At 40.6% G+C, this 461373-nt stretch carries 412 protein-coding genes, 4 tRNA genes, 1 rRNA gene and 1 pseudogene (1 of these 418 cut by a window edge); 190 read left to right on the forward strand and 228 right to left on the reverse strand.

The annotated features are described in order from the left end of the window. The first annotated feature begins 94 nt into the window (after nt 1-94). Nucleotides 95-3328, forward strand: a complete 3234-nt coding sequence (locus E3D81_RS01530) for a SusC/RagA family TonB-linked outer membrane protein (RefSeq protein ID WP_134776169.1) — start codon at nt 95-97, stop codon at nt 3326-3328. Next, nucleotides 3288-4832: a RagB/SusD family nutrient uptake outer membrane protein gene (locus E3D81_RS01535; RefSeq protein ID WP_209023093.1), complete on the forward strand. Its 1545-nt coding sequence runs from the start codon at nt 3288-3290 to the stop codon at nt 4830-4832. The genes E3D81_RS01530 and E3D81_RS01535 overlap by 41 nt, the downstream gene beginning before the upstream one ends. 68 nt (nt 4833-4900) lie before the next feature. Here the strand turns inward: E3D81_RS01535 and E3D81_RS01540 are convergent, their stop codons facing one another. Then, complete coding sequence (locus tag E3D81_RS01540) at nt 4901-6040, reverse strand: acyl-CoA dehydrogenase (RefSeq protein WP_134776170.1); 1140 nt, start codon at nt 6038-6040, stop codon at nt 4901-4903. Nucleotides 6041-6320: 280 nt separating this feature from the next. Here E3D81_RS01540 and E3D81_RS01545 point away from each other — a divergent pair, with 280 nt between their 5' ends. After that, entirely contained in the window at nt 6321-6956 is a 636-nt protein-coding gene (locus E3D81_RS01545) for a peroxiredoxin (protein WP_134776171.1), read from the forward strand. A 116-nt stretch (nt 6957-7072) separates the two neighbouring features. Here the strand turns inward: E3D81_RS01545 and E3D81_RS01550 are convergent, their stop codons facing one another. From E3D81_RS01550 to E3D81_RS01560, 3 genes are all read right to left on the reverse strand, one after another. Next, nucleotides 7073-8143: a S1C family serine protease gene (locus E3D81_RS01550; RefSeq protein ID WP_134776172.1), complete on the reverse strand. Its 1071-nt coding sequence runs from the start codon at nt 8141-8143 to the stop codon at nt 7073-7075. A gap of 1 nt (nt 8144) precedes the next feature. Continuing rightward, nucleotides 8145-8741: an RNA polymerase sigma factor gene (locus E3D81_RS01555; RefSeq protein ID WP_245153264.1), complete on the reverse strand. Its 597-nt coding sequence runs from the start codon at nt 8739-8741 to the stop codon at nt 8145-8147. 359 nt (nt 8742-9100) lie between these two features. Continuing rightward, complete coding sequence (locus tag E3D81_RS01560; protein ID WP_099367781.1) at nt 9101-9460, reverse strand: DUF4870 domain-containing protein; 360 nt, start codon at nt 9458-9460, stop codon at nt 9101-9103. A 147-nt stretch (nt 9461-9607) separates the two neighbouring features. Between E3D81_RS01560 and E3D81_RS01565 the strand changes: the two genes are divergently transcribed. The 3 genes and pseudogenes from E3D81_RS01565 to E3D81_RS01575 all read left to right on the forward strand — a co-directional run. Continuing rightward, a complete protein-coding gene (locus tag E3D81_RS01565; RefSeq protein WP_099367780.1) occupies nt 9608-9835 on the forward strand; it encodes a (4Fe-4S)-binding protein in 228 nt (75 codons plus the stop codon). 290 nt (nt 9836-10125) lie between these two features. Next, nucleotides 10126-11166 (forward strand): IS110 family transposase, encoded by a 1041-nt coding sequence (locus tag E3D81_RS01570; RefSeq protein WP_003010395.1) that lies wholly within the window; start codon nt 10126-10128, stop codon nt 11164-11166. Nucleotides 11167-11370: 204 nt separating this feature from the next. Then, nucleotides 11371-12891: pseudogene (locus E3D81_RS01575) on the forward strand (IS1182 family transposase); the annotation flags it as partial. Nucleotides 12892-13080: 189 nt separating this feature from the next. Here the strand turns inward: E3D81_RS01575 and E3D81_RS01580 are convergent. The 7 genes from E3D81_RS01580 to E3D81_RS01610 all read right to left on the reverse strand — a co-directional run bounded on the left by E3D81_RS01580 (nt 13081) and on the right by E3D81_RS01610 (nt 16378). Continuing rightward, nucleotides 13081-13154: transfer RNA gene (locus tag E3D81_RS01580), tRNA-Asp, on the reverse strand. 42 nt (nt 13155-13196) lie between these two features. Further along, a tRNA-Asp gene (locus E3D81_RS01585) sits at nt 13197-13273 on the reverse strand. A gap of 77 nt (nt 13274-13350) precedes the next feature. After that, nucleotides 13351-13427 (reverse strand) — tRNA-Asp (locus tag E3D81_RS01590). Nucleotides 13428-13499: 72 nt separating this feature from the next. Continuing rightward, complete coding sequence (gene prfA / locus E3D81_RS01595; RefSeq protein ID WP_099367779.1) at nt 13500-14573, reverse strand: peptide chain release factor 1; 1074 nt, start codon at nt 14571-14573, stop codon at nt 13500-13502. An 89-nt stretch (nt 14574-14662) separates the two neighbouring features. Then, a complete protein-coding gene (locus E3D81_RS01600) occupies nt 14663-14992 on the reverse strand; it encodes a DMT family transporter (RefSeq protein WP_099367778.1) in 330 nt (109 codons plus the stop codon). Nucleotides 14993-15077: 85 nt separating this feature from the next. Continuing rightward, nucleotides 15078-15641, reverse strand: coding sequence for a Crp/Fnr family transcriptional regulator (locus tag E3D81_RS01605; protein WP_134776173.1), 564 nt, complete (start codon nt 15639-15641; stop codon nt 15078-15080). Next, a complete protein-coding gene (locus tag E3D81_RS01610; RefSeq protein ID WP_134776174.1) occupies nt 15623-16378 on the reverse strand; it encodes a UDP-2,3-diacylglucosamine diphosphatase in 756 nt (251 codons plus the stop codon). The genes E3D81_RS01605 and E3D81_RS01610 overlap by 19 nt, the downstream gene beginning before the upstream one ends. A gap of 57 nt (nt 16379-16435) precedes the next feature. On the opposite strand from E3D81_RS01610, the gene E3D81_RS01615 reads away from it, so the two are divergent. Then, on the forward strand, nt 16436-18583 hold the full coding sequence (locus tag E3D81_RS01615) for a prolyl oligopeptidase family serine peptidase (protein ID WP_134776175.1): 2148 nt from the start codon (nt 16436-16438) through the stop codon (nt 18581-18583). 113 nt (nt 18584-18696) lie between these two features. On the opposite strand, the gene E3D81_RS01620 is transcribed toward E3D81_RS01615, so the two are convergent. The 17 genes from E3D81_RS01620 to E3D81_RS01700 all read right to left on the reverse strand — a co-directional run bounded on the left by E3D81_RS01620 (nt 18697) and on the right by E3D81_RS01700 (nt 35199). Then, a complete protein-coding gene (locus tag E3D81_RS01620; protein ID WP_134776176.1) occupies nt 18697-19932 on the reverse strand; it encodes a thioredoxin family protein in 1236 nt (411 codons plus the stop codon). A gap of 95 nt (nt 19933-20027) precedes the next feature. Further along, nucleotides 20028-21209, reverse strand: coding sequence for an aminopeptidase C (locus E3D81_RS01625; protein ID WP_134776177.1), 1182 nt, complete (start codon nt 21207-21209; stop codon nt 20028-20030). A gap of 122 nt (nt 21210-21331) precedes the next feature. Further along, nucleotides 21332-22387: a TerC family protein gene (locus tag E3D81_RS01630; protein ID WP_134776178.1), complete on the reverse strand. Its 1056-nt coding sequence runs from the start codon at nt 22385-22387 to the stop codon at nt 21332-21334. Nucleotides 22388-22396: 9 nt separating this feature from the next. Beyond that, on the reverse strand, nt 22397-23371 hold the full coding sequence (locus E3D81_RS01635; protein ID WP_099367772.1) for a polyprenyl synthetase family protein: 975 nt from the start codon (nt 23369-23371) through the stop codon (nt 22397-22399). A 55-nt stretch (nt 23372-23426) separates the two neighbouring features. Then, nucleotides 23427-23993 (reverse strand): DUF3109 family protein, encoded by a 567-nt coding sequence (locus E3D81_RS01640; protein ID WP_099367771.1) that lies wholly within the window; start codon nt 23991-23993, stop codon nt 23427-23429. 2 nt (nt 23994-23995) lie between these two features. Further along, nucleotides 23996-24787: a DUF3108 domain-containing protein gene (locus E3D81_RS01645; RefSeq protein ID WP_134776179.1), complete on the reverse strand. Its 792-nt coding sequence runs from the start codon at nt 24785-24787 to the stop codon at nt 23996-23998. A 30-nt stretch (nt 24788-24817) separates the two neighbouring features. Next, nucleotides 24818-25333, reverse strand: a complete 516-nt coding sequence (locus E3D81_RS01650) for a DUF2480 family protein (RefSeq protein WP_099367769.1) — start codon at nt 25331-25333, stop codon at nt 24818-24820. A gap of 65 nt (nt 25334-25398) precedes the next feature. Next, nucleotides 25399-27498: a SurA N-terminal domain-containing protein gene (locus E3D81_RS01655; RefSeq protein ID WP_099367768.1), complete on the reverse strand. Its 2100-nt coding sequence runs from the start codon at nt 27496-27498 to the stop codon at nt 25399-25401. 111 nt (nt 27499-27609) lie between these two features. Next, nucleotides 27610-28215, reverse strand: coding sequence for an LPS export ABC transporter periplasmic protein LptC (gene lptC / locus E3D81_RS01660; protein WP_099367813.1), 606 nt, complete (start codon nt 28213-28215; stop codon nt 27610-27612). A gap of 1 nt (nt 28216) precedes the next feature. Then, nucleotides 28217-29551 (reverse strand): hypothetical protein, encoded by a 1335-nt coding sequence (locus E3D81_RS01665; protein ID WP_245153265.1) that lies wholly within the window; start codon nt 29549-29551, stop codon nt 28217-28219. Between the two features lie 125 nt (nt 29552-29676). Next, complete coding sequence (locus E3D81_RS01670) at nt 29677-30660, reverse strand: DUF6427 family protein (protein WP_134776181.1); 984 nt, start codon at nt 30658-30660, stop codon at nt 29677-29679. Between the two features lie 10 nt (nt 30661-30670). Further along, nucleotides 30671-30877, reverse strand: coding sequence for a CcmD family protein (locus E3D81_RS01675; RefSeq protein WP_134776182.1), 207 nt, complete (start codon nt 30875-30877; stop codon nt 30671-30673). Nucleotides 30878-30881: 4 nt separating this feature from the next. Further along, nucleotides 30882-31544, reverse strand: a complete 663-nt coding sequence (ccsA, locus tag E3D81_RS01680) for a cytochrome c biogenesis protein (protein ID WP_134776183.1) — start codon at nt 31542-31544, stop codon at nt 30882-30884. A 13-nt stretch (nt 31545-31557) separates the two neighbouring features. Then, nucleotides 31558-32217, reverse strand: a complete 660-nt coding sequence (locus E3D81_RS01685; RefSeq protein ID WP_099367763.1) for a heme exporter protein CcmB — start codon at nt 32215-32217, stop codon at nt 31558-31560. 51 nt (nt 32218-32268) lie between these two features. Continuing rightward, a complete protein-coding gene (locus E3D81_RS01690) occupies nt 32269-32646 on the reverse strand; it encodes a YtxH domain-containing protein (RefSeq protein WP_099367762.1) in 378 nt (125 codons plus the stop codon). A gap of 98 nt (nt 32647-32744) precedes the next feature. Next, a complete protein-coding gene (locus tag E3D81_RS01695) occupies nt 32745-34580 on the reverse strand; it encodes an ABC transporter ATP-binding protein (protein ID WP_134776184.1) in 1836 nt (611 codons plus the stop codon). Between the two features lie 55 nt (nt 34581-34635). Further along, entirely contained in the window at nt 34636-35199 is a 564-nt protein-coding gene (locus E3D81_RS01700) for a hypothetical protein (protein ID WP_134776185.1), read from the reverse strand. A 121-nt stretch (nt 35200-35320) separates the two neighbouring features. Here E3D81_RS01700 and E3D81_RS01705 point away from each other — a divergent pair, with 121 nt between their 5' ends. Both E3D81_RS01705 and E3D81_RS01710 read left to right on the forward strand, forming a co-directional pair. Beyond that, complete coding sequence (locus E3D81_RS01705; RefSeq protein ID WP_099367759.1) at nt 35321-36577, forward strand: LVIVD repeat-containing protein; 1257 nt, start codon at nt 35321-35323, stop codon at nt 36575-36577. A gap of 1 nt (nt 36578) precedes the next feature. Beyond that, on the forward strand, nt 36579-37211 hold the full coding sequence (locus tag E3D81_RS01710) for a hypothetical protein (protein ID WP_134776186.1): 633 nt from the start codon (nt 36579-36581) through the stop codon (nt 37209-37211). On the opposite strand, the gene E3D81_RS01715 is transcribed toward E3D81_RS01710, so the two are convergent. Continuing rightward, nucleotides 37208-37993: an S-adenosyl-l-methionine hydroxide adenosyltransferase family protein gene (locus E3D81_RS01715; RefSeq protein ID WP_099367757.1), complete on the reverse strand. Its 786-nt coding sequence runs from the start codon at nt 37991-37993 to the stop codon at nt 37208-37210. The two genes, E3D81_RS01710 and E3D81_RS01715, sit on opposite strands and share 4 nt — an antisense overlap. Nucleotides 37994-38105: 112 nt before the next feature. Between E3D81_RS01715 and E3D81_RS01720 the strand changes: the two genes are divergently transcribed. From E3D81_RS01720 to E3D81_RS01770, 11 genes are read left to right on the forward strand one after another with little or no spacing between them, the layout of a single operon-like run. Further along, nucleotides 38106-39080, forward strand: coding sequence for a PhoH family protein (locus E3D81_RS01720; protein ID WP_134776187.1), 975 nt, complete (start codon nt 38106-38108; stop codon nt 39078-39080). Between the two features lie 31 nt (nt 39081-39111). Next, nucleotides 39112-40056, forward strand: coding sequence for a phosphoribosylaminoimidazolesuccinocarboxamide synthase (locus tag E3D81_RS01725; RefSeq protein WP_134776188.1), 945 nt, complete (start codon nt 39112-39114; stop codon nt 40054-40056). 27 nt (nt 40057-40083) lie between these two features. Further along, a complete protein-coding gene (locus E3D81_RS01730; RefSeq protein WP_099367754.1) occupies nt 40084-40461 on the forward strand; it encodes an STAS domain-containing protein in 378 nt (125 codons plus the stop codon). 4 nt (nt 40462-40465) lie between these two features. Continuing rightward, nucleotides 40466-41377: a ribonuclease Z gene (locus tag E3D81_RS01735; protein WP_134778367.1), complete on the forward strand. Its 912-nt coding sequence runs from the start codon at nt 40466-40468 to the stop codon at nt 41375-41377. Nucleotides 41378-41432: 55 nt separating this feature from the next. Beyond that, nucleotides 41433-42485: a histidinol-phosphate transaminase gene (gene hisC / locus E3D81_RS01740; RefSeq protein WP_134776189.1), complete on the forward strand. Its 1053-nt coding sequence runs from the start codon at nt 41433-41435 to the stop codon at nt 42483-42485. Between the two features lie 6 nt (nt 42486-42491). Beyond that, complete coding sequence (hisB, locus tag E3D81_RS01745) at nt 42492-43631, forward strand: bifunctional histidinol-phosphatase/imidazoleglycerol-phosphate dehydratase HisB (protein WP_134776190.1); 1140 nt, start codon at nt 42492-42494, stop codon at nt 43629-43631. Between the two features lie 38 nt (nt 43632-43669). After that, entirely contained in the window at nt 43670-44260 is a 591-nt protein-coding gene (gene hisH, locus E3D81_RS01750) for an imidazole glycerol phosphate synthase subunit HisH (RefSeq protein WP_134776191.1), read from the forward strand. A gap of 16 nt (nt 44261-44276) precedes the next feature. Continuing rightward, nucleotides 44277-45029 carry a HisA/HisF-related TIM barrel protein gene (locus E3D81_RS01755; protein WP_099367750.1) on the forward strand — a complete coding sequence of 251 codons (753 nt, stop codon included), beginning with the start codon at nt 44277-44279 and terminating at the stop codon, nt 45027-45029. 3 nt (nt 45030-45032) lie between these two features. Beyond that, a complete protein-coding gene (gene hisF / locus E3D81_RS01760) occupies nt 45033-45788 on the forward strand; it encodes an imidazole glycerol phosphate synthase subunit HisF (RefSeq protein ID WP_134776192.1) in 756 nt (251 codons plus the stop codon). A 14-nt stretch (nt 45789-45802) separates the two neighbouring features. After that, nucleotides 45803-46390 carry a bifunctional phosphoribosyl-AMP cyclohydrolase/phosphoribosyl-ATP diphosphatase HisIE gene (gene hisIE / locus E3D81_RS01765; protein ID WP_099367748.1) on the forward strand — a complete coding sequence of 196 codons (588 nt, stop codon included), beginning with the start codon at nt 45803-45805 and terminating at the stop codon, nt 46388-46390. 7 nt (nt 46391-46397) lie between these two features. After that, complete coding sequence (locus E3D81_RS01770; RefSeq protein WP_134776193.1) at nt 46398-47309, forward strand: WD40 repeat domain-containing protein; 912 nt, start codon at nt 46398-46400, stop codon at nt 47307-47309. On the opposite strand, the gene E3D81_RS01775 is transcribed toward E3D81_RS01770, so the two are convergent. From E3D81_RS01775 to dacB, 5 genes are all read right to left on the reverse strand, one after another. Then, a complete protein-coding gene (locus tag E3D81_RS01775; RefSeq protein WP_134776194.1) occupies nt 47281-48114 on the reverse strand; it encodes a hypothetical protein in 834 nt (277 codons plus the stop codon). The two genes, E3D81_RS01770 and E3D81_RS01775, sit on opposite strands and share 29 nt — an antisense overlap. A 77-nt stretch (nt 48115-48191) precedes the next feature. Beyond that, nucleotides 48192-48671, reverse strand: coding sequence for a GAF domain-containing protein (locus tag E3D81_RS01780; protein WP_134776195.1), 480 nt, complete (start codon nt 48669-48671; stop codon nt 48192-48194). Nucleotides 48672-48676: 5 nt separating this feature from the next. Beyond that, nucleotides 48677-49261, reverse strand: a complete 585-nt coding sequence (ruvA, locus tag E3D81_RS01785) for a Holliday junction branch migration protein RuvA (RefSeq protein WP_134776196.1) — start codon at nt 49259-49261, stop codon at nt 48677-48679. 9 nt (nt 49262-49270) lie between these two features. Then, nucleotides 49271-51553: an NADP-dependent malic enzyme gene (locus tag E3D81_RS01790; RefSeq protein WP_099367743.1), complete on the reverse strand. Its 2283-nt coding sequence runs from the start codon at nt 51551-51553 to the stop codon at nt 49271-49273. A gap of 47 nt (nt 51554-51600) precedes the next feature. Beyond that, nucleotides 51601-53031, reverse strand: a complete 1431-nt coding sequence (dacB, locus tag E3D81_RS01795) for a D-alanyl-D-alanine carboxypeptidase/D-alanyl-D-alanine-endopeptidase (RefSeq protein ID WP_245153266.1) — start codon at nt 53029-53031, stop codon at nt 51601-51603. A 128-nt stretch (nt 53032-53159) separates the two neighbouring features. On the opposite strand from dacB, the gene E3D81_RS01800 reads away from it, so the two are divergent. Continuing rightward, a complete protein-coding gene (locus E3D81_RS01800; RefSeq protein WP_134776197.1) occupies nt 53160-54935 on the forward strand; it encodes an aminopeptidase P family protein in 1776 nt (591 codons plus the stop codon). 402 nt (nt 54936-55337) lie between these two features. Then, nucleotides 55338-56123, forward strand: a complete 786-nt coding sequence (locus tag E3D81_RS01805) for an IS110 family transposase (RefSeq protein ID WP_134776198.1) — start codon at nt 55338-55340, stop codon at nt 56121-56123. A 360-nt stretch (nt 56124-56483) separates the two neighbouring features. On the opposite strand, the gene E3D81_RS01810 is transcribed toward E3D81_RS01805, so the two are convergent. The 5 genes from E3D81_RS01810 to spt are packed head-to-tail and all read right to left on the reverse strand — an operon-like array spanning nt 56484 to nt 61023. Beyond that, complete coding sequence (locus E3D81_RS01810) at nt 56484-56870, reverse strand: GtrA family protein (protein WP_134776199.1); 387 nt, start codon at nt 56868-56870, stop codon at nt 56484-56486. Nucleotides 56871-56912: 42 nt separating this feature from the next. Next, nucleotides 56913-57617, reverse strand: coding sequence for a CDP-alcohol phosphatidyltransferase family protein (locus E3D81_RS01815; protein ID WP_134776200.1), 705 nt, complete (start codon nt 57615-57617; stop codon nt 56913-56915). Nucleotides 57618-57664: 47 nt separating this feature from the next. Then, nucleotides 57665-58663, reverse strand: a complete 999-nt coding sequence (locus tag E3D81_RS01820) for an NAD-dependent epimerase/dehydratase family protein (RefSeq protein ID WP_134776201.1) — start codon at nt 58661-58663, stop codon at nt 57665-57667. Further along, nucleotides 58660-59781 carry a hypothetical protein gene (locus E3D81_RS01825; RefSeq protein WP_134776202.1) on the reverse strand — a complete coding sequence of 374 codons (1122 nt, stop codon included), beginning with the start codon at nt 59779-59781 and terminating at the stop codon, nt 58660-58662. Before E3D81_RS01825 ends, E3D81_RS01820 begins: the two co-directional genes overlap by 4 nt. Nucleotides 59782-59814: 33 nt before the next feature. Beyond that, on the reverse strand, nt 59815-61023 hold the full coding sequence (gene spt / locus E3D81_RS01830) for a serine palmitoyltransferase (protein ID WP_134776203.1): 1209 nt from the start codon (nt 61021-61023) through the stop codon (nt 59815-59817). Between the two features lie 297 nt (nt 61024-61320). On the opposite strand from spt, the gene smpB reads away from it, so the two are divergent. Beyond that, nucleotides 61321-61776 (forward strand): SsrA-binding protein SmpB, encoded by a 456-nt coding sequence (gene smpB / locus E3D81_RS01835; protein ID WP_099367655.1) that lies wholly within the window; start codon nt 61321-61323, stop codon nt 61774-61776. Between the two features lie 22 nt (nt 61777-61798). On the opposite strand, the gene E3D81_RS01840 is transcribed toward smpB, so the two are convergent. Next, entirely contained in the window at nt 61799-62722 is a 924-nt protein-coding gene (locus E3D81_RS01840) for a helix-turn-helix domain-containing protein (RefSeq protein WP_134776204.1), read from the reverse strand. Between the two features lie 204 nt (nt 62723-62926). Between E3D81_RS01840 and E3D81_RS01845 the strand changes: the two genes are divergently transcribed. The 3 genes from E3D81_RS01845 to E3D81_RS01855 all read left to right on the forward strand — a co-directional run bounded on the left by E3D81_RS01845 (nt 62927) and on the right by E3D81_RS01855 (nt 66164). Further along, complete coding sequence (locus E3D81_RS01845; RefSeq protein WP_134776205.1) at nt 62927-64429, forward strand: aldehyde dehydrogenase family protein; 1503 nt, start codon at nt 62927-62929, stop codon at nt 64427-64429. Nucleotides 64430-64593: 164 nt separating this feature from the next. Then, nucleotides 64594-64968, forward strand: a complete 375-nt coding sequence (locus E3D81_RS01850) for a DUF779 domain-containing protein (RefSeq protein WP_134776206.1) — start codon at nt 64594-64596, stop codon at nt 64966-64968. A 137-nt stretch (nt 64969-65105) separates the two neighbouring features. Then, nucleotides 65106-66164 carry an NADH:flavin oxidoreductase/NADH oxidase gene (locus tag E3D81_RS01855; protein ID WP_134776207.1) on the forward strand — a complete coding sequence of 353 codons (1059 nt, stop codon included), beginning with the start codon at nt 65106-65108 and terminating at the stop codon, nt 66162-66164. On the opposite strand, the gene E3D81_RS01860 is transcribed toward E3D81_RS01855, so the two are convergent. Genes E3D81_RS01860 through E3D81_RS01870 form a run of 3 tightly spaced genes read right to left on the reverse strand, consistent with a single transcriptional unit; the run spans nt 66157 to nt 69251 of the window. Next, complete coding sequence (locus tag E3D81_RS01860; RefSeq protein WP_099366536.1) at nt 66157-66552, reverse strand: acyl-CoA thioesterase; 396 nt, start codon at nt 66550-66552, stop codon at nt 66157-66159. The genes E3D81_RS01855 and E3D81_RS01860 overlap by 8 nt on opposite strands. A 21-nt stretch (nt 66553-66573) precedes the next feature. Further along, complete coding sequence (locus E3D81_RS01865; protein ID WP_134776208.1) at nt 66574-68394, reverse strand: MutS-related protein; 1821 nt, start codon at nt 68392-68394, stop codon at nt 66574-66576. Then, complete coding sequence (locus E3D81_RS01870; RefSeq protein ID WP_134776209.1) at nt 68394-69251, reverse strand: DUF4886 domain-containing protein; 858 nt, start codon at nt 69249-69251, stop codon at nt 68394-68396. The genes E3D81_RS01865 and E3D81_RS01870 overlap by 1 nt, the downstream gene beginning before the upstream one ends. A gap of 137 nt (nt 69252-69388) precedes the next feature. On the opposite strand from E3D81_RS01870, the gene E3D81_RS01875 reads away from it, so the two are divergent. Further along, a complete protein-coding gene (locus E3D81_RS01875; RefSeq protein WP_099366539.1) occupies nt 69389-70045 on the forward strand; it encodes a protein-L-isoaspartate(D-aspartate) O-methyltransferase in 657 nt (218 codons plus the stop codon). Nucleotides 70046-70076: 31 nt separating this feature from the next. Here E3D81_RS01875 and priA read toward each other — a convergent pair whose 3' ends face one another. Both priA and E3D81_RS01885 read right to left on the reverse strand, forming a co-directional pair. Continuing rightward, entirely contained in the window at nt 70077-72557 is a 2481-nt protein-coding gene (gene priA, locus E3D81_RS01880; protein WP_134776210.1) for a primosomal protein N', read from the reverse strand. 93 nt (nt 72558-72650) lie between these two features. After that, the gene (locus tag E3D81_RS01885; RefSeq protein WP_099366541.1) at nt 72651-73040 is read right to left on the reverse strand and encodes a DUF423 domain-containing protein; all 390 of its coding nucleotides are present in this window, start codon (nt 73038-73040) and stop codon (nt 72651-72653) included. A 132-nt stretch (nt 73041-73172) separates the two neighbouring features. Between E3D81_RS01885 and E3D81_RS01890 the strand changes: the two genes are divergently transcribed. From E3D81_RS01890 to E3D81_RS01910, 5 genes are all read left to right on the forward strand, one after another. Further along, entirely contained in the window at nt 73173-75818 is a 2646-nt protein-coding gene (locus E3D81_RS01890) for a hypothetical protein (protein WP_134776211.1), read from the forward strand. Between the two features lie 54 nt (nt 75819-75872). Next, nucleotides 75873-76880 carry a DHH family phosphoesterase gene (locus E3D81_RS01895; RefSeq protein ID WP_134776212.1) on the forward strand — a complete coding sequence of 336 codons (1008 nt, stop codon included), beginning with the start codon at nt 75873-75875 and terminating at the stop codon, nt 76878-76880. A gap of 27 nt (nt 76881-76907) precedes the next feature. Continuing rightward, on the forward strand, nt 76908-77885 hold the full coding sequence (locus tag E3D81_RS01900) for an FKBP-type peptidyl-prolyl cis-trans isomerase (RefSeq protein WP_099366544.1): 978 nt from the start codon (nt 76908-76910) through the stop codon (nt 77883-77885). A 122-nt stretch (nt 77886-78007) separates the two neighbouring features. Beyond that, nucleotides 78008-78802 carry a TatD family hydrolase gene (locus E3D81_RS01905; protein WP_134776213.1) on the forward strand — a complete coding sequence of 265 codons (795 nt, stop codon included), beginning with the start codon at nt 78008-78010 and terminating at the stop codon, nt 78800-78802. 3 nt (nt 78803-78805) lie between these two features. Then, nucleotides 78806-79828 (forward strand): asparaginase, encoded by a 1023-nt coding sequence (locus E3D81_RS01910; RefSeq protein WP_134776214.1) that lies wholly within the window; start codon nt 78806-78808, stop codon nt 79826-79828. Here the strand turns inward: E3D81_RS01910 and E3D81_RS01915 are convergent. The 10 genes from E3D81_RS01915 to E3D81_RS01960 all read right to left on the reverse strand — a co-directional run bounded on the left by E3D81_RS01915 (nt 79815) and on the right by E3D81_RS01960 (nt 94111). Continuing rightward, on the reverse strand, nt 79815-81116 hold the full coding sequence (locus E3D81_RS01915; protein WP_134776215.1) for a bifunctional folylpolyglutamate synthase/dihydrofolate synthase: 1302 nt from the start codon (nt 81114-81116) through the stop codon (nt 79815-79817). The genes E3D81_RS01910 and E3D81_RS01915 overlap by 14 nt on opposite strands. A 12-nt stretch (nt 81117-81128) precedes the next feature. Then, nucleotides 81129-81950, reverse strand: a complete 822-nt coding sequence (locus tag E3D81_RS01920; RefSeq protein ID WP_134776216.1) for an energy transducer TonB — start codon at nt 81948-81950, stop codon at nt 81129-81131. A 59-nt stretch (nt 81951-82009) separates the two neighbouring features. Continuing rightward, a complete protein-coding gene (locus tag E3D81_RS01925) occupies nt 82010-82417 on the reverse strand; it encodes an ExbD/TolR family protein (protein ID WP_099366549.1) in 408 nt (135 codons plus the stop codon). Between the two features lie 43 nt (nt 82418-82460). Further along, nucleotides 82461-83153 (reverse strand): MotA/TolQ/ExbB proton channel family protein, encoded by a 693-nt coding sequence (locus E3D81_RS01930; protein WP_134776217.1) that lies wholly within the window; start codon nt 83151-83153, stop codon nt 82461-82463. Nucleotides 83154-83190: 37 nt separating this feature from the next. Beyond that, nucleotides 83191-84294, reverse strand: coding sequence for a hypothetical protein (locus tag E3D81_RS01935; protein WP_134776218.1), 1104 nt, complete (start codon nt 84292-84294; stop codon nt 83191-83193). 38 nt (nt 84295-84332) lie between these two features. Continuing rightward, a complete protein-coding gene (locus E3D81_RS01940) occupies nt 84333-86042 on the reverse strand; it encodes a TonB-dependent receptor (RefSeq protein WP_134776219.1) in 1710 nt (569 codons plus the stop codon). 13 nt (nt 86043-86055) lie between these two features. After that, complete coding sequence (locus tag E3D81_RS01945; RefSeq protein WP_134776220.1) at nt 86056-89085, reverse strand: tetratricopeptide repeat protein; 3030 nt, start codon at nt 89083-89085, stop codon at nt 86056-86058. A 359-nt stretch (nt 89086-89444) separates the two neighbouring features. Continuing rightward, nucleotides 89445-90380, reverse strand: a complete 936-nt coding sequence (locus E3D81_RS01950) for an aspartate carbamoyltransferase catalytic subunit (protein WP_134776221.1) — start codon at nt 90378-90380, stop codon at nt 89445-89447. Nucleotides 90381-90401: 21 nt separating this feature from the next. Further along, nucleotides 90402-90947 (reverse strand): bifunctional pyr operon transcriptional regulator/uracil phosphoribosyltransferase PyrR, encoded by a 546-nt coding sequence (pyrR, locus tag E3D81_RS01955; RefSeq protein ID WP_134776222.1) that lies wholly within the window; start codon nt 90945-90947, stop codon nt 90402-90404. A 143-nt stretch (nt 90948-91090) separates the two neighbouring features. Further along, on the reverse strand, nt 91091-94111 hold the full coding sequence (locus tag E3D81_RS01960; protein ID WP_134776223.1) for a DUF2723 domain-containing protein: 3021 nt from the start codon (nt 94109-94111) through the stop codon (nt 91091-91093). A gap of 262 nt (nt 94112-94373) precedes the next feature. Here E3D81_RS01960 and E3D81_RS01965 point away from each other — a divergent pair. After that, nucleotides 94374-94444, forward strand: a tRNA-Gln gene (locus E3D81_RS01965). Between the two features lie 41 nt (nt 94445-94485). Here the strand turns inward: E3D81_RS01965 and E3D81_RS01970 are convergent. From E3D81_RS01970 to E3D81_RS02005, 8 genes are all read right to left on the reverse strand, one after another. Next, nucleotides 94486-96069: a SusD/RagB family nutrient-binding outer membrane lipoprotein gene (locus E3D81_RS01970; RefSeq protein WP_134776224.1), complete on the reverse strand. Its 1584-nt coding sequence runs from the start codon at nt 96067-96069 to the stop codon at nt 94486-94488. 6 nt (nt 96070-96075) lie between these two features. Continuing rightward, nucleotides 96076-99120, reverse strand: coding sequence for a SusC/RagA family TonB-linked outer membrane protein (locus E3D81_RS01975; RefSeq protein ID WP_134776225.1), 3045 nt, complete (start codon nt 99118-99120; stop codon nt 96076-96078). A gap of 182 nt (nt 99121-99302) precedes the next feature. Further along, nucleotides 99303-99608, reverse strand: a complete 306-nt coding sequence (locus E3D81_RS01980; protein WP_099366559.1) for a hypothetical protein — start codon at nt 99606-99608, stop codon at nt 99303-99305. 9 nt (nt 99609-99617) lie between these two features. After that, nucleotides 99618-100454: a hypothetical protein gene (locus tag E3D81_RS01985; protein WP_099366560.1), complete on the reverse strand. Its 837-nt coding sequence runs from the start codon at nt 100452-100454 to the stop codon at nt 99618-99620. 3 nt (nt 100455-100457) lie between these two features. Beyond that, nucleotides 100458-103853 (reverse strand): carboxypeptidase regulatory-like domain-containing protein, encoded by a 3396-nt coding sequence (locus tag E3D81_RS01990; RefSeq protein ID WP_167554210.1) that lies wholly within the window; start codon nt 103851-103853, stop codon nt 100458-100460. 136 nt (nt 103854-103989) lie between these two features. Continuing rightward, on the reverse strand, nt 103990-104694 hold the full coding sequence (locus E3D81_RS01995) for a FecR family protein (protein WP_134776227.1): 705 nt from the start codon (nt 104692-104694) through the stop codon (nt 103990-103992). Next, nucleotides 104601-105221 (reverse strand): hypothetical protein, encoded by a 621-nt coding sequence (locus E3D81_RS02000; protein WP_134776228.1) that lies wholly within the window; start codon nt 105219-105221, stop codon nt 104601-104603. Before E3D81_RS02000 ends, E3D81_RS01995 begins: the two co-directional genes overlap by 94 nt. A 90-nt stretch (nt 105222-105311) precedes the next feature. Continuing rightward, the gene (locus E3D81_RS02005) at nt 105312-105896 is read right to left on the reverse strand and encodes an RNA polymerase sigma factor (RefSeq protein ID WP_134776229.1); all 585 of its coding nucleotides are present in this window, start codon (nt 105894-105896) and stop codon (nt 105312-105314) included. A 566-nt stretch (nt 105897-106462) separates the two neighbouring features. On the opposite strand from E3D81_RS02005, the gene E3D81_RS02010 reads away from it, so the two are divergent. Next, nucleotides 106463-107419 carry a ribose-phosphate pyrophosphokinase gene (locus E3D81_RS02010; protein ID WP_134776230.1) on the forward strand — a complete coding sequence of 319 codons (957 nt, stop codon included), beginning with the start codon at nt 106463-106465 and terminating at the stop codon, nt 107417-107419. A gap of 252 nt (nt 107420-107671) precedes the next feature. Beyond that, entirely contained in the window at nt 107672-108268 is a 597-nt protein-coding gene (locus E3D81_RS02015; RefSeq protein ID WP_099368214.1) for a 50S ribosomal protein L25/general stress protein Ctc, read from the forward strand. 197 nt (nt 108269-108465) lie between these two features. Here E3D81_RS02015 and ric read toward each other — a convergent pair whose 3' ends face one another. Both ric and azu read right to left on the reverse strand, forming a co-directional pair. After that, a complete protein-coding gene (gene ric, locus E3D81_RS02020) occupies nt 108466-109188 on the reverse strand; it encodes an iron-sulfur cluster repair di-iron protein (protein ID WP_099368213.1) in 723 nt (240 codons plus the stop codon). A gap of 73 nt (nt 109189-109261) precedes the next feature. Further along, nucleotides 109262-109795 carry an azurin gene (gene azu, locus E3D81_RS02025; protein ID WP_134776231.1) on the reverse strand — a complete coding sequence of 178 codons (534 nt, stop codon included), beginning with the start codon at nt 109793-109795 and terminating at the stop codon, nt 109262-109264. 142 nt (nt 109796-109937) lie between these two features. Here azu and pth point away from each other — a divergent pair, with 142 nt between their 5' ends. From pth to E3D81_RS02035, 3 genes are all read left to right on the forward strand, one after another. After that, a complete protein-coding gene (gene pth, locus E3D81_RS02030; RefSeq protein ID WP_134776232.1) occupies nt 109938-110501 on the forward strand; it encodes an aminoacyl-tRNA hydrolase in 564 nt (187 codons plus the stop codon). 139 nt (nt 110502-110640) lie between these two features. Beyond that, on the forward strand, nt 110641-110832 hold the full coding sequence (locus tag E3D81_RS17165) for a hypothetical protein (RefSeq protein WP_099368210.1): 192 nt from the start codon (nt 110641-110643) through the stop codon (nt 110830-110832). Next, the gene (locus E3D81_RS02035; protein WP_099368209.1) at nt 110829-111614 is read left to right on the forward strand and encodes a prohibitin family protein; all 786 of its coding nucleotides are present in this window, start codon (nt 110829-110831) and stop codon (nt 111612-111614) included. The genes E3D81_RS17165 and E3D81_RS02035 overlap by 4 nt, the downstream gene beginning before the upstream one ends. 313 nt (nt 111615-111927) lie before the next feature. On the opposite strand, the gene E3D81_RS02040 is transcribed toward E3D81_RS02035, so the two are convergent. Then, nucleotides 111928-113937, reverse strand: a complete 2010-nt coding sequence (locus E3D81_RS02040) for a M56 family metallopeptidase (RefSeq protein WP_134776233.1) — start codon at nt 113935-113937, stop codon at nt 111928-111930. A gap of 51 nt (nt 113938-113988) precedes the next feature. Beyond that, nucleotides 113989-114354 carry a BlaI/MecI/CopY family transcriptional regulator gene (locus E3D81_RS02045; RefSeq protein ID WP_099368207.1) on the reverse strand — a complete coding sequence of 122 codons (366 nt, stop codon included), beginning with the start codon at nt 114352-114354 and terminating at the stop codon, nt 113989-113991. 312 nt (nt 114355-114666) lie between these two features. On the opposite strand from E3D81_RS02045, the gene E3D81_RS02050 reads away from it, so the two are divergent. After that, nucleotides 114667-115953: a citrate synthase gene (locus E3D81_RS02050; protein ID WP_099368206.1), complete on the forward strand. Its 1287-nt coding sequence runs from the start codon at nt 114667-114669 to the stop codon at nt 115951-115953. A gap of 229 nt (nt 115954-116182) precedes the next feature. On the opposite strand, the gene E3D81_RS02055 is transcribed toward E3D81_RS02050, so the two are convergent. Further along, nucleotides 116183-116638: a T9SS type A sorting domain-containing protein gene (locus E3D81_RS02055; protein ID WP_134776234.1), complete on the reverse strand. Its 456-nt coding sequence runs from the start codon at nt 116636-116638 to the stop codon at nt 116183-116185. Between the two features lie 206 nt (nt 116639-116844). On the opposite strand from E3D81_RS02055, the gene E3D81_RS02060 reads away from it, so the two are divergent. Then, entirely contained in the window at nt 116845-118785 is a 1941-nt protein-coding gene (locus E3D81_RS02060; protein WP_134776235.1) for a KUP/HAK/KT family potassium transporter, read from the forward strand. 247 nt (nt 118786-119032) lie between these two features. Here the strand turns inward: E3D81_RS02060 and E3D81_RS02065 are convergent, their stop codons facing one another. Next, nucleotides 119033-120721, reverse strand: a complete 1689-nt coding sequence (locus tag E3D81_RS02065; protein ID WP_134776236.1) for an amino acid permease — start codon at nt 120719-120721, stop codon at nt 119033-119035. Nucleotides 120722-120764: 43 nt separating this feature from the next. Further along, a complete protein-coding gene (locus E3D81_RS02070) occupies nt 120765-121487 on the reverse strand; it encodes a hypothetical protein (protein WP_099368202.1) in 723 nt (240 codons plus the stop codon). A 51-nt stretch (nt 121488-121538) separates the two neighbouring features. Between E3D81_RS02070 and tyrS the strand changes: the two genes are divergently transcribed. Both tyrS and E3D81_RS02080 read left to right on the forward strand, forming a co-directional pair. Next, nucleotides 121539-122822 carry a tyrosine--tRNA ligase gene (gene tyrS, locus E3D81_RS02075; RefSeq protein WP_134776237.1) on the forward strand — a complete coding sequence of 428 codons (1284 nt, stop codon included), beginning with the start codon at nt 121539-121541 and terminating at the stop codon, nt 122820-122822. 260 nt (nt 122823-123082) lie between these two features. Beyond that, entirely contained in the window at nt 123083-124030 is a 948-nt protein-coding gene (locus tag E3D81_RS02080) for an IS110 family transposase (RefSeq protein WP_134776238.1), read from the forward strand. Between the two features lie 278 nt (nt 124031-124308). Here E3D81_RS02080 and E3D81_RS02085 read toward each other — a convergent pair whose 3' ends face one another. Further along, a complete protein-coding gene (locus E3D81_RS02085; protein WP_134776239.1) occupies nt 124309-125010 on the reverse strand; it encodes a DUF4397 domain-containing protein in 702 nt (233 codons plus the stop codon). A 148-nt stretch (nt 125011-125158) separates the two neighbouring features. Here E3D81_RS02085 and E3D81_RS02090 point away from each other — a divergent pair, with 148 nt between their 5' ends. Together E3D81_RS02090 and E3D81_RS02095 are read left to right on the forward strand one after the other, a co-directional pair. Continuing rightward, nucleotides 125159-127768 (forward strand): FtsK/SpoIIIE family DNA translocase, encoded by a 2610-nt coding sequence (locus tag E3D81_RS02090; RefSeq protein WP_134776240.1) that lies wholly within the window; start codon nt 125159-125161, stop codon nt 127766-127768. Between the two features lie 10 nt (nt 127769-127778). Further along, a complete protein-coding gene (locus tag E3D81_RS02095; protein ID WP_167554211.1) occupies nt 127779-128420 on the forward strand; it encodes a LolA family protein in 642 nt (213 codons plus the stop codon). Between the two features lie 131 nt (nt 128421-128551). Here E3D81_RS02095 and E3D81_RS02100 read toward each other — a convergent pair whose 3' ends face one another. Genes E3D81_RS02100 through E3D81_RS02110 form a run of 3 tightly spaced genes read right to left on the reverse strand, consistent with a single transcriptional unit; the run spans nt 128552 to nt 131075 of the window. Then, nucleotides 128552-129181 carry a 3-oxoacid CoA-transferase subunit B gene (locus E3D81_RS02100; RefSeq protein WP_134776242.1) on the reverse strand — a complete coding sequence of 210 codons (630 nt, stop codon included), beginning with the start codon at nt 129179-129181 and terminating at the stop codon, nt 128552-128554. Nucleotides 129182-129184: 3 nt separating this feature from the next. Then, nucleotides 129185-130363 (reverse strand): acetyl-CoA C-acyltransferase, encoded by a 1179-nt coding sequence (locus tag E3D81_RS02105; RefSeq protein WP_134776243.1) that lies wholly within the window; start codon nt 130361-130363, stop codon nt 129185-129187. Then, a complete protein-coding gene (locus tag E3D81_RS02110; RefSeq protein WP_099368195.1) occupies nt 130356-131075 on the reverse strand; it encodes a CoA transferase subunit A in 720 nt (239 codons plus the stop codon). Before E3D81_RS02110 ends, E3D81_RS02105 begins: the two co-directional genes overlap by 8 nt. A gap of 363 nt (nt 131076-131438) precedes the next feature. Here E3D81_RS02110 and E3D81_RS02115 point away from each other — a divergent pair, with 363 nt between their 5' ends. The 6 genes from E3D81_RS02115 to E3D81_RS02140 all read left to right on the forward strand — a co-directional run bounded on the left by E3D81_RS02115 (nt 131439) and on the right by E3D81_RS02140 (nt 140768). Next, nucleotides 131439-132026 (forward strand): hypothetical protein, encoded by a 588-nt coding sequence (locus E3D81_RS02115; protein ID WP_099368194.1) that lies wholly within the window; start codon nt 131439-131441, stop codon nt 132024-132026. A 158-nt stretch (nt 132027-132184) separates the two neighbouring features. Next, nucleotides 132185-132736, forward strand: coding sequence for an RNA polymerase sigma-70 factor (locus E3D81_RS02120; protein ID WP_134776244.1), 552 nt, complete (start codon nt 132185-132187; stop codon nt 132734-132736). A gap of 107 nt (nt 132737-132843) precedes the next feature. Continuing rightward, nucleotides 132844-133908 (forward strand): FecR family protein, encoded by a 1065-nt coding sequence (locus tag E3D81_RS02125; RefSeq protein WP_134776245.1) that lies wholly within the window; start codon nt 132844-132846, stop codon nt 133906-133908. Between the two features lie 465 nt (nt 133909-134373). Further along, a complete protein-coding gene (locus tag E3D81_RS02130) occupies nt 134374-137514 on the forward strand; it encodes a SusC/RagA family TonB-linked outer membrane protein (protein WP_167554212.1) in 3141 nt (1046 codons plus the stop codon). Nucleotides 137515-137530: 16 nt separating this feature from the next. Then, nucleotides 137531-139321, forward strand: a complete 1791-nt coding sequence (locus E3D81_RS02135) for a RagB/SusD family nutrient uptake outer membrane protein (protein ID WP_134776247.1) — start codon at nt 137531-137533, stop codon at nt 139319-139321. A gap of 49 nt (nt 139322-139370) precedes the next feature. Continuing rightward, nucleotides 139371-140768 (forward strand): arylsulfatase, encoded by a 1398-nt coding sequence (locus E3D81_RS02140; RefSeq protein ID WP_134776248.1) that lies wholly within the window; start codon nt 139371-139373, stop codon nt 140766-140768. Between the two features lie 192 nt (nt 140769-140960). On the opposite strand, the gene E3D81_RS02145 is transcribed toward E3D81_RS02140, so the two are convergent. Both E3D81_RS02145 and E3D81_RS02150 read right to left on the reverse strand, forming a co-directional pair. Further along, entirely contained in the window at nt 140961-142739 is a 1779-nt protein-coding gene (locus tag E3D81_RS02145; RefSeq protein WP_134776249.1) for a M14 family metallopeptidase, read from the reverse strand. Nucleotides 142740-142751: 12 nt separating this feature from the next. Then, nucleotides 142752-144371: a M14 family zinc carboxypeptidase gene (locus E3D81_RS02150; RefSeq protein WP_134776250.1), complete on the reverse strand. Its 1620-nt coding sequence runs from the start codon at nt 144369-144371 to the stop codon at nt 142752-142754. Between the two features lie 290 nt (nt 144372-144661). Between E3D81_RS02150 and atpD the strand changes: the two genes are divergently transcribed. The 15 genes from atpD to E3D81_RS02225 all read left to right on the forward strand — a co-directional run bounded on the left by atpD (nt 144662) and on the right by E3D81_RS02225 (nt 161782). Continuing rightward, nucleotides 144662-146164 (forward strand): F0F1 ATP synthase subunit beta, encoded by a 1503-nt coding sequence (gene atpD, locus E3D81_RS02155; protein WP_099368186.1) that lies wholly within the window; start codon nt 144662-144664, stop codon nt 146162-146164. 113 nt (nt 146165-146277) lie between these two features. Further along, nucleotides 146278-146526 carry an ATP synthase F1 subunit epsilon gene (atpC, locus tag E3D81_RS02160; protein WP_134776251.1) on the forward strand — a complete coding sequence of 83 codons (249 nt, stop codon included), beginning with the start codon at nt 146278-146280 and terminating at the stop codon, nt 146524-146526. A gap of 321 nt (nt 146527-146847) precedes the next feature. Further along, the gene (locus E3D81_RS02165) at nt 146848-147738 is read left to right on the forward strand and encodes a branched-chain amino acid transaminase (RefSeq protein WP_134776252.1); all 891 of its coding nucleotides are present in this window, start codon (nt 146848-146850) and stop codon (nt 147736-147738) included. Beyond that, nucleotides 147722-149422 carry a dihydroxy-acid dehydratase gene (gene ilvD, locus E3D81_RS02170; protein WP_099368183.1) on the forward strand — a complete coding sequence of 567 codons (1701 nt, stop codon included), beginning with the start codon at nt 147722-147724 and terminating at the stop codon, nt 149420-149422. Before E3D81_RS02165 ends, ilvD begins: the two co-directional genes overlap by 17 nt. A 183-nt stretch (nt 149423-149605) precedes the next feature. Continuing rightward, the gene (ilvB, locus tag E3D81_RS02175; protein ID WP_099368182.1) at nt 149606-151300 is read left to right on the forward strand and encodes a biosynthetic-type acetolactate synthase large subunit; all 1695 of its coding nucleotides are present in this window, start codon (nt 149606-149608) and stop codon (nt 151298-151300) included. 1 nt (nt 151301) lies between these two features. Continuing rightward, on the forward strand, nt 151302-151892 hold the full coding sequence (ilvN, locus tag E3D81_RS02180) for an acetolactate synthase small subunit (protein WP_099368181.1): 591 nt from the start codon (nt 151302-151304) through the stop codon (nt 151890-151892). Between the two features lie 67 nt (nt 151893-151959). Continuing rightward, nucleotides 151960-152433, forward strand: a complete 474-nt coding sequence (locus tag E3D81_RS02185) for a DinB family protein (protein WP_134776253.1) — start codon at nt 151960-151962, stop codon at nt 152431-152433. 41 nt (nt 152434-152474) lie between these two features. Continuing rightward, complete coding sequence (gene ilvC, locus E3D81_RS02190) at nt 152475-153956, forward strand: ketol-acid reductoisomerase (RefSeq protein WP_099368179.1); 1482 nt, start codon at nt 152475-152477, stop codon at nt 153954-153956. A gap of 95 nt (nt 153957-154051) precedes the next feature. Further along, complete coding sequence (leuC, locus tag E3D81_RS02195) at nt 154052-155449, forward strand: 3-isopropylmalate dehydratase large subunit (protein ID WP_134776254.1); 1398 nt, start codon at nt 154052-154054, stop codon at nt 155447-155449. Nucleotides 155450-155468: 19 nt separating this feature from the next. Beyond that, on the forward strand, nt 155469-156053 hold the full coding sequence (leuD, locus tag E3D81_RS02200; RefSeq protein WP_099368177.1) for a 3-isopropylmalate dehydratase small subunit: 585 nt from the start codon (nt 155469-155471) through the stop codon (nt 156051-156053). Further along, nucleotides 156053-157465: an ATP-binding cassette domain-containing protein gene (locus tag E3D81_RS02205; protein ID WP_134776255.1), complete on the forward strand. Its 1413-nt coding sequence runs from the start codon at nt 156053-156055 to the stop codon at nt 157463-157465. The genes leuD and E3D81_RS02205 overlap by 1 nt, the downstream gene beginning before the upstream one ends. Nucleotide 157466: 1 nt before the next feature. Continuing rightward, nucleotides 157467-158540, forward strand: a complete 1074-nt coding sequence (gene leuB, locus E3D81_RS02210; RefSeq protein ID WP_134776256.1) for a 3-isopropylmalate dehydrogenase — start codon at nt 157467-157469, stop codon at nt 158538-158540. Between the two features lie 47 nt (nt 158541-158587). Beyond that, nucleotides 158588-159742, forward strand: a complete 1155-nt coding sequence (locus E3D81_RS02215; RefSeq protein WP_134776257.1) for a 2-isopropylmalate synthase — start codon at nt 158588-158590, stop codon at nt 159740-159742. A 7-nt stretch (nt 159743-159749) separates the two neighbouring features. Beyond that, a complete protein-coding gene (gene ilvA / locus E3D81_RS02220) occupies nt 159750-161003 on the forward strand; it encodes a threonine ammonia-lyase IlvA (RefSeq protein WP_134776258.1) in 1254 nt (417 codons plus the stop codon). Between the two features lie 215 nt (nt 161004-161218). Further along, a complete protein-coding gene (locus E3D81_RS02225; RefSeq protein ID WP_245153267.1) occupies nt 161219-161782 on the forward strand; it encodes a DUF2911 domain-containing protein in 564 nt (187 codons plus the stop codon). Nucleotides 161783-161881: 99 nt separating this feature from the next. On the opposite strand, the gene nrdF is transcribed toward E3D81_RS02225, so the two are convergent. Genes nrdF through E3D81_RS02245 form a run of 4 tightly spaced genes read right to left on the reverse strand, consistent with a single transcriptional unit; the run spans nt 161882 to nt 165649 of the window. Then, nucleotides 161882-162868, reverse strand: coding sequence for a class 1b ribonucleoside-diphosphate reductase subunit beta (nrdF, locus tag E3D81_RS02230; RefSeq protein ID WP_099368172.1), 987 nt, complete (start codon nt 162866-162868; stop codon nt 161882-161884). 51 nt (nt 162869-162919) lie between these two features. Beyond that, nucleotides 162920-165025 carry a class 1b ribonucleoside-diphosphate reductase subunit alpha gene (nrdE, locus tag E3D81_RS02235; RefSeq protein ID WP_134776259.1) on the reverse strand — a complete coding sequence of 702 codons (2106 nt, stop codon included), beginning with the start codon at nt 165023-165025 and terminating at the stop codon, nt 162920-162922. Then, on the reverse strand, nt 164985-165392 hold the full coding sequence (gene nrdI, locus E3D81_RS02240; protein WP_099368170.1) for a class Ib ribonucleoside-diphosphate reductase assembly flavoprotein NrdI: 408 nt from the start codon (nt 165390-165392) through the stop codon (nt 164985-164987). The genes nrdE and nrdI overlap by 41 nt, the downstream gene beginning before the upstream one ends. Before the next feature lie 23 nt (nt 165393-165415). Beyond that, nucleotides 165416-165649, reverse strand: coding sequence for a glutaredoxin family protein (locus tag E3D81_RS02245; protein WP_099368169.1), 234 nt, complete (start codon nt 165647-165649; stop codon nt 165416-165418). Between the two features lie 417 nt (nt 165650-166066). Here E3D81_RS02245 and E3D81_RS02250 point away from each other — a divergent pair, with 417 nt between their 5' ends. After that, entirely contained in the window at nt 166067-168508 is a 2442-nt protein-coding gene (locus E3D81_RS02250) for an alpha/beta hydrolase family protein (protein ID WP_134776260.1), read from the forward strand. 76 nt (nt 168509-168584) lie between these two features. Here the strand turns inward: E3D81_RS02250 and E3D81_RS02255 are convergent, their stop codons facing one another. The 7 genes from E3D81_RS02255 to E3D81_RS02285 form a co-directional block, all read right to left on the reverse strand. Then, nucleotides 168585-170228, reverse strand: coding sequence for a RagB/SusD family nutrient uptake outer membrane protein (locus E3D81_RS02255; RefSeq protein WP_099368218.1), 1644 nt, complete (start codon nt 170226-170228; stop codon nt 168585-168587). Nucleotides 170229-170239: 11 nt separating this feature from the next. After that, nucleotides 170240-173266 (reverse strand): SusC/RagA family TonB-linked outer membrane protein, encoded by a 3027-nt coding sequence (locus E3D81_RS02260; protein WP_134776261.1) that lies wholly within the window; start codon nt 173264-173266, stop codon nt 170240-170242. A gap of 657 nt (nt 173267-173923) precedes the next feature. Beyond that, nucleotides 173924-175111 carry a glycoside hydrolase family 76 protein gene (locus E3D81_RS02265; protein WP_134776262.1) on the reverse strand — a complete coding sequence of 396 codons (1188 nt, stop codon included), beginning with the start codon at nt 175109-175111 and terminating at the stop codon, nt 173924-173926. 1 nt (nt 175112) lies between these two features. Beyond that, a complete protein-coding gene (locus E3D81_RS02270) occupies nt 175113-176828 on the reverse strand; it encodes a GMC oxidoreductase (protein ID WP_134776263.1) in 1716 nt (571 codons plus the stop codon). 2 nt (nt 176829-176830) lie between these two features. Beyond that, a complete protein-coding gene (locus E3D81_RS02275) occupies nt 176831-177310 on the reverse strand; it encodes a gluconate 2-dehydrogenase subunit 3 family protein (RefSeq protein ID WP_134776264.1) in 480 nt (159 codons plus the stop codon). Nucleotides 177311-177369: 59 nt separating this feature from the next. After that, on the reverse strand, nt 177370-178020 hold the full coding sequence (locus E3D81_RS02280) for an HAD family hydrolase (protein WP_134776265.1): 651 nt from the start codon (nt 178018-178020) through the stop codon (nt 177370-177372). A gap of 58 nt (nt 178021-178078) precedes the next feature. Further along, complete coding sequence (locus E3D81_RS02285) at nt 178079-178369, reverse strand: hypothetical protein (protein ID WP_134776266.1); 291 nt, start codon at nt 178367-178369, stop codon at nt 178079-178081. 256 nt (nt 178370-178625) lie between these two features. Here E3D81_RS02285 and E3D81_RS02290 point away from each other — a divergent pair, with 256 nt between their 5' ends. The 3 genes from E3D81_RS02290 (at nt 178626) to E3D81_RS02300 (ending at nt 184490) form a co-directional block, all read left to right on the forward strand. Then, on the forward strand, nt 178626-180530 hold the full coding sequence (locus E3D81_RS02290; RefSeq protein WP_134776267.1) for an alpha-L-fucosidase: 1905 nt from the start codon (nt 178626-178628) through the stop codon (nt 180528-180530). A 27-nt stretch (nt 180531-180557) separates the two neighbouring features. Then, nucleotides 180558-182876 (forward strand): glycosyl hydrolase family 95 catalytic domain-containing protein, encoded by a 2319-nt coding sequence (locus E3D81_RS02295; RefSeq protein WP_134776268.1) that lies wholly within the window; start codon nt 180558-180560, stop codon nt 182874-182876. A 117-nt stretch (nt 182877-182993) separates the two neighbouring features. Beyond that, on the forward strand, nt 182994-184490 hold the full coding sequence (locus E3D81_RS02300) for a hypothetical protein (protein WP_134776269.1): 1497 nt from the start codon (nt 182994-182996) through the stop codon (nt 184488-184490). 40 nt (nt 184491-184530) lie between these two features. Here the strand turns inward: E3D81_RS02300 and E3D81_RS02305 are convergent, their stop codons facing one another. Next, nucleotides 184531-185772 carry a CotH kinase family protein gene (locus E3D81_RS02305; protein ID WP_134776270.1) on the reverse strand — a complete coding sequence of 414 codons (1242 nt, stop codon included), beginning with the start codon at nt 185770-185772 and terminating at the stop codon, nt 184531-184533. Between the two features lie 196 nt (nt 185773-185968). On the opposite strand from E3D81_RS02305, the gene E3D81_RS02310 reads away from it, so the two are divergent. Further along, a complete protein-coding gene (locus E3D81_RS02310; protein WP_134776271.1) occupies nt 185969-187066 on the forward strand; it encodes a helix-turn-helix domain-containing protein in 1098 nt (365 codons plus the stop codon). A gap of 52 nt (nt 187067-187118) precedes the next feature. Here the strand turns inward: E3D81_RS02310 and E3D81_RS02315 are convergent, their stop codons facing one another. From E3D81_RS02315 to E3D81_RS02330, 4 genes are read right to left on the reverse strand one after another with little or no spacing between them, the layout of a single operon-like run. Continuing rightward, complete coding sequence (locus tag E3D81_RS02315) at nt 187119-188588, reverse strand: glycine--tRNA ligase (protein ID WP_134776272.1); 1470 nt, start codon at nt 188586-188588, stop codon at nt 187119-187121. 29 nt (nt 188589-188617) lie between these two features. After that, nucleotides 188618-189082 (reverse strand): thioredoxin-dependent thiol peroxidase, encoded by a 465-nt coding sequence (bcp, locus tag E3D81_RS02320; RefSeq protein ID WP_134776273.1) that lies wholly within the window; start codon nt 189080-189082, stop codon nt 188618-188620. Nucleotides 189083-189117: 35 nt separating this feature from the next. Beyond that, the gene (locus tag E3D81_RS02325; protein WP_134776274.1) at nt 189118-190839 is read right to left on the reverse strand and encodes a M23 family metallopeptidase; all 1722 of its coding nucleotides are present in this window, start codon (nt 190837-190839) and stop codon (nt 189118-189120) included. A 1-nt stretch (nt 190840) separates the two neighbouring features. Beyond that, the gene (locus tag E3D81_RS02330; RefSeq protein WP_134776275.1) at nt 190841-191452 is read right to left on the reverse strand and encodes a fumarylacetoacetate hydrolase family protein; all 612 of its coding nucleotides are present in this window, start codon (nt 191450-191452) and stop codon (nt 190841-190843) included. A 194-nt stretch (nt 191453-191646) separates the two neighbouring features. Between E3D81_RS02330 and E3D81_RS02335 the strand changes: the two genes are divergently transcribed. Continuing rightward, nucleotides 191647-192819 (forward strand): trans-sulfuration enzyme family protein, encoded by a 1173-nt coding sequence (locus tag E3D81_RS02335; protein WP_099368153.1) that lies wholly within the window; start codon nt 191647-191649, stop codon nt 192817-192819. Nucleotides 192820-192956: 137 nt separating this feature from the next. Here the strand turns inward: E3D81_RS02335 and tpx are convergent, their stop codons facing one another. Beyond that, nucleotides 192957-193454 carry a thiol peroxidase gene (gene tpx, locus E3D81_RS02340; RefSeq protein WP_099368152.1) on the reverse strand — a complete coding sequence of 166 codons (498 nt, stop codon included), beginning with the start codon at nt 193452-193454 and terminating at the stop codon, nt 192957-192959. A 177-nt stretch (nt 193455-193631) separates the two neighbouring features. Between tpx and E3D81_RS02345 the strand changes: the two genes are divergently transcribed. The 8 genes from E3D81_RS02345 to E3D81_RS02380 all read left to right on the forward strand — a co-directional run bounded on the left by E3D81_RS02345 (nt 193632) and on the right by E3D81_RS02380 (nt 202025). Then, nucleotides 193632-194852 carry an OmpP1/FadL family transporter gene (locus tag E3D81_RS02345; protein WP_099368151.1) on the forward strand — a complete coding sequence of 407 codons (1221 nt, stop codon included), beginning with the start codon at nt 193632-193634 and terminating at the stop codon, nt 194850-194852. A gap of 19 nt (nt 194853-194871) precedes the next feature. Continuing rightward, on the forward strand, nt 194872-196173 hold the full coding sequence (locus E3D81_RS02350) for an SGNH/GDSL hydrolase family protein (protein WP_134776276.1): 1302 nt from the start codon (nt 194872-194874) through the stop codon (nt 196171-196173). A gap of 74 nt (nt 196174-196247) precedes the next feature. After that, nucleotides 196248-196898 carry an ABC transporter ATP-binding protein gene (locus E3D81_RS02355; RefSeq protein ID WP_180268542.1) on the forward strand — a complete coding sequence of 217 codons (651 nt, stop codon included), beginning with the start codon at nt 196248-196250 and terminating at the stop codon, nt 196896-196898. A 9-nt stretch (nt 196899-196907) separates the two neighbouring features. Beyond that, entirely contained in the window at nt 196908-197375 is a 468-nt protein-coding gene (locus E3D81_RS02360; RefSeq protein ID WP_134776277.1) for a hypothetical protein, read from the forward strand. Nucleotides 197376-197396: 21 nt separating this feature from the next. After that, nucleotides 197397-197948 (forward strand): HAD hydrolase-like protein, encoded by a 552-nt coding sequence (locus E3D81_RS02365; RefSeq protein WP_134776278.1) that lies wholly within the window; start codon nt 197397-197399, stop codon nt 197946-197948. Nucleotides 197949-197950: 2 nt separating this feature from the next. Next, nucleotides 197951-199435, forward strand: coding sequence for a S41 family peptidase (locus E3D81_RS02370; protein WP_134776279.1), 1485 nt, complete (start codon nt 197951-197953; stop codon nt 199433-199435). Nucleotides 199436-199522: 87 nt separating this feature from the next. After that, nucleotides 199523-200983, forward strand: a complete 1461-nt coding sequence (locus tag E3D81_RS02375; RefSeq protein ID WP_134776280.1) for a S41 family peptidase — start codon at nt 199523-199525, stop codon at nt 200981-200983. A gap of 31 nt (nt 200984-201014) precedes the next feature. Further along, nucleotides 201015-202025: a LacI family DNA-binding transcriptional regulator gene (locus E3D81_RS02380; RefSeq protein ID WP_099368145.1), complete on the forward strand. Its 1011-nt coding sequence runs from the start codon at nt 201015-201017 to the stop codon at nt 202023-202025. A 3-nt stretch (nt 202026-202028) separates the two neighbouring features. Here E3D81_RS02380 and E3D81_RS02385 read toward each other — a convergent pair whose 3' ends face one another. Continuing rightward, on the reverse strand, nt 202029-202445 hold the full coding sequence (locus E3D81_RS02385; RefSeq protein ID WP_099368144.1) for an OsmC family protein: 417 nt from the start codon (nt 202443-202445) through the stop codon (nt 202029-202031). Between the two features lie 114 nt (nt 202446-202559). Here E3D81_RS02385 and sucC point away from each other — a divergent pair, with 114 nt between their 5' ends. From sucC to E3D81_RS02400, 3 genes are all read left to right on the forward strand, one after another. After that, complete coding sequence (gene sucC / locus E3D81_RS02390; RefSeq protein WP_099368143.1) at nt 202560-203759, forward strand: ADP-forming succinate--CoA ligase subunit beta; 1200 nt, start codon at nt 202560-202562, stop codon at nt 203757-203759. A gap of 100 nt (nt 203760-203859) precedes the next feature. Beyond that, nucleotides 203860-205173, forward strand: a complete 1314-nt coding sequence (hemL, locus tag E3D81_RS02395; protein WP_134776281.1) for a glutamate-1-semialdehyde 2,1-aminomutase — start codon at nt 203860-203862, stop codon at nt 205171-205173. 61 nt (nt 205174-205234) lie between these two features. Further along, entirely contained in the window at nt 205235-206047 is an 813-nt protein-coding gene (locus E3D81_RS02400) for a hypothetical protein (protein ID WP_099368141.1), read from the forward strand. Nucleotides 206048-206513: 466 nt separating this feature from the next. On the opposite strand, the gene argC is transcribed toward E3D81_RS02400, so the two are convergent. The 3 genes from argC to E3D81_RS02415 are packed head-to-tail and all read right to left on the reverse strand — an operon-like array spanning nt 206514 to nt 209543. Further along, complete coding sequence (argC, locus tag E3D81_RS02405) at nt 206514-207554, reverse strand: N-acetyl-gamma-glutamyl-phosphate reductase (protein ID WP_134776282.1); 1041 nt, start codon at nt 207552-207554, stop codon at nt 206514-206516. 43 nt (nt 207555-207597) lie between these two features. Further along, nucleotides 207598-208785 (reverse strand): argininosuccinate synthase, encoded by a 1188-nt coding sequence (gene argG / locus E3D81_RS02410; protein ID WP_134776283.1) that lies wholly within the window; start codon nt 208783-208785, stop codon nt 207598-207600. 41 nt (nt 208786-208826) lie between these two features. Next, complete coding sequence (locus E3D81_RS02415) at nt 208827-209543, reverse strand: N-acetyltransferase (protein WP_099368138.1); 717 nt, start codon at nt 209541-209543, stop codon at nt 208827-208829. A 508-nt stretch (nt 209544-210051) separates the two neighbouring features. On the opposite strand from E3D81_RS02415, the gene E3D81_RS02420 reads away from it, so the two are divergent. Further along, the gene (locus E3D81_RS02420; RefSeq protein WP_209023095.1) at nt 210052-210345 is read left to right on the forward strand and encodes a hypothetical protein; all 294 of its coding nucleotides are present in this window, start codon (nt 210052-210054) and stop codon (nt 210343-210345) included. 297 nt (nt 210346-210642) lie between these two features. Here the strand turns inward: E3D81_RS02420 and E3D81_RS02425 are convergent, their stop codons facing one another. Beyond that, nucleotides 210643-212799 carry a S9 family peptidase gene (locus tag E3D81_RS02425; protein ID WP_134776284.1) on the reverse strand — a complete coding sequence of 719 codons (2157 nt, stop codon included), beginning with the start codon at nt 212797-212799 and terminating at the stop codon, nt 210643-210645. Nucleotides 212800-212923: 124 nt separating this feature from the next. Here E3D81_RS02425 and E3D81_RS02430 point away from each other — a divergent pair, with 124 nt between their 5' ends. From E3D81_RS02430 to E3D81_RS02445, 4 genes are all read left to right on the forward strand, one after another. Continuing rightward, nucleotides 212924-214546: a S8 family peptidase gene (locus tag E3D81_RS02430; RefSeq protein ID WP_134776285.1), complete on the forward strand. Its 1623-nt coding sequence runs from the start codon at nt 212924-212926 to the stop codon at nt 214544-214546. Nucleotides 214547-214858: 312 nt separating this feature from the next. After that, nucleotides 214859-215521 (forward strand): endonuclease III, encoded by a 663-nt coding sequence (nth, locus tag E3D81_RS02435; protein ID WP_134776286.1) that lies wholly within the window; start codon nt 214859-214861, stop codon nt 215519-215521. A gap of 142 nt (nt 215522-215663) precedes the next feature. Beyond that, a complete protein-coding gene (gene recA / locus E3D81_RS02440; protein ID WP_134776287.1) occupies nt 215664-216689 on the forward strand; it encodes a recombinase RecA in 1026 nt (341 codons plus the stop codon). Between the two features lie 169 nt (nt 216690-216858). After that, complete coding sequence (locus E3D81_RS02445) at nt 216859-218073, forward strand: metallophosphoesterase family protein (protein WP_134776288.1); 1215 nt, start codon at nt 216859-216861, stop codon at nt 218071-218073. Between the two features lie 134 nt (nt 218074-218207). Here the strand turns inward: E3D81_RS02445 and E3D81_RS02450 are convergent, their stop codons facing one another. The 7 genes from E3D81_RS02450 to E3D81_RS02480 form a co-directional block, all read right to left on the reverse strand. Further along, nucleotides 218208-218903 carry an ABC transporter ATP-binding protein gene (locus E3D81_RS02450; protein ID WP_134776289.1) on the reverse strand — a complete coding sequence of 232 codons (696 nt, stop codon included), beginning with the start codon at nt 218901-218903 and terminating at the stop codon, nt 218208-218210. Between the two features lie 38 nt (nt 218904-218941). Next, nucleotides 218942-220420 (reverse strand): DUF5687 family protein, encoded by a 1479-nt coding sequence (locus tag E3D81_RS02455; protein WP_134776290.1) that lies wholly within the window; start codon nt 220418-220420, stop codon nt 218942-218944. Nucleotides 220421-220766: 346 nt separating this feature from the next. Then, nucleotides 220767-222401 carry an L-glutamate gamma-semialdehyde dehydrogenase gene (pruA, locus tag E3D81_RS02460; protein WP_099365430.1) on the reverse strand — a complete coding sequence of 545 codons (1635 nt, stop codon included), beginning with the start codon at nt 222399-222401 and terminating at the stop codon, nt 220767-220769. A 537-nt stretch (nt 222402-222938) separates the two neighbouring features. After that, nucleotides 222939-223550 carry a superoxide dismutase gene (locus tag E3D81_RS02465; RefSeq protein WP_099365431.1) on the reverse strand — a complete coding sequence of 204 codons (612 nt, stop codon included), beginning with the start codon at nt 223548-223550 and terminating at the stop codon, nt 222939-222941. 92 nt (nt 223551-223642) lie between these two features. Further along, the gene (locus E3D81_RS02470; RefSeq protein ID WP_099365432.1) at nt 223643-224119 is read right to left on the reverse strand and encodes a nucleoside deaminase; all 477 of its coding nucleotides are present in this window, start codon (nt 224117-224119) and stop codon (nt 223643-223645) included. Then, nucleotides 224119-224463, reverse strand: a complete 345-nt coding sequence (locus E3D81_RS02475) for a tRNA-binding protein (protein WP_134776291.1) — start codon at nt 224461-224463, stop codon at nt 224119-224121. Before E3D81_RS02475 ends, E3D81_RS02470 begins: the two co-directional genes overlap by 1 nt. Before the next feature lies 1 nt (nt 224464). Next, entirely contained in the window at nt 224465-224680 is a 216-nt protein-coding gene (locus E3D81_RS02480; protein ID WP_099365434.1) for a hypothetical protein, read from the reverse strand. 72 nt (nt 224681-224752) lie between these two features. Between E3D81_RS02480 and E3D81_RS02485 the strand changes: the two genes are divergently transcribed. The 5 genes from E3D81_RS02485 to E3D81_RS02505 all read left to right on the forward strand — a co-directional run bounded on the left by E3D81_RS02485 (nt 224753) and on the right by E3D81_RS02505 (nt 232972). Next, nucleotides 224753-225340 carry a porin family protein gene (locus E3D81_RS02485; protein ID WP_099365435.1) on the forward strand — a complete coding sequence of 196 codons (588 nt, stop codon included), beginning with the start codon at nt 224753-224755 and terminating at the stop codon, nt 225338-225340. A 197-nt stretch (nt 225341-225537) separates the two neighbouring features. Continuing rightward, entirely contained in the window at nt 225538-226317 is a 780-nt protein-coding gene (locus E3D81_RS02490; RefSeq protein ID WP_099365436.1) for a succinate dehydrogenase cytochrome b subunit, read from the forward strand. Between the two features lie 50 nt (nt 226318-226367). Then, the gene (locus E3D81_RS02495; protein ID WP_134776292.1) at nt 226368-228302 is read left to right on the forward strand and encodes a fumarate reductase/succinate dehydrogenase flavoprotein subunit; all 1935 of its coding nucleotides are present in this window, start codon (nt 226368-226370) and stop codon (nt 228300-228302) included. Nucleotides 228303-228340: 38 nt separating this feature from the next. Then, on the forward strand, nt 228341-229114 hold the full coding sequence (locus E3D81_RS02500) for a succinate dehydrogenase/fumarate reductase iron-sulfur subunit (RefSeq protein WP_134776293.1): 774 nt from the start codon (nt 228341-228343) through the stop codon (nt 229112-229114). A gap of 87 nt (nt 229115-229201) precedes the next feature. Further along, nucleotides 229202-232972 (forward strand): ATP-binding protein, encoded by a 3771-nt coding sequence (locus E3D81_RS02505; protein ID WP_134776294.1) that lies wholly within the window; start codon nt 229202-229204, stop codon nt 232970-232972. A 136-nt stretch (nt 232973-233108) separates the two neighbouring features. On the opposite strand, the gene E3D81_RS02510 is transcribed toward E3D81_RS02505, so the two are convergent. From E3D81_RS02510 to E3D81_RS02525, 4 genes are all read right to left on the reverse strand, one after another. Continuing rightward, complete coding sequence (locus E3D81_RS02510; protein WP_134776295.1) at nt 233109-234485, reverse strand: RagB/SusD family nutrient uptake outer membrane protein; 1377 nt, start codon at nt 234483-234485, stop codon at nt 233109-233111. Between the two features lie 18 nt (nt 234486-234503). Then, nucleotides 234504-237509, reverse strand: a complete 3006-nt coding sequence (locus E3D81_RS02515; protein WP_134776296.1) for a SusC/RagA family TonB-linked outer membrane protein — start codon at nt 237507-237509, stop codon at nt 234504-234506. Nucleotides 237510-237961: 452 nt separating this feature from the next. Continuing rightward, nucleotides 237962-238672 carry an SDR family NAD(P)-dependent oxidoreductase gene (locus E3D81_RS02520; RefSeq protein WP_134776297.1) on the reverse strand — a complete coding sequence of 237 codons (711 nt, stop codon included), beginning with the start codon at nt 238670-238672 and terminating at the stop codon, nt 237962-237964. Then, a complete protein-coding gene (locus tag E3D81_RS02525) occupies nt 238672-239598 on the reverse strand; it encodes a lysylphosphatidylglycerol synthase transmembrane domain-containing protein (RefSeq protein ID WP_134776298.1) in 927 nt (308 codons plus the stop codon). The genes E3D81_RS02520 and E3D81_RS02525 overlap by 1 nt, the downstream gene beginning before the upstream one ends. Before the next feature lie 401 nt (nt 239599-239999). On the opposite strand from E3D81_RS02525, the gene E3D81_RS02535 reads away from it, so the two are divergent. From E3D81_RS02535 to E3D81_RS02545, 3 genes are all read left to right on the forward strand, one after another. Then, complete coding sequence (locus tag E3D81_RS02535) at nt 240000-240554, forward strand: hypothetical protein (protein ID WP_099365442.1); 555 nt, start codon at nt 240000-240002, stop codon at nt 240552-240554. Nucleotides 240555-240663: 109 nt separating this feature from the next. Beyond that, complete coding sequence (gene gmd / locus E3D81_RS02540) at nt 240664-241815, forward strand: GDP-mannose 4,6-dehydratase (protein WP_134776300.1); 1152 nt, start codon at nt 240664-240666, stop codon at nt 241813-241815. 108 nt (nt 241816-241923) lie between these two features. After that, entirely contained in the window at nt 241924-242865 is a 942-nt protein-coding gene (locus E3D81_RS02545; protein ID WP_099365444.1) for a hypothetical protein, read from the forward strand. A gap of 66 nt (nt 242866-242931) precedes the next feature. Here E3D81_RS02545 and E3D81_RS02550 read toward each other — a convergent pair whose 3' ends face one another. From E3D81_RS02550 to E3D81_RS02560, 3 genes are all read right to left on the reverse strand, one after another. Next, the gene (locus E3D81_RS02550) at nt 242932-244296 is read right to left on the reverse strand and encodes an alpha/beta hydrolase family protein (RefSeq protein WP_167554213.1); all 1365 of its coding nucleotides are present in this window, start codon (nt 244294-244296) and stop codon (nt 242932-242934) included. Between the two features lie 2 nt (nt 244297-244298). Continuing rightward, nucleotides 244299-244748 (reverse strand): hypothetical protein, encoded by a 450-nt coding sequence (locus E3D81_RS02555; protein WP_134776302.1) that lies wholly within the window; start codon nt 244746-244748, stop codon nt 244299-244301. 155 nt (nt 244749-244903) lie between these two features. After that, nucleotides 244904-245170 carry a DUF2089 family protein gene (locus E3D81_RS02560; protein WP_134776303.1) on the reverse strand — a complete coding sequence of 89 codons (267 nt, stop codon included), beginning with the start codon at nt 245168-245170 and terminating at the stop codon, nt 244904-244906. Nucleotides 245171-245306: 136 nt separating this feature from the next. Between E3D81_RS02560 and E3D81_RS02565 the strand changes: the two genes are divergently transcribed. After that, a complete protein-coding gene (locus E3D81_RS02565; protein WP_134776304.1) occupies nt 245307-246050 on the forward strand; it encodes a lysophospholipid acyltransferase family protein in 744 nt (247 codons plus the stop codon). A 21-nt stretch (nt 246051-246071) separates the two neighbouring features. Here E3D81_RS02565 and E3D81_RS02570 read toward each other — a convergent pair whose 3' ends face one another. Both E3D81_RS02570 and E3D81_RS02575 read right to left on the reverse strand, forming a co-directional pair. Further along, nucleotides 246072-247205 carry a glycosyltransferase family 2 protein gene (locus E3D81_RS02570; RefSeq protein ID WP_245153268.1) on the reverse strand — a complete coding sequence of 378 codons (1134 nt, stop codon included), beginning with the start codon at nt 247203-247205 and terminating at the stop codon, nt 246072-246074. Continuing rightward, the gene (locus tag E3D81_RS02575) at nt 247189-248163 is read right to left on the reverse strand and encodes a lysylphosphatidylglycerol synthase domain-containing protein (protein ID WP_099365450.1); all 975 of its coding nucleotides are present in this window, start codon (nt 248161-248163) and stop codon (nt 247189-247191) included. The genes E3D81_RS02570 and E3D81_RS02575 overlap by 17 nt, the downstream gene beginning before the upstream one ends. Nucleotides 248164-248250: 87 nt before the next feature. Between E3D81_RS02575 and ruvC the strand changes: the two genes are divergently transcribed. After that, nucleotides 248251-248814, forward strand: a complete 564-nt coding sequence (gene ruvC / locus E3D81_RS02580; protein ID WP_099365451.1) for a crossover junction endodeoxyribonuclease RuvC — start codon at nt 248251-248253, stop codon at nt 248812-248814. 23 nt (nt 248815-248837) lie between these two features. Here the strand turns inward: ruvC and E3D81_RS02585 are convergent, their stop codons facing one another. Then, the gene (locus tag E3D81_RS02585; RefSeq protein ID WP_245153270.1) at nt 248838-249887 is read right to left on the reverse strand and encodes a hypothetical protein; all 1050 of its coding nucleotides are present in this window, start codon (nt 249885-249887) and stop codon (nt 248838-248840) included. A gap of 380 nt (nt 249888-250267) precedes the next feature. Between E3D81_RS02585 and E3D81_RS02590 the strand changes: the two genes are divergently transcribed. Continuing rightward, complete coding sequence (locus tag E3D81_RS02590; protein ID WP_099365452.1) at nt 250268-250738, forward strand: Lrp/AsnC ligand binding domain-containing protein; 471 nt, start codon at nt 250268-250270, stop codon at nt 250736-250738. 55 nt (nt 250739-250793) lie between these two features. Here the strand turns inward: E3D81_RS02590 and E3D81_RS02595 are convergent, their stop codons facing one another. From E3D81_RS02595 to E3D81_RS02800, 42 genes are all read right to left on the reverse strand, one after another. After that, a complete protein-coding gene (locus E3D81_RS02595) occupies nt 250794-251867 on the reverse strand; it encodes a M20 family metallo-hydrolase (protein ID WP_134776306.1) in 1074 nt (357 codons plus the stop codon). Next, a complete protein-coding gene (gene proC / locus E3D81_RS02600) occupies nt 251860-252660 on the reverse strand; it encodes a pyrroline-5-carboxylate reductase (protein ID WP_134776307.1) in 801 nt (266 codons plus the stop codon). The genes E3D81_RS02595 and proC overlap by 8 nt, the downstream gene beginning before the upstream one ends. 42 nt (nt 252661-252702) lie before the next feature. Next, a complete protein-coding gene (gene argB / locus E3D81_RS02605; RefSeq protein ID WP_134776308.1) occupies nt 252703-253491 on the reverse strand; it encodes an acetylglutamate kinase in 789 nt (262 codons plus the stop codon). Nucleotides 253492-253497: 6 nt separating this feature from the next. Further along, on the reverse strand, nt 253498-254463 hold the full coding sequence (locus tag E3D81_RS02610; protein WP_134776309.1) for an acetylornithine carbamoyltransferase: 966 nt from the start codon (nt 254461-254463) through the stop codon (nt 253498-253500). 9 nt (nt 254464-254472) lie between these two features. After that, the gene (locus E3D81_RS02615) at nt 254473-255606 is read right to left on the reverse strand and encodes an aspartate aminotransferase family protein (RefSeq protein ID WP_134776310.1); all 1134 of its coding nucleotides are present in this window, start codon (nt 255604-255606) and stop codon (nt 254473-254475) included. Between the two features lie 131 nt (nt 255607-255737). After that, nucleotides 255738-256466 carry a 50S ribosomal protein L17 gene (rplQ, locus tag E3D81_RS17550; protein WP_099365458.1) on the reverse strand — a complete coding sequence of 243 codons (729 nt, stop codon included), beginning with the start codon at nt 256464-256466 and terminating at the stop codon, nt 255738-255740. A gap of 102 nt (nt 256467-256568) precedes the next feature. Then, entirely contained in the window at nt 256569-257561 is a 993-nt protein-coding gene (locus E3D81_RS02625) for a DNA-directed RNA polymerase subunit alpha (protein ID WP_099365459.1), read from the reverse strand. Nucleotides 257562-257643: 82 nt separating this feature from the next. Continuing rightward, a complete protein-coding gene (rpsD, locus tag E3D81_RS02630) occupies nt 257644-258252 on the reverse strand; it encodes a 30S ribosomal protein S4 (RefSeq protein WP_099365460.1) in 609 nt (202 codons plus the stop codon). A 67-nt stretch (nt 258253-258319) separates the two neighbouring features. Further along, nucleotides 258320-258709, reverse strand: coding sequence for a 30S ribosomal protein S11 (gene rpsK / locus E3D81_RS02635; protein WP_099365461.1), 390 nt, complete (start codon nt 258707-258709; stop codon nt 258320-258322). Between the two features lie 10 nt (nt 258710-258719). Then, nucleotides 258720-259097: a 30S ribosomal protein S13 gene (rpsM, locus tag E3D81_RS02640; protein WP_099365462.1), complete on the reverse strand. Its 378-nt coding sequence runs from the start codon at nt 259095-259097 to the stop codon at nt 258720-258722. A gap of 27 nt (nt 259098-259124) precedes the next feature. Further along, complete coding sequence (ykgO, locus tag E3D81_RS02645) at nt 259125-259241, reverse strand: type B 50S ribosomal protein L36 (RefSeq protein WP_013665024.1); 117 nt, start codon at nt 259239-259241, stop codon at nt 259125-259127. Nucleotides 259242-259281: 40 nt separating this feature from the next. Then, nucleotides 259282-259500, reverse strand: a complete 219-nt coding sequence (gene infA / locus E3D81_RS02650) for a translation initiation factor IF-1 (RefSeq protein ID WP_021071231.1) — start codon at nt 259498-259500, stop codon at nt 259282-259284. Nucleotides 259501-259572: 72 nt separating this feature from the next. Beyond that, nucleotides 259573-260355: a type I methionyl aminopeptidase gene (gene map / locus E3D81_RS02655; RefSeq protein WP_134776311.1), complete on the reverse strand. Its 783-nt coding sequence runs from the start codon at nt 260353-260355 to the stop codon at nt 259573-259575. A gap of 6 nt (nt 260356-260361) precedes the next feature. After that, nucleotides 260362-261708 (reverse strand): preprotein translocase subunit SecY, encoded by a 1347-nt coding sequence (secY, locus tag E3D81_RS02660; protein ID WP_099365464.1) that lies wholly within the window; start codon nt 261706-261708, stop codon nt 260362-260364. Nucleotides 261709-261714: 6 nt separating this feature from the next. Then, nucleotides 261715-262161 (reverse strand): 50S ribosomal protein L15, encoded by a 447-nt coding sequence (rplO, locus tag E3D81_RS02665; protein WP_099365465.1) that lies wholly within the window; start codon nt 262159-262161, stop codon nt 261715-261717. Between the two features lie 112 nt (nt 262162-262273). Then, the gene (gene rpmD, locus E3D81_RS02670; RefSeq protein ID WP_099365466.1) at nt 262274-262453 is read right to left on the reverse strand and encodes a 50S ribosomal protein L30; all 180 of its coding nucleotides are present in this window, start codon (nt 262451-262453) and stop codon (nt 262274-262276) included. A 4-nt stretch (nt 262454-262457) separates the two neighbouring features. Next, on the reverse strand, nt 262458-262976 hold the full coding sequence (gene rpsE / locus E3D81_RS02675) for a 30S ribosomal protein S5 (protein ID WP_099365467.1): 519 nt from the start codon (nt 262974-262976) through the stop codon (nt 262458-262460). A 13-nt stretch (nt 262977-262989) separates the two neighbouring features. Then, complete coding sequence (gene rplR, locus E3D81_RS02680; RefSeq protein WP_099365468.1) at nt 262990-263343, reverse strand: 50S ribosomal protein L18; 354 nt, start codon at nt 263341-263343, stop codon at nt 262990-262992. Between the two features lie 5 nt (nt 263344-263348). Beyond that, entirely contained in the window at nt 263349-263903 is a 555-nt protein-coding gene (rplF, locus tag E3D81_RS02685) for a 50S ribosomal protein L6 (RefSeq protein WP_099365469.1), read from the reverse strand. 20 nt (nt 263904-263923) lie between these two features. Then, nucleotides 263924-264325: a 30S ribosomal protein S8 gene (gene rpsH, locus E3D81_RS02690; RefSeq protein WP_231596050.1), complete on the reverse strand. Its 402-nt coding sequence runs from the start codon at nt 264323-264325 to the stop codon at nt 263924-263926. Between the two features lie 141 nt (nt 264326-264466). Beyond that, nucleotides 264467-264736: a 30S ribosomal protein S14 gene (rpsN, locus tag E3D81_RS02695; protein WP_093364161.1), complete on the reverse strand. Its 270-nt coding sequence runs from the start codon at nt 264734-264736 to the stop codon at nt 264467-264469. After that, a complete protein-coding gene (rplE, locus tag E3D81_RS02700; RefSeq protein WP_099365471.1) occupies nt 264729-265298 on the reverse strand; it encodes a 50S ribosomal protein L5 in 570 nt (189 codons plus the stop codon). Before rplE ends, rpsN begins: the two co-directional genes overlap by 8 nt. Then, entirely contained in the window at nt 265298-265642 is a 345-nt protein-coding gene (rplX, locus tag E3D81_RS02705) for a 50S ribosomal protein L24 (RefSeq protein ID WP_099365472.1), read from the reverse strand. The genes rplE and rplX overlap by 1 nt, the downstream gene beginning before the upstream one ends. A 2-nt stretch (nt 265643-265644) precedes the next feature. Continuing rightward, nucleotides 265645-266013: a 50S ribosomal protein L14 gene (gene rplN, locus E3D81_RS02710; protein ID WP_037498951.1), complete on the reverse strand. Its 369-nt coding sequence runs from the start codon at nt 266011-266013 to the stop codon at nt 265645-265647. A gap of 1 nt (nt 266014) precedes the next feature. After that, nucleotides 266015-266269, reverse strand: coding sequence for a 30S ribosomal protein S17 (rpsQ, locus tag E3D81_RS02715; RefSeq protein WP_013665010.1), 255 nt, complete (start codon nt 266267-266269; stop codon nt 266015-266017). Nucleotides 266270-266282: 13 nt separating this feature from the next. Then, on the reverse strand, nt 266283-266501 hold the full coding sequence (rpmC, locus tag E3D81_RS02720) for a 50S ribosomal protein L29 (RefSeq protein ID WP_099365473.1): 219 nt from the start codon (nt 266499-266501) through the stop codon (nt 266283-266285). Between the two features lie 92 nt (nt 266502-266593). Then, nucleotides 266594-267016: a 50S ribosomal protein L16 gene (gene rplP, locus E3D81_RS02725; RefSeq protein WP_099365474.1), complete on the reverse strand. Its 423-nt coding sequence runs from the start codon at nt 267014-267016 to the stop codon at nt 266594-266596. Nucleotides 267017-267069: 53 nt separating this feature from the next. Then, nucleotides 267070-267852, reverse strand: a complete 783-nt coding sequence (gene rpsC / locus E3D81_RS02730) for a 30S ribosomal protein S3 (protein WP_099365475.1) — start codon at nt 267850-267852, stop codon at nt 267070-267072. An 11-nt stretch (nt 267853-267863) separates the two neighbouring features. Further along, nucleotides 267864-268295 carry a 50S ribosomal protein L22 gene (gene rplV / locus E3D81_RS02735; RefSeq protein ID WP_099365476.1) on the reverse strand — a complete coding sequence of 144 codons (432 nt, stop codon included), beginning with the start codon at nt 268293-268295 and terminating at the stop codon, nt 267864-267866. A 6-nt stretch (nt 268296-268301) separates the two neighbouring features. Beyond that, nucleotides 268302-268568, reverse strand: a complete 267-nt coding sequence (gene rpsS / locus E3D81_RS02740) for a 30S ribosomal protein S19 (RefSeq protein ID WP_002997495.1) — start codon at nt 268566-268568, stop codon at nt 268302-268304. After that, complete coding sequence (gene rplB / locus E3D81_RS02745; RefSeq protein ID WP_134776312.1) at nt 268568-269395, reverse strand: 50S ribosomal protein L2; 828 nt, start codon at nt 269393-269395, stop codon at nt 268568-268570. The genes rpsS and rplB overlap by 1 nt, the downstream gene beginning before the upstream one ends. A gap of 6 nt (nt 269396-269401) precedes the next feature. Continuing rightward, nucleotides 269402-269692, reverse strand: a complete 291-nt coding sequence (rplW, locus tag E3D81_RS02750) for a 50S ribosomal protein L23 (protein WP_099365478.1) — start codon at nt 269690-269692, stop codon at nt 269402-269404. Between the two features lies 1 nt (nt 269693). Further along, nucleotides 269694-270323: a 50S ribosomal protein L4 gene (gene rplD / locus E3D81_RS02755; RefSeq protein WP_134776313.1), complete on the reverse strand. Its 630-nt coding sequence runs from the start codon at nt 270321-270323 to the stop codon at nt 269694-269696. A gap of 5 nt (nt 270324-270328) precedes the next feature. Beyond that, entirely contained in the window at nt 270329-270946 is a 618-nt protein-coding gene (gene rplC / locus E3D81_RS02760) for a 50S ribosomal protein L3 (RefSeq protein WP_099365480.1), read from the reverse strand. A gap of 648 nt (nt 270947-271594) precedes the next feature. Further along, nucleotides 271595-271954, reverse strand: coding sequence for a CoA-binding protein (locus E3D81_RS02765; RefSeq protein ID WP_099365481.1), 360 nt, complete (start codon nt 271952-271954; stop codon nt 271595-271597). A 16-nt stretch (nt 271955-271970) separates the two neighbouring features. Further along, a complete protein-coding gene (locus E3D81_RS02770) occupies nt 271971-273158 on the reverse strand; it encodes a serine hydrolase domain-containing protein (RefSeq protein ID WP_134778369.1) in 1188 nt (395 codons plus the stop codon). A gap of 153 nt (nt 273159-273311) precedes the next feature. Then, nucleotides 273312-274985, reverse strand: coding sequence for a dihydrolipoamide acetyltransferase family protein (locus E3D81_RS02775; protein ID WP_134776314.1), 1674 nt, complete (start codon nt 274983-274985; stop codon nt 273312-273314). A gap of 42 nt (nt 274986-275027) precedes the next feature. Next, nucleotides 275028-276023, reverse strand: a complete 996-nt coding sequence (gene pdhA, locus E3D81_RS02780; RefSeq protein WP_099365484.1) for a pyruvate dehydrogenase (acetyl-transferring) E1 component subunit alpha — start codon at nt 276021-276023, stop codon at nt 275028-275030. Nucleotides 276024-276159: 136 nt separating this feature from the next. After that, nucleotides 276160-277539 carry a histidine--tRNA ligase gene (gene hisS / locus E3D81_RS02785; protein WP_134776315.1) on the reverse strand — a complete coding sequence of 460 codons (1380 nt, stop codon included), beginning with the start codon at nt 277537-277539 and terminating at the stop codon, nt 276160-276162. A 33-nt stretch (nt 277540-277572) separates the two neighbouring features. Beyond that, nucleotides 277573-278319 carry a ribonuclease III gene (gene rnc / locus E3D81_RS02790; RefSeq protein ID WP_134776316.1) on the reverse strand — a complete coding sequence of 249 codons (747 nt, stop codon included), beginning with the start codon at nt 278317-278319 and terminating at the stop codon, nt 277573-277575. An 87-nt stretch (nt 278320-278406) separates the two neighbouring features. Beyond that, nucleotides 278407-279660, reverse strand: coding sequence for a beta-ketoacyl-ACP synthase II (fabF, locus tag E3D81_RS02795; protein ID WP_099365487.1), 1254 nt, complete (start codon nt 279658-279660; stop codon nt 278407-278409). Nucleotides 279661-279687: 27 nt separating this feature from the next. Beyond that, complete coding sequence (locus E3D81_RS02800) at nt 279688-279924, reverse strand: acyl carrier protein (protein WP_079643602.1); 237 nt, start codon at nt 279922-279924, stop codon at nt 279688-279690. A 269-nt stretch (nt 279925-280193) separates the two neighbouring features. Between E3D81_RS02800 and E3D81_RS02805 the strand changes: the two genes are divergently transcribed. Together E3D81_RS02805 and pyk are read left to right on the forward strand one after the other, a co-directional pair. Continuing rightward, the gene (locus E3D81_RS02805; protein WP_134776317.1) at nt 280194-280694 is read left to right on the forward strand and encodes an IPExxxVDY family protein; all 501 of its coding nucleotides are present in this window, start codon (nt 280194-280196) and stop codon (nt 280692-280694) included. 110 nt (nt 280695-280804) lie between these two features. Then, nucleotides 280805-282238 carry a pyruvate kinase gene (gene pyk / locus E3D81_RS02810; protein ID WP_134776318.1) on the forward strand — a complete coding sequence of 478 codons (1434 nt, stop codon included), beginning with the start codon at nt 280805-280807 and terminating at the stop codon, nt 282236-282238. 72 nt (nt 282239-282310) lie between these two features. On the opposite strand, the gene E3D81_RS02815 is transcribed toward pyk, so the two are convergent. After that, nucleotides 282311-282664, reverse strand: coding sequence for a hypothetical protein (locus tag E3D81_RS02815; RefSeq protein ID WP_134776319.1), 354 nt, complete (start codon nt 282662-282664; stop codon nt 282311-282313). A gap of 130 nt (nt 282665-282794) precedes the next feature. On the opposite strand from E3D81_RS02815, the gene E3D81_RS02820 reads away from it, so the two are divergent. Next, entirely contained in the window at nt 282795-284666 is a 1872-nt protein-coding gene (locus E3D81_RS02820) for an ATP-binding protein (RefSeq protein ID WP_099366988.1), read from the forward strand. An 18-nt stretch (nt 284667-284684) separates the two neighbouring features. Beyond that, complete coding sequence (locus E3D81_RS02825) at nt 284685-285374, forward strand: response regulator transcription factor (RefSeq protein WP_180268482.1); 690 nt, start codon at nt 284685-284687, stop codon at nt 285372-285374. 55 nt (nt 285375-285429) lie between these two features. Here the strand turns inward: E3D81_RS02825 and E3D81_RS02830 are convergent, their stop codons facing one another. From E3D81_RS02830 to floA, 3 genes are all read right to left on the reverse strand, one after another. Then, a complete protein-coding gene (locus E3D81_RS02830; protein ID WP_134776320.1) occupies nt 285430-286020 on the reverse strand; it encodes a Maf family protein in 591 nt (196 codons plus the stop codon). After that, the gene (locus tag E3D81_RS02835; protein WP_099366985.1) at nt 286020-286538 is read right to left on the reverse strand and encodes a KdsC family phosphatase; all 519 of its coding nucleotides are present in this window, start codon (nt 286536-286538) and stop codon (nt 286020-286022) included. Before E3D81_RS02835 ends, E3D81_RS02830 begins: the two co-directional genes overlap by 1 nt. Before the next feature lie 307 nt (nt 286539-286845). Then, nucleotides 286846-287823, reverse strand: a complete 978-nt coding sequence (floA, locus tag E3D81_RS02840; protein WP_099366984.1) for a flotillin-like protein FloA — start codon at nt 287821-287823, stop codon at nt 286846-286848. Between the two features lie 165 nt (nt 287824-287988). Here floA and E3D81_RS02845 point away from each other — a divergent pair, with 165 nt between their 5' ends. The 7 genes from E3D81_RS02845 to E3D81_RS02875 all read left to right on the forward strand — a co-directional run bounded on the left by E3D81_RS02845 (nt 287989) and on the right by E3D81_RS02875 (nt 297274). Continuing rightward, nucleotides 287989-291432, forward strand: a complete 3444-nt coding sequence (locus tag E3D81_RS02845; protein WP_134776321.1) for a response regulator — start codon at nt 287989-287991, stop codon at nt 291430-291432. Further along, nucleotides 291420-292253, forward strand: coding sequence for a CheR family methyltransferase (locus E3D81_RS02850; RefSeq protein ID WP_134776322.1), 834 nt, complete (start codon nt 291420-291422; stop codon nt 292251-292253). Before E3D81_RS02845 ends, E3D81_RS02850 begins: the two co-directional genes overlap by 13 nt. Nucleotide 292254: 1 nt before the next feature. Next, a complete protein-coding gene (locus tag E3D81_RS02855) occupies nt 292255-292827 on the forward strand; it encodes a chemotaxis protein CheB (RefSeq protein WP_099366981.1) in 573 nt (190 codons plus the stop codon). Nucleotides 292828-292831: 4 nt separating this feature from the next. Continuing rightward, nucleotides 292832-294454 (forward strand): response regulator, encoded by a 1623-nt coding sequence (locus E3D81_RS02860; protein ID WP_134776323.1) that lies wholly within the window; start codon nt 292832-292834, stop codon nt 294452-294454. Between the two features lie 66 nt (nt 294455-294520). Continuing rightward, on the forward strand, nt 294521-295060 hold the full coding sequence (locus tag E3D81_RS02865) for an azurin (RefSeq protein WP_099366979.1): 540 nt from the start codon (nt 294521-294523) through the stop codon (nt 295058-295060). 161 nt (nt 295061-295221) lie between these two features. Next, nucleotides 295222-296628: a dihydrolipoyl dehydrogenase gene (gene lpdA, locus E3D81_RS02870; protein ID WP_099366978.1), complete on the forward strand. Its 1407-nt coding sequence runs from the start codon at nt 295222-295224 to the stop codon at nt 296626-296628. A 238-nt stretch (nt 296629-296866) separates the two neighbouring features. Beyond that, on the forward strand, nt 296867-297274 hold the full coding sequence (locus E3D81_RS02875; RefSeq protein ID WP_099366977.1) for an acyl-CoA thioesterase: 408 nt from the start codon (nt 296867-296869) through the stop codon (nt 297272-297274). 6 nt (nt 297275-297280) lie between these two features. Here the strand turns inward: E3D81_RS02875 and E3D81_RS02880 are convergent, their stop codons facing one another. Further along, nucleotides 297281-297577 carry a DUF3817 domain-containing protein gene (locus E3D81_RS02880; RefSeq protein WP_099366976.1) on the reverse strand — a complete coding sequence of 99 codons (297 nt, stop codon included), beginning with the start codon at nt 297575-297577 and terminating at the stop codon, nt 297281-297283. Nucleotides 297578-297724: 147 nt separating this feature from the next. On the opposite strand from E3D81_RS02880, the gene lpdA (E3D81_RS02885) reads away from it, so the two are divergent. From lpdA (E3D81_RS02885) to E3D81_RS02890, 3 genes are all read left to right on the forward strand, one after another. Then, nucleotides 297725-299113 (forward strand): dihydrolipoyl dehydrogenase, encoded by a 1389-nt coding sequence (gene lpdA, locus E3D81_RS02885; RefSeq protein WP_099366975.1) that lies wholly within the window; start codon nt 297725-297727, stop codon nt 299111-299113. A 246-nt stretch (nt 299114-299359) separates the two neighbouring features. Beyond that, a complete protein-coding gene (locus E3D81_RS17170; RefSeq protein ID WP_099366974.1) occupies nt 299360-299743 on the forward strand; it encodes a hypothetical protein in 384 nt (127 codons plus the stop codon). A 480-nt stretch (nt 299744-300223) separates the two neighbouring features. Next, nucleotides 300224-300559, forward strand: a complete 336-nt coding sequence (locus E3D81_RS02890) for a hypothetical protein (RefSeq protein ID WP_134776324.1) — start codon at nt 300224-300226, stop codon at nt 300557-300559. Nucleotides 300560-300780: 221 nt separating this feature from the next. Here E3D81_RS02890 and E3D81_RS02895 read toward each other — a convergent pair whose 3' ends face one another. After that, a complete protein-coding gene (locus E3D81_RS02895) occupies nt 300781-301824 on the reverse strand; it encodes a DUF2157 domain-containing protein (protein ID WP_134776325.1) in 1044 nt (347 codons plus the stop codon). Between the two features lie 65 nt (nt 301825-301889). Here E3D81_RS02895 and uvrA point away from each other — a divergent pair, with 65 nt between their 5' ends. Beyond that, entirely contained in the window at nt 301890-304727 is a 2838-nt protein-coding gene (uvrA, locus tag E3D81_RS02900) for an excinuclease ABC subunit UvrA (RefSeq protein ID WP_134776326.1), read from the forward strand. 40 nt (nt 304728-304767) lie between these two features. Here the strand turns inward: uvrA and E3D81_RS02905 are convergent, their stop codons facing one another. Genes E3D81_RS02905 through E3D81_RS02930 form a run of 6 tightly spaced genes read right to left on the reverse strand, consistent with a single transcriptional unit; the run spans nt 304768 to nt 310933 of the window. Next, nucleotides 304768-305199, reverse strand: coding sequence for an energy transducer TonB (locus tag E3D81_RS02905; RefSeq protein ID WP_167554214.1), 432 nt, complete (start codon nt 305197-305199; stop codon nt 304768-304770). Between the two features lie 54 nt (nt 305200-305253). Then, nucleotides 305254-306234 carry a hypothetical protein gene (locus tag E3D81_RS02910; RefSeq protein ID WP_134776327.1) on the reverse strand — a complete coding sequence of 327 codons (981 nt, stop codon included), beginning with the start codon at nt 306232-306234 and terminating at the stop codon, nt 305254-305256. A gap of 30 nt (nt 306235-306264) precedes the next feature. Then, nucleotides 306265-306915 (reverse strand): alpha/beta fold hydrolase, encoded by a 651-nt coding sequence (locus E3D81_RS02915; protein ID WP_134776328.1) that lies wholly within the window; start codon nt 306913-306915, stop codon nt 306265-306267. A gap of 40 nt (nt 306916-306955) precedes the next feature. Further along, the gene (locus tag E3D81_RS02920) at nt 306956-309070 is read right to left on the reverse strand and encodes a type IA DNA topoisomerase (RefSeq protein ID WP_134776329.1); all 2115 of its coding nucleotides are present in this window, start codon (nt 309068-309070) and stop codon (nt 306956-306958) included. A 57-nt stretch (nt 309071-309127) separates the two neighbouring features. After that, complete coding sequence (locus E3D81_RS02925) at nt 309128-310474, reverse strand: deoxyguanosinetriphosphate triphosphohydrolase (protein WP_134776330.1); 1347 nt, start codon at nt 310472-310474, stop codon at nt 309128-309130. Nucleotides 310475-310528: 54 nt separating this feature from the next. Further along, nucleotides 310529-310933: a hypothetical protein gene (locus tag E3D81_RS02930; RefSeq protein ID WP_134776331.1), complete on the reverse strand. Its 405-nt coding sequence runs from the start codon at nt 310931-310933 to the stop codon at nt 310529-310531. Between the two features lie 108 nt (nt 310934-311041). On the opposite strand from E3D81_RS02930, the gene E3D81_RS02935 reads away from it, so the two are divergent. Continuing rightward, a complete protein-coding gene (locus tag E3D81_RS02935) occupies nt 311042-312106 on the forward strand; it encodes an aldose epimerase family protein (protein ID WP_134776332.1) in 1065 nt (354 codons plus the stop codon). On the opposite strand, the gene argH is transcribed toward E3D81_RS02935, so the two are convergent. Then, nucleotides 312103-313443 (reverse strand): argininosuccinate lyase, encoded by a 1341-nt coding sequence (gene argH, locus E3D81_RS02940; protein WP_134776333.1) that lies wholly within the window; start codon nt 313441-313443, stop codon nt 312103-312105. The genes E3D81_RS02935 and argH overlap by 4 nt on opposite strands. A gap of 801 nt (nt 313444-314244) precedes the next feature. Between argH and rbfA the strand changes: the two genes are divergently transcribed. The 4 genes from rbfA to E3D81_RS02960 are packed head-to-tail and all read left to right on the forward strand — an operon-like array spanning nt 314245 to nt 316997. Further along, nucleotides 314245-314619, forward strand: coding sequence for a 30S ribosome-binding factor RbfA (gene rbfA, locus E3D81_RS02945; protein ID WP_099367090.1), 375 nt, complete (start codon nt 314245-314247; stop codon nt 314617-314619). 14 nt (nt 314620-314633) lie between these two features. Then, nucleotides 314634-315302, forward strand: coding sequence for a leucyl/phenylalanyl-tRNA--protein transferase (aat, locus tag E3D81_RS02950; RefSeq protein ID WP_134776334.1), 669 nt, complete (start codon nt 314634-314636; stop codon nt 315300-315302). Then, entirely contained in the window at nt 315280-316356 is a 1077-nt protein-coding gene (locus E3D81_RS02955; protein WP_134776335.1) for an aminotransferase class V-fold PLP-dependent enzyme, read from the forward strand. The genes aat and E3D81_RS02955 overlap by 23 nt, the downstream gene beginning before the upstream one ends. Then, nucleotides 316353-316997 (forward strand): hypothetical protein, encoded by a 645-nt coding sequence (locus tag E3D81_RS02960; RefSeq protein ID WP_134776336.1) that lies wholly within the window; start codon nt 316353-316355, stop codon nt 316995-316997. Before E3D81_RS02955 ends, E3D81_RS02960 begins: the two co-directional genes overlap by 4 nt. A gap of 154 nt (nt 316998-317151) precedes the next feature. Here the strand turns inward: E3D81_RS02960 and E3D81_RS02965 are convergent, their stop codons facing one another. Further along, nucleotides 317152-317577 (reverse strand): hypothetical protein, encoded by a 426-nt coding sequence (locus E3D81_RS02965; protein ID WP_134776337.1) that lies wholly within the window; start codon nt 317575-317577, stop codon nt 317152-317154. 289 nt (nt 317578-317866) lie between these two features. Here E3D81_RS02965 and hemA point away from each other — a divergent pair, with 289 nt between their 5' ends. From hemA to E3D81_RS02990, 5 genes are all read left to right on the forward strand, one after another. Further along, a complete protein-coding gene (gene hemA, locus E3D81_RS02970; protein ID WP_134776338.1) occupies nt 317867-319108 on the forward strand; it encodes a glutamyl-tRNA reductase in 1242 nt (413 codons plus the stop codon). 107 nt (nt 319109-319215) lie between these two features. Then, the gene (hemC, locus tag E3D81_RS02975; RefSeq protein ID WP_099367091.1) at nt 319216-320802 is read left to right on the forward strand and encodes a hydroxymethylbilane synthase; all 1587 of its coding nucleotides are present in this window, start codon (nt 319216-319218) and stop codon (nt 320800-320802) included. Between the two features lie 13 nt (nt 320803-320815). Further along, nucleotides 320816-321793, forward strand: coding sequence for a porphobilinogen synthase (hemB, locus tag E3D81_RS02980; RefSeq protein WP_099367084.1), 978 nt, complete (start codon nt 320816-320818; stop codon nt 321791-321793). A gap of 50 nt (nt 321794-321843) precedes the next feature. Beyond that, entirely contained in the window at nt 321844-323289 is a 1446-nt protein-coding gene (asnS, locus tag E3D81_RS02985) for an asparagine--tRNA ligase (RefSeq protein ID WP_134776339.1), read from the forward strand. 99 nt (nt 323290-323388) lie between these two features. After that, nucleotides 323389-324009: an L-threonylcarbamoyladenylate synthase gene (locus E3D81_RS02990; RefSeq protein WP_134776340.1), complete on the forward strand. Its 621-nt coding sequence runs from the start codon at nt 323389-323391 to the stop codon at nt 324007-324009. Here the strand turns inward: E3D81_RS02990 and E3D81_RS02995 are convergent. From E3D81_RS02995 to tilS, 8 genes are all read right to left on the reverse strand, one after another. Next, the gene (locus tag E3D81_RS02995; RefSeq protein ID WP_134776341.1) at nt 323997-324446 is read right to left on the reverse strand and encodes an SRPBCC domain-containing protein; all 450 of its coding nucleotides are present in this window, start codon (nt 324444-324446) and stop codon (nt 323997-323999) included. The genes E3D81_RS02990 and E3D81_RS02995 overlap by 13 nt on opposite strands. Nucleotides 324447-324490: 44 nt before the next feature. Continuing rightward, nucleotides 324491-325063: a Crp/Fnr family transcriptional regulator gene (locus E3D81_RS03000; RefSeq protein WP_134776342.1), complete on the reverse strand. Its 573-nt coding sequence runs from the start codon at nt 325061-325063 to the stop codon at nt 324491-324493. Continuing rightward, a complete protein-coding gene (locus tag E3D81_RS03005; protein WP_134776343.1) occupies nt 325060-325959 on the reverse strand; it encodes an EamA family transporter in 900 nt (299 codons plus the stop codon). Before E3D81_RS03005 ends, E3D81_RS03000 begins: the two co-directional genes overlap by 4 nt. Before the next feature lie 48 nt (nt 325960-326007). Further along, nucleotides 326008-326325 (reverse strand): DUF721 domain-containing protein, encoded by a 318-nt coding sequence (locus E3D81_RS03010; protein WP_134776344.1) that lies wholly within the window; start codon nt 326323-326325, stop codon nt 326008-326010. Continuing rightward, complete coding sequence (gene recF / locus E3D81_RS03015; protein ID WP_134776345.1) at nt 326309-327421, reverse strand: DNA replication/repair protein RecF; 1113 nt, start codon at nt 327419-327421, stop codon at nt 326309-326311. Before recF ends, E3D81_RS03010 begins: the two co-directional genes overlap by 17 nt. Before the next feature lie 36 nt (nt 327422-327457). Continuing rightward, on the reverse strand, nt 327458-327757 hold the full coding sequence (locus E3D81_RS03020; RefSeq protein ID WP_099367076.1) for a DUF4834 family protein: 300 nt from the start codon (nt 327755-327757) through the stop codon (nt 327458-327460). Between the two features lie 86 nt (nt 327758-327843). After that, complete coding sequence (locus tag E3D81_RS03025; RefSeq protein WP_099367075.1) at nt 327844-328329, reverse strand: hypothetical protein; 486 nt, start codon at nt 328327-328329, stop codon at nt 327844-327846. 5 nt (nt 328330-328334) lie between these two features. After that, nucleotides 328335-329738: a tRNA lysidine(34) synthetase TilS gene (gene tilS / locus E3D81_RS03030; RefSeq protein ID WP_134776346.1), complete on the reverse strand. Its 1404-nt coding sequence runs from the start codon at nt 329736-329738 to the stop codon at nt 328335-328337. Between the two features lie 96 nt (nt 329739-329834). Here tilS and E3D81_RS03035 point away from each other — a divergent pair, with 96 nt between their 5' ends. Beyond that, the gene (locus tag E3D81_RS03035) at nt 329835-332249 is read left to right on the forward strand and encodes an OstA-like protein (RefSeq protein WP_167554215.1); all 2415 of its coding nucleotides are present in this window, start codon (nt 329835-329837) and stop codon (nt 332247-332249) included. Here the strand turns inward: E3D81_RS03035 and E3D81_RS03040 are convergent. The 4 genes from E3D81_RS03040 to E3D81_RS03050 form a co-directional block, all read right to left on the reverse strand. Next, the gene (locus E3D81_RS03040) at nt 332239-332730 is read right to left on the reverse strand and encodes a hypothetical protein (RefSeq protein ID WP_134776348.1); all 492 of its coding nucleotides are present in this window, start codon (nt 332728-332730) and stop codon (nt 332239-332241) included. The genes E3D81_RS03035 and E3D81_RS03040 overlap by 11 nt on opposite strands. Nucleotides 332731-332763: 33 nt before the next feature. Beyond that, on the reverse strand, nt 332764-333744 hold the full coding sequence (locus E3D81_RS03045) for a deoxyhypusine synthase family protein (RefSeq protein WP_134776349.1): 981 nt from the start codon (nt 333742-333744) through the stop codon (nt 332764-332766). A 67-nt stretch (nt 333745-333811) separates the two neighbouring features. Continuing rightward, nucleotides 333812-333940 carry a hypothetical protein gene (locus E3D81_RS17555; RefSeq protein WP_262708799.1) on the reverse strand — a complete coding sequence of 43 codons (129 nt, stop codon included), beginning with the start codon at nt 333938-333940 and terminating at the stop codon, nt 333812-333814. Beyond that, nucleotides 333937-335034: a mandelate racemase/muconate lactonizing enzyme family protein gene (locus E3D81_RS03050; protein WP_134776350.1), complete on the reverse strand. Its 1098-nt coding sequence runs from the start codon at nt 335032-335034 to the stop codon at nt 333937-333939. Before E3D81_RS03050 ends, E3D81_RS17555 begins: the two co-directional genes overlap by 4 nt. 210 nt (nt 335035-335244) lie before the next feature. Here E3D81_RS03050 and gltB point away from each other — a divergent pair, with 210 nt between their 5' ends. The 3 genes from gltB to E3D81_RS03065 all read left to right on the forward strand — a co-directional run bounded on the left by gltB (nt 335245) and on the right by E3D81_RS03065 (nt 341991). Continuing rightward, a complete protein-coding gene (gltB, locus tag E3D81_RS03055) occupies nt 335245-339744 on the forward strand; it encodes a glutamate synthase large subunit (RefSeq protein ID WP_134776351.1) in 4500 nt (1499 codons plus the stop codon). A gap of 11 nt (nt 339745-339755) precedes the next feature. Beyond that, nucleotides 339756-341225 (forward strand): glutamate synthase subunit beta, encoded by a 1470-nt coding sequence (locus E3D81_RS03060; protein ID WP_134776352.1) that lies wholly within the window; start codon nt 339756-339758, stop codon nt 341223-341225. Nucleotides 341226-341415: 190 nt separating this feature from the next. After that, nucleotides 341416-341991: a non-canonical purine NTP diphosphatase gene (locus E3D81_RS03065; RefSeq protein ID WP_134776353.1), complete on the forward strand. Its 576-nt coding sequence runs from the start codon at nt 341416-341418 to the stop codon at nt 341989-341991. A 250-nt stretch (nt 341992-342241) separates the two neighbouring features. Here the strand turns inward: E3D81_RS03065 and rrf are convergent. Then, nucleotides 342242-342353: ribosomal RNA gene (gene rrf / locus E3D81_RS03070) — 5S ribosomal RNA — on the reverse strand. 38 nt (nt 342354-342391) lie between these two features. Here rrf and E3D81_RS03075 point away from each other — a divergent pair. Continuing rightward, nucleotides 342392-343528 carry an IS110 family transposase gene (locus E3D81_RS03075; RefSeq protein ID WP_167554216.1) on the forward strand — a complete coding sequence of 379 codons (1137 nt, stop codon included), beginning with the start codon at nt 342392-342394 and terminating at the stop codon, nt 343526-343528. Nucleotides 343529-343856: 328 nt separating this feature from the next. Here E3D81_RS03075 and E3D81_RS03080 read toward each other — a convergent pair whose 3' ends face one another. Then, a complete protein-coding gene (locus E3D81_RS03080; RefSeq protein WP_099365597.1) occupies nt 343857-346046 on the reverse strand; it encodes a glutamine synthetase III in 2190 nt (729 codons plus the stop codon). Nucleotides 346047-346235: 189 nt separating this feature from the next. After that, nucleotides 346236-349097, reverse strand: coding sequence for an alpha/beta hydrolase family protein (locus tag E3D81_RS03085; protein WP_134776355.1), 2862 nt, complete (start codon nt 349095-349097; stop codon nt 346236-346238). Between the two features lie 100 nt (nt 349098-349197). Between E3D81_RS03085 and E3D81_RS03090 the strand changes: the two genes are divergently transcribed. Beyond that, nucleotides 349198-349932, forward strand: a complete 735-nt coding sequence (locus tag E3D81_RS03090; RefSeq protein WP_099365590.1) for an SIMPL domain-containing protein — start codon at nt 349198-349200, stop codon at nt 349930-349932. Nucleotides 349933-350312: 380 nt separating this feature from the next. On the opposite strand, the gene E3D81_RS03095 is transcribed toward E3D81_RS03090, so the two are convergent. The 4 genes from E3D81_RS03095 to E3D81_RS03110 form a co-directional block, all read right to left on the reverse strand. Beyond that, complete coding sequence (locus E3D81_RS03095; RefSeq protein ID WP_245153271.1) at nt 350313-352400, reverse strand: TonB-dependent receptor; 2088 nt, start codon at nt 352398-352400, stop codon at nt 350313-350315. 14 nt (nt 352401-352414) lie between these two features. After that, nucleotides 352415-353716 (reverse strand): BamA/TamA family outer membrane protein, encoded by a 1302-nt coding sequence (locus tag E3D81_RS03100; protein ID WP_134776356.1) that lies wholly within the window; start codon nt 353714-353716, stop codon nt 352415-352417. A gap of 84 nt (nt 353717-353800) precedes the next feature. After that, nucleotides 353801-354493 carry a hypothetical protein gene (locus E3D81_RS03105; protein WP_134776357.1) on the reverse strand — a complete coding sequence of 231 codons (693 nt, stop codon included), beginning with the start codon at nt 354491-354493 and terminating at the stop codon, nt 353801-353803. 81 nt (nt 354494-354574) lie between these two features. Then, nucleotides 354575-355459 carry a 1-aminocyclopropane-1-carboxylate deaminase/D-cysteine desulfhydrase gene (locus E3D81_RS03110; protein WP_134776358.1) on the reverse strand — a complete coding sequence of 295 codons (885 nt, stop codon included), beginning with the start codon at nt 355457-355459 and terminating at the stop codon, nt 354575-354577. Nucleotides 355460-355522: 63 nt separating this feature from the next. Between E3D81_RS03110 and E3D81_RS03115 the strand changes: the two genes are divergently transcribed. After that, nucleotides 355523-356557, forward strand: coding sequence for an RluA family pseudouridine synthase (locus tag E3D81_RS03115; protein ID WP_134776359.1), 1035 nt, complete (start codon nt 355523-355525; stop codon nt 356555-356557). A gap of 3 nt (nt 356558-356560) precedes the next feature. Then, complete coding sequence (locus E3D81_RS03120) at nt 356561-357418, forward strand: aminotransferase class IV (RefSeq protein WP_099365585.1); 858 nt, start codon at nt 356561-356563, stop codon at nt 357416-357418. A gap of 85 nt (nt 357419-357503) precedes the next feature. On the opposite strand, the gene E3D81_RS03125 is transcribed toward E3D81_RS03120, so the two are convergent. The 4 genes from E3D81_RS03125 to E3D81_RS03135 all read right to left on the reverse strand — a co-directional run bounded on the left by E3D81_RS03125 (nt 357504) and on the right by E3D81_RS03135 (nt 361117). Then, complete coding sequence (locus E3D81_RS03125; RefSeq protein ID WP_134776360.1) at nt 357504-358094, reverse strand: YceI family protein; 591 nt, start codon at nt 358092-358094, stop codon at nt 357504-357506. A gap of 92 nt (nt 358095-358186) precedes the next feature. After that, on the reverse strand, nt 358187-359938 hold the full coding sequence (locus E3D81_RS03130; protein ID WP_134776361.1) for a hypothetical protein: 1752 nt from the start codon (nt 359936-359938) through the stop codon (nt 358187-358189). 12 nt (nt 359939-359950) lie between these two features. Next, entirely contained in the window at nt 359951-360127 is a 177-nt protein-coding gene (locus tag E3D81_RS17175; RefSeq protein ID WP_167554217.1) for a hypothetical protein, read from the reverse strand. A gap of 360 nt (nt 360128-360487) precedes the next feature. Continuing rightward, a complete protein-coding gene (locus tag E3D81_RS03135; RefSeq protein ID WP_134776362.1) occupies nt 360488-361117 on the reverse strand; it encodes a hypothetical protein in 630 nt (209 codons plus the stop codon). 97 nt (nt 361118-361214) lie between these two features. Between E3D81_RS03135 and E3D81_RS03140 the strand changes: the two genes are divergently transcribed. The 32 genes from E3D81_RS03140 (at nt 361215) to E3D81_RS03295 (ending at nt 394453) form a co-directional block, all read left to right on the forward strand. After that, nucleotides 361215-361877 (forward strand): suppressor of fused domain protein, encoded by a 663-nt coding sequence (locus E3D81_RS03140; RefSeq protein WP_245153272.1) that lies wholly within the window; start codon nt 361215-361217, stop codon nt 361875-361877. 5 nt (nt 361878-361882) lie between these two features. Continuing rightward, complete coding sequence (locus E3D81_RS03145) at nt 361883-363547, forward strand: ABC1 kinase family protein (protein ID WP_245153273.1); 1665 nt, start codon at nt 361883-361885, stop codon at nt 363545-363547. A gap of 39 nt (nt 363548-363586) precedes the next feature. Beyond that, nucleotides 363587-364015 (forward strand): BT0820 family HAD-type phosphatase, encoded by a 429-nt coding sequence (locus E3D81_RS03150; RefSeq protein WP_134776363.1) that lies wholly within the window; start codon nt 363587-363589, stop codon nt 364013-364015. 288 nt (nt 364016-364303) lie between these two features. Then, nucleotides 364304-365509 (forward strand): MraY family glycosyltransferase, encoded by a 1206-nt coding sequence (locus E3D81_RS03155; RefSeq protein ID WP_245153274.1) that lies wholly within the window; start codon nt 364304-364306, stop codon nt 365507-365509. Nucleotides 365510-365516: 7 nt separating this feature from the next. Further along, the gene (locus E3D81_RS03160; protein WP_134776364.1) at nt 365517-366476 is read left to right on the forward strand and encodes an NAD-dependent epimerase/dehydratase family protein; all 960 of its coding nucleotides are present in this window, start codon (nt 365517-365519) and stop codon (nt 366474-366476) included. Between the two features lie 9 nt (nt 366477-366485). Further along, on the forward strand, nt 366486-367340 hold the full coding sequence (locus E3D81_RS03165; protein ID WP_134776365.1) for a glycosyltransferase: 855 nt from the start codon (nt 366486-366488) through the stop codon (nt 367338-367340). 17 nt (nt 367341-367357) lie between these two features. Continuing rightward, a complete protein-coding gene (locus E3D81_RS03170) occupies nt 367358-368206 on the forward strand; it encodes a glycosyltransferase (protein WP_134776366.1) in 849 nt (282 codons plus the stop codon). Between the two features lie 20 nt (nt 368207-368226). Next, entirely contained in the window at nt 368227-370008 is a 1782-nt protein-coding gene (locus E3D81_RS03175) for an ABC transporter ATP-binding protein (RefSeq protein WP_134776367.1), read from the forward strand. Between the two features lie 11 nt (nt 370009-370019). Then, nucleotides 370020-371102, forward strand: a complete 1083-nt coding sequence (locus E3D81_RS03180; RefSeq protein WP_134776368.1) for a DegT/DnrJ/EryC1/StrS family aminotransferase — start codon at nt 370020-370022, stop codon at nt 371100-371102. Nucleotides 371103-371105: 3 nt separating this feature from the next. Beyond that, complete coding sequence (locus tag E3D81_RS03185; protein ID WP_134776369.1) at nt 371106-371738, forward strand: acetyltransferase; 633 nt, start codon at nt 371106-371108, stop codon at nt 371736-371738. Nucleotides 371739-371783: 45 nt separating this feature from the next. Then, nucleotides 371784-372776: a glycosyltransferase gene (locus tag E3D81_RS03190; RefSeq protein WP_167554218.1), complete on the forward strand. Its 993-nt coding sequence runs from the start codon at nt 371784-371786 to the stop codon at nt 372774-372776. A gap of 43 nt (nt 372777-372819) precedes the next feature. Next, nucleotides 372820-373914: a glycoside hydrolase family 99-like domain-containing protein gene (locus E3D81_RS03195; protein WP_134776371.1), complete on the forward strand. Its 1095-nt coding sequence runs from the start codon at nt 372820-372822 to the stop codon at nt 373912-373914. Nucleotides 373915-373918: 4 nt separating this feature from the next. Continuing rightward, entirely contained in the window at nt 373919-374458 is a 540-nt protein-coding gene (locus tag E3D81_RS17450; protein ID WP_245153275.1) for a serine acetyltransferase, read from the forward strand. Between the two features lie 8 nt (nt 374459-374466). Further along, a complete protein-coding gene (locus E3D81_RS03205) occupies nt 374467-375393 on the forward strand; it encodes a glycosyltransferase (protein WP_134776372.1) in 927 nt (308 codons plus the stop codon). A 20-nt stretch (nt 375394-375413) separates the two neighbouring features. Continuing rightward, nucleotides 375414-376340, forward strand: a complete 927-nt coding sequence (locus tag E3D81_RS03210) for a glycosyltransferase family 8 protein (protein WP_134776373.1) — start codon at nt 375414-375416, stop codon at nt 376338-376340. Between the two features lie 20 nt (nt 376341-376360). Beyond that, nucleotides 376361-377260 carry a capsular polysaccharide synthesis protein gene (locus E3D81_RS03215; RefSeq protein ID WP_134776374.1) on the forward strand — a complete coding sequence of 300 codons (900 nt, stop codon included), beginning with the start codon at nt 376361-376363 and terminating at the stop codon, nt 377258-377260. 2 nt (nt 377261-377262) lie between these two features. Further along, complete coding sequence (locus E3D81_RS03220; protein ID WP_134776375.1) at nt 377263-378108, forward strand: beta-1,6-N-acetylglucosaminyltransferase; 846 nt, start codon at nt 377263-377265, stop codon at nt 378106-378108. Further along, complete coding sequence (locus E3D81_RS03225) at nt 378105-378983, forward strand: beta-1,6-N-acetylglucosaminyltransferase (RefSeq protein WP_134776376.1); 879 nt, start codon at nt 378105-378107, stop codon at nt 378981-378983. Before E3D81_RS03220 ends, E3D81_RS03225 begins: the two co-directional genes overlap by 4 nt. After that, nucleotides 378980-380083 (forward strand): acyltransferase family protein, encoded by a 1104-nt coding sequence (locus E3D81_RS03230; RefSeq protein WP_134776377.1) that lies wholly within the window; start codon nt 378980-378982, stop codon nt 380081-380083. Before E3D81_RS03225 ends, E3D81_RS03230 begins: the two co-directional genes overlap by 4 nt. Then, the gene (locus E3D81_RS03235; RefSeq protein WP_099365566.1) at nt 380080-381075 is read left to right on the forward strand and encodes a glycosyltransferase family 2 protein; all 996 of its coding nucleotides are present in this window, start codon (nt 380080-380082) and stop codon (nt 381073-381075) included. Before E3D81_RS03230 ends, E3D81_RS03235 begins: the two co-directional genes overlap by 4 nt. Nucleotides 381076-381088: 13 nt before the next feature. Beyond that, nucleotides 381089-382405: a hypothetical protein gene (locus E3D81_RS03240; RefSeq protein ID WP_209023096.1), complete on the forward strand. Its 1317-nt coding sequence runs from the start codon at nt 381089-381091 to the stop codon at nt 382403-382405. A gap of 10 nt (nt 382406-382415) precedes the next feature. After that, a complete protein-coding gene (locus E3D81_RS03245) occupies nt 382416-383504 on the forward strand; it encodes a glycosyltransferase family 4 protein (protein WP_245153276.1) in 1089 nt (362 codons plus the stop codon). Continuing rightward, nucleotides 383501-384604 (forward strand): glycosyltransferase, encoded by a 1104-nt coding sequence (locus tag E3D81_RS03250; RefSeq protein WP_134776379.1) that lies wholly within the window; start codon nt 383501-383503, stop codon nt 384602-384604. The genes E3D81_RS03245 and E3D81_RS03250 overlap by 4 nt, the downstream gene beginning before the upstream one ends. A 10-nt stretch (nt 384605-384614) precedes the next feature. Further along, a complete protein-coding gene (locus tag E3D81_RS03255; protein WP_134776380.1) occupies nt 384615-385616 on the forward strand; it encodes an acyltransferase family protein in 1002 nt (333 codons plus the stop codon). After that, entirely contained in the window at nt 385613-386722 is a 1110-nt protein-coding gene (locus E3D81_RS03260; RefSeq protein ID WP_134776381.1) for a glycosyltransferase, read from the forward strand. Before E3D81_RS03255 ends, E3D81_RS03260 begins: the two co-directional genes overlap by 4 nt. A gap of 106 nt (nt 386723-386828) precedes the next feature. Further along, nucleotides 386829-387293, forward strand: coding sequence for a S24/S26 family peptidase (locus tag E3D81_RS03265; RefSeq protein WP_134776382.1), 465 nt, complete (start codon nt 386829-386831; stop codon nt 387291-387293). Between the two features lie 24 nt (nt 387294-387317). After that, nucleotides 387318-387599, forward strand: coding sequence for a PqqD family protein (locus tag E3D81_RS03270; protein WP_099365560.1), 282 nt, complete (start codon nt 387318-387320; stop codon nt 387597-387599). Beyond that, on the forward strand, nt 387599-388708 hold the full coding sequence (locus E3D81_RS03275; protein ID WP_134776383.1) for a nucleotidyltransferase family protein: 1110 nt from the start codon (nt 387599-387601) through the stop codon (nt 388706-388708). Before E3D81_RS03270 ends, E3D81_RS03275 begins: the two co-directional genes overlap by 1 nt. Further along, on the forward strand, nt 388705-390333 hold the full coding sequence (locus tag E3D81_RS03280) for an ABC transporter ATP-binding protein (RefSeq protein WP_134776384.1): 1629 nt from the start codon (nt 388705-388707) through the stop codon (nt 390331-390333). The genes E3D81_RS03275 and E3D81_RS03280 overlap by 4 nt, the downstream gene beginning before the upstream one ends. Nucleotides 390334-390356: 23 nt before the next feature. After that, complete coding sequence (locus tag E3D81_RS03285; protein WP_134776385.1) at nt 390357-391244, forward strand: hypothetical protein; 888 nt, start codon at nt 390357-390359, stop codon at nt 391242-391244. A 10-nt stretch (nt 391245-391254) separates the two neighbouring features. After that, nucleotides 391255-392046, forward strand: coding sequence for a polysaccharide biosynthesis/export family protein (locus tag E3D81_RS03290; RefSeq protein WP_134776386.1), 792 nt, complete (start codon nt 391255-391257; stop codon nt 392044-392046). 28 nt (nt 392047-392074) lie between these two features. Next, nucleotides 392075-394453, forward strand: coding sequence for a GumC family protein (locus tag E3D81_RS03295; protein ID WP_245153277.1), 2379 nt, complete (start codon nt 392075-392077; stop codon nt 394451-394453). 70 nt (nt 394454-394523) lie between these two features. On the opposite strand, the gene E3D81_RS03300 is transcribed toward E3D81_RS03295, so the two are convergent. Then, nucleotides 394524-395408: a bestrophin family protein gene (locus E3D81_RS03300; protein ID WP_134776388.1), complete on the reverse strand. Its 885-nt coding sequence runs from the start codon at nt 395406-395408 to the stop codon at nt 394524-394526. Nucleotides 395409-395456: 48 nt separating this feature from the next. On the opposite strand from E3D81_RS03300, the gene E3D81_RS03305 reads away from it, so the two are divergent. Then, nucleotides 395457-396308: a GH25 family lysozyme gene (locus E3D81_RS03305; RefSeq protein WP_134776389.1), complete on the forward strand. Its 852-nt coding sequence runs from the start codon at nt 395457-395459 to the stop codon at nt 396306-396308. 28 nt (nt 396309-396336) lie between these two features. Then, nucleotides 396337-396639, forward strand: coding sequence for a thioredoxin (gene trxA, locus E3D81_RS03310; RefSeq protein WP_134776390.1), 303 nt, complete (start codon nt 396337-396339; stop codon nt 396637-396639). A gap of 288 nt (nt 396640-396927) precedes the next feature. Here the strand turns inward: trxA and E3D81_RS03315 are convergent, their stop codons facing one another. After that, entirely contained in the window at nt 396928-398247 is a 1320-nt protein-coding gene (locus E3D81_RS03315; RefSeq protein ID WP_134776391.1) for a hemolysin family protein, read from the reverse strand. A gap of 135 nt (nt 398248-398382) precedes the next feature. Between E3D81_RS03315 and E3D81_RS03320 the strand changes: the two genes are divergently transcribed. Together E3D81_RS03320 and E3D81_RS03325 are read left to right on the forward strand one after the other, a co-directional pair. Beyond that, nucleotides 398383-399513 carry a phosphotransferase enzyme family protein gene (locus tag E3D81_RS03320; RefSeq protein ID WP_134776392.1) on the forward strand — a complete coding sequence of 377 codons (1131 nt, stop codon included), beginning with the start codon at nt 398383-398385 and terminating at the stop codon, nt 399511-399513. Between the two features lies 1 nt (nt 399514). Next, nucleotides 399515-400153, forward strand: a complete 639-nt coding sequence (locus E3D81_RS03325; protein ID WP_134776393.1) for a carbohydrate-binding family 9-like protein — start codon at nt 399515-399517, stop codon at nt 400151-400153. A gap of 185 nt (nt 400154-400338) precedes the next feature. Here E3D81_RS03325 and E3D81_RS03330 read toward each other — a convergent pair whose 3' ends face one another. Then, nucleotides 400339-400899: an NADPH-dependent FMN reductase gene (locus tag E3D81_RS03330; RefSeq protein ID WP_134776394.1), complete on the reverse strand. Its 561-nt coding sequence runs from the start codon at nt 400897-400899 to the stop codon at nt 400339-400341. Nucleotides 400900-401003: 104 nt separating this feature from the next. On the opposite strand from E3D81_RS03330, the gene E3D81_RS03335 reads away from it, so the two are divergent. Together E3D81_RS03335 and pdeM are read left to right on the forward strand one after the other, a co-directional pair. After that, complete coding sequence (locus E3D81_RS03335) at nt 401004-403439, forward strand: ligase-associated DNA damage response DEXH box helicase (RefSeq protein ID WP_134776395.1); 2436 nt, start codon at nt 401004-401006, stop codon at nt 403437-403439. After that, complete coding sequence (gene pdeM / locus E3D81_RS03340) at nt 403432-404079, forward strand: ligase-associated DNA damage response endonuclease PdeM (protein WP_099365546.1); 648 nt, start codon at nt 403432-403434, stop codon at nt 404077-404079. Before E3D81_RS03335 ends, pdeM begins: the two co-directional genes overlap by 8 nt. A gap of 41 nt (nt 404080-404120) precedes the next feature. On the opposite strand, the gene E3D81_RS03345 is transcribed toward pdeM, so the two are convergent. The 7 genes from E3D81_RS03345 to E3D81_RS03375 form a co-directional block, all read right to left on the reverse strand. Continuing rightward, entirely contained in the window at nt 404121-404966 is an 846-nt protein-coding gene (locus E3D81_RS03345; RefSeq protein WP_134776396.1) for a ChaN family lipoprotein, read from the reverse strand. Then, the gene (locus E3D81_RS03350; RefSeq protein ID WP_134776397.1) at nt 404963-405991 is read right to left on the reverse strand and encodes a hemin-degrading factor; all 1029 of its coding nucleotides are present in this window, start codon (nt 405989-405991) and stop codon (nt 404963-404965) included. The genes E3D81_RS03345 and E3D81_RS03350 overlap by 4 nt, the downstream gene beginning before the upstream one ends. Before the next feature lie 341 nt (nt 405992-406332). Continuing rightward, nucleotides 406333-407112: a heme ABC transporter ATP-binding protein gene (locus tag E3D81_RS03355; RefSeq protein WP_134776398.1), complete on the reverse strand. Its 780-nt coding sequence runs from the start codon at nt 407110-407112 to the stop codon at nt 406333-406335. Beyond that, on the reverse strand, nt 407109-408155 hold the full coding sequence (locus tag E3D81_RS03360; protein WP_134776399.1) for a FecCD family ABC transporter permease: 1047 nt from the start codon (nt 408153-408155) through the stop codon (nt 407109-407111). The genes E3D81_RS03355 and E3D81_RS03360 overlap by 4 nt, the downstream gene beginning before the upstream one ends. Further along, nucleotides 408152-409027: a hemin ABC transporter substrate-binding protein gene (locus tag E3D81_RS03365; protein ID WP_134776400.1), complete on the reverse strand. Its 876-nt coding sequence runs from the start codon at nt 409025-409027 to the stop codon at nt 408152-408154. Before E3D81_RS03365 ends, E3D81_RS03360 begins: the two co-directional genes overlap by 4 nt. Before the next feature lies 1 nt (nt 409028). Further along, entirely contained in the window at nt 409029-410087 is a 1059-nt protein-coding gene (locus E3D81_RS03370; RefSeq protein ID WP_134776401.1) for an HmuY family protein, read from the reverse strand. Between the two features lies 1 nt (nt 410088). Continuing rightward, on the reverse strand, nt 410089-412170 hold the full coding sequence (locus tag E3D81_RS03375; protein ID WP_167554219.1) for a TonB-dependent receptor plug domain-containing protein: 2082 nt from the start codon (nt 412168-412170) through the stop codon (nt 410089-410091). Between the two features lie 129 nt (nt 412171-412299). On the opposite strand from E3D81_RS03375, the gene E3D81_RS03380 reads away from it, so the two are divergent. The 4 genes from E3D81_RS03380 (at nt 412300) to E3D81_RS03395 (ending at nt 416496) form a co-directional block, all read left to right on the forward strand. After that, on the forward strand, nt 412300-412866 hold the full coding sequence (locus tag E3D81_RS03380; protein WP_134776403.1) for a Crp/Fnr family transcriptional regulator: 567 nt from the start codon (nt 412300-412302) through the stop codon (nt 412864-412866). A 79-nt stretch (nt 412867-412945) separates the two neighbouring features. Beyond that, nucleotides 412946-414343 (forward strand): TolC family protein, encoded by a 1398-nt coding sequence (locus tag E3D81_RS03385; RefSeq protein WP_134776404.1) that lies wholly within the window; start codon nt 412946-412948, stop codon nt 414341-414343. 2 nt (nt 414344-414345) lie between these two features. Continuing rightward, nucleotides 414346-415308, forward strand: coding sequence for an HlyD family secretion protein (locus tag E3D81_RS03390; RefSeq protein ID WP_134776405.1), 963 nt, complete (start codon nt 414346-414348; stop codon nt 415306-415308). A gap of 12 nt (nt 415309-415320) precedes the next feature. Further along, nucleotides 415321-416496 (forward strand): ABC transporter permease, encoded by a 1176-nt coding sequence (locus tag E3D81_RS03395; protein WP_134776406.1) that lies wholly within the window; start codon nt 415321-415323, stop codon nt 416494-416496. A 50-nt stretch (nt 416497-416546) separates the two neighbouring features. Here E3D81_RS03395 and E3D81_RS03400 read toward each other — a convergent pair whose 3' ends face one another. Genes E3D81_RS03400 through E3D81_RS03415 form a run of 4 tightly spaced genes read right to left on the reverse strand, consistent with a single transcriptional unit; the run spans nt 416547 to nt 419916 of the window. Beyond that, the gene (locus tag E3D81_RS03400; protein WP_134776407.1) at nt 416547-417035 is read right to left on the reverse strand and encodes a murein L,D-transpeptidase family protein; all 489 of its coding nucleotides are present in this window, start codon (nt 417033-417035) and stop codon (nt 416547-416549) included. Nucleotides 417036-417037: 2 nt separating this feature from the next. Continuing rightward, the gene (locus E3D81_RS03405; RefSeq protein WP_134776408.1) at nt 417038-417610 is read right to left on the reverse strand and encodes a pentapeptide repeat-containing protein; all 573 of its coding nucleotides are present in this window, start codon (nt 417608-417610) and stop codon (nt 417038-417040) included. Between the two features lie 8 nt (nt 417611-417618). Continuing rightward, nucleotides 417619-418191, reverse strand: coding sequence for a Crp/Fnr family transcriptional regulator (locus E3D81_RS03410; RefSeq protein ID WP_134776409.1), 573 nt, complete (start codon nt 418189-418191; stop codon nt 417619-417621). A 42-nt stretch (nt 418192-418233) separates the two neighbouring features. Further along, a complete protein-coding gene (locus E3D81_RS03415; protein WP_134776410.1) occupies nt 418234-419916 on the reverse strand; it encodes an RluA family pseudouridine synthase in 1683 nt (560 codons plus the stop codon). A 175-nt stretch (nt 419917-420091) separates the two neighbouring features. Here E3D81_RS03415 and E3D81_RS03420 point away from each other — a divergent pair, with 175 nt between their 5' ends. The 3 genes from E3D81_RS03420 (at nt 420092) to E3D81_RS03430 (ending at nt 422512) form a co-directional block, all read left to right on the forward strand. Then, nucleotides 420092-421051 (forward strand): aldo/keto reductase, encoded by a 960-nt coding sequence (locus E3D81_RS03420; RefSeq protein WP_134776411.1) that lies wholly within the window; start codon nt 420092-420094, stop codon nt 421049-421051. Between the two features lie 45 nt (nt 421052-421096). After that, nucleotides 421097-421567, forward strand: coding sequence for a Dps family protein (locus E3D81_RS03425; protein WP_134776412.1), 471 nt, complete (start codon nt 421097-421099; stop codon nt 421565-421567). Nucleotides 421568-421693: 126 nt separating this feature from the next. Next, entirely contained in the window at nt 421694-422512 is an 819-nt protein-coding gene (locus E3D81_RS03430; protein WP_099366246.1) for a ZIP family metal transporter, read from the forward strand. A gap of 60 nt (nt 422513-422572) precedes the next feature. On the opposite strand, the gene E3D81_RS03435 is transcribed toward E3D81_RS03430, so the two are convergent. From E3D81_RS03435 to gyrA, 3 genes are read right to left on the reverse strand one after another with little or no spacing between them, the layout of a single operon-like run. Further along, on the reverse strand, nt 422573-423748 hold the full coding sequence (locus E3D81_RS03435; protein WP_134776413.1) for a tetratricopeptide repeat protein: 1176 nt from the start codon (nt 423746-423748) through the stop codon (nt 422573-422575). A gap of 19 nt (nt 423749-423767) precedes the next feature. Beyond that, entirely contained in the window at nt 423768-424937 is a 1170-nt protein-coding gene (locus E3D81_RS03440) for a tetratricopeptide repeat protein (RefSeq protein ID WP_167554220.1), read from the reverse strand. Further along, the gene (gene gyrA, locus E3D81_RS03445) at nt 424870-427422 is read right to left on the reverse strand and encodes a DNA gyrase subunit A (protein ID WP_099366249.1); all 2553 of its coding nucleotides are present in this window, start codon (nt 427420-427422) and stop codon (nt 424870-424872) included. Before gyrA ends, E3D81_RS03440 begins: the two co-directional genes overlap by 68 nt. Before the next feature lie 343 nt (nt 427423-427765). Here gyrA and serC point away from each other — a divergent pair, with 343 nt between their 5' ends. The 5 genes from serC (at nt 427766) to E3D81_RS03470 (ending at nt 433691) form a co-directional block, all read left to right on the forward strand. After that, complete coding sequence (serC, locus tag E3D81_RS03450) at nt 427766-428833, forward strand: 3-phosphoserine/phosphohydroxythreonine transaminase (protein ID WP_099366250.1); 1068 nt, start codon at nt 427766-427768, stop codon at nt 428831-428833. A gap of 6 nt (nt 428834-428839) precedes the next feature. Then, nucleotides 428840-429787 carry a D-2-hydroxyacid dehydrogenase gene (locus E3D81_RS03455; protein ID WP_134776415.1) on the forward strand — a complete coding sequence of 316 codons (948 nt, stop codon included), beginning with the start codon at nt 428840-428842 and terminating at the stop codon, nt 429785-429787. A gap of 112 nt (nt 429788-429899) precedes the next feature. Next, nucleotides 429900-431213, forward strand: coding sequence for an aspartate kinase (locus E3D81_RS03460; RefSeq protein ID WP_134776416.1), 1314 nt, complete (start codon nt 429900-429902; stop codon nt 431211-431213). A 7-nt stretch (nt 431214-431220) separates the two neighbouring features. Then, on the forward strand, nt 431221-432375 hold the full coding sequence (gene lysA, locus E3D81_RS03465) for a diaminopimelate decarboxylase (protein WP_134776417.1): 1155 nt from the start codon (nt 431221-431223) through the stop codon (nt 432373-432375). Between the two features lie 368 nt (nt 432376-432743). After that, entirely contained in the window at nt 432744-433691 is a 948-nt protein-coding gene (locus E3D81_RS03470; RefSeq protein WP_134776418.1) for an IS110 family transposase, read from the forward strand. A 117-nt stretch (nt 433692-433808) separates the two neighbouring features. Here the strand turns inward: E3D81_RS03470 and E3D81_RS03475 are convergent, their stop codons facing one another. The 6 genes from E3D81_RS03475 to mazG all read right to left on the reverse strand — a co-directional run bounded on the left by E3D81_RS03475 (nt 433809) and on the right by mazG (nt 440530). Next, nucleotides 433809-434246, reverse strand: coding sequence for a carboxymuconolactone decarboxylase family protein (locus E3D81_RS03475; RefSeq protein ID WP_134776419.1), 438 nt, complete (start codon nt 434244-434246; stop codon nt 433809-433811). Between the two features lie 72 nt (nt 434247-434318). Continuing rightward, nucleotides 434319-434894 (reverse strand): Crp/Fnr family transcriptional regulator, encoded by a 576-nt coding sequence (locus E3D81_RS03480; RefSeq protein WP_134776420.1) that lies wholly within the window; start codon nt 434892-434894, stop codon nt 434319-434321. 110 nt (nt 434895-435004) lie between these two features. Next, entirely contained in the window at nt 435005-437614 is a 2610-nt protein-coding gene (clpB, locus tag E3D81_RS03485; RefSeq protein ID WP_134776421.1) for an ATP-dependent chaperone ClpB, read from the reverse strand. 200 nt (nt 437615-437814) lie between these two features. Then, nucleotides 437815-438471 carry an HAD family hydrolase gene (locus E3D81_RS03490; RefSeq protein ID WP_134776422.1) on the reverse strand — a complete coding sequence of 219 codons (657 nt, stop codon included), beginning with the start codon at nt 438469-438471 and terminating at the stop codon, nt 437815-437817. Between the two features lie 19 nt (nt 438472-438490). Then, complete coding sequence (locus E3D81_RS03495; RefSeq protein ID WP_134776423.1) at nt 438491-439675, reverse strand: serine hydrolase domain-containing protein; 1185 nt, start codon at nt 439673-439675, stop codon at nt 438491-438493. A 51-nt stretch (nt 439676-439726) separates the two neighbouring features. Further along, nucleotides 439727-440530: a nucleoside triphosphate pyrophosphohydrolase gene (gene mazG, locus E3D81_RS03500; protein ID WP_134776424.1), complete on the reverse strand. Its 804-nt coding sequence runs from the start codon at nt 440528-440530 to the stop codon at nt 439727-439729. 83 nt (nt 440531-440613) lie between these two features. Here mazG and E3D81_RS03505 point away from each other — a divergent pair, with 83 nt between their 5' ends. Both E3D81_RS03505 and E3D81_RS03510 read left to right on the forward strand, forming a co-directional pair. Beyond that, the gene (locus E3D81_RS03505) at nt 440614-440919 is read left to right on the forward strand and encodes a hypothetical protein (RefSeq protein ID WP_099366260.1); all 306 of its coding nucleotides are present in this window, start codon (nt 440614-440616) and stop codon (nt 440917-440919) included. Nucleotides 440920-441201: 282 nt separating this feature from the next. Further along, nucleotides 441202-442143, forward strand: a complete 942-nt coding sequence (locus E3D81_RS03510; protein WP_099366261.1) for a hydrogen peroxide-inducible genes activator — start codon at nt 441202-441204, stop codon at nt 442141-442143. Here E3D81_RS03510 and E3D81_RS03515 read toward each other — a convergent pair. The 4 genes from E3D81_RS03515 to E3D81_RS03530 all read right to left on the reverse strand — a co-directional run bounded on the left by E3D81_RS03515 (nt 442140) and on the right by E3D81_RS03530 (nt 446709). Further along, nucleotides 442140-442730: a riboflavin synthase gene (locus E3D81_RS03515; protein ID WP_099366262.1), complete on the reverse strand. Its 591-nt coding sequence runs from the start codon at nt 442728-442730 to the stop codon at nt 442140-442142. The two genes, E3D81_RS03510 and E3D81_RS03515, sit on opposite strands and share 4 nt — an antisense overlap. A 508-nt stretch (nt 442731-443238) precedes the next feature. Next, the gene (gene nhaA, locus E3D81_RS03520) at nt 443239-444414 is read right to left on the reverse strand and encodes a Na+/H+ antiporter NhaA (protein WP_134776425.1); all 1176 of its coding nucleotides are present in this window, start codon (nt 444412-444414) and stop codon (nt 443239-443241) included. A 48-nt stretch (nt 444415-444462) separates the two neighbouring features. Then, nucleotides 444463-445779: an ABC transporter permease gene (locus tag E3D81_RS03525; protein WP_134776426.1), complete on the reverse strand. Its 1317-nt coding sequence runs from the start codon at nt 445777-445779 to the stop codon at nt 444463-444465. 18 nt (nt 445780-445797) lie between these two features. Then, a complete protein-coding gene (locus E3D81_RS03530) occupies nt 445798-446709 on the reverse strand; it encodes an ABC transporter ATP-binding protein (RefSeq protein WP_134776427.1) in 912 nt (303 codons plus the stop codon). A gap of 60 nt (nt 446710-446769) precedes the next feature. Here E3D81_RS03530 and yihA point away from each other — a divergent pair, with 60 nt between their 5' ends. Genes yihA through cmk form a run of 5 tightly spaced genes read left to right on the forward strand, consistent with a single transcriptional unit; the run spans nt 446770 to nt 451758 of the window. After that, nucleotides 446770-447381 (forward strand): ribosome biogenesis GTP-binding protein YihA/YsxC, encoded by a 612-nt coding sequence (gene yihA, locus E3D81_RS03535; RefSeq protein ID WP_099366266.1) that lies wholly within the window; start codon nt 446770-446772, stop codon nt 447379-447381. A 2-nt stretch (nt 447382-447383) separates the two neighbouring features. Further along, nucleotides 447384-448232 carry a UbiA-like polyprenyltransferase gene (locus E3D81_RS03540; RefSeq protein WP_099366267.1) on the forward strand — a complete coding sequence of 283 codons (849 nt, stop codon included), beginning with the start codon at nt 447384-447386 and terminating at the stop codon, nt 448230-448232. 49 nt (nt 448233-448281) lie between these two features. After that, complete coding sequence (gene topA, locus E3D81_RS03545; protein ID WP_134776428.1) at nt 448282-450657, forward strand: type I DNA topoisomerase; 2376 nt, start codon at nt 448282-448284, stop codon at nt 450655-450657. Nucleotides 450658-450662: 5 nt separating this feature from the next. After that, nucleotides 450663-451076 carry a hypothetical protein gene (locus E3D81_RS03550; protein ID WP_099366269.1) on the forward strand — a complete coding sequence of 138 codons (414 nt, stop codon included), beginning with the start codon at nt 450663-450665 and terminating at the stop codon, nt 451074-451076. Nucleotide 451077: 1 nt separating this feature from the next. Then, a complete protein-coding gene (gene cmk / locus E3D81_RS03555) occupies nt 451078-451758 on the forward strand; it encodes a (d)CMP kinase (protein WP_134776429.1) in 681 nt (226 codons plus the stop codon). 51 nt (nt 451759-451809) lie between these two features. Here cmk and E3D81_RS03560 read toward each other — a convergent pair whose 3' ends face one another. The 4 genes from E3D81_RS03560 to E3D81_RS03575 form a co-directional block, all read right to left on the reverse strand. Continuing rightward, nucleotides 451810-452103, reverse strand: coding sequence for a hypothetical protein (locus tag E3D81_RS03560; RefSeq protein WP_099366748.1), 294 nt, complete (start codon nt 452101-452103; stop codon nt 451810-451812). Nucleotides 452104-452164: 61 nt separating this feature from the next. Next, complete coding sequence (locus E3D81_RS03565) at nt 452165-453364, reverse strand: pyridoxal phosphate-dependent aminotransferase (protein WP_099366749.1); 1200 nt, start codon at nt 453362-453364, stop codon at nt 452165-452167. A 504-nt stretch (nt 453365-453868) separates the two neighbouring features. Then, nucleotides 453869-454243, reverse strand: a complete 375-nt coding sequence (locus E3D81_RS03570) for a DUF1573 domain-containing protein (RefSeq protein WP_099366750.1) — start codon at nt 454241-454243, stop codon at nt 453869-453871. Nucleotides 454244-454623: 380 nt separating this feature from the next. Further along, the gene (locus E3D81_RS03575; protein WP_134776430.1) at nt 454624-455589 is read right to left on the reverse strand and encodes an SIS domain-containing protein; all 966 of its coding nucleotides are present in this window, start codon (nt 455587-455589) and stop codon (nt 454624-454626) included. Between the two features lie 109 nt (nt 455590-455698). On the opposite strand from E3D81_RS03575, the gene recQ reads away from it, so the two are divergent. Together recQ and kdsA are read left to right on the forward strand one after the other, a co-directional pair. Further along, nucleotides 455699-457888, forward strand: coding sequence for a DNA helicase RecQ (recQ, locus tag E3D81_RS03580; RefSeq protein WP_134776431.1), 2190 nt, complete (start codon nt 455699-455701; stop codon nt 457886-457888). Between the two features lie 9 nt (nt 457889-457897). Then, nucleotides 457898-458713, forward strand: coding sequence for a 3-deoxy-8-phosphooctulonate synthase (gene kdsA / locus E3D81_RS03585; RefSeq protein WP_099366753.1), 816 nt, complete (start codon nt 457898-457900; stop codon nt 458711-458713). A 406-nt stretch (nt 458714-459119) separates the two neighbouring features. On the opposite strand, the gene E3D81_RS03590 is transcribed toward kdsA, so the two are convergent. The 3 genes from E3D81_RS03590 to E3D81_RS03600 form a co-directional block, all read right to left on the reverse strand. Further along, nucleotides 459120-459929 (reverse strand): transposase, encoded by an 810-nt coding sequence (locus tag E3D81_RS03590; protein ID WP_134776432.1) that lies wholly within the window; start codon nt 459927-459929, stop codon nt 459120-459122. A gap of 159 nt (nt 459930-460088) precedes the next feature. Further along, on the reverse strand, nt 460089-461237 hold the full coding sequence (gene dnaJ, locus E3D81_RS03595; RefSeq protein WP_134776433.1) for a molecular chaperone DnaJ: 1149 nt from the start codon (nt 461235-461237) through the stop codon (nt 460089-460091). 10 nt (nt 461238-461247) lie between these two features. Then, nucleotides 461248-461373, reverse strand: the end of a protein-coding gene (locus E3D81_RS03600) for a nucleotide exchange factor GrpE (protein ID WP_245153278.1). Its footprint extends 396 nt past the window's final position; only the last 126 of its 522 coding nucleotides appear in the window; its start codon lies beyond the right edge, outside the window; the stop codon is at nt 461248-461250.

Consider the following 461373-nt stretch of genomic DNA (forward strand, 5'->3'; position numbering starts at 1 on the left):
GAATTGTGGAAATTATGCTAATTATGATAGTTCAGGTCTAACCAGCCGGAACTAACCAAAAAAGCAATTATTTAACAAACTCAAACAATTATTTATGAAACAAAATTTACTCAGTTTTATTCTGCTGTGTGCCCTATTTATAGGTGTTGCTCATGCGCAGAATCGTCAGGTGACTGGTCGAGTTTCTTCACAAACCACAGGAGAAAACTTGCCAGGGGCAACTGTTAAAGTTGTCGGGACTTCCATCTCCACACAGACGGATGGTGCCGGAAATTACAGTATTTCTGCGCCTGCGAATGGATCACTAACCATCACTAACGTTGGTTTCATTTCGCAAACAGTTCAAATCAACAATCGCTCTGTTGTAAATGTCGTATTGGCAGAAGATGAAACTTCATTGGACGAGGTAATCGTTGTTGCCTATGGTACGGTGAAAAAATCAGACTTTACAGGTTCTGCAACTCAAATTGGTGAGAAAGAATTGGATAAAAGACCTCTTTCGAACCCATTAGTTGCTTTGCAAGGTGCTGGACCAGGTATCCAGACAAGTGCACCAGGTGGTGCTCCAGGATCATCTCCAACCATCAGAATCCGTGGTATTGGTTCCTACTCAGCAGGATCAGGCGCACTTATCGTAGTGGATGGAGTTCCTTACGATGGCGGAATGTCCAATATCAACCCATCTGATGTAGAATCTATCACCGTGTTGAAAGATGCAGCCACCATCGCCATGTACGGATCTCGTGGTGCGAATGGTGTAATTATGGTTACCACTAGAAAAGGTAAAGCAGGAAGTCCTACTTTGCAAGCTTCTGCCCAATTTGGTTATAACCAAAATGGTGTACCTAATTACAATACCGTTTCTGCAGGGGAGTATTATGAGTTGATGTGGCAAGCTTACACCAATAACATGATCTATGGCGAGGCAAAACTTCCTGTGGACATTGCTCGTCAGATTGGTTCTGGTCTTTTGCCAAGAAATTCAGCTGGAAACCAGGTGTATAATGGAAAAACCTACCAAGATATCGTTCAATTTTTAGGAAATTACAATGCTTTCGATATTCCTAATAATGAATTGGTGAGTGTAGATGGTATATTCAACCCTAATGCTAAATTCAAATATTCTGATTACAAAACTTGGGAAGAGGAATCCACTAGGAACGGGAAAAGAACGGAGTATAATGTAAATTATTCAGGTTCTTCAAATAATACCGATTTCTTTGCTTCAGCGAACTATTTGAAGGATAACGGTTGGTCATACAGATCTTCCAAAGAAAGGTTTTTGGGTCGCTTAAACTTAAACTCTCAAATCAAGAGTTGGTTGAAAACAGGAATGAATTTATCCGCGGGTTCTCATACAGATAATAACGCATCTAGTGGTGATGGTATCAATAACCCTTTCTATTTCAGTAGAGGTATTGCGCCAATTTACCCTGTTTACTTAAGAGATCCTCAAACGGGTAATCTTATCTTGGATGCAAATGGAGAAAAACGTTACGATTATGGAAATTTTGTTGCAGACTATGGATTAAACCGGATTTTCAATAGTGGTCGTCATGCGTTGGCAGAAACCATGATGAACAATGACTTCGGTAATCGTGAATTCATTAACGCAAGAGCTTATTTAGATATTAATTTCTTGCCTTGGTTAACATTGAGCACAACTTTTAGTCCTGATTTTACAAATACTAGAGGAGAAAGCTATGAAAACACTGAGGTAGGTGATGGAGCTCCAGCTGGTCGTTATAGCCAAGGCTGGACGAGATCTTATTCGTATACCTTCAACCAAATCTTAAGAGCTAACAATAGCTTTGGATTGCACAATCTAGAGACATTATTAGGTCATGAAGTTTATTCATACAAATATGAATCTATCAATGGTATGAGAACTGGACAAGGTTTCGATGGAATGCACGTATTCAGTAACTTTGTGGATATTGCTTCTTTGACTTCTGGTAAAACAGAAAGTACAATGGAAAGTTATTTCGCGCGCGCAAACTATAATTACAATAGCCGTTATTATTTAAGCGCTATGATCAGAAGAGATGGTAACTCTAAATTCCATTCAGATTTAAGATGGAACAATTTCTGGTCTATTGGTGGTGCTTGGCGTTTAGACCAAGAGGCTTTCTTCCAAAATGAAAACATTAATTTATTGAAATTAAGAGCATCTTATGGTGTGTTAGGTAATGCTGATGTGGGTTACTATCCTTATCAAGCTACTTATGGTCTTTATAACAATGCATCAGAATCTGGTTCAGCAATGACTTCACTTGGTAGTAGTGCCCTAACTTGGGAAACTCAAAAACCATTTGATATCGGAGTGGATTTTGCGTTCTTGGACAATAGAATCAATGGTACTTTAGAATATTACCACAGAAACTCTGATGGGTTATTATTCAGTGTTCCTCAACCTTATCATAATGGTGGTACTACTGGAGGTTCATTTTCTATCAACCAAAACGTTGGAGCGGCAACGAACAAAGGTATCGAGTTGTCTGTAAATGGTCAATTGATCAGAAAAGAAAACTTTAACTGGACGCTAGGAATCAACCTAACTACGATTAAAAATGAAATGACCAAAATGCCGTTAGAAACTCCAGAAATTGTTGATGGAGCCTACAAACGTTCAGTTGGCCATTCTATGTATGATTTTTGGTTGAGAACATATTATGGAGTAGATCCTGATAATGGTAATGCCTTGTATTTGGGCTTGGCGGAGAATGCTACTTTTGATCCAAAATACCACAAAGTGATTGAACGTGGAAATGGCGTTATGGATACAGTAACCTCAGATCACGGTACCGCAAGGTTATCTTATGTTGGAAAAAGTGCAATAGCTCCAGTTTATGGAAGTATTGTGAACACCTTCAACTATAAAGATTTTGAATTTGGATTTGTATTAACTTATGGTCTTGGTGGTTATGCCTACGATGGCCAATACGCAGGGTTAATGAGTGCAGGTCCTACAAATGGTGCGAATTTACATGAAGACTTATTAGGTGCTTGGAAAAACCCAGGAGATGTATCGCTTATTCCTGCGATGAATACATCTAGGACTGGTCAAACAAGCGCTTTATCGGATCGTTGGTTAAGAAAGAGATCCTATTTGAATATTAGTTCGATCAATTTAGCATACACTATACCATCTCAGTATGTTTCTCGTATAGGCGTAAAAAATGCGCGCTTATATGCAAGTGCAGAGAACCTATATTTCTGGTCGGCGAAAAAAGGATTTAACCCGGTAGGAGCTTTTACAGGTAATACTGGAAACAATACCTATACGCATGCAAGAACAATTAACTTTGGTGTTAACTTTGGATTCTAAGATTATGTTTTTTAAGAAGATTTTTAATAAAAAGACTGTTTTTGTAGCTACTGCAATGGCAGCCCTATTGATAAGTGGTTGTAAAAAAGATTTTTTACAAAAAGACCCTACAGGTAGTATAGGCCCAACCATCATTTTTTCCACAACGAAAAATGCACTTACTGCCATTAATGGTATGCACCGTTATATGTATTCACAATGGCACAGCAATCAGGCGGCCGGTGGTCAAAGTGGAAACATGATCTATACAGAAGTGTTAGGTGATGATTTTGTGATGACCGGTGCTGCAAACGGCTGGTTCAACAGTGAATATAAGTGGAATAGCCATAGAAACGAGACGGCAAGCATTCTGTTGTTCAATTATGGTTTCTACTATGCATTAATTGGTAATGCGAATGAAATCATTGCGAACATTGATGCTGCAGAAGGTCCACAAGAAGAAAAGGATTTTATCAAGGGTCAGGCATTGACTTACCGTGCATGGAGTTATTACCAAATGGTACAACTTTTTGGTAAACGATATGTAAAAGGCGGAGATAACTCTTCTATGGGTATGTCTTTGGTTTTGGAAAAGACCGAAGGTGCTGTTCCTAGAAATACCGTGGAGGAAACTTATGACCAAATCAATAAGGATTTGGATGCAGCGATTGAGCTGTTCAAAACGGCAACACCAAGACCTAATGTTTCCCATTTAAATAGCAATGTGGCAAAAGGAATTAAAGCGCGTGTAGCTTTGACCCAGCAAAATTACGATATCGCTGCTGCAATGGCTAAGGAAGCACGTCAAGGATATACTTTGATGACAGCTGCACAATACTTGAATAATTTTGTGGATGTAAATAATCCAGAATGGATTTGGGGTATTGAACACCGTGAGGATCAACCATTGTATTTCTATTCCTTCTATGCGTATGTAGGTAATTTTAGTTCTACCAATACAAGGGGTAATCCAAAAGCAATTAACTCTTTGCTTTATGATAAGATCTCAGCAACAGATATCCGTAAAAAGCTTTGGGATCCAACGGCAAAAGAGGCAGGATTCCCAGTAGCTTCTGGCGGTGTAAGACAACCATATATGACCAGAAAATTCACCTTGCCAAACCCTGGAAACAGTAACGGCGATTTGATGTTTATGCGTGCTGCCGAAATGTACCTTATCGAAGCAGAAGCTTTGGCTAGAACTGCAGGTAGAGAAGCAGAAGCTAAGCAAGTATTGTTTGATCTAGTAAAAACAAGAGATGCGGCTTATACTTTATCGACAAACACAGGTGCGGCTTTGATTGAGGAAATCTTAGTACAAAGACGTGTGGAGTTATGGGCTGAAGGTTTCCGTTTTTACGATTTGAAACGTTTGAATTTACCATTGGACAGAAATGGATCAAACCATAACGCAACTTTGGCAGATGTAATGAGTGTTCCTGCTGGAGATAAAAGATGGGAATTCTTAATTCCAAGATCAGAATTGAACAGAACTTTAGGAGTAGTTGTTCAGAATCCTTTGTAAGAAGGATTATTATAAAAGCCCTGTAGAATCATCTACAGGGCTTTTTTTATTCCATTTTCTCCATCCCCCTAATCCTTCAACACCTCCCTAGCAATAACCAACCTTTGTATCTCCGAAGTCCCCTCATAGATCTGCGTAATCTTCGCATCCCGCATCAACCTTTCCACATGATACTCCTTCACATACCCATAACCACCATGAATCTGCACGGCCTCCACGGTATGCTTCATCGCCACTTCCGATGCTTGCAGTTTCGCCATGGCAGCCACCTTTCCATACGATAAACCTTGATCCTTCGTCCAGGCAGCCTTATAAGTCAACAATCTTGCCGCTTCAATATCCACCTCCATATCCGCTAATTTAAACTGTATCGCCTGATGATTAGAAATCGGTTTGCCAAAAGTCTTTCTTTCCTTAGAATAAGCCAATGCCAGATCATAAGCCCCAGCAGCAATACCCAATGCTTGAGCCGCAATCCCAATCCTACCACCATCCAACGTCTTCATAGCGAATTTGAAACCAAACCCATCCTCTCCGATGCGGTTCTCTTTCGGAACCCGCACATCAGAAAACATCAACGAATGCGTGTCCGAGCTTCTGATCCCCAATTTATTCTCTTTAGGACCAATACTGAATCCCTCCATGCCTTTTTCAACGATCAACACATTGATACCCCTATGTCCTTTCTCAGGATCAGTTTGTGCAATAACCAGATAGATATCCGCATTTCCACCATTGGTAATCCAGTTTTTGGTGCCGTTCAAGAGGTAATGATCCCCTTTATCCTCCGCCATAGTATGTTGCGATGAAGCATCCGATCCAGCCTCCGGCTCGGAAAGCGCAAAGGCCCCCAATTTCTCCCCAGAAGCCAATGGCTTCAAATATTTCTGTTTCTGCTCTTCCGAGCCGTATTCATTCAATCCATAACATACCAACGAATTATGCGCCGACATGATCACTGCAGCAGAAGCATCGATCTTCGCAATCTCTTCCAATGCCAATACATACGCCAAGGTGTCCATTCCAGCACCGCCATAAGCCTCTGGGACCATGATGCCCATAAAGCCCAGGGAACCCATCTGTTTCACAAAATCGTAAGGAAATTTTGCCGCTTCATCTCTTTCTATTACCCCTGCTTTCAGTTCCTGTGCAAATTCGCGAGCGGCATCACGAATCATTTTATGCTCTTCGGATAGTTCAAAATTCATATCGTTTGTTTATATGGTATAACCAAATATACATAATATTACTATGCAAGCATAATAATAATCCAATCAATTTTATCCTTTCTCCTTCAAATAGCTCCCCCGGACCTCTAACATTTGTCATCTTTAACTTTTCTCAAAACTTTATGAAAGCCCTCGTTGTTAAGTAGATAGTTTTAATTTACAAAAAACTGACCATCATACACGACTAGAATTTTGGAATTAAAAATAAATACTACTATATTGGTAGAGTATTATTAGAAACAATTAAAATATTAATTATATGAGCTTAAGACTAGGAGACACAGCGCCAAACTTTCAGGCAAAGACATCTATTGGAGATATTGATTTCTACGATTATATCGATGGGAAATGGGCCGTATTATATTCGCATCCTGCAGACTTTACCCCGGTATGTACCACTGAGTTGGGCATGACCGCCAAGTTAAAAGAAGAATTTGAAAAAAGGAATGTTAAGGTATTGGCATTAAGTGTGGATTCTGTTCCTGAACATTTGGAATGGATCAAAGATATCAATGAAACCCAATCCACCAATGTAGATTTCCCTATTATTGCTGATGAAGACCGTAAGGTGGCAGAATTATACGATATGATTCACCCGAATGCTTCGGCAACAGCTACCGTTCGTTCCGTATTTGTGATCGGACCAGACAAAAAGGTGAAATTAACATTGACCTATCCAGCTTCTACCGGTCGGAACTTCATCGAGATCCTTCGTGTCATCGATTCTTTGCAGTTAACAGATGAATATCAGGTGGCAACCCCTGCGAACTGGGAGGATGGACAGGATGTAATTGTTGTTCCAGCTATTAAGACGGAAGATATCCCTGGTAAATTCCCGAAAGGTTATACCGAGATCAAACCGTATTTGAGAACAACTCCTCAACCCAATAAATAAATCCCACAACCCAACAAATAAACCAACTGTTTATTTCGGGAAATTATTAAATACCATAAAAAAAAGGTTTTGCCACTGGCAAAACCTTTTTTAACATACATAAGTCTTGTTATTGTTTAATATACCTTCACCATGTAGATAAAGTCCTGCAACTTTTTGATCTGCTCGGTGCGAGGTAGATTTGATAGGCTGTTTTTACTGCTCAGCACGATATTACCTTTTAGGGAATCTTTAGGGATTCTGTTCAGGGTTTCGATCAGCGCTTTTGTCTTAATGGCAAATGCGGCGCCATCAATACCTTTTTGTTTTCCGGAAATAATACCGATCACATTTCCTTGTTTATCCAATACCGGACCACCACTGTTTCCAGGGTTTACAGGTACCGAGATCTGATAAGCGGTGGTATCACCACTATACCCGGTGGACGAACTCAAATAACCTTCGCCATACACCGCTTCATCCCTAGGATATCCAATAGTGAATATGCCTTCGCCCAGATCCAAGCCCTGACGCTTGAACGTATATGGGATGTTTTGGCTCATATTGAAACTGGTATCCGAAATATGAAGGATTGCCAAGTCTTTCTCCTCATCCACATGGATGACAGCAGCTCGGTAAATTTCGCCTTTGTTATTCTGAAGATGGATAGAATCAGCTCCGCTAACCACGTGGAAGTTGGTCACCACATAACCATCTTTTGTCAACATGAATCCCGTTGCACCAAATTGTAAAGGAGTAGCGGCAGGGTTCTCTTTGCTGTTGATATTACGGATTGCATTATGGTGCGCATTGACATTACGCTTTACGTTGTTTATCTCGCGTTTAAGCGCACTGTATTCTGTAGTGGTCTTACGTATCGTCGAGAAGTATCCGGTTAAATAGAGCGTCGCTAGAGAAGAAATGACAGCAACAGCCGCAGCTGCAACAGCATTGATCTTTAATTTTCTCCACATTCTTAACACAATCGGCTCTATGGATGTATTTTTAACCACCTGATCCAGTGAAGCAATAAATTCTTTTCGGTTTTCATGCTTGCGCAAGTCCGATACAAATTCCTTATGCGAAAGAAATTGTGAATTCCATTCAGCGTCCTCGCGGCAAAGGCTTTCGAATTCCAATCGCTCCTTTGCGGTCATCTCTCCGCCAAGGTATCGGTCTGCTAATGTTAAAAATTCTGTTTGATTCATGTTATCTTTCATCCTTTACCCATTGGTCAAAAAATAATTTTTTCAACCGTTGTAAACACTTGTATTTTTGGTTCTTCGCATTGTCAGCATTCGTGTATCCCAATTGATCACATATTTCCTGCATGGATTTTTTCTTGATGTAGAATTCTTTCAGGATGCTGGCACAGGGCTCACCTAAGTTGGCCATGGCGGCTTCCATCTGATTGAATTTTACTTCTTCGGCTTCATGGCTCTCCAAAGCTGAATCCATATCCGGAATATCCAAGTTCTCCTGGTCTATGCTATCCAGGGAAAGATTCCGTCGATTCAGTTGTTTTAACCACAACCGCCTACAAATCGCATATAAGAACGTGTTTAATTTGCTGCTTAGCTCAAAACCTTCCGCTTGAGTAATCTTATCATACAATACGATCATTGCTTCCTGAAAGATATCCTTTGCTTCATCCTCTGTCCCCTTGTTGTTCAGGATCATGTGCGATACTGATGGATAACAGGTTTTGTAGATATCAGCAATCGCCGAATTCTCCCCCTTACGCATCCCTTCCAACAATTCCATGTCCGTGCGCGTCTTTACTAATATCTTTCTGATTTTACTCACTAATTAATACCCTTATTTTCAAATAGTAACCCATAATAATCAAAAAATTGAAATTATTATGAATTCTTTCCCAAACGTAAAAGAATTTTTATGTAATAACAATAACGTCTTCTAATCCTTATAAATTATTTAATTAAAGAAACCATATCTTTTTGGATATGGTTTATCACTTATTTTTTAAAATACTGTTTTTTATGCTAAAACCATGGCATCGTGTTAGAAACAATATTAAAGTATGCTTTTAGTATGGTTAAAGCATGTGTTTATATGCTCAACATAGGAATTGCATACTTTCACATTACTTTCACTATGGTTTCAGAGCGAACCTAATCAGATAAAACCCTACGTTCCTGATCCGATTAGATTCCCGAAAAAATACTGTTGAAATATTCCCCTAGAATGGGCACTGGTTTTTTATGGCCGTTCACCGCATTCATTACCCCAGCGATCCATAGAATAACCAATAAGACAAATCCTAAAACGGAGATGATCCAACCAATAAAAGGTAGATAACTGAACATCCCAAAGATAAACATAGCCAGGAATATGCCTAAGGATTGCCGGATGTGAAAAGTGGTAAAGTCGTTCCGTTTCTCGTTGTTCAATACAAAAGCAATGATGAGACCGATAGCCGTCAGGTAGGAGATGATGGCAAAATTCTTACCATCCTCCATCAAATTATTGCCTCGCTGATCAAATGGGCTTGATGAGTTTTTCATAAATAGTTTAAAAGTTCATTGGTTAGATGTATGATAAATATAACATAATTTTCCTAAAATTGTTAAACTACTAGAATCTCGGGTACAAATACGTTTAGGGTAAACTTATACCTATGATTTTTGTTTAAATACTAATGAAAAACGATTATGGAAGAAAAAACGATTAGATATCCACATCCGAATGGAGAGATCACCATTCTCTGGAAGCCTGAAAAATGTATACATTCGGGAATATGTGTAAAGACTTTGCCGCAGGTTTACGATCCGAAGGGAAGACCATGGATTACACCGGAGCCTGCAACTACGGAAGAATTGATTGATCAGATCAATCATTGCCCATCCGGCGCTTTGAGTTATGAACTTTCGAAGGATTAGGAAAAGATTAAAAACAAAAAAGAGGCTGTCTCCTATGTTTGTGTCAAGCAAATGTAGGAGACATTTTTTGTTTTATAGATTTGCTGTATTTAGTGAAAAGAGGGAGAGCCTAGGGCTGTCTTAGTAGCTTTTTTAGCATACTGATTTTTAGAGATGGCCTTCCTCTTTTTCGCTTCCTAAGACAGAACAGAATGTAAGGCGGAATTACAGTCCAGCTTGAATATCCATAAGGAGACAAGTCCAAGGGAAGTTTCACTATTGATTTTTCAGTTTCACATCAAAAAATTAACATGAAAACACTCAAGCAGGTCGTTGGCATTGACGTCGGTAGTAAGGAACTGGTCGTATGCTTTGGCAAGATCTTTTCCAATCTGGATAAAAAGCTGTGCCAATATGGTAATTTCCGAAACTCGGATAAAGGTTTGATAAAGCTTTACGAATGGGTACAGACCCATACCTGTGAGGATAGTCCTCTTCATTTTGTCATGGAGGCTACAGGCGTTTATCACGAAAAGCTAGCCTATTTTCTGGAAAGCAAGGGGTGCAATATCAGTATTGTCCTGCCAAACAAGATCAGCAACTATTTCCGTACCTTAGAGATCAAGACGATAACGGATAGTACCTGCTCGGAAGCTATCACCTTATTTGGCCTAGAGCGCAACCTGGAGTTGTGGCGCAAGCCAGACCCCACCTATAAGCGTTTGAAGCAGCTGACCCGGGAGAGAGACCAATTGGTACAGGAACGTACTGCTGTCAAGAACCAGCTACATGCAGAACAGGCAGAGGCAGAACCCAATGAAAACTCTATAGGACGGATAAAGGAACGCATAGCAGTACTGCAAAGACAGGAAAAGGAAATAATGACCGAGTTAAAGCTCATTGTTAAGGAGAGTTCCTTACTCAAAAAACAAACAGATAACCTGACCACAATCCCTGGAATTGGACTGCTGACAGCAGTAACAGTATTGGCAGAAACGAATGGATTTGAGATGATCCGAAATAAAAAGCAACTGGTAAGCTATGCCGGCCTGGACATAAAGGAAAAACAGTCCGGAACATCGATCCAGAGCAAACCTACCATATCCAAACGGGGCAACAGATACCTGAGAAAATCCCTTCATTTACCTGCATTGGCCGCCATAAGGCATGATGAACATTATTCTAATACATTTACAAGGCTTGTTTCAAGAAATGGCATCAAAATGAAAGCAGCAGTAGCTGTGCAAAGGAAACTTCTAGAGCTGATGTTTATAATTTATAAAAACGAACAGCGGTATGATCCACAATACCATCTCCAAAAGTATCAGAACGAAAAAGTAGATACAAATTAGGGCGGCCAAAAACGGCTACCCTAAACAGGCTGGCAATAGACCGCCTAAAACCCGAAATTACAAAAAAAAGATAAAATTGACTTGTATATTAACACAGAATCTAAAAAGGTCTCTTAAAAGAGAACCCCGTCATTAAAAAATGGCGGGGTTTTTCTGTTTTTTGTCCTCAAGATTTTGTATCTTAAGGTGCAACCAAAAAACAATATGGCAAACATACAATTCAAAGCGCTTCCATCCAATAGTCCTAGTCTTTTTCCTGAGAATATTTTAGACCGTATCCCCTTGAACCATCCTGTTCGGTTGGTGAGCCAGGTTGTTGACCAGTTGGATCTGGAACATATCATCCGTCAGTATAAAGGAGGGGGAACGACCAGTTTCCATCCCAGGATGCTCATTAAGGTACTGTTCTACGCGTATCTGAGCAATATCTATTCTTGCCGCAAGATCGAGCGCGCCCTGCACGAGAACATCCATTTCATGTGGCTTTCGGGCAACAGTACACCGGATTACCGTACGATCAATTATTTCAGGGGAAAGCGTCTTAAGGGACAGATACAGGAGCTGTTTGCCAGTATCGTTCGGATGCTGCATGATATGGAGTATGTCAGCCTGAAAGTCCAGTATGTAGATGGTACCAAGATCGAATCGGCCGCCGGTCGTTATACCTTCGTTTGGAAGAAATCGATCGAGAAGAACAAGATAAAGCTGGAGGCGAACATCGCTTCGGTCCTTTCGGATATCGATGCACAGATCAGCCGGGACCAATCTTCATTAGGGGATCAGCAGGTCGGCAGGGCCATCGATAGTGCCCAGCTGAGGGAAAAGATCAAATCGATCAATGCCAAGCTCAAAGGAGTGGATAGATCTACCGATAGGCAGCTGAGGAAGCTTGAAGACGACTATCTGCCCCGACTGGAGAAATATGAGGAGCAACTGGAAGTACTGGGAGATCGCAATAGTTATAGCAAGACCGATACCGATGCCGTGTTTATGCGGATGAAAGAGGACCACATGAAAAATGGCCAGCTTAAACCGGCCTACAATACCCAGATCAGCACCGAAGAGCAGTTCATCACCCATTATAGCATCCATCAAACGGCCGCAGATACCACAACCCTGCCCGAACACCTGGAAGGCTTTGAGTCCCATTACGGAAAACAGAGTGAATCCATCGTCGCAGATGCCGGATATGGTAGCGAGCAGAACTACGAGCTGATGGAAGGACAGGGTATAACCGCTTTTGTGAAGTACAATTACTTCCATATGGAACAGAAGCGCAAGGATAAACAGGATCCTTTTTCGGTACAGAACCTATATTACAACCAGCAGGAGGACTTTTATGTGTGTCCGGCAGGACAGAAGCTCAGCTTTATCGGTCATGCAACCAGAGTCAGTGCCAACGGATACACTGCCCAGGTCAGCTGTTACCAGGCTCGGCGATGTGAGGGCTGCCCGATGCGCAGTGGGTGCCATAAAGCTAAAGGCGATCGGCTCATTGAAGTGAACCACAGGCTCAATAAGCTCAAGGATAAAGCCCGGGAAAGACTGCTGTCGGAAGAGGGAATGTACCATCGGAGCAAGCGACCCATAGAAGTGGAAGCTGTATTTGGTCAGATGAAAAGCAACAACAGGTTTACCCGGTTCACAATGAAAGGACTGGATAAAGTCGCTGTGGAATTCGGTTTGATGGCCATTGCCCATAACCTCAGAAAATGGGCAAAAAAGTGGAAAGACAAAGCTTTTATCGGTAAACCAGGTGGCAAAAACTCCCTATTTGCGATAAATCAAGCCATCAACATGCTGAAAAGTACAAAACATCGACTTGCAGCCTAATATTGCTCATGAAATTATAATGGAGCTCCAGAAAGCTATAAAACAGAAGAAGGTGCCTTTTTAGACACCTTCTTTTTACTGCGGTCTGGACGGGACTCGAACCCGCGACCCCATGCGTGACAGGCATGTATTCTAACCAGCTGAACTACCAGACCTCATGTTTGCAAAATGATTTCCAAGTTAAACTTGACCAATATTGGCGGTCTGGACGGGACTCGAACCCGCGACCCCATGCGTGACAGGCATGTATTCTAACCAGCTGAACTACCAGACCAATATTTTGCAATTTCTTTTAAAGAACGTGGTCTTTTCAGACCTTGTTAATTCAATAATTAACTGTTGTTTTTGTTGTGGCGGTCTGGACGGGACTCGAACCCGCGACCCCATGCGTGACAGGCATGTATTCTAACCAGCTGAACTACCAGACCATTTTCCTTCTTTTCAGAAGGTGTGCAAATATAGTGTTTATTTCTAAATCTGCTAAATATTTTTGAAAAATATTAGTCTACAGCGCCCTCTTTCATCTTTTCGGCATTCTCTGCAAACTGTAGCTTGTCGATAATGTCCTGAATATCACCATCCATAATGGCAGGTAAATTATACATCGTCAAACCGATACGGTGCTCGGTTACACGACCCTGTGGATAGTTGTAGGTACGGATCTTCGCCGAACGGTCTCCGGTGGATACCATCGTCTTACGTTTCGCGGCTACATCACCATGTTTCTTCTGTACTTCAAGTTCGTAAAGCTTGTTACGAAGCATCTCCATCGCCAACTCGCGGTTTGCCAATTGCGAACGCTCTACCTGACAAACAACCACGATTCCAGAAGGTTTGTGCGTCAACTGAACCTTGGTCTCTACCTTGTTCACGTTCTGACCACCAGCACCACCTGAACGGGATGTCTGCATCTCGATATCGCCTGGATTGATCTCCACGTCAACCTCTTCCGCTTCCGGTAAGACAGCTACCGAGGCTGCTGATGTATGTACTCGGCCTTGCGTTTCCGTATCAGGGACACGTTGAACACGGTGAACTCCTGATTCATATTTCAATTGACCATACACATCATCGCCAATTACTTTTAGGATCACCTCTTTATAACCACCCGATGTTCCTTCCGTTACATCCATCACCTCAGTTCTCCAACCTTTGGTCTCGAAATAACGGGTATACATACGGTATAGATCGCCAGCAAATAAGGCTGCCTCATCTCCTCCTGTACCACCGCGGATCTCGATGATGGCATTTTTACCATCCTCTGGATCTTTAGGGATCAACATCAGACGAATCTCTTCTTCTTTTTCCTCACGTTGGGTCCAAAGAATATCCAATTCCTCCTTCGCCATCTCCCTCAACTCCTGATCCTTCTCATTGGCAAGGATGTCTTTGTTGGTATCGATGTTGCTCACCATATTTTTATAGATATGGTATTGTTCTACAATCTTACCTAGGTCTTTATATTCCTTATTAAGTTTTGCAAAACGACTCATGTCGCTAATGGTATCAGGATTGGATAATTCCGCTTCTACTTCTTCCCAGCGCTCTTTTATCGCTTGTAATTTGTCTAACATAGTATTCCTCTGTTGAATAGTTCATTCCCAAATCGTTGGGAATGATAGTAATCGACAAAAATAAAGATTTTTGCGCTTTTTTTAAGGAACTAATGCGAAGAAACTGCTTTTAGCCCAACGATAGAGCCTATCAAGGTGATAATGAAGAAGATGCGCCAGAAATCTGTAGGTTCTTTAAAGAAGAAAATACCCATCAATACGGTTCCTACCGCACCGATGCCCGACCATACGGCGTAGGCAGTACCCAAGGGTAATGTACTGGTTGCTTTGATCAATAAGCCCATACTAACCGTTACACTAACCAAGAAACCCAGATACCACAGGTACATTTCCGTTCCGGTGGCAAATTTTGCACGTCCGATACAATACGTGAAAGCGACTTCAAAAAGCCCGCCCAATACTAGAATAATCCAATTCATTTGTTGTATGTTTTAATTACTGAGGCAAATTTCTGCTTTTACCCGCAATAAGCTTTTTACATATGTTAAAAAAATCTCGATGATTTTATTTTTTTGTCGCCCGGATGCGGCTCAAGGTAACTTGGCTAATTCCTAGGTAAGAGGCAATATATCCTAATTTGATGCGGTTCGTGATGTTCGGAGCCTTCTTTAATAGCTCTTCATAAGATTCCAGGGAGGATTTAAACAGTCGGAACATCAACCTATCCTCAATCTTCAGGGACTCCAATTCGGCCAATTTTCTTCCCCAATTGGCTATACCGATAGATTTTAAGAAAAGATTTTGTAGGTCGGTGCTGGAAATGCGGTATAAGCTGGAATCTTCGAGGCTTTGGATGGTTTCATAACCTCTTTGGTTATGGATATAACTGTTCAAGGAGATTAAGGCATCTCCAGGAAAAGTAAAGGCAAGAATGATCTCCTTTTCTGCCTTGTGATAATAAATTCGGCAGATACCGGATTTCTTAAAATAGATATAAGGGCTGATCTTTTCCGACTCGATAAGCTTGGTATTCTTAGGTACATGGACCTCTTCAACGATTTCCTCCAATAATTCCAAGTCGGAAGACGCTAATCGAAAAATAGAATCGGCTATTTCCCTGAACTCCATGTTTCCAGTGTTAATTGTACACCATCCCAAACGGCATAGGTATTATAATTGATCCATTCGCCAAGGTTGACGATGGTGGATTGATTACCTATGGTCCTTTCATAAGGAAGATGCCGGTGTCCAAAAATAAAATAATCGTAATGTTCGCCCTGGAGGATTTCCTTTGAATACACGATCAGCCATTCATTTTCTTCGCCAAGAAACTTTTCTTCATTGTTGTTGGCGATTCGGCTGTGTTTCGACCATCGGGTTGCAATACCTATCCCCAGGTTAGGGTGTAGGCGGGCAAATAACCATTGGCAAAAACGCGATCTAAAAATTTTCTTCAAAAATTTATATTTCGCATCTCCTGGACCAAGACCATCCCCATGATGTATGTAAAAACGCTTCCCATCTACTTGAAGAACCTTTTCATTGGAGACGACTTCAGCACCCAATTCCTGTTTTAGGTATCCAAACATCCACATGTCGTGGTTCCCTTTGAATAGGGTGATCTTAACACCTAAATCGGCCAATTCAGCCAGTTTGCCAAGAAAACGAATGTAACCTTTGGGGACTACCGAGGCGTATTCAAACCAAAAATCAAAGATATCGCCTACGAGGTAAAGTTCTTTTGCATCGGTTTTTATATGGTCTAACCAGGCAACGATTCTGCGCTCCCTATCCAAGGAATGTGAAGTAGGATAAGATCCTAAATGAAAATCGGAAGCAAAATAAATCTTGTTGCGTATGCCCATGAGTTCAAAACTAGCAAATTAAATCATTAGTTTTGTTATAAACTAATTGTAATAGATATGAGGAAATACACCTGTTTGGGCATCATTGTCCTGGGCTTGGCTGCCTGTAATCAAGAAAAAGCTATTGAATCAAAAACTGATATTACATTGAAACCTTATCCTAAAACTGAAAAAGGAACACAAACCGATACTTATTTTGGTGTTACCGTGGAAGATCCCTACCGATGGTTGGAAGATGACCTATCTGCTGAAACCAAAGCTTGGGTAAAAGCTGAAAATGAAGTCACCGAGGATTATTTAAGCCAGATTCCTTTCCGCGAGAACATCCGAAAACGGTTGGAGAACCTGTGGAATTATGAAAAATTCTCCGCTCCTTTTTCCGAAGGCGAGTACACCTATTTTTATAAGAATGATGGTTTACAGAACCAATCGGTTATTTATCGTAAAAAAGGAGATGATGGGAAAGAAGAAGTTTTCTTGGATCCCAATAAGTTTTCTAATGATGGTACGACCTCTTTGGCAGGATTATCTTTTAGCAAAGATGGTTCATTGGCGGCCTATCAGATATCTGAAGGAGGTTCGGATTGGACCAAGGTCATCATCATCAACACGAAGGATAATTCGATCGTAGGGGATACCCTGACGAATGTGAAATTCAGCGGCCTTGCTTGGCAGGGAAATGAAGGTATTTATTATTCCTCTTACGATAAACCGAAAGAAGGATCTGCCTTGTCGGCAATGACCGACCAGCATAAGCTGTATTTCCATAAGCTGAACACTGCCCAATCTTCTGATGCCTTGATCTTTGGTGGGCCAACCACCCCGCGTAGATATATCGGTGCGGGATTGACCGAGGATGAAAGGTTCCTGATCGTTACTGCGGCAAATGCCACCTCGGGAAATGAGTTGTACATCAAAGACCTGAAGAATCCAGGTTCAGATTTTGTTCCGATTGTGAACAACATGGAGTCCAATCATTATGTATTGGATAATGAAGGGGATAACCTGATTATTTACACCGAGTTGAATGCGCCGAACGGAAGATTGGTGCAGACCAGTTTTGCTACACCTACGCAGGAAAATTGGAAGGATCTCATTCCGGAGACGGAACAGGTGTTGAGCCCTTCTACTGGTGGAGGTAAAATCTTCGCTAATTATTTGAAGGATGCGACCACGCTTGTCAAACAATACGATAGGCAAGGCAAATTGGAGCATGAGGTAGAATTACCGGGTGTGGGTACCGCTTCAGGATTTGGTGCCAAAAAGGATGAGAAATCCCTGTATTATTCCTTTACGAATTATGTAAATCCAGGAACCATCTATAAATATGATATTGCGTCAGGTAAATCAGAAGTGTATAAAGCTTCAGCGATTAAATTCGATCCTGCCAACTACGAATCGAAACAGGTTTTCTACACCTCTAAGGATGGTACTAAAGTTCCGATGATCATTACCTATAAAAAAGGAATCAAATTGGATGGGACCAACCCGACGATGCTGTACGGTTATGGAGGTTTCAACATCAGTTTGACGCCTTCTTTCAGTACCAGTAATGTAATCCTATTGGAACAGGGTGGCGTGTATGCGGTGGCTAACCTGCGTGGCGGTGGTGAATATGGGCAGACTTGGCACGTAGCAGGTACCAAATTGAAGAAACAAAATGTATTTGATGATTTCATTGCCGCAGCAGAATACCTGATAAAGGAGAAATATACCTCTTCGGAAAAATTGGCGATTGCGGGTGGCTCTAACGGTGGATTGTTGGTCGGTGCAGCGATGACCCAGCGTCCGGAATTATTTAAAGTAGCCTTCCCGGCAGTAGGGGTGTTGGATATGTTGCGTTATCATAAGTTTACGGCAGGTGCCGGATGGGCATTTGATTATGGAACAGCAGATGATAATGCGGAAATGTTCAATTACCTGTATAAATATTCGCCTTATCATGCCTTGAAACAAGGGGTAGATTATCCTGCGACGATGGTTACTACGGCCGATCATGATGACCGCGTAGTACCCGCGCATTCCTTTAAATTCGCTGCGCGCTTGCAAGAATATAATAAGGGAACTAATCCGATGCTGATCCGTATCGATACAAAAGCTGGTCATGGTGCCGGAAAATCAACTGCTATGGTTATTGCAGAGCATACTGATAAATGGGCTTTCATGTTTCAGAATATGAAGGTGGGTTATCGGGATGTGAAGTAATTAAAATAGTGAAATAAGAAAAGGATTCTTGCTGTCCATCGATTAAGTTTTGGACAACAAGAATCCTTTTTATTTTGGCTACTGTTATTGAAGCAGCTCCATATAGGTGTGCCTTATTCGGTTTCCCAAGTAGGAAGACCTTTTTTCATTAAGGCCAAATTTGATTCATAGTCTGCTTTTTCTTCCGCAGCTGCTAAGCTGATCGCTTTTTCTTGGATGGCAATGGCCTCTTTGGTTTTTCCAGATTTATGCAGAATGTTTGCATAGGTATCTAAATATTGCGGATTTTCTTTCTTTTCCAAGGATTTTTTGCTCCAGGCCAAGGCTGCTTCTAAACATACCGGATCGGTACAGTTTTCAAAGATAGTCCAGGCAAAACTGTTCAGTTGTGTTTCGGAAACTGCGGCTCCTGATGCAATTAAATGATTTACGGCTTCTCTGTACTTGGTCCAGTCCTTTTTAGCTCTATAATAATTAGGCTTGAAGGTCATGAGGGCCTCTTGCAATTTCAAATCCGGATAAGCCTTAATAGCCTCTTCTGCTGCTTGGTCAAAATTATCCGTTTGAGAAGCACGTAATTTTGGCATTAGTACCGAATTAATTACGGCAGTACCTAGCATGGCATCCGCTTTTCCTGCACCCATCACTTCGTCTACTTTTGCCTTGTTATTGCGAATCAATTCAAATGCCTTATTATCCACACTTGTAATGGATGATCTCAACATAGGAATAAATTCCTTCGTTAAAACGGCATCAGCACTGGAATTCTCTATAATGGAAGCAATAGCTTCTGCTGCAGTATTTTTGTCATATGCCTTTGTTGCTGCTTTTGCCATGGCTTTGGCGGCTTCGACATCCTTAGGATTAGCCTTGTATTTTTTAACGATGGTTTCATATTGAGTACTCGGGTCAAAGCTTTCTTTGGCCATAGCGATAAACTCATCAGCTTCGCCACCACCTACAATACGGTGAACCAGTTCGCCATTTGGATTAAAGATCAAAAAGGTAGGATAAGCGGCAATGGCGTAATCTTTTGCGAATCGTTTTGCTTCGGCTCTCCAAGATTTCACCTCCTCGTTGTCCCCTGGGGTCTCATCCATCTGTATCTTCAGGTTCACAAACTTTTCATTAAAAAATGTTCCCACTTTTTCCTGTGGAAAAATGTTATCCGACATGTATTTACATGGGCCGCACCAGGTGGTAAATGCATCCACGAATATGAACTTATTTTCCTTTTTGGCTTTCTCCTTAACTTTGGCCCAAGTGGTATTGTGCTCAAAGTGAATACCTTTTTCCTGTGCAAAAACCAAGAAAGGTAGCGTGAATAAAATGAATAGTAGCTTTTTCATAGGTAACTTTATTAATCGAAATTTTAAACTAAAGTAACCATTATTAACAAAAAAAGCCCTTGTAGAGACAAGGACTTTAAAAGATTTAACATTTTTTAGATAGCTAATTGCTTCTGCATTTCTTTGGTTAATGCTTTTTTGTGCAATAATAAAGAGATTGTTTTATAGCGAACAAACTCTTTCGTTGCATACATATAACCTTTATAATCGTTGGTAGTTCCCCAAGAGTTCTTAACGATATAATATTCTTTTCCGTTCTGATCTTTTACCAAACCTACGATGTGCATACCGTGGTCATCGGTTGTGGTATAGTTGTCAAAAGCTTCTTGACGTTGCGCAGGAGTGATCTTCGCTTCTGGTTTCGGTCCGTTGAACATATTGTCCAACTCTTCTTTGCTCATTTGCTCGATCGGTTTTTCTGGCACATAAGCTACCCCATTCTTCCAGCTGAAGCTTTTCTCAGATACGTCAGTTGCCCATGCTACTGTGAATCCTTTTTCCAAAGCTTGGTCGATGATATCAGTAAGATCATTGATCTTCACGTTATAGAAACTTTCGAAAGACCAGTTGTCAGGGATCAATAGGACAAATGGTTTGTATAACGCATGCTCTTCAAAAGAAGAGATCCCTACATAATCATCTGGATTGATACCTACTACTTGATCGGCAAATGTCCGTGGGGTATAGGTTTTTCCTTTGTATTGGAAGGATTCAGGTACTTTTCCTAGATAAGAATCCATCGCCGCAGTAAATGAATTGATCCAGTTTGCTCCTGGTTTCTTACTTTTTGCCACAGATTCTGTGATGGATTGAAGGATTGGGCTCATCTCCCCAAAGTTATTGCGTGTCTCTCCTTCAGGCAATCCGGTATACGCCTCGTAAGGTACTGCACCGTATTTTCTGAAAATAGTCAATACATCATGCAATTGTCCGCCGTCGCCTTGTGCCTGTTGTCCATGCAGACGCACAAAGTTCTTTGCTTTTTCAATATAGGTATTACGGGCAGTATAGATCTGAGAAATATTCACAGGCTCTTTGCCCATACGGATCATCTCGGATTCTAAGAAGGAGTTTCCAGAATAAGACCAACAGGTACCAGATGATCCTTGGTCCTTAATGGAGGTGTTTCCAAGGTTGATCACTTCCGTGAACTTGAATCCTGCCTTACTGTTGTCGCTGGCATTGCCTTTTAAGGCATTTATTAAGTTGTCTTGTGCGAATGTTTGGGTTGTAGCAAATAGAGCTGCTGCAAAAAGAATAGATTTACTCCAATTCATGTTATTATAATATTAAAAAACTGTGTACGAATTTATAAAATAATAAAGAGTAGCTAGGCCACTCTTTGTAAAAATATTAGCACATACTAAAACAGGCCCCTTTTCGGAGCCTGTTTATATGATTAGGATTTTTCAAAATCTTGTTTCTTCGGAAACATCAGGGATGCGATGATACTCAAAGCTAGGATTCCCAGAATGACAATCAGGGAGTGGGTGGTGGTAAAGCCCCATTCTTTCAAGTAGCTATGTAATAACATTTTCAGACCAATGAAGATCAATAAGAATGCTAAACCTACTTTTAGGTAATGGAATTTGTGGATGATGTTGATCAATAGGAAGAACATCGAACGTAATCCAAGGATCGCAAAAATATTCGAGAAGAATACAATATAAGGGTCTTTGGTTACCGAGAAGATCGCAGGGATCGAATCCACCGCAAAGATTAAGTCTGTAAATTCAATGACCAATAACACCAAGAATAGGGGAGTCATGTACTTCTCGCCATTTTCTACATGGAAGAAATTTCCTTGATCCAACTTATGGGTTACTTTGAATCTTTTGGACATGAACTTAACCACAGGGTGGTTTTCTGGATCCACTTCCTCTTCTTTATTTCTGTTCATGTACATGGTAAACCCAGTGTACACTAAGAATGCACCAAATACATATAGGATCCATCCAAATTTGGTAATCAATGCCGCACCTACGAAAATGAAGATACAACGCATGATGATGGCACCTAGGATACCCCAAACCAATACTTTGTGGTAATACTTTTCTGGAATACCAAAGGAACTGAACAGTAATACCATAACGAAGATATTATCTACCGAAAGGGCGTATTCTACTACATAACCGGTTAGGTATTCGAGTGTAAGGTTCTTATTATAGGCCTGAATACTTCCTACAAGGTCATTTTCATTGATGGTAATATTATGCAGGTGTTTGGCGACGACCTCTTTGAGCCGTGCCATATCATGCACATTATGCAGTTCATTTCCCCAATAATAAAGTAATAGACCAAATAAAAGCGCAAAAGTAACCCAGATGGCACTCATAATGGCGGCCACTTTTAAGGATACAGGTTTATCGCTTTTGGAAAATAGTCCCAGGTCAATTGCTAACATCAGAATTATAAAAATTATAAATCCGATCATAAAGAGTGCTTCGTGGCTCATGGTAGATGTTTATTTCTTTCTTTCTGTAGTATACTTAACGAGTTGTTCTAGTCCGGTTTTATATTCCCCACCGTTCGGGATTTCGGCTAATATGTCAAATGCTTCCTGTTGATATTGCATCATTTTTTCAGTCGCATATTCCATTCCACCGTTTATCTTCACAAAGTTGATCACCTCTGCTACTTTTTCTGGATCTTCATTATGGTTCTTCACCAGGTTGATGATCTTTCTTTTTTGGCTTTTATCCACCGTGGATAACGCATGTATCAATGGCAGCGTCATTTTCTTTTCCTTGATGTCATTTCCTACGGGCTTTCCTACATCATCCAATCCAAAGTCGAAAAGGTCATCTTTAATTTGAAAAGCAATACCCACCTTTTCGCCAAACAGCCTTAGTTTTTCCACGGTTTCTTCATCTGCTCCCGCAGAGGATGCTCCGCAGGCACAACATGAAGCGATCAGGGATGCTGTTTTTTTTCGGATCACCTCAAAATAGATGGATTCCTTGATGTCAAGATGTCTGGCTTTCTCGATCTGAAGAAGTTCCCCCTCCGACATCTGCTGAACCGCCTCGGAAACAATCCGCAATATATCAAATTCTTTGTGTTTTACGGATAATAATAATCCTTGGGAAAGCAGAAAATCGCCTACCAAAACCGCAACTTTGTTTTTCCAAAGCGCATTGATAGAAAAGAATCCTCTTCTTTCATTGGCATTGTCCACTACATCATCATGCACCAAAGAAGCCGTATGCAATAGTTCCACTAAGGATGCTCCATGATAGGTTGCCTCGGTGATGCCACCACATACGCCAGCAGAAAAGAAAACAAACATCGGACGCATCTGTTTTCCTTTTTGCTTAATAATATACCTTGTAATTTTATCTAATAAAGGAACGGAACTACGCATCGAATCCTTAAAGGTTTTTTCGAAGCGCTTGAGATGTTCTTTAATAGGAAGTTGTATTTCGTCTATTGTTAACATGAAAATGGTTTAAGACCATTAATAATCCCTGAAATTGACCATAAAAATAATAAAATTATGCTTGGGAAGCTAAGGTAATTTCAAGCTGTTTATACCAATCTTCACCATATTCTCGAATCAAAGGGTCTTTTAGGAATTTATAGACCGGGACCTTCAATTCTTGGCCGAATGTACAGGCATCTTTACAGATATACCAACGATCATAATGCAGTACATCAAATTCAGGGTAGTGGGTAGCACGGATAGGGTAGAGGTGACAGGAAATAGGCTTTTTCCATTGTACATCGCCCATCTCATAGGCTTTCTCAATACCACATTTGGTAATACCGTTTTCCCAGGTTACATAGGCACATTCTTTATTGCCATCTACACAGGTGGTGGTCAGATCGCCATCGGAATCTACCACATATTTACCTTGCTCCTCAATGGCTTTTATGCCTTTTTCGGTTAGATAAGGCTTTACTTTAGGATAAATTTCTTCCAGGATTGTTGTTTCTGCCTCCGTTAATGGTGCGCCAGAATCGCCTTCAATACAGCAAACCCCTTTGCATTTGCTCAGGTTACAAACAAAATCGTTGTTCACGATATCCTCGTGAACAAGTACATTTCCTACTTCAATCATTTTTATTTTGAATAACTAACCCGTTGGCCTAACGGGAATTTTAAGCCATCTGCACTAACCAAATCCATCGTTACAGAGCCAATTAGAATATCTACTTGCGCTTTAACGGGAATACGGTTTCCATCATTCGTAACCCAAAGATACAAACGACTGTTCTTTTTAAAGATTCTTCCTGGAGAAATTTCAGGACTCAGCTTGATACACTCTAATGTTCCAAGAACAGATTTGACCTTCTCTACACCGATATATTCCACACCCAATTGTGCGACCTCATCATTCAAGAAATAAGTAATCTTGAATTTATCGCCTTTTTTCAATGTGGAGAAATCAAGGTTACGCGAGAAGTAATAAGCAGAGACCAAATCGAATGTTTGCTGGGTAGGACTGGTGAAAGTCCCTTTTTTACCTTTTACTTTCTTTGTTTTATGGTCGAAAGTAGCATACTCCACCCGACGATAATTGTTCTCCCGAATATTTTCGGTATACAGGATCGGTAGGAAATTCTTTTGGTCTATATAGGAATCATATTGATTCTTTACGGTATAGAATTTTGAAAATGCACCAGATGTTTGACCAAAGGCAGATAGATGTACCGCATCCATATTACCAAAATTATATTTTGATTGTTGTACGGATAGGGTACCTGTAGCCGCTGACATAAAGCCATAACGCAGTTTGTATTTCAATACCTCGCCGGCTTTGAAAGTGGGTTCTGATAAGTATGGTAATGTTTGTGCCTGACCAATAGTGGTCAGCGTAATAAACAAGACTAGGGCTGAAATAATTCTTTTCATATAACTAAGACCGTGGGTTGAATAAATAGTTTAAGTTTTACGCTTAAACACAGGTACAGTAGAACATGGCTCGCCATACATGATGCTCTTGGCTACTTTACTTAATTGGGCTGTAAAGGTCACGAAAGCCGATTCTGGAACAAAGATATCTCCACATCCCTTTACGACGATACGCTCATCCTGGTATACACTATAATCTAATCTTGCTAATTCTTGCTCAAATAAATCCTGACGCACCTTATCCTCATCTCCAAAATGTACGGAAAGAGCATGCTCCACCAGTTTGTTCGTCAACAACATATAAGCCCATGTAGGGACAATCGCATCGGCAGTACATACAATACCGATGTGCTTGCCTGCATATTGCGACCAATCATGTGTTTTGATGAATTCCCGGAAATCCTTTTCCTTCAGGATCAATCCATGAAAGAGGTTCTCCTTGATATCGTAGATGACAATAGGTGCTGTTGGGGCATATTTAGCCAAATCAATGGTCACCAAACCACTTTGGGCTACTTTATTTACAATGTTCTCTTGAATATCCATTTCTCTAAAAATAAAAAAAGCTGGGCAACTTTGGGTTACCCAGCAACAAATTTAACTATTCTTTACTAATAGAATTTAATACGATTGTCAACAATCTTGGCGTTATCCTGCAAAGCTTGGAAAATTACGTTCTGATCACGTTGAGCTTTAGACGCTGTAATTTGCTTTTGTTGAGCGGTTAATTCTTCACCCGCCAAAGCTTTTGGATTTACGAATCCTAATACCTGAACAGCATATACACCTTGAGAACCTTCAATTGATTTTGATGGTTTGTTAGGCTGTAACCCGAATACGGTACCTACAACTGCGTTTTCAACTGCTACACCAGGAATAACTGGGTTAGCTAGAACAACATTCTCAACAGATTGTGCGTTCTTGCCTAATTTTTGAGCCACTTGGTCGATGGAAGTTGAACCATTCAATGCATTGTTCATTTTCTCTTTCAACATACGGGCTTTAACCAAGTTCTTCACAACCGGTTCGATCAATTTCTTAACCGACTCTAATGGTTGGATTCCTTTTGGTTGGATATCTGTAACACGAGCAACGATAAAGTTATCTGCCGTTTCGAATACTTTGTCTCCATTTGTTCCAGCTTTCGCTTCAAATGCCCAACGGCTTAATTCACGAGGGATTTCAACCGCGCCGAAACTGTTGTCCATTGCTTTTGTTCCTTCGTTTTTAAGGATGGTCAAGTTTTGTTGTTTTGCTACTTCCTCAAAATTGGTTCCGTTCAATGCGGAGAAGAATTTGTTGGCTTTAGAATAAGCTGCATCTGTAGTTTCTTTTCCAGAAACGATTGATTTATCAACGATAGCTAACTTGGCAATTTTTGAACTACCGATCTGTCTGTTCACTTTTACAATGTGAACACCATTGTTGGTAGGAACCACTTTAACATCGCCCGTTTGACCATCAAATAAGATTGCATCTAATTCTGGGATCTGACCTCTTACCAATGTTCCGATCTCACCACCATTGGTTTTTGAATTCGGATCAGCACTGAATTCCAATGCCAGGGTAGAGAAGTTTCCGCCAGCAGTAATTAAGTTTTTGATAGAGTCTGCTTTGGCAATCGCTTTATCCACGCCACCCTCAGTTGCTGGGTTGATGACGATCGTGCTTGCATTAACCGAGTCAGGGCTCATCTTCACGTTGATTACCTTCGCGATTTCATATACGTTCTGTGTTAGGTAAGGACCAACTACGGTGCCTGGAGCTGCGTTGAAAACCACAGAATCCAAAGCTGCGCTTAATTGGTTCTTTCCGTAATACGTAACTGGGTATTTTCTTTCTGAGTTTACAGTTACAAATGAAGAATCATTGGTTGATGCCTGTAAATCTGTTTTTAATTTTTGGATAGCTGCAGTGGCTAAAGCTGTATCAGCTTGGTTTGGACGTGCGTCAAAAAGTACGTATTCAATGTTACGGGATTCCTCTTGGTTCTTGAATGCGTTCTTGTTTTTGTCGTAATATTCCTTATAATCAGCATCTGTCAATTTTACTTGTGCATCTGCGATGGAAGCATAATCCAACATCACGTATTTGAAGTTCGCCAATTTATTACGGGAATTGTAATCGTATTGCGCTTCCAGAGCAGTTGTATATACGCTATTGTTCACCAATGTGCTGTATTTTTGGAATAAACGATCTGTTTTAATGCTTTCCAATAAAGCTTCCCATTCTCTTTTGGTGTTAGGATCTTGTTTTGCTTGTTGCATCACCGCGTTGATGGATGCTTTGTCGATCTGACCAGTTTGAGGATTGGTAAAGTATTGTGCGATCAACATGGACGGATTGTTTCCGGTCACTAAATTGTTCAATTCATCTTTACCTACTTCGATACCGATTTTCTCGATCTCTTGTTTGATCAACTCTTGGGTCAAATATTGGTTCCATACTTGTTGAACCGCATAACTTTGCATCTGAGGGGTATTTTGACCACCCATTTGCTGCGCGAATCTCGCTGCAGTTTGTTCAACTTGTTGGTTGAATTCGTTGTAATCTATACTTTCACCATTCACATTTCCTACTTCAGATTGACTAGCACGCCAAAATGGAGTACCCATGTTGATGATGTCTCCTAATAAAAACGCGATAATTGCTAAACCGATCACGAAAATGACTAGCCCCGCACGGTTCCGCAAATAGCTCATTAATCCCATAACTGTATTCTATATTTTTGTTATAAATGCTTGATTTGTTTACTTAATTGTGTTTGTTAAAAAACAAGGCGCAAGATACAACTTTTATGAAAAAAAGTGTAAAAATTTATTTTAGTTCCCTAAACCCGGAAATCCCGAGTTGTTCTGCATATAAATCAAGCCTGTTCCATTGGTCCATTCGATCATATTAAAATCGAGATCTGAAGTAAAGGAAGTTCCCTGCATGTTCCCGCGGCCATCTGTAAAAATGGCTGAAATAGGTTGACTTCCATAGTATTTTTTCTGTTTATCGTCATGGATCAATTCCTCAGTATTCAGAATGGAACCATTCGCCAAGGTGATCACCACATTCTTTCGGAATTCCGTAATCCCTTCCTGTTGTTTTAGGACACCATAATTGGAAGTGATGCGCTGCGACTCTTTCCCGTCCGGCCCATAGAAAATCAAGAGCAATCCTTTTTGGAACTCCATGTTTCCTACACGTGCGGAATCGTGGTATTGGCGCATTTCGGGCGCTTTCAACTCTGCTTTCACTTTTGCAGAGTCGCTATAAATCACGGTAACATGCTTGGAAATATCAACAGCCTCTTCTGCTTCGATATTGGCCAATCGATCGATATCTTTTTGGTCGTTTTCGCAGGCAATTGACAAGATTGCCCCTAACAATAACATTGATAGGGGCAAAATTGATGATATTTTCAATGAATTAATTTTCATGTTAATCGTAACTTCTTCTCTGGAACCAAGCATCATTGATGGTAAACCCTAGGTTGATGTTGATATAACGCTCTCTAACCAGGTTGTTGTTCATGGTGCCTTGTTGACCAAACTCTGCTGAAACATTCACATTCGAGAATGTTCTACCAAAATTCGTCTCTGGTAATGGGAATCCCATACCTACGGTAATCGCCATATCGGAAATACGGTGGTTATCTACCGAAATATGTGTTTTATTATACCTGAATCCTAAACGATAATCAACCAGGTTCAAATATTTTAATGAAGTAGCATCTGGTTTGAACTGTCCACCAACTGCAATTCCGATGTTTTTGCCCAATGGTGGCTCACCCATTTCGGTATGATATTTTGACCAGTCTGCGTATTTAAAATCAGCTCCAATACTCCAGTTGATACCTTTGCTCAAGGTAAATCCAACACTGTGTTTTAGAGGTAGATTTAAGTTTCTGTTTGAAAGTGGTTCAAAGGAGGAAGTATCGATAGCCACTTGTTCGCCATCAGGATCTGTTGCATCCGTTTGGGTCAGGGTAACTAAAGATGTGGTCTTACTGTTTACAGTATTGTTCAATGAACCTGAATAACCAATGGTAAAATTGACTTTGTTGCCCAATGCTTTGAAATATTGTGCACCGTAATCAAAAGTAGCCCCTCTTATTTGTTGGGTAATGGTTTCTGAGGTATTATACATCCCTGCTTCATAAGGGAATTGGATCATTGCTTTATCGAACAGGTTTCCAAAAAGGAAACCGGCATTTGCCCCAATGCTGAAACCAGCAAATGGAGAAACCCCATATCCTACATAGGCTTTATTGATACCACCTTCACCTACCAAACTGGTTTGATATGGGATATTATCAATCTGACGAGCAGATTTTACATTATAACCTACATCCGAATAAGGCATCAAACCGAAAGACACACCACCTACTTTTGGACCATTCTGTTTGTTCAATGAAAAACCGAAGGCAAAATGACTGAATGCAAAGTCTGCTGTTTTACCAGTAGAACCAGATTTAGCCAATTGGGTGAAGTTGCCATATAGACCGGCATCTAAGATCGTTCTGTTTAATGCAGAATAACTGGCAGGGTTTGCCATGTTTAAGATTGGTAGACCACCTTGATAACGAACACCACTGGAAATTCCGCCCATTGCGCGAGTTTGAGGCAATAGATCCTCCCTCATCTGTCCCAAACCATATTGTGAGTAAGGTGAGTGTGAAGTAGATGACTGTGCTTTAACCTCCGTAAAGCCCAACATCAGTACCCCAATACCCAATGCTGTAAGCAGGTTTTTGTGTGTAAATATTCGTCTCAATTGTATCAACTTTAAAATAATAATGGCCCTGTTTAGGCTAAAATTTCGCTACAAAACTATCTAATTTTTAATAACCACGTAAGATTTTGTTGTTAAAAAAGGTTAAACAGCTAACTGTCAGTTTTTTAGAAAAACTGAAAATAGATTATGGTGGCCAATATAATCAGGTACAAGGTTTCATAAAACCATTTTATCTTCGCATAGGTAAAGAAGTAGGCCAGATAAATGGAAAGCGCTGGAATGGTCAATAAAAAATGGTTTACCGATTTATCCGGATTTAGATAGAATGATCCAAAGATGAGGATCAGCATCACGAACAATAATTGGAAACTCTTTCGAACCTGGACAACGCTCTTGAAAAAATTATCCTTTAATATAAATAAAAACCCTCCAATAGCCACCACGATAGGAATCAGTACAAAATAATCATGTACATCCATATTCAATCGGGTTGGAAGGGCATAGGTGAATGGTCTAAAGATTTCATAGAACTCATTCATTCTTTCCAGCCAATAATAACAAACGGCCAATAGGAAATAAACAACGGTTACACCCAATAAAGGCGTAATCCATTCTCTCCAGGAGAATGCCCTAAAAATTACCAAGCTTGCCCAAATGAGCAAAAGCATCACAATAAATGGAAAATAGATCAGGCTTCCCAATGCAACCAATAAGCCCAAGTCAAACATGATACCCTTAACATCTGCATGTTTATAGATATTGAAAAGCTTCTGCACCATCCAAATGGTGATAAAATTACAGATAAGGGTAGGGGATAATACCAAAAACGGTATGAACACACTGACCAAGGTCATGAACATCAAGGCGGTCAGGAAATTGGGTTTTCCAAGGAGGTTGAAATGATTGACGACCCTATTCAGATAGAAAGCTTGGAGGATGGTCAAGATTAATGTGATGAACACATTAGATTGGGGGGATAATTCCGCCCCGATCTGAAAACCTAAAAGGTTGCTGATGCCGGGTTCAAAAAGCACGGGAGTAAGTTTCTCCGGCAAGTGTAGATATACCCCAAGGCATAGTACCGTCCCAACAAGAATAACCAGGAAAACATTCAGCCCTGATAATGTCCGATGTTGGTTGATTAACATATGCTAAATGCTATTTGTCTTTTTCTAATTTGCTGATTTTACGGTCGATGGTGAAAAGGTAGATGGCAACCACCAAGAAAATCACCAACATCACCAAAACAACCACGTAGATTTTTCCTTCAGAGCGAAGGCCATCGGCCATAGGAACCTTTTCTTGAGCGAACGCTGTCCCAAAGCTAAAAAGCAGTGCAAAAAGAGTGTATAGGAAATTTCTCATTGTATTAAAAACTATTTCTTTTATCTTCTATTAATCGAATTCTATAACGTAGGGTGGCAATCCAGGTGCCTATCAAAATCCAACCGATTACCGCTGTATAAAATACCGGACGCATATAATTGTCCATATCCAAGTCCCCGAAAGAAGAGTTTCCACCACTACCTGGGTGAAGCGAATCATTCATTTTTGGGAGGATATAAATCAGCACAAACATGATCGGAAAAGCGAAAATATTATAGATGGCTGATATTTTGGCACGTTTTTGTTCTTCTTCAAGGGCATTCCTTAAAACTAGGTAGGCCAGATACATCAAGGTTGCAATGGCAGCCCCATTCAATTGGGGGTCATTTGTCCAAGGGGTTCCCCAGGTGAAATTGGCCCAAAGCATACCTGTCAATAAACCGCAAAAACAGAAGATAACACCTGTATTTACAGCTTCTACCGCCATAAAATCATGCTCTCTTTTTCCGGTATTTAGGTATTTGATGCTATAAATTAAGGAGATCAGGTATAAAATCATCATGGTAAACCACATAGGTACATGGAAATACACATTTCTGATGGTTTCATTCAAGATGTACAAAACGGGTACTGGGCCTAATAAACCAGCAACTACGGTACTTGCAACCATGACAACTGCAAGAATTTTCCACCAACTTTTTCTCATACGAACAAAAAAATCAATCTCGCCAAAGGTAAGGAAATAACAGCAAAGAAATGGCAATAGTAACTATATTAATTGCCAATAATACAGCAATATCTCCCCAACTATCAGCGATCACACCGCCTATGGCAGCAGCTTTTGATAATTTGATGAGGACGATCAATAGGGGGATGATTACCGGAAAACTGAGGATGGCCATGATGGTGCTGTTGTTTCCAGCTTTCGCACTGATCCCTGCTACCATGGTAAATACTGTAGCAAAGGAAATGCTCCCTAAAAATATACTCAATAAATAAACAGGTAGATTGCCGATCGGGGTTCTAAAAATCAGGTTGTAAACAATAAAAGCGATCCCTGTCATTAAGATCATGATCAAGGAATTATAGATGATCTTTGCCAAAATTATTGCTTTTGGGCTTACCATGCTATAATAATAAAGTTGTCTATTACCTGTTTCCTGAAGGAAGGAACGGCTCATTGCATTGATGGCCGCGAAAAGAAGAATGATCCAGAACAGGGTGTTCCAAACAGAAGTATCCACGGATTGGAATGATTGATAACAAACAAATACCGTGGATACTACGTAAAGAAGAATGCTATTGATAGCGTATTTAGAACGCCATTCCAATAAAACATCCTTATATATTAAAGTCTTGACTTGTGTTAACAGATCCATGATATGCAAAGATACAAATCAATCTGTCTAGCCAAGACGGATGTCTAGAAATTAAGCGTTTTTAATTTCTGATTTCGCTTTATCAGCAACATCGTTAGCTTTGTCAGCCATGCCTTGTGCTGCATCTGATGCACGGCCAGCCCATTCGTTAGCTTTTGAAGAAGCTTTGTCTAATGCTTCTCTACCTGCATTTTTAGCACGGTCTTTTAAGTTCTCTAAATCTTCTTTTGCGGATTTTGCAAATTTAGAAGCACGTTTTGCTTCTTTTTTAGAAAGATCTTTAATGGATTTTGTTAAGCTCTTGATTCCGTCGTTTGCACGGTCTAATTGCTTTTTACCATCCTCTGTTCCTAATAAATAATATGCAGCAGTTCCGACAGCTAATCCTAGTAGGGCGAATGCCACTAATCCATTTCTATTCTTTTCCATGATTATAATTTTTTATCCTATTTTGTAATTACATGTTATTGTATAATGGAAACAAGCAATAAGCCAAAATGTTTGTGGGTTTGAGAAATTAACAAAAATTAACTTTCAAAAACTTGAAGAGACTGTAATTGATAGAGATGTTGGTATAATCCCCCGCCTTTATTCATCAATTCCTGATGGGTTCCAACATCGGATATGAAGCCATTTTCTACGACGATAATCATATCAGCGTCCCGTATGGTAGACAATCTATGGGCAATAATCACGGATGTTCTGTTCTTCATCAATTCTTCCAAAGCCAATTGCACCAAACGTTCGGATTCGGAGTCGAGGGAGGAAGTCGCTTCATCCAAGATCAATATGGCTGGGTCTTTCAACAAAGCCCGCGCAATAGCGATTCGCTGCCTTTGTCCACCGGATAATTTAACCCCTCTTTCACCAACAACCGTATCATATCCTTCTGGAAACTCCATGATGAAGTTATGGGCATTGGCCCGCTTTGCTGCTGTGATGATTTCTTCGGCATCAGCTTGAAGGTTTCCATAGCTGATGTTCTCCCGAATCGTTCCTCCGAAAAGAAGTACATCTTGGGGGACCACGGCTACTTGGTTTCGGATATCGGTCAATGCCAATTCTGAAGCAGGGATGCCATCATAGTAAATTGAACCATCAGTAGGTTGGTAAAACTGCAATATGAGCGAAGCAATGGTCGACTTTCCAGTGCCGCTTGGCCCTACAATGGCCAATTTCTTGCCGGCTTGGATCTGGAAAGAAATATCTTTCAAAATTTGAATATCTGGACGTGTCGGATAAGCGAAACGTACATGATCAAAAGCGATGGCACCTGTTAAAGGTTGTTTGATGTTTTTGTCGGTTTCATCCACTTTGATATCTTCCTGATCTTCGTCAAGGATTTCCAATACTCGCTCACTTGCTCCCAAGGACCGTTGGATGCTGGCGTAGAGTTCAGGGAAACTTCCCATCGAACCTGCCACAAACATGGAATATAAGATATACATAGTCAGGTCGCCCACCGAAATCTCATTAATCGAAACCAGAGAGGCACCATACCAAATCACGACGATCGCTGCCCCGAAAATGGCAAAGATGATAAATGATGCAAATAACCCGCGGTAAGTTGCCCCTTTCACGGCAAGATTCACCGCCTTCCCTAATTTGGAAGCATAGCGTTTGGATTCAAAATATTCATTGACGAATGCCTTTACATTGCTGATCCCCAATAAAGTTTCCTGAACGATCGCATTGGAATCTGCCAACTGATCTTGGGATTCTTTGGAAAGTTTGCGGATAAAACGGCCGAAAATAAGTGCTACTACAATGATGATAGGTAGCACACTCAGGTTCATGAGCGCTAATTTTGGAGAAACTAACACCAAAAGGAATACCCCTACGCCCAAACTGATGGTCTGTCTCAAGATTTCAGCCAAGGTGGTTGTCATGGTGTCCTGGATCTGAGAAAGGTCGGCAGAAAGCCTACTGTTCAGTTCACCCACTCTGCGGTTGGCAAAGAAATCAATTGGCAAGGTGATCAACCGGTGATAGGTATCTTTCCGAATGTTGGCAAGTGATTTTTCTGCAATCTCCACAAACAAGCGAATCCGGAAAAAGGAAATCGTAGATTGTACGGCCAGTATCGAAATACTCAGCACACCAATGTACATCACATCGGCAGGGAGCCAATCGAACTTCTGCTTTCCTTGTGCTGCATCAATCATCGCGCCCATCAAGGCCGGAAAGGTAAGCATGGTCAAGCTCGAAAGAATAAGGAATAACATCCCAATAACGAACTTCCATTTGAAAGGTCGGATGTAAGAAAAGATCTTTAAGGCTTTCTTTAGGGTCTCCTTGTTAATTTTCGGCTTCGGTAAATCTTCCGAATGCGAATCTCCACTGTTCAATCTCGGTCTGGCCATGAATTAAAATTATCAAATCGAGCAAAAGTACTCATATATATAGCTCTTCGTATCACTATACAGTCAATTTTTTAGGCTTCTGCTTTAAATAAAGATAAATAACCGAAATTACCAATCCCAAAATGATCACGATGGCGATGAACAATTTATTATCATTCCCTTGATCGCTGTTCTCCAGATTACTGATATCCCCACGGAGCTTGTCATTCTCTTGCTGCAATTTGTTGATGGTTTTCATGTAGGCAGAAACCTGTTGGTCATACTCTGCTGCCAATTTCTGATACCGTTCGCTTTGGGCATCCTTAAGATCCAACAATTTCCGCGTCTCGATAAAGATATGGTTATCATTGATCACGATGTTCCGAAGGATATCGATGGATTTCTGCATGTCGCCTTTGGTTTTAAAAAGACCAAAAACACCTGTCTTTTTGGTCAGCGAACTATCGTAGTCACCAAATTTTGCACTTCGTTCGTTCAACAATTTATTTACTCGAGCACGTTGGGATTCAAAGGTGATGGAATCTGTTTTAAGTGCTGTACTATCCTGTGCCTTAAGAATTGCCGATCCTGAGAAAACCAAGATACAGGCAAATAAAAACTTCAAATAATTATAATTCATTTTTCTTTTCTGTTTGAAGATGTTCCACATGAAAAACATACTTTTTTTAATAAACATTGTAGCAAAATATAATTTTTTAACGTAAGAATTTAAAAAACATGACAACTAATTATTAACCAGCATGAAAAGAACCAACAATTTCATCTCAAGAGGTCTTATAGGCCTTCTTACTGGAATATTATTCCTATCGGTGTCTTGCGATCGCATTACTTATGAGCAAGAGGTGATGGCCAAAGTGGCTGTATTCAAAACAATGGCCGAGATCCGTAAGGAATTTGTCGGCACCAAGGATGGGGTAGAGCTTCAATCTACCGGAAAAATCTATATCTATAAAGATTTTTTGTTGATCAATGAGCCTTTAAAAGGTATTCATTTTTACAACAATTCTAATCCGGCAAAACCGGAGAAGATTACTTTTTTGGCGGTTGAAGGTACTTCGGATTTCGCCATAAAAGATGATGTCTTATATACGGATAACTATGCCGATTTATTACTTTTCGATCTTAAAAACATCGCAAAACCCACGTTGATGAAAAGAGTGGAGGATGTTTTTAAAACGGTGAATACAGTTTGGGGTTGGAAGCCTATGAATGGTACGAAGGTAGTAGCTGGATGGAAGGATTCCCTAGTTACTTATAAAAATACAAGAGAACATACACCTTTTGTAAAATATGATACAAATATCAATTACGATGGGAATTCAGGTGGCACTGGACAAGCTGGGTCACTGGCACGTTTCACCATATCCAAAAACCATCTATACACCGTGGATATTTCCGATTTGAATTGGTTTGATATCAGCAACAAAAATACGGCAACCTATGTGGATAAGATGAGGTTATCGGGTCTATTGGAAACTATTTTCCCCTATAAGGATAATCTGTTCATTGGAACCACGCAAGGTATGCACATCATCAGTCTGGAAAACCCCGCCGCGCCTAAAAAGATATCCACTTTTGCTCACTTTCGCGCTTGCGACCCCGTGGTTGTAAACGACAAATATGCTTTTGTCACCCTGAGGAGTGGTATTGAATGCGGAGGAGGAAGTAATGAATTACAAGTCATCGATATTGCAGACTTGAGCAATCCTAAACTAAAACTTACCCAAGCATTAAAATCTCCTTATGGTTTAGGCTTATCTGGAAATATGGTTTACCTCACAGAAGGAATGAATGGTTTTAGGAGCTTCGCTTTTGAAGAGGGGCAGCAGCTTTCGCTAAAAGAAGTGCAGAATTTGCCAAACATGATGAGTTATGATGTAATTCCTGGTCCGAAATCCATGATTGTCATTGGCCCCAAAAAGATTTGTCAATATGATTATCAAGACAAATCGAATATTAAGGAATTAGGATGTATTAATATAACTCCAGGCTCGTAAGATGAAGAAATTTATAGTTATCCTCGTATTATGTTTCGTAGGAAATAGTTTTTCCTTACATGCCCAAATGGGTAAAAGGACCTATGTAAATCAAACAGAAATTGGTTTGATGAACTATGGATTTATTCCTATTCAAAACAGTTATAGTTTTTTGACCATGCATGGCCTGAAGTTGACCGAATCTTGGGAATTGGGTCTCTCTTCTGGAGTGGAGAAATACACAGCTGATGAATATGAAAAGTTCTGGGTATTACCATTCAATGTTGCTGGTCGATTTATTTTAAATCCCCATAAACGCACCACATTTTATTCGGGATTGGATGCGGGTTATGGCTTCGCCGGGCTAAACTCCACAGCAGATAAAGTCTGGAACAACACAGTAACCGAAAAGGATAGGTCTTTTAAAGGTGGTTTGAGGTTTCATCCACATGTGGGTTGGAGATGGAAAGTAGGTGCAGAAAGAACTTTCATTTCCCTGAGCATAGGCTATCAATTCCAACAGATAAAACTTGAAAGATCAAAGTTAAGACCTGTTTTTGATGGATTTCTAAATAATAATCTAGATAATTATTATCACGAGCGGGTCACCTATAATATGGGTAGAGCCGTTGTGAAAGTCGGCATGGGATTCTAATGGTCAAAAAACTCGACCAAAATGGTTTCATCCTGATATAAGCCCAACAATTGACTGGCATTACCTTTATTAATAGCTATTTCCAAGAAATTACTGATCCCAAAAAGACAGAGTTTCTCCCCTTCAGATACCTCATTGTAATGCCAGCTCAATTTTGAAATCGTCTCATTTCTTTTAAATCTCAAAACGAAATCCCTTCCATTTTGGATCTTATTGAACAATTCCTTACTGATATTACTGATGACATTTCCAAAGGAATCAATAAACGTTACATGACCTTTGATGCTGTTCTGATTATAAACAGGTTGAAACAAAACCTTTTGTACAGGGTTTTCGATCGGGAAACCGATATCAGAAAATTTGCCTCCGTTAGCAATATGGCAGGCTGCTTTGGTCAAAATATCCGCTAAGGGAAAGTGCAGATACCTCAAATCCTGCATAATATTGATCTCGATCATTTCCGTAGGACGATCTTCCCCCAGAATGATACTGAAAATCCCATTATCCGCGCCAACAAAATATTGCCCTTTGTAAGACATGGCCAAATAGCGAGAATCCTCCTGAAAAACAGTGTCGATACCGATCAGATGAACAGTCTTCGCTGGAAAATAGGGGTAGGCATTATTGATGACAAATGCGGCATGCTGAATGCTGAAAGAAGGGATATCATGGGATATGTCTACCAGACGTACATTCGGCAATTGCGAAATAATACTGCCCTTTAATGCGGCCTGATAAAAATCGCGATGACCTAAGTCTGTGGTTAACGTTATTACTCCCATACTATCCAAATGCCCGTAGCAAAAAATTTAACTGTTGTTTTTGATAAGCGAACTACAAAAATAGAAAAAGTAAATTGTATTTTTGAATCAAGAAAAATTAATCGATTAAAATTTGAGTGAATTAGAAATCAATTTGGACACAGTCAATCTGATAACCCTATGGGGTGCTCAGAATGAGAATCATGAGTTTATCAAACGCGCTTTTCCCAAGTTGCGCTTGGTAGCCAGAGGAAGTCAACTTAAGGTGTTGGGTGAAGAAGGAGAAAGGAACCGCTTTCAGCAGGTATTTGACCAAATTCTTGGCCATGTCAACCAGTTTCAGACACTATCGTTACTTGAGCTCGAGGGACTTTTAAGTTCGGTTACCGACTTAAAAGCACCTGCTGCCGCACCAAAGGATGAGGCGGAGGCAAAAGCTGCTGCGATGAAAGGAGAGCCTATTGTTTATGGCCCTAATGGAATCGTAGTTCGTGCAAGAACGGCAAATCAACGTCGAATGGTCGATAGCATCAACAAGAATGATATCCTGTTTGCGATAGGCCCTGCTGGTACGGGAAAGACCTATACAGCGGTAGCATTAGCGGTCCGCGCCTTAAGAAACAAGGAAATCAAACGCATCATTCTGACGCGTCCTGCCGTAGAAGCGGGAGAAAACCTTGGTTTTTTACCTGGCGACCTTAAAGAGAAGGTGGATCCTTATCTAAGACCTTTATACGATGCGTTGGATGATATGATTCCAGCAGAAAAACTAAAAGGATACCTAGAGAACAGGACCATTGAGGTCGCACCTTTAGCGTTCATGCGGGGTAGGACCTTGGATAATTGTTTTGTGATCCTGGATGAGGCGCAAAATGCGACCGATATGCAGTTGAAGATGTTCCTAACACGTATGGGACCAACAGCAAAATTCATCGTAACTGGCGACATGACCCAAGTGGATCTTCCAAAAAAGACCCAATCTGGTCTGGTGAATGCCGTCAAGATATTAGAAGGAATCGAAGGGATTGATATGATCTACCTGAGTGGGGCAGACGTTGTTCGCCATAAATTGGTGAAACGTATCCTAGAAGCCTATGGCGATATTTAATAGCAATTAAACGCGTGGAAACGCAACAAATATGAGTACAATAAAAGAAACAAATTTCAATTTCAAAAACCAGACGGCATTTTATAGGGGTAAAGTCAGGGATGTCTATACCATTGCAAACGATTACTTGGTGATGGTAGCTTCCGATCGTATTTCAGCATTCGATGTCGTTTTACCTCGTGCAATCCCTTATAAAGGTCAAGTATTGAACCAGATCGCTTCCAAATTCTTAAAGGCTACTGCTGATATCTTGCCGAATTGGGTGGTATCTGTTCCAGATCCGAATGTAACGATCGGGAAAAGCTGTGAGCCTTTTAAAGTAGAAATGGTGATTCGTGGCTATGTATCCGGACATTTATGGCGTACCTACCGTGATGGCGGACGTGAGCTTTGCGGTGAAGTTCTTCCTGAAGGGCTGAAAGAAAATGATAAGCTTCCGGAACCGATCATTACCCCAACCACCAAAGCAGCGGTCGGTCATGATATGGATATCTCCAGAGCTGAAATCATCAGCCAAGGGATTGTCTCTGAAGAAGATTATACCCAATTGGAAAAATATGCAAAAGCGCTTTTTCAAAGAGGAACTGAGATTGCAGCAGAAAGAGGATTAATCTTAGTGGATACCAAATACGAATTTGGAAAACGCGATGGCATCATCTACCTGATCGATGAGATCCATACACCAGATTCTTCCCGTTACTTCTATGCGGATGGTTATGAGGAACGTCAGCAAAATGGCGAACCGCAGAAGCAACTGTCCAAGGAATTTGTAAGACAATGGTTGATCGAAAATGGTTTTCAAGGAAAAGAAGGTCAAGAAGTGCCTGAAATGACAGATACTATTGTAAATTCAATTTCTGAACGCTATATTGAACTTTTTGAACACATCACGGGCGACAAGTTCAAATATCCAGAAAATGGAGATGTTCTGGACCGCGTTGAACGCAATGTGAGCGAAGAATTGGCGAAACTATAATACATTAATCTTAAAAGACTAACATTTATGAAATTTACGGTAGATAAATACGATCGATTTGTGGTGATTGAGCCCCTTCAAGAAAAATTAGATGGAGATGCTGCCGCAAGTTTAAAGGGCGAGTTTATGCTCCGCAATACCGGCGGACAACGAAACATTGTCTTGGATATGAATAAAGTGTTAGAAACAGATGAAACAGGTATCCGTACCGGTTTATTAGCACGTAGATTATGTAAATCTTTGGGAGGTTTATTCATTATCACCAACCTGAATGAAGGAGTTAAACAATATATCAGCTCCTTAGGTTTGGACAGTTACCTGATCATCACCAAAGACGTAGAAAAAGCAAAAGACCTGATCTTCGGAAATGAAATCCGATTGGATTTAAAAGAAGGGCAGGCATAAGATGATTCGATTTGAAGTATTGGTATTGGGTAACAGCTCAGCAACACCCATTTTTGAACGCCATCCTACTTCTCAGGTCATCAATTATAACGAACAATTATTCTTGATCGATTGTGGCGAAGGTACGCAGATGCAACTTTCACGCTATGGTATCAAAAGCAATCGCATCGATCATATTTTTATCTCTCATCTGCATGGAGACCACTATTTAGGTCTTGTAGGCCTGGTGTCCTCCATGCACTTGGTAGGTAGAAAGGCCGATCTCCATATCTATGGGCCTGCACCTTTACAGGAGATTTTGGAATTGCATTTCAAATATTCCGAAACGGTCATCCGGTATAATATCATTTTCCATCCGACAAATCCAGAAAAGGAAGAGTTTATTTTTTCATCCAGGATGATGACCGTAAAATCCTTTCCATTAATCCATCGTATCCCATGCACTGGATTTCGATTTGATGAAGGAAAGCGTTCTGCCAGTATTTTAGCGGAAAAAGTGGAACCCTTGAATATTCCAAAACCCTATTATTCGCTTTTGAAAAAGGGGATAGATTACGTCGATCCTCAGGGCAATGTACATCAAGCGGCGGCATTGACGGTCCCTGGTCCTGCCTCCCGGTCGTATGCCTACTGCTCAGATACCGTAAGGCATCCGATCTATTTACCATCCATCCAAGGAGCTGATCTTTTATATCATGAATCTACTTTTTTGGATGAAATGCGGGACAGAGCCAAAGAAACCTTCCATACCACCTGTTTAGAAGCGGCTGAAATCGCTAAAGAAAGCCAGGTGAAAAAATTGCTCTTGGGCCATTATTCCGCAAGGTATAAAACACTCGGCCCTTTATTGGAAGAAGCCCAGACTGTTTTCCCTAATACCGAGCTATCAATTGAGGGGAAATGGTATTTAGTTTAGCCTTTTTTGTGAATTTTTGCCCATATTTACAGCTAGAAAAAAATAGTCTAAAATAATGTCCTTCAACTTAACCGCCTTATTACGAGAGAACATTAGAAATCTCGTACCATATTCATCCGCAAGGGATGAATTCAAAGGGGAAGCATCTGTTTTTTTGGATGCCAATGAAAACGCTTTTGGCTCCCCGCTTCCTCATGACTATAACCGATATCCTGACCCCCTTCAACATCAAGTAAAACATAAATTATCCAGCATAAAAGGTGTGCCTGCCGAGAACATGTTCTTAGGCAATGGTTCTGACGAAGCAATCGATATTCTCTATCGTGCTTTCTGTACACCAAAAATCGATAATGTGATCCTGGTACCACCTACTTACGGTATGTATGAGGTGTCTGCCAATATCAATGATGTGGAGGTCCGTAAAGTAAACTTGACGGCAGATTATCAATTGGATCTAGATGGTATCGCAGAGGCATTGGACACTCATACCAAACTTATTTTTGTATGCTCGCCCAATAACCCAACCGGTAATAGCATCAATCCATTGGATATTGAAACCCTTTTGGTCAATTTCAAAGGTATTGTCGTGGTGGATGAAGCATACATCAACTACTCCAAACAGAAATCCTTTACCTATTCCTTGCCGGAATTCCCGAACCTGGTTGTTCTACAAACACTTTCCAAAGCTTGGGGATTGGCTGCATTACGATTGGGATTGGCATTTGCGAGTAAAGAAATCATTGCGGTATTCAATAAAATAAAACCACCCTATAACATCAACCAGGCCACCCAAGATCTGGTATTGGAAGCATTGAATAATTATGAGGTGGTGAACGAGTGGATTCGGGAAACCATCAAAGAAAGGGAAACTTTAGTATCCCAATTGGATGCCTTACAGCAGGTTGAAAAGATCACCCCTTCCGATGCCAACTTTATTTTGGTCAAGCTTCAGGATCCTAGATCCCTATATGATTTTCTGGTGGACAAGGGAATCATTGTTCGCGACCGCTCAAAAGTGGCATTATGCGATGGTTGCCTACGTATTACCGTGGGGACAAAGTTGGAAAATGAACGTTTAATAAACGAAATACAAGAGTTTTATAAATAATATCCCATGTCTGACCAATTAATTCGTGTCCTTTTTATCGATAGAGACGGCACATTAATTCAAGAGCCGGCAGATGAGCAGGTAGACTCATTCGCCAAATTGAAATTTTATCCAGGCGCCTTGCAATACTTGCCAAGGATTGCCAAAGAATTGGATTTTGAATTGGTCTTGGTAACTAACCAAGACGGTTTAGGAACTTCTTCCCATCCGGATGAGAATTTTTGGCCTGTCCATCATTTGGTGATGGATACCTTCGCCGGTGAAGGCGTAAATTTTGCCCGCGAGCATGTGGATAGGACCTTCCCGCATGAAAATGCCGATACCCGAAAACCAGGTGTGGGTATGCTGAAGGAGTATTTTGATCCTCAAAAATATGATTTGGCAAACTCCTTTGTGATTGGCGACCGCGTTAATGATGTGAGGTTAGCACAGAATTTAGGCGCGAAAGCCATCTGGCTGCGCAATAACGATGATCTTGGGAAATTGGAAGGCGTGGAAATCAGCAACGATGTGGTTGCATTAGAGACTTCCGATTGGAAAGCAATCTATGAATTCCTAAAATTGGGGACCCGTGTGGCCGAGCATCACCGTAAAACCAATGAAACGGATATCTATATCAAATTGAACCTGGATGGCAGCGGAAAATCGGATATTGATACCAGGCTACCCTTCTTCGATCACATGCTTGACCAATTAGCTCGTCATGGTGCTTTGGACCTTACGATCAAAGCCAAAGGCGATCTGCATATTGATGAACACCATACTATTGAAGATACCGGTATTGCGCTGGGTGAAATCTTCCTGACTGCTCTTGGAAACAAACGCGGCATTGAACGATACGCTTTTACCCTTCCGATGGACGACTGTCTTGCGCAGGTAGCGATAGATTTTGGTGGTCGGAACTGGATTGTCTGGGATGCCGAATTCAAAAGGGAAAAAATTGGAGATATGCCTACGGAGATGTTCTTTCATTTTTTCAAATCCTTTTCGGATGCGTCCAAATCAAACCTGAATGTACAGGCAACGGGAGAAAATGAACACCATAAGATCGAAGCCATCTTTAAAGCCTTCGCCAAAACCATCAAAAAGGCGGTGCGTAGAGATGCTGATAATATGCAGTTGCCAAGCACAAAAGGATTATTGTAAAACTATTTGAAGACCAGTTGGTTATTAAACATAAATAGATGGTTGGAATCGTAAATTATGGTGCTGGGAATATATTCTCCATAACCGCTGCTTTACAGCGCTTGGATATTTCCTACGGCATGATCAATACCAAGGATGATTTTGATCGTTACGATCGGATCATTATCCCTGGGGTTGGGCATGCAGGGGCAGCCATGGATAAATTGAAAGCCTCGGGTTTGGCAGAGGCCATCCCCAAGTTGGAAAAGCCAGTTTTGGGAATATGTGTAGGGATGCAATTGCTGACCGACTTTTCCGAAGAAGGCCATGCCGATCTATTGGGGATTATTCCGGTGAAGACCTTGCATTTTGAAGGTCGAGTAACCGAAAAAGTACCTCATATGGGTTGGAATAGCATAAGCTTCGACCCTTCCTGTCCATTGTTTAAGGATATTGCAAATAATACGTATTTTTATTTTGTACATTCTTATTTTATTGAACATGAGGATAGGTATAACATCGCAACCTGTGATTATGGATTAACCTTTTCAGCAGCGATTGCCAAGAACAATTTTTGGGCAGTTCAGTTTCACCCGGAGAAATCCGGAAAAGCAGGAGAACAGCTCTTACTTAACTTTAGTCATTTTTAATCGAATTTTTGATATTATGTATATTATACCTGCAATTGATGTATTGGACAAACAGGTTGTCCGTTTAAGAGAGGGCAACTACGACGAGGTTACCACTTATCCGATTTCTTTGGAAGAACAGATCGAAAAATACCATGCCAATGGTACAGAGATCGTTCATATCATAGATCTTAATGGAGCCAAAGGTGATTTTAGCAATCAAGCTTATCTATTCGACATCATCAAACGCACTGAAATGAAAGTGCAATATGGTGGTGGTGTCCGTAGTATCGAAAAAGTAAAGGAATTGATCGATGCAGGGGTGTACCGCGTCATCGTAGGTACACAAGCGATAACCAATCCGGCATTTTTGGAAGAACTTTCTGCATTGAACGAAGGCCGGATCAAATACGCTGACCATATCGTCATTGCCATTGATGTACTGGATGAGGTGATCAAATATTCGGGATGGCTAGAAAGCTCCCCAATTAAATTAATGGAATACATTGATAAATGTTTGGCATTAGGATTCTATCGTTTCCTATGTACCGACATCAGTAAGGATGGTAAATTAGGCGGTGCCGGTGTAGAGCTGTACAGCAAACTACTTGGACATTCGCCGATCATAAAACTGATCGGATCAGGAGGCATCAGTTCCATGGCAGATATTGAGGCGCTGAATGATTTGGGTAAAATGGAATCTGTGGTGGTTGGTAAAGCTATCTATGAAAATAGAATCAGCATCGAAGAAATAAAAGACTGGAATCTTAAAGCCTTAATCAGTTTCTAAAACATGTTGGCAAAGCGGATTATTCCCTGTTTAGATGTTAAAGATGGACGCACGGTAAAAGGGGTCAATTTTGTTGACCTTCGAGATGCCGGTGATCCAGTTGAATTGGCTTGGCAATATTCACAGCAAGGAGCAGATGAACTGGTCTTCTTGGATATTACCGCTACACATGAACATCGTAAAACTACGGTAGACTTAGTGAAAGCAGTAGCTAGTCAGATCAATATTCCCTTTACCATTGGTGGTGGAATCAATGAATTAGCGGATGCGGATGTCCTGTTGAATGCGGGTGCAGACAAGATTTCCATCAATTCGGCTGCTGTTCGAAACCCAAAACTATTGGAAGAACTGGCCAATGCTTTTGGTGTTCAATTTGTTGTATTAGCGGTGGATACCCGCTTCGTGAATGGAAAGAACTATGTACACCTGAGAGGTGGCAGGGATATAACAGATCTGGAGACCGAGCAATGGGTAAAAGAAGCAGAGGATAGGGGAGCTGGTGAGATTTTATTGACATCCATGGACCATGATGGTACCAAGAATGGGTTTGATAATAACTTATTGAAAAAAATAAATGACAGTATCCACATTCCATTGATTGCGTCTGGCGGTGCAGGAAACCAACAGCATTTTGTCGATGTATTCCAAGAAGCCGGAGTCGATGCAGCTTTGGCAGCTTCAGTATTTCATTATGGCGAAATATTGATTCCAGAATTAAAAAATACACTGCAGAACCAAGGGATTCCTGTTCGGTTCTGATATTAACTATCATCATGAATATTGATTTTAAGAAAGGGGACGGTTTGGTTCCAGTGGTTATTCAAGATGCCCAGACATTAGAAGTGTTAATGTTGGGCTATATGAATGAGGAGGCTTGGAATAAAACCAATGAAGAGCAAAAGGTTACCTTTTTTTCCAGAAGTAAAAATAGGTTGTGGACAAAAGGAGAGGAGAGTGGGAATTTTTTGCAGGTAGTAAGTAGTCATATTGATTGTGACCAAGATACCGTATTGATCAAGGTGAACCCGGCTGGACCAACCTGCCATACAGGTTCCAGAAGTTGTTTCAATACCCCCTTCAACCAGAATTTCCTATTGGAATTGGAGCGCATCGTGCAACACCGCATCGATTTCCCTTCCGATGAATCCTACGTGAACAGATTAAGGAGCAGAGGGATTAATAAGATTGCTCAAAAGGTAGGAGAGGAAGCTGTGGAAACGGTTATTGCCGCACTTACCGAAACCGATAATGACTTTATCAATGAGTCATCAGACCTTTTATTCCATTTGATTGTTCTATTAAAGGAAAAGGGAATGAGCTTAGAAACCATTGCCAAAAATTTAGAAGGAAGACATCAATAAACCAAACATGGCATCCACTTTGGAAATTACATTAGAATCTACGCTTACCGGACATCAAAATCCTGTCTTTGCCTTAGCCCAACCTGAAAATTCCTCGGTATTATATACCGGTGGAAATGATAAAGGGGTAGTGGAATGGGATCTGCAGGAAATGAAGTTCAAAAGGATTCTTTGTAAGGTGGGTTCTTCTGTATACAAACTATTGGCCATTCCGGATTCTGACCTCTTGGCCATTGGATTGCGTTCTGGGCAACTCTTATTGGTGGATACCCAAAAGCAATCGCTTGTTGCCAATTGGAATACGGAATCGGGAGCCATATTTGATATCAAACTTATCCCCTCCAAAAGGGAACTGATCGCTATTGGAGAGGAAGGGTTTGCTTATGTTTGGAGTTTGGAAAGTTTAGAACTTTTATACCGTTTCAAGGTATCCGATACCACCGCGCGTGTCATCTGCCTTTCAGAAGACGGTAAATTATTGGCCTTTGGGGATAAATTGGGGATGGTCCATGTCCATGATGCCTATGATTTCCATAAATATATAAAAGAGCCAATCCATGAATTGCCGGTAACATCCTTACGATTTATAAATGGGGAGCTAATTTCTGGAGGACGGGATGCAAAGATCAATCGCTTGGATCCAAAGACCTTGGAGAAAAAACAGAGCCTTGTGCCACATATGTTCACGGTTTATGGCATAGACAGCTCGGCTGATAATAATTTTTTGGTAACCGTAAGTAGGGATAAGACCATAAAAATATGGAGATCTGCAGATTGGGGTCTTTTAAAGAATATCTCTCGGGATAAAGGTGTAGAAAGCCATTACCTCAGCATCAATAATGTCCTTTGGCAAGAAAATCGGATTTTTACGGTAAGTGATGATAAATCGATTAAGATATGGAAGGTGGAAACTCATTAAACCCTTCTTGCAACTTTCTCCGCACATTACATAGATAGAACGAATACAAGGTAGCGAGAATGCACGCGAATAACATGACATATAGATACGGTTTCATATCCGGATCAATGAAATGTGGCTGCTTGATGTTTTGGATAAGAATGCCAAAAATACCCCAAGCTAAAACAGCAGAAACCGCAGGGAGATAATGTGTTATGGTATAATAAATACCGTATGCCGTACATGCCAACAGCACAGCTACATTCAACCAGAACAATTCCGAAGAGGAGCTTACCAATTCAAATTTGGCTAAAATGATCACACTATTGAAGGCCATTAAAATAATCATCCAACCTGTATATACCCCAAAACCTAAACGGATAAAATAGCGAATGAAAGAATTCGAAACCAGTTTATGAATTTCTATCCGTTTATTGATCATTAAAATGGTAATCAAACATGCTGATGAACAAATTACAGAAAGGATAAAATGATTGTTCATTTTTAATACCATACTCAAACCACAGAATAATTGATTCAGGATAAGTAGATTACCTATTTTCTTGATCTTAAGAACTGTTCTTGGATTTTCAGCTTCATTTCTAGAAGCTATAAACATCAGTATCCCTACCAATATCATATTGGCCGAAAGAAATGACCATATTTTAAATGTAATAGGTGCTGGGGTTAGGTAAGTTGGATAGGAACTAATGGCCGTATTGATCGAATTTCCGAAGAAAAAACTGTTGTCCATCAAGATAATCCACGTGAAATTCAACGTGACCATCATGAAATTCAGCAGAGCCAAAGATTTAGTTCCCGACATGATAGATTAATAATTATAGTTGTGATTCAACACAAATATACGGGAATTGTTTTACTCTTTGTTAAAAGATTTACGTTTTAATAAGTATCTCCTAAAAAGGTTAAGATTTCAGCTAGGTATTTACTGTCAATTTCATCAAAATCAGCCAGTTCGTCGCTATCCACATCGAGAATACCTATACATTTACCGTCCTTGAACAAAGGTACTACGATCTCCGATTTCGATAAAGAAGAGCAAGCGATATGCCCTGGGAATTCATCCACATTCGGAACGATTACGGTTTCTTCCTTTGCCCAGGCTGTCCCACAAACTCCACGGTTATAAGCAATCCTCGTACAGGCTACGGGTCCCTGGAATGGGCCTAAAACCAATTCCTCGTTTTCAGCCAAATAAAATCCTACCCAGAAAAAATGGAACTGCTCTTTCAATGCCGCGCAGATATTTGCCATATTGGCCACAAAATTGGTCTCTCCTGAAATCAATCCCTTGATCTGTGGAAGGAGGTTTTCATATTGCGTCTGTTTATCCCCTTGGATTATCTGTAAGTCTTCTGCCATGTAAATTATAATCTTTTTAATGCTGCTTTGATCAATTTTTCAACGGTCAAATCTGGCTCTGCGTTATGGATCGCCTGTAGCACTTTGTCGGCTTGCGGTTTTCCAAAACCCAACATCACCAATGCCGTCAATGCCTCTTTAATAGCTGAAGATTTGGTTACCGGCAGCGGAATCAAGGCATCTGGTCCTTGTTTCTTCAATTTGTCCTGTAATTCCAAAATAACACGTTGTGCCGTTTTTGGCCCAATACCCTTAATCTTCTGGATAATATTGACCTGTCCGGCAACAATGGCTTGCTGGATCTCTTCCGGAGTAATGGAAGATAGCATCATACGACCCGTATTTGGTCCTATACCTGAAACGGAGATCAGGTGTTCAAATAAATGCCTTTCGCCTTCTGTTGCAAAGCCGTATAAAGTCTGGGAGTCTTCTCTAACCTGAAAGGAAGTAAAGAGCTTACAGTCTTCCAAATCTTTGATCTGGCTAAAGGTCGTCAGGGAAATATGCAGGTAATAGCCAATCCCACCTACGTCTATAACAACGTGGGTGGGCGCTTTTACTACTAATTTTCCTTTGATGTATTCGTACATACGGAAATGTTAGTTATTGTTGTTTTTTTCGTGCTCAATGGCATCCACCACCGCAATGGTAACCATGTTCACGATCTCACGAACGGAACTGTCTAATTGCAATACATGGACAGGCTTGTTCATTCCCAATAGGATTGGTCCTACAGCTTCTGCATTTCCAACTTCCTGTAATAGCTTATAGGCAATATTACCGGATTCCAAATTAGGGAATACCAAGGTATTTGCTGCTTCGCCATTTAATGCAGAGAATGGGAAATTAGCGGACAACATTTCTGGGTTCAATGCAAAATTCGCTTGGATCTCACCATCAGCTACGATTTCAGGATGTTCTGCATGAAGGATCTTCACCGCTTGGCGAACTTTATCGGAAACCGTTCCTTCATTGGAACCAAAGTTGGAGTAGGATAACATAGCAATACGTGGTTTGATATTGAATCGCTTAACAGCAGAATCCAATAATACCGTAATATCAGCCAACTCCTGTGGTGTTGGATCTTCATTAACGGTGGTATCACCAAAGAATAAAGGTCCTTTATTGGTCATCATGATGTACATACCTGCAACACGGCTTCCTGGTTTGGCACCGATCACCTGCAATGCCGGACGAATCGTAGATGCGTAATTTCTGGTCAATCCAGAAATCAAGGTATCTGCCTCACCAAACTCAACCATGCTGGCAGCAAAATAGTTTCTATTGGTCATCAATTTTCGGGAATCCAATTTATTGATGCCACGACGTTGTCTTTTCTTGTAAAGATGCTCTGCATATTTTTCGAAACGTGGCGAGTCAATCTCCGCTTGCGGATCGATGATCTCCGCCCCATCCAATTCAAAAGCATATTCTTTGATGATGTTTTGGATCTTCTCTTTGTTACCTAATAAAATAGGGAATGCAATACCTTCTTCTTTTACGATCTGGGCAGCGCGAAGGGTTTTGGTGTTATCAGCCTCTGCGAATACCACACGTTTAGGGTTGGTTTTTGCTTTTGCAGATAAATTGCGGATGATGCGGTCTTCCTTACCCAAACGTTTATGAAGTTCTTCCCGGTAGGCATCCCAATCCTCAATGGTCTTACGGGCTACGCCAGAAGCAATAGCGGCCTTAGCAACCGCAATAGATACTTCCGTGATCAAACGTGGATCGGTTGGTTTTGGGATCACATAATCTTTACCAAAACGGATATTACTTTGGTTATAGGCAATGTTAACCTCTTCAGGTACATTTTGTTTCGCTAATTCGGCAATTGCGCGAACAGCAGCGATTTTCATGTCTTCATTAATGGCTGTAGCGCGTACATCCAATGCACCACGGAAAATATACGGGAATCCCAATACATTGTTCACCTGGTTAGGATAATCGGAACGTCCAGTACCCATGATGATATCATCACGTGTTTCAACCGCTAGATCGTAAGCAATTTCAGGATTTGGATTAGCCATCGCCAAAACAATCGGATTACTGTTCATGGTCAATAACATCTCCTTGGTCAATACATCCGCTTTGGATAAACCAATGAAAACATCCGAACCTGCCACGGCATCTTCCAAGGAATGAATGTCACGGTCGGTTGCCCATTCTGCTTTTGTTGCATCTAAGTTGTCACGGTCGTTACGGATAACCCCTTTACTATCTAACATCACGATGTTCTCTTTTCTTGCACCAACCGCAACATACATGGCTGTACAAGAAATAGCAGCAGCACCTGCACCGTTCACTACGATTTTCACATCAGCAATATCCTTACCTTGCAATTCGCAGGCGTTGATCAAGGCTGCACCAGAAATAATCGCTGTACCATGTTGGTCATCGTGCATCACCGGAATGTTCATCTCTGCCTTTAAGCGTCTTTCAATCTCAAAACACTCTGGCGCTTTGATATCCTCCAAGTTGATCCCCCCGAATGTAGGTTCCAATGCTTTTACGATGTTTACAAATTCATCAACATTCTTGGTGTCCAATTCAATATCAAACACATCGATATCCGCGAAGATCTTAAATAATAGACCTTTACCTTCCATCACTGGTTTTCCGGCCTGCGCACCGATATCTCCTAAACCTAGTACGGCAGTACCATTACTGATAACCGCTACTAAGTTTCCTTTTGCAGTATATTTATATGCATCCTCGCTGTTTTCTGCAATCGCCAAACAAGGCTCTGCTACACCAGGAGAATAGGCTAATGTTAAATCTCTTTGGGTACTGTGTGGTTTTGTTGGTACAACGGCAATTTTACCTGGACGCCCCATAGAATGGTAGGTTAAAGCGTCTTTCTTTCTGTTGATGTTACTCATTACAATTTTAGTTTATACTTATATGTGTCGATTATTGCCTGAATAATCTATTTTAATGCATCTAATAATTTAAACATGGCCTGTCTCATCGAGGAGGCTGATCCTTGGTAATTATTTACCAATAAGGAAAAGGTATATTCTTGGCCATCGGCAGCTTTTTGATAGCCGGTATAGCCCAATACACCTCCTATAGTTCCGCTTTTCATGGATGTCCCATTCACATTGGGCAAAGATTTTAGAAAATCGGCATACCAGGTTCTTCCCTTTGCATATTGCATGATTCTGGCCATTGCTTGGGTCGTAACCCGGTTCTGTGGCGATAATCCCGAACCATCAAAGGTATTGATTTCACTCGGTGAAATCTTTAATTTATTTTGCCAGAACTTAGCGACCAGATTGGCTGCTTCGCTGGTATTGGTTTTGTTGGCGGAAATGCCTCCAATGACCTTCAATAGACTTTCTCCATAAAGGTTGATACTCTTTTGGTTGAACCAATGTACAATCTCCATCAACTTCGGAGAATGGTGGGTATGGATCAGCTTTTTATTCCCGCTGATCAGGTATTGTGGGTCTCTATTTTTTAAACCTTGAAAGGTGATGATGGTATCCAACACTGCAATGGAATCTTGGGCAAGGACTTCAGAAAGATCGTACGCAAGATACAGGGCAGGGTCTGGAACGGATATCTCAATGGTTTTCTTTAGGTCACTTCCGTAGGTCCCTCTTAAATAGATCGTATTGGAATAGGGAGCAGAATAGGCATATACATTATCTCCCGAACCCACATTTCCAGTGCTTACCTGATTGATCATCTGGAAAAATGGAGGTGTTTTTACAGGTTGAAGAGCTGCCGGTTGGCCAGGTCTAGATGGACTGAAATTGATGCCCAATTTGTTTTCCTTCCAATTCAGGCCTGATACACCTGCTCCATAGTAATTGCCGATATCGGTCCACATCCAAGTGCCCGGTACATCATATCCATTATAAAGTTGGTCATTGGCAATAATACTTCCTGCTATTTGTTTGATTCCCAGTTTAAGAATGGCCTCTTTCCATTTGGAAAGGATAGTAGCCGCTTTAGTCTGTTCGTAGCGATCACTACCCAAAGTAGGATCTCCAGAGCCTTCAATAATGATGTCTCCATTCAATACACCCAAGGAGTCGACATCTCCAGTAACATAGAGTTTTGTCGGAAAGGTATAGTCCGCGCCCAATAGTTCGAGGGCGGTTATGGAGGTGATGACCTTGAGGGTGGATGCTGTTGGCATTCCGATTTTGTTGTTGCCATCAAAAACCACTTCGCCGGTTTTCGCGTTGATGACCGTTAAAGAAGCCAAGCCACTTTGAAGGGCAGGGCTTTTTTGGAAAGTCTGAAAGGCAGATTGGATTTTTGGTTTAATCCCTTGGCCCAACACCGGAGCTGTACCCAGCACAGTGACCAATGTCAGCATCGAAAAAAATGAAAAAAATCTTCTCATAGCTAGCAAATATCGTAATCTACTAAACAAGTAGTGCATTAAAAGTGTAAAATTTCAAATCTATGATTAAGGTAATGTATTAATTAAGAGAGTTTTTATAACTTGCGTGGAATATTAAAAATTACATAATGAATCACATCGAAAAATTAGCTTCCATCCGGGAGCAGATGAAAGAAAAAGGTGTAGATGCCTATATTATCCCATCATCTGACCCACATATCAGTGAGTATCTCCCAGACCGATATAAATGTATTGCTTGGACATCCGGATTTACCGGTTCGGCAGGAACATTGGTGATCACCGCAGATTTTGCAGGTCTTTGGACAGATTCACGCTATTTTGTTCAGGCTGGAGAGCAGTTGGAAGGGACAGGATTTGAATTGGTGAAACTTCAGGTACAGGGAAAACCAGAATATGCTACTTGGCTTGCAAAACAATTAAAAGAAGGCGATACTGTTGCTTTTGATGGTAACCTGGCTGCCGTGGCGGTCGCTCAGGCTGTTCAACAGGAATTACAACCCCTAGGAATCCATGTAAATGGACATTTAGATCTGTTGGATCCAATCTGGGAGAATAGACCAGCATTGCCTTTGGAAAAAGCCTATTTGTTGGATGAAAAAACAACAGGTCAATCGACGGCTTCAAAAATCGAGGCCGTTAAAGCTAAATTGAAAGATAAACGTGTAGATAACCATTTGGTTTCATCCTTGGATGACCTTGCTTGGTTATTGAACATCCGTGGTAATGATGTGCATTGTAATCCGGTGGTATTGGGCTTCTTCCTGATCCAAGCGGATAAAAACACCCTTTTCATTGCTGATGGAAAACTTTCGAATGAAGAGGTAGCATCATTGAATGCTTCGGGGGTACAAGTAGAGGATTATGAAAAGGCATTTGATGCGGTGAAGTCTATTTCCAACGGTAGAATTTTGTTGGATACCAAACGCACATGTTTTGCGTTTTATGATGCTGTTGCTGATGGGGTTGAAATTGTAGAGGAGACCAATCCATCCACTAACCTGAAAACGGTTAAGAATGGGGTAGAGATCGAACATACACGCAATGCCATGGTGAAAGATGGTGTTGCTCTGACCAAATTCTTTAAGTGGTTGGAAGAGGAAGTCGGCAAAGGTGAATTGACCGAGATTTCCATTGCTGAGAAATTGCAAGGATTTCGCGCGGAAAATGATGGTTTTGTGGATATTTCCTTTGATACCATTGCCGGTTATCTGGAGCACGGTGCTTTGCCACATTATAAAGCGACCGAAGAAAGCAATGCTACACTAAAACCAGAAGGACTATTATTGGTGGATTCCGGAGGTCAATATAAGGATGGAACAACGGATATTACGCGTGTTGTTTCTCTTGGAAACATTAAAGCAGAGGAGAAAACAGATTATACCTTGGTGCTGAAAGGAACTATTGAAGGTTCTCAGGCAATCTTTCCAAAAGGTACAAGGGGATATTCGATTGATGCGATCACAAGACGTCCGATTTGGGAGCAGTTGCGTAATTATGGACATGGGACAGGTCATGGGGTAGGTTTCTTTTTGAATGTGCATGAAGGTCCACAGGTGTTCAATATGGCTGCGATTGATATCCTGATTGAAGAGGGCATGATTACCTCTATTGAACCGGGATTATATCGTGAAGGTCAATATGGTATTCGTATTGAGAATTTGGTGTTGTCGAAAGCGGTGGAAAGCAATTATTTTGGAGATTTCATGGATTTTGAGACCTTGACGATCTGTTATATTGCTACGGATTTAGTGGATAAAACTTTATTGGATGAAAAGCATATTGATTGGTTGAATAGGTACAATGCTTGGGTATTTGAGAAATTAAGCCCGAAATTGGATGAAGAACACGCTGCTTGGTTGAAGGAGAAAACGTTAGCTATTTAATTTTTGAGTATCTAATTTTTGAGTATTTAGTAGTGAGTATTTAGAATTTAGATACTGCAAGCGAATAGAACAGGCTGAATCATGATAAATGGTTCAGCCTGTTTTTTTGTCAACCATCCCGTCATTGCGAGGAGGCACGACGAAGCAATCTTTCTCCCTGTCATCCTGAGAATTAAAAATTTGAACTAAATTTATCGGAAGGTGATGACATTTAGTAACTTAGTTCATTGACCATTCTGCAGTTTGACCGGACTATCGTATAGTGCATCTTGCCTGTCCCTGAGCTTGGTTCCATAGATTGAGGCATTGGAGTTTGGTACATCTTTTAGATTGTCCGTATGGTAGCCTGCCGTTTATTTTTCCTCTATGGGCTTAATGGTTTCACATTTTAATTGATGTGCCATGAAAATCATTCACGATCATGCTGCGGGGATCGATATCGGTTCACGCAGAATCTTCATCTCCGTCCAGGGGCAGGAGGTCGTTTCCTTCGCCACTTTTACCCGTAACTTTCGCGAAGCCCTGGACTATCTGCTCTCCCATGGTGTGGACACCGTTGCGATGGAGGCCACGGGTTCCTATTGGTTCATCCTTTACGATATCCTCCACGCCGGAGGGCTTGACGTCTGGCTGGTCGACGGCCGCCAGACCAAACAGGTCCCCGGACGGAAGACCGATGTAAAGGACTGCCAATGGATCCAGCAGCTGCACAGCTATGGACTGCTGAACCGCTGCTTTGTGGCCGAAGGGGACCAAAAGGAGATCCGCAGCTACCTGAGGCTGAGGGAGGACCTGCTGCGGAACGCCGCCATGCATGTCAACCACATGCAGAAGGCCCTGGTGGAAATGAACATCAGGCTTCCCGAGGTACTGAGCCAGATCCATGGAGCAAGCGGTATGGCCGTCATCGGTGCCATCCTGTCGGGCGAGCGCGATCCTGGTGTCCTGCTGTCCCTGTGCCATACCAGGCTGCGCAGGACCAAGTCCCAGGAGATCCTTGCCGCCCTGGAGGGTTTCTATACAGAAAGGGGTGTGTTCGCCCTAAGGATCGCCCATGAGGCCTATCTGTTCTACATGAAGCAGATTGCCGAATGTGACCATAAGCTGGAAGCCCTGCTGCAGAAGGGCGGCGATGGCGGCAAAGGGACCCAGTCAGGGCCCAGGAAATGTTGGCCTGCTGATAGGTAAACATATTTTGCTCCGGAACCTACTTGGTTCATATTTAAAGCAAGGTGAAAGAAGGGAAAAAGCATGAAAATGGATGTTGACCATAGGAAAAGCATACTTTAGCATTGCTTTCACCATGGTTTTGCATCGAAGGCAACTTGGGGGGCTCTGCGTCATTGCGGGGACCCTGCGTCATTGCGAGGAACGAAGCAATCTTCGAGCCATGTCATGCTGAGCGCAGTCGAAGCATCTACATGTGGTACACGTACAGATCCTTCGGCGATGCTCAGGATGACATGGGGAGCCGCATGTCCAAAGATTGCTTCCTCGTGCCTCCTCGCAATGACGTGACTTTAACTCCTCGCAATGACGGGACTTTACCTACTTCTTAAAAACCCAATACTTCTGAAGGGTAAAGTTAAAACCCAAAGAAACCACAATTTCAATAATTAATTTGGAAAGCAGAAAATGCCAATGCCAGATATCCACAAAAAGATGAATACCCAGGGATTTAATGGATATACTCCCGATTACCACCACAATAAATTTCCATAATTGGCTCGCCAGCGGAGTAGCTGTATTATTGAAAGACCAATACCTATTAATGGTAAAATTCAGGATGGCTCCTAAACTTCCCGAAACCACATTGGAAAAGGGAGCGGTAAAAAGTAGGACTTTATAACAGAAGGTATAGATACTAAAATCAGCAAGTCCGCCTAAAAAGGCAGACAATTGTGCTTTTAGAAATTCTTTGAACTTTCCGGACATCCCATTATTTTAAAACAGCAACTATTTAGTTCAATACGGTCACTACGCTTGTTTTTGGTTATTCTGTTCGGCAAGTTTGGCCGCCTTTTCCTCCTTATCCTTCGCGTCGCCTAGAGCCAACAACTTCTTGGTATCCCCGATATTGATAAAAAACAAAGCTATACAGATCAACAAAACACTATAATTTATCGAACCTGGTACGATTACCTCTAAAATCAACACCAAAGAGATCACCACCCGAATTTCCGTCGGACCTAAAAGTCCAGCGTCAATGGTATATTTATCTGTGATCCGATAGCGCAATTGCGAAATGATCATCGCCCAACCATATAAGGAAACCAGCGCAAAACCTAAATATTTAAAATCCCCCGTTGTATAGAATACATAACCCAATCCAATAAATACCGTCGAGATCCAGTCCATGACGATATCCAGCGCGAAGCCGTACCATTTTCTGGATTTGTTCCGGTAATAGGCGATCCTACCATCCAACGAATCCCCAAACCATTGCACAAAAAAACCAATTACCGCCAATAACAAGAAATTGATATGAACATATTCAGCCAGCAGAAAACTTCCCAAGATCATCAAGGATCCGAAGAAACCAATGGCCGTTAAGCCATCCGAGCTCAGCCATGCTGGAATCCTTGGAACCAAATAAGATATAAATCGTTGTTCCGGATTACTTAATATATTGGTTCTTTTTCTATCCTGAAAAAGTTTCTTATTGATCTTTTGCTCACTCATTGTTTGGAATAAATTACTGTTTTAATTTGTAGGTGCAATAAATGGGATTACAACCATTTATTTATTTTGTACCATTCGAGACTTTCCTTGAGGCCATTCTCCAATAGGTATTTCGGATCGTAGTCCAACAGATTTTTGGCATGGGAAATATCTACTGCCCAATTTTCTGCCGTTAGTTCGAAGAGTCTCTCCGGATAGATCACTGGCGTTTTCGTCGAATTCTTGTACAGGTATTGCGAGATCTCGGCAATCCCTTTTACCAGGGATAAGGGAACATGCATCCTAAAAAGTTTACGGCTGAACACCTCTTTGAATATTTCGGCCATTGCGTATCTGGAATACACTTCGCCATCACTGATATTATAAATCTGTAAGCCTTCTTGTGGAACCATCACCCCTTTCAGCAACACATCGACCAGATCCTTGACATATACAAAGCTCAGTTTCTGTGGTTTTGAGCCGATATAGGGATCAAGCCCTTTTTTCATCGTATCAAAAAGTATGAAGATATCCTTTTCCCGTGGACCATAGACCGCGGTTGGTCTAAAGATGGAAATCCGCTGATCCGTATATTTATCCTGGATCATCAGTTCCGAAGCTTTTTTACTTCTGCCGTAAACGGTTAATGGATGGTACGGGAAAGACTCATCGATCAATTTTTCTTCCTGATATGGAATAGGTCCAACAGCGGCAAGGCTGCTGACATAGGAAATCCTTTCCAATGGCATATCCGCAGAAAGCGCAGCATCCATGATGGCATCCGTATAACCAACATTGACCAGGTTCATCGTCTGCTCATCCTTGGCTTTGGTCATGGCCGCTGCATGGATGATGTAATGGTATCCCTCTTGATCAAAAAGTTTTTTGAGTTCTTCAGCGTTGCCCAGGTCAGGGAACACAAATTTATCGACGAAAGGTTTGATATCGGCTACCTTGCTGGATTTTCTCACCGCAGCATGGACCTCTAAACCTAAATTCTGTGCAGCTTCAGTCAGGTGAGATCCTACAAATCCACTGGCACCCGTAATGAAGATCTTTTTTTTCATATCGCTTTTTCGTAAAGGCGATACCTTTTGTAAAGGTCGGCATTGATCTGTTCAATGGCGTGGTTCATCAAGTAATTATGATCCAGCATCCACGAACATTCCGCTTCCAAAATACCCGATGGCATCGCATTTTTGATGATTCGGCCATAAAGACAAGCTTCAATTCCCAGTTTACGGTAGTTGTCCAACACGCCAAGCATCAAAACCCGGATGGAACGTATGTTTTTCTTACCAAAAAGGAGTTTGAAAATACCGGTAGGCAATAACCTCCCCCTTTTGATGTTTATCAGGATTTCATTGATGTTAGGGATCCCCAAAGCAAACCCGATCACTTCATTGTCCTTTTCAGCGACAATACAGTATTTCGGATCCACGATCATTTTGAGATCCTTGGCCACATAATAGAATTCCTCATCGGTCATGGGAACAAAACCAAGGTTTTTATCCCAAGCCTTATTGTATACTTTTTTGATTTTTTCGGCCTCGCTCTTAAAATCCTTCAGATTGATCTGGCGGAGTTTGATCCCAGAACGTTCCAATCTTGCCTCCAATTTATCCAAAAGGAGTACCGAGCGTTGATTTGCCCCTGCCTTATTGACCAAATAAGCACGAAGATCTACCTTTTTGGCAAAACCTGCATGGCTGATCAGGTCCAAGTAATAAGGAAAATTATAAGGCATCATCGCCATCGGTGGACGTTCAAAACCTTCCACCAGGAGACCACAGGTATCATTGGTCGTCAGGTTGATCGGACCAACGATATTGTTCGCGCCTTTGGCTTTCACCCATTCTTCTGCAGTCTGCAATAATTTATCAGCGACCTCCTGATCGTTAATACAATCGAAGAAACCAAATTGACCCTCATTAACTTTATTGAAGGCATTATGGTTGGTATTATAGATTGCTGCTACACGACCAACCAATTCCCCATCTTTATAGGCAAGAAAAGGTTGAGCGCTGGAATGCTTATAAAACGGATGTTTATTCGGGTTCAATAGATCTTCCTGTCCCAGAAATAGTTCCGGCACATAGTTAGGATCGTTCGCATAGAGATCATGTGGGAAGTCGATAAAGGCTGCCCTTTGCTTTTTGGTTTCTACAGGAACAATCGTAATCACAGATCTAAAATTTAAGTGTAAACGCTGTTAAAACTAACTGATGAAGCTTTCCACTTCCAAGGTTTTGAAAACCTTGGCCATCTTCTCAACGGCCTCATCGATCTGGTCGAACGTATGGGTAGCCATAAGAGAGAAACGGATCAAGGACTCTTCAGCAGGAACTGCAGGAGCAACTACCGGGTTTACAAAAACGCCATCATCCTGAAGCATTTTCGTAACCACATAAGTTTTCTCATTGTTTCTAACAAAAACCGGTAAGATTGGACTTTCGGTAGCCCCTAGATCAAAACCATTATCCAAAAGTAACTTTTTAGCGTAATTGGTATTGGCCCACAGTCTTTCGATATGTTCTGGTTCCGTTTGGATGATCTCCAATGCTTTCAACGTAGATGCCACCGAAGCCGGTGTCATACTCGCACTGAACATCAAGGAACGCGCTTTATGTTTCAAGAATTCAATGGTATCGGCATCGGCGGCAACAAAGCCTCCTAAGGATGCCAATGATTTACTGAATGTACCCATGATCAAATCCACCTCTTCGGTCAGACCGAAATGGCTTGCTGTACCAGCACCTTTTTCTCCGATCACACCCAAACTGTGTGCATCATCACACAATATTGCCGCATCGAATTCGTTAGCTACTTGAACAAGTTCAGGTAATTTAACGATATCGCCTTCCATGGAGAAAATACCATCTGTAGCAATTAGTTTGAAGCTTTCTTCAGGCAAACGCGACATTTTATCGCGCAGGTCATTGACATCATTATGGGCATATTTGATCACCTTGGAGAAAGACAAACGGCTACCATCGATGATGGAAGCGTGATCGCGTTCGTCCAAAAGAATATAATCATGACGGCCGGTTAGGCAAGATAAGGGACCTAGGTTGGATTGGAATCCTGTACTGAATAAGATTGCTGCTTCTTTACCTACGTAATCGGCAAGCTTTTCTTCCAATTCGACGTGAATGTCCAAGGTTCCATTCAAAAAACGAGAGCCTGCGCATCCGGTTCCATATTTTTCCAAAGCATCTTGCGAAGCCTTGATGATCCTAGGATCCGTCGTCAATCCTAAATAAGAATTGGAGCCAAACATCAATACTCGACGACCATCGATTTTAACTTCCGTATCTTGTTTAGATTGAATCGGCCTGAAATAGGCGTATAAGTTTTTAGATTTGATATCTCCTAACTCGCCATTTAAAAACCGCGCAGTTCTTTCATTTAATTTTCCCTTGCTCATTCGTCAGGTGTCTATATTCTCAACAATATTTACTTTTTGAACTTTTAACAAAAATCGTCAAAAATCTTACAAAGGTACAAAACTACAGCCATACAATCCGATAAATATTGTAATTCTTCCCTTTATTTACAAAAAATCGACGCAAACATACAAAACTTAAGCCTCATTCTCTTGTTGATTTGACATATAAATATCATAAAATTAAATTAATATTAACATAAAGTTTCCTATAAAAAGAGGATAAGTTTTGCAAAAATTCTATTATTCTTACATTTGTGCTTCAATAACTAGAAAATAATGGCGATTTCATCAAACGTAAACATCAAAAATAAAAGAGCAAGCTTCGAATACCAACTATTGGACAAATACATAGCTGGACTTGCTCTATTGGGTACCGAGATCAAATCCATTCGTGAGGGAAAAGCCAATATCAACGATAGTTTTTGTAATTTCTTTGAGGATGGCCTCTACATCCGGAACATGCATATTGCCGAATATTCCTTTGGATCCTTTTACAATCATGAAGCAAAACGCGATCGCAAATTGTTGCTGACCAAACGGGAAATGAAGAAATTAAAGGAAAAAGGCGAAGAAAAGGGTTTTACGATCGTTCCATTACGCATTTTCATCAATGAGCGGGGGTATGCGAAAGTGGAGATCGCCCTGGCTCAGGGTAAAAAAGACTTTGATAAGCGTGATAGCATCAAAGAACGCGAGACGAAACGCGAGATGGATCGCGCCATGAAACGCTAAGATGCAGTGCGTAAGCCTTGCATTAAGATGCCTGAATACTAAATGATTTTTGGTATTGTCCGGGAGTCATAGATTCCCGGGTCTTGAATAAACGGATAAAGTAATTGACATCCGAAAACCCACAAGAATAACAGACTTCCTTCACGGAGAATTGATTGCGCAATAACTCCTTTGCTTTTTCAATCCGTTCTTGAATGACCAATTCCATAGGACTGATCCCAAATTCATCCTTAAACAAGCGGAAAAGGCTTGCCTTACTTCTGTTCATCTTACGACATAGATCTTCTATGGTCAGTTTTTCACTGATATTATCCTGTATATATTTTTTGAGGTAAGAAACTGGACCATTCAGTTTTGGAGCTGGCTCCTTCAATAGTTCAAATTTTTGCTGCTGGATGATCCGGATCAGTAATTCTTTAAAGAGCAGGTCCGTCAAAGCATCTTTGAACGGGTCGGTACTGATCATGGTAGCGAACAATTTGTTCGTTATTGCGGCCAGTTCCGATGTATTATTGATGTGAAATTTGTCCCAGGAAAAGTCCCAACTGAGTTTTTCTTCCTGCTTCGGGTACATTTCATTGAGATAGTCTATGGTATTGCCGATCTTTTCGGAGGAGATCACCAAAGCGGTGCATTGGGTAGGATCCTGTAAACGTGCTTCGGGGAAATCGATCTCCATGGGTTTTGAAGCCGGCAGGACCAACGTCTCTCCTGGTAGATACTCGAAAGATGGAACATCCTTTAAATGCATGATCTTTTTACCCTTCAACATATTGATGATGACGATATCATCAAATTGAAGTGGAACGAGATTCGTAGGTTCATACGTTTCGAAGACATTCAGTTCAAAATTATTCAGGGTATAAGCCTTCCTGTTCTCAACCAATGTCGATATTTCCCTTCCTGTCGCGTACGGTAGTTCACGGACCAAATTTACTTTTCCCATAAGCATGTATTTATAATCGGTTGGTAACCAAATATAATCAATGGCGTTTGAAAATAAAAACGGGTATTGGTTTTCTTGATAGTATTGTGCTATTCATAGCGACAATTATGCTATCCCTTTGCTTATAGAAAGGTTAAATTTGGGTATACCCATTTGTAAACTGGGTATATCCATTTATAAACACATTGTATAAAATTTAAATTTATGGCAGAAATAGCAAGACCATCGTTCAAGGAACGTTATGATAATTACATTAATGGAGCATTTGTTGCCCCAACCCAAGGGAAATATTTTGACAACATCTCTCCTATCGACGGGAAAGTATTCACGCAGGTGGCACATTCTACAAAAGAGGATATTGATAAAGCGGTAGAAGCTGCTGCAAAAGCATTTGAAACCTGGGGCAAGACTTCGGCCACTGAGCGTAGCAATATCCTGATCAAGATTGCCGACCGCATCGAACAGAACTTGGAAATGATCGCTGCAGCAGAGACTATTGATAATGGTAAAGCAGTAAGGGAGACCTTGAATGCCGATATTCCATTGGCTATTGATCATTTCCGCTATTTTGCGAGTGTGATCCGTGCGGAAGAAGGTTCCTTGACCGAACTGGACAGCAATACGGTTTCTTTGATCGTCAATGAACCGATTGGGGTCGTTGCCCAGATCATTCCATGGAACTTTCCGATATTGATGGCCGTATGGAAACTGGCTCCCGCATTGGCAGCAGGTTGTACGGTTGTCCTTAAACCCGCTGAAAGTACTCCTACATCTATCTTAGTATTAATGGAACTGATTGGAGACCTGATCCCTGCTGGTGTCGTGAACATCGTGAATGGATTCGGTTCGGAATTAGGTCGCCATTTGGTTACCCATCCAAAAGTGAACAAGGCCGCGTTTACCGGTTCTACCGCTACAGGTCGGATGGTAATGCAATATGCTACGGAAAACATCATTCCGGTAACCTTGGAGCTGGGTGGTAAATCGCCGAATGTTTTCTTTAGTTCGGTAATGGATGAGGATGATTCATTCTTGGATAAAGCGATCGAAGGAGCGGTATTATTTGCCCTGAACCAAGGGGAAATCTGTACCTGTCCGTCGCGTTTATTGATCCAGGAAGATATCTATGATAAATTTATTGAACGCGTGATCGACCGTGTAAACCAGATCAAGGTGGGTAATCCATTGGATCCAACGGTGATGATGGGTGCCCAAGCATCCAAGATCCAGAAAGATAAGATCATGTCCTATATCAATCTTGGAAAAGAGGAAGGTGCGGAAGTATTAACAGGTGGAGATGCCAACCAGGTTGGTGATGGCTTGGAAGAGGGATACTACATCAAACCGACCTTGTTTAAAGGACATAACAAAATGCGTATTTTCCAGGAGGAGATCTTTGGTCCGGTGTTGGCTGTGACAACTTTTAAGGATGAAGCGGAAGCGATTGCGATTGCCAACGATACGATCTATGGATTGGGAGCGGGTGTGTGGACCCGTGATGCGCATCAATTGTACCAAGTACCGAGAGCTATACAAGCTGGTCGTGTATGGGTGAACCAATACCACTCCTACCCTGCAGGAGCTCCTTTTGGAGGGTATAAGCAGTCGGGTATTGGTCGCGAAAACCACAAAATGATGTTGGCTCACTATCGTCAAGCTAAGAATATGCTAATCTCCTATAGCAAAGAAAAGCTTGGATTTTTCTAATAGTAGTAAATAGTTAAATGTGTGATTAGGGGTTATGGAATTAACCCCTATTTTTTTAGCTGGTAAATGGTTTAGGAGGAGAAGAATAGGGGATAATTGATTATATTAAGGGTGGAAATATTATTATTTGGTTATTGATTGGGGATTAATTAAGAAAGGATTTTATGGTTTCAAGAATAGATGTTACGGAAGAGGCAAAGGCGGTGATCAAGGAGTTGGTGGAAAAGCATGGTCCCTTGATGTTTTATCAAGCAGGTGGATGTTGTGAAGGAACGCAGCCACAGTGTTTTGATAAGGGAGGGTTTTATCCAAGGATGAATGATGCGATGATAGGGTTAGTGGAAGGCTTTGAGTTCTGGGTGGATAGGGATTTGTTTGAGTATTGGAAGTTTTCGCATTTTACGTTGGATGTGTTGGATGGTTTTGGACCTGGTGGGTTTTCTTTGGAGAGTCCATTGGGCAAGACGTTTAAGATACATTATCGGTTGTTTACGGAGGAGGAGTTGAAGGAATTACCGGAAGTGGAAAGAAATGGGTGATGGCGTCATTGCGAGGATCTTTCCGCGTCATTGCGAGGAACGAAGCAATCTTTATTCTAATCGAAAGATTGCTTCGTCGTACCTCCTCGCAATGACGGGGAAATCCAAATAAAACTCTTAATTTTAAAACAAAAAACATGTTATTCACTTCCCTTCCTCTCAAAAACCTCACCCTATCCAACCGCATCGTTGTTTCCCCTATGTGTCAATACTCCGCGGAGAACGGCTATGCCAACCACTGGCATCTTACCCATCTCGGTCAATTTGCCATTGGGCGTGCTGGAGCGGTGATCCAAGAAGCAACGGCCATATCCCCTGAAGGAAGGATTTCCTATGGCGATTTAGGCATTTGGGAGGATGAACAAATAACCATGTACAAAAACATCACCCAATTCATCAAATCCCAAGGGTCCATCCCTGGAATCCAATTGGCACACGCCGGACGAAAAGCCAGCACCGATAAACCATGGATCAGCCGAAAACAATTCCTTCCGAATGAAACACATGGCTGGCAAACCTTGGCACCATCCGCCATCCCCTACCATGAAAAGGAACATCCACCAAAAGCACTTAGCCTGGAAGAAATCAAAAGTTTAATACAAGACTTCCGGAAAGCGGCAAAAAGAGCTGTAACTGCTGGATACCAGATCATCGAAATCCATGCAGCGCATGGCTACCTGATTCACCAGTTCCTTTCTCCATTGGTCAATAAAAGAACAGATATCTACGGCGGCGCTTTTGAAAATAGGATCCGGTTTCTTCTGGAAATCGTTCAAGAAATTCAACAGGAGCTTCAGGAAAACCATTCCCTTTGGGTTCGGATTTCAGCGACAGACTGGGCGGAAAATGGCTGGGATCTGGAACAGAGCATTGCCTTATGCAAAGAATTGAAAAACTTAGGGGTGGAAGTAATCGATGTATCCTCTGGCGGGGCAGTTCGTGAACAACAGATCGATGTGCATGCAGGCTATCAAGTTCCCTTTGCCGAAAAAATAAAGGCAGAAACCGGGATGTTGTCCGGTACGGTAGGATTGATCACATCAGCCACACAAGCAGAAGAAATTTTGGATAAGCAGCAGGCTGATTTTGTGTTGATCGGGCGGGCTTTCCTAAAAGACCCACACCTGGTTTATTCCTGGGCGGAAGAATTGAAAGAGCCCATTACCTGGGCTCCACAATATGCTAGGGCTAAATAATCCCTTCTAGAACAGGGATAGGTTTTTTATCATCGTCCAGAGCGACGAAGGTAAACCTTCCTTGGATAGCCAGTTCGCGGCCATCCTTATACATGCTTTCCAGAAAAATCTCTACAGCGATTTTCAGACTGGTACGGCCTACACTTTCTACCCTGGCGATGGCTTCCACAATACTTCCAGAAGGAATAGCCTTGTGGAAATCGATCTTATCGGTGGAGACGGTTACTAATTGCTTTCTACAGAAGCGGGTGCCGCACATAAAGGAAACCTCATCCATCATGGCCATGGCTTTACCGCCAAATAGGGTGTCATGATGGTTGGTGAGGAAAGGAAACACCGTCATGGTAATTCGTGTTTCACTTTGGTCAATACGTTCTTGAATAGTCATTTTCTTAATAAAGCCGCAAAGTTAAGCAACTTTTTCGCTTTCAACGACTACTCCGATCCCCTTTAATAGCAAAGAAGCATTGAAGATGGTACATGGACCATGCTTTAATTTATAATCAAAAAGCATTTCGGAACCCTGTACCTGAATATCAAAATGATAATTCTTAATTCTTTCTGGATATTGCTCCGCCAGTTCTGCGAGTTGAAGGTCATGGGTAGCCAACATCCCTCTTCCGTCCAAACCGATCAATTTTTTGATGATGGCTTTAGAACCTAGGTACTTATCTACCGAGTTTGTTCCTCTCAACATTTCATCAATCAGGAAAAAACTGGATTTATCCTGCTCTACCTGATCCAAGATAAATTTCATCCGGTCCAGTTCCGCCTTAAAGGTTGACGTACTTTCATTGAGGGAATCCTTGATCCGCATATAGGTCAATAAATGGTAAATTGGCAAGCGAAACAGTTTTGCATTGACTACTGCACCGGCATAAGCCAATACGGCATTGATACCCACTGTTCTTAAAAAGGTACTCTTACCCGCCATATTAGACCCTGTAATTAACGCGATATCGTGGTTCTGAGCATTATAATCATTGGCAACAGCTCTTTCTTTGATAATCAACGGATGATTCAATTCCTCCGCTTTGATCTTATCGAACCGGACATGATCTAGTATTTCCGGTTGCACCCAATCTGGGTTGTTCTTAGAAAGAATAGCTAAAGAAACCAATGCTTCATAAGCCGATATGGCTTCAAATCCCTGCAAGATGGAATCCTGGTACTGCTCTTTCCACTTATTGATAGCCATTACCTGTTTAAAATCCCATAGGAACAACATGTTAAGAATTGCCCCTACAAACATATTATTTCGGGCATCCAACTTATCGATCAACTTACCGAGTTCAGCGATGATGGTCGATAGCTTTTTTTCTGAGCCTTTTACCTTGATCTGCTGTTGGATTTCCAGGTTGAGCGTTGATGTATATTTTTTATCTTCTATTAATTTAATGGCATCGGCCAAGCCCAATAGGGAAGCACCCAGTTTATCGATCTTATTGGAAAATTGGGAAATCTTCCCGGCCTGAGAAAGTGTCCACAAAAGATGGACAACAGCCAAGATCAACAGATAAGGAACGATATTATAGTAAAATTGGGAAAAGGCCAATCCAAAGAAGAAAATATTAGGACTTGCTTCCACATAGAATGCTAACCATTTATTCCCAAAATTCAGTTTTTTATCATTAAAAAAGCTGGCGATATATGCTCTCAAGTTAACTTTTGAGCCCAGATTGAACATCATTTTGGTCTGAAAGGTCTGCAGATGCGCCGGATCTTCACGCAATTCGTTAACCGCCTGCTGTCTCGCCAAGATTTCTTCCTTGGTGGCTGCATGGGAGAACCAATCCTTCAATACGTTTACCCCATCCTTACTGGAACAGCGGTTAACCATAGCGAAGAGTGAATTGGCTCCGAAAACATCCAGATCAGAAGCATAAGGATGGGCTCCATCGTTAAACTCTTCTCCATGCTCATACATATTGCCCTTGCGGTTCATGATATTCAGTTCGTTCTCATTGATCCGAAGGAAAATCCTTGCCTCCTGTAGCTTTCGTTCAATCTTGCTCTGCCGAAAGACCAAAAACAGAAAGATAACGACGACCAGAATGATGGTCCCCATCACCAAAATAATATTATTTGTATCGAATAGTTTGAACAGAATGATTCCTCCTAGAATCATAACCCCTAATCTGAGGAAGGAATTTTTATTGATCTTGGATTCTAACGCTTTGATATTGGTTGTGGCAGAGGCAACATTTTCCTCGTAATATGCTACACTCATTATTTCTTAACCTTTGTGATTTTAAATGGTTTTTTAACCGCTTTCCAAGCCGACTCCTTTGCAATCTTGGCTTGGATATCGGTTATTTTTTCCGGTTTATATTTATTTTTTCTTGGATCGAGATTGAACAATTTAGCATACCAGGTTGCTGCTGCCGTGAACCTTCCATAGTCCAAGTTCAGGTGGTAGCCATCTCTTGTCATGTGATCGCCGATAGAGCTTGTTCTTGCATTTTGAATAGCAGTACCAGCCGGTACCACAAACTCATAATCTCCTGTCTTGGCGATCTGGCTAGTCACATTCATGATGCTATCGTACATCACCAATTGTTGTCCTTCATAATTTTTGAACCCTTCGTGCTTGGAATCCTGTTGGTAAGCCCAAGTCTGGTGATAGACCATCTTGGAATCTGGATTCATATGGGCAAAAACATAGGTCCAAAGATCGGGCAGACCCCGCATGACCACATTATATTTTCCTGAAAGTGGACTTGCCTGCTGCAAACTAATATAGTCCCAATTATCATCTGCTAGGGCTTCTTCAATACTGACTTTGTCTGTTGTTTTTTTAATGCCATCCTCCCCTACTTTACGATAGCTATAGGCTTTTAGGTTATTATGGGCATTTTTCAGATGCAGTTCTATCGGTGCTCCACCTATATATAGATTTCCGATCACCATTTTCTTCCCGGCAGCCTTTGCTAAATCATAAAGGTAGTTTTCGATGCCATCTTCGGAAAAACTATTCCCGATAGCCAATACTTTCATCACGTCATCGTCTTTTGGAGAGATCTGTTGCGCGAATAGAAAAGGTAACTGAAATGAAATGAATAGGATAAATACAAAAAGCTTTTTCATTTGATCATGATTTTAATAAAAATACAAAAAATAAGCTTATGAATAGGTTTAAACCTAAAAAATCCTCAGTTAATTGAGCATGAATGTTTTGCAATTAATCTTAGAAATATGGTAAAATAAGGGTAATTTTGGGGGATATGGCGTATAAGTTTGTTGACAATTACCGGGAACAGGGAGCGAGGAAACAGTTGGTTCGACATCTCGAAAAAAGGGGTATCGAAGACAAAAAAGTCCTTGCTGCCATTGGAAAAGTGCCAAGGCATTTCTTTTTCGATGAAACTTTCTGGAATCAAGCTTATCGGGACATCGCCTTCCCCATTGGCGATGGACAGACCATATCCCAACCCTATACCGTAGCTTACCAGAGCCAACTGCTACATATCAACAAAGGCGATAAAGTATTGGAAATCGGGACCGGATCAGGCTATCAGACCTGTATCCTAATGGAGTTGGGTGCAGAGGTTTTTACGATTGAAAGACAGGAAAACCTCTACAACAGAACCATTCAAGTATTGCCCTATATGGGTTATAAACCTCATTTTTTCTTGGGAGACGGCTCGATGGGCAAACCAGAACATGCGCCCTACGACCGCATCATCGTAACAGCAGGAGCTCCTTTCGTACCGGAAAAAATGTTGAAACAACTCAAGCTCGGCGGCTTGATGGTCATCCCGGTGGGAGATGAAAAAGCACAAAAGATGGTGACTATCCTACGTGTGGGTGAGAATGATTTTGAACGTATTGAATTGGATACCTTCCGATTTGTTCCCTTGGTGGGTGATCAAGCCTGGTAATTTTGAAATATACAGCTTCGAATAGATTTAATTAATACGGATCCACATCAATCTGTATCCTAACCCCTTTATTCTTTTTATCCAGGTCAAAGTGCAGGATAGACTGTTTGATCAGATCTTTGACCTTACTGATGGAAATGTCCTTTCTTTCGATCTTCAGGGTAATGGTCTGGATAAAATTATTCCTCACTCTGGAAACCAATGGTGGTTCAGGACCCAGTACCCTGGCTCCCAATTGCTGTCTTAGTAAAGAAGCCAAGCGAATGGCTGAATCATTGACCAGATCCTGGTCTTTATGCTTCACATCCAATTTGATCAACCGATAAAAAGGAGGATACTGGTAATTCTTTCTTTCGGTTACTTCGGTCATGAACATGCCTTCATAATCATGTTGTTGGACCTGCTCGAGAATTCGATGGTTCGGTGTATAGGTCTGGATGATGACCTGACCAGGATTCTGCCTTCTCCCCGCCCTTCCTGATACTTGAGAAAATAGAGAGAATGCCCGTTCATAGGCCCTGAAATCAGGGAAGTTGACCATCCCATCGGCATTGATGACACCGATGAGGCTCACATTCCCAAAATCAAGTCCCTTGGTGACCATCTGTGTTCCGATCAGCACATCAAATTCCTGGTTATCGAAAGCGGATATCACGCGGTCGAACCCATGTTTTCCTTTGGTGGAATCGAGGTCCAGCCTACCGATCCGCAGATCAGGTAATAACAGCTCCAATTCCTCTTCCACCCTTTCTGTCCCAAAACCTTTGCTCTGCATGTGGGGTAAACCACAAGCCGGACAGGTCTGGGGCATTTCTTCCGAGAAGCCACAATAATGGCAATGTAGGAGATTGCTGGTTTTATGGTAGGTCAAACTGACATCACAGTTGACACATTTGGCCACATAACCACAGGTTCCACATTGCAGAAAGGGGGTATGGCCCCTCCTATTCTGAAACAGGATGACCTGTTCCTTATTGGCGATGGTGGTTTGAATAGCTTTCAATAATGTTCCGCTGAAGTAGGAAAACATCTCTTCCTTCCTTCCCGCTTCAGCGATATCGACGATTTGGATTTCCGGTAATTTGGCTTCGCCAAATCTCTGCAGGAGTTCCACTAAACCATACTTTCCCGCTTTGGCGTTGTAATAACTTTCTACGGAAGGTGTAGCCGAACCAAGTAATACTTTAGCCTGATGTTGGTGGCCTAAATAGATGGCGGTATCCCGCGCATGGTACCTTGGTGCCGGATCATATTGTTTATAGGAATTTTCATGTTCCTCATCCACAATGATCAATCCCAGATCGAAAAAGGGAAGAAAAACGGATGACCTTGCTCCGATGACCACTTGGAAATCGCCCTTCCTAACCCGATGCCACACCTCTGCACGCTCATTATCGTTGAACCGAGAATGATATACACCGAGCTTATCGCCAAAATGCAGTTTAAGGCGTTCGGTAATCTGAGCGGTCAATGCGATTTCTGGCAGTAGATATAAAGCTGATTTTCCTGTTGCCAGGCATTCCTCAATGAGGCGGATATAGAGTTGGGTTTTACCCGAGGCGGTAACCCCATGAAGCAACACGACATCTTTGGATTCAAAATTGAATTTGATCTGATCGAATGCTGTTTGCTGGGCTTCATTAAAAGTAAAATCCGGGGATAATAGGACATCTGTTCCTTCGAAACGACTCACCACTTTTTCCTTCACATCGAATACGCCTTTATCGATCAAGGCAGTTATGGCACTTGCGGAAGCACCCGATGCTTCCATGACATCCTGCCTACTGATATCTGTTTTTGTTTTTTGCAATTGCATAAAGGCAAGGACCGCATCCTGTTGTTTAGGCGCTTTATTTAGGGAGTCCAATAGTTCTCTCTTCCCATCCGCATCATTAAAGATAGATGCCAATCGTAAGAAAGCTTTGGTCTTTGCTTTATATTTTTCCTTGATCTCCTCCGAGATCAGGATGTAACCTTTTTCAAAAAGGCTTCTCAATAAAGGGAATACGGTTTTCTGCCCCAGGATTTTTATGACATCATTGACGGTCAGTTCTCCGGCAAGGTCCAATGCTTCCAGGATCATGTATCCTTTATCGGAAATCTGGCTTCGATCTAAAGTAGGATCATCTGCTGCCATGATCTTGGTCTCGGAGGCCATTTTCAATGCGGCAGGCAGTGCAGCCTGCATGACATCCCCCGGAAAACACATGTAATATTCCGAAATCCAGTTCCATAGGGCAATCTGATTAGGGAAGATGATGGGATCATCGTCTACCACATCCAGGATATACTTTGCCTCATATTGCAGCGGAGCCTCTTCGCTTAAAGCCACGATGATAGCCGAATAGATTTTGTTCTTTCCAAATTGCACGATCACCCTGCAACCTACTTTTACCTTGTCGTTGAGTTCCAGGGGAACCCGATAGGTATAGTTTTTGGCGATGGCCAGTGGCAAGATCACTTCAACAAATAAAGTCTTTCGATTTGAGGCTAATAATTCCGCTTGAGACATATAACAAAAATAGGGAATATTAGCCTCATTTTAGCATAAAAAAAAGCTGCAGACCAAGGCCTGCAGCTTCCATCAATTTAATTTTTAATATGCTTATGCTCTATTCTTCATAGCTGCGACAAATAAGGCGATCCATCCGACCATGAAGCATACGCCTCCCAATGGTGTGATGGGGCCAATAACTGATATATTCTCTATCCCTAACAGGTTTCTGGTACTCAAAAGGTAAAGCGAACCGGAAAACAAGAAGATACCCAAGGTAAACATGATATAAGAAACCTTAATGGATTGACTTTTTGCCCTGGAAAAAGTGGATAAGAATAACAATGCCAATGTATGGTAAAAATGATATTGATTGGCTGTTCCCCATGTCTCTAACTGTTTCTCTGAAATTTTGCCTTCCAGGCCGTGAGCTCCAAAAGCGCCCAAGATCACTGCAAGCAAGCCAAAAAATGAGGCAGTTAGAATTATTTGCTTGTTCATATATGCCGTTAAAATAATTGTTGGTTATTTTTTCGTTTATAAATGTATAAAATAACTTCCTAAAAAACTCGTCTAATTTTGCAATTTTGTATATATTCAACATAAACTAATACCTCGGAAGGCTTTTCGAACATGAGAAATACAATAATTGTTTCTGTTCTTCTATTCATCGCTGTCATTGTAGCTTCGGTTTTCTACTTTGGTGGATTGGACTCAGAAAAAAAAGAAGCGGTAAAACCTATCGCATTTTTACCCAGTGACACTTACCTGGTCGCTTCCTTCGTGAACGACGAGACCACGGATAACATCTTTAAGGATTTTGAAATATTCCAGGCTATTCTTGGCAAGCAGGACCTGGAACAGCTGAACCTCCTCAAACAACAACTTTTAAGGAATAAAAATCTATCCGCTTATCTGGGTGGTTCAGATATTTTTATATCCTTACATCCGGGGAAGGATCAGACGGAAATGCTCTATAGCATTCCGGTTGTTGAAGAACCTGAAAAAGAAGCGATGGATCAATTGCTGGGTCAATTAAGCTCCCAGTTTAAATTCGGTAAATCCGATAGTTTGGGCCATACGATCTATAGTTTTCAACAGATATTGAAGGACTCTACCCAAAGTAAAATCTCCGATTCGAGTTTTTACGTGAGTTATCAGTCCAATATTTTCTTTGCCAGCTATAACAAAGAGCTGTTGTTGAAAGTACTCGACAAAAAGCAGGAAAAGCTTAAGGAGTCTCAAATAACCTATTTCAATGAACTCAGCAACCGTAATTCACCTTTTACGGTGTATGTTCCACAACAAAATCTTCCTGCCTTTTTTGCTGTTTTTAAGCGGAATAAGGCCGGCGATTTTCTACGTCAGTTCATCCAATTAAAAGGACAGACAGTTTGGAACATCAATTATAAACAGGATGCTTTGATGCTTTCGGGCGAGAGTGAACTGGAAGATAAGGACAGTCAGTATATCGCCTTGTTTGCCAACCAACGGAAAACAGTGCAACGCTTGTACAATTATTTCCCATCAAACACGATGATGTTTGTGGAATATTCCTTTTCCGATGCGAATAGCTGGTTTACCGACTTGGCTAAATGGCAACAGGGTCAGGATGGAGCCAAACAGTTAACTGATCAGGAAGTGGAAATCGCGAAGGATAGACCGAACCTGCTGGCTGATTTTAAATCGGTTATTGCTGGGGATTTTGCCGTTGTAGAACAGAGTAATTCGGATTATTTAGGTTTTATTGCCATCAAAGACAGCAGTAAATTGGAACAAATCTTACCGGAACTCGCCGAAACAGTTGGCGATAGCATCTATAGGTTCAGACATGCCCATATGCCCTATCGCTGTTTCGGCGAAGGTTTAAAGGCCTTTTCGAGACCCTATTTTGTTCGTGTAAACAATCTTATCGTCCTAGCAAACCAACAATCCACGTTACAGGAGTATCTACGTACCTGGAAGCGTAAAGATCTATTGATCGGTGGAATTGGCTTTAAGAACTATGAGCAGATCCAAGGAAATGAGGCCAATGTCACCTTTTTCCTGAACACCAAAAATGCCAGCAACTTTTTGATCAATAACTTGAGCAATACCTACAGTAAGAACTTTAGGAATAAGGAAGATTATGGGTATCAGGAATTCTATTCCTGGTCGTTACAGTTGTCGGGCAATGCCGGTAATTTTATCAGCCGCCTTTATGGTATCTATAAAAGTAAGAACCGACTGGGGGTAAATGCAGATTGGACCTACAGCATGGGTAGCCGACTAATATCGGGGCCTTATGTTTTTGAACATTCGGATACCTCGCAGTTTATCCTGGCACAAGAGCAGGATCATACGGTTCATGCCATTCATCCTAGTGGAAATAAACTGTGGTCTACCGTATTTTCAGGTCGAATTGTTGGGAAGACCATCCAGTTGGAGGACCGCTCGCTCGTTCTGGTTACCGACCGAAGGAGACTCTATCGATTTGATCCTCATGGTAAAATGATGTCCGGCTTTTCCAGCAGTGTTTCTGCTGAGCCAAGCTTTCAACCTACTTATGTGGATTGGGGAAATCAGAAAATGCTGATCATTCCGGGTAAGAACAAGTTGATGGCCTATGACCTGGAAGGAGGTGCTGTAGTAGGATGGGATAATGTGACGGTGGAAGGCAGTTTAATGGGGCCTGCACAGTTTGTGGACAACCAGGTGGTTGTGGCTACAAGTTACGGTAGGGTTTATTTCTTTGATATGGGTGGAAATAAAACCCAAGAGATCGATGTCCCTGGGGATGTTAATTTTATTTCTAACCTGGGCATTGTACAACGGGAAAATGGCTATGTTTACTATGCCGCCGATGAGGACGGTAAAGTCTATGAAATGAATAAACAGGGCGAGAGCAAGGTGGTATATGAAGGAAAATGGGACGCAAAATACCATGCCGAATTTGAGAATATTGCAGGTACTTCTGCTCCAGAAATGATCGTTTTGGATGGTTCTGTGCTGCAAATACTGGAATTGGGGAATACGGTTAAACCGCTCTTTGACCATACCTTTACCAAGAAGATTGAAAACAAACCTTATTATTTCCCTGCGGGATCTGGTTTGCTGAAGATGGGTATAGCGCCACAAGGCACCAACCTGATCTATTTATTTACAGAGAACGGTGGAATAGCAGATGGCTATCCTGTAGAGGCCCAGCCCCTATTCTATGATGGAAAAATCAATTACAATTCGGGGAATTATCTGATTTGCACCCGTCGGGATTGGAAACTTTATGCATTTAGGCATTAAGGTTTTTTTTCATTGCCGATTTTTTTTCATTAGGTTTGCAATCACAAAATTCGTATGTTGACAGGAGAAGAATATTTAGTAGAACTATCCAGACCTAAAAAGATCATCATCACTACCCATCATAAACCTGATGGAGATGCCCTTGGCTCTTCCTTAGGCTTGTACTATTGGTTGAAGAAGAAAGGCCATGATGTGCACATCGTGCTATCATCGGATTTTCCAACCTTTTTGGATTGGATGCCTGGCCGTGAGGAATTGATCTTCTATACGGAAGATACAGCCTATGCACAATCTTTGTTCGATACGGCAGAAATCATCTTTTGTTTGGATTATAGCGCATTATCTCGTACCAACATCTTGGAACCCGTTATCAGGGAAGCGAAAGGCCAGAAATGGATGATCGACCACCATCTGGATCCAGAGGATTTTGCTGCTGTTTGCTATTGGGATTCCAATGCAGCAGCAACCGCTCAATTAGTATATAAATTTATCGTGGAGGAATTTCAGGATAAAGCACATATTGATGAGCAAATAGCCACCTGTTTGTATACAGGGATTATGACAGATACCGGTTCTTTCCGATTTAAATCGACCACTTCGGAAGTACACCTGATCATTGCAGGTTTATTGGAAGCTGGCGCTAGAAACTGGGAGATCCACGAACAGATCTATAACAGCAGTACAGAGAACAGGCTTAAGTTTTTAGGCTATGCCTTATTGAACTGTTTGGAGGTGATTCCGGAATATCATACAGCCTTATTCTCCTTGAGCAAGGATGATCTGGCAAAGTTCAATGTAACGACGGGCGATACGGAAGGATTGGTGAACTATGCCCTTTCGATCAAAGGCATTCGTTTGGCTGGATTATTTGTAGATAGAACTGAATTAATTAAATTATCTTTGCGTTCCATTGGAGAAATCCCATGTAATGCAATCTGTAAGAAGCATTTCAATGGCGGTGGCCATTTGAATGCTGCCGGCGGAAATTCTACAGAGGAATTAGGTGAAGTGGTAAGCAGATTCAAATCTATCTTGCCGGAGTATAAAGAATATTTAACATAGCATATTTTAAGAGTTATAAATAGAAAAATGAAAAAATCGATTGTAGTTTTAACGGCACTAGCAGGACTATTCTTTGCATCGTGTCAGAATTTTAAAAAAGGTGAAGGTGGCCTTGAATATAAGTATATCAAGGATGGCGGCGCTGAAAAAGCTGTAGGTGGTGATATCCTAGCGTTGGATATGATCGTTGAAACAGACCGTGACTCCCTTTTAGGAAGTACTTATGATTTAGGTATGTCCCAAATTGCACCTATCTACCCAGATTCATTGATGCAAGGTGGATACCCAGGTGATAACAATACCATGTTAAAAATGTTGGGTGAAGGCGATAGCGCCGTATTCAGATTGAACTTGGATACCATGGCAGCTAGAACTGGTCAACCAAAACCAGATATCGCTGATAAATACATCCAATTCACAGTAAAAGTTAAAAAACACTTCAAGAAAGGTAATTTAACTGACTCTGCTCTATTCGAACAAGTGAACAAATTCTACCTAGCTGAAACAGAAAACCTGAAAAAAGCAGAACAAGGTAAAATCACTAGCTACGTGGAGAAAAACAAATTGACACCTAAGAAAACAGCATCAGGATTACAATATGTTATCAAAGCAGAAGGTTCTGGCAACAGCCCTGTTGTAGGTGATACCGTAGTATTGAACTATACTGGTAGCTTGACTACTGGAAAAATGTTCGATACGAACAATCCAGAGACTGCGAAAAAAGAGAAAATCCACCAACCAATGAGACCTTACGAGCCATTGCGCGTACGTATCGGTCATACACCGGTTATTCCAGGATGGACTGAAGGTCTTCAATTATTGAAAAAAGGATCTAAAGCTACTTTCATCATTCCTTCATCTTTAGGATACGGTGAGCGTGCTCAAGGAAACATGATTCCAGCATATGCACCATTGGTATTTGATGTGGATGTATTGGAAATTATCCCAGGTCCAAAAGAAGAACCAACACCAGCACAGCCTACTATTCCGGTTCCAACACCATAATGTTATTGGCCTCTAGGTTAAAATATTGAAATATTAATAATGAATCGCAGTTATTTTTGAAATAACTGCGATTTTTTATTCTATAGGGGCACATTCAATAACAAAATATTAACTTTGGCTCCATGGAAGAAATAAGCAGTCCTCGCAAATATTCGCTAACAGATACGCATACCCATATCTATTACAGTACGGAACCCGACAAGTTGAAGCAACAAATGCAACGTTGTCTTGATCAGGGGGTAGATCGCTTATTCCTTCCGAATGTGGATCTCGAATCCATTCCCATGGTCTACCAGACCGTCGGCGAATATCCATCTCATTGCTTTCCGATGTTGGGCTTGCATCCCTGCAGTGTTAAGGAAGATTATGCACAGGTATTAGATCGGATTGAACAGGAGATCCAGGCTAGAAAGATCTATGCTATTGGCGAAATAGGCATCGACCTTTATTGGGAGCAGGACAGCCTTGCATGGCAACAAGCGGCTTTCCGGAAACAGATCAATTGGGCGAAGGATATGGGCCTACCGATCAGCATACATTGTAGGGAGGCTTTTGATGAAGTGTTTGAGATCCTGAAAGAGGAACAGGATGGTCGTTTGTTTGGGATTTTCCATTGCTTTACGGGAAATCTAAACCAAGCTAAGTTGGCCATCGACCTGAATTTCATGTTGGGAATCGGTGGTGTGGTCACCTTTAAAAAGGCTGGATTGGACGCCGTGGTAAAGGAGATCGACCTGAAGCATATCGTCCTTGAAACGGACGCCCCCTACTTGGCACCGGTTCCATTCCGTGGCAAAGAGAACGAAAGCAGCTACTTGGTACATGTTGCCCAAAAAGTAGCGGATATCCATGAAATATCGTTGGAGAAATTAGCTGAAATAACAACCAATAATTCTAAAAAAGTATTTAACATCTAGTCCATGTATAACATTTTTATCATTTATACAGGTGGAACCATCGGTATGGTTAAGGACCCTGAAACAGGAACATTTATTCCATTTGACTTTGAGTTGATCGAAAAAAACCTTCCGGATTTAAGTCGTTTGAACTATAAGCTGACGGTGCATTCCTTCGACCCTATCATCGACTCCTCTAACATGAGACCGAGTATATGGTTGGAGATGGCCAAGATCATCCGTGATAATTATGAGCATTACGATGGTTTTGTGATCCTGCATGGATCGGATACCATGGCCTATTCGGCATCGATGTTGAGTTTCCTGTTGGAAGGTCTTCAGAAACCGGTAGTCTTCTCCGGCTCTCAATTACCTATCGGAGAAATCCGTACGGATGCTCGGGAGAACTTGATGACGGCTTTGGAAATTGCATCGGCCAAAAAGGATGGTCGTGCGATCATTCAGGAAGTATGTATTCTTTTTGATAATAAACTATTCCGTGGAAATAGGTCCTTCAAATACAATTCGGATAAATTTGAGGCATTCCGTTCGCCAAACTACCCAGTATTGGCCGAAGCAGGGATTCATATTCGATACAATGAGGAAGTACTATTGAATAATGAAGGCAAGGAATTCATTTGCCACTACCATATCGATACCCGCGTAGGCGTGCTGAAACTCTTCCCTGGTATCAGCAAAGAAACCATTGAAGCGGTATTAAACTCGGACGTTCGGAGTATTGTGATGGAGACATTTGGATCCGGCAATACCATGACCGACGAATGGTTCTTGAACCTACTGGCTGATGCCGTAAAATCGGGAAAGAATATTCTGGATATATCCCAATGTAAGGTAGGTTCAGTGGAACTAGGCCGTTACGAGACCTCTAATGGATTAAAATGCATTGGTATACTCAATGGCTACGACATGACATTTGAGACCGCTGTAACCAAGCTTATGTACCTTCAGGGTGAGATTGCATCCCAAGAGGAAGTAGCGCATTGGATACAAGAGCCTTTACGTGGAGAGTTGACTAAAAACGATTAGTCAACAACTCCGCTACGACGAAGGTACTCCCGCCTACAAAGATCAAGTCATTTTCCTGGTATTGTAGTTGGGCAGCATCAAATGCTTGTTCAATGCTTTCGTAATGATTTCCTTTCAGATCAAATCCTGATGCCAATTGCTTTAGCTGATCCGCAGGCATTGCCCGAGGCATATCGGGCGCTGCAAAATAATATTGTGCATCTTTAGGCAACAGGGGCAGAATATGGCTCAAGTCCTTATCCTTCATCGCGCCAAAGATAATATGTAGTTTTTGGAAGTTTAGGGTTTGAAGGTTCTTCAGTACTTCTTTTATCCCATCTTCATTATGACCGGTATCACAGATCACCCAAGGAGCTGTTTGCAAGGTCTGCCATCTTCCACGGAGTCCGGTGCTTTCCTGCACATGGCTTAGGCCATAAGCAACTTTCTCATCTGGCAAGACATAGCCTAATTCCTTCAGCTTTTGGATAGAAGTAAGCACACCCAAGATGTTTTTCTGCTGATAAGTACCTGTCAGGTCGCATAGCCATTGCTGCTTTTCTTGTGTCGCCTTATTCAACACCTCCACCTGCAATCCTTCGGAGGTACGATCTGCGCGAACCAATTCAAGCACATCCGTAGCAAAGGTCAGTTCCGCTTGCATAGCGGCTGCTTTTTCGATAAAAACATGCTGTATATCCGCTTGTTTTTCTGAGATCACTACAGGCGTGTTGGCTTTGATGATTCCTGCTTTTTCTCCAGCTATTTCTTCCAGAGTATCCCCCAGGACGTTCATGTGGTCCATCCCAATGTTACTGATAAGACATAGCTCAGGCGAAATGATATTGGTGCTATCCAAACGCCCGCCCAATCCCACTTCGATCACAGCGATATCCACGTTTTCATTTGCGAAATAGTCAAACGCCAAAGCCACCGTCACCTCAAAAAAGGAAGGTTGGATCTCTTCGATCAATGCTTGGTGATTGTTCACAAAATCAACTACCTGCTGTTGAGGGATCATAGCGCCATCTAAGCGAATCCTTTCCCTAAAATCAACCAGGTGAGGCGAAGTGTATAATCCGGTCTTATAGCCCGATGCAGCAAGCACAGAAGCCAACATATGCGAACTGGAGCCTTTACCATTGGTTCCGGCGATATGTATGGATTTGAATTTTTTATGGGGGTTTCCCAATGCTTCACAAAGTAAAAGTGTTTTATCCACATCGGGATTAATGGCAGAAGCGCCATCACGGGTAAACATAGGTAATCGAGCATAAAGATACTCGATTACCTCTGTAAATGTTTTCATATTCTAGAAAGATTATCTTACTCTAAATCTGAAGGTAATTAATCCGGTTTGGGTATCCGGAGCATTGGCTAAAGAATTCAAACGTGCTCTGCGAACCGCATCCACACATTTCTGCACCAACCTATAGTCAGCGATCGTAGTTCCTTTAGCTTGACGGGCACGAATGATGTTCCCGCTTTTATCAACAGTAAATTCCACCTTGACAATACCGGTCTGTTGGCCATTATCTTCCACGTTTGGACGAACCTCGAATCGACGATTCTCCAAGGAAAGCATGGTGTTTCCAAAACCAGATCCACCTTCACCATAATTCGATGCCAATGGGTCTCCTAATTTGGATCCTTGGTTTCCGGCTGTACTTCCTGTACCATCCCCTACGCCCTGTGCGTTGTTCTTCTTGCCTTTATACAAGGCATTCGGATTGACCGCTGGTGTAGCATTCTTTTTCTCCGCAGTAGCCTGATCCGCATTGGCCTTTACCGGCTTCTCCGATTTAGGCACTACCGGCGCATCTTCCATATCCTGCGTTTGCACCGCTTTGTCGGTTACTTGCTGGGATGGGGTTGGAATAGGTGTGGTATTTGGATCGATCTTATCTGGTCTTACATTATTGGCATTTTCATCCATGGAAGGTTCATCCACACTCATGTAATCATCGCCCATACCTTCCGGGGAAGTACCGTAATTCACGATAATTCCGCCCATCCCGTATTCCGGCAAGTCTTCTGAAAACACAATAAAAAACCCGATGGCCGCCAAGGCGATCATCACCAAAGACGAAATCCCAAACGCCTTTCCAAGGTTATTTTCTTCTTGATATTGATGGTAATACATATCCTAATTCCTAATCAATTCGACTACCTGCCGAAAGAAACGTTTAATTACCCAGGTAATTAGTCTCTTTTAGGCTCCGTAGCCAATACAAGTTTCACTTTTAATTTATTGGCCACATCCATCACCGAAAGGATGTTTTTGATCGGCACTGTTTCATCTGCATATAACATGATGGTCAACTCTTCACCCGTAGCGATATTGGACTGGATATAACTTTCCAGGTTTTCCAAAGGCACGGCTTGTTTATCCACATGGTAGGTCAGGTCACTGGTTACCGAAATGGTCATGGTCTTTTTTGCTACAGATTGCTCTCCAGCAGAAGATTTCGGTAATAGTAGTTTTACAACCTGTGGGTTGGCAACTGCAGAAGCCAAAAGGAAGAACAACATCAAAAAGAACATGATATCGTTCAACGCAGCGGTGTGTACCTCGGCAGCTGGTTTATTTCTTTTATTACGTAGATTCATAGTATGATATGTAAAGCTTATGGAATGATCGCGCTATTAGCTATTATAAGCTAGGCTCATCCAATAGATCAATAAATTCGATAGCATCCGTCTCAATACGTAAAATCAAGCGTTCTACCATCATATTCAAAATATGGTAACCAATGTAAGCTAAGATACCGATGGTTAATCCGGAAGCCGATGCGATCATCTTCACATAAAGACCACCCGATACCGAACCGATATCAATACCACCTGCTACCTCTACATCACGGAAGATCTGGATTACCCCAAAGATCGTTCCTACGAAACCAAGCATCGGCGCAATACCTGCAATGATACCCAAGATATTGATGTTCTTCTCCAAACGGGAAACCTCTAATTTTCCTTGGTTTTCAATCGCTCCTTCAATGTCTTTGATCGGACGTCCAACACGGGTCAATCCCTTTTGCAACATCCTGGATAATGCAGAATTGCTAGAACGACATACCGCCATAGCAGAATCCAATTTTCCGGCAAGGACATTACTTTTAACCTGCGCTAATAATCCACCCTCTGTTTTACCTGCTTTGGAAATGGTGATGTAACGTTCGAAAAAGATGACTAATCCTAAGAAGAATAACAATAGGATTGGGATCATGATCCATCCACCCTTCATCAATAATTGAAGAAGATTAAGATCTTCCTGAACTACTACCGGTAATTCTTGTTGTTGAACTTGATTTAAGGTATCAACTGTTGCTTGTACTAATGACATAATGATTATTAAAAGTTATGCTTGTTTTGATTGATTACTAATTCAGTTTTTGAACCCAGGCATCTGCTACATGACGTTTCTGAACAACACGCAAAGCGGAGTCCGCTTCAGCTTTCGTTACATACGTATCCCAGATGACCGTTTTCTTGTTGTGTGCTAATTTACTTGGGATTACCCGAACGGAGGTCACTCCCGCTTTATTGAATGATTCTGCCTGATCGAACGCCTGCGCCAAGGTAGCATGCTTGCCAATGACGATGGAATACTGATGACCAGCAGGAATCAATGGTTTTTTAGTCTCTTCGCTAGCTGCAGGTTTCACGGCTGCAGAATCTTTGGCCGCTGTGGAATCAGCTCTACCTAAAGAATCCAAGGCTAAAGAGCTGCTATCCGTAGTTGCCATGGCTGCATTATTCTGTGCTATTACTTGTTTATTACTATCCAAGGCTGCTGTTGAGGTATTTTTCCCAAAGAAACCTTTGTTATACGCCAAGCCACCAATAACAGCAATGGCAAGGATGGCTGCTGCAATAAACCAAACTAATTTATTCGATGAGCGCGGAGCTTCTTCTTCATAAACAGGTTCTTCGACAATCGCTTCGGGTTCTTCGGTAAAGGCAACAGGCTCTTCGTTTGGTACCTCCTCAGTGACTTCGGTTTCCTCGACTGTCTGCTCCTCCGCTGGCTCTGCTACCGGTTCCTCCACCTCTAGTTCCTCTTCAGGCGCTGTTACCACAGCGGTTGGTAGGATTTCTCCGGCTTCCACAGGTTCCAATTGGAATCCACTCAGATCCTCCGCTTTAAAAACAAGGGAATTTCCATGTCTGATCAATTGGCCAAGATGGGTCAGGCTCGCCTGCCCATGGTCCTTGATTTCCTCAAACAGGTTGATGACAGCTTCCTGCACCGAGTCCTGCGCATCTGCGTGGGATACCTGCTTAGCCTGCTGTATGTATTCTACGATATCCACCCCATCCACCGACTTCGGATCGAACTCCAAATAAGTCAATGGCGGTAAATAAACACCTTTACGTTCATCAAATACAGAAGAGGTATGGATGCGTTTAAAAACGCCCAATCCTATTACAAACACTTCATTTCGGTGTTTTAATACTTGATAAATATATCTTCCTAAATCCATGAATTCGTTTTTCGGTGCAAATTTAAAGTTTGTCTACCTTAAAATGAAAAATTAATACCACCCAAAATATTAAACCCTAATTTAGGATAATATAGGTACTGTTGGTATTCTGTATTCAAAATGTTATTCGCTTTCACAAAAATCCCCAATTGCTTGGTTGCTTTGTACTCCGCACCAGCACTTAGGTCGAAGAATGAAGGAACCGTTGTTTTCTGGAAGGTCGCATCAGGCTGACCATTCTGGGTCGCGAATCTATATTCTTTTGCAAAGGAATTCCCATGGAATAACGCTTCGGCATCAATAAATAGTTTCTCCGAAATGTTAAATCGAGCATTGGCTGCTAAGCGCATTTTCGGCATGTGCCAAGCTTCATCCTCGACCACCATGGTATAATTGTCGATGTTCAAACGACCACCAAGGTTAACCAAGGCCGAAAGACGGACATTGATCTCCCCTTCTAAACCTACATGTTTAACTGCATCATCACCATCACCATCATAGATCAACCCGAAATTGAATGGTGTGGTCTGGTTGTTGACAAAAAGAGGTAAACCTTCTACTTTTCTGTAGAACGCCTTTACTTTATAGCCAAATGTGGCACCTGCATTCCCTTTGATACCCCCATAGATATTCATACGATCTACCGTGTTCTGGATGTTCAGATTTGGTCCCAAATAAGGATTCAACTTCGTGAAACTACGGAAAGATCCTTTTTCCACGCCACCTTTAACCCCTCCAAAAATATAGAAGTATTCCGGAACCAAAGCAAAGTCGATCTCTGCTTCTGGGAAGATGTTGAATCTGGAGCTATCGCCAAATTCAGAAACGATATTGGCTCCTAAGGTAATGTTATAGTTCTCGCCTTTGAATTTGATATAAGGATTGATATTCGCAATCGAGTTGTTCAAGGAACCATCAGGTGTATTTACGCCTTTGATGGAATTCAGATCCACGGCAAGGTTTGCACCTACATTGAAAGAATTCACCCTTTTGTTCAAGTATCCTGCAAGGGCGATGGAATTCTCACCTGCATCGTACTTGTCCTTATAGATATATCCATCCGCTTTTAGTGAATAGCTCAGCGCATCCGCATTATTAGGATCATAATTTCTGGTCAATTCTGCCGAAAGGAAGATATCATTAAAACGTTGTGCCTCACGGGTTGGGTTTAAAGGGGTTTCGTCATCTGCCAATGGAATACCATAAAAACGGGTTCCAAAACCATTGTATCCCACTAAACCATTCAGGGTGAACATCGGTAGGATACGACGTCCGAAGATTCCGACTTCCTGTCTGGAGAATTTCTGGTCTTCCAAGTTTCCTTTTTGGCTCAAGTGCTTGGCATATCCTCCAAAACGGATATCCTCATAATCTTCCACCGCAAAATAGGCTTCACCTAAAATGGTATTAAAGTTCCCAATACCGAATTTGGCATAATTACTCTTTAGATCAAAGATCTGCGAAAATGGGGTTTCCATGATCTTCAGTTCCTTCAATCCGGTATTGATGTCCAATTTCTTATCCGGCACATTTCCGTAATTCAATTTCGGCATGTACTCTCTTTTATTGGACATATCAGGACTACGACGAATTTTTACTGCATCAGCAAGAATAGGGCGGTAATCACGTACGATATCTATAGAATCCAATGTTACTGGTTTTTCTGGCGTCTGCGCAGATGCCGCATAGCCCATTCCCAATAAGCAGGTTAATATGGTAGATTTTTTAAAAAATGTGTTGACCTTCATCTTTTTCCTATTCTTATTTAATTTTTTCTAACAAATTTTTAGCCGTTTCCAGGATGCCATCATCCGTGGTTTCGTAATTCTCGATCACACTTTCCAACGTCGATTTCGCTTGGAAATTGTCGCCCTTCGCTTGGTAGGCTTCAGCCATCAGGATAAATCCTTTGGCCACCCAATAGTCATACGAAGAGAAGGAATCTGCGATATCCAAGGCCGACTTGATTGCCCCATCGTAGTTTTTGTTCTTCACTTGTTGTTCCGCCACCATATAACGTGCCTCAGCACCGGTTTCGGTTTTTGATTTCAAGGCAGCAAGGTTCAATTCCTTCATGCCTTCAGAACCTCTACTGGTCGACAAATAAGCCTTCGCCGCATATAGATGCGCTTTAGCGATATCCTCCTCCGAAGCTTTTTCATACTTCTTGATGATGTTCGCATAGTTCAAGGTCTCGGTATAATCGCCGATATTGAAGTAACTCACCAATAGGTTGTTCACTGCCCAACCATAGTTCTCTTTGTATTCCGAAGTCAGCTCCAATTTCTTCAGTACTTGCGTCGCTTCGTTATAAGCCTTATTGCGCAAATGCAATTTCGCTACAGAAATCAAGGTCTTTTCGGTATAGGCCGAAGTCCAGTCATTCATGATGATATTGAAATCGTGCAATGCCTCTTTGTCCTTACCCAGGTTAGCATTACTTTCCCCACGTAAGAAACGCGCATGTTTCTCATTGATCGGTTTCGGGAACTTATCGAAATAAGCATTCACCGCCTCAACGGTTGCTTGCCAGTTTCCACGATCGAATAAGGTACGGGCGATGGAGAAGGTATGTGCATCCTGCTCTGCCGTGCTCAAGTCACCAATGTTGGTACCTGTCGCATAGCGGATGTATCCCGAAGCATCCCCTTTATCCAAGTAGATGTTTTCGATGGATCCCAAAGCCTGTTTCGCTTCATCCGTTGTAGGATATTGGTTTACTACGCGTTGGAAAGTAGCCAAAGCCGCATCGTTCTGATCCTTGTTGTACTGTACCAAACCAATGGTCACCAAAGCTCTCGGTACATAAGAACTACGTGGATATTGCTCCACCATTTTCTGCAAACCGGTTATCGCTTCGTCATGGTTGCCCATCAAGAAATAGGTATATGGCACCTCGAATGCCACATCATCCGCATAATTGGATTTAGGGTATTTCGACATTACGGTATTCAAGGTCGCAATCTTTCCATTGTTATCGCCTTGAAGGCCTAATAATATCCCTTTTTGGAATAAGGCATAATCTTGACTCTGCGCGCCCGAAGCGATCAGACGGTCGTAATAATTAGCGGCCTTACTGTAGTTTTTAATTGCCAGGTACGAATCTGCTGCACGCGCAAAGGCATCGTTGCGGGTATTCAGATCGATACCATCCTTACCTCCGCCTGCTAAGAATCTCTCGAAATAATTGGCAGCGGTGCTGTAATTGTCCGCACGGAAGGCGGCATACGCCAAGGCATAGTTCGCATAGTTATACACATCCGTTTTACGGGCTGCTGGCAAGGCCAGGAATTTATTGAAATTAGCAACTGCCTCTTTGTATTTACGAACCTCGTACATGGCTTCAGCTTTCCAATAGGTCGCTAAAGCATGAATCTCCTCATCATGACGGTTTTCTTCCGAACGCATGAACATGGAAATCGCGTTCTCAAAAGCACGCTCATTGTAATATTCCAACCCACGGTAATACGTTACTTTCTGGTAAGCCGCATTCGCTTCTTTACCTCTATTTTTCAAGGCTTCCAACACATCTACTGCCTGGCGGTAATTCTTGGTACTCAACAATACCTCCGCCTGCAATGTCCTCGCCTCTTCGTTTCTTTTAGTTCTAGGATAGGTTTTGATGTATTCCTGGATCGCATCCAGCGCAACCTGGTGGAATTCCAGGTCGTAGGAAAGCTTGGCATAATTGAACAAACCTTCTTCTTTCAATTCTGGATCAAACTCCAGTTTCGAAGCTTTGAAGAATGCATTTCTAGCGCCTTGCTTGTTGCCAGTTTTTAGGTAGGCATCCCCCAAGGTAATCATGGCACTTTGGTAATAAGCATCCGGTTCTTCCAGTTTACTCAATTCCTCAATCGCCTTTTCGTAATGTCCTAATTTGTAATTGATATAACCAATCTGGTAACTATCCTGATTGTTCTGTGTTTTTCCTTGATCCTGCGCCTGGAATTTATCGTAGTACTCTTTGGATTTGTCCAAATCACCTTTGATAAAATAGGTGGCGGCAATGATGCGGAACATGTCGGTTTCACTTTCCTGCTTGGTGGTTTCCAGTTTTGGCAATGCGTAGCTTAATACTTCGTCATAGCGTTTATCCAAGAAATACAGGGCAGTGATATAATAAGGGTAACTGTTCTCGTATGTTTTTGAACCTTCTAAGCGTTCAAATTCATTCAATGCAGTTTTATATTCTTGATCAAGGTAGCTTAGGTAGGCCGAATAATAGATGGCTGCTTCCTGGTATGGGCTTCTTTGATCTTTCAACTCCAAAAACACCGGTTTTGAAGCTTCATAATCGCCGGTCATGAATTTAGCGTAGGCCAGTTTGAAGCGATATTCTAAGTTCTCCGCACCAGCAAGGTTTTTACTATCGATTTTCTCGAGCCATTCGATCGCTTTAGGATAGTCTTTCTTTGCGTAATAGGATTTACCGATCTGGAAATAGGCAGCTTTGGAATTGGCACTTGCCGGATAGTCACGGATAAATTTCAGGAATTGATTTTCCGCATCAGATTCGCCAAGTTCAATCGCACATACCGCTTGATAATAACGGACATTCTCTTTCAGTAAACTGATTTCTTGGGTTTCATCCAATTGTAGGGTCGACTTGGTCCTCAACTGCTCCACCAGATCAAACTGCTTGGATGCAGAACTAAATTTTCCCCTTTCAAATAACTCTAAGCCTTCTTTATAAGCCTTATTTACCTCTTGCCAAGCTGAATGTTGTGCCAATGCTGGTGTACTCATTAAGCTCAAAGCCACACCTACCTGGTAAATTTTTTTATACATACGATTGAATACTCCTTTAATAGATTGCCTGTCAAATAATTAATATGGAAGGTAGTTTCACTGTGAAAATGACACAAATCCTTCAACCTACGAAATTAATGGATAAGTTGTATGTTTTCCTCAAAAGTTGTTAACACCTGTTAATAACCTAGGGCATTTAACTTTATTTAACAGAAATGGGATTGGGGGGGGGAGTGGGGATTGGGGGAAGTTTGGTGGTTGTGGTTGTGGTTGTGGTTGTGTGTGATGTGATTGCCTTTACGCGTCATTGCGAGGAACGAAGCAATCTTTACACAAGTCGAAAGATTGCTTCGTCGTGCCTCCTCGCAATGACGAAGTGCCTCCTCGCAATGACGAATCTACCCCCTCTGCCCAGCCAGCAAATAAAGCACGGCCATTCTCACCGCTACTCCATTTTCCACCTGGTCCAAAATAATAGAATGACTACTATCCGCTACATCCGACGTAATCTCCACTCCCCTATTAATAGGGCCCGGGTGCATAATCACAATCTCCTTATCCAACGAATCCAGGATCTGCTTATTCAAACCATACAACATCGAATACTCCCGTAAAGAAGGAAAGTAAGCAATATCCTGACGCTCCAACTGGATCCGCAGCATATTCGCCACATCACACCAATTCAACGCCTTCATCAGATCATGCTCAATCTTCACTCCTAAGGAAGAAATATATTTGGGGATCAAGGTAGTTGGTCCACAGACCATCATCTCAGCACCCTGCTTCTGCAAACATAAAATATTCGAAAGAGCCACCCTCGAGTGTAAAATATCCCCAATGATAGCCACTTTTTTACCAGCCACATCGCCCAGTCTTTCCCTGATGGAAAAAGAATCCAACAAAGCCTGCGTCGGGTGCTCATGCGCACCATCACCGGCATTCACGATCTGTGCATCCACATGCCTGCTCAAGAAAACCCCAGCTCCCGCATAAGGATGGCGCATCACGATCATATCCACCTTCATCGCCAGGATATTGTTCACCGTATCGATCAAGGTCTCCCCTTTGCTCACCGAAGAAGAAGATGCCGCGAAGTTCACGATATCCGCCGAAAGGCGCTTCTCCGCCAATTCAAAAGATAACCTCGTTCGGGTAGAGTTTTCGAAAAAAACATTGGCAATGGTGATATCACGTAAGGAAGGCACTTTCTTGATCGGTCTGTTTAAGACCTCTTTAAAATTTGCCGCTGTATCCAAGATCAATTGGATATCATTGCTGTTCAAATCCTTTATGCCTAATAAATGACGGGTACTTAGTTGTTCAGATGCTGACATTTGTAAAACAATATAAAATCACTACTTCTTATCGGTGATTAACACAATACTATCGTTATCATCTACCTCTTTCCAGCTGACAATAACCTTTTGGGAATCGATGGAATCCACCTGGATACCAATATAATCCGGTTGGATCGGGATCTGTCTGGAAAAACGACGATCCACCAACACCATAAGCTCAATCTGATTCGGACGACCAAAAGCCTGAAGCGCATCCATGGCCGAACGAATGGTTCTTCCGGTCCATAACACATCATCTACCAAGATCACATCCTTGCCATCAATGATAAAATCGATCACCGTACTATTCGCTGCCAATGGACTCGCCCCTTTCATCCGGAAATCATCCCGATAAAAAGTAATATCAAGAATTCCCTTAGGCACTTCTACCCCGGTCATTTCTTTGATTTCTTTCACTAAACGTTCTGCTAAATAGGTTCCGCGTGGCTGAATTCCGATGATCACGGCATTACTGAAATCACCATGATTTTCAATTAATTGTTGAGACAATCGCTTGAGCGTAATCTGAAACTTAGGACCATCTAATAATTTCGATTGTTTCATCTATGGATTTATTTAGGCAAAAATAAGGCATTTTTTCCAAAATTCGTAATGCAATCCCGGATTCCCTGAACATAAAAAAAGCAGCTTACGAAATAAGCTGCTTTTTATCAATTATTTAATGCTTGATGCTCCGCATCAATTCCTTACTCTCCTGTTTGGAAAAGACCTTTATACTGATCGAAGATCTGATTGGCTTCGGCCAACAGTTCTTTCTGGTTCGCCGTCGTCAGGATCTGTTGGTAATGCTGCAGGGAAGCCATGGCATAACGCATATTCCGCATCTCCAGATTAGGTTTTGTTTCCGCTATCGCCATGTAATAAGCCATGTTCTCGCGGATGAATTTCAGATTGCGTTTCACGATTTCCGTTGCTTTGCTAGGTTCACCCGCTTTGTACATCGCATCGATCAAGCTGGAATAACCGTAGATCTCCGACATCAGGTAGGTCCGTTTTGGAAGATTCTCATAGGCATTGTTCACCAATTTCTTGGCTTCTGCCTGATGTCCGCTTGCCAATAAACCTTGTGCGGTCTCCCCAAAGATACTTCCCGCATATATGCTGATGTAACGGTAGGAATCCGGATCCAGATATTTCGAATGCGCAATGTTACCCCATTTGTATTTATTGATGATGTTATTGTAAGTACCCTCCACATCAGCGATCGGAGTGCTCATTTCACCTTCCATCGCCGAAGCTACCGGCATCAATCGTAAGGCAAAACCTTCAGATACCAGGTATTTACCCAATCCGATGTAGTTTTCTTCAGGTGTTGTTGTGGTAAAATAAACCGGGCGCTTCCAATTATTGTTCGCCAGAATGGCCATGATCGAAAGGTCAGCACGGCTAACGATATTCCCTGGGTAAGTCCATTGCATTGTATCGACAATCACATCTTCCCATTCCTTAGGCACCACCTTATTGGCAATTACCGCGGCTTTATCCACCTTATATTGCATATTCTTCGTTGGAAGCAGGTTTCCGAATTCACCACTCTGCAATTGAACTTTTGCCTGTGGATCATCAGAAAGCATCACTGCCAATAATTCCTCAATGTTTACATGTCCAGGAATCTTGAAATCATTGTAATAGATCACATCCCTCACCCCATCCTTAATCTGCTCCGGATCGATGTTCAATGGCAATGCATCCGCATCGTTCACTTTCTCCATCATCTGTTTCATGTACCAATCAGAGCTCAATAAACTCAAGTTCACTACGCGCACATCCGTACGGAAACCTTCCACCTCCTGCACGTACCATAACGGATAGGTATCATTATCCCCATAGGTGAATAGGATGGCATTCGGCGCACAAGACTCCAAGTAGTTTTTCGCCATGTCCCTTGCCAGGAATTTCTCCGAGCGATCGTGATCATCCCAGTTCTGGCTTGCCAACAGCACAGGTCCACAAAGCACGGATACCCCTGTTGCCGCCATGGCAGCCGTTTTGGCGTTCATCTTCCTGCTCAGCATATCCGAAATCCAAAGGGCACCCATACCCACCCAGATACAGAAAGCGTAGAAAGATCCTGCAAAAGCATAATCCCGCTCCCTTGGCTGCATCGGTGTTTGGTTAAGATAAAGTACAATGGCCAGTCCGGTAAAGAAGAACAAGAGCGCCACCACCGTCGCATCTTTTTGGTCCTTTTTGAAGTGCCATACAGCACCCAAAATCCCCAATATCAACGGTAAGAAGAAATAGGTGTTTCTTCCTGCATTTTGTTTTTCTGATTCAGGCAGGGCATATTGTCCGCCAACCAGCATATTATCGATCGGTTTGATTCCCGAAATCCAATTTCCTTCCGTAAATTGACCATGCCCCTGGGCATCGTTCTGTCTACCGACAAAATTCCACATAAAATAGCGGCTGTACATATGGCCGATCTGGTAACCGAAGAAGAACTTCAGGTTATCCCCCATAGTAGGGGCAGTTCCTTCCGGCAGGTTCAGGAAGTCGCGGTAGTAGGCTTCATGTTTTTCCGAATAGATACGTGGAAAAAGCGTAGTTCTATCGAAAGTATAATCGTATTTTTTTCTGGCTACATTATAACGGTTGGCATCCTTCCGGTATACTTTGCCCGTTTCATGCATATCCGTAGGTTTAGCATCGAAATAGCGTCCGTTGAACAAAGGTTCATCGCCGTATTGCTCCCGGTTCAGGTAGCTCAAGAAAGAGAAAGCATTGTCCGGATCGGAGTTGTTCAGGGTTGGATTTGCCTTCGCACGGATCAAGATCATCGAGAATGAACTGTACCCGAAGATAATGAAGGCAACACTCAGGAAAGCGATGTTCATGATCGGCTTGATCTTTTTATGCGAATACCATAATCCCCAAACCAGTACACCCAATACCAATAGCGCAAAGAAGGTAACACCCGAACCGAATCCCAGGCCAAAGGAATTGACAAAGATCCTATCGAAATGCGCCGCCAATTTGATCAGGTACTGAATAATACCCCAAAGGACAAAACCCAGGATCACCACCCCTAACAATAAAGTTTTTACCACTCCAGAAGTGGTCACTTTATTGGTTTTTCGGAAATACACCACCAAAGCCAAGGCCGGAATGGCCAATAAGTTCAATAAGTGCACCCCAATGGAAAGGCCCATGACATAAGCAATCAATAACAACCATTTGTTGGATTGCGGCTCGTCGGCATGTTCATCCCATTTCAGGATGGCCCAGAAGACCACTGCCGTACAAAGGGAAGACATAGCATATACTTCAGACTCTACAGCCGAAAACCAGAACGTATCGGTAAAGGTATAGGCCAAGGCCCCAACCGCAGCAGAACCCATGATATTGATGATTGCGGTATTGGATAGTTCCCCAGAGGTATTGATTCTTCCATATACTTTCTTAGCCAAGGCCGAAATGGTCCAGAACAGGAAGGTAATGGTCAGACCACTACATACGGCCGAACCCACATTCATCCAATAAGCAATTTTGGTATTATCACCAAAGGCGAAATTCGAGAATATGTTTTGCAACATCAGGAATAAAGGTGCACCAGGTTGGTGTACAATCTGCATTTTGTAGGCAGAGGCAATAAACTCACCTGTATCCCACCAGCTTGTTGTTTTTTCTAACGTCAACACATAAACCAGTGTAGCAATGATACCACAGGCCCATCCCAACAGGTTATTGATTTTTTTATAATTCATAGTTGTACCAGCAGGTTTTCTAATAATTCTGCTTCGAAAATAAGGATTCCTACGAATAAACGAACAAATAGTTTCGAATTTAATACAGTTCTAATAGGCAAAACAACATAAAATGCACAGAGAGCCATTTAAAGCCAAAAAATATTGCATTGAAAATCAGTATATTTAACAATTAACCTAATTTTTTATTTGCGAATTAGAAAACTCGACGTATATTTGCATCGTCAAAAGGGAACAACCTGAGACAAAAAACTAAAAGGATTGCCCGATAGTATAATGGTAGTACGACGGTTTTTGGTGCCGTTTGTCTTGGTTCGAATCCAGGTCGGGCAACATCAAAAAAAGGCTTGAAACAATGTTTCAAGCCTTTTCTTTTATTCTACCACATTGAACCAAAGTGGGGTCAACAATCGGTATTTCTCCGAATTATCACCTACCTCTTCCGGATTCCTGTTCTGCTCATTACTTTCATAAAGCATCGCTTGTATCCATTGGGAATTATTGTTCGGATCAAAAATAGTCGTGTTCAGGTTGGCCGGTCTTTTCAGACTCGGACCATAGATTGCCGAACTGTAATCCATCCTACGCATATCCACCCAAGTTTCTGGGTTTAGGCACAAGGAAATATATTTCTGACGCATGATGTGCGAAAGACCTGTATTCAATTGGTCAAAATGTCCAGTCAGGTTATCAGCTACTTGTGCTGCCCAATAGGCATTGATATCCGAGGCAGATACCCCCAATTTACGCATATTGGCCTTCACACCCTCTTCATAAGCGGCTAATGCGCCCGGCTTATCCCCTTTCCGCAATCGTGCCTCGGCCTCGATCAGTTTCACCTCCGAATAGGTAATGAAACCAAAAGGAGAAGTGGTGTTGGTGTAGAAGCCACTCTTGCTGAATCTGCCGTAATCCTCTGGCTTGGTCTTGCTTGCATCACCCGGCGAACCATCTGGCAAAACCCCTTGTCCATTGGCAATAAATGCCCCCGCCGCTGGTCCACGATATTTCCCATCGGAAGCCGCAGGCTGCATGATCTTACTGATCCGTGGATCCTGGTATAATTTATTGGTCACCGGAAAAGAGCTCAGCATGTTCACAAAAAACTGCGACCAAGCAAAATACCTAGGGTTGGTTAAGGATTCAAAACCACCCCAGCTCGACCATGGGTTTTCATCCACCAACAATCCGCCCGATAAATAAGGGAACTCGGCATCCATTCCATCGCCATTGAACGCATTCTGACAGGCTTTGATGATCTCATCCGCATTGTACAGCCCCGATTTCTTACTCAAATGGTTCATGTACCTTGCCTTTAAGGCCCAAGCGAACTTCTTCCATTTGGAAATATCCCCTTGGTACAGCAGGTCTCCGTTTTTCACGTGCAAGCCCCGCTTGTTGTCCGTTCTTTCAAAAGCGGCAATAGCCTCATCAAGTATGGTCTGCAAACGCTCGTAGACCTCTTTTTGGGTATTGAATTTTGGGACCAAGGAAATCATATCCTTACCATTATAAAAATCATCGACTACGATATCACCATATTGAGCGGTCAGCAATCCGAAATTCAGTGCCAATAAGGTTTTTCCTACTCCAACAAAATGTGGATTTCCTTCTTCCTCTCCCAATACAATAATATCCACGGCATTTGGCATCGTGATCACATAGGCATTCTGCCAAGCAAAATAACCCGAAGTAAATCGCCAATTCGTTGCCGAATATCCTCCTGAAGAGGCACTCTGTATGGCCCCATATTGCGTTACTCCGGCTACCTCCCGCGAAGCACGCCACTGTGCCGCCCCACTTGAAGTCGTGATTGCTCCAGCAATCCTGCTCGCAGCCTCTACCTTCGAGGGATTGTTCGGATCTTCATTTACATCCAGGAATTTCTGGCATGATCCCAATCCCAAACTCGTTGCTGCTAGTGCTATATATAAACTGTTTTTAATAAAATTCTTCATGGCCTATTAAAATGAAAATTTCAAACCTAAATCAAATCCCCTGGTCGCTGGAACCCCTAGGTTGTCAAACCCGAAGGACCCCGCTCCTGCTACTCCTGCTCCAGATCCGGAAACTTCCGGATCAACTCCCGAATAATCCGTGAACAACAACAAGTTTCTTCCGGTCAGTGTGAACTGGAGATTCGATAATTTCAACCTCTCTGTAAACGAAGCCGGTGCCTTATACGAAAGACTCACATAACGCAATCGGATCCAGCTTCCATCTTCCACGAAATTATACCCATTGTTCGCAAACCTGCTGGTATAATAATCTTGGTTCAACGGAATAGCGGTGGTATTGGTCGCTCCGGTGGATTCGATGATACCCGGAATCACAGCCGTTCCGCGATCCAGCGTCAATGGACTCAAACCCGACAACACCAAGGTATAGGCCGTTGCATTGAATACATCGCCACCCTGGCGAACATCCCACATAAAGGATAATCCAAGGTTTTTATATTGGAAATTGTTGGTGATACCGCCGATCCAGTCCGGATTACGGTCGCCGATATTGGACAAGGTCGAAACTACTTGTGGCATACCGTTATTATCCAATAAATATTGTCCGGCATCATTGGTTTTCCAGGTTTTTCCATTTATCCCAAACAGGGTAGAATTCAAGAAGGCAGCTCCTTGTGCAGCATCGCCCTTTACCCAAGCATCCGACAGTTCCACCCGATCCAAGAAACCAGGAAGATTAAGCACAGTGGCCTTATTTTTACTGAAATTCACATCGAAGGACCATGAAAAATCGTGCTTTTTAACTGCTTGCACGTTCAAAATCCCTTCCCAACCAACATTCTCGATCTCTCCACCGTTCAGCACGGCCAAGAACGAGCCTGAAGAAGGCGGAGTCCTGGTGCTCAGGATCTGATTATCCGAATTTGTCTTGTACCAGGTCACATCCAATCCGATACGGTTATTGAACATTTTAAGATCCGCGCCAAATTCCAACGAATTCGTGAATTCCGGAACCAGGTTAGGATTTCCATAGGTATCATTCATATTGGAGATAAATCCACGTGGATTGATGGTGAAATCATTGATATAGGTACCTAAGGTTGTGGCCAATTTATGCGCTGGTGCATCTTTACCTACCTGCGCCCAGGCTGCCCTTAATTTTGCATACGACAGAAAACCGGTACTACTGTTTCCAGAAAGTTCCTTCATCAGGTCCGTAAGGATAATGGAGGTGCTCACTGCTGGATAGAAAAAGGAATTTTGACCTGCTCGGAGGGTGGATGTCCAATCGTTTCTTCCTTTTAGGTTCAGGTAGATGATGTTTTTCCAATCTGCCGTAAAATCACCGAACACCCCAACAATTCTCCTTCTGGAGATGCTGGTGGATACGGTACGGTCTTCCGCCAACGCATTATTGATGGAAGCAAAATCCGGATCAATGAAATTCCTTGCTGTGGCGGTATTGGTTTCTCTAAATATCGTCTCTATGTTATGACCAACGGTAAAATCAAAATTAAAGTCCGACACTGATTGCTTGGCATTGGCCAAGAACGTCGAAGTGGTCAGTTGGTTATTGGCCTTTGATTCAGTCATATAACCCGTTAATCCAGTTTGTGATGTCGGAGCCGTGATACTTTGAAAATTCTCCCCATAATAATCTGTTCCCAATCGATAGGTCAAGGTCAACCATTCATAGGGGTTATAATTCACATCCCCCATCGCGATCACCCTGTTAACCCTATTGGTTATCGGTTTTTTATTGATGGTCCAATACGGGTTATCAATGGCATTTTCCCCATTTTCACTCAGGGTTTTCTGCGTTCCATCCTCATTCAGGAAATCTGTCATCTGCACGTTCCTCGGCCAATAGATGGCACCCATTACCCCATTTTCAGAACCCTGCGGGAAATAGGTACGACCTGTATTCATATAGGTCATATTGGCGCCGATCTTTAGGTTGTCGAATATCTTATGGTCTGCGTTCAACCGAAAGGACCTTCTGGAAAAGTCGTTGTTCTTTGCGATACCTCCCTGTTCCATGAGGTTTCCAGAAACATAGAAGGTAGAACGTTCCGAACCACCACTCGCCGAGAGGTCGTGGTTCTGGGCAAAGCCAGTTTTGAAGAATCCGCCCAGATTATCGTAGATCACCTCATTTGATGCAAACTCTGGCCCCCAGGAAAGGTAACTTTCATTTTCGAAAATCCCGTTTCGTCCCTGTTTAAAGACCCCTTGCAATTCTGGCAATTTATTCGCCTTATCCCAAGAGAAGGTATTTCCGTAGCTGATGCTTCCTTTTCCGGAATTCCCCCGCTTGGTCGTGATGATCACTGCACCAGAGGCTGCCCGCAATCCATAAAGGGCAGATGCGGCAGGACCTTTCAATACCGAAATACTTGCGATGTCTTCGGGATTGATGTCGATGGCCCGGTTGGATGCCGGGGCCACTCCTGCTGTTAAACCTCCTTGGGAGATGGGCGTGCTGTTATCGATCGGAATACCATCCACAACAAATAGCGGTTGGTTATTCCCACTCAGGGAACTTCCACCTCGGATGTAGATAGAGGCAGAGGTACCGGGTGAACCTCCAGAATTGGTTACCTGTACACCAGCCACCTTACCTTGTAGGGTGTTCACTAAGTTGGGCTGATTACTTTCGGTCAGCTCTTTGGAAGAAACATTCTGGGCGGAATAACCCAAGCTTCTTGCCTGTTGCTTGATACCCATGGCGGTCACTACCACTTCGTCGATCGCTTCATCGGACGATTGCAGCGTGATGTTGTATACATTTCCAGCACCGACCACCTGGTTCCTTTCATCGGAACCGATCATGCGAAACACCAAGGTCTCGCCTGGAGCAGCTTGAATCGAGAAGGTTCCGTCCGCATTGGTCTGCACCATCCGGTCGGTCCCTTTCACGAGCACCGTAACATTTGAAAGCACCTCTCCATTGGAAGAAACAACTTTCCCTGTTACCGCTTTTTGCTGCGCCATCAAACAGGATGCATACAACGCTACCCCGAAAAAAGTAAGTAAAAATCTTCTTTTCATGTGTTTGATTTTAATTTAGGATTTATGTTTATAAGTTTTTTAGGCGATCATATCGTGATATGATAGTACAAGTCTACAAAAAAAAGTAGTTCATGCAACGCTCTTCCCGATTAAATGAAAAAGCAATCCCTGAGAATGATTAAATTTCACGCCCAGGGATTAAATTAAAGGTTAATATCAGTTTAAATTGCTTTTATTTTCCGTAACATCCGTTGGATCTCCAGATCCTGTTTATGGTGCCCATTTTTCAAGATAGCATTTCCTTTGCATTCCTTCTTAAGCTCATGTGCAGCGACTTTATAATCCTCCAATATTTCATCCAATTTATTTAGGATGTGGCAGTACTCCCGATGTGCTTCGCGCAGGAATTGATGCTTCTCGCGCAGGGAAGAAAGTTCCTCCTCAAAACCATGGAGCTGGTAAAGGATTTCCAATCCGTAGATCCTACGCATGAGTTCCTGATGCTGATGGGTGTTGATGCCTTTCATGGAGCCGGATTAAAATCTTTCCAAAACACTAAAAAAATTATTGACAGTAAATCCACCATCTTTATTATTATTGTAGGTATTATAATCTTCCTTAGAAAACGGGGTTACTTTACGAGGGTTTAGCCAAATTGTGTAAATATGCCTTCTTGAGGTTTTTTCCAAAAAATAATAAGCCCTAAATAAATCTTGAGAATTTCTACCCTTTATTTTTAATTCTTCTTTTTGATTATTCAATAATTTTAATTTTATAGCAACATATTTTTCATAATGTTTTACTTTAAAATATTCTTTTGGAAATTTAGATGAGATATTGAATATGGTATCTAACGGTTTTTCGGTATATTCAACATGCACCCAAGGTCTTGATTTTTCTTCTATTATGCCATAAACTGCGAGATGAAAAGGTTTCTTATCCGGGAATAAGTCTGTATTCTGTCCAAAAAACTTCACATACATATATCCTTTTTCGGTTTTAAAATCATCTAAAGGGTGTTTGTCACTTACAGTCAAGGTAGAATCGGCAAAATCTGAAACGTAATACACCTGGTTGATTTCTCTTTTATGGTTTGGAATTTGGTGCCATCCTGATAATTTAGCGTTATTGAAATTCAATTTAATTTTAATGCTGTCTTTGCCCGCTTCATAAGGTATTAGATATCGTCCTCGTTCCATTTTGTATTCATTCTCTTGATAGGTAATACTTTTCAAGGATAAATTCCCTATAGCATTCAATTTTATTTGGGTAACTGGCAGGATATTTTCATCAACTACGGATTTACTGCAGGCTTGGACAAATAAAAACCCCAGAACCAATCCAATCTGTACCCATAACATTTTCTTTCTCATGATTTAAAAATTATATGAAATATTTAGACCAAAGCGGCGACCATCCCTAAATCTGTAAAGGATAGCATCCCCATCGTCATAATTATATCTTAGATCCCCAACACTAGGTCTCTCTGCATTTTTAGGATCTAATTTAATCGCTTCTTCCATTTCTCCTGGAGACTTGTACTTTTCATTTCTATAAAATACAGCCCAATCATTCAACAGATTGGCAGCATTGAATTTTACCTCCATCTTTTTCTTCATAAAACGTGCATACACTTGGAGATCCAATTGTCTTGGGGCATTCTCAAACTCCACAAGGTTCATCTGCACATGGGTTAGCGAAGTCCGATGCCCCCTATGGTTGAAGCTACCTGTAATTCCATAATTTTCACCCCAATAAGCTATCCCGAGGTTCAACAACCAAGGCGATTGTCCTATTAATGGCCGATCCTGACCTGGCAATCTTTCTTTCGTTCTTACCACCTCCTCATCCACTCTTGTCGTTTTATAGATATCCAACACCTCTACCCTGGACCGCAATAGCGTTCCATTGCCAAACAGATATAGGTTCTTCAGCCAATTGGATTTCCCAAGGAATCCCATGTTTTTCCGGAATTCCAATTCTAGCCCTTTGTTATAGGCAGAAAGCATATTGTTATAATAGTAGGTTTTGGAATTTTCTGATCGACTCCGCATCAATTCTACCGGGGCATCCAGGTATTTATAATAGGCCGTAATGGAGAGCAGTTCCTCCGCACTCGGGTACCACTCCAAACGGACGTCGGTATTTTCTACTCCCGTGGTAAAAACATGTTCCCCATATACGTTGGCATTCAATTCCGGGATATTACCCCCTACCATTGCGGTTTCCCTGAAATCTGGCCGGATGGCTGTCCGTGAAAAAGAGCTTCTAAAATTGATGTTATGGGTGAGGTTTAACGTGGCGTTTACAGAAGGCATCCAGCGCACATCCTTGTCAAACACTCCCTTTTGATGCCGGTACAATGGATTATCAATTACAGTAGGATTAAATTCACTCCGTCTGGCAAATGCGGCATCCTGCTGGTTCTTGAGATCGTAATATTCTACACGGACCCCATATACCAACCTTAGGAAACGCCATAAACGTTGATCCATCATGGCATATAGGGAATGGTTCTTCATCCTTCCTTCAAACATGTTTCCATTGGTATAGCTGGGAAAATAATAAACTTGGTTATCCTGATCCCCCACGTTGGCATGGTCGGCAAAAATATCATGGTAGGAAAGGAAGGGAACCGTGCTTGATTCATTTCCTTTTACATAAGAACGCATCATAAACATTACCCTTTCCTGATCATAGCTCTTACGTTTGTCCCAACCTTGATAACCCACTTTGATGATATTTTGGTATTTATCCCCAAAATCGAAACTCTTCGACAAAGCGGTTGCCCAATTGTAGTCCACACCATCCGCTAAGGACCATAGCCTTCCTTCCCGACCCAATTCACCCGACCCAGTCTGTGAGGTAGTATAAACCGCTGGCGTCTGATACCGCATTTTCCCTTCATGCTCTAAAGTTGGGTTATACCGCAACCGACGCTCATCCAAGATCCGCATCTTGCTGTTATTCACGGTGAACATCCCTTCCAATTTGATGCGCCATGGAAAATGGTAGTCACCATTGATCTGATGCTGTAAAATGGAAAGGGATTCCGGCAATTGATATTGTTCCCTGGCCGGATGAAGATCATCCGACTCCACCGCATCCGAATAGTTCATTCGGTAATATTCCGAGAAATCATCGGCGTAGGTTCTCGAGTAGACATTTTTTATGGCCAGCTTAAATTTTGGACCTTGGATACCAATGTTCCCGATCAAACCGCTGCTGCTATTAAATCGATAGGTCACTCCAGGACCATTATAGCCAAATTTATCGCTATCCATCCATCTCCCAGTTACCTTTCCATCAGGCGAATAATGGATAAAAGTGGCACCGCGTACATTATTGGATTGCCTTAGGTTCTGTTCATTCCGGAAATTCGCACTGGCCACAAATCCCAAACGGATATCCTCCGGGAGATCAAATACCCGGCCCAAGGAAAACCTAAAATTCTGGTTGGGGCTTCCGATATACCTATTCCTTCTAAGAGGTTCAACCGTAAATCGTTTACTCTGCTCGATCGCATCCAAATCCCCATAGGTTCGAGGGTCGGTATGGATGATCAGAAACTTATCCTTAATGGATGGATCGGTTTGTTTCCCTCTTGGGATCACCTCCTTCTGCCGGGCTTCCATATGGATATACCATGGGGTAATCCCCGCCGGAATTTCGGCACTTTTATCATAGAACCCCAGGTACTCATTTGTTTTCCGCTCACCCAATCGATAGAAATCTTTACCTAGGCTCTGGCTATTTCCTCCGGTACCTAGGCTGATACTGGTAAAGTTGCGATCGGGGATGTCCAGGGTATTCACGGAGATCTGTCCTCCGGCAAATTCCGAAGAGACATCCGGCGTAGCAGTCTTGTTCACCACCACTGAGCTCACCAATTCCGTAGGGATGACATCAAAAGCGAAATCGCGTTTAAAGATGGAGGTACTTGGTAAATTCACCCCATCGATCTGGGCCTGATTATACCTGTCCGACATCCCCCGAACCACCACCGATCGGTTGTTCACCGTGGTTAAGCCGGTCACCCTTTTCAGTACCTGTCCCATATCGTTGTCGGGTGTCCTCGCGATCTCCTCCGCAGAGATCCCATCGGTTACCGAGGCCGCATTCTTCCTGGCGGCCAATAGCCCGGAAATTGTGGCTTTCTTAAAGGTTGTGGTGACCACCACCTCCTTGATCTTGGAACTGGTTTCCCTCATGGCGAGATCCATCCGTACCATTTCGCCTGCGCGAACCAGTACATCCACGACCTTTTGTGTCTGGTAGGACACGTGGCTGACCATGATGGTATACGTTCCGATAGGGACATCCATGCTGAAGGATCCATCGGCAGCCGTTCGGGTACTATAGCCGTTCTCCTGCAGTTTGATGCTCACCCGATAGATTCCCTTTCCCCTACTGTCCACAATCTTGCCGATGATCTTTCCCATCTGTTGCTTTGAAGCCTTAGCAGCAGATTTTGTATCGGCTACCTTATGGATGACCACGATATTGTTCTTGATGCTATAGCGGTAAGGCAGGTGGGAAAAACAGGCATTCAAGGCTTCTTCCAGCGTGGCGCTGGCCAGTTTAACGGTTACCTTGGACGTTCCGGCGAAGATATTGGCGTCATAAAAGAAATCGTAGCCCGATTGCTTTCTGGCTTCCAAGAGTACTTCCGGAATGCTGGCATTGGATTTAACCATACTGATTCGTTGTCCGTAGGTTTTTGCGGAAACCTGGATCAAACAACAGCAAATGAGGAGCATGCATAATTTCATAATGCGCATGACTTGATAAAAATTCATACTTTTGTTCTTGTATTAAGTTATCTAAAATTTGAGATTCAGATTTTATGAAGCGTTTACCAGGCGATGTTGTTACGAGCAGCATCGCCTATTTACTTCTTTAAGGGTATTATTTTCGCACTAACAACCTCCTTTCCGATAAGCTGATCTGGAATTGACCCGTGCTGTTCAGCATGTCTATGATGGCCGACAGGGGTTGTTTCCGGGATATGATACCGGAAAACCGTAGGTTTTCCAGCTCCGCCGGGCAGGATGCTTTCACATCATACCAGCGTTCGATCTCTTTTAATATATGGCCTAAAGAATGGTCCTGGAACTGGAAATCCCCATGACGCCAGGCGATGGCCTCGTCGGTTTTCCCGCTTCTGATATGTATCTGCTCACTTAGATAGGCCGTTTCGCCAGGATGCAGAATGGCCTGCCCTGCTGTTTGCTTACTGCGCACCAGCAATTTTCCGCTTGCCAAACTGGTGGTTTCCATTTCGCCCGCATAGGCCCGGATGTTAAAGGTGGTACCCAGCACCTCCACTTGTTGATGCTCGGTCTCTACAATAAATGGGACTTTTTTCCATTGCGGATTGCTCGAGCGTGAAGGAGATGAGGCTACCTCGAAGAAGACTTCACCGCTTACCTGGACTTTTCTTTCCTGCTCCTCAAAAAGGCTAGGAAAACGGATGCTGGAACCTGCATTCAGGTAGGCGATACTGCCATCGGAAAGCTCTACACGGTACTGCTGCGCATTGCTGGTCGAGATCCGATGGATGCTGGATTTCCTGGAAGGGCCTGCTGTTTGGAAATCTTGATAATGCGGCAATTTTTTGGGGATATAGACCACGCCATTGGCGGTATAACGTATTTGGACCGCTTGATCTTCGAATGCAATCCATCCTTCCTTTTGTCCTGAAGCTCTTTGCTGCCTGTTTTCGAGAAGGATAATAGGGCTTTTGTTTGGGCAGCCGGCACATCCTGCTGAACCATTTGCTCTTGGTTTTCTTGCCTATTCCCTATCCCATAGAATTTCCAAATCCAAAAGCTGAATGCCATCAATAGGAAAATCACGGCTGCCCAGGAAATCCATCGCTTATGGATGTTATAGACCTTGGTAGGTTTTGCATTATCGGAATTCATTTTGTTGCGGATGTGTGCATAGACCCGGGCAAGCAGTTCGGCTTCCTCGCCGTGCATAGGAATTTCTTTTCCCTCGATTTCAATCGGAATTTCTTTACCTTCTTCCCGATCTGTCAGCCTCAGAAAACAGATCTCCAATCGATCGATTTCCTCTGCTGTACAGGCGGAATGGCTGTATCTTTCCAATAACTTATCAAATTCCTTTTGGGTCATTTCTAACAAATACCTTGATGCGTCTATTAGAAAGGAACGAAATATTAAAAAATGGCTATTGGGAAAATCCGATTTAATAATTTGATAATATTAGATGAATATAAAACGGGTGGTTTTTAAGGTTTTGACGAAGCGTTTTCGGATCTCTTTTAATTGGTTGTTGACGGTGTGGGGCGAGGTCTGAAGTTCGGAGGCGATCTGCGCGATGGATTTCTTGTCCTCGAAACGGAGGGTATAGACCTGCCGCATGCGTTTGGGCAATTGGGAAATGGCTATTTCCAGGAGGGTTTCCAGTTCCTGGGTATGGGCCTGCTTGAAGGCCAGGGAAAGTTCTTCCAAGCCCAATAGACTTTCGGGCAGATTTTCCCAAATTTCATAGAGTATGGGCTGTTTTTTGTTTTTGCGGTAATAATTGAGGACCCGGTTGATGGCCATCCCATAGAGGTAGGGATAGATCTCGCCCTGGGGCTGGTATTTCTTCCTTCTTTCCCAAAGGCAGAGGAAAATATCCTGCAGGATATCCTGCGCAGCATCCCGGTCGCTGATCCGCTTGGTTATTTCTTGGAATAATCGGAGGGAATAAGCTTGATAGACTTCCTCAAAAGCCGCCTGGTTATCTTGCTGAATGGCTTCCCAACGCTTTTTATCCAGAGCTTTCATGGATGATTTTACCATAATTTTACTGTAATATTAAATTATATTCATCAAAATTAAAAATTTAGAAGTTGTAATCAAGATTATTTTTTTATGAATAAATTTGGGAGGAAGGGGGTTGGGGGGGGGTGGGGAAGGGTTGTGGAATGATTACAAAAATATTGCGTTTTCTATATGTAAATGATATGTTTTCGCTGTAAAATCAAGGTTTAAGTATGGTTAAAGCAGGTTTTTAGTATGTTAGGTTACTAAATACATACTTTCAGGTTACTTTCAGTATGCTTTCAGTACGAACTAAACTTGTTACTGCCCACCCCGCGTGATGGCACCCTTCCACGTCATTGCCCATCCCGCGTAATGACACCCTCCGCGTCATTGCGAGGAACGAAGCAATCTTTGGACTAATCGAAAGATTGCTTCGTCGTGCCTCCTCGCAATGACGCAGAAAGTGCATCCCCCCATCTCCCCACCACCTCCCACCATCTCCCCCCATCTCCCCATCTCCCCATCTCCCCTTCCAATTAATTTTAAATTTTAAAACATTTACCTAACTTTGCGGCTACAATAAATTAATAAATCATTTCACCATGCCTTTGCAATTCAATACCGTAAAATTATTTGCTGGATCTGGAACCCAGGAGCTAGCGACAAAGATTTCAAAATCTTACGGAAAGCCACTAGGAGACATGACCTTGTCGAAATTCTCTGACGGCGAAATCCAACCTTTCTACAACGAATCCGTTCGTGGAAGTGATGTTTTCCTGATCCAATCGACCAATCAACCATCCGACAACCTGTTGGAATTATTGTTGATGATCGATGCAGCAAAACGTGCTTCAGCACATTACATTACGGTTGTTGTTCCTTATTTTGGATATGCCCGTCAAGACCGTAAGGACAAACCTCGTGTGGCCATTGGCGCAAAAATGATCGCAAACCTGATCACCGCTGCTGGAGCATCCCGTATCATGACCATGGACCTGCATGCTGCCCAGATTCAAGGCTTCTTTGATATCCCGGTAGATCACTTGGATGGTGCCATCATCTTCGTTCCTTACATCAAATCCTTGAACTTGGAGAACCTGATGATCGCTTCGCCAGATATGGGTGGTTCTTACCGTGCCCGTACCTTCGCGAAATTCTTCAATGCAGAGGTAGTCATCTGTGATAAACGCAGAAAACGTGCAAACGAGATTGAATCGATGTCGATCATTGGTGATGTAACAGGTATGGATGTGGTATTGATCGATGATATCTGCGATACAGCAGGTACCCTATCGAAAGCTGCGGCATTGATCATGGAAAATGGTGCAAAATCTGTTCGTGCAGTATGTACACACGCTGTACTTTCCGGAAAAGCATACGAAACGATCGAGAACTCCGTATTAACGGAAATGATCGTTACAGATACCATTCAGTTGAATCCTGAAAAAGCAGCATTATGCAGTAAAATCAAAGTGCTTTCTACAGCGGATCTTTTCGCAAACGCCATCAAGAACGTAAATGAGCACGGCTCCATCTCGGATCTTTTTGACGTAAAGTAAAGCGAAGCTTTGCTTTACTTTAGTATTTAGTAGTAAGTATTTAGTATAAAGAACTATGTCGGCTAACCTATAGCCGACATTTTTTGTGATATACTTATCCGCCATAGATCAAAGTACTAAGCCGCCATAGATCTTCCTGCTAAGACGCCATAGGTCTAACTACTAAATACTCACTACTAAATACTGCTACTAATTTTGTTTTTCCAAAACAAAATTAGTAGCTTTGCGCCTCATTATTTAAATTTTATAACAATGAAATCAATTGCTATTAGCGGTTCTGCAAGACAGAACGTAGGGAAAAGAGAATCGAAAGAATTGCGTTACGAGGGTCAGATCCCTGCTGTTCTTTACGGAGGTAAAGAGCAAACACATTTTTCGGTTTCCGCAGCTGATTTGAAGCCAGTTCTATACACTCCAGAAGTGATCTTCGTAGAATTGGATATCGATGGTAAAAAAGCAAAAGCTATCGTTCAAGAAGCTCAATTCCACCCATTAACTGATTTAGTTACACATGTTGACTTCTTAGAACTTTTCGATGATAAAGAAGTTTCTGTAAACATTCCTATTACCTTGGTAGGTACTTCTCCAGGTGTTAAAATGGGGGGTAAATTGGTACAGAAATTACGTAAACTTCGCGTGAAAGCATTACCTAACAACCTTCCTCAAGAAATTGAGATCCCTATGGAAGGATTGGAAGTTGGTAAATCTTACCGTGTTGGTAAAGTAGATTTGAAAGACGCAAAAGTATTGAATAACAGCGACGATACTATCGTTTCAGTTGTTATGTCTCGTGCATTACGTCAAGCAGAGCAAGAAGCAGCTAAAGCAGCTAAAGGCGGTAAAAAATAAGTTTAGTAGTTAGTAGTTAGTATTTAGTAGTTAGATGTATAACGGCTAGGTATTTTAAACTTAATAACTAATAAGAACTTAATATTTAGAAAATAGAAAAGGCATCGAAATTCGATGCCTTTTTCATTTTACAAACTGTTCAACTAAATAAAAAAATGTTAATGTAGAGTTTCAATTTTGGTATTGAGACCCGATTGTTAATGTAGAGACTCTTCTAATTTTATTGATTTTGGAAATAAAATATTGTTTTCGAGATGGATGTGTTTATGAAGATCCTGCTCGAACTCCCGCAGCATATCAAACGATACCCGGTAGGTGCTGCAAGCGTCATCTGGCACGGTATAGTTGTTGGTAAGCTCCTTGATGCGTTCAAAGCGGTCGCCTTCGGCCTCATGTTCGTGTACCATCATGCTGATCGGGTTCTTTACGGTTCCGAAGGTAGGGGTTTCCGGCTTTTCCTGATGGCTCTTGGATTCTTCCAAGGCCTCAATGAACGGAAACAGGATGCGTTCTTCCTTTTCCAGATGATGACCCAGATCCAAGGCACATTCCTCGAACAATCGGTTCACTTCGATCAGCTCGGGATGACGCTCACCATGTACGCGAGCGACCTTGTTCAGGTAGGCCAACAGTACAGGCGTTTTCTCCCGCACATAGCGATGGTGGGTCTTCACGATATAGGAAACCAATAGATCGGATGGCCAGGCACTGAAATCGATGTTCTCGCCGCCTTTCGCGTTCAGCACATCCTCCAGCTCGGTAACCAAGGGGTCCAAGGCTACGCCTTTCTTAGCCGCTGCATCTTCCACCGAACGTTGTCCGCCACAGCAGAAATCCAACCCATATTTTGAAAAAACCGCTGCTGTCCTAAAATCCTGCGCAACGATATCACCCATTTTGTTTTTTGCTAATGCTTCCATGTTTTTTCATTTTTTCCCCTCTTATTTGAATTTAAGAGGTTCTTTTTTTATATAAGAGCTTCGTTATAGCGATTTATTCGGCAATGATCTTCCCTTTCATGATGCCCGCATGACCTGGGAAAGTACAGATATAATCGTAGGTTCCAGGTTCCAAGGTGAATTCGATCTTCGATTCCTCACCACCTCCGATCAATTTGGTATGCGCTATGATATCCGCCGATTCAGGGATGTACTCTTTATCCTTTGCTTTCAGTGCTGCCTCGGTAAAGGCCGTGATATCCGTTCCTGCTTTTAAGACCACCAGGTTGTGGCCCATCACTTCTTTGGCCATCTTGCCCACATGCTTTAGGGTAAGGCTTACAGGCTCTCCAGCCTTCACTTTGATCTCGTGGATATTGTATTTCATTTGGTCATCACTCTCCACAACCACCTCATTGGAAACCGCTGCCGTGGAGCTTGGCTCTGCAACAGGGGTACTCGTCGTTGTCGCTGATGTTTCGTGATTACTGTGATCCACTGCTGGTTTATCTTTTTGTTCGCCCGAACCACAAGAGGCAATAAATAGACCTGCGATTGCGAGGCCAGTGAAACTAAATAACTTTTTCATAAGATGTCATTTCTATTTAAGACAAATTTGTCGTTTATATGGAGATTAAAAAGTGATGCTTGCTACTTTTTAAAATGATCCTAAGCTGATTGGCAAAAAATGGGCTATGGGAAATTGTGTGTAATTCCCTATTTTTGCTGCCATGAACTATTTGATCGTCGGATTAGGAAACATAGGCAGGGAATATGCCGATACCAGGCACAATGTAGGTTTTATGGTGGCGGATGAGCTGGCCAATCAGGCAGGGGTTACCTGGTCTACCTTAAAGCATGCCTATTATACCGATTTCAAGCAGCGTGGACATCAGGTGTATGTAATCAAACCGACCACCTACATGAACCTCAGCGGAAAAGCGGTGAACTATTGGATGAAAGAGCTGAAGGTTCCGGTGGAGAACGTATTGGTGATCGTGGATGACCTGGCGATTCCCTTTGGATCTTTGCGCATTAAACCCAAAGGTTCGGCAGCAGGACATAACGGACTACGCTCGATCGAAGCGACCTTGGGCACGCAGGCTTATCCTCGCTTGCGGTTTGGGATTTCGGATAATTTCCAGAAAGGCCGTCAGGTGGATTATGTATTGGGGCCTTTCGATCCGGATGAGCAAAAGGATCTGCCGGCACATATCGAACACGCCGTAAAGATGGTGCATAGCTTCGTAAATATTGGTATTGAACTCACGATGACGAATTTAAATACAAAATAACGAACAAAAATTCTTCTATTCTTGCCGATCATGGCATTTTATACTAAAAATCATAAGGAAATCCATAAAAGATTTCCTTTTTTCATTGGAAAATTCCAAAATTTTTAGTAATTTTTGGAAAAAGAGAAGGAGAAAACCAATGAGGAAGATTAGCCCCTATATTTCGATACCTGTAGTGATCTTTTTAGTGATATTGGGATCAACTGAAGCTTTTCAGCTGCTGAGTGAGCGGTCTGATTGGGATGTTTTTCTAGGGGTCTTGCTGGTGATCCTTCTGATTGCGGTCGTTTATAATTTTTTCAAATATATCTTTAACAAACCAATTGAATGAAAAGAAACATGATTGCTTTGGGCGCGACGCTGTTCGTTGCCCTGATCGTATGGATTAGTTGTACGGAACGTATTGATGCCGGTTATGAAGGCATTAAGGTGAAACTTTACGGCTCGGATAAAGGGGTTCAGGATGTGAGCCTGGTAACGGGTCGGGTATGGTATAATCCGATCACGGAATCCATTTATGAATTTCCGACCTATGTTCAGACTGTGAATTATGAGAATTTTACGGTGAATGCGAAAGATGGATCTGTTTTTACGGTTGATCCTACCCTATCTCTACGCGTGTCGAATGGCAGTACACCGAAGATCTTTATCAAATATAGGAAACAGATCGATGAGATCTTGGGGAATACGTTGGTGAACCATATCAAGGATGTTTACCGCATTGAATTCAATAAGTATTCTACGGATTCTATTATTAGCAACAGGGAGAAATTTGAAGCGGGTGTTCAGGCGAAGATGATTGCTTTCCTGGAGCAGGAAGGATTTATTTTGGAGCAGTTGACCAGCGGTATTCAGTATCCGGAGGCAATTACGCAGGCAATCAATGCGAAGAATGCAGCAATCCAGAAGGCTCAGCAAGCGGAGAATGAGCTGAAGGTGGTGGAAGCAGACGCGAAGAAGATGATCGTGCAGGCAGAGGCGGAAGCAAAGGCCAATGAACTGAGACAAACGACCCTATCGCCTTTGATTATTCAGCAGCAATTTATTGAGAAATGGGACGGCTCTACGCCATTGTATGGAAATAGCCCGGTGATTTTTAAGGAGTTGAAGTAGAGGTAGAGGTATTGGCATGGCGAACTTCCCGTCATTGCGAGAGATACGTCATTGCGAGGAACTATACGTCATTGCGAGGAACGAAGCAATCTTCCCTCATGTCATGCTGAGCGGAGCCGAAGCATCTGTTCGTAGGTAATAACCGTACAGATCCTTCGACTGCGCTCAGGATGACAAAGTCCAAAGATTGCTTCGTCGTACCTCCTCGCAATGACGTAGGGCCACTTAATGTCGCGGAGGTCGCAATGACGGAGTTCCTCGCAATGACAGCGAGGTCGCAATGACGTTCCTCCTCCCCATGACGATAAAAAACCTACTTTGTCATTACCGAAACAGCGCCTTCTGAAGCCTTGTCTCCAAACATATGTTTCGCTGTCTCATCCGGAATATAAGCAACCTCCTTAATATCCTTTACATCCAACCTTGACAACTTCCCTGCTTTCACTTCCTTACCATCTAAATAATACACCGCTTTTTCAGGAAGATTATTCAGGAACTCAGTATAATCCCCCTCCTTTATCAATCGCCTATTGATTCGAATAGGATTCGCATCACCAGGAAACTTTTTAAAACCTGTAACGACTACCTCCTTTACCCTTCCATGTAGCGAAGGAATAGAATCCTTAGTCACTTTTCCAAGGCCATTAAATCCTAACTTTGTTGTAATCAAAATTACACCATCTTTCCCTCTATCACCATATAAAGCGGTAGCGGATTTATCCTTAAGCACGGTAATAGACTCGATATTATGTGTTTCAATCCCCTCCCAACTACTTGCCGGGCTACCATCGACTACGATTAAAGGCTCTCCCACGGACCCTACTTTACTTCCATCGATCCCGAACTTTGTCAGTCCATCCTTATTTCTGAAAAACAACTTTGAAACTTCACCAGTGGTACCAACCCCATTAATATTCAATTTTTTCACCTCTGGATCCCCTTGTTTATTTTCTCCTGAATTACTTCCTATGGAAACAGAAAAGGTCTTTGTATGTCGGCCCTTCAATGCATCAAAATTACTGTTTTCTACCTCTCCTCCCTTAAGGGTAATATAAACTTTCCCCTTATCGGTCTTAGTAGTTCCATCCGTTGGATTATAGATCTCCACAGCTAAAATATTCTTTGGATCAATTTTTTCAAACTCCGCCTCCTCTTTAACCTCTTTTCCATTGACAAAGAACTGCGGACGATCCTCTTTATTCTTATAATTCAATTTAAAATTGTCGGGTTTTACAATCACCATCCGCTTATTGGAACCATCCACATCACTCACATAAGAGGCTTTTCCAGAAACAACCATGTTAACAGAAGGATCGTATGCAATTTTCTTAAGCTGAACAGTATCCCTTTTCACTTCCTTCACCGTATCCTTCGCCCCAATCTTCGGCAAATTCACCACTACCTCATCCAGCATCTTCCCCACATCTGCCTGTTTCAGGTTGTCCACAACAACCTCGATTTTACCTTCTGCCTGGCTTACCGAAAAGGTAATCCCGGCCACGATCAACATCGGGAGCATAAAAGCATATTTGCTCAGCTCCAATTTAGATGACCTTTTTTTGTTCATCATCATAATGCGCTTTTTTAGTGTGTTAAAATTAAACTGATTACTGATGCCGACCCGAGCACCCTGCTTGGTGACATTCAGCAATGAATACTGATAAGTCTGTCGATCCACCCCTTTATCCAGCACCTGTTGATCGGTCAGGAATTCTAGATTCTGACGCACGGCTCTGCGCATGAGCCATACGAAAGGATTGTACCAACAGCTTATCAATACAAACTCAAACAATAATACATCTACACTGTGTTGGCCTTTCACGTGGATGTATTCGTGTTTAAATATATCGTTCAGTTCCAGCTCTTCATGCTGTTGCTGATGTAAATAGATCTTGTTGAAAAATGAAAATGGTGTAATAGGAAATACCACATTCCTGAACAGGTAATCGCGCCACTGGGCAGGCTTCGAATGCCAATGTATCCGAAATAGGCTCAACAATTGGAAGATCAGCTTCAGGGCAAAAACAGCGGCTCCTAATAGCAAAAGTCCAGCCAGCAGGTCCGAGAGCGCCAAACTGCTCTGGGTTTCCTCCAGGTCAAAAGGCAGATAAGCCAGCACCTCCCCTTTTGGAAGATCGATCTTTTCTGCAAACCATGCCCTGATGTTCAGAAAGGGATATACAAAGGCATATACTGCGCCCAAAACAAAATAAACCCTGTTGAGGGAATAGAATGTCAATCCCTTCAACAGAAAATGATAGCCCAGGAATAACAGACTCAGCAATAGGTTTACTTGAAGGATATAGGTTAGTAGACTTTCCATGGTTAGTCGCTTTTATGGTACAGGATGTTTTGCTATTCTTCTTCGGAAGGATTACTTGCTTTTATTGTTCTGGATCATATCCATGATTTCCTTCAGTTCATTCGGGCTCAGTTTCTCTTCTTTCACGAAAAAGGAAACCATCTCCTTATAGGAGTTCTTAAAATAATCGCCCACGAAGGAGTTCATGAATTTTCCTTTATACTCTTCTGAGCTGATGAGTGGCTCGTAACGTTTGGCATTGGCATATTTTACAGGTTTTACATAACCTTTCCGCTCCAGGTTCCGGATGGTGGACGCCAAAGTGGTATAGGGCATTTCCGAACCCTTCATGTTCTCCAGAATCTCTCGAATAAAGCCGCCATTCAATTGCCAGATGGACAGCATCGCCTCTTCTTCTTGTATCGTTAATTTTTCCATTTTCCTTATTATTTCCTCTAATTTACGAATAATTCGTAGTTCTCCAAGATATTTAACATTTTTTTAATATTTGGTTCAACAGCTAAGTGGCTGAGGGTTAGCGAGACAACCATCAAAAGCGCTATTAAAAACAGCCTTAAATACAGCAAAAAAGGCTAAAATAAGGTTTTCCGAACTTTCTGGAAATTTGTCTTAAAATGACGATTATATGTTATTATTATTCAATTTTAACCTCAGAAAATAGAAATCAATTTTATACATTTGTAAGTAAACGTTATATGTTATAATACCATTAATACTAGAAATTTTATTATGTCTGAAACTGCATCTATTAACTTGAATGGATCTACCTTCGAGATGCCTGTCATCACAGGGACAGAGAATGAGAAAGCCCTAGATATTTCGAAACTTAGAGACCAATCAGGATATATTACTTTGGATCCCGGATTCAAGAACACGGGTTCTACAAAAAGTGCTATTACATTCCTAGACGGTGAAAAGGGTATCCTACAATACAGAGGATATGCTATTGAAGATTTAGCTGAAAAATCCACTTTCCTTGAAGTTGCTTATTTATTGATCTACGGAGATCTTCCTTCGAAGGACGTACTGGAGAAATTCCGTGCGGATATTCGTGCTCAGATGATGATCCATGAGGATATGAAGAACTTCTTTACAGGATTTCCTTCCAAATCACACCCGATGGGTCAATTGTCCTGTTTAGTAGGTGTATTATCTTCTTTCTATCCAGAGTCTTTGAACCCGAACCAAACAGAAGAAGAAGAAAACAAAACCATCATCAATCTATTGGCGAAAATGCCTACGATTGTTTCTTGGATCCAGAAGAAATCATTGGGACATCCGGTAGTTTATCCGAAGAACAATTTCGGTTATATCGAGAACTTCCTGAACATGATCTTTGGAGAGGTGAATCAAGAGAAAACTTTCGATCCATTGATCATTGATGCAATGCATAAATTATTGATCCTTCATGCAGATCATGAGCAGAACTGTTCGACCTCTACGGTAAGAATGGTAGGATCATCCAATGCGAATATGTACGCTTCGATCTCAGCAGGAATCAATGCGCTTTGGGGACCACTTCATGGTGGAGCGAACCAAGCGGTAATTGAAATGTTGGAAGCGATCAAAGCTGATGGTGGCGATGCAGACAAATATTTGGCAAAAGCAAAAGATAAGAACGATCCTTTCCGTTTGATGGGATTCGGACACCGTGTATATAAGAACTTTGACCCTCGTGCGAAGATCATTAAGAAAGCTTGTGACGATGTGTTGGAGAAATTAGGGGTTAATGATCCGGTATTGGATATTGCGAAACGTTTGGAAGAAGCAGCATTGAACGATCAGTATTTCATCGATCGTAAGTTGTATCCGAATGTGGATTTCTATTCGGGAATTATTTACCGTGCATTAGGATTTAACTCGGATATGTTTACGGTATTGTTCGCTCTTGGTCGTTTACCAGGATGGATCGCACAATGGAAAGAAATGAGGGATAATAAAGAACCGATCGGAAGACCAAGACAGGTTTATATCGGTGAGACTTTACGTCCTTATGTGCCAATCTCTGAGAGGTAGGTAACACGTCATTTCGAGGCACTACACGTCATTGCGAGGAACGAAGCAATCTTCAAACTAATCGAAAGATTGCTTCGTTCCTCGCAATGACGCTTTTTTTGCTCCTCCCTAACCCACTTCTCCCTATCCCACATCTCGCCAACCCACTTACCCTATCCCACAAAAAAAAAGCCTCCCAATTCTTGGAAGGCTAAAAAAAATAAAAAAAATATCTTATCGAATACGAATCTTATCTAACCGTAAACCGTTTCACTACCGATTCCGTTCCGGAACTAACCCTTACAAAATAAAACCCTTCGAATAATTTCTGGTTCACATCAAAACTCAAACTCTGCTGTCCAGCTTCTAAGCTTGAATTATGCAGGTTCAACACTTCATTTCCCAAGGCATCCATAATCTTAATCACTACCGTATTGCTCTTGTTCAATTTGAAGTTCACTGTAACCTCTCCAGCAATAGGATTGTACAATACTTTTACATCATTGATTAATTTATCTGACTGCTCAGCCAATAAATTCACTTTTGCGACGTTTCTACTTTTAGATGCCACCATAGCGACCTTATTTGACCTTGTTCCAGCCGTATCAACGGATGAATGAGAGGCTTGCGCATAGCTGAACACAGCCCCTAAAAGGACTATGTTTAATAGTGCATAGCGTGATATTTTCCTCAATTCTAATTTCATCGTTGGTACTTAGATTTCTTTTCTGTGACTTGGTTTAACCAAAAGTAATCATTTAATCCTTAAAACCTAATACAAAAGTAGAGATTTTTCGATTTTTTGACGGGAAAAAATAAATCCTTTAACAATTTTTAACAGGAAATTACGTTGTGCCATAAAAAGTTGTAATTTCGTGCCGTTTTTATATTCTAAAACATTAACAATTAAGTATGTCCACAGACCATAAACAAAATCTCAACAAAATAAGTTTTGCGGGATTATTAATTAGTTTAGGAATCATTTTTGGCGACATCGGAACATCTCCCCTCTATGTATTCAAAGCGATCTTTAATAAAGGTGAAATCACGGAAATGGTCATCTTCGGAGGCCTTTCCTGTATCTTTTGGACGCTAACCCTACAAACGACTGTCAAATACGTATTGATTACCCTCAATGCCGATAACAAAGGGGAAGGTGGTATCCTATCCCTGTTCTCCCTGGTGAGAAGAAGAGCAAAATGGTTGATCATCCCGGCCATCATCGGTGCGAGTACACTGCTGGCCGATGGTATGATCACGCCTGCGATCACCATTTCCTCTGCGGTGGAAGGTTTGGCCATTAAAACGCCAAATTTCCCTACCATTCCGGTCGTGGTACTCATCATTTCCCTACTATTTATCATTCAACGATTCGGAACGAATATCGTCGGCCGTGTTTTCGGCCCGTTGATGTTCATCTGGTTCTCCACTATCGGGATCTTAGGGATCTCCTACCTTGGACATTCGCCGGAAATCTGGAAGGCTTTAAATCCATATTATGCTTACCAATTATTGAGCAATTACCCCAATGCCTGGTTTATCTTAGGGGCCATCTTCCTGTGTACAACGGGTGCTGAGGCGCTTTATTCCGATATGGGGCACTGTGGTAAGTCGAATATCCGTATCTCCTGGATCTTTGTGAAACTGATGTTGATCCTGAACTACTTCGGACAGGGTGCCTGGTTATTGGAACATCAAGGTTCCATGTTGGGTGAAATCAACCCGTTCTATGCCATTATGCCGGATTGGTTTGTGATCTGGGGAGTGACCATTGCGACCATTGCGGCTATCATCGCCAGTCAGGCGATGATTTCCGGATCATTTACGCTGATTGCCGAAGCTGTACGTCTGAATATTTGGCCGAAAGTGGCTATTCGATATCCTAGTGACCATAAAGGACAGATCTATGTCCCATCGGTTAACCTCATCCTCTATTTAGGCTGTATGTTAATCATCTTGGTATTCCGGGAATCCAGTAACATGGAGGCAGCCTATGGATTGGCCATTAACCTGACTTTCATCACCACAACCATCCTGATGACGGTATTTATGCTCAGAAAACGCATCAACCCTATTTTGGTAGGGCTGTTTGCCCTGGTGTATACTACCATCGAACTGGCTTTCTTGATGGGTAATATCAGTAAGATCACGCATGGTGGCTGGTTGACTTTGCTATTGGCCATTGTATTGTTCGTAGTGATGTATGCTTGGTTCGGCGCAAGGAAGATCAAGAACAGGTTTGTGAAGTTTGTGGATGTTAGGGAGTATTATCCTATCCTATCGGAATTGAGCGAGGATGAAACGGTGCCTTATTTTGCTTCCCATTTGGTGTATCTGACCAGTGCGAATAATATCCATGAGGTGGAATCGAAGATTACCTATTCGATCATCAATAAGAAGCCGAAACGGGCCGATGTGTATTGGCTGGCGCATGTGGATGTGATGGATAATCCGCATACGAGAGAATATAAGGTGACGCAATTGGTTCCTGGAAAAGTTATCCGGATAGATTTTCACTTGGGATTTAGGGAAGAGCAAAAGATCAGTTTATTGTTCCGGAAAGTGGTGGAAGATATGGTGAAGAATGGGGAGATTGATATAACCAGTAATTATGCGACCTTGAAGAAGCATCATATCCCTGGAGATTTTAATTTTGTTGTGCTGGAGAAAGTGATTTCGAAAACGCATTTCTTGAAATGGAATGAGAAAATTATTCTGGAGATCTATAAGGTTTTGAAAAAGTTCAGTTTATCGGAAGAAAAGGGTTTTGGGTTGGATAGTAGTTTTGTGACGCTTGAAAGGGTTCCATTGACTATTCCGAATACGGAAGAAGTGAAGCTGAAGAGGTTGTAGGGTTTTAGGCATTGCGAGGCTTCGCGTCATTGCGAAACTCTACGTCATTGCGAAACTATACGTCATTGCGAAGAACTTTCACGTCATTGCGAGGAGGTGCGACGAAGAAATCTTCCGATATGCGGCGCCCCATGTCATCCTGAGCGTAGTCGAAGGATCTATACGCTGTTACAAACGAACAGATGGTTCGACTACGCTCACCATGACATGGGTAAAGATTGCTTCGTTCCTCGCAATGACGATATATTTACTTCTCTTCCTTCCCTAATTTCGAGTGCTTATACCCATACGCGAAATAAATCACCAATCCTATCAACAACCAAATAATAAAAATTATCCAGTTACTTGCCCCCAATTCCGACATCAAGTATAGATTAATCAACACCCCAATCACCGGCAACAAAGAAAAATTATACTTATAACTCAACACACTCATCACTGCCCACACCAACCAAAATACAATCACCAGTGATTTATGCAACAATATCTCCGTAGAACCCATGGTCAACCAATGATCAAGAGTCTCTCCTCCGTATCTATACACCAAAAACAATCCCACCAAAAATCCAATCCCCACAATATACTTCCCATTCACATAAGGCACCCTAAACTTAGATTTCTTTGAAATCCCCGAATGGTCCATATACAACACCCCACAACAAACCAAAATAAAGGCAAAGAAAGTTCCCACAGAAGTCAGATCCACAAAGAAATCCATCTTAAAGAACAATGCTGGAATAGCCACGACAAAGCCTGTCACAATCGTTGCAAAGGAAGGAGTCTTATATTTTGGATGGATCTTCGAAAAGCTCTTTCCCAACAAACCATCACGGCTCATGGTCATCCAGATTCTTGGTTGTGCCAATTGAAACACCAACAAAGCAGAAGTAATCGCAATAACCGAAGTCACCGAAATAATCCCCGCCATATGATCAAATCCCACATAGGAAAACACATAGGCCAATGGATCTTTCACATTCAATTCCTTATAATTCACCATACCGGTAAGCACCAAGGTGATCGCCACATACAGAACCGCACAGATCAACAAACAATAGATCATCGCTCTAGGCAGATCCCGTTGAGGGTTCTTACACTCCTCCGCAGTTGTAGAAATTGAATCAAAGCCAATAAAGGCAAAGAAAACCGCAGCTACACCGCTCATCACCCCTCCCAAACCATTTGGTGCAAATGGCATCCAGTTCTCCGGTTTTACAAAGAAAATACCACCCAGGATCACTGCCAGGATGATCCCCACCTTGATGATCACCATGATGTTACTCGCCTTCCTGGACTCCTTGATACCGATATACACCAACCAGGTCACCAAAACTGTGATAATCCCCGCAGGGATATCCAGGATGATCGGCATCCCAGCAATCCGCGGAGCGGTTTCATAAGCTTGTAAAGCGATCTTATCGATGTTCTCCATCTTATCCAGACCAACCTCCAGGAACTTCTGATGCGCATCCAGGGCATAGCCCGGTGCCATCGTCATCCATCGGGGGATGTTGATGCCAAAGCCTTCGAGCATGGAAACAAAATACTGCGACCAGGAAATGGCCACCACCATATTGGAAACGGCATATTCGAGCACAAGCGCCCATCCAATGATCCAGGCGAACAGTTCCCCGAAAGTCACATAGGCATAGGTATAGGCACTTCCGGAAACAGGGACCGTACTGGCGAACTGTGCATAAGATAAGGCAGTGAACACACAGGCAAATGCGACAAAAACGAACAACATGGAGACCGCCGGCCCCCCGTTATAACTCGCCAAGCCGATGGTACTGAAGATACCGGCACCTACAATGGCCGCAATACCCAGGGAAACCAAATCCCTTACACCTAATATTTTTGCTAGTCCAGAACCGCCGTGCTCGGCATCGGACAAGATTTGATCAACGCTTTTCTTACGGAAAAGTCTATTTGCCATATTTAGTTAATTTATTGGGTCAAGGCTACAAATGTGAAAAAAATTATGATAAATACGTGATATTATCCTGAATATACATGTAGATCTCCTTGAAATTTGTTAATTGATTATCCCTATAATTGATCAGGACCTCGGTCAGTGCCTCGTGTTGGCTGGGCTGCGTTTCGAAAGTCCAAATACGTTTTGATATGTTGAATAAGGGGTTTGAAATCTTTTCCACCTCCTTATACTCAAAGATATAGCGCCAAGAGAGGAACTTATCATAAAAATCCATAAAGCCTTCCACATCCTCTACCCCCAGTGTTTTCAGGTAAGAACGCAAGGTGGATAGGTTTACATGTTCCAAATGTTCATACAATCGGCTTACGTTGACCAATTCGTGCTGGATCAGTAGATGGTCAAGCAGCAGTTCGATGGCAATATGCGCCATAAAGGAGGCGCGAATGGGCAAGCCTTCCAATACGGGTTCCAATTGCTTGCGCAATACATGGTTATGCTCGAGAAAGAATTCACTGCTATGGAAAAGCTTGTCGACTTCCACATGCCGGTACCAACCTTCGGAAATGGCCTGGGTCTGTGGATGGAGGAAAAATTGTTCTTCTTGTTTTTGGGGATGAAAGATATAGCTCTTATCTACATTTTTTAAAAGGTCGGGTAGCAGGGAGCCCAAAACACGCTCCGGCTGTGTCGCATACCGTTCAAAATAGAAATGAGAAAGAAAATTCATATCAACCCAATAACCGAACAATTTATCTGTAAGATACATTTTAATCTGTTATCTTTGCAATTCTTTAATAAAAAATCTTAAGGGTAAACTATGAACTTTGTAGAAGAACTACGCTGGAGAGGCATGCTTCAAGACATCATGCCAGGAACAGAAGAATTGCTAAACAAAGAAAAGGTGGCAGGCTATATCGGCTTCGACCCTACAGGCGATTCGCTACATGTTGGTCATTTAACGCAGATCATGACCCTGATCCACTTCCAACACGCTGGTCACAAACCGGTAGCTTTGGTGGGTGGTGCAACAGGAATGATCGGCGACCCTTCATTCAAATCAGCGGAGAGAAATCTCTTAGATGAAGAAACCTTACAACGCAATGTGAATGCGTTGAAAAATCAACTTGCAAAATTCTTGAGTTTTGGCGACGGGGAGACCGATGCCAAGATGGTGAACAATTACGATTGGTTCAAGGATTTCAAGTTTCTAGACTTCATCCGTGATATCGGGAAGCTGATTACCGTGAATTATATGATGGCCAAAGATTCTGTAAAGAAACGCTTGGAAGGCGAAAGTGGACTTTCCTTCACTGAATTCTCCTATCAACTAATTCAAGGTTATGATTTCTATTATCTATGGAAAAACCACAATTGTAAGGTGCAGATGGGTGGATCGGATCAATGGGGAAATATTGTTACCGGTAGTGAACTGATTCGTCGTATCGATCAGGGATCGGCCTTTGCGGTGACTACGCAATTGATCAAGAAATCGGATGGCCAAAAGTTCGGTAAAACCGAATCGGGAGCTGTATGGTTGGATCCGAAGAAAACTTCGCCTTATAAATATTATCAATTCTGGTTGAACGCTACGGATGATGACAGTAAATCGTGGATCAAGATCTTTACCTTAAAACCGAAGGAAGAGATTGATGCGATCATTGCAGAGCATGATGCTGCCCCACATTTACGTATCGTTCAAAAAGCATTGGCAAAAGATATTACGATCCGTACGCATTCGGAACAGGATTATGAAACAGCTGTTAAGACTTCGGAATTTCTTTTTGGAAATGGCGATTTGAGTTTCTTGTCCAATTTGGAGCATGATGCGGTTTTGGAAGTGTTCGATGGTGTACCTCAATTTGATCTTGCAAAAGATAAATTAGCGGCAGGGATAAATATTCTTGATCTTTTAGCAGTGGAAACACAGGTGTTTCCTTCTAAAGGTGAAGCTAGAAAAATGTTGCAAGGTGGTGGTGTTTCGTTGAACAGAGAGAAACTAACTGATGTGGAATTGGTGGTTGGGAATGATCAGTTGATCAATGGAAAGTATTTGATCGCGCAACGCGGTAAGAAGAATTATTATTTGATAACGGTTTCTTAAGAAACCTGCGTCATCGTAAGTTTGTAGGGAAGTTATAGGAATTAAAGAAACAGAATATAATTTTGTATTTCATTTAGGATACAGCGAGAGAGGGAGTAAGATTTTTAATCGTCATTGGTCCTTGAGAGACCCTTCGCAATGTTAATCCCCCTCTCTTATTCCTATCATAAACTTGGACAGTTCATTAGGCCAGGAGCCTGTTTTTACGATTGATAAGTTATGATAAGAGCTGCTGTAATCCACAAAAATGGTATACAAAGATGGTAACAGGTATTGATTGTTCAAAGGATTATTTTGACATTTCTGTCCAATCGGGACAGAAAGAGGTTTTTAAGGGTCGTTTCAGTAACGACGAAGCGGGTTTTGTGGAGGCCCTGGGCCACATGCACGGCAGCCATATAGCGATGGAGGCCACCGGTCCCTATTACTTCCGGCTGGCAAAGTTCCTCTGGGAGAGGGATGAACGGGTCTCGGTCATCAACCCCCTTGTCATCAGGCGTTTTTCCCAGATGACCCTGGCCAGGACCAAGACCGACAGGAAGGATGCCCAGCTCATCGCCAAGTTCACCAGCATGACGGAACCTGCCCAATGGAGGCTGCCGGAGGAACATGTGCTGAGGATCAGGAACCTGGAAGGCTATATCAAGGGACAGAAGGAATGCAGGACCATGCTAACGAACAGGCTCCATGCATATGAACATGCGGGAACACTGGAACCCACGCTCAGGAAGACCATAGAGGAAGGGATCAAACGTTATGATCAGGACATCAATGAACATGAAAGGCAGGTCCAGCAGATCATCATGGAGAATTACGGGGAACTCAATGCGAACCTGCGGAGCATACCCGGAATAGGGCCGCGCAGCGCAGCACTGCTTATCATCCTGACGGACGGTTTCAGTCGGTTCGAGGGGTACAGGCAGCTGATATCCTATTTCGGACTGGCGCCCAGGATATTCGAGTCCGGCAGCAGTGTAAGGGGAAAGGGACATATCTGCAAGATGGGGATGGGCCAGGTCAGAAAGGTGCTGTACATGGCGGCAATATCCGCCATCAGGAGCAACACCGCCTGCAGCGGGCTTTATGGGAGGTTGATGGAAAAGGGAAAACCCTACAAGGTCGCAATCATAGCAGTGGTGAACAAACTGATCAAACAGGCATTCGCCATCGCAAAATCTGGAAAGGGCTACATCGCAAAAGCGGCCTAATCAGAATATTATTTGGAGAAAATTTAATTTATTATTTGGATATATACACAGTTCATTGCGAGGAACGAAGCAATCTTTAGCCATGTCATGCTGAGCGTAGTCGAAGCATCTGTTCGTATACAACCGTACAGATCCTTCGACTTCGCTCAGGATGACAAAAAAGAAAGATTGCTTCGTCGTACCTCCTCGCAATGACGTTCTAGTTACTAAATACTAACTACTAAATACTCGCTACTAAATACTAACTACTAAATACTAGCTACTAAATAAAAACCCCATCAATACTTAATAACCGAATGCAATAAATCATGCTGGTTCGTTTGCACTACAAGACCTTCATAAATACAAATCGTCCCTAACATCTGCGAACTTGGCGTAATACTTATCGTCTTTGCCTTTTCTGTTTCTCCTTGAAAAGAAACCTGCAGTTCCATAACCTCCATACTAAAATCCTGGAATTTCGTCACTTCATTTCCAATACTCAATTTCTGCAAGGTATTGCCCTGCTTGATCTGAATATCAACCTTCTTACCCTCCGCAAGATTAGCAAATCGCAAGGAAGCCATCCTGTCCTTTGGCACCACAAAATCATCCTGGGTTAGCAGATACTTCACATACGTACGCCCATAAAGAAAAACAGAATAAAAATTACTGCCCTTAAACTCCATGGCCTTACTCAACAACACCGTACCATTTGCTTTCGTACTGATTTCAATTGTTCTGTTCCCTGGAAATATGGTTTTAAAGGAAAGGAAATCACCCGGCTGTAACTGCTCATTTCCTTGATTGATTCTTTTGTTGTCCACCGAGAAGTCCAGTCCTGCACCAAAGCCTAAGCCATTGAATACCGATAATGCAGCGAATTCTGATGACGGTACATCATTGTACTCATTCATCATATCATCCTTCGCACAGGAATTCAATAGTAAACTGGAACTTACAAATATTAGGAATACAACAATTTGTTGTGTTAATCTCATAGAATTATTATATTATATTTATTCCATACTACGAGTTTGGAAAGCTTATTGCTACATCCTTTTGTTATCAAATCAAAAATACGTACAATTGGAAGCATTCCTATTTTTTTTTAAGTTTGTACAAAGAAAAAATATTAGCCTCATTTAAATGGCAAGACTAAATACATTCAAGAATGGCAGTGGATCGGCTGGGACTAAGAAGACTAAGAATACCACGCTATCTTATCAAAAACGAGCCAAAACAACAGCTACTAAAACCTTCGATCAGATCAATTTTTCGGAAGGACAACGAAAAGCCCTGAAAATATTCGGGTTATTCTTACTGCTTTTGGCAGGGTTGTTTACTGTGGCTTTTGTATCATACCTTTTCACTTGGAAGGCAGACCAAAGCTATATCGCCGCAACTAATGGCGGTTGGTCTACCCTATTCCAAACCGGCGAAGAAATTCAGGACGAAGGAACAGAACTTCCTTTGGTTGAAAATAAATTAGGGAAATTTGGAGCATTATTGGCCAATCAATTCATTTACGAATGGTTTGGAGTGGCTTCATTCCTATTTATAGTGATCCTTTTTGTTACAGGATACAAATTTCTTTATAAAAGATCCATTTTCCCGATCTGGAAAACCTGGGTCTATTCCCTTATTTCCATCATCCTACTTTCAGTAACCTTTGGGTTTATCCAAGATTTCATTGCCGAAACACCACATATCCTAGAAGGTAAGTTTGGTTTTTGGACCAATCAGATCCTCAAGGCACAGATCGGTCAGGTAGGAACTGCAGGGGTACTGATCTTTATTGTGCTTACCGCCTTGGTATTGCTTTACAATTATGACCTACGATTGTCTTTCCGTTCAAAAAACTCGGATGAGGAAAATGATGAATTTGAAGATGAGGAGGAATTGCTGGAAGACTCCCAAATCAATAAAATCCGTGCAAACAGACAAAACGAGGTGGCTACGCATACCTACAGCTACCCACAACCAGAACCTGAACAAGAGCTAGAAGACGAGGAAGAACTCACTCCTGAAGAGGAAGAATTGAGTTTATCCCTTCCGCTACAGGTCAACACCCCAAAACCGAGCAATCAAGTCGTTTCCAATACTCAGGAGAACGAGATTGAATTCAGTATCGAACAGCCAACATCCAACAAAGTGGAAGCTCCAATCCAGGAAGAACCTAGCTTGGTGGTTGAAAAACCGATTGAGGAAAAGCCCATTACGGCCAATGATTTGGTGGAGAAATTTGGTGAATATGATCCGAAACTGGATCTATCCGGCTACCAGTACCCTACCTTAGATCTATTGAAAGATTATGGTACCGGAAAGATCACCATCAACCAGCAGGAATTAGAAGGAAATAAAAACCGTATCGTGGAGACCTTACGGAACTACAGCATAGAAATTGAGCATATCAAAGCGACCATCGGCCCTACGGTGACCTTGTACGAGATCATCCCGAAACCCGGTGTCAGAATTTCCAAGATCAAGAACCTGGAGGATGATATTGCCTTAAGTCTGGCCGCATTGGGAATCCGTATTATTGCACCGATGCCAGGAAAAGGTACTATTGGTATCGAGGTACCGAGCAGTACACCAGAAATGGTTTCCATGCGTTCCATTTTAGCCACTGAAAAATACCAGAAAACGGATATGGACCTTCCTATTGCATTAGGAAAGACCATCTCCAACGAGGTTTATATTGCCGATTTGGCAAAGATGCCGCACTTATTGGTAGCTGGTGCTACGGGACAGGGTAAATCCGTCGGGATCAACGCCATCTTGACCTCCCTGCTATTCAAAAAACACCCGGCAGAACTAAAATTCGTGCTGGTCGATCCGAAAAAAGTGGAACTTTCCCTGTTCAAAAAGATCGAAAGGCATTTCTTAGCGAAACTTCCTAACGAAGATGACGCTATTATTACAGATACGAAAAAGGTGATCAACACCTTAAATTCCTTGTGTATTGAGATGGATCAGCGTTATGACCTGTTGAAGAATGCGCAGGTTCGTAATCTGAAGGAATATAATGTGAAATTTATCAACCGTCGATTAAACCCTGAGGAGGGTCATCGATTCTTACCGTTTATAGTTCTTATTATTGATGAGTTTGCCGATTTGATGATGACGGCAGGCAAGGAAGTGGAAACACCGATTGCACGATTAGCACAGCTGGCCCGTGCGGTAGGTATTCACTTGGTCATTGCAACGCAAAGACCATCCGTGAATATTATTACCGGTACGATCAAGGCCAACTTCCCGGCGCGTTTGGCATTCCGTGTATTATCAAAGGTCGATTCGAGAACGATCTTGGATAGTGGCGGTGCCGACCAATTGATTGGACGTGGGGATATGCTTTTGGCAACCGGTAGTGATCTGATCCGGATACAGTGTGCCTTTGTGGACACACCGGAAGTCGATCAGATCTCCGATTTCATCGGTGGCCAACGGGGATACCCTTCAGCGCATTACCTACCGGAATATGTAGGTGAGAACAGCGAAGGCGGATCTTCATCCGACTTTGACATGGATAGCCGTGACCCGATGTTCGAAGAAGCTGCCCGCCTGATTGTTATGCATCAACAAGGTTCAACATCATTGATACAGCGCAAATTAAAATTAGGATACAACCGCGCTGGAAGGATAATCGATCAATTGGAATCTGCAGGAATTGTAGGTCCATTTGAAGGAAGTAAAGCACGCGAGGTGCTCTATCCAGACGAATATTCTTTGGAACAGTATTTGGAAACGTTAAGATAAGATGAAGAACATGAAAAAATTACTGTACGTAGTACTGGCGGTCTTTATCGCCAACACTGCCTTTGCGCAGAGCAATAAAGCAAAATCTATTTTGGATAAGGTATCGGCGAAATATGATTCCTATAATACCTTACAATCGAATTTCTTGTTGAAAGTAACTCCACGTACCGGAGAAGCATCCACCGTGAACGGCAAGATCTTGGTGAATAAACCGGAAGATAAATTCAAGATCGAATTGGCTGATCAGGATATTTATGGCGATGCGAATACCACTTGGACCGTATCAAAAGAGGTAAAGGAAGTGCAGGTCAATTCGGCCGATGAGGGTAATCAAAAGATCGGCCCTTCCAATATTTTCACCTTCTACAAAAAAGGATTTAACTACAAATATGTAGGCACGAACAATGTGGCCAAAGAAGGAAAGGTAGATGTAATTGATCTTGTCCCTACGGATAAGACAACCAACTATCAGAAGATCACCTTAAGGGTAAACAGCAAATCCCATATCCATGATGTAAGTATCCTGGATAAATCGGGCGCCAAATACACCTATGCATTTAATGCCCTGTATGTGAACCACGCGATCAGCAATGCCAGTCTACAGTTCAACAAACAGAACTACCCAGGCTACGAGGTGGTCGATCTCCGGTAGAATAGATATTTTATTATAGATTATAGATAATAGATGAGAGATAATAGACCTTAAAAAAACGAGCATTGCTGCTCGTTTTTTTTTTAAAGTCTAAAGTCTATAATCTCTTATCTATTATCTATCGTCTATTACTAGACAACCAGGCGGCCGGCAGTACTGGCTCTTACCTGGTCTAGGGTTACTCCTTCGTGCAGTTCTACGAGTTTGAAGCCTCCTTCCGGGAGGACATCGAATACGCCGAGTTCTGTTACGATTTTCTTAACACAGCGGACGCCTGTAAGCGGTAGGCTGCAGGAAGATAGGAGTTTGGATTCGCCGGCCTTATTCACGTGTTGCATGGCAACAATGATGTTCTCCGCACTGGCCACCAGATCCATCGCTCCACCCATGCCCTTTACCATCTTTCCTGGGATTTTCCAATTGGCAATATCGCCATTCTCGGAAACCTCCATCGCGCCAAGGATCGTTAGGTCGATCTTTCTCGAGCGGATCATGCCGAAGCTCATGGATGAATCAAAAAAAGCTGATCCGGGTAAGGTGGTAATGGTCTGCTTTCCAGCATTAATGTAATCGGCATCTTCTTCCCCTTCAAATGGAAAGGGTCCCATCCCCAACATGCCATTCTCACTCTGCAGGACCACCTGCATCCCATCCGGAATATAATTCGCTACCAAGGTAGGAATCCCGATTCCTAGGTTCACATAGTAACCATCTTTTATCTCTTTCGCGATACGCTTTGCAATTCCAAATTTATCCAACATAGCTTAGCATTTTTTAATGATCATTGCACTGGCACCACCGCCACCATTACAGATAGCAGCAAGCCCATAATTTCCATTCTCCTGATGCAGCACCGAACTCAAGGTCACGATGATCCTTGCGCCGGAGCATCCCAGGGGATGCCCTAGAGCCACCGCTCCACCATATACGTTGATCTGGTTGGTCGAAAGGCTCAACAGCTTTGCATTTGCCAAGGCAACTACCGAAAAGGCTTCGTTGAATTCGAAATAATCCATATCATCCATGGTTAGGCCTGCTTTCTGCAAAACTTTCTGCGTAGCGATAGCTGGTGTGGTAGTAAACCATTCTGGCGCCTGCTCCGCATCCGCATAAGCAATAATCTCTGCGATTGGCTTTAAACCCAATTCCTTCATTTTCTCTTCGCTTACCAATAATACCCCAGCAGCACCATCACTCAAGGTAGAGGCATTGGCCGCAGTAATGGTTCCATCCGATTTAAAGGAAGGACGCAATTGGCTCAATTTTTCAAAATTGACCTGTTTATATTCTTCATCTTCCGAAACGATCACCGTTCCTTTACGACTATTGATTTCTACCGGAGTAACCTCCTTTGTAAACTTTCCGGATTCCCAAGCGATCTTGCTACGGGTATAGGATTGGATGGCATATTCATCCTGATCCTCGCGGGAAATACTGTATTTCTCGGCACAAACCTCGCCACAATTCCCCATGGCCTGGTTGGAATACACATCGGTTAACCCATCTTTCGCCAGCCCATCGATCAATTTCTGATCGCCATATTTTGCGCCCCAACGAGCAGCAACATCATAATATGGCACCTGGCTCATGCTTTCCATCCCACCGGCTACCACCACATGGGCATCGCCCAAAAGGATCTGCTGGGCAGCGATGGAGATGGCCTTCATGCCACTGGCGCAGACCTTATTGATGGTCGTTGCTGGGATATGATCCGACAAACCGGCAAATTTCGATGCCTGGCGCGCTGGTGCCTGTCCTAGATTGGCCTGTAGCACCGAACCCATATATACTTCATCGATCTGTAATGCATCGATTCCACTTTCTTCAATAACAGCAGAAATAGCTTTTGCACCTAATTCTGTGGCAGAGATACTGGATAAAGCACCTCCAAAACTGCCCATGGCAGTACGTTTTGCGGCTACAATAAATACGCGTTTATTCATCTTCTTTTTGTCTTACAGTTCGTTGTTCAATTCTTTTTTCGTATTGCTCTCCTTGGAAAATACGTTGTACAAATACACCCGGTGTATGGATATGATTAGGATCCAATTCCCCTACTTCCACCAGTTCCTCTACCTCAGCAATCGTGATCTTTCCGCACATAGCTACCGCATGGTTAAAGTTCTGCGCTGTACCTCGGTAAACCAGGTTACCTGCTGTATCGCCCTTCCAAGCTTTTACCAAGGCGAAATCGGGTTCAAAGGCATATTCCATCAGGTAATCTTTTTCTACCCCATGGAAGGTAAACCGGCGAACTTCCTTCCCTTCTGCCACCTCTGTTCCAACTCCTGCAGGGGTATAGATTACCGGTAGCCCGTAGCCGCCAGCCATTAGTCTCGTTGCCAAGGTTCCTTGCGGGATCAGCTCGACCTCCAGTTCGCCATTCAGCATCTGTCTTTCAAATTCTGCATTCTCGCCCACATAAGAAGCGATCATTTTCTTTACTTGTTTTTTCTGTAATAATAGGCCGAGACCAAAATCATCCACCCCTGCATTATTGCTGATGCAGGTCAGGTTGCTCACGCCTTTTTCCAATAAAGCACTGATCAGGTTTTCCGGAATACCGCATAAGCCAAAGCCCCCTAGGGACAGGGTCATGCCATCCTCAATATCCTGAATCGCCTCCTTAGCATTTGAAACAGTTTTGTTTATCATGTATAATGAGATTAGAATCGCAATTGCCTCAGAAACCAAATATTATTTCAATCCCTTTACAATTGGCTTACAATTTCGACTGTAAACCTACTTGCGATTTCGCAGTTTATAATTTTTATAAATTTAGTGAATTATATTCAAATGCGTTTGAAGTCGGAACTTTTAGTATTCATTGAATCAGGAAGTTAATTTATTACACACTTGGCATCAAAATGCATCTGCTATTAGCAATGATGAAACAGATATTCTATTTTTTGGAAGGATTGTCAATTGGGGGAGGATATAATTACAATATTTTCTTTACAATATCTAATTAAATTGCTAAACTTGATTAAATAAGACAGTAAAAAACAACTTAAAAATATGCGATTTTTATCCTTTCTATTATTGTTTTGGGTGCTAAGCCCTGCCGTTCATGGTCAAACGCTACAACAAAAACTTCGGACCACTACCTTAGATAGCCAATTTGTTGTACTCAACGTGCAATCGAGGTCACAGGATGCAGATTTCAAAATCATTAGAAAAAGTAACTTGGATATCATCCGTCAGAACGTGAGGGACTCCCTGAGCAAATACAAAAAAACGATCAATGAACTGAATGGTTCGGCATCGAGCGCTGCTGGTAGTATGCAATCTTTGAAGGATTCTGTTCAAAACCTTTCTACCGCTTTGGCAGCAGAACAACAAAAAACAGATAGTATCTCCTTTTTAGGAATGGATTTCGCAAAAGGAACTTACCATACGATGGTCTGGGCTATTATCATTGCCTTAGGTGCTGCGTTTTTTGGAACCTTAGTGGCGTTTAGAAAATCGAAAGTGGATACCGTGGATAGTAAGAATACCGTGGATGAACTGCAAGAAGAATTACAGACCCTGAGGAAGAAAGCAATGGAAAGAGAACAACAGTTGAAAAGACAGTTGTTGGATGAGCAGTTGAAGAGGAACAGTTAGGTTTGGAGTATTTAGTAGTGAGTATTTAGTATTTAGATATGAAGCCCCCCTTTTTGGGGGCTTTTTTAGTTAAAAAACAGTTTGGTTCAATATAGGGAATGGTATTATTTGAGCAATCAGATTTTTATATATATTTTTAGAATTCTCAAAGAAAATTCATGGAACCTAAAGGAGGAGAGATAGATTGGGTAGTTGAAAAAAGTAAAATTGCAATTGCTAAAGATGCAACTGCATTTAAATTACTTTTCAATCATTTTTATGCCCCTTTATTAGGTTTTTCTCTTTCAATTACTGGAAATAAGGAAATTTCGGAAGATATAATGGCAGATTTTATGGTAAAATTATGGACCCAACCCGAAAAACTTTTGAAAATCAACCATTTAAAAACTTATCTCTACACCAGTGTTAAAAACCTCTCCCTAAATGCATTAGAAAAAATCAAGGTTCGTCACAATCACTTGAACAGCCTAAATCCAGAGCCTAGAGATCTTATCAATCCGGAAAGGGAATTTCTAATTAAAGAATTAAAAAATCAAATCGAACAGGCAATTGCTCAACTCCCACCGAAATCAAAAATGGCTCTTATACTTATCCGTGATAATGATTGTAGTTATAAAGAAGCCGCGGATATTATGGAGGTCAGTATTAAAACTATTGATAGACACCTTCAAATTGCAATGGGAAAAATTAAAGAAAACCTCAATTTATAATACTGAAAATCAGCACCAAAGATATAAATATCTTATTTTTTTTCTTTTTGATTGAGGAGTATCCTTGTATTACCTGTCCTATATATAGTTAGCACCAATTTTACGCCATGCAAGGAGAACGATTTTTTGAATTAATCCATCTTTATCTATCTAAAAAAATTTCAGTTAAAGAACAAGTGGAATTGGATAGTGCTATCACTAACGATGAAAAACTCTCCGTTTTATTTAAGGAACTAACGAAACCAAAAAATATGATAGTTGGTCCTCTCGAATTGGAGGAAAAGTTTGGAAAAACTATGAATGCTACGAGAGGACGTGATGAAGTTAATAGAACTGTTTTAAAAATTTCTCGAAATGCTTTTTTAAAATATGCAGCTGCTATTCTGATTGGTATTTTCACATGTTCTGTTTTATATTATGGAATTTCTAACTCATACAATGTTGATAATTTTAGTCAAAAGATAGAAACTAAAAACGGAGAACGGAAAAATGTGACGCTACCTGATGGAACACATGTTTGGCTGAATAGCGCAAGCACTATTGCTTTTAAGAAATCCTTTGGTAAGGAAAATAGGGATATAAGTTTAACTGGAGAAGCGTATTTTGAAGTTTCAAAAAATCAAAATCTTCCCATGTATATCAACGCAAAGGAATTAACCGTAAAAGTAGTTGGGACAAGTTTTAATGTTCGTTCTTACCCAGATGAAAATCGTGCAGAAGCTAGTTTGGTCGAAGGAAAAATCGAATTATTTATCAATAAAGATCAAAAAGATAGTAAGTTTTTACAAGTTATCCCTGGAGAAAAAATCAGCGTTAATTATGATAAGAAATTGAATAATCAACCCAAAAATTCTGAGACCTCGAAAATACCCACAAAAGATATGATTATTCAAAAAAGTATCTTCCTAAAAAATAATTCGTCAGATGTTCCTGCAGAAATAGCTTGGAAGGAAAATAAGCTTGTTTTTGACAAAGAACCTTTTGACAACATCATCTCTAAATTGGAAAAATGGTATGATGTTCAAATTGAAATTAAGAATGACTCACTCAAACAACATAATCTTTCCGGAAATATGGAATCCGATCATATTGAAGATGTATTAGAATTATTGAAATCAACGGGAATAGAATTTAAATTCAAAAAAGAAAATAACCTAATAACCATTTACTAAACTAAATTGTGATATTATGAAATAAGAAAACTATAAACCTTCAGAAAAAAAGGACACATCCAAAGATGTATCCTTCATCAAATTATTAATAATTAAGCATCTAGCCCTGAGAAAGTAAGACGCTTAAATCAATTCGTCTAATTTATGAAAATTAATTTACATGCCATTAGGCTCCATGTGAAATGGCCTTATCTATTTAAAGTATTATTGATGCTTAAACTTATCATCTGCTTTATCTGTATTTTTTCTTTACGTGTAATTGCAAATCCTACTGCTGCACAGGAGAAGGTTTCCATGCGACTTTATAATAGTGACCTTAAATCAGTATTAAAATCCATTGAAAAACAAACCAATATTAAATTCATCTATGCAGATAATCTGATAAACAATGAATCTTTTTCAAGAATTCAGGTAAGTAATCTTCCATGGACTGAAGTACTTTTGCCATTATTGAACAATGCGGGATTGACCATTAAAAAATTAGATGCATACCGCATGGTAATTCGTCCAGAAAACAATAGACAGGAAGGGTTTCCTGTTCGAGGAATTGTTGTTGATAAAAGTGGTAAGCCATTAGTTGGAGTTAGTATTACAGAAAAAAATTCTACCAAAGCAACAAGTACCAATGAGGGCGGTCGATTTGAGATAAATGCAAGTAATGATCAAGCTATTTTAATCATTAGCTATATGGGATACTCTAGTCAAGAAATAGCCGTATCCTCAAGCGAAATGAAAATTATCCTTCAGGAGGATTTAACATCCTTAGATGAAGTTGTAGTAGTTGGTTTCGGCACACAGAAAAAAGCTAATCTTACAGGAGCTGTCTCCTCTGTAGATATGAATAAAGTATTGGGGGATCGGCCCGTGAGCAGTTCTTCTCAAGCCCTTCAAGGAGCTGTACCTGGCATGCAAGTAACTTTTGGAGGTGGGCGTCCAGGGCAAGGATCTGACCTCAATATTAGGGGTATTACTTCTATAAATGGAGGCAGCCCTTTAGTTTTGGTAGATAACGTCCCAATGAACCTTGATGATATCAACCCTAAGGATATTCAAAATATAACGGTATTAAAAGATGCTGCAGCTTCCTCCATTTATGGAGCAAGAGCAGCTTATGGGGTGATTTTAGTGACCACTAAAAAAGCAGGAAAAAACCAGCCAATCAAATTCAATTATTCTTCAAATCTAACTTGGTCGAATGCTACAAGTTTACCAGAAAAGGCTAGTCCATTAGAATTTGTCCAAGGGCTAAAGGATTTCGGACAAGCAACAAATTGGACAGGTGAAAATGTCGAAACCTGGTTGGAACTTTTAAAGGAGTTTCAAGCCGACCCAAACAAATACCCAAATGGTATAGCTGAGGTAAACAATACTAAATACGCATTACAGGAATATGATATGTATGGGGAAGTTTTTACCACAGGATTTGAACAATTACATAATATTTCAGTTTCTGGTGGTGGGGAAAAAATGGCATATAGATTATCTGGCATGCTTGCAGATGAAGATGGAATCATGGCCACTGATAAAGACAGTTACAATCGTTATAATGTAAATGCTTTTATAACAACCGAAATAGCAAAAAATCTGAATGCGAGTGCGAACTTTCTCTATAAAAACGACAAACGAAAAACTCCTATGAACATGGGGGAAATGTTCTACCGTTCTATTACGCATGGTTCCTATATTAACCCAGGTTATGATGTCGCAATGGATGGCACTCAAATCCCATACGGAACACCAAATAACTACTTGAAATACGAAGATCCAAGTTTAAATTATGGTGATAACCTGCGATTATTTGGAAAATTAGAATATAATCCAATTCAAGGATTAAATTTAACTGCTGAGTATACATTTGATAAAAACAACAGTAATAGCAAATATTATCAGGTTAGGCATAAATATATGAACCCTAATAATTACAATGAGGAATATTTATTTAATAACCAATATTACCAAAGGGGTAGTAGTATAACAAATTATAATGCCTTAAATTTATACGCAAGTTATTCACACAGTATTTCCAATAACAATTTTAAATATTTATTGGGAACTAACTATGAAAAAAGCCATTACGAAACTTATTCGGCAACCAGATATGATATCCTTAGTCCTGATTCCCCTTCACTAGGTACAAGTAGCGGAAACCAATTTGTCGATGACGCATTCGGGCAATATGCTGTATTAGGATATTTTGGAAGAATCAATTATGATTACAAAAACCGTTATCTATTAGAATTAAATGGTCGTTTGGATGGATCTTCAAGATTCCAAAAAGGATCCAAATTTGGTTTCTTCCCTTCTGTTTCTGCTGGATGGAATATCAGTGAAGAAAATTTCATGAGCGCCCTAAGAAATCAAGTTCCTTTGTTGAAAGTTAGAGGTTCATTTGGAGAAATTGGAAACCAGGTCGTATATAATTCTGGCGGTGGACAAAATTATTTTCCAGTAATCCCATCTATGTCTGCAACGAATTCCTCTTGGATCAATCCGACTACTGGAATCAGGTATTTAACAATAGCTCCTCCAGGGTTAGTTTCCTCGACATTTACTTGGGAAAAGGTTCGTACCTTAAATTTAGGTGTTGACATTGCCTTATTTAATAGTAAGCTGAATACAAGTTTCGACTGGTTCCGAAGGCAAACTATCGGAATGTTATATCAAGGAGCAGATTTACCTGCGGTATTAGGTGCTGCTCCACCATTTCAGAATACCACTGATCTGGAATCAAAAGGTTGGGAATGGGAATTGAACTGGAAAGATAAAATCAGTGATTTTACTTATGCAGTCGGATTCAACCTTTCCGACAATAGAGGATTTATTACACGCCTTGAAAATAGTTCCGGACTAATAAACAGCTTTTATGAAGGTAAAGAACTCAATGAAATTTGGGGATATGTGACCGATAGATTCTATACGGAGAATGATTTCGAAGCAGGAAGTTTGAATGAAAAACTTCAAGGCGGAATATTAAAAGATGGAATACCTTTTTTTAATGGCGTCGCTCAAAATCCAGGAGATATTCTTTATAAAGACCTAAATGGTGATGGCATCATTTTCTCAGGAAATGGTACTTTAAGTGATCCAGGTGACATGAAAGTAATCGGGAACAGTAAAAGAAGGTATCAATATGGAATTACAGGAAATTTTGGTTACAAAAACTTTGACCTTTCCGTATTTCTACAAGGAGTTGGAAAAAGAGACCTTTGGATGAGTAATTTTGTTTTCTGGCCTTATAATAATGAGTTTTCTACTTTCTTCAAACATAATCTGGACTATTGGACTCCAGAAAATCAAGACGCTTACTATGGAAGAGTTTATTCCAATGCAGGATTGAATACGAGTGCTAATCGAAGGACACAGACCAAGTTCTTACAAGACGGTTCATATTTAAGGGTGAGGAACATTACATTGAGTTATAACCTTGGTAATGATGTTTTGAAGTCCAAATTCTTGGAAAGTATTAGACTATATTTAACGGGTGAGAACCTTTTCTTGTTTGACAAATTACCTAAAGGATTTGAAGCTGATGCAGCTGATTTAGGATCAGGCGGAATTTACCCGTATTTGAAAAAATATAGCTTTGGTGTAAACATCAATTTCTAACCTATTACCTACTATCATGAAAATATTTAAATCAATTATATATATCGCACTCGCAACGAGCCTTGCGACTGGAAATACGAGTTGTACAAAACTACTTGACTTATCTCCTGAAGGTACTTTAACTGAAAATACGACTTTCACATCTTACGATAATTTTATTACCTACTCTTGGCAGTTTTATGGAATTTTCCCAGGATACAGCAACTCAGTACCCAATTCGGAAGTCAATGGAGATCTATTCGCCTTAGCCAACAACAATGCAACCTCAGATTGGATTTGGAATCGCATAGTCATTCCTGGAACTTCTTCTGACTACAATGCACCATACGTTCAGATTAGGGCAATAAATATTTTATTGAACAATATTGATGCAGCATCTCAATTAAGCGATGTGGAGAAAAAACATATTCGCAGCATTGGGTATTTCTTTAAGGCTTACAATTACATGGATTTATTAAATAAATTCGGTGGAGTGATCTGGGTGGAAAATGCCATAAATGATGGAGATAAAGAAATTCTATACGGAACTCCAAGTTCTAGGGATGAAATCGCTCAAAAAATTATGGACATGCTTACTTTTGCAGAAGCAAATATTAAAGTTGCGGGAGATGGTAAGAACACTATAAATGTGCATACTGTTCGAGCATTAATCTCAAGGTTCGGATTAAGAGAAGGTACTTGGAGAAAATATCATGGATTATCCGATTCAGAAAAATATTTGAATGTTTCTGTTGATGCTTCGTCCAAATTGATAGCTAGTTTCCCAGAATTGCACAATGATTATGACGAATTATTTAATAGTGAATCATTAGCGAACAATTCAGAAGTGCTTCTATACAAACAATATGAAGTAAATCAAATTACTCATACTTTAGCATCTTTAGCTAGAAATTCTTCTGGACGTTGGGACCTTACTAAAAAAGCTGCTGATTTATATTTAATGAAAGATGGACAAACACGTTGGACTAGTCCTCAATTTGCTGGAGATGACACTCCGTATAAAGAATTCAGAAACAGGGATATTAGACTTTATTACACTGTTCCTCCTCCATTTAAGGTGATAACTAACCACCCTAGCTATACATTTGAGCATACAGAAAATCTAGCAGATAGGGAATATATTGACCTTATGAATATCTTGTCTATTCCCAGCAGAAAAACATTACCTACTATTAACTGGCAAGGGTTGGTATTACGTCAAGAACCACATTATGCAGATTATACAAATGGCCAACCATTCAATGTAACTTTTACGGGTTATAGATTCTATAAATTTAGTAATAAGATTAAAATACTTCAAAATGAAGACATTAATGATGCACCAATTTTCAGAATGGGTGAAGTGTTTTTGAATTTGGCGGAAGCAAAATATGAACTTGGCACTTTCAATCAAGGAGTAGCTGACCAAACCATTAACAAACTTCGTAAAAGAGGTCAAGTAGCTTCTTTGCAATTAACTGCAATACCTTCAGACCCTACAAGGGATGCTTCCGTTACTCCTATATTATGGGAAATTCGAAGAGAGCGTGCAATAGAATTAATGGGAGAAGGATTTCGTTTTGATGATTTAAGGAGATGGAAAAAAATGGATTACGCTTCCGCTCGTAAAATTGGACGTTATATCCAAAAGGGAGTTGATGTCCCGGCTAACGCTCCAATTCCTATTTTGAACGGAGGATCTAGTGGTAATATTGCTTATGAAGGCACTCCCCCTTCCTTCCCGGAGTATTACTATTTATATCCAATTCCATCTGCTGAAATAGTTTTGAATCCTAATATCAAACAAAACCCAGGCTGGGTTAAATAAATAAATTAACCTTCGGAGGTAATCCTCCGAAGGTTGCTAATAAATTATCATGAAAAAGCTCTTATTATTTTTGCTATTGACCACTATTATCCAAGTCCAGGCACAACAGAAACCGAATATCGTTCTTATCCTAGCCGATGATCTTGGAATTGGGGATATCGGTCCTTATGGCCAACAAAAGATCAGCACCCCAAACCTGGATAAACTAGCCGATGCAGGAATGAAATTCAGTAATTTCTATGCCGGAACCTCCGTATGTGCGCCTTCAAGATCATCCCTCATGACAGGGCAGCATACCGGCCATACCTATGTGCGTGGAAACAAAGAAATCGAGCCCGAAGGGCAAGAACCTTTGGCAGATTCCATCCGCACATTTGCCATGATCCTCCAAGAACATGGCTATAAAACCGGAGCATTTGGAAAATGGGGATTAGGCATGGTAGGCACCTCCGGAGATCCAAACAGAAAAGGTTTTGATGAGTTTTTCGGCTATAATTGCCAACGGCAGTCCCATCGTTATTTCCCTACGCATTTATGGCATAATGATAAGCGTGTCGAATTGGAAGGAAATGACCTCACAAAAATGGCTACCTATGCGCCTGAATTGATTCAGGAACAAACATTGGCATTCCTAGACAAAAACAAGGACCAACCTTTCTTTCTTTTCGTACCAACGGTTCTTCCCCACGCCGAGCTAACAGGTCCTGAAGATGAGTTTTTCAAGAAATATGAACATGCTTTTACGGAAAAACCGCATAAAGGAAATGATTATGGACCAAATGCAACCGTCCCGGGATATGCATCGGTCGCTAAACCAAGAGCGACATTTGCGGCCATGGTAAGCAGAATGGATCATTATGTGGGCGAGATCATGGACAAATTAGCCCAATTGGGATTGACTGAAAACACCATTATAATTTTTACCAGCGACAACGGTGCCCACCGCGAAGGGGGTGCCGATCCGGTATTTTTCAACAGTACGGCGGGGTTGAAAGGGTTTAAGCGAGATCTTTACGAAGGTGGGATCCGTACGCCCATGATCGTGAAATGGAGTGGTAAGGTGGCAGCGAACAGTACCTCCGATCATGTATCAGCTTTTTGGGATATTTTACCAACCGTTCAGGCGATCGTAGGCGATAAAAAAACAGAAAACACGGATGGAATTTCGATGTTACCGACCCTATTGGGCAAAGGTAAACAGCAACAACATGACCAATTGTATTGGGAATTCCACGAAGATGGCGGTAGACAGGCCGTTCGGTATAAGAACTATAAACTGATCAAGTTTAAGGTGAAGGATCCTAATAACAGTTATTTTGAACTTTATGACCTGGAAAAAGACCCTCAAGAGAAAAATCCGATCAAGAATGAAAAGCTAAGCAAGAAATTACTTAAGCTCATCGAAACCGAACATGTGGAAAGTGCTATTTTCCCATTGCTAAGATAACCAGTAAGGCATCTGTATTTTTACTTATTTTGTTCGATGTGAAAGCATATTGCAAGTAGCGTAAAAGTGAGTTGTAAGTGCCTAAAGTCACTTACAACTCACTTACATGTCACTTACACCTCACTTGGAGTAAGAAGACAAAATATGTCAAGTGTTGCTTGTCAAAGTCCTTCTAATTAGCAAAAGCTACAATTACCCTTTATTTCCTTGCTGTTTCAGGTCATGCTCCAGATACCCCCCTTTCGGGCTATCCACAACAATCTTTGCCGCATTCGGATTTCCTCTTACAATCCATCTTACCTTCACTGCTGAAGTCCCTTCAATGGTCGGCACCTCAATCTGTTCCGGTTTAAATTTCTGCTCGATGGTCTCATTGAAATCCGCATTCATCACGCGCATCCCCGTCACCACCTTCGCTCCTTCCAATCGGATATGGTTTGGCCTTTCAATCCGATACCGCACATCATGGTCTGAATGCGTCGGAATGATCCGACTGTTCCAAACTGTTGCATTCACTTCATAAAGATTGCCTCCCAAAGATTTCACATCGGTTTCCAAGACTTCCAATTTTGGCATATGATAGGCATGATAGATGGTAAAAGCAGCATTCCGATGCGCATCCTCCATCAATAAAAACCCGGGATGGTTTCTGGTATAGTTCTTCTTCGCCCCACCGATCTCAATCTTTCCGTATTGCGGATGATCATATTCCTTCCAGGGCACATAGGCATCACCAAACATCAACAGTTTATCAAACTCATAGTATTCATCACTCTGCCGCATCCCCTCTGCTTTCTCATTGAACAATTTATAATTGGTCATCAATTCATTGGAGAAGGTAAAAATTCCACGTGTCAAGGCCAGAAAATCAATCTCACCACCAAAAACGGTGTATAGATCTTTATGGATGACGATATAATTGTATCCGGGCAGCATCTTACCACCCGTGGTTCCCAAGGCATCATACACCTGAACATCTTTTCTCGAATAGAAACGTTCGTCTTCTGCAGCACCCGGACCACGAAGGATCATCCCGCCATAATTATGGTAAGATTGGGCGCCGGCAATATTCGGATGGGCGTAGATAAAATTCTTTACCGCCTGCGTTTCAGGCAAAGTGCCCGGATAGTACAAAGCACCTCCCTGCACATAGTTTGGCTGCCAGTTCCATCCCCAATCCCTGTTCGGGTCATAGGTGCCGGTAATGTCCTCGTTCACCAATCCGTCTCCATCGTTATCTATCCCCTCAAATCCAAGCAGCTCATAATCGCCTACTTCTCCGGGCTTCACGATGATCATGCGGTTCGGATTGTCTGGATCCACCTTATAGCGACCCGTCTTGGACTTTCGGCGCATCATCACAATGTGGCCATCACCATCCAGATCATCATACAGATCCTCCGCCACTAAGCCATCACCATCGTTATCAAACGGTCTCCGCCCTGTCCTGGAGGAATGCATGGTATTGGGTTCATAGATAAAATATTCTCTGGAATCTGGATTGATGGTCGGTGCTATATAAAAGACCTTATCCTTCAATAATTCTTTGATGAAAGGTACTGCATGGTAATTCTCAGCCAGATACCAGGCTGTATACATCGAAATTTCGGAACCTTGCAGTTCATTGGCGTGTATATTCCCATCGATCCACATGGCCGGTTTGCGCTTCGCATCCCCCTCCTTAAAATCTGTAACGGTCAACACGAAGATATCCCGGCCTTCATAGCTCTTGCCAATGGATTCGTATTTCACCAAGTTTGGATAAGCTTTTTGAAGATCCTTATAGAACTGTTCCATCTGTTTCAGATCGTGGTACCTGTTCCAATTCATCGGAACCTTTGGGTTCGAAGGCGAGCCCACCGCGCGAAGACCTGCAATTTCTTTCTGCCCTTCCTCGGTTTTCTGTTGTGCCATACCCAGGCTCAAGCTCAATGTCATCGCCAGGGTCAGTATGTTATATCTTAATTTCATGGAATTTCTAGCTTATAGGGTTATATCAATGGTTTTCTCTCCGGCAGATGGACAGCCAACGGTCAATTGTACCTTTCCTTTGCCCTTAACCAACCAGGAAAAATTGGTCGAACCTCCTGCAGCCAACGTAGGATACAGCTGCAAGCGTTTGCCACTTAGGAATTTCTGCGATTTCTGGATCTCCAGAATGGATTTCATCTTGGATACATGCTTGATCCTGTCCGCAATCTCCGGATAGACAGGCATAGCACCGGTATTGAATAGGCGTATTTCTATACGGTACACATCATCACCCAGGTTGGTCACTTTTGGTGCACTGAACTCCAATTTGGCCATCGCTTTGGTCAATTTGACGATAAAGTCCGCATGCAAGCGCCCAGATTCTTCCAAATGCTCGACCGGAGGATTCTGCCTGAATTTATCCACCACTCCCCCAACTTCTACCTCCTGTCCTGGAAAATCAGGATGATCGATTTTTGTCCAAGGAAGAATTGCCCCTTGGATCTGCTTCGCACGAACCCAATTGGCAAACCTATCCTCATCCTTTAACCCTTGGTTAGGCGGCGCTTTTTTACTGGTATCGGCTTGGCTTGGAATCCACCAAGATGGTGTAACAAAACTGAATTTACCGGTATGGTAATATACCGTACTGGAAAAGTTACCTCTTCCTGCTGGCATTTTTGGCGCATCGCCCAAACTCTTCATATCCTTATTATAGAGTTGGCTGATAATGGCCGAAATCTGAGTATCATTGCTCGTCCAGGATTTGGTGATCCTTTCGCTTGCTTTACGGGGATCGAACTGTTCCGGAACAGAAAGGTTATTCTGCAGACCAAAATGAAGAACCGTCGCGATCTGCGGATGTTCAAATATCAGGTCGATGATGGCGCGGGTTTCAGGCTCTGAGGCGGCATAATCGCCGGTTTCCTGCTCGAAGAAAGGGTACTCAAAGGTAAAATTACGATCGATGTTCACCCCTCCAAGGCCATCTTCTCCAAATAGACCATCTTGATCTGTATCTAAGCCTTCTTTAAATAACTCGTAAGACCCCGATTCAGATTTCGTACGGTCAGCAACTACCATCAGGTCCGGATGTTCGGCATGTGACCGAAAAGGACCAGCAGGTAATTTAACACGCATCTGCGAGATGACCCCATCCTTATTCAGGTCTACATTCGGGTTTTCATCTATTCGCCCATCACGGTCGTTATCGATCTGTCTGCCATTGCCGGAAGCCCAATCCAACGTCTGGGCATTCCTTTTATACGCATCCACATTCAAGACCGGTACAATCCAAATGGATTTATCCGATAAAAGCGTCTGCAATTCAGCAGCAGGTAGCGCAAGAATATGCTTGGCAACCGATAAGGCATTAATAGATCCGGCTAGATGTTTACCGTCTACCCCTGCAACGATCAACAAAGTAGGCTTTGCCTCCTTGCTGGATTGAATCTTTAACACAGGGATCTGCTCACCGGAAAAGGATTTTCCAATACTGACCTGTTCAACAAGCTTATTGGAACTGATGGATTGGATTTGTCCTTTGAGCGCATCGTAGCTTGGGTAATTCCATTGTGCGCTAGCTCCCAAAGGAATACAGGCAAGACAAAGTCTTAGAAACCAATATTTCATAATATTTAGGTGTTAGTTCTTCATAAAACTAATGATTTTCCGTAATTCAACAAATTAGCGGGGGTAACTTATTTGTTATGTGATTTTTTTAATAAATGCTTTCAGTAAATCAAGAAATTAGCCTATTTAAAAAGGGTTTTAAAGGATGAAAATTCCGCCGAGAAAAAAAATAATAATTTATTATGCATATCCCTTTTGTTTTAAGGAGATAAAACTTATTTTTGCATTCCAAAATACAGTGCGTAAAAACGCTGTAATTAAATTGATTAATAAATTTTAGTCCCTATAATATGCCCAATATTGGTAAAATAGCGCAGATTATCGGCCCAGTAGTTGACGTCAACTTTGCCGACAATGAAAATCTTCCTAAGATTTACGATGCATTGTACATTGAAAAAGACAATGGACAACGTATTGTATTAGAGGTTCAACAGCACTTAGGTGAGGAACGTGTTCGTACAATTGCAATGGATGCTACTGAAGGTTTAGTTCGTGGCATGAAAGTAGTTGATACTGGCGCTCCGATCAAAATGCCTGTTGGTGAAGAAATCAAAGGTCGTGTATTTAATGTTGTTGGTGATCCAATTGATGGTATCCAAGCATTGAACAAAGAGAATGGTCGTCCTATCCACAATGTACCTCCTAAATTTGAAGATCTATCAACAGAATCTGAAGTACTTTTCACAGGTATTAAAGTTATCGACTTGTTAGAGCCTTATGCTAAAGGTGGTAAAATCGGATTGTTCGGTGGTGCCGGTGTTGGTAAAACGGTATTGATCCAAGAATTGATCAACAACATCGCAAAAGGTCACGGTGGTCTTTCGGTATTTGCCGGAGTAGGCGAGCGTACTCGTGAGGGTAATGACTTATTGCGTGAGATGTTGGAGTCAGGCATTATTAAATATGGTGACCATTTCATGGAAGGCATGGAAAAAGGCGAATGGCCTTTGGAAACTGTTGACTTGGAATTGATGAAGGATTCGAAATGTACGTTCGTATTCGGACAGATGAACGAGCCTCCAGGTGCACGTGCGCGTGTTGCTTTATCTGGACTAACTGTTGCGGAATACTTCCGTGATGGAGATGGCGAAGGTCAAGGTCGTGATATCCTTTTCTTCATCGATAACATCTTCCGTTTTACACAAGCAGGTTCTGAGGTATCCGCACTATTAGGTCGTATGCCATCAGCAGTAGGTTACCAACCAACGCTTGCTACCGAGATGGGTTTAATGCAAGAGCGTATTACTTCCACTAAAAACGGTTCCATCACATCTGTACAGGCGGTTTACGTTCCTGCGGATGACTTGACTGACCCTGCACCGGCGACAACTTTCGCCCACTTAGATGCAACTACCGTATTATCACGTAAGATCTCTGAGTTAGGTATCTACCCAGCGGTTGACCCATTGGATTCAACTTCTCGTATCCTTTCTCCAGCAGTATTAGGTGATGAGCACTACAATACAGCACAACGCGTTAAAGAAATCCTACAACGTTACAAAGAACTTCAGGATATCATCGCTATCTTAGGAATGGATGAGCTTTCTGAAGAGGATAAATTAACGGTACACCGTGCTCGTCGTGTTCAACGTTTCTTATCTCAGCCGTTCCACGTTGCGGAGCAGTTTACAGGTTTGAAAGGTTGTTTAGTAGACATCAAAGACACCATCAAAGGATTCAATATGATCATGGCTGGTGAGGTTGATGAATACCCAGAAGCATCCTTCAACTTAGTAGGTACCATCGAAGATGCTATCGAAAAAGGTAAAAAACTATTAGCAGAAGCAGTTTAGTTCTAGATATTAGATAATAGACATTAGATTTAAGACTCTGTTCAAAAGAGTAGAGTCTTAAATTGTTTTTCAGGGTCTACTATCTTATATCTCAAATCTATTATCTAAGCACAATGAAATTAACAGTAATTACTCCAGACAGATTAGCTTTCGAAGGCGACGTAACAGCCGTTACAGTCCCTGGTTCGGCGGGATCCTTTCAAATTTTGAAGGACCACGCGGCTATTGTGTCTACGCTAGAAGATGGCAAGGTCATTATTAAGAACAACAATATTGAGCAGGTCATTATTATTAAAGGTGGTGTGGTCGAAGTAAAGGAAAACAATATCATCATTCTAGCGGAGGGAATAGCCGAGCAATAGATAGATAAATTCACAAGATAATGTAGCCCTTAAGACTTCAAGTTTTAAGGGCTATTTTTTTTGTGTTTTACTTCACTTTTCCTGGTTTTAGGAAGAATTTTCCGAGTTTTTGGAAAAATTAAAAAAAATCAAAAGTATACCAATTTTAATATTAGTCTACTAACCACAAAACTAAAAATGATAGAATTCCAATTTTTACAGAATAAAATTTTAATGAATTTAAATATTCGAAATAAAAAACTTTATCAAAATACTTTGTTTGGCTATTGTAAAGAATTTTAATTCGACCTAAATTAACAATCGGAAAAGAAAGCAGGCATTATGCAGTATTATAATCAGGAAACACTCATCTATTTAAATGGACAATTCGTAAAGGCAAATAATGCCGGAGTTGATCTATTCGGTCAGTCTTTACATTATGGTTATGGCGCCTTTGAAGGACTGCGTGCCTATAGTACCCATAACGGCACCCGCATCTTCAAAGCGGAGGAGCATTTCGAACGCTTACAGCAATCCTGTAAAGCCATCGGACTACCTTATTCTTGGGACAACAGGGAGCTGATCGAAAAGACCTATGAGCTTTTGGAGGTAAACAACCTAAGGGCGGCCTATATTCGGCCATTGATCTATTCCGGATCGAACATGCACCTGACCGCTTCCGATCATGCCAACATCATGATTGCGGCCTGGGAATGGGGCCCTTATCTTGGACAGAATCTCATCAAGGTGAACATCTCCAAGATCGAACGACCAAATCCAAAGTCCTTCCCGACCAGCGCGAAGGTTTCTGGACAATATATCAACTCCATTTTGGCAACCAGTGATGCGATCCAAAAAGGTTTTGATGAAGCTTTGTTAACTGACCAGGATGGGTTTGTGGCACAAGCATCCAGCGAGAACCTATTCATAGAAAAGGATTTTAAAATATACACCCCTCCTTTGGGCAATATCTTCCCAGGAATTACCCGAGAAACGGTGATTGCTATCTGTAAGAGCCTGGGCTTTGAGATCATCGAAAAAAGATTATCGGTAAAGGACATTTACGAGGCCGACAGCGCCTTTTTGAGTGGTACCGCAGCAGGGATTATAGGAATCAAACAAGTAGACAATGTGGTATTCCCGGAAGAGTGGGAAGACAGCATCGGATCATCTATCCAACGAAAATATAAAAACTTAGTATTAGAGCAAGAGAATTATGAAGTCATCATCTGATAACCAGCAGGGAATCAACAAGTACAGCCGCATCTTCACACAAGATGAGACGCAACCAGCAGCAAAAGCCATGTTATATGGGATCGGTCTGACCGATGCGGATATGGAAAAAGCGCAGGTCGGTATTGCGAGTATGGGTTATGATGGGAATACCTGTAACATGCACCTGAACGATCTGGCAGCCGTGGTAAAAAAAGGTATTTGGAACCATGACCTGGTCGGGTTGACTTTTGGCACTATCGGTGTCAGTGATGGGATGAGTAATGGTACTGATGGGATGCGCTATTCCCTGGTATCACGCGATGTGATAGCAGATAGTATCGAGACGATCTGTGGCGGTCAATACTACGATGGTGTTGTAGCCATTCCGGGATGTGATAAGAACATGCCAGGTGCAATTATGGCGATGGGAAGATTGAATCGCCCGGCCATTATGGTATACGGTGGAACCATCGCTCCTGGTCATTATAAAGGGGAAGAACTGAATATCGTATCGGCATTTGAAGCATTGGGCAAGAAAATCGCCGGAACGATCTCGGATGAGGATTATGATGGGGTGATCCGTCATACCTGTCCGGGTGCAGGAGCATGTGGTGGTATGTATACCGCCAATACTATGGCATCAGCGATCGAAGCCATGGGTATGAGTTTGCCCTACTCCTCTTCTAACCCTGCCACTTCAACCGAAAAACAGAAGGAATGTCTGGAAGTGGGTAAATATATCCGCATCCTATTAGAAAAAGATATCAAACCGACCGATATCATGACCCGTAAAGCATTTGAGAATGCGATGCGTATCATCGTGATCTTAGGCGGTTCTACCAATGCCGTGTTGCACTTTATTGCCATGGGACATGCGGTAGGCGTAGAAATTACTCCGGATGATTTCCAACGCATGTCGGACGAAACTCCGGTATTGGCAGATTTCAAACCATCGGGTAAATTCCTGATGCAGGATCTACACCAATATGGTGGAATTCCGGCGGTTATGAAATACTTGTTGGACGAAGGTTTATTACATGGCGACTGCCTAACGGTTACCGGAAAAACGGTAGCAGAGAACTTGGCGGAGGTAAAGTCGATCATCGATTACAACCAGCCGATCATCCATGCGTTGAACGATCCGATCAAAGCTACCGGCCATCTACAGATCCTTTATGGAAACTTGGCAGAAGAAGGCTCTGTTGCTAAGATCTCTGGAAAAGAAGGCGAGAAATTCACAGGTCCTGCCCGTGTATTCGATGGGGAACATGATCTGGTAAAAGGATTGGAAACCGGACGTATCAAATCGGGCGATGTAGTCGTGATCAAAAACGAAGGCCCTAAAGGCGCCCCTGGGATGCCGGAAATGTTGAAACCAACGTCCTTGATCATCGGTGCTGGCCTCGGAACTTCCGTGGCCTTGATTACCGACGGTCGCTTCTCCGGTGGTACCCACGGATTCGTTGTGGGCCATATCACCCCTGAAGCCTACGAGGGTGGCCTGATCGGGTTGGTACAAGACGACGACATCATCGAGATCGACGCCGTCAATAACACGATCAACCTGAAAGTCTCCGACGACGAGATCGCTTCCCGCAGAGCAGCTTGGCAACAACCTGCCCTCAAAGTAAGCAAAGGCGTTCTTTACAAATACGCCAAATCTGTCGCCAACGCATCGAAAGGGTGTGTGACGGATCTTTAGGGAGTATTTAGTAGTTAGTATTTAGTATAAAGACCTATAGCGGAATTTATGCACCCAAGATCTACCTACTAAATACTACCTACTAAATACTAAAATCTATCTACTAAATACTAAAAAAAACATTAGTAAAGCAGTAGCGACCCTAGGTCTAACTACTAAATACTAACTACTAAATACTAAAAAATGACAACACAGATCAGTGGTTCGAAAGCGGTCTTGGAGGCCTTAATCCACGAGGGAGTGGATACCGTATTCGGGTATCCGGGTGGGGCGATTATGCCGATCTACGATGCATTGTATGATTACAATGATCAATTGAGGCATATATTGGTGCGTCACGAACAAGGAGGAATTCATGCTGCTCAAGGTTATGCACGTACGTCAGGACGTGTGGGAGTGGCTTTTGCAACAAGTGGCCCAGGGGCAACCAACCTGGTCACTGGATTGGCGGATGCCATGATTGATAGCAATCCTATTGTTTGTATTACCGGACAGGTATTTGCATCCCTACTGGGAACAGATGCCTTTCAGGAAACCGACGTCGTCAATATTACCACCCCTGTTACCAAATGGAACTACCAGGTAACCGATGCTACCGAGATTCCGAGTGTGTTGGCCAAAGCATTTTATATTGCTCGTACCGGCCGTCCTGGCCCGGTATTGATCGATATCACCAAGAATGCCCAGATGCAGCTGTTCGATTATGAGGGATATACTTCCTGCGATCATATTCGCAGTTACCGCCCTGCGCCGATCGTGCGTAAGGAATATATAGAAGAAGCCGCAAAAGCGATCAATGCTGCTGAAAAACCTTTTGTCCTTTTCGGACAGGGGATTATCCTGGGTAAAGCAGAAGAGGAATTCAAAGCGTTCATCGAAAAGGCGGGTATCCCTTCAGCGAGTACCGTTATGGGCTTAAGTGCCTTGGAAACCAACCACCCATTACATGTGGGCATGTTGGGAATGCATGGTAACTACGCTCCGAATGTCATGACCAATGCATGTGATGTGTTGATCGCGATCGGTATGCGTTTCGATGACCGTGTAACTGGGCGTTTGGATAAATATGCAAAACAAGCGAAAGTAGTGCACCTGGACATCGACCCTGCGGAGATCGATAAGAATGTGAAAGCACATTATCCGGTGTGGGGCGACTGTAAGGAAACCCTTCCCCTATTGACATCGCTTATTGATAAAAAGGATCACAGTGCATGGTTACAGCAATTCCGTGACCTGGAAAAAGAGGAGATCAAAGAGGTTATCCACGATGAACTGAACCCGACTTCAGATATCCTGACCATGGGAGAAGTGATCAAAACCTTGAACGAGCTAACAGGTGGTGATGCTGTCATTGTTACCGATGTTGGTCAGCACCAGATGGTAACCTGCCGTTACGCCAAGTTCAACCAGTCCAAATCCAATGTAACTTCTGGAGGATTGGGAACCATGGGATTCGGCCTACCAGCAGCCATTGGCGCTTGGTATGGTGCTCCGGAAAGGGATGTGGTAGCAATTATCGGGGATGGTGGTATACAGATGACCATCCAGGAATTGGGAACCATCATGCAATTCGGTGCCAAAGTGAAGATCCTTATCCTGAACAATGAATTCTTGGGTATGGTGCGTCAGTGGCAACAACTGTTCCACGACAAGCGTTATTCTTTTGTGAATATCACCAGCCCTGATTTTGTGGCCGTGGCAAAAGGATATTACATCGATGGAAACAAAATCTCCGAACGTAAGGATTTAAAAGATGCCTTGAAGGCCATGTTGGACCACGATGGATCGTACCTATTAGAAGTGATGGTGGGCAAGGAAAACAACGTTTTCCCGATGGTCGCGCAAGGAACTAGTGTATCAGAAATTAGATTGAAGTAAAATGGAAAAGCAAGAATATACCGTAACCCTATATACAGAAAATTCGATCGGTATGATCGGACGCATCTCGGGAATCTTCTCCAGACGCAAAATCAACATTGAAAGCTTGAACACCTCGCCTTCGGAGGTGGATGGTATCCATCGTTTCACTATTTTGATCACTGAATCTGAAGAAGTGGTAAGGAAACTTTGCCGCCAGATCGAAAAGCAGGTGGAAGTTTTAAAAGCGTATTACAATACCAACGATGAATTGATCTGGCAAGAACAGGCGCTTTACAAGGTTCCGGCCGATGTGATCGCCGAGAAAGCCTATGTGGAAAGGCTGTTGCGCCAATATGGAGCGAATGTCGTGGTTATCCGGAATGATTACATCGTGTTTGAAACAGCAGGTCATCGGGAGGAAATCGATAGGTTAACAGAAGAACTTGGAAAATACAACCTGATTGAATTTGTGCGTGGTGCCCGTATCGCTATCATTAAAGATAGTGCTGGTTTCCACTCGAAACTGAAACAGTTCGAACGGGAAGAACCTTCGCAAGAGGTGGTAGAAAACGAATTCCTTGATCAACAGGATAAGGTTTTTACCATGTAAAACTCTTTTAAGGAGACAACAGATTAATTCATCAGGTTATTAATTCATTAGGTTAAAAAAAACAAAAATGGAACATGTTTTCAAATTCATAAAAGACAGTCGTTTGGCTTTCATCAAATTGATCGATGGATTATCCAACGAGCAGTTAAACGAAATCCCAGAAGGCTTCAACAATAATATCATCTGGAACTTTGGACATATCGTCGTAAGCACACAGACCTTGGTCTATACGCGTACAGGTATCCGCGAAGGGGTCAATTGGGTAAAGTATGTAGATTCTTATACCAAAGGCACAAAACCGGCCTATACCGTAAAGCCTGAAGAGGTAGAGGAGCTGAAAAGAATAGCGATAGAAAGCATCGAGGCTATTGAAATCGACTACAAAGCGGGGCTATTTGATATCATCACGCCCTATGAAACAGGTACCTACTTCGCTACGCTGAATAGCATCGAAGACGTTTTAACAACGACGGCCGGACATGATAACCTTCACTTCGGCTATGCCGTCGCACAGAAACGCATAATCAACATCAATAACTAACATAATTCTGAAAAGAAAAATATTTTAAAAACAGGAAGATAATGGCAAATTATTTCAACACCTTACCGATTAGAGAGCAATTGAACCAGTTGGGAATTGCAGAATTCATGGACTCAGCGGAATTTGCTGATGGCGTAGAAGCTTTAAAAGGTAAAAAAATCGTAATCGTAGGCTGTGGTGCACAGGGTTTGAACCAAGGTTTGAACTTGAGAGATAGTGGCTTGGATGTATCCTATGCTTTACGTAAAGAAGCTATTGAACAAAAAAGAGATTCTTGGAAAAACGCTACGGACAACAATTTCAACGTAGGTACCTACGAAGAATTGATCCCTACAGCGGATTTGGTGATCAACCTGACACCAGATAAACAACATACATCGGTTATCAATGCCGTAATGCCTTTGATGAAACAAGGCGCTACCCTATCCTACTCTCATGGATTCAACATTGTGGAGGAAGGCATGCAGATCCGTCCGGATATTACGGTGATCATGGTGGCTCCTAAATGTCCAGGTTCAGAGGTTCGTGCAGAATACCTAAGAGGATTTGGTGTCCCGACCTTGATCGCTGTACACCCAGAAAACGACCCGCAGGAAAAAGGTTGGCCAGAAGCGAAAGCTTACTGTGTAGGAACTGGCGGTCACCGCGCAGGTGTCCTAAAATCATCTTTCGTAGCCGAAGTTAAATCGGATTTGATGGGCGAGCAAACTATCCTATGTGGATTGTTGCAAACAGGCTCGATCCTTTCTTTCGACAAAATGGTGGAAAAAGGAATCGACCCAGGCTATGCATCGAAATTGGTACAATACGGTGTGGAAGTAATTACCGAAGCCTTGAAACACGGTGGTGTAAGTGGTATGATGGATCGTTTGAGCAACCCTGCAAAGGTTAAGGCATTTGAACTTTCTGAAGAATTGAAGGATATCATGCGTCCTTTGTTCCAGAAACACCAAGATGATATCATGTCTGGGCATTTCAGCAAGACCATGATGGAAGACTGGGCAAATGGCGATGCCAACCTATTGAAATGGCGTGCAGAGACCGGTGAAACCGCATTCGAAAAAACACCGGCAGGCGATGTTAAGATCGACGAACAGGAATATTTTGATAATTACGTATTGATGTCGGCATTTATCCGTGCAGGGGTAGAATTAGCGTTCGAAACCATGGTTCAAGCAGGAATCAAACCAGAATCTGCTTACTATGAGTCGCTACACGAAACACCTTTGATCGCCAATACCATCGCTCGTAAAAAATTATTTGAGATGAATCGCGTGATTTCAGATACGGCAGAATATGGTTGTTACTTGTTCGATCAGGCATGTAAACCCTTGTTGGCAGATTTCATGAAAAAGATTGATACTGATGTGGTTGGAAAGAACTACAATGAAGGAAAAGATGGGTCGGTAGACAATATTAAGTTGGTACAGATTAACGAAAAACTACGCAATCACGAGGTAGAAGTGGTAGGTAGAAAATTGCGTAAAGCAATGACAGCGATGAAAGCTATCAAAACTGTTTAATTTTTCGTAAATTAGTAGATGGTTTAAAGGGTAAAATTATGATAATCATAATTTTACCCCTTTGAATTATCAAACCAACCAAGTAATAGAGAGAAATGGGAAAAACATTAGTAGAAAAAATTTGGGATGCACACGTCGTCAAGCGTCAAGAAGGGTTTCCAGATATGTTATATATCGACACCCACTTGATCCACGAAGTGACTTCCCCACAAGCATTTGATGGATTACGTAAGCGCGGACTTCCCGTGTTCCGCCCGCAACAAACGGTAGCTACTGCCGACCATAACGTGCCCACATTAAACCAACACCTTCCGATTCAAGAGGAACTATCCCGCTACCAAGTAGATATGTTGACCAAAAACTGCAAGGAATTCGGAATTGAACTATACGGTTTGGGGCATCCTTACCAAGGTATTGTCCATGTGATCGGTCCAGAATTGGGTATCACCCTTCCCGGAAAAACGATGGTATGTGGCGATAGCCATACCTCTACCCATGGTGCCTTTGGCGCTATCGCCTTCGGAATCGGAACCTCTCAGGTAGAGCAGGTATTTGCGACGCAATGTTTATTGCAGCAAAAACCAAAGACGATGAAAATTGAAGTGAACGGTGAATTAGGCAATGGTGTCGGTGCAAAAGACATCATCCTGTACATCATCTCCAAGATATCAGCAGCCGGAGGTACCGGTTATTTTGTGGAATACGCAGGATCTGCGATCCGCTCCTTGAGTATGGAAGGTCGTATGACCATCTGTAATATGAGTATCGAAATGGGTGCTCGTGGTGGATTGATCGCACCGGATCAAACCACTTTTGATTATATCGAAGGTCGTGAGTTCGCACCAAAAGGTGAGCAATGGGATCAGGCATTGGCCTATTGGAAAACGCTATACTCGGATGAGGATGCTGTTTTCGATGAGGTATTGACCTTTGATGCTGCGGATATCCAGCCCATGATTACTTATGGTACCAACCCAGGTATGGGAATCGGTATTACGGAGGAAATCCCAACAACGGAATCCCAACCAGAGAACGAAAGACCATCTTACCAAAAAGCATTGGACTACATGGGTTTCCATGATGGTGAAGGCGTTTTGGGCAAACCGGTGGATTATGTGTTCATCGGTAGCTGTACAAACTCCCGCATTGAGGATCTACGTCAGGTTGCTGCCTTTGTAAAAGGGAAGCAGAAAGCAGATAATGTGGAAGTATGGATCGTTCCTGGATCAAAACAGGTTGAAGCCCAAGCCAAACAAGAGGGTATCGATAAGGTGTTCGAAGAGGCGGGATTCATGCTTCGCGAACCTGGATGTTCGGCATGCCTAGGTATGAACGAGGATAAGATCCCTGCAGGTAAATACTGTGTTTCTACTTCTAACAGGAATTTCGAAGGTAGACAGGGGCCGAATGCAAGAACCATGTTAGTAAGCCCGTTGACTGCTGCCGCTGCTGCAGTAACCGGAAAAATAGTGGATGTAAGGGAATTGGTGTAAGCAGAAATTGTAATCAAGCATGAAAAAATTTGAAAAATTAAATTCTACGGTGGTTCCTCTACCGATAGAGAATATAGATACCGATCAGATCATTCCAGCTCGTTTCTTGAAGGCTACCACCCGTGAAGGATTCGGTAATAACCTGTTCCGTGATTGGAGATTCGACAGCAATGACCAACCTAAAGCCGATTTCGTAATGAATGACCCGACCTACCAAGGAAAAATCCTGGTAGCCGGTAAAAACTTTGGTTGTGGATCCTCCCGCGAACATGCGGCTTGGGCAATTCAGGACTATGGTTTTGATGTGGTGGTGAGTTCCTTCTTCGCCGATATCTTCAAAGGGAATGCCTTGAATAATGGGGTGTTGCCTATTACGGTGCCTGAAGATTTCTTGGAGAAGATCTTCGAGAAGGTATTCGAAAATCCGGAAACGGCGATTGAGGTAGATCTTGAAAATCAGACTATCAAAATTGCAGAGACAGGAGAATCCTATGCGTTTGAAATCAACCCATACAAGAAATCCTGTTTGATCAATGGATATGATGATATTGATTTCATCTTGAGCCATAAAGCGGAAATCGAAGCTTTTGAACAAAACAGATAATGCCGAAAAGCATCCATATTGATCGTTTAAACCTGGCCTATGCCGGGAAAAGTATATGGAAAGACCTTTCATGGACCATATATCCAAACGAACACTATGTTTTAGGCGGAAAAAGTGGGTCTGGTAAAACTTCTTTGGGCAAATACCTTGCTGCACATCATGATGCAGTTTACATCGCCAACTGGTATCAATTTACCAATTTAGAAGGCGATAGAAACTTTTACTATCAGCAGCGGTATAACCGCCACCAAGGAAAAGATACCCTGACAGTTCGAGCAGAACTAACACATTATGCCCAGAAAGAAGGATTAGACATTCGGGATATCCAACATAAACTGCAGGCCTTTGGCTATGAGGAGATGTTGGATTCCCAATTGATCGAACTTTCGAGTGGTGAACATAAAAAACTGCAATTGATCAAGGGATTATGGTTAAAACCAACCTTATTGATCATTGATGAGCCTTATACCGGCTTGGATAAACAGTCCAGAAAGGTATTGAACGAATGGTTGGATGAACTGGCAACAGAAGGTGTCCAGCTCATACTGATCACAAACGATGAGCAAGTTCCGAATTCCATCAATAGCTATGCGCATATTGTAGAAGGGAAACTTGTTCGGGAAGAAACACAGGATGCATTGATCCAGGATGCTGTACGGCAGCAAAAAAACATCCCGGAATTTCTCAAGGTCATCCCACATACAGATCATGAGTACATGTTCCAATTAAAGGATGTACACATCAAGTATGGTGAAAAAGAGGTGCTGAAGGGCATTGATTGGGAAGTGAAAGTGGGCGAACGCTGGTTGCTTCAAGGGGCGAATGGTTCTGGAAAGTCCACCTTGCTCAGCTTAATAAATGGGGATCATCCACAATCCTACGGATTGGATATCACCTTGTTCGGAAAGAAAAGAGGCTCGGGTGAGAGCATTTGGGATATCAAGGAAAAAATAGGGATGATATCTCCCGAAATGCATTGGTATTTCGATCAACAAGCCACCGTGTGGCATACCTTGGCATCAGGCTTCTACGATAGTATCGGTTGGTTTATCGATGTCAAATTCCAGGAGAAGAAACAGATCGAAGAACTGATGAACTTTTTTGATCTTACGGAATATAAAGATCAATTATTACACAGCCTTCCCTTGGGGAAACAACGCCTAGCCCTATTGGCGCGAAGCATCATTAAAAATCCGCCACTTTTAGTGCTGGACGAACCTTGCCAGGGATTAGATTACAATCAGGCAAGATACTTCAATGATGTAGTCGATGAATTATGCCAGTATGGGAAAACATTGATCTACGTGGGGCACTACGAGAGTCAGCTACCGAAAGGGATTGACCATAAAATTGAATTAGCGCATGGCCAGGTAAAAGCCATTGAACATAACATAGAAAACGTTTTAAAATAACATGAAGAAGAACATTCTTATTATTCCAGGTGATGGAATTGGACAAGAAGTTACAACTTGGGGTAAACAGGTATTGAACCGTATTGCAGAAAAATATAACCATGAATTTATTTTTGATGAGGCTATTATGGGCCACACGGCAATCGAAGCTACCGGAAATCCCCTACCCGATGAAACATTAGAAAAAGCAAAAGCATCGGATGCCATCCTTTTTGGTGCCATCGGACATGCTAAATACGATAATGATCCTTCCGCAAAGGTACGCCCAGAGCAAGGTCTCTTGAAAATCCGTAAAGAACTCGGATTGTATGCCAACCTTCGTCCTATCCTTTTGTTCGATGAACTTTTGGATGCTTCCAGCCTAAAACCGGAAGTTTTGCGCGGTACGGATATCCTATTCTTCCGTGAATTAACTGGTGATGTTTATTTCGGAGAGAAAAAACGCAATGAGGATAATACCTTCGCATCCGATCTGATGAACTACCACCGTTATGAAGTAGAGCGGATCACACGCAAAGCGTACGATGCAGCAAGAACAAGAAATAAAAAACTCTGCTCCGTAGATAAGGCGAATGTATTGGAAACGTCACGTCTATGGCGTGAAGTGGTTCAGGAAATTGCCAAGGAATATCCTGACGTGGAAACAGAACATATGTTCATTGATAATGCAGCCATGCAATTGGTGAAAAACCCGAAGAAATTCGATGTGGTACTGACCGCTAATCTTTTTGGGGATATCCTAACCGATGAGGCTTCGCAGATTGCAGGCTCGATGGGCATGTTGGCATCTGCATCCATTGGTGATGGAACTGGCTTTTTTGAACCTATCCATGGCTCTGCCCACGATATCGCCGGCCAGAACAAAGCTAATCCATTAGCTTCTATCCTATCCGCTGCTTTGATGTTAGATATTGCTTTCGGATTGCAGGATGAGGCCAAAGCGGTAACCAATGCTGTCTCGGAAACATTGAAAGCAGGCTGGAGAACAGGCGATATTGCCAATTCAGAAACCGCTGCAGACAAGATCTTGGGAACCGAAGAAATGGGAGCCAAGGTGTTGGAATTTTTAAAGTAAATTTTGAAAAAGAATAAACCAAGGTATAAACATAAATAGATATTGATATGTTACACGATCCTAATCACTTATATATTTTCGACACGACCTTACGTGATGGCGAACAAGTACCAGGATGTCAGTTGACAACCCCCGAGAAAGTCGAGATCGCGAAAGATTTAGAACGCTTGGGCGTAGATGTTATCGAAGCAGGATTCCCTGTTTCCAGTCCCGGCGATTTCCAATCGGTAGTGGAACTTTCCAAAGCGGTGAACGATGTGATCATCTGTGCGTTGACCCGTGCGAATAAGAATGATATCGATGTGGCTGCTGATGCACTTAAGTATGCGAAAAGACCACGTATCCACACAGGTATTGGCTCTTCGGATATGCACATCAAATACAAATTCAACAGCACAAGGGAAGAAATTTTAGAACGTGCGGTAGCTGCTGTAAAACATGCGAAATCCTATGTGGAAGATGTGGAGTTTTATGCAGAGGATGCTGGCCGTGCGGATTTGGAATTCTTGGCAAAGATGATCGAAGCGGTAATTGGCGCAGGCGCAACAGTAGTCAACATCCCAGATACCAATGGCTATTGCTTGCCTGACCAATACGGTGCTAAAATCAAGTACTTAAAAGACCATGTGAGTAATATCGACCAAGCCATCATATCGGCACATTGCCACAATGACCTTGGCTTGGCAACGGCAAATTCCATCGCCGCTATCCAAAACGGAGCCCGCCAGGTAGAATGTACCATCAACGGTATTGGCGAACGCGCAGGAAATACCTCCTTGGAGGAAGTAGCGATGATATTGAAGGTACATCAGCATTCGTTTGGAAATTTAAGTTCCAATATCGACAGCAAAATGTTCACTTACATTTCCCGTAAGGTGAGCGATATGATGAATATGCCGGTGCAACCGAACAAAGCCATCGTTGGCCGAAATGCTTTTGCACATAGCTCCGGAATCCATCAGGATGGTTTCTTGAAACACCGTGAAAATTATGAGATCATCCGTCCAGAAGATGTGGGCTTGGAAGAAGCAGATATCATATTAACTGCTCGTTCTGGTCGCCATGCGCTTAAACACCATTTAGAGCGCTTAGGTTATCATTTGGACAAAGATACTTTAGCAGATACCTACCAACGGTTTCTGGTCCTTGCAGACGCTAAAAAAGACATCTGCGACGAAGACCTGCTTACCTTGGTGAAATAATATTTAGATGAGCTTGGATTTATCAACCTTAACCCTAGACTCTCAAGCCGCAAAAGAAAGAATCAAAGATGTGGTTGTGCGCACGCCGCTGCAGTACAACCATCATCTTTCTGAAAAGTACGGTGCCGAAGTTTACCTTAAAAGAGAAGACCTTCAGGTCGTTCGTTCCTATAAACTTAGGGGCGCTTTCAACAAAATATCCAGCCTTTCTCCTGAAGAAAGAGCCAATGGGGTGGTTTGTGCCAGTGCAGGAAACCATGCCCAAGGCGTAGCCTTATCCTGCAAACGTTTGGATATCAAAGGCGTGATCTTCATGCCTGGGCCTACACCTCGCCAAAAAATTACCCAGACCGAAATGTGGGGAAATGGCAATATTGAGATCGTCCTGATCGGTGATACCTTCGACGATTGCCAAAAAGCAGCTTTGGATTATGCCAAGGAACACTGCATGACCTTTATCCCACCTTTTGATGACCTTAAGATCATTGAAGGCCAAGGAACGGTCGCTGTGGAAATCTTAGAAGATCTTCCGGATCTGGATGTGGTATTCATCCCTATCGGTGGTGGTGGTCTATCCTCAGGGGTAAGCTATTACTTCAAGAAGCATGCTCCGCAGGTCAAATGTTATGGTGTAGAACCGGAAGGTGCGGCATCCATGCAGGCTGCTTTGCAGCAAGGAGAACCCGTAGAACTCGACCAGATCAATAAATTTGTGGATGGTGCTGCCGTGAAGAAAATCGGCAAACTGACTTTCGATATCAGTTCCCAATTGTTGGATAGCGTGAAGTCCATTCCAGAAGGAAAGATCTGTACCACAATTTTACAACTGTACAATAAAGACGCTATAGTTGCCGAACCAGCAGGCGCACTTTCCATTGCTGCGCTGGAATTCCATAAAGAGGAGATCAAAGGTAAAAAAGTTGTTTGTATCATTTCTGGTGGCAACAACGATATCGATCGCATGAGCGAGATCAAGGAGATGTCTTTACTATATGAGGGCTTCAAGCATTACTTCATCGTTCGCTTCCCGCAGCGGCCAGGAGCATTACGCCTCTTGGTTACCGAAGTGCTGGGTCCGAAAGATGATATTACCCGTTTCGAATACATCAAAAAAACAGAACGCGAACGCGGTCCAGCGTTAATTGGTATTGAATTAAACAATCCAAATGATTATATTTCATTTATAGAACGGTTAAAGGAATACAAATTCGACTTTATCGAGGTCAATAAAGACCAAACATTGTTCGAATACCTCGTTTAAACAGCAACTAACCCTCCACTATAATAGGATGTAACGGCCGACAGAAATTGTTGGCCGTTGCTCTTTTACACGTAATCCCAACAATTTTTGTTACAATTCAATAAATTACTTCGCTTCAATCAAGCTCCTGAAAATTATTTTTTTGTTAATAATCAAACTATTACGCTTTAATTTTATTTTAGATATATAGAAACCTATAAAATCAGGAGGAAAACATGAAAGCTTATTCAATCATTTTATGCTTGATGGTCATGTGCAGCCTTGGCTTTGCACAAATAAAAACACCGCCACAAGCACCAGGTCAAAAAGCACCCGCTCAAAAAGCACCTGCCCAGAAACTAAGTCCAGCAGACAGTACGATGGTCAAAACCAACGATGGGGTTACCATTAATATCCATTACAGCAGCCCTTCCTTAAAAGGCCGCAAGATCGGAACGGAGGTGGCAGAATTTGGTAAAGTATGGCGCACAGGCGCAAATGCTACCACCACCATCTCCTTCGACAACAATGTCACCATCAATGGAAAAGCCTTAGAAGCTGGAAAATACGGCATCCATACCATCCCTGGCGAAGCCAATACCACCATTATCTTCAATAAGACTTGGGACCAATGGGGTACTAAATACGACCAGAAGGATGATGCGTTACGCGTTGATGTCAAGAACGACAAATTATCGAGCAGCCAGGAAAGGATGAAAATCATGGCCGATAAATCCGGCAAGGTGAGCATTGCTTGGGGAACTTATGGCGCTTCCTTCCAAGTAAAAGCAGCCAACTAGTAACCGCAGCCAAGAAGCCGCAAAAAGAAACTAAAAGAAACTAAAAAGCCCCCCAGAAATAATATCCAGGGGGCTTTTTTGATAACAAAGAGTTTATTCTTAAATATCCACTACCGCATCCATCATGAAATCCTCATTCTTCAAATGCACGATTTCGGTTGCTTTTTCGTAGTTCGTCGATTTCTTCGAGAAGAAATCGTGTTGTGTCGTCTCGGTGTTCAAACCGTTCAAAACAATCGGATTGACCTGCTTTACTTCAAAAATAGGATCAAACCCTAAGTTCATCAAGGCTTTATTACCATTGTAGCGAACGTATTCCTTTACCTCAGCTGTTAAACCTACCACCGTATACAATTCTTCGGTGTATTTGATCTCATTTTCATAAAGATCGTTCAATAAGGCTAAGAAACGTTGTTTCACTTCTTCCTTGTTTGGAAGCTTCGCAAATACTTCCTGCGCGATCAATCCTACGAATACTCCGTGGATGGACTCATCGGCAACAATCTTCTTGATGATATCGGCAGAGGCCACCATCTGTCCTTGTCCACATAACCATAATGGCAGGAAGAATCCAGAGTAGAAAAGGAAAGATTCCAACAGTACCGAAGCAGCCAAGGCCATGAACAATTCTTCATCCGTCACCTTTTCCTTATCGATTGCACGGTAATGGCTATCGATGGTAGATGCTTTATACTGTAAGAATTTGTTCTGGGCAACCCAACCGAATACATCGTTGATCTCGTTGGTGGTAGAAACCGTGGTAAAAATGGTCGAATATGATTTGGCGTGGATCGCTTCCATCATACACATGTACGATAATACAGCCTTGTTCTGTAAGGAATCGATATGATCGATGATCTTAGGCATACCGGTGTGGCTCTGAAGGGTATCCAACAGTGTCAAACCACCTAAGGCTTTCTTATAACACTCTTTCATATCCCAACTCAATCCTTTCCAGCTATCAATATCCTTGGAAGGAATGTATTCCGTATCGATCCAGAACTGGCGGATATTTTGTTCCCAGAACATCAATGCATAGTCGTTGTCCGGTGTATTCCAGTTTACGGCTGTAAATTGTTTACTCATTTTTATAGGTGTCCCCTCTTTTTAATATTTTAATAATTCTTTTCTGACAGCTTATGCTGAACAAGAAATACATTCTTCAATAGTTGATTTACGCGTACGGGTATAGTACAGCGATTTTAATCCCAGTTTATGGGCGTAGATGTAATATTTCGCCAAGTCACGGGTAGAATCCTTTGAATTCGTGTGCAAGATCGTCGATACCCCTTGGTCAATGTGACGTTGGATCACCGAGATCAGTTTCAACACCTTCATCTGATCCATATCGTATGCCGATTTGAAGTAGAAGTAGTTATCATTCGTCAAATAAGGCATTGGGTAGTAAGTGGTACTATCTCCATACTCTCTCACCTCGATGATGTCCACGATTGGCATAACAGAAGCCGTCGCGTTCATGATGTAAGAAGTAGATTGGTTCGGAGCAATGGCCAAACGGTAAGCATGGTAGATACCGTGTTCCGCCACCTGTGCTTTTAGGTTTGTCCAATCTTCTACGGTTGGAATATGGATGCCTGCGAACAATTCCTTCACCTTGTCGGTTTTAGGTTGGAATTCACGGATCAAATATTGATCGAAATACGTTCCATCCGCATAGCCCGATTTTTCAAATCCTACGAAAGTTCTTTGGCGTTCCTTAGCAATCTCCATCGATGCCTCCAGCGAATAGTAGTTCATCATCATGAAGAAGGTATTGGCGAAATCCAATGCTTCTGTAGATTCGTACATGATGAAACTCTTCGCTAAATACCCATGAAGGTTCATGGCACCTAGTCCTACCGAATGCAATTCGCGGTTAGCTTTAGCGATGGAAGGAACCATTTCGATATCCGTTACATCGGTTACTACAGTCAAGGCACGCATAGCGGTCTTCACCGTTTCCTTGATGCGTTTATTATCCATCACCGTTGCGATGTTCAAAGACCCTAGGTTACAGGAAATCCCGTAACGGATGGTATCTTCTTTACCGTAGATGTTGATATCAGAAACTTCCGAGATCTGCATGATCTCTGTACATAGGTTCGAGAATTTAACTCTTCCCAATCCGTTCAACGCGTGTGCACGGTTGGTGTTCTCCTTGAAGAAGATGTATGGGTATCCCGACTCTTTTTGCGTTTGTGCAATTTTCACTAACAAGTGACGGGCATTGATTTTTTTCTTTTTAACGTTAGGGTTCGTGATCAGTTCATCATACATCACGTCCATATCCAACTCATCCAGGTACTGACCATACTCCTGCATAACCGTATGCGGATAGATCAAATAACAAGGCTCATCTTTCTCTGCCAATTCCATGAATTTATCCGGAACGATGATACCGATAGATAAGGACTTGATACGTACTTTCTCATCCACATTGATTTTCTTACAATCCAAGAATTCTTCAATGTCCGAGTGGAAGATATTCAAATAGACAGCTCCTGCACCAGGACGTTGTCCCAATTGATTGGCATACGAGAAGGTATCTTCCATGATCTTCATGATCGGAAGAACACCACCTGCGCGGCCATCAACCCCTTTGATCGCTTCACCGCGTGCGCGGATCTTCGAAATATTGAAAGACACTCCACCACCAATAGATGATAATTTCATGGCCGAATCCACCGCGTAACCAATACCGTTCAGGTTATCGCCGATCTCATCCAAGAAACAGGAAACCAATTCGCCGGAACGTTTCTTTCCAGCGTTCAAGAACGTCGGGGTAGCGGGTTGATATTCTTGATTGATCATGATCTCTGCATACTCGATAGCTTTTTGAACGCCTTCTTCTCTTGCTAAGAACAAAGAAACCGCCACCACACGGTCTTCGTAACGCTCTAGGAATTTCTCCCCCGAATCATCGCGAAGCGCATAACTTTGGAAAAACTTGAAGGCCGCCATAAAAGATTGGAAACGGAATTTCTTTGCATACACAAAGTTGAATACCTCTTCCATTTGCTCAAACGTAAACCATTCGTAGAAATTGATGTAATAGTTGTTTTCTACCAAATAATCGATTTTTTCCTTCAAGTTGTAGAAGAACACGGTGTTCTTGTTCACATACTCCAGGAAATAGGCGCGCACAGCCTCCTTGTCCTTATCAAGGCTGTACTCGTCATCATGTTTGATCATGATTTCGTTATTAAGCAATATCCAATTTTTCGCTACCTCGTTTGCTATCATAGTATTGATTTTTAATGATGTCAATAAATTGATTAATATCTTCCAATGTACCAGAAAGTTCGAATTTCATGGCCGTTGGGATTTCGAATTCTGTGCTGATCTTATCAGCTGCTATCGCATAGTTCCTTCCCCAGTTGCGGTTTCCGCTGGATGTTACCGAGTAGATCATATGGCTTTGCATGGTCAATAACTGAGCGGTCTTATCCGGTACTTTACCAAAATTGGTGGTATAAGTGACCAAATGTCCCGGCTCCGAGATCTCCATATGCTCCTCAATACGGATGGCTTTCCATCCCGTAACTTGGATCACCTTGTTGATAAAGCGCTCCACATTACCGGTTCTTGAATCGTAATATAAATTAATCATGGTCCTTTAGGTTTATGGATTAATTACAGGGCAATCTGATCCAACTCTTCTGGCTTAAATCCGATGATTCTATTTTTGATTTCGTCGTTCTCCAATACAATCACGGTAGGAACGGTACGTACTTTGAACTTAACAGCTAATTCCGGCTCATCAAATGGATTGATAGTTTCGTAGGCAATACCTTTGTTGTCTAGGTAAGCCGATACCTGTGCGCATGGTGCACAGTCATTTTTTTCGAATTTAATGATTCTTGCCATGTTATATTAAGTTGAAAAAGAATTTGGGCTTTTTGGGCTCTGCTTCTTTGTTTAAATAAAAAAACGATTGAAATGAGATGGTTTCATACTCATGTAGAACAAATATCCCATATTTTTTAACGTAGGAGGTAATGATACTTTTCCACATTCATGTGGATTCCGTTGGTAAAACCCACTTGGTTACCTCGAATAATTAGTAAGGTGTTCGTTTTCAATTCACTGAGGATGTTGATAACTTTAAATTAGCACTTTGTAGCTATTTGTTGACTCCCTTTTTCTTCCTCTTTTTATTGTCAAAATATAAGAGAATTTTTGGTTAATTATAACAAATTAGTTATATATAAATCTTCCCTTAGCATCCCAATAATATATTGTTAAATTAGCGTTATCAATTTCGAAACAAACACCCAAATGATTATGAAATTCAAATTTTTATTACCCTTTTTATTTCTGAGTTCTTTTGGAAGCCTACAAGCTCAAGAAAGCTTGACCTTTCAAAAACCACCAACAGAAATAATGGCACTCGCCGATTATCAGCGACCTCCGACCGTAAGGATCAGTACCGATAAAAAATGGGTACTCTTCTCCTACCGCCCAACCTACAAAAACTTGGCAGAACTGGGCGTGGAAGAAACCAGATTGGCCGGTCTACGCATCAATGCCAAAGCGAGTATTTCTAGTACCGAAACCTACTTTGATGCCTTGAGCCTGCAGTCTATTGATGGCAAGGACCTGATCAAGATCAACCTTCCGGAGAATGCCTTGATTTCCAATATCGATTTTTCCCCAGATTCCAAAAAACTGGCTTTCACCAATACCAATGAAAATGGCGTTGCCCTTTTCATTTACGATATTGCCAGTAGAGAATTGAAAAAAATAACGGATTACAACCTGAATGCCATTGTACATTCACCGTTCACTTGGTACACGCAGCCGTCATCGCGAGGAACGACGCCATCTTCCGACAAACTTTTAATAAGCTTGGTCAATCCATCTACCGCTCAAACCGACAAGAAAAACAGCTTGGCTACCGGTCCGATTATTTCCAATGCGGATGGTACAGTTTCCCAATTAAGAACTTACCAGGATCTGTTGAAAACACCGGCTGATGAGGCTGAATTCCAACGTTTGGTCACTTCCAACCTGGTTTGGGTAGACCTTTCCGGAAAAACGGAACCCTTCAAAGCTGCGGATATGTATATGGGCTCTTCCATCTCTCCAGACGGACAATACGTGATGGTCACAACCCTTAAAAAACCATTTTCCTATGTGGTTTCTTTAGGAAGTTTCCCTACCGAGACCAATGTATATGACCTGAAGGGCAACCTGATCAAAAAAGTGAATGAAACTGCATTGATGGAGATCATGCCGAAGGGCTTCTCTTCAACCCGTCCTGGAAAAAGATCCATGTCATGGCGTTCGGACAAAGCAGCAACCCTATCCTTTGTTCAAGCATTGGATGGTGGAGATGCGAACAAACCAGCGGAATTCCGTGATGAGCTCTTCAACTGGGAAGCTCCATTTCAGGCGGAGCCAAAATCAATGATGAAAATCGCAGACCGCTATGCGGGAGTGGTTTGGGGGAATGATGACTATGCCTTGGTATACAGCCAATGGTATGATACCAGAAACTCGAAAACCTACCTGTTGAATCCAAAAACCGGAAGCAATAAGGTGATCTATGATAGAAATAGCCAGGATGTATATTCCGATCCGGGATCGCCTTACCGCGATAAAAATGAATTCGGAACGTACAGTATGTACATCAAAAACGGAAAATCCTACTGGATAGGTTCTGGATTTACCAAAGAAGGTGAATTCCCTTTCATCGAAGAATACGACTTCAAGACCGGCAAGAAAAAACGCATTTATACAGCGAAGGAATCCGATATGCAGGAACGTATCAGCTCGGTGGTCGACATCGAAAAAGGCGATATCTTGGTATCCCTTCAATCGGCTTCCCAATTCCCGAACTATTACGCGAAAAACATCAAATCCGGCAAGCAGTCAGCCGTAACCAGCATCGAGAACCCTTTCAAATCGTTGGATGGAGTGCACAAAGAGGTGTTGAACTACAAGCGTAAGGATGGGGTGGAATTATCCGGTACACTTTACCTTCCAGCAGGTTATGATAAGAACAAGAAGGAAAAACTTCCTTTATTGATCTGGGCTTACCCAAGGGAGTATAAAGACAAATCCACTGCCGGACAAAGTACAGCCAATCCGAAAGAATTCACTTTCCCAAGTTATGGTTCCTTCATCTATTGGGTATCCCGTGGTTATGCGGTACTGGATAATGCAGCCTTCCCTATTGTGGGCGAAGGTAAACAAGAACCGAACGATTCCTTCATTCCGCAATTGGTGGCGAATGCTGAAGCAGCCATCGACGCCGTTGATCAATTGGGTTATATCGACCGCAACAAGGTGGCAGTTGGTGGACACTCCTATGGTGCTTTCATGACCGCCCATTTATTGAGCAACTCCAACCTATTTGCAGCTGGAATTGCCCGTTCTGGAGCTTACAACCGTACCTTGACGCCTTTTGGTTTCCAAAGCGAGCAGCGTAACTTCTGGGATGACCCGCAACTGTACATGACCATGTCGCCTTTCATGAGCGCACATAAAATGAAAACACCTATTTTATTGATCCATGGTGCAGCCGACAACAATCCTGGAACATTTACCCTACAGACCGAGCGTTACTTCCAAGCCTTGAAAAACTTGGGTGCAACTGCCAGAATGGTGATCCTTCCAGGTGAATCGCACGGTTATGCAGCGAAAGAGAATATCTTCCATGTCCTTTGGGAACAAGATCAATTCCTAGAGAAATATGTGAAAAACAGAGCGGCAACGAAATAAGCCTAATCACATAAAAAAATAAGCGGGAATCAATTTTCATTGAATTCCCGCTTTTTATTTGAGAAAGGTATTTTACTTAACCACCATTATATCCTGGATTCTGTTTCAGATTTGGATTAATGGCCATTTGGGTCTGTGGAATCGGAAAGATTTCCTTGTTCACATCACCCGTTGCTTTATGGTCCCACCAAGTTCCAGTGGTGAACTTACCAAAACGGATCAGATCGGTCCGGCGCTTCCCTTCAAAGATAAACTCCCGGCCGCGTTCAGCCAACAATTCATCCAGTGTAAGGGTTGCGGTTGTATACCTGTTGGCCGTCCAGTCAGCTGCCGCAAAAGCACGTTGACGGCTGGAATTGATCAGGTCTACTGCCGCTTGATTGGCAGCTCCACCATTCTTACGCATTAAAGCCTCCGCTTTATTGAAGATCACCTCGGTCAAGCGATAGATCACATAATCATTCTCCTGATAATTCTCGTCGGAGGTAATTCCTGATTTATATTTGTTGAATCGAGCGCCGGAGTTTTCTTCCCCTTCAGCCATGGATCCTTCCGATGTTTTATCACCCTCACTTTCCCGACGGATGGAATTCACGAAGGATAACGGTTGTTTGGCATATTCTTCCGTTCCCAGCACCGGTGTGGTCGTCCCGCGTTTGTACTGTGGTCCGAACAGGAACCAGTCTTTTTTACGAAGATCCTGTGCATTGTAGGCATCGAAGGCTGTAGGGATCACCACAAAGGCATTCCATCCGCCATAACTTACGCCCAATGCTTCTTTCATATAATCATAGCCCATAAAGAAGCCTCCCCAATCAAAGGTGAATCCGCCCTTACGGCTGTACTGAAATTGAAAGATCGATTCTGGATTTGCCGAATTGGTATTGCTGAAGATCGCGTTGATGTTCGGGGATAATTTTGGTGTTCCACCAATCCCGCCACCAGCACCGCTGATCACCTTATCCGCCGCCGCGATACATTCATCCCACATCGGGGTTCCCGTCCATTTTTGGGCGTTCAGGTAAAGCTCTGACAGCATGGCATAACCCGCCGCACGGTTTACTTTACCCACCGTTTCTGCATTCAGATCCGGAAGTTTGGTCACTTCTGCTTCCAACTCCGTTTTAATGAAATCGAACACTTCCTTACGAGTCTTGGTCTCCGGATTTACAGGACTGTTGGCAACTTCTGTCACAATGGGAATATTCCCCCACATGTCCATCATGCGGATGTAATGGTATGCCCGAAGGACCTTCAGCTGTGAAACCACGGATTGTACCTCTTCCGCTGTCATGCCGATTTTTTCAGCATCCAAGGTACTAATGTCAGCAATCGCATTGTTGACAAATCCTACCCCGGTCCACATGAGGTTCCATGCATCGCGCATCCGGTTTTCCGTTTCTGTCCAGGTGTGGTAGTGCATACGGAAATGGTCTCCACCATCATAACCATGACGACCTTTCTGTGGCCAAGCAAGTTGATCAGCCGAAAGTTCAGAATGGTAATAGAATGCACTTGCTCCAGTTGGTGCCAACCAGGCCTGCATATGCGTAAATGGACGTAAGGCCGCCTGCATCACCTCCAGTTTGTTCTTATAGAAAGATTCCTTCTCCAATTTACTGTACATGGTCTCATCCAGGTTGGTACAACCTGTCATCAGACTTGTCCCAATAAAAAGTGCAGCCGCAAATCGTATCGTTTTTTTATCTAGTAATTTCATAATTCCCTCCTTTAAAAGCCAATATTTAATCCCATCGTCCATGATTGCGTCCTCGGATAAAAACCACGCGAATCTATCCCGCCATCAAAACCAGTATCCTGCAGCTCCGGATCGATCCCTGAATAGGACGTAATAGTCGCAATATTTCTTGCTGTCAGGTATACATACATATTGCGGATCAACGGGGTCTTGGTTCTGATGTTATAACCTAAGGTGATGTTGTCAATCTTAACAAAGGAACCATTCTCTAGGTAGTAATCGGAATACTGTGGATCATCGTTCAATTGATCATGCTTTCCAAAAGCAGACTCAAAAACATTGTTCGGAATCCATTTCTTGTTACCAAAGAACATGTCGGCCGTATTTAGGATATCATACTTGAATTTTCCTCGAAGGAATACCGTCAGGTCAAAACCTTTATAGGTAAAACGGTTACCCAGGGAAGCCTGGAATTTTGGTATCCCGTTTCCGATATACGCACGGTCATCGTTGTTCATATCTCCGGCATGGGCGGTGCTGCCATCGGCTTTATAGAAAAGCCATTTCCCTTCGTCATCGAATCCGGCAAAACGTTTACCATAGAAATTCCCGATCTCGCCGCCTTCTTCCAAACGCATGGCATTACCTAAATTCCCCGGACTAGGAAGTCCTCCGAATTCCAACCAGTTGCTTTTGAAGATATCGCTGGAAAGTTTCGCCAATTTATTTTTCTGGTAATTACCGGTGAAATCGACCTGCCAGGTGAAGTTTTCCCTAGAGATTGGGAAAGCGGTCAATTGCAGTTCCACCCCTTTGTTCACCACCTCTCCTACGTTATACCAAATGCTTGGCTGCACATAGGCAGGCAATTGCGCATTATATTCATACAGAAGGTCGGTGGTCTTCCGATGGTAGACATCCAATGCACCAGTGATCTTGCTGTTTAGGAGCGCAAAATCCAAACCGATGTTGGTCTCTGCCTTCTGTTCCCATTTCAGATCCGGGTTGGCATTGTTCTCTACACCATAGGTCTGGTAATATACCCCATCCTGTGGGTAATACCCGCCCGTACCTAAACGGATAAAGGAAAGGTAATTCGGGATCCCTTGGTTACCTGTAACCCCATATCCAGCGCGAAGTTTCAATTCATTGACCACGTCCTTGTTGCCGAAGAAATCTTCGTTGCTGATGTTCCAACCAGCGGAGATCGCTGGGAAGTTACCCCATTTATTGTTCGCTCCAAACTTAGAGGAACCCTCTCTACGAAGGATCGCCGTCACGAAATATTTATCCGCATAATTGTAGTTAACCCTTCCAAAGAAGGCGATCAGCGTATTTTCATCCTTGAAAGATCCTAAAGCTGGTCTAGGGTATTTGGTATTGATGATAGCTGTTCCGGAATTGAAATCCCAATCCAGGAATCCATCGGTGGAAAATCCCGAGTTCGACATGTTGAAATACTCCGCGGTCATGTATTGGTAACTGTAGCCCAATAGACCGGTGAAGGTATGTACATCGTTGAAGGTTTTGTTATAGTCGATGGTACTTTCGAACGTTTTGGTCCAGTTCAGGTCGTTACGCTTATAGGCATATCCTGTTCCATCATATTCGGTATCATCCGGCCGTTGGTCCCAATCCAGGATCGACCGATATTGTCGGTCATTCCAGTTGTCGCGAACGTAGGAACCGAAGGCGGACACGCTTAATTCATCCAATATCTGGAATTTCAAGCGAGCATCTCCGGAGAAGGTCTGCTGGTTTCGCTCTTCGATCCTATGGGCCAAACGGCTCATCGGGTTATAGTTGTTATATTCTTGTGTTTGATAGTAGGTCCCATCCGGATTCATGATGGGTGCCGTCGGATTTCTTTGGATAGTCTGCTCAAAATCGCCTGTCTTTCCGCCTAAAAGATTGGCCTTATTGAAATTGGCAGCCAGGTTAGCGGTCAATGTCAAACGGTTATCCAAACCTGTCTGATTGAAGTTGATACGCCCTCCAAATTGTTCTCTTCCATTCTGTTTGGCAATACCCTTAGCATTTTCATAGTTGAAGGATGCCCGGTAAGTGGAATTTTCTCCCCCACCACTGGCGATGAAATTATGGAAATGGGAAAAATTGTCCTTATTGATCAGCTCATCGTATAGATCGGTGGAAGCACCAAGATCAAGATCGGGTTTGTTTTCACCCTGAACGATCAGCTGTCGGAATTGATCGGCACTTAACATGCTAGGTTTTCGGTTGACTCTTTCGGTCTGTCCATAGGTCATGTATTCGAATTGGGCGGCTCCTGCTTTCCCTTTCTTGGTAGTGACCAAGATGACCCCGCCATTACCGCGGGTACCATAGATCGCAGCGGCGGAACCGTCCTTCAGGACATCGATGGATTCGATATCGCCCTGTTTGATCAGATCCAAGTTCCCGCCCGGAATACCATCGACTACAATCAAGGGTGAATTGGTTCCTTTTAGGGAAGCCATACCCCGTAATTGGATGCTGGTACTGGAATTGGGATTGCTACCTTGGGTACGGGTGATGTTCAGACCGGCCACTTTTCCCTGAACAAGGTCCATGGGACTACGCATCCCGCCTTTATTGAAATCTTTTTCTTTTACGGAGGCTACAGCAGAGGTGATTTCCTTCCTTCTTTGTGTACCGTATCCGACCACCACTACTTCCTCCAGACTTTCTTCTTCGGAAATCAGATTGACATTGGCCATGGTGCCACTAACGGTGACCTCCTGGTTGGCGAAGCCAATATAGCTTACCTGTAGGACATCGCCATTTTCGGCGGCAATGCTGAATTTTCCGGAGGCATCTGTTTGGGTGCTGGCATCCTTTCCTTTGACCTTAATGGTAACCCCTGATAAGGGTGATCCATTGGCACTGTTCTTCACCGTTCCGGTAACTGTCTGTTGAGCGATTACGGAATTTACCTCAACGGTGGCAGCTTTAGGCATGGCATTGGCATACCCATAGCTGCAGGCCAAGAGGGCAAAGCATAAAATACTCCCCCGTACAAAGCCTGTGCGATGATTTTGTTTACTGTAATAGTTCGGCATGTTAATTAACGTTTAGTATATAATTATTTAAAGGTTTATATGTTTCAATGTAATTACTAAAACGGTTTAGTTTTTTAGTAAGATTTGTATCAGATTAGTTACAGTAAGATTAAAACGCTGGCTAAATAGATTTATTATCCATGAGTTGTTAATTTTTGGAAAAAATTGGAAAAATTATGTTAAATGTTGAGGTGGAGGGGGTTGGGTGGTGGTAGGTTGTTGGAAATTGGTTGAGGGGTGGTTGAGCAGTGGTTGAGTGGTGGTTAAGGATTGGTTGAGTGGTGGTTTCCTTCCGAGCGAAAGTAGGATGAAAGTAATGTGAAAGTATGTAAAATGTATGTTTGGCATATAAAAACACGGTTTAAATATGCTTTAAGCATGATTTTATAGCGAAAATCATAGGTTTGGTTACTGTTTCTTGTACTTTTCCCCGTCATTGCGAATCACTCCGTCATTGCGAGGAACGAAGCAATCTTTGGACTGTGTCATCCTGCGCATCGTCGAAGGATCTGAACGGTTGCATACGAACAGATGCTTCGACTGCGCTCAGCATGACATGGAGAAAGATTGCTTCGTCGTACCTCCTCGCAATGACGCGGAAAGTACCTCCTCGCAATGACGCTAACCCCTTCAATGAGGTCCTACCCACAAAAAAACCTAAAATTTTAACCTTGCGTTCATTTCCGCCATGGCGGCTTGATCAAGCAACCATTTCTTATTGTTTTTCCGTTCTCCTTTCCAATCCTTATAGAACAATCCATTCTCATCCTTCAGATTTTCCCAGGCATAATCCAAATTATCCTTAAAACTCTGCAAATAAACCGGATCCCTATCCACCTGGTACAACTCCACAAATCCCCTCATCATCACCGCAATAAACCAAATATCCGAATTCTTCAATAACCTGAACCTTTTCCCTGCCCTTTCCTCCTCGTCATGGAAAAAATATCCATGAGCAGATTTCGCAATGGCTTGCGCATCTTCCAAATACCTCTTCTCCTTCCCTACTTCATACAACAACACCGCAGCCTGCAACATCTGTCCGGAGTTATAAGGAAATTTCGCCCTTCCGATCTTCCCCGACAAGGTCACATGATCAAAATACAAATGGTCCGTCGGATCCTGTAGGTTTTTCTTCGTCCAAGCATACAAGGAAACAGCTTGATCCAAATACGTTTTCTTCTTGGTTGCCTGATATAGTTTCATCAAAAAAACAACACCTGGTGCATTGGAACAGGTATTCTTTGATTCCTTTTTTTGTTCACACCAATAAATCCCTCCGCCTAATTTATCATCCATCCCGCTCGCCACAAAGCGCCAGATTTCTTCCGATTTCGCCAAGTACTTTTTGTCTTTGGTAGCTAAGTACAGATCCGCAAAATCTATCCCCAGCCAGACATTATCATCGTAAAACCGATCCGATTGCCGTGCCGTTCGTACATAGGAAGCATAGCCCACCGGTGCTCTTTGGTCTATATACTCCTCCAATCCGGTCAATACCTTCATATCGATCTCCTTCCTCTTGGCCTTGTTCTTAGGTTGGCTTTCCAAAAGAGCCACCTGCGCAGATAAAGTACCGGAAAATGGCCAGAGGTAGGAATACGCATTCCCTTTCGGAGCGGGTTTATTATCCCCCAGATAACTGGCCTGATAGCCTGCATCAAAAGGATAATTTTCGCGCAACAAGAAACTTCCATTCACCGCATAATGGGTATAGATGGAATCCAAAATAATTTGAGCCCTTTGTTGTGGGCTAAGTTTAGCCGGTTTGGGCTGTGCTGACGCAAAGCCCGTATCCAGGATAAATAAGAAAAAAAACAGGTTGGTTAGGTTGATTATTCTCATCTTATAAATTTCCTTTTTTAAGTTCTGAAACAGCATGATCTACGGCCCTTGCTGCAAAAGCCATATAAGTCAGGGAAGGGTTCTGGGTGGATGTCGAGGTCATGCTCGAACCATCCGTCACATATACATTTTTACAGGCGTGTAGCTGGTGCCATTTGTTCAACATGGAGGTCTTCGGATCCAGGCCCATCCTTACGCCGCCCATTTCGTGGATATCCAATCCCGGTGCCTGCCAGGCATCATTACGTTGGATATTCTTAAAACCTGCTGCCAGGAACATCTCTTCCATCGTATCGAGATAATCCTTCTTCATCTTATTATCATTATCATCGTAATCAACCGACACCCGCAACAATGGCATTCCCCATTCATCTTTCTCCTTTCCATCCAAGGCTACATAATTAGAAGCCTTCGGTATGGTCTCCCCCATCATATGCGAACCCACGCCCCAGTTTCCAAGCTTCGGGTTGAGGATGGATTCCTTAAGCGAAATCCCTAATCCAGATTCATCCGAATAAGAGGAACGGTAGGCTCCAAAACCAGCAGCATAGCCCCGTAGATAATCCGTTTCCTGTTTATGCAGGTTACGGAATCTCGGGATATAACCACCACCGGCAGGGTTCCTACCATCGGTTTTATAATCCAGATAGCCTTCATACTCCGCAGAAATCCTTGCGCTGTAATTGTGGAAGGCCACATATTTACCCAGCGTACCACTATCATTTCCCAAACCATTTGGAAAACGTTGGGAGGTGGAATTCAGCAGCAATAAATTGGAATTGAGTGCCGCAGCATTCAGGAAGATTACTTTCGCGAAGAAATCGATTTCTTCTTTGCTGTCCTTGTCGATGACTTTTACCCCTATTGCCTTCCCCTTGCTTTCATCATATAAAATAGAATGCACGACGGAATTTGGTCGTAAGGTCATATTTCCAGTCTTTGCTGCCCAGGGTAAGGTAGAGGCATTCGAACTGAAATAACCTCCAAAGGGACAGCCTCGCTGGCATAAGGTTCTATTTTGACATTTCACCCTGCCTTGATCGATGTGAATCTGATTGGCATGGGATAGGTGCGCACAGCGGGCAGAGATCACCTTTCTTTCGGGATATTTCTGCTCCACTTGCTGTTTGAAATATTTTTCGACGATGTTTAGCGGATAGGCCGGTAGGAATTCCCCATCCGGTAATTCCGGAAGACCATCCCTATCCCCTGCAATACCGGCAAAACGTTCCACATGATCGTACCAAGGTTTGATATCCGCATAGCGGATTGGCCAATCCACGGCAAATCCATCTCTGGCAGGACCTTCAAAATCAAAGTCCGACCATCGCTGGGTCTGTCTTGCCCAAAGCAAGGATTTACCCCCTACCTGATACCCCCTGATCCAATCGAAGGGCTTTTCCTGCACATAGGGATGCTCCTTATCCTTCACAAAAAAATGAGCGGCATCCTCATGAAAAGCATAGCAACGGTTAACGATCGGGTTTTCCTGTTTTACCGCATAGGGCAGTTCATTCCGATGTTCAAATTCCCAAGGATAGAGGTTCGTGGTGGGATAATCCTTTACATGTTTCACATCCCTTCCACGTTCCAGGACCAAAGTTTTCAGCCCCTTTTCACACAATTCCTTAGCTGTCCATCCCCCACTGATTCCAGAACCGATCACGATGGCATCGTAAGTGCGGTTATCTCGTGTATCTATATTCAGATTTGCCATTTTTATGCCTTGATTTTTAACGCCCCATCATACCTAGCAGGAACCAGTTCATAGATCAATTTATTCTTCATCACGTATTCGGAATTCTTATAGCCTTGGATACCGCGTCTTTTCAGGATGCGGAGAAAGACATCGTCCTTTGGAAGACCTTCCAAATAGCTCATCAATTCGGTTTGAGGATTATTTTGAGGTTTAGGCACCGCTTTTAGCCCCTTTAGGAAAGCCTCCTGGTTTTCGGGACTTTCGCAATCATCGACCATCTTCATGACGAAGAGGTGCAGTTTTAAATCTTTTGCTCCAGGGCTATCGGTTTTGGGGATGATGGTTTCCAACAGTTCTGCCAAGAGTTCCTCATCGGCCTTGGTCAGTTTGATCTGTTTTAATGCTATGCTGGGGGCTTCCGCGCTGAAGTCGCAAGAGGAAGCAATCCAGATTCCCCCTGCCAGCACGAAAAACTGCTTTAGCGCCGTCCGTCTATTCATAAGTTTATAATCAAGAAACTAAATTTACGAATATTACGGAAAGATAAAAGGCTTACATCTTAAAATAACGAATTTTTTACCTCTGCTAAATCGTTTAAAAGTAAATCAGCATGGTTAAGTCTTTGGCGTTCTACCGCTTGTTTGCTCACGGCTATACAGTACAGTCCTGCGTCCTTGGCTGCTGTACATCCGGTACTGGTATCTTCAATGACCACAATCTCTTCCTTGGGTATATTTAGCTTTTCGACCGCCAATAAATAGGGTTCTGGATTTGGCTTTGGGCTTTCCACCAATTCACGGGTCACGAAAAAGGAGAAATAATCCAATAGTTGATGTTCTCCCAGAACAGTTTGTACGGTAGTTTGGTAGCTAGAGGTCACCAAGCCTAAAGTAAGCCCTTCTGCCTTTGCTTTCTCTAGGATTTCTTTTGCATGCGGCATTAAGCGGATGTTCTTCATGTTTGCCTTGGCATAATTGGCCCGTGTTGCGAACCACATATCTTCTTCATCTACCTGAAGCTGATGCTCCCGGTTCAGCATCTCTACATTATCCTTTAAGGTATGACCTGCAAAGTCACGGATCCAATCGTCAAAATCGATCTCAAAATCGTAATCCGATTTTAAGATCGGTGCCCAGTTGCTAAAATAAAAGTACTCTGAATCAATTAAAGTACCGTCCATGTCGAATAGAACAGCGTTGATGTTTCTCATGCTGCAAAGTTAACCAACACAATATTAACAGACTGTTATTTTAAAAAAACTTAACATACTAGCTTCCAGCAATCGGGCTACCGAAAATACCTACGGCCATTTCTGCCCAGATAACCGCCAGAACGAACAATACCAATAGGATATAGATCCAGCTCTTACTTTTATTCTTTACATTTCTGTAGATCAGGTCGATCCCAAATGCCGCCGCAAATAATAATACCGCAGCCACTAAAAAATCGAATAGGCTCCAATTAACTTCATTAGTGAATTGCATAGCAATGGCCGGAACCATCAGCAATATTCCCGCTACCGCGTAAGGAACAAAATTTACTTGATTTTGAACTGTCATGTTTCTTGTTTTAAAAGTTTATAAAAGTACTTTGAATTACAAAGTAAATAAAAGTATAAGATGTTTTGCAAGAAAAATATCAGCTATAGGACTTAGGTAGTTCTGTTTCAGGTAATTAAAATTTTAAATCACCTTTAGTTCATTAAAATCCTTCTTCAATTTACCAGTTATCATGTATCATATGTAATACATATTACCCCTATCTGTTTCTTATATTTCGTGAATTCTGTATCTTAACGGCAATATCCATTTATATATGAAAAGATCTTACCTCTTCAGTTTATTATTATTGAGTCCATTGTTTTCATTAGGGCAAACTGCTCCGGCTCCTTATGGCGCATTACCGAGTGAACGGCAGTTACGCTGGCATGAAATGGAGATGTACACCTTGATCCACTATACCCCTACGACCTTCCAGAACAAGGAATGGGGATTTGGGGATGCAGATCCAAAGATCTTCAACCCAGCAAAATTTGATGCCGATCAGATTGCAAGAGCTGCAGCCTCCGGAGGTTTCAAAGGGTTGATCTCCGTGGCAAAGCACCATGATGGTTTCTGTTTATGGCCAACCAAAACAACATCCTATTCCGTAGCAAGCTCCCCTTGGGAGAATGGAAAGGGCGATATGGTCAAGGAATTCATGGAAGCCGCCCATGATAATGGTTTAAAATTTGGCGTTTACCTTTCTGCCTGGGATCGTAACGATACCCGGTATGGCAGCAAGGCCTATGCTGATGCCTACAGGGAACAATTGACGGAATTGATGAGCAATTATGGGGAGCTGTTTACTTCTTGGCACGATGGTGCAAATGGAGGAGATGGTTACTATGGTGGTAAGAACGAGAAGCGGACCATCGATCGAACAACCTACTATGAATGGACTGAAAAAACCTGGCCGATCGTCCGGAAACTGCAACCAAACGCGATGATTTTTTCCGATGTGGGTCCGGATATGCGCTGGGTGGGAAATGAACATGGATTTGCGGCCGAAACCAGCTGGTCGACCATTACGCCCAAAAGCCAGAACGGTAAAACACCTGTTCCCGGCGAAGTAGATGGTTCTAACCTGCCTACCGGTGACCGCAATGGTCAATATTGGATTCCGGCAGAATGCGATGTTCCGCAGCGACCAGGTTGGTTCTACCATGCCGTTCAGGACAGCAAGGTAAAAACACCGAACCAGCTGTTTGAGATCTATTTGAAATCCGTTGGTCGAGGTGGTGGCATGAATTTGGGCCTAGCCCCTATGCCGGATGGTTATCTGCATGAAAATGACGTCAAATCCTTAGCAGCTTTCGGAGAAAAACTGCGGTTGACCTTTGCCTACAATTTGGCGGAGGGAGCTACCGCAACCACAAGTAATACACGAGAAAACCACGCCCAATTTTCAACCAAAAATCTATTTGATGGGGACCGATACTCCTATTACGCCTCGGATGATAAGGTATTAGATCCAAGCTTGGAAATTACCCTAGCCAAAGAACAGACGTTCGATCTTATCCGTCTTCGGGAAAACATCAAATTGGGGCAACGCCTGGATAGCGTCCAAATCGACATCTGGGAAAACAACCAGTGGAACCCATTGACCCGTGCAACCAGCATCGGAGCGAACAGACTGATCAAATTAAATAAGCCGGTTAGTACATCTAAAATTAGGCTGAAATTATTCGCTCCAGTCGCCCCTACCCTGAGTGATTTTGCACTATTTCTAGAAGAAAAATCAGATTTCAAATTCAATTCCGAGCTACCCAATAAATTGGACAAGAAGGAAATCACCATTATCCATGCCGATAAAAATATCCGTGCTGCCTTAGATAATGAACTTTCCAGCTATTGGGAAACAACCTTGAGTGCTCCTGGTTATGTGGAATTCCGATTGTCAAAGACCTATACCCTTACCGGGATGCAGTTTACCCCTCGACAGGACCAAAAACACACCGGAACACCAACCAAATATCGGGTAGAATTGAGTGTGGATGGAAAGACCTGGCAAGCGGTTGCACAAGGGGAATTCTCGAATATCAAAGCCAATGCTGTTCCACAGCATATCTCTTTTGGAAGTCCAAAACAGGCGCATTATATCCGGTTTATCCCTTCGGAAAATTTAAGTGGCGACAAGCAGTTTGCAGTAGCAGAATTTGAAATATTCACAAAAGAATAAACCAACAATAAATAAATCAACCAACCTATGAAAAAAATGTTAATCGGATTATGCTTTATGCTCGGTATGGCGAATGCCCAAGACCTACGCATGTGGTATAACCAGCCTGCCCAAAGATGGGAGGAAACCCTACCCCTGGGAAATGGCCTTATCGGGATGATGCCGGATGGCAAAGTACATGATGAGAGCATCGTGCTGAATGAAATTTCCCTATGGTCTGGAAGTCCGCAGGATGCGAACAACTATGAGGCAAAAAACAGCCTGAAGGAAATACAAGGGCTCTTGTTTCAAGGAAAGAACAACCTAGCTGAAGCGCTAGTGAATAAAAACTTTGTTTGTGTGGGTGCCGGATCTGGTCAGGGGAATGGCGCAAATGTTCCATACGGCTGTTTCCAGAATTTCGGCTGGTTAAACATCCTGCATTTCGACCAGCAAGAAGTGAGCAATTATAAACGTTGGCTGGACCTGGACGAAGCAAAAGCATCTACCTCCTTTACCAGTAAGGGGACTAATTTTCTACGGGAATATTTTACCTCCTTTGATCAGAATGTGGGATTGATCCGCTTATCTGCCAACAAGAAGAAATCCATCGGGTTTGCCCTGCATTTCTACCGCGACGAACATATCGACGATTACCAGATCAAGGGAAATGAAATCACGGTTACCGGCAGCCTGCCGGATGGAAAAGGTGGTAAAGGGTTAACCTTTGCAGCAAAGATAAAAGTCATCAACAAAGGTGGAAAAATCACCTTGCATGATAACCAGATCATCTTGAAAGAAGCCGATGAAGCGCAGATCCTATTTTCGGCCACGACCAGTTATTACGATCATGAACCTGTTGCGTATGTTAATCAACAGATCGTGAAAGCCTCCAAAAGCAATTTCAGCAAACACTTTAAGGTCCATGTAAAGAAATATGCCGCTAAATTCGATCGGGTGGAACTGACTATTGCAGACGAGCAATCCAAGGACAATATCCCAACGCCGGAAAGGATCAGTAATTTTTATAAGAACCCAGCACAGGATAATGGGATGGCGGTATTGTATTACCAATTCGGTCGATACTTAACCTTGTCCAGTGCGGCGCCTGATCAAGCAAAGGCTTTACCTCCCAATCTACAAGGCTTATGGGCACATCAGATCCAGACACCATGGAATGGGGATTATCACCTGAACATCAATGCCCAGATGAACCATTGGGGCGTTGAGGTCAGTAATCTATCCGAATACCACAAACCATTTATCGAAATGATCAAAAATGTGGCCAAGGAAGGGACCAAAACAGCCAAGGCCTATTACGGTGCGCCGGGTTGGGTGGTCTATATGATGACCAATGTTTGGGGTTATTCTTCACCGGGGGAGCATGCTTCCTGGGGAGCCAGTACGGCTTCGGGCTGGCTATGTAACCATCTATGGGAACATTATCAGTTTACCCAAGATAAGGCTTATCTCCGCGATATCTATCCTGTACTGAAGGATGCAGCACTGTTCTATCAAGCTACCTTGGTCAAGGACCCTAAGACTGGTTGGCTAGTAACCTCGCCATCAGTATCTCCAGAAAATGGTTTTAAAATGGCTAACGGCAAACGAGCTGCCGTCGTGATGGGACCAACCATCGACAATCAGATCGTTCGGGAATTATACCTATCGGTCATTGCTGCAGACAGCATCTTAGGGACTTCGGATAACTTTGCCCAATCATTGCGGCAAGATCTGGGTAAAATACCACCAGCAGTGGTTGTCAGCAAATCCGGACGGGTAATGGAATGGTTGGAAGATTACGAAGAAACGGAACCGCAGCACCGCCATGTATCCCACTTATACGGTCTTTACCCGGCGAATTTCATTTCACCGATTACGAGTCCGAAATGGGCAGAAGCCGCTAAAGAGACATTGAAGGTTCGTGGGGATGAAGGTACGGGTTGGTCAAGAGCTTGGAAGATCCTATTCTGGGCAAGGTTGCATGATGGAGATCATTCCTTAGAGATCCTTCGCCAATTGTTGAAACCGGCCTATGCACAAAACACCACCTATCAAGGCGCTGGTGCAGGGACCTATCCTAACCTCTTCTGTGCACATCCACCCTTCCAGATCGATGGGAATTTTGGAGGCTCTGCAGGAATTGCAGAAATGCTTATCCAGAGCCACGATGGAGTGATCCATTTGTTACCGGCTTTACCTTCTGCCTGGAAGGATGGTCAAGTAAAAGGCCTGAAAGCAAGAGGGAATTATACGGTTGATTTTACCTGGAAAGATGGGCAGGTAATGGATTATAACATCCGAGGTAAAAAAGGCGAAGAGGTAAAAGTGAGGATCAATGATGTAGAAAAAACCATCAAGATCTAATTCTTAATAAAATATTAACAGAGGGTTATTCTTATATTATAATATAGAGAATAACCCTCTGCTTTTGGGTCATAAATTATATTTAATGATATGTAATTATCAGAAAATTAATGATTTATGAAATCAACTATTCAGAACTTTGTCAGATGCACTGTTGTTATTCTATGCTTCCTTCCCTTATATCAGTGCAAGAAATTAATCAATCCCGAAGATCTAAAACCGGAGCTGTTATATGATTTCAAATTTGAAATCAACAATTTCACCTCCATTGTAGAACCCTTTTCCTCCTCTGCAGATTTTTCGAGTCCTAGCCATTCAGTTAGCCAATCAGCTATTCGGAAGGATAATACCAATCATTCCAATCCTTATATCGACCCCAGTTTATTGTATCTATGGCGTTTCAACAGGCGAGAATTCCAACCTGATTATGTATTTGCTAGCGACCATACCCCATCGGTAGAGTTTAGATCAAAAAACAACGGTATTAATACTATTTCAGATGGATTTTATACCCGACAGTTCCCCGGTGATTATGCCTTGACCGGTACTAATCCGGAGGTCTTCCGGATGCGTTTGCCCCAGAAGTTCCAAGGTCAGCTAAAGACTATTGAATTTGAAATCGGCATCAGTGAGCATTCCGCCAAAGGGTTCACCTTGAGGGCATACAAAAATGATAGACCCCTACCCGATTTTGAACAGAAGTTTGTTTTTCCAACGGGGAGAAAGGAATTTTTTCCGCACAAAAGAAGCTATGATGTCCAAGAAATTACGAAAAAGCAGGACATCGATTATTTTCAATTGCAATTTGATTACCCCGATAATCATAAAGGATCAGGGACGGTGAAGGTGGATAATATCCGTATTTTTGGCGAACGTAGGTCTGTGCCGCATCCTCAACTAAAAAGAAAATTAATGTATATGATCTACAATGAGGACATGGCCCATTGGCAATCGATCGACAGCATCGGATTCGGAGAAAACGCAAGCATAAATCTCAAACTTCCGGAAGGGGATTATCGAGGAGCCTTCCTATTTGCAGAAACCAGCGAGGAATTAAACCTTCCCAGCCGGCAAACGGCTATCGAAAATTTTCGATTCGATCATGATTTTTCAGATGGCAGAGCCCGATTTTTTGGAAATACCAATAGGTTTAGGGTTGGAAAAACCGGAAATAGCAGCTCCATTACCTTACAACGACTCTATAACCAGATCACCATCGAATTGACGGATGTCGCTGTCTTAAACCATTTGGTTAAATTAAGGGTCAGCCCTATCAATAACATGTTGAGTTGGACTCCCTTCAGCAATCAATTACAGATCCATACGCCGGTGAAGGAAGTGAAACCGATAGAAATCTTCAGTAATTTCCAAGTGATGAACCGTTTTGTATTCAACCATTTTGTAGGGAATTTCAAGGAGGATAGAAGGATTGATTATAAGTTGGAACTCTTTAATAGCGTGGGTGTAGATCAATCGACTGTTGTGAGTATAGACGTTAGAAGCAATGTAAAGGTGATGATTCGAGGGAATATGTATCCAACACCGACAACTGATGCAGGATTCAAGGCCACCTTGGATGAAAGCTGGACGGATGAAAAGATAATAGAATTTTAAGGAGCAGGTGGATAGGGCATTCCTTGGAATGCCCTTCTTCCTATAATTGGTTGATATAGTTATCTAGGTGCTGGGCTCTTTTTCTTAGGTAGGTTTTCATGTTCTTCTTGGTCTCTGCATGGTTGTTTGGACCAACTTTCCATAGGGCAAAATCCAACTGCTGTGATTGGCGGATTTTAGCGGCATAATCCTCGATATAATCCATTAGGGCTTCAAACTGATTGGATTTATAATTTCTCCACGTATTCTTGTACATATTCCTGATTTCAGGATCTTTCAAGAAACGGGTAAAAAATTTATGGCCTAAGCGGCTATCTGTTTCCTTAAATAAGGGAAGCGTTTCAAAATGGAAATATTGCTGTTTGATTTCATCCATACCAAAACCCCAGTCAAAATCCCATATTGGGCCCATGGTATATTTCCCGCTTGGGGTTTTATGCATATACACACTTTTTGGGTAGTTGATTTCATAATTTGCCGTCAATGCATTGACGATCATATAATTTACCAATTGTTGTTTGTCGATCAGCTTTCCATAATCATTATTCGGAAATTTGGTATCCATCATCAGCCTTTCCAGGTTTTCGAATTCAGATTTGATCGAATTGAATTCTGCATCTGAACTGATGTCTGGTGCTTTGATCATGACCGGCAGATTGAATCCAGCAGTTTTAAACTGGAATTCCTCATCAAAATTCATATCCAGCTCCAACAACTGTCCATCATCGCCCACATTTACGCGTCCTTCCTTCACTTCAATCTGTTGGGTCAACATATAACTTCCTCTATATTTTCCATTGATGGTCACATCCACAGGGATCATGGTATTGGTAAAAGGCATACCCAATTGTTGACCAACCTTACAGGCAATAGCATTGCACATAAAGGAATAATCCAAATGGTTGGCCAATAATACCCAGTCTTTGGCTGCAGCAAAGCCTAGTATGGAGGTTGATTCATCAAGTTTCAACCGATATGGTTTTTTTGCCCTGAACCAGGTGGTATTTCCACGACCTTTGATTCTAGTGGTTGCTTTTGGTAAATCGGCATAGGCAGATTGTCCATCAATCTCCACTTCTGCATTTAGATAAACATCCTTTTCTACCACTTCAGCATTGTTTTGGATCTGAAGATAAAGATGAGGGATGATAGCAGGCACACTTTCATCCAATGTTGCAAACTCTTCTTTTAAAGGTTCCAATTCTGGGGATTCTTTCTTATCACAGGAGCTGTACAGCAAAACTGTCAGCATACTTAAGATAACTATTAGGTTATTTTTCATGATTTTTTATCGTTTAACAATAAGGCTGCAAATCTAACCCCTCTCGGTTATGCCCGATGTCTCATAAATGATTTTCATTTTCAAAAAAAGTTTTGAGAATATCAGAAATTAGAAAAAAGGCTGATTTTCGCAGTGTTAATAGATAAATTAATCTTTGCTTTTTATTCTCTTAATAGTATTACTCTATAATTGCTATATGTCATTATTGATAATACTAACTAGTCTTCAATTCCTGACAGGAATATATTTTTATCATATCAATAGCTTACGGGAAGAAAGGGGATTCTTCCTGCGGTTCATGATGGGTATTATTTTATTCGTATTTATCAACCATTTTTTAACGAGCATATTTACGGGAACTGACCAACAGTTCATTTATAGCAGCGTATCGCTGTGTGTGGCATCGGTCTCCTCCCTATATATCCGGAACAACAGCATCGAACAACAGACCTCTCCTTATCTGCTGCTGATCGCTTTATTTCCCTTTGTGCTGTTTTATGTTTATTACTTTCTCAATCTCATATTTTCCGAACAGCTTCTTCGCGGCGAGATCTTTCACCTACTGGATTTCTTTTACCATAATTTCCAGACCTTTTTACTGATGGGATCTATTGCCTACGATCTATTCATATTGAAGCCGCTAAGTTCTAAAATCAGGATGCTTTCCAGTTCCTTGGATGGTTCTTTGGCCCTCGCTTTATTTGCAAGTAAGTTTTGCATGCTACTGGTTTCCATCGGATCAGGCTTTATGTATCATTTTGGTTATTTTTTTAAGATTCCGAACAGCCTCTATCTAAGTCTGGTTTTCCTGTTGATATTCTACTTCCGTTTTTCATATAAAATAAAGGCACTGATTCTTCAAGTACGCTATGCACATGATATCCATAGGTCTTTAGAAATGAAATCTGTAAATGAAAAACTGGAGAAGGAAAAGTTCATCTTTCAACAGATTCAACAGTATTTCTGCCATAAACTGGATTATTTAGACAAAGAATTTGATCTGCATACCTTCGCAAGCCGGACGAAACTCAGCAAAAAAGAAATCGAAACGATCATCAGAAAAGAGGAGAACTGCAGTTTTGCAACCTTTCTGAAAAGAAAGCGAATCCAATATTGCATGGATCATATCGAGGACTTTATTGGTATTGAAGAAACCATTTATTCCTTGGCAAGTGATCTTGGCTTCAAATCCTTGAGCAGTTTCATTCATGCTTTTAAAAAGGAAGTCGGATGTAGTCCTTATATCTACCTGCATAATAAAAGGCAGAACCTGGTTGAACTTAAAGGTAATTAAATAAAAAAGCCTGTTACGTTTCCATAACAGGCTTTATATATTCCTCTAAAGATTAGATTAATTGTTTCAATAAGCCACTTAAACTTACCCGGTCAGCAATGATCCTTTCTAGATCTTCTGCATTTACACGTTCCTGTTCCATGCTGTCGCGGTGACGGATAGTTACGGTATTATCTTCCAATGACTGGTGATCCACTGTGATACAGAAAGGCGTACCGATGGCATCTTGACGGCGATAGCGCTTACCAATGGAATCCTTCTCATCGTATTGGATATTGTAATCCAATTTCAATTTCGCCATGATCTCTCTTGCTTTTTCAGGTAGGCCATCCTTTTTGGTCAATGGTAACACCGCAGCCTTCACTGGAGCGATCGCTGGATGGAATTTCAAGACCACGCGTGAATCCTGTCTTTCCTCGGTAGAAAGGTCTTCCTGTACCAGGCTATTCGCCAATACGGTAAGGAATAAACGATCCAATCCGATAGAGGTTTCAATCACATAAGGGATATAGCTCTGGTTGATTTCAGGATCAAAATATTGAAGTTTCTTTCCTGAGAATTCCTGATGTTGTTTTAAATCGAAATCTGTACGGGAGTGGATACCTTCCACTTCTTTGAAACCGAATGGGAATTGATACTCGATATCGACTGCAGCGTTCGCATAATGCGCTAATTTCACATGGTCATGGAAACGGTATTTGTTAGGATCTGCTCCTAATGCCAAATGCCATTTCAAACGTGTTTCTTTCCATTGCTTATACCAGTCTAATTCCGAGCCTGGACGAACGAAGAATTGCATCTCCATTTGTTCAAATTCACGCATACGCATGATGAACTGACGAGCGATGACCTCATTACGGAAGGCTTTACCAATCTGCGCAATACCAAAAGGGATTTTCATACGACCTGTCTTTTGAACATTCAGGAAGTTCACAAAGATACCCTGTGCCGTTTCCGGACGAAGATATACTTGTTCTGCTCCATCAGCCATAGCACCCATTTGGGTAGCAAACATCAGGTTGAATTGACGCACATCGGTCCAGTTCTTGGTTCCCGAGATAGGACAAACGATGTTATGGTCTTCAATTATGGTTTTTAGACGAGCAAGATCATCCGCATTCAAGGCATCATCTAGATCTTTTTGTAGCTGCGCGGCCTTATCCGTTTTACCATCCTTTTCATAACGGTCGATTTTATCTTCGATCAATTGATCTGCACGATAGCGTTTCTTGGAGTCCTTATTGTCGATCATGGGATCATTGAACCCATCCACGTGTCCGGAAGCTTTCCAAGTGGTTGGATGCATGAAAATAGCGGCATCAATACCTACTATATTTTCATTCAATTGCACCATGGATTTCCACCAATAGGTCTTCAGGTTGTTTTTCAGTTCAGAACCTAATTGACCATAATCATATACGGCACTTAGGCCGTCGTATATTTCACTCGAAGGAAAAACAAAACCATATTCCTTCGCATGGGAAATAATATTCTTGAAAAAATCGTCTGTTTGCTTGCTCATAAGGGGCAAATATAATGTATTCGTATGACTTATTTTGCCAATAAGTCCCGAATTTGTTGGGTTGCGTTCTTGTTGTCCACTTTTTTGATAATATGTTCGATCTTACCCTCCTCATCGATAACGAAAGTGGTTCTATTGGTGCCCATGTATTTTTTACCGTACATGTTTTTTTCTGCCCAAACGCCATAATCATTCACGATCTTCTGATCCTCATCGGCCAATAAGGTAAAGGGTAATTCAAATTTTTCTATGAACTTCTGATGGGACTGCTCGCTGTCGGTACTTACGCCGATCACTTCGAAACCATCCTGCTTTAGGCTTTGGTAATTATCCCGGAAATTACAAGCTTCGGTGGTACATCCCGGTGTATTATCTTTTGGATAAAAATAAAGGATTACCTTTTTCCCTTTAAAATCCGATAGGTTAACTGTATTTCCTTGTTGGTCCTTTGCTGTAATTGCAGGAGCTTGATCCCCTATTGCTAATGTTGCCATAATCTTTCTTATTTGGTGAGAATTATCTTATAGTCTTATCTGGTGAAATTTGCTTCATACACTTTTTCATTGTCCTTCCAATCCTTCACGACCAATTTGAATCGGTGCTGGCCTTTGGAAAGACTAGGTTCAAAGCGATGCCACAGGTGCCTATTCTTGGAATCGTATTCCATCAGTACCCATTGATCATCTATATAGGCATTGAACGATTGGATTCCCGAAAAGTTGTCGGCAATGGTAAAATCTATCTTAGATTGGGCGGCCACATTCTTGCCAGGGCTGAAATTCCTTGGGGTAATTGTCGGTGCGATGGTATCCACCACGATATAAAAGGAGCCAAATACCTTGGTATTCACGGTTACCCAATCTTTTTCGAATTTACCACCTACCGAACCGTTCTGCACCGATGCAATCAACGCTTTGCTTTCCAAATGGGGTGGGAGATTGGTTGGTTTAATGCTGAGTTTATAGGTCGAAAACAAGGGTACCATAGTGCTTCCTACATGGTGCACTTGGGAATAGGAATTTGGGCGTTGAGCACTCTGGCTATAATTGAAATCCAGATCGGAATATAATGCGCCTTCTGGAATATCTACCTGGATAAAATCTACCGTATATTTATTGTCCTTATTATAGGCGAAGAGTTCGCCTTTCGCAGGATTAGCTTTTGGTTGATAACTGGATCTATTCTGAACCTTAAAATTCAATTCACTGCAATTTCCGCGGACATCCTTTACCACATATTTTACATCATGGACCTGATCATCCTTCAATTCAATGATTCCTTGGTTATCCAGGTGCTTGAAGATATTTATGGGGTTTCCCGGATCTTTGAAGCTTTTCTGCACTTTCGCTTTCGTTCTTTTAAAAGTGGCAAAGTCGATGTATCCGTGGATAGCACTTGAGCTGTTGAAATCCAGTTCTTCAAAGAGCACGGTAGAGATCGCTTTTCCATCCAAGAACAATTCGATGGAATAGACGCCGTTCTGAAATCCTCCTGCCCGATGCCTATCAATGGTATTGATCCCTAAACCAAACTTTCCATTCACAGGAATAACTGCACCGGAAGCTAGGGTATAACGCCCAGACCCCAATGCCTTAACGGCTTGAGGACGTCTTGGTGTGCCTTCATTGAACAAGGGATCTTGGAGATCATACACCGTAATCCCATTAATGGTTGGATTATAATTATCGGTAAACTTCAGCCCGAAAAGTTGTGGATTCTGAGGTCTTTGGGTTTTCGTATCCCGGATTTCAAAATGCAGGTGTGGACCGGCAGAACCTCCTGTATTTCCCGCATTTCCGATAAACTGTCCCTTGGTTAATTTCACCTGCCCTTCCTTCAATTCCATATCCACATCAAAACGCTTCTGTTTGTACTGTTCCGCTTTCATGATGTTGGTCAAGGTAGAATTAAAGCTGTCCATATGCAGGTATACGGTGGTATAGCCATTAGGATGGGTGATGTAGACAGAATTTCCGCCACCACCGATCTGTACCCTTAATCGGGAAACATAACCTTCAGCGGCAGCATGCAAAGGCAATCCAATGCGCTGCTGGGTCCTGTAATCATCCCCCGCATGAAAATGGGTGGACCTTAATTCCCCAAAAGTACCGGAAGCATCCTGCGCAATATTCAAAGGGTTTCTAAAATACCCTTGTGGATAGGTTTTGGAGGTAATGATATTTGGGTTCTGTGCCTGGGTTGTTAGGCCAAGCATCAGGGTTGTTATCAATGTGAGTGTGCTTTTTTTCATATTATTTGATATGGCAGGTAAACATGCTTTTGCCTTCCAAAAACCCTTCCAGTTTATCCCCGATCTGGATAGGTCCTACGCCGGCAGGTGTACCTGTGTAAATTAAATCGCCTTTTCTTAAGGTGATGTAGGTTGATACAAAACTGATCAGGCTATCATAATCAAAAATCATATCCTGGGTATTTCCTTCTTGAACAGTTTCGTCGTTCTTCTTCATGGAGAAAGAGAGATTGCGAGGGTCCTCGAATTGATCTTTCGGAATCAGCGGACTGATCACTGCAGAATGGTCAAAGGCCTTTGCCAATTCCCAAGGTAAGCCTTTTGCTTTGTGGGCTGACTGAATATCACGTGCCGTAAAGTCGATCCCTAAACCGATGGCATCGTAATATTTATTGGCAAATTTCTTGGAAACATGTTTTCCTTCGTTACAAATGCGTAATACTACTTCTACTTCATAATGTACATCTTTGGAAAATTCTGGATAGTAGAAATCTTTATTGTCTTTTAGTATGGCCGTATCGGGTTTTAGAAAAATCACCGGACTTTCAGGGACTGGATTATTTAATTCTTTGGCATGATCAATATAGTTTCTACCAATTGCAATTACTTTCATTTATTTGATTTTGATGTTTTTCAATTTGGACTGGAATCCAAATCCTTCTCAAACAAATCTAAAGAAATTGCCTTGCTATGGCAAATCCTAAGGCAAGTAAGCAAACCTTTGCGTAATAAAAAACAGGGATTTAGGCGGAAAATTATGGTTAGTATTTGGAGATTTTTCTTAAAAAGTAAATACATTTGTTCATCATGAACAAAGAACAATCCAAAATCATCCGAGAACAGGCTCAACGATCCAACATCCGGGAGCATTCGGTGCCCTTATACCTAACATCCAGTTTTATATTCGACAGTGCAGAACAAGGCCGTGCGGTTTTTGCGGAAGAGGAAGAGGCAATGGTCTATTCCCGGTATGCTAACCCGAACACAACGGAGTTCATCAATAAGGTATGTTTGTTGGAAGGAGCTGAGGCTGGCTTGGCATTTGGATCGGGCATGGGTGCTATTTTTGCTTGTTTTGCAGGTTTTATAGAAAGTGGAGACCATATCGTTTCTTCTAGAGCAATCTTTGGCTCTACCCATCAATTGTTCACGCAGTTGTTCCCACGCTGGGGAGTGACCACCACCTATGTGGATGCGATCAATCCGGAGGAATGGGAAAAAGCGATCCAGCCGAACACCAAGTTCATCTTTTTGGAATCGCCTTCTAATCCGGGTCTGGAATTGGTGGATCTGGAATGGTTAGGAGGTCTGAAGAAGAAATACCCGAACATTATTTTTGCGATCGATAATTGCTTTGCTACGCCATACCTTCAGAAGCCTTTACAATATGGCTTTGATCTATCCATTCATTCGGCCACTAAATACATGGACGGACAAGGACGTGTATTGGGCGGGGTGATCGTTGGAAAGCAGGAATTGATGGATAAACTGATGTTTTTTATTCGCCATACCGGACCAGCGATGTCGGCATTTAATGCTTGGGTTCTTTCGAAGAGTATAGAAACATTGGGACTGCGGATGGATCGTCATTGTTCAAATGCTTTGGCATTGGCCGAGACTTTGGAAAAACATGATGAGATTCTGGATGTGAAATATCCTTTTCTGCCTTCGCATCCGCAGTATGAACTGGCGAAGAAACAGATGAAAGCAGGGGGTGGAATTGTGACGATTGAAGTTAAGGGTGGTAAGGAAAGGGCATTTAAGTTTTTGGACGCTTTGAAAATGATTCTTTATACTTCGAATTTAGGGGATTCAAGGTCTATTGCTACCCATCCTGGTACAACTACGCATTCGAAATTGAAGGAAGAGGAAAGGGAGAAATTGGGGATAAGACCTGGGACAATCAGGTTGTCGATTGGTATTGAGGATCAAGAGGATATTATTGAGGATATCTTGCAAGCTTTGGAAGCGAGTAGGTAGACTGTAATTGATAGGCTTTTTACGTCATTGCGAGCTTTATCGTCATTGCGAGGAGGCACGACGAAGCAATCTTTACACTAATCGAAAGATTGCTTCGTCGTACCTCCTCGCAATGACGGGTATTATTTCACAAACTTCTACAAAGCTGCTAAAGCAGCTTCATAATTCGGTTCTTCTACCGTTTCAGCGACCTGCTCTGTATATTTCACTTTTCCATCTTCATCAACCACCACCACTGATCTACTCAACAAACCTGTCAAAGGACCATCCGTAAATTTCACACCATATGCCTGAGCAAAAGACTCATCTTTAAAATCAGACAAAGTAATCACATTATCCAATCCCTCTGCTGCGCAAAATCTACTTTGCGCAAAAGGCAAATCCTTCGAAATACATAACACCACTGTATTATCCAATCCTGATGCTTTCTCATTAAATTGTCTAACCGACGCTGCACAAGTTCCAGTATCAATACTTGGGAAAATATTTAATATAACCTGTTTTCCTGCAAAATCCTTCAATGATTTTTGTGACAGATCTCCTGTCGTCAATGTAAAATCTGGAGCTACATCTCCTACTTTGGGAAGATTTCCACTGGTATGCACTGCATTACCTTTAAATGATACTTCTGCCATAATAGCCTATTTTTTTTAGTTTCTATAAATCTAAAACCAATATAGCTTAAAATATGTTTGATAAAAAATGGATTACCTACCGATTTATTAAAAGTTGACAAATATTTAATATTTTAATAATTATTTACTATGTTAGCATAATATTAAAATAAACTTAAAACGCTAATCAATATTTATATGAAACGATTATTACTCTGTTTACTCATGGCATCGCCTGCCCTTGCCTTTTCCCAAGGTTCGCAGGTAAATACCCAAAGCCAAAAAGCAGTGGGTATGGCTGGAGCAGGATCCGCTTTGTTTATTGATGAAACATCGATCCTCTACAATCCAGGTGCATTGGTAAAAATGGAAAACAACGCCATTTCCCTGGGTGCAAGTGCGATCATGTATCGCTCCGCCTTCCAAGAGAAAGGTAGCTCCGAAGTACATCATACACGTTTTCAAATCTCTCCTCCGGTTTCCTTGTTTGCTGCATTTGGACCGAAGGATTCTTGGTGGAAAGCAGGTATCGGGATCTATACCCCTTACGGTGGATCGGTAGATTGGGGCAAGGAATGGCCGGGAAGATATTCATTGACCAATCTTTCCATGCGTGCATTTTACATCCAACCAACATTAAGCTTTAAGATCACAGACCAATTCAGCGTTGGTGGTGGTTTTGTGTATAACGTAGGTATCGTAGATTTAGGAAGAGCATTACCGGTATTCGGTTCTGACGGAAAAGCCGGCCAGGCTGATTTAAGTGGAACAGGCACAGGAATGGGATATAACCTAGGTGTTCACTATAACCTAGCCGATGAATTTGCTATTTCCTTGAACTACCGTTCTAAAGTGATTACGAAATTAGAAGGTGGAGATGCAACTTTCGATGTTCCGGCATCTTTGGCTGCCAATTTCCCGAACGGTAAATTTGATGCTGAATTGCCTTTACCGGCTTCTTTCAACGTAGGTATTGCTTTCCCTGTTTCTGAGAAAGTGAAAACAGCGATCGATGCATCCTTCATCGATTACAGCATTTACAAAGAGTTGGTGTTCGATTATGAGAACAACACCCCTACCCTTCAAGATACGCGATCCGAAAAAAATTATCAGAATGCATTTTCAGCGAAAATTGGTTTCAACTATGAGGCCACAGATAAATTGGAGCTACGAGCAGGTACCGGTTATGTGTATACACCAGTGCAGGCAAAATACGTATATCCTGAGACGCCAGATAACAACCGTATGATGGCAGCAGCTGGATTGACTTATAAGTTCACGCCTAATTGGCAAATGTCTGCGGCTTATGTGTTCCAAAAAATCCTGAAAAGAACAACTACCAACGCGGAAACCCAATTATCAGGTGCTTACGAAACCAATATTCACGCCCCAGGAATTTCATTAAGCTATTCTTGGTAGGAATCAAATTATGATCAACATGAAAAATAAATTTAACTTATATATCGGATTAGCCTTATTGGGATTGGCTAGTTCATGTGCGCCCAGCTTAGATGAATTGGAAGCGACCAAAGGTACAGCAGATTTTTCAAAATTCATTGCTGTCGGAAACTCCCTAACGGCTGGATATTCCAACAATGGCCTTTACTTAGAAGGACAAAAAGTGGCATTCCCGAACTTGATCGCTGAAAAGATGAAAGAAGTTGGCGGCGGAGCATTTACCTCCCCATTTTTTAGTGCCGACCAAGCAAATGGTTCTGGATATATTACCTTCAAAGGGTTTACAGATTCCGGATCACCGATCACTGAACCAGTTGCTGCACAGGCCGAACGAGGAAAGAATGCCCAAGGAGGTCCTTTATACACAAAATATTTGGATCCAATCCAAAACTTAGGTGTACCAGGCATGCGTTTGGATCTTGGAACACAACCAGGCATGGGTTCGGAAGCAGGAAACCCTTATTTTGAACGTTTGTTACCTGATGCGACCAAAAATTCTACCAGCTATCTACAATACGTAGGATCACACGATTATACATTCTTCTCTTTTTGGTTAGGAAATAACGATGTGTTAGGTTTTGCGACAAATGGTGGCGTGGAATCAAACATTACCAACAAATTAATCAGTTTGGAAACTTTCAAAGCGGCCTATACTGCTTTCATCACAACCTTAACCCAAGGAGAGAAAAAAGGGGTGGTAGCGACCATTCCTGATGTAACCAGTGTCCCTTTCTTTAATACGGTTACCACAGCACGTTTAAATGCAGCTGTAGAAGCGGCAACAGGTGGACAAGCCAAAAATGTATATATCGCAACTGGAAACGGCACACCACGTATAGCAACAGCTAACGATCTGTTTATATTGACTTTCCCAACGGCTAAATTGGGTGTTGAAAATGCATTAAAAATCCCTTATGGTTTGCATCCATTGAATCCCATTGAAAGTAAATATGTTTTGGATGAAGGAGAAATCAACTTAGTGGTTTCCCGTATCTCAGAAATCAATACCTTTATCAAAGAGACTGCGGCGGCCAAAAAGCTAGCTTTAGCGGATGTTCATGCCTTTTTGAACAAGGTTAAAACGGGTTATATCTATAACGGTGTGATGATCAGTTCAGCATACATTACCGGTAATGCGTTTTCATTGGATGGTGTGCATTTAACCCCTATGGGAAATGCTATTGTAGCCAACCTGTTCATTGATGCCATCAACAAACAATACGGCTCTTCCATTGGTAAAATGGACATTAGCCTATATCCTGGGGTTAATTTCCCCGGCTAATTTTAGAAAAATAGCAGACGACTTATAAAAAAGCTACCCTTCGGGGTGGCTTTTTTTCTTATTTTCGCATTATGATCTTACAAGCCAACAACATATTCAAATCCTACGGAGATTTGGAAATCCTGAAAGGGGTAAGTGTATCGGTAAAGAAAGGAGAAATCGTTTCCATCGTAGGAGCCTCCGGAGCCGGAAAGAGTACATTATTGCACATTATTGGCACCTTGGATAAGCCTGACCGTGGAACGATCATGTTGGAAGGCCAGGATGTTTTCTCGCTTTCAGAAAAGCAGTTAAGTGATTTCCGAAACAAACATATCGGCTTTGTATTTCAATTCCATCATCTTCTTCCGGAATTTACCGCTTTGGAGAATGTCTGTATTCCGGGTTATATTGCCGGCAAGGACCGCAAGACCGTTGAACAGAAAGGCTTGGAGCTCTTGGAGATCCTGGGTGTAAAGCATCGCGCCAACCACAAACCCTCGGCCATGTCGGGAGGTGAGCAACAACGGGTTTCCGTGGCCAGAGCCTTGATCAATGATCCTACATTGGTCCTAGCAGATGAACCTTCGGGTAACCTGGATTCTGAAAATGCCACCGCTTTGCACCAATTATTCTTTGACCTTCGGGATAAGATGCAACAGACTTTTATCATCGTAACGCATAATGAAGAATTGGCGAGGATTTCTGATCGCACCATTCATATGCGTGATGGTTTGATTTATTAGAATTACACTATGCAAAAAATATTGATTACCTATGGGACCCGTCCCCTGGCGCAACGTTTGGCCAAACAATTTTCAGATAAATTTGAAGTCGTTTTTGCCAGCTCTGAAGAAGTGCCTAGTTTCCTACAGGCAAATTACCTAAAAATACCAACGGGAGTAAATCCGACCTATGCCCATGAATTGTTGAAATTAAGCTTGGACAAACAGATCGATTATATCCTGCCTTTGGGCGAATCGGAGATCAATAGTTTAGCAGAATCTAAGTTATTGTTCGAAGAATACGATATTATTCCTTTAGTGCCTAATCTATCGGATCTACCTGTGTATTTTACGATTGAAAATCCTCCCTCCCAAGCGGAGATCCATATTTATTTACAAGGAAAAGGCCTGGATGTAGAACAGAAACTGCATTTACCGGCAACCGGATTGTTGATGGTCTCGGATGATCAAGAAGAATTGGCCTTAGTAACTATATAAAGCTTGAGTAATCATATAAAGATGAATTGGAAAGATATCCCAATGGATAAGAAAGTATATCTCTTTGAATTGGATGATGTGCTTTATCCTAAGCACGATTATTTGTTACAGATATATTACCTCTTTGGACAATTTGTTGAATTTTCCGAGGCTCGGGAAATCAGCAAATCCCTAACTGCCTTTATGAAGGAAAAGTTGTTTTCCGAAGGTGAGGCTGCTGTATTTGAGGCGGCTAAAAAAGAATTCAAGTTTGAACAGGATTATAGCGAAAATTATGAGCGATTGCAGGTTAATGGGCATTTACCGCTAAAATTATTGTTATTTAATGAAATTAAGTTGCTTTTTGCAGCCTTATTGGAACAAGGGAAAACGATTGCCGTTTTGACTAAGGGTAATCCTGCATTGCAGCTGAACAAGCTCAAGCACATCGACTGGCAAGGGTTAGAAAAAGGGGTGAAAGTCTATTTTATCGATGAATTGGTATTCCGCAATATAGATCCAATTCCTTATATTGCTTCTGAAAATGGGTGTTTACCCGAAGAGATTATTTTCATAGAAGAAAAACTAACCTAATTATGTTTAAAAAGAAAATCCTTGTGGGGGCGCTTTTAGCCCTAGTGGTAGCCGCCAGCTGTAAAAAAGATCCTGTAAATACGGAGACTGATAAAGATGCTGAAAAAGAAATTTTGTTCAGAGATTCGGCTTATTATTATTCTTTAGCCCTATCCTTATGGACGGATAAATTACCGCAGCCAAAACTGATCGGTAATGAGCCAGACTTAAAGTCCTTCACTGGAAAATTTAAGACCGCAGAAGAGGTATTGGATGAGTTGAGAAAATCCGCTACACTGGATCGTTTCAGTTTCGTAGACCGCGCTGGAACTGTGAGTGAAGAAATTCAACAAGGTGTGTATAAAGAGACCGGTGCTACACCGATATTCCTGTTGGAATCAGCTGGTTCAACCAACGCGAATCTTTATATCCGTTATGTTCAAAAGAACTCACCAGCAGCTAAAGCGGGTTTGATTCGTGGAATGCGAGTAGTCAGCATCAACGGGGATACTAAGGTTGATTATAATTCGGAGAGTGCTAATGAATTTAAGAACGCCATGAAATTCTTCTCTGGCGAAACCTTAAAATTAGTGGTGGTAAGTCCAATCGATGGTAAGGAAAGCACGATTACCGTTACGGGCGATGCCTACCAGATTGATCCGATCATGGTCAATAAAGTAATCGATCATAATGGTAAGAAAGTAGGTTACATGGCATATACCTCATTTGTCAATCTATACAACAACCAGGGGCAGCCAAACAGCTATCATACAGCGATGGAAAATGTGTTCAAAGCTTTTGAAGGCGTGGATGAGCTAGTGATTGATCTGCGTTATAATGGTGGTGGATCAACTTGGTCTGCGGAATATTTAGCCAATCAATTGGTGCCAACCACCCATGCAAAAGCATTGATGTATAAATATAAAGTGAACTATGTATTGGAAGATGCTGGATTATTGCAACCCGGCAAAGCTTTTGGTCCTGTTTATTTCGACAAGAAAAACACGCTGAACCTAAAACGCGTATATTTCCTTGGAACAAAGCAGACTGCATCGGCTAGCGAATTGGTGATCAACAGCTTGAAACCGTATATGGATGTACAATTGATCACAGTGAGAGGCAATGATGGGTCCATTGGAACTTATGGAAAACCTGTTGGTTTCTTTGAATCCAAAGTAGTCCATGGTTATGGTTCGTATTACATCACCTCCTTCCAAATGGTAAACAAGGATGAATTTGGTGATTATTTCAATGGATTGAAAGGTGAAAAAACGGATTCGTACGAAAGCTTTGCACTTCAATTAGGAGATCCAAACGAGCGTATGTTTTCGGATGCGCTATATCATATCACGAACGGAACATATCGTAGTGCTTCAGCGAGTATGCGCAGAACGACAAAATCGGGAAAACCTGAGATGGAAGCAACGAGCATACAACCTCAGACACCTCACATTACCGGTATGTTTAAGTTTTCAAATGAGCAAAATTTAAAAAACATCCTTAAGTAATTAATCTAATCAGCATGTGCTAAGTCTATAATTTGGAATTATAATTGCGCAAGCAACAATACATACATTTTAACATAGAATTGGCACATGCTGAATAAATATTTCACCCTACTTTTTTTAGTCCTTATCGGACTATCATCCTGTAAAAAGGATACGGATAAAATCCCATCTCCTGAAAAACCTCCTGTAAGCAACAACAGAACTACGGATGAGAAAGTGCGGGATAGTATCTATTTCTATTACAAATACCTTTCTTACTGGGAATCCAGCATTCCTGTGTATAACCCGATTTCGGACATCAGCGATAAATATAGCAGTGGCGAAAGCTTGTTAAATCATTTAATGGGATTAACGCCTGTTAAAAATGATTATGTATTTCATGGTCCTGGACAGAACATCGTTGAAAATTATACCGGTCCTTTGGATAGGTTCTCTTGGATCGAAGATATCAGTTCGACTTCTAGCAGAAGTGCCCGGGCAGATACATATGATGGTTTCGGGCTCTTTGTTGTTTTTGAAGGTGGAGATGCCAATTCAGCAGCCTATGTAGGCCTTTCAGAAGGTAATTCACCAGCCGACAAAGCTGGGATTAAACGTGGGGATAAAATCATCAAAATAAATGGCGTGGAGGCATTGGGTAAAAACTTCAGGTTAATTGAAGCGGAACTGAACAAAACCCAATTGGTATTGGATCTGGAAAGGGCCGGAGTTCCTTTCACTAAAACACTTACTTATGGCTCCTACGATATTTTCCCGGTGGTAAAAGACAGTGTTTATACCGTAAATGCTGATAAGGTGGGTTATTTCGCGTTATCATCCTTTGAAGAAATGACCAATGATGCTGGTCAATACACGGCCATGTATAATGCCATGAATGCAGCTTTCAATAAATTTAACCAACAGGCCATCAACAAGATTATTATCGACCTGCGATATAATACCGGTGGTTATGTCAGTACTGCTATATACTTGGCGAACAAAATCGTCAACAGCAATGGCGCAGGTAAATTGATGTTCAGCTACGATATCAACAAAAACCTGAAAGAAGAGAAGGCCAAAGGAAGTCGTGAATTTGATGATGTAATGTTCAACAATTCGGCGACAAATATTACCGATGTATATTTCTTGGTATCGGATTATACCGCATCAGCTTCAGAAATTGTGATTTCCGCGCTGAAACCCTATGCTAATGTGCGCCTTATTGGAGAACATGGAAGTACTTATGGCAAACCTGTAGGGTTCTTCCGTCAGGATATCCTAAACAAAGCAGGCCTTTGGGCAGCATCCTTCAAGATTGTAAACAGCGCAGGCTATACCGATTATTGGGATGGCATTCCAGCCGATAAACCCGGTGTTTTTGACAATGTTCGCTTTGATTTTGGAGATCTTCGTGAGGATATGTTAGCTACGGCTATACAGCATATCCGTTCAGGTTCTTATACCTTATCAGGAAGCAGTGCCAAAGCAAGTAGCCAAACAGGTACAACCAGAACATCTTCTGCAGTTCCCGTTAATAAATTACGTGAGAGGAATATGATTAAGGATTAAGAATTAGTTATTTAATTCTTAACTTTACTGCATGGCAGGGAACAAACCAACAACGATTAAGGAAATTGCGCGAAAGTTGAAGATTTCACCTTCAACGGTTTCGCGCGCATTGAACGACCATCCGAGTATAGGCTTGGTCACGACCATGCGTGTAAAGAAAATGGCCGAGGAAATGGCTTACGAGCCTAACCAGACTGCTATCTTTTTCAAACAGCGTAAGACCTTTACCATCGGTGTTATTCTCCCGAAATTATCGGAACCTTTCTTTTCTGAGGCGATCAGTGCCATCGAAGATGTGGCGGATGAAAAGAAGTACACCGTACTTTTAGGGCAATCCCTAGATGATGAGAACCGCGAAAGCCATATCATCCAGACCTTCAAAAAGCATCGTGTGGATGGTATTTTAATTTCCCTAGGGAAAAACACGGGAGATACCGACTTTGTGGATATCCTCTCCAAAACCGAAATCCCAGTAGTATTTTTTGATTGTGTCCCAGATCTGGATAACGTACATAAAGTATATAGCGATCTTTCTTCAGGTATGATCGAGGCTATCGATGCTTTTGTAGAAAGAGGACATCGTAAGATTGCCTTGATCAATGGACCAGAATCCCTACTTGCGTCCAAAGAACGTTCAGAAGCCTTTTTAAAAGCCCTTAAAAAACAAGGAATCACTTCGGACGAAAGCTATGTTGTCCATACCGATCTAACAGAGAAAGGGAATGAGGAAGCGATGGAAAAACTATGCTCCCTAGCCGACCGACCATCTGCCGTAGTCTCCTTCAATGATTTTGTAACCCTAGATCTGATTCGGTATGCGAAGCAGAAGGGCATTGTTTTGAATCAGGATATGTTCTTCATCTCCTACGCCAATTATCCATTATGGAAATACATGGACAATCCGCCAATGGGAAGTATTGAACAATATCCGGATAAGCAGGCCCAGAAGGCTGCGGAAATCTTATTCGATTGCATCGATAAGAAGGAACATGTTGCAGAACCACAACATGTCGTTTTCCCATCGAAATTAGTAATGAAATAAGGCTTAGTTGATCTGAATGCTGTAGGTGATATCCACACCACCCTGAGCTAACATATCATGTACAGAGCAATATTTTTTCACGGCAAGTTCAGCTGCTTTTTGCGCTTTTGCCTCATCAATATCGCCTTTTAAACGGAATGCAATATGAATTTTCGTGAAGATATTAGGTATTTCTTCCCGACGGTCTCCTGTTACTTCCACTTGAATATCCTGCAGATCCTGACGTTGTTTTTGGAGGATGGTAGTCAAATCGAATACACTACAAGAACCCAAAGCCATCAGCACCAATTCCATAGGTCTGACACCTTTTCCTTCGCCGCCGATGGAATCTGGCCCATCAATATTTACTTTCACGGATGACAACTCGCTGGATGCTTCGAAATGAACCGCATCGTTCTGTCTTGATAAATGTACTTTCATTGTTTTTTAATCTCTATGCTTATACAAAATTAGCAAAAAAACAAGGCAATTATCGAAATAATATCTTGCCCCTTCCGAATAAATAACCTATTTTTACAGCAAATTTTTTTATCAATGAACATTCACGAATATCAAGGAAAAGAAATACTTAAGAGTTTCGGAGTAAGAGTACAAGAAGGTATTGTTGCCGAAACCCCAGAGCAGGCTGTTGAAGCTGCTAAGAGAATGAAAGAAGAATTCAACTCGGATTGGGTTGTGGTAAAAGCACAGATCCATGCGGGTGGCCGTGGTAAAGGTGGTGGTGTAAAATTAGCAAAAAACCATGATGAAGTATTGCAACGCGCAACAGACATCATCGGTATGCAATTGGTTACTCCACAGACTGGTCCAGAAGGTAAAAAAGTTAACAAGGTTTTGATTGCACAGGATGTTTACTACCCTGGCGAAAGCGAAACAAAAGAATTCTACATGTCTGTATTGTTAGACCGTGCAACTGGTCGTAACATCATTATGTACTCTACTGAAGGTGGTATGGACATCGAGGAAGTAGCTGAGAAAACTCCTCACTTAATTTTCAAAGAAGAAATCGATCCTAAAGTTGGTCTTCAAGGTTTCCAAGCACGTAAAATTGCTTTCAACCTAGGATTAACAGGTGCTGCACATAAAGATATGGTGAAGTTCGTAGCTGCATTATACAAAGCATACGATTCTATTGATGCTTCTATGTTCGAGATCAACCCGGTATTAAAAACATCTGATGATAAGATCATGGCAGTTGATGCTAAGGTTAACTTAGATGAGAACGCATTATACCGTCATGCTGACATCGCTGCTATGCGTGATGTTACGGAAGAAGATCCAACCGAAGTTGAAGCGGGTGAATCAAACCTTAACTACGTTAAATTAGATGGTAATGTAGGTTGTATGGTAAATGGTGCTGGTTTAGCGATGGCTACCATGGATATCATTAAGATTGCTGGTGGTGAGCCTGCAAACTTCTTGGACGTTGGTGGTACGGCAAATGCAGAAACAGTGAAAGCTGGTTTCAACATCATCTTAAAAGACCCTAACGTAAAAGCAATCTTGATCAACATCTTCGGAGGTATCGTTCGTTGTGACCGTGTAGCGCAAGGTGTTATCGACGCTTACAATGAAATCGGAAATATCCCAGTTCCTATTATCGTACGTCTTCAAGGTACAAACGCTAAAGAAGCGAAAGAATTGATCGACAAATCTGGTCTTCAGGTATACTCAGCGATCTTATTGAAAGAAGCTGCTGAATTAGTAACTAAAGTATTGGAAGAAGGTAAATAATCTCCTTCTAAAAGATAATGAATGGCCTTCCTTTGGGAGGCCATTTCTTTTAATACTAATTCGTAAATAGTACCTTTGTTAAAATAAAAAACATTAAGAAATGACAACATCTACTTCGGATATTTCACGTAAGAAATCAGCGGAATTATTTGAGAAGGCAAAAGCATATTTCCCGGGAGGGGTAAACTCTCCTGTTCGCGCCTTTAAATCTGTTTATGGAACTCCCCTATTTATTGAGCGTGGAGACCAGGCACATTTATGGGATGCCGATGGCAATGAATTTATCGATTACTGTTGTTCTTGGGGGCCGTTGATTTTAGGGCATAACAACGCCAAGATTCGAGAAGCGGTACAGGAACAATTAAGTAAAGGCTTGAGTTTTGGTGCTCCAACGGAATTGGAAAACCACTTGGCCGAACTTATCCTCAACAACAACAAAAAGATTGAAAAAATACGTTTTGTAAGTTCTGGAACGGAAGCGGTGATGTCGGCTATTCGTTTGGCAAGAGGATATACCAAAAGAGATAAGATCGTGAAGTTTGAAGGTTGCTATCATGGGCATTCCGATTCCTTATTGGTAAAGGCAGGATCCGGTCTGGTAACCTTTGGAGAAACCTCTTCTGCAGGTGTTCCAAAAGCGTTTGCGGATGAGACGATCGTTATTGCATTGAACGACAAAGAGGCTTTGGAAAAGGTTTTTGCGGACTTCAAAGATCAGATCGCTGCAGTAATCATCGAAGGAGTACCCGCGAACAATGGCTTATTGATTCAGGATAAGGATTATATCCACTTCCTACGGGATATAACCAAAGAAAATGGATCATTATTGATCTTTGATGAAGTGATAACCGGATTCCGTTTGGGATTCGAAGGCGCTTCGAAATATTACGACATCCAACCTGACATCCTAACTTATGGTAAGATTATCGGTGGCGGGATGCCTGTAGGTGCCTATGGCGCATCAAAAGAAATCATGGGATGCATCTCACCTGATGGAGCCGTTTATCAGGCAGGTACGCTTTCTGGAAATCCCGTAGCTATGGCGGCTGGAATTGCCGCCCTTTCCATTCTGGCAGCTCCTGGATTCTATGAGCAGCTGGAAGCTACCACTCAAAAGTTTGTGGAAGAAATCCGTGCATATATCCAAGAGAAAAATTATGTGGTCAACATCACGACGATCGGATCTATTTTCTGGTTTGCATTTTCTGAAAACGATAAAATCCAACGTGCGGATGAAATTGATCCTGCTTCCATGGAAAAATATAAAGTCATGCACCGAGAGCTTTTGAACCGTGGTATTTATTTTGGCCCTTCTGGATATGAAGTGGGCTTTATTTCGGCAGCACACACAGAAGATGACTTAAATCAGACATTAGTTGCTATAAAAGCAGCTTTAGACGTCGTATTTCAATAAAAAACAAACTATCTTGGATTCAAATTGTTATCATATTATCAATTCGACTAAATATAAAAAAATGAAAACATTAAAATCAGCATTGGCAGTAGTTACAGCAACAGTATTATTGGCTTCATGTAACACTCCAACTAAAAACAAGGATGGCGAAGTAAGAGACACGACTGCATTAGCAGATTCTGTTGGTGCAATTGCCGTAAATCCACTTCCTCATGCTAAGGATTTTCCAGGTGCGACATTGAAAGTTACCGAATTAACATCAGAGAAATTAGGTGCCGATTCAGCGAAGATCACTGTTAAATACGGTGTGTCAAACTTTAACTTGACTGAACAGACTGAGCATACCCATCATATGGCTAACTCCCATGATGGTCAACATATCCATTTTATCTTAGATAATAAGCCGTATGTTGCTTTGTATAAACCAGAACATACGTTTACAGTTCCTGTAAACTCTGAGCATTACTTATTGTCGTTCTTGTCACGTTCATTCCATGAGTCGATCAAGACTGCAGATGCTTCGAAATTGATCAAGTTCAAAGTAGAAGCTGATGGAAAGATCACCGAACTTCCTCAACCAACAGAACCATCAGTATTCTATAGCCGTCCGAAAGGCGATTATAAAGGCGATGAGACTAATGTGTTGTTGTTGGACTTCTTTGTATCTAATACTACATTAGGAGCGGATGCAAATAAAGTAAAAGCGACTATCAATGGTCAAGAGTTCATGTTGGATCAATGGGTTCCTTATGAAGTATTGAACTTACCTAAAGGCGAAGCAACTGTAGTTCTTACTTTGGTAGATAAAGATGGAAATGCAGTAACAGGTGATAACGTTTCTGTTGAAAGAAAAGTTAATTTGTTGGAGAAATAGATAGTAATATCTATTAGACATTAGATAATAGATATTAGATAATAGACTTTTGACAAGTGTGCTAAAATTGTTCATTGATTAATGAACGTGTTTTAGTTTAAATAGAAAGCCTGGGAGAATTGATCTTCCAGGCTTTTTTATTGTTTTGTTTGTTTACTGTTTTCGGATTTTTATTTCTTTTGTTCAACCCCGTCATTGCGAGGAGCTTTGCCGTCATTGCGAAGGTTTTTGCCGTCATTGCGAGGAGGTACGAGGAAGCAATCTTTGGACTTTGTCATCCTAAGCGTAATCTTTGTCATCCTGAGCGTAATCTTTGTCATCCTGAGCGCAGTCGAAGGATCTATACAGTTACTAACGAACAGATGCTTCGACTACGCTCAGCATGACATGCGGGAAGATTGCTTCGTTCCTCGCAATGACGGATGAAGTCTATCATCTAACGTCTAACATCTATAATCTACCCCCCTTAGAATCCCACCGACTTCAAATTCAAGCCGGCTCTTTCATCCAAGCCAAACATCAAGTTCATGTTCTGAACAGCTTGGCCGGATGCGCCTTTCAGCAAGTTATCCGTTGCGTTTAAGATCAATAATTTATTGCCATGCTTCTCCAGATGCATGATACTCTTATTGGTATTCACGACCTGTTTCAGGTCAATGTTAGCTTTTGAAACATGTGTAAATGGATGCGTTGCATAAAAATCCTCATACAACTCATAGGCTTCTTCCTCTGAAAGATCAACATCTACATAAATAGCAGAGAAAATTCCTCTTGCAAAATCTCCGCGCTGCGGAATAAAATTAATCCTACTTGCTGCACGTTCTAACAAAGAACCTTCAGCAGCTGCCAATGGCCCATCACCTTCCGGTAAAAAGCCAGGCTGCAATTGATCAAGTGATTCCGAGATCTCCTGCAGATGTTGGTGTTCAAAAGATTTATAGGCTGAAAGGTTGTTGTTCCTCCAGGAGAAATGGGTGGTTGCCGATGGCTTCTGCCCAGCTCCAGTAGAACCCGTTGTGGCATTCACATGGATCTCACCTTTCAATAATCCTTTTGAAGCCAATGGCAATAATGCCAATTGGATATTGGTCGCAAAGCAACCCGGATTAGCAATGTATTGAGCCGATTTTATCGCTTCCTTATTCAATTCCGGCAAACCATACACAAACTGTGCGCCTTGATAAGCCGTATTTGCCCGTAAGCGGTAATCCTGAGAAAGATCAATGATCTTTACCCTTGGATCCACGGGATTCGCATCCAAGAACTTCTTGGCATCTCCATGGCCCACACAAAGGAACAGAACATCCACATCACTGTGAAAATCGGACGAGAAGGTCAATTCCGTATCGCCAAAAAGATCGTTATGAACATCGGCCAATTTATTGCCGGCATTCGAAGCCGAATTGGCAAATACGATATCCACCTGTGGATGGAATATCAAAATACGCAGGAGTTCTCCTCCCGTATATCCTGCCGAACCAATAATTCCTACCCTGATCTTTTCCATTTTTCCTCGCTGTTTCCTTAAAATTCCTTGTTGTTTACTTATGTTATCCTTTGCTGTTTACTTTATGCCAAATGATGGTTTGGTTACCAAAAATCTTGGAGAACCCCTTCACATCATCACCAGTATATCCTTTATTCATTTCCCCATAGCTACCGAATTTATTGGACATCAGATCATGCTCCGATTCGATACCCAAAATAACAAAGCGGTAAGGGTGTAATTCTACAAAAACACGACCTGTTACCGTTTCTTGAGAACTTTGCAAGAAAGCCTCCATATCACGCATTACCGGATCATGCATTTGGCCTTCATGCATATAATTTCCATAAAAACCAGCCAATTGATCTTTCCAAGACAATTGCCATTTGGTCAAGGTATGTTTTTCTAAAGTATGATGCGCTTTGATCAAGATCAATGGACCAGCAGCCTCAAATCCTACACGGCCTTTGATACCGATAATGGTATCTCCAACGTGGATATCGCGGCCGATTCCATAAGGTTGAGCCAAAGCCTGTAATTCTTGGATCACTTTTACAGCGCCAATTTTATTGCCATTCAAACCTACAGGCTCACCTTTTTCAAAGTCGATACTTACCTGCATTGGCTCGGTTGAAGTAACAGGGGTTGGCCATGCCGCATCTGGTAGGTATTGGTTGGAGGTCAATGTCTCCGCACCTCCTACAGATGTACCCCACAAGCCTTTATTAATAGAATATTTTGCCTTTTCTGCCGAATATTCCACACCATGCTTATTCAAATATTCAATTTCATCCTCGCGAGATAACTGAAGATCACGGATTGGCGTGATGATCTCCACTCCAGGAATCAAGGTCTGGAAGATCATATCAAAACGTACCTGATCATTTCCTGCTCCGGTTGAACCGTGAGCCACACATTCAGCACCGATCTTCTTCGCGTAATTGGCAATTGCTGTTGCCTGGCTAACACGCTCGGCAGACACCGAAAGTGGATAGGTCGCATTCTTCAGTACATTACCAAAAATAAGATACTTAATCGTTCCACGGTAATAGTCTTCAGTTTCATCAATGGTCGTATGGGATTTCACGCCTAACTCGTACGCCCTATTTTCAATTGTCTTTAATTCCTCATCCGAAAAACCACCGGTATTAACGATGACAGAATGAACTTCCAAACCTAGGTCACGAGAAAGATAGATACAACAGAAGGAAGTATCCAACCCACCACTAAATGCTAAAACTACTTTTTTCATTTTATAACGATTAATATGCTGATAATAACAAAAATAACAATTTAAAAACCTTTTACAGGTTTAACGCCTACCGGAAACACCGTTGCTACCATTTTTTTGGTAGACTTCCATAGCTTCGCTTCAATGCGTTTCAATAAAGACTGTTTCTTGGAGATACGGTCCAAACGTTCTTTAGCTTCCGCTTTACGCTGGATCTTTTCCTTGAGCTCTTTTTCTTTTTCCACTGGATCCCAAAGCATGGCGGTACACATGCAGTTCTTACGGTCCTTCGCCATCAGAATATCGTAATTCACACAAGATTGACATCCTTTCCAGAATTCTTCATCTTGGGTCAATTCCGAATAGGTCACCGGTTCGTATCCCAGGTCCGAGTTGATTTTCATGACTGCCAATCCGGTAGTCAGACCAAAGATCTTGGCCTTCGGATATTTTTCATGCGATAATTCAAAGACCCTTTTCTTGATGGCTTTTGCAAGACCCACCTTTCGGAAAATAGGATTGACGATCAGGCCAGAGTTGGCCACATAGTCCCCATGGCTCCAGGTCTCGATATAACAGAAACCTGCCCAAGTACCGTCCTTGTGCAAAGCGATCACTGCCTTCCCTTCCTCCATCTTTCTGGCCACGTATTCGGGTTTACGACGTGCAATACCTGTACCACGAGCCTTTGCAGACTCAAACATTTCGTCACAGATAACCTCAGCATAACCAATATGATCTGCTGTAGCGGGAATAATCAAAAAATCTGAAAGTGTCATTTAAATTTATCGACCTAAAATGTAAATACCGAAGTATTTGGATTATCTAATCTTACTCTAACCATCTTCCATCGAGCTTGATGGAAAATCAATATGGGAAATTTGCCTGCCTCGTAAATCAAGCTCGAGGCAGAATAGGTCGTCGGAATCGAAGTATTGGACAATTAAATGATCGAACATGCACATAGGACACCTGAACAAGCTTGTAGAAAGCTTGGCCAAATAATCCCAAAAATGTTCTGTTACAAATCATCTTCTTATCGTTTTATATCCTGTGATCAGACTGCGCAAAAGTAAACAATTATTTTTTTCTTTTATGCAATATCAATGTAGTTTTTTTACATAAAAAATTACATCTATTCTACTTATTTGCAATCCTTTCAATTAGACCACTACATTATTGAAACGTTTAAAATCTTTCATTGTTTTGTAAGATTTTGGGAGATTGGCGGGAGATTGTTGGGAGATTGGTAGGGATATGCTCCAAACCGTAAATATTTCCTTAGTTTTGCAGAAATATTTAAATATCATGGTTGGTCCAAGTATTATTTTCTATATCCTGTTCGTGATTCCTTATGTGTATTTTATGTACTGGCTGGTTAAGCAGGACAAGAAAAAGCACATGTGGGGGATATTGGTGGTTACGGTGATTGCGATTGCTGGGGTATTGGTGTCGCAGACTGCAAGTAAGGTTGCGATGGAAAATTATAAGCAGCATCAGGTTGATGCGAGGGAGCAGGAAAATGAGGCGAGAGAGCAGGAAGTTCAATTGCAAGCGGACAGCTTGAAAAATAAGAAATAAGGTTTAGGTCAATGCGAGACCTTGTCATTGTAAACTTCGCGTCATTGCGAGGCTTCGACATTGTAAACTTCACGTTATTGCGAGGAACGAAGCAATCTTTAGCCATGTCATGGTGAGCGAAGTCGAACCATCTGTTCGTACATAACCATTCGTACAGATCCTGCGACTGCGCTCAGGATGACATGGGGCGCCAGCATACCCAAAGATTGCTTCGTCGTACCTCCTCGCAATGACGCGAAGGTATCACTCACGCGAAGATTTCGAATTCCCAACTCCGAAATCCCCACTTCGAATTCCCTACTCCCTTATCCCTTCCAGCTTAAACAAGAAAGCATAATTCAGCGCTACATCCTTCAAGTAATCAAACCTTCCAGAAGCGCCGCCATGCCCGTAATCCATATCCGTTTTCAACAAGATCACATTACTTCCTTTTTTGGTAGCCCTTAATTTCGCCACCCATTTCGCCGGTTCAAAATACTGCACCTGCGAATCATGCAAGCCCGTTGTTACCAACAGATTCGGATATTCCTTAGCTTCGATATTCTCATAAGGCGAATACGATTTCATATATTCATATGCCTCTTTCTGGTTCGGGTTCCCCCACTCATCATACTCATTGGTCGTCAATGGAATCGTTTCATCCAACATGGTATTCACCACATCCACAAAAGGAACCTGCGCAATAATACCATTCCAAAGCTCTGGTGCCATATTAATAATTGCACCCATCAATAATCCACCCGCACTACCGCCCTGCGCATACAAATGGTTTTTCGACGTATATTTCTGATCCACCAAGAACTGCCCACAATCGATGAAATCCGTAAAGGTATTCTTCTTTTTCATCATCTTACCGTCCTCATACCATTGTCTTCCCATTTCCTCTCCCCCGCGGATATGTGCGATGGCAAAAATAAAACCCCGATCCAATAAACTCAAACGGGTCGAACTGAAGGTCGGATCCATTGAACTTCCGTATGATCCATACGCATACAACAATAAAGGCGCTTTCCCATCCTTCTTCGTTCCCTTCTTATAAACAATTGAAATCGGAACTTCCACACCATCCCTTACCTTAGCCATGATTCTTTCGGTAGTATATTGGTTGGCATCATATCCTCCCAAAACCTCCTGTTGCTTCAACAAGGTCTTATCCTTGGTCTTCATGTTGTAATCATAGGTGGAAGATGGGGTAACCATCGAGGTATAGCCATATCGAACCACATCCGTATGGTATTCCGGATTGGCACTGGAATATACCGTATAGGCTGCTTCGCCAAAATCCATGTAATGTTGGCTGTTATCTTTTAGATTACGGATCGCCAGGTTGGTCAACCCATTCTTGCGTTCAGATACCACCAAGTAATTCTCAAATTCATCCAAGCCCTCGATCAGCACATCCTTTCTATGCGGGATATATTCCTTCCAGTTTTCCTTTCCGGTCTTATCCAAAGGCGTTTCCATCACCTTGAAGTTCTGGGCACCATCATTCGTTTGGATCAGGAAACGATCCGCTAATGGCGTTACAGAGTACAGCACATTCTTCATCCTCGGCTGGAACACCTTAAAGGTTCCGTTCGGATCATCCGAACGCAGGTATAAGGTTTCCGAACTCAATGTACCTCCCGATTGGATGAAAATATACTGATCATTCTTGGATTTCCATACCCCAATATAATTGGTGTTATCCTTTTCATCATAAACGGTGGCATCGGTCTTGGAATCGGTTCCCAAGGTATGACGCTTAATCTTCTCACTCAATAAAGTCACCGGATTTTTAGCCGTGTAGAAAAGGGTCTTGTTATCATTCGCCCAGATCGCAGAACCAGAAGTCCGCGCGATCCTGTCCTTTAATATCTCCCCTGTTTCCAGGTTTTTGATGTAGATCACATATTCCCGACGGGATACCGTATCCACCCCATAAGCAACCATTTTATTATCCGGACTTACCGAAACACCACCCAAGGAGTAATAAGGAAATCCTTCGGCCATTTTATCCACATCCAAAAGCACCTCCTCAGGAGCTTGAAGATTACCTTTCTTCCGACACACCTTGTAATATTGCTTCCCTTCTTCGGTACGTTGGTAATAATAATAGCCATTTTTCAGATAGGGAACACTTTCATCTGTTTCCTTGATCCTGCTCTTCATCTCCTTGAAAAGCACATCCTGAAAACCTTCCGTGTCCTGCATCATCGCCTTGGTATAATTATTTTCCGCTTCCAGGTAAGAAACAACTTTTGAAGAGTCTGGGCCCTTCTTAAAATAATCATTCATCCAATAGTAAGGATCCTGAACGGTATCGCCATGGATTATACGTTGGAATGCTTTTAATTCCGCAATGGGAGCTGTGGCCTCTGGCCAAATTATAGGGTCTTTTTTCACGCTTGTCTCTTGTGAACATGATGAAATAATCATCGATAGTATTAAACCAAAAACAATTTTTTCTTTCATATATTTAAATTTAATAATGGTCTTAGTTGGGATTAAATTTAGCAATAATATCTAGTTTTTAGATTAATTAACAGATGAATATCCCATAAAACATTAATTTTGGAAAATTATAATCTTAATAAATATGTTAAAAACAAATAAATTGTTGTGCTATCTCGCTTTAGGTATCCTACCTTTCTATAGCGTTGCCCAAGAAAAAGATAAAGCTCCGGCAAATTGGTTCAATTTGGATCACCAAAAAGATGGAGCGATGGGAATCAGCACAGACAAAGCCTACGAATTATTAAAGGGCCGTAAAGCTAGCCCGGTAATCGTGGCCGTATTGGATGGTGGTGTGGATATCCATCATGAAGATTTAAAAGATGTGCTTTGGAAGAATAAAAAGGAAATCCCTGGAAATGGTAAGGATGATGATGGCAATGGCTATATCGATGATGTATATGGTTGGAATTTCCTTGGGAATGCCAAAGGTGAAAACGTGGACCACGATAACCTGGAAGTGACCCGTTTGATCCGTATCTATGAACCTAAATACATTTCCGTCCTTCCTTCTACACCTCTTTCTGAAAAAGAAAGAAGAGAATTTGTCGCTTATCAAAAAATGGTGACCGATTATACCTCCAAAATGGATGAGGCGGCGTTCGGTAAGCAGAACTATGTGCGTATCAAAGAAAGCTTGGAAGCCATTGTAAAAGGTATCGGAAAGGATCCTAAAGCTATTACGGCAGCGGATCTGGATGCATTCCCTAACCCGAACAACAACCAAAAGAACATCATCCGAATCGCTAAAAAGGAAATGGAAAAAGGAAGCTTTGAAAAATTCTTTGAGGACATCAAAGAAGGTGCTACCTATTTCAGCGATCAGGTAGATTACCACTTGAACAAAGGTTTCGACCCGCGTCCGTTGATCGGCGATACGTACGATGATGCATCGGAACGTCATTATGGAAATGCAGATGTAAAAGGTCCTGATGCCGACCATGGTACCCACGTAGCAGGGATCATCGGCGCCAAACGCAAAAACAACCTGGGTATCGATGGCGTATCCGATCAGGTACAGATCATGTCGGTTCGTGTGGTTCCCAATGGTGATGAAAGAGATAAGGACGTAGCCAATGCCATCCGTTATGCGGTAGATAACGGCGCAAAGGTGATCAATATGAGTTTCGGAAAAGGTTATGTCTACAACAAAAAAACAGTAGATGAAGCCGTTAAATATGCCGAATCCAAGGATGTCCTTTTGGTTCATGCCGCTGGTAATGATTCCAAGAACGTCGATGTAGAGAAAAATTACCCCATGAAATATTTTACGGATAGCGTGGATGCGATCATCGGTGAAGCTAAAAACTGGATCACGGTTGGCGCCACAGCTTGGAAAGTAGATGCCGACCTATTGGCAGAATTCTCCAACTACGGTTACCGTAGCGTAGATGTATTTGCTCCAGGGGTGAAAATCTATTCGACCATGCCGGAAAGCAAATACAAAGATATGGATGGAACCAGTATGGCTGCCCCAGTGGTATCAGGATTAGCTGCCTTGATCCGTGCATATTACCCAAGCTTTACAGCAGAAGAAGTAAAACAAGTGATCATGAACTCGGTGACCAAGATCGACCAAAAGGTAAAAGTAAAGGGAGAATCTGGAAACAAACGTGTTTACTTGGATGAAATTTCCGTTAGTGGTGGTGTGGTGAATGCCTATAAGGCCATTGTAGAGGCTGATAAGCTACTTTCGAAGAAAAAGTAAAAAAATGTTAAATTTTTCACAATATTGATAAGTATCTTGCGTTAACTATATAAAACAAAGATGCTTATGGTTGAAAATTCTACTAAAACAAATGAATTAAACTACGAAGAACAATTCTCGAATACAGTAGAGAATAATGAAGTTGAAGTATCATTCGAGGATAAGATTAAAGGTTGCATTTCGCAACTATCAAAAAATCCAGAAGATAAAACAATAGCAAATATACTCAACTATTCAAAGTCACTTCGTAATTTATAAAACATAGCCACTCAGACAGCGGAGTGGCTATGTTCCTTTTTAGTATATTTGTACATGCTAAAAAAAGATAGATATAAGGCATTCGTCGAATACTTCTCTACCCATAATCCCGATGCACAGACTGAATTGAACTACGGCAACCCTTATGAGTTGTTGGTCGCTGTTATTCTCTCTGCACAATGTACGGATAAACGCATCAACCAAGTTACCCCTGCCCTTTTCGAACGCTTCCCTGAACCGGAATCTTTAGCCGCCAGTTCCGTGGAAGAGATTTTTTCCTATATCCGTTCCGTGAGCTATCCGAACAATAAAGCAAAGCATCTGTTGGGTATGGCTCAAAAACTGGTAGCAGAATTCGATTCTACCGTACCGGAGAAAATCGAAGATCTGGTCAAATTACCAGGAGTTGGTCGTAAAACGGCTAATGTCATATCTTCTGTGGTTTACCATAATCCGGCGATGGCGGTGGATACGCATGTATTCCGGGTCAGCAATCGTTTAGGACTGACCAGCCGGGCAACTACCCCATTGGCCGTCGAGAAACAACTCATCAAATACCTGCCGAAGGATACCATCGCTATTGCGCATCATTGGTTAATCCTGCATGGGCGATATATCTGCGTGGCCAGAAAGCCGAAATGCGAAATCTGTCCCATTACCTACTTCTGCAAATACTTTGAACAGAAATATAAGGCCAAACCGGTAGAAAAAACTTAACCTATATTTATCTTTAAACTAACTTTAACTGCTATTAAACATCTTATTTTTAAATAAATACAATATTTAAACTAATTTTTTTAGTAAATAATTTGCAGTTATCTAAACAATACGTTATTTTTGATCTTAATATACTAAAAATATGAGCAACTCAGACAAATTAAAAGCTTTACAGCTTACCTTAGATAAACTAGAGAAATCCTACGGAAAGGGAACCATCATGAAATTGGGAGATTCTGCCGTAGAACCGATCGAAGCTATTTCTACCGGTTCTTTGGGATTGGACATCGCCTTAGGTATTGGTGGAGTTCCAAAAGGTCGTATCATTGAAATATACGGTCCGGAATCCTCAGGTAAAACCACGTTAGCTACACATATTGTTGCTGAAGCTCAGAAAAAAGGGGGTATCGCTGCCATCATTGATGCGGAACATGCCTTTGATAAATACTATGCCCAAAAACTGGGGGTAGATATCGAGAACCTGTTGATCTCACAACCAGATAATGGTGAACAGGCATTGGAAATTGCCGATAACCTGATCCGTTCAGGAGCGATCGATGTGATCGTGATTGACTCCGTAGCCGCTTTGGTACCGAAGGGAGAGATCGAAGGCGAAATGGGAGAATCTAAAATGGGTCTTCAGGCGCGTTTGATGTCCCAAGCCTTACGTAAATTAACCGGAACGATTGCCAAAACAAACTGTTGTTGTATTTTCATCAACCAATTACGTGAAAAAATTGGGGTGATGTTCGGAAACCCGGAAACGACAACTGGTGGTAATGCATTGAAATTCTATGCTTCTGTACGTTTGGATATCCGCCGTACTTCGCAGATCAAAGATTCGGATGAGGTAGCAGGTAACCGCGTAAAAGTGAAGATCGTTAAAAATAAAGTTGCTCCTCCATTCCGAGTGGCAGAATTTGACATCATGTTCGGTGAAGGTATTTCCAAAGTTGGGGAGATCATCGATTTAGGTGTGGAATATAACATCATCAAGAAATCAGGCTCATGGTTCAGCTATGGGGACACCAAATTGGGACAAGGTCGTGACGCCGTGAAATCCCTGTTGTTTGATAATCCGGATTTGATGGATGAATTAGAGGCTAAGATCCGTGCAGAAGTTACTGGACAAGATCTTGACCAAGCCATCGCGAAAGAAGAAGAATAGTTAATAGAAGAAGAATAGTTTAACAAATACCCGAATGGGGCAAATGGGCAATCCGCAAACGATTGCCCATTTTTTATTCATCGCATTCTTGTTACAACCAAAACAGTTTCCTTATTTTTAAAAGGCTTAATTTTAAGGTATTAATTGATCATCAACCCATACTTAAATAATGAGCTTTAATAGAAGAAATTTCCTAAAAGGACTAGGCCTGATGGGCTTAAGTGCAAGCATCCCTGCGCATGCCAAGCAGGAAAACCATTCCACCAGTTTGTTGGAAAGTGCAGATCAAGCGCAAAGCTTTGATTTCGCAACAGCGCCCTACCTACAAAATCTGACTGACCGTGAAGTCAGCATCTGTTGTATTTTTAATAAACCTTGTATTGCCTGGGTGGAAGTGTTGGATAATAACAAGGCTATCGTCGAAACGATTTACCAGGTTGAAGATGGGATGCGGAATGCAAATACCGATCTCTTTAAGTTTCGGGTGAAACGGAATGGGCCAAGCTTGACCTATCGGGTAGCCGCTAAGGAAATCACCCGTTTTGAGGCGTATAAGATTGAGTATGGTCAGGCTATAAAATCCAAGGAGATCACGGCGAATCTGGCTTCCAGCCATCAGAATAGTGTTTACGCCTTGATTTTGAATGATATCCATGAGAATAGAAATTCTTATGGCGTATTGTATAAAAAAAGCAGACTTCCTAAAAAGGATTTGGTGTTTTTGAATGGCGATTCTTTCCATTATGTGAATAATCAGAAAGACCTAACGGATAAATTATTGAAACCGGTAAGTGCCGAATTTGCTGGGCAAACGCCGATGGTGATGGTACGGGGAAACCATGAAACCCGAGGAGCTTTTGCGAGGTCTTATAAGCCCTATTTTGATTATCCGGAGGGTAAGTTCTATCATGCATTTAAGATGGGACCGGTGTATTGGGTGGTATTGGATAGTGGCGAGGATAAACCGGATAGCCATGAGGTTTATGCTGGGACGGTGGATTACGACGGGTATAGATTGGAACAGAAGGCTTGGTTGGAAGGGGTATTGAAATCGAAGGAAAGGAAATCAGCGAGGCATACTATTGTGGTGACGCATATTCCTTTTCATCATTCGGATGAGTGGCATGGAACGAAGCATAATAAGGAATGTTTCCATGAGGTATTACAGAGGAATAAGGTGGATGCTGTTATTTCAGGACATACGCATAGGCATGGTTTTCATGAGCCGAATGCGGAGCATAATTATTATGTGATTATTGGTGGGGGTCCGAAGGAAGGTGAACGGACATTTATTGATGTGAGCGCGGAAGGGAAGATGTTGGAGGTGTCGTTGGTTAAGGAGACTGGGGAGGTGTTAGGGACTTTTGGCAAGGGGAAAGGTTAGGAACTTTTGGCAAGGGCAAGGTTTAGCGTCATTGGGAGGCACTTTTACGTCATTGCGAGGAACGAAACAATCTTTACACTAGGCGAAAGATTGCTTCGTCGTGCCTCCTCGCAATGACGCTGAGGCCAAAAACCTTACACCGAAAAATAACTCGTCAATTCTTCCAAAGTTTCCTTAGAAGTCACCAAATCCTTTTCCACCACGCCTTTATTCAACGCAATAATCCTATCCGAGATCTCCACCGTATGCGACAAATCATGACTCGAAATCAAGATCGTCAAATCCTTTTTCTCCATCAATCCCCTGATCATATTCTTCAACCTGAACTGCGAACTAGGATCCAGATTCGCAAAAGGCTCATCCAAGATCAACAGTTCCGGTTTCCCGATCAATGCCCCAACAATCCCCACCTTCTTCTGATTCCCTTTCGACAGATCCCGTATAAACTTCTTCTTCCCCAAGATCTCCCCATTGAAAAATTCCTCATATGTTCCTACCTGCGCATCCACATCCTGTTTCGACAAACCCTGCAGGTCCCCCAGAAAATAAAAATATTCCTCCGCAGTCAAATACCCGATCAGAAAACTCTCATCCACAAAACATCCCGTAAAATCCTTCCATCGCTCACTCTCATTCACCTTCACCCCATTGATACTCACCTCTCCAGTTGAAGGTTGAATTAGATCCAACATCAAACTGAACAAGGTTGTTTTCCCAGCCCCATTATTCCCTACCAATCCTACACTCTCCCCTTTTTTGATATCCAAGCTCTCTACGCCCAACACCCTAACCCCATTATATACTTTTGATAAATTTTCTATATGTATCATCTTTACAATCTTTAAAATCCAATATAATTATAAAACCATTAATCCTTTTGCGTGAAGCCTTCCAGCATCACATAACGCTTCTCCACGTACATCTCCGCGATCCCTTTGATGATGACTTTCCGCAACAACAAGCCGATCAATCCTAAAGCGATCAATACCAGGTTAGCCGTATTCTGATCCTTTAGGAAAGAAACGCCGAACCAAATTAAGGTTGGAGCCACTAACAAAGGAATCCCCACCAACCACTGGGCCGCTCCGATTCCCTGATAATTGAAGGCACTACCGGCCGACAGATCGATCCGCTTTTTATTATAAGCCCCAAAAAACAATATCACCGGAACATTAACGCCCACGTTATAAATCGCACATGCAAAATTGGTATATACTTTATCCCAACCAAAATATAGATAAGGTGTACTCAAGACCATCAAAATCAATGCTGAACCATACATCAAAACTGCTTTCGATTCCAAATATTTTTCCATAGTGATTGGTCTTGTTCTTAATAAAGGAAAATAGGAACTGTCCCAAGCCGGAATATACTGTCCGAAATTGATGATAAAGATCCCGGTGATCATCACCCCTACAAACACCATCATGTTGCCCCCATCAAACTTAGGATTGGTATAGAAGAACAAGCCATAGGCCAGAAAGGCCAGGCTCAACCATAGTGCAGATTTGGTTCGTTTATTTCTCCAGATCAGTTTGAGGTCCAGTTGCAGGAAGGGTGCAAGCGCACCAAACCTACTAGTCCAACTCAGATCTGAAGCCCCGGAAAACCCTTGTTTTTCTTCCATATACGCATCCAGGTAGAGATTTTCCTTCAGATCCTTATAGGTTACCCAATAGGAAACAACCGCCAATAAGACTGGGATCAGGCAAAGGATAGGATATTGGAGTATCAAATCGAAAAAGGAGCCAAATAAATTACTGATGGAATAAATGGCAAAATATTCGATCGCATACAGTCCAAGGCAGATGACAATAAATGGGATCAGGGCTTTCAGGTTATTGGAAAATCTTTTCTGAACCCAAAAGATAAAAAAGTTGGAAGAATAAACTATTCCTGCTACAGCAATCAACCAGGCCAGCATCTGCAGCAAGCTGATACTTTGCATGTGGTAACTGTAAATGGCAAAAGGCACAGCTGTCACCAAGGTCAGGAAATTATAGAAGGAATAGCTGGTTTTTGCCAACAGAAAATGCAGGATATTCTTGCGGGTTATCCTTTTGGTGAGTAAGGGTTTGATGTCCATGACCGGAAGATTCTGCAGGAGAAACCGCATCACAAACTCCCCCACAAACCACAGCAACAAAAAACCATTCACCATTTTAATAGGCTGCTCACCGGGGTAAACCTCCTCCATGATCGGATATAAAGCAATCCCCAACCCCAAAAAGCTGACAAGAAAATAAACAGCCAAGAAGCCCAAGAATATTTTTACCCCCAAACCTCTACCCAAATTGGCAGATCGAAAAAAGGATTTCCATTCTAACTTCAATAAACGAAAAAACATAAGCGTAGGTTATTTAGTCAATATTTTATTTAAGATAGTTATTTTAAAGAGTTAGTTCCTAATCTGGGACATATGTTACAAATAAACTTATTTAGTTCATGGTCTAAGTAGGGTAAAGGCGATATGTAAGTAGGATTTAAGTGTCTTTTAGCACTTACACCTCACTTACATCTCCCTTACACCTCACTATCAACTCGAAGCGATCTCGAAGACAATATTGGTAAATCTTTACCTATATCCAGCCGAATGAAAACAAAAAAATCCCGTTATGCTCGCACAACGGGATATACTTCAGGAAAATCCTTTTATAATTTCAGAATTACCTTTTTAAAAAGGTAATTCAGGATTAATCTTCCAATAAGAATGGGTAACGGTAATCCGTATCCGGATTGAATGTTTCTTTGATTGTTCTTGGAGAAACCCAACGTAATAGGTTGATCATGGAACCCGCTTTATCGTTTGTACCAGAACCTCTAGCACCACCGAATGGCTGCTGTCCTACTACTGCACCTGTACATTTATCATTGATGTAGAAGTTACCTGCTGCATTACGTAAATAATGAGTCGCTTCTTCAACTGCATAACGATCCTGCGCAATGATAGATCCTGTTAATGCATAGATCGAAGTAGTATCTACCAATTTCAAGGTATCTTCCCATTTTTTGTCATCATAAACGTAAATGGTCAATACTGGACCGAACAATTCTTCGCTCAATGTTTCGTAATCACCTTTTTTAGCGACAATAACCGTAGGGTTGATGAAGTATCCTTTAGATTTATCATAATCACCACCAATAACTACTTCCGCGTCTTTAGATTCTTTTGCACGGTCGATGTATTTTGTGATCTTATCAAACGCTTTCTCATCGATCACCGCATTGATGAAATTGCTGAAGTCTTCCGTTCCACCAATTCTGAAGGATTTGATGTCTCTTTCCATCATTTTCTTCAACTCTTTCCACAACGATTTCGGTACATAAGCACGAGAAGCCGCAGAACATTTTTGTCCTTGGTATTCAAAAGCACCACGAACCAATGCCGTGTTCAACACTTCGATATCCGCAGAAGGGTGAGCTAAGATAAAATCCTTACCACCTGTTTCACCAACAATACGTGGATAGGTTTTGTACAAGTGGATGTTCTCACCGATCGTTTTCCAAATGTCCTGGAATACGCCCGTAGAACCTGTAAAGTGGATACCAGCGAAATCAGGGTGTTTGAAGATTACATCTCCAGCATCCGGACCTGATACATAAACCAAGTTGATTACCCCATCAGGTACGCCCGCTTCTTTGAAGATCTGCATCAACACATTTGCCGAGTAGATCTGTGCATTGGATGGTTTCCAAACCACCACGTTACCCATCATCGCCGCACTAGTCGGTAAGTTACCTGCAATTGCAGTAAAGTTGAATGGCGTCAGCGCAAATACAAATCCTTCCAACGGACGTTGCTCTACCCTATTCCATACATTCTTCGGGCTGATCGGCGGTTGTTGCTGATAGATTTCCGACATGTATTTCACATTGAATCGCAAGAAATCAGCGATCTCACAGGCAGAGTCAATCTCCGCTTGGTAAGCGTTTTTAGATTGGCCTAACATCGTTGCCGCATTCAATTTGTAACGGTATTTGCTAGAGATCAATTCGGCAGCTTTCAAGAAGATCGCAGCACGTTGTTCCCATGGAAGGTTTTCCCAAGCCGATTTAGCAGCCAAAGCTGCATCAATTGCATCTTTTACATGCGCTTTTGTTCCTTGGTTATAATATCCCAACACATGTTTGTGATCGTGTGGAGGCGTTAATTTTACTTTTTTACTCGTAGTAACCTCTTCCGAACCAATATACATAGGTACATCAATTTCTGTTGCACGAGCGGCAGCGATAGCTTCTTTTAACAAGCTTCTTTCTTTACTTCCTGGAGCATAAGAATATACCGGCTCATTGGTTGGAGTAGGTACATTAAAGAATCCTTTTAACATAGTTCTATATCCTTTTTTATCTATTTATATTCTAAAAAAAATTTTTCGCACTAAGTTACGCATATTATCAGGCATTTATATAACATATTCGGACTTATCATTAACATATTTTAGCTAAAGAGGGCGGGATGAAAGCGCCCTCCTTAGCTAAAATATGTTAATGATAGATAATAGATGATAGATTTGAGATGATAGACCTTGGGTGTGTTAATAGGGTGAGGTAGTGGGGCGTGGTTGTGGAGCCGCGTCATTGCGAGGAACGAAGCAATCTTTCCGCATGTCATGCTGAGCGCAGTCGAAGCATCTACATTTGGTACCCGTTCAGATCCTTCGACGAAGATCAGGATGACAAAGTCCAAAGATTGCTTCGTCGTACCTCCTCGCAATGACGCAGTACCTCCTCGCAATGACGGGAAAGATGCAAAAAAAAAGCGGACAATATCTGTCCGCTTTACCATATCTATTAGCTAATGTCTATTATCTAATGTCTATCATCTAATATCTACGCAGCGAAGAAGTAATGCTGCGTGCGCAGCATTACTTCTTCGCTGCCGCGTAACGCTCTGCTACTGCATCCCAGTTCACAACATTGAAAATAGCATCAAGATAAGCTGGGCGTTTGTTCTGATATTTTAAGTAATAAGCATGTTCCCATACATCAATACCAAAGATTGGTGTACCTTGAACCTCTGCTACATCCATCAAAGGGTTATCTTGATTAGGCGTAGAAGTAACCGCTAATTTACCATCTTTACCAACGATCAACCAAGACCATCCAGAACCGAAACGGGTTGCACCAGCTTCTTGAAGTTTTTTCTTCAATTCATCAAATGAACCGAATGTTTCATTGATTGCATCGGCTAATTCACCAGTTGGTTCACCACCCGCGTTAGGACCTAAAACTGTCCAGAACAATTGGTGGTTAAAGTGACCACCACCGTTGTTACGAACAGCAGCTGGGTACTTAGAAATATTCGTGATGATATCCTCTAATGAAGCATTTTCCGCGTCTGTTCCTGCGATTGCTTTGTTTAAGTTATCTACGTATGCTTGGTGGTGACGGTCATGGTGAATTTCCATGGTTTCTGCGTCAATATGTGGTTCTAATGCGTTGTTAGCGTAGGGTAACGCTTCTAATTGAAATGCCATAATATTATTATTTTTGATGTTATTAATTTATGTACGAATATAACAATTAATGCCCGGTATAGTTTGCTTTCGGGCCTTAATTATTGGTCGATTCATCGTTTTTGACGAAAAAATGATGTCATCAATTCTGCACATTCTTTTTCCAGTACACCGGAAACAATGGTGGTCTTTGGATGGATGATTTTATCCTGAATAACGGAATACCCTCTTTTGATATCCTTGGCTCCATAGACAATTTTGCTGATCTGCGTCCAGTAACTGGCACCGGCACACATCACACAAGGTTCAATGGTGACATATAAGGTACAATCGCGCAGGTATTTTCCGCCCAGGAAATTGGCAGCAGCCGTAAAAGCCTGCATTTCGGCATGCGCCGTTACATCATTCAGTTTTTCGGTCAGGTTATATCCTTTACCAATGATCTTTCCATTGGCCACAACAATGGCACCTATTGGGATTTCATCCTCTTCGGCTGCCCGCTTGGCCAATTTTAGGGCTTCCATCATGTACTGTTCATCCACATTGGGAACAGCAGCTAAAGGATCATCTTCAAAATTATAGATCTTCATTATATTAATTTGGAGCCATTGGGAACAGGACGTTCGACAGTGGTTAGGATGATATCACCGTTTTCATCGGCAAAGCCGGTTACCAGGCATTCGGACATGAAGTTGGCAATTTGTTTCTTTGGAAAATTAACTACTGCCAGCACCTGTTTTCCAATCAGTTCTTCTTTGGAATAATGGGCAGTGATCTGCGCAGATGATTTCCTAATTCCGATTTCAGGCCCAAAATCTACCTCCAATTGGTAGGCTGGCTTTTTGGCTTTCGGAAAATCAAGGGCGCTCCTGATCGTTCCTACCCGTAAATCCACCTGTTCAAAATCCTCCCAGGAAATCAGTTTCTCCGACATCTTACAAGCGGTTGGAATCCAAGTCCACCATTTCTTTTGATAAGGTGAAAATGACGTAATCAATATTTCTATTAAGACGAACAGCCAGGCGTTTTAAAAGTTCATCCTCTTGACCATCCTGAAACTGCAGATCCTCTTCAGTTAAGGTATTATACTTTCTTTTTAATTTTAGTTTTAGAACTGGCCAATCTTTCGCCTGAATCTTGAAATTATACATGAGTTTAACGCTTATTTGATAAAATCTTACTACTTTAGTAATTGGAAATAGTAAATATATTAATTTTTTAATATGAAAAAAATCATACTAGGAGTTGCTGCATTGCTATTCTGTGTGCAGGCCAGTCAAGCTCAATTATTACCGAGCTTAAAGTTAGGTGTTAAAGGGGCATTGAATTTCTCAAGCCTAAAATCAGATGGAAAATGGTTAAACTCAGACACTAAGACCGGGTATCAGTTGGGTGTTTGGGGACGTGTTGGAGCAGCCGGATTCCATGTTCAACCGGAGCTGTATTATACCCAGAAAAAAGCAGGTTTTAAGGACCAAGAAAATAATGAAGAAGGGGAAGCTACATTAAAAAGCATGGATCTTCCGATTTTATTGGGAACCAAGATTGGATTAGGGCCTTTGGGCGTGCGTATTCAAGCTGGACCGGTATTTTCCTTTGCCCAAGATGGTAAAGTGGATTTCAACAGCGCAACAGATTTTGAGAACTACAAAAAATCTTCTACAGGAATCATCGGCGGTATTGGTGCAGATATCAAAAGCATCACGATCGACTTGCGTTATGAGCATGGATTGAACAACATCAGTCAAGAAAGCAATAGGAGCCAGAAGATCAGCATGTGGTCTATTGGTCTAGGATATTCCTTTTTATAGAAAAGGCTCAGGGCAGGTGTAGGCATAGCCCTTCATCACCTAAAAAAACAACAATGGCTAGATTTGTTATCAAATCTGGCCATTGTTGTTTATAAAACATTAGAACCATTCTAAATTAGTGGAAATTTGAACATAATTCCGTGTTATGTGTCACCAATTGAATAGATTTGCGAAACTAAATTAAATTCATAGTAATAATGAGTAAATCAAAGCCAGTATTAACATCTTCATTAGGGAAGAAACTAATCATGAGCTTGACAGGATTGTTCTTATGTACGTTCTTAATAGTCCATTTGATTGGTAACTTACAACTATTTAAAGATGACGGGGGATATGCGTTCAACAATTATGCATATTTCATGACCCACTTTACCCCAATTAAAGTAGTATCCTACTTACTTTACGCTTCTATTATCATCCACGCAGTTTATGCCTTGATCTTAACGCTTAAGAACAAGTCGGCACGTCCTATTGGTTACAACCAGTATGATGGCAAGGCAAATAGCGCTTGGAATTCTCGCAACATGGGAATCTTGGGTACTGTTCTATTAGTTTTCATTGTTACCCACATGCAAAACTTTTGGTACCAATACAAATTCGGTACGACTCCCTATGTGGAGTACCACACGGAATTGGCAACTGGAAACAGGGAGACCATCTTTGCTGAAAATGTACCTGCAGACTACACAGGTTATGTAACTTATGTAAACGATGGTATCGAAACGGTAAAATCTAAGGATCTTTACAAGCAGGTAGAAGTGACATTCCAGAACCCATTATTGGTAGGATTATATGTTTTAGGAATGGCAGCATTGTCTTTCCACTTGATCCATGGATTCCAATCGGCATTCCAAACGATCGGTTTCAACCATAGACGTTACAATGGAATCATCAGAGGCTTAGGCGTTTGGATCTTCGGTATCATCATCCCGATCCTATTCGCATCCATGCCATTGTATTTTTATTTTGTTAAATAGGTTATTTACAGATTCAGCTTTCGCGAGATCTACTAAATAAATAAGAGAATATGTTAGATTCAAAAGTACCTGCAGGCCCATTGGCCGAAAAATGGTCAAAACATAAATTTGATATGAAGCTGGTTAACCCGGCCAACAAACGTAAATTTACCATTATCGTTGTTGGTACCGGATTGGCTGGAGCTTCAGCTGCGGCTTCTTTAGCCGAACTAGGTTACAATGTAAAGACTTTCTGTTACCAAGATTCACCAAGACGTGCGCACTCTATTGCAGCGCAAGGTGGTATCAATGCAGCAAAAGATTACCAAAACGACGGTGACTCTGTTTTCCGTCTTTTCTACGATACGATCAAAGGTGGTGACTACCGTGCTCGTGAGGCAAACGTATACCGTTTGGCACAGGTATCTGTAAACATCATCGACCAATGTGTGGCTCAAGGTGTTCCTTTTGCCCGCGAATACGGAGGTTTATTGGATAACCGTTCCTTCGGTGGTGCGCAAGTATCCCGTACCTTCTACGCACGTGGTCAAACTGGACAACAATTATTGTTAGGCGCTTATTCTGCTTTGAACCGTCAGATCCAAAAAGGAAAAGTAGAATCCTACACACGCCATGAAATGTTGGACATCGTTAAAATCAATGGCGAAGCAAAAGGGATCATTACCCGTGACATGGTTACGGGAAAGATCGAATCCCATGCTGGACATGCGGTATTATTATGTACTGGTGGTTATGGAAACGTATTTTTCCTTTCAACCAATGCCATGGGCTGTAATGTTACAGCAGCTTGGAGAGCACACAAACGTGGTGCATTCTTCGCTAACCCATGTTATACACAAATCCACCCTACCTGTATCCCAGTAACGGGAGACCACCAATCAAAATTAACGTTGATGTCGGAGTCTCTACGTAACGACGGACGTGTATGGGTTCCAAAAACTATTGAACTTTCGGAAAAACTTCGCAAAGGCGAAATCAAACCTAAAGATATTAAAGAAGACGATCGCGATTACTTCTTGGAAAGAAAATACCCTTCCTTCGGTAACTTGGTACCACGTGACGTGGCATCTCGTAATGCGAAAGAAATGGTCGATGAAGGACGTGGTGTTGGTAAATCGGGTGTAGCGGTATTCTTGGATTTCGCGGATGCGATCAACCGTTTAGGTAAAGATACAGTAGAAGCGAAATATGGTAACTTGTTCGACATGTATTACCAAATCACCGACGAAAACCCTTATGAGCAACCAATGCGTATCTACCCTGCGGTACACTATACCATGGGCGGTGTTTGGGTTGACTATAACCTAATGACTACGGTTCCTGGTTTATACTGTTTGGGAGAAGCTAACTTCTCGGATCACGGCGCGAACCGCTTAGGTGCTTCGGCATTGATGCAAGGTCTTTCTGATGGTTACTTTGTAATCCCTTATACAGTTGGAGATTACTTAGCAAAAATCGGAAACTTCAATCCAGTTGACCACAATAATCCTGCTTTCGAGCAAACTCGTAAAGAGGTGGAGGATTATGTCAATAAACTATTATCCTTGAAGGGTAGTAAAACTGTAGATGATATCCACAAGAAATTAGGCCACATTATGTGGGAATACTGTGGAATGGCTCGTACAGCAGAAGGATTGACCAAAGCAAAAGGATTGATCCAGGAGCTACGCAAAGAGTTCTGGTCTGATGTATGTGTTCTTGGTAAGAACGAAGAGTTGAACATGTCCCTTGAAAAAGCGGGTCGTGTAGCTGACTTCTTGGAACTTGGAGAACTAATGGTTGTTGATGCCCTAGAACGTAATGAGTCTTGTGGTGGTCACTTCCGTTTGGAATCACAAACAGAAGACGGAGAGGCAAAACGTGACGATGAAAACTACGCATACGTAGCAGCTTGGGAATACAAAGGGGAAAACCAACCTGAAGTATTGCACAAGGAAGAGTTAGTATTCGAAAACGTTAAGTTAACACAAAGAAGTTATAAATAAGCGATAGGCGCGTCCTATTGTTACTCAATATTACAATTATGAGTGGACATTTAAATTTAACGCTAAAGATTTGGCGTCAAAAAAATACAAACGATAAAGGTCAATTCGTAACCGTTCAAGCGAAAGACATCGCAGATGATATGTCCTTCCTAGAAATGTTGGACGTGGTAAACGAAGATTTAACCCGCAAAGGCGAAGACCCTATATATTTCGACCACGACTGTCGCGAAGGTATCTGTGGAATGTGTTCCTTAGTGATCAACGGACGTCCGCATGGTCCTAAATACGGCATCACCACCTGTCAATTGCACATGCGTTCCTTCCATGATGGGCAAACTATCGTGATCGAGCCTTGGCGTGCAGCAGCTTTCCCAGTATTGAAAGATTTAGCGGTAGATAGAACATCATTTGACCGCATCCAACAAGCTGGTGGCTATGTAAACATCAATACTGGTGGTGCGCAAGATGCAAACAACATCCTAATTCCTAAACGTGTAGCAGACGAGGCTTTCGAATCGGCTACCTGTATCGGATGTGGTGCTTGTGTGGCGGCGTGTAAAAATGCTTCTGCGATGTTGTTCGTATCGGCAAAAATATCCCAATTCGCCTTGTTGCCACAAGGACAGACCGAACGTTATGAGCGTGCTCAGGCGATGGTTGACCAAATGGATGCTGAAGGCTTCGGTAACTGTACAAACACAGGAGCTTGTGAAGCGGAATGTCCAAAAGGTATCAAATTAACGAATATCGCAAGAATGAACCGTGAATACTTCACCGCGAAATTCTTCCGTCAAGAAGATGTTCACGCTTAGTTAAAACGGTACATCTTTATAAAGTCCTCGCAATAAATATTGCGAGGACTTTTTTATTAATTATATTTACGGTCAGATTATAGCTGAATGGGTAATAAAATACGGATTCTACTTTTGATTTTAACGGTTTCCTTCTTGGTAACCGCAATTACCATCAACAATATCGTCACCAAAGATGATATGTTGGAATTGGACACTCGAACGGTGGCCAACAACATTCACGATTATGAAGATATGGTGGATGATATTTTCAACGATGAAAATATCATGAAAGCCTTCTCCAATGTAGAACTCTATCCAAGCCAGGTATTGGAATTCACGGAAAAGCAGTCAGAAAAAAACCGCTTGTATTTTTACATCTACAAGGATAATAAACCAGTTTTTTGGAGCAATAACCATTACGTCCCAGTTACAGACAAAGGGCTTCAGACGGATGTGTCTTTTCACAAGGCCGATAATCGGGCATATGTGGTTAAGCGGAAGAAACTAAACGAACGTATGACCGTGCTGAGTTTAATTCCGGTGAACACCAATTTTCCCTTCAACAACGAATACCTCATCAATATATTTTCCACTAAATTGATCAGCACGAACAATTTGGAAGTGGCAGAATATAATGACAAAGAAACGGTCAAGAACATCTACAGTAAGAATGGATCCTATTTATTTTCCGTAAAACTGAAGGAAGGTAAACAGGACAACCTCTACATGACCATACAGTTCATCTGTTGGGTATTTGCTTCTATCTGTTTTATCATTCTTGTAAACAATATATGTCTGATGTTGGCGAAAAATGGTAGACCCTGGTTTTCCATCTTATTCTTTGCCATCACGCTAGCCTTAACAAGGGTGGTCGATCTGAACACGAACTGGTTGAGTGCGCAATCTTCCATGGGGCTTTTTGACCCAAAATATTATGCCTATAGTCCGATATTGCCGAACTTATGGGCATTCTTTATGACGACCATCAGTGTGGTCTGGTTGGTATTCTACATCCGTTCCATCCAACCTTACCTCAAGATCCCTTTACGGAAATTATCGCCCTACTTGATCAATACCTTGGCATTGCTGGGTATCCTGAGCATTTATATCATCAGTAATCTGTTGTTCTTTCACCTTTCAACGTTGATTACCAATAGTTCGGCCGTAACTTTAGACCTGACGAATCTATTATCCTTTAGTCAGTATAGCTGGTTGAATATCCTGATCATGTGTATCAACATGGTCATCCTTTTATATTTTATTGATTCTATTGTTGGGATTATAAAATCCATACTGCCCAATACAACCTCCTTTCTGAACATACAATTGATCGCCTTGGTATCAGCCATTATCATCAATGCGTTGATTATTGGGGAGAACACCTTTTTCAACATCTTTTTGGCAGGTGTGATTATGTTACGGGCCTATAGTAAGGTTCGCGTAAGCCTCACCATGTCTACCTTTATCCTTACCTTGGTATTCTTGGCCTTCATGACGACTTCGGTCTATATGCGGAGCTTACATGATAAGATGGAGCGGGAGATGAGAATCACGCTGAACCAATTAGAAGCCGAGGATGACCTGAACGCCACCGCATTGTTTGTGGATATGGAGCAAAGGATAATTCAGGATAATCAACTGAGAAAGTCCTTGACCTATATGCTCCAACAGCAGGATAGGGAAATCCTGAATACAACTAGCATTAATAATTACCTTAAGGCAAATTATTTCAGTGGCTACCTTTCCAAGTTTGAATTCAATTCCTTCTTCTACCTGAATAATGTGCCATTGGAGAATTATCCGAACGATAAGATTGAGGAATATCGGGAAAAGGTAATCAACAAATCGACCAAGGTTCCCCAAACCGAGCATTTTTATCGTTTACGGAGTGAACTGGGGACACATGAATATTTTCTTCAGTTTGATATCCCATTGGAAGGAAGGGAAGATGAAACGGTTCAGGTCTTTTTGAACTTCAAGAATAGAGCATTCGGAACTGCCCTACCCTATCCTGAGATCCTTGTTGACAGCAAGATCGAATTCATTCGAAATTACCATATCAATTCCTCCTCCTTTGCGCTTTACCGGGATGGTAATCTTTTGACCCAGAATGGTTCTTTTACCTATCCGAATAAAGACACAAACTTTGGCGGAGAAATCCAACAATACGAGAATATCGAGGATTTCAATGGCTATTTCCATGTGGTCTATAAACCCGACCAGCATTCTACTTTGGTAGTCAGTTCACCATTGATGACCTTCTGGCAATCGGTGGCTATTTTTTCTTTCCTTTTTCTGTCCTTGTACATCTTTTTCCTTTTGTTCAATACGGTTCGGTATATTACTTCCACGATTGCCCAAAAATCGTTCAACTTTTTAAGTATAAAGTACCATTTCAAATTGATCATCAACAGGATACAGTACAGTACCAGGATTCAAACGATGATTGTTGGTGTGGTGATTTTTGCCGTTGTCATCTCGGGATTTATTTCCTTTATCAGTATCAATAGGCAATTTGAAAAATCGAAGATCCAACAGCGGCAGGCCTATATCTTAGATGTGGTCAAGAAAATCGAAAACAGATTGGAAACAACCTGGGAAGATTCGGAGGCCCAAATCCGAGAGATTGTAAGACAACTATCGGAGACCACGGTTACCGATTTCAACCTATATGACAAGAACGGGAAGTTACAATTTACGACCCAATCACGGATCTACGACACCAACCTACTTTCCAACTTCATGAATCCATTGGCGTTCAATGCACTCAATGTAGCCAAGAAAACAGATGCCTATATTCCTGAACGGATAGTACGGTTCAACTACAACGCCAGTTATGCTACCATCAGGAACAACGACTTTAACACGTTAGTGTTTTTGAGCATTCCATATTTCACCTCTCAGGAGGAAGAAAATAGGAGTCAGAACCTGTTATTGAATACCTTATTGAATATCTATACCATCATTGTATTGGGGATGGGTTTTGTGACGGTATTGGTTGCCAATTCCATTACCAAACCATTGAGTTTAATCGGACGAAAATTGTCGGAGACTATTTTCAGTAACAAGCCCAATGAACCACTATATTGGGAGCGGGACGATGAAATTGGTGCATTGGTGAAGGAATATAACTTCATGATCGTGAAGTTAGAGGAGAATGCGAAACAACTGAAGAACACAGAGCGGGAATATGCCTGGAGAGAAATGGCCAGACAGATTGCACATGAGATCAAGAATCCGTTGACACCGATGAAATTAGGAATTCAGATGCTTTCGAGGAGCTATAGTGAAAATGACCCTCGATTTGAAGAAAGGTTCCATAAGTTTTCCAATTCCTTTATTGAGCAGATCAATAGTTTATCGCGGATTGCGACAGAGTTTTCGAATTTCGCGAAACTTCCGGATACGGAATTAGCTAAGATCAATATCATTGAGAAGATCAATAAGTCTGCGAATGTTTTCCATAATAGCCATAATACGTACATTAAGGTAATCAATAATACGGAAGATGAGCATATCTGGGTATATGGGGATAGGGATCAATTATTGAGGACCTTTAATAATTTAATTAAAAACTCCATTGAGGCATCTATTACGAGGAAGAAACATTTGATCAGTATTATTCTGGAATATCCTGATCAGGAACATGTGAAGATTACGGTAAAGGATAATGGAATGGGTATTCCGGCGGAGGTATTACCAAAGATTTTCCAACCTAATTTTACAACGAAAAGTTCCGGAACGGGATTGGGATTGGCATTTGTGAAGAAAACGGTGGAGTCTATGAAAGGGGATATTACGTTTAAGACTTTTGAAGGGATAGGAACTACTTTTACGATTGTCCTGCCTTTGTTCAAGGACTCGGATATGGAGTAAAATTCGGGATAGCGCGGAGGAATTGTGAAAGTTTACGTCATTGCGAGGAGGCACGACGAAGCAATCTTTTCACTAATCGAAAGATTGCTTCGTTCCTCGCAATGACGGGCCGTTCCTCGCAATGACGGGAAATCAATTAATTATATCCTTCGTTCTGCCCCAGCTCAGGGTTTACCGATCGCTCTCCATATGGAACTGGATAAACCAATTTTGGTGAATTATAAGGCAAAGTCCCTATATTCCTTTTTGTTCTTTTCAGGTCATGCAATCTATACCCTTCAAAAGCCAGTTCAAAAGTTCTTTCCTGCAGCACATCCTCCAAGGTAACCGCGGCCAAATCATCTAATCCTGCGCGTTTCCGTAGCAGATTAATATCATCCAGCGGAGCTGCCCCAACACTACTATTCAACCTTACGTTACATTCCGCACGGGTTAGATACAGTTCCGTCAACCTCACGATAGGGATATTATCAAAATACCCATACCATTTCTTCGTAAACCACCCTGATTTCGCGCCATTTCCATCATAGATCATTTCGGTCCTTCTCTTATCCGCAGGATCGTAGGTCTCATAAAAGGCGTCCTGGATATTCAAATCCCCACGTCCAACCAAACCGCCGGTATTATTCACATAAGAGGCGAAAAAAGTAGTAAGTCCATCATTGGAGGTTCCAGCATTACTCTGTTCATTCTGACGAATTTCAAATACCCCTTCCGAAGAATTCTTCACTCGGAATGGGGCTTCGAGATTATCTGTTAATGTATAATCCCCACTACTGATAACATCATTCGCTTGGGTCAATGCTTTTCCATAATCCTGTTGTTGTAGATATAATCTCGCCAACATGCCTTTTGCTGCATAAAGATCAGCTGGAGAATCGCCTAACATGCCTATAGCAGCGGTCAGATCATTTTCAGCCTGTTTATAGACATCGGCCACTGAACTTCTGGTTGCTCCATATTGTAGATCAGGAAAGTTTTTGACGGATTTTAGAAATATAGGCACGGAAGGGGTACTATTGGCACCACCAGCTTCATAAGGCAATCCATATAACCTGACCAATTCAAAATACATGATTCCACGTACAAATAGGGCCTTACCATTGATAATGGATTTTTGAGTAGGGTCGCTAACCACTCCCAAAGCTTCAATGACGGTATTACAGGCATTGATGGCGCGATAAGCATCGGTCCATGTACGGGCTACATCCGCATTGGTCGAAATGATGTTCTGTGAAGCAATCTGCCTGAAGGTTCCAAAAGAGCCTGTCCATTGCACATAGCCTGGGCTGGCATAGATTTCAGGTACCATCACTAAATTTGTTCCGTATAAAGAGCCCCTAGCAATAATGGTGTAAGCACCAACCACGGCATTATTTACGTCATTGGCAGTTTCTAATGCTTCATCTGTAGGGATTTCACTATGTGGGGCCAAATCCAACTTCTTCCCACATGATGATAAAGTCAATGCAAGGGCAAGAAAGGAATATGATAATATGTGTTTCGTTTTCATAATAATAACTGTTAAGGGTTAGAAGCCGACATTAATACCAAAAGTGATGGTCTTAGGCTGCGGAGGGGTATAGAAATCAGTTCCCAATTGATAATTACCAGCGAAGGTGGTATTGATCTCTGGATCATAACCATCGTATTTGGTAAAGGTCAATAAGTTGGTTGCCGAAACATATAGTCTTGTTCTTTGCATTCCGTACCTGGTCGAGAAGTCTTTTGGAAGATTATAGCTTAACACCACATTTTTCATGCGGAAATAAGAGCCGTCCTGGATATATCTGGAAGAAGGATTTGTTCCGTTTTCTTCGTAGAACCTTGGTTGAGGAATATCGGTATCGGTATTTGTAGGCGTCCAATAATTCATCTGACTGCTGTATTGGTTATCAAAGAAATCACCATTGGTAGCTTGGAATCCACCGGCAGCATTGTAGACCTTATTACCGGAAACAAATTGCGTTTGGATATCCAACTCTAGGCCTTTATAGGCAAATTTATTCCCAAGACCACCATAGAATTTAGCGTGCGGATTACCCAAATGCTGATTTTCAGCTTCGGAGAAATCATTGGTCGTTTCGGTACGGCTGGCATCCTTATAGTATAAAGCATCTCCATTGGCTGGATCGACACCGGCATAAGCCACCCCATAGAACACACCAAATGGTTGACCTTCTTCCACACGGCCTAAATAACGCCCTCCTGGATAAATCGGCTGGCCATCGTTCAACTTCAATACTTTGTTTTTATTGAAGGAAATATTAAAGGAAGTAGACCATTGGAAATCACCTACTAAGTTTTTACTGTTTAAAGTAATCTCATAACCCTTGTTTTCCATATCGCCAATGTTGCGGAAAACACTGCTGTAACCATTAACAGATTCAATTGGCACATTTAAAAGTAGGTCTGTAGTTTTTTTATGGTAGTATTCCAAGGTTCCGGAGATCCTATCCTGGAAAAGGCCAAAATCAAATCCAAAATTGCTTGCAGCGGTTGTTTCCCAGGTCAGATCTTCATCACCGATCTGAAAAGGGATAGTTCCTGGAATACCGGCATAGTTTGCACCTCCATAAAGTGATCTCCAACGATAATTCCCAATTTCTGCATTTCCGGTCTTACCATAACTTGCTCTCAATTTCAAGAAGTTTAAGGTTCCATTATCTTTCAGGAAATCTTCTTCCGAAATGGTCCATCCCAAACCGACTGCCGGGAAGACACCGTATTGTTCATTTGCCCCAAACCGTGAAGATCCATCCATCCGAACGGAAGCATCGATCATGTAGCGATCCATGAGTTTATAATTCGCTCTTGCCAAATAGGACAGAAAGGAAAAATCTGAAGCGGACGCACTAGCATTCGATTTAATGGCCGCACTGACAACCTTCTTGAATTTATCGGATGGCATGCCATTACCCTCGGCTGAGGTATATCTAAACTGTCCCTGTTGGTAAGACATACCTCCCATTAAGGAGAAGTTATGTATATCGTTGAATGTCTTGGAATAGGTCAGGGTATTGTTCGTGTTGAAATTGATGGATCTAGCCTGGTAGCTGTAGGCATATCCCCCTACATCTCCCCCATCTTGGGTTCTGGTCCCTAAAAACAATTCTTCTTCCAGGTTCTGGAAATCCATACCGTATTCACTGCGGAATACCAAATCAGGTGTAATCCTTGCACTGGCATAAGCCGTTCCGAAAGTACGGTAGGTATTGGACAAGTTATTTCCATTTTCCAGGTTGATCAAGTTATTGTAATACACCGTATAACGATTCAATTGACCATCGGCATCACGGATCGGTTGGATTGGTGGCAGGGCATTTAATTGTAATGGATTGGCAAAAGCATTATCACTGTTGACCCGGTAGTTATCAATTTTATTGATATTGATGGAACCACCGATTTCCAGCCAATTATTTGCACTGTGGTCTAGGCCTATCCTACCAGACGTTCTAAAAAATCTATTGCCCACCACAATACCTTTATTATCATTGTAGCTTCCTGAGGCTATGAAACGGGTTTTACTATCCCCACCAGAAACTGTGGCTGAGATTTGTTGGATGTTTCCGCGTTGAAGACCTTCATTCACCCAATTGGAGTTGAAGTTCTCATCCCAATCCGTAGTTCCGGTCCAATCTTCCCAGAACTCGCTCATATTTGCATAACCATCCACCGGATCAATATATCCCGCATTGGTTACTGCTTCAGTCAATAATTGGCGGTATTGATCGGCATTTAGGAAGTCACCCTTTTTGGTCGGGTCGCTGTAGCCGGCAAAATAACCAAGGTCTATATTCGTGCGACCTGCTTTCCCTTTTTTGGTTGTGATCAACACGACACCATTGGATGCTCTAGCGCCATAGATAGCGGCAGAAGCGGCATCTTTTAACACCTCCATGGATTCGATATCATCTGGGCTGATAGCAGCCAAGGGATTGTCTGGCTCATCATAGGTTCCCATATCGGTCGTAATGATCGGCACCCCATCAATAACGAATAAGGGTTGGTTTCCTGCCGAAATTGAAGAGGTACCACGGACCCTGATCTGTAAGGCCTGGCCTAATTTACCACTACTGCTATTGATGAATACACCCGAGGCACGGCCTTGAAGCGCACTTTCAACCGTTTGAAGTGGTACACTTTCCAAGTCGGACATTTTCACGGAGGCGACAGATCCGGTCATGTCCTTTTTTACTTGTGTACCGTATCCTACAACAACAACTTCTTCCAAATCGGCGGCAGAAGGTGTGAGCGAAATGTTGATATTGGATTGTCCGGTTAATTTAACTAGCTGAGAAGCATATCCTAAATAGGAAAAATGCAATGCGGTAGCAGCTTGGTTGATTTCGATTTGGTATTCCCCATTTCCATCTGTCTGCGCAGCATAGTTGGTTCCTACCCCTTTGATGGTTACTCCTGCAATGGGCTTATTGCTCACGGCATCTGTAACTTTTCCCGAGATGCTCCGATTCTGTGCAAATACCTGAATACTCGCCAGAAGAGCCATCGTGAAAAACAGTAGCTTTCTTTTCATAATTTGTTTGTTTGTTATTGATTAGTTTGCAGCCTAATAATTGGGGTTATTAGGCGACTTGTTAGGTGTAAGTTAGGAAATTATGAGTTAATTATTATTATAATACAATAAATATTTTCATATTTATTTAATATGGTTGGGGAGTGGGATTTTAGGGGGGGGTCCGCGTCATTGCGAGGAGGCACGACGAAGCAACCACAGCGTCATTGCGAGGAGGCACGACGAAGCAACCTTCCCTCATGTCATTCTGAGTGTACCATGTCATGCTGAGCGTAGTCGAAGCATCTGTTCGTATGCAACCGTACAGATCCTTCGACGATGCTCAGGATGACAAAGTCCAAAGATTGCTTCGTTCCTCGCAATGACGTAGAGTTCCCCGCAATGACGTAGAGTTCCTCGCAACGACGCGATTATACACCCGCAATGACACGATGCGGAGAAATCCTTAAAAACTATGGAGTAGTATTAGCGACCGGCAAGACCTTGCCATTAAAATATTTATTACCGTTCTGCGCAAACTCCGCAACATATCTTCCCATCTCAAAGGCTAATGTACCTGCTTCAACACCCGGAAACGCAGCCTCAAACATCTCTGTCTGCGACGATCCTAAGGCAAGACAATTAACCTGGATATTCCTATCCTTAAATTCCTCCGCTAAACACTCCGTCAAAATCGACAAAGCGCCTTTACTGGAAGAATACGCAGAAAGACCGGGGAATTTGGAAGACCCCTGAAAACCACCCATACTGGAAATATTCACGATATGCCCACCATTCGTCATCAGAGGCACGATATGCCTGATCATATTCACATGTCCGATCAGATTGGACTGCAGCATCTGTGCAAAATCCTCCGCAGTAGATTCCAAAAATGGCTTATTGATCAATGCTCCGGCATTGTTGATCAGGATATCCACCGTACCGAATTTTGATTGGATAAATGGCACTAAAGAATCCGGATAATTATCATATACAATATCAAATTGGGCAGGATACAATTTCCCACCATCATGATTCAACGAGCTTGCAATTTCATGTAATTTTCGAAGTTTATCTGCTGATCTTGCCAACGCAATAACCTGATGATCCTTATTTGCAGTTAAATCCAGCACAGCTTCAAAACCAATCCCGCTGCTTGCTCCTGTGATAACAATATTTGCCATTATTCTTCTTCTTTATCGATTTCTGCCTCTACTTCTTTAGCCGATGGTAAGCGATCTGCCCCTAAGCGTTGAGGTCTAAAAATATAATAGATCCCACTTAATGCAACGATCAAGGAGATGATATAAAATGTCATGGAAATGATTAAAGAGAAATGCTTATCAAGCATTAAATAGTTAGCTAGGTATACCATTGCTGAATCCCGAACCCCTGCAGCTCCTCCGATGGATGGTATAATAGCCGTCAGAGAGGTCACCATAAATATGAATATGTAGGGCGAAAACTTATCGTCAAATCCGATGGAGTATAAGATACAGATGGCGGCTATGGCCTGAAAACCCTGAACAAATAATGCCTTGAGATGCGTGATCACAAAGTTTGCTAGAAATTCCTTGAAGAATAAACGGAGCACATAGAGGTAACTTAACGTTCCGATGAGCAATACCGCAATAGTAACCGAATTAGGAATAGCAAAACGCGGCATAAAAATAATTAGTGCTCCTGAGACAATCCCTAATGCCCAAAGACCACTCAATCGATCAAAAAACACAGCCCCCAATACTTTCTTCCTCGATATATTAAAATTCTTCTTGATAAAAAAGATCTTATAGCCATCGCCTCCAATTCCACCAGGCAAAAAGAAATTATATAATAGGCCTAATAAATACAAACGGAAATTATAACGCTCTGGTAGATTCAACCCAATCGCCTTAAAGAAAGAATTTAACCGGGATGACGCAATAACGATGGAAATAAAATAGAAAATTAGCGCCAAGAGCAGGTACAAAGGATTACTGGAAAGCAACGCTTCCTTTACCTCCTGGATATCTTTTGGATCCAATTTGCTGAACAACCAGTAAAAAGCACCCACAGTAATGAGTACTTTCAGCAAATTTTTACTAATGGCCCAAATCTTTGTTTTATCCATTTTAAAATATTTTTTTAAAGCATCGGATAGATGCGGGAATAGAGCATGATCAAATAAAAAAGCAGAAAAGCTCCGCTCAAACTAAAAAGCCAGTTGATATCTGTTTTCCTATATTTTTCTCTTAACATAATGAACATCAGCAACAAGAAGATGACAAATAATGTTATAGGTGCAAATATAGCCCATTTATGGGGAAAAAAGAGGGAGACCTTATCGAGTAAATTAGCATCTTTGCTGAAGCTGAAAGCGATTCCAAAGAGGAGAACAATTAAGATAAATCTTAGAATAGCCTTGGCAACAATTTTGCTTATGGTATGATTTTTGGATGTTTTGTTCATCAAAATTTCAAACGTTATTTTGCTACGAATATACATTTAATATACTATTTTAAACTTTGTAATATGCACAAACGTATTTTTTCATTTTTAACCCTGTTAACCTGTGTGTTAATCTTGGGTAGTTGTGGAGCCCAGAAAAAGGGTGGTACAGGCGCCGGCACTGAAGTATCAGGACAAGGACCTACAGCATCGCAATGGCGTTCAGGAGTAAAAGGAAAATGGGTTTTAAATTCCGTTACTCGGGAGAACATTCCAAGTTCTTATACCATTAAGAACATTTTTGATGAGGCACCAGTAGATTGTTTCATTGGATCGATCTGGGATTTGCCAGGAGGAAACCAACGCGGAACCATCACGTTCAATGCGGAAGGTAATCTTTGTGCCAATGGTGCGGTTCGTACCATCGTTTGGTCTATCTTCAACCCAGGCAAAACAGGTGGACAACCATCTTTCCAATTCAAGAAATTGTATGCTGGAGATAAGGCTGCCAACGTAACAAGTGGATACCGTTTGGATCTATCCTACGCTGATGAAAACGGTTTGGAAATGCGTATGCCGATTCCATTGGACAATGGACAAGGTACCTTATTATTTAAATTTAGTCGCGTGGCGAACTAAGTTTTCCTAAAATATTTGAAAAAGCCGCGGAGAAATCTGTGGCTTTATTTTTTATATATCAATCGTTTGCTGTTTATTTGCAATATATTTGTCGGATATTAACAGTAGAATGAGTCAAGAGAATCAAAAAGTAGCGCTGATTACCGGTATTACTGGTCAGGATGGTGCTTATTTAGCTGAGTTTTTACTAAAAAAAGGTTATATCGTTCATGGGTTGAAAAGAAGAAGTTCTTCTTTCAATACCGATCGGATTGACCATCTATACCAGGACCCGCATCAATTGGGTCGTAATTTCGTGCTTCATTATGGCGATCTAACCGATTCTACCAACCTGATCCGCATTATTCAAGAAACCAGACCACACGAGATCTATAACCTGGCCGCACAATCGCATGTTAAGGTTAGTTTCGACACCCCAGAATATACAGCTAACGCTGATGGCTTGGGGACCCTTCGGATTTTAGAGGCGGTTCGTTTATTAGGACTGGTTGAACATTGCCGGATCTATCAAGCATCTACTTCTGAGCTATATGGCTTGGTGCAACAAGTGCCGCAGAGTGAGACAACGCCATTCTATCCGCGTAGCCCTTATGCGGTAGCCAAACTATATGGCTACTGGATTACGGTCAACTATCGCGAGGCTTATAACATGTATGCTTGTAATGGTATATTATTCAACCATGAAAGCCCTGTACGTGGGGAAACCTTTGTGACCCGAAAAATCACAAGAGCAGCTGCGAAGATCGTTTTAGGCTTACAGGATAAATTATTCCTTGGAAACCTTTCTGCGCAACGCGATTGGGGACATGCGAAAGATTATGTGGAAGCTATGTGGCTTATCCTTCAGCAGGAAATTGCCGAAGACTTTGTCATTGCTACTGGTATCACTACCACGGTAAGGGAATTTGTGCGGATGGCCTTTGCAGAGCTAGGTGTAGAAGTGGAATTTTCTGGAAAAGCAGAAGCGGAAAAAGGTGTTATCATCGATCGCAACGACGAGAAATTGAAAGCATTGGGCCTAGACCCAGAAAAAATAAAATTAGGTCAGACCGTTGTCAAGGTAGATGCTCGATATTACCGACCAACGGAAGTAGATTTATTGATCGGCGATCCTACAAAAGCCAATCAAAAATTAGGATGGAAACCCAAATACAGCTTGGAAATGCTGGTAAATGAGATGGTCCTATCTGATCTTAAGCTCATGCAAAAGGAGGAATACCTTAAAGCAGGCGGCTTTGATACCCTAAATTATTTTGAGTAACAGCATTTGGAACAATATTTGCTTTCAAACTTTATTATTTATTAGGAATCATTTTTGCATTTATGTTTGTCCTGTAAAGGATCCACATAAATATCAGCGTTAATTAATATGAAAACTGAGGAACATAAAGTAAACAGCCAGAATTCGGTTGATGATCCCGTTGGAAAGAGAGATAATTCAAAGGTTTACTTTTTTATTATTGCTATTGCAGCTTTGCTAGCTACAAACATATATTTTTACGTAAAGTTTAAATCCTCAGGAGAAAAGCTTTATACAGTAACCCTTCAAAAAGAGAATCTACAAACGGAGATAGACCGCATCGAAGCGGAATTGGACAACCTGAAGGCTCAAGATTTTGAGAGCAGTGAGGCTTTGATCAATGCAGAGAAAACTGCCCGCATTAAAATTGAGGAATTACGTACGGCATTGGAAAAAGGCGAAGTAACGGATGTTCAGGTGGAACGCGCGAAACAGGATGTTGCACGATTGAAGGATCAGGTATCCAAAATGAAGGATGAAGTTACTGGGCTCAAGATAAAAAATGAATTATTAGCAGAATCCAACCTGCAATTGAAGGAGGAATCTGAAATTAATAAAACAAGGGCAAATACGCTTAGCACCGAAAAGAGACAGCTAACGGACAAGATCTCCAAAGCTTCTAACCTAAAGGTTTCCAACATTCATATTGCGGGAGTGGAAATGAAGAAAAGTGGTGATGTGGAATTGGAGACGAAAGCAAAACGTATCGATAAGATGCATATCAACTTTACCATTGCGGATAATCCATTGGCCGAAACAGGCAAAAAAGATATCTATGTACGTATCATCAATCCAAAAGGAAATTTGATTGCTGATTCTGAAGATCTTTTCTATGTACATGGTGAGAAATTGCAATATACTTTCAAACAAGCGATCAATTTTTCAAATAATGGCCAAGAATATCAAATGGCTTGGTCTGATCAGGACCATAAATTTGAAAAAGGCGCTTATACCATTTTGCTGTATGCAGACAACTCCATCATGGGGCGCTCTTCCATTGTATTCAAATAATTAAATAGGATATATAAAAAAAGGGGAACATGTTAGCATGTTCCCCTTTTTTTATAGGCTGATCCCTTATAAGGCCTTTATCCAATTGGCGATATCTTTCATCAGCTCCGGATCTAAACTGATAGGGATCTCTGGATATTCTCCGATTCCACCGGTTTTAGCGGGTTGCATCAAATGGTTCAGGTTGGGGTACAACTTTATTTCATTCTTCGGTTGCTTTGCCAGATTATCGGTTAAACTTTCCAAGTTCTCGGTGGAGTTGACTTGAACATCTTTTCCTCCATATGCTGCAAAAACAGGAACTTTAATCTTACGGATAAATGTAGTAGGATCTATCTTTAAGAAATACCTGTACCATGGTGTAATGAGCACGGCAATCTGATCAGCAAAATCAGCTTCTTGGCTACCTGGGATAACTTTCATGTTAGTCATAATAGCTTCAAAAGCCTTCTCTGTGGATAGATTACTTTTAGAAATCTCATAATTCCGTTTGATCATCGCCAATTGTTTGGTATCGATCGTTGTACCACTATTTTTGGCCAAGGCTTCGTTCTGGAGGATCATCAAGGAATCGATACGAATAGCTGGACCAGCTAAGGAAACAATATAATCCAAACCGGCAATTCGTTGTCCTGCCAATAAAAAGGCAATGAGTCCGCCTTCACTATGACCGATAATACCCACTTTTTTAGGGTCTACATTCGATTGTGTCCTTAAGTATTTGATGGCCGCCAAGGCATCTTTGCCTAAATCTGCGGAGGTAGCAGTCTTAAAATCCCCCTCCGATTTGCCAACCCCTCGTTCATCGTATCGCAATACCACTATCCCCTGCTTGGTCAAATAATCTGCCAACACCTTAAAAGGCTCATGCCCATACATGGCCGAATTCCTATCAAGAGGTCCTGAACCATTGACCAAAACTACCGCTGGATACCTTCCTTCCCCTTTCGGTTTGGTGATGGTGCCAGCAAATTTGATCTTCTCGGCAGTATTGGAAAAATGGACATCCAAGGTGTCGTAACTATAAGGTGGGTTTACTTTTTGCGATCGCACCTTAGGAAAATCCGTAACAATTGTTGCGGGATCTTTTTTAAGCATCCGCATAGGTGCTTTCAAACCACCCTGTTGGATAATGCCATCAATAGCCTGTTTGTCGGGACTTAGCCTACCGGAATACTTGAGGCCGATCATTTTCATTTCAATAAAAATAGAATCTGCACTCGCTTTGATGCTCGATAAAGGTGCCTTTTGTTTCGACTGTTTCGGACTTTGCATGGTACCCTTCCATTCGCCATCATATTTCAGTTCAAAAACCAAGGGGAGTTCCATGCCCTGAATTTCCAAACTTCCCTCCCAAGTGCCTTCGAACGATTGTCCAAAACTTAAGCTGCATCCGAACAGCGTAAATAGTATAAATAAATATTTCTTCATTTTTAATTGATATAAGGTCGTGTGATCCATAATAACGCATCCAATAAAAGAGTCATCAGTATAATGATGATTCCATGATATCCCTTTTTGCTATTCATGGCAATTTTCATACCCTGAACCAGCAAAAAGAAAAAGAACAATATAAAAACCAAGGCCAGTATCGCAGCAAACGATAACCATACCAATTGATTTAACATCCCTTCATCGGGTTTGATAGTTCCATTTACCATCGAAGGAATAATTGCTTGCGTTGTTTCTTTTAACATGGGATTGAAAAGAGCAAGCGCTATACATACTAGATTGGCCTGCGCAATTAACACCACGGTTAATACGTCGATAAACCTTGATTTGGCATATATTAGCCGTGCAAGGAAAAACATCAGCAGGCTGAGGGAAGCTGTATTGATCAAATTATTGATGAGAACTTTCCAAAACTCCTTATATGTTGCCATGTGCATCTGAATGATTCCATCGGAAATAAATTCCCATTGATAGCCTAGAAAGCATAATATTAAAAAGGAGCAACTGCCAAGAATCAGCAAAAAATTGCTGGTATTGTTTTCAAATGGGTAAAATATTTTTGATATCAAATTGGTTTTCATTTTCCTTAATCTTTAAGTAATTTAATTTTGTCAATGAGTTCATCCAGTTTGTTCCGAACAGTAGGATAGCTCTTCCCCATTTTATTGGCCATTTCTTTAAGGCTTCCAGAGTCGAGCAAGAACTGCATGATAAAATCCTGTTCATCAGGTTCCAGTTTGAGGAACAGGGGCAATCCAAATTTTCCAGCTACTTCGGTATGGCAGGATTCGCAATGAAGCTTTACAACGGTCATTTCATGGTTACATGCGGGGCAATGCAGTGGAAATTTCATATTTTCACATTTAATTTTAATAAAATTAAAAATTGATTTAATAAAATTCAAATTTAATTGAATATTATTTTGTTTTTAAAACATTAAACAATGCATAATATTCAATTATGTATATTTGCTCAATTTTAATTTGATTATGAGAAAAGTATTAGGATATATCCTAACCCCTATATTTTATTTGTCATTTGCACTTTCATTATTGATATTCCATCCTATTCAATGGTTATGTTTAAAATTGGGTGGTTATAGTGCTCATAAAAAAAGTGTTGATATCCTTAATGGTCTATTGGTAGCCTGTAATTATACCTTATTCAATAGAACAGAATTTATCGACAATAAAAACCTGCCTACAGGTAGACCTATCATTTTTATTGCGAATCACCAAAGTACCTACGATATTCCACCTTTGATTTTCTTTTTGAGAAGGTTTCATGGCAAATTCATCAGCAAATTGGAACTGATGACGGCCAATATCCCCAGCATCTCTTTTAACCTAAAACATGGAGGAGCCGCAAACATCGACCGTAAGGATCCCAAACAATCTATTGCGGAGATATTAAAGCTTGCTAATAACATGAAACAACATAACTGGTCGGCATTTATATTTCCGGAGGGTACCAGGACGAAAACGGGTAAAATGAAAGCTTTCTCGGTGGGAGGAATAGCCACCTTGTTAAAGAAAAACCCAGATGCCTTGGTAGTACCTATTGCGATCAATGGATCCTATAAAATGGTGCAGTGGGGTTCATTTCCATTACGCCCGTTCACCCATATGACTTGGGAAGTACTCGATCCTATCCCTACGGAAGGATTAAGCTTGGAAGAAGTGGTGAAAAAGGCAGAAGAGGCAATCCGGGCAAAAGTAAAAGAAGAAAATTAGGAGTTTCCTAATCGTTCAAGTCTATTTGACCGTTCTGCCTTTCCAATCGTATTTTCCGATATTCCCCATGATTCCGATGTAAATCAGGTATAAAGGATGTATAACGGTAAGCAAAGGTAGGTTGACCAGTAACTCCTTCCGCCTCATAAAAGCTAAAACGGGGTAAAGAAAAGCCAGTTCGCACAAAAATTTAAAGATGAGGGAAACAAGCACCAATGTTTGGGCATCCTTATCCAAGACCAACACGGAGAGCAAACTACCCAAGAAAACAAGATTAAAGATCCAAATACATACGCCTAAAACCACTACTTTTTTATCCTTATATTTTGTACTCTTGGATGCCCAACGGCGCCTCTGGTTCAAGAATGCTTTGAGATTTTCCTTTGCATCCGTATAGACTACGGCCTCCCTTGATTTACAGAAACCAATCCATGCCGAATGGTTCTCAGCAACCTTATGAAGCAATAGTTCATCATCGCCTGAAGCCAGGTCATCAATACCTTTAAACCCTCCCATTTCAAAGAATAAGGATTTTCTATACGCCAAGTTAGCCCCATTACAAGTAGTTGGATTCTCATTTCCAATTCCCGATGCCCCTAAGCCTATTAGGTACAGAAACTCCAATGTTTGTAATTTTTCGAAATAGGATTTTTCTTCATGATAAGATACGGGGGAGGAAACCATCTGTTTTTGGTTCAATACCATGTAGGAGATGATGGTCCTGACCCATTTAGGGCCCATTTGACAGTCGGCATCTGTGGTAATGATGATATCACCTTCAGAAGCAATGATCGCCTTATTGATGGCAAATTTCTTGTAGGAATTCAATTTGCTGCCCTCATTTAGGGTGATCAGTTTGACACCTCGTGTAGCATAGGATTGTACGATTAGTCCGGTTTTATCGGTAGAATGATCATCAATGACAATAACTTCCAATAATTCTTTTGGATAATCTTGGGCAATGATGGCATCCAAGGTCTTTCCTATATTCTGCTCCTCATTTCGCGCGGCAATAATAATGGAGACCTTTTCGTTCGGGAAATGCTCTTCGCTTTGAAAATATGGAATCCGCATCCAACCATTTCGCATGTATAGGACAAGGACCACATAAACGATGGTCATGATGAACAAATAGAAACTAAGACTTAGAATCACCGATATAATTCACGTTTAATACAAAAAAAGAACCAATAATAGCCGGAAAGATCAAATTGACGAACCAGACAAAGGACACAATAGCCATGACTGCAATTTCTTGGGTCGTAATATAGGCATATAAATTACTAGCCACAAAACTGCGCACACTAAAGTCGAAAATATCCAAGGTAGGCAAGGCCGATTGAATGAAGAACATAATAAAAATCATCAATACCATGGATACCACTGGTAGTTCAGGTAGGATGATCAACATCAGGATAATATATTGGGAAGTAAAGATGGCAAACCTGCAGGTGGAAAGCCATAACACATAGGCCAATTCTTTCGTGGAATAATCCTCCAATACGGCGAAAAAGGGCTTGATTTTCTTTAGAAATTTGATTTTTCCAACCAGGTAATCGATCCAGGAGACATTGAAATAAAGGACGACGAATGCCAGGGCATAGATGATGGCCAATATCCAGATTCCAAAGTCGACCGAAGTTGGGGTGTCTATGAATTTAGTGACGAACCAAGCAATACTCAGGGCACCAAATACCGACGTAAGCACCAATTGACCGAACAAGCCTACCCCCATAGAGACAGCTGCTTTTGCTCGATGTTCGGGTTTTAGGACCATGATTCTACCGCCATACTCCCCTATTCTATTGGGTGTAAAAATAGCCCAGGTCAATCCGCAAAAGACGGACTTTGTAGCCTTCCATAAGGATAATTCTTCAATTTTACGGGCGAGGAATTTCCATTTAACGACTTCCAAAAACCAGTTCAGGAACATCAACAAGAAAACTACAGCAATAATGAACCACATGGTGGTATGATCAATATTCTGGATCAGTTTCTTGAAGGCAATAAGGTTGTTTTGGTTACTGACTTTAGAAAAGACGAACCACATGGCTAAAGCCACGATGCCGACTTTAATGAGAATATTGAGATATTTTTTTTGAATCTTTGTCAACTCCGTTATGAAAGCACAATTTTAACAATTTTTTAATTAATAACGGTTTTTAATGTGCAATGATTGACAAAATCGTAATATTGTAGCATGCAAAAGGAAAAAGCGAAGGAAAGGATTATTTTAGGTATCGACCCTGGAACGGTAGTTCTGGGTTATGGTATTGTAAAAGAAGTGAACAAAAAGATTTCCCTGATCACCCTCGGCGTGATCAAGATGGGGCATCTGGATGATCATGCCCTAAAGCTTCAGCGGATTTTCAAAAAGACTTCTGCATTGATTGAACAGTATCAACCCGACTGCGTTGCCTTAGAGGCTCCATTTTATGGAAAGAATATCCAAGTGATGCTGAAGCTTGGTCGGGCACAGGGCGTGGCGATGGCTGCGGCACTGCAATCGGATATCCCCATCTTTGAATATTCCCCTCGGAAGATTAAACAGTCGGTTACAGGGAATGGAAATGCCAGTAAGGAGCAAGTGGCTGCCATGCTGCAGAATTTATTGGGGTTCAAAGAAACTCCTGAATTTTTGGATGCCACTGACGGCCTTGCCGTAGCGGTATGCCATTCATTCCAACAAAACGATACCCAAACCGGTAAATCCTATTCAGGTTGGGAGGCCTTTGTCAAGGACAATCAGAAAAGGGTAAAGTAAAATTTAAGCGCTGAGCCAGTTTGCTATAGTTGGACTTGGCGGATCACGTTTTTCACATTCATTTCGATGATGTCGGTCATGGATTCGCAATGGAAATAATTTTCATTATCATAGTATTTGGCATATTGGACCTTTAACCGTTCGATATTCTCAGGCGTAGAAAGTTGTTGGGTTTTGGATGCATCCCGCAAATCTTTGATTCGATGTCTTTCACTACGGACCCGATGTACAATGGAGGATCGCTCTTCTTGTTGGTATTGGAGTACTGTTTTATCATTGAGATGTTCCATAGACAGCTTTACATAGGGAAAGTTCTCTTTGAAGAACTGTGGCATATATACCTTGATATTACCTTCGTAAAACTGCTGATCAAAGTCAATGGCCCGAATCCGGAATTGGAAATCATCAAAATCAGGGGTAATCTGCATCACAAAGTTATAGGCTCGCATATCGCCTAACATGGAAATCACGCATCGTTCATTAAATTTCACAAATTCCTTGGCAATCCTGGTCTGGTTATAATCTGGCGAAAACATCCGACCTTTACTAAAGGTATCACCTGGTATCCCGACGATATGCTCCTCCACTAGGGTATCCCGATCATACAGGTAATTCACTTGATTGGGGGAAAGGATCTCCTCCAATTCCAATCCATATATTCTGGAAGCATCGGCTTGTTTGATATAGAAGTAATCATACACATCGTTCAAACGGTTGACGATCTTGATCCGAAAAGGATGGGTATTGCCAAAGGCGCAGAATTCGATCTTTTCGATTACTTTATGCTGTACGATACGGGTATTTCCCGAAGCTTTCAATTGGGCATAAACAATCTTCAATTGATCGTACAGTTGGTCTTGAACATGTGGCGGGTAAAGCGGGATTTCCCAAAGGGTATCATCCCCATTTTTATCGATAGAAGGAATCGTTTCATGAAAATTCAATAGATCGCGATAGGCCAGTGGTAATTTCCCGTCCCTTTGGTAAGCTTTTAGGTATTTTAATAAGCCGGGGCCCACTGGAAAAATCGGCTTCTTCCTCGAAATCTTTACATCATCCTCTTTCATATCCATTATATTATCCGCTTTTCGAATGTACAAAATATTAAGTAATTATAACTCCAATAGTCAAATGCAAATATGTTAATTAAATTACCAAAATATTATTAATCGATTATTAAAATACCAATAAATGTTGTTATTTTTGAAAAAATATAAAATACTCAGGTTTTTGAGGTTGGAATTTAAATGGAAGAAGCTTCTCGGGCGAGAAGCTTCAACGCTAACCAATTATAAACCTATGTTATTTTGAGGGAAGGAACATGATATTTTCAATGAATTACCATGTTTGTTGAATCAAATTTAATATTTAATCGAAAAAAATTGAAAATTATTTGATTTTTTTCGATATTTTTAAAAATAAACTATTTTAATAACAAATAAATACCATTTTTATGGAGAAAAACTATTCAAATTACGATTTAGACAACCTGGATGTTCAAATTTTATCCATTTTAATGGAAGATGCTTCGATTCCATACACTGAAATTGCAAAAAAACTGATAGTTTCCGGAGGAACCATCCATGTTAGGATGAAAAAAATGGAAGAATTAGGCATAATTAGTGGATCGAACCTAATTATCAACCCTCAAAAGGTCGGATTTGACATCACCGCCTTCTTAGGTATCTATTTAGAGAAGGGTTCGCAGTATGCAGATGCTGTGGAACAGCTAAAACAGGTTAAAGAAGTTGTGGAATTGCACTATTGTACGGGTCAGTACAGTGCATTCGCTAAAATAGTTTGCCGCGACACCTCTCATTTGAGAAAAGTTTTGAACGAGGATATCCAAGGCCTAAAGGGAATCCAACGTACAGAGACGATCATCTCTCTTGAAGAAAGCATCAAAAGACAGATCACTTTATAATAGAAGCGTATTCCAAAGGAGACGCTACATGTGAAAAAGAAAAGCGGGATTTGAATTATATCCCGCTTTTTATATTTTCTAACAGGGCGATATAAAATCGGATCCCTTCATCAATTTCTTTCAGATAAATAAATTCATCGGCCGAATGCGATCTTGCTGAATCTCCTGGTCCAACTTTTACAGAAGGAATCGGCAGTAATGCCTGATCGCTCATAGTCGGGCTACCATAGGTCTTTTTCCCTAAAGCTAATCCAGCTTTTACTATAGGATGGTCCATGGGGATAGAAGATGGGTTTAACCGAGTAGAACGCGCCTGAACTACACTCCTTATGTTCTCTTTAATGATCTGAAGTACTTCCTCATTATTATAAACATCGGTGGTGCGCACATCCACCACAAACTTACAACTTGCCGGAACTACATTATGTTGTGAACCTGCTTCGATCATGGTGACACTCATTTTAACCGGCCCTAAGGATGCAGACTCCTTAGGGAATTCATACGTCTGAAACCAATGTATATCTTCCAAAGCTTTATAAATGGCATTTACTCCCTCGTTCCTTGCAGCATGGCCAGCTTCGCCTATTGCTTCACAGTCGAGTACCATCAATCCTTTTTCGGCAATAGCCAAATCCAAAAGGGTTGGTTCGCCTACAACAGCAAAATCACATGGTTTTAGGTGTTCATAGGCCTCTTCTACCCCGCCCTTACCAGAAACCTCCTCTTCGGCCGAAGCCAAGAGACAGAGGTTGAAAGGCAAGTCCTGCAGCTCGTTGAAATAGCGGAATGCGGCAATCAAAGAAACTAAACATCCTCCGGCATCATTGCTTCCTAATCCAAAAAGTTTACCATCCTCTATCTGCGGGAGAAACGGATCCTTGGTATAGGCAGGATTTGGTTTTACGGTATCATGGTGCGAATTGAGTAAAACGGTCGGCTTGGAGTCCTCAAAATACTTATTGTACGCAATCACATTATTCCCTACGCATTCAGAAGGAATCTCCGCATTGATTAAAAATTGGGTTATGATTTCTGCGGTTTCGGCTTCCTCCCTGCTATAGGAGGTTGTCCGGATCAATTGCTGTAAGAGATCAGTACTTTCTGCAATCAGTAAATCTACATCAGTCATTATATAATCCTCCTGCTTTTTTAGCTGATAATTTAATGCCTTTGATAAAGGCTGAGCTGAAGCCGTTATGCTCCATTTCATTCAGCCCGGCAATGGTACAACCTTTTGGTGAAGTAACTTTATCGATTTCGCTTTCAGGATGGCTTCCCATTTGAAGTAAGAGATCAGCAGCTCCCTTGGCAGTCTGAATAGCCATTTTAAGGGCATCATGCGCATGGAAACCAATCTCTACCCCTCCTTGGCTGGCCGCTCGGATACCTCTCAGAAAAAAGGCAATCCCACAGGCACACAAGGCTGTGGCCGAGGTCATCAGATCTTCGTTGATTACCACGACAGACCCTACGGATTCAAACATTTTCGAAACCTCATCGATCTTTTCTTGGTCTGCTTGATCTGTGGAGATACAGGTCATGGATTGTCCGATGGCAATAGCCGTATTGGGCATGGCCCGAATGACGACCTTATCTTGTCCTAATACCTCTTTGATATCTGCACAGGAAACACCTGATGCAACCGAAATTATGGTCTGATCGGCTCTTAGTGTAGGCGCGATCTCATCCATCACTTTTCGGATCTGCTGAGGAAGAATAGCCAATACAATATAGTCAGCATCAGAAATAGCTTCGGGGTTATGGTCACTTACGTTAAATCCATCTTTCTTTTCCTCTTCCAAAGAGGAAAGGTTGCGGCGTGTAATCGTAATGGATGGGGCATCGCAATAAGCTGCCTTTACCAAGCCTCTAGCTAAGGATAATCCTATGTTTCCTCCGCCAATAATCGTAATTCTATTCATATGTTTAGGTTCGTTTATATGGGGGAAAATAGTTCCCCGCTGTTAAGCAATCAAACAGGTTCCGAATTTACGCTGTTGAAAAAGATGCAGGTTATTGGCATGGCCAATATAGACGTTCGTAACTCCTTTGGATATGGCATCAAAAGCATTGAATAGCTTTGGGATCATGCCATCATGAATTACTTTTCCTTCCTTTAAGGTTTCAAACTCCGAGGATTTAATGGTTTCAATCACGGAATTATCATCATTTACATCTTTTAGAACTCCATTTTTATCAAAACAATAGATCAGTGATACTTCATATAGCTTAGACAGTGCAACCGCCAGTGAAGAAGCAATGGTATCCGCATTGGTATTCAGGAGCTGCCCATGTCCATTATGGGTAATGGCAGAGAATACCGGGATAAATTCTGCTTCCAATAGCTTTTTTATGGCAAGAGCATTGATGGAATCGGCAAGGATATCACCCACAAAACCATAATCGATTTCTCTTACCGGTCTTTTTACAGCTTTGATCATGTTTGCATCTGCCCCGCATAAGCCGACAGCATCACAGTTATATTTCTGAAGTTCAGCAACGATATTCTTGTTCGTCAACCCGGCATAGACCATGGTAACCACATCCAACATCGCTGCATCCGTTATTCTTCTTCCTTCTACCATTTTGGCCTCGATTCCCATATCGCTTGCAATACGGGTCGCAATTTTACCACCGCCATGAACCAGGATCTTGCGACCTGGCAGCGCTGAAAATTTCTCCAAAAAGGCAGATAATTGATTGGCATCATCGATCACATTCCCACCAATCTTAATAATATTTAATACCGACATGAATTCTTAGCTTTTCAAGTCCTCCAACATTCTTTTCAATACCACTTGAGCAGCCCACACCCTATTGCTTGCTTCTTTGATCACCAATGAATTTGGTCCATCCAATATCTCGGAGGATAATTCCAAATCCCGACGGACCGGCAAACAGTGCATAACCTTCGCATCATTGGTCAATTTCAATTTTTCATTATCCATCATCCAATTTTCGTTCACTGGATAGACAGCACCGTATTCTTTAAAGGAAGACCAGTTTTTTACATAAACAAAATCGGCATCTTTCAAGGCTTCCTGGAGGTCAGTTGTAATATGCGCTCCTTGGGTAAAATCCTCATGCAGTTCATATCCGGCTGGTTGTGCTACGGTAAAATCCAATAGCCCTTCCGCCTGTGCCTTGCTCATCCATTCGGCAAATGAATTTGGAACAGCCTGAGGAAGCGCCTTTACATGCGGAGCCCAAGCCAGGACAACCTTAGGTTTTTCCTTTTTCTTGTACTCTGTAATCGTAATAAGATCCGTTAAGCTCTGTAGTGGATGCCTGGTAGCACTTTCTAAGGAAACTACGGGAACCCCACAATAGTTGATGAATTTATTGAATAGATCTTCTGAATAATCTGCCTCTTTATCTTTCAAGGTCGGAAAAGAACGAAGGCCGAGTATATCGCAATATTCGCCCATAACAGCCGCAGCTTCACGTATATGTTCAACGGTCGTACCATCCATCACCACACCATCGCGTGTCTCCAATGCCCATCCATCTTTGTCCATATTCATGACCATGACATTCATGCCTAGGTTCATGGCCGCTTTCTGCGTACTTAAACGTGTTCTTAGGCTCGGATTCAAGAACACCAAACCTAACATTTTATGTTTTCCTAATTCTTCTTGGGCATTCGGATTCGCCTTTATAGCTAATGCTTCTGCAACAATATCCTTTAGGTTATCGACATCCGCAACGGAAAAAAACTTCTTCATCTTGTTGATTTATGCTTTTAATCTTTCGTCAAATGCAGTTAAAAACCGATCTGCCATTTCTTTGTTCATATTCAATGCCGGTAGCAGTCGGATAACATTTGGTTTGGCTTCACCCGTAAAGATTTTATTTTTCAATAATAGATCCTTTTTCACTTGGGCCAATTCCTCTGGCAATTCAATACCGATCATCAATCCTCTCCCACGTACTTCCAAAACCTTATCGAATTTCTTCAGTTCTTCGATCAGGTAATTTCCGACAGCTTCTGCGTTTGCCAGCAGATTATCTTGTTTGATGACTTCTAAAACTGCAACCGCTGCAGCACAGGCCAAGTGGTTACCCCCGAAGGTAGTGCCTAAAAGTCCAAATGAGGCCTTAAATTTAGGAGAGATAATTATTCCTCCTATTGGGAAACCGTTGCCCATTCCTTTCGCCATGGAATAGATATCAGCTTCCACCCCTGCATAATCATGGGAAAAGAAAAGTCCGGTTCTTCCATAACCACATTGCACCGAATCTGCAATGAATACAGATCCATATTGATCACAAAGCGAACGAATTAGTTTTAAGAAAGGAATGGAGGCCTCTCTGATTCCACCCACTCCTTGGATACCTTCAATAATCACTGCCGCGATTTCATTGCCATATGAAGCAAATGCTTCTGCTAATGCTTCCTCATCATTGAATGGCAAGAAAACAACATTGTCCGTTTGATTGACCGGGGCAACAATACTTGGGTTATCGGTAGCAGCCACCGCCAAGGAAGTTCTCCCGTGGAAGGATTTACTGAATGCAATGACTTTCTTTCTTCCCGTATGGAAAGAGGCCAATTTCAATGCATTCTCATTAGCTTCAGCACCTGAATTACACAAGAATAGACTAAAGTCATTCTTTCCGGAAACTTCCCCTAATAGGGTTGACAATCGTCGTTGGATTGGAATCAATACCGAATTCGAATAGAAAGCGATATTATTTAATTGATTGGTAATTGATTCTACATAGTGCGGATGCGTATGTCCGATAGATATTACGGCATGTCCACCATACAAGTCAAGGTATTCCGTACCCTGTTCGTCCCAAACGATTGATCCTTTAGCTCTTACGATATTAATGGGAGTTACAGGATAAACATTAAAAAGTTCCATGGATTGTGTAATAAAATAATAAAGTTTAGAATGTCAAATGTACAAATAAAATAAAAACGATTTGGGTTAAAATAGCATAAAAAAAGAGGTATCAAAACTGATACCTCTCTTTCTTCTATAAACCGAAAATATTATTCGTCAACTTTTTTACCACCGTCTAATTCGGCTTTAAGTTTTTCTAATTCTTCGAATTTACCATCTGCAGCTAATTGTGCTTGTTCAGCCCAAGTAGTAGGATCTGCAGTGTTAAAGTTAGATCCTGCTTCAGTTAAAATTTCTTTTACTTTTTCAGCATCAGTTTTAGCTAATTCAGCGTAAGTGCTGATTCCAGCTGCAGTTAATACTTCAGCAATTTTAGGACCGATACCTTCAACGATTGTTAAATCATCAGTTGCTGGAGTTGCTGCTGCTTTAGTTTCAGTAGCTTCAGTAGCTTTTTTCTTAGTAGCTCCACGACGGCGAGTAGCTTTTTTCTCAGTCTTAGCAGTTTTACCATAAACTTCGTTATAGTCTACTAATTCGATGAATGCCATCTCCGCGTTATCACCTAAACGGTTTTCCAATTTGATGATACGAGTGTAACCACCTGGACGAGATGCTACTTTCTCTGAAATCTCGCGGAACAAGATAGTAACAGCATCTTTGTCTTTTAAGTAAGCGAATACCGTACGACGTGAGTGAGTCGTGTCGTTTTTAGATTTTGTAATCAAAGGCTCCACATAAGTACGTAATGCTTTTGCTTTCGCTAAAGTAGTCGTAATACGTTTGTGTTTGATCAATGACGTCGCCATGTTAGCTAACATCGCCTTACGGTGACTGTCAGTGCGGCCTAAGTGATTTACTTTTTTTCCGTGTCTCATTTTGTTAATTGTTTTTGTGCGTACCGTTCTTATTTCCTGAGTTGAACCAACCCACCTCTAAGAGGAATTACGCAACAGGTCGCTTATTATTATTGTTAATTATTATTCTTCGTCTAACTTGTACTTAGCCAAGTTCATACCGAATGATAAACCTTTCGATTTTACCAATTCTTGGATTTCACTCAAAGATTTCTTACCGAAGTTACGGAACTTCAACATATCAGCTACGTCGTATGTTACCAACTCAGCCAATGTGCGAATATCTGCAGCTTTCAAACAGTTCAATGCACGTACAGAAAGATCTAGATCTACCAATTCAGTTTTCAAGATCTTACGCATGTGAAGGATCTCTTCATCAACTACCTTAGTTTCTTCTTTAGTTTGAGACTCTAACAACATGTTTTCGTCAGAGAACAACATAAAGTGTTGAATAAGGATTTTAGCCGCTTCTTTCAAAGCTTCTTCTGGATGAATGGAACCATCTGTAGAAATGTCCAACAACAATTTCTCGTAGTCAGTCTTTTGTTCTACACGGTAATTCTCAATGGTGTATTTAACATTCTTGATCGGAGTATAGATAGAATCAATTGCGATTACGCCTACTGGACCATCTGTTACCTTGTTCTCCTCTGCATTTACATATCCACGTCCTTTAGCTACTGAAAGTTCAACCTCAACAGTAACAGAGCTATCCATGTTACAGATAACTAAATCAGGATTAAGAACTGTAAAATTGTTGGAGAATTTCGTAATATCACCAGCAGTAAATTGATCTTGACCATTGATAACTACAAAGATCTTTTCGTTATCGCCTTGTTCACCTGATTTCTTGAAACGAACTTGTTTCAAGTTTAAGATGATTTCCGTAACGTCTTCTACAACACCTTTGATGGTAGAGAATTCGTGCGACACGCCTGAGAATCTTATCGACGTAATTGCATATCCTTCTAGTGAGGACAATAAAATACGGCGCAAAGCATTACCAATAGTTACTCCAAATCCTGGCTCTAATGGACGAAATTCGAAGGTACCATCAAAATCAGTAGATTTCTGCATGATAACTTTATCCGGTCTTTGAAATGCTAAAATTGCCATTTATGTTCTTTTAAGTTTATTTACTATACATGAGAAAATAACAACATGCATCTCCTTATGAAATGCATGTTGTTATCAATTATTATTTAGAGTACAACTCTACAATTAAGTTTTCTTTAATGTTCTCAGGAATGTCTGCTCTTTCAGGGTAGCTTAAGAAAGTACCTTTAAGCTCATTTGCATTCCACTCTAACCAACCAAATTTGTTGATTTTTCTTCCAGCTACGGAATTAACGATAGCCTCAAGAGATTGAGAACGCTCGCGAACGGCAACTACGTCACCTGGGCGAACACTATATGATGGAATGTTAACAACTTCGCCGTTAACTGTAATGTGTTTGTGCGATACTAATTGACGCGCAGCTGAACGTGTAGGAGCAATTCCTAAACGGTAAACGATATTATCTAAACGTGCTTCTAATAATTTCAAGAAGTTCTCACCAGTAATACCTTGTTTAGCTGCCGCTTTTACGAATAAGTTAGAGAACTGACGCTCTAAAACTCCGTAAGTATATTTTGCTTTTTGCTTTTCTAACAACTGAATTGCGTATTCAGATTGTTTACCTCTTCTTTTTGATGGTCCATGTTGACCTGGAGGATAATTCTTTTTCTCTAAGGCCTTATCTGGGCCGAAAATTGGCTCTCTAAATTTACGAGCTATTTTGGACTTAGGTCCTGTATATCTTGCCATTTCTTGTGCTGTTTGAAGTATCTATCAGCCTATAGCTGACGAATCTTATCTTAAACAAATATTGTTATTAAACTCTTCTGCGTTTTGGAGGACGACAACCGTTGTGAGGAAGTGGAGTAATATCCTTGATTGTTGTAACGTCGATACCAACTGTTTGCAGTGAACGGATAGCTGACTCACGGCCTGCACCCGGTCCTTTTACGAAAACTTCAACTTTACGTAATCCTAAGTCGTAAGCAACTTTCCCGCAATCACTTGCAGCTTGACCAGCAGCGTATGGAGTATTCTTTTTTGAACCTTTGAATCCCATTTTACCAGCTGATGACCATGAAATTGTTTGACCTTGATTATTAGTCAAAGTTACGATGATGTTGTTAAAAGTAGCGTTGATATGAGCTTGTCCTACAGGCTCGATAACTACGATACGTTTTTTAGTAACTTTTTTACTTTTAGCCATTTCTTACTTATTATTTAGTAGCTTTTTTCTTGTTTGCAACTGTCTTACGTTTACCTTTTCTCGTACGAGAGTTATTCTTAGTACGTTGTCCACGAACTGGAAGGTGCTTACGGTGACGTAGTCCACGGTAACATCCAATATCCATCAAACGTTTAATGTTCAATTGTACTTCTGAACGTAAAGCACCTTCTACTTTGATCTCATCATTGATGATAGTACGAATAGCTGCTAATTGATCATCATTCCACTCTTGAACTTTCACGTCTTCACTGATGCCTGCTTTCTCTAGGATATAAGCAGCAGTGTTGCGACCAATACCAAAAATATAGGTAAGGCCAATAACACCTCTTTTGTTTTTAGGTAAATCTATACCTGCGATCCTTGCCATATAATATTTTAAGCGATTATGTTAAAATTAACCCTGACGTTGTTTGAACTTAGGGTTCTTTTTATTGATTACGAAAACTTTTCCTTTACGACGGATAATCTTACAATCCGCGCTACGTTTTTTAATTGATGCTCTAACTTTCATCTTGAGTATTATTTTTAAAAGCTATTCCAAGAAAAAATTCTTATTTATAGCGGTATGTAATTCTTCCTTTTGTTAAATCATAAGGAGACATTTCAAGCTTTACTTTATCTCCAGGTAAAATCTTAATATAATGCATACGCATTTTACCAGAAATGTGGGCAATGATCTCATGCCCATTCTCTAATTCTACGCGAAACATTGCATTAGAAAGTGCTTCTTTTATGATGCCGTCTTGTTCTATTGAGGCTTGTTTAGCCATATATACCGTTTTATTTTATGTATTAACCCGCAAACAGGAGTGCAAAGATAAATAAAAATAATTGAAAACCAATTACTTTTTCTCTAAAACTTTCTCTATTGCTTCAAAATTCAACAACACATCTGGAGCGCCTTTTCGGATAGCAACCATCTGTTCAAAGTGAGCAGAAAGCTTACCATCCACTGTGCTTACCGTCCAGCCATCATCCCAAAATTTAACGCCGGCCTTTCCCGCATTGATCATCGGTTCGATACAGATCACCAAACCTTCTTCCAATTTTGGTCCAGAACCACGTTTTCCGTAATTCGGAACTTCTGGTTTTTCATGTAAGTGAAAACCTACTCCATGCCCTACCAATTCACGGACGATTCCGTAATGATAAGGTTGAACGTATTCTTGAACTGCAGATGAAATATCACCTACTCTTTTTCCAGCAACTGCTTGCTCAATACCGGCATATAAAGAAGCCTTGGTAACTTCAAGCAATTGTTTCGCCTCATCAGATACTTCTCCGACTGCAAAAGTATAAGCAGAATCACTAATGAAACCATTCAGGTTAACACCGCCATCTACGGAAACAATATCCCCTTCTTGAAGTGCATAGTCACTTGGAAATCCATGAACGATCTGATCGTTTACCGAGATACATAGTGAATATGGAAACCCATGGTAATTTAGGAATGCTGGTGTACCCTTATGATCACTGATAAAATCAAACGCGAACTTATCAAGTGAAAGCGTGGTTACCCCAGGCTCAATGATTCCAGCAATTTCAGCAAGCAATTGCGAGAGTACATTTGCTGACTCCCGCACCTGCTCAATCTCTTCTGCTGTTTTATAATATACTTTAGACATTCAGAATTATAATGCTGATTGATCGTAACCTTCCACAGTACTAGCCGTACTTCTTCCTTTAACTCTACCCGTTTTCATCAATCCGTCGTAGTGACGCATCAATAAGTGCGATTCAATTTGTTGAATGGTATCCAGAACAACACCCACCAAAATCAAAAGGGAGGTACCGCCATAGAAATGTGCAAATTGATTGTTCACACCGAACAAAGTAGCAATCGCAGGTAAGATGGCAATAATCGCAACGAAGATTGCCCCTGGGAATGTAATATGAGAGATGACGTTATCAATAAATAAGTTTGTTTCATAACCTGGTTTAACGCCAGGGATGAAACCTCCGTTCTTCTTCATGTCTTCTGACATTTGCTGCGGATTAACCATAATCGCGGTATAGAAGAAAGTAAATGCAATGATCAATAAAGCAAATACCACATTATACGTAACGGATGTATAGTTACTCAACGAAGTCAAAAAGTCTGATTGCACATTCGGAAAGAACTGGGTTAAAGACATAGGTAGAAACATGATTGCCTGAGCGAAGATAATCGGCATTACACCTGCCGCATTTACCTTCAGAGGAATATACTGACGAACTCCACCAATCTGTTTGTTACCCACAATTTTCTTCGCATACTGTACAGGGATCTTGCGAACACCTTGTACGATAAGGATCGTAAAGATCACAACAAAGAATAAGGCAACGAATTCGATCAACAATGGAATCGGACCACCACCACCTTGGGTCATACGAGATGCCCATTCAGCAGTAATACCTGCCGGTAATTGAGCAATAATACCTGCCATGATGATCAAGGAGATACCATTTCCAATACCTTTATCCGTAATTTTCTCACCAAGCCACATCACAAACAATGTACCTGCTGTCAAAACGATAGCGGAAAGAATGGAGAACATAGGATCTGCAATTGTTTTAGCTTCAGGACCGATTTGAGTCTTCACATAAGCAACTGCTTGAACCAACGTAATTGCCACGGTTAGGTAGCGTGTGATCTGTGTCATTTTCTTACGACCAGACTCTCCTTCTTTCTGCATCTTTTGAAATGCAGGAACAGCAATCCCCAATAGCTGCACAACGATAGAAGCAGAGATGTATGGCATTACCCCTAACGCAAAAATAGCCGCACGGGAGAATGAACCTCCGGCGAACATATTGATCAGGTTAAGAATGTCATTACCACCTTCCCTATTTTGTACCAGAGCATCTGGATCTACACCTGGTAATACCACGTGACATCCGATGCGGTATATTAGAAGAAATAGTAACGTATTCAAAATACGATTACGTAATTCGTCTATCTTCCATATATTGGTTAAGGTTGTGATTAGTTTCTTCATGTAGTATTACAATTTAACGATAGAACCGCCTGCTGCTTCGATAGCTTTTTGAGCTGAAGCTGAAAATGCATGTGCTTTAACTTCTACTTTTGCAGTGAATTCACCACGTCCTAAGATCTTGATCAAATCATTCTTTGACACCAATCCGTGAACACGTAATGCTTCAAAATCAACCGAAGTTAAATTGTGTTTCTCCACTAAACCTTGTAATACATCTAAGTTAATACCTACATACTCTACACGGTTGTGGTTTTTGAAACCAAATTTAGGCACACGACGTTGCAAAGGCATCTGACCACCTTCGAAACCGATCTTCGTAGAGTTACCTGAACGAGATCCTGCTCCTTTGTGACCACGAGTGGAAGTACCACCACGTCCAGATCCTTGACCACGACCAATACGTTTTCTTGTTTTCGTTGAACCAGCTGCTGGTCTTAAATTACTTAAATTCATTTTCTTGTTGAATGATGTTACCCCTTCGCTCTCACTAAACAGGTAGTAACAATTAAAAAATAGTATTAACAAAATGGAAAGGATAGTGAGTATCCCTTCCATTTGGAAATTCTTAGATTGCCTCTACTGCAACTAGGTGGTTCACTTTACGAACCATACCAATGATCGCTGCTGTAGCTTCAACTTCTACTGAGTGGTTGATACGTTTCAAACCTAATGCCTCAATAGTTTTCTTTTGGCGCTCGCTTCTGTCGATAACGCTCTTTATCTGGGTAATTTTGATTTTTGCCATGATATTAACCGTTAAATACTTTGTTTAAATCGACACCGCGTTGTTGTGCAACAGTATACGCATCACGCATGTTTGCCAATGCATCGATTGTTGCTTTAACCACGTTGTGTGGGTTTGATGATCCTAATGATTTCGCCAATACGTCTTTGATACCTGCAGACTCTAACACGGCGCGCATAGCACCACCCGCTAGAACTCCTGTACCACTTACCGCTGGTTTAATCAAAACTGAACCACCAGAGTATTTACCGTATTGTTCGTGAGGTACTGTACCTTTGATGATAGGAACTTTTACCAAGTTCTTTTTCGCATCGTCGATACCTTTAGTGATCGCTTCAGTAACCTCTTTAGCTTTTCCTAATCCGTATCCTACGATACCATTCTCATCTCCAACTACCACGATAGCTGAAAAACTAAATGTACGACCACCTTTAGTTACTTTCGCTACACGTTGGATGCTTACTAAGCGATCTTTTAATTCAATCTCGCTTGATTTTACTCTTTTAATATTGCTTAATGCCATTTTCCTTAATTGATTAAAAGTCTAAACCGCCTTCGCGAGCACCCTCAGCCAATGACTTAACACGGCCGTGGTATAAGTACCCATTACGGTCAAAAACTACTTTGCTAATTCCTGCTGCGATCGCTTTCTCTGCAACTAATTTTCCAACAGCTTTAGATTGCTCTACTTTGTTGCCTGATGCCGCAAAGTCTTTAGAGTTTGAAGATGCAGATGCTAAAGTTTTACCATTTACATCATCAATAATCTGTGCGTAGATACCTTTATTGCTTCTGAAAACTGTTAAACGTGGACGTTCTGTTGATCCAGCCAGGTGTTTTCTGATTCCTTTTTTGATTCGCTCTCTACGAGCTGATTTAATTCCTGCCATGGTTTTTATTTTTTAGCTGATTTACCTGCTTTTCTTCTTAATACTTCACCCGCAAACTTGATACCTTTACCTTTGTATGGCTCTGGCTTACGGAAGCTACGGATCTTAGCCGCGATCTGTCCGATCAATTGTTTGTCGGTAGACTCCAACGTGATCGTTGGGTTCTTTCCTTTTTCAGCAGTTGTTGTTACAGTAATTTCCTTTGGCAATACGAATACAATCTGGTGAGAGAATCCTAAAGTTAATTCTAATGTATTACCAGTGTTTGATGCACGGTAACCAACACCCACTAACTCTTGTGTAGTTTTGTACCCTTCTGTTACACCTACCACCATGTTGTTCAACAGGGCGCGGTATAATCCGTGTAATGCTTTGTGTTTCTTTTGTTCTGTAGGACGAGTTACGACGATGTTACCATCTTCTTGTTGTACCGTAATGTCTCTGTCTACTTGTTGTGATAACTCACCTTTAGGGCCTTTAACAGTTACCAGGTTCTTGTCTGAAACTGTAATCGATACTCCCGAAGGGATAGCGATTGGCGCTTTTCCAATTCTTGACATTTTTGTGTTTTTTTCCTAGATTAATAAATGTAACATAAAACCTCTCCACCAACGTTTTGAACGGCAGCTTCTTTGTCTGACATTACTCCTTTAGAAGTAGACAAAATCGCAATTCCTAAACCATTCAATACACGAGGTAAGTTGTCAACACTTGCATACTTTCTTAAACCAGGTTTACTCACACGTGTCAATGTGCGAATAGCCGGTACTTTGCTAATTGGGTGATATTTCAACGCAATCTTGATCGAACCTTGAGGTCCTTCTTCAATAAATTTGTAATTAGCAATGTAACCTTTGTCGAAAAGAACTTTTGTGATTTCTTTTTTAAGGTTCGATGCAGGAATTTCAACAACCCTGTGGTTGGCCTTGATGGCATTCCTTACTCGGGTAAGGTAATCCGCTATTGGATCTGTATTCATTATATGTATTAAATTATGATAACGGTTTCTATCTTCTAACCTAAGAAATAGACCTGCTATCTGTTAAAAATATTGCAATGCAAAAAAAACCCGATAAATCGCATTGAGCGATTTATCCGGGCAAAAGTATAAATTTTTTATGAATTACCAAGAAGCTTTTTTCACCCCTGGGATTTTTCCGTCTAATGCCATCTCACGGAATGTTACACGAGAGATACCGAATTGACGCATATATCCTTTAGGACGGCCTGTTAATTTACAACGGTTGTGCAAACGAACAGGAGAAGCATTCTTAGGCAATTTGTCTAATGCAGCGTAATCACCTGCAGCTTTTAATGCCGCACGTTTCTCTGCAAATTTTGCTACTAATTTTTGACGCTTTACTTCACGCGCCTTGATTCCTTCTTTAGCCATTGTTGTTCGTGTTTTGATTTTTGAATGGTAATCCGAATTGTTTCAATAACTCTAAAGCTTCGATATCATTCTTAGCAGATGTTACGAAAGTAATATCCATACCTGCGATCTTGTTGATCTTGTCAATGTTGATCTCAGGGAAGATGATTTGCTCTGTGATACCTAAGTTGTAGTTACCACGTCCATCGAAACCTTTATCGTTGATACCACGGAAGTCACGGATACGAGGCAATGAAACTGCGATCAAACGATCTAAGAATTCATACATGTTGTTGTCACGCAAAGTAACACGTGCTCCGATTGGCATACCTTTACGTAATTTGAAGTTGGAAATATCCTTCTTCGATTTCGTAGGAACTGCTTGTTGACCAGTAATAGTCGTTAACTCAGTAATCGAGTTATCGATCAATTTCTTGTCAGCTGTTGCAGCACCGATACCTTGGGAAACAACGATTTTCTCCAATTTAGGAACTTGCATAACGCTCTTGTATTGGAACTTCTCTTTAAGTGCTGTACGGATTTCCTCCGCATATTTCACTTTTAATCTTGGAACGTATGTCATTATTTGATTTCCTCCCCTGATTTTTTAGCGTAACGAACTATTTTACCATCTGCATTCACTTTACGTCCTACGCGGGTTGGATTACCTGTCTTAGGATCGATTAAAGCTAAGTTTGAGATGTTGATGGCAGCTTCTTTCTCGATGATACCACCATTTGGATTTGCTGCACTAGGTTTAGTGTGTTTTTTAACGATGTTAGCGCCTTCAACTACTGCTCTGTTAGCATCCACTAAAACTTGCAATACTTTTCCTTGAACACCTTTAGAGTTACCAGCGATAACTTTCACTAAATCTCCTTTTTTAATTTTGATTTTGTGCGTAGTTTTTTGTGTTTTCTGTGCCATAATTATAAAACCTCCGGTGCTAGTGATACAATCTTCATGAACTGCTTCTCACGTAACTCTCTAGCTACTGGGCCAAAGATACGTGTACCGCGTGGTTCATCGTTGTTATTTAACAATACTGCAGCATTGTCGTCGAAACGAATGTAAGAACCATCTTTACGACGGATTTCTTTTTTCGTACGTACTACTACAGCTTTTGAAACTGATCCTTTTTTCACGTTTCCTGAAGGGATAGCGCTCTTAACGGTAACAACAATTTTATCACCGATAGATGCATAACGCTTGCGCGTACCGCCCAATACACGAATTACTAAAACCTCTTTAGCACCGCTATTGTCAGCTACATTTAGTCTTGATTCCTGTTGTACCATGTTATTTAGCCCTTTCTAAAATTTCTACTAATCTCCAGTTCTTAGTCTTACTCAGCGGACGAGTTTCCATAATTAATACCGTATCGCCGATACCGCAGGTATTTTGTTCGTCATGAGCTTTAAATTTAGTAGTTTTCTTAACGAATTTACCGTAAATTGGGTGCTTCACTTTACGCTCAACAGCCACTACGATAGACTTGTCCATCTTGTTGCTAACTACTAAGCCGATTCTTGTTTTTCTTAAATTTCTTTCCATTTCGACTTAAATTTTATGCCTCAGCGGCTGTTTCAGATTTTGCTGCATTATTACGCTTAGAGATCTCGGTAGAGATACGTGCAATAACTTTGCGAGCTGCTTTGATCACGTTAGGGTTTTCAATAGCAGAAACAGCATGTGCAAATTTCAATTTGTTCAAGGCAGCTTTCTCTTCAGCGAGACGAGCTGTTAAATCCTCAGTTGATAATTCTACGATTTCTGAATTTTTCATTTTTCAATTTGTTGTGCCGGGTTATCCGCTTGTTTTACTAGGCCTTACAGGTAACGGCTGTAAGGCTTAACATGGGACATTACCGACGATTATTATGCTTCTACGTAGTCTCTACGTATAACAAACTTCGTTTGAACCGGTAATTTTTGAGCAGCTAAGCGTAATGCTTCTTTTGCGATTTCCAATGGAACTCCCTCTGCTTCAAATAACATACGGCCTGGGCGCACTACCGCTACCCAATATTCTGGAGCACCCTTACCTTTACCCATACGTACCTCTGCAGGTTTTTTCGTAACTGGTTTGTCAGGGAAAATGCGGATCCATACTTGTCCTTCACGTTTCATGTAACGTGTAACGGCAATACGAGCTGCCTCAATCTGACGGCTAGTGATCCATGCTGGCTCCATTGATTTGATACCGAAAGAACCGAAAGCTAATTCTGCTCCACGAGAAGCATTACCTTTCATACGGCCTTTCTGCATCTTTCTGAACTTCGTTCTTTTTGGCTGTAACATGTTCGTATTCTATTTAAATCTGTCTAGACAGATAGTTTTAAATCTTTAATTAATTAATCTCTTTTTGCACCACGGTTGTTATCGCGACGACCTCCACGGTTGTTATCACGACGGCCACCTCCACGGTTGTCACGACGGTCATTACCACCTTCGTTTCCTCCACGGGTTTTTACGCCTGATGCTTGACCGATGTTAGGAGAAAGATCTCTCTTTCCGTATACTTCACCTTTACAGATCCATACTTTAACACCAATCTTACCGTAAGTTGTCAATGCTTCTGCTAATGCATAATCGATATCAGCACGCAATGTGTGCAAAGGAGTTCTTCCTTCTTTGTACTGCTCAGTACGTGCCATCTCAGCACCACCTAAACGACCAGAACACATTACTTTGATACCTTCAGCACCCATACGCATAGTAGATGCGATAGCTGTTTTCATTGCACGACGGAATGAAATACGAGCCTCTAATTGTTTTGCAATACCTTCTGCAACCAATTTCGCATCTAATTCCGGACGTTTGATCTCGAAAATGTTGATCTGAACATCTTTCTTAGTTAATTTCTTTAACTCTTCTTTGATCTTATCAACTTCTTGACCACCTTTTCCGATAACGATTCCTGGACGTGCAGTGTGGATAGTTACCGTGATACGTTTCAACGTACGCTCGATAACAACCTTCGCTACTCCGCCTTTGGCGATACGTACTGAAAGATATTTTCTGATTTTTTCGTCTTCAACTAACTTATCAGAATAGTTGTTGCCTCCGAACCAATTAGAATCCCATCCTTTGATGATCCCTAATCTGCTACCTATTGGATTTGCTTTTTGTCCCATTCTTTTATTTATTAGTTATTAACGTTATTTAAACTATCTACTACCAAAGTTACATGGTTTGAACGCTTACGGATTCTGTAACCACGACCTTGTGGAGCTGGACGTAATCTTTTCAATTGACGACCACCACCTACAGATACTTCTTTTACATATAAGCCACTGTCTGCAACTGAAGAACCTTCGTTTGCTGCTTCCCAGTTTTTGATCGCCGACAATAATAATTTCTCAACTCTTACTGCAGCTTCTTTGCTTGTATGTTTAAGAATGTAAAGAGCGTTCTCTACTTTCTGACCACGGATTAGATCTACCACTAAACGCATTTTACGAGGCGATGTAGGGCAGTTTAATAATTTGGCAGTAGAAGCTCCTCCTACTTGAGCTTTTTCCTGCTCTTTGCGCTGTTTAATTAAAACAGATTTTTTGAGTTTTTTTGTTGCTTCCATTACCTATTATTTTTTCTTTTCTGCGTGGCCTCTGAAAGTACGCGTAGGCGCAAATTCACCAAGCTTGTGACCAACCATATTCTCTGTTACATAAACCGGAATGAATTTATTCCCGTTGTGCACTGCGAAGGTATGGCCAACAAAATCAGGTGAAATCATTGATCTACGAGACCAAGTCTTAATTACTGACTTCTTGTTTGTTTCATTCATAGAAAGAACTTTTCTTTCTAAGTTGTGATCGATATAAGGACCTTTTTTAATTGAACGAGCCATTATTTTTTCCTTCTCTCAATGATGTAACGATTCGATATTTTCTTCTTGTAACGAGTTTTGTAGCCTTTCGCTAAAACTCCTGTGCGTGAACGAGGGTGACCTCCTGAAGAGCGACCTTCACCACCACCCATAGGGTGATCTACCGGGTTCATAGCCACACCACGAACTCTTGGACGACGGCCTAACCAACGCTTACGACCCGCTTTACCTAATACTTGGTTCGATTTCTCAGCATTTGATACTGAACCAATCGTAGCAACACAAGTCAATAAGATCATACGTGTCTCGCCTGAAGGCAATTTGATGATTGCATACTTGCCATCACGTGCAGACAATTGTGCATATGTACCTGCTGAACGTGCAATGGAACCACCTTGTCCTGGATTCAATTCAATGTTGTGAATGATAGAACCCAATGGGATGTTTGCCAATGGCATAGTATTTCCTACTTCTGGGGCAACGTTCTCGCCTGCAACTACTGTCTGACCTACGGTCAATCCAGCTGGAGCAATGATGTAACGCTTCTCACCATCAGCGTAGTGCAATAATGCAATACGTGCTGTACGGTTCGGATCGTACTCAATTGTAGCTACCTTTGCAGGGACGTCTTTTTTATCGCGTTTGAAATCAATTAATCGGTATGCTTTCTTATGTCCCCCACCGATGTAACGCATAGTCATTTTACCGGAGTTATTACGACCACCTGAACGCTTATTGATGCCAACTACTAATGATTTCTCAGGAACGTTTGTTGTAACGTCCGAGTAATCAGCACCTACTCTAAAACGAGTACCAGGGGTAACCGGTTTGAATCTTTTAACTGCCATTTCTTATTATAGTGTACTGTAAAAGTCAATAGTTTCACCATCTTTCACCGTGATGATGGCTTTTTTATACTTAGGGCTTCTTCCTGAAACAAATCCTGCTTTTGTATAACGGCTTTTTGCTTTACCAGCAACTACCGCTGTGTTTACTGCTACTACAGTAACACCGAACATAGCTTCAACAGCTGTTTTGATTTGAATCTTATTTGCTCTATGATCTACTTTGAAAGCGTAACGGTTTCCTTTTTCCGTCAACAATGAAGCTTTCTCCGTTAAAATAGGTTTTTTAATAATTTCCATATTACTTAGCGAATGCTTCCTCCAAAGTTTTAACAGAATCTGCTGTCAACAATAATTTTGTAGCGTGCAATACATCATATGTATTCAAATCTGATGCTACAACAACTTTTGCTTTCTTCAAGTTTCTGCTTGATAAATAAACATTTTTGTTGTACGCTGGCAATACCAATAAGGTTTTTTCGTCAGCGATGTTTAATGCATTTACTAAAGCCAAGTAGTTTTTAGTTTTGATCGTATCGAAGTTTACTTCGTCCAATACTAAAACATTGTTCTCTTGTGCTTTGTAAGATAATGCAGATTTACGTGCTAATTGTTTCAATTTCTTGTTCAATTTGAAACTGTAGTCACGTGGAACTGGACCGAATACACGACCACCTCCGTTAAACAATGGAGATTTGATAGAGCCCGCACGAGCGCCACCAGTACCTTTTTGTTTGTGTAATTTACGAGTTGAACCCGCGATCTCATTACGTTGTTTTGCTTTGGCTGTTCCTTGGCGTTGGTTCGCTAAGTATTGTTTCACATCCAAATAGATCGCATGGTCGTTTGGCTCTAAGCCGAAAACTGATTCAGGAAGTTGCACCTTGGCACCTGTTTCTTTACCTGATAAATTTAATACGTTAACTTCCATCTCTACTATTTGTCTACGATTACATATGAACCTTTAGCTCCTGGAATGGAACCACTAACAACGATTAGGTTTTGCTCAGCATAAACTTTCAATACTTGTAAGTTTTGAACTTTTACTCTGTCTCCACCTGTACGACCTGCCATACGAGTACCTTTGAATACTCTGGAAGGCCAAGAAGAAGCTCCCAATGAACCTGGTGCACGTAGTCTGTTGTGCTGACCGTGAGTCGCACCACCTACACCACCAAATCCGTGACGCTTCATAACGCCTTGAAATCCTTTACCTTTAGAAGTACCAACTACATCTACGTACTCGCCTTCTTCGAATAAAGTAACATCAACAACGTCACCTAGTTGTTTCTCATCCTCGAAAGTTTTGAATTCAACTAGTTTACGCTTAGGACTTACGTCTGCTTTCGCAAAGTGTCCTTTTAAAGGTGCGGTTGTGTTCTTTTCCTTGGCATCATCAAATCCAAGTTGAACAGCTGAATAACCGTCCTTCTCTACCGTACGTATCTGCGTTACCACGCACGGCCCAGCCTCGATTACTGTACATGGGATGTTCTTCCCATCAGCGTTGAACAGGCTGGTCATTCCTACTTTTTTACCAATAATTCCTGACATGTTATAAATAAATTAATTAAAAGTCCATCGAAGCAGTAGGGCTTCGCTCAAGACACAATTCTCCCATTAAGGGATTGCAAAAGTACAAACATTTTTATAACTATCAAATAGTTAGTAAATTATTTTTTTAAGATTGATGTTTCCATCTACAATTCACTCCCTCATCCAACCAAACAATCACTCCCTCATCCAACCAAAAAATCACTCTTTCTTCCCCTCCACAAATCACCCCCCGCTTCCCCACAATAAATCACTCCCCGCAACTTCCCGAATTTCTTCCCCTTTCATACTAATAAAGTTGCCTTCGTACTCAAACCATACTGAAAGCAATCATAAAGTATGTAAAATGTATGCTATACATACTTCCCCTTTACTTTAACCCTACTTTAAACCTACTTAAACCACGATTACAACTCTATTTCAAACATATTTTGAAGTTACACATTGGAAACCGCCTCAAGAAAACAGATAATATCCGTTAGAATTTCTTGCCTAATCCCAAACCTTTAAAACCAATCCCCACCAACACGAACTTGTAAAAACAAAAAAGCGAGGGGTCCACCCCTCGCTCCATAAAATATCTATTATCTAACGTCTATAATCTAACGTCTTACTACTAAATACTAACTACTAACTACTAACTACTCCCTAAAACTGCCCTGTATTCAGCATCACCAACGTACAAGCTTCCACCACTTCAATCCCTTGCGCTCTTGCCTTATCCGCCAATTCCTGATTTTCTGCACCAGGATTAAAAATAATGCGTTTCGGATTAGTCTTCAACACATAATCATAATATGCGGATTGATTCTGAGGCCCAACATACAGGGTAACCGTATCAATATCATCGTGAATCTCCTCTGCAGGTTCGATTTCAACGCCAGCAACCTTCCCTGTCTTGCGCCCTACATTGACAATTGGAAATCCTTTGCGCACTAATTTATTCGCTACTAAATATGAATATCTAGCTGGGTTAGTACTCGCCCCTAAAATCAAGGTTTTTTTCATAATAAATTTATTTTAGCTATTTGCTACCACTAGCCTCTACATATTCGCCACTAGCATTGTAAGCATTTTGTCTCAAAATAGGAATTTCTAATATCTTATACAAATTATCTAGATTATTCAAACTGCCATTTGCCATGTTCGTCAACAGCACAATAACCACATCGTTTTTCAAGTCCCTAACATACAAACTCTTAAATCCATGCCACCAACCCGTATGGTAAACCATCGGATTTCCTGGTGGATTAAAGGTTCGCCAGCCATATCCATAACTGAACAAGCTTCTTTTCGCATCACTCCTTGGCACATAGGCTGAATCTAGCGTCTCCTGTTTCAATATCCGCCCATCGCGGATAGCCAGATCCAATAGGAACATATCCTGAACCGTACTGTAAATACCCTTATCTCCCACCGGTCCATCCAAATAATTCTGGACTACAGAACGTCTCCAAACCCTATCATGGCCAATCACCTTCGTAGGGATCTTTTCATAAACAGCCTTGGAATATACGTTGGTATGTTTCATTCCTGCAGGATCAAAGATGGCTTCCTTCATGTAAACCGCGAAATCTTTTCCAGTTACCTTCTCAATGATCGATCCCAACACCATATAATTCGAATTATTATAATGGAACCTTCCATCAGGAGCTCCATATCTATTCGGGTGATGTTGAATCAACAGGTTCATCGCCTCCTGATTGCTCATTCCTTTCTTCTGATCCCTCTTCTCTGCCCTATACACGTCTTCCGAAAAATAAACATAGTTAGGAAGACCAGAACGGTGGCTCAACAGTTGTTTTATGGTGATGCCTGGGTATGGAAAGTCCGGATAGAAATCATTGACCGTCTGATCGAGTTTCAATTTCCCCTCTTCTACCAGTTTCATAACAGCCAAACCCGTCAATGGTTTTGATGCAGACGCCAATTCAAACTGTGAACCCAGATTCAAGCTGTCCTTCAGAAGGTAATCTGCCCATCCAAAAGAGTTCTGATACAAGATCTTTCCCTTCTTGGCTACCAGCACATTCCCATTGAATCCTGAACGCTTATGGAGGTTCTGCATAAACGCATCGATCTCCATGTTCGCTGCCTTCGGATCGTATAGTAAACTGATGCTATCTTTCTTTGCCTGATTGACCTTGACCTCTTGTTGTTTGGCCTCTGGGGAAGCACAGGACATGACAACCATTGCCCCTAAACCCATCATTAAAAATAACCTTGTAATCACCAAAATATATTGTGTATATAAGTTTATATCAACCTAAATTAACCTAACCGACAAATTAGCATTTCTTCTGAAAATTAACAAAAAAAGGGGTCAAAAAATGACCCCTTTTAACATATCTTAAAAGTTGAACCCTTATGCCAACAAACGGATTGGTGCTTCCAACAATCCTTTCAATGTTTGAAGGAATTGCGCTCCAGTCGCGCCATCAACCACACGGTGATCACAACCTAAAGTCAGCTTCATGATATTTCCAGGAACAACAGCTCCGTTCTTAACCACTGGAACCTGTTGGATCGCTCCAACGGAAAGAATGGCACCATCTGGAGAGTTGATGATCGATGTGAACTCATCGATTCCGAACATACCCAAGTTAGATACGGTAAAGGTAGAACCTTCCCAATCAGCTGGTTGCAATTTCTTAGCTTTTGCTTTCTGTGCGTAGTCTTTCACCTCTGCAGAGATGTGTGACAACGATTTACCGTCAGCAAAACGGATAACCGGTACCAATAGACCATCTTCAACAGCCATGGCCACACCGATATTCGTATGCTCGTTGTAACGGATCTTATCACCCAACCAAGAAGAGTTAACATTAGGATGTTGTTTTAACGCAACAGCAACCGCTTTGATAACCATATCATTGAAGGAAACCTTAACCGGTGCTACTTCATTGATCTGCGCACGTGCAGACATCGCATTATCCATATCGATGCTTACCGTCAGATAGAAATGTGGTGCGGTGAACAAGGACTCTCCTAAGCGGCGAGCAATTGTTTTACGCATCTGGTTAACAGGCTTCTCGGTATAACGTTCTTCTCCAATATAAGTCGGTAGACTGATGGTTTTCACTTCCGCATCCGAAGATTTTGCAGGAGCAGATGCAGCCGCAGCAGCAGGCGCTGCCGAAGGCACGAAATTCTCCACATCCTTCTTCACGATTCTTCCGTTCTCTGCCGAACCTTTTACTTGGTTCAGGTCGATTCCTTTATCTTTAGCAATCTTACGAGCCAATGGAGATGCTTTAACCCTAGAATCATCAGCAGCAACAGGTGCCGAACCTGATTCTGCAGGAGCAGCAGCATTTGCTTTCTCCTCTGCAGGTTTTGCGTCGTCCTTCTTCGCTTCTCCTTTAGCAGGAGCAGCCGATTTTTGGTTCAATAAAGGTGTAACATCTGTTCCAGCAGGACCAACGATAGCAATGATATCATTTACTTTCGCTGCCTGTCCAGCCTCAACACCTACATATAATAAAGTACCATCTGCGTAAGCTGTTACTTCCATGGTCGCTTTGTCCGTTTCCACATCAGCAATAGCATCATCAGATTTGATGGTATCTCCAACTTTAAAGTTCCATTGTGCGATAACCCCTTCCGTCATGGTATCACTCAACAAAGGCATCGTAATAACCGTAACACCAAGATCTTCTGCAGTAACATTCGATCCAGTAGCCTCTTCATTCGAAGACTCTTCTTTGGAAGATTCCTCTTTCGCAGGTTCCGCTTTCTCTTCTTCTTTTTTCGCAGGAGCAGCTGAACCATCGTCTTTCAACAATGCCTCATAATCTTCTCCTTCTTCGCCTAAAACAGCGATCACAGCATCAATTGCCACTGCTTCGCCTTCTTTAGGGCCGATGTACAACAAGGTTCCTTCTTGGTAAGATTCGAAATCCATTGTTGCTTTATCTGTTTCAATCTCTGCAACTAAATCTCCAGAGTTTACTTTATCGCCAACTTTTTTGTGCCATTTTGCGATGACCCCTTCTGTCATGGTATCGCTCATTTTTGGCATTCTTACTACTTCAGCCATTTCTTAAGATTGTTCTATATTAGTTAAAGTAATTATCGTTCATTAATCCATTACAAAAGGATAATCCTTCTGTACGTAAATATCTTCATAAATTGCTTCTGCAGTAGGATATGGAGACTCTTCTGCAAATTTAACAGAATCATCAACCGTTTTCTTAACTTCAGCTTCTACTTGATCGAACCATGCATCATCTGCATATTTATTCTCTACGATAGCATGTTTAACCGCGATGATTGGGTCACGCTCTTTGTATTCTTCCAACTCCTCTTTGGTACGGTATTTCGCTGGGTCAGACATCGAGTGTCCTTTGTAACGGTACGTACGGATCTCCAAGAAAGTTGGTCCTTCACCTGCACGAGCACGTTGAACGGCTTCATCCATCGCGTTGTGAACTGCAACCACATCCATTCCATCTACCGGTGCACTTGGCATATCAAATCCCAATCCCATTTTGTAGATATCTTGCATGTTGGTCGTACGTTTTACAGAAGTACCCATCGCGTAACCGTTGTTCTCACAAACAAAGATCACTGGTAATTTCCATAACATCGCCATATTCAAGGTTTCATTGAACGCTCCTTGACGAACCGCTCCATCACCCATATAACAAATGTTCACATTATCAGTTCCCAAATATTTCTCTGCAAAGGCAATACCGGCACCCAATGGAATCTGTCCACCTACAATACCGTGGCCACCCATAAACTTATGCTCTTTCGAGAAAAAGTGCATAGAACCACCTTTACCTTTTGAACAGCCTGTCGCTTTACCGAACAATTCTGCCATACATGCATCTGCAGATACCCCTTTAGCCAAGGCATGAGCATGATCGCGATAAGCAGTGATTAAGGAATCTTCCGGCTTGATAACAGACATGGTACCAGCCACAACAGCTTCCTGTCCGATATATAAATGACAGAATCCACGGATTTTTTGTTGTCCGTATAGCTGGCCTGACTTCTCTTCAAATTTGCGCATGAGCAGCATAGATTTATACCACTCTAGGTAGGTTTCTTTTGTTATAGGTGTTGAACTCATTTCTAAGTATTGAATTTCTTTACTAAACTGACCACAAATTTAATCAATATTAACGAGATTTTTGATAAATTTTAGGTTACAAAATAAAAATCGACCCTACTTAGAGTCGATTTATTTCATTTATATCTTAGAATACTTATTTAAGTTTTTCAATTAAAGCAGCAATCCCCAACTTTTCCTGCTCCCCGCTCTCCATGTTCTTCAGGGACAGTTCCCCCGAACGAACCTCCTCGTCTCCAATCAACAGCACATAAGGCACCTGTTTTGCGTCGGCATAGCTCATCTGTTTCTTGAGTTTCACAGCGGCAGGATATAACTCAGCCGCAATCCCCGCATCCCTCAACTGGTACAATAGTGGCAAGGTAAAGCCTTCCAGTTCCTTGTCAAAATTAATGATCAACACTTTCGTGCGTTCTGCATTGCTCGGCGGAAACAGATTCAATTCTTCCAGCACATCATAGATCCGGTCTGCACCGAAAGATACACCTACGCCCGTGAGGTCCTTCAGACCAAACATCCCGGTCAGGTCATCATAACGACCACCACCGCCAATACTTCCCATCTGCACTTCGTTCGTTTTCACCTCAAAGATACAGCCGGTATAATAATTCAATCCGCGAGCCAGGGTTATATCCACTTCTACGATTTTCTCCAGCAATGATCCTTGACCCAGTTTCTGCAGGTAATCGAATACGGTCTCAATTTCAGCTATTCCTTGCAAACCAACAGCCGAATCCACCAATACCGATTTTAGGGCTGTAAGTTTCTCCAGGTTTGTTCCGCTCAACTCAATGATCGGTTTTAATACCGCCAGATCCTCTTCTGTAAAACCTCTTTCAAGCAATTCCTTATTGACACCTTCCAGACCGATCTTGTCCAACTTATCGATGGCCACCGTCATGTCGACGATCAATTCCGGTTTCCCAACCACTTCCGCGATTCCGGAAAGAATCTTACGGTTGTTCAATTTGATGTTGAAATCCTGAAGTCCTAATTTTGTCAAGGCTTCCTGATAAATCAAAATAAACTCAGCCTCATTCAATAGGGAATCAGAACCCACCACATCCACATCGCATTGGTAGAATTCGCGATAGCGACCTCGCTGCGGGCGATCCGCACGCCAAACCGGCTGGATCTGAAAACGCTTGAATGGAAGGGTAATCTCATGCTGATGCATCACCACATACCTGGCGAACGGAACGGTAAGATCGTAACGCAAGGCTTTTTCCGAAATGGAAGATATCAGTTCTGTGGATTTCTTCTCTTCCAACAGCTTTTCAGGTGCTTTGGAAAGGTAATCTCCAGAGTTCAGAATCTTAAAGATCAGCTTATCCCCTTCATCCCCATATTTACCGGTCAGGGTACTAAGGTTCTCAAACGAAGGTGTCTGGATTTCGCTGTAACCATATTTTTTGAAAATGGTTTTTAAGGTATTATAGATATGATTTCTTTTCTCCATTTCTACAGGAGTGAAATCACGAGTTCCTTTTGCTAATGATGGTTTAATTGCTTTCATACTGAAATCGTAAGGCTAATTCGTATAAAATGTTTAGATGGTAAAGTCTGTAAATACTTTCAGGTATTCACATGCTTTCTCGGCAGCCAATTTTTCTGCACTCTTTTTGTTGAAGTCTCTTCCTATTCCACAATCTTCACCGTCTACCACAACCTTCACAGAAAATAACTTATTGGATTCTCCTTCCGGATTATCGATCTGCAAAAATGCCACTTCTTTACCGTTATGTTGACACCATTCGATCAGGCGACTTTTAAAATTGGTCTCCGTGATTTCCAAGGTATGTATATCCACATGGGGTTTGATAATCCTGGTCAACAAAAATTCCCGGGTGAATTGATAGCCACGATCCAGGTAGACCGCACCAACAAGGGCTTCAAAGGCATCTCCCAAAAGCGACCCTTGTTTATTCGGGTAACTGATCATCCGGGCATCGTATTCGATCAATTCGTTCAGTCCCAACTTGCGGGAAAGCTGATTGAGGTTTGAACGGGAAACGATCTTTGACCGCATCTCCGTCAAGAACCCCTCATCCTTATAAGGATAAAGTTTAAATAAAAGTTCTGCGATAACAGATCCCAGAACGGCATCCCCCAAAAACTCCAAACGCTCATTGCTGTTCTTTACCCCATCTTTGATCAGGATAGCGACAGACTTATGCCGAAATGCCATTTGGTATAAACGCACATTTCCTGGAACAAAACCCAATAGGTTTTTTAGCTTCCGTACATATGATCGACTGGGAGACAGATATAGATTATAGACCTGTTTAATGGGCATGATTATATTAAATAACAAATAGGTAGTCGAAAAAGATCAACTACCTATCAGTAAAATTCTTAGCCTGTTATAGGATAAAATACCATGTTAACCTTTATACTTTTTGACAATAACGGAAGCGTTATGGCCTCCAAAGCCAAAGGTATTACTCAATGCTGCATTCACAACACGTTTCTGAGCGGTATTGAATGTGAAATTCAATTTGTTATCAATTTCAGGATCATCCGTAAAGTGGTTGATCGTTGGTGGAACGATATCGTTCTGCACCGCCAGGATCGAAGCAATTGCTTCCACTGCCCCAGCTGCCCCCAATAAGTGGCCTGTCATTGACTTTGTTGAGCTGATGTTCAGCTTGTAGGCATTCTCACCGAATAGATCCACGATCGCTTTCGTTTCGCTGATATCTCCAACTGGTGTGGAAGTACCATGAACGTTGATGTAATCGATATCCGAGAAGTCCATACCGGCATCGTTGATGGCCATGGTCATCGCCAATTTCGCGCCCAATCCTTCAGGATGTGAAGCTGTGATATGGTGTGCATCAGCACTCATGCCTCCGCCAACTACCTCAGCATATATTTTTGCTCCGCGTGCCAATGCATGCTCAAGGCTTTCCAAGATGATCGCGCCCGAACCTTCACCAGAAACAAATCCATCACGGTCCTTGTCGAATGGACGAGAAGCAGTTTTCGGATCATCGTTTCGTGTAGAAAGTGCGTGCATCGCGTTGAAACCACCAATCCCTGCTTCATTGATTGTCGCCTCCGAACCACCTGTAATGATTACATCTGCCCTACCCATACGGATATAGGTAAAAGCATCGATCATCGCATTGGTAGAAGATGCACACGCTGAAACAGCGGAAAAGTTAGGTCCTCTTAAGCCATGGCGCATTGAAATATGTCCTGGAGCAATGTCCACGAGCATTTTCGGAATAAAGAATGGGTTAAAGCGTGGTGTACCATCTCCTTTTGAGAAATTGGCAACCTCCTCTGTAAAAGTAGTCAAACCACCAATACCCGAACCCCAAATTACCCCTATGCGGTTTCTATCTAATTTATCAAAATCCAATCCGGCATCCTTCACCGCTTCATCTGTAGAAGCAATGGCGTACTGCACGAACGGATCTACTTTGCGCGCCTCTTTACGATCCATGAACTCATGGGGATCAAATCCCTTAACTTCACAAGCAAACTGGGTCTTGAATTTTGACGCATCAAAATGTGTGATAGGAGCGGCTCCACTTACACCATTGATCAAACCCTCCCAGTAAGCTGGGACGGTGTTGCCGATTGGTGTAAGTGCGCCTAATCCTGTTACAACTACTCTCTTAAGCTCCATTTATGATGTCTGGCCTAATAAAATTAGTTAGTTAACGTTTTTTTCTAAGTAAGCGATTGCTTGACCTACAGTACTGATGTTTTCAGCTTGGTCATCAGGAATTGCAACGTTGAATTCTTTTTCGAATTCCATGATCAACTCTACTGTATCAAGTGAGTCTGCACCTAAATCATTCGTGAAAGAAGCTTCTGGTGTTACTTCATTTTCGTCTACACCTAACTTTTCTACGATAATTGCTTTTACTCTTGATGCGATATCTGACATGATTTTCTAGTTTAATTGTTTAATAAATCTGTGCAAAGAAAAAATAAATTTCCCCAATAATCAAATCTTTTTGACTTTTGGAAACAAATAAAGAACAAAGGTACCCCAGTTTTGGTTTTTCAACCGCTTAGATACTAACCTTATTCAATAATAATAAAACTAAAATTGTTTTACAAACTTAATCTATTTTTAATGTTAATTTTATCATATTTCATAGATTAAACCGCATATTTCTTTATTTTTGTTAATCACTAAACGCTTTATTTGGCTTGAGTAAGATCACTTTTAAACTGGAAACCGACTTCGACCTGGAACTGGATTTTAATTTAGTAGGAATTAGCTCAGTACTTCGCGATTATCGCCTGGCCCATTTTATCAACAAGCATACAGGGCTCCAATTTATCAACGGAAAAGAGGACTATTACGACCATAACGGAAATAAAAAAGATAAACCGCAGGATGAATTGGACTATCACATCATTTACGAAAACAAAAAAAACAAAAAACCTGTACAACAGCATTTTAACATTTTCCGGTTCCATAACCCTACCTTCGAATTTGAATACTACCTGTTAAGTAACAAATCCATCGAAGGAGCTTCTTTAGTGCCGGAAATCCTTAGCTTTGATTATTTTCTGATCATCAAGCATTTTATACATCCTGATGATTTAGACGCACTTATCGACAATATTAAAACCATACCCGAGGTCCTTCTTGTAAAAGAAATAGACCCAACCGCATTGAAATCTAAAGAAAATCTGATATTTTAGCGAATTATTTAGATAGTGTAACTTCTACACATAAACCTAACCTTCGCAAATCGGGGATTTTATTTGCGAATTGATAACAGTAAGAATATAAAAAATTAAAATTCATTCAAATGGATAAACTAAAAAAGCGGACCAAAATTGTTGCAACATTAGGCCCAGCTTCCTCTAAAAAAGATGTTCTGACCCGTATGATTGCTAAAGGTGTCGATGTTTGTCGCCTTAATTTCTCCCACGGAAGTCAAGAGGATCACCTCAAAGTAATCAATACCATTAACGAAATCAACCAAGAACACCCTTTCAATGTGGGTATATTAGCCGATCTACAAGGACCTAAAATCCGTATCGGAAAGATGAAAGAAGGCGGTGCCATCTTGGTCAACGGTAGTGCCGTTGAAATCACGACCGATGAACTGATCGGCGATGAAAAAAGAATCTACATCACTTATGAAAACTTTCCTAATGATGTAAAAGAAGGCGAGATCATTTTGTTAGATGATGGTAAATTACAGTTACGCGTATTAACCACTAATCATAAAGATACAGTTACCTGCGAAGTGGTACACGGCGGTATCCTAACTTCCCGCAAAGGCGTGAACCTGCCGAACACCAAAGTATCTATCCCTTCCTTAACAGAAGAAGATCTGGACAATCTGAACTTTGCTTTAGATCATGGTGCCGATTGGATTGCCATGTCTTTCGTGCGTTCAGCTGAAGATATTTACCAATGTAAGGAGATCATCAAGGAAAAGGGATCACATGCCAAAGTGATTGCGAAGATCGAAAAACCAGAAGCGATCGATAACATCGATGCGATCATCGAGGCTACGGATGCGATCATGGTAGCTCGTGGTGACTTGGGTGTGGAAATGCCAATGGAAGAAGTTCCAGGACTTCAGAAGATCATTGTACAGAAATGCCGTAACCTTTCCAAACCGGTAATCATTGCGACCCAGATGTTGGAAAGTATGATCACTACACCACGTCCTACGCGTGCTGAGGTGAACGACGTGGCTAACTCGGTGATCGATGGTGCTGATGCAGTGATGCTTTCTGGTGAAACATCTGTAGGTGAATTCCCAGAGATCGTTATTGAAACCATGGCAAAGGTGATTACCCATGTAGAAGCGACATCTTACCCTTACTACAGCGAAAAAGAAACCTTGGGAACAGTAGGTGTAACCCGTATTCCAGATGCCATCTGTAGCTCATCCATCTTCTTGGCCGAAAAAACAAATGCTTCTGCTATTGCGGTCATGACCGCTTCAGGATATACAGCGATGGAAATTGCTAGTTACCGTCCGGATGCCGATATTTATGTCTTTACCGGTAACAGAACATTATTGCGTACATTAAGCTTAGTTTGGGGTGCGAAAGCCTTCATCTACGAAAAATACGAAAGTACCGATGGTACGATCCAAGATGTAAATGGACTTTTACAACAGCACCGTTTGGTAGAACCTGGTCAGATCGTGATCAATACGTCTTCTACGCCACTACATGCGAAAGGAAGAACAAACACCATCCGTGTTTCTGAAGTAAAATAATCCTCATCCGATACATCTAGAAACATAAAAAGCCCGAGCTTATGCCCGGGCTTTTACTTTCCTTAATAGCTATTATTTCTTGATCAAAGGCTTTAAAATGGTTCCTTTTTGGTTTTTCTCTTGTTTATTGTCCAGGATTTCGGTGCCTGGCATTGCTACACTAGCTTTAGGATCCAGGTATTTATGTAGAATGACTGAATCATCGTTTTTTTGACGATATGCATTCGGAATCCCATTAACTGCAAGTTTTTGTGGCTGTATCAAAAAATTCATGTTTGAAAATTGATCTTTGCTCTTGGCGGTATCAGCATTTAAGGACAAAGCTCCCTTTATCACTTTACCTTCCTGTTTATTTTCCTTATTTTGGGCATATAACGTACTGATGGAAACAAGTAGCCCAAAAGTCAACAATGCGAAATATTTCATAATCAATAGATTTATAAACTTTTAATAATGTTCTAAGCTAACAAGAATTCCGCTATTTGCCTGACCTAATTGCTGTTAAATTGTGTTAAATGGATAAATAAGGTCATTTCCCTTATTACTTTTGTAACAAATGAAGAAAAGAAGTATTGCGTTAATAATTTGGTTGATGTCCATCGCCCTGATTGGGGTAATGGCAATGCAATATTATTTTATTCGCGAATCCTTCCGCCAGAAATCAAAGATTTTTGATGATGCTGTCAAAGCATCCCTGGCAGCAGTTGGGAACAAACTGGAGCAGAAAGAGATCTATGATTTTGCTCGGGAACAGGAAAGACAGAACCAGAAGCGTTTTCTGGAAAGCCAAAAGGAGCAGGAACAAAAGCAAAAGATCCTGACCGAGCAGGTGGCCATCCAAGAGAAGATCAAAATCCTTCAAGCCGAACTTTTCCGCTATGAACAGCGCTTCAATGCCGACGAACGCCGCTTGAACATGTCCTTCATGAATGTTCCCATCAGCAATGAGTTTTTCGAGACCTACGTCCGTAAAAGTGAGAACAGAAAATTATTGACCATCTGGTTGGAGCCTATTCTACAACCCGATGGTACCATACAGCCTTCCCCTCGGGTAGATGCCATAAAAGAATTGCCGAACAGTCCAGTTAGGGACGACAGTACTCGTTATATCCTACCTCATTTTGAGGTGAACCAACGGGTAGCGTCAAGTTTTCAATGGATAACCCTACAACCGCGGACCAACCGAAAATTGATCATGCAGATCATTGACCTGGAACAACAGATCGAGAAACTGAACATGACCAAGCTTGGTGAAGCCTCCAGTCTATACGATTCAGTAGCGGTGTTAAGTGGCAAGAAAAGTTCCGTGGTTCAAGATGTGGCCATCGGTATTGAATTGGCCAAACGCCCGCTTGAAAAAAGATTGAACAGGGTCTACGTCATGGAATTATTGGTGAGAGAACTAGAGGAAAGAGGAGTTACCGCATCCTTTGTCATGCAGGTACAGACTTCCAAGAATTCCCCATTGGTCTTCAGTGAGGTTTACCAGATCAATAATGAACCCATGGAATTTTCCGAAGACCATAAAGATTATGCGGTCAAATTATTCCAGGGGGATGAAGGAAAACCTCCCGGCGAACTCCGCATTTTCTTCCCGAACAAAAAAAGCATTATCACCAGCAATATGGGCTATTGGTTGTTTCCAATCCTGGCTTTATTAGCGCTGTTGATCGGGTGTTTTGCCTATACCTTGATGATTATCTTCCGTCAGAAAAAAATGTCGGAGATGAAAACGGATTTCATCAATAACATGACCCACGAATTTAAAACGCCGGTTGCTACCATCATGATTGCAAGTGAATCCCTGCGTGACCCTGAGATTTCCGCCGATGGAAAACGGGTCAATAAACTCGCTAACATCATCTACGATGAGAATGTACGATTGGGATCACATATTGAAAGGGTATTGAACATCGCGCGATTGGAAAAAGAAAATTTGAAGATTGAACGGGTCAATGTACAGATCAACACCTTGGCCAGCGCCGTATTGGAAAGTATGAAACTCCAATTGGAAAAAGCCAATGGGAATCTGACGGTTCAGTTGGATGCGGCGGAAGATGTGGTGATCGGTGATGAACTACACTTATCGAATGTCATGTACAATCTGGTAGACAATGCCATTAAATATAGTAAGGACAGTCCGGACATAACTTTTAAAACTTACAACAAAGGAAAGAACATCATTATTTCCGTAAGCGACAAAGGTATTGGGATGACAAAAGACCAAGCAGAGAAGATTTTTGACCAGTTTTACCGCATTCCAACTGGTAATATCCATAATGTAAAAGGGTTTGGGCTAGGTTTGAGTTATGTCAATGACATCGTCAAACGCCTAAATGGAAGAATCGCAGTTAAGAGTGAAAAAGATAAAGGCACACAATTTGAAGTAACCCTTCCTTTGAAGAGTGCTTCACGCGAAGTGGCTTAACATAATAGCTTGAAATTTATGAACCAAAAAATATTATTAGCAGAAGACGACCCAAATTTGGGGGAACTCCTGAAAGATTATTTAGAATTGAAAGGCAAGTTCGAAGTCGTATTATGTGTTGATGGTCAAGAGGCCATGGATGCATTCCGAAAGGACGAGTTCGACCTTTGCATCCTCGATGTGATGATGCCTAAAAAAGATGGCTTCTCCCTTGGAAAGGATATCCGAAAGATTGATCAAACTGTTCCCATCATTTATGCCACAGCAAAAGGGATGATGGAAGATAAAACCCAGGCATTCGAGCTTGGAGGTGATGATTACATCACTAAACCTTTTCGTGTCGAAGAACTATTATTAAGGATCAATGCGTTATTGAAACGCGCATCCAAGGATAAGGAAGAAGAGGTTTCCGACAAGTTTGAGATCGGCGATTATTTCTTTGATTATACGAGTCAGATCATTTCCTACAAAGGTCAACAGCAGAAATTATCCACCAAAGAAGCTGAACTGCTCCGCTTGCTTTGCCTGAAGAAAAATGATGTACTGACCCGTGAGGAAGCCCTGATAAAAATATGGCATGATGATAATTACTTCACCGGAAGGAGTATGGATGTTTTCTTGAGTAAACTAAGAAAATACCTGAAAGAAGATCCGAATGTGGAGATCGTCAATGTACATGGAAAAGGATATAAACTATTGGTCAGCTAAAACCAAAAAACCGCTAATTTCAAATAAGATTAGCGGTTTTTTTTTAGTATTAAACTTAAAATATCTTCTTTAATTCTTCCTGCAATCTGGCCGTCGGAAGACCGATCACATTCTCATACGAACCTTCTATTTTTGCGATCCCTATCCTACCAATCCATTCTTGGATGCCATAGGACCCCGCCTTGTCCAAGGGCTTGTATTTCTCTACATAATAGCTGATCTCCTCCTCACTTAGATCCGAAAACCAAACCTTGGTTTCTTCCACAAATGAGTATTGATAATCCTTATAGGAAAGAGCTACTGCCGTATAGACATAATGCAGGTTATTGGCCAATTGCCTGATAACGGCTTTTGCTTCCTCTAGATCGCTTGGTTTTCCCAAGACCTTCCCATCGGAATCCAGCACAATTGTATCCGCGCAGATCAGCAACTTATCAAAATAGGAGTCTTCACTAAATGCTGCTAATTTTTCTTTGGCGATCTGCTTCACCACTTCCAAAGGGCTTAGATTCGGATCTACTGTTTCATCAGTCTCCCGAACTTCTATCTCAAAGTCCAAGTCCATACTCGCCAGCAGCTCCTTCCGCCGTGGTGATTTTGATCCTAGCACGATGTCGACGGATCTTAATTTTTCCTGTAAAATCATCAGATACTTTTAATGGTCGTTTCCACACTCCATTTCCCTTGCAGTTTCATGGTTTTTTCCAGGATATCGCGAACAGCTCCCCTACCTCCGGCGAATGGTGACATATAATGGCAGATCTCTTTGATTTCCTCCACAGCATCTGAAGGACAGCAGGCAAAACCTACCGCTTGCATGACTTCATAATCCGGAAGGTCATCACCCATATACAGGAGGTTTTCCTTTTCCAAGCTATATTTCCCCATTAATTCCTTCAATAGAGTCAATTTATCAGCTACCCCCATATGCACCTCGTTTATTCCAAGTCCTTCCATTCGGGATTGAACCCCTTTGGAACGACCTCCTGAAATAACCCAGATGGGAAGACCCCGTTTGATGGCCAATTGCATAGCATAACCATCCTTTACATAAAAAGTCCGTAATTGATGCCCTTCTTCAGAGACCTGGAGAGATCCATCAGTCATTACTCCATCCACATCGAGTACAACTGCTTTAATTGATAATAGCTTTTGGAAGATCATAACATTTCTTTGCTCCAAATTTAAGCAATCTTTTTGGCAGCAAAGGGCAGGGAATTAATCAAAATAAGACATTGTTTTATCAGTTACAACACATAAATCAGAGAATTGTCAGATTATAGTTGCAACTGCAACTTTTTATGGCAATTCTCTTGATTTTATAATTTTCTGATGTACCTTTGTACTATAATTCAACGCATAAGAAAGGATATAAAAATCCAATGCAGCGAATTTTTAACATTGTCTTTTCATAATTTAGGTTTATAATTGGTTAGTATCAAACCCTGGCGCCCATCGTCAGGGTTTTTTCTTATTTCTTCTCTGGCCCGTTAGGCTTTGAAATCGATGTCCTCATATCAGTATCCGCTTGGATATTCTGCATTTTGTAATAATCCATAATACCCAGATTACCATTTCTAAATGCTTCTGCCATGGCCATAGGCACTTGTGACTCTGCTTCAATAACCTTGGCTTTTGCTTCTTGAGCCTTCGCGCGCATTTCCTGTTCTGTAGCCACAGCCATTGCCCTACGTTCTTCTGCCCTTGCATTCGCTACTTTCAAATCCGCTTCGGCCTGATCCGTCTGCAATTTCGCCCCTACGTTTTCACCAATATCGATATCCGCAATATCAATCGATAAGATTTCAAAGGCGGTACCTGAATCCAGTCCTTTAGACAATACTGTTTTTGAAATGCGGTCTGGATTTTCCAACACTTCTTTATGGTTCAAGGAAGAACCAATGGTCGTTACGATCCCTTCTCCAACCCGAGCTAAAATGGTTTCCTCACCTGCACCACCAACCAATTGGTTAATGTTTGCACGAACGGTAACCCTGGCTTTAGCGATCAACTGAATACCATCCTTCGCCACAGCAGCTACCGGAGGCGTATTGATGACTTGGGGGTTTACAGACAACTGGACCGCATCAAATACGTCACGACCTGCTAAATCAATCGCGGTCGCTAATTTAAAATCCAAAGGAATATTTGCTTTATCCGCTGAAATCAACGCCTTGATCACTTTATTCACATTTCCACCAGCAAGATAATGGGTTTCTATCTCATTGGAGGAGATCTTCAAGCCGGCTTTTGTCGAAGTAATCATCGCATTGGTCACCAATGCCGGACTTACTTTCCGTAGACGCATCAGCACCAGATTCAACAGACTAATTTTTACATTTGATAATTGTGCGGTAAACCACAAATTTAGGGGTAGCAGATAGAGTAAAACAAAAAATCCGATTACCGAACCTACAATAATTAAAACTAATTGTACAGGAGCTTCCATTTATATAAGATTAATAATTTCCAACGGTACTAAAGATAATAAAAAAGAGGAGAATATTTTTCGTTCAAAAGGCTTATTATTAATTTTTTAACCCATTAAAGTAAAAGTTTAAACAAAAATGTAGACTTTTGCAAGTGAACAAAACAGCATATCCCCTATTAGAACATGAACAAACTCAGCTTCTTAAGATGGCAATTTATTGCTAGTATTATTATAGCATATGTCATAATCATCTTCTCTTTTTGGTATTTTCTGGCAAGCCAGAGCAGGTACAGCGATACGGTAAATAACTATATGGCCTTGTCCCAAGAGAAGTTCAATGCCATCCAGGATTGGGAAGTCAATATCCAGAAATTCTCAAAATATAAAAACCTTGAAAAAAACACCGATCCTCTTGTTGAGGATCAATTGAGGAATGCCATTCAAAAAAGCCTATTGGTTTTGGATACACCGAACGAATTGATAGATCGAAAATTGGATGCCACACAGGATGCTCGAGCCTATTCGCAAGAGCTTTTTGCCCTGAATAACATTAATGCTTCGAACATCCAGGCCGATATGCTATTGAAAATTGCCGATCAGCAGGCAAGGATTGTAGAAACAAGCAATAAATTGACCAATGAGATCATCGAGTTTCGGAAAGAAAAAATCAAGAAACGAAATGATGAATTGACTACCTCCAGGTATATCACCATCATTCTGGGGCTATTTTCGTTGATCGTGGTACTTTTTGTGGTGGTACAAACCATGCGTATCTTAGCTCACCTGCGAAAAACGGGTAATAAGGAAAGGGAACTGAACCAGAACCTGTTAAAAACAGCCGAACAATTGGAGGACGTGAACTGGGTACTTCAGAATTCTTCCAAGATCCATAACCAGATCAATGGCCTCCCAAGTGAAAAAGCCATTGCCCAAACCGCCCTCAACGGTATGTCGGAAGTCCTTGATTTCTTTGCAGCCGCGTTTTATGTCCGGAAAACTGATTCCTATGAGTTTATCTTAAAAAGCTCGATCGGTTTACATAACAAGGAAACCATTCAAAACTTTATCTTGGATGAGGGCATCCTAGGAGCTGTAGCAGCCAACAAGAAACATCAGATCATCCCCGTTCAGGATATTTCTAAAACCAATATCCAAACAGGGACCATCAAGAACATGGATGCAGATGCTATTCTGTTTCCTATCGTATATGAGGATTATTGTATAGGTATTATAGAAATTATAGGCTCTTTCCCTAAAAACAGAGTGGAGAGCATCCTTAATTACCTGACCCGTACATCAAGATCCATCGGTTCTGCACTTCAATCACGCCAGAACCATGCCTTGGTCGAAGAGCTGCTTGCGGAAACCCAAAGACAGACCGAAGAACTGGAGGCCCAGCAAGAGGAACTCCGTATTACCAATGAAGAGCTGGTCTATAAAACCAATCTTTTAGAAGCCTCGGAAGAGGAACTCCGCGTACAGCAGGAAGAACTTTCCCAAGCGAACAAGGAACTAAATGTTAAAGCCGCAGAATTGGAAAGAAGGAACCTGGAGTTGAATGAAGCCCACAATATTGTGGAACAGAAGATCGTGGAAGTGGAATTGGCCAGTAAGTACAAATCTGAATTCATGGCCAATATGAGCCATGAGCTACGAACTCCTTTGAACAGTATACTCATCCTGGCGAAACTCCTTCAGGATAATAAACTAGAAAACTTGAATACCGAACAGGTGAAATATGCCTCGGTGATCCATAATGCCGGCTCTGATCTTCTACAGCTGATCAATGAATTGCTAGACCTGGCGAAAATAGAGTCCGGTAAAGTGGAGATGCAGAAAGATCTGATCCGCATCCAGGATTTCAGCAGCAATATGGAATCCCTGTTCAAGGAATTGGCAAAAGAAAAATCCATCAACTTCCAGATAGACATTGAACAAGCACCTAAACAGTTTGTTACCGATGAATACAGGTTGGAACAGGTCCTTAAAAATTTCCTTTCTAATGCTTTCAAATTCACTGAAAAATCAGGAAGCATTACCCTAAAGATCTTCCAACAAAGTGGAAACGTCCATTTCGCTGTAAAGGATTCCGGTATAGGTATATCTCCAGAAAAACAATCCCTCATATTTGAAGCTTTCCGACAAGAGGACGGCTCCACCAGCAGAAAATATGGCGGAACCGGTCTTGGCCTGTCCATTTCCAGGGAAATCTCTTCCCTACTTAATGGGAGGATCACCCTCGAGAGTGAGATTGGACAGGGTAGTACCTTTAGTCTGATCATCCCTTACATACCGGAGATCAATAAAGAAGAAATGCCTGCTCCTACAAAAGAAGCCAGCAAAGAAAGCACCAGCCAGGAAACAAAAGCAACAGCAAAGCAAGAGAATATTCGCCAAGGATCGGAAGATGCAAAGATGGAACTTCCAAAAAACCGTCAAACAAAGAGCATCCTGATCATTGAGGATGACATCAATTTTGCGGATATATTAAAAAGCTTTTCAGAAGAATATGGCTTCGACACCTTGAATGCGTATGACGGTGTTGCCGGAATTCAAATGGCCAAACAGAAACAGCCTGATGCCATAATTTTGGATGTCATGCTACCTTTGGCAGATGGATGGGAAGTACTAAAAACCTTGAAGAACGATAAAACCACCAAGCATATCCCGATCCACATGATGTCGGCAGCGAATTTCGATAAGAAAGACTTCCTGGAATCTGGAGCCATTGGGTTTATGCCAAAACCGGTGAACGAGGAAAGTATAGCCTTGGCATTTGAAACCATCCATCTAAATATCAATAAGGAACTTAAAAAGATCCTGTTGATCGAAGACCAGGAATTCCAGAGCGATCTGATCAAAAAGGCTTTTGCCGAGCAAAACATCAATGTGATCCAAGCCTTTACGATCGAATCCGGCATGAAAAAACTGGAAGAGGAAGAGAACCTGGATTGCATCATCTTGGATGTTAAACTACCAGATGGTAGTGGTCTGGAAATGCTGGATCGAATCAAATCAAATCCGAAGTACGAGAAATTACCGGTGATCATCAATACGGCATACGACCTGAGTGCAGAACAAACGGAGAAGATCCTTAGGCATACCCAATCGATGGTGTTGAAATCCAGTAAATCAAACAATAGATTGATTGATGAGGTTAACCTGTTTCTGAATAAACTATCGACACCAGCCTATAATCCGATCAAGAACCCCGAAAAACTGGTATCATCAGAATCTTATGGAACAAGTGTATTGGAAAACAAGACAGTTCTCATTGCGGATGATGATATGCGGAATGTTTTCGCTTTGACCTCTTCGCTACAACAATATAAGATGAAGATTGAAATCGCGAACAACGGCCTGGAGGCCGTGCAGGCGGTAGAGAATCCAGATAAGCAGATTGATATTGTCCTGATGGACATCATGATGCCGGAGATGGACGGTTATGAGGCCATTCAGGAAATAAGAAAAAATAAAAAACACAATAATTTACCCATTATTGCAGTTACTGCTAAAGCGATGAAAGGTGATCGAGAAAAATCGATTGAATTGGGGGCGAATGATTATGTGAGTAAACCGATCGATTTGGATCGTTTGGTATCATTGATGCAAGTATGGCTGAGTTAAGGAACTCTTATGACATCAGTTTTCCGGAGATTGAGGAGCTGATTTTCTTATTGAAAAATGTATCCGATTTCGATCTGTCGGGATACACCCGTTCTTCCCTCAAAAGGAGGATACAACGGATCATGAACCTGGAAGCCCTGGATTTTGTGGACCTCAAAAATGCGGTCATCAACATTCCCGGGTTTCAACAATTCTTCATTCAGGAAGTCACGGTCAATGTGACGGAAATGTTCCGAGACCCTGGCTTCTTCAACAGATTAGCCTCGGAGATCCTGCCCTACCTGCAGACATTTCCGCGTATCAAAATCTGGAGCGCTGGCTGTTCAACCGGAGAGGAAGTCTACTCTTTGGCCATCTTGTTAAAAGAAAACAACCTTTATGATCGTTCGTTCATTTATGGAACAGATATCAATAGCAAGGTATTGGACATCGCCAAAAAAGGCATTTACCCCTTGAAGAAATTCAAGGAATATTCGGACAATTTCAATGCGTATAACTCGAAAGAAAGCCTTTCCAATTATTATACCGCACGCTATGATGCCGCGATCATCAACCATGATCTTCGCAAGAACATCCTTTTCTCAACCCATAACCTGGCAAGTGATCAGGTGTTCAATGAATTTCAACTGATCACCTGCAGGAACGTGTTGATCTATTTTGATCTGAAACTCCAGGAAAAAGTGATCAACCTGTTCTACGAATCATTGGCTTTATTTGGCTTCCTGTGTCTCGGCACCAAGGAAACCATCCTTCGCCATCCGGTGATGGAGAATTTTAAAGTGGTCGACAAGGAATTTAACATTTATCAAAAGATCAAGTAAGATGGAATCATTCGCCAATCATATCATTGTCATTGGGGGATCCGCAGGAGCCTATGAGCTGATCGTGGACATACTTGACCATCTTCCAGCCACGTTTGCCGCGGCCATTGTCATCGTGTTGCATAGAAATTCCAAATACGAAACAAAGATCGAATCGAGCTTGTCCAAGCGATTGAACAGGGAGGTGATTTCGATAAAAGATAAATATCCGATACTGGCAAACTGCATTTATTTTGCACCCCCAGGTTATCATACCCTGGTAGAACCGGATCATTATTTTTCATTGGATGTTTCGGAACCTGTGCAGTTCTCCAGGCCTTCCATTGATGTTTTCTTTGAATCCGTAGCAGAGGTCTATGGACCAAAGGCCATTGGGTTTTTGTTGTCCGGGGCTAACAATGACGGCGCAAATGGATTCAAGGCTTTGCTGGATGCCGGAGCAACCTGTTATGTCCAGGACCCTTCAGAGGCAGTCATAGACACCATGCCCAAAGGTGGCATCGCCAGCTCCGAAAATGTAAAAGTATTATCAAACGAAGAAATAGTAAACTATTTTAATTCAATTTCATCATAAAGACATGAAACCAATCAACATTTTGATATTAGACGATAAAGAAGAAAATATCATTAGCTTACATGCGTTATTGCAGGATGTTGAACATGTAAATATCATCAGTTCCACCGACCCCAACGAGGCGCTCAAAATCTGTTGGAAGGATGATATTTCCATTGCACTAGTGGATGTTCAGATGCCTGAGATCAATGGTTTTGAATTTGTCTCCTTATTGAAATCGAACCCCAAGACGAGCCATATTATGGCCATCATGGTCACAGCGATTTCCAAGGAGGATAAATACCTGCTGAAAGGATTGGAAAGTGGCGCGGTAGATTACCTCTACAAGCCCTTGAATCCGGAAATAACCATTGCAAAAGTAAAATCCTTTGTTCAACAGATCCTGATCCAACAGGAACTGAAACTGAAGAACAAAGAACTGGAAGAGTCCAGGATTGAATTGCTGAAAACAAAAGAAGAAGCGGTTCAGGCAAGAAAATCAAAAGAGATCTTTTTGGCCAATATGAGTCATGAAATCCGAACGCCCATCAATGGCATCATGGGAATCATGCACATGTTCAAGAGTTCGGAATTAACGGCTGAACAACGCGATTGGTTAAAAAGGTTAGACAATGCCTCCCAATCGCTCCTACTCATCATCAACGACATCTTAGACCTTTCCAAGATCGATTCCGGCATGCTGAAGATTGAATTCGAAGATTTCAGCCTAACCAAGATGATCGAGGATATAGATCGCATTTTCAAGATCAAGGCGAACCATAAACACCTGGATTTTTCTATTGTTGCCGATGAAAAAATACCCCAATTCATTCGCTATGACTCTTTACGATTGCAACAGATCATCAGCAATTTTATTTCGAACAGTCTGAAGTTTACGGAAAAAGGAAAGATCGAATTGAGGGTTCAAGTTCAAGAGCAGAAAAACCAGAACTACCGATTACGGTTTACCGTAGCAGATACCGGAATCGGTATCAAAGAGGATTCGGTCGATAAGATCTTTATGGCCTTCGAGCAGGCAGACGATGGGATCACCAAAAAATTCGGTGGGACTGGATTAGGCTTGGCGATTGTAAAACGCTTGGCTAACCTGCTGAACGGAAACATAGGCGCAAGCAGTGTTTATGGTGAAGGCTCGGAATTTCATTTCGAAGGCTGGTTTGAAGCTTCCAACCATAAAATTGAAGATAGTAGCAAGGATGTTCCTACTTATAACAGTTTTCCGAAATTCGACAACCTGAAGGTATTGGTGGCGGAAGATAATGAGCTGAACAGTTTTATGTTGGCGCATATGCTGAGGAGCTGGAACTGTGAGGTGGATATCGTGAAAAACGGACAATTGGCCGTTGAAAAAGTGGAACAACAGCATTTTGACCTGATTCTTATGGATACGCACATGCCGATCATGAGCGGCTTTGAGGCGATCAAAGAAATCAAGAACCACCGCATCCCTGAGAAACACGGAATCCCGATCATTACGATCTCCGCTTCCGTACTCGAACATGAACAGGCAGCCGCTTTCAGAGCCGGTGCTGATGGCGTGATCGGCAAACCTTTTGACCCCATTGAGTTGTATCAAAAAATTATCGCCGTGACCACCAAAAATAAAAACATGAATATGACACCCTAAAAAGGGTTTAGCTCTTTAAAATGAATTATTAATAGTAAATTCGTATAAAATATATAACAATTAGCTATGAAGAAATTATTTTTTGTTCCTGCTTTAGCGTTAGCGATGGGATTGGCATCATGTGCTGGGAACAGTGAGAAAAAAGAAGACAACACAGCTTCAACCGAAACCTCAACTACAACTGAAGCTACTCCTGCAGAAACTACCGTTCCTGGAATTGAAAATGTAACACTTTCCAACCAATGGACCGTAGAAGGTAATGACCAAATGCAATTCAATATCAATTTGATTCGTGTTAAAGCTGGTGAGCCAGTAGAATTGACGTTGAAAAATGTAGGTTCTCAACCAAAAGAGGCTATGGGCCATAACTTGGTGATCTTGAAACCAGGCGTAGATGTAACTACTTTCGGAGGCGAAGCTTCACAGGCTGCGGATAGTGAATATATCCCTAAATCTGCATTATCTTCCATCGTGGCACACACGAAATTATTAGGACCAGGCGAACAAGATAAAATCACCGTTACCCTTGAGAAAGGTGTATACGATTATATCTGTAGTTTCCCAGGTCACTTCGGTATCATGAAAGGTAAAATCGTAGCGGAATAATCGCAGAACCTTTTTTCAAAAAAAACAAGCAGAAGGGAGTCTTTGGTAAAAAGGCTCCCTTCTTGTATTCCATGCATACGTTTGAGCTTCAATTTATTAAAATTGCTTCGCTTAATAGACATTTAAATATTAAATTTGCAGGATAATCAAACACATATTCTATGCAATACGACGTAATCGTAATCGGTAGTGGTCCTGGTGGTTATGTTGCCGCTATCCGTTGTGCACAATTAGGCTTAAAAACAGCCGTAATTGAAAAATACAGCACTTTTGGTGGTACTTGTCTAAATGTTGGCTGTATTCCTTCGAAAGCCTTGTTAGACTCTTCAGAACATTATCACAATGCCGCTCATAATTTTGAACAACATGGTATCAGCTTGAGCAACCTGAAGTTGGATATCAAAAAAATGATCGATCGTAAGAACGATGTTATTGCTCAAAATACTGCAGGTATTACCTACCTATTCAAGAAAAACAAAATCGACAGCTTCCAAGGTGTGGGATCATTTGTTGACAAGAACACGATCAAAATCACGAAAGAAGATGGTTCAACCGAAGAAATAAAAGGAAAGAACATCATTATTGCTACAGGTTCTAAACCTACGGCATTACCTTTCCTACCAGTTGACAAGAAACGTATCATCACGTCTACAGAAGCCTTGAACCTTACCGAAGTTCCTAAAAACCTGATCGTGATCGGTGGTGGAGTAATCGGTTTGGAATTAGGTTCGGTATATGCCCGTTTAGGTTCAAAAGTAACTGTTGTGGAATATGCAAAATCGATCATCGCTACAATGGATGCTGGTTTAGGAAAAGAACTTCAACGTGTATTGAAGAAAAACCTAGGCATGGAATTCCTATTGGGACATAAAGTTTCTGGCGCTAGCGTTAAAGGTAAAAAAGTAACGGTTACTGCTGAAGATGCCAAAGGACAGAACGTAGTGATCGAAGGTGATTACTGTATCGTTGCGGTTGGTAGAACAGCTTACACGGCTGGTCTAGGATTGGAAAACATCGGCATCACTCCGGAAGAACGCGGAAACAAAATCCCGGTTAATGAGCATTTGGAAACTTCAGTGGAAGGTGTTTATGCGATCGGTGATGTGGTTAAAGGAGCTATGCTGGCTCATAAGGCAGAAGATGAAGGCATCTATGTGGCTGAACGCATCGTTGGTCAGAAACCACATATCGATTATAACCTGATCCCAGGTGTTGTTTACACATGGCCTGAGGTAGCATCTGTTGGTAAAACCGAAGAGCAATTAAAAGAAGAAGGTAAAAAATACAAAGCTGGAAGCTTCTCTTTCAAAGCTTCTGGACGTGCGAAAGCTTCTGGTGATACCGATGGTTTCATCAAAGTTTTGGCTGATGCGGATACTGATGAGGTATTAGGTGTTCACATGATCGGCCCTCGTGCGGCAGATATGATCGCTGAAGCAGTCGTAGCAATGGAGTACCGTGCATCTGCAGAAGATATCGGTAGAATCTGTCATGCTCACCCTACTTTTACAGAGGCCTTAAAAGAAGCCGCATTAGCAGCTACTTCCAACCGAGCAATCCACGCTTAATCCGCTAAGATTCAAAATTTATAACATTTATATTGCCCCCAAAGGTTATGCTTTTGGGGGCTTTTTTTACCTATTTGGTTCGGAGTGAAAGTAGATTGTAAGTGAGGTGTAAGTGAGGTGTAAGTGCCTTTATGCACTTAAATATTACTTTCAGTATGCTAAAACCGTACATTTATCTCGAATCAAGTGTTTAAGAAAGAATATGTATATTAACCTGTAAATTTAAGACCAGTCTAACATGAACTTTTATACCAGAAAGTGGGTCAAACCAGAAGACTTAAATCCTAATGGATCCTTATTTGGAGGGACTTTATTAAGATGGATCGATGAGGAGGCGGTGATCTACGCCATAGTACAATTGGGCAACCCCCATGTGGTCACGAAATATATTTCGGAGATCAATTTTGAGAGTGCTGCCAAACAGGGGGATATCATCGAATTGGGGATCGAAGCGACCAATTTCGGACGGACCTCCCTGACCATGCGCTGTGTGGTTAGAAATAAAATAAGTAGGATGACCATTCTTTCCATCGATAGGCTCGTATTTGTGAACCTGGATAAAGACGGCAATCCTACTCCGCATGGTAAAACAGAAATCACTTATGCCTATATGGGCATTGAAAGTGATGAAAAGAAAAGGGATTAGAAAATCTTAAGCAGCCTTCTGAACCGCAATTTCTTTTTTAAGATCCTTTTCTACCCAGAAGGAGATGATCGGAATCAAGCTCAGGACAAAATACTTCACGACGCGTGAAAATTTCCAATTGTAGGTCTGCCAACAGGCCAGCAATAGGATCACGAATAGGACCACTAGAAAACCGTGGATAGAACCTGCGACACGAACCGCTTCGGGGATTCCGGCAAAATACTTCAGGGGCATCGCAACAAAGAAAAGGATAATGGTAGAGATTGCTTCCCAAAGAGCAACCTGTTGAAAGATACGTAACATATAAATTTCTATTAGTCAGCGCAAAGAAAGGCAAAAGGAGATTCTAAACGAAATCCTAGGGAAAGGATTGACTGCGAAATGACATATAAATAAAAAAATGCGTACTTTTGAGAATTGTATTTGCAAACATAACGACAATTAATATTTATGAATTACGACATTATTGTTATTGGTAGTGGACCGGGCGGTTATGTAGCTGCCATCAGAGCCTCTCAATTGGGTTTCAAAACAGCCATTATCGAGCGTGACGCATTAGGTGGAATCTGTCTTAACTGGGGCTGTATTCCTACAAAAGCATTGTTAAAAAGTGCTCAGGTATTCGAATACTTGAACCATGCTGAAGAATATGGTATTAAAGTAAATGGCGGAGAAGCCGATTTCGGTGCCATCGTAAAAAGAAGTCGTGGTGTAGCAGACGGCATGAGCAAAGGGATCCAGTTCTTGATGAAAAAGAACAAGATCGATGTGATCATGGGTACTGCGAAAATTAAAAAAGGCGGAAAGATTGAAGTTAAGGCTGCGGATGGTTCTACCAAGGAATACACTGCAAAACATACGATCTTAGCCACAGGTGCTCGTTCTAGAGAGTTACCTAATCTTCCGCAGGATGGAAAGAAAATCATAGGTTACCGTCAAGCGATGAACCTTCCACAACAGCCAAAATCTATGGTGGTTGTAGGTTCGGGTGCTATCGGTGTTGAATTTGCCTATTTCTATAATGCGATCGGTACGAAAGTGACCATCGTGGAATTCATGGACCGAATTGTTCCTGTGGAAGATGAGGAAGTATCCAAACAATTGGAAAAATCCTTGAAAAAAGCGGGTATCAACATCCTAACCAAATCGGAAGTTCAGTCGGTAGATACCAAAGGTGATCTATGCAAAGTGAACATCAAATCGGATAAAGGTACGGAGGTTATCGAAGCAGAGATTGTTCTTTCTGCAGTTGGTATAACGCCAAATATTGAGAACCTAGGATTAGAGGAAGTTGGTGTTAAAACCGATAAAGGCCGTGTGGTAGTGGATGATTTCTACAAAACGAACATCGATGGTGTTTATGCGATCGGTGATATCGTTAAAGGTCAGGCATTGGCGCATGTGGCTTCTGCAGAAGGTATCACTTGTGTGGAGAAAATCAAAGGTATGCATGTAGATCCAATCGATTACAACAATATCCCTGGATGTACGTACTGTTCTCCAGAGATTGCTTCTGTAGGATTTACCGAAAAAGCAGCGAAAGAAGCTGGATATGATATTAAAGTAGGTAAATTCCCATTCTCTGCATCAGGTAAGGCTTCGGCAGCAGGTGCAAAAGATGGTTTTGTGAAAGTGATCTTTGATGCTAAATATGGTGAGTTCTTAGGAGCGCATTTGATCGGTGCCAATGTGACGGAAATGATCGCCGAAGTGGTTGTTGCGCGTAAATTGGAAAGTACAGGTCATGAGGTGTTGAAAGCAGTTCACCCTCACCCTACCATGAGTGAAGCAATCATGGAAGCCGTAGCGGATGCTTATGGCGAAGTGATACATTTGTAGTTTTTTTTAGATTATAGATGATAGATATTAGACATTAGATGTATGTCGGATAGCAGGGGCTGTCTAAAAAAGATGTCTTAAAGAAATAACCCCGTCATTAAAAAATGGCGGGGTTTTTTATGGCAAACATAAAATTCAAAGTGCTTCTATCCAATAGTCCGAGTCTTTGACTCAAACAAAAAACGCTGTAGCCAGTGGAATCGGAGAGGAATCTCGTAATTGATCCAAGACCAATTAGAACAAACTATGAAATGGAAATTTATTTTTGTAACCCTAGCAATCGTTGTCATCATTGTAAACTTACCAATAATCAACAAGAACATTTTATTGATGATAGATGGAAATGATCCTTTTAGATATTCTAATTCGAATGCATCCTTTACACGAGAGGAGTCATTTGAATTTAAGGATCCTTATTTGACTAACTGGTCAATAAATCGTTTCATAGAAGAAACAAATCCTTCCGATGCAGACAAACAAGTCTTTCGTCTTTATAAAATCAATCCGTTATGTTTTTGGAGATGGTCTTACTATATTTCTATTAGCAGGAATTATAAGTATAAATCTTGGGACGATATAGGACTAAATCGAGTTCCATACGACCCGGAGAATATGTGGCAGGATTTTTAAAAGAAGTTATTTAAAAAAATCCGTGTTTTAAAGGAGAGGAAATGAAAAGTCAATAGAGGTGTCTAAAAAGTCACCTTCTTTTTCTATTATTTGGGATGTTATTAAAAATAATTTTTTTTGTAAATTTTGGATAATAACATCTGTTATATTATCCATTCCTAATATTGCAAATATCCTTTTCCTATGAAACTTGATCGATACAACTATTATACGCCCCAGTGTTGATAACGGATATGTGCCTTCCACCAATCTAAATAATAATATGAATTTTGAAATTGCTTATAGTTATCTGAATATTTTAAACCTGAGTCCCAAACAAGGATTAAACCTGTACGAAAATAAGCAGTCAAATAGTCAAAAATACCATGATATTAACAACAATTTTCAGCATTTATGGGTGAACCTATATATTATGAACTACGTTCTTACAAGCATAAAAATCAAATTATTGACTATACCATAAATTTTAACAATTAAGTTATGATCAAAACAAAAACCTCCCTTTACCTTCTTTCTGTAAGCCTTTTACTTGTTGGATTTCTATCATCTTGTATTAGCACTAATCTGGCATATATGAAGAATCAAAATATGAACAAGCTCTCATTGGGCATGAACATTGAACAAGTTTCGGATCTATTAGGCAAAAAGTATGTTATTTCTAAAAAAGAAATTGTCAACCAAGACACGCTTGAAATAATATCATATAGAGGATTCCCAAATGATGAAGAAGTTTATTTATTTACGTTCAAAAATAATAAGTTAGAAAAATGGGAAAGAGAATTTATACCTAAATACAGAGTTATGGAACAAAAGTGATAACACTTTCTAGCTACAGTTTTTTTCATAACAAAATTGATGTAGCGTCAAATCCATTCATGGAACTTATCGTCCTTGCGAGGGGTATACGTCATTGCGAGGAACGAAGCAATCTTCACACATATCGAAAGATTGCTTCGTCGTGCCTCCTCGCAATGACGATGTTAATTGCAGACTATCTAATATCTATAATCTAAAATCTAACATCTAACATCTATAATCTAAAATCTCCCATCCTTCCAAACCTTCTCTGCCCAGCGGCCAACAAACCAGAAGGAAACAGCGATCAAGAGAAAGAAAATAGTACGGTTGATGTTATCCCAGAGGTATTCAACGAAACGGGTGTATAGGTTCAGGATGAAGAATACAAAACCGATATCCCTGGCAGCATGGTCTTTAGTTTTCATGCCATAGATGGCCAATGCGAGGGATAGACCGATTCCCAATAATCCCCAATAAAAGATCTGGAACTGTCGTACCTTCAACCATTGTTCATAATCGCTGAAGTTTCCGAAGATGGAAAGCAACCACAGGGCGATCATGGTATACAAAAGACCAACCACAAAAGAGGTGGATTGAAAGTAGACCAACTTCTTGATACGCGGTTGGATAAAATAGGCGAAGGCTGTCAACAATATTCCGAAAATGGTAAACCGCAGCGGGTAATTCATACCCCAGAATTTAAAGCCCCAATTACTATGATAGGCCGTTTCTGTGGCGAACCATATCCCTAAGGCCACCAAGGTAAACACCCAGATCAACTTGGAACTCAGTTTTACCGAAAGGACGGCATAAATAACAATGGATAACAGAAATAGAATCGTATAGTGGTTTTCAGTACGGTCAAGGATCTGCCCGAGGAAACCGATACTGGCGGCGGTGGAAAAAGATCCGGCCAACATCATGGTCTCATTGGAAAAAGTCTTATCGGGATATTTCTTTTTATTCCGGAAGCCCCAGAGGTAGAACATCACCGCCAAGGCAGCAAAAAACAGACAGAACACCACATTCGGGGTGTCGTAAAACTGCTGCACCAAGGTCTCCAGGTAATTATCGGAAAACATGGATACGACCGCCAGGATTAAGGACGCTAAAGCGATCCACATGGCATATCGCGCAAGTACGCCCCACTCAAAACCCTTATCATCCAAATTGCCTTTCAGCTCTGCCACTTTCTCTCCAGGCAGCAAGGCCTGATCTTCCCAATGTTTAAGCGCATCCTCAATGATTTCCCGCTCATTCCTACTTACGTCCAGCTTCTTCAAAATATCAAATTTGTTAATTAAAGGTAATAAAAATCAGTAACTTTGCATTTGCAAAAATTAGTTTGATGGCCCAACAAAAAACAATTGATCTTGGTGACCAAAGTGAGGTAGAAGTATTTGGAGCTCGAGTTCATAATCTGAAAAACATAGACGTATCTTTTCCTAGAAACCAACTGGTAGTCGTTACTGGCTTAAGCGGAAGTGGAAAATCTTCCCTGGCATTTGACACGATCTATGCCGAAGGTCAGCGCCGGTATATGGAGACCTTTTCGGCCTATAGCCGCCAATTCCTTGGTGGAATGGAACGCCCGGATGTTGACAAAATCTCGGGCCTGAGCCCCGTGATCTCCATCGAGCAGAAGACCACCTCCAAGAACCCGAGATCTACTGTTGGAACCATCACGGAAATCTACGATTTCCTGCGTCTGCTCTATGCCCGAATCGGGGAAGCTTTTTCCTACGTTTCCGGCAAGAAGATGGAACGCATGTCGGATGATGAGATCACCGATAGGATCCTAAAAGAATTTGAAGGCGAAGGGATCTATATCCTTGCCCCCGTGGTAAAAGGCCGTAAAGGACATTACCGCGAACTGTTCGAACAGATCCGCAAACAAGGCTATACCAAAGTGCGTGTGGACGGAGAGATATTGGATATCGCCCCTAAAATGCAGGTGGACCGCTATAAGATACACGATATCGAGATTGTGGTAGACCGTATATTGGTGGAGGTCAATTCCAGGAAAAGATTGTTCGACAGCATCGGACAAGCTTTAAAAACCGCAAAAGGGATTATCAAGATTGCCAATAAGGAAAACAAGGAACAGTTCTTCAGTAGGTATTTGATGGACGCCGAATCGGGCATCTCCTACGATGAACCCCAACCGAATACCTTTTCCTTCAATTCGCCCTATGGCGCATGCCCTCGTTGCGATGGTTTGGGCTACATCTATGAGATCGATAAGAAGATCGTTATTCCAGATCGCAGCCTGAGTATACAAAAAGGGGCAATTGTTCCATTGGGACCTTCCAAAGAGTCCTGGACGTTTGCCGTATTAAAGGCAGTAGCTAAAAAATATGACTTCTCCTTAACAACAGCCATCGAAAAATTACAGGAAGATACGATCGATATGCTTCTCTTCGGTACTGAAGAACCAGTAAACCTTACGGTTTCCTATGGTTCCTATGGCGCTAGGGAATATAACGTGCAGTTCCAGGGTATTTTCAAGATGCTGGAAGAAATGAGCGGGAAATACCAGGATGATAACCAATCCTTGGAGGAATTCAGAACCCAAGTGGTCTGTCCGGAATGCGAAGGCGCAAGATTAAAAAAGGAATCCCTGCATATCAAGGTAGATCAAAAGAATATTGCGGAACTGGCAGAAATGGATATTGTAGCGCTGTTCCATTGGTTCGATGGGATCGAAGAAAGACTTTCGGAACGCCAGAATATCATTGCAACAGAGATCATCAAAGAAATCAAGACCCGTATCGGGTTCCTATTGGATGTTGGTCTGAATTATTTGACCTTGAACCGCAGCTCGAAAACCCTTTCCGGCGGGGAAGCCCAACGTATCCGTTTGGCCACCCAGATTGGTTCCCAATTGGTGAATGTACTCTATATCCTGGATGAGCCAAGTATTGGTCTCCATCAGCGCGATAATGAACGTCTGATCAATGCCCTGAAAAACCTTCGGGATATCGGCAATTCCGTTCTCGTTGTGGAGCATGATAAGGATATGATCATGCATGCCGATTATGTGATCGACATGGGGCCAGCAGCCGGTGTATTCGGTGGTAAGGTAGTGGCACAAGGAACGCCTAAGGAATTGATGAAGGCGCATACCCTGACCACGGATTACCTGAACGGCACAAAACAGATTCATTATAACAAAGAAAAACGCGCAGGAAATGGCCATACGCTTTCATTAAAAGGCGCTAAAGGACATAACCTGAAGAATGTGAGCATCGATATCCCCTTGGGGAAATTGGTACTGGTAACGGGTGTATCTGGCTCTGGTAAATCCAGCCTCATCACCAATACCCTATATCCGATTCTGAACCATCATTTCTTTAGGGCAAAAGCAAAACCACTTCCCTACAGCAAGATCGAAGGCTTGGAACATGTGGATAAGGTGATCGAAATCGATCAATCGCCGATCGGAAGAACGCCTCGATCCAACCCTTCCACCTATACTGGTGTATTTTCAGATATAAGAGCTTTATATGTACAGCTTCCGGAAGCAAAAATCCGTGGGTATAAACCCGGCAGATTCTCCTTCAATGTAAAAGGTGGGCGTTGCGAAACCTGCCAAGGTGCCGGAATGAAGATCATCGAGATGAATTTCTTGCCGGATGTTCAGGTTCCTTGTGAAACCTGTAATGGAAAGCGCTATAATCGAGAAACCTTAGAGGTGAGGTATAGAGGAAAGTCGATTTCTGATGTACTGGATATGAGTATTGATGAAGCGGTAACCTTCTTTGAGAATATCCCTTCCATTTATCGGAAGATCAAGACCCTGCAGGATGTGGGCTTAGGCTATATTACACTAGGGCAATCCTCTACCACCCTTTCCGGTGGGGAGGCACAACGGGTAAAACTAGCGACCGAACTTTCGAAAAAAGATACTGGTAAAACTTTCTACATTTTGGATGAACCAACAACTGGATTACACTTTGAGGATGTCAATGTGTTGTTAGGGGTGATCAACAGGCTGGTGGACCGTGGAAATACCATGATGATCATTGAGCATAACATGGACATGATCAAAGCGGCCGACTGGGTGATCGATATGGGACCTGAAGGTGGTAAAGAAGGTGGAAAGGTATTATTCCAGGGAACTCCAGAAGACCTGATCAAACAGAAGAACAGTGAAACAGGAAGATTCCTGAAGCTGGAAATGTAAGGAATCAATTGGGTCTTAGGTAAAAAATGCTGTCCGAAGATTATAGATCATCGATCAATACGGCTGTAATATGTTGCCTAAACCGAGTTCTTACGGGTTTATCATTTTTCAAGGCAGGCTTCCATTTAGGTGATTTTTTCATCACCCGGAGGGTTTCATCCACAAAGGCGGGACTAAGTTTATCTTTATTGATGACATCCACATCGCAGACTGATCCATCCTCACAGACGGTAAATTCCATGATGGCCGTTTGTTTTGCTCCAAAATCGGCATATTGGGTACTATCCATCATTTCAATAGCATCCAGAAGATTGATGTTCTTGGTCAGGAACTGCTGCCAATTCCGCGAACCACCATTAAACTCCGGGATCCGATCCACATCCTTTACAATACTGGTATCCACTTTTGTCTGTTCTTGGGCAGTTGCAAAAGTAACGAGGAGAGCCAATATGGGGATAAAAAACAAGCGCATAATCATAGTATGATTATAAATATACAAAAAAACCAGCAATAAGCTGGTTTTGTTCTATTTAGGGAGTTGAATATCTTTCTTAAATCCACCGTTTTCATCGGTCAAAAAACTCATTGGCTGATCTGGATTTTTGATGATCTCAAACAGCGTGAATCCCCAAGGCTTCCAAAAGTTCTCCAAGACCTGTCCGTAGGTCTTCACCTGCCAATTATCAAAAATAGGCTTCATGGTCCAATCGTTCAAGGGCATCGGCTCTACAAAAACCTTATCAGGAACTTCCATATACGTATATTCCGGAAGGCGATTGAACAGATAGGCCGAATAGAAATACCGGGCACAGATTTCCTCGAACTGAATAGGATGCAAGGTTTCCCCTTTTATTTTTGCCAATGCTTCTTCATGATAGATAGCATGGGTGCCATTATCCTGTAGGGTAGCAATCAAACCAAAATCACCCATACGCAAGGAAAAGATCAAGGTATTGATCTCATCCCTATACATAAAGGTATTCTCCGGATTATCTACCGGAAACACTTCAATGGTAAAAGGGTTTTTATGTTCAAATTCCATGGGAACAATCAAGGACTGCAACATGGCATGCAGGTTCCGGAATTTTTGGACCAGCGCCTGGGAGAAGTTCATTTCTTCGCCCGAAAGTACGGCCTGTTTGATACCTGCCTGGATCTCATTGAACACAACGCCGTAAAGGATTTTTGAAATCCATTGGAACAATTCCAATTGGCTAAGGTCCTTCATGGCCTCATATCCGATCTCCGCAGCTTTTTGGACCTTATTTTCCAGTTGGGAAATGGTCTCTGCCACTTCTGCCGAGCAGGGCAGCTGCAATTGCTTATAGGTACGCATGCTCTCATCCAGCATCTTGAAGGGTTGGTCTTCCAATTGGAAAGCCTGCATCATCCAGACCGGAAAAACCTGGATCCGCTCATCAGCAGATGTAAGGGTTTTACCGGATAAAAAACAGGTATTCGGGTCAAATTTAAAATACAAGAATGGATTATACAGTTTTGTCGCCATAGGCAGCAAAGGTAAGGGAAATGATGTATACTAGTTCAAAAAATTCTTGATTGGGAAGGAAAGTTCGGTCGCTCTGTTCCAAACCATGAAATGCCCCCCTCCCTTTATCCGGATGCTGTAATCCACATGTTGAATGGGAAGAAGATGGTCCTTATCGCCATGTAGGTGTAAGCAGTTCACTGGCACCTGTTTATTCTCCCAATGAACGATCTTATCGATTGTCCATTTCAGGAATTCCGGATCCGTATCCTGAATGATCTCCTTGAAAAATTCCTGATCAGCTTCATCCTTGACACCAAATAGCCAAGTCAGCACTTTCATAGATGCTTTACTGCTTGGGGCTTCGGGCAAGAGTTTATGGAGGGAAAGCCATTTGGAAATACCCAATAGTTTGGGCAGTTCATCCTTTGTTTTGGCGGAAGAGATCAATACCGTTTTTTTGAAATCGTAATATTTTGCCAATTCAGAAACGCACATGCCGCCAAAGGAAAGTCCAAGAACGAGCGCTCCTTGTTTGGGGATCTGGTAATGGTCGGCCAAGCGAAATACATAACTTTCAAAAGCTTCGGAAGTTCGTGGCTTCAGCCAATCGACATAGACCACTTCAAATCCCGAAAGATCCAATTTGGCAAATACCCGACGGTCTGCCCCCAAACCAGAAAAGACATAGATTTTCTCCATATCCCTAAGGTAGTGAAAAGAGCTTGTATTATTTGGCTTACTAAGCGATATTTACTTTGAAGTTCTCGAACAGAAGAGCGGCGTCCTGAAGCTGTCCTTGTTGGTTTTTCACCCCTTTTAGCACCGATGTTTTTCCCTTTTCCAGGAGATTCTTCATTTCCTTTTCTTCCAAGAAAACACCGTTCAGCGTACGCCAGATCTTGAAATCACAACCTCGGGCATAATGATCGCATTGGGCGACTTTCTCAAACAGATGGATCTGGCCATTGGCACATTTAGGACATTTGATCTTCCCTTTCTGCAATGGTTTCAGTTCTTCATGGGCAATGGCAATGCGCAGCTGCAATAATTCCTTGGTGATCTTCTCCGTGTAGTCCTTGATATGTTTCATGAACACCTCATAACTTACCTTATTCGCGCGCATTTCCTCCAATTTCTGTTCCCATTTTCCGGTCAGGGTTACTTTAGCAATAGAGCGATCCTTAACCAATTGGTAAACCGCCAATCCCTTTTCGGTGGGGATCAGTTTCTTTTTGTCCCTTTTGATGTAGTCCCGTTGGAACAGGGTTTCAATGGTAGCTGCGCGGGTAGCAGGAGTACCCAATCCACAATCCTTCATTGCCTGACGCATTTCCTCATCCTCGATCTCCTTTCCAGAGGTTTCCATTGCCTTTAGCAGGGAAGCTTCCGTATGTATGGGCTTAGCCTTGGTAAAGCGTTCGGAAAGATCGATCTGTAATACTTCTAGGATTTCTGCCGGTGAAAGTTTGGGCAAAGCCGCATTTTCATTATCCTGATCATCGTTATTTTTATCTTCTTCGGGGATTTCGACCTGATCGGCAGACAAGCGCCAGCCGTACTGTCGGATCACGGTACCTTTAGCGATCAATTCGATGCCGGCCGCATCAATGTTTACCGTGGTGATATCCTTGATACAAACCTCAGAAAAACTCTCCACCATCCGCTTAGCGATCATGTTGTAGATATTTTGCTGATCCATTGGCATAGGAGCAGGTTTTTCATCCGTAACGAGCAGGGCATGGTGGTCGGTGACTTTCTTATCATCTACCGATCGTTTATTCAGCTTAGCTCCTATCAGGTTTTTACTGGTCACAGCAATGCTTTCTGTCGCCGTATCGGCCAAGTGTTGAAATAATTCTTCGATCTTTTCAAACACATCCTCGCCAATATAGCGGGATCCGGTACGCGGATAGGTGATGATCTTTTTTTCGTATAGTGTTTGGGCGATACTGAGCGTCTGATCGGCTGAATAACCATATTTTTTATTCGCATCCTGCTGAAGGGAGGTAAGATCGAACAATAAGGGCGGTTGCTCCTTCGTTTCCTTCGCCTCTACATGCGTTACTTGGGCATCCATGCCTACATGTAGCTTGGCTACGCTGGCCTCGGCATCTTCCTTCTTATCGATTTTTTGGCTCGTAGCTTTGAAGGAGATTCCATCCTTTTCAAAACCTGCCTGGATCTTGTAGAATGCGGTTGATTTAAAGTCCTTATTCTCCAGGTATCTGGCACAGATCATCGCTAGGGTCGGTGTTTGCACCCGCCCTAAGGATAATAGGCCTTTATTTCCTGCAGCCAAAGTAAGGGCTTGGGTGGCATTGATACCGATAAGCCAATCGGATTCTGAACGAGAACGGGCAGATTGGTAAAGGCTATCGTATTCGGAACCATCCTTCAGGTTGGCAAAACCTTCCTTAATGGCCTTATCGGTCTGGGAAGAGATCCAGAGACGTTTGAATGGGATATTTGATTGGAGGTAATAGTAGATGTTCCGGAAGATCAGCTCCCCTTCCCTCCCCGCATCCGTCGCCACGATGATTTCTTCGGCTTGGTCGATCAGCCATTTGATGGTGTTCAACTGTTTCAAGGCTCCGGCATCATCCACCTGTTTCCCATCCTTACGGACCTTCTTCACTTCTAAGGCAAAGTTTTCCGGAATAATAGGCAGATTGGATACCGACCAATTGTGAAAACCATAGGCTTGCGGGGTACATAATTGAACCAAATGCCCAAATGCATAGGTAAAGGCATATCCATTTCCACTGATATATCCATCCTTGATTTCCTTTGCACCCATAACCCGGGCCAAATCCCTCGCCACAGAGGGTTTCTCTGCTATCACAACGGTACGCATCTTTATCTTCTAATTAATAAAGTAATCTGTCTAAATACTATCTACTAAATACTCAAATTAATCCAGCGAGGCAATCGATATCCCCTTGATCTTCCTGTAAAGATCTACCGCATACACATCGGTCATCCCGGAAACAAAATCCAATACGGATCGGATTTTTGAATAGGTATCCTCCTCTTTACTATGGAATTGGGAAGGGATCATGGCGACCAATTTTTTATCGAACAAGGATTTGTTCGATTTCAGATAGGCCGGCACAAATTCCTCTAAGAGCGCATTCATCACCTTGAAACCGGCAATTTCGATCTGCACCACAGTTGCCGCATTGTATATTTTCTTAACAGAGATCTGAGAGATCATTTTCATATGGGCGACGATATCGTCATCCAATGCATCCATGAGCGGTTTTTGGAAGGTTCCAGCCAAGAATTGGTCCTGGTTGTCCACAAATACTTCCGCGCAGGCATTGATCAAGGTATTGATGGCTTTGGCCCGCAATAGTGCTACCCTACTGGATGGATCTTCCAGATCTGCCAAACGGGACTTTAGGTTTTCACCCCCACATAAAGGCAACAATAAGGCTTCTACCTCTTCGTAACTCAATATCTTCAGGTGATGGGCATCTTCCAGATCGATGATATTGTAACAGATATCATCGGCGGCTTCTACTAGATAGACCAAGGGATGCCTCAAGTATCCTTGAGGATTCGCTGGATCTTTTTCCAGTCCCAACTCTTGGGCAATCTTTTCAAAGGTTTCTTTTTCCGCATCGAAATATCCGTATTTTTTACGGTGATGGGAACCTTTGATATGGCCATCAATGGCAGCACAAGGATATTTTACGATAGCCGCAAGGCTGGTATAGGTCAATGCAAAACCTTTCGGATCTTTTCCATTAAATGGATGCGTCAGGATGCGCAAGGCATTGGCATTCCCTTCAAAATGGGTGATATCTGCCCATTGTTCTTTCGTTAGCATCTCCTGGTATTTCTGCCCTTTACCATCGGTAAAAAAGGAAGAAATAGCGGCTTCGCCGGAATGTCCGAATGCAGGATTTCCCAGATCATGGGATAGACAGGCTGCAGAAACAATATTGCCGACCTCCTGAAGGTAAGGCGCTTCTTCATCAATGTTAGGGTTGTTCTTTTTCAGCAGGTTATAGAACAAGCGTCCCAATGACCTACCAACCGAGGCAACCTCCAAACTATGGGTCAACCTGTTGTGGACAAACACTGCGCCTGGCAATGGAAATACCTGTGTTTTATTTTGTAAACGTCTAAAAGGAGAGGAAAAAATCAAACGGTCGTAATCCCGTTGAAATTCCGATCGTGCATCAAATTGTTCGCTTGGCACCCGATCTTCATATCCCCACCTCTTTGCTGATATCAATTGTTTCCAGTTCATCTCTAATCTAGGATTTTGGATTGCAAATATACGTTTTTAAAAGGGGAGCTTGGCCTAAAAGTTGGATTTTCGGCGGAAGAGACCCATCAGCAGATTAATCGGATAGATGAGCTGCATCCAGAGGAGGATCGCCATCGAACCGGTAAATAATTCGGATATTTTATCCATGGCATACCGCTGGAGAAAGGAGTAGCTGATGATGTTGATGGACAGGAACGTAAAACAGATAAAATGCATATATCCCCAACGGGAAGATTGCAGGAATTTAAAGGTAAAAAGGTAAAGCAAGGCAAATACCAGGGCGGTAAGGGCTAAAACCCAAACAATATTTCGTTCGGGAAAAACATATTGATCGCCTTGAAAGGGAATACGGGCGATGGCGTCGGCAGGTACCACCAGCATGGAAAAGAGAAACAATAGGAAACTGAGCAGAAAGAATAAGGCGTATAGTTTGTTCATATACTTGATTTTTACCAATTTACAAAAATCAGAAGAAATATTAAAGCCTTTTCTCGTTGCTAAGGCGTTGCATATTTGCTATCTTTAGAAACAATAACCGATAATAGCATGACGACTTACCCGCTACCCTTAGCAAAGGATTTTGAAGATAAAATAAACAATAAGAACACCCACCTGATCACGTTGAGAAACCGGGCAGGGATGCAGATTGCCCTAACGGATTATGGTGCCCGATTGGTGAGTGCGTTGGTACCGGATAAGTATGGCAATCTGATCGATGTGGTTTTAGGTTTTGACAGTATCAATGGTTATATGAATGCCCAGGAACAATACCATGGGGCTACGATCGGTCGGTTCTGCAACCGTATTGCATCAGGTAAGTTCTGTATTGATGATCAGGAATTCACCCTCTCGCTGAACAATGGTCCGAACAGTCTACATGGCGGAAAGGAAGGTTTTCATACCAAAGTGTGGGACAGGCAGGTCAGTTTTAAGAAATTGGTGGATTTCTATTATGTCTCTGCCGATGGTGAGGAAGGCTTTCCCGGAGAACTGAAGACTTCGGTATCCTATGAGCTGAGCAATGAGAATGAGATCATCATCAAGTTTCGAGCGACCACAAATGCCACCACCATCATCAATTTGACCAACCATGCCTATTTCAACCTGAATGGCGAAGGTAATGGCGATGTGTTGAACCATATCGTTCAAATAAATTCGGATGAATTTGTTCCGATCAACGATCAACAGATCCCAGAAGGTGGTGTTATGCCGGTGGAAGGTACTGCCTTTGATTTTAGGGAGCCAAAGAGCATCGCACAGGATTTTGAAGCCAAAGAGGAACAATTGATAAATGGGACAGGTTATGACCATTGCTTTGTGAACAAACAACCGTTAAGCCAAGCAGTAGCGCATGCCTATTCGAAGGACAGTGGAATTTGTATGGAGGTATTTACGTCGGAGCCAGGCCTGCAATTCTATACCGGAAATTTCCTGGCAGATGACCTAGGAAAATCAGGACATAAATATTTGAGGTATGGGGGCTTTTGTTTTGAGGCCCAGCATTATCCGGACAGTCCTAACCAAAAAGGTTTCCCGACAGTGCTTTTAAAACCTGGGGAAGTGTTTCAGAGTGAGATTCGATATAAATTCAGCATAAAAAAGGAGGCTTAAGCCTCCTTTCTCAATAATTCGTTCAACGCTTTCTCCACCTTTTCGAATCCGAACTCAGCCTTGACCTGCTGGAACATCCGTTCGATCTGATCGTTGCAAAGGTTTCCTATACTTCCTTCATGGGTATGGTTTACTTCTTTCGCGGGTTGGAATTTCCCTTCTTCAATCGCTAATCCTATGTTTTTATAGGCTTCCCGGAACGAGATACCATTTAGTACCTCATTGTTGACAACCTCTACCGAGAACAAGTAATCGTATTTAGGGTCATCTAGGATATTATCTTTAATACTGATATTCTCCAACATGTATTTCGCAATAGCCAAACAGTCATTAAGGGATTGGAATGCTGGAAACAGGTTTTCTTTCAGCAATTGTAGATCACGGTGATAACCTACCGGAAGATTGCTGGTCATCATGGCAATTTCGTTTGGTAATGCCTGGATCTTATTGCATCTGGAACGGATCAATTCAAATACATCGGGATTCTTTTTATGCGGCATGATGCTGGATCCGGTCGTCAAATGGGCCGGAAAAGAAATGAAACCGAAGTTCTGGTTGATGAACAAGGTGACATCCATGGCAAACTTAGCCAATGTCGCTGCAATGGAACTCATCGCTTGGGCAAGGATCCTTTCGGTCTTGCCTCTTCCCATCTGCGCATAAACCACATTGTAGTTGAGATCTTCAAATCCCAATAAGTTGGTGGTCATGGTACGGTTCAATGGAAAAGAAGACCCATAACCTGCTGCAGAACCCAATGGATTCTTATTACAGATATGCCAAGCTGCTTTTAACAAATGAAGGTCATCCACCAAACTTTCCGCATAAGCGCCGAACCATAATCCAAAGGAAGAAGGCATGGCGATTTGTAAGTGGGTATAACCTGGCATCAATACCTGCTTATGCTGATTGCTCAGTTGGATAAGCTGCTGGAAAAGTGCTTCGGTATTTTTAAAGATGGATTCGATCTCTGATCGGAAATATAATTTCAGATCCACCAATACCTGATCATTTCTTGACCTCCCGGAATGGATTTTCTTGCCGGCTTCTCCAATCCGTTGGGTAAGCATCATTTCTACTTGGGAATGCACATCCTCGACCGAATCTTCGATCTGGAATTTGCCATCCAGAATTTCTTGGTAGATATTTTTAAGTTCTTTTTGGACCAGGGTTAGGTCCTCATCTGTCATCAGATTGATGCTGTTGAGCATTCGGGTATGCGCAAGGGAACCCAATACATCTGCACCTGCTAGGTGCATATCCATTTCACGGTCCTGCCCTACGGTAAATGACTCGACAAACGAATCAACATCTATATTTTTTTGCCAAATTTTCATGTGTGCGGTATCTCGAACAAAAGTACCAATATCTGTAGAATTTACAATATGGAATCAAAATCTGTTGAATTGTTGGGGGATTGGGGATGGGGTTTATTCAATTCTTTACAGAAGCTTCATGTTTTTTTAAATTTTTGTTGACAATTATTTCATAATTGGATTTTAGGCTGGAAATTTTAACAATTTTTAACAGCTTTTCCGTTTTAGCAAGGTTTTTATCCAAATTTGGGGCGGTGGTTGGGTTGTAATTGGCTTGGATTTTAGCCTGTCTGAAAAAAGCAATCTTGGAGTAATAAGGAAAATACAGCCAAATTAATTAAGTAACTACTTACTTTTTTTTAAAAAACAATTTGCAGTAAAGTCTTTAAAGACCTATGTTTGTGATGTAAAGGGAGATGAAAAGAAATAAAAAGTGAGTTTACACTCACACTAATAACCACCCAAAGAAACTAAAAAATGATAGACCTGAATGTCTTAAAACTTTGAAAGAAATTATTCTATCCAATTATAAACTAATTTTGATTAAAGACTTGTCACCATGCCCACGACAAGTCTTTTTTTATTGGGATTTTTTTTGAAAATTGTTATTGCGTAATTCGTCATTGCGCTAATCGTCATTGGGAGGAGGCCTTTTTTTGGCGTCATTGCGAGGAGGTACGACGAAGCAATCTTTCGATTAGTGTAAAGATTGCTTCGTTCCTCGCAATGACGGGTAAAGTTCCTCGCAATGACGGCCAAAAATCTTATATTTGTAAAACGGACACACATTCGTCCGTGAACAACAGTTAAAAACAGATAAACATGGCAACGGAAAGTAAAAGACAACAACGATTTGCAGGAGTGATCCAACAGGATTTAGCGGAGATGTTTCAGCGTGAGGGTAATGCATGGGCTCCAGGTGCTTTTATTACTGTGACCAAAGTTCGGGTTACACCCGACTTGGCCATCGCACGCGTTTACCTTAGTTTCTTAAAAACATCCACCGCAAAAGCAGATCTGGAAAACATCAAAAGCAAATCCAACGAGATTCGCTATAAATTAGGTGCAAGGATTAAAAACCAGGCACGCATTGTTCCACAATTGGAGTTCTTCCTGGATGACACCAACGAATATGTGGAGCACATGGATAAATTGTTTGACGAGATCAGCAAAGAACCTCGCCAACCAGAAGAATAGTACTTCTTAAAGGCATGATCTACAGATTGGATGAAAAACAAATCAGTTTTCCTCACCCTTCATTAGCAGACGAAGATGGATTATTGGCCGTTGGCGGCGATTTAAGCATCGATCGGTTATTGTTGGCTTATGAATATGGAATTTTCCCATGGTATGATGAGGACACCCCCATATTATGGTATGCGCCTTTTGAAAGATTTGTGCTCTATCCTGAAAAGATAAAAATCTCAAAAAGCCTTCAGAAAACAGTAAGATCCGGCAAATTCCGAATCACAGTAGATACAGCTTTTGCAGAGGTAATTCAAGCCTGTGCAACGGTGGATCGAAAAGATCAACAGGGCACTTGGATCGTTGATGACATGCAACAAGCCTATATTAATCTGCACAAGGCCGGATATGCACATAGTATAGAGGTTTGGCAGGATAATAAGTTGGTTGGGGGATTATATGGTGTTCAGGTAGGCCGGGTTTTCTGTGGAGAAAGTATGTTCTCCAGAGTTTCCGATGCTTCCAAAGTCGCCTTGGTCCATCTTGCACAAGATTTTGGTTTGTCGATGATCGATTGCCAGGTACCATCGCAACATCTGCAAAGAATGGGGGCAGAATTAATCAGCCAAGAGAAATATTTGCTAGATTTAGCTCATCAAGATATAAAGCCCTATGGATTTCAAAGAACACTTTAACCTCTCTGAGCAGATTTTATATGTCAATACACCCGGAAACGGATTGATTCCTAAGGAAACACTTGCGTGGCGAAGAAATTGGGATGAAACGTTTTTTGATATCCATACAGACCTACGGGATAAGCAGGCGGATTTCCTTTCGGAAGTAAAAGCCAGCATATCTACCTTATTCAATACGAATAGCGAAAACACCTTCCTAACGCCGAATTTTTCCTTTGGTTATAACACCCTGATAGAACGCTTGCCCACTGATTTTGAATTTTTGGTTTTAGCGGATGAATACCCCTCCCTGCAATATCCCTTGATCAATAGGAGATTAAGCTTTCAGGAAGTTCCGGTCAGCATAAATGTGGAGGAAAGGATTCTGGAGGCTATCGAAACGCAGCGGCCTAATGTTTTTGTCTTTAGTGTGGTTCAGTATATTTCGGGATTAAAAATTGATCTGGGTTTTATTAAGCAACTCAAGAAGACCTTTCCGGAGATGTGGATCATCGCCGATGCTACGCAATACTTGGGCACGGAGCCTTTCGATTTTAAAGCTTCGGGGATAGATGCGCTAGCCTGTTCGGGTTATAAATGGTTGTTGTCGGGTTTTGGTAATGGCTTTATTACGCTGAGTGATGGATTAGCTGATTTTCTAAATGGGATGCTGAAGGATATTCCACGACCGAAGGCTGCCATGTGGCATACCAAATCCTTGTTAGGAACGTTCTTTGAACCGGGACACCAGGATACGTTGGCACATGGGACCTTGCAGCATTCGCTAAAGTTTTTGGAAAGAATGGATTTGAGGGAAGTTGGCGCACATTTGGAAGAAGTGCGGAATGAGGCTTATGAGTTGTTGGATGAAAGGGGATTTTTGTTGGATATCTGCAAAAGAGCGAACAGATCTTCCTTGATCAATATACAGATCGACCCGACCTTATATCCAAATTTATTACAGAGTGGAGTTAAATGTTTCCCGCGAGGAACAGGAATACGAATAGGATTGCATCTATATAATGACAAGGAAGATGTACATCGATTGATAGAAATAATAGAAAGTTTACGATGAATTATAAAATAGGCGATTTAGTACGATTTGTAGAAGAGCCCATAGAAGGACATATCACCTCTTTTTTAGGGAATGAGATGGTGGGAGTAACGGATGATACAGGATTTGAGATTCCGGTATTGCTGAATAAGATTACTTTGGTGCATGGAAATATGCGGATGGCCGAGGATGATGAACCTGTTCAGGTGAATCTGAATGCTAAATTTATTGACAAAGGGATTTATTTGGCGCTTACTGGTGAGCAGAAGGATGGATTGGTGAAGTTTTTCTTGGTCAATGAGACTTCTTTTGAGCTGTTGGTAGCGGTGGAGGAGGTTTCGGGAAATAAACGAACTGGGATTTTTGCGAATATTATTCCTGCAAGGGAGTATAATCAGATTTATACGGGTAATTTTTCGGCGATCAATAAATGGCCGACGATGGAATTTCAGATTGTGCGGACTTCTCGGAGAAGCCATGAGGGAAAATCGGCAATTGAGAAAACAGTGAAGGTGAAACCGTTGGATTTGATTAATTCGAAGGAGCAGTCGGAGGTTTTGCCGGAAAAGGCTTGGTTATTTGAGTTGGATAAGGTGGAGGAGAATATTGGATTGGATAAGTTGAAGGATCATTTTATTTCGCATAGGCCAGGGAGGAGATAAGGTGGGGGGAATGTGGTGTTGGGTAGAGTCATGGCCTGCTGAGCGTAGTCATGTCATGCTGAGCGTAGTCGAAGCATCTTTACGGTGGTATACGAACAGATCCTTCGACTCCGCTCAGGATGACATGGAGGCTACACTCAGGATGACAAAATCATTAATCTTCTTGCTCTGCGATTGGGTTTCCTTTTCCTACCGATCCTTTTCCTACGGAAAAAACAATAATCAACGCGCCTACGATTATCACCGCCCAGCCCCATTTCATATGCAATGTCTTCACCAAAATATTATCAATAAACTTCCAACCAAAATAATTATGAATCTGGAAATAAACCAAGCCCATTGCCAATACCAACCAGCCCACTAACACCAAACCCACTATCCGAAATGCTCGTAACTTCCGGATAAAAAACAACAGCACAGCCAATCCCAACAACCCATTAGTGATCATATACAGCCCCATATCCACCTGAAATAAGTTCCAGTTCGCCTGTAAGGGTGTTTTCAAGAAAGGACAGAAAATTGCGGATAAAAACACAACAATAAATCCGATAATAGCCATTGGTTTGTTTAAGCGATTCATATCTTTATTTTTTGTCAAATATGAGAAAACCTTATGAATATTATCACTCATCCCGATTTTTTCTCCTTAAAACCCCTACAATAATGGTGACTTTTCCCCGTTATAAATTATGATTGTCATCACAATTATTTTCCAAATACTTCTATAACACCCTCTAAAATAACATTTTAACATTTTTTTAACATTATTTATAATCGTTCTAAATTCATTGTATTGACAGATTTTTGACAATATCCCAAAGGTTTTAATCTACATTTGCAGTACAAAATTATTGGCGGAAGATTAAGCTTTGAAGAATTTAAAAGTTATAGCGTTTACCCATAAACATGTCGATCTAAAAGATCTTGGGAATTTGGTTATATGCAATGAGGAGTTGGATAATCGCCTTATTAACCTTAAGAACAGTTTAGACATCCCTGAAATATTCTACATCGGTACTTGTAACCGGGTGGAATTCGTGTTTTATGGTCCGCATGAATTGAACGATGATTTTGTAGTTCAATTTCTTGACAAGATGAATTTCTGTGTACCGGCTGAGCGCATGCAATGTTACCTAAGCCAAGTGAACAGATATACTGGTCAAGATGCCCTTCAACATCTTTTCCGTACCTCCTGCTCCATGGAGAGTTTAGTGGTCGGAGAAAAAGAAATCCTTGCCCAGATCCGCCGTGCTTACGATCGTTGTAAAGCAGCAGGCTTCACTGGCGATTTCTTACGCTTGATGATGGACCGCCTGGTTAAAACAGCAAAAGAGGTCTATACCTTCACCAATATTTCACGCAACCCCATCTCCGTGGTTTCTTTGGCTTACCGTAAGCTTCGTGAAGTAAAATTAAACGACAACCCTAGGATATTGGTTATTGGTTCGGGCGAAACCAACCAAAACTTGGCCAAATACCTGAAGAAACATAAATACAGCAATTTTACCATCTTCAACAGAACCGTGGAAAACGCTGCAGCACTTGCAGAAGAATTGAACGCGCCTGTTTACCCGCTATCGGAATTGAAAAATTACAAGAAAGGGTTCGATTTGATGATTACCTGTACAGGAGCTCCTGAGGCGATCATCCATGAAGACCTTTATCAATCCCTATTGAATGGTGAAGATGATAAAAAAGTGATTATCGATTTGGCAATTCCGAATGATATCGATGCGGAAATCATTGCAAAACACCCGATCCAATACATTGAGGTGAGCAGTTTGCAACAGATTGCGGAGAAGAACATTCAAGAGCGCTATGCGGAATTGGAGAGTGCCGAGAAGATCATCGACCAAAATATCAAAGAATTCCTTCCGATCTTAAAGCAACGTCGTGTAGAAGTTGCGATGAAAGAAGTTCCAGAGCAAATCAAAGCGATTCGTGAATTGGCCATGACCGAGGTTTTCGCCAATGAAATGGAACAGCTTGATCCTCAGGCCCGCGAAGTGCTCAACAAAGTCATCAACTACATGGAAAAGAAATACATCAAAGTTCCCATGGTGATGGCAAAAGAGATTCTCGTGAAATCTGCGGAATCTGAGAGCAACTAATTCCTTAACGCTATTTTAAATATTCGCATTCTGACAATAAAAAGGCAGAATTGATTGGCTATTTCCTTAACTTTGCCAGCGAATTATTCATATGTAAATCTTTGAACGTGAACAGAAAACTTATCATCGGTACCCGGGGCAGTGAATTGGCCTTATGGCAAGCAAACTTTGTCAAGGATCGATTGGCTGACATTGGGGTACAGGCCGAGTTAAAAATCATCAAAACACAAGGAGATATCATCCAACATCTCCGATTGGATAAATTAGAAGGCAAAGGTTTCTTTACCAAAGAATTGGAAGAGGAACTGTTGTCCGGAGGTATTGACCTCGCGGTGCATTCTCACAAAGATTTACCTACCGTAAACCCTCCAGGGTTAATTATTGCAGCCGTTTCGGAACGGGAAGACCCTGCAGAACTACTGATTGTACATAAGGATTGTGTGGATATCAGCAAACGCCTATCCCTAAAGCACAATGCCACCATTGGTACATCTTCCAACCGTAGAAAAGCACAATTACTTTCCTTAAGACCAGACCTAGAATTCGATGACCTTCGTGGAAACCTGCAAACTAGGGTTCAGAAATTAAGGGATGAAAAATATGATGCCATTATGTTGGCAAAAGCCGGGATTGCCCGGATTAATATGGATCTTTCGGATTTCCACCTGGAAGAGATCCCTCCGGTGGAATTGATCCCTGCTCCTGCTCAAGGTGTTCTGGCGATTCAGATCCGCGAATCCGATACCGAATTATTTGATATTCTTCAGGGAATCCACAATAAGGAAGTGGCGGAGACTATTGCGGTAGAACGCAAGGTATTGAACATGTTCGATGCCGGTTGTCACGCTCCACTAGGTTCTTATTGCCGTAAAAAAGATGGCATGTACCAATCTTGGACCTCCATTGCAGATACGAATGAGGACTTTCCAGACCGCGTGTTCCTGCAGGCAGAAAGCACCGAAGGGATGGCGGAAAAGATCTTTGCCAAATACAGCAAGGATAGAAAACTTCCATCTTCGGTATTCATCACCCGCGATCTGGCAGAAAACTCCTATTTAGGAAGGTTCCTTAAAAAACACGAGATCCAGATCGATGACCGATCGTTGATCCGTATTTTCCCAACCATCAATAAATTGGATTCTTTTATCCTTAAACGCGCTGATTGGATTTTCTTCAACAGCAAGAATGCGATTGAACATTTCTTTAAATTGGAGCCTTGGATTTTGAAAAAAACCAAGATTGCCGTTTTGGGCAGAGGATCTGAGGATACATTGAGAAAGTACAACCGCATTGCAGACTTCTCTGGTGATAACTTAGGTATTGAAACCGAAGATATCGCGAAGGAATTTGCGAAATTGGTGGATGGACAGACGGTATTGATCCCTCGCGCTGAAGGATCGTACATGACCATCCAAAAGGCCTTGACTCCAGAAACCAAGGTGATCGATATGCCAATCTATGAAACTGTCATTGAAGAAGAGGTGAACAAGACCAATGCGGAGGTGATGATTTTCACTAGCCCTAGCAATGTGGAAGCCTATTTCCGCGAAAACTTGGCAGATCCGGATCAGAAGATCATCTGTATCGGTCATTCTACCGCAGCTGCTATCGAGAAATTGGGCTTAAAATACACGCTTCCATTTACCCCAGATGAAATAGGTTTGGCGGAAGCAATTTTCGGATTAGATTATTAATAAACAACACATCATGTTACATCGTCCTAGAAGAAACAGGAAATCGGCTGTAATACGCGATATGGTTCAAGAGAACCACCTACATGCACAGAATCTTATATTCCCATTATTTATTGTTGATGGCGAAAACCAGAAAGTAGAAGTATCCTCCATGCCGGGCATTTACCGGTATTCGGTGGATAACCTTTTACGCGAAGTGGAAAGCTGCATGAAGCTTGGGTTAAAAGCATTTGACCTTTTCCCGGCTGTAGAAGAGTCTTTAAAAGATAAATATGCTACGGAAAGCTACCGCAAAGGTACCTTGTACCTTCGGGCCATCGAGGAAGTAAAGAAGAACTTCCCGGAAGCTTGTGTGGTAACCGACGTTGCCATGGATCCCTATAGTTCGGATGGCCACGATGGTATTGTGGAGAACGGTGAGATCCTGAACGATGAAACCCTAGAAGTATTGGGTAAAATGGCTTTGGCACATGCGGAATCAGGTGCGGATATCATTGCTCCATCGGATATGATGGATGGTCGTATCGGCTACTTGCGTGAGGTATTGGATGAAAATGGTTTTACCAATGTATCCTTGATGTCCTATACCGCGAAATATGCTTCTGCTTATTATGGTCCTTTTAGGGATGCCCTAGGTTCTGCACCTAAAAAAGGTGATAAAAAGACCTATCAGATGAATCCAGCCAACAGCAAGGAAGCCTTGATCGAAGCACAATTGGATATGGAAGAAGGTGCGGACTTTCTAATGGTCAAACCGGGATTACCTTATCTGGATGTGATCAAGTTATTGCATGATAATTTTGATCTTCCGATCGCTGCCTATAATGTTTCCGGAGAATATGCGATGTTAAAAGCAGCCATTGCTAATGGTTGGTTAAGTGAGCAGGTGATCTTGGAAACCTTATTGAGTTTTAAACGTGCTGGCGCAACCTCTATCCTAACCTACCATGCCAAAGAGGTGTTGGAAAAAGGTTGGGTAAAATCCTATTAATTGCTATTTTTGTAAGCTTAAACCGCAGAAATAATCATATTTTCATAAAAATGGAACATACACGAATAAAAGAATTATTAAAATCAGAAGAGTTTGGAAAAGAAGTAATTGTTAAGGGATGGGTTCGCACCTTTCGTAACAATCAATTTGTGGCGATCAATGACGGTTCTTCCATCAATAATATCCAAGCTGTAATCGATTTTGAGAACACCCCAGATGATATCCTGAGAAGAATCACTACTGGTGCCGCTGTTCGTGTAAAAGGGACTTTGGTGGAATCCCAAGGTAAAGGACAACGTGTGGAAGTGAAAGCGACGGACATCAGCATTATTGGTGATTCGGATGCAGAGAAATTCCCATTGCAACCTAAAAAACACAGTCTTGAATTCCTTCGTGAAATTGCACACCTTCGTTTCCGTACCGGAACTTTCAACGCGATCTTCAAAGTGAGAAACGCATTGGCATTTGCTGTCAATAAATTCTTTCAAGAAAGAGATTTCGTTTATATGCATACGCCTATCATTACAGGATCGGATGCTGAAGGCGCTGGAGAGATGTTCCGCGTAACGACTTTGGATCTGAACAACCTACCTCGTACAGAGCAAGGGGACATCGATTTTAAAGAAGACTTTTTCGGCAAATCAACCAACTTAACGGTTTCCGGCCAATTGGAAGGCGAATTAGCTGCTTTGGCTTTTGGAAATATCTATACCTTCGGACCAACCTTCCGTGCAGAGAATTCTAACACTACCCGTCACTTGGCGGAGTTCTGGATGATCGAACCGGAAATGGCTTTCTATGAATTGGAAGACAACATGCAGTTGGCGGAAGATCTATTGAAATATGTGATCAGATATGCCTTGGATACCTGTCCGGAGGAGATCGAATTCTTGAGAGCTCGTCTTTTGGAGGAAGAGAAATCTAAACCGCAGGCAGATCGTTCTGAGTTGGATCTGGTAGAGAAATTAAACTTTGTTGTGGAGAATGATTTTGTTCGTTTGACTTATACAGAAGCGATCGACATCCTGATGAAGAGCAAGCCTAACCAGAAGAAACAGTTCAAATACCTGATCGAAGGTTGGGGTGCTGACCTGCAATCGGAGCACGAACGTTATCTGGTAGAAAAACATTTCAAAAAACCGGTTATCTTAACTGATTATCCAAGAGAGATCAAGTCTTTCTATATGAAACAGAACCCTGTTGATGCGCAAGGTAGACAAACCGTTCGTGCGATGGATATCCTGTTCCCTGGAATCGGAGAAATGGTTGGTGGTTCTCAGCGAGAGGAAAACCTGGAGAAATTGATCACCAGGATGAATGAAGTAGGTATTCCTACGGAAGAAATGGAGTGGTTCTTGGATACCCGTCGTTTTGGATCGGTGCCGCATTCTGGTTTCGGTGTAGGATTTGAACGTTTGGTGTTGTTCACTACCGGCATGACCAACATTCGGGACGTGATACCTTTCCCAAGGACGCCTAAGAACGCTGAATTCTAAGATCATTAAAAATATAATTAAAACCGTCAGAAACTTCTTTTGACGGTTTTTGTTTATCATATAGCGGATTTAACATCCATAACCCTAAAAGAGAAAAGCATGCTGTTGAAGATATACAACGATAACCCTAATCCGAAGGTAATAGAAGAAGCCGTAGAGGTTTTGAAAAAAGGTGGAGTGATCATCTACCCGACGGATACCGTCTATGGTATGGGGTGTGATATCAGCAATCAGAAGGCTATTGAAAAGGTCTATGCCCTGCGTGGATTAAAACCTGACAAAGCAAATCTCTCTTTTATCTGTTATGACCTGACGGATATCTCGCAATATACCAAGCCGTTTGATACAGCTGTGTTCAGGGTATTGAAAAAGGCTTTGCCTGGTCCATTTACCTTTATTTTTAATGCGAGCTCTCAAGTTCCGAAGCTGTTGAGTTCGAAAAAGAAAACTGTAGGTATTCGTGTCCCTGACAATAACATCGTTCGGGAGATCGTGAAGCAATTGGGGCATCCCATTGTGACGACATCCATCCACGATGAGGATGAAATCATTGAGTACTCTACCGACCCTGAATTGATCTATGAAAAATACCAGGATAAGGTAGATTTGGTGATCGATGGTGGTTATGGTGATAACGTGGCTTCTACCATTGTGGATCTTACTTCCGGGGATTTTGAGGTTATTCGTGAAGGAAAAGGAGACTTGGATCAATATTTATAATTTGAAGCCTCTGCCCGATCTTTTATCGCTTGATTAAAGAGTTCAAAACCCTTTTTTGTATTTCCATGGATCATTTTCTGGAGGAAGGGCACTAATATTCCGGAGAATTTCTCCCCTTGTACCAGCTCGGTAGTTCCATCTTTAGTTTCCCTTAACAGGAAATAATGTTCACCATCAAAGATTCCCTTTATCAGCAAACTACCTTTCCAACGTAGTTCTTGGTTGGATTTGATCGCTAAAAAGATGGGATTCATGGTTATTTTGCCTCCTCCCGGTTGTGATAATACTACCTTAGTTCGAGAACCTTCCTTTGGTATTCCTTTAAATTCCTTGATGGTTGGGCTCCAGGTAGGATACTTTTCAAAGTCAGATAAGATGTTCCAAACGAGTGAGATTGGAGCTTGAATGTTTATCGTTGTTTCTATCGCTGTTTTCATATACCAAAGGTAGCCTGAGGTATTCCGAAAGCACTTGACATTTATCAAGAAATAGCCAACTTATTCCTGATCCTGCTTAATGTCTCTGGGCTCATCCCCAAAACCGAGGCAATGTATTGCAGGGGAACCTGATTAAACAGGGCTTTATGTTGATGGAAATATTTCAGATATCGCTCCTCTGCAGATAAGCCAATAAAATCAAATACACGGGATTCGATCTGCATGAAACACTTCGCCAAAAAACGCTTTTCCAACAGATTCCATTCAGGGAACTGCTTTTCCAAGCTCTGGTAATCGGTTTTTGTTAAAGTCCAGATGCCCATCGGACTCAACGCTTCAATGGTTCCCAGTGCTGGTTGATTAAAAAAGAAGGACGATAGATCCGTCATGAAATAACCTGGAGAGCCTATCCATTGGGTTACTTCCTTTTCTTCTGTCCATTTCACCACTCGACAATAGCCTGACTCTATAAAACTTAAGCGATCTGCTGATTTTCCAACTGCTAAGAACAGGTCTCCTTTTGCCAGCTCCTCCCTTTTGAAAAGGCTGAGGATATGTTCTGCCTGCAGTTCATCGACCTCAAATAATTGAAAGAGTTGTTCCTTAAATGCTTTCATATATTGGCTATTCTTTTTGTTTTCCTTCTTTCATAAATATAGGAAACATTAAATAAGATGATGGCCAAGAAGGTAAGGCTAAACGCAATGATCTGGAATAGGGTAATGGATTCCTTGTAATAAAGGATCGCCAAGAAAAAGGAAATGATGGGATTAAGATAAAGCAGGATGCCCACTACAGAGCTATCCAAGCCTTTTAAGGCGTAGATATTCAAGAACAATGGGATAATGGTATATCCAATGGCAATGACCATAATCAAAAGATAGAAATCATCGGTTTTTGGTACAGAGGTGTCGATCATCCCCAGTATAGGCAGCAATAAGAGCGTACTGACCAAAATATGTATGGTCAGGGTGACGAACTTATCCAGTTGAAAGGAATTCTTCTGCAGCACAAGATAGGCCGCATAAGAAAGCGCAATTACAAAACTATAGAAGAGGTCGATAAAATGGCCATAGGCCATGAGGATACAACTGACCACACTCAGCGCCACGGCAAACCATTGACCTTTGTTTAGGTGTTCCTTAAGGAAGATACTGGCCAAGACGGTCGTTAAGATCGGACAGATCAAGTAGGCCAGTGAGGTGGCATTGACCGAAACGGTATTCATTACATAGATAAAGAGGAACCAGTTCAAGGCCAATAAAATGGCACTTCCAATCACATTGATCAGCAGATTCTTTAATTGTTTTTTTGGAAGATTTCGGAGGTACTGTATACTTGCCAGGGTCTGCTTGCGTCTGAACAGGAAACAAGCAATGACAATGGAAACGGAGGCGAACAAAACGCGGTGGATCAGAATATCCAGGGCGGCATAGGCACCGAGCGGTTTAAGAACGAGGGCAAAGGTTCCCCAGATCAAAAAACCCAGCACGGCTGATAGGTAATATTTCATCGATAAAAAAGAAAAGAACTAAGGTAAACTGAAAAGAACTAAGGTAAACTACAGAATTACAAATTCCTCAATGACCACCTGCCCCACATACTCATTCACACGGCCGATGATCTGCCTACGCATCATCGCCAACTCATTCTTGATGACAGCCGATTCTACACGAACAAATAACTTTTTATCCCGGATATAGATCTGTTGGGTTCGGTTGGCGATCGCTTGTCCGATCAATTCTGGCCAGGCAGCCACAATGGAGGTTTCGTCAAATTTCCTGCGAAGACGATAGACATCCAGAAGCTTCTCTACCGCCTGTTTGATGGTGATATCATCGCTTCTTCGAAAAGCATCGTCTTTATTGTACTTCAGCATTTACTTGACCTCCTTGTATATCAAAGATACGAATAGGTTTACCTATTTCTTCAAAAATTCTGTTTATTCTATCCGCATCCGTATCTGTAAGAAAAATCTGTCCAAACTCATCTTCCGACACCAACTGCATCAATTTCTTGGTGCGGTTTTCGTCCAATTTATCGAAGATATCATCCAATAAAAGCAATGGTTTAAACTGTTTTTTATCTTTCAGAAAAGAGTATTGGGCGAGTTTCAAAGCAATCAAAAAGGATTTTTGTTGACCTTGGGAACCAAACTTCTTCAAGGGCATCCCCTCGTGGATACTGAACAGCAGATCATCTTTATGTATACCAATGCTGGTTCTTTCCAATTGCCTATCTTTATCTAAGCTTGTCTCCAATAGCTGCAGAAAATCCTGCCCCATAAGCGGTGATTCATAGATAAGCTCCACTTGTTCCGCATCATCGGATAAGAACTGGTAATACCGACGGAATTCTGGTAGAAATTCAGCCATGAACTGTTGTCTTCTTTTAAAGATCCGTTCACCCGATTCGACCAATTGTAGGTTCAGCACCTCCAAAAGTCCCACATCAAAAACACCGGTATCCTTGATGTTCTTCAGAACGGTGTTGCGTTGCAGCAATATGCGGTTGTAGGAAATCAGGATATCCAGGTATTGGTTATCCGTTTGGGAGATTACATTATCAACGAATTTCCTTCTTTCCTCACTACCATCGATAATGATGGAGGTATCATTCGGAGAGATCATCACCAACGGAAATTGTCCAATATGATCGGCAAGTCGGCTATATTCTTTCTTGTTCTTCTTGAATTGCTTCTTCTGGTTTTTTTTGATGCTACAGGAAACCACATCACAGAGTAGTTCACGATCGAATTCGCCCTGCACCATAAACCAATCTTCCCCCTTTTTAATATGCTGGGAATCAATGGGATTGAAGAAAGATTTGCAGAGTGAAAGGTAATGGATCGCATCCAATAGATTTGTTTTTCCGGAGCCATTCTGTCCTGTAAAGGCGTTGGTTTCGGGTAAAAAATCTAAGGTAGACTCTGTATAGTTCTTAAAGTTTAAGACTGAAAGGTGCTTTAGCCACATAGCAAAGCAAATATAGGCTTTTTAGATGGGCTTAGCTTATTTTACTTCTTCAAAATCAATAAACTCACCAGCTGTTTCCGTGCCTTTGCCCTTTTTGGATTTTTCCGGGGTATATTCTACCCTTACTTTACCATCCTGACGAGACTCACGCTTGAACTGGGAAAATGGATCTTGATAACGTCCCTGTTGTGGACCTTCATTGGCGTATTGCCCTTGTTGACCATTCATGATCTTCTCAGCCACCTTCTTCATGAAGAAAGGCAGCAACAGGCGCATACCAAATTTGAACAGGTAATAAAATACAACTACGGATATAATGAAATAGATAAGTGTCATTCTTTTTTAATGCTTTTTATCAAATTTAATAAATATTTGAATGCTTAGCGGGGAAAATTGTCAAGGAAATCTCAATTAACAAATTTTTACTTTTTGCCTTTTGCCAATTGCAAAGCTTGAAAAAACTGGTCAGGATGCTGAGAACCAATCACATAGACCAATCCATCTTTGTCGGTTAACCAAATGGCTTCTTTGCCTCCTGAATAAAAACGAATCTTACCATTCTTATGCAAATTGTAAACCGGGTTATTAAAGAAGAAGTTGGAGTACTTCTTTTTTTCCACCTTGGTGATGGAATTTAAATCAATCTTCACCAAACTGGTGGTCCAAAGACCACTTAAGATCACATGCGTATCGGTGACTTTTGTCCGATAACTGATCATATAAAGCATAATAATCGAGACCAATAAGATCAAAACGCCGACAATGAAGAAAAGTTGGCGGGAAATCAGGTGTTCCCAATTGATATAATAAGCTACGAAACAGAACAGGGCAAGGATCAATCGAACACTAATCCAAGTCATGTCCCGACCTAGGTACTGTTTTTCCTGAAATAAAGGTTGATCTGTCATTTCCACTATTTGAACACTAATGTAAGTACTTTCTTTGTATTTTCAGTCACTTTATAGCGATTATCTAACCGCATGCCGACTACCCAGATGATTTCTCCATTGCCATTCACCAAGATCGGAATCTCTTCCTTTTCAAAGCGGTTGACCTTTTCCTGGATGAAGAAATCGCTCAATTTCTTCCTGCCTGTCATGCCCAGAGGAATGAAATAATCTCCTTGTTGCTTAAAGCGTAATTTTAATGGGAATTGGAGGAGGTCTGCATCGATATGGATTTCAGACTTTCCATTTTCGTTTGTGTTTGTGTTTGTGTTTTGTTTCGATGATTTAGGATCTTCAACCTCAAGATCTCTTAAACGGCCTAAGGTTAAATACGAATCTAGAAAAGGAAAGCTTACGCTTTCTCCTGCGCTTAAATGTTTACTAACATTATCTTCTAATATTAGCAGCTTCTGCTCCTTTTTTAATCCTGATCTCTTTCTAATGATCAATTGATCCCTATCCATCAATAGCTCATAATCCGATGATTCAAATACCTGCCCCATCGGCTTATCCCATACCGCAATCATTTCCTCCAGAATACTTTTTTGAAAACCAAAAGGTTTAAACAGCTCAAATAAAAAGTAGGAATCAGAAAGGTTTTCCGATAAGTCTGCTCGTTGGATGTAAACATATTTACCATCTTCACGAAACAACTCTTTTCTTCTCTCCGAAACAATACGTTGGATGAATTGGTAACTTTCTTCAAAATGCTTGATGTTCTCCAAGAATATCTGCTCAAAATCAGGCTGAATTTCCTTGAACTTGGGAATAATCTCCAACCGGATTTTATTCCGGGCATATTTATTGGAAAAATTCGATTGATCATCACGGTAGGGAACCTGAAGATCTTTCACTATTTTATCCACTTCCGCTCCAGTAAAACACATCAAGGGGCGGATAAGGTGATCTCGCTGGATGGAAATGCCCAAAAGGCCCTTCAATCCCGTGCTCCTGGTCAGGTTGAATAGGGAAGTTTCGATATGATCGTTCAGATGCTGCGCAATCGCGATCTTCCCATATCCAAATTCGATCCTTAACTGCTCGAACCACTCATAACGCAGTTCACGAGCAGCCATCTGAATGGATATTTTATGTTCATCGGCGTATTCCTCGGTGTCAAAATGGATAACATGGAAAGGAATTTGATGCTGAAGCGCGTAATTCCTCACCAATTCTTCATCCAGATCGGACTCCTTGCCCCGTAATTGAAAGTTACAATGGGCAATACTGATTTGATAGCCCAAATCATGCATCAGATGCAGCATCAGCATAGAATCCTTACCTCCACTGACTGCCAAAAGCACTTTTTCGGAACGGTTTATCAGTTCGTTTTTTGTTAAGAAATGCGAGAAATAAGCCTTTGCATCCATTCTTCAAAAATAGATATAATAAACTTTGCATCCCCTTTGCTATTAAAAATTATTGTTTAACAAATTTTTGCTAATTAATTGTATATTTTTGCGCTTGTGAGATACCTTATTCTACTGTTTTTAAGCATCATCTGTTTGGCCAGTTATGGCCAGATTCCCGTTACACCACAGGCTCAACCTGCAGGTAATGAACTTCGTTTGTTAAGTTCTTCTTCTGTTAAAGCCATAAATCAAAAAATATTCCGGGCGTATAATGCATTGTATGAACATAAGGGATCGAGATTGGCAGCCGATTCTGGCGATTATTACAAAGAAGAAGATGGTAGGGAATATTTTAAGGCAAAAGGAAATATCATTATCACACAGCCTTCTGGAACGGTCATTTTTGGGGATGATTTGTTTTATGATGCAGCTGCACAGCAAGCAACCCTACTTTATAATGTGAGGATGATTGATGGCGAAACTACGTTGACCACCAACCACTTGACCTATAATACGGGATCCCAACGTGGTTCCTACAGGAATGGAGGCCGAATTATTGGTCGTCAAGATACCATCACCTCTAGAAATGCTTATTATTTCGAAACGACCAAGGATGCTTATTTCCGTAACAAAGTGGTAGTCCGTTCGCCTGGCGCCATAATTTATACGGACTCCCTACAATACAATACCATGTATCGGGATGCCTTTTTCTTTGGCCCTACGAATATCAATGGTAGAAAAGGGGAGAAATTATATACAGAGCGTGGTAAATACAACACCGCCTTTGGCGTTGCGAAATTCAACAAAAACAACTTATACACCGAAGGATCTCGCTTTTTAAAAGGCGACAGCTTATTCTACGATCGGGAGAAAGGCATTGGAGAAGCTTTTAGGAATGTGGTATTCGTAGATACCTTGGATAAATTTTATGCCAATGGCGAGTATGGTAAGTACTTAGAGGCCGATCAGTCTATCCTAATGCATACCGACCCACTGATCAAATATGTTGTTCAATCAGATTCCACAGGGAATGCGGATTCAACAGCTACAGATACGATCGATAGGGCTAACTTAAGCCCCAAAGAGATCAGGCAGCTTGAACGCGATCAGGAAAAATTGGCCAAAGAAAAAGAAAAGGCCGAGAAAGAACGTTTAAAAGCGGCTGAAAAGCTCGAAAAGGAAAGGCAGAAGGAATTGGCGAAGAACCCAGAGCTTAAAACTATTGAACCTCCCAAGCAGGATAGTATCCTTGCGCCTACCGCTAAAACCAATACCAGGATCGACACAGCCTATATGACGGCTGACACCATATTTTCCAAGGTTATTTTAGTTAGGGATTATAAGCCTTTGGATTTAAAATTAGATCGATCGGGAGGAAAACTCCAAGAAGATACCGATGTGGATTATGGGGATGAGGAGGATATGGATTTTAATGCTGCTGGAGATTCCATCCAGGAAAACCCACAGACTGCCGGTGAGAAAATCCTTCAGGATCCAAAAAAACCGACTACTCCTGCTAAAACTGTCCAGAAAAAAACAACACCAAAGGTTAGTAACTCAAATCCTTCAACCCAGAACACGGTGGCTGTGGATCCGAAACAGATACAGGCCATCAGTAAAGCCGATAGCATCCTGCGCAGAAATGCGGTAATACCAACGGGAAATGAGCCGGATAGTTTGATGAAGAAGGCCATGAATTCAGCGCTGAAAGCCGATACAACGGTGAAAGATTCCACCGTTATGTTTTCGGATACTGCCAGAACCCGGATCGTGAATGCCTACAATAATGTCAGGGTTTTCAAATCAGACCTTCAGGCTGTTGCTGACTCCGTTTATTACGGAATGGTCGATTCCATGTTCAGGTTTATGGGTAAACCCATGATCTGGTCGGATGGATCCCAGATCTCTGCAGATACTATTTTTATGCAGATCAAGAACAACAAAATGGATAATGCATTATTAAAAGAGAATGCTTTTATGGTGAATGCAGTCCTGGATACTGTTAAGTTCAATCAATTAAAAGGCCGAAAGATTGTCGCCTTCTTTGCCAATAACAATATCGAACGCCTATTCGTAACAGGAAATGCGGAGGCTCTTGTGTTCAATGCAGATGATAAAACAAAGATCATCAAAGAGATGTTCCATGACCGCTGTAGCCGGATCAAAATACGTATGGTAGACCGAAAAATCAATGATTATGTTTCGGAAAGGAAGGTTGACCAGAAGCTTTATCCGTTCAAACTGGTAACCCAAGAGAATGAGGTACTACCCGGCTTTATTTGGAAGCCTCAGGACAGGCCAAAGTCCGTGGAAGACATGATGAACAGAAAACGCAGCAAGGAAACTGTTGTTCCAGACCAGAATGGCAAAGACGATCCAGAGCAGAATTCATCTGATCAAAACAGCAAGGAAAATCCTATTCAAAAAAGTATAGAAAATCCAACCCAGAAAAAAGTAGAAAATCCTGTTCAGACCAAAAAAGAAGTAGAAAACTTAGAAGAAGAACAGAACAGCTCGACTAACCCATAAAGGATTTAAATTCCATCCAGAACATCTTTTTCTTTTGCACATCGGCAAACATCTCTTCAAAACTGAAGGTATTAAAGACCGTTGCTATCTTTCCGTGCATATAAGAATTATGTGCGATGGCCGGTAAGCCCAAAGAAATAGGTTCCACACCCAATAAGGTAATTTTCTTCGGTTGGAAAAAGGCCATGATCCGTTTCCAATCATTCGGATTATGCGGGTTGGCCAGATTGACTACAGCCACATTTCCAGCGTGGAGCTGCAATGCACCTATGGTTTTCAGAAAAGCCTCTTCTGCCGCCGGCGAGAAATAAGGATAATCCGGATACCGCAGAATAAACAACACCCCTGTGCTCTTATCCCCTTGATATATAAACTCCTCAGCAGAAGTTAATTCCTGCTGAGGAGTTTTTGGTATAAATAAGGTTTCCGACATCAACGCTTGAAGCGCAACGGGATTCGTTGTATGTAAGCTATCTGCCATTTCTAAAACCTATTCTTAAATCAAAAATATGGACTATTGACCCAATACCCAAGCGAAGATCAATGGCGCAACGATAGTTGCATCAGACTCCACGATGAATTTAGGGGATTCGGTATCCAATTTACCCCAAGTGATTTTCTCATTCGGAACTGCGCCTGAATAAGAACCAAAAGAAGTGGTCGAATCAGAGATCTGACAGAAATAGGACCAGAAAGGAACATCATGCCATTCCAAATCCTGATACATCATTGGAACCACACAGATTGGGAAATCTCCGGCAATACCACCACCGATCTGGAAGAATCCTACTCCTTTACCACCAGAATTCGCGCGGTACCATTCTGTAAGATAGATCATGTACTCAATACCGGTTTTAACCGTGTGTACATTCAACTCGCCTTTGATCACGTAGGAGGCGAAGATATTACCTGTAGTAGAATCTTCCCATCCCGGTACAATGATTGGAATATTTTTATCTGCAGCTGCCAAGATCCAAGAGTTCTTCGGATCGATCTCGTAATATTGTTCAAGATCTCCGGAAAGAACAACTTTATATAAAAATTCGTGTGGGAAATAACGTTCGCCAGCAGCTTCTGCGTCTTTCCAAGCCTTTTCTAAATGGGATTGCAAACGACGGAAAGCTTCTTCTTCTGGGATACAGGTATCGGTTACACGGTTGTAATGGTTCTCCAATAATTCCCATTCATCTTGAGGCGTCAAATCGCGGTAATTTGGAACACGCTTATAGTGAGAGTGAGCCACCAAGTTCATCACATCCTCTTCCAAGTTCGCACCAGTACAGGAAATGATAGCCACTTTATCCTGACGGATCATTTCAGCTAGGGAAATTCCAAGTTCTGCGGTACTCATCGCACCGGCCAATGAAATCAACATTTTACCACCCGCTGCCAAATGATCTTCATAGCCTTTCGCCGCATCTACCATCGAAGCAGCATTAAAATGAAGATAGTTTTTCTCCATGAATTGAGAAATAGGTCCTCTTTGTGTACTCATAATCTTTAATTCTGATAAATGTTCCCAAAGGTACTCATTTATACCCAAATTTCAGCCGTAAACGAACTTACTTTCGCTTCAATAGCTTCCGGAAAATATAAAAGAAAAAGGCCAGGATCAAGACCAGAATAAGTAGGATCAATACCTCACTTACTCCCAGATTCCAGCTGTCGTTATTTAATTGTGCGTAGATCATACCAGCCATTTATCGCATTTTTGTAAGAATTCTTCCGAAATATCAGCCGCGATGCCCGGACCATCGGTCAGCTTGATGGCATAGCCATCATAAACTACTCCCCCAATTACTGGATCTTCCAGATGGCCCACCATGCAGGTATCCAGATCATAGAATTTCACATTATCTGCCGCATAGGCGAAATGCGCCTTGGCAGCCAATGCCAAACGGCTTTCCAACATCCCTCCGATCATACATGGGATACCATATTCCTTGGCTACCGCCTGTATCTTCAGCGATTCTGCAATACCCGAAGATTTGGAGAATTTGATGTTGATGTAATCACAACTATCAGTTCTACAGATGCGCTCCGCATCATGATGATCATAGACCGATTCATCCGCCATGATGGGAACAATGGTCTCCGCTCGTAGTGCAGCAAGCAGATGGTCATTATAGGTTCGCATCGGTTGTTCGCAGAATTGGATTTTCAAGGGTTCCAATCCTTGCAACGCTTCCACAGCCTCTTCATAGGTCCAACCTTGGTTGGCATCGATGCGGATAGGGATATCAAAACCCACCGCTTGCCGGATAGCCTTCATACGGGCAATATCCTCTTGCGGCTTCTTCCCCAATTTGACTTTCAGGGCCACTGCCCCACCCTCATACAATGCCAAAGCCTTGGCCGCCATATCCTCCGCACTGCCAATGCCAATGGTAATATCCGTATGGATCTCCCGAGGAGTTCCTCCTAAATATTGGTAGAGCGGAACGCCGGCAGCTTTGGCTGCCAGATCATATAAGGCCATATCGAAGGCCGATTTGATGGTACTGTTCTTCGCGATATAGGTATGCAATTCTGCTAGGCGATCCGCTAATGCCAGGGGATCTTTCCCCACCCAGATCTTGGCAAAATCCTTTGCCACGGCAATACAGGTTTCCTGTGTTTCCCCAACGATCATGGGAAAGGCGGAACATTCGCCTACCCCATACAGTTCAGCGTCCGTCCGAACCCGAATAAAAGTATTCTGTGCATAATCCATAACCCCCGTTGCAATCACAAATGGTTCCATCGGAATGCTCAAACGGTAGATCTCAATTTCTTTGATGACCATAATTTGTTTGTTCTATAAACAAATGTAACGAATGATATTTCATTTTTATAATGAGATGGCGAAACAAATACAAATTCAATCATAAAACCAAGTATAATTTACATTAAAAACAACAAAACATTAATTAAATTATAAATATTATAAATAAAACAAGTTTTTATTCATATATTAGCAATCTCGTTATTAAATCAATCTAATATTCAAAATATCATGCAGCAAGAAGGACTTTATCATCCCGAATTTGAACACGATGCCTGTGGTGTAGGTTTTGTCGCCCATATCAAGGGGCAGAAATCCCATGCGCAGGTGCGCGATGCACTGACCATGTTGGAGAATATGGAACATCGTGGTGCTTGTGGATGTGATCCAGAGTCTGGGGATGGTGCCGGTATCATGATCCAACTTCCCCACGAATTCTTATGGGAAGAATGTATCAATTTAGGCATACAATTACAGGAACCGGGTTATTATGGCGTAGGGATGTTGTTCCTGCCGAAGGATGAGGAAATGAACAAGATCTGCCGCGAGGTGATCGTGGAAGCAGCTTCAGAGCGTCACATGGATTTCCTTGGTTTTCGTTCCGTTCCGGTCAATAGATCCGGTATAGGACCTACGGCCTTAAGTGCCGAACCAGAAATCGTTCAATTCTTTGTGGCCAGACCCGAAGAGGTTAAAAACACCGAAGAATTTGAACGCAAATTATATGTGCTCCGCCGCCTGATCATCCAGAAGATCAAAAAACACCAAGCCTATCCATTACCCCTTTACCTCGCCTCCCTTTCTTGCAAAACAATTATTTATAAAGGTCAGTTGACCACTTACCAGGTGGGTAGCTATTTTGAGGATCTGAAAGACCCGCGCGTAGTTTCCGCTTTTGGATTGGTGCATTCCAGGTTTTCCACCAACACCTTTCCATCCTGGTCATTGGCCCAGCCTTTCCGAATGATTGCCCATAATGGAGAAATCAATACCCTGACCGGAAACCTCAATTGGTTCTATGCCGGTGTTAGGGCCTATTCTTCACCCTATTTTACGGCTGAGGAAATGGAAATCCTCTTGCCCGTAGTGGATAAGGGCCAATCCGATTCAGCTTGTCTGGACAATGTGGTCGAGCTCCTGCTACATAGCGGCAGAAGCCTTCCCCATGTACTCTTGATGCTCGTTCCGGAAGCCTGGGATGGCAATGAACAGATGGATCCTTTAAAAAAGGCATTCTATGAATACCATGCCACCTTGATGGAGCCATGGGATGGCCCGGCAGCACTTTGTTTTACAGATGGAAAGATCATCGGCGCCACCTTGGACCGCAATGGCCTACGCCCATTACGCTACGCCATTACCTCAGACGACCGGGTGGTGGTGGCATCGGAGGCTGGTGCATTACCAATTGACGAATCAACCATCATCAAAAAAGGCCGCCAACAGCCAGGGAAGATTTTTGTGGTAGACATGGAGGCGGGTAAAATCCGTTCGGATGAGGAAGTCAAAGGCGAACTTATCCGGCAGCAACCTTATGGCGATTGGATCAATAAATATAAAATCCGAATGGATGAGTTGGCCGATCCGCGTGTCACCTTTACTTACCTTTCCAAAGAATCGGTTTTCAAATACCAACAATCTTTCGGTTATAGCCGCGAAGATATCGAAACGATCCTTACCCCTATGGCCTTAACGGGCTATGAACCTATTGGTTCCATGGGTACGGATGTTCCTTTAGCCGTGCTATCCGATCAACCTCAGCATATTTCCAGTTATTTCAAACAGTTTTTCGCCCAGGTGACCAACCCGCCAATCGACCCGATCAGGGAGCGATTGGTTATGAGTTTGGCCACTTTTATCGGCAATGCCGGCAATATCCTAATTGAGGATCAGAAATTCTGCCATTGTGTAACCCTGGAGCATCCCATCCTCACCTCCTCCGAATTGGAGAAATTAAGGTCCATCGATACCGGGGTTTTTCAGGCAAAGACCATCCAAAGTTATTTCCGTGCCGATGGCAAGGAAGGATCCTTGGAAGCGGGTTTGGAACGCTTATGCCGCTATGCGGATGATGCCGTTCGGGATGGCTTTGAGGTTATTATCCTTTCGGATAGGGCGATCGATTCGCAGCATTGCGCAATCCCTTCCCTGTTGGCTGTTTCTGCGGTGCATCACCATCTGATCAAAACCGGCAACCGCGGTGCGGTAGGATTGGTCGTGGAGGCGGGCGATGCCTGGGAAGTCCATCATTTCGCCTGTCTACTGGCTTTCGGTGCAACGGCTATCAACCCTTACATGGCCTTGGCAAGCATCAGGACCATGAAGGAAACCGGGCAAATGGATACCCAACTGACCTGGGACGACCTGAAAAAGAATTATGTAAAAGCCGTATGTAATGGCTTATTGAAAATATTTTCCAAAATGGGTATTTCCACCTTACAATCCTACCATGGTGCGCAGATCTTCGAGGTGCTGGGTATCGATGCCGAGGTGGTGGATAAATACTTTTGTGGTGCCGTTTCCCGTATTGGAGGTTTAACCCTGGATGATATCGCCAAGGAAGCCTTGGCAAAACATAAACGTGGATTTGAACACAGCCGAGTTAGCCAGACCTTATTGCCTGAAGGCGGATTATACCAATGGAAACGTCGGGGCGAAGGCCATTTATGGAATCCACAGACGGTGCATCTCCTGCAGCAGGCCTGTCGCAACAACGATTACGAATCCTATAAAAAATACGCTTCGCTGATCAATAACCAGCAGGAACGCATGTTCACTTTACGCGGTTTATTGGATTTTGCCAAACATCGCACGGCTATTCCATTGGATCAGGTAGAGCCAGCCAGTGAAATCCTGAAAAGATTCGCTACGGGAGCCATGTCCTTTGGTTCGATTTCCCATGAGGCCCATAGCACCTTGGCAATTGCCATGAACCGGATTGGCGGAAAATCCAATACCGGCGAAGGTGGGGAGGATGAGATCCGATATCAAAAATTAACGAATGGCGATTCCATGCGCTCTGCCATCAAACAGGTGGCTTCTGCACGCTTCGGTGTGACCTCCAATTACCTGACCCAGGCCGATGAAATACAGATCAAAATGGCCCAGGGTGCAAAACCGGGAGAAGGAGGCCAATTGCCAGGTGACAAGGTGGATGAATGGATCGCGAAAGTAAGGCATTCCACACCTGGAGTGGGTCTGATTTCTCCACCTCCACACCATGACATCTATTCCATTGAGGATTTGGCGCAGTTGATCTTCGATCTGAAAAATGCCAACAGGGATGCTCGGATCAATGTAAAATTGGTTTCCAAGGCAGGGGTCGGCACGATTGCTGCCGGGGTGGCGAAAGCCCATGCCGATGTTATCCTGATTGCAGGTTATGATGGTGGGACCGGTGCATCGCCGATCAGCTCCATCAAACATGCGGGATTACCTTGGGAATTAGGTTTGGCAGAGGCACATCAGACACTGGTACAGAACAAGCTCCGCAGTCGGGTGGTCCTACAGGCGGATGGACAGATGAAAACTGGCCGTGACCTGGTGATAGCGACCTTATTGGGCGCAGAGGAATGGGGTGTAGCCACAGCAGCCTTGATCGCTGGTGGATGCATCATGATGCGTAAATGCCACCTGAATACTTGTCCGGTTGGTGTGGCCACCCAAGATCCGGAATTGCGGAAGTTGTTTTCCGGAAAACCGGAAGATATCGTCCATCTTTTTGGATTCCTAGCGGAGGAAATGCGTGAGATCATGGCCGAACTGGGTTTCAAATCCATCAATGAGATGGTTGGACGCGCGCAATTTTTGAAGAAACGAGAGGATATGCCACACTGGAAAGCCAAGAAAATCAACTTCTCGGGCATCCTCCATGTAGCGGCGAATGCGCAGGGGGAAACCTTGTACAATACCGAAGAACAGGACCATGGCATGGGAATGATATTGGATTGGGGTTTATTGAATGTGGCGAAACCTGCATTGGAGACCAAAACTCCGGTCTTTGGAACCTTCCATGTCAAGAATACCGATAGAACGATAGGCACCTTATTGTCCAATGAAATTTCCAAGATCTACGGATCGGAAGGACTTCCGGACAACAGCATAAACTTTAAGTTTGAAGGTTCGGCAGGCCAATCCTTTGGCGCCTTTAACACGCGCGGGATTTCCTTTGAATTAGAAGGCGAAGCCAATGATTATGTGGGCAAGGGACTATCAGGCGCTCAGTTGGCCATTTATCCAAGCAAGGAAAGCAAATTACAGCCACATGAGAACATCATCATCGGAAATGTCGCCTTATATGGAGCAACCTCCGGGCACTTGTTCATCAACGGTATGGCTGGCGAACGTTTCGCGGTAAGGAATTCTGGTGCAACGGCCGTCGTGGAAGGGATCGGCGACCATGGTTGTGAATATATGACCGGCGGAAGGGCATTGATTCTGGGCGAGACCGGAAGGAATTTCGCTGCGGGCATGAGCGGAGGGATCGCATGGGTCTACGACATCAAGGGCAATTTCAAGGAAAACTGCAACAAGGAAATGGTGGATCTGGACCCCTTGGAAAGCGAAGACGAAACAGCGATCATCAGCTTATTGAAACGCCATATCCTATTGACCAAGAGTGAAAGAGCAAGCGCCATCCTTCAGGATTGGGCGGTTGAAAAGCACCGCTTTATAAAGGTGTTCCCAAGGGAATACAAAAATGTATTATTGAAAAAATTAGTGACCGCATAATCAGGAATTTCATGGGAAAACCAACAGGATTTTTAGAATATGAACGCTTGCTCCCTCAGAAAGATGCTGTGGAAAGCAGGAAACAACATTATAAGGAATTTGTCAATCCGTATTCGGATGAACAACTAAATAGTCAAGCGGCAAGGTGCATGAACTGCGGAATTCCGTTCTGCCATTCGGGTTGTCCTTTGGGCAACGTGATCCCAGAGTTCAATGACGCTGTATATGATGGGAAATGGGAAGAAGCTTATCAGATTTTGAGTTCGACCAATAACTTCCCGGAATTTACGGGTAGGATCTGTCCAGCACCGTGCGAATCTGCCTGTGTGCTGGGCATCAACAAAAACCCGGTTGCCATTGAAGAAATCGAAAAACACATCATCGAAATAGCCTATAAAAAAGGCTATGTAAAACCCCATAAGAGCTTCCTGAAAACAGGGAAAAGGGTGGCTGTAGTGGGTTCTGGTCCTTCGGGATTGGCCGCTGCCGCACAGTTGAACAAGGCTGGGCATGAGGTGGTGGTTTATGAAAGAGATGATAAAGTGGGTGGCCTATTGCGGTATGGAATCCCCGATTTCAAGCTGGATAAGCAGGTGATAGACCGTCGGGTAGCGATTATGGAAGAATCAGGGATCATCTTCCGGACGAATGCCGAAGTAGGGAATAATGTCCCAGCGAAGGAATTACAGGAATATGATGCCGTGGTATTGACCGGTGGATCGACCATTCCGCGAAACCTGGATATTCCTGGTCGGGAGTTGAATGGAGTGCATTATGCGATGGAATTCCTCAAACAGCAGAATAAACGTGTTGGGAATTCCACTATTGTAGATGCAGAAATAACGGCTACTGGAAAAAATGTATTGGTGATCGGTGGTGGTGATACGGGATCGGATTGCGTAGGGACTTCCAATAGACATGGTGCCAAATCGGTTACCCAATTTGAACTGATGCCTACCCCTCCCCAAGCTCGTACTTCTGCCATGCCTTGGCCTAGCTATCCCATGGTTTTAAAAACAACGACTTCGCATGAAGAGGGTTGCCAAAGGCATTGGAGTGTTAGTACGAAAGAGTTTTTAGGGGATGAACAAGGGAACCTGCGTGCAGCCTTGGTGGCGGATCTGGAATGGGAAACCGATCAGCAGGGAAGACCACTATCTTTTAAAGAAGTAGAAGGATCGGCTAGGGAAATCCCTTGCGAATTGGTCACCCTTGCCATGGGATTCCTGCATCCTCAACACGAAGGCTTACTCACACAACTTGGCGTGCAGTTGGATAATAGAGGAAATGTACAGGCTACAGAATCAGCTTATAAGACCAATTTGGAAAATGTGTTTGTGGCAGGCGATATGCGTAGAGGACAATCCTTAGTGGTATGGGCGATTTCTGAAGGTCGGGAATGTGCAAGGAAGGTGGATGAGTATTTGATGGGAAGTTCCAATTTGGAAAGCAAGGAGGCGATATTTAGCCAAGCTGTTTAATCATGCTTTGCCAAGCCTTTTAATTTAAATTGTTAAAACTGTTTAATCATAATCCGTTAAATTTAATGTGTAGTTTAGCATCAATCCAAGAGGTTGATGCTTTTTTTGTATTTTAACAGGGTAAATAATTACCTATATATTTAACAGTATTTACATTTAACATCTTATAAAAAAAATAAATAACAAAGGAATGGAATTAGTATTTGCAACAAACAATGCCCATAAATTAGAAGAGGTGCAACAGATGATCGGTGATAGGTTCAAGCTACTTTCCTTAGCAGATATTGGTTGCCATGAGGATATCCCCGAAACCGGGGTGACCTTTGAAGAGAATGCCCAACAAAAGACGGATTATCTAAAAGAAAGATTTAATGTGGATTGTTTTGGAGATGATTCGGGGTTGGAGGTTGATGCTTTGCAGGGGGAGCCTGGTGTTTATTCGGCAAGGTATGCCGGAACGAGGGACATGGAGAAAAACATTGATCTGGTATTGGAAAAACTTGGTGATAATGCCAATAGAACCGCTCGCTTCAAAACCGTTATTTCCTTAAACATAAATAATGAACAACATTTTTTTGAAGGAAGTATTGAAGGTAGAATTATTAATGAGCGTATTGGAACTAAAGGATTTGGTTATGATCCAATCTTTATTCCAAATGGATATGATATCACCTTCGCAGAAATGAGCTTGGAAGAAAAGAATCGGATAAGCCACCGTTCGGTTGCAGTTCAAAAACTTTGCAATTTCCTTTTTAGTATTAAGTAGTTAGTATTTAGTAGCTAGACCTATGGCGCCCTCCGTCATTGCGAGGAGGTACGAGGAAGCAATCCTTGGATATGCGGCGCCTTATGTCATCCTGAGCGCAGTCGAAGGATCTGTACGGGTACCACATGTAGATGCTTCGACTACGCTCAGCATGACATGCGGGAAGATTGCTTCGTTCCTCGCAATGACGCGTGGGGTGCATAAAAACAGAAAGCCCCGTCATCTATCGATAACGGGGCTCCTTTGTAAAATTAGGCGCCGACCTACTCTCCCACCTGTTACGGCAATACCATCGGCTCTGGCGGGCTTAACTTCTCTGTTCGGAATGGGAAGAGGTGGACACCGCCGATATAGGCACCTGAAGATCTTTATGAGATATTGTTCTGATATATTTGACAAGATGGAGGCCACGGGTTCCTATTGGTTCATCCTTTACGATATCCTCCACGCCGGAGGGCTTGACGTCTGGCTGGTCGACGGCCGCCAGACCAAACAGGTCCCCGGACGGAAGACCGATGTAAAGGACTGCCAATGGATCCAGCAGCTGCACAGCTATGGACTGCTGAACCGCTGCTTTGTGGCCGAAGGGGACCAAAAGGAGATCCGCAGCTACCTGAGGCTGAGGGAGGACCTGCTGCGGAACGCCGCCATGCATGTCAACCACATGCAGAAGGCCCTGGTGGAAATGAACATCAGGCTTCCCGAGGTACTGAGCCAGATCCATGGAGCAAGCGGTATGGCCGTCATCGGTGCCATCCTGTCGGGCGAGCGCGATCCTGGTGTCCTGCTGTCCCTGTGCCATACCAGGCTGCGCAGGACCAAGTCCCAGGAGATCCTTGCCGCCCTGGAGGGTTTCTATACAGAAAGGGGTGTGTTCGCCCTAAGGATCGCCCATGAGGCCTATCTGTTCTACATGAAGCAGATTGCCGAATGTGACCATAAGCTGGAAGCCCTGCTGCAGAAGGGCGGCGATGGCGGCAAAGGGACCCAGTCAGGGCCCAGGAAACCGATACGGCACAACAGGCCGGACATCAGGGACCTTGGCGCCCATCTGCTGGACCTCTTCCAGGGCAGGGATGCCACCATATTGCCCGGGATCACGGACTATACCTGGATGCAGATCTACAGCGAGACGGGAAACGATCTGGAACGATGGGCCACGGAGAAGCATTTCACAAGTTGGCTGGGGCTATCTCCGGGGCAGAACAGCTCGGGCACAAGTAGCAGAAGGGTCAAGCGGAAGGGGAAACCGCTGACCGGACAGATATTCCGGGTCATTGCACAGGGACTCCTACAGAGCAAGAAAATAGCGATCGGGGAATTCGGACGAAGGCTTCGGGCCAGAAAAGGGCCTATGATCGCCATCAAAGCCATGGCCAACAAATTGGCAGCACAGTATTGGCGACTGATGGTAAAGGGGACCACCTATGTGGAACAAGGGGTGCAGACCTATGAAACACAATTGAAAAAGCAGAAGGAAAAGTACCTGAACAGGTTGGCACTGGAGTTCGATATGAAATTAGAGAAGATACATTGACCTGATTAACAATAGGTTATACAACATGTCATTGGTAGCGTAGTCGAAGGATCTCTACGGGTACAAACGAACAGATGCTTCGACTACGCTCAGCATGACATGCGGGAAGATTGCTTCGTTCCTCGCAATGACGCGGAAAGTCGTGCCTCCTCGCAATGACCAAATGCCTCGCAATGACGTGTAAAGTTCCTCGCAATGACGCAGGAAAAGAGGCAATAAAATAAGAAAAAGACCTCGTAAAACGAGGTCTTTTTCAAAATCTATAATCTAATGTCTATTATCTATAATCTAAAATCTATTATTTAAAATCTATAATCTATTAGACACCCTAATGTATAAACAACAATTCTCTCAATTTTGGCAATGGCCATTTTGCATCATCCACCAATTTCTCCAATTTATTTACATTATACCTGATTTCATCAAAGAAAGGCTTTACAATTTCATCATAAGCAATTGCTCTTTCACGCATATCCTCAATAGTATTCGATTTCTTACGTGCTTGACGCATTTCTTCCGCTTTTTCCAAAATAATATTCACGTGCTTAGAGATGCGCTCAATATAATTCAATTGCGAACTATATGCTTCTTTACCCAATCCAAGATCTTTCAATCCCCTAACATTCTCAATCAATTGATTCTGATAGATAATACATGCCGGAGCGATCTGGCTAGTAACCACATCCCCAATCACCCTTGCCTCAATCTGTAATTTCTTGAAGAAGTTCTCCAACAAAATCTCATGTCTCGCTTCCGATTCCCTTTTATTATAAATCCCCAACGTCTCAAACAATTCAATAGATTCTGGAGTTACATAAACATCCAAAGACTTAGGTGTTGATTTAATGTTTGATAAACCACGAGCAGCAGCCTCAATTTCCCATTCCTCACTGTAACCATTTCCTTCAAAACGGATTGCTTTTGAATCCTTGATGTATTTACGAACAACATTCAAGATCGCAAGATCCTTTTTGATTCCTTTTTTGATCTGTTTGTCCACTTCGTTCTTGAATTCAATCAATTGCGCGGCAACGATAGCATTCAAAACCGTCATGGGTAATGCCGAGTTTGCCGAAGAACCCACCGCACGGAATTCAAATTTATTTCCCGTAAAAGCAAATGGAGAAGTACGGTTTCTATCGGTATTGTCCAATTTCAAATCAGGGATTTTTGGAATGCCATGCCATAGATTGGCATCTGCTTTCACTTTCTTCGCAACACGTGCAGATTCCACTTCTTCCAAGATTTCATCCAACTGAGAACCTAAGAAGATGGAGATAATAGCAGGAGGTGCTTCGTTTGCTCCCAAACGGTGGTCGTTGGAATGACTTGCAATAGATGCCCTTAATAAATCAGCATGCTCAAAAACCGCTTTGATGGTATTGACAAAAAAGGTCAAGAACATCAAATTGTTTTTAGGAGTCTTTCCAGGAGACAATAAATTAACACCTGTATTGGTAATCAAAGACCAGTTATTATGTTTTCCAGATCCATTTACGCCTGAATATGGTTTTTCATGCAATAATACTTTGAAATTATGACGGATAGCCACTTGTTCCATTAGATTCATCAACAATTGGTTGTGGTCAATGGCCAAGTTGATCTCTTCGAACATCGGAGCACATTCAAATTGCGACGGAGCAACCTCGTTATGGCGAGTCTTCAAAGGAATACCTAATTTTAAGGCTTCATTTTCCAGGTCTACCATATAAGCTAATACACGCTCAGGGATAGCACCAAAATAATGATCTTCTAATTGTTGGCCTTTTGCAGACATATGTCCAAATAATGTTCTTCCAGTTAACTGAAGGTCCGGACGTGCATTATATAAGGCTAAATCTACCAAGAAATATTCCTGTTCGATACCTAATGAAGCAGTTACCTTATCAATGGATTTATCAAAGTACTGCGCCACTTCGGTCGCTGCTTTATCGATTGCTGCAATTGCTTTTAATAAGGGAGCTTTATAGTCTAAGGACTCACCAGTATACGAAACAAAAACAGTTGGGATACACAAGGTTTTTCCCGCGGCCGTTTCATAGATGAAAGCAGGAGAGGACGGATCCCATGCCGTATATCCACGTGCTTCGAAGGTGTTACGGATACCACCATTTGGGAAAGAAGATGCATCCGGTTCTTGTTGTACCAATGCATCTGCAGTGAATTTTTCAATCGCACCACCGTCTCCATCTGGTTCAAAGAAAGCATCATGCTTTTCAGCTGTTGAACCGGTCAATGGTTGAAACCAGTGGGTATAGTGTGATACTCCATTTTCAATAGCCCAAGCTTTCATAGCTTGTGCAATGAACTCTGCCATCTCTCTACTGATTTGATTTCCTTCATCAATAGCGGTATTTAAATCATTGAAAGTAGATTTGGGAAGATAATCCCTCATCTTTGCAGTGGTGAAAACGTTTTTACCAAAAATATGGATAGCACGTTCTGAAGTTACTGCTGATGACACGTTGAAGTGGTGTTTTGTTGCTTCTTCAACGGCGGCGAATCTGGAATTTGACATATTTTTATATTTATATCTTGAGTTTGTGATGATTCTCTCTAAAAACATTTCAAAAATATGGTAAATTCTCGATTTCAAAATATTTTTTTGAAAAAAAAATCACAAAATAAGCTTGAAAAACAATAAATGTGTCAAAAAAAAGGCTGGATATAACAAAATATCCAGCCTATTATTGGTTTTTAATAAGGATTAATCTACTTCCAGTCCCCAATCAATACCTTTTTCCGTAGCTTTCACACCTTTCTTAATCCAGTTTGCTGCTGGTTTACCTTTCAAAAAGTGATCAAAAAACTGCGCTTCGCGGATTTGTATATCCTTTCTGTTCTGCCTTTGAATTAAATTATGGTCATCGCCATTATAATTCAACAACCAAACAGGTTTATTTAAACGACGTAATGCCGTGAAAAATTCAATCCCTTGGTACCATGGCACTGCACCGTCATTATCATTATGCATAATAGCAACCGGCGTATTCACTTTATCCATAAAGAATAATGGAGAGTTTTCTATATATAGATCCAGTGCTTCCCATAGTGGCTTGCCTATTCTACTTTGGGTGTTCTCATATTGAAATTGTCTAGACATTCCTGTTCCCCAACGGATACCTCCATAAGCAGAGGTCATGTTCACTACTGGAGCACCTGCCCAAGCAGCGGCATACATATTGGTCCTGGTGATCAAATGTGCCACCTGGTAGCCACCCCAACTTTGTCCTTGGATACCCATCTTCGTCGAATCTACCCAAGCATTGTTCCGTGCTAAATGATGCATACCTGAATTGATATATTCTTCTGCCGAACGACCTGGATATCCTGTTTCATAACGGATATCTGGTGCAAACACCAAATACTCGTTGCTGACGAAATAAGGGATATTCAATCTGGAAGGAGTTGGTGCAGGTGCTTGGTAGGTATGCAAGCCATCACTTAATACCTCATAGAAATAAGCAATGATCGGATATTTCTTGTTTGGATCAAAGTTTTCCGGTTTGTAAAGGATACCTTCTGCCTCATGTCCTTTCGGAGTTTTCCATTTTACCAATTCCGCTGTTCCCCAATTATAATTGGCCTGTTGCGGATTGATGTCTGATAAACGGGTTTCATTTTTAAGATTGCTCAATAAATAAAGATCAGGAGACTTTTGATAATCTTCCTTGGTATAGATTACCTGATCTAGTTTTTCACTATTGCTAAGCATTCTATAGGTAAATGGTCCAGCCCAAATCTCTTGTGGACCTTTTTTATCTAATTTATAATAGCCGTTATATTTGTTGGTTTTATTGAAACCGGTTAAATAGATTGCTTTCTTTTCATCAATAATAGTCGCTCTTTTTCTTGGATCATCATCCCGGCTGATATCCACATATCGGTAGGTGATTTGATTTTCACGACCTTTTCCTTTGGTAAGCATGCTTTTATGTTTTCCATCCAAACTTAATTTCCAGATATCAAATCTATCATTTAGGTAGATATTCTTAAAGTCATTGGACCAACCTGCCAATCCATATGGACCTGGTAATGCAGGAACATCATTTTCCTCATCTACAAAACTGATGGCCAAGCCTTCATTTAGATGTGTTGTTGATTCTTTTTGGATATCATAACTGTACCAGTTGGCATTTTCTCGATTAAAGTAGATCACATGTGTTCCAGTAGGAGAGAGCATGGCCATTCCGGAAAGGTTCTTGATCACTAATTTGTTCTTTCCGGTCAAGGTAGAAACCAGGTATACATCCGATTTGGAACCTCCAGACCATTGCGTTTCAATACGGTATTCTGCATCTGAAGTCGCTAATGCCCATTCATTATCCGCATCACCGGTTAAACTGATTCTATTGAAGGTATCATCGGAAAGTGGAAGGATCGCCCGGTTACCGGCTAAGTTGATCAGAGCAGTATAATTACGCGACATATCCCGACGGGCATTCACCAACTGCATCGGCTGAAGATAATCATCCTGCCAGTGCCAGATATCTAATTTTGCGGTTTCAAAGTCTACCAAAGACGTATCTCTTACTCTGGCAATAGGTGCCAAGCCAAAGAACAATCTATTTCCTGCTTTACTAAAATTGATGAATCCATCGCCAGAAACATTCCATTTTTCTGGCATTCCTGAACTGTTCTTATCGGCAATGATGTAAGCGCTGTCTTGTTTAGGAGTATAATAATATAACTTATATTCCTTTTGCAATGCTTTTTCCGGACTCTTCTCAGCTAAAAATCCCAATTGCTGATTCTGATCATCAAAACGGAAGGATTTATAAGTTCCCTTTCCATTAGATATCTTTTTGCTGCTTTTGGTTGCGAGATCGTAAATATATAATCCAGCTTCATTCAGGGTATCTTTGCCTTCGCCCTTGCGGGTGAATAATAAATATTGTTCATTATCGCTCCAATAAAAATTATCCGCCTTTAGAATTTGCGAAGTGTCACCTGAATTCAAGTCCAATACATGGAGAACAGGAGTGGTTTTCTCTTTTCTAGGGCTAGGTCTTCTGTTGTTGGTACTATCTTTTGCAGCGATAACCTCTTTTTTGACCTCTTCTTTTTTCGTCGAGTCTGCTTTTTCGTCCTTTTTAGGATTTGGCAACACGATTTCTGATATGAAGGCTACATAATTATTCGCTTTTCTAGCTAGCTGTGATGATTTTACTGCAGGAAATTTAGTGGTTTTATTCTTCAGGATATCAAAAACCAATAAACTGTCTTTGGGCATGTCATCAGGTCTTTTCTTTTTAATCCTTGCTTCACGAACTTCCTTAAAAGGGGCCTTGATGGTGCTGATCAAAAACTTTTCGTTTTCCGTTAATTTAAGATTACTACCTCTTGGGATTTCCAGTAAACTTTGGTTTTTATTATTTTTCAAAATGGCCAATGCATCACCTTCCTGTGGAACAATAGCATAATAGATATAATTCCCGGATTTACTGATGGAAGGATTGGAAATAGATTTCCAGTTATCATATACCGTATGATCGATTGGCTTTTTCTGGGCCTGGGCAAATGATAATAAGGAAAAACTAATGAAAAGTAAGCTGAATTTATGTTTCATAAATTGTATTGTTTGGAACATCAATATTACTCAAAAAAACGTTAACTTAGGTTTAATGAGATTATAACAATTTTATTATAAACATAATAATGACCATATCATGAAGAATACAGGAATCATCATTAGTGTAATCGCAGGGATCGCTTTTATAATATTTGGTTTGTTGTTTGCCAATGCTTACAAATACAAGTACAAAAACTCAAATACGATTAATGTTACTGGTAATGCAAAAACCGATTTTGAATCGGATATTGTGAAATGGTCTGCTTCTTATAGTAGAAAATCCATGGATCTGAGCGAAGCTTCGGAGCAATTGAAGAGGGATAGGGAATTGGTTCGGGATTTTTTGGTTAGGCAGGGTATTAAGGAGGCCGAAATTCTGTTCAATGCGGTGAATATAAATCGAGAGTTTAATTCTTCTACGGATAGTAATGGGAATAGTTATACCACTTTTTCTGGTTATAGTTTGTCACAGAATGTCAGTGTGGAGTCTAAGGACTTGAATAAGGTGGATAATGCGTCAAGGGAGATTTCGGCATTGATATCGCAGGGGATTGAGTTGAGTTCGAATCAGCCTAGTTATTATTTTTCTGGATTGGAGGATTTGAAGTTGAAATTGATTTCTCAAGCTTCACAGAATGCGCGTTCAAGAGCCGAGAATATTGCAAAAGAGGCAGGTTCTTCGTTAGGGGAGCTGGTGAAAGCGGATTTAGGGATTTTTCAAATTACGGGTCAGAATGATAATGAAGAGTTTTCTTATGGGGGAGCTTTTAATACAACTTCTAGGAGTAAGACGGCTAATATAACGGTGAAGGCGAGTTATTTGTCGAATTAGGATAGGGGTTTGGTTCGTACTGAAAGTAGGGTGAAAGTAATGTGAAAGTATGTTTTTAGTATGTAAGGGTAGTAAAAACACGGTTTAAGTATGTTTTAAGGGTGTTTTTGTAGTGAATTTAATGGTTTTACATAGGAAAATGGTGGATTTGGGCGTGATTCCCATCATTGCGAGGGCAACTCTGCGTCATTGCGAGAAGGTTTTGCGTCATTGCGAGGAGGCACGACGAAGCAATCTTTGGACTTTGTCATCCTGAGCGGTCTTTGTCATCCTGAGCGTAGTCGAAGGATCTTTACGGGTACCAAATGTAGATGCTTCGACTTCGCTCAGCATGACATGTGGAAAGATTGCTTCGTTCCTCGCAATGACGCGTGGTTAACTTAAAAACCAACCTTAACCCCGCCATAAAAATTCCTAGGGGCAGCAGCATTGAAATACCTATTTCCCATCGCATTAATATCATTCCCTAAAGAATATTTTTGGTTCAACACATTATCAGCACCAATAAAAAATTGAACCTTATACTTATCTAAAAATCCAATTCCCCAAGAAGCTTTCGCCTGAACCAAATGATATTTATCTGCAAAAACACTATTTCCATCATTCAACGGAATTTCATCCGTGAAATTATGGAATACATTCAATTCAAAGCCCTTATTAAATTTCAAGGCCAACATATTCACCCACATCCATTCCGGAATAGAAGTAACCTTATTTCCAGAAAAATCTTTATCATCAACCTGATAATCATCAAATTTATAATGCTGATATGTCAGGTTGGTAGAAAGAATTAGTTGTTGGATAAATCTTTCAGGCTGAGGGGAGATTAATTCCGTAAGTACACTAGTCTCTAAACCTTTTTGATCAATTTTTCCAGCATTCACAAAAAATTCATTGCCTTCTTCATTCAACTGTCGGACGATGCCATTGTCCATTTTATAGTGATAAGCCGTCAAATCAATAATCAATTTCCGATTGAAGGCTTCCTGCCTAAATCCCAATTCATAATTTGTTCCTGATTCAGCCTGTAGACCTGTATTGATCTGGTTATCGGAAGAACGAACCTCTGATAAAGTCGGTGTAGAATAACCTGTTGAAATGGCTGCACGCAAAGCGGTATTCGAAGCTACTAAATACGATAAGGCTACCCTTGGCATCAATTTAGAATGAAAATCGATATCACCTTTGGCAAGCTCATCTGTCATTCCACGTTCGAAATTGATGCTGTTATTGTTGAGCCCTAATGATGCTTCAGCTGTAAATTTCTTGAACAATTGAGCTTTTGCTCTTAGGAAGTAAGAATCCTGAAGCATATCCAACCTGTCATTGTCTGTCAGATTGCCTATTTCGCCAAGGTTATTTTCATGATTCTTAATATGGTACCAACCTTTCTGTAATTCCATCCCTGCCTGAACTTCCCAACTCAAATCCTCTGATGGATTTCTATCAAATGAAAAATAGGTTCGATATCCTAAATTCTTTTCTTTACGAGTTTCATAGTTCGTGATGAAGGGATTCTCAAAATCCGTATGGGAGCCAAATACAGATATGACATGTTTCAATCCAAACTGAAATTGATAGTCATGGATCAATCCACCTAATAAAGTCTTGTTATAGATTCCAGCTTGTTGGTCAACAGCAGATGGAAAATTCCCTGCAGCAGGACGTGCCTGTTGAGGATTCTCTTCATACTGTTGAAGGGTTAAACCTCCAGGCGTTTCATAGCCAAGATCACTATAAATCCCTAAGAATTTTAAGCTTCCCGAGGGATTATATTGATAATGATGCGCAGTCTGAACATATTTTTTGGATAAACCGGTCTGTTCACGGTATCCATCAGATCTTAATAATGCCTGGTCAAAGGAAAAGCTGTATTTTTTATTCACTTCATGTCCAATCGATAAAGTTTGATGAAACATTCCATAGGACCCTCCCTGTAAAAGAATGGATTTTTCATGATTTGGTTGGCTCAAACCATTAGGGCTAATCCGAACTACTCCTCCAGAATTTGGTCCAAACAAGGAAACATCAGGGCCCTTTAACACATGGATTTGCTGAATCCCTACAGGGTCCAAAAGATTGAAATAGGTGTTTCCACTGGCATCCGTCATTGGGATTTCATCCAAATAAATTTTTGTGTTCCTGATTCCAAATGGAGAACGGATCATACTACCCCTTAAAGCCAATCGATAACTACCAGGAGATCGCTCTTCCATGCGTACGCCTGCTGTGGTATTCATGGCTGAAATCAAGGAAGATGGTTGTTGTGCATTAAGTAATGGTTTAGTTAAAACCTTAGATGGACTAGTCAAGCTTAGTAAGGCTTGCGAATTGAAATAAGCTTTAACCACGACAGGGTCAATTTCCCTATAGCTGGTATCTCTTATTGTTTCTTGAGATTTTGCCAGAAAGGGGATAAAACACAAACAAGCAACAGTTAATAGTGATTTACTTTTTATATGGGTCATGAATAATAATGTCTTTAAAATGCCTCGTTCAACCCCAGGAATAAGCCATGCTGACCAAACCTTCCATAGGCATAGTCTATACAAAGGTTTGTGCGGGTTGCTTTATTGAATAATAGTCGAAGGCCAGCACCTCCAGCCGGTTGCCAGATTTTAAATAACTCGGTGCCCATCTGGTCATTAGCAGTCTGCACATTGGCAAATACAACTCCGCTTAGGAATTGGTTCCTTAGGATAGGGAATCTATATTCCAATTCCGAATAGAAAAATGATCTTCCTTTAAAATAACCTAAGGTATATCCTCGACCACTTCGGGCATAAGGGTCTTTTCCGGTACCTGGAAGATCCACATAAGGCAATTTACCTCCAAGATTGTAAGAACCGAAATTCCAGAAGGCCAATACATGATTAGGTCTTTCAGTAGACAATTGCCAATATTTTCGGAAATCTGTCTGTAATTGATATGCATTTTGTGCACTTCCCATCCAAGATTGGTTCATACGTAGCACCAAATCCACATAATAGCCTTTATAAGCGCTATTCGGATTATCCCTTGTCATGTATTGCATATTCAACATGAGGCCATTGTTGTTTACACGAGTGGCATCAAAACCATTCCAACGGCTGTATATTTCTACAGGTGCCATGCCTGGATCGGAACCTACGGTTTCGAATTTCCGTTTCATCTCAAAAAAGAAACCTACACCTACGAAAGCTCCAGGGAATAGGTTTTTATAAACCCGCTCACTGATGGAATAAACCATAAACTTATTCACATAACGCTCACGTTCTGGATTGTTCATGATCAATTCTTCTTCCGTGGGATTCTCCAATGGACCACCTATACCCATACCATAATCCAGTCCTACGGCCTTGGCCACCATCATATTTCCTTTGATGTTCCATCTATTACCAGGGGTATAGATGTCATGGATCAGGTATCCCACAATAATCCCTCTAGTCGTGGCACTGACCGCTGCCGCACCTATGGACATTGCTGTGTTGGCTTCATTACCCAAAATTTTACCTCCAACCGCTTTGATCCCAATCTGACCACCAATAGATGGGTTATAGTTCAGGTTGGGCAAATAGGTAATTGCAGATCTTTTAGTACTTTTTACTACAGTGGAATCCTTTTTCTTAAAAGGATTGATATCCTTGAACAGGTCCACAATGTCATAAAGTTGTTGTGTAGGATGGATGGTATCCTTTTCCAACTTTGTACTAATCGTATCTTGGATCTGAACTTGGGCAATTACATGCTTTGGTTTCGAAGCTTGGATAAATATGAAAAGAAGCAAAAAAATGCGAAAGCGCATAGGTATTTGATTGATAGCTTTAAATGATTAGCAACAAAAGTATAAAAATAAAGCTATCCCTCTTGTCATAGGAATCAAATAATATTATACCTCTACAGAAAAGTCTACGGTATGGACTTTACCCGATATTTTAAACTGCACCCAAATCCGATAGTTGCCAGCCTTTTCGATATGGGCTTCTGCATATATTGGATATTTCTTATTGGATACGGGATGAATATGTAAAAAATCTTTTGATTTGGTTTCGATCATCACAATGTGCGCAGATGCGCCTAGATACTTTTCCAAATCCTTTTCACCTAACATTTCGCCTTCTTTTTCAACGGTGAAGGCTAGGGTCTGCATTCCCGTATTCAATTCCCGGCCATTGACCAAAGTGATGATATAATCGTCTTCTCTAGCGACTATCTCCGGTTGGAATTCAATTTTTTCACTCAATTCGTCCCCTACAACATGGATTTCATGTTTGTGTACCATGGGCTCCCCATCCTGAGGCTTGAAGTCTACGAATAATAGGAACTTTCCAGCGGTTGGAAAGGTTTCTTCAACTAGGTACGGGCCTTTATTTTCTTCGGGATGTAAATGATCGAACCAGGTCAGTTCATCATTGACAGCCAATAAATGCATTTTTTTCTCATGCACCGTATCTAAAGAAACAGCATTGTTATCTTGCTTTAAGGAAATATTAATGGATACAGGCCTACCTGCTTCCACACGTTGTGGATCTAGTATAACATCTACATCAATTTCGTTATGCTGTTCGTGGTGGTTGTTCATATTTTGCGATTTTATTCAACTTAATTAACAAAATAGTGGTAGAATTAGTTTTGAAAATAACGCAAATTGCTCAATTAGCTTTTAGAATAGGTTTAATTGTCCAAGCAAACCTGTTAAACCACCGGTATGCAGAAAAAGGATTCGGCTACCTGGTTTAAAATAATCTTTTTTGATGAGATCAACTAATCCATACATCGCCTTACCTGTGTAAACTGGTTCGATCATGATTCCTGTGGAGGCAACGAAATCTTTTATAAAGTGGATGAGTTCGGGGTTTGATTTCCCATATCCTGAAAAATGATAATCTAGATGAAGATCCATATTCTTGGTGGAAACCTCGAACTTTTCTATGTCATCCTTAATAAATCCGCCATTTTTTAAAACAGGAATAACATGTAACCGGGATGCTAAATTTGCTTCATCAATTCCTTGTAATAGTCCCGCTGCAGTAGTGCCTGTACCTGCTGCCGTAATAATGTGAGCATATTCCTGTTGAAGTTCTGGAATAATTTCTTTGCAACCCAGCACGCCCAGGTTTGAGCGCCCGCCTTCATCTATGAAATAGGCTGTTGAAGAATCAAAATGGTTATTAAAATAGGATTCTTTCTCTCGATATGAACTCCTATCGATAAATTGCAATTTCATACCAAAAAGTCTGCACATGGCCAATACGGGATTATCAACCGATTCTCCACGAACAATCCCTTGGGATTGAAAGCCAAATTGGGCAGCAGCAGCAGCTGTAGCCAACAGATGATTGGACCACGCACCTCCAAAGGTTACCAACAGATTTTTATTTAGGTTCTTAGCCTCTTGTAAAGAATATTTCAATTTGCGCCACTTATTTCCTGAAATGAAGGGATGGATTTTGTCATCCCGTTTGATGAATACCTGAACAGCTTTTTTGGAAAAAACTGGGTGGTTTATCTCTTCTTCGGGACTATGGATGGGAAATTGACTAAGCATGGATTAAAGATAGGATTTTTACTTTTGAGTTTGTTGAACGCTTTAAAATACTACTTTTGTAGCATGTTAGATGAATTGGAAAATGAGCAGGACGAACAGGAATTATTCGAGCATTTACGGATAGTTGCTGATAAAGGTCAAGCTTTATTACGTATTGATAAATTCCTGATGAATAGGGTAGAGAATACCTCTAGGAACAGGATTCAGAATGCTATTGATGCCGGTTCTGTCAAGGTAAATGATAAAGTAATCAAAGCCAGTTATCGGGTCAAGCCATTTGATGTCATTACCGTTGTTTTACCAGATCCACCGAGAGATACCGAAGTCTATCCAGAAGATATTCCTTTGTCAATCGTTTATGAAGATGATGACGTGCTGATGGTTAATAAAGAGGCAGGTATGGTTGTTCACCCGGGGTATAATAATTATACGGGAACCTTGGTAAATGCCTTAACTTTTCATCTGAACCAATTACCAACTTTACCTGGAAATACAGGTCGCCCAGGATTGGTGCACCGAATCGATAAAGACACTTCAGGACTGTTAGTCATTGCAAAAAACGAATGGGCGATGACCTTTTTAGCGAAGCAGTTCTATGAGCATAGCATCAGCAGGAAATATATCGCACTTGCCTGGGGTGATATCGTGGAAGATGGAACTGTATCAGGATATATCGGAAGATCCTTGAAAGATAGAAGGATCATGGATGTCTATGATGACCCAGAAAAAGGGAAATGGTCCGTGACCCATTATCGGGTTTTGGAGCGTTTAGGTTATGTTACTTTAATCGAATGCGAACTGGAAACCGGTCGTACCCATCAGATCCGTGCACATATGAAATCCATAGGCCATCCTTTATTTAGTGATGAATCCTATGGAGGAGATAAGATATTAAAGGGCACTCAATTTGCAAAATACAAGCAATTTGTGTCCAACTGCTTTTCCTTGTTGCCACGGCAAGCGCTGCATGCCAAGTCGTTAGGGTTTATACATCCTAAGACAAAAGAAAATTTATACTTTGAAGTACCATTACCGGAGGATTTTCGTTTAGCATTAGAGAAATGGAGAACTTATGGCGATGCCAATAATCAGATCTAAAATATGCCGATACAATATATCAATTATAACGGAACGATAGTTCCAGAAGACATGTCCATCCTAACTGCGGATAGTAGAGCCTTTAGATACGGGGATGGATTATTTGAAACGATGTTATGGAGAGATGGGGATGTGAGATTCCTGGATTTTCATGTCGAGAGATTGCAGGAAAGCATGAAAATGCTTCATTTTGAAGATTACGAGAAATTTGATGGATTTTTTATCCGCCAAAAGATTGAAGAGCTTTCCAGGAAAAACAATATGGTTGGGCAAACTGGCCGGGCAAGATTCATTGTTTTCCGAACAGGTGGAGGACTTTATGGGCCAGAGAGCAATAAACCCTCTTTTATTATTCAGCTGGACAGAAAGCCTGAAAGTTTGCGGGACAAGAAATTAGGCTTGATTATCGATGTATATACAGAGTATAAAAAAGCTTATAATGAGCTTTCTAAGATAAAATCCAATAATGCCTTGATCTATGTGATGGCCGGATTATACCGGAAAAAATTTGCCTTTGATGAGGTGTTGATTTTAAACCAACAAGGAAATCTCTGTGAAGCATTGGCTTCTAATATTTTCGTGTATTATGATAAGGTATTATATACCCCTGCATTAACCGAAGGTTGTATAAATGGGGTAATGCGTAGAGTGATTATGGATATCGCCCAAAGTGAAGGTATCGAAGTGGTTGAAGCAGAAATAAAACCAGAAATATTGAAGGTGGCCGATGAGATATTCTGTACAAATGCGGTAGAGGGAGTACAGTGGGTAATGGGTTATAAGCAAAAGAGGTATTTCAATAAAATTTCCCGGATTTTTCAGGAAAAACTGAGAAATTGGACCTATGAGGTAGAAGAATAAATAGGAATTTATAAAAAAAACAGGCTCTAGATAATTCTGGAGCCTGTTTTTATATGCAAGAATTAGTATGATTCTTATCTAACGATTAGTTTTTTACTACTTCAACGTTTACCGTAATGGCAACTGTAGGTGCAACAGCATCTACGCCAGAAGGAAGCTTATCGTTATAGTTGATGTTGAATTCTTTACGGTTGATGCTGGTCGTAGCTGTAAAACCTGCACGTGTTTTTCCCCATGGATCTGTAATAATACCATTGTTCTGTACCACATCGAAAGTAACTTTTTTGGTCACGTCTTTAATGGTAAGATCTCCGGTAAGTTTGAATTTTCCTTTTCCAGCACTTTTTAAAGTTGCATTTTTCAAGGTCATTTTTGGGAATTTCTCTGCAGAGAAAAAATCATCGCTTTTCAGGTGGGTATCCCTAGCTTCAACACGGGTATCGATACTGTTTACATCAATATCAAAATTAACTACAGCTGCCTCGAAGTTATTAGCGTCTTTAGTTTCCACAGCACCTTCCAATTTCTTGAATTGGCCATCAACAAAAGCAATCCCTAGATGTTTCACCTCGAAACGGGCATTGGTATGTGCAGGGTCTACGGACCATTTTATTTGTGCAAAGGCAACATTCCCTAAAAGGAATACGGAAGCGAATAAACTTAATAATGTTTTCATAAAGCTGTTTTTATTTATTTTCAATTATTTAAGACAAAGGTCTTTGTTTAAGAAACAATAAACATTGATGTATGTTAAGAAATAAATAAAATTTATTTTCTGACGCAACGGACGCTGGCAAGATTAGAACTACTGAATGTGAAGCTATTTGTTTCATCCCATCGATCATTGAACCATGATGTATTATTGTAGTTTAGCCTTGCGAAAGTACCACTCGTTGTAGTCCTCCAATAGCCTTTGGTATTTTGATAACTAGTGGAATTTGGAAAAAAGTTATTTGTTGGACCTGTAGAAGACTGTTTATAGCCCACAGGAGTGAAAATCAGATCTCCATGTGGATATGAAGGATATCCTAATACAGGTGTGGTTGGAGTCATATATAGGTACCAGCCATTATATTCGACACCGACATTCTGGGTAATGTTATTAAAACTATTGAAATGTGCAGGGGTTGGTAATGTCCAAGTATCTTCAGGATAGATCATTTCACAAATATTTTTTCCATTAGCTACACTATAAATATCATGTGTGAAATAATCGGTTGTTGGAACTCCTGCAACGGTTTGATATAAAGGGTTATCATACCTTATTCGATAATCCCAAAATCCGTCTGGTCGCAATGGTCCATCGGCAACACGCCAAGTATTTCCCCGTGCCCATCTTGCTGAACCCATTGGGATGGCAGATTCTACCAATATTATGGAAACAAAATAACTCTTGCCAGGTTGGGCTATAAAACTATTGAATACAAATTCATTGTTGGTAAAAGTCCTTACGACATCAGTTGCTGCTCCATCGGTATCTCTTAAACGCTTGCTGGTAATCCTCATGGTATCAATAGATATGGTCAAAGGTTTGGAGACAGAATTCACTGGCGAATAAAAGGTGTATCTTTTTTTCCAATTCAATTCTGGAACAGTATCTGTGCCCACTGGTACTACATAGGCTGAACTGTTATGGTTATAAACTTGATCAGTAGTTTGAACATTGGTCAAATTTAGATAGGAACTATCAGATAAACGGAAATTACCTTTCATAAAACCAGCATTATCTTTGATTCTTAGGCTGGCATAAGTAACCGGAGCAAACATTCCCCTAGAATTCACTTCCACGACAAATCTTGCTGTTTTACGGGTTAGAACAATGTTCTGAATGCTATTCAGGCCATTAACTACATTACTAGTGGTTATTAAGCCAGTTGCATAGGCAAAATCCTGTTTTTTGGTAGTACTGTTTGCGGAAGGTTTTACCGGAACTGTTCCATTGGCGACCACAAAGGTATCAATAGGACTGGTATTATTATACGTATATGCATACCATCGGTATTGGGTATTTCTGTTTGCACCAATTGAGATATAGTTAGATCCGATTGTCCCTTCTTGTTGGCCCGCATAAGTCGTTGCTACACCTGATCCATTGGTTTTGTACAATACTATCCTGTATTTAACCCCATTATTAAGGGGGGAGTGGTATCTGATGGCTTGATTATTCCCATTGAAAGAAGATTTGGTACTACTTTGGATTTTCTTATTGCTGCTTGCCCCAGGGAATTGAGCAGGCAGTTTTTCGGTAATTTCCATGATAACATCAAAACCATTCAATGACAGCACATCACTTCTGAAGGATACTGGTTTAATGGTACGGTTATGATTAGCTGAAGCTTTTTGTTCATTTTTAAATTCTGGGAATACATCTTCCGTATCTTCTAAACCATCAATATTAAATTCAATACTAGCTTCCTTCGGTGGCTCTATTGGATTGGGGTTCTCTTTCTCAATGCCCTTATCGCAGCCAATTAGTAGGATGAAAAGCAAAAAACAACTTAATAATTTAAAGGTATTCATGGGATGATGATTTTATAGATCAAAATTCTTGTAGGTATCGGCAGGAGATTCATCCCAATTTTCAATTCTAGGTTCATTTCCTGAATTAATACTAATGGTCGTAGATGTACTCGCAATCCCTTCTTCCATTTCAATAAAATATAAGGTGATTGTCGGAGTTTGATAAACTTTTTTCTTAATTGTCTGCATCTTTAATTGATTTTTATAGTATTTGGCTATACAGAAAGTGTGAAAAACAAGCTATTAAATACTACGACAAAATTATAGCAAATATTTTACATAAAATTAATATTTAATCTTTTTAGGTAGTTTATTTGGATATTTGTAGCGTTTCGGCTTCAATGAATTTCAACAGAAAGTTATGAAGGAGAGTGAGAAAATAAGGTGAAATTAGATTTAAAATTAAATATTGTAACTAATGAGGTTTAAATATGCTTATAAATGTTAATTTTTAGACCAGGTGAAACCTAGGAATTAAAGTTAAAATTCACGTAATAACATATATTGTTGTTTTTAGATATAACTATTAATTAATATGGTGTATTTAAGTTATTTGAAGGATTTAATTTTATTAATCACCTTTAATAATCTTTTTTTCTTACTTTCTTTTTCAAGATCAAGCATTCTGGCCTCCAAAATATCACCTATATTTTCGGCATAATCCATATGAATATTGTTTTGAACCCATTCTGCATACATAGGGAGTTGATTGCTAGGGCAAGATTGAAGATGTATTTGTAAATAATGATAGGCTAAGGCATGATATTCCTTTTCTTTGATTAAAAGGATTATAATGGCAATGAAATTGTCTCGGGTTATGACCGAACCTTCCATGGCTTTGCGATGCAAAGTTTCCAGATGTGGATAGATTAAATTTGGATATTCTTTAGCAATGGAATAGAGAGCAGTCATTGCACCCCATTGTAAACGATTGTTCTTACTGTCCAAAAAGGCAATAAAATCATCAAAAAATGGAATTAATAATTCCGGTTTTTTTTCTCCAACCTCATATAAAACTTTGATGCTATCGTTTTGAAAAGCCTTGTTTTTACTGCTGATTAGTTCAATAAGCTCATTAATACTTTTAGGATCATTTTTTTCCAAGATCATATTGGCCAATTCAATATTTGGGAGTTCGTCTTTTCTTTCTAGGGAAGAAGCCAGCAGGGATTGGATCATAACATCAAACTTATTTCACATGATTTTATACTTACAATATTAAAAAAACGATTTCGTTTTATATATGTAAAAGGATAGGATATTTCAACAAAATCAAATGGAAATGACGAGAGAGGAATATGAATTAAAATTCAATGCAGATGATGCCGTAGGTTGGATCAGTATAGATCAGCAACTAGCAAAAGTGTATCCGCAGAAAGAGCCGAGGCACTATGGGCCCTTATGTGGTTTGCATTATATGGCTGGCGGTACAGACCCCATAGATGGCATCAATGTTTATGATCGGGAGGATCCAGTTCATTACCACCTAACAACATATGGAATGAGCCAATTGTATTATAGTCCGGATCAATTGGGACAAGAGTTTAGTAAATGGGGTTTTGAATTCACTTTCCGCTTAGCCCCATTTGAAGAGGATGAAGGCGATCCGTTTTGGGCGATGCAGGTATTCAACAACTTAGCAAGGTATGTCTATTCAAGTGGACGATGGTTTGAAGAAAATCAATTTATTCCTGCCAAAGGACCAATTAGGCTGAACACGGATACAGAAATAGTAGGTTTTGTAACCAGCCTCGATCCGGAATTGGGAAAAATAGCAACTCCCCATGGTGAAGTTTCCTTTATCCAATTGATCGGAGTCACAGAGAAAGAGCTGAATGATATTATGGAACATGCAAATACAGATTATATTGCTAATTTTATTGCTCAAATGAAACAAAGTAATCCTTTATTGGTTACCGATTTAACTAGAAGATCTTAAAATCCATGATGCACATTAATGGCTTTCAGAAAATAAAACGAGTAGGGCAGATTCTTAAAATATTATCCAAACATGGATTTGATGAAATAATCTCCCGGTCTAATCTAGATCGTATTTTACCTGATAGCTTTTTGTTTTGGAACAATCATGCACGCAAGATCTTTGAGGATGATTTCAATGTACGCATTCGTTTAGCGATTGAAGAACTTGGACCAACTTTCATTAAATTAGGTCAATTATTGAGTAATCGGCCAGATATTATTCCAGAGGACCTTCAGAGCGAACTGGTTAAACTTCAGGATGAAGTTCCGACGGAACCCATTGACATCAAAGCTCGGTTGGAGAAGGATTTGGAGATCAAATTTGAAGATCATTTTTTAGGCATTGATGAAGTCCCCATTGCTTCTGCATCTATTGCGCAGGTATATAAAGCTCAGCTTTTGAATGGTAAGGAAATCGTATTCAAGGTAAAACGCAGCAATATTGATGAGGCCATCCGAGCTGACCTGGATTTTATAAAGGATTTGGTCAAATTGTTGCAAAGGAAATATGAGGTGGTGGATAAAATGAACCTTTACCAAATTGTCCTTTCCTTTGAAAGCTCTCTTCTAAATGAACTTTCATTCACCAATGAATTAAATAACATTGAACGTTTTCGTCGAAACTTCGCTGAAAACAAGGATGTTTATGTGCCTAAGGTGTACAGACAATACAGCACGGACACCTTACTCTGTATGGAATTTATTGACGGAGTGAAAGTCAATGATGAGGAAGGGTTCAAACGATATGGTCTGTATCCCAAATCCATCCTACAAAATGTACTGGACCTTTATTTGGAACAGGTATTGATGCATGGATTCTTTCATGCCGACCCACATCCTGGGAATGTTTTTGTCAATAAACGCGGTCAGATCATATTCATCGATTTTGGTGCCATGGGCTTTATGATTCCACAGGACAGAAATATCATTGAAGGTATGGTATTGGACTTCCTGGCCAATGATGCCAAGGGTTTGATCAAGAACATTAAGAAACTGGCCATTGTTCATCATATTGAAGATGAAAGAAGATTGGAACGGGATGCCTATGAGATTTTTGAGATGATCAAACAGAATGCATTGGATGATATTGATATCTCGATCATGCTGCAAAAATTGAACATCGTTCTGCAGAGCAATCATATATTATTACCTGATTTTGTATATATCCTTCTTCGAGGGGTATCTATTTTAGAAGGTACAGGAAGACAATTGGATGCAGACCTGAATGTTCCAGAAAGTATTTCGCCTTTTGCCAAGAAAATTGCTGCGCAAAAATTATCGCCAGAATACCTCATCGCTCAACTCAAAGAGAAAGCAAAGATGGCCAAGGATGTATTGGTTGATGTTCCAGATGACTTATTGGATCTTTTGGATAAGGTAAAGAATGATAAGGTTACCTTGAACCACAAAATGCAGGATTTCGATAACCTGCAATTGATCCTTCACCGGATGGGTAATAAATTTCTTTTGTCGATTTTGGCCATGACTTTCGGAGTAGGGGCAAGTATCTTAGCGCATGGTAGGGTTGGATATTTAGTTTGGGGGATACCGATATTATCCTGGTTCGGGTTTATCATGAGTTTTATTCTCTGTTTTGCTTTGTTGAGTCATTTATATAAAAGCAAGTAAATAATTGCATTTAACGTATTAAAATATTTTCTTCGCAACATGATTATTGCAGTTGATTTTGATGGAACGATAGTGGAACACCGATATCCAGAGATTGGAAAGCCGATTCCGCATGCTATTGATGTGCTAAAACAGCTGATGAATGACCATCATCAATTGATATTATGGACGGTTAGAGAGGGCGAGCTTTTGCAAGAGGCTATTGATTACTGCGCAGAGCAGGGATTATATTTTTATGCGCATAACTCCAATTTCCCGGAAGAGGACAGGGCAACGGCCGGTAGTCGGAAGTTAACAGCAGATCTTTTTATTGACGATCGTAATTTTGGCGGGCTGCCAGATTGGGGAATCATCTATCAGGCTATTATCCACAAAAAGGCCTTGAAGTTAAGTTTTAATGAGGAGTTAATCTATCTGGAAAAGAAGGAAAAGCCGAAAAAGGGATTTTTTTCTGGTATTTTTAAATAAAACTTTAGCTTTTTTTGATAAGAAAGATATAACCTAAATTTTCTTTTATTTCTTTTTATTTAACAGTTTAAATAATATTAAAGATAATCAATTAATATTTAGCTTCATTTTTTAATGATTTACAATAAATTGGATTGAATTTAGCAATGTAAACCAAATGCTACAAATAATTTTATATAGGGGTTAAGGACGGGTAAATAGGTTTTCTAAAATCATTAAATTTTTACCTTTGTTTTACGGATTCGATAATTTATTTATCAAATCCCTATCACACTAGATATAATATACATGGTTTTGGAATACCTGATCCTTTTTATCCCGTTTGTAATCGCCATTTTGTTGGGGAATATCATTATTCCTTACATCATGTTGATTACTTATAAAAAGCGGTTATTCGATCCGGTAGATTCCCGAAAATTACATCAAACTATTATTCCTCGATTAGGCGGGGTAGCTTTCGTACCTGTACAATGTTGCTTATTGGCCATCACCGTAATCCTAGTTTATAAAACCAATTTTGTTGATTTAGGGGTTGTTACCTGGGAGATCTTTCCAATGTTCATTATGTTGATCTGCGGTATGGTGATGTTATACATCGTTGGGATTGCGGATGATCTTATTGGTGTTTCCTACAAATGGAAATTTGTTGTACAGATCCTTGTAGCGAGTCTTTTTCCTTTAGGAGGTCTTTGGATTAACGATCTTTACGGAATTCTTTTCATCGATAAATTATCCCCTTGGGTTGGAATACCTTTCACCATGTTTCTGGTTGTGTTGATCATTAATGCGATCAACCTGATTGACGGGCTGGATGGACTATGTTCTGGTTTAGTGGCTATCGGTTGTTTGGTGCTGGGATCATTATTCGCTTTTTACCATGCTTGGATACATGCCTTATTGGCATTTATCACCACAGGTATCTTGATATCTTTCTTTTATTTCAATGTTTTTGGGCAATCCAAACGAAGAAGAAGGATTTTCATGGGCGATACGGGAAGTATGACCTTGGGCTATACGATGGCGTTTTTGGCAATCAGTTTTGCCATGGACAACAAAAGTATCAAGCCGTTTTCGGAAGGTGCAATCGTAGTTGCCCTATCCACCTTGATCGTTCCTGTTTTCGATGTAGCAAGGGTCATTATCGTAAGATGGTTCAATAAATTGCCTTTATTTAGAGCCGATAGAAGCCATCTTCACCATAAATTGTTACGGTCTGGCATGTCGCACCAAACGGCGATGATGACTATCGTAGGTTTGTCTTTGTTCTTTTGTTTATTTAACATATTGATGGTCCAATACATCAGCAACAATATTGTGGTTGCATTGGATCTGGTTTTATGGATGATATTTACGTTAGCCTTCAATTTTGTGGTAAATAAAAAAAAGGAAAAACAACTTGAAACTAAACCTGTTGTTGAATTGGAAAGCAGCAACTTAAGTTCCAAAAAGGATGCAAAAATCGGCATGCCTTTGGTGAAAAAATATAATTTTTAAAGATTTTATGAAAATTGCCATTATTGGTGGATCTGGATTTGTGGGAACGAAATTGTTAGAGCGTTTGTACAAATCAGGATTATATGAATTGATCAATCTTGATAAAGCGGAAAGCTTGATGTTTCCTGCTATTACATTGAATTGTAATGTGTTGGATAAAGAATCATTAAGTAAGGGTTTAGCGGGATTTGATTTGGTTATTTTATTGGCTGCGGAACATCGGGATGATGTTTCTCCTGTTTCGTTGTATTATGATGTGAATGTGCAGGGGATGCGGAATACCCTGGAGGCCATGGAGGCCAATGGGATTAAGCGATTGATCTTTACCAGTTCTGTGGCTGTTTATGGCTTGGATAAGGATAATCCGGATGAGTCGTTTCCAGCTGATCCATTTAACCATTATGGAAAGAGTAAATGGGAAGCGGAGCAGGTGCTGCAGGAATGGTATAAAACGCATGCAGATTGGAATATTAATGTGGTAAGACCAACGGTTATTTTTGGTGAAGGGAATAGGGGAAACGTTTTTAATTTGCTAAACCAGATTGCATCCGGTAAATTTATGATGGTAGGAGATGGAAAGAATCAAAAATCCATGTCTTATGTTGGTAATGTAATTGCTTTTATAGAATTTTTGGTGAAGGAGAGGGTAGCGGGTTATCATGTGTTTAATTACGTAGATAAACCTGATTTTACGACGAATGATTTGGTTTACCATACAGGGGAGATTTTGGATAAGAAGATCCCGACGACGCATATTCCTTATTGGATCGGGATGTTGGGTGGATATGGATTTGATGTCCTGGCGTTTTTGAGCAGGAAGAAATTGGCGATCAGTTCAGTTCGGGTAAAGAAGTTCTGTGCAGTGACCAAATATGATTCTAAAAAGGCTATGTCTTCTGGATTTGTTCCTCCGTATGCTATGGAGGAGGGATTGAGAAGAATGTTGAAGGAGGAGTTTGGTAAGTAATTCTTAAGTATGCTATCTATAATTGTTTCATCGCATAAGGAAGATCTGTACAATAATTTGGTTTTAAATGTTGCTAAGACCATTGGGATTGAGCATGAGATCATTCGTATTCCTAATTATGGTGAAATGAGTATTGGGCAGGCTTATAATAAAGGAGCTGATAAATCTCAATTTCCATATTTATTGTTTTTGCATGAGGATGTGGAGTTTTTGACGGAAAATTGGGGTGAGAAATTGATTGCTCATTTAAATTTGGAGAATGTTGGTGTCGTTGGATTGGCGGGAAGTAATTATGTTCCACAGGTACCGAATGATTGGTTCACATGCGGACCCCACAACTTTATTAATGTCATTCATCACGATTCTGAAATCCACAATAATTTGTCTGTACCATTACAAGAAGTGAATCAAGTATATTCTTTAGATGGTGTATTTTTAGGAATAAAAAAATCAGTTTTTTTAGAATTTAAATTTGATGAAAATATTCTTGGCTTTCATTCCTATGATCTGTCTATAAGTTTGAGAATTGCAAGAAAATACTATAATTATGTTATTAGCAATATTAAACTTTTACATTTTTCTCATGGCAAACCTGATAAGAATTGGTTTCTTTCTAATATAAAAATTAGGGAAGAAGTAGGTTCAGATTTTAATTTTAAAAAAGTTGATTATATAGAATATTTGGCTTTTAAGAGATTTATAATGAATAATAACAAATTTGAAGGATCAAATATGGTAAGATTTAAATCAAATATAAAATTTTACCCAAAATTTGATCGCATTAGGATATTATATCATTTAAAATTAATTTACTTTATCACTAAAAGCCTTTTAGTCCCTAGAAAAATTAATTTTTTAAAATAAAATATTTTTTAAATAAAATGCTGTCAATAATTGTTTCATCTCATAAGGAAGATTTATATAAAAACTTAGAAGATAATATTTTAAGGACAATCGGTATAGAATATGAAATTATAAGAGTACCGAATTATGGAGAAATGAGTATTGGACAGGCATATAATTTAGGAGCTTCAAAAAGTTTATTTTCATATTTACTTTTTTTACACGAAGACGTTGAATTTAAAACCTTTAATTGGGGCCAAATATTAATCAAACATCTTAATGAGGAGGATGTAGGTGTAATTGGATTAGCGGGAAGCAATTATGTACCTCAAGCACCAAATGATTGGGGAATGATGGAACCATACAATTTTATTCATTTAATTCATGGCAAAGGAACTGAAATAGAAAGTATATTCCAATGTCAAAATACACGAAATAGAGTATTTAGTATTGATGGATTATTTTTAGCTATTAGAAAGAAGGTATTTAATGAATTTCAATTTGATGAAACATTGGAAGGGTTTCATAGTTATGATCTATCCATAAGCCTTCGAATTGCTAAGAAATATAATAATTATGTAATTAACAATATTTTAGTACATCATTTTTCTAAAGGAAATCCTGATAAAAATTGGTTTTTATCTAACATAATGGTTAAAAAAGAATTGGGGTCAGATTATAACCATCCAAAAAATGATTTTACAGAGTATTTGATATATAAAAAATTCATTAGGAATGCAATTAGATTCCTTGATAATAAGACTGAAAGAAATAAGCAAATATTGAAGTATTATCCAAAATTCAATAAAATCAGGCCTATTTTACATATTAAGCTGATATATTATATAGGCAAATCTTTTCTCTTTCCAGAAAGAATTATTAAATAGCATTGGAAAAAATAATATAAATGAAATCATTTTTAAAAAGTAAATTTTCCACCTTATATTTTTTCTATCAATATTTAGGATCACGACTATTTTTATTATTAATATTTAGTTTTTTAATGGTAATAATGGACAGTATAGGTATAGCTATGTTCGTTCCATTAATTCAAATTTCAGACGGTAATACAGTAGGTTCTGAAGATAAAATATACCATTTTATTCAAATCTTTTTTGAATTCTTAAAAATAGAATTAAATCCAATCAATATGTTAATCTTGATTGTTTTCTTATTTATAATTAAAGGGGTATGCTTTTATTATGCAGGAAAATACCTAGCTATTAACCAACAAATGTTCTCTAAAGAAATCCGATCAAAAATGATTGATGGAGTAAGAGATTTAAAATACAAAGAATTTATAGGAATTGATATAGGTCGTTTGCAGAACTCTTTAATAGGTGAGGCATGGCAAGTTGTTTTCGCTTGTAACCAATATTTGGAAACGATTAAAAATGGCATGTTCGTTATTATTTATCTAGGATTTGCATTCTTTTTAGATTGGAAGTTTTCAATTTTAGTTACGATTGGTGGTTTGTTATCTAATTTCATTTATAAGTATTTTTATAAAAAAACTGAAAGTCTTTCAAGAGAAATCACAAAGAATAACCATAGATATGGCGGTGTAGTAATCGAAGTAGTAAATCATTATAAATATTTGAAAGCTACTGGGCGAAGCATTAATTTTTTTAAACGTTTACAAAAAGAATTATCTAATCTAATTTCTAGCGGCATAGAAGTCGCAAAACTTAATGCAAAATTATCTGCTTTAAGAGAACCAATGACAATTGCCATTATATGTCTTGTAATAGCAGTTCACATCATTTTTTTTCAATCACCATTAGCGGCAATAATGATTATTTTATTGTTTTTCTATAGAGCGATGCAAAAAATTGTGGATATACAAACAAATTGGAATAATTATTTAGCCAATATTGGCTCTGTAGAAAATGTTCAAGAGTTTCAAAATTATTTAGATTCAAATCGTGAAAATAATAACGGTTCTAAAATAATAGATCATATTGATTCTATTGAATTGAAAAACGTTGATTTAAACTTTTCAGATCATAAAATTTTAAATAAAATCAATCTAAATATCAATAAAAATCAATCAATAGCATTGGTTGGAGAATCTGGCTCAGGAAAAACTAGTTTAGTAAATATAATTTCAACTTTATTACCTAATAATTCTGGAACTATTCATGTCAATGGGGAAAACATGAATTTAATCAATAATTCTGTTTATAGAGGGAAAATAGGTTATATTACTCAAGATCCAACAATATTCAATGCAAGTATATTTGAAAATATTACTTTTTGGGATGAAAAGAACCAAGAAAATCTTGCAAAATTCCACTATACACTAAGTCTAAGTGGATTAAATAATTATATCCAAACCCTAGTTAATAAAGAAGATACTCTTTTAGGAAATAATGGAATTAATATTTCTGGAGGGCAGAAACAGAGGATATCTATTGCTCGAGAACTTTATAGAAATGTTGATTTATTAATTATGGATGAAGCTACTTCTGCTTTGGATTCTGAAACAGAACAAATAATTAAGGAAAGTATAGATAAGCTTAAAGGTAAAATTACTATCATTTCCATAGCTCATCGATTATCAACAATTAAAAACGCTGACATAATTTATCTAATGGAACAAGGGCAAATAACCTCATCTGGTACCTTTGAAGAACTTAAAAAGAATTCAACCTATTTTCAAAAATTAACTGATTTACAAGGTCTTTAAACATAACATATATGATACCTGTTACAAAGCCTTTTTTACCTCCTATTGAAGAATATCATAATTTCCTAAAAGGTATTTGGTCAAGGGAATGGATAACAAATATGGGCCCCTTAGCCAGTAAACTGGAAATGGATTTAAAGGAATATTTATGTTTAAATCATGTTTTATTTGTTACTAATGGGACCATTGCACTTCAGATGGCCATTAAGGCACTAGATATTAATGGAGAGATTATAACAACTCCATTTTCATTTGTTGCAACTACTTCTTCAATTGTTTGGGAAGGGTGCAAGCCGGTTTTTGTGGATATAGATCCGGAAACTTTAAATATAGATCCCAACAAAATTATTGCTTCTATAACGAAAGATACAAAAGCAATTTTAGCAACTCATGTTTATGGAAATCCATGTGATGTCCTAGCAATTGAAGAGATTGCTAAACAGTATAATCTTAAAGTGATTTATGATGGTGCGCATTCTTTTGGAGTTAAAATAAATGGCCGTTCAATTTTTGAATATGGTGATATTTCTATTTGCAGTTTACATGCAACTAAACTTTATCATAGTACAGAAGGTGGATTAGTTTTTACAAAAGATCCAAATTTGTTGAAGAAACTTTCATTAATTAGGAACTTTGGTATTACAGGATTCGATAGTTTTGGTGAACTTGGAATTAATGGTAAGAATTCTGAATTTCATGCAGCAATGGGTTTGGTCAATTTGAAATATATCGATCAAATCATTGCTCGCAGACTTGAAATTATAAATAGATATTCTGAGAAACTTGAAAATTTTAAAGCCGTGAACCCAAAATGGCATAAAGATTCAGAAAACAACGGTGCTTATTTACCCTACATTATCTCATCTGAAAATTTACTATTAAAAATAAAAAAAGCATTAGATGCGAACGAAATATTTACTAGAAGATATTTTTATCCAAGTTTATCATCAAGTTTACCTTATTTAGGTTCAGTTGAGATGACTATATCCGATGATCTTTCTAAAAGAATGTTATGCCTACCATTGTATTTTGATTTAACTAATGAAGAAGTTGATTGGATATGTAGGTTAATATTAAGAGAACAAAATAATTAGAATATGCTAATATTTGGAGCTAAGGGCTTAGCCAAGGAGGTTTTAGAGGTAGTAAAGCAAAATCGCAAACTTAATAAATTGGCCTTTTTTGATAATATAAGTTTAGAATCTCCTGAAAAACTATATGGTAAATTTAATATTATAATGAATGATGAAGACGCTGTAAAATATTTTTCTAATATAGATTCCCATTTCACTATTGGAGTTGGTGGACCAAAAATTAGAGAACATGCTTTCAACACATTTATTAGTTTAGGAGGTAAACCAATTAATCTTATCTCTAATACATCTACAATTGGTTCCTATGGGGTAGAATTAGGCGTAGGAATTAACATTATGCAACAAGTTGTAATTACAAATGACATAAAAATTGGAAACGGATGTTTAATAAATCAGCTATCTTCTATAGGACATGATGTAGAAATAGGAAATTTTGTTGAAGTATGTCCGGGAGTGGCTATATCTGGAAATTGTGAAATTGGTAATCATTCGTTTTTAGGTACCAACAGTACAATTTTACCCCAAGTTACAATTGGCAAAAATGTGATTGTTGGTGCTGGTGCAGTAATTACTAAAAACATTCCGGATAATTGTACTGTAGTAGGAATACCTGGAAAAATTATTAAGAACCTTTAGGGTAGATTGAGGAAAATGGTGAATAATTCTACTATATCTGTAGTAATGATTACATATGGTCATGAGAGATTCATTAAAGAAGCTATTAATTCTGTTTTATCACAAAATTATGACGGTATAATTGAACTGATAATTTCAAATGATTGTTCTCCAGATAATACGGAAGAAATTATTTTTTCCATAATAGATAACCATGATAAAAATTCAAATATAAAAATTAATTATCTAAGACCTTCGAAGAATTTAGGTATTAAAGGAAATTTTCTCTGGGCATTAAGTCATGTAAAAACTCCATATGTATCATTTTGTGAGGGTGATGATTACTGGACTGATACCGAAAAATTAAAAAAACAAATTGAAGTTTTCGAAAAAAAATCATACTTAGATTTATGTGCTACCAATACGGGTTTTTATTTTCAGAATGCAGATAGTTGGAATAGGAAAGTTATTGGGTCGAAAAACTTTCCAATCCATCTAGATTTCAAGCAATTCATTTGGGATAGAGGATATATGGCACCATGCTCCTGGATGATAAAAACTAAGTCTTTAAATGAAATATTAAAGGAGTTTATTCCTGCATTAGATATTTCCTATTATATCTATGCAAATTTTTTAGTAAAGTCGAGCGTTCACTTCATTAATGAGGAAACATGTGTATATAGAATATTAGAAGAAAGTGCTTCAAGATCAAAAAATATTTTCAATTTAATAACACGTGAAATGGATTTATACGAAACAGAATGTTATTTATTAGATAAAAATAGATCCATCGGCATAGATTTATACGATTTTTCGGAATTGAAGCGAAGGCATATTTATGTACTCTGTGAATTAATTCTTCAAATAAAAGATAATCTTGAATTTGATAGAGTAATCCATCAGATAAAGTCAAATAAGCCTGATATTTTAATTGAAGTTCATAGGGAATTAAAAAGAAGAACTAAGTTGAAATTTAAAATAAGAGAAATTTTAAAAAAAATAAAAAGAAGGTTAAAATCATTCATAATTAAAGAAAAGCCAATCGAAACTGATTTATAAGGAATTCTGATTTTTAGATTTTATTAAACAGAAACAATTATCTATGACAAAAATTAAAACCATAGCATTCTATTTACCTCAATTTCATCCAATACCAGAAAATGATTTATGGTGGGGAAATGGATTTACAGAATGGACCAATGTGGCCAAAGCAAAACCATTGTTTCCAGGACATTACCAACCGCATGTTCCAGCTGATTTGGGTTTTTATGATCTTCGTTTGCCAGAATCTAGAAAAGCTCAGGCAGAACTTGCAGAAAAATATGGAATAGGAGGATTTTGTTATTGGCATTATTGGTTCGGAAATGGAAAAAGAATCTTGGAAAGACCTTTTAACGAAGTTTTAGAAAGTGGTGAACCTAATTTCCCATTCTGTCTAGCTTGGGCAAATGAATCTTGGAGTGGTATTTGGCATGGAAATCCAAAGACTGTATTAATGGAACAGGTCTATCCTGGTGTTTCTGATTATATTTCACATTTCAATTATCTTTTACCTGCATTCAAAGATGATAGATACATTAAAATTAATGGAAAGCCTTTATTTCTAGTTTATCAGCCTCTGCAAATACCAGATTTAAAACTTTTTGTTAAAACGTTCAGAGAATTAGCAGACAAAAATGGACTAAAGGGGCTTCATTTAGTGGCTACAAACGTTGAAGTTGATTGGGATTGCAAAGAGAATGGTTTTGATGCATTAACTCCTGCTGTCCATACAAAAGATAGTTATTTGAAATCTGCCAATAAAGTGGTTGATCTTTATAGGAGAGCAAAAACAAGTCGGCTTTCAAAGTATTATAAAAAATATTTTAAAAGACCTACAAGGATTTATAACTATAAGGACGCAATTCAAGATTTTAAAGAAGATGCAGGTGAAAATTTATATTATCCTACAGTAATTCCAAATTGGGACAATAGTCCAAGAAGTGGTGTTAATGGATTCGTTTTGCATGATTCTACTCCTGATCTTTTTAAGAAGGCTTTGTTGAATGCTAAAAAAAGAGTGGAGTCGTATGCGTCTGAAAATCAGATTATTTTTATTAAATCTTGGAACGAATGGGCAGAAGGAAATCATTTAGAACCAGATTTAAAATTTGGTCATCAATATTTACAAGTTGTAAAAGATGTTTTAGATGATTAATATTATGAATATAAAAACTTTCCTTGCTAAAGATTCACGAATTTATTATCCAAGATTTCTTTCTAAAGAATGGCTATTGGATTTAATACTACAATCCGAACAGTATTGGATTCGAAGATTTATGATAGCACTTCGGAAAGAAGAATATTATTCATATATAAAGCCAAGTAAATTTTTAAAATATTATTATCAACGCAGAAAAAATATTTTGGGCAGAAAATTAGGATTTTTTATCCCTGCAGGATGTTTTGATGAAGATTTGAAAATTTATCATTATGGCTCCATAATTATTAATCCAAATGCAAAGATAGGAAAACATTGTACAATTCATGGCAATTGCTGTATTGGAAGCAAAGGTAGTTTTCCTGATACTTCTCCGATTATTGGAGATAATGTGGATATAGGGCAGGGGGCCCAAATATTAGGAGGTGTTACGATTGCTAATGGGGTAAAAATAGGGGCGGGATCTATTGTTACTAAAGATATATTAATAGAAGAGGCAATTGTGGTCGGAATTCCTGGTAGAATAATTCCTTCAAAATAACGTAGATCATGGACTTAATTACGTTTCTTTTACCTGCGTATAAAGCTAAATTTTTAAAATCAGCAATTCAAAGTATTTTGGATCAAACCTATTCAAATTTTGAATTAATTATTGTAGATGATTGCTCTCCTGAAGGCTTAGAAAAAATTGTGGAACTCTTTGATGACCCGCGGATTAAATATTTCAAAAATGAAATAAATATAGGTGGTGCTAATCTAGTTAATCAGTGGAACCATTGCTTGCAATTTGCTAATGGAGAATATTTAGTTTTAGCAGCTGATGATGATTTATATGAACCAGACTTTTTATCATCCGGTATGACCATTATGAATAAATATCCAAACTTAGATATTGTTCATTCTCCTATTAAAATCATTAATGAAAAAAATGAAATAATTGGATTGGATGGATTTATACCAGAATATTCAAGTAAAATAGAGTTCGTATTTTATTGGTTGAATGCAACGGTATTTACTTGTATTGGTAATTATTTATTTAAGAGTTCTAAAATAAAGGAATTAAAATTCATTGATTTTCCATCAGCATTTGGTTCAGATACAGCTTCCGTAATTCAGATGACTGATAATGGTATGGGATCAATAGGATCGAGGGCTTTTAATTTTAGAATTTCTAGTATACACCTATCAAGTAATTTAGGAAAAATTAATGATAAATTAAGTGCAAATACTCAGTTATTCAATTGGTTTAAGAACTTAACTTTTCCTAACGCAGAAAATGAAATTGATAAATATTGCTTACATGAAATTAGATGGGAAAAATTATATGCCAAATGCATGTATGATTATTATCAATTAGTTGTTCGACATTTACCTATCCATAAATTAAGTTTAGTTAGAAAATGTGAGATTTTATCTCCAAAAGATCAGTTCAAATTGATTTTGAGATATTTCAAAGATAAAATTATAGGTAAATAACTCCCTTGCTAAATTTTAAAATGAAAAAAATCACACCTATTGCACTTGCTTTTACACCGAATTATTTTATTCCTGCTGTTACCTGTATATCGTCCATACTTAAAAATTCTTCCCCTACAGCTATTTATGAAGTAATTTGTTTATTAACTGAAGAGCTAGCTTCAGACCAGATAAAGTTACTTGATAATTTTGATCCGAAGAGATTAACATTAAAATTCATAAATCTTTCGGGGGCATTGGAAGGTGTATATATAGATGAACGATACACTATTGCAGCTTCATTTAGATTATTACTTCCAGAAATTTTAAAAAATTACGAACAAGTACTCTATTTAGACTGTGATATAATTGTTAGAAATGATCTGAATCAACTTTATCATACTGTAGATTTAAAAAACTATTATTTAGCTGCTGTATATGAAGCAGCATTAGATAGCCAAAAGCCATATTTAAAGCAGATAGGTTGTGAACCGGGATACTATTTTAATTCTGGATTTTTAATCATGAATTTGAATAAAATGAGGGCGGATAACCTGAGCACTACTTTAATTGATGGATTGAAAGTACCATATCTCCAATTTCCTGATCAAGATGTGTTAAATATGTATTGTAAAGGAAAGGTTTTAGGTTTAGAACCTATTTATAACAGTATCCGAACTTATTTTTTGCCACAATATAAAAGAGAATTTTTAAGAAGATACAAATTAGAGGATTGGGAGAAAGTGCAACATCATGGAAATATACATTACACAGGAGCAAAACCATGGAACAACCAAACCGTAAAATTTAATATTTGGTGGCAATATTATAATAAATTACCACTGGTTTACAAAAAACAGTGGCGTACAAACCAAAAAATGGAGATGTTATCTAAATTACTTTCATTTCCAATAATTGGTAATCTATATGAATATGTAATAAATGGATATAGGAACCTTAAAGCCTAATTTTACTACTTGAGAATTATATGTTAAGAAAAATTTGGTCTACTATAAGAAGTGCTAAAATTAAAAGGAAACATTCCATTGTTTCTAATTATTGGAAACCTGTGGTCGAAAACTATTACCAAAACCAACTTGAAATTCCAGTAATAAAAAAGGTTAAGGAGCTTACCTCAGATCAAATTATCTGGCAATACTGGGGGCAAGGAGTTGAAAATAATACATTGCCTGAAGTGGTCAATCTTTGTTTTAAAAGTGTAGATAAATATTGTGCAGACTTTTCAGTTATTAGGTTAAATGATGAAAATATCGCTGATTACCTTGAATTTCCGTCTTATTTAATAGATAAACTTCAAAATGGATCATTAAGTAGAACCTTCTTTTCTGATATTCTTCGGTTAGCTTTATTATACCATTATGGAGGTGTCTGGTTGGATGCAACCATTTTGCTAACAGATTCCCTTCCCAAAAAAATGATGGATTTACCTTATTTCATGTTTCAACGGGATCCAAATGAGGAGCATAAAACCTTTTGGGAACAGTCCTACGCATATTATTGGGGATGGGATAAAAATTTTAGAGTCAAGGTTTTAAATAGCATTATTTTTGCTAAAAAAGGTAATAAAGTTATCGGAGACAGTCTAAATCTATTATTATATTATTGGCAAAAAGAAAGTAAACCTATAGATTATTTTTTCTATCAGATTCTTTACCAACATTTAATAGAAAATCAACTGAAAGACCAAAAATGTATGTTGTTGAGTGATGTTTTTCCTCATATTCTACAGACTAAATTCAATGGTTCTGCCGAATTTTGGCAAATTGAAACAGTTTTAGCAAAATGCAGCCTCCATAAAATGTCTTATTTTGATGAAAATGGTCAGGAACAATTGAAAAAATTTATTCAAAAATTTAATGTTCTGTAAATATGGGTTCAAAACATGCTTTTTTAATTTTAGCTCATCAGGAATTCAATATCCTTCAAATCTTGGTTGATACATTAGATGATATCAGGAATGATATTTACATTCATATTGATCGAAAAGTAAGCAGTCTTCCACAAATAAAAACTAATAAATCAAGACTTAAGTTTTTGGAAGGTGACAAAAGAATAGATGTTCGCTGGGGAGATGTATCACAGATAGAAGCAGAATTTTCCTTATTTAAAGAGAGTGCTCAGTACGGTGCTTATCATTATTATCATATTATTTCAGGCACCCATCTTCCTTTGGTAAATCAAGATGTAATACATCAATTTTTTAATGGTCGAGATGAAGTAGAATATTTTGCAACAATGCTGTTTTCTTCAGAAGAATTAATTAGAAAAGGAAATAGACTGAATCTGATGATGAAATCATTTTCAACGAACGTAACAGCTCAAAAGATTTGGCGTCTTGGAATTCGAATTCAAGAATTAATTCATTTTAAAATCAATAAAAAAACCAAATTTATTAAAGCTTCTAATTGGGTGAGTTTAACGGATAAAGCCGTAAAATATCTTTTAGAAAATCAATCAAAAATCCTAAAGAAATATAAATATAGCATGTGTGGGGACGAATTATTCATACCTACTGAATTAGCCGTATCGAACAAAAAATTTAATATGAAATTTTTAGAGGGTTATCTTTTTCATAAGGTGGGTGATGCAAATTCTACCATTTTAACTATGGATGATTATTCTCAAATACAACAATCTAAGGCATTATTTGCAAGAAAATTTAGTGAACAGCATTTGGACCTGGTTGATAAGATTCTAGATAAATTAAAATCATGAAGAAGAAACATGCCTATTTAATACTTGCACATAATGAATTCCCTATCCTTAGGAAATTAATTACATTATTAGATGATAACAGGAATGATATATTTATTCATTTTGATAAAAAAGTTAATAATCTTCCTGAATTATTTGTAAATAATGCTAGATTATTTGTGCTTGAAAATCGCGTTGATGTGAGGTGGGCTGATGTATCCGTAGTTGAAGCGGAGCTTAATTTATTTGAGAATGCATTTCACAAAAATGCTTATCAATATTTTCATCTTCTTTCAGGTGTTGATATGCCTATTAAATCACAAGATGAGATTCATCAATTTTTTGATAAACATGATGGCAAAGAGTTTATAGGATATTATCAACAAGATAATAAAATAGAAATCAAGCGAAAAGTTAAAAGGTTTCATATTTTTCCGAAATCTTTTCGAAAAAATAATGGTTTAATAAATATTAGTAAAAAGCTATTTAGGTCTCTCCATTTAGTTCTTCAAGAAAAATTGAACATCGAAAGGAATTCTGGAACAAATTTTAAAAAAGGAACCCAATGGGTAAGTCTGACATCTGATTTTGTAGAATTGATCATTAAAAAAAGAAAAGAAATTGAAAAAATGTACTCCAATACTTTTTGTCCTGATGAAATTTTCATACAAACATTTTGTTGGAATTCTGACTTTAGAGGAAATATATATAACAAACAGGATGAAGGATTAGGATGTATGCGATACATTCAATGGGTAGATAATCAAATTATCGATTGGCGTTCTGATGATTTTGATAAGCTTGTAAGTTCTCCATACCTTTTTGCTAGGAAATTTTCCTCCAAAGATCTAAATATTGTTAATCTATTAGTAAATCATTTTTCTGTAAATCAATGATTTTTAAAGCTTTAGAAACTGAAAATCTAAAAGTAATAAACATACTTAGAATGCCTTTAATGATCATTGTATTATTTGGGCATACGGTTGGATTTGATATTCTGCCAGTAAAATGGTCTTGGGATTTTGAATCTATTTATATATTAGTCTCCGAAGCAATTTCACATACCTTTAGTCGAATTGTTGTTCCAAGTTTTTTTGTGTTTTCCGGTTATTTGTTTTTTTTGAAAATACAAGAATTTACAATCACTATTTATAAAGAACAACTTAGGAAACGAATTTTTTCCCTTTTAATACCCTATTTAGCTTGGAATTTACTCATGCTTATCGGCATACTAGTTAAGGTTAATGTTTTCGACTTATTGGGTATTCCAAATATAGAAGGTGAAGAATTTAAAAATCTCAGTTTAATGGATATATTTTGGAACTATCCATTAAATTTTCCGCTCTGGTATCTTAGGGATTTAATTTGTATGACCCTATTGACTCCTTTATTCTATTTATTGTTCAGATTTCTTGGCGCATTTGGCATATTGCTGTTAATGATACCCTATTTACTAAATCTAGAAATTAATATTCCAGGTTTTAGTTTAACCGGTATTTTATTTTTTGGAATTGGGTCCTATTTTGGTTTGAAAAAATTAGACTTAATCATTACTGATTATAAAATAGGTTTAGTTTTCATACTTATTTCTTTGATTTTGATTATAGTCTGCTTAAATAGTAGTCAATATCCATATTACGAACAATTAATCCGTGTGTATGCTATTATTGGTATTTGGGCTGTATTTTACGGAGGATATTTGTTAAGCAAAATCAATAACCTTTCAAACCTTTTAATCAAAACCGCAGGATCTGTATTCTTTATTTATGCTGTTCATGAAATTTATATTATTAATTGGATAAAAGGATTTTTTGCTCGAATTAATAAAACAAATGATAGCATGTTGCAACTTATGTTTTATTTCATCATCCCATTTATCTGTTTATTTATTTGCTATTACCTTTATGTATTCTTGAGAAGGATTATGCCCACATTTATAAATTTAATTACTGGTAATAGGGAGATTACACTCAAAAAAAATACGATTAAAACATGAAATTGCCTTATGTATCAATCATAATTCCTGTATATAATGCGGAGAAAACCATTGGTTTAAGTTTAGACTCTTTAAGAAATCAAACTTATCCATATCTGGAGCTGATATTTATAAATGATGCAAGCCAAGATGAAAGTCTGAAAATGCTTAAGGATTTCCGGGCTTCATTTGATGGAAATAAGGAGGTAATAATTGTATTAGCAAACCATGATGTAAACAGAGGAGTGGCTTGCGCTAGGAATACAGGACTGGATTTAGCTACAGGTAAATATATTTATTATGTGGATGCTGATGATCAATTAGATCATCATGCCATTGAATTATTGGTTACTAAGGCTGAAAAGGAAGATTTTGATATTTTGGGCTTCAATTGGTATTTAAAATTTTCCAATAATGAACGCAAAATGATTCAGGCAACCTTTCAAGATAATCAAGATGCGATTAGGCTTATGTTGAATGGGAATTTACGTTGGAATCTTTGGATATTTTTTGCTAAACGAAAGCTTTATGAGGATCATAATATTAGGTTCATTCCTGGGAAAAATATGGGTGAAGATTTGATGGTGAGTGTGAAATTATTTCATTACGCAAAAAAAGTAGGGCAAATTTCAGATGCATTTTATCACTATGGACAGTCTAATCAAGAATCATTAACCAAAGTTTATGCTGAAAAACATATTCAAGAAGTTAGTGGAAATTTGGAGGAAGTAGAAAATTTTTTAAAGGCCAACAATAATATGGTTGATTTGGAAAATCTCTTGGCTTTTTTAAAATTGAATATTAAACTTCCAATGCTAATTAGTAGCCAAAAAAAACAATATATCAGGTGGTTGAATTTATTTCCAGAAGTGAATAAATATGCCATGGAAAACAAAGCACAATCGCTACGAATTAGGTTCTTACAATTTATGGCTACAAAAAAACAATTTTGGTTCGTTAAACTTCATTATTATGTGATAATTAGAGTAGTTTACGGAATTATTTATCATTAACTTGATTTATAAAATGTTCAAAATAATATCTTACATATTTATTGCGGTTATAGTTAGCTTTTATTTTTTTCCAATAAGCTTTACTTTTCTACCTGCTAGTCTCAATACAAAGATGATGTTGGGCGTTTTAGGTATTGGTTTTGCTGGTTTGAACTGGTTGAAAACACAGAATTTAACTGTAAGTAGAGGGTTGCTTATTTCCATTATTATATCTTTATTATTTTCTTTTATTTGCTATTATTCTACTGATATAAATAATACGACAGATTACTCCTATGCAAGTTATATTGTAAGCTTCTCTGTTTGGTTTTTTGGAGCTTTTGCGGTCTGTTATATTATTAGAATAGTTCATGAAATTGCTTCCTTAAGGATCCTAACAAATTATTTGGCTGCTGTATGTTTTTTTCAATGTGTTGCTGCTTTAATGATTGATAATATTCCTGCTTTTAAATTGTTGGTAGATAGTATTGTAAATCAAGGCCAGGATTTTTTTGATGAAGTAAATCGTTTATATGGAATAGGGGCTGCTCTTGATTCTGCAGGGGTCCGGTTTTCTCTTGTCCTTGTATTGATAACATCATCCTTAAATAATAGTATTAAAACGCGAGAAAATTCATGGTATATTGCCATGTTATTGATTGCTTTTTTTACCATTTCTGTAATTGGTAATGCGATTGCTCGTACAACTATTCTTGGGGTATCTAGTTCATTGATCTATTTTTTTGTAGGATCTGGTTTGTTTAGAAGTATTGTTAAAATGGAATCTATAAAACTTGGGATTCTATTTGGATTTCTCTTAGTTCTTGCCATATTTATTTCCGTCTATCTATACAATAACAATAAAGAATTCTATGATCAAATGCGATTCGCATTCGAAGGTTTTTTTAATTGGATAGAACATGGGGAATGGAGAACGGGATCTACCGACAAATTAAATAGAGAAATGTGGATATGGCCAGAAGACCAAAAAACCTGGCTTATAGGATCAGGAAAATTTGGTTTATATGAATTCAGTACAGATATCGGCTATTGTCGTTTTATTCTTTATTGTGGATTAATTGGCTTTTCTGTTTTTGCTTTTCTATTTGTTTTTAACGCACTATATTTTATGAATCGCTATCCAAAATATTGGATGATGTTTCTTATTTTCTTGGTATTAACCTTTATTTTCTGGGTTAAGGTGGCAACGGATATTTTCTTTATTTATGCCTTGTTTTATTGCCTAGATACGTTTTCAGACGATGAAGAAAATGAGGTTGAAGAATTGGATGTCATAGGTAATAATGAAAAATTAGATGAAAATAGTCTATTGTATCCTCGGTACGTTTAATTCGGGTGGGATGGAAAGAGTATTGGCCAATAAAGCCAATTATTTGAGTAAATTAGGCCACCAAATAACAATAATTACCACTGATCAACTCGGTAGAAAACCCTATTTTCAACTTAATGAACAAATTGACCAAATTGATCTTCATATAAATTATACGGAAAATAATAACCAAGGTCTAATGACCAAAATATTAGATTTTCCACGCAAACAACGAAAACATAAAGCATCTTTAGAAAAGGTTCTTCAAAAAATTAAACCAGATATTACCATATCCTTATTCGATCATGATGCAGCTATCATTTTAAAAATCAAAGACGGAAGTAAGAAAATAGCAGAAATTCATTTTTCGAGATTTAAACGAATCCAATATGGAAGAGGAGGCCTTTGGAACTTGGTAGATAGATGGCGCAGTAAACAGGATCTAAAAACCATTAAACTATTTGATCGATTTGTAGTATTAACCGAAGAGGACAAAAATTATTGGGGTGCATTGAACAATATTCTCGTAATACCAAATGCAAATAGTTTTACACCCAATAGCTTGGCTGAATTAAATATCAAACAAGTAATAGCAGTAGGAAGATATGATTTTCAAAAGCATTTCGATTCTTTAATACGGATTTGGGAAAGAGTGGATAAACAGAACCCAGATTGGAAACTGAAGATTTTTGGTTCAGGTCCGTTAGAAAGTGAACTACAACAACAGATAAATGATGCTCAATTGCAACATAGCGTATCATTGGAAAGACCAGTTAAGAATATTGAGAAAGAATATCTTAATAGTTCCATCATCGCATTAACATCAAGGTATGAAGGTTTACCTATGGCTTTGTTAGAAGCACAAGCCTGTGGTCTACCTATGGTCGCCTATGCTTGTAAATGTGGACCGAAAGATATTATAACTGATGGAGAAAATGGATTTTTAATTCCAGAGGAGAATGAAACGTTATTTGCAAAACGACTATTGGAATTAATGAATAGCGAAAATAGGAGAAGGGAAATGGGTAGAAAGGCATTTGAAAATTCAACTAATTATTCCGAGGATCGCGTCATGGAAAAATGGATAAACCTTTTTACTGAATTAACTGCTAAAAAATGAAAAAGATTGTCATATCTGCTGTTAATTTAGTGGAAGCTGGTACATTAGCTATTTTAAGAGATTGTTTAGCATTTCTATCTGATTTTGCACCTAAGCATGGTTATCATGTGACAGCTATTGTTTTTAAACGGGAGTTGGCAGATTTTCCTAATATTGAGTATATAGAGACCACCTGGCCAAAAAAAAGATGGACAAATAGATTATGGTACGAATATGTTTCCATGAACCGTATTTCCAAAGAAATTGGTCCTGTTTATTTATGGTTTTCATTACATGATACAAGCCCTACCGTAAAAGCGGAACGTCAGGCCGTTTATTGCCACAATTCTTTTTCCTTTTATCGTTGGAAAATGCATGATGTAATATTTGCGCCAAAAATTGTTCTCTTTGCTTTGATGACCAAATACATTTATAAAACAAATATCCATCAGAACCATTATTTGGTCGTACAACAAGAATGGTTTAGAAAAGCATTGTCTCAAATGTTTGATCTCAACGAGAAACGAATTATTGTTTCCCCTCCAGATATGGACTTGCAACATGCAATTCAGTCAAATTCCAAAATACAAAAAGTTAAAAGCTTTTTATTTGCAGGCTCACCGAACAGCCATAAGAATTTTGAAGTAATATGCAAAGCTTCAAAAATATTGATTGAAAAATACCATATTACAGATTTTAAGGTTAAAATTACCGTAAAGGGAAATGAAAATAAATATGCCGAATGGTTGTATAAAAATTGGAAAAATATAGCACAAATTGACTTCATGAGCTTTATTCCAAAAGGTATGTTAATGGAATGTTATAACAAAACTGATTGTTTGATTTTTCCTTCCAAAATTGAATCATGGGGATTGCCGATTTCTGAATTTAAAATTTCTAATAAGCCTATGCTTTTGGCAGATTTACCATATGCACATGAAACAGCGCAGGACAGCCAATTAACAGCATTCTTCCATCCAGATGATGAACAACAATTAGCCATTTTAATGAAAGAATTAATTGAAGGAGATTTCCACCAATTAAAAGCCGTTCCATCTATTGAAATTAAAGAACCAAAAGCAACGAATTGGTTGCAGTTATTTCAACTATTATTGAATTAAGGGAAATTAAATGAATTCTATTTCTTTCATAGCAATTATTGGAATATTATATCTATTATCCATTTCATTGTGGAAAAAGAAATATGTACCATTCACCATTGAACAATCCAACAGTTTCAAAGGAATATTAAGTATATTGATTGTCCTGAGCCATCTCAATTTCCATGCTGAAATGCCTTTGTTTTTGACTATCACAAAATGGGCAGGAACCAAAGTAGCCCTATTCTTTTTTATTTCGGGATATGGATTAATGGCTTCTTACCGAAAAAAAGAACAATCTTATCTTCAAGGTTTTTTAGGCAAGAGATTATGGAAAATTATTTTACCATTATTGGTCATCACCTTCTTTTTTTTATTCACTCAATTTCTTGATAAAGGAATATTCAATCTAGAAATATTCCAAAATCTTTGGATCGGATTAACCCCCTTACCTTATTCTTGGTTTGCATATATTATTTTGATTTTTTATCTAGTATTTTTTGTGGTTTTCAGCACAAAATGGTCCCTGAAAATTAAAATAATCAGTATGTTTTCCATTTCATTGATTATTTCATATCTCCTTTATCAAAAAGGATTCGATCGTGCTTGGTGGGTGTCTAACCTTGCATTTCCTTTCGGTATGTTATTTCAAGCCCAAGAATCACGATTAATCGGATGGAGCAGAACAAAATTTGGTAATATTTTATTTGTCCCAATCTGTTTAGGATTGGCCTTTATTTTCGCGTTTTTTAAAATCGAGTTTTTATATATCTTCTCATATGTTTTTATAGTATTAGCAGTCGTCATTCTTTTAAGTTATTCTGGATTATCAAAGGGTAGCATATTTAATTTCTTGGGGAAGATTTCTTATGAAACTTACCTTATCCACGGAGTTCTATACTTTATACTCCGAGGTAACCATATTTTTATACAGAATAATTGGCTTTATTTAGGAGTTTCTATATTATCAACAATTTTTCTGGCAACCTTATTTCATAAGCTTTTTAATTACATTTATACGCTCAAAAAATGAAGATATTACAAGTAGGAAAGTTTTATCCCATTCGTGGCGGAGTGGAGAAAGTCATGTATGATCTCATGTTAGGACTATCCGAAAGGGAAATTCACTGTGACATGTTATGTGCTTCCACTGAAAATTTTCCGGAAACAGATATAGTTATAAATCAATATGCCAAGTTATTCGTTGTCTCCACGCAAATTAAAGTTGCTGCTACCATGTTGGCACCAAAGATGATTAGCAAGCTTAGAAGTATTGCTAACCAATATGATGTCATTCATATCCATCATCCAGATCCTATGGCAACTTTAAGCCTGTTTTTAGCAGGTTTTAAAGGAAAAGTAGTATTGCACTGGCATAGTGACATCCTGAAACAAAAAACCTTGCTGAAGCTATATAAACCGCTTCAGGATTGGTTGATCAAAAGAGCAGATTTGATAGTAGGTACGAGTCCAATTTATGTAAAAGAGTCTCAGTTCTTAACCAAAGTTCAAGAAAAAATTGCTCATATCCCTATTGGAGTTGAACCTTTGTTAACCGATTCTACAAAAGCAAACTTGATAATAGGAAGATTTGCAGGCAAAAAAATTTTATTTGCGCTTGGTCGTCTGGTCGAATATAAGGGATATCCCTTTTTAATAGATGCAATCCAGGGTTTGGATGATTCTTACCATTTACTCATTGGTGGAATCGGGCCATTAAGAGAACAGCTAGAGAATCAAGTAAAAGCTTTAAATCTACAAGATAAAATTACTTTTTTAGGATTTATAGCAGACGAAGATGTACCCAACTATTTTAAAGCTTGTGATATTTTTTGTTTAAGTTCGACTATTAAAACGGAAGCATTTGCTATCGTACAGATCGAAGCCATGTCTTTAGGTAAGCCTGTTATCTCCACTAGAATTCCTGGTTCTGGTGTTAGCTGGGTTAATGAACATGAGGTTTCTGGATTAACAGTTCCAATAGAAAATGTTGATGATTTTAGGAATGCTATATTAAGGTTAGGCGAAAATAAAGAATTTTACGACCGATTGAGTAAAGGCGCATCAGAACGCTTTCAACAAAATTTTACTTTAGATAAAATGATTGATAAGACTATTACCATCTATAAAAGTCTTTAAAATTGCCTCTGAAATCATAAATTAGCTACAAATAATAATTTTTAGCCGTTTACATTCGAGAAGCATATTCCTTATTTTAATTAATTATTAATTTTGCCTTTCTACTATGCATAATTCATACGAAAACAATGATCCTAGCGTCCTCCGTATTAAGAATGAGCTCTTTTTTGAACAGGTCAAGCCTTTATTAAAAGAGGGCAAACCAGTTCAGATTACAGTAGTAGGAGGAAGTATGCGACCATTTCTTAAACCAGGTGAAAGGATAATTCTTAAGCCTATTCAGGAAAGGGATTTAAAAATTGGGCACATTGTTTTAGCAGATACAAAATCTGGCTATGTCATGCATAGGATTATCCGTATTAAAAATAATTTAATATGGATGGCTGGAGATGGTAATTTAGCTCAAATAGAGCAAATATTTAAAGAGGAAGTGTTTGCATCGGTTGAAGTAGTGATTAGAAATGGAAAACAAATCAATTTACAAACTGCATCTTCTAAAATAGCTGCGATGTTTTGGTTTCTAGCTCGACCATTTAGGATTTTTGTTTATAAAATATTTAAGATTAAGTAGAAGTAGAATTATATTTAGATATACATGAGGTTACGTAAGGACTTAGAAGTAAGGCAGGTAGGGGAGGATTATGTGATTATAGAACCTGATCAGGGCATGATGGATTTCTCTAAGGTGTATACCTTGAATGAAACTGCAGCTTGGCTGTGGAATTCGCTTAAGAATACAGATTTCACTGTTGATGATGTGGTTAAATTGTTGATGGAAGAATACGAACTCTCTGATAATGATCACAAAACGGTTGAAGCTGATGCTGAAAATTTAATTGCCATTTTTAAAAAGAATAATTTGTTGGCAGAAGATTAATGTTAAATAAGGTACAACAGGCATTTCTCACTTTATTAAGATCTGGACTTTGGGATAGTCCAATTGACGATCTTTCCATCTTTCCTTTAGATAAGGAGGAATGGAAAAACCTGTACAGCATCTCCATGGCACAAACTGTTGAGGGAATTGTTTATGAAGGAATGTTGAAATTACCTCCAGCTTTTTTACCACATAAAATCTTTCAACTTCGATGGACTGTGAGGGTAGACCAAATTGAAAGACAAAATAAATTGATGGCCGAAATATTGGTTCAAATTGATGATATCTTTAAAGAAGAGGACATTCCTTTTACCTTGCTGAAAGGGTTAAGTTTAGCGAGTCTTTATGAAAAACCTTTATTGAGAAGCAGTGGAGATATTGATCTATATTTTGATTCTATTAAAGATTTTAAACGGGCTAATGCTTTAATAAGATCAAAAAACATCCAAGTAAATACCGGTGCATTGAACAGTTCAATCTACCTATGGAAATCATGTGAAGTGGAGCACCATACCAAAATGATGGATATCTTAAATCCATTTAAACAGCGTTATATCAAAAAATTGATAAATGCTGAAAAGGGATTTTATAGGAAATTAAAAATTCAGGAAAAGACCATTAATGGTATATCCTGGACATTGGCACATATTCAGACCAATTCCCATATTTTAAAACATTATTTGGGTTTTGGAATTGGCTTACGGCAATTCTGTGATGTGGCAAGGTTATATAAAAAATCAATAAGCGAAATTGATAAATTAAAGCTTCAGGCACATTATAAAAAATTAGGAATATTGGATTGGATGTATATGGTTAATAACCTGCTTATTCAATATTTAGGATTATCCAAAAATTTTCTTCCATTTGAGAATCATCCTGAGCAAGATGCCAAATGGTTATTAAATGATGTGCTTATAGCTGGTAATTTTGGTTTCCATGATACACGATATGCTCAACACTCGGATAATTTAAAAGAAAATAGACAACGAAACAATGCTTTGGAACGGGTAGTACCTCATCTTTTGAATGCTAAAAAATATGCCCCTGCAGAAGCCTTTTGGTTTCCAATTTTTAAAACACGTGATAGATTAATTGGACATAAAGAATGAATTATTCCATTAAAAGACAGATCAATTGGGCGTGGAACTTTGCAAAAGGTTTCCATGCGCAGATATTTGTTTATTTTTTACTAGAATTAAGCAGTATTGTCTTTTCATTGCTCTTTGTTTATTATTCGAAAAAGTCGGTAGACATTGCATTAAATGTAATACCAGGGGATTTAAGATTACATATATTTTTAGTGGTAGGAAGCGTTTTTGCGGGTATAGTTGCTAAATTGATCGCGACTTATATAAACCAGAAAACCCAACTGAAATTTACCTTAAGGATTCAGAACCAAATTGTTGCTAAACAATTGAATGCAGTTTGGCAGGTACTAAAACAATGGTTTACTGGTGATGTGATGGTTCGAATTACAAACGATTGTAATGAAGTTGTTCAGATGATCAGTCATGCTGGAGTTAACTTTATTGTAACTACCTTAAAATTGATAGCTACTTTCATTTTCTTATGGGTAATTGATCCTATGCTAGCCATCATGATTATAGCTATTTCTCCCTTGTTTTTATTTTCCAAAATATATTTTAAGCGACTTCGCCAATTAAACTATAATGTTAAACAATCGGAGAGTGAGGTTGGAAATATTATGCAGGAAAATTTAAGGAACAGGGGTTTAATCCAGTCCCTAAGTATATTTGCAGCCCGCCATTTCATCATGGAATCTGCACAGCAAAATTCGTTAGGTTTAAAACTTAAACAATTGAATTTCAATCTATTAACCCAAACCATGATGAAAGTAGCCATTAATGTAGGTTACCTAACTGCCTTTATCTGGGGAATTTATCGATTGCACCAAAATGAAATTACTTTTGGAACTATGACTGCGTTTTTACAATTGGTTGGGCGCATTCAATCACCTATTTTATCATTGATTACGTTTTTTCCTGCTTTCATCCGATTTCGTACTTCAGCAGATCGATTAATGGAAATTGATCTTATTGAACAGGTTGAAACTTCCAATAACCATTTTGCAAAAGAAATTAATTCTATACGGTTTGAAAATGTAACCTTTGCTTACGAGCATCAGGATGTGATACATAAACTTAATGTGGATATGAAAGCTGGGGAGCCGGTTGCTATTGTAGGAGCAAGTGGTAAAGGCAAAACAACATTAATAAGACTATTATTAAACTTGATAAAGCCTGTTAAAGGAAGAATTATATTGGAAGATAAAACTGGGGATGTAAAGGACTTGAACAGTTCGCATAAATTGAACTTTTCCTATGTACCTCAAGGTAATACCTTATTTTCAGGTAGCATTTATGATAATTTAAGGATTATCAATAAATCCATAACCGAAGAGCAAATGATCAATGCATTAAATCACGCTTGCGCTGATTTTGTTTTTCAGCTTCCTGAAGGACTACATACCAAAATTGGCGAACAAAGCTATGGCTTATCCGAAGGACAGGCACAACGAATCGCTATCGCTAGAGCCATTTTAAGAGATTGCGACATTTGGCTTTTTGATGAAGCAACATCTGCATTGGACGAAGAAACATCTAATCGACTGCTTGATAATTTGATGAAATATGCAAAAGAAAAGATCATGATTTTTGTTACTCATGATGAGAAAGTGGCTTTAAGATGTAAAAAAGTAATTCAAATGAACTAATCATGCATTCAAAATTGGAAACTATGCACAAAACGGTTTATTATGCAGTTGCAGGTCTTGGATTAGAACTTCAAGTTCCTCAAACCTTCAATTTGGATGTTATATTACCTTCTTTTACAGATTTTAAATCCAAATTTTCTGAAGAAATTCCAATTATTAGTAGAGTTGAGGTTTCGTTTAATGAATTATCCTATGATCTGAAAGAGGCTAAATTACTTTCTGATATTTCCAATTTCTGGCAGGATAGATTCAAATTTTATGAATATGGAGACCAGTATTTAACGATTCTAAAAAGTGAGGATGGTCAATTTGAATGGTCCATGCTAAGTAGTAAAGATTTTAAAAAGGTTCGGATTAAAGCAGCAAGTTTTAACAAATATAAAGAGAATGTTTTAACCTGGTTTTTAATGGTAATATTTGCTCAAGCCTCTTTATCTGAAAATACCATTTTAATCCATGCTTCTGTGGTTGAAAATGGGCTAAATGCATTCGCGTTTTTAGGAAAAAGTGGTACTGGAAAGAGTACACACAGTAGACTTTGGTTAGAAAACATTCCTGGATTTTCATTGTTAAATGATGATAATCCAGCAATTCGTTTGATAAATGGCGAAGTTTTAATTTTTGGTACGCCTTGGAGCGGAAAAACAGCCTGTTATCGTAACGAAAAAAGGAAATTGGCTGGTTTTGTGAGATTAAAGCAAGGACCTCAAAACACACTAACCTTTATGGAAAATACCGATAAATTGATATCCGTTTTACCGAGCTGTTCAGCCATTCGATGGAATGCCGACCTGTTTTCATCCATGACCGATATTTTAATTCAAATTGTTCAAATTATACCAATAGCAAATTTAGTTTGTTTACCTAACGCTGAAGCTGCATCTTTGTCATACACTAACTTATCCACATAAAAAATCCATCATGAAAAAAATCATTTTCGGAATTAGCGTTTTTACGCTCTTATTATTGAATTCTTGTTTGGTATCCAAAAAGGTCGTATTCGTGGAAGATATGTCTCCAAACCTTCAATATGAAATGGAAAAAATTCCACCATTGAAAATTCAAGCCAATGACCGATTAAGTATACAAGTTGGCTCAAAAAATCCGGAATTAGCCGCTCCATTTAATAATGAATCTGGACTATATACTGTGGATGAAAAGGGAGCTATTTTATCAAATGTAGTCGGCTCAGATAGAGGTTACCTAGTGGATCAGAATGGAAATATTGAATTTCCAATTTTAGGAACCCTAAATGTAGAAGGAAAATCTATTGATGAGATAAAGAACCTTATCAAAAGTAGATTAGAAGGTGATAAAATTTTAAATGATGCTACTGTTAAAGTTGAATTGACCAATTTGAAAATCATTATGATGGGTGAAGTAGGGGGTATTGGAATTCTAAATGTACCAGACGGTCAAATCAATTTATTGGAAGCGATTACACGTAGTGGTGGATTAACCAATAACGCGATGACAAATGAAGTTGCTGTCATCCGTGAGGAAAATGGAACACGGAAAATGTATTTGAATGATATCGAAAAGGTAGCTCTCTTTGAATCTCCCACTTTCCATTTAAAACAGAATGATATTGTATATGTGAAACCTAGAACAGCTGTTACTACACCTAGAGAGGATATGACCTGGAGATATATTGGTATGTTTACAGGATTAACTACCCTGGTGTTTACTATGTTAGCTGTATTCAAAAAATAAAACTATGTCTAAAATAAGTAACACATATATGCAAAAACAACAAGAAAAGTCAATCAATATATTAGATCTTTTCCGCTATTTATTAGCCAACTGGAAATGGTTCTTATTATCTGTATTGATTTTTGGAGGATATTATTATTATCAATATAGTAAGACTCCTTATTTATATAGCCAGTCTGAAACTGTTATGATTAAGACAGCTAGTAATACCATGGTTGCTACACGGATTGCACGACCTAATAACTTTTATAATGCCGTCAATGTAAACAGTGAGATTTTACAATTACGTTCAAAAGAATTAATGCGAAATACCATTGATTCACTAAATACAGATATTAGCTATTCAGTTAAATCGGGACTGCGTACATTAGAATTATATCGCAAATCACCTTATTTAGTAGAATTTGAAGGCATCAACCAAAATGCAGGTTTTTCTTTCAATTTACGACGTAAAGATGCTAATGAAGTGGAATTATCAGATTTTTCTACTAATAAAGAGGCAAAATCTATTATTGTTCCTTTGAACCAATTGGTAAATACTCCCGTTGGAAAAATGATAATTCAATTTAATCCCAATTTGAATTACCGTAAGTCTTCTGATGAACAGATTACCATTACCAAATCTCCTATAGATGCCATGGTTGGTTATTTCTTGGGTAAATTACAAATTCGTCAATTGGAAGATGTAGAGCTTTTGCAGGTTACTATGGAAGATAGCAATCCATTGCGAGCTGCCGATATGATCACCAAATTAATAAAAGTCTATAATGTGATGACTATCAAAGATAAGAATATGATAGCTCATAATACGGCTGATTTTATTAGGGATAGGATAGCGATTATTGAAGAGGAATTAAGTTCTGTTGAATCCGATATAGAAGGAATGAAAATTCAAAACCAAGGCTTGGATGTAAAAGCTGCAGGCGAACAATATTGGTCTGAATCTCGTGGGTACCAATCGACGAGTAAGGATATAGAAACGCAGAAAAAATTGGTAGAGATCATGCGTCAACGATTAAATGATCCCGCGCGTGCAAGAGATCTTATTCCTAGCAATACTGGGTTAGTTGATGGTAACATTGAATCGATTATTTCTGAATATAATAGTGTCCTTTTAAAAAGGAATCGATTGCAAGCAGGGGAAAACTCGAACAACCCTATTGTCCAGGATATGGACAACGCTTTAGTGGCTATGCGCGAAAACATCGTTAGAGCTGTAGACAATGTAATCACTGGTTTTAATATTAAAATCAGAAACCTTCAACAGGAGGAAAATGCCGCTATCAGAAAAGCCCAATCCTTACCAACAAAACAGCGGATGATGCTTTCTGTGGAGCGCCAGCAAAAAGTTAAAGAAGAACTGTATATTTTCTTATTGAATAAACGAGAGGAAAATGCAATTAACCAGGCGATGACTGATGATAATATCCGTATCATTGACTCCGCCTCAGGAAGTGATTGGCCAATTTATCCAAATAAATTAAAGAAGCTTGCTATTGGTATAGGAATAGGGTTGGCAATTCCAGCGATCGTTTTATTATTGATGTTATTATTCAATACGAAGATTCGAAACAAGCGGGATATCGAATCTGAAGTTTCCATTCCATTTGCTGGAGAGATTCCATTTTCTACGGATATGCAATCCGCAAAACAGGAAGTGGTTGTTAAAGAGCAGGGAACCGATGAGGTAACTGAGGCCTTCCGGATATTCCGAACAAATTTGGGCTTTATGTCATCCGGGGATAAAGAACAGAAAGTCTTGACTTTCACCTCCTTCAATGTAGGAGCCGGTAAAACATTCTCTGTCATTAATTTAGGTGTAAGTTTTACCTTTCTAAAAAAACGTGTGGTTTTAGTTGATTTGGATTTAAGAAAAGGAACATTAAGTCATAAAACCAAAGTTCCAATGCCAGTAGGAATTACACATTATCTTGCCGATAGCAATACGCAAATCGATGATATTATTTATAAGGATAGAATTGCAGACGGACTTGATATCATTCCAATTGGAGTAATAGCGCCTAACCCAGTGGAGCTTTTATTATCAGAACGACTTGACAATTTATTTGCAGAGTTAAAGAATCGTTATGATTATATCATTGTTGATAATGTACCATTAGGAATTGTAGCTGATGCTAAGATTGTTAATAGAATTACCGATGTGACTTTATTTGTTGTACGTGCTGGTAAGATGGATAAACGTCAATTGCCAGAAGTTCAAAAAATCTATGAATCTGGAGATTTAACCAATATGGCTATCCTTTTAAATGGTGTAAAATTTAATGATACCCGTTATGGCTATGGAAGCTATGGTTATGGTTATGGTGGATATGGTTATGGATATGGTTACGGTTATGGAAACCATAAAAAGAAAAAATCAATTTTTAATATCTTTAAGAAACGATAGATTTAAATAATGAATCATTAAAAAAGCGAATCAGACATGATTCGCTTTTTTGTTTGAGATATTGATTTAGTTAAGCTACCAGAATCTCATTACAATGCTTTTTAATATTTGAAGCCATTTTTTCAATTGGCAGGTCATCTGCATCAGCTCCAAACGGTTCTTCAATTGACTCCCCAATCATTTCCAAAGCAGCCAAAACATAAAAAATAAATGGTACAGCAGCAATCACAAAATAGCCTAAAGAAAACACATAACCAATCGGTAAAGTCGCTGTATACAAGATAATAAATGTTTTTATGAATGAGCTATAGCCCAATGGGATAGGCGTGTTCTTAATTCTTTCACAAGCTCCTGTAACTTCAGTTAATGCCGTTAATTCCTTGTTTAGCGTAATCAATTGGTCCCCAGTAATTTTACCTTCTTTATATAAAATATTAGTTTTCTTGTAAATCAATGCAGCAACCTGGTTAGGTCCATGTTTTTTATCATCCAATGTATTCAACTCCGGATTTATCTTTTCGTCCAGCATAAACTTGGTATAATCAGATTTTAAATAGGATGAAAGCGTCTCAGCAAATAAAGCGATTGATTTCCTATAAAAACTTCTATTCACTTTATCATCAGGAGACAAAAAAGCATTCATCTTTATGGCCAAAATCCTACTGGTATTGGTAAGAGATCCCCATTGCTTTCTGGCCTCCCACCATCTATCATAAGCTGTATTCGTTCTAAACACCAAGAGTAGCGACAAGACAAAACCCAATAAACTATGAACAATGCTGACGTTCTTCAACATATTTCGATCTTCTGCATCCACATAAGATAATTCCCAATAAGCCAATGCTGCTGAGATAACTGCGGATGCAATCAAATAGGGAAGGAGTCTTTTGAAAATTCGAAAAGTATGAAGATAAATAGTGGTACTTAGCCAGTCTTTGGGATTGTATATGATCATTTATATTTTTCTTTGAGGTTATTCAGAAATAGCCTAATTTCACGCAATATGACAAAAACCCGCAAAACAGTCAAGAAAAAAATAACCCCAGATAAACAAGATCAGCGTAAATTACTGATTTGGAGTATTGTTCTGCCTGCAGTTTTTGTCTTAGTGATTTTTGGTATCCAACACCGGGCTGGAATTGCCTATTTATGGGTAAAATGGTTCGAAAAGGAAAAGATCAGCCAAGAAGATAATGGAAAATATGATGTCAGGAATATAGAATTAATGCGGAGGCATGATGATAAAATCTACGGCATTGATGTATCGCAATATCAGGGAACTATTTTCTGGGATCAAGTCCTGACAATTAACGATGAGTTTCCGATTGATTTTATCTTCGTTCGTGCGACGATGGGCGAAAAAGCAAAAGACTCCAAATTTAAATCCAATTGGAAGTCCATTAAAGATAAGAACAAACTCCGAGGAGCTTACCATTATTTTAGACCGAATGAAAACTCCATTAAACAGGCCAATAATTTTATTCGAACTGTAAAGTTGGAACCCGGTGATCTTCCACCAGTTTTAGATATAGAAGAAATGCCTAGAAATCAATCCATGGATAGTTTAAAGGTAGGACTGAAACGTTGGTTGTTGCAGGTAGAAAAACATTTCCAGGTAAAACCTGTTCTTTATTCGGGAGATAAATATTTTGCAGATTTTTTAGAAAAGGAATTTGCTGACTATACCCTTTGGATTGCCAATTATAATTTTTGGGTTGAAAAACCTAAAAAACATTGGAATATATGGCAGTTCTCCGAAAAAGGAACTGTTAATGGAATAAAAGGACCAGTTGATCTTAATATGTTCAATGGAGATATTGAAGAATTGGAGGAGTTATGTCTTCCTTTAAATTAAATAAATTATTCTCTTTAAATAAATAATAATGGCATCGTTCAACGAAATAATACAACGTAACGCATTGGTTTTAGTTGATTTCTCAGCAGCATGGTGTGGCCCTTGTCAGATATTGGCACCCATCCTTCAAGAAGTTAAGGCAGAATTGGGAGATAAATTAAGCATAATCAAAATTGATGTGGACAAAAACCAAGCTGTAGCTGCAAAATTCCAGGTACAAGGGGTACCTACTTTAATCCTATATAAAAATGGAACCCAAGTTTGGAGGCAAAGTGGACTACAGCAAAAAAGTGAACTGATTAAATTAATCAATTCTTTCAGCACAAATTAATCATCTTATAGCCTGAATAACCAATTCTGAGTTAATCCAATATCTGTATAGCTATATAAGGACAAGACAGACAAGACATATTTTGTCTTCATGTTGCAAGTGAGATGTAAGTAAGGTGTAAGTGAGGTGTAAGTGCTAAAACACACTTATAGGATACTTAAACCTCACTTAAAATACAGATCCATAATGAACCAAATAAGTCAAGGCTAAGAAAATAATTGGTATTATTTCCTTAGCCTTGAAGAATTATTTTTAGCGTATGAAATTGTAATAATTAATATAGAATTATTAGTCTATGTTATAAGTTTCATCCTGAGGAGGATTCAATGCCTTTAAAATCAATTTATCGATCCGGTGACCATCCATATCCAGCACCTCAAATTCCAGGTTTTTATAAACCACTTTCTCGCCTTCTTCTGGAATGTGATCCAACAATAAAAACACTAGGCCAGCTACTGTAGTTAAATTACCTATCTCATCCTCATCGTCTTCAGAAAGGTCAAGGTTGAATAATTCAATAAAATCACTTAATTGATAAGAACCATCAATGACAAACGAGCCATCTTCCCGTTTTCTGATCGTTTTCTTTTCTTCATTTTCAGGAGAATCAAAACCACCAACTAAGGAAGCTACAATATCCGTCATGGTGATGATACCTTGCGGACTACCGTATTCATCCACAACTGCGGCCTGTAAAACTTTAGAAGTTTTCAGTGTTTGCAAGACATTATATGCATACGTATTCTCGTTTACAAATGGGATAGGGTGCAATATCTTCGTAAGATCAGGCTCTCTTCCACTCAAATATTCCTTAAACAAAGTTTTTACATGAACCAATCCGATCACATGGTCAAAATTCCCGTTACAAACAGGATATTCGGTATGTTCATCAGCCAAAATAAAGGCTTTATTCTCTTCAAAAGACCTTTGTATATCCAAATAAGTTATTTTACTTCGGTGAACCATAAGATTTATGGCTTTTTTGTCACCTAAGCTAAGTACGCGGTCCACCATGTCATGTTCGATACCTTCAATTACACCACTATCAACGCCTTCATCTACCAAAGCTTTGATTTCTTCTTCAGTAACCGTATTGCTTCCGGATTTGATATTGAATAATTTGACAATAAAATCAGTAGATACACTTAGTAACCATACAAAAGGTTTAACTATGGTACTTAGAATAGACATAGGTACCGCAATAAAGGAAGCATATTTCTCCGGAATTGCCATTCCTATGCGCTTAGGTACCAATTCTCCAATGACAAGGGATAAATAGGTGATGATCAGAACCACTAGAATAACCGATATTTGGTTGGAATATGCGGATAATGCTGGAATCTGATTCAATTGATCAGCAATAAAGGTTGAAATAGTACCACCCGAGAAAAAACCCGTTAATATTCCGATAAGGGTAATTCCAATCTGTACGGTAGAAAGAAAGTTGTTGGGATTCTCTTTAAGTTGCAATGCTGCACGAGCACCATTATTTTTTTCACTTTGAGCAGCGAGTCGGGCTCTTCGACTGGAGACGATAGCAATCTCTGAAGCTGATAAAATTCCGTTTAATACAATTAAGACAAGTATAATAATAATTTCCGTGACCATATAGGGGGTTGAACGATATATAAGCCCAAATTACGAAAAATATAGGTAAAAAATCATGCAACCGTTTGATTGAAAAAAATATTTTATTAATTGGGTCCTTATGATGATATTGCGTTTACTTACATAGAATTATGAATGAAAAGTGAAGTAATGTCAACCAAAGAAACTGAAAAGAGCATTTTATCGGCACAAAAATTTGAACTTAACGGGGAAGTGATTTCCGCTGTTCCGTTTGGTTCAGGCCATATCAACGATACATTTAAAATAACCACCGACGCAGCTAATAATAACCTTTACCTATTACAGCGTATAAATCATCATATATTTACCAATGTGGATGGTTTGATGAATAATATAGAAGCTGTATGTAATCACCTTAAAGCAAAATTGGCACATCTTGGCGAAGATGAAGTGTTGAAGAGAACAATGACTTTGGTGCCAACTAGGGATGGAAAAAAATATGTAAAGGATGAAGCGGGAGACTATTGGCGGGTTTTCTTATTGATACCAGAAACAAGGAGCTATGACATTTTGGAAACTACTTCTCAGGCATATTCGGGTGGAATGGCATTTGGCCAATTTCAAAAACAGTTAAGTGACCTTGACCCTAAAAAAATTGTAGAAATACTTCCTAACTTTCATAATATCGAATTCAGGTTGACGAACCTACGTAATGCCATTGCAAAAGATCCGGTTAAAAGGGTTGAAAAAGTTCAAGATCTATTGGATTATATTTTCGAACGAGAAGATAAAATGCGTACCATTTTAGAAATGGGTCGTGCGAATAGATTACCTGTTCGAATAACGCATAATGATACGAAATTCAATAATGTTCTATTGGATAAGGACGATAATGTGCAATGTGTTATTGACTTGGATACGGTAATGCCGGGTTATGTGGCATATGACTTTGGCGATGCTATCCGTACTATCATCAATTCAGCTGCAGAGGACGAGGCTGACTTGGACAAAGTGGTTCTGAACATCCCTTTATTTCAATCTTTCACATCAGGTTATTTGTCGGAAGCTAAAGATTTCCTAACTGATGAAGAAGTTGATTCTTTAATTTATGCGGTACATTTGCTACCTTACATGCAAGCTGTTAGATTCTTGACCGATTATATTGATGGCGATACGTATTATAAAATTGCGTACGATGAACATAACTTGGTTAGAACAAAAGCACAATTGAAATTAGTGCAGGAGTTGGAAGCAAATCATGCCAAATTAACCGAGATTTTAGCAGAAAATCTTTTAAGTAAATAAGATGAAGCATTTAGAAGTAAGCGAGATTGATTTGACCCATATCCAGCAAGATTATCATAGTATTGCGCAAGCAATGAGTGAAATCAGTTGGCAAGGTATATCAGAGGCTTCCTGGAAGGAAGATTATCCGTATATCCCGAAAGTGAGGTTTCAGATCGCTTATTCTAAATCGCATATTATCCTCCATTATGATGTGGAAGAGGAATTTGTAAAAGGACAATTTATTAGGCCGAATGAGAATGTGTGGGAGGATAGTTGTGTGGAGTTCTTCATTTCATTGGATGAAAGAAAAAATTATTACAATTTTGAATTCAATGTTTTGGGAACTGGCTTGATCGGTTATGGTCCAGCAGTAAAGGCTAAACGAAATCGTTTGTCTTCGGAAGAAATCTTAAGAGTAGATACTTATAGTAATATTCGTACCTTGAATACGGCGAAAACCTGGCAAGAGATTTTGGTAATTCCTGTAGAGTTAATTGGAATTAAACATGGAGCATTGAAAGGCAAAGTAGCATTTGCTAATTTCTATAAATGTGGTGATGAATTACCAAATCCTCATTTTATTTCTTGGAATTTGATAGATAATCCGACACCAAATTTTCATTTACCAGAATTTTTTGGAGAGGTAAGGTTTGTTTAAAACCAGGATTGCATTGTAAAGCATACGTCATTGCGAGGAACGAAGCAATCTTTGGACTATGTCATCCTGAGCAGCGTCGAAGGATCTGTTCGGGTACCAACTGTAGATGCTTCGACTTCGCTCAGCATGACAAGCGGAAAGATTGCTTCGTCGTACCTCCTCGCAATGACGGAAAAAATAATTCCTTACTTCACAAAAGTTTCCACCCATTTTACATAAGCCTCCAAAAATCCTTTAAAAAACTTTTCAGTTTCCTTGTTTGTCAGTTTCCCTTCCTTATCAAAACTATCCGCGATATTCCCACAATACATTTCCGGCTGCGCCATGGTAGGAACATTCACAAAAACCAAAGACTTCCTCAAGTGATGATTGGCACCGAAACCACCAATACCACCTATCGATGAACTAATAACCGCACCAGGCTTTTTGTCCCAAACGGACTTCCCATATGGCCGTGATGCCACATCAATAGCATTCTTCAAAACAGCAGGAACTGATCTATTATATTCCGGCGTTACAAACAATACAGCATCCAAAGCCTTAACCTCCTCACGAAATGTCGCATAATTCTCAGGAGCAGTACCTTCATCATCAAAATCCTGATTATAAAAGGCCAATTGTCCAATTTCTATAATCTTAAATGTATAACCTTCAGGCGTTATACTCACTAAATAATTTGCTATTTTCTTATTAAAGGAATCTTTTCTCAGACTTCCAACAAAAATTCCAACGGTTTTATTTGCCATAATATTAAACTGATTTATAAGTTTTATTTATATCAATTGTTTAAACTCTTTTATACTTAACAAAAATCTTCATAGATTGTTATCTATTTTATCAAATTAAGAATATGCAGAACGAATTGGCGGAAGTATGGTTTTATAACCAAGGTTGGACAGCACATGATTTCCAAAAATCCTGTTGGAAAGCCATTTCCAAAGGCCAATCCGGGATATTAAATGCACCAACAGGATACGGAAAAACTTTTGCTATCTGGTTTGGGGTATTAAAGTCCTATTACGATCAACAAAATCAACTTAACAAACCCAAGAAAAAACAATTACATACACTATGGATTACGCCTTTGCGCGCATTATCCAAAGAAATTCATAAAGCTACCTCCCAAGTTTCCCAAGATTTAGATCTCGACTATGAAATTGAACTAAGAACAGGAGACACCACCACAGCAGTACGACAGAAACAACGAAAAAATCCCCCTCAAGCATTGATCACTACACCCGAAAGTGTGCATCTGATCCTGGCCACGAAAGGCGGGCAAGACTATTTCAAAAACCTGGAATTCATTATCGTAGATGAATGGCATGAATTATTAGGATCTAAAAGAGGTGTGCTCATGGAATTGGCCATCAGCCGGATTAAATCCATAAACCCCAAACTAAAGATTTGGGGAATCTCGGCCACCATTGGAAACCTTCAGGAAGCAAAGGATATTTTATTGGGTGAACATAACAAAGGCACACTCATTAAAGCAAACATCAATAAGCAAATAGCAATTGAAACTGTGTTTCCAGATAATTTGGAAAAATTTCCATGGGCTGGACATTTAGGAATCAAACTGTTGGATAAAGTAGTCGATATCATCAATAACTACCAAACCACCCTTATTTTTACGAATACCAGATCCCAAGCAGAAATCTGGTATCAACAAATCATTACCCATTATCCAGAATTTGCAGGATTGATCGCCATCCATCATGGTTCATTAAGTGATGAGGTGCGATTTTGGGTAGAGGAGGCTTTACATGAAGGAAGATTAAAAGCCGTTGTTTGTACAAGTAGTTTAGATTTAGGTGTAGATTTCAGACCTGTTGATTGTGTTGTTCAAGTGGGATCCCCCAAAGGAATAGCCCGATTTCTTCAGCGAGCCGGGCGTTCTGGACACCGACCAGATGCCACTTCAGTTATCTTTTATGTCCCCACCAATTCGCTGGAGATCATTGAAGGTGATTCCTTAAAATATGCTGTTTCGAATCATATCGTAGAGAGTAGAATCCCTTATATCCGATCCTTTGATGTATTGATCCAATACCTCATGACCTTGGCTGTTGGAGATGGTTTCCAAGCGGAAGATATTCTTCAGGAAGTCGCCCAGACCCATTGCTTTTCCAGTATCAGTCAGGAGGAATTTGACCAATGTATGGCGCTGTTGATCCATGGAGGAACCAGCTTAACAGCTTATGATGATTTTCATCGATTGGAACTGGTAGATGGATTATATAAAGTTACCAATAGAAGGATCGCTATGCGGCATAGGTTATCCATCGGCGCTATTGTATCCGATCTCATGATGCGGGTAAAGTTCCTTTCAGGCAAATACTTAGGATCTATCGAAGAATCGTTTATTGCGAAATTAAATATTGGTGATGTTTTTTGGTTCTCGGGAAGACAATTAGAATTGGTCCAGATCATTGCCAATGATGCAATAGTAAGAGCATCGGAAAAGAAGAAAGGGGTCATTCCATCCTGGATGGGAGGAAGGTTCGCCATTTCACCAGATCTGGGGATAGCTATCAGACATAGTTTCAAGAATATTCATAAAAAAAGGGGAGTTTCTCCCGAAATAACCTTCTTAAAGCCTTTGTTCGATGAACAAGAAAGATTATCCAAACTACCCAAGGAGGATGAATTATTGGTTGAGTATATTCAAACCAAATACGGCAACCATTTCTTTTTCTATCCTTTTGATGGAAAATTAGTACATGAAGGAATGGCGCAGGTTATTGCGTATCGATTAGGAAACATCAAACCGGCCACGTTCAGCATTGCCAGTAATGAATACGGTTTTGAGTTGTTATCGGATACAGATTATGAGGTGGATGATAAATTTCTGCAAAAATTATTCTCGCCCCAGCATCTCCATCAGGATATAAACTCCGGAATTAATGTGCAGGAAATGGCCAAACGTAGATTTAGGGATATTGCTGGAATAGCAGGATTGGTCTTCCAGGGGTTCCCAGGAAAGCAGATGAAAAGTAAACACCTCCAGGCGAATGCGGGTTTGTTCTTTTCAGTTTTTTCGGAATATGAACCAAACAACCTACTTTTGCGGGAAGCATATGATGAAGTTTTTGATTTTCAATTGGAAGAAGGTAGAATGCAACAAGCCTTTGAACGAATAGCAAATCATAAAATCTTATTCAGCCGTCCTGAAAAACTAACGCCCTTTTCCTTTCCGATTTTTGCGGAATCCTTTAGAGAGCGGTACTCCAATGAGGATTGGCAAAGCCGCTTAGAAAAAGTGAAAATGCAGTTGTTGAATGGCTAAAAAAATTATTTTAAATGGTTTAGAGGTTTTCCTATTACCTCAAAAAGGGCTTTATATCCCTAGCTATGAAATGTTGGTGATCTCCGATTGGCATTTGGGTAAACTCAACCATTTTAGAAGATCGGGTTTCTTCGTTCCATCACCAGATCCTCAAGAAGAATTTGATCGGTTAAACTTAATATTGAACGATTTACAGGTAAAAGAGGTTGTTTTTCTAGGTGATCTTTTTCATTCGTCTTGGAACGAGGATTGGGAAAAATTCAAATTATTTGTTAATAGCTATTTTCATAAAATTGACTTTACCCTAACGAAGGGTAATCATGATATTCTTGCTGATCATCATTTCCTTCAAATAAATCTAAAGGTTAAAGAAGAGGTTATTTTATCAGAAGGGGTTATATTATCTCATGAACCCATTAATGGTTTACCTGCCTATATGTATAATATTGTTGGACATATCCATCCTGGATGTTTGATTGAAACCAAAGGCAGGCAGTCCTTCAAATTACCATGTTTCCATCTGGAAAATAGAATTTTAACCATGCCTGCCTTTGGGAAATTTACAGGTTTGTACCTGATGGAAAAATCAATTTCCGCTAAAGTATTTGCCATTGTAAATGATGCTGTGATTGAAGTTTGATCTTCAATTAATTATTTACTCTTCAGTCAAGAATCAATTCATTAATCAACAATCAACGTAAAATCAGCTGTTGCTAATAGTTCAGGAGTAACTTCTTCTCGCTTGACGGTATTGATGGTTAACACTTTTTGCTGAATGTCTTTTGGAAAAAAACTGATGATGCCTTCTTTCATTTTGCTGTGATAAGCCCCATTAATATGTAGAAAAACTTGTCCTTCCTGATAGTTTTTCAGGATAAATTCAGCCATAGTAGCATCTTTTAATGCCTGGGAAAAGATCATATTTGTAGCATCATGACCAGGAAGCATTTCACGCATATCCTGGTAGGTGGTTAACGTAGTATCCACTTTTAAAGGTAATTTAGCCATAAAGGATCTAACCCTGCTATCGAATTTATCCAATACGGTTATCCCTTGTTTATAAACTGCATTAGCGTATCTCCGAGGAACATTGCTCGCAATTAATTTTATTTTATTAGCTTTTGCGAATTCCACTAAAGGTTTATAATCGTTTTGGTAGTTGGACCAGACTCTTGCTTCTGATTCAAAACTTTTCTGACTGATCAAATCGGCAAAATACTCATCTATTATATGTTGAACATCTGTTTCAAACATCTCCATTCCTAAAACTACAGTAGGATGAACTTTGTTTAATAGAGTGAGTAATTTTAGTTGTACCTTATGGGCTTGTTCATTATCATGAAGTTCCCCAAAAAACACCAATGGCCTTTCTTCGACTGCTTGAACAACATTCTCCAAACTGCTGTTTTTTCCATTTTTGTCTTTGAGGATGATTTCAGCTTCTACAAATTCCTGGGTTTCGACTTCTTGTGCAAGAACAACCATATTGGGCAACAAGAATAAGATCAATATGCCAATTATTTTCATAAGGTTTCTGTTAATGATTGAACCAATAACCGCCAGTCTTCGCTTTCCGGAATACTAGGTTTTCTTTTGCCAAAGAATTGAATGATCAGGTTTCCTTGATCATCAAAAGCCTCTACACTGTGGACCAAACCTAAATTTGTTGGTTTTTTAACAATCCAAAGACTATGAATAGCTTGATCATTTAAATGAAGGTTGAATTCTTCATCCAGGATATTTATCCACGGACCAGTCCGAACAATCCTTTGCGCAAGTCCAGTATGGATCTGCAGGCAACTTGAATTTCCTACAAAGACCATTATTTCTGTCTTTAATGAAGATACTAAATTTAAAATAGATTCAATCTTTGATCTTGGAATTTCCATTGTAAATCCACTTGGTGCATTTTGCATGGCCTGAATTCGGCTTAATCCATGCTTTTTTAGGATTCCCATAAAATCATGGGTATCCTGAAGATCTTTCCATTCCTGATGAAATTCCTTTGCATCAAATTTTTCCGTTTCCAATGGAAGTTCCTTTAATGGAATTTGAATTTCAATGGATAGGTGATCAGGTTGGTCGGTTTGAAATTTATCCAGTAAATTTTCATAAGCCTCTACAGAACTTTTTTCAGTGAGATATACTTTATGAATGGCATTTCCAAACCGATCGAAAAATTGGATACTTTTTCTATTGTTTTCATTGACAGCAAATACAAATTTCCAATCTTTCATGAAGAGGCGCAGATCGATATCTGGATTTACGACCAATCCGATGGTACCATGGAACCCCGCCTTGCTGTATATGCCTTTTCTTTCATGTACGGCATATTCATTTCTTGTTAATGCCATGACATAACCGAGTTCTTTTAATTCGTTTAATAGGTTATGGAAATCGGGGAGGAGATAAAGGTTGTTTTCTGAACTATAAACCAATTCTGCCTCGGTTACTTTTAAAGCTTTTGCAGCATCTCTGATACGAACTTTTGGGTTCTCTTGTTTGTATTTTTCGTAGATAGATCTGATGTTATTTTCTGTTGTTCTGTTCATTTTTTGTTTTTTAATTTTTGTTTGTTTTTTGTTTTTTTTTTTGTTCTGGTCAGTCATGGGGAGATGGTTTACTCGTCATTGCGAGGAGGCACGACGAAGCAATCTCAGCGTCATTGCGAGGAGGTACGACGAAGCAATCTTTCGACTTTGTCATCCTGAGCAGCGTCGAAGGATCTGTACGGGTACCATATTTAGATGCTTCGACTTCGCTCAACATGACATGGCAAAAGATTGCTTCGTGCCTCGCAATGACGTAAAATCACAATGACATGGCTAAAGATTGCTTCGTGCCTCGCAATGACGTAAAACGCGATGACGTAAAATCACAATGCCCCTATTTATCATCCCATCCCTGAAGGAAGAATGCCCGTATACCCCAAAATTCCTTTTTCAATTCTTTTCACTTTTGTATGATACATATCAAAAACCGCTTCCTCCGTCAAAACCTCCTCAGGAGGTCCAAAATCCTTTACCTTCCCATTTTTCAATAAAAGAATTTGATCTGCATACTGCGCCGCCAAATTGATATCATGCAACACACAGATAACACACATTCCAAGCCTTGCCAGATCCTTTGCCTTTTCTAAAATAACCTGTTGATACTCCAGATCCAATCCATTGATCGGCTCATCCATCAACAATATCCCGTCCCTTTGCTGATAAATCTGGGCAAGAACCCTTGCCAATTGCACCCTTTGTTGTTCTCCTCCTGATAACGTAAAAATCATTCTTTCCTGAAACCCCGCCATACCCATTTCATCCAAACAACATTTCGCAATCCTAATATCTTCAGAACTCGGCTTATAATTGAAATGCGGATATCTACCCATCAAAACAATATCCAAAACCTTAAGATTAACAGCAAGGTAATTGCTCTGCGGAAGAACAGCTCTGAATTTAGCCAATTCCAAAATCTTATATTTCTTCAAATTCTTACCATTAATCAAGATCTCACCAGAATATCCATGATTTTCCTTACTGATTAATTTCAATAAACTGGATTTCCCAGCACCATTAGGACCGATAATCCCAACCAATTCACCGCCAACAACCCGCATTTGAACATCCTGAAGAATCCTTTGGGATCCAATGAAATAATTAAGTCCTTGGATGGAAATCATGATATATTTCCTTCCTTCGTATTCTTTATAATTATGGCTAAAAACATGGGCACACCCATGATAGCTGTAATGATTCCTATCGGAAGTTCGGCAGGAATAACGATCGTTCTAGCCAATAAATCTGCTAATACCAATAAACTAGCTCCCAAAAGTACGGAGCCGGGAAGAAGGAATTTGTGATCAGCCGTAACGGTCATCCGCAATAAATGTGGAACAAGAAGTGCCAGAAATCCGATGATTCCTGAAAGGGCCACACAGGCGCCTACACCGATTGCTGTTAATACCACAATAGTCCTTTTGGTTTGCTGCAAATTAATCCCTAGATGTTCCGCTTGGGATTCACCCAACAATAAGGCATTTAGGGGTTTTCCAAAGAATAGCAAAGAGCCCATACAAATCAATGCAAATGGGAGCAGGGCAGCAACTGATTGCCAGCTAGCACCTCCCAAGCTTCCTAGATTCCAAAAAGTGATATTCCTTAACTCTTCATCATTCGCAATAAATGTAAAAAGACCCACCAATGCCCCGATCAATGCATTGATAGCAATGCCCATTAAAAGTAAGGTTGTGATGGAAGTTCTTCCTTTCCTCACTGAAAACTTGTAAAGTACAGTTGTCGTGAGCAGAGCTCCTAAAAACGAAACTATAGCTAAAGCATAGTAACCCATATAATGCGTTAAACTAGAAAATAGGGAATTTCCTAATACAATGAACATTACAGCAAATAAGGATGCACCAGAGGATATCCCTATCAGCCCAGGTTCCGCCAATGGATTTCGGAAAATCCCTTGGATGGCTGTACCGCATATCCCTAATGTTCCACCGATCAAAAGACCAAGGATGACTCTGGGCATACGGATAGCCATTAACACGGCCTCCTGTTGGGATTCAACAGGATTATTTGATCGGAATTGTTTGTTAATTATTTTCATTAAATCACCTAAGGGTATTTCTATGGCCCCTACACATATGGAAAGTATGCAGGAGCCAATTAGAAATAGTAGTAGAGAGATAATGAAAATCGTTTTATATTTTTCTATCATTCATGAATTTTAGTATGTAACTCTTTGATCGCCTGTGGCAACCGCGGACTAAAGCCCGATAATAACTGTCCATCCATGGCAATAATTTTCTTGTTTTTGCCAGCATTGGTCTGCTTTACGCCTTGAACTGATAATAGGCCTTCAGCACTACCTAGGCTGGATAATCCAGAATCAAACAGCAACAATACATCAGGATTATAATTCACCAAAGACTCGGATGTTAATGGTCTATAGTCCTTAAAATCTTTTGCTGGATTCACCGCTCCTGCCAATTGGATAATTTTATCCACTTGGGTATCAGATCCACCAACCATCATGGTTCCACTACCACGTGCATAAATAAATAGGACCTTAGGTTTTCCGTGGGATTCCGGGAAAGACTTTACATCCGCAATTTCTTTATCGAACGATGAAAGAATGGAATCTCCTTTAAGTTTCAGGTTCAACGAATCGGTTAATGCACGGATAAGGTTCCTCGAGCCTTCAACAGAATACTCCTGATCAAGCAGTAAGACCTTTAGACCTGCCTGTCGAAACTGTTCAACAGTTTCTTTTGGAACCTCTGTTGTGGTTCCGATAACCAAATTGGGGTTTAAGGCTAATACACCTTCCACCGGGATTTTACGATTATGACCAACCTTAGGTTTGGATTTTATGGACTCTGGATAGGTCGAAGCTACATCAGTGCCTACGATCTGATCTTCTAATCCGGCCAAGCTCAATATTTCCGTTATAGTACCATTCAACGAGACAATGCGTAATGAATCAGGGTTATTGGCTGCAGCGCTCTGTGTTTCCGAATTTCCACTTTGGCAGGAGGAAATAAACAGCGCAAAGGCCATAAATACGAACAAGTATCCAATATTTTTCATGTTAATAGGCTTTTACAAGTTTATATTCCAATTCAGGATATCCACGTTTTCCGCCATCACCTCCAGCACCCATGGCGATAAATTTCAACTTATAGATGTTTCCAAGATTATCCTTGATTACATAGTAACGATCTTTATAGGCACCAGGAGAGAAAGCACTTCTCCAATTAGCACCAATCACATTTCTATTGGGTTTAAAGGTTACTAAGGATAATTTGCTTTCGTCAAATTCAGCATAAGTGGGTTTACCATTGCTTTTTCCATCTTTGTCCAAAAAGATGATTTGTTCAGAAGTAACTTTGTAAAGATGGTTGGTAAATATTAAATCACTGAAAGAATAGGGTACAGGAGTTCCGGCCATGGAAGTAAAATAGATTGATCTTGTCCACACAAAATCCCATTCTTCTTTTTTGGGCTCTACATTTACCGGACCTGAGGCGAAGGAGATGAATTTAAAATTAAAAGCCTCCTCTTTCGTTATACTCAATGATTTGATTTGTTGATCCTCTAATTTTGCATATTCCAGGGTATAAGCATTTGTACCGCTTCTTACGATCCTAACTTTCCAAAATTCATCATCGCCTTTGGGAGTTGGGCTGTTAACTACATAGACCTTATTGTCGTTAGCATTGGCCTTGATTTCAGCGATGACATTATGGTTTAGCCTACCTAATGTATCATCATAAATCTTCAGTTTTTCAGGCTTGATATCTAACTTCAATTGTTCAACATCGAAATTAGTTTTATTGACTGATTTAATGTCGGTGGAATTGGTAACCATTGCCGACATATCCATCGAACTATTCAGAATAACACTGAATTCTGCACCGCAATGAAAGCCTAAGTTCCAGGAACTTCGTTTAACTGACGATTGTTTATCTGTGCTCAAATCAACATATACCGCATTTTCGGCATACGAACCGCCAGGTCCACCGTCTAAGGTTAATTTATTTCCATCAGAAGGTTTTATTTTAGGGATAGGTGCATCTTGTCTTTTACAAGATCCTAACATTAAAAATCCTAAAATCGCAACAGCACTTAAAGTAGTAATTGTTCTCATATTATTTATTCAAATTGTAAAGCAAACCAAAGAAGTATGATCTTCCATAACTAATAGGTACAGAGGAAACGGAAGAACTATGTGCTCCTGAACCAACTGTGGCCGTATTTTCAATATTTTCTGTATTGGTCAAGTTTCGAATACCCGCCTGTAGGTTTAAACCTTTGAAAAGGGTTTTATTCACGCTCAGGTCGAGTTGTTGGAAACTGGCGAGACTGGTCTGTCTAGCTTCTACGCCAGTATTGGTCTGTATGGTTTCATATCCCGGCCTTTTGCCATTATATTTATAAAATACAGAAATATTTGTCGCCCATCGAGGTATCTCTTGCGATATTCCAGCATTAAGCTCTGGCGTCCATAAAAATTGTTTTAGTTCTTGATTAATTGCTTTTTGCATATTATATCTACCTATATAGCCAAGGCCAAGATCTATTTTTAAGTGTTTGTAAGAAAAAGTATTGGCAAGGTTAAATCCAGTGGTTTTATAATGGGCCAAATTGAGGTAAGTATTCACCCTGTTATCCCCAGGCTTCATACTCATCGTGACCAGATTATTGAATTGATTGTAGTAGCTACCAAAACTTGTCCTTAGAAAAGCTTGTGAATGAAATGCTTTTTCAAAATTTAGATTTAAATGGTAACTGTTACTATGTTCAGCTTTCAGATCTTTATTGCCTTCAATTTGATGATTACTGTCAAAAAAGTTAAAGTAAAGTTCTCTTAGGCTTGGTGCCCGAAAACCACGAGCATAGGAAAGTCTCAAATCAAAATGTTCATTCAACAATAATTTTGCATTAATAGAAGGAATTACCGGAGGAGCATCATATATGGAGTTATGTATAAACCGTAGACCAGGTCTAATCATCAACCAAGAAATTGGTCGGTAATCTGCCGTTATAAAAGCTGCAAGATCCCAAATTTCAGATCGCTCTTGTATTCGGGCTCCCGACCCTCGATCGTAATCAATATCCACGCCACTCAATAAATCCAATCGATTTGACCATTTATAATGGCCAGTAATTTTCCCAAAACTTTGATAAAAAGTAGAAACATCCTGTTCACCAGCGCCCGTACTCAGTTCCATCGTTCCTTTTTCAAAGTCATGTATATTGGTTACGGTGGCACGCCTGTAATTCTGTTGGGTAAAAGAGCTAACAAAATTCCATTTTTCCTTCCATTGCCAGTCGGCCTGAACCATATGGTTATATCGGTTGGTTAGATAATTCTTATCTATATATCTGTTATTGGGTAAGATGTTCCCCGGTGTATAAATATCCTCGTCCAGCAAACTAAAATTGTAAAATACATGCAGATTATTATGATTATAACCTATTTTTCCTGATGCCAGGTATTGGTCTTTCGGTTGCCAGGCCAGTGCTCTTCCAGAAAGATTGCCTTGATAACCACCAAAGGTATTCCTGCTGGCGGTCATATTCCCATACCAATTATTTTTGCTGTAAATCAGATTGGCATGTAGGTTATGTCGACCTTCTGCATAGGCTGGATTATATTCGGTATTTACCGTTTCTTCAAGAAGTCTGACTTCCAAATTCCATTGGCTCTTTAAGGTACTTGCATCTCTTGTAATGATATTGATTACACCTGCCAAAGCATCCGTTCCATAAATGACCGACACAGGTCCTTCAACAAGTTCAATGCGCTCGATCGTATTGATGTCGATCTGTGACAGACTTTGTTTCGTACTTCCACGATCAATCAATGGAATGCCATCCAATAAGATCTTTACATTTTGCCCACTCATACCCATTAATTCAATGTCAGATTCACCAAGAACCAAATCATTATTAAAGCGGATTCCTAATTGCGTATTCAGAAGAGTGGTAATATCGCTTGTAGCTCGTCGAATGATATCATCCCGATTGATGGTTCGAACGGCATATATGGAGTTTTTTAAGGAGGTAGGCTTTATTTGTCCTGTCACAACCACCTGCTCAATAACTTGTTTTTGAAATAAAGAATCCTGCTTTTGGCGCTGATCCTTATCCAAAGATGTTTGACCAAAAACAGGATTAATTGATGTTTGTAATAAGGAATAGCAAAGTATGTAAAAAGTAAGTCTCATGTAATTATTTAGAATCATTATAAACAACACTACAAACTTATAGCTTGTTTAGAACAGTTCCAAATAAGAAAGGGACGTGAAAGGAAATTTTAGTTTAATAATCGGAAATAAAAGCCTTATTTTTATTTCATGGGAACACCCTTATTGAATTTTTTTAGTGAATATTATCATATTAATGATGAGGTTGAACAATTTTTCGACCAGATCATGGAACAGAAAGAATATCAAAAAGGAGATATTATTTTTGAACCAGACAGTCATTTAAGGTATATCTATTTTATTGAGAGTGGTTTCACTAGAATCTATTATTATAAAAACGGAAAGGATATTACGCATTATTTTTTCGGTCCTAATAGCTTTAGTACAGGTATTGAAAGTGTATTCTACAGAAAACCTTCACTTTTTGGATTTCAAGCATTAGCGCCATCAAAAATATGGCTAATGCCATTTGCTCCCATAGAAGAACTTGCCAAAACCAATATAACCGTCAATCAGATCATTCAGAAAGTGCTATTGGATTCATTGATCAATTTTTCGAACAGGTTCTACAACACACAATTTGAAACTGCCCAGGAAAGGTATGAAGGTCTTATAACCCAAAACCCTACATTATTCCAAAATGCCAGTTTAGGACATATTGCTTCATATCTTGGCATATCACAACAAACTTTATCCGTAATTAGAGGAAAGGTATAGACCTTTTTTAAGATATCTTAAAAATATCCTCCCTTATCCTCATGACCTTTGTATTGTTAAAAGATAATACAAACTGGTCATGAACAATCAAACAATTAGAAAGGCTTTAATAAGTACTGCCGTATTATTTGGTTCTACAATATCCGTTCAAGCTCAACAAATCGGATTTAAAGAGTTTAAACAACCTGTAGAACAAGCCATTCAACACAACAGATCTATTCAGAATGCCACCTTGGAAAATCAAAAGATTTCCTTGGAAAGGGAGCATGTAAAAGGAAAATTCCTACCTCATGTTAGTGCAAATGCCATGTATGGCTATTTGAACAGTAATATGGATATAGATCTTCCTACAAAACAATTGCCCCTTTTAGGAACTTCCATTTATGATGGCTCGCAACAATTAAATGTTTCTTCACAAGTAGCCATGGCAGGGGTAACTGCCACCCAGGTTATTTTTAGTGGACTGCAGATCACTAACGGACAAAAAGCCCTCGAACAAAAATTCAAAGCACAGGATTTAATGAATCAAGCAGGTTATGATCAATTAGCTCAAGAAGTGGTCCTGAGTTTTGATCAGCTGATGTTGTTGAAAGAGGTGGATGTACTTATTCAAGATTCTGAAAAACGCTTGAAAAAGGAACACGAAAAAGTGGTTCGAGCGATAGATAATGGTTTAGCTATTCCCTATGATCGGGACAAGATTAAATTGGCGATGTTGGAATTGGAAAGTAGAAAAGCAGAACTGGAAAGTAATCGGGAGCTCTTATTCTTCAAACTTCAAGAACTGACAGGACTACCGATAGAACGCTTAAAAGAAACTAATTACAATTTGCAGGAACTCAGCTTGAATCTGGAAGATGCCCAAACAATGAACCGTAAGGAAGTTCAAGCTTTAGAGGCTGCAGGCAAAGCTTATGAATATGTTTACAAAAAAGAAAAGGGTAGTAGATTACCCCAGGTTTTTGCCTTTGGTAATCTATCCTATATCAATGCATTTTCAACAGATTTAACCATCAAAAATCTTCCTAAAATGGGCAACCTAAAATTGGAAAGTAATCATTTTCAGATGGCCCCTAATTATGCGGTAGGAATCGGAATGAAATGGAATATTTTTGAAGGAAAGGCACATAAAACTGCCATCGAGAAAACAAAATTGGATATGCAGATCAATGACAACAAACTGTTGGATACACAGGAAAAGCTTTCCTTATTACAGAAAAAAACCACGGTAGATTATCAGCTTGCTTTGAAAAAGACCAAAGTGAATGAGCAACAGGTAGCTATTGCCAAAAACAACCTTCATCTTGCATCCAGACAATTTGAAGAAGGTTTGACAGATGTTACGGAACGCCTGGAAGCTGAAAACGAATATTATAAACAGTCTTTAAACTACTTCCAGCAAGTGCTGGCACAACGTCAAGCGGCTAGCGAACTTTTGAAAGCTAACGGAAACTTATACGAAACTATAACTCGATAACCATGAAAAAATTAATATATAGCCTTAGTGCATTCTTACTATTACAGAGCTGTCAAACAGATCCTAAAAAACAAATTAAAATAGAAGGTAAAATTGAAAGGGATCAAATTGCCGTAACCACCAAAATCCCTGGTAAGATTCAGCGGGTATTGGTAGAGGAGGGACAATTTGTTCAAAAAGGAGACACCTTACTTATCCTGGAATTTCCTGAAGTGGATGCGAAATCCATTCAGGCACAGGGAGCACTCAACGCTGCACAAGCACAATATGAAATGGCTGTTAAAGGTGCCACTGATGGACAGATAAAACAATTGAACGCAAAAGTATCCGGATTAAAGGAACAATATGACTTTGCCCAAAAATCTTTAAATCGGATGAATAACCTATTGAAGGATTCCCTAGTTGCACAGCAAAAATACGATGAAGTCTATGCCAAATACCAAGGCGCAAAAAACCAATACTTAGCTGCCCAAGCAGAATTGGCCGACGTCCAACATGGAGCAAGAATTGAACAGCAGAAAATGGCTTTAGGCCAAAAGGAACGTGCTTTAGGTGCAGTATCTGAAGTTACGGTTGCTGCTAAAGAGCGATTTATTTTGGCTCCGCAGGATATGAGTATTGAAAACATCAACCTCAAAACCGGAGAATTGGCTTTGGCTGGTTATAGTTTGGTATCAGGATATATTCAGGATGGCACCTATTTCAGAGTAACGGTTCCTGAAGGAAAAATCAAGGATTTTCAAAAGGGTAGCCAAAAAACATTGGTTATTCCATATCAGAACAATGAGGAAATTCAAGCTCGTATCGAGACGGTTAAACCATTAACCGCTTATGCAAACATCAGTACCGCTTATCCGGATTTTGAAGAACAGCAATCCATGTTTGAGATACGCTTAAAGGCAGTAGACCCTAAACAAGTTCAAGATCTCTTGACAAAAGCTACATTTATCATAAAAGAAGACTAATAGGAGGGGAAAATGAAAAATTTTATAGCACTGATCAAAAGGGAATTCAAATTATTCTTTCAGAATAAGGTCCTTTTGGTACTATTTCTTGGTGCCCCGATTCTTTATGGTGTATTGGTAGGAGGGGTCTATAAAAAAGGAAAAGTAACGCATCTACCTATCATCGTGGTGGATGAAGATCGCAGCCCCTTGAGTAGGCAATTAATTGACATGTTCAATGACGGGGAAGTAATCTATGTGGCAAAAGTATTGGATGATGCTTTTAATGCTAACGATGAGGCCATGAAACATGAGGCAACGGTCGTGGTGCAAATACCTAAAGGTTTCTCTTCGAATGTTAATTACAATAGGCCAACAGAAGTCACCTTATTTGTGAATGCTTCCAACACCTTAACATCAAACTATGCGATGATGGCTGCGAATGTAGCAGCCGGAACCATGAAAGCAGGAATTCAAATCAAAGCCCAACAAAAAAAGGGAGTCCCAGAGTTTGTCGCGGCACAGCAATATGAACCCTTTAAAACGACTATTATCAAACAGCATATCCGAAGTGGTAATTACCTTTATTTCATGCTGCCCGGAGTTTTACTGACTGTTTTACAGCAGGTCATGATGTTAGGTTTGGCACTTAGTTTTTCTTCTGAATTTGAGAAAGGAACTTTTGCAGAGTTGGTTGGAAAATCACAAAATGTATTCATTTTGATTTTAGTGAAAATACTACCATACCTATTCATGTCGATCTTGATCTATGGGCTATATTATGGTTTTTCATTTTGGTATAGAATGCCATTGCATGTTAATGGAACGGCCTTCTTTTGGACCACACTATTGTTCTTAGCAGCTGTCAGTTTTATTGGTATTTTGGTCAGCCTGGCTATTCCTAGCCAATTGAAAGCTACTGAAATTTTAATGGTGATTGCTACGCCTAGTTTTATTCTGAGTGGTTTTACCTGGCCATTGAGTCAAATGCCAGATTGGATAGTTGCTATTGCCAACATGATTCCTTTAACACACTATCTACAGATATTCCGAACCTTGATCATCGAAAATGGATCAGTAGAATATGTCCAAGATGCTATTTGGGGCTTAGGATGGATTGCTGGTATCACCTTAATTCTTTCCATCGTACTCTTACAAAGGAAAATATCAAAGATCAAAAAAGATACTCCGATTAAACAAACCGTTTAATTGTCTTTTAACAAATGAGTGAACACCGGAACTGTTGTTTCGGTGTTTTTTTATGGAACTATTTGGACAGGTATTTCCTTTTGTCCATTATCTTTGGCCATTAAGGCCAATAAATAAACAATCTCAATCGCTTCATCACCCATAGCCAAACATCCCTTGGAAGTTGATCCACCGTGGATGAAGATATCAGAACCTGTTCGACCAAGGAATAGATCTTCCTCATTCGGGTAATTGATTCCTAAGGACAGGTGATATTTACTCTTGGGATTAAAACGATTGATATAATAGTTTCCTTCGGGAATCTGAAGGTCACCTTCTTTTTCTTTTGGACCTAAAGTACCTGAAAAAGCCGTCAAGGGAAATTGTTGATAAAGTTGAAATGAAGTATCGCCCGTATTCCTTACCCATAATTGAAGCAGCTGTTGGCTTTTAATTCCTAAAAATTGAATTTCCAATTGGTCATTGTATATCCCCAACTGCTGGAGAGTAGCTAAAATTCTGGGTAAATGTTTCTTCTTCGCTATATCAATGCGATCCATGTCTACCCAGTTACTTGTATTTTATATTTCACCAATAAATCCGGTAGGGAAGAAATAGAAAATTTTGCGCCTTTAACCGTGTTCTGATCTAGATCTAATTGTATGTTTATGCAAGTTGAAAAATCTGCTTTTTCCAAATTGGAATTTAGGAAGGTGCTATTTAATAAATCACAATATTCAAAGTACGCCTGCAGCAGATCCGCAGATTCAAAGTCAACTTCATGTAGTTTACAGGATATGAACTTTGTTTTCTTCAGTTTACATTGATAAAAGGAGGAATGATCTAGGATACAATGATCAAAGCTAAAACTCAGGTTAAAAGGATTACAGCTATCAAATTTTAATCCTAATAACTTACAATGTTCGAATTTTGCATCTTGAATCATACTATGTTCCAAGGTGGCTAGACTAAGATTACAATGCGAAAAAGTACAATCCACAAATTTCATTTCGGAAAGGTCCATCCGTTCGAAATTGCAGTTTTCAAATCTACAGTATTCGTATTCTCCTTTTACTAAGGGTCGATCGCCAAGATCTTCTGCTGTAAAGGTTTTATCTTCGAAATATTCAGCCATGTTTATAATTATTCATTTATGATTTCCTTCCTAATTCGGCTCAAAGAAGTATCCGTTACACCCAGATAGGAAGCTATGAATTTCAGTGGTGCTTGTTGGATGATTTGAGGTTTATCCTTCATGAGATGGAGATATCTACTTTTGGCTGGCTCCGTGATCATCTCTGTTGCTCTTTTTTTGCTGAGGTATAATTCGAAAGCCATCCATGCACGACCCCATTCCCGAAAGGCCGGAATCTGATGGAAAAGTTCCTGAAATACATCATAATCTAATTTCCATAGCACGCAATCCGTTAAGCATTGGATATATTCCTGGGATGGGATACGTTGAAAAATAGAGGCCACTTCAATAACCACTTCATTCTTTCCAGAAAAGCCTGTCGTGATTTCATTCCCTTCATAATCGTATAGAAAAGTTCTGACCAATCCGTCTTCAAGGATATAAAATTGATTCAATACCTGATCTTTCTTCAACAAGAATTCACCCTTAGATACCTGAATTTTTTCATGGGCAGCAAAAATTTTTTCCAGATCTTCATTTTCGAAAAGTGGGTGTTGATAGGCGTATTTTAAGATTTCCATAAAAGGAGTTATTTACATCCAAGATAAGTAAATTTCAGTTAACTAAAACGGATCTTCGAGCGTAAAACTTATCCTCTCCTTAGAAATGGGATGGGTAAATTCAATAAAGCCTGCATGTAGATGTAGACGATCTGCCCGTTGGCCATAAAGATCATCCCCCAGAATAGGGCAGAATAGACCTTTTTTATGCGCTGAATGCACACGTAATTGATGCGTTCTACCTGTTAAAGGAAAATAATGGATCCGGGTTCTTCCGTTTTCTATTGCTTGAACCCTAAATTTTGTCTGAGCAGGTTTACCATATTCGTAACAGACCACTTGCCTTGGACGATCATCCAAGTCTACTCGTAACGGCAGATCAATAAGTCCTTCCTGCTGATCTATTACACCATCCAAAATGGCGGTATATCGCTTTTTAACAGTATGTTTTATAAACTGATCTTGAATAAATTGATGGGATTCCTTATTCTTTGCCAACACTAAAATTCCGGAAGTCGACATATCCAAACGATGGATGATCAATGGACCGGTTATTTCTGGAAATCTTTCCAATATTCTGGTCTGAACACTATCCTTAACATTGATCCCGGGAACCGATAAAAACTCTGCTGGCTTATTGACAACAATGATCGATTCATCTTCGTATATAATATCAATGTCCAAATCACTATCCGGATGCTGAAGCATGGGATTATCATCAACTTCCAATCCCTGTAGCATATGGTTTAAGATGGGTTCGCATTTACCACGACAAGCAGGGTAGAAGGATAAATGTTTTCTTACTTCTGTATTTGGCGATTCTCCCCACCAGAACTCCGCCATAGCAATAGGTTTTAGCTTATGTTGATAGGCAAACTGCAATAATTTTGGGGCAGCGCATTCTCCAGCTCCTGCAGGAGGTTGCAATTGAATAGCTTCTTGGAAGATATCTAACACTGATCTTGATTCCCCTTGCGCATTCAAAAAATGGTATTGATCAAATAGACGTTGCTGCAGGGATGACGACCTTTCTTTACGCTCATTCTTTAACGCTTCGATCTGCTGTTGTTCCATAAGATACTTTTCCTCGAAACGTTCTATCACCTTTAAAGCATTTCCCTTCGCTACATCATATTCATGTTGATCCCGATAACTTTGCTTAATGAGATCAATTTCTAATTCCTGATAGGCATTTTCCGAAAGGATCGGTTTTTGGATGGTTCTAATCTGCTTTCTTTCCGATTTATTTTGTTTATGCAACACCCGGAGTGTCGAAAGTGATTTTTGTTGTTCCTCCTTGGCAGATTCAAATTGAAGTTTCAAAGCTTGAAGATTTCCATTTTCTTCTATTTGTTCCAATTCCCTATTGATCCGATTGATCTCTTGTTCTTCCTCCAGAAAAAAACCTTCAGGCTTTAACATATCAAAGATTGGAGGTACAAAATAACGATGTTGATTCGTTCCAGCCAGCTTCCCAGAAACGGCGGCAAGATAACCTAAGCCACCATGTTCATCTTCAACGACCAAAACCCCAAACATCTTTCCAATCACTAAAGCACTATTATGATCATCTAGCCCAAAATTATGTTCGAAATCTTTTTGGGTCAATAAATATTCCTGCACCTGCTTTGCAGCAAGCATACTTAACGCATGCGGCTCATAACAAAAGGGAAATGTAAATTTCTCCGGTTTTTTGATATGCGATACATCGTGCTGAAAGCGATGAAGGAATGATATATTACTCATTTAATGACAGTTCAATTCGGGGCAAAAATACAAATATTAAGAAGGATTTAAGATAATAATGATGAAGTTCAAATTCCAACAAATCTAAAGCCTAAAATGACATAAAAATGCCTTTAAAATATCTTTTATTGCAGTTTTTATTGGTAAATTGTATACATCAAAATTAGGGATATATATGGAAAACAAAAGAATATTGGGAAAATCAGACCTAACGATTGTTCCTCTTATATTTGGTGGTAATGTATTCGGTTGGACCTTAGATGAACAGCAATCCTTTGATATCTTGGATCAATTTATGGAATTAGGCTTCAATGCCATCGATACAGCCAATAATTATAGCCATTGGGCACCTGGAAACAAAGGCGGCGAATCTGAAACCATTTTAGGAAACTGGATCAACAGCAAAGGAAACAGAGAAAAAATTATCCTCATGACTAAAGTTGGTGGCCGATTTGGATATGATACCAAACCAAATACCCAGGCGAGTTATATCAAGGAACAAGTAGAACTTTCTCTAAAACGACTACAGACCGATTATATAGACCTATACCAAACTCATTATGATGATGAAGTGACCCCAATTGAAGAGACGCTAAGGGCATATGAAGATTTGATCCAGGAAGGTAAAATAAAACATATTGGGGCATCAAACATTGGAGCTACTCGGTTGCAGGAATCTTTAACTATTTCCAAAGAACAAAATTTACCTGCTTACATCAGCCTACAGCCAGAATATAATCTATACGATAGGGAGAACTATGAAAAGACCTATTTGAAATTAGTTGAGGAAAATGAATTAGCCGTTATTCCTTATTATTCTTTAGCGAGTGGTTTTCTAAGTGGGAAATATCAAACCGAATCTGATTTTACAAAATCAGCTAGGGGAGAAGGCATTCAGAAACGTTATTGGAATGAAAGGGGAAGGAGAATTGTAGCGGCATTAAATGAAGTTTCCAATGCATACAGAACAAGCCCTTCCGCAGTAGCCTTAGCTTGGTTATTAGCCCAACCTACCATCACAGCACCTATTGCTAGTGCGACCAAAACAGAACATCTTGAAGCCTTTGAAGCCGCTGTTCAACTGAGATTAGGGGAGGAGGCACTGAAGAAACTTGAGGAAGCAAGTAAATACTAGAATAAATTCTCAAAAAGTATAAACAACAAATAAATATATAATACTATGAAAACTAATATCGGAATTACAGAAAAAAACACCTCAGCAGTAGCTGAAATATTGAACAAATTATTGGCAGATGAAAATGTGCTGTATACAAAGGTTCGAAACGCTCATTGGAACGTAGAAGGACCAGACTTCCATGCTCAACATTTATTTTTTGAAACGATATATGATGAATTGGCGGAAATCATTGATGAAGTAGCGGAACGAGTTCGATCCATTGGCCATTATGCTGTTGGAACCATGAAAGCTTGGTTAGAAATAACCCAATTAACAGAAATGGCTTATGGTAAAAATGATTCCAAGGGATTCATCAAAGAAATCCTCAACGATTTTGAAAGCCTGATCATTTCCTTGAGAGAGGATATCGATAAAGTGGAAAAAAACAAGGATGCCGGAACAGAAGATTTTTTGGTTGGCATTCTAGAAAAACATGAAAAAACAGCTTGGATGCTAAGATCACACCTTAAATAGCATATACTTACATTTTAGAAGCTCCTTCGGGAGCTTTTTTTTTTGAATTTCATTTAATAATCAATAGAATAGATAGGATTGTTCCAAAGAATAGTTAATTTCAAAGCGATTTTATTAGTTATTTAAATGATCGACGAATTAATTGCCTATTTGGGAACCTTAAATCCCGTTACAGCAGCTTTATTAGCAGGTTTATTCACTTGGGGAGTGACCGCATTAGGAGCAGCATCCGTTTTTCTTTTCAGAGGAGTAAACAAACGACTATTGAATGGCATGTTGGGCTTTACAGGTGGCGTTATGATCGCTGCTAGTTTTTGGTCCTTATTGTCACCAGCAATAGAAATGAGTGACGGCAGTGGATTTGAAAAAGTGATGCCAGCCGCCATTGGCTTTATATTGGGTGCACTTTTCATATTTGGTTTGGACAAGCTCATGCCACACCTGCATTTGAACTTTTTAAAATCAGAAGGTCCAAAATCATCCTTACATCGAACCACCTTATTGACCATAGCCATTGCCCTACATAATATTCCAGAAGGATTGGCTGTAGGGGTATTGTTTGGTGGAGCGGCAGCAGGATCTCCAGAAGCAAGTATTGCTGGGGCAGTTTTATTGGCGATGGGAATTGGACTTCAGAATTTTCCGGAAGGAATTGCCGTATCCATGCCATTAAGGAGAATGGGGCTCTCCAGATGGAAGAGTTTCCAATACGGACAGTTATCGGCCGTGGTGGAACCTATTTTTGCTGTTCTTGGCGCCTTTGCTGTTGGATTCTTCCTTCCCATTTTGCCTTATGCATTGGCATTTGCCGCAGGGGCCATGATATTTGTGGTTATCGAAGAGGTAATCCCAGAAACCCAACAAGAAGAACATTCCGATATCCCTATCTTAGGATTTGTCTTGGGATTTGTGGTGATGATGGTATTGGATGTCGCATTGGGATAAATTTAGACAAACAAAAAAGCCATCCTTTTCAGAATGGCTTTTTTTATTTCCATACTTTGATTAATTCAAAGCATCTAACTTCGATTGGATTTCAGTAGATTTCGCTGTATCCTCGATAAAGTCGTAGTAACTTTTCAAACTACGTAAAGCATCTTTATTATTTGGATCTAACTCGATTGTTTTATTCAAATAAGGAAGAGCTGTAGCGATTTTCGCTTTGATCGCAGCAAGCTTTTTGTTGTATTCAGCAGCAGGTAAATTCTTATCATCATTGATCGCCAATAATTCATCGCGACCAGAATTCATGATCACAACAGCCGCATTGATGTTTGCCTCAGGATAATTAGGATCAATCTCTAGCGCTTTTTTGTAAGCCGCTAAAGCTTTCTCCGTATTTCCAGCAGTACCATATGCTAAACCAGAATAGTAGTGCAAGCTTTTATTTTGAGGATCCTTCGTGATTTGCGCTTCGATATCGCTCAAAATCTTCGCCTCATTACCTGTGATCAAATTAAACTCAATATTCTGTACAACAGCATCATTATCGTTTGGATAAGCAGCAACCGCTTCAGCAGCAGCAGCTAATGCCGATGTTGTATCACCTTTAGACATATAAAGTTTTGGAAGATCCAATAATACTGTCTTATGGCTTGAGAATTCTTTGTTAGGGATCAATGCCTTGTATTTAGGAATCGCATTGTCATAATCTTTTGTCTGTACAGCCGACAAACCAGCGTAGAATGTCAATGTGGTATCACCAGGAAGATAAGTCAATGCATCGTTGAATTCATTGTATGCATTTTTATAATCTTGTTTATCCCATGCAGCAACACCTTGATTGAATTTAAACTGACCTAATGTTTGGCTCGCAACAGTAATATTATCTGTATGCTTTTTCTCCTTATCTAATTCAGTTGCTTTTTTAACAGCTTCGGAAGCTTTGGTAGCAGCTTCTGCATTCTTATCGATAAATGCAATATTAGAATAAACTAAGGCATAGTAAGTCCAAGCTTCTGGATCATTACTTGTTTTTTCATGCACAACAGCTGCATCAATTGCTTCTTGAGCAGTAGTTAGATTTGTTTTCCCTAAAGCAGCCGTTCCAGCAGCTTTTAGTTCTTCAAATTTAATAATTGCAGCTTTAGCTTTTTTTACGTTACTAGCTTGTGCAAATACAGCAGTAGTTCCTGTCGCCAAAAGTACGCCTGCTAATAATATGGATTTCTTCAGATTCATATCGTATTTGTTTTGTTTATTAATTTGTAAGTTGGTTCAATAACATGTTTACACGATCCAATTGCGTTGCATCTTCCGCCTTTTCATAATACAACGCCAATGATTTCAACGCATTGATCTCATAAGGCTTAATCTCATTCGCTTTTAAAAGATAGTTCTGTGCATTATACTGCGCTTCTTGATTCGAGGTATCAGACAAGAAATCTTTTAAATAGATTAATCCCAAGGCTAAATTAGATTCATAATTATTTGCATCCAATTGCAAAACCTTTTCATAATAGGTCTTAGCTATAGCTACCTGGTTTGCATTTTCATTTGCATAACCCGCTAAATAATTAAGATCTATATTCTCCGGTTCGTATTTTAATGCTTCTCCAATTAAAGGAACAATCGCATCGTAAGCTTTGTTCTTCGCATATTTATCAATCAAAAGGAACAATAAGGATTTTTCTTCCTGAAATTTGGTTCGACCAGTTTCAAGCGTACTCAAAGCCAATTGCTTTTCCCCTAATTTATCATAAATATCAGAAAGTTCAATGTATTGCTGAGGAGTAACTTTTTCCGACTCAAGTATAGCTTTATAAAACTTAACCGACTCTTGCAATTTACCAGCCTTATTTGCTAATAATGCCAGGTTATAGGTGACATCTTCCGATTTGACGTGCATTTCATCCACTTTACTGAAATCTTGATATGCCGCATCAAATTTATTGTCTTTCAAAGCCTTATTCGCACGGGTAATCAATGCAGCTGCCAAATTCTGCTTCACGTAATCCATCTCACCAGGATATCCTTCCTTATCCTTATCAGTTAATTTTCCAAGAGTTTGGAAAGTAAGATCGATAGGATCCTGATTGATGTTCGTTTTTACGGTACGATTAGAATCCGCATAAGCGAGCGAGCTTAACACCATCGCGCGTAATACATTTACCCTAGTCTTCGTGGAGTCTTTTTTGGTTTTATAGATATTGCCCAATTGTTTCATGGCATTATCTAAATTCTTGATATCTCCAGTCTGCGTATATAAAGCAAACGCATTACTAGCCTCCTTATAGGCAGATTGCCCATAAGAAGCTTGTGAAAATAATACAAATAGGAGAGCTAAAGCTCCGATAAATAGATTATTCTTGTTCTTCATTCTCAGGATTACTTGAGCTATTTTCAGATTGATTTTCTGTTTCTTCGCCATCAAATTCTTCCTCTTCTTGTCTTTCTACTTTAGTAATGGAAGCAATTGCATCCGTATCTTTCAATGTAATCAGTTTTACACCTTGCGTTGCACGTCCCATCACTCGTAAACTTTCCACACCAATTCGAATAACAATACCTGATTTATTAATAATCATCAAGTCATTCTCATCGGTTACACCTTTGATCGCAACAAGTTCACCGGTCTTATCCGTTACGTTAATGGTTTTTACACCTTTACCACCACGGTTTGTGATTCGGTAATCTTCAATATCCGTACGTTTTCCGAAACCTTTTTCAGAAACTACCAATACAGTTGTCTCTTGATCATTAACACTAATCATGCCAACTACCTCATCTTTTTCATGTGCTAAGGTGATTCCGCGAACACCAGTTGCCGTTCTTCCCATCGGGCGAACAGTCGACTCGTTAAAACGGATCGCACGACCAGAACGAAGCGCCATCACAATTTCACTTGTACCCGAAGTCAAGGTTGCTTCGATCAATTGATCTCCATCATTGATGTTGATCGCGTTGATACCATTTGCTCTTGGTCTTGAGTATGCTTCCAATGATGTTTTCTTGATCGTACCTTTTTTCGTACACATGATGATGTAGTTGTTTTCCAGGTACTCTTGATCCTTCAGATTGGTGACTTTGATATAAGCCTTGATCTTTTCATCTTTTGGAATATTGATGATATTCTGTAGTGCTCTTCCTTTAGATGTTCTGCTTCCTTCCGGAATCTCGAAGGCGCGCAGCCAGAAACAACGTCCAGCTTCTGTAAATAACAATAAGTAGTTATGTGCAGATGCCGTAATAATATGCTCTGTAAAGTCCTCATCGCGGGTTGTTGACCCGATAGCACCTTTACCACCACGTCCTTGACGACGGTATTCTGTTAATGGCGTACGTTTTACGTAACTGTTATGGGAGATAGTGATCACCACTTCTTCATCATCGATGAAATCTTCCATACGCATATCCTCAGCAGAATGTACGATATGAGATCTTCTCTCATCACCATACTTCTCCCTAACCTCAACAAGTTCTTCCTTGATGATCTTAAAGCGTAAAGACTCATCCGCTAAAACTTCTTTTAAGTATTCGATGGTCTTCATCAATTCCGCATATTCTTCTTTGATCTTATCGCGCTCTAGTCCTGTCAATCTTCTTAGGGTCATGTCCAAGATAGCTCTTGCCTGTATGTCAGACAATCCAAATCGCTCCATCAATCCAACACGCGCATCTTCTGGCGTATCGGAATTACGGATCAATTGGATCACTTCATCCAGGTGATCTAATGCGATCAAGTATCCTTCTAATATATGCGCACGTTTTTCAGCTTCGGCTAATTCAAACCTCGTTCTACGTATAACCACATCGTGGCGGTGTTCAACGAACTCATGGATCATATCCTTTAAGTTCATCAACATCGGACGACCTTTTACCAAGGCGATATTGTTTACCGAGAAAGAAGTCTGTAAAGCGGTGTACTTATATAAGTTGTTCAATACCACATTGGCATTGGCGTCACGCTTAATTTCATAAACCACACGGATATCTTTCGCCGATTCATCTCTGATCTCAGAAATTCCCTCGATTTTCTTTTCATGAACCAAGTCAGCAGTACGTTTAATCATCTCTGCTTTGTTCACTTGGTAAGGGATCTCGGTTACCACAATAATTTCCTTACCGGTTTTGGTCGTTTCGATCTCCGCCTTAGCGCGCATCACAATACGGCCACGACCAGTTTCGAATGCATCTTTAACCCCAGAAAATCCGTAGATCAAACCTCCGGTAGGGAAGTCAGGACCTTTTACATAGGTCATCAATTCCGAAATCTCAATGTCTCTATTATCAATATAAGCAATAGTACCATCGATCACCTCCGTTAGGTTATGAGGCGCCATATTGGTGGCCATACCTACCGCAATACCGGAAGCACCATTTACTAATAGGTTCGGGATCCTGGTCGGAAGAACGGTTGGTTCCTGAAGGGAATCATCAAAGTTCAATTGAAAGTCTACCGTGTCCTTTTGGATATCGGCAAGCATTTCTTCAGCGATCTTCCGAAGTCTAGCCTCGGTATAACGCATTGCCGCTGGTGGGTCACCATCTAGGGAACCGTAGTTTCCCTGTCCATCGACCAATGGATAGCGTAAGGACCAATCTTGAGCCATACGAACCATCGTATCGTAAACTGATGAGTCACCATGTGGGTGATACTTACCTAATACATCCCCGACAATACGGGCAGATTTCTTAAAAGGTTTTCCACTAGTTACCCCCAAGTCCAACATACCGTACAATACACGGCGGTGAACCGGTTTGAAACCATCACGTGCATCCGGTAGGGCGCGAGAAACGATAACCGACATCGAATAATCGATGTAGGCCGATTTCATTTGGTCTTCAATATTGATGGGGATAATCCTGTTTTCGGCAGGTACTAAGTTGTTTTCGTTTTCTGTTTCTTCAGCCATTCTTTTTTGGTTTCAATCAAACATTCAGGTGCATCATCCAATTGATTACACCTAACAGGCGAAGGTACACAATTTTTGTGGCATTAAACAGTATTTAAGGCATTAAAAATATCAACATTCAAAGGCAATTGTTAATTTTTTTGACAAAAGAATTTATGGAAGCCTAAATGCCTTTTGTATGACAAATTAATATCAAACAATAATATATTTTGTGATTTTTAAAACAAATAAGGAATTTGCTTTAAAAAATTTTAAAAATGTTTTACCTTTGTTCTTTCTTACGATAAAATCCGTTTCACCAGACGATTTATCATCCTTATTTTTAACAATTTAACAGTAAAAAATGAAACATAATTTCGGTGCAGGTCCTTGTATTCTACCAAAGGAAGTCTTTGAAGAAGCTGCAAAAGCAGTGCTTGATTTTAATGGTACAGGTCTTTCTATCTTAGAGGTTTCGCATCGTTCCAAAGAATTTGAAGAGGTAGTCGTAGAGACTGAGCGTCTCGTTAGGGAGCTATTGAATGTCCCTGAAGATTATTCCATTCTTTTCTTACAAGGTGGTGCTACGCAACAATTTGCCATGGTTCCTATGAATCTTCTTCCAGAAAATGGGAGGGCAGCTTATTTAGATACCGGTGTTTGGGCAACTAAGGCCGCTAAAGAAGCAAAAAAAGTAGGACATGTCGAGATCGTGGCTTCTTCGAGTGACCAGAATTATTCCTACATCCCCAAGGATTTCCAAATCCCAGCAGATGCAGCATACTTCCATTATACGTCGAATAATACCATTTATGGAACCGAAGTTTTTGAAAAACCAGCAACTGCAGTTCCAACGGTAGTAGACATGTCTTCGGATATCCTAAGCCGAAAAATTGATGTTTCCGAGTTCGATCTGATCTACGCTGGCGCTCAGAAAAACATGGGACCGGCAGGTGTAACGCTTGTGATCATCAAAAATGAATTGTTCGGAAAATCAGGCCGTACCTTCCCAACTATTTTTGATTACGAATCCCACGCAAAAGCAGGATCCATGTATAATACGCCGCCAGTATTCTCCATTTATGTTTCCATGTTAAACCTTCGTTGGTTAAAAGCGAAAGGAGGGGTGGATGTCATTGAGCAGGAGAACATCATTAAAGCACGTACTTTGTACGAGGAGATTGACAGAAACCCATTCTTCAAGGGAACAGCCGCTGTAGAAGACCGTTCGAGAATGAATATTACGTTTGTTATGGACAGCCCTGAATTGGAAGCTGAATTCTTAGCGTTAGCAAAAGAACGTAATTTAGTAGGTATCAAAGGTCATCGTTCCGTTGGTGGATTCCGTGCATCGGTTTACAATGCATTGACCATTTCATCCATCAATGCTTTAGTCGATACCATGAGAGAATTTGAAGAAAATCACAAATAATAATTAATGAGAATTTTAGCAAACGATGGAATTAATCCCATCGGTAAAAAGATATTAGAGGATGCAGGATTTATCGTAGATACCATCCATATTCCTCAAGAGGAGCTTGCTCTTCGTTTGAACGATTACGATGCAGTAACCGTTCGTAGTGCAACAAAAATAAGACAGGCATTGATCGATGCTTGTCCAAATCTTAAAGTTATCGGTCGTGGTGGCGTAGGTATGGACAACATTGATGTGGATTATGCCGTATCAAAGGGAATTGCTGTAGTCAACACACCTGCTGCATCTTCGCATTCCGTTGCGGAATTGGTATTTGCCCATTTATTGAATGGCGTTCGGTTTTTATTCGATGCCAATCGCAAGATGCCTCTAGAGGGCGGGACCAATTTTGGTGCATTAAAAAAAGCTTATGCAGCTGGCGTAGAATTACAGGGAAAAACATTAGGCGTGGTTGGTTTTGGTCGTATTGGCCGCGAAACAGCCAAAATTGCCTTGGGATTAGGGATGAATGTGTTATATTCTGATCTTTTTGAAGGACCTAAATCCTTAACATTAACACTTTCCGGCGGAATCCAAGTGGAAGTTCCAGTTGAACAGGCTGATCTGGAAACTATTTTCCGTCAAGCTGACTTCATCTCCCTGCATGTTCCATTTACCGATAAACCTGTCATTGGAAAAGAAGAATTCGCCTTATTAAAAGATGGAGCAGGATTGGTAAACGCCTCTAGGGGTGGTGTAATCGATGAACTGGCATTGGTTGAAGCATTGAATTCCGGCAAAGTTTCCTTTGCAGCACTTGATGTTTTTGACAACGAGCCTAGCCCTAGAACAGAAATATTAACACATCCGAGGATTTCCTTGACACCACATATTGGTGCTGCGACCAATGAGGCGCAGGAAAGAATCGGTGAAGAACTTGCTCAGTTGTTGATTGAGAACCTGAAGAAGTAGTTCTTCCGCATAGAAATGTATGCGGCACAAAACCATTTAGGAATTTGTGCCGCTTTTTTTGTGAAAAAACCTATATTCACACCCGCAAAAAAAAATTGTATAAAAAGTAGATATGAAAATTCTAAAATTCGGAGGAACATCCGTAGGAAGTGCTGAACGTATCAAAGGATTACTAGACATAGTAAATCCCGCAGAACGTCAAATTGTTGTACTTTCAGCTGTTGCTGGAACGACCAATGCCTTGGTAGAAATTGCTAAAGCCCTTTTAAATGGTAAGAAGGACGAGGCCAAACAATTAATTAGTGAACATAAGGATAAGTACGAAAACTTAATCAAGGAACTCTTCAGCACAGAGAACGGATATAAGAATGGAAAAGAATTGATCGATTATCACTTTAACTTGATCTCCTCCTTATCAAACGACCTGTTTACGCCTGTGGAGGATAAGATCATCCTTGCGCAAGGGGAATTGATGTCCACTAATCTTTGGCACCTGTATTTACAGGAAAAAGGAGTGAAGTCTGTGCTATTGCCAGCATTGGATTTCATGAAAATCGATGAGGATAATGAACCTATCGTGCCTTTTATCAAAGAGAAGTTGGAGGCTATTTTAGAAGAAACACCAGAAAACACCCTGTTCATCACGCAAGGTTTTATCTGTCGCAATTCCTTCGGTGAGATTGATAACCTGCGTCGCGGTGGATCAGATTATACCGCTTCCTTGATCGGTGCAGCAATTCAAGCTGATGAGGTTCAGATCTGGACGGATATTGATGGGATGCATAACAATGACCCTCGTATCGTGAAGAACACGACTCCAATCGCTAACCTTAGCTTTGATGAAGCGGCAGAATTGGCCTACTTTGGAGCTAAGATCCTGCATCCTCAAAGCGTATTCCCAGCACAAAAATATAATGTGCCTGTACGATTATTGAATACCATGGATCCGAAAGCCTATGGAACCCTGATTTCGAAAGATGGTGGACAGAAAGGATTTATCCGTGCGGTAGCTGCTAAGGATGAAATTACGGCTATCCATATCCATTCCTCCAGAATGCTATTAGCCTATGGTTTCCTACGTAAGATCTTTGAGATTTTTGAGCGTTATAAAACACCGATCGATATGATTACCACCTCCGAAGTGGCTGTGTCCTTATCCATCGACGATACCAAGAACCTGGGCGACATCATCCGCGAAGTGGAAGACTTCGGTAGGGTAAGTGTTGACAGAAATCAGACTATCATCTGTGTGGTTGGTGATTTTGGTGCCAACACCCATGGCTATGCAGCGCGCGTATTAGATGCTGTAAAACATCTTCCATTACGCATGGTGTCTTATGGCGGTTCCGATTATAACGTTTCCATCCTGTTGGATTCTGAACATAAAGTGGAAGCCCTAAGATCTTTACATAACAGACTTTTCTAAACCTATAATGAACATACATCAATTAGATATCAATCATTTGAAATCCTTAGAAACGCCATTCTACCATTATGATATGGAGCTTTTGGCAAATACCTTGGATGCCGCTAAAAAAGCTGCTGACAAGCGGGGATTTCATTTACACTACGCCCTTAAAGCGAACTTCAACGACCGTATTTTGGAACTTATCCAATCAAAGGGATATGGGGCCGACTGTGTGAGTGGCAATGAGGTACAAAAATCCATCGATATGGGTTTCCCAGCTTCGCAGATTACTTTTGCTGGCGTAGGCAAATCCGATAAGGAGATCATCCTGGCCTTGGAACAACAAATATTTGCGTTCAACGTGGAATCTATCCAAGAGCTGTTGATCATTGATGAATTAGCTGGTAAATTGGGTGTAAAAGCGAATATTTCCCTTCGGATCAATCCGAATGTGGATGCGCATACACACCATTACATCACCACCGGTCTGGATGAGAATAAATTCGGGGTTCCCAATTCCGAATTGGAGAAAGCGGCATCAGTACTACGATCCTGTGAGCATGTGAACCTGTTGGGTCTGCATTTTCATGTTGGTTCGCAGATCACCGATATGAATGTATTCAAAAGCCTTTGTGTAAAGGTGAATGAATGGAAGAATTGGTTTGAAGAGCGTGGAACGACCATTAAAGTATTGAACGTAGGAGGGGGATTAGGCGTTGATTACCAACAGCCTGATGAAAACCCGATGCCTGACTTTGAAGCCTATTTTGATGTTTTTGATAAGTTCTTGGAGCGAAATCCCAATCAGGAAGTACATTTTGAATTAGGTAGAGCGCTTGTGGCTCAATCCGGAACCTTGGTAAGCCAGGTGCTGTACACCAAAAGCGGAATCAAAAAGAACTTTTTGATTTTAGATGCCGGAATGACGGAATTAATGCGTCCAGCTTTATACCAAGCCTACCATAAGATCGAAAAATTAGGCAGCTCAAACCAGGAAGAATTACTTAATTATGATGTGGTAGGTCCTATCTGTGAAAGCTCCGACTGCTTTGGAAAGGAAGTTACCCTTCCTATTTCAGAAAGGGGAGACCTGATCGCTATCCGTACCGCCGGCGCCTATGGTGAAGTCATGGCATCCCGGTATAATTTAAGGGATGAGATAAGGTATGTGTATGGGTAGGTTTTTTAGACGTTAGATGATAGATTTTAGACGTTAGACCTATGTGGATATTGAATAAGAGGAACATTTGTTCCTCTTTTTATTTTTTCCACCCCGCGTCATTGCGAGGAGTCCTTCGTCATCGTAAGTTTGTAGGGAAGTTATAGGAATTAAAGAAACAGAATATAATTTTGTATTTCATTTAGGATACAGCGAGAGAGGGAGTAAGATTTTTAATCGTCATTGGTCCTTGAGAGACCCTTCGCAATGTTAATCCCCCTCTCTTATTCCTATCATAAACTTGGACAGTTCATTAGGCCCGGAGCCTGTTTTTACGATTGATAAGTTATGATAAGAGCTGCTGTAATCCACAAAAATGGTATACAAAGATGGTAACAGGTATTGATTGTTCAAAGGATTATTTTGACATTTCTGTCCAATCGGGACAGAAAGAGGTTTTTAAGGGTCGTTTCAGTAACGACGAAGCGGGTTTTGTGGAGGCCCTGGGCCACATGCACGGCAGCCATATAGCGATGGAGGCCACCGGTCCCTATTACTTCCGGCTGGCAAAGTTCCTCTGGGAGAGGGATGAACGGGTCTCGGTCATCAACCCCCTTGTCATCAGGCGTTTTTCCCAGATGACCCTGGCCAGGACCAAGACCGACAGGAAGGATGCCCAGCTCATCGCCAAGTTCACCAGCATGACGGAACCTGCCCAATGGAGGCTGCCGGAGGAACATGTGCTGAGGATCAGGAACCTGGAAGGCTATATCAAGGGACAGAAGGAATGCAGGACCATGCTAACGAACAGGCTCCATGCATATGAACATGCGGGAACACTGGAACCCACGCTCAGGAAGACCATAGAGGAAGGGATCAAACGTTATGATCAGGACATCAATGAACATGAAAGGCAGGTCCAGCAGATCATCATGGAGAATTACGGGGAACTCAATGCGAACCTGCGGAGCATACCCGGAATAGGGCCACGCAGCGCAGCACTGCTTATCATCCTGACGGACGGTTTCAGTCGGTTCGAGGGGCACAGGCAGCTGATATCCTATTTCGGACTGGCGCCCAGGATATTCGAGTCCGGCAGCAGTGTAAGGGGAAAGGGACATATCTGCAAGATGGGGATGGGCCAGGTCAGAAAGGTGCTGTACATGGCGGCAATATCCGCCATCAGGAGCAACACCGCCTGCAGCGGGCTTTATGGGAGGTTGATGGAAAAGGGAAAACCCTACAAGGTCGCAATCATAGCAGTGGTGAACAAACTGATCAAACAGGCATTCGCCATCGCAAAATCTGGAAAGGGCTACATCGCAAAAGCGGCCTAATCAGAATATTATTTGGAGAAAATTTAATTTATTATTTGGATATATACACAGTTCATTGCGAAGAGGTACAACACCCCGCGTCATTGCGAGGAACGAAGCAATCTTTACACCGCCCCCCTACAAAGGCTGTGTCAAAGAACTGATCGCAATTCTATTCCAAACATTAATCGTAGCAATAGTCAATATTATCTTCGCGATATACCCCTCATCAAAAACCTTTTCCGCCTCCGCATAGGTCTCTTCCTTTAATCCTGCCTTAGAAATCATCGTAATTTCTTCCGTCATCGCCAGAATCACACGTTCCTTCTCATCATAAAGATTGGTTTCCCTCCAAGCATCCAATAAAAAAATCCGTTGAGTCGTTTCTCCCTGTTTCAACGCATCTTTTGTGTGCATATTAATACAAAACGCACAACCATTTATCTGGGAAGCTCTGATCTTAATCAATTCAATATGCGATTTCTCTAAACCAGAATGCTGTACGAAATTTTCTAATCCTAATACCGCTTGATATCCCTTTGGCTCAATCGCCGAAATGTTCATTCTTGCTTTCATGTCTAATTAATTTTTTCAATTATTTAATACCACAAAGTAAATCCATTAGCGCCAAAGAAATCTTAAACCAGTTTAAGAAATACTTTTCTTGCGTATCTCACTAACATATTCCGGCGTTAAGCCCAAATAGGAAGCTATTAAATACTGAGGGACACGTTGCATAAAATCAGGAAAATTCCTGCTGAACTGTAGGTAGATTTCCTCTTTAGAATAAAGTTTAAATAAGATGTTTCGGTATTGAGCAGCGGCATATGCTTTTCGATAAACTGCCGAAAAATAAGCATACATGACAGGAAATCGTTCGCATATTTTCACTTCATTCTGTTTACTCATCCGTATGACCGCACTTTTTTCAACTGCCTGTATGGCACATAAGGATTTGGTTTCCTGCAACAACGATTTATGATCTGAGATCCACCAGTTCTCCAAAGCAAAGTCGGTAGTCATTTCTACCCCTTTTTCATTCAGGGTAAACATCCTTAAACATCCCTGTAACACAAAATATTGGTCATTCGAATAGTGATCCAGTTCCTGCAGGTATTCTTTTTTATTTAAGGAAACAACTTCTACATAGTTTGTAAGTTCCTGAAAGTCCGCCGCAGGCATAGGAACGATAGCATTAATATGTTTTTCTAAAATCTTAAGCATGGGTTCAATCCTAATCCTTTCAAAAATAAAAAAAACAGGGAACACCACTGGTTCCCTGTTTAATATTATTTAGCTGACCTAAAGATCAATGAATAATCGTAAAAACTATTTTATCCTTCTTTGTTCTTATCCTTATTGATGAATACAAATTGATGGTCAAAACTATCCAATTCAATAACCGAATCCGAAGTGATTTTTCCAGAAAGGATTTCTTTCGACAATTCATTCAGAATACGTTTTTGAATTACCCGTTTTAATGGTCTTGCACCATATACTGGGTCATAACCCAGCTGTGCCAACCAATCCAACGCTTCATCAGTGGCTGTTAAGAAAATATTCTGTTCGGCCAATTGCCTTTGGACCTTTCCAAACTGCATCCGAACGATATCTCCAATTTCATCCCTTGAAAGCGGAGTAAACATGATAATTTCATCAATCCTGTTCAAGAATTCCGGACGGATGGATTTCTGCAATAATTCAAACACCTCATCCTTGGTTTTCGCGATAATTTCCTCACGGTTTCCATCCATCAATTTAGAAAAATTCTCCTGGATGATATGGGATCCTGTATTCGAGGTCATGATAATAATGGTGTTCTTGAAATTGACCACACGCCCTTTATTATCCGTTAAGTGGCCATCATCCAACACCTGCAATAAAATGTTGAACACATCTGGATGTGCTTTTTCGATCTCATCCAATAACACCACCGAATACGGTCTACGACGAACAGCTTCTGTCAATTGTCCACCTTCATCATAACCAACGTATCCCGGAGGCGCTCCGATCAATCTGGAAACGGCATGACGTTCCTGGTATTCCGACATATCGATACGTACCAAAGCCTGCTCATCATCAAATAAGAATTCGGCCAAGGCTTTCGCCAATTCTGTTTTACCCACACCGGTGGTTCCCAAGAATATGAACGAACCAATCGGCCTTTTAGCATCACTCAAACCTGCTCTGGATCTCCGAATTGCATCTGATATCGCTTCAATGGCTTCATCTTGTCCGGCCACACGTTTGTGCAATTCTTCCTCCAGATTCAATAGTTTTTCGCGTTCCGATTGAATCATTTTATTGACAGGGATACCGGTCCATTTAGAAACCACGTCTGCAATATCTTCCGAGGTTACTTCCTCTTTCAACATGCGGCTGCTATCCTGTTTTTCTGCCAGTTCTTTTTTCAAACGTTCTACAGCATCCTGCGCTTCCTTGATCTTTCCATAACGTAATTCCGCTACTTTACCGTAATCACCTGCACGCTCAGCTTGTTCCGCTTCTAATTTGTAATCTTCAATATTTTGCGCTTCTTGGTTAACTTGATCAACCAGGGTCTTCTCCGATTGCCAAGCAGCCTTCAAGGAATCACGCTCGTTGGAAAGATTGGCAATGGTTTCAGATAGTTCTTTTACCTTCTTCTCGTCATTTTCTCTTTTGATAGCCTCTCTTTCAATTTCCAACTGCATGATCCGACGATCCAATTCATCCACGGATTCTGGAACGGAGTCCATTTCCAACCTCAACTTTGAAGCAGCTTCATCCACCAAGTCGATGGCCTTATCGGGCAAGAAACGATCGGTAATATAGCGTTGTGATAGTTCAACAGCCGCGATGATCGCCTCATCCAATATTCTTACCTTATGATGGGTTTCATAGCGCTCTTTCAATCCGCGAAGGATAGAGATCGCATCCTGGGTATCAGGCTCTTCCACCATAACCTTCTGAAAACGACGCTCCAATGCCTTGTCTTTCTCAAAATATTTCTGATACTCATTCAAAGTAGTCGCACCAATGGCACGCAATTCACCTCTTGCCAAGGCTGGTTTCAAGATATTGGCTGCATCCATAGCACCTTCGCCACCACCTGCACCAACCAAGGTATGGATCTCATCAATGAAAAGAATGATCTCGCCATCACTATCTGATACCTCTTTCACTACCGCTTTCAAGCGTTCTTCAAATTCACCTTTATATTTGGCTCCTGCAATCAAAGCACCCATATCCAAGGAGAACACCGTTTTGGATTTTAAATTCTCCGGTGCATCACCTTTGATGATCCGATGGGCAATTCCTTCCGCGATGGCAGTTTTACCAACACCGGGTTCACCCACTAAAATCGGATTGTTTTTGGTCCTGCGGGAAAGGATCTGCATCACCCGGCGAATTTCTTCATCACGCCCGATTACCGGATCTAATTTTCCTGATTCTGCATATTCATTCAGATTCCGAGCATATTTTCCTAAAGCATTGTAAGTAGCTTCCGCATTCTGATCCGTTACCCTATTGTTTCCTCGCAATTCCTTGATGGCCAATTTAAGATCCTTCTCATTTACGCCCTGATCTTTTAATAGGGCAGAAGCCTTATCATTGGCTGTTAATAAAGCCAAAAGAATATGTTCAATAGAAACAAACTCATCATTAAACTCTTTCAAATAGCTTTGGGCTTTCTGTAATACCGCATTGGCGCTATTACTCAGATAAACATTACTACCGCTAACCTTTGGAAGTGCGGCAATCTGCTTGTCGGCCTCTGCATTCACATAGTTTAGATTGACATTCAGTTTTTTCAAGAGATGCCCGATGATATTTTCATCAACGGTCAACAATGCTTTTAAAATATGAATGGGTTCTATCGCTTGTTGTTGGTTTCCTACAGCAATTTCAGAGGCTTTTTGTATGGCTTCTTGAGCCTTTATCGTAAAATTATTAAAATTCATAGATTAGTTATTTTCTTTTCTAACGTATGCATCAAAACCAATGCCCAGCCCATTTAAATGGACATAAACTGCAATTATGACATAAATATTAAAAATTTCATGTCAAAATTACAGGCCTATTAGGCTCCTATAAATTTAAACAAATTAAGAGTCAATATGTTAGGTGGAAATTGAAATATTATAAAAACGAAAAAATGTTCCTAATCCATCAATTTCAATAGAAAATCGGCATTCAAACCTTTATAATCCTGTATATACGCTTTACAGATGGGGAGATCTGCTTGTTGATGGGAGCTCAATACGCCCACCACATGCATTCCGGCATTTAATCCTGCGGTCACTCCAGAGAAAGAATCTTCAAAAACAAAACATGCCGAAGGATCTATTTGAAGGTTTTCAGCAGATTTCAGATAAACCTCTGGATGAGGTTTGTGCAGTTCCACATTTTCACTTCCAAGGGTAGAACTAAAGAAATCACGGATGGAAAGGCGGTCCAGTATTAGATCCATATTTGCTCGAGGTGCGGAAGTAGCAACCCCTAATTTAAAATCATGAGCTTTTAGATCAGCTAGAAAATCGGGGAGAAAGGGGATAGGCTTGGCCTCTTCCTGATAGATTTCACGGAACAAACCTTCCTTTTCATCCTCTAAAGTCAACAACTCTGAGCCTTGTATAGGTCTTTTAAAGAAATAGGTAAAAATATGGCTGTTATGTTTACCATACATGTGCTTTTCAAATTCCTCTTCGCTATAAGTGATTTGGTGACGGTCAAAAAAGACTTCAAAGGCTTTTGCATGATAGGGATTCGTATGGGCGATAACCCCATCCATATCAAAGATAACAGCTAAATTTTTCATGCTGCAAAGGTAAGAAATCCTATTCGGAAGTATTACTTTTTATCCGATCGCCCAACATGATATAAGCCTGATGAATGAAATTATAGAAGGAAGAAGCTGGATCTGCCTTGTTTTTACCGTCGTTACTATGTCCGAGTCTCACCACGATGAGATCATCTTCAGGAACCACGATCACAAATTGCCCCAAATGCCCATCCATATAGAAATAAGGCTTTTGTTGATAATTCCCCATCCACCAGCCATAGCCATACTCCGGAGAATCCGGGAATCGATTGGTTAATGATTGCGAAACATAGCTGGAATCCAGCAATTGCTGTCCATTCCATTTTCCGTGCTGAAGATAGAGTTTTCCGAAGCGGGCAAAATCCCTGGCATTACTTGCAAAACAACAGTAAGCCTTTTCGATGCCCTTTTCCTTACTGTCCAACTGCCATAGGGCATCATGTTCTGCCCCCATGGGTTCCCAAAAATACTGGGTCATCAACTCTGAAAGTGATTTCTTACCTGCTCTTTGCAAGGCTATACCCAATAATTGGGTGTCCCCGCTTTGGTATTTAAATCCTTGTCCTGGCTTGGCGTTGATCGGCATCGCATCCAAGGCGCCAACAATATCCTTATCAAAGTATAACCTGGTAGTGATCGAGAATGGATCGTAATATTTCTCCTCCCATTTCATCCCTGAACTCATGGAAACCAGATCTTTTAACGTCAAGGAATCAGCAAATGGACCTTGCACCTCAGGTACAAAATCTTTTACTTTCTGATCTATACTTTTTACCAAACCGTTTTCAATGGCCTTTCCAAGCAGGGCCGCGACCATACTTTTTGCCATGGAGAAGGAGTTGGATCTGGAGGAATCCGAATATCCACCATAATACTCCTCAAACCAGATACTATCCTGATGAATGATCATATACGCTATAGAACCAGATCGTTCATGGATTCTTTTCAATGAATCCGTGATCGGCACTTGATTATAGGATGCGGAGATTGGCCATGGTTGAGGTGTGCCATGCTTGACGGTATGGTTATCGAAATAGTGGTAATCGTCCAGATAGGCCGTCGTATGGCCTTTCATGTAAATGACATAAATGCCTTTTAGGATATAATCGACCTTGAAAACATAGAGTGAAACAATGGTCAAGAGTAGGAAAGAACCCAGCAGGATCCCCAACCATTTCAAAATCTTTATCAAAATTTTCATATATAGGTTTTGTATCAGCCTAAAGATAAGGAAATAAGAATGGAAAACCTGCTATTTTAAACGTTTAGCTTCGTTCCAATAAACATCCATCTCCTCCAGGCTCATCTGACCCAAGATCTTACCATCTGCTTTGGATTTCTCTTCCAGGTAATTGAAACGGAACATGAATTTTTTGTTGGTTTTCTCCAAGGCATTCTCCGGGTTGATACCCAGATGTCGGGCATAATTGATCAACGAGAACAACAGGTCACCAAACTCGGCTTCTGCACGTTCTAAATTGATGTTTTCCTGCTCTATATTGAATTCCGCCTTAAATTCGGCCAATTCTTCTTCTACTTTCTCCCAAACCTGCTTTTTATCTTCCCAATCAAAACCGACGCCTCTGACCTTATCCTGAATCCGATAAGCTTTTACTAATGCAGGAAGACTTTTAGGCACGCCGGAAAGGACCGACTTATTTCCCTCTTTCAATTTTATGCTTTCCCAATTCTGTTTCACCACTTCGTCGGTTTCCGCTTGTACATCTCCATAAATATGGGGATGTCTACTGATCAATTTATCGCAGATACCGTTCAGCACATCGACTATGGTAAATTGCTGTTCTTCCTCGGCAATCCGCGCGTAGAACACCAAATGCATCAATATATCACCCAGTTCATTCTTGATCTCCTTATGGTCCTTATCCAAGATGGCATCCGCCAATTCATACATTTCCTCGATGGTCAGATGTCGTAGGGATTCCATCGTCTGTTTTTTATCCCAAGGACATTCCAAACGTAGGGTATATAAAACTTCCAATAATCTTTCAAATGCTTCGCTGGGGGTGTTTTTTGCGGGAGGAATGGAATGGGCCATATGTTCAGAATAGATTTCGATTTAGTATATTTAATGAAACAATAGCCAAAGTTAACTGTTTTAAAACAAAAAAAGGATTTGATATGACCACTAAAAACGACTATGCAAATGCAAAGGAAGCCTTAGACCATCTACAGGCAAAAGGATATACCGTAGATTACAATATTGAGTTTGATGGCTTGCTGGCAGAGGCAGCTGATTATACCATCGATTATCTATATCGCTATGAAGGCATGAGCAACCCGGACGATGAAAGTTCGGTTTACGGCATCAGAAACATCAATACCGATGAAAAAGGTATTTTTGTGGCTGGCAACCTTTCTTTTTTAGAAGGTAAGAAAAGAGATATTATCCTGGAGTTGGAAATCAAGCATCGCAAGCAAGATTAAAAAGAATCTCTCTCATTAATAATCATTAAAAAAGGCTATTACATGATACATGGAATAGCCTTTTCTTCGTTGTAAAAGCATACTGAAAGTAATGTGAAAGTATGCTTTTCCTATGGTTGGGTTACAAAATCATGCTTTAAGCATGCTTTAACCATGTTTTTTTACCGAAATCATCGTTTTACCATACTAAAACAGGCCTTTTTACTGAAGGCTACTTTTTTCAGGAATTTTGTAGCAATTCGGCTATAGTCGTCGTATGTTTGTATAATCAAAATTTATAGAATGACACTTGTACAATTAGAATATATTATAGCCGTAGATACCTATAGAAGTTTTGTTGCTGCCGCCGAAAAATGTTATGTAACCCAACCAACCCTGAGTATGCAGATCCAAAAGCTGGAAGAATCCTTAGGGGTGAAGATTTTTGATAGGAGCAGACAACCAGTAGTACCTACAGAGATTGGCGAAAAGATTCTAGAACAAGCAAGGACCGTGCTCACGGAGAGCAAAAAAATAAATGAACTGCTACAGACCGAGAAAGGAGAGCTCACTGGAGAACTACGAATCGGTGTAATCCCTACTGTTGCACCTTATTTATTGCCCGCTGTTATTTCTAACTTCCTAAAAAAACACGATAAACTTAAGCTTCAGATCTGGGAATATACCACGGAACAGATCGTACAGGAACTAAAATTAGGCACCTTGGATTGCGGGTTATTATCTACCCCTATACATGATTCATCCATCAATGAGATTCCCTTATTTTACGAGACCTTTGTGGCGTATGTCTCCGAAAAGAGTTCCTTATACCAGAAGAAAATACTCAGCGCAGAAGAGATTGCTGATGAAAAACTATGGTTATTGAACGAAGGGCACTGCATGCGCGGACAGGTTTTGAATATCTGCAATTACAAGCACAACCAATCGAAGGAAGGTTCTTTTGATTACAATACCGGGAGTGTGGAAACCTTAAAAAGAATGGTTGATCTGAATGGCGGTATGACTATCCTTCCGGAATTGAGTATCAGTAATTATGATGAAGATCAATTACAGAATGTACGCTACTTCCGCGCTCCGGAACCGGTACGGGAGATCAGTATTGTCACTCCACAGAATTATGTGAAGAAACAGGCCATCAATTTATTGAAAAATGAAATCCTACAATTGGTACCGGATCGCTTTAAAACGAAACGGAAAAAAGAAGTAATGGGTTTCGCACTTTAGGATCTCAGAGCAAGCAACTTGCTTACATATTTACCAATGATATCAAACTCCAAGTTGACCGTAGATCCAACTTCCACCTGATGTAGGTTGGTATGCTCCAGGGTATAGGGGATAATCGCGACAGAAAATGAATTCTTTCCAGAATTAACCACTGTTAAACTGATTCCATTAACTGTAATCGAACCTTTTTCCACGGTTACATTTTGTTTCTCCGGATCATATTCAAAAGTAAACAGGGTACTACCATCCTGGGGTTCGACAGCCACACAGATCGCCGTTTGATCTACATGGCCCTGAACAATATGTCCATCTAAACGACCGCCAATTTGTGTACAGCGCTCTAAGTTCACCTGATCACCTTCTTTTAACAGGCCAAGCGAACTCTTTTCCAAAGTTTCTTTGATTGCGGTTACTTGGTGAACATCACCTTCCATACCGACCACTGTTAAACAAACCCCATTGTGGGAAACACTCTGATCGATTTTTAAAGCTGAACTAATAGGGGATTCCACAAAATAATGGATATTGGATTGTTCATGTTCTATTTTCGTAACGCGTCCTAAAGTTTCTATGATACCTGTAAACATATATTGATTCTTTGATACAAAGTTAAGATATTATTTTAAGCTGCCCAGCTTCCAAAACCGAATATTGTTTAGCCATTTAGTTCAGGTTAAAAGCGGATTTTAAAAAAAAATAAAAAAATATTTGCAAAAGTGTAAATTGTACACTATCTTTGTGTCATCATAATTTAGGTTTATAATTGGTTATTAAAGGTTTTCATTCTCCCCGTTTGAAAACCTTTTTTTTTGAAATTTAATCTTCTGATTTCCAGATAGTTAAAAATTTTAGACCAGAGTACAGAAGCTAATTCCCACAAAACATTTGGATTTATTAATAGAATTTATCTACCTTTGTCTTAGGTTTAGGTTGATTACCTCATAAAGAGGTTATTTTTTAAAGCTTGAGCGATCGCCCGATTGACTCAAGCTTTATTATTTTTACACCATTTCCATAACAATATGCCCGACAATTTGTAGCTGTAATTCTACTTTGACGATAGTTGCTGAGAAGAGAATTTTTGAAGGATGCCGACTAGTTGTCTTTCTTTTTGCTGAGCGCTGATAACCATAGATAACCCAGAAATCCAGAAATCAAGGAACCAATAAGCACGGCAAATTTAGCCTCTTCAATGAAAACGGGATCTTTAAAGGATAGCATGGAGATAAAAATGGACATCGTGAACCCAATACCACCCAACATGCCCACACCGATCATATGTTTCCAAGAAGCCAGTTCCGGCAGGTTTGCGATCTTTGATTTTACGCATAACCAAGAAGTGAGAAAAATACCAATCGTCTTTCCAAAGAAAAGCCCGAGGATGATTCCCAATCCCAAGGGAGTTGTCAATCCGCTTACCATTTCGCCGTGAATGGTAATATTGGTATTGACCAAGGCGAACAAAGGTATGATGATGAAGTTAACAGGATTTGCCAGGGCATGTTCTAATTTTTCCAAAGGAGATTCTGTTGCATCCGGCGTGGTGGGCAAGGTCATGGCAACCAATACACCAGCAATGGTTGCATGGATTCCCGAATGATGGATAAAATACCAGATAAAGACCCCTGGGATGATATACGCCCAAATACTTTTGACCCCAAAAAAATTAAAGGCCACCAATAGTGCCAATAAGGCACCAGCATACATCAGATAGGTATAATGAAGTTCTGTGGAATAGAATATAGCAATAACCAAGATGGCCAATAAATCATCCACAATAGCTAAAGCCGCTAGAAAGATCTTTAAACTTGCGGGAACGCGGTTACCTAATAGGGTCATGATCGCTAAGGCAAAAGCAATATCGGTAGCCATCGGGATTCCCCAGCCATGAAAAGTGGCTTCCCCTTTATTTAAGACCGAATAGATAATGGCAGGAACGATAGCTCCACCAATAGCGGCCAGAATAGGCAGTGCGGCTTTTTTAGGCGAGGACAATTCTCCTTCTACCAATTCCCTTTTGATCTCCAATCCAACCAAGAGGAAGAATATAGCCATCAACCCATCGTCAATCCAAGCCTTTACGGAATATTTCAGTTGGATACTTTCGTTCTCGAAACCAAAAGTAGTCTGCAGGATGTTGTTAAAACCAGAAGCAAGCCCCGTATTGGCTATTATCAAGGATAAAATCACACAGACAAACAATAATATTCCTCCGGAAGTATTGGAGGATAGGAACTTCTTGAATACAGTAAGATTGATCAGACTTGACATTGGATGGTATTGTCGCTAATTCGTATATTGATTTCTAATTCTATTATATTAATTCTTATAGCCAAACCACTTGATCAGCTCTTTAAAGCTGGCTTTTTTGCCATACATCAAAATGCCTACGCGATAGATTCGGGCTGCTACCCAAGTGGTGAATATAAATCCAGCTACCAATAAAGCAAATGATAAAGCGATCTGCCATACTGGTACCCCAAATGGAACACGGACCAACATGGCAATAGGAGAGGTCAAAGGTATAAAACTTAACCAAGTTGCAATGCTTCCGTGCGGATCATTTATCAACACCCCAAAAGAGAGCACATAGGCCAACAGGAGAGGGGCGGTAATAGGCATGGTAAACTGATTGGCCTCTGTTTCATTATCGACCGCAGAACCTACTGCAGCAAACAGGGCTGAATAAAGCATATAACCGCCTAAAAAGAACAAGAAGAAACAGGTCAATAGCTCAGGAAAATTCACGGAATCCAAAGCACTTCCTAAACTGGCAACCATCGACATATCCTCATTCTCCGGATTGGCATTTTGAGCGGCTTGTTGTTCCGTTTGGGCAATAAACTCATCCTTGTCGATCAGTGTGGAAGTTGCCAAACTGATCAATCCAAAGCTTAAAATGATCCATAGGATGAATTGGGTAATCCCGACCAGACCAATACCAATGATTTTTCCCATCATCAATTGGAAAGGTTTCACCGAGGATATAACCACCTCGACAATCCTATTGGATTTTTCCTCAATAATACCACGCATTACCTGAGCGCCATATAAAAAGAGGGAAAGGTAGATCAATACGGACAAGGCCATGGCAATACCCATAGCTATGCGGGTATCACTTTCTTTGGCTTCGCCCGAATCGGTGATCTCCTTAGCGGAAATCTTGACCGAGCTATCAATGTTCTTGATTTTATCCGGGTCAATATTCAGTTTAGCATATTGGTAATTCAACATGACCGTTTCCAACTGCTTCTCAATTTCGGATTGCGTATTGATATTGGGCTTTCCGGAGGATAGAAATTCGATTTTCTGGGTTTCGAAGAAATCCTGAGGGATTATTAATAGACTGGTATTATCCCCTGCATCTTTGACCTTTTTCAATTGAACACCCAATTCATCCGCAGAATGCGTGAAGGTGATGTTTTTATTGTTCACCAACTCCTTGCCGACCTGGTTGGTGTTGTCCAATACATAGACAATGGCATTGTTGTCTTCAAAGCTTTTTTTCGTCAGATAGAATGCACCTACGTAGATACCAATAAAAAATAAGGGCACTAAAAAAGTCGTCAATAGAAAAGTTTTCTTTTTAACCCTACTTAAATATTCTCTTTGAATGATTAATATAATCTTATTCATAACTAGGCTCTTGTCTTCTTAATAATTAGATGTTACTTTATCAATGAATATCTCATTCATCGTTGGAACGATTTCAAATATTTGATGGATTTCCATCATCGGGATCAGGTGAAGCAATACGTCATTCAAGTTGATACCAGGATTTAATTGAATCGTCAATTTAGACTCCTCGCCAACTTCATGTTGGATGATCTCATAGAGGCTGGAATGTTCAAGCAGCGATGTATACTCGGGCTTCAAAACATATTGAATCTTATACGTCTGGTTTTTATATTGATTTTTGATCTGTTTTACCGATCCCTCCAAGATCAATTTGGATTTATTGATCAAGGCGATATGGTCGCACAGCATTTCTACAGATTCCATCCGATGGGTTGAATAGATAATAGTAGCCCCTTTTTTATTCAGTTCCAAGATCTCGTCCTGAATAATCTGGGCATTCACGGGATCAAATCCAGAGAAGGGTTCGTCCAATATGATCAGGTCTGGCTCGTGCAATACCGTGGCAACAAACTGCACCTTCTGTTGCATTCCCTTACTGAGATCTTCCACTTTCTTATTCCACCAGGATTCAATCTGCAGTTTTTCAAACCAATATTTAATGCGTTGTTTGGCATCCTGTTTCGAAAGGCCTTTCAATTGGGCTAGATAGATCAACTGTTCGCCGATCTCCATTTTTTTATAGAGGCCTCTTTCTTCCGGCAGGTAACCAATTCTTCCGATATGTTTGGGAGAAAGGCGTTCGCCATCAAAATAGATTTCACCGGCATCAGGTGCAGTAATCTGATTGATGATACGGATCAGTGAGGTCTTTCCGGCACCATTAGGACCTAACAAACCGAAAATCTGTCCTTTAGGGACTATAAATGAAACATCATTTAATGCCGTATGATTGGCATACTGCTTCACAATGTGTCGTATATCTAGCATCTTGAGGTAATTTGGGCATGAATGTAAATAAATTTTTCTTATTTATTGTACCTTTGTGCCATGATCATCAAACAGGCCGAATTTGTAAGTAGCAATACAGAGGTATCAAAACTACCGCTAGCTGATAAACCAGAATATGCGTTTATCGGAAGATCCAATGTAGGAAAATCCTCGTTGATCAATGCCATTACGGGTCGTAAATACTTGGCAAAAACATCGCAGAAGCCGGGAAAAACCCAACTCATCAACCATTTCATCATCAATAACACCTGGTATCTGGTGGATTTGCCGGGATATGGTTTTGCACAGGTTTCCAAAAAAAGCCGGGCAGAATGGGAAAAGTTTATTCGCGCCTACCTAAGACACCGTGAAAACCTGCAATGTGTTTTTGTTTTGATCGATAGTAGACATGAACCTCAAAAGATCGATTTGGATTTCTGTTGCTGGTTAGGTGAAGAGGGGATTCCATTTATGTTGGTATTCACGAAAGCGGATAAACAGTCTGGCGTAAAATCGGATCAGAACGTGGCGAAATTCCGTCGTGCCTTAAAAAAATGGTTCGAAGAAATTCCTCCGAATTTCCTGACCTCTGCCGAAACCAAATTAGGTTGCGATAAAGTGCTTCAGGCGATAGATGATGTCAATCAAAATTTTGTATCGCCGATTGAGTAATTATGAAGAAATACATGTCGCTCGTGCTTTTTGCACATAGTATTTTCGCTTTACCATTTGCCATCATCGGTTTCTTCTTGGCCATCCACACCACAAATTATCAGTTTGAATGGAAATTATTTCTTTTGGTGTTGTTATGTATGGTAACCGCAAGAAATGCCGCCATGGCCTTTAATAGATACCTTGACAGGGATATCGACGCCCTCAACCCAAGAACAGCGGTTCGGGATATTCCAGCGGGAAGGATTGCACCCAAACAGGCATTACTATTCACCATCATCAATTGTTTGATCTTCATGCTGGCCTGTTATTTCATCAATCCGATGTGCTTGATGCTATCACCGGTCGCCCTGTTCGTGATCCTTTTTTATTCTTACATGAAAAGGATTTCACCCTTATGCCATATCGTGCTGGGAATAGGCTTGGGCTTGGCACCTGTAGGAGCTTATTTGGCCGTAACAGGACATTTTAATATTGTTCCCATTTTTTATGGTTTAGCAGTGCTGACCTGGGTGAGTGGTTTTGACATCATTTATGCTCTACAGGATGAGGAATTTGATAAGGCCAATGGATTGAACTCCATTCCGGCCAATTTTGGAGCAAAGAACGCCTTACGGATATCCGAAGTGCTACATATATTATCTTTCATTTTTGTACTATTGCCGATCTGGTTTATGCCTACGGGTATCTTCTATTATATCGGTGTCGCGTTGTATGGCCTGATGTTGATCTATCAGCATCGCATTGTAAGCCCTACAGACCTCAGTCGGGTAGACCGCGCATTTATGACTGCTAATGGTATTGCTTCTGTGGTATTTGCTGTTTTTTACTTGGCAGATATCATATTTTAATTTGCATTCCGTTTTGAAATCGTTTTCTTTGCATGAAATCTTATAGTAAATGGCGAAAAATCTATTGATAGTTGAGTCTCCAGCGAAAGCAAAAACAATTGAAGGATATTTGGGGAAAGATTTTTTAGTAAAATCAAGTTATGGGCATATTCGGGATCTGGTAAAGACCGATGATGCCATCGATACCAATGATAACTTCAAACAGAAATACGAAGTACCTTCTGATAAAAAAGCGATCGTTTCGGAACTCAAGAAATTAGCTAAAGCAGCAGAAACAGTATGGTTAGCATCCGATGAGGACCGCGAGGGAGAAGCCATTTCCTGGCATTTATATGAAACCTTGGGTTTAAAGGATGACAACACCAAACGTATTGTTTTTCATGAGATTACAAAGCCAGCTATTCTAAAAGCAATTGAATCACCTCGAAAAATAGACTTTAACTTAGTGAATGCGCAACAGGCTAGACGGGTATTGGACCGTTTGGTAGGTTTTGAGCTATCGCCTGTTCTTTGGCGCAAGGTAAAACCTTCACTGTCAGCAGGTCGTGTTCAATCAGTTGCAGTAAGACTTATTGTAGAAAGAGAGCGTGAAATCAATAGATTTAATGCTGAAGCAAGCTTTAAGGTGGTTGCCATTTTTAAAACTGGTAAGGGTAAAGAACAATTCAAGGCCGAATTACCTAAGCGTTTCAGCAATTTTGAAGAAGCAAATACCTTTTTGAAAGATTGCGTACAAGCAGCTTACCAAGTTACCTCTTTAGAAACCAAACCTTCTAAACGCACGCCATCGGCACCTTTTACAACATCGACGCTTCAACAGGAGGCCAGTCGTAAATTAGGATTCTCCGTAGCCAGGACCATGCAGGTTGCCCAAAGATTATATGAGGCCGGACGTATAACCTATATGCGTACCGACTCGGTAAACCTATCCGATACGGCGTTACAGGCGGCACAAGATGAAATTACTAAAGCTTATGGGAACAAATACCATAAGCAGCGACAATATAAAACAAAAGCACAGGGAGCACAAGAGGCTCACGAAGCGATCAGACCGACCTATTTCAGCGAACATAGCATTGATGGGGATAATTCGGAAAGAAGACTTTACGAATTGATCTGGAAGCGTGCGATTGCCTCACAAATGAGTGAAGCAGAGTTTGAGAAAACCGTTGCAAACATCGAAGTATCAACACGTTCTGAAGCATTTGTAGCGACTGGAGAGGTGATGAAATTTGATGGTTTCTTGAAAGTATATTTTGAATCTTCCGACGATGACCAGGAGGATCTGGAAGATGATAATGCAGATAACTCCTTGTTACCTCCATTGACTAAGGGGCAAGCTTTAACCTTAAAGACCATGCAGGCTACAGAGCGTTTCTCAAGACCTCCAGCGCGCTTTACGGAAGCTTCCTTAGTAAAAAAATTAGAAGAATTAGGTATTGGTAGACCTTCTACGTATGCCCCAACCATATCTACCATCCAAAATCGTGGCTACGTCGTTAAAGAGGACCGCGATGGTAAAGAGCGCGTGTATCAAACCATTACACTACAGGATGGGGAAATCAGCAGTTTGAGCAAAACAGAGATCACGGGTGCTGAAAGGAATAAAATGTTCCCTACAGATATCGGTGTGCTGGTTAATGACTTTTTAGTTCAACATTTTAAAGGTATTGTAGATTACCACTTTACCGCAAAAGTGGAGAAGGAATTCGATGAGATCGCGCAGGGATTCAAAGAATGGACGGATATGCTCTCCAATTTCTATGGTCCGTTTCATTCGGAGGTGCAGAATACCATTGAAAACGCTGATCGTGCAACGCATGAACGCGAACTTGGTGTTGACCCGGTTTCAGGAAAACCTATTTCTGTACGTGTGGGAAGATTTGGGCCTTTGGTGCAGATCGGAACTGCAGATGATGAAGAAAAACCACAGTTCGCTTCTTTACGTAAAGGGCAGATGATCGAAACCATTACCTTGGAAGAGGCGCTGGAATTATTCAAGCTTCCGAAAAAGGTTGGTGAATTTGAGGATAAGGAAATGACGGTTGCCATTGGTCGTTTTGGACCATATATCAGGCATAATAGTAGTTTTTATTCTTTACCAAAAGGATTGGATCCGTTGGATGTAGAGGAAGAGCAGGCGATTCAGATCATTGAAGAAAAACGTCAGAAAGATAAAGATAAGGTGATCCGCGTATTTGAGGAGAATGCAGAGGCAAGAATAGAGAACGGCCGTTGGGGACCTTTTGTTCGTTTTGGAAAACAGAATCTGAAGATTCCAAAAGGCACGGAAGTAGAGAAAATTACCTATGCTGACGTATTGAAATGGGCGGAAGAAGATAGTAAAGGTGGAACTGGTAAAAAAGCAAAAGCGACCAAAACCACTACTAAAACCACTAAAACTAGCAGAGCGAAGAAAAAATAGTTCTAATGAAAAAGGATTTACCATTAAATATCGTTGAGGATATCTCCATTGCGGTGGTATTAGAAAATGAAAGTCCTACGGCAAAGGTGTGGAATGTTTACCTGATCAATGAAAAGCCGGTCGGCATCAAAAACGTACTGGTTTCTTCCAAAGGATACGGCGAGAAGGATGGCAAGCAGGTGAAAACCACTACATTAAGACATTTCATTGGCGATATGGAAGCCGAATCTGTTCAAAAGATTGAAGCGATTGATATCCAGGTGTTTGGACTGACCAATGAATATTGGTTAAGCTATTACATCGATGGAACCATCTATGATAAAAAATATATTTTCCTTCCAGAAAGTATTGTGGATGAAAATCTAATCAAAATCCCATTGGTCAATAAACCAGGCGTCATGATAGGAGGCACAAATTAAAATGACAAAGAAAAACTTTACCGTAGCCATCGACGGCTTTTCCTCATGCGGAAAGAGTACGGTTGCAAAAGCTGTAGCCAAGAAGTTGAATTTTGTTTTTGTGGACTCTGGAGCCATGTACCGCGCGGTAACTTTATTTATACAGCGCAATGATATCGCTTTGGATGATGAAGTAGCGATACAGCAAGCTTTGGATAATATCCACATCGATTTTGTGCCCAACTTAGAAAAGACGCAGATCCTGTTGAATGGAGAAGACGTTTCGGAGGCGATCCGTACGATGGAAGTTTCAGAATATGTGAGTGAAGTGAGTGCGATTAAAGCGGTACGCAAGGCAATGGTTCATCAACAACAGCAATTGGGAAAGAAAAGAAATATTGTGATGGATGGTCGGGATATTGGCACGACAGTTTTCCCTTCGGCCGATCTAAAGATTTTCATGACGGCGAGTCCACAGGTACGTGCGGAAAGAAGATATGCCGAACTGGCTGCGAAAGGAGAGGAAATCACTATGGAAGAGGTGAAAGAGAATTTAGCTCACCGAGATCATATTGACAGTACCCGAGAAGAAAGTCCATTAAGACAAGCAGAAGATGCAATTGTATTGGATAATACAGATCTTACACAAGAGGAACAATTGGATTTTGTACTGAACTTGGTGCGAGAGAAATTAACGAACTAAACTAAACAACGATAACAAAAAGAAAACCCCTCGATGAGGGGTTTTTCTATTTTACTTCAAGTTATCGATTTCTTGTTGTTCCCGAAGTTGATCGATATTGTTCTTCGATCCAAAATCATCGGTTTTTTCCTGGAAGGAATTTAATATCTCTAAGATAGCAGCAGAATTATCTGCCGTTCTTTGATATATATCAGGGATTTTCGATTCGATAGTTTTATCGCCTAATTCGATGTTATCGACTTCCACTTTGGCTATCTTTTCCAAAACTGCCTGCTGGCTGTTTCTAATGTCTTCCAATTCCCTGGATATTTTCTCCATTAGTTCGAACTTCTTTAATTTATCCATAAATTCTTCTCATTAGTTTCTATATATAGAACGCTAAAAAGAAGAAATTGTTTTATGGAAATTAATTTGTTCTTCCTGGATAGGCTTCTAAAGCCTTCTCCAGGCAGATTAAAGCCTTTTTCAAATCATCTTGATTTAGGACATAGGCCAATCGAACTTCGTTGGTTCCGGCGCCTGGAGTGGAATAAAATCCTGTAGCAGGAGCCATCATCACCGTTTCATTGTTATAATCAAAGCTTTCGAGAATCCATTGGCAGAATTTATCCGCATTATCTATCGGTAATTTAGCCACCACGTAGAATGCACCACCTGGGTTGGGACAGAAAACACCATCGATTTTGTTCAATCCACTTACTAAGGTATCCCTACGAGCGGTATATTCTTTAGAAACTGCTTCAAAATAGCTATCTGGTGTATCTACTGCAGCTTCACCGGCAATCTGACCTTCCAATGAAGGACTCAACCTAGCCTGTGCGAATTTTAATGAAGTTTGATATAGTTCTTTGTTCTTGGTAATGATACAGCCAATGCGAGCTCCACATGCCGAATATCTTTTGGAAACCGTATCAAAAATAACCACATGGTTTTCTAATCCTTCCAACTGGATAGGAGAGATGAACTCTTTACCATCATAACAGAATTCACGGTATGCTTCATCGGAGAATAAGTAAAGATCGTATTTCAAACAAAGCTCACGTAAGGCTTCCAATTCTTCTCTGGAATATAAATAACCGGTTGGATTATTCGGGTTACAGATCGCAATGGCCTTCGTTTTATCGGTGATCACCTTTTCAAAATCAGCAATGGAAGGAAGGGCAAAACCATTATCAATGTAAGACATGATAGGTTTTACCACAATATCTGCCGAACATGCAAATCCATTATAGTTTGCATAGAATGGTTCTGGAATAATAACCTCTTCTCCTGGGTTTAAACAAGCCTGCATAGCAATGGTAATGGCTTCGGAGCCTCCATTGGTGACCAAAATATCACTTGGTGTGATGTTGTAATTAAGCTTGTTATAGTATTCCGCTAATTTTGTGCGGTAAGAAAGGGTTCCTTCCGATGGGGTATAAGCCCAAACCTTAAAATCGATGTTCTTCAATGCATTCAACATGCCTTCTGGGGTCTCGATATCCGGTTGCCCAATATTTAAATGATAGATTTTTTTTCCTTCGCGCTTTGCTTGGTCAGCAAATGGCGTTAATTTTCTGATAGGTGAGGCAGGCATGTTGATGCCCTTTTTTGATATAGTTGGCATTATTTATTGATTACTGTATGTGTTTTACTGTTTTTGCTTTACTTGTTGTATTGTTGATATGTATGTATCGATCACTGATAGCATAGATAACTGTATGTATCGTTTTGCTGCTAGTATTGATTATTGTATTTGTCGTTTACTGATAGCATTGATTACTGTTTTCATCGTTTACTGATTGTATAGTTTACAGTTTTTTCAAAAATACGAATTATATAGCTAGCAAGCTAAAAATAAAAGATTGCAGTAATTTCAGCCATTTGAAAGATTTCTTTGCAGTTATTTCCATTGAAGGATTACTCTTCTTTAATATCAATTGAAGGATTATTCTTCTTTAATTTTAATTGAAGGATTATTCTTCCTTAATCTCAATTGAAGGATTATTCTTCTTTAATTTCAATTGAAGGATTTCTTTGGTTTAATTCTTGGTACAGGAAAATCAAAAAGAAAAGCCAATCTTATGCAGACTGGCTTTTCTTTTAATAGATTTATATTTTTCCTATCCAATTATTCCACGATACCTTTTACGGTTAATGTTTTAACTGGAGTTTTTGTGTTCGATTTAACGACGAATGTTTTTGTGAAAGGACCAGTTGTAGCCGCATTATAAGTTACTTTAATTGTTCCCGACTCACCTTTTGCTACTGGAGTTTTGGTAAACTCAGCAACAGAACACCCACAGGTAGGAACAACATCGTTCACAATGATCACATCGCTACCAGCATTGGTAAATTTAAATTCGAAAGAAGCATCCTTATTTTGTGGAATCTTTCCAAAATCATGCGTTTCCTTCTCGAACTTAAATTCGGGTGTCAACAACGTCATCGCTGTTAAACTGATAAACGCAATCAGCACCGCACCTATACTCGCTATTTTTTTCATTTGTTTCTGTTATTTAGTTATTGTGTTTACTCAATCAAATGTAAGACCAATTTTATAAACTATTTGATTTATTCTAAAGTAAATGGTTTAATTCAACAAGATTTTTACAATTTTAGATGATAGATGGGAGATGAGAGACGTTAGATGATAGACCATACGTCATTGCGAGGAACGAAGCAATCTTCCCGATTGTCATGCTGAGCGAAGTCGAAGCATCTACATTTGGTACCCGAACAGATCCTTCGACGCTGCTCAGGATGACAAAGTCCAAAGATTGCTTCGTCGTACCTCCTCGCAATGACGGGGACAGCCATCGCAATGACGGCAAAGTCTATAATTTAACATCTAATATCTATAATCTATCATCTAACATCTATAAACTATATAATCCCCTCCTTAAGAATATCCTGGATATGCACAATCCCAGCATATTTCCCTTGATCCACCACAACCAATTGCGATATACTATTCTGCCTCATAGTATGCAACGCATTGACCGCCAATTCTGATTTCTCAATGGTTTTAGGTCCTTTGGACATTATATCCATCGCTTTCAAACCAGAAACATCCTCATGTTTTTCCAACATCCTACGAATATCCCCATCCGTAATAATTCCAAGAATTTCATCCTCTTGCTCAACAACAGTAGCGCCAAGGCGGAATTTGGTGATGGAAATCAAAACAGTACGGATGTCGGTTTCAGGCTCCACATGCGGAAGTCCATTATTATCGGATAGATCACCCACTTTTAGGTACAATTGTTTTCCTAAAGCTCCTCCTGGATGATACTTCGCAAAATCCTGATCGGAGAACTGACGCATGGTCTGAAGGCAAACTGCTAAGGCATCGCCCATCGCCAATTGCACTGTGGTACTGGTAGTAGGAGCAAGGTTATTCGGACAAGCCTCACGGGTAATGGTCGTATCCAAAATATAATCCGCCTGATCTGCCAAATAGGATTGACGGTTTCCAACAATAGCTACTAATGTATTTCCTGTTTGTTTAAGAAAAGGGATCAACACTTTGATCTCTGGTGTATTTCCACTTTTGGAAATGGCAATGATCAGGTCATTCGCTTGAATAATACCCAGATCACCATGAATGGCATCTGCCGCATGCATAAAAATGGAGGGCGTACCTGTTGAGTTTAAGGTCGCTACGATTTTTTGCGCAATGATAGCGCTCTTGCCGATACCTGTGATAATTACCCTGCCATTTAAGCCCAAAATGGCTTCGACAACCCGCACAAAGTCCTCGTCGATTTTTTCCGATAATGCCAAAACATTGGAAGCTTCTAATTCAAAAGTTTCCTTTGCAAGCATTTTAATATCTATGTTGTTTTTCACGTATTATTTGCGTAATTTTATTTAATATAATTAGAACAGTTCGTTGCAAAAATACAATAATTGTGACGTTTTCTTAATCGCTAAACACATCTATTTATTTGCCTTGTCAATGGAAATAGAAAAATCATTATTCGATAATCTTCAAGATTTTTTTGGGTTCGATACTTTTAAGGGTGACCAAGAGGCTATTATAACCAATGTCCTCAACAAAAAAGACACCTTTGTAATCATGCCAACCGGTGGTGGAAAATCCATCTGTTACCAGCTTCCTGCCATGATGAGCAATGGTACTGCCATTGTCATCTCGCCGTTGATCGCTTTGATGAAAAACCAAGTGGATCAATTACGTGCTTTCGGCGGAAGGGAAAGTATTGCCCATTTTCTAAATTCTTCCCTCACCAAGAGTGAGATCCAACGTGTGAAACAGGATGTTACCGATGGGAAAACAAAATTGTTATATGTTGCACCTGAATCCTTAGCAAAAGAAGAAAATGTAAATTTTCTGAAAACCATTACGGTTTCTTTTGTTGCTGTGGATGAGGCCCACTGTATATCGGAATGGGGACACGATTTCAGACCGGAATACCGAAAGATCCGTCAAGTGATCAATGAGATTGGTTCGGGCATCCCAATCATTGCCTTAACAGCTACCGCGACTCCTAAGGTGCAATCCGACATCCGTAAGAACTTACAGATGACTAATGCTACGCTTTTTAAATCATCCTTCAACCGAACCAATCTTTACTATGAAGTGCGGCCTAAACAGGACGTGATCAAAGAGATTGTGCGTTTCATCAAAAACAATACAGGTAAAGCGGGGATCGTATATTGCTTGAGCCGTAAGAAGGTGGAAGAGATAGCTGAAGTGTTGAACATCAATGGCATCAAAGCCTTACCATACCATGCGGGATTGGATGCGAAGACCCGTGCAGAAACGCAGGATAAATTCCTGATGGAGGAAATTGAAGTCATTGTGGCTACGATTGCCTTCGGTATGGGGATCGATAAACCGGATGTACGTTATGTAATCCACCATGATATTCCAAAATCCATGGAAGGCTATTACCAGGAAACTGGGAGGGCTGGCCGAGATGGAGGTGAAGGTTTTTGCTTGGCGTTCTACTCGGAAAAAGATGTGGAGAAGCTGACCAAATTCATGAAAGATAAACCGGTATCTGAAAAGGAGATCGGCACACAAATTCTTAAGGAAGTCATCGATTATTCAGAATCTGCCGTTTGTCGCCGGAAACAGATCCTTCATTATTTTGGGGAAAAGTTTGATGAAACCGGTTGTAACAATATGTGTGATAACTGCCGCTCTCAGAAAACATATTTTGATGCGGAAGAACATTTACTGAAGGTCCTTAATTTCATAAAGGAGGAAGGGGATAAATTTGACGATCAGCATGTGATCAACGTGATGATCGGCCAAAACAACCAACCTATTTCTTCCTATAAGCACGACACCCATCCGTTGTTCGGATTGGGTAAGGAGCTTGGTGTAAATTATTGGAATTCCTTGATCCGCCAGGCAGAACTGGCAGACTTTATCAAGAAAGATATTGACCATTATGGGCTGCTTCAATTGACAGAAGGAGGGAAGCGTTATATTTCCAATCCTTACGGCATCAAATTTATCTTGAATAGACCAATGGAAGCTGCGAAAAAAGATAATTCGGATGAACCTTCTGGCCATTCAGGCGCATTGGATGCCGAACTGTTAAAAATGCTGAAGGAACTTCGCAAGAAATTGGCAAAACAACGTTCATTGCCTCCTTTTGTGATCTTCCAAGACCCATCATTGGATGAAATGTGTACTCATTACCCAATAACGCAGGAAGAACTTAAAAAGATCCAAGGTGTTGGATCGGGTAAGGCTATGAAATTTGGAGGGCCGTTCCTGGAGCTGATCAAGAAATATGTGGAGGATAATGATATTGATCGTCCACAAGATCTAGTGATCAAGAGCACCGCAAATAAATCAGCGCTTAAAGTGTCCATCATCCAGAATATCGATAGAAAGATCAGTTTGGAAGATATTGCTTCTTCAAAAGGAATATCCTATGAGGATATGTTGAAAGAGGTGGAATCGATCGTTAATTCAGGAACTAAACTGAATATCGGCTATTTTGTAGATGAAATGATCGACCAGGATCGTCAGGATGAGGTATACGATTATTTTAAAGCGGCAGAGAATGATAGCATCGATGCTGCATTGGATGAATTGGGTGAAGCGGATTATTCCTTTGAGGATATACAGCTGATGCGCATTAAATTTATGTCTGAACTCGGAAATTAATAATATAATATGATCAATACCTATTTACCATCCATTAAGAATGGTAATTCTACTGCCTTTTTTCTGATGGCAGGACCATGTGCGATCGAAGGGGAAGAAATTGCCCTACGTATCGCCGAACGAATCGTTACGATTACGGATAAATTGAATATTCCTTACATTTTCAAGGGTTCTTACCGTAAAGCGAACCGCTCTAGAGTGGATTCCTTTACCGGAATTGGCGATGAGAAGGCTTTGAAGATTTTGGAAAAAGTAGGGAAGACTTTTGGTGTTCCTACGGTTACTGACATTCATGAAAGCCACGAAGCGGCGATGGCTGCTGCTTATGTGGATGTATTGCAGATCCCTGCTTTCCTTTGCCGTCAAACAGAATTGTTGGTGGCAGCAGCAGAGACCGGAAAAGTGGTGAATATTAAAAAAGGACAATTCCTTTCGGCGGAATCTATGAAATTTGCCGTTGATAAGGTGAAGGATTCCGGAAATGATAAGGTGTTCCTGACAGATCGTGGGAATACTTTTGGATACCAAGACCTGATCGTGGATTACCGAGGATTGCCTGTGATGCAATCTTTTGGGGTTCCGACTGTAATGGACTGTACGCATTCCTTGCAACAACCTAACCAGACTTCTGGAGTAACAGGAGGAAAACCTGAATTGATTGGAACGATTGCGAAAGCAGCAATTGCGGTTGGTGCTGATGGGCTTTTTATTGAGACCCATCCTGATCCAGCAAATGCGAAATCTGATGGTGCAAATATGTTGCATTTGGATAGGCTAGAGGACCTGTTGACACAGTTGATTAGGATTAGGGAAGCTATTTTGTAGGTTGAGAAACTGAGATTGAGAAAGAAGGCTTGGTAAACTTCTCTGTCATCCTGAGCGCAGTCGAAGGATCTGTTCGAATACAAGTTTACAGATCCTTCGACTTCGCTCAGGATGACAAGGAGATTTTGCTAAGGATGGCAGGGAGACTTCTCTTAGAATGATAAGTGGGAAGACAGAATGATAAGTGGGAAGATTGCTTCCTCGTACCTTCTCGCAATGACGATAGTACCTCCTCGCAATGACAAAAGTACCTCCTAGAATTACGGAAGATGGCTTTTCGAAATGACAGAAAATGCATCCTCTCAATGAAAGAGGAAGCTATTAAAATAAAAAAGAAGGTGTCTAAAAAGGCACCTTCTTCTGTTTTATAGCTTTCTGGAGCTCCATTATAATTTCATGAGCAATATTAGGCTGCAAGTCGATGTTTTGTACTTTTCAGCATGTTGATGGCTTGATTTATCGCAAATAGGGAGTTTTTGCCACCTGGTTTACCGATAAAAGCTTTGTCTTTCCACTTTTTTGCCCATTTTCTGAGGTTATGGGCAATGGCCATCAAACCGAATTCCACAGCGACTTTATCCAGTCCTTTCATTGTGAACCGGGTAAACCTGTTGTTGCTTTTCATCTGACCGACCTGCTGATCCCCTAATGAAGATTGGTCCCGGCTGATCTGTGCATCGATATCCGAAAGGACCGAAGCGATGTTCGCCTCCAGCTTTATCTTGTTCTTCTCGATCGATTTCTTCCAAACGAAGGTATAACGACCGGCGGCCGATTCGATCTTGGTACCATCTACATACTGGACTTTCAGGCTGACATACTCCATATCATGCAGCATCCGAACGATACTGGCAAACAGCTCCTGTATCTGTCCCTTAAGACGCTTTCCCCTGAAATAATTGATCGTACGGTAATCCGGTGTACTGTTGCCCGAAAGCCACATGAAATGGATGTTCTCGTGCAGGGCGCGCTCGATCTTGCGGCAAGAATAGATATTGCTCAGATACGCGTAGAACAGTACCTTAATGAGCATCCTGGGATGGAAACTGGTCGTTCCCCCTCCTTTATACTGACGGATGATATGTTCCAGATCCAACTGGTCAACAACCTGGCTCACCAACCGAACAGGATGGTTCAAGGGGATACGGTCTAAAATATTCTCAGGAAAAAGACTAGGACTATTGGATGGAAGCGCTTTGAATTGTATGTTTGCCATATTGTTTTTTGGTTGCACCTTAAGATACAAAATCTTGAGGACAAAAAACAGAAAAACCCCGCCATTTTTTAATGACGGGGTTCTCTTTTAAGAGACCTTTTTAGACAGCCTCTTTCTTCTTAATTGGCCATGACCAACAAGGATAAAATAAACAAAATGTTATTCGAAATATTCCTTGATTCGCTCAAAGAATGATTTTTCGCTTTTTCCTGGTTGAGGTTTGAAATTCGCAGAATTCTTCAATTTCTCCAATAATTCCTTTTCCTCTTTATTCACGGTTTTTGGTGTCCAAACATTCACATACACCAATTGGTCTCCTTTATGGTAAGAATTCACTTCAGGAAGACCTTTTCCTTTTAAACGCAATATCTTTCCTCCCTGCGTTCCAGCATCGATCTTGATCTTGGCTTTACCATCGATTGTTGGGATCTCCACACTAGTTCCTAAAGCTGCATCAGCGAAATTGATATACAGATCATAGATCACATTGATACCATCTCTTTTTAGGGTCTCATGTGGTACTTCTTCAATCAGAATGATCAAATCTCCAGGAATACCACCTCTAGGAGCAGCATTTCCTTTCCCACTCATCGACAATTGCATTCCCTCGCTAACACCTGCAGGAATATTGATAGCAATGGTTTCTTCACCACGCTCTAGTCCTTCACCCTTACAGGTGGTACATTTTGCAGTGATTTCTACCCCTTCGCCATTACAGGTCGGACAAGTACTAGTTGTCTGCATTTGTCCCAATATGGTATTGGTCACTCTTCTTACCGAACCACTACCACCACAGGTATTACAGGTGTGGTAAGAACCTTTGTCCTTTGCACCAGTTCCTGTACAGGTATGACAAACTACCTGTTTATTAACTTTTACTTTTTTCTCAACCCCTTTGGCAATCTCTTCTAAGGTCAATTTTACTTTGATACGTAAATTTGTTCCCCGTTGAACCCGACGGCCGCCACGCGTGCCTCCGCCGCCACCAAAGAAACTTTCAAATGGATTTCCTCCACCAAATATATCACCGAATTGGCTGAAAATGTCATCCATATTCATGCCGCCAGCACCATAACCAGAAGCAGAATTTCCTGCATGACCAAATTGGTCATAACGTCTGCGTTTTTCTGCATTACTCAAAACCTCATAGGCTTCGGCTGCTTCCTTAAATTTATCTTCGGCTTCTTGATCACCCGGGTTTTTATCCGGATGATATTTGATGGCAAGCTTACGATATGCCGTTTTTATTTCTGTTACTTCAGCAGTCCGTTGGACACCAAGCACATCATAATAATCTCTTTTTGACATTGTTTTATTCTTATTGTCCTATTACTACCTTTGCAAAACGAATAACATTATCGTTCAATAGATAACCTTTTTCTGTTACATCGATTACTTTATCCTTCAGATCAGGAGTAGGTGCAGGGATCATGGTGATCGCCTC

This window comes from Sphingobacterium sp. CZ-2, assembly GCF_004526235.1.
GTDB lineage: Bacteria > Bacteroidota > Bacteroidia > Sphingobacteriales > Sphingobacteriaceae > Sphingobacterium > Sphingobacterium tenebrionis.

Coding starts and splice junctions, on each gene's coding strand:
- E3D81_RS01530 (WP_134776169.1), top strand. CDS start 95: ATGAAACAAAATTTACTCAGTTTTATTCTGCTGTGTGCCCTATTTATA.
- E3D81_RS01535 (WP_209023093.1), top strand. CDS start 3,288: ATGCAAGAACAATTAACTTTGGTGTTAACTTTGGATTCTAAGATTATG.
- E3D81_RS01540 (WP_134776170.1), bottom strand. CDS start 6,040: ATGAATTTTGAACTATCCGAAGAGCATAAAATGATTCGTGATGCCGCT.
- E3D81_RS01545 (WP_134776171.1), top strand. CDS start 6,321: ATGAGCTTAAGACTAGGAGACACAGCGCCAAACTTTCAGGCAAAGACA.
- E3D81_RS01550 (WP_134776172.1), bottom strand. CDS start 8,143: ATGAATCAAACAGAATTTTTAACATTAGCAGACCGATACCTTGGCGGA.
- E3D81_RS01560 (WP_099367781.1), bottom strand. CDS start 9,460: ATGAAAAACTCATCAAGCCCATTTGATCAGCGAGGCAATAATTTGATG.
- E3D81_RS01565 (WP_099367780.1), top strand. CDS start 9,608: ATGGAAGAAAAAACGATTAGATATCCACATCCGAATGGAGAGATCACC.
- E3D81_RS01570 (WP_003010395.1), top strand. CDS start 10,126: ATGAAAACACTCAAGCAGGTCGTTGGCATTGACGTCGGTAGTAAGGAA.
- prfA (WP_099367779.1), bottom strand. CDS start 14,573: ATGTTAGACAAATTACAAGCGATAAAAGAGCGCTGGGAAGAAGTAGAA.
- E3D81_RS01600 (WP_099367778.1), bottom strand. CDS start 14,992: ATGAATTGGATTATTCTAGTATTGGGCGGGCTTTTTGAAGTCGCTTTC.
- E3D81_RS01605 (WP_134776173.1), bottom strand. CDS start 15,641: ATGGAGTTCAGGGAAATAGCCGATTCTATTTTTCGATTAGCGTCTTCC.
- E3D81_RS01610 (WP_134776174.1), bottom strand. CDS start 16,378: ATGGGCATACGCAACAAGATTTATTTTGCTTCCGATTTTCATTTAGGA.
- E3D81_RS01615 (WP_134776175.1), top strand. CDS start 16,436: ATGAGGAAATACACCTGTTTGGGCATCATTGTCCTGGGCTTGGCTGCC.
- E3D81_RS01620 (WP_134776176.1), bottom strand. CDS start 19,932: ATGAAAAAGCTACTATTCATTTTATTCACGCTACCTTTCTTGGTTTTT.
- E3D81_RS01625 (WP_134776177.1), bottom strand. CDS start 21,209: ATGAATTGGAGTAAATCTATTCTTTTTGCAGCAGCTCTATTTGCTACA.
- E3D81_RS01630 (WP_134776178.1), bottom strand. CDS start 22,387: ATGAGCCACGAAGCACTCTTTATGATCGGATTTATAATTTTTATAATT.
- E3D81_RS01635 (WP_099367772.1), bottom strand. CDS start 23,371: ATGTTAACAATAGACGAAATACAACTTCCTATTAAAGAACATCTCAAG.
- E3D81_RS01640 (WP_099367771.1), bottom strand. CDS start 23,993: ATGATTGAAGTAGGAAATGTACTTGTTCACGAGGATATCGTGAACAAC.
- E3D81_RS01645 (WP_134776179.1), bottom strand. CDS start 24,787: ATGAAAAGAATTATTTCAGCCCTAGTCTTGTTTATTACGCTGACCACT.
- E3D81_RS01650 (WP_099367769.1), bottom strand. CDS start 25,333: ATGGATATTCAAGAGAACATTGTAAATAAAGTAGCCCAAAGTGGTTTG.
- E3D81_RS01655 (WP_099367768.1), bottom strand. CDS start 27,498: ATGGGATTAATGAGCTATTTGCGGAACCGTGCGGGGCTAGTCATTTTC.
- lptC (WP_099367813.1), bottom strand. CDS start 28,215: ATGAAAATTAATTCATTGAAAATATCATCAATTTTGCCCCTATCAATG.
- E3D81_RS01670 (WP_134776181.1), bottom strand. CDS start 30,660: ATGTTAATCAACCAACATCGGACATTATCAGGGCTGAATGTTTTCCTG.
- E3D81_RS01675 (WP_134776182.1), bottom strand. CDS start 30,877: ATGAGAAATTTCCTATACACTCTTTTTGCACTGCTTTTTAGCTTTGGG.
- ccsA (WP_134776183.1), bottom strand. CDS start 31,544: ATGAGAAAAAGTTGGTGGAAAATTCTTGCAGTTGTCATGGTTGCAAGT.
- E3D81_RS01685 (WP_099367763.1), bottom strand. CDS start 32,217: ATGGATCTGTTAACACAAGTCAAGACTTTAATATATAAGGATGTTTTA.
- E3D81_RS01690 (WP_099367762.1), bottom strand. CDS start 32,646: ATGGAAAAGAATAGAAATGGATTAGTGGCATTCGCCCTACTAGGATTA.
- E3D81_RS01695 (WP_134776184.1), bottom strand. CDS start 34,580: ATGGCCAGACCGAGATTGAACAGTGGAGATTCGCATTCGGAAGATTTA.
- E3D81_RS01700 (WP_134776185.1), bottom strand. CDS start 35,199: ATGAATTATAATTATTTGAAGTTTTTATTTGCCTGTATCTTGGTTTTC.
- E3D81_RS01705 (WP_099367759.1), top strand. CDS start 35,321: ATGAAAAGAACCAACAATTTCATCTCAAGAGGTCTTATAGGCCTTCTT.
- E3D81_RS01710 (WP_134776186.1), top strand. CDS start 36,579: ATGAAGAAATTTATAGTTATCCTCGTATTATGTTTCGTAGGAAATAGT.
- E3D81_RS01715 (WP_099367757.1), bottom strand. CDS start 37,993: ATGGGAGTAATAACGTTAACCACAGACTTAGGTCATCGCGATTTTTAT.
- E3D81_RS01725 (WP_134776188.1), top strand. CDS start 39,112: ATGAGTACAATAAAAGAAACAAATTTCAATTTCAAAAACCAGACGGCA.
- E3D81_RS01730 (WP_099367754.1), top strand. CDS start 40,084: ATGAAATTTACGGTAGATAAATACGATCGATTTGTGGTGATTGAGCCC.
- hisC (WP_134776189.1), top strand. CDS start 41,433: ATGTCCTTCAACTTAACCGCCTTATTACGAGAGAACATTAGAAATCTC.
- hisB (WP_134776190.1), top strand. CDS start 42,492: ATGTCTGACCAATTAATTCGTGTCCTTTTTATCGATAGAGACGGCACA.
- hisH (WP_134776191.1), top strand. CDS start 43,670: ATGGTTGGAATCGTAAATTATGGTGCTGGGAATATATTCTCCATAACC.
- E3D81_RS01755 (WP_099367750.1), top strand. CDS start 44,277: ATGTATATTATACCTGCAATTGATGTATTGGACAAACAGGTTGTCCGT.
- hisF (WP_134776192.1), top strand. CDS start 45,033: ATGTTGGCAAAGCGGATTATTCCCTGTTTAGATGTTAAAGATGGACGC.
- hisIE (WP_099367748.1), top strand. CDS start 45,803: ATGAATATTGATTTTAAGAAAGGGGACGGTTTGGTTCCAGTGGTTATT.
- E3D81_RS01770 (WP_134776193.1), top strand. CDS start 46,398: ATGGCATCCACTTTGGAAATTACATTAGAATCTACGCTTACCGGACAT.
- E3D81_RS01775 (WP_134776194.1), bottom strand. CDS start 48,114: ATGTCGGGAACTAAATCTTTGGCTCTGCTGAATTTCATGATGGTCACG.
- E3D81_RS01780 (WP_134776195.1), bottom strand. CDS start 48,671: ATGGCAGAAGACTTACAGATAATCCAAGGGGATAAACAGACGCAATAT.
- ruvA (WP_134776196.1), bottom strand. CDS start 49,261: ATGTACGAATACATCAAAGGAAAATTAGTAGTAAAAGCGCCCACCCAC.
- E3D81_RS01790 (WP_099367743.1), bottom strand. CDS start 51,553: ATGAGTAACATCAACAGAAAGAAAGACGCTTTAACCTACCATTCTATG.
- dacB (WP_245153266.1), bottom strand. CDS start 53,031: ATGAGAAGATTTTTTTCATTTTTTTCGATGCTGACATTGGTCACTGTG.
- E3D81_RS01800 (WP_134776197.1), top strand. CDS start 53,160: ATGAATCACATCGAAAAATTAGCTTCCATCCGGGAGCAGATGAAAGAA.
- E3D81_RS01805 (WP_134776198.1), top strand. CDS start 55,338: ATGAAAATCATTCACGATCATGCTGCGGGGATCGATATCGGTTCACGC.
- E3D81_RS01810 (WP_134776199.1), bottom strand. CDS start 56,870: ATGTCCGGAAAGTTCAAAGAATTTCTAAAAGCACAATTGTCTGCCTTT.
- E3D81_RS01815 (WP_134776200.1), bottom strand. CDS start 57,617: ATGAGTGAGCAAAAGATCAATAAGAAACTTTTTCAGGATAGAAAAAGA.
- E3D81_RS01820 (WP_134776201.1), bottom strand. CDS start 58,663: ATGAAAAAAAAGATCTTCATTACGGGTGCCAGTGGATTTGTAGGATCT.
- spt (WP_134776203.1), bottom strand. CDS start 61,023: ATGAGCAAGGGAAAATTAAATGAAAGAACTGCGCGGTTTTTAAATGGC.
- smpB (WP_099367655.1), top strand. CDS start 61,321: ATGGCGATTTCATCAAACGTAAACATCAAAAATAAAAGAGCAAGCTTC.
- E3D81_RS01840 (WP_134776204.1), bottom strand. CDS start 62,722: ATGGGAAAAGTAAATTTGGTCCGTGAACTACCGTACGCGACAGGAAGG.
- E3D81_RS01845 (WP_134776205.1), top strand. CDS start 62,927: ATGGCAGAAATAGCAAGACCATCGTTCAAGGAACGTTATGATAATTAC.
- E3D81_RS01850 (WP_134776206.1), top strand. CDS start 64,594: ATGGTTTCAAGAATAGATGTTACGGAAGAGGCAAAGGCGGTGATCAAG.
- E3D81_RS01855 (WP_134776207.1), top strand. CDS start 65,106: ATGTTATTCACTTCCCTTCCTCTCAAAAACCTCACCCTATCCAACCGC.
- E3D81_RS01860 (WP_099366536.1), bottom strand. CDS start 66,552: ATGACTATTCAAGAACGTATTGACCAAAGTGAAACACGAATTACCATG.
- E3D81_RS01865 (WP_134776208.1), bottom strand. CDS start 68,394: ATGAGTGTAGCATATTACGAGGAAAATGTTGCCTCTGCCACAACCAAT.
- E3D81_RS01870 (WP_134776209.1), bottom strand. CDS start 69,251: ATGAAAAAGCTTTTTGTATTTATCCTATTCATTTCATTTCAGTTACCT.
- E3D81_RS01875 (WP_099366539.1), top strand. CDS start 69,389: ATGGCGTATAAGTTTGTTGACAATTACCGGGAACAGGGAGCGAGGAAA.
- priA (WP_134776210.1), bottom strand. CDS start 72,557: ATGTCTCAAGCGGAATTATTAGCCTCAAATCGAAAGACTTTATTTGTT.
- E3D81_RS01885 (WP_099366541.1), bottom strand. CDS start 73,040: ATGAACAAGCAAATAATTCTAACTGCCTCATTTTTTGGCTTGCTTGCA.
- E3D81_RS01890 (WP_134776211.1), top strand. CDS start 73,173: ATGAGAAATACAATAATTGTTTCTGTTCTTCTATTCATCGCTGTCATT.
- E3D81_RS01895 (WP_134776212.1), top strand. CDS start 75,873: ATGTTGACAGGAGAAGAATATTTAGTAGAACTATCCAGACCTAAAAAG.
- E3D81_RS01900 (WP_099366544.1), top strand. CDS start 76,908: ATGAAAAAATCGATTGTAGTTTTAACGGCACTAGCAGGACTATTCTTT.
- E3D81_RS01905 (WP_134776213.1), top strand. CDS start 78,008: ATGGAAGAAATAAGCAGTCCTCGCAAATATTCGCTAACAGATACGCAT.
- E3D81_RS01910 (WP_134776214.1), top strand. CDS start 78,806: ATGTATAACATTTTTATCATTTATACAGGTGGAACCATCGGTATGGTT.
- E3D81_RS01915 (WP_134776215.1), bottom strand. CDS start 81,116: ATGAAAACATTTACAGAGGTAATCGAGTATCTTTATGCTCGATTACCT.
- E3D81_RS01920 (WP_134776216.1), bottom strand. CDS start 81,950: ATGTATTACCATCAATATCAAGAAGAAAATAACCTTGGAAAGGCGTTT.
- E3D81_RS01925 (WP_099366549.1), bottom strand. CDS start 82,417: ATGAATCTACGTAATAAAAGAAATAAACCAGCTGCCGAGGTACACACC.
- E3D81_RS01930 (WP_134776217.1), bottom strand. CDS start 83,153: ATGTCATTAGTACAAGCAACAGTTGATACCTTAAATCAAGTTCAACAA.
- E3D81_RS01935 (WP_134776218.1), bottom strand. CDS start 84,294: ATGGATTTAGGAAGATATATTTATCAAGTATTAAAACACCGAAATGAA.
- E3D81_RS01940 (WP_134776219.1), bottom strand. CDS start 86,042: ATGAAGGTCAACACATTTTTTAAAAAATCTACCATATTAACCTGCTTA.
- E3D81_RS01945 (WP_134776220.1), bottom strand. CDS start 89,085: ATGTATAAAAAAATTTACCAGGTAGGTGTGGCTTTGAGCTTAATGAGT.
- E3D81_RS01950 (WP_134776221.1), bottom strand. CDS start 90,380: ATGTCAGCATCTGAACAACTAAGTACCCGTCATTTATTAGGCATAAAG.
- pyrR (WP_134776222.1), bottom strand. CDS start 90,947: ATGAAACAATCGAAATTATTAGATGGTCCTAAGTTTCAGATTACGCTC.
- E3D81_RS01960 (WP_134776223.1), bottom strand. CDS start 94,111: ATGAATTATAAAAAAATCAATAACCTGTTGGGATGGGCCTGTGGTATC.
- E3D81_RS01970 (WP_134776224.1), bottom strand. CDS start 96,069: ATGAAGAATTTTATTAAAAACAGTTTATATATAGCACTAGCAGCAACG.
- E3D81_RS01975 (WP_134776225.1), bottom strand. CDS start 99,120: ATGAAAAGAAGATTTTTACTTACTTTTTTCGGGGTAGCGTTGTATGCA.
- E3D81_RS01980 (WP_099366559.1), bottom strand. CDS start 99,608: ATGAAAGGCATCAACACCCATCAGCATCAGGAACTCATGCGTAGGATC.
- E3D81_RS01985 (WP_099366560.1), bottom strand. CDS start 100,454: ATGAGAAAGAAAATGTTATGGGTACAGATTGGATTGGTTCTGGGGTTT.
- E3D81_RS01990 (WP_167554210.1), bottom strand. CDS start 103,853: ATGAAATTATGCATGCTCCTCATTTGCTGTTGTTTGATCCAGGTTTCC.
- E3D81_RS02000 (WP_134776228.1), bottom strand. CDS start 105,221: ATGACCCAAAAGGAATTTGATAAGTTATTGGAAAGATACAGCCATTCC.
- E3D81_RS02005 (WP_134776229.1), bottom strand. CDS start 105,896: ATGGTAAAATCATCCATGAAAGCTCTGGATAAAAAGCGTTGGGAAGCC.
- E3D81_RS02010 (WP_134776230.1), top strand. CDS start 106,463: ATGCCTTTGCAATTCAATACCGTAAAATTATTTGCTGGATCTGGAACC.
- E3D81_RS02015 (WP_099368214.1), top strand. CDS start 107,672: ATGAAATCAATTGCTATTAGCGGTTCTGCAAGACAGAACGTAGGGAAA.
- ric (WP_099368213.1), bottom strand. CDS start 109,188: ATGGAAGCATTAGCAAAAAACAAAATGGGTGATATCGTTGCGCAGGAT.
- azu (WP_134776231.1), bottom strand. CDS start 109,795: ATGAAAAAGTTATTTAGTTTCACTGGCCTCGCAATCGCAGGTCTATTT.
- pth (WP_134776232.1), top strand. CDS start 109,938: ATGAACTATTTGATCGTCGGATTAGGAAACATAGGCAGGGAATATGCC.
- E3D81_RS17165 (WP_099368210.1), top strand. CDS start 110,641: ATGAGGAAGATTAGCCCCTATATTTCGATACCTGTAGTGATCTTTTTA.
- E3D81_RS02035 (WP_099368209.1), top strand. CDS start 110,829: ATGAAAAGAAACATGATTGCTTTGGGCGCGACGCTGTTCGTTGCCCTG.
- E3D81_RS02040 (WP_134776233.1), bottom strand. CDS start 113,937: ATGGAAAGTCTACTAACCTATATCCTTCAAGTAAACCTATTGCTGAGT.
- E3D81_RS02045 (WP_099368207.1), bottom strand. CDS start 114,354: ATGGAAAAATTAACGATACAAGAAGAAGAGGCGATGCTGTCCATCTGG.
- E3D81_RS02050 (WP_099368206.1), top strand. CDS start 114,667: ATGTCTGAAACTGCATCTATTAACTTGAATGGATCTACCTTCGAGATG.
- E3D81_RS02055 (WP_134776234.1), bottom strand. CDS start 116,638: ATGAAATTAGAATTGAGGAAAATATCACGCTATGCACTATTAAACATA.
- E3D81_RS02060 (WP_134776235.1), top strand. CDS start 116,845: ATGTCCACAGACCATAAACAAAATCTCAACAAAATAAGTTTTGCGGGA.
- E3D81_RS02065 (WP_134776236.1), bottom strand. CDS start 120,721: ATGGCAAATAGACTTTTCCGTAAGAAAAGCGTTGATCAAATCTTGTCC.
- E3D81_RS02070 (WP_099368202.1), bottom strand. CDS start 121,487: ATGTATCTTACAGATAAATTGTTCGGTTATTGGGTTGATATGAATTTT.
- tyrS (WP_134776237.1), top strand. CDS start 121,539: ATGAACTTTGTAGAAGAACTACGCTGGAGAGGCATGCTTCAAGACATC.
- E3D81_RS02080 (WP_134776238.1), top strand. CDS start 123,083: ATGGTAACAGGTATTGATTGTTCAAAGGATTATTTTGACATTTCTGTC.
- E3D81_RS02085 (WP_134776239.1), bottom strand. CDS start 125,010: ATGAGATTAACACAACAAATTGTTGTATTCCTAATATTTGTAAGTTCC.
- E3D81_RS02090 (WP_134776240.1), top strand. CDS start 125,159: ATGGCAAGACTAAATACATTCAAGAATGGCAGTGGATCGGCTGGGACT.
- E3D81_RS02095 (WP_167554211.1), top strand. CDS start 127,779: ATGAAAAAATTACTGTACGTAGTACTGGCGGTCTTTATCGCCAACACT.
- E3D81_RS02100 (WP_134776242.1), bottom strand. CDS start 129,181: ATGTTGGATAAATTTGGAATTGCAAAGCGTATCGCGAAAGAGATAAAA.
- E3D81_RS02105 (WP_134776243.1), bottom strand. CDS start 130,363: ATGAATAAACGCGTATTTATTGTAGCCGCAAAACGTACTGCCATGGGC.
- E3D81_RS02110 (WP_099368195.1), bottom strand. CDS start 131,075: ATGATAAACAAAACTGTTTCAAATGCTAAGGAGGCGATTCAGGATATT.
- E3D81_RS02115 (WP_099368194.1), top strand. CDS start 131,439: ATGCGATTTTTATCCTTTCTATTATTGTTTTGGGTGCTAAGCCCTGCC.
- E3D81_RS02120 (WP_134776244.1), top strand. CDS start 132,185: ATGGAACCTAAAGGAGGAGAGATAGATTGGGTAGTTGAAAAAAGTAAA.
- E3D81_RS02125 (WP_134776245.1), top strand. CDS start 132,844: ATGCAAGGAGAACGATTTTTTGAATTAATCCATCTTTATCTATCTAAA.
- E3D81_RS02135 (WP_134776247.1), top strand. CDS start 137,531: ATGAAAATATTTAAATCAATTATATATATCGCACTCGCAACGAGCCTT.
- E3D81_RS02140 (WP_134776248.1), top strand. CDS start 139,371: ATGAAAAAGCTCTTATTATTTTTGCTATTGACCACTATTATCCAAGTC.
- E3D81_RS02145 (WP_134776249.1), bottom strand. CDS start 142,739: ATGAAATTAAGATATAACATACTGACCCTGGCGATGACATTGAGCTTG.
- E3D81_RS02150 (WP_134776250.1), bottom strand. CDS start 144,371: ATGAAATATTGGTTTCTAAGACTTTGTCTTGCCTGTATTCCTTTGGGA.
- atpD (WP_099368186.1), top strand. CDS start 144,662: ATGCCCAATATTGGTAAAATAGCGCAGATTATCGGCCCAGTAGTTGAC.
- atpC (WP_134776251.1), top strand. CDS start 146,278: ATGAAATTAACAGTAATTACTCCAGACAGATTAGCTTTCGAAGGCGAC.
- E3D81_RS02165 (WP_134776252.1), top strand. CDS start 146,848: ATGCAGTATTATAATCAGGAAACACTCATCTATTTAAATGGACAATTC.
- ilvD (WP_099368183.1), top strand. CDS start 147,722: ATGAAGTCATCATCTGATAACCAGCAGGGAATCAACAAGTACAGCCGC.
- ilvB (WP_099368182.1), top strand. CDS start 149,606: ATGACAACACAGATCAGTGGTTCGAAAGCGGTCTTGGAGGCCTTAATC.
- ilvN (WP_099368181.1), top strand. CDS start 151,302: ATGGAAAAGCAAGAATATACCGTAACCCTATATACAGAAAATTCGATC.
- E3D81_RS02185 (WP_134776253.1), top strand. CDS start 151,960: ATGGAACATGTTTTCAAATTCATAAAAGACAGTCGTTTGGCTTTCATC.
- ilvC (WP_099368179.1), top strand. CDS start 152,475: ATGGCAAATTATTTCAACACCTTACCGATTAGAGAGCAATTGAACCAG.
- leuC (WP_134776254.1), top strand. CDS start 154,052: ATGGGAAAAACATTAGTAGAAAAAATTTGGGATGCACACGTCGTCAAG.
- leuD (WP_099368177.1), top strand. CDS start 155,469: ATGAAAAAATTTGAAAAATTAAATTCTACGGTGGTTCCTCTACCGATA.
- E3D81_RS02205 (WP_134776255.1), top strand. CDS start 156,053: ATGCCGAAAAGCATCCATATTGATCGTTTAAACCTGGCCTATGCCGGG.
- leuB (WP_134776256.1), top strand. CDS start 157,467: ATGAAGAAGAACATTCTTATTATTCCAGGTGATGGAATTGGACAAGAA.
- E3D81_RS02215 (WP_134776257.1), top strand. CDS start 158,588: ATGTTACACGATCCTAATCACTTATATATTTTCGACACGACCTTACGT.
- ilvA (WP_134776258.1), top strand. CDS start 159,750: ATGAGCTTGGATTTATCAACCTTAACCCTAGACTCTCAAGCCGCAAAA.
- E3D81_RS02225 (WP_245153267.1), top strand. CDS start 161,219: ATGAAAGCTTATTCAATCATTTTATGCTTGATGGTCATGTGCAGCCTT.
- nrdF (WP_099368172.1), bottom strand. CDS start 162,868: ATGAGTAAACAATTTACAGCCGTAAACTGGAATACACCGGACAACGAC.
- nrdE (WP_134776259.1), bottom strand. CDS start 165,025: ATGATAGCAAACGAGGTAGCGAAAAATTGGATATTGCTTAATAACGAA.
- nrdI (WP_099368170.1), bottom strand. CDS start 165,392: ATGATTAATTTATATTACGATTCAAGAACCGGTAATGTGGAGCGCTTT.
- E3D81_RS02245 (WP_099368169.1), bottom strand. CDS start 165,649: ATGGCAAGAATCATTAAATTCGAAAAAAATGACTGTGCACCATGCGCA.
- E3D81_RS02250 (WP_134776260.1), top strand. CDS start 166,067: ATGAAATTCAAATTTTTATTACCCTTTTTATTTCTGAGTTCTTTTGGA.
- E3D81_RS02255 (WP_099368218.1), bottom strand. CDS start 170,228: ATGAAATTACTAGATAAAAAAACGATACGATTTGCGGCTGCACTTTTT.
- E3D81_RS02260 (WP_134776261.1), bottom strand. CDS start 173,266: ATGCCGAACTATTACAGTAAACAAAATCATCGCACAGGCTTTGTACGG.
- E3D81_RS02265 (WP_134776262.1), bottom strand. CDS start 175,111: ATGAGAATAATCAACCTAACCAACCTGTTTTTTTTCTTATTTATCCTG.
- E3D81_RS02270 (WP_134776263.1), bottom strand. CDS start 176,828: ATGGCAAATCTGAATATAGATACACGAGATAACCGCACTTACGATGCC.
- E3D81_RS02275 (WP_134776264.1), bottom strand. CDS start 177,310: ATGAATAGACGGACGGCGCTAAAGCAGTTTTTCGTGCTGGCAGGGGGA.
- E3D81_RS02280 (WP_134776265.1), bottom strand. CDS start 178,020: ATGAGAAACATCAACGCTGTTCTATTCGACATGGACGGTACTTTAATT.
- E3D81_RS02285 (WP_134776266.1), bottom strand. CDS start 178,369: ATGACAGTTCAAAATCAAGTAAATTTTGTTCCTTACGCGGTAGCGGGA.
- E3D81_RS02290 (WP_134776267.1), top strand. CDS start 178,626: ATGAAAAGATCTTACCTCTTCAGTTTATTATTATTGAGTCCATTGTTT.
- E3D81_RS02295 (WP_134776268.1), top strand. CDS start 180,558: ATGAAAAAAATGTTAATCGGATTATGCTTTATGCTCGGTATGGCGAAT.
- E3D81_RS02300 (WP_134776269.1), top strand. CDS start 182,994: ATGAAATCAACTATTCAGAACTTTGTCAGATGCACTGTTGTTATTCTA.
- E3D81_RS02305 (WP_134776270.1), bottom strand. CDS start 185,772: ATGAAAAATAACCTAATAGTTATCTTAAGTATGCTGACAGTTTTGCTG.
- E3D81_RS02310 (WP_134776271.1), top strand. CDS start 185,969: ATGTCATTATTGATAATACTAACTAGTCTTCAATTCCTGACAGGAATA.
- E3D81_RS02315 (WP_134776272.1), bottom strand. CDS start 188,588: ATGAGCAAGCAAACAGACGATTTTTTCAAGAATATTATTTCCCATGCG.
- bcp (WP_134776273.1), bottom strand. CDS start 189,082: ATGGCAACATTAGCAATAGGGGATCAAGCTCCTGCAATTACAGCAAAG.
- E3D81_RS02325 (WP_134776274.1), bottom strand. CDS start 190,839: ATGAAAAAAAGCACACTCACATTGATAACAACCCTGATGCTTGGCCTA.
- E3D81_RS02330 (WP_134776275.1), bottom strand. CDS start 191,452: ATGAAAGTAATTGCAATTGGTAGAAACTATATTGATCATGCCAAAGAA.
- E3D81_RS02335 (WP_099368153.1), top strand. CDS start 191,647: ATGAACAAAGAACAATCCAAAATCATCCGAGAACAGGCTCAACGATCC.
- tpx (WP_099368152.1), bottom strand. CDS start 193,454: ATGGCAGAAGTATCATTTAAAGGTAATGCAGTGCATACCAGTGGAAAT.
- E3D81_RS02345 (WP_099368151.1), top strand. CDS start 193,632: ATGAAACGATTATTACTCTGTTTACTCATGGCATCGCCTGCCCTTGCC.
- E3D81_RS02350 (WP_134776276.1), top strand. CDS start 194,872: ATGAAAAATAAATTTAACTTATATATCGGATTAGCCTTATTGGGATTG.
- E3D81_RS02360 (WP_134776277.1), top strand. CDS start 196,908: ATGCAAAAAATATTGATTACCTATGGGACCCGTCCCCTGGCGCAACGT.
- E3D81_RS02365 (WP_134776278.1), top strand. CDS start 197,397: ATGAATTGGAAAGATATCCCAATGGATAAGAAAGTATATCTCTTTGAA.
- E3D81_RS02370 (WP_134776279.1), top strand. CDS start 197,951: ATGTTTAAAAAGAAAATCCTTGTGGGGGCGCTTTTAGCCCTAGTGGTA.
- E3D81_RS02375 (WP_134776280.1), top strand. CDS start 199,523: ATGCTGAATAAATATTTCACCCTACTTTTTTTAGTCCTTATCGGACTA.
- E3D81_RS02380 (WP_099368145.1), top strand. CDS start 201,015: ATGGCAGGGAACAAACCAACAACGATTAAGGAAATTGCGCGAAAGTTG.
- E3D81_RS02385 (WP_099368144.1), bottom strand. CDS start 202,445: ATGAAAGTACATTTATCAAGACAGAACGATGCGGTTCATTTCGAAGCA.
- sucC (WP_099368143.1), top strand. CDS start 202,560: ATGAACATTCACGAATATCAAGGAAAAGAAATACTTAAGAGTTTCGGA.
- hemL (WP_134776281.1), top strand. CDS start 203,860: ATGACAACATCTACTTCGGATATTTCACGTAAGAAATCAGCGGAATTA.
- E3D81_RS02400 (WP_099368141.1), top strand. CDS start 205,235: ATGAAAACATTAAAATCAGCATTGGCAGTAGTTACAGCAACAGTATTA.
- argC (WP_134776282.1), bottom strand. CDS start 207,554: ATGGAAAAGATCAGGGTAGGAATTATTGGTTCGGCAGGATATACGGGA.
- argG (WP_134776283.1), bottom strand. CDS start 208,785: ATGAAAAAAGTAGTTTTAGCATTTAGTGGTGGGTTGGATACTTCCTTC.
- E3D81_RS02415 (WP_099368138.1), bottom strand. CDS start 209,543: ATGACACTTTCAGATTTTTTGATTATTCCCGCTACAGCAGATCATATT.
- E3D81_RS02425 (WP_134776284.1), bottom strand. CDS start 212,799: ATGAAAGAAAAAATTGTTTTTGGTTTAATACTATCGATGATTATTTCA.
- E3D81_RS02430 (WP_134776285.1), top strand. CDS start 212,924: ATGTTAAAAACAAATAAATTGTTGTGCTATCTCGCTTTAGGTATCCTA.
- nth (WP_134776286.1), top strand. CDS start 214,859: ATGCTAAAAAAAGATAGATATAAGGCATTCGTCGAATACTTCTCTACC.
- recA (WP_134776287.1), top strand. CDS start 215,664: ATGAGCAACTCAGACAAATTAAAAGCTTTACAGCTTACCTTAGATAAA.
- E3D81_RS02445 (WP_134776288.1), top strand. CDS start 216,859: ATGAGCTTTAATAGAAGAAATTTCCTAAAAGGACTAGGCCTGATGGGC.
- E3D81_RS02450 (WP_134776289.1), bottom strand. CDS start 218,903: ATGATACATATAGAAAATTTATCAAAAGTATATAATGGGGTTAGGGTG.
- E3D81_RS02455 (WP_134776290.1), bottom strand. CDS start 220,420: ATGTTTTTTCGTTTATTGAAGTTAGAATGGAAATCCTTTTTTCGATCT.
- pruA (WP_099365430.1), bottom strand. CDS start 222,401: ATGTTAAAAGGATTCTTTAATGTACCTACTCCAACCAATGAGCCGGTA.
- E3D81_RS02465 (WP_099365431.1), bottom strand. CDS start 223,550: ATGGCATTTCAATTAGAAGCGTTACCCTACGCTAACAACGCATTAGAA.
- E3D81_RS02470 (WP_099365432.1), bottom strand. CDS start 224,119: ATGAAGATCTATAATTTTGAAGATGATCCTTTAGCTGCTGTTCCCAAT.
- E3D81_RS02475 (WP_134776291.1), bottom strand. CDS start 224,463: ATGTCGGAGAAACTGATTTCCTGGGAGGATTTTGAACAGGTGGATTTA.
- E3D81_RS02480 (WP_099365434.1), bottom strand. CDS start 224,680: ATGTATAATTTCAAGATTCAGGCGAAAGATTGGCCAGTTCTAAAACTA.
- E3D81_RS02485 (WP_099365435.1), top strand. CDS start 224,753: ATGAAAAAAATCATACTAGGAGTTGCTGCATTGCTATTCTGTGTGCAG.
- E3D81_RS02490 (WP_099365436.1), top strand. CDS start 225,538: ATGAGTAAATCAAAGCCAGTATTAACATCTTCATTAGGGAAGAAACTA.
- E3D81_RS02495 (WP_134776292.1), top strand. CDS start 226,368: ATGTTAGATTCAAAAGTACCTGCAGGCCCATTGGCCGAAAAATGGTCA.
- E3D81_RS02500 (WP_134776293.1), top strand. CDS start 228,341: ATGAGTGGACATTTAAATTTAACGCTAAAGATTTGGCGTCAAAAAAAT.
- E3D81_RS02505 (WP_134776294.1), top strand. CDS start 229,202: ATGGGTAATAAAATACGGATTCTACTTTTGATTTTAACGGTTTCCTTC.
- E3D81_RS02510 (WP_134776295.1), bottom strand. CDS start 234,485: ATGAAAACGAAACACATATTATCATATTCCTTTCTTGCCCTTGCATTG.
- E3D81_RS02515 (WP_134776296.1), bottom strand. CDS start 237,509: ATGAAAAGAAAGCTACTGTTTTTCACGATGGCTCTTCTGGCGAGTATT.
- E3D81_RS02520 (WP_134776297.1), bottom strand. CDS start 238,672: ATGGCAAATATTGTTATCACAGGAGCAAGCAGCGGGATTGGTTTTGAA.
- E3D81_RS02525 (WP_134776298.1), bottom strand. CDS start 239,598: ATGGATAAAACAAAGATTTGGGCCATTAGTAAAAATTTGCTGAAAGTA.
- E3D81_RS02535 (WP_099365442.1), top strand. CDS start 240,000: ATGCACAAACGTATTTTTTCATTTTTAACCCTGTTAACCTGTGTGTTA.
- gmd (WP_134776300.1), top strand. CDS start 240,664: ATGAGTCAAGAGAATCAAAAAGTAGCGCTGATTACCGGTATTACTGGT.
- E3D81_RS02545 (WP_099365444.1), top strand. CDS start 241,924: ATGAAAACTGAGGAACATAAAGTAAACAGCCAGAATTCGGTTGATGAT.
- E3D81_RS02550 (WP_167554213.1), bottom strand. CDS start 244,296: ATGAAGAAATATTTATTTATACTATTTACGCTGTTCGGATGCAGCTTA.
- E3D81_RS02555 (WP_134776302.1), bottom strand. CDS start 244,748: ATGGCAACATATAAGGAGTTTTGGAAAGTTCTCATCAATAATTTGATC.
- E3D81_RS02560 (WP_134776303.1), bottom strand. CDS start 245,170: ATGAAATTTCCACTGCATTGCCCCGCATGTAACCATGAAATGACCGTT.
- E3D81_RS02565 (WP_134776304.1), top strand. CDS start 245,307: ATGAGAAAAGTATTAGGATATATCCTAACCCCTATATTTTATTTGTCA.
- ruvC (WP_099365451.1), top strand. CDS start 248,251: ATGCAAAAGGAAAAAGCGAAGGAAAGGATTATTTTAGGTATCGACCCT.
- E3D81_RS02585 (WP_245153270.1), bottom strand. CDS start 249,887: ATGGATATGAAAGAGGATGATGTAAAGATTTCGAGGAAGAAGCCGATT.
- E3D81_RS02590 (WP_099365452.1), top strand. CDS start 250,268: ATGGAGAAAAACTATTCAAATTACGATTTAGACAACCTGGATGTTCAA.
- E3D81_RS02595 (WP_134776306.1), bottom strand. CDS start 251,867: ATGACTGATGTAGATTTACTGATTGCAGAAAGTACTGATCTCTTACAG.
- proC (WP_134776307.1), bottom strand. CDS start 252,660: ATGAATAGAATTACGATTATTGGCGGAGGAAACATAGGATTATCCTTA.
- argB (WP_134776308.1), bottom strand. CDS start 253,491: ATGTCGGTATTAAATATTATTAAGATTGGTGGGAATGTGATCGATGAT.
- E3D81_RS02610 (WP_134776309.1), bottom strand. CDS start 254,463: ATGAAGAAGTTTTTTTCCGTTGCGGATGTCGATAACCTAAAGGATATT.
- E3D81_RS02615 (WP_134776310.1), bottom strand. CDS start 255,606: ATGGAACTTTTTAATGTTTATCCTGTAACTCCCATTAATATCGTAAGA.
- rplQ (WP_099365458.1), bottom strand. CDS start 256,466: ATGAGACACGGAAAAAAAGTAAATCACTTAGGCCGCACTGACAGTCAC.
- E3D81_RS02625 (WP_099365459.1), bottom strand. CDS start 257,561: ATGGCAATTTTAGCATTTCAAAGACCGGATAAAGTTATCATGCAGAAA.
- rpsD (WP_099365460.1), bottom strand. CDS start 258,252: ATGGCAAGATATACAGGACCTAAGTCCAAAATAGCTCGTAAATTTAGA.
- rpsK (WP_099365461.1), bottom strand. CDS start 258,709: ATGGCTAAAAGTAAAAAAGTTACTAAAAAACGTATCGTAGTTATCGAG.
- rpsM (WP_099365462.1), bottom strand. CDS start 259,097: ATGGCAAGGATCGCAGGTATAGATTTACCTAAAAACAAAAGAGGTGTT.
- ykgO (WP_013665024.1), bottom strand. CDS start 259,241: ATGAAAGTTAGAGCATCAATTAAAAAACGTAGCGCGGATTGTAAGATT.
- infA (WP_021071231.1), bottom strand. CDS start 259,500: ATGGCTAAACAAGCCTCAATAGAACAAGACGGCATCATAAAAGAAGCA.
- map (WP_134776311.1), bottom strand. CDS start 260,355: ATGTCTAAAGTATATTATAAAACAGCAGAAGAGATTGAGCAGGTGCGG.
- secY (WP_099365464.1), bottom strand. CDS start 261,708: ATGAAGAAACTAATCACAACCTTAACCAATATATGGAAGATAGACGAA.
- rplO (WP_099365465.1), bottom strand. CDS start 262,161: ATGAATTTAAGTAATTTAAGACCAGCAGCTGGTTCAACGAAAACAAGA.
- rpmD (WP_099365466.1), bottom strand. CDS start 262,453: ATGGCAAAAATCAAAATTACCCAGATAAAGAGCGTTATCGACAGAAGC.
- rpsE (WP_099365467.1), bottom strand. CDS start 262,976: ATGGCATTAAGCAATATTAAAAGAGTAAAATCAAGCGAGATTGAATTA.
- rplR (WP_099365468.1), bottom strand. CDS start 263,343: ATGGCAGGAATTAAATCAGCTCGTAGAGAGCGAATCAAAAAAGGAATC.
- rplF (WP_099365469.1), bottom strand. CDS start 263,903: ATGTCAAGAATTGGAAAAGCGCCAATCGCTATCCCTTCGGGAGTATCG.
- rpsN (WP_093364161.1), bottom strand. CDS start 264,736: ATGGCTAAAGAAGGAATCAAGGCGCGTGAAGTAAAGCGTCAAAAATTA.
- rplE (WP_099365471.1), bottom strand. CDS start 265,298: ATGACATACGTTCCAAGATTAAAAGTGAAATATGCGGAGGAAATCCGT.
- rplX (WP_099365472.1), bottom strand. CDS start 265,642: ATGGCACAGAAAACACAAAAAACTACGCACAAAATCAAAATTAAAAAA.
- rplN (WP_037498951.1), bottom strand. CDS start 266,013: ATGGTACAACAGGAATCAAGACTAAATGTAGCTGACAATAGCGGTGCT.
- rpsQ (WP_013665010.1), bottom strand. CDS start 266,269: ATGGAAAGAAATTTAAGAAAAACAAGAATCGGCTTAGTAGTTAGCAAC.
- rpmC (WP_099365473.1), bottom strand. CDS start 266,501: ATGAAAAATTCAGAAATCGTAGAATTATCAACTGAGGATTTAACAGCT.
- rplP (WP_099365474.1), bottom strand. CDS start 267,016: ATGTTACAGCCAAAAAGAACGAAGTTCAGAAAGATGCAGAAAGGCCGT.
- rpsC (WP_099365475.1), bottom strand. CDS start 267,852: ATGGGACAAAAAGCAAATCCAATAGGTAGCAGATTAGGGATCATCAAA.
- rplV (WP_099365476.1), bottom strand. CDS start 268,295: ATGGAAGCAACAAAAAAACTCAAAAAATCTGTTTTAATTAAACAGCGC.
- rpsS (WP_002997495.1), bottom strand. CDS start 268,568: ATGGCTCGTTCAATTAAAAAAGGTCCTTATATCGATCACAACTTAGAA.
- rplB (WP_134776312.1), bottom strand. CDS start 269,395: ATGGCAGTTAAAAGATTCAAACCGGTTACCCCTGGTACTCGTTTTAGA.
- rplW (WP_099365478.1), bottom strand. CDS start 269,692: ATGGAAATTATTAAAAAACCTATTTTAACGGAGAAAGCTTCATTGTTG.
- rplD (WP_134776313.1), bottom strand. CDS start 270,323: ATGGAAGTTAACGTATTAAATTTATCAGGTAAAGAAACAGGTGCCAAG.
- rplC (WP_099365480.1), bottom strand. CDS start 270,946: ATGTCAGGAATTATTGGTAAAAAAGTAGGAATGACCAGCCTGTTCAAC.
- E3D81_RS02765 (WP_099365481.1), bottom strand. CDS start 271,954: ATGAAAAAAACCTTGATTTTAGGGGCGAGTACTAACCCAGCTAGATAT.
- E3D81_RS02770 (WP_134778369.1), bottom strand. CDS start 273,158: ATGATGGGTTTAGGGGCAATGGTTGTCATGTCCTGTGCTTCCCCAGAG.
- E3D81_RS02775 (WP_134776314.1), bottom strand. CDS start 274,985: ATGGCTGAAGTAGTAAGAATGCCAAAAATGAGCGATACCATGACAGAA.
- pdhA (WP_099365484.1), bottom strand. CDS start 276,023: ATGAGTTCAACACCTATAACAAAAGAAACCTACCTAGAGTGGTATAAA.
- hisS (WP_134776315.1), bottom strand. CDS start 277,539: ATGAAAGCAATTAAACCATCATTAGCAAAAGGAACTCGTGATTTCACT.
- rnc (WP_134776316.1), bottom strand. CDS start 278,319: ATGCCCATTAAACAGGTCTATAATCTATATCTGTCTCCCAGTCGATCA.
- fabF (WP_099365487.1), bottom strand. CDS start 279,660: ATGGAGCTTAAGAGAGTAGTTGTAACAGGATTAGGCGCACTTACACCA.
- E3D81_RS02800 (WP_079643602.1), bottom strand. CDS start 279,924: ATGTCAGATATCGCATCAAGAGTAAAAGCAATTATCGTAGAAAAGTTA.
- pyk (WP_134776318.1), top strand. CDS start 280,805: ATGGATAAACTAAAAAAGCGGACCAAAATTGTTGCAACATTAGGCCCA.
- E3D81_RS02815 (WP_134776319.1), bottom strand. CDS start 282,664: ATGAAATATTTCGCATTGTTGACTTTTGGGCTACTTGTTTCCATCAGT.
- E3D81_RS02820 (WP_099366988.1), top strand. CDS start 282,795: ATGAAGAAAAGAAGTATTGCGTTAATAATTTGGTTGATGTCCATCGCC.
- E3D81_RS02825 (WP_180268482.1), top strand. CDS start 284,685: ATGAACCAAAAAATATTATTAGCAGAAGACGACCCAAATTTGGGGGAA.
- E3D81_RS02830 (WP_134776320.1), bottom strand. CDS start 286,020: ATGATTTTACAGGAAAAATTAAGATCCGTCGACATCGTGCTAGGATCA.
- E3D81_RS02835 (WP_099366985.1), bottom strand. CDS start 286,538: ATGATCTTCCAAAAGCTATTATCAATTAAAGCAGTTGTACTCGATGTG.
- floA (WP_099366984.1), bottom strand. CDS start 287,823: ATGGAAGCTCCTGTACAATTAGTTTTAATTATTGTAGGTTCGGTAATC.
- E3D81_RS02845 (WP_134776321.1), top strand. CDS start 287,989: ATGAACAAACTCAGCTTCTTAAGATGGCAATTTATTGCTAGTATTATT.
- E3D81_RS02850 (WP_134776322.1), top strand. CDS start 291,420: ATGGCTGAGTTAAGGAACTCTTATGACATCAGTTTTCCGGAGATTGAG.
- E3D81_RS02855 (WP_099366981.1), top strand. CDS start 292,255: ATGGAATCATTCGCCAATCATATCATTGTCATTGGGGGATCCGCAGGA.
- E3D81_RS02860 (WP_134776323.1), top strand. CDS start 292,832: ATGAAACCAATCAACATTTTGATATTAGACGATAAAGAAGAAAATATC.
- E3D81_RS02865 (WP_099366979.1), top strand. CDS start 294,521: ATGAAGAAATTATTTTTTGTTCCTGCTTTAGCGTTAGCGATGGGATTG.
- lpdA (WP_099366978.1), top strand. CDS start 295,222: ATGCAATACGACGTAATCGTAATCGGTAGTGGTCCTGGTGGTTATGTT.
- E3D81_RS02875 (WP_099366977.1), top strand. CDS start 296,867: ATGAACTTTTATACCAGAAAGTGGGTCAAACCAGAAGACTTAAATCCT.
- E3D81_RS02880 (WP_099366976.1), bottom strand. CDS start 297,577: ATGTTACGTATCTTTCAACAGGTTGCTCTTTGGGAAGCAATCTCTACC.
- lpdA (WP_099366975.1), top strand. CDS start 297,725: ATGAATTACGACATTATTGTTATTGGTAGTGGACCGGGCGGTTATGTA.
- E3D81_RS17170 (WP_099366974.1), top strand. CDS start 299,360: ATGAAATGGAAATTTATTTTTGTAACCCTAGCAATCGTTGTCATCATT.
- E3D81_RS02890 (WP_134776324.1), top strand. CDS start 300,224: ATGATCAAAACAAAAACCTCCCTTTACCTTCTTTCTGTAAGCCTTTTA.
- uvrA (WP_134776326.1), top strand. CDS start 301,890: ATGGCCCAACAAAAAACAATTGATCTTGGTGACCAAAGTGAGGTAGAA.
- E3D81_RS02905 (WP_167554214.1), bottom strand. CDS start 305,199: ATGCGCTTGTTTTTTATCCCCATATTGGCTCTCCTCGTTACTTTTGCA.
- E3D81_RS02910 (WP_134776327.1), bottom strand. CDS start 306,234: ATGGCGACAAAACTGTATAATCCATTCTTGTATTTTAAATTTGACCCG.
- E3D81_RS02915 (WP_134776328.1), bottom strand. CDS start 306,915: ATGGAGAAAATCTATGTCTTTTCTGGTTTGGGGGCAGACCGTCGGGTA.
- E3D81_RS02920 (WP_134776329.1), bottom strand. CDS start 309,070: ATGCGTACCGTTGTGATAGCAGAGAAACCCTCTGTGGCGAGGGATTTG.
- E3D81_RS02925 (WP_134776330.1), bottom strand. CDS start 310,474: ATGAACTGGAAACAATTGATATCAGCAAAGAGGTGGGGATATGAAGAT.
- E3D81_RS02930 (WP_134776331.1), bottom strand. CDS start 310,933: ATGAACAAACTATACGCCTTATTCTTTCTGCTCAGTTTCCTATTGTTT.
- E3D81_RS02935 (WP_134776332.1), top strand. CDS start 311,042: ATGACGACTTACCCGCTACCCTTAGCAAAGGATTTTGAAGATAAAATA.
- argH (WP_134776333.1), bottom strand. CDS start 313,443: ATGAAAATTTGGCAAAAAAATATAGATGTTGATTCGTTTGTCGAGTCA.
- rbfA (WP_099367090.1), top strand. CDS start 314,245: ATGGCAACGGAAAGTAAAAGACAACAACGATTTGCAGGAGTGATCCAA.
- aat (WP_134776334.1), top strand. CDS start 314,634: ATGATCTACAGATTGGATGAAAAACAAATCAGTTTTCCTCACCCTTCA.
- E3D81_RS02955 (WP_134776335.1), top strand. CDS start 315,280: ATGGATTTCAAAGAACACTTTAACCTCTCTGAGCAGATTTTATATGTC.
- E3D81_RS02960 (WP_134776336.1), top strand. CDS start 316,353: ATGAATTATAAAATAGGCGATTTAGTACGATTTGTAGAAGAGCCCATA.
- E3D81_RS02965 (WP_134776337.1), bottom strand. CDS start 317,577: ATGAATCGCTTAAACAAACCAATGGCTATTATCGGATTTATTGTTGTG.
- hemB (WP_099367084.1), top strand. CDS start 320,816: ATGTTACATCGTCCTAGAAGAAACAGGAAATCGGCTGTAATACGCGAT.
- asnS (WP_134776339.1), top strand. CDS start 321,844: ATGGAACATACACGAATAAAAGAATTATTAAAATCAGAAGAGTTTGGA.
- E3D81_RS02990 (WP_134776340.1), top strand. CDS start 323,389: ATGCTGTTGAAGATATACAACGATAACCCTAATCCGAAGGTAATAGAA.
- E3D81_RS02995 (WP_134776341.1), bottom strand. CDS start 324,446: ATGAAAACAGCGATAGAAACAACGATAAACATTCAAGCTCCAATCTCA.
- E3D81_RS03000 (WP_134776342.1), bottom strand. CDS start 325,063: ATGAAAGCATTTAAGGAACAACTCTTTCAATTATTTGAGGTCGATGAA.
- E3D81_RS03005 (WP_134776343.1), bottom strand. CDS start 325,959: ATGAAATATTACCTATCAGCCGTGCTGGGTTTTTTGATCTGGGGAACC.
- E3D81_RS03010 (WP_134776344.1), bottom strand. CDS start 326,325: ATGCTGAAGTACAATAAAGACGATGCTTTTCGAAGAAGCGATGATATC.
- recF (WP_134776345.1), bottom strand. CDS start 327,421: ATGTGGCTAAAGCACCTTTCAGTCTTAAACTTTAAGAACTATACAGAG.
- E3D81_RS03020 (WP_099367076.1), bottom strand. CDS start 327,757: ATGACACTTATCTATTTCATTATATCCGTAGTTGTATTTTATTACCTG.
- E3D81_RS03025 (WP_099367075.1), bottom strand. CDS start 328,329: ATGACAGATCAACCTTTATTTCAGGAAAAACAGTACCTAGGTCGGGAC.
- tilS (WP_134776346.1), bottom strand. CDS start 329,738: ATGGATGCAAAGGCTTATTTCTCGCATTTCTTAACAAAAAACGAACTG.
- E3D81_RS03040 (WP_134776348.1), bottom strand. CDS start 332,730: ATGGCAGATAGCTTACATACAACGAATCCCGTTGCGCTTCAAGCGTTG.
- E3D81_RS03045 (WP_134776349.1), bottom strand. CDS start 333,744: ATGAGTACACAAAGAGGACCTATTTCTCAATTCATGGAGAAAAACTAT.
- E3D81_RS17555 (WP_262708799.1), bottom strand. CDS start 333,940: ATGATCTACGCACAATTAAATAACGACAGCTGGAATCTGGGAGTAAGT.
- E3D81_RS03050 (WP_134776350.1), bottom strand. CDS start 335,034: ATGGTCATCAAAGAAATTGAGATCTACCGTTTGAGCATTCCGATGGAA.
- gltB (WP_134776351.1), top strand. CDS start 335,245: ATGCAGCAAGAAGGACTTTATCATCCCGAATTTGAACACGATGCCTGT.
- E3D81_RS03060 (WP_134776352.1), top strand. CDS start 339,756: ATGGGAAAACCAACAGGATTTTTAGAATATGAACGCTTGCTCCCTCAG.
- E3D81_RS03065 (WP_134776353.1), top strand. CDS start 341,416: ATGGAATTAGTATTTGCAACAAACAATGCCCATAAATTAGAAGAGGTG.
- E3D81_RS03075 (WP_167554216.1), top strand. CDS start 342,392: ATGGAGGCCACGGGTTCCTATTGGTTCATCCTTTACGATATCCTCCAC.
- E3D81_RS03080 (WP_099365597.1), bottom strand. CDS start 346,046: ATGTCAAATTCCAGATTCGCCGCCGTTGAAGAAGCAACAAAACACCAC.
- E3D81_RS03085 (WP_134776355.1), bottom strand. CDS start 349,097: ATGAAACATAAATTCAGCTTACTTTTCATTAGTTTTTCCTTATTATCA.
- E3D81_RS03090 (WP_099365590.1), top strand. CDS start 349,198: ATGAAGAATACAGGAATCATCATTAGTGTAATCGCAGGGATCGCTTTT.
- E3D81_RS03095 (WP_245153271.1), bottom strand. CDS start 352,400: ATGACCCATATAAAAAGTAAATCACTATTAACTGTTGCTTGTTTGTGT.
- E3D81_RS03100 (WP_134776356.1), bottom strand. CDS start 353,716: ATGCGCTTTCGCATTTTTTTGCTTCTTTTCATATTTATCCAAGCTTCG.
- E3D81_RS03105 (WP_134776357.1), bottom strand. CDS start 354,493: ATGAACAACCACCACGAACAGCATAACGAAATTGATGTAGATGTTATA.
- E3D81_RS03110 (WP_134776358.1), bottom strand. CDS start 355,459: ATGCTTAGTCAATTTCCCATCCATAGTCCCGAAGAAGAGATAAACCAC.
- E3D81_RS03115 (WP_134776359.1), top strand. CDS start 355,523: ATGTTAGATGAATTGGAAAATGAGCAGGACGAACAGGAATTATTCGAG.
- E3D81_RS03120 (WP_099365585.1), top strand. CDS start 356,561: ATGCCGATACAATATATCAATTATAACGGAACGATAGTTCCAGAAGAC.
- E3D81_RS03125 (WP_134776360.1), bottom strand. CDS start 358,094: ATGAAAACATTATTAAGTTTATTCGCTTCCGTATTCCTTTTAGGGAAT.
- E3D81_RS03130 (WP_134776361.1), bottom strand. CDS start 359,938: ATGAATACCTTTAAATTATTAAGTTGTTTTTTGCTTTTCATCCTACTA.
- E3D81_RS17175 (WP_167554217.1), bottom strand. CDS start 360,127: ATGCAGACAATTAAGAAAAAAGTTTATCAAACTCCGACAATCACCTTA.
- E3D81_RS03135 (WP_134776362.1), bottom strand. CDS start 361,117: ATGATCCAATCCCTGCTGGCTTCTTCCCTAGAAAGAAAAGACGAACTC.
- E3D81_RS03140 (WP_245153272.1), top strand. CDS start 361,215: ATGGAAATGACGAGAGAGGAATATGAATTAAAATTCAATGCAGATGAT.
- E3D81_RS03145 (WP_245153273.1), top strand. CDS start 361,883: ATGATGCACATTAATGGCTTTCAGAAAATAAAACGAGTAGGGCAGATT.
- E3D81_RS03150 (WP_134776363.1), top strand. CDS start 363,587: ATGATTATTGCAGTTGATTTTGATGGAACGATAGTGGAACACCGATAT.
- E3D81_RS03155 (WP_245153274.1), top strand. CDS start 364,304: ATGGTTTTGGAATACCTGATCCTTTTTATCCCGTTTGTAATCGCCATT.
- E3D81_RS03160 (WP_134776364.1), top strand. CDS start 365,517: ATGAAAATTGCCATTATTGGTGGATCTGGATTTGTGGGAACGAAATTG.
- E3D81_RS03165 (WP_134776365.1), top strand. CDS start 366,486: ATGCTATCTATAATTGTTTCATCGCATAAGGAAGATCTGTACAATAAT.
- E3D81_RS03170 (WP_134776366.1), top strand. CDS start 367,358: ATGCTGTCAATAATTGTTTCATCTCATAAGGAAGATTTATATAAAAAC.
- E3D81_RS03175 (WP_134776367.1), top strand. CDS start 368,227: ATGAAATCATTTTTAAAAAGTAAATTTTCCACCTTATATTTTTTCTAT.
- E3D81_RS03180 (WP_134776368.1), top strand. CDS start 370,020: ATGATACCTGTTACAAAGCCTTTTTTACCTCCTATTGAAGAATATCAT.
- E3D81_RS03185 (WP_134776369.1), top strand. CDS start 371,106: ATGCTAATATTTGGAGCTAAGGGCTTAGCCAAGGAGGTTTTAGAGGTA.
- E3D81_RS03190 (WP_167554218.1), top strand. CDS start 371,784: ATGATTACATATGGTCATGAGAGATTCATTAAAGAAGCTATTAATTCT.
- E3D81_RS03195 (WP_134776371.1), top strand. CDS start 372,820: ATGACAAAAATTAAAACCATAGCATTCTATTTACCTCAATTTCATCCA.
- E3D81_RS17450 (WP_245153275.1), top strand. CDS start 373,919: ATGAATATAAAAACTTTCCTTGCTAAAGATTCACGAATTTATTATCCA.
- E3D81_RS03205 (WP_134776372.1), top strand. CDS start 374,467: ATGGACTTAATTACGTTTCTTTTACCTGCGTATAAAGCTAAATTTTTA.
- E3D81_RS03210 (WP_134776373.1), top strand. CDS start 375,414: ATGAAAAAAATCACACCTATTGCACTTGCTTTTACACCGAATTATTTT.
- E3D81_RS03215 (WP_134776374.1), top strand. CDS start 376,361: ATGTTAAGAAAAATTTGGTCTACTATAAGAAGTGCTAAAATTAAAAGG.
- E3D81_RS03220 (WP_134776375.1), top strand. CDS start 377,263: ATGGGTTCAAAACATGCTTTTTTAATTTTAGCTCATCAGGAATTCAAT.
- E3D81_RS03225 (WP_134776376.1), top strand. CDS start 378,105: ATGAAGAAGAAACATGCCTATTTAATACTTGCACATAATGAATTCCCT.
- E3D81_RS03230 (WP_134776377.1), top strand. CDS start 378,980: ATGATTTTTAAAGCTTTAGAAACTGAAAATCTAAAAGTAATAAACATA.
- E3D81_RS03235 (WP_099365566.1), top strand. CDS start 380,080: ATGAAATTGCCTTATGTATCAATCATAATTCCTGTATATAATGCGGAG.
- E3D81_RS03240 (WP_209023096.1), top strand. CDS start 381,089: ATGTTCAAAATAATATCTTACATATTTATTGCGGTTATAGTTAGCTTT.
- E3D81_RS03245 (WP_245153276.1), top strand. CDS start 382,416: ATGGAAAGAGTATTGGCCAATAAAGCCAATTATTTGAGTAAATTAGGC.
- E3D81_RS03250 (WP_134776379.1), top strand. CDS start 383,501: ATGAAAAAGATTGTCATATCTGCTGTTAATTTAGTGGAAGCTGGTACA.
- E3D81_RS03255 (WP_134776380.1), top strand. CDS start 384,615: ATGAATTCTATTTCTTTCATAGCAATTATTGGAATATTATATCTATTA.
- E3D81_RS03260 (WP_134776381.1), top strand. CDS start 385,613: ATGAAGATATTACAAGTAGGAAAGTTTTATCCCATTCGTGGCGGAGTG.
- E3D81_RS03265 (WP_134776382.1), top strand. CDS start 386,829: ATGCATAATTCATACGAAAACAATGATCCTAGCGTCCTCCGTATTAAG.
- E3D81_RS03270 (WP_099365560.1), top strand. CDS start 387,318: ATGAGGTTACGTAAGGACTTAGAAGTAAGGCAGGTAGGGGAGGATTAT.
- E3D81_RS03275 (WP_134776383.1), top strand. CDS start 387,599: ATGTTAAATAAGGTACAACAGGCATTTCTCACTTTATTAAGATCTGGA.
- E3D81_RS03280 (WP_134776384.1), top strand. CDS start 388,705: ATGAATTATTCCATTAAAAGACAGATCAATTGGGCGTGGAACTTTGCA.
- E3D81_RS03285 (WP_134776385.1), top strand. CDS start 390,357: ATGCACAAAACGGTTTATTATGCAGTTGCAGGTCTTGGATTAGAACTT.
- E3D81_RS03290 (WP_134776386.1), top strand. CDS start 391,255: ATGAAAAAAATCATTTTCGGAATTAGCGTTTTTACGCTCTTATTATTG.
- E3D81_RS03295 (WP_245153277.1), top strand. CDS start 392,075: ATGCAAAAACAACAAGAAAAGTCAATCAATATATTAGATCTTTTCCGC.
- E3D81_RS03300 (WP_134776388.1), bottom strand. CDS start 395,408: ATGATCATATACAATCCCAAAGACTGGCTAAGTACCACTATTTATCTT.
- E3D81_RS03305 (WP_134776389.1), top strand. CDS start 395,457: ATGACAAAAACCCGCAAAACAGTCAAGAAAAAAATAACCCCAGATAAA.
- trxA (WP_134776390.1), top strand. CDS start 396,337: ATGGCATCGTTCAACGAAATAATACAACGTAACGCATTGGTTTTAGTT.
- E3D81_RS03315 (WP_134776391.1), bottom strand. CDS start 398,247: ATGGTCACGGAAATTATTATTATACTTGTCTTAATTGTATTAAACGGA.
- E3D81_RS03320 (WP_134776392.1), top strand. CDS start 398,383: ATGAAAAGTGAAGTAATGTCAACCAAAGAAACTGAAAAGAGCATTTTA.
- E3D81_RS03325 (WP_134776393.1), top strand. CDS start 399,515: ATGAAGCATTTAGAAGTAAGCGAGATTGATTTGACCCATATCCAGCAA.
- E3D81_RS03330 (WP_134776394.1), bottom strand. CDS start 400,899: ATGGCAAATAAAACCGTTGGAATTTTTGTTGGAAGTCTGAGAAAAGAT.
- E3D81_RS03335 (WP_134776395.1), top strand. CDS start 401,004: ATGCAGAACGAATTGGCGGAAGTATGGTTTTATAACCAAGGTTGGACA.
- pdeM (WP_099365546.1), top strand. CDS start 403,432: ATGGCTAAAAAAATTATTTTAAATGGTTTAGAGGTTTTCCTATTACCT.
- E3D81_RS03345 (WP_134776396.1), bottom strand. CDS start 404,966: ATGAAAATAATTGGCATATTGATCTTATTCTTGTTGCCCAATATGGTT.
- E3D81_RS03350 (WP_134776397.1), bottom strand. CDS start 405,991: ATGAACAGAACAACAGAAAATAACATCAGATCTATCTACGAAAAATAC.
- E3D81_RS03355 (WP_134776398.1), bottom strand. CDS start 407,112: ATGATTTCCATCCAAGGACTTAATTATTTCATTGGATCCCAAAGGATT.
- E3D81_RS03360 (WP_134776399.1), bottom strand. CDS start 408,155: ATGATAGAAAAATATAAAACGATTTTCATTATCTCTCTACTACTATTT.
- E3D81_RS03365 (WP_134776400.1), bottom strand. CDS start 409,027: ATGAAAAATATTGGATACTTGTTCGTATTTATGGCCTTTGCGCTGTTT.
- E3D81_RS03370 (WP_134776401.1), bottom strand. CDS start 410,087: ATGAGAACAATTACTACTTTAAGTGCTGTTGCGATTTTAGGATTTTTA.
- E3D81_RS03375 (WP_167554219.1), bottom strand. CDS start 412,170: ATGAGACTTACTTTTTACATACTTTGCTATTCCTTATTACAAACATCA.
- E3D81_RS03380 (WP_134776403.1), top strand. CDS start 412,300: ATGGGAACACCCTTATTGAATTTTTTTAGTGAATATTATCATATTAAT.
- E3D81_RS03385 (WP_134776404.1), top strand. CDS start 412,946: ATGAACAATCAAACAATTAGAAAGGCTTTAATAAGTACTGCCGTATTA.
- E3D81_RS03390 (WP_134776405.1), top strand. CDS start 414,346: ATGAAAAAATTAATATATAGCCTTAGTGCATTCTTACTATTACAGAGC.
- E3D81_RS03395 (WP_134776406.1), top strand. CDS start 415,321: ATGAAAAATTTTATAGCACTGATCAAAAGGGAATTCAAATTATTCTTT.
- E3D81_RS03400 (WP_134776407.1), bottom strand. CDS start 417,035: ATGGATCGCATTGATATAGCGAAGAAGAAACATTTACCCAGAATTTTA.
- E3D81_RS03405 (WP_134776408.1), bottom strand. CDS start 417,610: ATGGCTGAATATTTCGAAGATAAAACCTTTACAGCAGAAGATCTTGGC.
- E3D81_RS03410 (WP_134776409.1), bottom strand. CDS start 418,191: ATGGAAATCTTAAAATACGCCTATCAACACCCACTTTTCGAAAATGAA.
- E3D81_RS03415 (WP_134776410.1), bottom strand. CDS start 419,916: ATGAGTAATATATCATTCCTTCATCGCTTTCAGCACGATGTATCGCAT.
- E3D81_RS03420 (WP_134776411.1), top strand. CDS start 420,092: ATGGAAAACAAAAGAATATTGGGAAAATCAGACCTAACGATTGTTCCT.
- E3D81_RS03425 (WP_134776412.1), top strand. CDS start 421,097: ATGAAAACTAATATCGGAATTACAGAAAAAAACACCTCAGCAGTAGCT.
- E3D81_RS03430 (WP_099366246.1), top strand. CDS start 421,694: ATGATCGACGAATTAATTGCCTATTTGGGAACCTTAAATCCCGTTACA.
- E3D81_RS03435 (WP_134776413.1), bottom strand. CDS start 423,748: ATGAATCTGAAGAAATCCATATTATTAGCAGGCGTACTTTTGGCGACA.
- E3D81_RS03440 (WP_167554220.1), bottom strand. CDS start 424,937: ATGGCGAAGAAACAGAAAATCAATCTGAAAATAGCTCAAGTAATCCTG.
- gyrA (WP_099366249.1), bottom strand. CDS start 427,422: ATGGCTGAAGAAACAGAAAACGAAAACAACTTAGTACCTGCCGAAAAC.
- serC (WP_099366250.1), top strand. CDS start 427,766: ATGAAACATAATTTCGGTGCAGGTCCTTGTATTCTACCAAAGGAAGTC.
- E3D81_RS03455 (WP_134776415.1), top strand. CDS start 428,840: ATGAGAATTTTAGCAAACGATGGAATTAATCCCATCGGTAAAAAGATA.
- E3D81_RS03460 (WP_134776416.1), top strand. CDS start 429,900: ATGAAAATTCTAAAATTCGGAGGAACATCCGTAGGAAGTGCTGAACGT.
- lysA (WP_134776417.1), top strand. CDS start 431,221: ATGAACATACATCAATTAGATATCAATCATTTGAAATCCTTAGAAACG.
- E3D81_RS03470 (WP_134776418.1), top strand. CDS start 432,744: ATGGTAACAGGTATTGATTGTTCAAAGGATTATTTTGACATTTCTGTC.
- E3D81_RS03475 (WP_134776419.1), bottom strand. CDS start 434,246: ATGAAAGCAAGAATGAACATTTCGGCGATTGAGCCAAAGGGATATCAA.
- E3D81_RS03480 (WP_134776420.1), bottom strand. CDS start 434,894: ATGCTTAAGATTTTAGAAAAACATATTAATGCTATCGTTCCTATGCCT.
- clpB (WP_134776421.1), bottom strand. CDS start 437,614: ATGAATTTTAATAATTTTACGATAAAGGCTCAAGAAGCCATACAAAAA.
- E3D81_RS03490 (WP_134776422.1), bottom strand. CDS start 438,471: ATGAAAAATTTAGCTGTTATCTTTGATATGGATGGGGTTATCGCCCAT.
- E3D81_RS03495 (WP_134776423.1), bottom strand. CDS start 439,675: ATGAAAATTTTGATAAAGATTTTGAAATGGTTGGGGATCCTGCTGGGT.
- mazG (WP_134776424.1), bottom strand. CDS start 440,530: ATGGCCCATTCCATTCCTCCCGCAAAAAACACCCCCAGCGAAGCATTT.
- E3D81_RS03505 (WP_099366260.1), top strand. CDS start 440,614: ATGACCACTAAAAACGACTATGCAAATGCAAAGGAAGCCTTAGACCAT.
- E3D81_RS03510 (WP_099366261.1), top strand. CDS start 441,202: ATGACACTTGTACAATTAGAATATATTATAGCCGTAGATACCTATAGA.
- E3D81_RS03515 (WP_099366262.1), bottom strand. CDS start 442,730: ATGTTTACAGGTATCATAGAAACTTTAGGACGCGTTACGAAAATAGAA.
- nhaA (WP_134776425.1), bottom strand. CDS start 444,414: ATGTCAAGTCTGATCAATCTTACTGTATTCAAGAAGTTCCTATCCTCC.
- E3D81_RS03525 (WP_134776426.1), bottom strand. CDS start 445,779: ATGAATAAGATTATATTAATCATTCAAAGAGAATATTTAAGTAGGGTT.
- E3D81_RS03530 (WP_134776427.1), bottom strand. CDS start 446,709: ATGCTAGATATACGACACATTGTGAAGCAGTATGCCAATCATACGGCA.
- yihA (WP_099366266.1), top strand. CDS start 446,770: ATGATCATCAAACAGGCCGAATTTGTAAGTAGCAATACAGAGGTATCA.
- E3D81_RS03540 (WP_099366267.1), top strand. CDS start 447,384: ATGAAGAAATACATGTCGCTCGTGCTTTTTGCACATAGTATTTTCGCT.
- topA (WP_134776428.1), top strand. CDS start 448,282: ATGGCGAAAAATCTATTGATAGTTGAGTCTCCAGCGAAAGCAAAAACA.
- E3D81_RS03550 (WP_099366269.1), top strand. CDS start 450,663: ATGAAAAAGGATTTACCATTAAATATCGTTGAGGATATCTCCATTGCG.
- cmk (WP_134776429.1), top strand. CDS start 451,078: ATGACAAAGAAAAACTTTACCGTAGCCATCGACGGCTTTTCCTCATGC.
- E3D81_RS03560 (WP_099366748.1), bottom strand. CDS start 452,103: ATGGATAAATTAAAGAAGTTCGAACTAATGGAGAAAATATCCAGGGAA.
- E3D81_RS03565 (WP_099366749.1), bottom strand. CDS start 453,364: ATGCCAACTATATCAAAAAAGGGCATCAACATGCCTGCCTCACCTATC.
- E3D81_RS03570 (WP_099366750.1), bottom strand. CDS start 454,243: ATGAAAAAAATAGCGAGTATAGGTGCGGTGCTGATTGCGTTTATCAGT.
- recQ (WP_134776431.1), top strand. CDS start 455,699: ATGGAAATAGAAAAATCATTATTCGATAATCTTCAAGATTTTTTTGGG.
- kdsA (WP_099366753.1), top strand. CDS start 457,898: ATGATCAATACCTATTTACCATCCATTAAGAATGGTAATTCTACTGCC.
- E3D81_RS03590 (WP_134776432.1), bottom strand. CDS start 459,929: ATGGCAAACATACAATTCAAAGCGCTTCCATCCAATAGTCCTAGTCTT.
- dnaJ (WP_134776433.1), bottom strand. CDS start 461,237: ATGTCAAAAAGAGATTATTATGATGTGCTTGGTGTCCAACGGACTGCT.